Origin of the sequence: Acinetobacter sp. NIPH 298 (genome assembly GCF_000369505.1) — a bacterium.
Taxonomy (GTDB): domain Bacteria; phylum Pseudomonadota; class Gammaproteobacteria; order Pseudomonadales; family Moraxellaceae; genus Acinetobacter.
Genome location: NZ_KB850055.1, coordinates 1,038,086 through 1,499,458, shown reverse-complemented (window position 1 = coordinate 1,499,458; position 461,373 = coordinate 1,038,086). Strand labels below are relative to the sequence as shown.

The 461,373-nt window shown below is 39.5% G+C and carries 424 protein-coding genes, 1 other RNA gene, 4 pseudogenes and 2 riboswitches (2 of these 431 only partly in view); of the genes and pseudogenes, 227 read left to right on the top strand and 202 right to left on the bottom strand.

Annotated features, from left to right (window positions below; translation table 11 throughout):
- The 5 genes and pseudogenes from F903_RS12040 to F903_RS12020 form a co-directional block, all read left to right on the top strand.
- Nucleotides 1-452, top strand: a pseudogene (locus F903_RS12040) (transposase) (its annotated part extends 64 nt beyond the left edge of the window); the annotation flags it as partial.
- 50 nt (nt 453-502) lie between these two features.
- Nucleotides 503-857: pseudogene (locus F903_RS16465) on the top strand (SDR family NAD(P)-dependent oxidoreductase); the annotation flags it as partial.
- Nucleotides 858-939: 82 nt separating this feature from the next.
- Nucleotides 940-4,401 (top strand): transcription-repair coupling factor, encoded by a 3,462-nt coding sequence (gene mfd / locus F903_RS12030; protein ID WP_005197352.1) that lies wholly within the window; start codon nt 940-942, stop codon nt 4,399-4,401.
- A gap of 194 nt (nt 4,402-4,595) precedes the next feature.
- Complete coding sequence (locus tag F903_RS12025) at nt 4,596-5,030, top strand: HIT domain-containing protein (protein ID WP_004671603.1); 435 nt, start codon at nt 4,596-4,598, stop codon at nt 5,028-5,030.
- Between the two features lie 50 nt (nt 5,031-5,080).
- On the top strand, nt 5,081-6,520 hold the full coding sequence (locus F903_RS12020) for an adenylate/guanylate cyclase domain-containing protein (protein ID WP_005197351.1): 1,440 nt from the start codon (nt 5,081-5,083) through the stop codon (nt 6,518-6,520).
- A gap of 96 nt (nt 6,521-6,616) precedes the next feature.
- On the opposite strand, the gene fdx is transcribed toward F903_RS12020, so the two are convergent.
- The 8 genes from fdx to F903_RS11980 form a co-directional block, all read right to left on the bottom strand.
- Nucleotides 6,617-6,955 carry an ISC system 2Fe-2S type ferredoxin gene (fdx, locus tag F903_RS12015; protein WP_005197350.1) on the bottom strand — a complete coding sequence of 113 codons (339 nt, stop codon included), beginning with the start codon at nt 6,953-6,955 and terminating at the stop codon, nt 6,617-6,619.
- A gap of 17 nt (nt 6,956-6,972) precedes the next feature.
- Nucleotides 6,973-8,832: a Fe-S protein assembly chaperone HscA gene (gene hscA / locus F903_RS12010; protein WP_005197349.1), complete on the bottom strand. Its 1,860-nt coding sequence runs from the start codon at nt 8,830-8,832 to the stop codon at nt 6,973-6,975.
- A gap of 38 nt (nt 8,833-8,870) precedes the next feature.
- Complete coding sequence (gene hscB, locus F903_RS12005; RefSeq protein WP_005197348.1) at nt 8,871-9,389, bottom strand: Fe-S protein assembly co-chaperone HscB; 519 nt, start codon at nt 9,387-9,389, stop codon at nt 8,871-8,873.
- A gap of 84 nt (nt 9,390-9,473) precedes the next feature.
- Entirely contained in the window at nt 9,474-9,794 is a 321-nt protein-coding gene (gene iscA / locus F903_RS12000; RefSeq protein ID WP_005197347.1) for an iron-sulfur cluster assembly protein IscA, read from the bottom strand.
- Nucleotides 9,795-9,823: 29 nt separating this feature from the next.
- A complete protein-coding gene (iscU, locus tag F903_RS11995; RefSeq protein WP_004671591.1) occupies nt 9,824-10,210 on the bottom strand; it encodes a Fe-S cluster assembly scaffold IscU in 387 nt (128 codons plus the stop codon).
- A 79-nt stretch (nt 10,211-10,289) separates the two neighbouring features.
- Nucleotides 10,290-11,507, bottom strand: coding sequence for an IscS subfamily cysteine desulfurase (locus tag F903_RS11990; protein ID WP_004671590.1), 1,218 nt, complete (start codon nt 11,505-11,507; stop codon nt 10,290-10,292).
- A gap of 1 nt (nt 11,508) precedes the next feature.
- Nucleotides 11,509-11,982, bottom strand: a complete 474-nt coding sequence (locus F903_RS11985; RefSeq protein ID WP_005197344.1) for an Rrf2 family transcriptional regulator — start codon at nt 11,980-11,982, stop codon at nt 11,509-11,511.
- A gap of 108 nt (nt 11,983-12,090) precedes the next feature.
- Nucleotides 12,091-12,738 (bottom strand): hypothetical protein, encoded by a 648-nt coding sequence (locus F903_RS11980; RefSeq protein WP_005197343.1) that lies wholly within the window; start codon nt 12,736-12,738, stop codon nt 12,091-12,093.
- Between the two features lie 206 nt (nt 12,739-12,944).
- Between F903_RS11980 and F903_RS11975 the strand changes: the two genes are divergently transcribed.
- From F903_RS11975 to F903_RS11965, 3 genes are all read left to right on the top strand, one after another.
- Entirely contained in the window at nt 12,945-13,400 is a 456-nt protein-coding gene (locus F903_RS11975) for a phasin family protein (RefSeq protein ID WP_004671587.1), read from the top strand.
- 168 nt (nt 13,401-13,568) lie between these two features.
- Nucleotides 13,569-13,841 carry an HU family DNA-binding protein gene (locus tag F903_RS11970; RefSeq protein ID WP_004639426.1) on the top strand — a complete coding sequence of 91 codons (273 nt, stop codon included), beginning with the start codon at nt 13,569-13,571 and terminating at the stop codon, nt 13,839-13,841.
- Between the two features lie 139 nt (nt 13,842-13,980).
- Nucleotides 13,981-15,852, top strand: coding sequence for a SurA N-terminal domain-containing protein (locus tag F903_RS11965; protein ID WP_005197342.1), 1,872 nt, complete (start codon nt 13,981-13,983; stop codon nt 15,850-15,852).
- A gap of 61 nt (nt 15,853-15,913) precedes the next feature.
- Here the strand turns inward: F903_RS11965 and F903_RS11960 are convergent, their stop codons facing one another.
- Nucleotides 15,914-16,720, bottom strand: a complete 807-nt coding sequence (locus F903_RS11960) for a YbgF trimerization domain-containing protein (RefSeq protein ID WP_005197341.1) — start codon at nt 16,718-16,720, stop codon at nt 15,914-15,916.
- Nucleotides 16,721-17,043: 323 nt separating this feature from the next.
- Between F903_RS11960 and ffs the strand changes: the two genes are divergently transcribed.
- Nucleotides 17,044-17,140: signal recognition particle sRNA small type (ffs, locus tag F903_RS16460), an RNA gene on the top strand.
- A 24-nt stretch (nt 17,141-17,164) separates the two neighbouring features.
- On the opposite strand, the gene F903_RS11955 is transcribed toward ffs, so the two are convergent.
- The 4 genes from F903_RS11955 to F903_RS11940 form a co-directional block, all read right to left on the bottom strand.
- Nucleotides 17,165-17,647 carry a regulatory protein RecX gene (locus F903_RS11955; protein ID WP_005197340.1) on the bottom strand — a complete coding sequence of 161 codons (483 nt, stop codon included), beginning with the start codon at nt 17,645-17,647 and terminating at the stop codon, nt 17,165-17,167.
- A 41-nt stretch (nt 17,648-17,688) separates the two neighbouring features.
- Nucleotides 17,689-18,732: a recombinase RecA gene (gene recA, locus F903_RS11950; RefSeq protein WP_005197335.1), complete on the bottom strand. Its 1,044-nt coding sequence runs from the start codon at nt 18,730-18,732 to the stop codon at nt 17,689-17,691.
- Nucleotides 18,733-18,892: 160 nt separating this feature from the next.
- Nucleotides 18,893-19,321 (bottom strand): RNA-binding S4 domain-containing protein, encoded by a 429-nt coding sequence (locus F903_RS11945; protein ID WP_004671577.1) that lies wholly within the window; start codon nt 19,319-19,321, stop codon nt 18,893-18,895.
- Nucleotides 19,305-20,003: an HAD-IA family hydrolase gene (locus F903_RS11940; protein ID WP_005197332.1), complete on the bottom strand. Its 699-nt coding sequence runs from the start codon at nt 20,001-20,003 to the stop codon at nt 19,305-19,307. The genes F903_RS11945 and F903_RS11940 overlap by 17 nt, the downstream gene beginning before the upstream one ends.
- An 11-nt stretch (nt 20,004-20,014) precedes the next feature.
- On the opposite strand from F903_RS11940, the gene F903_RS11935 reads away from it, so the two are divergent.
- From F903_RS11935 to F903_RS11920, 4 genes are all read left to right on the top strand, one after another.
- Nucleotides 20,015-20,872, top strand: coding sequence for a 3'(2'),5'-bisphosphate nucleotidase CysQ family protein (locus tag F903_RS11935; protein WP_005197331.1), 858 nt, complete (start codon nt 20,015-20,017; stop codon nt 20,870-20,872).
- A 53-nt stretch (nt 20,873-20,925) separates the two neighbouring features.
- On the top strand, nt 20,926-21,657 hold the full coding sequence (locus F903_RS11930; RefSeq protein ID WP_034595050.1) for a histidine phosphatase family protein: 732 nt from the start codon (nt 20,926-20,928) through the stop codon (nt 21,655-21,657).
- Between the two features lie 200 nt (nt 21,658-21,857).
- Entirely contained in the window at nt 21,858-24,542 is a 2,685-nt protein-coding gene (locus F903_RS11925) for a M66 family metalloprotease (RefSeq protein WP_005197330.1), read from the top strand.
- Nucleotides 24,543-24,751: 209 nt separating this feature from the next.
- Complete coding sequence (locus F903_RS11920; protein WP_005197329.1) at nt 24,752-26,023, top strand: hypothetical protein; 1,272 nt, start codon at nt 24,752-24,754, stop codon at nt 26,021-26,023.
- Between the two features lie 45 nt (nt 26,024-26,068).
- Here the strand turns inward: F903_RS11920 and rpsT are convergent, their stop codons facing one another.
- Nucleotides 26,069-26,335, bottom strand: coding sequence for a 30S ribosomal protein S20 (gene rpsT / locus F903_RS11915; protein ID WP_004671564.1), 267 nt, complete (start codon nt 26,333-26,335; stop codon nt 26,069-26,071).
- A 210-nt stretch (nt 26,336-26,545) separates the two neighbouring features.
- Here rpsT and F903_RS11910 point away from each other — a divergent pair, with 210 nt between their 5' ends.
- The 3 genes from F903_RS11910 to F903_RS11900 are packed head-to-tail and all read left to right on the top strand — an operon-like array spanning nt 26,546 to nt 28,537.
- On the top strand, nt 26,546-27,211 hold the full coding sequence (locus F903_RS11910; protein WP_005197328.1) for an NAD(P)H-binding protein: 666 nt from the start codon (nt 26,546-26,548) through the stop codon (nt 27,209-27,211).
- Nucleotides 27,212-27,223: 12 nt separating this feature from the next.
- On the top strand, nt 27,224-27,736 hold the full coding sequence (gene rraA / locus F903_RS11905; RefSeq protein ID WP_005197327.1) for a ribonuclease E activity regulator RraA: 513 nt from the start codon (nt 27,224-27,226) through the stop codon (nt 27,734-27,736).
- A gap of 12 nt (nt 27,737-27,748) precedes the next feature.
- Nucleotides 27,749-28,537 (top strand): glutathione S-transferase N-terminal domain-containing protein, encoded by a 789-nt coding sequence (locus F903_RS11900; protein WP_005197326.1) that lies wholly within the window; start codon nt 27,749-27,751, stop codon nt 28,535-28,537.
- A gap of 96 nt (nt 28,538-28,633) precedes the next feature.
- Here F903_RS11900 and F903_RS11895 read toward each other — a convergent pair whose 3' ends face one another.
- Complete coding sequence (locus F903_RS11895) at nt 28,634-30,163, bottom strand: acetyl-CoA C-acetyltransferase (RefSeq protein ID WP_005197325.1); 1,530 nt, start codon at nt 30,161-30,163, stop codon at nt 28,634-28,636.
- Between the two features lie 224 nt (nt 30,164-30,387).
- Between F903_RS11895 and F903_RS11890 the strand changes: the two genes are divergently transcribed.
- The 5 genes from F903_RS11890 (at nt 30,388) to cpaB (ending at nt 36,963) form a co-directional block, all read left to right on the top strand.
- Nucleotides 30,388-31,779 carry a 3-oxoacyl-ACP reductase gene (locus F903_RS11890; RefSeq protein ID WP_005197323.1) on the top strand — a complete coding sequence of 464 codons (1,392 nt, stop codon included), beginning with the start codon at nt 30,388-30,390 and terminating at the stop codon, nt 31,777-31,779.
- A gap of 143 nt (nt 31,780-31,922) precedes the next feature.
- The gene (locus tag F903_RS11885; RefSeq protein ID WP_005197322.1) at nt 31,923-32,777 is read left to right on the top strand and encodes a MaoC family dehydratase; all 855 of its coding nucleotides are present in this window, start codon (nt 31,923-31,925) and stop codon (nt 32,775-32,777) included.
- Nucleotides 32,778-32,857: 80 nt separating this feature from the next.
- Nucleotides 32,858-34,111, top strand: coding sequence for a serine hydrolase domain-containing protein (locus F903_RS11880; protein WP_005197321.1), 1,254 nt, complete (start codon nt 32,858-32,860; stop codon nt 34,109-34,111).
- Nucleotides 34,112-34,543: 432 nt separating this feature from the next.
- A complete protein-coding gene (gene cpaA / locus F903_RS11875; protein ID WP_005197320.1) occupies nt 34,544-36,322 on the top strand; it encodes a metalloendopeptidase CpaA in 1,779 nt (592 codons plus the stop codon).
- Nucleotides 36,323-36,336: 14 nt separating this feature from the next.
- Entirely contained in the window at nt 36,337-36,963 is a 627-nt protein-coding gene (cpaB, locus tag F903_RS11870; RefSeq protein WP_005197319.1) for a metalloprotease secretion chaperone CpaB, read from the top strand.
- Here the strand turns inward: cpaB and F903_RS11865 are convergent.
- Entirely contained in the window at nt 36,960-37,547 is a 588-nt protein-coding gene (locus tag F903_RS11865; protein WP_004671545.1) for a TetR family transcriptional regulator, read from the bottom strand. The two genes, cpaB and F903_RS11865, sit on opposite strands and share 4 nt — an antisense overlap.
- A 126-nt stretch (nt 37,548-37,673) precedes the next feature.
- Here F903_RS11865 and F903_RS11860 point away from each other — a divergent pair, with 126 nt between their 5' ends.
- The gene (locus tag F903_RS11860) at nt 37,674-39,164 is read left to right on the top strand and encodes an MFS transporter (protein ID WP_005197318.1); all 1,491 of its coding nucleotides are present in this window, start codon (nt 37,674-37,676) and stop codon (nt 39,162-39,164) included.
- A 71-nt stretch (nt 39,165-39,235) separates the two neighbouring features.
- Here the strand turns inward: F903_RS11860 and F903_RS11855 are convergent, their stop codons facing one another.
- Nucleotides 39,236-39,922, bottom strand: a complete 687-nt coding sequence (locus F903_RS11855) for an FMN-dependent NADH-azoreductase (protein ID WP_005197317.1) — start codon at nt 39,920-39,922, stop codon at nt 39,236-39,238.
- 120 nt (nt 39,923-40,042) lie between these two features.
- On the opposite strand from F903_RS11855, the gene F903_RS11850 reads away from it, so the two are divergent.
- The gene (locus F903_RS11850; RefSeq protein ID WP_005197316.1) at nt 40,043-40,927 is read left to right on the top strand and encodes a LysR substrate-binding domain-containing protein; all 885 of its coding nucleotides are present in this window, start codon (nt 40,043-40,045) and stop codon (nt 40,925-40,927) included.
- Here the strand turns inward: F903_RS11850 and F903_RS11845 are convergent.
- A complete protein-coding gene (locus F903_RS11845) occupies nt 40,924-41,517 on the bottom strand; it encodes a Maf family protein (RefSeq protein ID WP_005197315.1) in 594 nt (197 codons plus the stop codon). The genes F903_RS11850 and F903_RS11845 overlap by 4 nt on opposite strands.
- A complete protein-coding gene (locus tag F903_RS11840; RefSeq protein ID WP_004671539.1) occupies nt 41,517-41,900 on the bottom strand; it encodes a DUF2237 family protein in 384 nt (127 codons plus the stop codon). The genes F903_RS11845 and F903_RS11840 overlap by 1 nt, the downstream gene beginning before the upstream one ends.
- 140 nt (nt 41,901-42,040) lie before the next feature.
- Here F903_RS11840 and F903_RS11835 point away from each other — a divergent pair, with 140 nt between their 5' ends.
- Entirely contained in the window at nt 42,041-43,231 is a 1,191-nt protein-coding gene (locus tag F903_RS11835; protein WP_005197314.1) for a phosphoglycerate kinase, read from the top strand.
- A 151-nt stretch (nt 43,232-43,382) separates the two neighbouring features.
- The gene (locus F903_RS11830) at nt 43,383-43,628 is read left to right on the top strand and encodes a hypothetical protein (protein ID WP_004671537.1); all 246 of its coding nucleotides are present in this window, start codon (nt 43,383-43,385) and stop codon (nt 43,626-43,628) included.
- A 50-nt stretch (nt 43,629-43,678) separates the two neighbouring features.
- On the opposite strand, the gene F903_RS11825 is transcribed toward F903_RS11830, so the two are convergent.
- Nucleotides 43,679-44,059: a hypothetical protein gene (locus F903_RS11825; RefSeq protein ID WP_005197313.1), complete on the bottom strand. Its 381-nt coding sequence runs from the start codon at nt 44,057-44,059 to the stop codon at nt 43,679-43,681.
- A gap of 250 nt (nt 44,060-44,309) precedes the next feature.
- Here F903_RS11825 and F903_RS11820 point away from each other — a divergent pair, with 250 nt between their 5' ends.
- The 16 genes from F903_RS11820 to ahpF all read left to right on the top strand — a co-directional run bounded on the left by F903_RS11820 (nt 44,310) and on the right by ahpF (nt 61,075).
- Nucleotides 44,310-44,888 (top strand): nitroreductase family protein, encoded by a 579-nt coding sequence (locus tag F903_RS11820; RefSeq protein WP_034595047.1) that lies wholly within the window; start codon nt 44,310-44,312, stop codon nt 44,886-44,888.
- A gap of 47 nt (nt 44,889-44,935) precedes the next feature.
- Complete coding sequence (locus tag F903_RS11815; protein ID WP_005197310.1) at nt 44,936-46,009, top strand: NAD(P)H-dependent glycerol-3-phosphate dehydrogenase; 1,074 nt, start codon at nt 44,936-44,938, stop codon at nt 46,007-46,009.
- Nucleotides 46,010-46,066: 57 nt separating this feature from the next.
- Nucleotides 46,067-46,522 carry a SixA phosphatase family protein gene (locus F903_RS11810; protein WP_005197309.1) on the top strand — a complete coding sequence of 152 codons (456 nt, stop codon included), beginning with the start codon at nt 46,067-46,069 and terminating at the stop codon, nt 46,520-46,522.
- 38 nt (nt 46,523-46,560) lie between these two features.
- Entirely contained in the window at nt 46,561-47,712 is a 1,152-nt protein-coding gene (gene gspL, locus F903_RS11805; protein ID WP_005197308.1) for a type II secretion system protein GspL, read from the top strand.
- Nucleotides 47,712-48,191, top strand: a complete 480-nt coding sequence (gene gspM, locus F903_RS11800; RefSeq protein ID WP_005197307.1) for a type II secretion system protein GspM — start codon at nt 47,712-47,714, stop codon at nt 48,189-48,191. Before gspL ends, gspM begins: the two co-directional genes overlap by 1 nt.
- A gap of 118 nt (nt 48,192-48,309) precedes the next feature.
- Entirely contained in the window at nt 48,310-49,317 is a 1,008-nt protein-coding gene (locus F903_RS11795) for a quinone-dependent dihydroorotate dehydrogenase (protein ID WP_005197306.1), read from the top strand.
- A gap of 1 nt (nt 49,318) precedes the next feature.
- Nucleotides 49,319-49,912, top strand: coding sequence for a CvpA family protein (locus tag F903_RS11790; RefSeq protein ID WP_005197305.1), 594 nt, complete (start codon nt 49,319-49,321; stop codon nt 49,910-49,912).
- Between the two features lie 24 nt (nt 49,913-49,936).
- On the top strand, nt 49,937-51,475 hold the full coding sequence (gene purF, locus F903_RS11785) for an amidophosphoribosyltransferase (protein ID WP_004671521.1): 1,539 nt from the start codon (nt 49,937-49,939) through the stop codon (nt 51,473-51,475).
- A 101-nt stretch (nt 51,476-51,576) separates the two neighbouring features.
- Nucleotides 51,577-53,466 carry a M48 family metalloprotease gene (locus F903_RS11780; protein WP_171065234.1) on the top strand — a complete coding sequence of 630 codons (1,890 nt, stop codon included), beginning with the start codon at nt 51,577-51,579 and terminating at the stop codon, nt 53,464-53,466.
- A gap of 216 nt (nt 53,467-53,682) precedes the next feature.
- Complete coding sequence (locus F903_RS11775) at nt 53,683-54,480, top strand: PaaX family transcriptional regulator C-terminal domain-containing protein (RefSeq protein ID WP_005197301.1); 798 nt, start codon at nt 53,683-53,685, stop codon at nt 54,478-54,480.
- 111 nt (nt 54,481-54,591) lie between these two features.
- Entirely contained in the window at nt 54,592-55,575 is a 984-nt protein-coding gene (locus F903_RS11770) for a fatty acid desaturase family protein (RefSeq protein ID WP_005197300.1), read from the top strand.
- Nucleotides 55,576-55,696: 121 nt separating this feature from the next.
- Nucleotides 55,697-56,113, top strand: coding sequence for a PaaI family thioesterase (locus F903_RS11765; protein WP_005197298.1), 417 nt, complete (start codon nt 55,697-55,699; stop codon nt 56,111-56,113).
- Nucleotides 56,114-56,237: 124 nt separating this feature from the next.
- Nucleotides 56,238-57,014: a hypothetical protein gene (locus F903_RS11760; protein ID WP_004671510.1), complete on the top strand. Its 777-nt coding sequence runs from the start codon at nt 56,238-56,240 to the stop codon at nt 57,012-57,014.
- 12 nt (nt 57,015-57,026) lie between these two features.
- Nucleotides 57,027-58,157, top strand: coding sequence for a toxic anion resistance protein (locus F903_RS11755; RefSeq protein ID WP_005197296.1), 1,131 nt, complete (start codon nt 57,027-57,029; stop codon nt 58,155-58,157).
- A 307-nt stretch (nt 58,158-58,464) separates the two neighbouring features.
- The gene (locus F903_RS11750; RefSeq protein ID WP_005197285.1) at nt 58,465-59,379 is read left to right on the top strand and encodes a hypothetical protein; all 915 of its coding nucleotides are present in this window, start codon (nt 58,465-58,467) and stop codon (nt 59,377-59,379) included.
- 130 nt (nt 59,380-59,509) lie between these two features.
- Nucleotides 59,510-61,075, top strand: a complete 1,566-nt coding sequence (ahpF, locus tag F903_RS11745) for an alkyl hydroperoxide reductase subunit F (RefSeq protein ID WP_005197282.1) — start codon at nt 59,510-59,512, stop codon at nt 61,073-61,075.
- A 59-nt stretch (nt 61,076-61,134) separates the two neighbouring features.
- Here the strand turns inward: ahpF and F903_RS11740 are convergent, their stop codons facing one another.
- The 7 genes from F903_RS11740 to F903_RS11710 form a co-directional block, all read right to left on the bottom strand.
- Nucleotides 61,135-63,144 (bottom strand): esterase/lipase family protein, encoded by a 2,010-nt coding sequence (locus F903_RS11740; protein WP_171065233.1) that lies wholly within the window; start codon nt 63,142-63,144, stop codon nt 61,135-61,137.
- A 120-nt stretch (nt 63,145-63,264) separates the two neighbouring features.
- Nucleotides 63,265-64,164, bottom strand: a complete 900-nt coding sequence (locus F903_RS11735; RefSeq protein ID WP_004671500.1) for an ABUW_2363 family tetratricopeptide repeat lipoprotein — start codon at nt 64,162-64,164, stop codon at nt 63,265-63,267.
- 105 nt (nt 64,165-64,269) lie between these two features.
- Complete coding sequence (gene cysE / locus F903_RS11730) at nt 64,270-65,091, bottom strand: serine O-acetyltransferase (protein WP_004671499.1); 822 nt, start codon at nt 65,089-65,091, stop codon at nt 64,270-64,272.
- The gene (locus F903_RS11725; RefSeq protein ID WP_004671497.1) at nt 65,084-65,923 is read right to left on the bottom strand and encodes an RNA methyltransferase; all 840 of its coding nucleotides are present in this window, start codon (nt 65,921-65,923) and stop codon (nt 65,084-65,086) included. The genes cysE and F903_RS11725 overlap by 8 nt, the downstream gene beginning before the upstream one ends.
- Before the next feature lie 13 nt (nt 65,924-65,936).
- Nucleotides 65,937-69,500 carry a DNA polymerase III subunit alpha gene (gene dnaE, locus F903_RS11720; protein WP_005197279.1) on the bottom strand — a complete coding sequence of 1,188 codons (3,564 nt, stop codon included), beginning with the start codon at nt 69,498-69,500 and terminating at the stop codon, nt 65,937-65,939.
- Nucleotides 69,501-69,683: 183 nt separating this feature from the next.
- Nucleotides 69,684-70,751, bottom strand: a complete 1,068-nt coding sequence (locus tag F903_RS11715; protein WP_005197278.1) for an asparaginase — start codon at nt 70,749-70,751, stop codon at nt 69,684-69,686.
- 336 nt (nt 70,752-71,087) lie between these two features.
- The gene (locus F903_RS11710) at nt 71,088-72,518 is read right to left on the bottom strand and encodes a pyridoxal phosphate-dependent aminotransferase (protein WP_004671494.1); all 1,431 of its coding nucleotides are present in this window, start codon (nt 72,516-72,518) and stop codon (nt 71,088-71,090) included.
- Between the two features lie 224 nt (nt 72,519-72,742).
- On the opposite strand from F903_RS11710, the gene msrB reads away from it, so the two are divergent.
- Together msrB and F903_RS11700 are read left to right on the top strand one after the other, a co-directional pair.
- Nucleotides 72,743-73,162 (top strand): peptide-methionine (R)-S-oxide reductase MsrB, encoded by a 420-nt coding sequence (gene msrB, locus F903_RS11705; protein WP_004671492.1) that lies wholly within the window; start codon nt 72,743-72,745, stop codon nt 73,160-73,162.
- Nucleotides 73,159-73,647: a glutathione peroxidase gene (locus tag F903_RS11700; RefSeq protein ID WP_004671491.1), complete on the top strand. Its 489-nt coding sequence runs from the start codon at nt 73,159-73,161 to the stop codon at nt 73,645-73,647. The genes msrB and F903_RS11700 overlap by 4 nt, the downstream gene beginning before the upstream one ends.
- 42 nt (nt 73,648-73,689) lie before the next feature.
- Here the strand turns inward: F903_RS11700 and F903_RS11695 are convergent, their stop codons facing one another.
- From F903_RS11695 to F903_RS11685, 3 genes are all read right to left on the bottom strand, one after another.
- Entirely contained in the window at nt 73,690-76,833 is a 3,144-nt protein-coding gene (locus tag F903_RS11695; protein ID WP_005197277.1) for an efflux RND transporter permease subunit, read from the bottom strand.
- 1 nt (nt 76,834) lies between these two features.
- On the bottom strand, nt 76,835-78,022 hold the full coding sequence (locus tag F903_RS11690; protein WP_005197276.1) for an efflux RND transporter periplasmic adaptor subunit: 1,188 nt from the start codon (nt 78,020-78,022) through the stop codon (nt 76,835-76,837).
- Nucleotides 78,023-78,161: 139 nt separating this feature from the next.
- A complete protein-coding gene (locus F903_RS11685) occupies nt 78,162-78,614 on the bottom strand; it encodes an Lrp/AsnC family transcriptional regulator (RefSeq protein ID WP_005197275.1) in 453 nt (150 codons plus the stop codon).
- Nucleotides 78,615-78,767: 153 nt separating this feature from the next.
- On the opposite strand from F903_RS11685, the gene F903_RS11680 reads away from it, so the two are divergent.
- Entirely contained in the window at nt 78,768-79,385 is a 618-nt protein-coding gene (locus F903_RS11680; protein WP_005197273.1) for a LysE family translocator, read from the top strand.
- A gap of 53 nt (nt 79,386-79,438) precedes the next feature.
- Here F903_RS11680 and dapC read toward each other — a convergent pair whose 3' ends face one another.
- From dapC to F903_RS11660, 4 genes are all read right to left on the bottom strand, one after another.
- Complete coding sequence (gene dapC / locus F903_RS11675) at nt 79,439-80,608, bottom strand: succinyldiaminopimelate transaminase (protein WP_005197270.1); 1,170 nt, start codon at nt 80,606-80,608, stop codon at nt 79,439-79,441.
- A gap of 62 nt (nt 80,609-80,670) precedes the next feature.
- Nucleotides 80,671-83,337 (bottom strand): [protein-PII] uridylyltransferase, encoded by a 2,667-nt coding sequence (gene glnD / locus F903_RS11670; RefSeq protein WP_005197268.1) that lies wholly within the window; start codon nt 83,335-83,337, stop codon nt 80,671-80,673.
- 72 nt (nt 83,338-83,409) lie between these two features.
- Nucleotides 83,410-84,627 (bottom strand): formate-dependent phosphoribosylglycinamide formyltransferase, encoded by a 1,218-nt coding sequence (gene purT, locus F903_RS11665; RefSeq protein WP_171065285.1) that lies wholly within the window; start codon nt 84,625-84,627, stop codon nt 83,410-83,412.
- A gap of 121 nt (nt 84,628-84,748) precedes the next feature.
- Complete coding sequence (locus F903_RS11660; RefSeq protein ID WP_005197264.1) at nt 84,749-85,138, bottom strand: tautomerase family protein; 390 nt, start codon at nt 85,136-85,138, stop codon at nt 84,749-84,751.
- A 296-nt stretch (nt 85,139-85,434) separates the two neighbouring features.
- Here F903_RS11660 and F903_RS11655 point away from each other — a divergent pair, with 296 nt between their 5' ends.
- Nucleotides 85,435-85,899 (top strand): hypothetical protein, encoded by a 465-nt coding sequence (locus F903_RS11655; protein ID WP_005197261.1) that lies wholly within the window; start codon nt 85,435-85,437, stop codon nt 85,897-85,899.
- Between the two features lie 359 nt (nt 85,900-86,258).
- A complete protein-coding gene (locus tag F903_RS11650) occupies nt 86,259-87,389 on the top strand; it encodes a CNNM domain-containing protein (RefSeq protein WP_005197260.1) in 1,131 nt (376 codons plus the stop codon).
- Between the two features lie 97 nt (nt 87,390-87,486).
- Here the strand turns inward: F903_RS11650 and F903_RS11645 are convergent, their stop codons facing one another.
- Nucleotides 87,487-88,191, bottom strand: a complete 705-nt coding sequence (locus F903_RS11645; protein ID WP_005197259.1) for a Crp/Fnr family transcriptional regulator — start codon at nt 88,189-88,191, stop codon at nt 87,487-87,489.
- Nucleotides 88,192-88,297: 106 nt separating this feature from the next.
- On the opposite strand from F903_RS11645, the gene F903_RS11640 reads away from it, so the two are divergent.
- Complete coding sequence (locus F903_RS11640; protein WP_005197258.1) at nt 88,298-88,831, top strand: Mpo1 family 2-hydroxy fatty acid dioxygenase; 534 nt, start codon at nt 88,298-88,300, stop codon at nt 88,829-88,831.
- Between the two features lie 64 nt (nt 88,832-88,895).
- Here F903_RS11640 and ychF read toward each other — a convergent pair whose 3' ends face one another.
- The 7 genes from ychF to F903_RS11605 all read right to left on the bottom strand — a co-directional run bounded on the left by ychF (nt 88,896) and on the right by F903_RS11605 (nt 96,523).
- Nucleotides 88,896-89,987, bottom strand: coding sequence for a redox-regulated ATPase YchF (gene ychF / locus F903_RS11635; protein ID WP_005197257.1), 1,092 nt, complete (start codon nt 89,985-89,987; stop codon nt 88,896-88,898).
- A 99-nt stretch (nt 89,988-90,086) separates the two neighbouring features.
- Nucleotides 90,087-90,746 carry a methionine ABC transporter permease gene (locus tag F903_RS11630; protein ID WP_005197256.1) on the bottom strand — a complete coding sequence of 220 codons (660 nt, stop codon included), beginning with the start codon at nt 90,744-90,746 and terminating at the stop codon, nt 90,087-90,089.
- Entirely contained in the window at nt 90,727-91,797 is a 1,071-nt protein-coding gene (locus F903_RS11625; protein ID WP_005197255.1) for a methionine ABC transporter ATP-binding protein, read from the bottom strand. Before F903_RS11625 ends, F903_RS11630 begins: the two co-directional genes overlap by 20 nt.
- Nucleotides 91,798-91,808: 11 nt before the next feature.
- Nucleotides 91,809-92,639, bottom strand: coding sequence for a MetQ/NlpA family ABC transporter substrate-binding protein (locus tag F903_RS11620; protein ID WP_005197254.1), 831 nt, complete (start codon nt 92,637-92,639; stop codon nt 91,809-91,811).
- 23 nt (nt 92,640-92,662) lie between these two features.
- The gene (locus F903_RS11615; protein ID WP_005197253.1) at nt 92,663-94,075 is read right to left on the bottom strand and encodes an LLM class flavin-dependent oxidoreductase; all 1,413 of its coding nucleotides are present in this window, start codon (nt 94,073-94,075) and stop codon (nt 92,663-92,665) included.
- Nucleotides 94,075-95,298 carry an SfnB family sulfur acquisition oxidoreductase gene (locus tag F903_RS11610; RefSeq protein ID WP_005197251.1) on the bottom strand — a complete coding sequence of 408 codons (1,224 nt, stop codon included), beginning with the start codon at nt 95,296-95,298 and terminating at the stop codon, nt 94,075-94,077. The genes F903_RS11615 and F903_RS11610 overlap by 1 nt, the downstream gene beginning before the upstream one ends.
- Before the next feature lie 13 nt (nt 95,299-95,311).
- On the bottom strand, nt 95,312-96,523 hold the full coding sequence (locus F903_RS11605) for an SfnB family sulfur acquisition oxidoreductase (RefSeq protein ID WP_005197249.1): 1,212 nt from the start codon (nt 96,521-96,523) through the stop codon (nt 95,312-95,314).
- Nucleotides 96,524-96,883: 360 nt separating this feature from the next.
- Between F903_RS11605 and F903_RS11600 the strand changes: the two genes are divergently transcribed.
- Together F903_RS11600 and F903_RS11595 are read left to right on the top strand one after the other, a co-directional pair.
- Entirely contained in the window at nt 96,884-97,654 is a 771-nt protein-coding gene (locus F903_RS11600; protein ID WP_005197247.1) for a glutathione S-transferase family protein, read from the top strand.
- A gap of 409 nt (nt 97,655-98,063) precedes the next feature.
- Nucleotides 98,064-98,447 (top strand): hypothetical protein, encoded by a 384-nt coding sequence (locus tag F903_RS11595; RefSeq protein WP_004671451.1) that lies wholly within the window; start codon nt 98,064-98,066, stop codon nt 98,445-98,447.
- 124 nt (nt 98,448-98,571) lie between these two features.
- Here F903_RS11595 and rtcA read toward each other — a convergent pair whose 3' ends face one another.
- From rtcA to F903_RS11570, 5 genes are all read right to left on the bottom strand, one after another.
- Nucleotides 98,572-99,618 carry an RNA 3'-terminal phosphate cyclase gene (rtcA, locus tag F903_RS11590; RefSeq protein WP_005197244.1) on the bottom strand — a complete coding sequence of 349 codons (1,047 nt, stop codon included), beginning with the start codon at nt 99,616-99,618 and terminating at the stop codon, nt 98,572-98,574.
- Nucleotides 99,619-99,876: 258 nt separating this feature from the next.
- Nucleotides 99,877-100,335, bottom strand: a complete 459-nt coding sequence (locus F903_RS11585; protein WP_005197242.1) for a DIP1984 family protein — start codon at nt 100,333-100,335, stop codon at nt 99,877-99,879.
- Nucleotides 100,336-100,347: 12 nt separating this feature from the next.
- The gene (locus F903_RS11580; RefSeq protein WP_005197240.1) at nt 100,348-100,731 is read right to left on the bottom strand and encodes a DUF7684 family protein; all 384 of its coding nucleotides are present in this window, start codon (nt 100,729-100,731) and stop codon (nt 100,348-100,350) included.
- A 2-nt stretch (nt 100,732-100,733) separates the two neighbouring features.
- On the bottom strand, nt 100,734-102,005 hold the full coding sequence (locus F903_RS11575) for an RtcB family protein (RefSeq protein ID WP_005197238.1): 1,272 nt from the start codon (nt 102,003-102,005) through the stop codon (nt 100,734-100,736).
- A gap of 299 nt (nt 102,006-102,304) precedes the next feature.
- Nucleotides 102,305-103,267, bottom strand: coding sequence for a ribonuclease Z (locus F903_RS11570; protein ID WP_005197236.1), 963 nt, complete (start codon nt 103,265-103,267; stop codon nt 102,305-102,307).
- Nucleotides 103,268-103,334: 67 nt separating this feature from the next.
- On the opposite strand from F903_RS11570, the gene rtcR reads away from it, so the two are divergent.
- On the top strand, nt 103,335-104,933 hold the full coding sequence (gene rtcR / locus F903_RS11565; protein WP_005197234.1) for an RNA repair transcriptional activator RtcR: 1,599 nt from the start codon (nt 103,335-103,337) through the stop codon (nt 104,931-104,933).
- Nucleotides 104,934-104,936: 3 nt separating this feature from the next.
- Here rtcR and F903_RS11560 read toward each other — a convergent pair whose 3' ends face one another.
- Both F903_RS11560 and F903_RS11555 read right to left on the bottom strand, forming a co-directional pair.
- Nucleotides 104,937-106,013 carry a hypothetical protein gene (locus F903_RS11560; RefSeq protein ID WP_005197233.1) on the bottom strand — a complete coding sequence of 359 codons (1,077 nt, stop codon included), beginning with the start codon at nt 106,011-106,013 and terminating at the stop codon, nt 104,937-104,939.
- Nucleotides 106,014-106,103: 90 nt separating this feature from the next.
- The gene (locus F903_RS11555) at nt 106,104-106,733 is read right to left on the bottom strand and encodes an alpha/beta hydrolase (protein WP_005197231.1); all 630 of its coding nucleotides are present in this window, start codon (nt 106,731-106,733) and stop codon (nt 106,104-106,106) included.
- Nucleotides 106,734-106,857: 124 nt separating this feature from the next.
- On the opposite strand from F903_RS11555, the gene yaaA reads away from it, so the two are divergent.
- The 4 genes from yaaA (at nt 106,858) to F903_RS11535 (ending at nt 109,102) form a co-directional block, all read left to right on the top strand.
- Nucleotides 106,858-107,631 (top strand): peroxide stress protein YaaA, encoded by a 774-nt coding sequence (gene yaaA, locus F903_RS11550; protein WP_005197229.1) that lies wholly within the window; start codon nt 106,858-106,860, stop codon nt 107,629-107,631.
- A gap of 30 nt (nt 107,632-107,661) precedes the next feature.
- The gene (locus F903_RS11545; protein ID WP_005197227.1) at nt 107,662-107,922 is read left to right on the top strand and encodes a hypothetical protein; all 261 of its coding nucleotides are present in this window, start codon (nt 107,662-107,664) and stop codon (nt 107,920-107,922) included.
- Between the two features lie 12 nt (nt 107,923-107,934).
- The gene (locus F903_RS11540) at nt 107,935-108,549 is read left to right on the top strand and encodes an HD domain-containing protein (protein WP_005197225.1); all 615 of its coding nucleotides are present in this window, start codon (nt 107,935-107,937) and stop codon (nt 108,547-108,549) included.
- Nucleotides 108,550-108,646: 97 nt separating this feature from the next.
- On the top strand, nt 108,647-109,102 hold the full coding sequence (locus F903_RS11535) for an NUDIX domain-containing protein (protein WP_005197223.1): 456 nt from the start codon (nt 108,647-108,649) through the stop codon (nt 109,100-109,102).
- A 52-nt stretch (nt 109,103-109,154) separates the two neighbouring features.
- On the opposite strand, the gene F903_RS11530 is transcribed toward F903_RS11535, so the two are convergent.
- From F903_RS11530 to F903_RS11510, 5 genes are all read right to left on the bottom strand, one after another.
- Nucleotides 109,155-109,940: a thiazole synthase gene (locus F903_RS11530; RefSeq protein ID WP_005197222.1), complete on the bottom strand. Its 786-nt coding sequence runs from the start codon at nt 109,938-109,940 to the stop codon at nt 109,155-109,157.
- 26 nt (nt 109,941-109,966) lie between these two features.
- Nucleotides 109,967-110,164: a sulfur carrier protein ThiS gene (gene thiS, locus F903_RS11525; RefSeq protein WP_004671424.1), complete on the bottom strand. Its 198-nt coding sequence runs from the start codon at nt 110,162-110,164 to the stop codon at nt 109,967-109,969.
- Between the two features lie 9 nt (nt 110,165-110,173).
- Nucleotides 110,174-110,539, bottom strand: a complete 366-nt coding sequence (locus F903_RS11520) for a DUF423 domain-containing protein (RefSeq protein ID WP_004671423.1) — start codon at nt 110,537-110,539, stop codon at nt 110,174-110,176.
- Nucleotides 110,540-110,640: 101 nt separating this feature from the next.
- Complete coding sequence (gene rpoH, locus F903_RS11515; RefSeq protein WP_004671421.1) at nt 110,641-111,510, bottom strand: RNA polymerase sigma factor RpoH; 870 nt, start codon at nt 111,508-111,510, stop codon at nt 110,641-110,643.
- 138 nt (nt 111,511-111,648) lie between these two features.
- On the bottom strand, nt 111,649-111,891 hold the full coding sequence (locus tag F903_RS11510) for a sulfurtransferase TusA family protein (RefSeq protein WP_034595159.1): 243 nt from the start codon (nt 111,889-111,891) through the stop codon (nt 111,649-111,651).
- A gap of 356 nt (nt 111,892-112,247) precedes the next feature.
- On the opposite strand from F903_RS11510, the gene F903_RS11505 reads away from it, so the two are divergent.
- The 3 genes from F903_RS11505 to fba all read left to right on the top strand — a co-directional run bounded on the left by F903_RS11505 (nt 112,248) and on the right by fba (nt 114,970).
- Nucleotides 112,248-112,460, top strand: a complete 213-nt coding sequence (locus tag F903_RS11505) for a cold-shock protein (RefSeq protein ID WP_004653893.1) — start codon at nt 112,248-112,250, stop codon at nt 112,458-112,460.
- 106 nt (nt 112,461-112,566) lie between these two features.
- Nucleotides 112,567-113,718: an ATP-dependent RNA helicase RhlB gene (gene rhlB, locus F903_RS11500; RefSeq protein WP_034595158.1), complete on the top strand. Its 1,152-nt coding sequence runs from the start codon at nt 112,567-112,569 to the stop codon at nt 113,716-113,718.
- A 214-nt stretch (nt 113,719-113,932) separates the two neighbouring features.
- Nucleotides 113,933-114,970 (top strand): class II fructose-bisphosphate aldolase, encoded by a 1,038-nt coding sequence (gene fba, locus F903_RS11495; RefSeq protein ID WP_005197220.1) that lies wholly within the window; start codon nt 113,933-113,935, stop codon nt 114,968-114,970.
- 110 nt (nt 114,971-115,080) lie between these two features.
- On the opposite strand, the gene F903_RS11490 is transcribed toward fba, so the two are convergent.
- On the bottom strand, nt 115,081-116,388 hold the full coding sequence (locus F903_RS11490) for a peptidylprolyl isomerase (protein ID WP_005197219.1): 1,308 nt from the start codon (nt 116,386-116,388) through the stop codon (nt 115,081-115,083).
- Nucleotides 116,388-118,862 (bottom strand): LPS-assembly protein LptD, encoded by a 2,475-nt coding sequence (locus tag F903_RS11485; protein ID WP_005197217.1) that lies wholly within the window; start codon nt 118,860-118,862, stop codon nt 116,388-116,390. Before F903_RS11485 ends, F903_RS11490 begins: the two co-directional genes overlap by 1 nt.
- A gap of 118 nt (nt 118,863-118,980) precedes the next feature.
- Here F903_RS11485 and F903_RS11480 point away from each other — a divergent pair, with 118 nt between their 5' ends.
- From F903_RS11480 to F903_RS11345, 28 genes are all read left to right on the top strand, one after another.
- Complete coding sequence (locus F903_RS11480) at nt 118,981-119,994, top strand: aminoglycoside phosphotransferase family protein (protein WP_005197202.1); 1,014 nt, start codon at nt 118,981-118,983, stop codon at nt 119,992-119,994.
- Entirely contained in the window at nt 119,994-120,683 is a 690-nt protein-coding gene (gene murU, locus F903_RS11475; protein WP_005197199.1) for an N-acetylmuramate alpha-1-phosphate uridylyltransferase MurU, read from the top strand. Before F903_RS11480 ends, murU begins: the two co-directional genes overlap by 1 nt.
- A gap of 168 nt (nt 120,684-120,851) precedes the next feature.
- The gene (gene rsmG / locus F903_RS11470) at nt 120,852-121,487 is read left to right on the top strand and encodes a 16S rRNA (guanine(527)-N(7))-methyltransferase RsmG (protein ID WP_005197198.1); all 636 of its coding nucleotides are present in this window, start codon (nt 120,852-120,854) and stop codon (nt 121,485-121,487) included.
- A gap of 18 nt (nt 121,488-121,505) precedes the next feature.
- A complete protein-coding gene (locus F903_RS11465) occupies nt 121,506-122,288 on the top strand; it encodes a ParA family protein (protein ID WP_005197197.1) in 783 nt (260 codons plus the stop codon).
- Nucleotides 122,285-123,172, top strand: coding sequence for a ParB/RepB/Spo0J family partition protein (locus tag F903_RS11460; RefSeq protein WP_005197195.1), 888 nt, complete (start codon nt 122,285-122,287; stop codon nt 123,170-123,172). Before F903_RS11465 ends, F903_RS11460 begins: the two co-directional genes overlap by 4 nt.
- A gap of 55 nt (nt 123,173-123,227) precedes the next feature.
- A complete protein-coding gene (locus F903_RS11455) occupies nt 123,228-123,857 on the top strand; it encodes a MotA/TolQ/ExbB proton channel family protein (RefSeq protein ID WP_005197193.1) in 630 nt (209 codons plus the stop codon).
- A 14-nt stretch (nt 123,858-123,871) separates the two neighbouring features.
- Nucleotides 123,872-124,300, top strand: coding sequence for an ExbD/TolR family protein (locus F903_RS11450; protein WP_004671404.1), 429 nt, complete (start codon nt 123,872-123,874; stop codon nt 124,298-124,300).
- The gene (gene msbA / locus F903_RS11445) at nt 124,297-126,024 is read left to right on the top strand and encodes a lipid A export permease/ATP-binding protein MsbA (RefSeq protein ID WP_005197191.1); all 1,728 of its coding nucleotides are present in this window, start codon (nt 124,297-124,299) and stop codon (nt 126,022-126,024) included. The genes F903_RS11450 and msbA overlap by 4 nt, the downstream gene beginning before the upstream one ends.
- A gap of 2 nt (nt 126,025-126,026) precedes the next feature.
- Nucleotides 126,027-127,037 (top strand): tetraacyldisaccharide 4'-kinase, encoded by a 1,011-nt coding sequence (gene lpxK, locus F903_RS11440; protein WP_005197188.1) that lies wholly within the window; start codon nt 126,027-126,029, stop codon nt 127,035-127,037.
- A 9-nt stretch (nt 127,038-127,046) separates the two neighbouring features.
- On the top strand, nt 127,047-127,808 hold the full coding sequence (gene kdsB, locus F903_RS11435; protein ID WP_005197186.1) for a 3-deoxy-manno-octulosonate cytidylyltransferase: 762 nt from the start codon (nt 127,047-127,049) through the stop codon (nt 127,806-127,808).
- A 1-nt stretch (nt 127,809) separates the two neighbouring features.
- Entirely contained in the window at nt 127,810-128,811 is a 1,002-nt protein-coding gene (locus F903_RS11430; RefSeq protein ID WP_005197185.1) for a DNA polymerase III, delta' subunit, read from the top strand.
- Nucleotides 128,812-129,013: 202 nt separating this feature from the next.
- Entirely contained in the window at nt 129,014-129,322 is a 309-nt protein-coding gene (locus F903_RS11425; protein WP_004671393.1) for a hypothetical protein, read from the top strand.
- A 359-nt stretch (nt 129,323-129,681) separates the two neighbouring features.
- Complete coding sequence (locus F903_RS11420; protein WP_004671391.1) at nt 129,682-130,026, top strand: PilZ domain-containing protein; 345 nt, start codon at nt 129,682-129,684, stop codon at nt 130,024-130,026.
- Nucleotides 130,027-130,048: 22 nt separating this feature from the next.
- Nucleotides 130,049-130,822, top strand: coding sequence for a TatD family hydrolase (locus F903_RS11415; RefSeq protein WP_005197182.1), 774 nt, complete (start codon nt 130,049-130,051; stop codon nt 130,820-130,822).
- 41 nt (nt 130,823-130,863) lie between these two features.
- The gene (locus F903_RS11410) at nt 130,864-131,475 is read left to right on the top strand and encodes a TetR/AcrR family transcriptional regulator (RefSeq protein ID WP_171063481.1); all 612 of its coding nucleotides are present in this window, start codon (nt 130,864-130,866) and stop codon (nt 131,473-131,475) included.
- A gap of 8 nt (nt 131,476-131,483) precedes the next feature.
- Complete coding sequence (locus F903_RS11405; protein ID WP_005197180.1) at nt 131,484-132,035, top strand: pilus assembly FimT family protein; 552 nt, start codon at nt 131,484-131,486, stop codon at nt 132,033-132,035.
- Nucleotides 132,022-132,408: a type II secretion system minor pseudopilin GspI gene (gspI, locus tag F903_RS11400; RefSeq protein ID WP_004671386.1), complete on the top strand. Its 387-nt coding sequence runs from the start codon at nt 132,022-132,024 to the stop codon at nt 132,406-132,408. Before F903_RS11405 ends, gspI begins: the two co-directional genes overlap by 14 nt.
- The gene (locus tag F903_RS11395; RefSeq protein WP_171065283.1) at nt 132,408-133,025 is read left to right on the top strand and encodes a type II secretion system protein GspJ; all 618 of its coding nucleotides are present in this window, start codon (nt 132,408-132,410) and stop codon (nt 133,023-133,025) included. The genes gspI and F903_RS11395 overlap by 1 nt, the downstream gene beginning before the upstream one ends.
- Before the next feature lie 5 nt (nt 133,026-133,030).
- Nucleotides 133,031-133,990 (top strand): type II secretion system minor pseudopilin GspK, encoded by a 960-nt coding sequence (gspK, locus tag F903_RS11390; RefSeq protein ID WP_034595157.1) that lies wholly within the window; start codon nt 133,031-133,033, stop codon nt 133,988-133,990.
- 102 nt (nt 133,991-134,092) lie between these two features.
- Complete coding sequence (locus tag F903_RS11385; RefSeq protein WP_005197174.1) at nt 134,093-134,689, top strand: 6-pyruvoyl trahydropterin synthase family protein; 597 nt, start codon at nt 134,093-134,095, stop codon at nt 134,687-134,689.
- 44 nt (nt 134,690-134,733) lie between these two features.
- On the top strand, nt 134,734-135,447 hold the full coding sequence (gene ung, locus F903_RS11380) for a uracil-DNA glycosylase (RefSeq protein WP_005197172.1): 714 nt from the start codon (nt 134,734-134,736) through the stop codon (nt 135,445-135,447).
- Nucleotides 135,444-136,568: an enoyl-CoA hydratase/isomerase family protein gene (locus F903_RS11375; protein ID WP_171063479.1), complete on the top strand. Its 1,125-nt coding sequence runs from the start codon at nt 135,444-135,446 to the stop codon at nt 136,566-136,568. Before ung ends, F903_RS11375 begins: the two co-directional genes overlap by 4 nt.
- A gap of 5 nt (nt 136,569-136,573) precedes the next feature.
- Nucleotides 136,574-137,080 (top strand): tRNA adenosine(34) deaminase TadA, encoded by a 507-nt coding sequence (gene tadA / locus F903_RS11370; RefSeq protein ID WP_005197169.1) that lies wholly within the window; start codon nt 136,574-136,576, stop codon nt 137,078-137,080.
- Nucleotides 137,081-137,150: 70 nt separating this feature from the next.
- Nucleotides 137,151-137,591 (top strand): SRPBCC family protein, encoded by a 441-nt coding sequence (locus F903_RS11365; protein ID WP_004671377.1) that lies wholly within the window; start codon nt 137,151-137,153, stop codon nt 137,589-137,591.
- A gap of 9 nt (nt 137,592-137,600) precedes the next feature.
- Nucleotides 137,601-138,281, top strand: a complete 681-nt coding sequence (gene cmk, locus F903_RS11360; RefSeq protein ID WP_005197167.1) for a (d)CMP kinase — start codon at nt 137,601-137,603, stop codon at nt 138,279-138,281.
- 114 nt (nt 138,282-138,395) lie between these two features.
- Nucleotides 138,396-140,078 (top strand): 30S ribosomal protein S1, encoded by a 1,683-nt coding sequence (rpsA, locus tag F903_RS11355; protein WP_005197163.1) that lies wholly within the window; start codon nt 138,396-138,398, stop codon nt 140,076-140,078.
- Between the two features lie 156 nt (nt 140,079-140,234).
- Nucleotides 140,235-140,537, top strand: coding sequence for an integration host factor subunit beta (locus tag F903_RS11350; protein ID WP_004671373.1), 303 nt, complete (start codon nt 140,235-140,237; stop codon nt 140,535-140,537).
- Between the two features lie 14 nt (nt 140,538-140,551).
- Nucleotides 140,552-140,917: a lipopolysaccharide assembly protein LapA domain-containing protein gene (locus tag F903_RS11345; RefSeq protein WP_004671371.1), complete on the top strand. Its 366-nt coding sequence runs from the start codon at nt 140,552-140,554 to the stop codon at nt 140,915-140,917.
- 87 nt (nt 140,918-141,004) lie between these two features.
- On the opposite strand, the gene F903_RS11340 is transcribed toward F903_RS11345, so the two are convergent.
- On the bottom strand, nt 141,005-141,331 hold the full coding sequence (locus F903_RS11340; RefSeq protein ID WP_005197160.1) for an AzlD domain-containing protein: 327 nt from the start codon (nt 141,329-141,331) through the stop codon (nt 141,005-141,007).
- The gene (locus tag F903_RS11335) at nt 141,328-141,984 is read right to left on the bottom strand and encodes an AzlC family ABC transporter permease (RefSeq protein ID WP_005197158.1); all 657 of its coding nucleotides are present in this window, start codon (nt 141,982-141,984) and stop codon (nt 141,328-141,330) included. The genes F903_RS11340 and F903_RS11335 overlap by 4 nt, the downstream gene beginning before the upstream one ends.
- An 88-nt stretch (nt 141,985-142,072) precedes the next feature.
- Here F903_RS11335 and F903_RS11330 point away from each other — a divergent pair, with 88 nt between their 5' ends.
- Together F903_RS11330 and pyrF are read left to right on the top strand one after the other, a co-directional pair.
- A complete protein-coding gene (locus F903_RS11330) occupies nt 142,073-142,621 on the top strand; it encodes a helix-turn-helix domain-containing protein (RefSeq protein ID WP_034595156.1) in 549 nt (182 codons plus the stop codon).
- Between the two features lie 111 nt (nt 142,622-142,732).
- Entirely contained in the window at nt 142,733-143,413 is a 681-nt protein-coding gene (gene pyrF, locus F903_RS11325) for an orotidine-5'-phosphate decarboxylase (protein ID WP_005197156.1), read from the top strand.
- Nucleotides 143,414-143,482: 69 nt separating this feature from the next.
- Here the strand turns inward: pyrF and F903_RS11320 are convergent, their stop codons facing one another.
- Nucleotides 143,483-144,400 carry a LysO family transporter gene (locus F903_RS11320; RefSeq protein WP_005197155.1) on the bottom strand — a complete coding sequence of 306 codons (918 nt, stop codon included), beginning with the start codon at nt 144,398-144,400 and terminating at the stop codon, nt 143,483-143,485.
- A 47-nt stretch (nt 144,401-144,447) separates the two neighbouring features.
- A complete protein-coding gene (locus F903_RS11315) occupies nt 144,448-145,962 on the bottom strand; it encodes a flavin-containing monooxygenase (protein WP_005197154.1) in 1,515 nt (504 codons plus the stop codon).
- 155 nt (nt 145,963-146,117) lie between these two features.
- On the opposite strand from F903_RS11315, the gene F903_RS11310 reads away from it, so the two are divergent.
- From F903_RS11310 to F903_RS11290, 5 genes are all read left to right on the top strand, one after another.
- Complete coding sequence (locus F903_RS11310; RefSeq protein WP_034595037.1) at nt 146,118-147,137, top strand: AraC family transcriptional regulator; 1,020 nt, start codon at nt 146,118-146,120, stop codon at nt 147,135-147,137.
- A gap of 118 nt (nt 147,138-147,255) precedes the next feature.
- A complete protein-coding gene (zapE, locus tag F903_RS11305; RefSeq protein WP_004671365.1) occupies nt 147,256-148,401 on the top strand; it encodes a cell division protein ZapE in 1,146 nt (381 codons plus the stop codon).
- Nucleotides 148,402-148,693: 292 nt separating this feature from the next.
- A complete protein-coding gene (locus tag F903_RS11300; protein WP_005197152.1) occupies nt 148,694-150,856 on the top strand; it encodes a malate synthase G in 2,163 nt (720 codons plus the stop codon).
- Between the two features lie 205 nt (nt 150,857-151,061).
- The gene (locus F903_RS11295; RefSeq protein ID WP_004671363.1) at nt 151,062-151,682 is read left to right on the top strand and encodes a 2OG-Fe(II) oxygenase; all 621 of its coding nucleotides are present in this window, start codon (nt 151,062-151,064) and stop codon (nt 151,680-151,682) included.
- Between the two features lie 78 nt (nt 151,683-151,760).
- Nucleotides 151,761-152,429, top strand: a complete 669-nt coding sequence (locus F903_RS11290; RefSeq protein ID WP_005197149.1) for an SOS response-associated peptidase — start codon at nt 151,761-151,763, stop codon at nt 152,427-152,429.
- A 58-nt stretch (nt 152,430-152,487) separates the two neighbouring features.
- Here F903_RS11290 and F903_RS11285 read toward each other — a convergent pair whose 3' ends face one another.
- The gene (locus tag F903_RS11285; protein WP_004671360.1) at nt 152,488-152,952 is read right to left on the bottom strand and encodes a MarR family winged helix-turn-helix transcriptional regulator; all 465 of its coding nucleotides are present in this window, start codon (nt 152,950-152,952) and stop codon (nt 152,488-152,490) included.
- A 710-nt stretch (nt 152,953-153,662) separates the two neighbouring features.
- The gene (locus F903_RS11280; protein WP_034595155.1) at nt 153,663-154,520 is read right to left on the bottom strand and encodes an alpha/beta hydrolase family protein; all 858 of its coding nucleotides are present in this window, start codon (nt 154,518-154,520) and stop codon (nt 153,663-153,665) included.
- A gap of 137 nt (nt 154,521-154,657) precedes the next feature.
- Here F903_RS11280 and F903_RS11275 point away from each other — a divergent pair, with 137 nt between their 5' ends.
- Nucleotides 154,658-155,113: a hypothetical protein gene (locus F903_RS11275; RefSeq protein ID WP_005197142.1), complete on the top strand. Its 456-nt coding sequence runs from the start codon at nt 154,658-154,660 to the stop codon at nt 155,111-155,113.
- A 12-nt stretch (nt 155,114-155,125) separates the two neighbouring features.
- Here F903_RS11275 and F903_RS11270 read toward each other — a convergent pair whose 3' ends face one another.
- Nucleotides 155,126-155,386 carry a hypothetical protein gene (locus tag F903_RS11270; protein WP_005197139.1) on the bottom strand — a complete coding sequence of 87 codons (261 nt, stop codon included), beginning with the start codon at nt 155,384-155,386 and terminating at the stop codon, nt 155,126-155,128.
- 384 nt (nt 155,387-155,770) lie between these two features.
- Nucleotides 155,771-157,072: a branched-chain amino acid transport system II carrier protein gene (brnQ, locus tag F903_RS11265; protein ID WP_004671355.1), complete on the bottom strand. Its 1,302-nt coding sequence runs from the start codon at nt 157,070-157,072 to the stop codon at nt 155,771-155,773.
- Nucleotides 157,073-157,415: 343 nt separating this feature from the next.
- Between brnQ and map the strand changes: the two genes are divergently transcribed.
- The gene (gene map, locus F903_RS11260; RefSeq protein ID WP_004671354.1) at nt 157,416-158,210 is read left to right on the top strand and encodes a type I methionyl aminopeptidase; all 795 of its coding nucleotides are present in this window, start codon (nt 157,416-157,418) and stop codon (nt 158,208-158,210) included.
- 37 nt (nt 158,211-158,247) lie between these two features.
- Here map and F903_RS11255 read toward each other — a convergent pair whose 3' ends face one another.
- Nucleotides 158,248-159,168 (bottom strand): LysR family transcriptional regulator, encoded by a 921-nt coding sequence (locus tag F903_RS11255; protein ID WP_005197136.1) that lies wholly within the window; start codon nt 159,166-159,168, stop codon nt 158,248-158,250.
- 128 nt (nt 159,169-159,296) lie between these two features.
- Here F903_RS11255 and F903_RS11250 point away from each other — a divergent pair, with 128 nt between their 5' ends.
- On the top strand, nt 159,297-159,620 hold the full coding sequence (locus F903_RS11250) for a hypothetical protein (protein WP_005197133.1): 324 nt from the start codon (nt 159,297-159,299) through the stop codon (nt 159,618-159,620).
- Between the two features lie 43 nt (nt 159,621-159,663).
- Here the strand turns inward: F903_RS11250 and grxD are convergent, their stop codons facing one another.
- Nucleotides 159,664-160,005, bottom strand: a complete 342-nt coding sequence (gene grxD, locus F903_RS11245; protein WP_004671348.1) for a Grx4 family monothiol glutaredoxin — start codon at nt 160,003-160,005, stop codon at nt 159,664-159,666.
- 167 nt (nt 160,006-160,172) lie between these two features.
- Between grxD and F903_RS11240 the strand changes: the two genes are divergently transcribed.
- Nucleotides 160,173-161,387: an aspartate aminotransferase family protein gene (locus F903_RS11240; protein ID WP_005197132.1), complete on the top strand. Its 1,215-nt coding sequence runs from the start codon at nt 160,173-160,175 to the stop codon at nt 161,385-161,387.
- Between the two features lie 100 nt (nt 161,388-161,487).
- Here F903_RS11240 and F903_RS11235 read toward each other — a convergent pair whose 3' ends face one another.
- From F903_RS11235 to F903_RS11225, 3 genes are all read right to left on the bottom strand, one after another.
- Complete coding sequence (locus tag F903_RS11235; RefSeq protein WP_004671344.1) at nt 161,488-161,919, bottom strand: CBS domain-containing protein; 432 nt, start codon at nt 161,917-161,919, stop codon at nt 161,488-161,490.
- 140 nt (nt 161,920-162,059) lie between these two features.
- On the bottom strand, nt 162,060-162,437 hold the full coding sequence (locus tag F903_RS11230; RefSeq protein WP_034595035.1) for a DUF2750 domain-containing protein: 378 nt from the start codon (nt 162,435-162,437) through the stop codon (nt 162,060-162,062).
- Nucleotides 162,438-162,746: 309 nt separating this feature from the next.
- Complete coding sequence (locus tag F903_RS11225) at nt 162,747-162,980, bottom strand: SEL1-like repeat protein (RefSeq protein WP_004671340.1); 234 nt, start codon at nt 162,978-162,980, stop codon at nt 162,747-162,749.
- A 241-nt stretch (nt 162,981-163,221) separates the two neighbouring features.
- On the opposite strand from F903_RS11225, the gene F903_RS11220 reads away from it, so the two are divergent.
- From F903_RS11220 to F903_RS11170, 11 genes are all read left to right on the top strand, one after another.
- A complete protein-coding gene (locus F903_RS11220; protein ID WP_005197129.1) occupies nt 163,222-163,581 on the top strand; it encodes a hypothetical protein in 360 nt (119 codons plus the stop codon).
- 139 nt (nt 163,582-163,720) lie between these two features.
- A complete protein-coding gene (locus tag F903_RS11215; protein WP_005197127.1) occupies nt 163,721-164,050 on the top strand; it encodes a hypothetical protein in 330 nt (109 codons plus the stop codon).
- Nucleotides 164,051-164,167: 117 nt separating this feature from the next.
- The gene (ftsY, locus tag F903_RS11210; RefSeq protein WP_005197125.1) at nt 164,168-165,286 is read left to right on the top strand and encodes a signal recognition particle-docking protein FtsY; all 1,119 of its coding nucleotides are present in this window, start codon (nt 164,168-164,170) and stop codon (nt 165,284-165,286) included.
- Nucleotides 165,287-165,471: 185 nt separating this feature from the next.
- Nucleotides 165,472-166,068 carry a nitroreductase family protein gene (locus F903_RS11205; RefSeq protein WP_005197123.1) on the top strand — a complete coding sequence of 199 codons (597 nt, stop codon included), beginning with the start codon at nt 165,472-165,474 and terminating at the stop codon, nt 166,066-166,068.
- Nucleotides 166,069-166,548: 480 nt separating this feature from the next.
- Nucleotides 166,549-168,834, top strand: coding sequence for a molybdopterin-dependent oxidoreductase (locus F903_RS11200; protein ID WP_005197118.1), 2,286 nt, complete (start codon nt 166,549-166,551; stop codon nt 168,832-168,834).
- A gap of 279 nt (nt 168,835-169,113) precedes the next feature.
- Nucleotides 169,114-170,142, top strand: a complete 1,029-nt coding sequence (moaA, locus tag F903_RS11195; RefSeq protein ID WP_005197116.1) for a GTP 3',8-cyclase MoaA — start codon at nt 169,114-169,116, stop codon at nt 170,140-170,142.
- A 26-nt stretch (nt 170,143-170,168) separates the two neighbouring features.
- Entirely contained in the window at nt 170,169-170,420 is a 252-nt protein-coding gene (locus tag F903_RS11190; protein ID WP_005197114.1) for a MoaD/ThiS family protein, read from the top strand.
- A gap of 2 nt (nt 170,421-170,422) precedes the next feature.
- On the top strand, nt 170,423-170,920 hold the full coding sequence (locus tag F903_RS11185; protein WP_005197113.1) for a molybdenum cofactor biosynthesis protein MoaE: 498 nt from the start codon (nt 170,423-170,425) through the stop codon (nt 170,918-170,920).
- Between the two features lie 17 nt (nt 170,921-170,937).
- Entirely contained in the window at nt 170,938-171,861 is a 924-nt protein-coding gene (moaCB, locus tag F903_RS11180; RefSeq protein WP_005197110.1) for a bifunctional molybdenum cofactor biosynthesis protein MoaC/MoaB, read from the top strand.
- Complete coding sequence (locus tag F903_RS11175; RefSeq protein WP_005197109.1) at nt 171,861-173,099, top strand: molybdopterin molybdotransferase MoeA; 1,239 nt, start codon at nt 171,861-171,863, stop codon at nt 173,097-173,099. The genes moaCB and F903_RS11175 overlap by 1 nt, the downstream gene beginning before the upstream one ends.
- Nucleotides 173,100-173,273: 174 nt before the next feature.
- Complete coding sequence (locus F903_RS11170) at nt 173,274-173,756, top strand: winged helix-turn-helix transcriptional regulator (protein WP_005197107.1); 483 nt, start codon at nt 173,274-173,276, stop codon at nt 173,754-173,756.
- Nucleotides 173,757-173,789: 33 nt separating this feature from the next.
- Here F903_RS11170 and F903_RS11165 read toward each other — a convergent pair whose 3' ends face one another.
- Complete coding sequence (locus tag F903_RS11165; protein WP_005197106.1) at nt 173,790-175,184, bottom strand: aminotransferase-like domain-containing protein; 1,395 nt, start codon at nt 175,182-175,184, stop codon at nt 173,790-173,792.
- A 123-nt stretch (nt 175,185-175,307) separates the two neighbouring features.
- On the opposite strand from F903_RS11165, the gene F903_RS11160 reads away from it, so the two are divergent.
- Nucleotides 175,308-176,171: a DMT family transporter gene (locus tag F903_RS11160; protein ID WP_004670928.1), complete on the top strand. Its 864-nt coding sequence runs from the start codon at nt 175,308-175,310 to the stop codon at nt 176,169-176,171.
- A gap of 10 nt (nt 176,172-176,181) precedes the next feature.
- Here the strand turns inward: F903_RS11160 and F903_RS11155 are convergent, their stop codons facing one another.
- From F903_RS11155 to tusD, 4 genes are read right to left on the bottom strand one after another with little or no spacing between them, the layout of a single operon-like run.
- Complete coding sequence (locus F903_RS11155) at nt 176,182-176,493, bottom strand: TusE/DsrC/DsvC family sulfur relay protein (RefSeq protein ID WP_004670930.1); 312 nt, start codon at nt 176,491-176,493, stop codon at nt 176,182-176,184.
- A 35-nt stretch (nt 176,494-176,528) separates the two neighbouring features.
- Nucleotides 176,529-176,813 (bottom strand): hypothetical protein, encoded by a 285-nt coding sequence (locus F903_RS11150; RefSeq protein ID WP_005197105.1) that lies wholly within the window; start codon nt 176,811-176,813, stop codon nt 176,529-176,531.
- 11 nt (nt 176,814-176,824) lie between these two features.
- Entirely contained in the window at nt 176,825-177,175 is a 351-nt protein-coding gene (locus F903_RS11145) for a hypothetical protein (RefSeq protein ID WP_004670934.1), read from the bottom strand.
- Nucleotides 177,176-177,218: 43 nt separating this feature from the next.
- Nucleotides 177,219-177,587, bottom strand: a complete 369-nt coding sequence (gene tusD, locus F903_RS11140; RefSeq protein WP_005197104.1) for a sulfurtransferase complex subunit TusD — start codon at nt 177,585-177,587, stop codon at nt 177,219-177,221.
- A 67-nt stretch (nt 177,588-177,654) separates the two neighbouring features.
- On the opposite strand from tusD, the gene F903_RS11135 reads away from it, so the two are divergent.
- From F903_RS11135 to F903_RS11120, 4 genes are all read left to right on the top strand, one after another.
- A complete protein-coding gene (locus F903_RS11135) occupies nt 177,655-178,662 on the top strand; it encodes an NAD-dependent epimerase/dehydratase family protein (protein ID WP_005197102.1) in 1,008 nt (335 codons plus the stop codon).
- 152 nt (nt 178,663-178,814) lie between these two features.
- Entirely contained in the window at nt 178,815-180,212 is a 1,398-nt protein-coding gene (fumC, locus tag F903_RS11130; protein ID WP_005197099.1) for a class II fumarate hydratase, read from the top strand.
- Between the two features lie 111 nt (nt 180,213-180,323).
- Complete coding sequence (locus tag F903_RS11125; RefSeq protein ID WP_005197098.1) at nt 180,324-180,815, top strand: hypothetical protein; 492 nt, start codon at nt 180,324-180,326, stop codon at nt 180,813-180,815.
- A gap of 136 nt (nt 180,816-180,951) precedes the next feature.
- Nucleotides 180,952-181,041, top strand: a riboswitch (glycine riboswitch).
- A 184-nt stretch (nt 181,042-181,225) separates the two neighbouring features.
- Nucleotides 181,226-182,470 carry a D-amino acid dehydrogenase gene (locus F903_RS11120; RefSeq protein ID WP_005197097.1) on the top strand — a complete coding sequence of 415 codons (1,245 nt, stop codon included), beginning with the start codon at nt 181,226-181,228 and terminating at the stop codon, nt 182,468-182,470.
- Between the two features lie 50 nt (nt 182,471-182,520).
- On the opposite strand, the gene F903_RS11115 is transcribed toward F903_RS11120, so the two are convergent.
- The gene (locus F903_RS11115; protein WP_034595032.1) at nt 182,521-183,168 is read right to left on the bottom strand and encodes an A1S_1983 family putative colistin resistance protein; all 648 of its coding nucleotides are present in this window, start codon (nt 183,166-183,168) and stop codon (nt 182,521-182,523) included.
- Nucleotides 183,169-183,266: 98 nt separating this feature from the next.
- Here F903_RS11115 and ispF point away from each other — a divergent pair, with 98 nt between their 5' ends.
- A complete protein-coding gene (gene ispF, locus F903_RS11110; protein ID WP_005197095.1) occupies nt 183,267-183,758 on the top strand; it encodes a 2-C-methyl-D-erythritol 2,4-cyclodiphosphate synthase in 492 nt (163 codons plus the stop codon).
- Here the strand turns inward: ispF and F903_RS11105 are convergent.
- From F903_RS11105 to glnL, 5 genes are all read right to left on the bottom strand, one after another.
- Nucleotides 183,746-184,270, bottom strand: coding sequence for a protein tyrosine phosphatase family protein (locus F903_RS11105; RefSeq protein WP_004670953.1), 525 nt, complete (start codon nt 184,268-184,270; stop codon nt 183,746-183,748). The two genes, ispF and F903_RS11105, sit on opposite strands and share 13 nt — an antisense overlap.
- Nucleotides 184,271-184,438: 168 nt before the next feature.
- On the bottom strand, nt 184,439-185,359 hold the full coding sequence (argF, locus tag F903_RS11100) for an ornithine carbamoyltransferase (protein WP_004670955.1): 921 nt from the start codon (nt 185,357-185,359) through the stop codon (nt 184,439-184,441).
- 112 nt (nt 185,360-185,471) lie between these two features.
- Nucleotides 185,472-186,113: a TetR/AcrR family transcriptional regulator gene (locus tag F903_RS11095; RefSeq protein ID WP_005197094.1), complete on the bottom strand. Its 642-nt coding sequence runs from the start codon at nt 186,111-186,113 to the stop codon at nt 185,472-185,474.
- Nucleotides 186,114-186,266: 153 nt separating this feature from the next.
- Nucleotides 186,267-187,772 (bottom strand): nitrogen regulation protein NR(I), encoded by a 1,506-nt coding sequence (glnG, locus tag F903_RS11090; protein WP_005197093.1) that lies wholly within the window; start codon nt 187,770-187,772, stop codon nt 186,267-186,269.
- Nucleotides 187,759-188,868: a nitrogen regulation protein NR(II) gene (glnL, locus tag F903_RS11085; RefSeq protein WP_005197090.1), complete on the bottom strand. Its 1,110-nt coding sequence runs from the start codon at nt 188,866-188,868 to the stop codon at nt 187,759-187,761. The genes glnG and glnL overlap by 14 nt, the downstream gene beginning before the upstream one ends.
- 328 nt (nt 188,869-189,196) lie before the next feature.
- Here glnL and rimO point away from each other — a divergent pair, with 328 nt between their 5' ends.
- The 12 genes from rimO (at nt 189,197) to lpxA (ending at nt 201,539) form a co-directional block, all read left to right on the top strand.
- On the top strand, nt 189,197-190,540 hold the full coding sequence (rimO, locus tag F903_RS11080) for a 30S ribosomal protein S12 methylthiotransferase RimO (RefSeq protein WP_004670964.1): 1,344 nt from the start codon (nt 189,197-189,199) through the stop codon (nt 190,538-190,540).
- A gap of 53 nt (nt 190,541-190,593) precedes the next feature.
- On the top strand, nt 190,594-191,322 hold the full coding sequence (pyrH, locus tag F903_RS11075) for a UMP kinase (RefSeq protein ID WP_004670966.1): 729 nt from the start codon (nt 190,594-190,596) through the stop codon (nt 191,320-191,322).
- A gap of 76 nt (nt 191,323-191,398) precedes the next feature.
- Nucleotides 191,399-191,953, top strand: coding sequence for a ribosome recycling factor (frr, locus tag F903_RS11070; protein ID WP_005197086.1), 555 nt, complete (start codon nt 191,399-191,401; stop codon nt 191,951-191,953).
- 4 nt (nt 191,954-191,957) lie between these two features.
- Nucleotides 191,958-192,707 (top strand): polyprenyl diphosphate synthase, encoded by a 750-nt coding sequence (gene uppS, locus F903_RS11065; protein WP_004670968.1) that lies wholly within the window; start codon nt 191,958-191,960, stop codon nt 192,705-192,707.
- A gap of 2 nt (nt 192,708-192,709) precedes the next feature.
- Nucleotides 192,710-193,534: a phosphatidate cytidylyltransferase gene (locus F903_RS11060; RefSeq protein ID WP_005197084.1), complete on the top strand. Its 825-nt coding sequence runs from the start codon at nt 192,710-192,712 to the stop codon at nt 193,532-193,534.
- Nucleotides 193,535-194,731 (top strand): 1-deoxy-D-xylulose-5-phosphate reductoisomerase, encoded by a 1,197-nt coding sequence (gene ispC, locus F903_RS11055; RefSeq protein ID WP_005197081.1) that lies wholly within the window; start codon nt 193,535-193,537, stop codon nt 194,729-194,731.
- A 5-nt stretch (nt 194,732-194,736) separates the two neighbouring features.
- On the top strand, nt 194,737-196,092 hold the full coding sequence (gene rseP, locus F903_RS11050) for an RIP metalloprotease RseP (protein WP_005197080.1): 1,356 nt from the start codon (nt 194,737-194,739) through the stop codon (nt 196,090-196,092).
- A gap of 36 nt (nt 196,093-196,128) precedes the next feature.
- A complete protein-coding gene (gene bamA / locus F903_RS11045) occupies nt 196,129-198,654 on the top strand; it encodes an outer membrane protein assembly factor BamA (RefSeq protein WP_005197078.1) in 2,526 nt (841 codons plus the stop codon).
- Nucleotides 198,655-198,699: 45 nt separating this feature from the next.
- Nucleotides 198,700-199,188, top strand: a complete 489-nt coding sequence (locus tag F903_RS11040; RefSeq protein ID WP_004670973.1) for an OmpH/Skp family outer membrane protein — start codon at nt 198,700-198,702, stop codon at nt 199,186-199,188.
- Nucleotides 199,189-199,191: 3 nt separating this feature from the next.
- The gene (lpxD, locus tag F903_RS11035) at nt 199,192-200,262 is read left to right on the top strand and encodes a UDP-3-O-(3-hydroxymyristoyl)glucosamine N-acyltransferase (protein WP_004670974.1); all 1,071 of its coding nucleotides are present in this window, start codon (nt 199,192-199,194) and stop codon (nt 200,260-200,262) included.
- 6 nt (nt 200,263-200,268) lie between these two features.
- Nucleotides 200,269-200,754: a 3-hydroxyacyl-ACP dehydratase FabZ gene (gene fabZ, locus F903_RS11030; RefSeq protein ID WP_004670975.1), complete on the top strand. Its 486-nt coding sequence runs from the start codon at nt 200,269-200,271 to the stop codon at nt 200,752-200,754.
- Complete coding sequence (lpxA, locus tag F903_RS11025) at nt 200,751-201,539, top strand: acyl-ACP--UDP-N-acetylglucosamine O-acyltransferase (RefSeq protein ID WP_004670976.1); 789 nt, start codon at nt 200,751-200,753, stop codon at nt 201,537-201,539. Before fabZ ends, lpxA begins: the two co-directional genes overlap by 4 nt.
- 57 nt (nt 201,540-201,596) lie before the next feature.
- On the opposite strand, the gene F903_RS11020 is transcribed toward lpxA, so the two are convergent.
- The gene (locus F903_RS11020) at nt 201,597-202,529 is read right to left on the bottom strand and encodes an AraC family transcriptional regulator (RefSeq protein ID WP_004670977.1); all 933 of its coding nucleotides are present in this window, start codon (nt 202,527-202,529) and stop codon (nt 201,597-201,599) included.
- Between the two features lie 198 nt (nt 202,530-202,727).
- Here F903_RS11020 and F903_RS11015 point away from each other — a divergent pair, with 198 nt between their 5' ends.
- Both F903_RS11015 and gorA read left to right on the top strand, forming a co-directional pair.
- Entirely contained in the window at nt 202,728-203,972 is a 1,245-nt protein-coding gene (locus tag F903_RS11015) for an alkane 1-monooxygenase (RefSeq protein WP_005197075.1), read from the top strand.
- A 151-nt stretch (nt 203,973-204,123) separates the two neighbouring features.
- Nucleotides 204,124-205,476, top strand: a complete 1,353-nt coding sequence (gene gorA / locus F903_RS11010) for a glutathione-disulfide reductase (RefSeq protein WP_005197074.1) — start codon at nt 204,124-204,126, stop codon at nt 205,474-205,476.
- Between the two features lie 88 nt (nt 205,477-205,564).
- Here the strand turns inward: gorA and F903_RS11005 are convergent, their stop codons facing one another.
- The 5 genes from F903_RS11005 to F903_RS10985 all read right to left on the bottom strand — a co-directional run bounded on the left by F903_RS11005 (nt 205,565) and on the right by F903_RS10985 (nt 211,097).
- The gene (locus F903_RS11005; protein ID WP_005197072.1) at nt 205,565-206,263 is read right to left on the bottom strand and encodes a hypothetical protein; all 699 of its coding nucleotides are present in this window, start codon (nt 206,261-206,263) and stop codon (nt 205,565-205,567) included.
- Nucleotides 206,264-206,478: 215 nt separating this feature from the next.
- Nucleotides 206,479-207,678, bottom strand: coding sequence for an acyl-CoA dehydrogenase family protein (locus F903_RS11000; protein ID WP_005197070.1), 1,200 nt, complete (start codon nt 207,676-207,678; stop codon nt 206,479-206,481).
- Nucleotides 207,679-207,700: 22 nt separating this feature from the next.
- On the bottom strand, nt 207,701-208,987 hold the full coding sequence (locus F903_RS10995) for an acyl-CoA dehydrogenase family protein (RefSeq protein ID WP_171065281.1): 1,287 nt from the start codon (nt 208,985-208,987) through the stop codon (nt 207,701-207,703).
- Between the two features lie 237 nt (nt 208,988-209,224).
- Nucleotides 209,225-210,598 (bottom strand): ABC1 kinase family protein, encoded by a 1,374-nt coding sequence (locus tag F903_RS10990; RefSeq protein ID WP_004670989.1) that lies wholly within the window; start codon nt 210,596-210,598, stop codon nt 209,225-209,227.
- A gap of 193 nt (nt 210,599-210,791) precedes the next feature.
- Nucleotides 210,792-211,097 (bottom strand): hypothetical protein, encoded by a 306-nt coding sequence (locus tag F903_RS10985; RefSeq protein ID WP_004670991.1) that lies wholly within the window; start codon nt 211,095-211,097, stop codon nt 210,792-210,794.
- A gap of 165 nt (nt 211,098-211,262) precedes the next feature.
- Between F903_RS10985 and ybaK the strand changes: the two genes are divergently transcribed.
- From ybaK to F903_RS10900, 17 genes are all read left to right on the top strand, one after another.
- Nucleotides 211,263-211,730, top strand: coding sequence for a Cys-tRNA(Pro) deacylase (gene ybaK / locus F903_RS10980; RefSeq protein WP_005197066.1), 468 nt, complete (start codon nt 211,263-211,265; stop codon nt 211,728-211,730).
- A 317-nt stretch (nt 211,731-212,047) separates the two neighbouring features.
- Entirely contained in the window at nt 212,048-213,832 is a 1,785-nt protein-coding gene (locus F903_RS10975) for an IucA/IucC family protein (protein ID WP_005197064.1), read from the top strand.
- Entirely contained in the window at nt 213,825-215,306 is a 1,482-nt protein-coding gene (locus tag F903_RS10970; protein ID WP_005197062.1) for a lysine N(6)-hydroxylase/L-ornithine N(5)-oxygenase family protein, read from the top strand. The genes F903_RS10975 and F903_RS10970 overlap by 8 nt, the downstream gene beginning before the upstream one ends.
- Nucleotides 215,303-217,114, top strand: a complete 1,812-nt coding sequence (locus F903_RS10965) for an IucA/IucC family protein (protein ID WP_005197061.1) — start codon at nt 215,303-215,305, stop codon at nt 217,112-217,114. The genes F903_RS10970 and F903_RS10965 overlap by 4 nt, the downstream gene beginning before the upstream one ends.
- A gap of 37 nt (nt 217,115-217,151) precedes the next feature.
- A complete protein-coding gene (locus tag F903_RS10960; RefSeq protein WP_004671001.1) occupies nt 217,152-217,790 on the top strand; it encodes a GNAT family N-acetyltransferase in 639 nt (212 codons plus the stop codon).
- On the top strand, nt 217,787-218,173 hold the full coding sequence (locus F903_RS10955; protein ID WP_005197060.1) for a hypothetical protein: 387 nt from the start codon (nt 217,787-217,789) through the stop codon (nt 218,171-218,173). The genes F903_RS10960 and F903_RS10955 overlap by 4 nt, the downstream gene beginning before the upstream one ends.
- Complete coding sequence (actC, locus tag F903_RS10950; protein WP_005197059.1) at nt 218,170-219,408, top strand: putative ferric acinetoferrin MFS transporter permease subunit ActC; 1,239 nt, start codon at nt 218,170-218,172, stop codon at nt 219,406-219,408. The genes F903_RS10955 and actC overlap by 4 nt, the downstream gene beginning before the upstream one ends.
- Before the next feature lie 9 nt (nt 219,409-219,417).
- A complete protein-coding gene (locus F903_RS10945; RefSeq protein WP_005197058.1) occupies nt 219,418-221,679 on the top strand; it encodes a TonB-dependent receptor in 2,262 nt (753 codons plus the stop codon).
- Between the two features lie 54 nt (nt 221,680-221,733).
- Nucleotides 221,734-222,960, top strand: a complete 1,227-nt coding sequence (locus F903_RS10940) for an MFS transporter (RefSeq protein WP_005197057.1) — start codon at nt 221,734-221,736, stop codon at nt 222,958-222,960.
- A gap of 142 nt (nt 222,961-223,102) precedes the next feature.
- On the top strand, nt 223,103-225,319 hold the full coding sequence (locus F903_RS10935) for a TonB-dependent receptor (RefSeq protein ID WP_005197056.1): 2,217 nt from the start codon (nt 223,103-223,105) through the stop codon (nt 225,317-225,319).
- Between the two features lie 284 nt (nt 225,320-225,603).
- On the top strand, nt 225,604-227,739 hold the full coding sequence (gene mtlD, locus F903_RS10930; protein WP_005197054.1) for a bifunctional mannitol-1-phosphate dehydrogenase/phosphatase: 2,136 nt from the start codon (nt 225,604-225,606) through the stop codon (nt 227,737-227,739).
- A 104-nt stretch (nt 227,740-227,843) separates the two neighbouring features.
- Nucleotides 227,844-228,440, top strand: a complete 597-nt coding sequence (locus F903_RS10925) for a 2'-5' RNA ligase family protein (protein ID WP_005197052.1) — start codon at nt 227,844-227,846, stop codon at nt 228,438-228,440.
- A gap of 2 nt (nt 228,441-228,442) precedes the next feature.
- On the top strand, nt 228,443-228,961 hold the full coding sequence (cobU, locus tag F903_RS10920; RefSeq protein WP_005197050.1) for a bifunctional adenosylcobinamide kinase/adenosylcobinamide-phosphate guanylyltransferase: 519 nt from the start codon (nt 228,443-228,445) through the stop codon (nt 228,959-228,961).
- A 1-nt stretch (nt 228,962) separates the two neighbouring features.
- The gene (cobT, locus tag F903_RS10915) at nt 228,963-230,033 is read left to right on the top strand and encodes a nicotinate-nucleotide--dimethylbenzimidazole phosphoribosyltransferase (protein ID WP_005197047.1); all 1,071 of its coding nucleotides are present in this window, start codon (nt 228,963-228,965) and stop codon (nt 230,031-230,033) included.
- Entirely contained in the window at nt 230,023-230,631 is a 609-nt protein-coding gene (locus F903_RS10910) for a histidine phosphatase family protein (RefSeq protein ID WP_005197045.1), read from the top strand. The genes cobT and F903_RS10910 overlap by 11 nt, the downstream gene beginning before the upstream one ends.
- A 106-nt stretch (nt 230,632-230,737) precedes the next feature.
- Nucleotides 230,738-232,324, top strand: coding sequence for a histidine-type phosphatase (locus tag F903_RS10905; protein ID WP_005197041.1), 1,587 nt, complete (start codon nt 230,738-230,740; stop codon nt 232,322-232,324).
- A 102-nt stretch (nt 232,325-232,426) separates the two neighbouring features.
- Nucleotides 232,427-233,170, top strand: coding sequence for an adenosylcobinamide-GDP ribazoletransferase (locus tag F903_RS10900; protein ID WP_005197039.1), 744 nt, complete (start codon nt 232,427-232,429; stop codon nt 233,168-233,170).
- A gap of 64 nt (nt 233,171-233,234) precedes the next feature.
- Here F903_RS10900 and F903_RS10895 read toward each other — a convergent pair whose 3' ends face one another.
- The 3 genes from F903_RS10895 to F903_RS10885 all read right to left on the bottom strand — a co-directional run bounded on the left by F903_RS10895 (nt 233,235) and on the right by F903_RS10885 (nt 237,407).
- Nucleotides 233,235-234,698: a PepSY domain-containing protein gene (locus F903_RS10895; RefSeq protein WP_005197038.1), complete on the bottom strand. Its 1,464-nt coding sequence runs from the start codon at nt 234,696-234,698 to the stop codon at nt 233,235-233,237.
- Between the two features lie 3 nt (nt 234,699-234,701).
- Nucleotides 234,702-236,813 (bottom strand): TonB-dependent receptor, encoded by a 2,112-nt coding sequence (locus F903_RS10890; RefSeq protein ID WP_005197036.1) that lies wholly within the window; start codon nt 236,811-236,813, stop codon nt 234,702-234,704.
- Between the two features lie 78 nt (nt 236,814-236,891).
- Nucleotides 236,892-237,407 carry a hypothetical protein gene (locus tag F903_RS10885; protein ID WP_005197034.1) on the bottom strand — a complete coding sequence of 172 codons (516 nt, stop codon included), beginning with the start codon at nt 237,405-237,407 and terminating at the stop codon, nt 236,892-236,894.
- A gap of 92 nt (nt 237,408-237,499) precedes the next feature.
- Between F903_RS10885 and F903_RS10880 the strand changes: the two genes are divergently transcribed.
- Nucleotides 237,500-237,799, top strand: coding sequence for a hypothetical protein (locus tag F903_RS10880; RefSeq protein ID WP_005197032.1), 300 nt, complete (start codon nt 237,500-237,502; stop codon nt 237,797-237,799).
- 26 nt (nt 237,800-237,825) lie between these two features.
- Here the strand turns inward: F903_RS10880 and F903_RS10875 are convergent, their stop codons facing one another.
- From F903_RS10875 to F903_RS10855, 5 genes are all read right to left on the bottom strand, one after another.
- Complete coding sequence (locus F903_RS10875; RefSeq protein WP_004671025.1) at nt 237,826-238,917, bottom strand: 3-deoxy-7-phosphoheptulonate synthase; 1,092 nt, start codon at nt 238,915-238,917, stop codon at nt 237,826-237,828.
- 118 nt (nt 238,918-239,035) lie between these two features.
- Nucleotides 239,036-239,923 (bottom strand): sulfite exporter TauE/SafE family protein, encoded by an 888-nt coding sequence (locus tag F903_RS10870; RefSeq protein WP_005197030.1) that lies wholly within the window; start codon nt 239,921-239,923, stop codon nt 239,036-239,038.
- 116 nt (nt 239,924-240,039) lie between these two features.
- Nucleotides 240,040-240,336, bottom strand: a complete 297-nt coding sequence (locus tag F903_RS10865) for a hypothetical protein (RefSeq protein WP_005197028.1) — start codon at nt 240,334-240,336, stop codon at nt 240,040-240,042.
- A complete protein-coding gene (locus F903_RS10860) occupies nt 240,333-241,889 on the bottom strand; it encodes a PepSY-associated TM helix domain-containing protein (protein WP_005197025.1) in 1,557 nt (518 codons plus the stop codon). Before F903_RS10860 ends, F903_RS10865 begins: the two co-directional genes overlap by 4 nt.
- A 1-nt stretch (nt 241,890) precedes the next feature.
- Nucleotides 241,891-242,184: a hypothetical protein gene (locus tag F903_RS10855; RefSeq protein ID WP_005197023.1), complete on the bottom strand. Its 294-nt coding sequence runs from the start codon at nt 242,182-242,184 to the stop codon at nt 241,891-241,893.
- Between the two features lie 246 nt (nt 242,185-242,430).
- Here F903_RS10855 and lpxB point away from each other — a divergent pair, with 246 nt between their 5' ends.
- Nucleotides 242,431-243,609: a lipid-A-disaccharide synthase gene (lpxB, locus tag F903_RS10850; protein WP_171065232.1), complete on the top strand. Its 1,179-nt coding sequence runs from the start codon at nt 242,431-242,433 to the stop codon at nt 243,607-243,609.
- Nucleotides 243,610-243,646: 37 nt separating this feature from the next.
- Here lpxB and F903_RS10845 read toward each other — a convergent pair whose 3' ends face one another.
- Nucleotides 243,647-244,516 carry a DUF2797 domain-containing protein gene (locus tag F903_RS10845; protein ID WP_005197019.1) on the bottom strand — a complete coding sequence of 290 codons (870 nt, stop codon included), beginning with the start codon at nt 244,514-244,516 and terminating at the stop codon, nt 243,647-243,649.
- Between the two features lie 38 nt (nt 244,517-244,554).
- Between F903_RS10845 and F903_RS10840 the strand changes: the two genes are divergently transcribed.
- The 3 genes from F903_RS10840 (at nt 244,555) to F903_RS16455 (ending at nt 246,323) form a co-directional block, all read left to right on the top strand.
- Nucleotides 244,555-245,016: a DUF6231 family protein gene (locus F903_RS10840; protein WP_004671040.1), complete on the top strand. Its 462-nt coding sequence runs from the start codon at nt 244,555-244,557 to the stop codon at nt 245,014-245,016.
- A 147-nt stretch (nt 245,017-245,163) separates the two neighbouring features.
- Complete coding sequence (locus tag F903_RS10835; RefSeq protein ID WP_005197018.1) at nt 245,164-245,760, top strand: YidB family protein; 597 nt, start codon at nt 245,164-245,166, stop codon at nt 245,758-245,760.
- 188 nt (nt 245,761-245,948) lie between these two features.
- Complete coding sequence (locus F903_RS16455) at nt 245,949-246,323, top strand: hypothetical protein (RefSeq protein WP_005197017.1); 375 nt, start codon at nt 245,949-245,951, stop codon at nt 246,321-246,323.
- Between the two features lie 50 nt (nt 246,324-246,373).
- Here F903_RS16455 and F903_RS10825 read toward each other — a convergent pair whose 3' ends face one another.
- The 4 genes from F903_RS10825 to F903_RS10810 all read right to left on the bottom strand — a co-directional run bounded on the left by F903_RS10825 (nt 246,374) and on the right by F903_RS10810 (nt 249,850).
- Nucleotides 246,374-247,462, bottom strand: coding sequence for a porin (locus tag F903_RS10825; RefSeq protein ID WP_005197016.1), 1,089 nt, complete (start codon nt 247,460-247,462; stop codon nt 246,374-246,376).
- A 253-nt stretch (nt 247,463-247,715) separates the two neighbouring features.
- On the bottom strand, nt 247,716-248,129 hold the full coding sequence (locus F903_RS10820) for an HIT family protein (RefSeq protein WP_004671044.1): 414 nt from the start codon (nt 248,127-248,129) through the stop codon (nt 247,716-247,718).
- Nucleotides 248,130-248,200: 71 nt separating this feature from the next.
- On the bottom strand, nt 248,201-248,470 hold the full coding sequence (locus F903_RS10815; protein WP_005197015.1) for a YARHG domain-containing protein: 270 nt from the start codon (nt 248,468-248,470) through the stop codon (nt 248,201-248,203).
- Between the two features lie 432 nt (nt 248,471-248,902).
- Nucleotides 248,903-249,850: a metal-dependent hydrolase gene (locus tag F903_RS10810; RefSeq protein ID WP_034595028.1), complete on the bottom strand. Its 948-nt coding sequence runs from the start codon at nt 249,848-249,850 to the stop codon at nt 248,903-248,905.
- A gap of 354 nt (nt 249,851-250,204) precedes the next feature.
- Here F903_RS10810 and F903_RS16880 point away from each other — a divergent pair, with 354 nt between their 5' ends.
- Entirely contained in the window at nt 250,205-250,489 is a 285-nt protein-coding gene (locus F903_RS16880; RefSeq protein ID WP_034595026.1) for a hypothetical protein, read from the top strand.
- A 78-nt stretch (nt 250,490-250,567) separates the two neighbouring features.
- Here F903_RS16880 and F903_RS10800 read toward each other — a convergent pair whose 3' ends face one another.
- The 3 genes from F903_RS10800 to F903_RS10790 form a co-directional block, all read right to left on the bottom strand.
- Complete coding sequence (locus tag F903_RS10800) at nt 250,568-251,974, bottom strand: molybdopterin-binding domain-containing protein (RefSeq protein WP_005197011.1); 1,407 nt, start codon at nt 251,972-251,974, stop codon at nt 250,568-250,570.
- A 158-nt stretch (nt 251,975-252,132) separates the two neighbouring features.
- Complete coding sequence (locus tag F903_RS10795) at nt 252,133-253,005, bottom strand: NAD(P)-dependent oxidoreductase (RefSeq protein WP_005197009.1); 873 nt, start codon at nt 253,003-253,005, stop codon at nt 252,133-252,135.
- Nucleotides 253,006-253,008: 3 nt separating this feature from the next.
- On the bottom strand, nt 253,009-254,094 hold the full coding sequence (locus F903_RS10790) for an alpha/beta fold hydrolase (protein WP_005196998.1): 1,086 nt from the start codon (nt 254,092-254,094) through the stop codon (nt 253,009-253,011).
- A gap of 186 nt (nt 254,095-254,280) precedes the next feature.
- Between F903_RS10790 and F903_RS10785 the strand changes: the two genes are divergently transcribed.
- The 10 genes from F903_RS10785 (at nt 254,281) to aroC (ending at nt 263,189) form a co-directional block, all read left to right on the top strand.
- On the top strand, nt 254,281-255,468 hold the full coding sequence (locus F903_RS10785) for an O-succinylhomoserine sulfhydrylase (protein WP_004671054.1): 1,188 nt from the start codon (nt 254,281-254,283) through the stop codon (nt 255,466-255,468).
- Between the two features lie 12 nt (nt 255,469-255,480).
- On the top strand, nt 255,481-255,810 hold the full coding sequence (locus tag F903_RS10780) for a YbaB/EbfC family nucleoid-associated protein (protein ID WP_004671056.1): 330 nt from the start codon (nt 255,481-255,483) through the stop codon (nt 255,808-255,810).
- Between the two features lie 154 nt (nt 255,811-255,964).
- On the top strand, nt 255,965-256,561 hold the full coding sequence (gene recR, locus F903_RS10775; protein ID WP_004671058.1) for a recombination mediator RecR: 597 nt from the start codon (nt 255,965-255,967) through the stop codon (nt 256,559-256,561).
- Nucleotides 256,562-256,848: 287 nt separating this feature from the next.
- Nucleotides 256,849-257,991, top strand: a complete 1,143-nt coding sequence (locus F903_RS10770) for a ribonuclease D (protein ID WP_005196995.1) — start codon at nt 256,849-256,851, stop codon at nt 257,989-257,991.
- Nucleotides 257,992-258,129: 138 nt separating this feature from the next.
- Nucleotides 258,130-258,435, top strand: a complete 306-nt coding sequence (locus tag F903_RS10765; RefSeq protein WP_005196992.1) for a YcgL domain-containing protein — start codon at nt 258,130-258,132, stop codon at nt 258,433-258,435.
- Nucleotides 258,428-258,814 (top strand): hypothetical protein, encoded by a 387-nt coding sequence (locus F903_RS10760; protein WP_034595024.1) that lies wholly within the window; start codon nt 258,428-258,430, stop codon nt 258,812-258,814. The genes F903_RS10765 and F903_RS10760 overlap by 8 nt, the downstream gene beginning before the upstream one ends.
- Before the next feature lie 46 nt (nt 258,815-258,860).
- Complete coding sequence (locus F903_RS10755) at nt 258,861-259,712, top strand: AAA family ATPase (protein ID WP_005196988.1); 852 nt, start codon at nt 258,861-258,863, stop codon at nt 259,710-259,712.
- A 12-nt stretch (nt 259,713-259,724) separates the two neighbouring features.
- Nucleotides 259,725-260,912, top strand: a complete 1,188-nt coding sequence (locus tag F903_RS10750) for a vWA domain-containing protein (protein WP_005196985.1) — start codon at nt 259,725-259,727, stop codon at nt 260,910-260,912.
- Nucleotides 260,913-261,075: 163 nt separating this feature from the next.
- Nucleotides 261,076-262,086 (top strand): 50S ribosomal protein L3 N(5)-glutamine methyltransferase, encoded by a 1,011-nt coding sequence (gene prmB, locus F903_RS10745; RefSeq protein WP_005196983.1) that lies wholly within the window; start codon nt 261,076-261,078, stop codon nt 262,084-262,086.
- An 11-nt stretch (nt 262,087-262,097) separates the two neighbouring features.
- The gene (gene aroC / locus F903_RS10740; RefSeq protein WP_005196982.1) at nt 262,098-263,189 is read left to right on the top strand and encodes a chorismate synthase; all 1,092 of its coding nucleotides are present in this window, start codon (nt 262,098-262,100) and stop codon (nt 263,187-263,189) included.
- A gap of 76 nt (nt 263,190-263,265) precedes the next feature.
- On the opposite strand, the gene F903_RS10735 is transcribed toward aroC, so the two are convergent.
- On the bottom strand, nt 263,266-264,495 hold the full coding sequence (locus F903_RS10735) for a GGDEF domain-containing protein (RefSeq protein WP_005196981.1): 1,230 nt from the start codon (nt 264,493-264,495) through the stop codon (nt 263,266-263,268).
- A gap of 344 nt (nt 264,496-264,839) precedes the next feature.
- Between F903_RS10735 and F903_RS10730 the strand changes: the two genes are divergently transcribed.
- A complete protein-coding gene (locus F903_RS10730) occupies nt 264,840-265,589 on the top strand; it encodes an iron-containing redox enzyme family protein (protein WP_005196980.1) in 750 nt (249 codons plus the stop codon).
- Nucleotides 265,590-265,655: 66 nt separating this feature from the next.
- Here the strand turns inward: F903_RS10730 and F903_RS10725 are convergent, their stop codons facing one another.
- The gene (locus F903_RS10725; RefSeq protein ID WP_005196979.1) at nt 265,656-266,357 is read right to left on the bottom strand and encodes an NAD(P)H-dependent oxidoreductase; all 702 of its coding nucleotides are present in this window, start codon (nt 266,355-266,357) and stop codon (nt 265,656-265,658) included.
- A 128-nt stretch (nt 266,358-266,485) separates the two neighbouring features.
- Here F903_RS10725 and F903_RS10720 point away from each other — a divergent pair, with 128 nt between their 5' ends.
- The 3 genes from F903_RS10720 (at nt 266,486) to F903_RS10710 (ending at nt 270,897) form a co-directional block, all read left to right on the top strand.
- Complete coding sequence (locus tag F903_RS10720; RefSeq protein ID WP_005196978.1) at nt 266,486-267,508, top strand: AraC family transcriptional regulator; 1,023 nt, start codon at nt 266,486-266,488, stop codon at nt 267,506-267,508.
- A 404-nt stretch (nt 267,509-267,912) separates the two neighbouring features.
- Nucleotides 267,913-270,201 (top strand): metallophosphoesterase, encoded by a 2,289-nt coding sequence (locus tag F903_RS16280; RefSeq protein ID WP_005196977.1) that lies wholly within the window; start codon nt 267,913-267,915, stop codon nt 270,199-270,201.
- Between the two features lie 459 nt (nt 270,202-270,660).
- Entirely contained in the window at nt 270,661-270,897 is a 237-nt protein-coding gene (locus F903_RS10710; protein ID WP_002113647.1) for a VF530 family protein, read from the top strand.
- Between the two features lie 275 nt (nt 270,898-271,172).
- Here F903_RS10710 and uraH read toward each other — a convergent pair whose 3' ends face one another.
- Entirely contained in the window at nt 271,173-271,574 is a 402-nt protein-coding gene (uraH, locus tag F903_RS10705; RefSeq protein WP_005196976.1) for a hydroxyisourate hydrolase, read from the bottom strand.
- Nucleotides 271,575-271,584: 10 nt separating this feature from the next.
- A complete protein-coding gene (locus F903_RS10700; RefSeq protein WP_005196975.1) occupies nt 271,585-272,067 on the bottom strand; it encodes a GlcG/HbpS family heme-binding protein in 483 nt (160 codons plus the stop codon).
- Between the two features lie 105 nt (nt 272,068-272,172).
- On the opposite strand from F903_RS10700, the gene F903_RS10695 reads away from it, so the two are divergent.
- The 3 genes from F903_RS10695 to F903_RS10685 all read left to right on the top strand — a co-directional run bounded on the left by F903_RS10695 (nt 272,173) and on the right by F903_RS10685 (nt 275,193).
- A complete protein-coding gene (locus tag F903_RS10695; protein ID WP_005196973.1) occupies nt 272,173-272,844 on the top strand; it encodes a heavy metal response regulator transcription factor in 672 nt (223 codons plus the stop codon).
- Entirely contained in the window at nt 272,841-274,235 is a 1,395-nt protein-coding gene (locus tag F903_RS10690; RefSeq protein ID WP_005196972.1) for a heavy metal sensor histidine kinase, read from the top strand. The genes F903_RS10695 and F903_RS10690 overlap by 4 nt, the downstream gene beginning before the upstream one ends.
- 259 nt (nt 274,236-274,494) lie before the next feature.
- Nucleotides 274,495-275,193 carry a DUF1826 domain-containing protein gene (locus F903_RS10685; RefSeq protein ID WP_005196970.1) on the top strand — a complete coding sequence of 233 codons (699 nt, stop codon included), beginning with the start codon at nt 274,495-274,497 and terminating at the stop codon, nt 275,191-275,193.
- 7 nt (nt 275,194-275,200) lie between these two features.
- Here the strand turns inward: F903_RS10685 and cueR are convergent, their stop codons facing one another.
- Together cueR and F903_RS10675 are read right to left on the bottom strand one after the other, a co-directional pair.
- A complete protein-coding gene (gene cueR / locus F903_RS10680; RefSeq protein WP_005196968.1) occupies nt 275,201-275,590 on the bottom strand; it encodes a Cu(I)-responsive transcriptional regulator in 390 nt (129 codons plus the stop codon).
- Nucleotides 275,591-275,654: 64 nt separating this feature from the next.
- Entirely contained in the window at nt 275,655-278,132 is a 2,478-nt protein-coding gene (locus tag F903_RS10675; protein ID WP_005196967.1) for a heavy metal translocating P-type ATPase, read from the bottom strand.
- A gap of 153 nt (nt 278,133-278,285) precedes the next feature.
- Here F903_RS10675 and F903_RS10670 point away from each other — a divergent pair, with 153 nt between their 5' ends.
- Entirely contained in the window at nt 278,286-278,480 is a 195-nt protein-coding gene (locus F903_RS10670; protein WP_005196964.1) for a heavy-metal-associated domain-containing protein, read from the top strand.
- 126 nt (nt 278,481-278,606) lie between these two features.
- On the opposite strand, the gene F903_RS10665 is transcribed toward F903_RS10670, so the two are convergent.
- On the bottom strand, nt 278,607-280,778 hold the full coding sequence (locus F903_RS10665; protein ID WP_005196963.1) for a TonB-dependent siderophore receptor: 2,172 nt from the start codon (nt 280,776-280,778) through the stop codon (nt 278,607-278,609).
- A 232-nt stretch (nt 280,779-281,010) separates the two neighbouring features.
- On the opposite strand from F903_RS10665, the gene F903_RS10660 reads away from it, so the two are divergent.
- The 5 genes from F903_RS10660 to F903_RS10635 all read left to right on the top strand — a co-directional run bounded on the left by F903_RS10660 (nt 281,011) and on the right by F903_RS10635 (nt 285,334).
- A complete protein-coding gene (locus F903_RS10660) occupies nt 281,011-281,442 on the top strand; it encodes an SRPBCC family protein (protein ID WP_005196961.1) in 432 nt (143 codons plus the stop codon).
- A gap of 178 nt (nt 281,443-281,620) precedes the next feature.
- Nucleotides 281,621-282,502, top strand: coding sequence for a LysR family transcriptional regulator (locus F903_RS10650; protein WP_005196959.1), 882 nt, complete (start codon nt 281,621-281,623; stop codon nt 282,500-282,502).
- Nucleotides 282,503-282,734: 232 nt separating this feature from the next.
- A complete protein-coding gene (locus tag F903_RS10645; RefSeq protein WP_005196957.1) occupies nt 282,735-283,439 on the top strand; it encodes a CoA transferase subunit A in 705 nt (234 codons plus the stop codon).
- 1 nt (nt 283,440) lies between these two features.
- Nucleotides 283,441-284,088 carry a 3-oxoacid CoA-transferase subunit B gene (locus F903_RS10640; RefSeq protein ID WP_004671125.1) on the top strand — a complete coding sequence of 216 codons (648 nt, stop codon included), beginning with the start codon at nt 283,441-283,443 and terminating at the stop codon, nt 284,086-284,088.
- 73 nt (nt 284,089-284,161) lie between these two features.
- A complete protein-coding gene (locus F903_RS10635) occupies nt 284,162-285,334 on the top strand; it encodes a thiolase family protein (RefSeq protein ID WP_005196954.1) in 1,173 nt (390 codons plus the stop codon).
- A 181-nt stretch (nt 285,335-285,515) separates the two neighbouring features.
- On the opposite strand, the gene F903_RS10630 is transcribed toward F903_RS10635, so the two are convergent.
- The 5 genes from F903_RS10630 to F903_RS10610 form a co-directional block, all read right to left on the bottom strand.
- Nucleotides 285,516-286,880 carry an MFS transporter gene (locus F903_RS10630; protein ID WP_005196952.1) on the bottom strand — a complete coding sequence of 455 codons (1,365 nt, stop codon included), beginning with the start codon at nt 286,878-286,880 and terminating at the stop codon, nt 285,516-285,518.
- Between the two features lie 94 nt (nt 286,881-286,974).
- On the bottom strand, nt 286,975-288,252 hold the full coding sequence (locus F903_RS10625) for a DcaP family trimeric outer membrane transporter (protein WP_005196950.1): 1,278 nt from the start codon (nt 288,250-288,252) through the stop codon (nt 286,975-286,977).
- A gap of 296 nt (nt 288,253-288,548) precedes the next feature.
- Nucleotides 288,549-289,253: a class I SAM-dependent methyltransferase gene (locus F903_RS10620; RefSeq protein ID WP_005196948.1), complete on the bottom strand. Its 705-nt coding sequence runs from the start codon at nt 289,251-289,253 to the stop codon at nt 288,549-288,551.
- 66 nt (nt 289,254-289,319) lie between these two features.
- Complete coding sequence (locus F903_RS10615) at nt 289,320-291,014, bottom strand: AMP-binding protein (protein ID WP_005196945.1); 1,695 nt, start codon at nt 291,012-291,014, stop codon at nt 289,320-289,322.
- Nucleotides 291,015-291,118: 104 nt separating this feature from the next.
- Complete coding sequence (locus F903_RS10610; protein WP_005196943.1) at nt 291,119-291,736, bottom strand: TetR/AcrR family transcriptional regulator; 618 nt, start codon at nt 291,734-291,736, stop codon at nt 291,119-291,121.
- A 145-nt stretch (nt 291,737-291,881) separates the two neighbouring features.
- Between F903_RS10610 and F903_RS10605 the strand changes: the two genes are divergently transcribed.
- The 5 genes from F903_RS10605 to F903_RS10585 are packed head-to-tail and all read left to right on the top strand — an operon-like array spanning nt 291,882 to nt 298,396.
- Nucleotides 291,882-293,054, top strand: a complete 1,173-nt coding sequence (locus F903_RS10605; RefSeq protein WP_005196941.1) for an isovaleryl-CoA dehydrogenase — start codon at nt 291,882-291,884, stop codon at nt 293,052-293,054.
- Nucleotides 293,055-293,078: 24 nt separating this feature from the next.
- Nucleotides 293,079-294,680 carry a carboxyl transferase domain-containing protein gene (locus F903_RS10600; RefSeq protein WP_005196939.1) on the top strand — a complete coding sequence of 534 codons (1,602 nt, stop codon included), beginning with the start codon at nt 293,079-293,081 and terminating at the stop codon, nt 294,678-294,680.
- A gap of 10 nt (nt 294,681-294,690) precedes the next feature.
- Nucleotides 294,691-295,494: an enoyl-CoA hydratase/isomerase family protein gene (locus F903_RS10595; RefSeq protein ID WP_005196937.1), complete on the top strand. Its 804-nt coding sequence runs from the start codon at nt 294,691-294,693 to the stop codon at nt 295,492-295,494.
- Between the two features lie 11 nt (nt 295,495-295,505).
- On the top strand, nt 295,506-297,497 hold the full coding sequence (locus tag F903_RS10590; RefSeq protein WP_005196936.1) for an acetyl/propionyl/methylcrotonyl-CoA carboxylase subunit alpha: 1,992 nt from the start codon (nt 295,506-295,508) through the stop codon (nt 297,495-297,497).
- A complete protein-coding gene (locus tag F903_RS10585) occupies nt 297,494-298,396 on the top strand; it encodes a hydroxymethylglutaryl-CoA lyase (protein ID WP_005196935.1) in 903 nt (300 codons plus the stop codon). The genes F903_RS10590 and F903_RS10585 overlap by 4 nt, the downstream gene beginning before the upstream one ends.
- Before the next feature lie 126 nt (nt 298,397-298,522).
- Here the strand turns inward: F903_RS10585 and F903_RS10580 are convergent, their stop codons facing one another.
- Nucleotides 298,523-299,479 carry a LysR family transcriptional regulator gene (locus F903_RS10580; RefSeq protein WP_034595153.1) on the bottom strand — a complete coding sequence of 319 codons (957 nt, stop codon included), beginning with the start codon at nt 299,477-299,479 and terminating at the stop codon, nt 298,523-298,525.
- 203 nt (nt 299,480-299,682) lie between these two features.
- Here F903_RS10580 and F903_RS10575 point away from each other — a divergent pair, with 203 nt between their 5' ends.
- Complete coding sequence (locus F903_RS10575) at nt 299,683-303,153, top strand: indolepyruvate ferredoxin oxidoreductase family protein (RefSeq protein ID WP_005196931.1); 3,471 nt, start codon at nt 299,683-299,685, stop codon at nt 303,151-303,153.
- A gap of 102 nt (nt 303,154-303,255) precedes the next feature.
- Here F903_RS10575 and F903_RS10570 read toward each other — a convergent pair whose 3' ends face one another.
- From F903_RS10570 to F903_RS10520, 11 genes are all read right to left on the bottom strand, one after another.
- Nucleotides 303,256-303,591: a DUF3325 domain-containing protein gene (locus F903_RS10570; RefSeq protein WP_005196929.1), complete on the bottom strand. Its 336-nt coding sequence runs from the start codon at nt 303,589-303,591 to the stop codon at nt 303,256-303,258.
- Nucleotides 303,588-305,282, bottom strand: coding sequence for a PepSY-associated TM helix domain-containing protein (locus F903_RS10565; RefSeq protein WP_005196926.1), 1,695 nt, complete (start codon nt 305,280-305,282; stop codon nt 303,588-303,590). The genes F903_RS10570 and F903_RS10565 overlap by 4 nt, the downstream gene beginning before the upstream one ends.
- Nucleotides 305,283-305,286: 4 nt before the next feature.
- Nucleotides 305,287-305,634 (bottom strand): hypothetical protein, encoded by a 348-nt coding sequence (locus F903_RS10560; RefSeq protein ID WP_005196925.1) that lies wholly within the window; start codon nt 305,632-305,634, stop codon nt 305,287-305,289.
- A 181-nt stretch (nt 305,635-305,815) separates the two neighbouring features.
- Nucleotides 305,816-306,241: a YbaN family protein gene (locus tag F903_RS10555; RefSeq protein WP_005196924.1), complete on the bottom strand. Its 426-nt coding sequence runs from the start codon at nt 306,239-306,241 to the stop codon at nt 305,816-305,818.
- 111 nt (nt 306,242-306,352) lie between these two features.
- Complete coding sequence (locus F903_RS10550) at nt 306,353-306,949, bottom strand: biliverdin-producing heme oxygenase (protein ID WP_005196922.1); 597 nt, start codon at nt 306,947-306,949, stop codon at nt 306,353-306,355.
- Nucleotides 306,950-306,982: 33 nt separating this feature from the next.
- Nucleotides 306,983-307,897: an energy transducer TonB gene (locus F903_RS10545; RefSeq protein ID WP_005196921.1), complete on the bottom strand. Its 915-nt coding sequence runs from the start codon at nt 307,895-307,897 to the stop codon at nt 306,983-306,985.
- A 9-nt stretch (nt 307,898-307,906) separates the two neighbouring features.
- Nucleotides 307,907-309,394, bottom strand: coding sequence for a hemophilin secretion modulator (locus F903_RS10540; protein WP_005196920.1), 1,488 nt, complete (start codon nt 309,392-309,394; stop codon nt 307,907-307,909).
- An 80-nt stretch (nt 309,395-309,474) separates the two neighbouring features.
- On the bottom strand, nt 309,475-310,266 hold the full coding sequence (locus F903_RS10535; RefSeq protein ID WP_005196919.1) for a Slam-dependent surface lipoprotein: 792 nt from the start codon (nt 310,264-310,266) through the stop codon (nt 309,475-309,477).
- 188 nt (nt 310,267-310,454) lie between these two features.
- Entirely contained in the window at nt 310,455-313,628 is a 3,174-nt protein-coding gene (locus F903_RS10530) for a hemophilin receptor HphR (RefSeq protein WP_005196918.1), read from the bottom strand.
- Between the two features lie 128 nt (nt 313,629-313,756).
- The gene (locus tag F903_RS10525) at nt 313,757-314,761 is read right to left on the bottom strand and encodes a FecR family protein (protein WP_005196917.1); all 1,005 of its coding nucleotides are present in this window, start codon (nt 314,759-314,761) and stop codon (nt 313,757-313,759) included.
- Entirely contained in the window at nt 314,762-315,283 is a 522-nt protein-coding gene (locus F903_RS10520) for a sigma-70 family RNA polymerase sigma factor (RefSeq protein WP_171065231.1), read from the bottom strand.
- Between the two features lie 188 nt (nt 315,284-315,471).
- Here F903_RS10520 and F903_RS10515 point away from each other — a divergent pair, with 188 nt between their 5' ends.
- Entirely contained in the window at nt 315,472-316,416 is a 945-nt protein-coding gene (locus F903_RS10515; RefSeq protein WP_005196915.1) for an ABC transporter permease, read from the top strand.
- Nucleotides 316,416-317,294, top strand: coding sequence for an ABC transporter ATP-binding protein (locus F903_RS10510; RefSeq protein ID WP_005196910.1), 879 nt, complete (start codon nt 316,416-316,418; stop codon nt 317,292-317,294). Before F903_RS10515 ends, F903_RS10510 begins: the two co-directional genes overlap by 1 nt.
- A gap of 171 nt (nt 317,295-317,465) precedes the next feature.
- Here the strand turns inward: F903_RS10510 and F903_RS10505 are convergent, their stop codons facing one another.
- The 3 genes from F903_RS10505 to F903_RS16935 all read right to left on the bottom strand — a co-directional run bounded on the left by F903_RS10505 (nt 317,466) and on the right by F903_RS16935 (nt 319,117).
- Nucleotides 317,466-318,488 (bottom strand): ABC transporter substrate-binding protein, encoded by a 1,023-nt coding sequence (locus tag F903_RS10505; RefSeq protein WP_005196908.1) that lies wholly within the window; start codon nt 318,486-318,488, stop codon nt 317,466-317,468.
- A 64-nt stretch (nt 318,489-318,552) separates the two neighbouring features.
- The gene (locus F903_RS10500) at nt 318,553-318,987 is read right to left on the bottom strand and encodes a CopG family ribbon-helix-helix protein (protein ID WP_005196907.1); all 435 of its coding nucleotides are present in this window, start codon (nt 318,985-318,987) and stop codon (nt 318,553-318,555) included.
- Nucleotides 318,988-318,991: 4 nt separating this feature from the next.
- The gene (locus F903_RS16935; protein ID WP_004639188.1) at nt 318,992-319,117 is read right to left on the bottom strand and encodes a hypothetical protein; all 126 of its coding nucleotides are present in this window, start codon (nt 319,115-319,117) and stop codon (nt 318,992-318,994) included.
- 699 nt (nt 319,118-319,816) lie between these two features.
- On the opposite strand from F903_RS16935, the gene F903_RS10495 reads away from it, so the two are divergent.
- Nucleotides 319,817-322,594, top strand: a complete 2,778-nt coding sequence (locus F903_RS10495) for a TrlF family AAA-like ATPase (RefSeq protein WP_005196906.1) — start codon at nt 319,817-319,819, stop codon at nt 322,592-322,594.
- 47 nt (nt 322,595-322,641) lie between these two features.
- Here the strand turns inward: F903_RS10495 and uca (F903_RS10490) are convergent, their stop codons facing one another.
- The 4 genes from uca (F903_RS10490) to F903_RS10475 form a co-directional block, all read right to left on the bottom strand.
- A complete protein-coding gene (gene uca / locus F903_RS10490) occupies nt 322,642-326,247 on the bottom strand; it encodes an urea carboxylase (RefSeq protein ID WP_005196904.1) in 3,606 nt (1,201 codons plus the stop codon).
- A 3-nt stretch (nt 326,248-326,250) separates the two neighbouring features.
- On the bottom strand, nt 326,251-326,904 hold the full coding sequence (locus tag F903_RS10485) for an urea amidolyase associated protein UAAP2 (RefSeq protein WP_005196902.1): 654 nt from the start codon (nt 326,902-326,904) through the stop codon (nt 326,251-326,253).
- A 17-nt stretch (nt 326,905-326,921) separates the two neighbouring features.
- Complete coding sequence (locus tag F903_RS10480) at nt 326,922-327,659, bottom strand: urea amidolyase associated protein UAAP1 (protein WP_005196900.1); 738 nt, start codon at nt 327,657-327,659, stop codon at nt 326,922-326,924.
- 30 nt (nt 327,660-327,689) lie between these two features.
- Nucleotides 327,690-327,798: riboswitch (guanidine-I (ykkC/yxkD leader) on the bottom strand.
- A gap of 132 nt (nt 327,799-327,930) precedes the next feature.
- Nucleotides 327,931-328,410 (bottom strand): Lrp/AsnC family transcriptional regulator, encoded by a 480-nt coding sequence (locus F903_RS10475; protein WP_005196898.1) that lies wholly within the window; start codon nt 328,408-328,410, stop codon nt 327,931-327,933.
- Between the two features lie 130 nt (nt 328,411-328,540).
- On the opposite strand from F903_RS10475, the gene F903_RS10470 reads away from it, so the two are divergent.
- Complete coding sequence (locus F903_RS10470; protein WP_005196896.1) at nt 328,541-329,179, top strand: LysE family translocator; 639 nt, start codon at nt 328,541-328,543, stop codon at nt 329,177-329,179.
- 75 nt (nt 329,180-329,254) lie between these two features.
- Here F903_RS10470 and F903_RS10465 read toward each other — a convergent pair whose 3' ends face one another.
- The 9 genes from F903_RS10465 to F903_RS10425 form a co-directional block, all read right to left on the bottom strand.
- The gene (locus F903_RS10465) at nt 329,255-330,085 is read right to left on the bottom strand and encodes an SDR family NAD(P)-dependent oxidoreductase (protein WP_005196895.1); all 831 of its coding nucleotides are present in this window, start codon (nt 330,083-330,085) and stop codon (nt 329,255-329,257) included.
- A 16-nt stretch (nt 330,086-330,101) separates the two neighbouring features.
- The gene (locus tag F903_RS10460) at nt 330,102-331,175 is read right to left on the bottom strand and encodes an amidohydrolase family protein (protein WP_005196892.1); all 1,074 of its coding nucleotides are present in this window, start codon (nt 331,173-331,175) and stop codon (nt 330,102-330,104) included.
- A 411-nt stretch (nt 331,176-331,586) separates the two neighbouring features.
- Complete coding sequence (locus F903_RS10455) at nt 331,587-333,788, bottom strand: OsmC domain/YcaO domain-containing protein (RefSeq protein ID WP_005196890.1); 2,202 nt, start codon at nt 333,786-333,788, stop codon at nt 331,587-331,589.
- A gap of 302 nt (nt 333,789-334,090) precedes the next feature.
- On the bottom strand, nt 334,091-335,263 hold the full coding sequence (locus F903_RS10450) for a hypothetical protein (RefSeq protein ID WP_005196888.1): 1,173 nt from the start codon (nt 335,261-335,263) through the stop codon (nt 334,091-334,093).
- A complete protein-coding gene (locus F903_RS10445; RefSeq protein WP_051065080.1) occupies nt 335,260-336,603 on the bottom strand; it encodes a TolC family protein in 1,344 nt (447 codons plus the stop codon). Before F903_RS10445 ends, F903_RS10450 begins: the two co-directional genes overlap by 4 nt.
- Nucleotides 336,600-338,186, bottom strand: a complete 1,587-nt coding sequence (locus tag F903_RS10440; protein WP_005196883.1) for a GH3 family acyl-acid amido synthetase — start codon at nt 338,184-338,186, stop codon at nt 336,600-336,602. Before F903_RS10440 ends, F903_RS10445 begins: the two co-directional genes overlap by 4 nt.
- Nucleotides 338,183-339,004 (bottom strand): hypothetical protein, encoded by an 822-nt coding sequence (locus F903_RS10435; RefSeq protein WP_005196878.1) that lies wholly within the window; start codon nt 339,002-339,004, stop codon nt 338,183-338,185. Before F903_RS10435 ends, F903_RS10440 begins: the two co-directional genes overlap by 4 nt.
- Before the next feature lie 147 nt (nt 339,005-339,151).
- Nucleotides 339,152-340,699 (bottom strand): DHA2 family efflux MFS transporter permease subunit, encoded by a 1,548-nt coding sequence (locus tag F903_RS10430; RefSeq protein ID WP_005196875.1) that lies wholly within the window; start codon nt 340,697-340,699, stop codon nt 339,152-339,154.
- 24 nt (nt 340,700-340,723) lie between these two features.
- Entirely contained in the window at nt 340,724-341,791 is a 1,068-nt protein-coding gene (locus F903_RS10425) for an HlyD family secretion protein (protein ID WP_005196874.1), read from the bottom strand.
- Nucleotides 341,792-342,468: 677 nt separating this feature from the next.
- Here F903_RS10425 and F903_RS10420 point away from each other — a divergent pair.
- Nucleotides 342,469-343,344, top strand: a complete 876-nt coding sequence (locus F903_RS10420; protein WP_004671216.1) for a bile acid:sodium symporter family protein — start codon at nt 342,469-342,471, stop codon at nt 343,342-343,344.
- A 121-nt stretch (nt 343,345-343,465) separates the two neighbouring features.
- Here the strand turns inward: F903_RS10420 and hchA are convergent, their stop codons facing one another.
- The 12 genes and pseudogenes from hchA to F903_RS10360 all read right to left on the bottom strand — a co-directional run bounded on the left by hchA (nt 343,466) and on the right by F903_RS10360 (nt 360,122).
- Nucleotides 343,466-344,341 carry a glyoxalase III HchA gene (gene hchA / locus F903_RS10415; protein ID WP_005196873.1) on the bottom strand — a complete coding sequence of 292 codons (876 nt, stop codon included), beginning with the start codon at nt 344,339-344,341 and terminating at the stop codon, nt 343,466-343,468.
- 97 nt (nt 344,342-344,438) lie between these two features.
- Nucleotides 344,439-345,452, bottom strand: coding sequence for an NAD(P)H-quinone oxidoreductase (locus F903_RS10410; protein ID WP_005196872.1), 1,014 nt, complete (start codon nt 345,450-345,452; stop codon nt 344,439-344,441).
- 7 nt (nt 345,453-345,459) lie between these two features.
- Nucleotides 345,460-346,329, bottom strand: coding sequence for an AraC family transcriptional regulator (locus tag F903_RS10405; RefSeq protein ID WP_005196871.1), 870 nt, complete (start codon nt 346,327-346,329; stop codon nt 345,460-345,462).
- 844 nt (nt 346,330-347,173) lie between these two features.
- Nucleotides 347,174-347,869, bottom strand: coding sequence for a GntR family transcriptional regulator (locus tag F903_RS10400; RefSeq protein WP_005196870.1), 696 nt, complete (start codon nt 347,867-347,869; stop codon nt 347,174-347,176).
- 11 nt (nt 347,870-347,880) lie between these two features.
- Nucleotides 347,881-351,486 carry an urea carboxylase gene (gene uca / locus F903_RS10395; protein WP_005196869.1) on the bottom strand — a complete coding sequence of 1,202 codons (3,606 nt, stop codon included), beginning with the start codon at nt 351,484-351,486 and terminating at the stop codon, nt 347,881-347,883.
- Between the two features lie 14 nt (nt 351,487-351,500).
- Nucleotides 351,501-353,327 (bottom strand): allophanate hydrolase, encoded by a 1,827-nt coding sequence (gene atzF / locus F903_RS10390; protein WP_005196867.1) that lies wholly within the window; start codon nt 353,325-353,327, stop codon nt 351,501-351,503.
- 469 nt (nt 353,328-353,796) lie between these two features.
- The gene (locus F903_RS10385) at nt 353,797-354,150 is read right to left on the bottom strand and encodes a hypothetical protein (protein ID WP_005196865.1); all 354 of its coding nucleotides are present in this window, start codon (nt 354,148-354,150) and stop codon (nt 353,797-353,799) included.
- A 16-nt stretch (nt 354,151-354,166) separates the two neighbouring features.
- Nucleotides 354,167-355,393, bottom strand: coding sequence for a hypothetical protein (locus F903_RS10380; RefSeq protein ID WP_005196863.1), 1,227 nt, complete (start codon nt 355,391-355,393; stop codon nt 354,167-354,169).
- Between the two features lie 2 nt (nt 355,394-355,395).
- Nucleotides 355,396-358,152 (bottom strand): annotated as a pseudogene (locus F903_RS10375) (type VI secretion system Vgr family protein).
- Nucleotides 358,153-358,301: 149 nt separating this feature from the next.
- A complete protein-coding gene (locus tag F903_RS10370; RefSeq protein ID WP_005196851.1) occupies nt 358,302-358,655 on the bottom strand; it encodes a winged helix-turn-helix domain-containing protein in 354 nt (117 codons plus the stop codon).
- Nucleotides 358,656-358,716: 61 nt separating this feature from the next.
- Complete coding sequence (locus F903_RS10365; RefSeq protein WP_034595152.1) at nt 358,717-359,826, bottom strand: S-(hydroxymethyl)glutathione dehydrogenase/class III alcohol dehydrogenase; 1,110 nt, start codon at nt 359,824-359,826, stop codon at nt 358,717-358,719.
- A gap of 20 nt (nt 359,827-359,846) precedes the next feature.
- The gene (locus tag F903_RS10360) at nt 359,847-360,122 is read right to left on the bottom strand and encodes a metal/formaldehyde-sensitive transcriptional repressor (protein WP_005196849.1); all 276 of its coding nucleotides are present in this window, start codon (nt 360,120-360,122) and stop codon (nt 359,847-359,849) included.
- Nucleotides 360,123-360,418: 296 nt separating this feature from the next.
- Here F903_RS10360 and F903_RS10355 point away from each other — a divergent pair, with 296 nt between their 5' ends.
- Nucleotides 360,419-361,927: a phospholipase D family protein gene (locus tag F903_RS10355; RefSeq protein ID WP_034595151.1), complete on the top strand. Its 1,509-nt coding sequence runs from the start codon at nt 360,419-360,421 to the stop codon at nt 361,925-361,927.
- A 16-nt stretch (nt 361,928-361,943) separates the two neighbouring features.
- Here the strand turns inward: F903_RS10355 and F903_RS10350 are convergent, their stop codons facing one another.
- Nucleotides 361,944-362,534, bottom strand: a complete 591-nt coding sequence (locus tag F903_RS10350) for a uracil-DNA glycosylase family protein (protein WP_005196847.1) — start codon at nt 362,532-362,534, stop codon at nt 361,944-361,946.
- A gap of 400 nt (nt 362,535-362,934) precedes the next feature.
- Here F903_RS10350 and F903_RS10340 point away from each other — a divergent pair, with 400 nt between their 5' ends.
- Complete coding sequence (locus tag F903_RS10340; RefSeq protein WP_005196844.1) at nt 362,935-363,567, top strand: glutathione S-transferase family protein; 633 nt, start codon at nt 362,935-362,937, stop codon at nt 363,565-363,567.
- Nucleotides 363,568-363,644: 77 nt separating this feature from the next.
- On the opposite strand, the gene F903_RS10335 is transcribed toward F903_RS10340, so the two are convergent.
- From F903_RS10335 to F903_RS10315, 5 genes are all read right to left on the bottom strand, one after another.
- Nucleotides 363,645-363,905, bottom strand: a complete 261-nt coding sequence (locus F903_RS10335; protein ID WP_005196843.1) for a hypothetical protein — start codon at nt 363,903-363,905, stop codon at nt 363,645-363,647.
- 174 nt (nt 363,906-364,079) lie between these two features.
- The gene (locus tag F903_RS10330) at nt 364,080-364,778 is read right to left on the bottom strand and encodes a histidine phosphatase family protein (protein ID WP_005196842.1); all 699 of its coding nucleotides are present in this window, start codon (nt 364,776-364,778) and stop codon (nt 364,080-364,082) included.
- A gap of 187 nt (nt 364,779-364,965) precedes the next feature.
- Complete coding sequence (locus F903_RS10325; RefSeq protein ID WP_005196840.1) at nt 364,966-365,838, bottom strand: MBL fold metallo-hydrolase; 873 nt, start codon at nt 365,836-365,838, stop codon at nt 364,966-364,968.
- A 10-nt stretch (nt 365,839-365,848) separates the two neighbouring features.
- Nucleotides 365,849-366,259, bottom strand: a complete 411-nt coding sequence (locus F903_RS10320; protein ID WP_005196839.1) for a DUF6691 family protein — start codon at nt 366,257-366,259, stop codon at nt 365,849-365,851.
- The gene (locus F903_RS10315) at nt 366,259-366,675 is read right to left on the bottom strand and encodes a YeeE/YedE family protein (RefSeq protein WP_005196838.1); all 417 of its coding nucleotides are present in this window, start codon (nt 366,673-366,675) and stop codon (nt 366,259-366,261) included. Before F903_RS10315 ends, F903_RS10320 begins: the two co-directional genes overlap by 1 nt.
- 235 nt (nt 366,676-366,910) lie before the next feature.
- Between F903_RS10315 and F903_RS10310 the strand changes: the two genes are divergently transcribed.
- Complete coding sequence (locus F903_RS10310; RefSeq protein WP_004671256.1) at nt 366,911-367,282, top strand: MbcA/ParS/Xre antitoxin family protein; 372 nt, start codon at nt 366,911-366,913, stop codon at nt 367,280-367,282.
- A complete protein-coding gene (locus tag F903_RS10305; protein WP_005196837.1) occupies nt 367,279-368,043 on the top strand; it encodes an RES family NAD+ phosphorylase in 765 nt (254 codons plus the stop codon). Before F903_RS10310 ends, F903_RS10305 begins: the two co-directional genes overlap by 4 nt.
- Nucleotides 368,044-368,102: 59 nt before the next feature.
- On the opposite strand, the gene F903_RS10300 is transcribed toward F903_RS10305, so the two are convergent.
- The 6 genes from F903_RS10300 to F903_RS10275 form a co-directional block, all read right to left on the bottom strand.
- Nucleotides 368,103-368,579 carry a DUF6438 domain-containing protein gene (locus F903_RS10300; RefSeq protein ID WP_005196836.1) on the bottom strand — a complete coding sequence of 159 codons (477 nt, stop codon included), beginning with the start codon at nt 368,577-368,579 and terminating at the stop codon, nt 368,103-368,105.
- 134 nt (nt 368,580-368,713) lie between these two features.
- The gene (ispD, locus tag F903_RS10295) at nt 368,714-369,409 is read right to left on the bottom strand and encodes a 2-C-methyl-D-erythritol 4-phosphate cytidylyltransferase (RefSeq protein WP_005196835.1); all 696 of its coding nucleotides are present in this window, start codon (nt 369,407-369,409) and stop codon (nt 368,714-368,716) included.
- Nucleotides 369,399-369,764, bottom strand: a complete 366-nt coding sequence (gene ftsB, locus F903_RS10290; RefSeq protein ID WP_004671267.1) for a cell division protein FtsB — start codon at nt 369,762-369,764, stop codon at nt 369,399-369,401. Before ftsB ends, ispD begins: the two co-directional genes overlap by 11 nt.
- Nucleotides 369,765-369,891: 127 nt before the next feature.
- A complete protein-coding gene (gene eno, locus F903_RS10285; RefSeq protein WP_005196834.1) occupies nt 369,892-371,181 on the bottom strand; it encodes a phosphopyruvate hydratase in 1,290 nt (429 codons plus the stop codon).
- Nucleotides 371,182-371,272: 91 nt separating this feature from the next.
- Nucleotides 371,273-372,130 (bottom strand): 3-deoxy-8-phosphooctulonate synthase, encoded by an 858-nt coding sequence (gene kdsA, locus F903_RS10280; RefSeq protein WP_005196833.1) that lies wholly within the window; start codon nt 372,128-372,130, stop codon nt 371,273-371,275.
- A gap of 35 nt (nt 372,131-372,165) precedes the next feature.
- Entirely contained in the window at nt 372,166-373,797 is a 1,632-nt protein-coding gene (locus F903_RS10275) for a CTP synthase (RefSeq protein WP_005196832.1), read from the bottom strand.
- 370 nt (nt 373,798-374,167) lie between these two features.
- Here F903_RS10275 and F903_RS10270 point away from each other — a divergent pair, with 370 nt between their 5' ends.
- Nucleotides 374,168-374,614 (top strand): hypothetical protein, encoded by a 447-nt coding sequence (locus F903_RS10270; protein ID WP_005196831.1) that lies wholly within the window; start codon nt 374,168-374,170, stop codon nt 374,612-374,614.
- Nucleotides 374,615-374,685: 71 nt separating this feature from the next.
- Here the strand turns inward: F903_RS10270 and F903_RS10265 are convergent, their stop codons facing one another.
- The 4 genes from F903_RS10265 to F903_RS10250 form a co-directional block, all read right to left on the bottom strand.
- Nucleotides 374,686-375,771, bottom strand: a complete 1,086-nt coding sequence (locus F903_RS10265; RefSeq protein ID WP_005196830.1) for a YheT family hydrolase — start codon at nt 375,769-375,771, stop codon at nt 374,686-374,688.
- A 19-nt stretch (nt 375,772-375,790) separates the two neighbouring features.
- Entirely contained in the window at nt 375,791-376,507 is a 717-nt protein-coding gene (locus tag F903_RS10260) for an SGNH/GDSL hydrolase family protein (RefSeq protein ID WP_005196828.1), read from the bottom strand.
- 29 nt (nt 376,508-376,536) lie between these two features.
- Nucleotides 376,537-376,950 (bottom strand): nuclear transport factor 2 family protein, encoded by a 414-nt coding sequence (locus tag F903_RS10255; RefSeq protein ID WP_005196827.1) that lies wholly within the window; start codon nt 376,948-376,950, stop codon nt 376,537-376,539.
- A 76-nt stretch (nt 376,951-377,026) separates the two neighbouring features.
- A complete protein-coding gene (locus F903_RS10250) occupies nt 377,027-379,051 on the bottom strand; it encodes an NADPH-dependent 2,4-dienoyl-CoA reductase (protein ID WP_005196826.1) in 2,025 nt (674 codons plus the stop codon).
- A gap of 125 nt (nt 379,052-379,176) precedes the next feature.
- On the opposite strand from F903_RS10250, the gene F903_RS10245 reads away from it, so the two are divergent.
- Nucleotides 379,177-379,734, top strand: coding sequence for a PadR family transcriptional regulator (locus F903_RS10245; protein ID WP_005196825.1), 558 nt, complete (start codon nt 379,177-379,179; stop codon nt 379,732-379,734).
- On the top strand, nt 379,734-380,645 hold the full coding sequence (locus F903_RS10240; RefSeq protein ID WP_005196824.1) for an alpha/beta fold hydrolase: 912 nt from the start codon (nt 379,734-379,736) through the stop codon (nt 380,643-380,645). Before F903_RS10245 ends, F903_RS10240 begins: the two co-directional genes overlap by 1 nt.
- Nucleotides 380,646-380,759: 114 nt before the next feature.
- On the opposite strand, the gene F903_RS10235 is transcribed toward F903_RS10240, so the two are convergent.
- The 5 genes from F903_RS10235 to F903_RS10215 all read right to left on the bottom strand — a co-directional run bounded on the left by F903_RS10235 (nt 380,760) and on the right by F903_RS10215 (nt 388,996).
- Nucleotides 380,760-381,851 (bottom strand): DUF6708 domain-containing protein, encoded by a 1,092-nt coding sequence (locus F903_RS10235; RefSeq protein ID WP_005196823.1) that lies wholly within the window; start codon nt 381,849-381,851, stop codon nt 380,760-380,762.
- Nucleotides 381,852-381,865: 14 nt separating this feature from the next.
- Entirely contained in the window at nt 381,866-384,436 is a 2,571-nt protein-coding gene (locus F903_RS10230) for a T6SS effector BTH_I2691 family protein (RefSeq protein WP_005196822.1), read from the bottom strand.
- Nucleotides 384,437-385,168: a hypothetical protein gene (locus tag F903_RS10225; RefSeq protein ID WP_005196821.1), complete on the bottom strand. Its 732-nt coding sequence runs from the start codon at nt 385,166-385,168 to the stop codon at nt 384,437-384,439.
- Between the two features lie 3 nt (nt 385,169-385,171).
- Nucleotides 385,172-387,781, bottom strand: a complete 2,610-nt coding sequence (locus tag F903_RS10220; protein WP_005196819.1) for a type VI secretion system Vgr family protein — start codon at nt 387,779-387,781, stop codon at nt 385,172-385,174.
- Between the two features lie 171 nt (nt 387,782-387,952).
- Nucleotides 387,953-388,996: a 3-deoxy-7-phosphoheptulonate synthase gene (locus F903_RS10215; RefSeq protein WP_005196818.1), complete on the bottom strand. Its 1,044-nt coding sequence runs from the start codon at nt 388,994-388,996 to the stop codon at nt 387,953-387,955.
- Between the two features lie 608 nt (nt 388,997-389,604).
- On the opposite strand from F903_RS10215, the gene F903_RS10210 reads away from it, so the two are divergent.
- Nucleotides 389,605-391,182 (top strand): ATP-binding cassette domain-containing protein, encoded by a 1,578-nt coding sequence (locus F903_RS10210; RefSeq protein ID WP_005196816.1) that lies wholly within the window; start codon nt 389,605-389,607, stop codon nt 391,180-391,182.
- Nucleotides 391,183-391,239: 57 nt separating this feature from the next.
- Here F903_RS10210 and F903_RS10205 read toward each other — a convergent pair whose 3' ends face one another.
- The 6 genes and pseudogenes from F903_RS10205 to argC form a co-directional block, all read right to left on the bottom strand.
- Entirely contained in the window at nt 391,240-391,602 is a 363-nt protein-coding gene (locus F903_RS10205) for a YnfA family protein (RefSeq protein WP_005196815.1), read from the bottom strand.
- Nucleotides 391,602-393,887 carry an ATP-dependent Clp protease ATP-binding subunit ClpA gene (clpA, locus tag F903_RS10200; protein ID WP_005196814.1) on the bottom strand — a complete coding sequence of 762 codons (2,286 nt, stop codon included), beginning with the start codon at nt 393,885-393,887 and terminating at the stop codon, nt 391,602-391,604. The genes F903_RS10205 and clpA overlap by 1 nt, the downstream gene beginning before the upstream one ends.
- A 104-nt stretch (nt 393,888-393,991) precedes the next feature.
- Nucleotides 393,992-394,093 (bottom strand): annotated as a pseudogene (locus F903_RS16965) (ATP-dependent Clp protease adapter ClpS); the annotation flags it as partial.
- Nucleotides 394,094-394,500: 407 nt separating this feature from the next.
- Nucleotides 394,501-394,914 (bottom strand): ATP-dependent Clp protease adapter ClpS, encoded by a 414-nt coding sequence (gene clpS / locus F903_RS10195; RefSeq protein WP_171065229.1) that lies wholly within the window; start codon nt 394,912-394,914, stop codon nt 394,501-394,503.
- A gap of 22 nt (nt 394,915-394,936) precedes the next feature.
- On the bottom strand, nt 394,937-395,686 hold the full coding sequence (locus tag F903_RS10190) for a DUF6776 family protein (protein ID WP_004671298.1): 750 nt from the start codon (nt 395,684-395,686) through the stop codon (nt 394,937-394,939).
- An 81-nt stretch (nt 395,687-395,767) separates the two neighbouring features.
- Nucleotides 395,768-396,811, bottom strand: a complete 1,044-nt coding sequence (gene argC, locus F903_RS10185) for an N-acetyl-gamma-glutamyl-phosphate reductase (protein ID WP_005196812.1) — start codon at nt 396,809-396,811, stop codon at nt 395,768-395,770.
- 294 nt (nt 396,812-397,105) lie between these two features.
- Here argC and F903_RS10180 point away from each other — a divergent pair, with 294 nt between their 5' ends.
- Nucleotides 397,106-398,638, top strand: a complete 1,533-nt coding sequence (locus tag F903_RS10180) for a hypothetical protein (protein WP_005196810.1) — start codon at nt 397,106-397,108, stop codon at nt 398,636-398,638.
- A gap of 159 nt (nt 398,639-398,797) precedes the next feature.
- On the opposite strand, the gene F903_RS10175 is transcribed toward F903_RS10180, so the two are convergent.
- Nucleotides 398,798-399,493: a M48 family metallopeptidase gene (locus F903_RS10175; protein WP_005196808.1), complete on the bottom strand. Its 696-nt coding sequence runs from the start codon at nt 399,491-399,493 to the stop codon at nt 398,798-398,800.
- Nucleotides 399,493-400,164 (bottom strand): ribose-5-phosphate isomerase RpiA, encoded by a 672-nt coding sequence (rpiA, locus tag F903_RS10170; protein ID WP_005196804.1) that lies wholly within the window; start codon nt 400,162-400,164, stop codon nt 399,493-399,495. The genes F903_RS10175 and rpiA overlap by 1 nt, the downstream gene beginning before the upstream one ends.
- 98 nt (nt 400,165-400,262) lie before the next feature.
- On the opposite strand from rpiA, the gene ilvA reads away from it, so the two are divergent.
- The 3 genes from ilvA to F903_RS10155 all read left to right on the top strand — a co-directional run bounded on the left by ilvA (nt 400,263) and on the right by F903_RS10155 (nt 403,961).
- Complete coding sequence (gene ilvA / locus F903_RS10165) at nt 400,263-401,807, top strand: threonine ammonia-lyase, biosynthetic (RefSeq protein WP_171065228.1); 1,545 nt, start codon at nt 400,263-400,265, stop codon at nt 401,805-401,807.
- Nucleotides 401,808-401,971: 164 nt separating this feature from the next.
- Complete coding sequence (locus F903_RS10160) at nt 401,972-402,622, top strand: potassium channel family protein (protein ID WP_005196790.1); 651 nt, start codon at nt 401,972-401,974, stop codon at nt 402,620-402,622.
- Between the two features lies 1 nt (nt 402,623).
- On the top strand, nt 402,624-403,961 hold the full coding sequence (locus F903_RS10155; protein ID WP_004671308.1) for a TrkH family potassium uptake protein: 1,338 nt from the start codon (nt 402,624-402,626) through the stop codon (nt 403,959-403,961).
- Between the two features lie 48 nt (nt 403,962-404,009).
- On the opposite strand, the gene F903_RS10150 is transcribed toward F903_RS10155, so the two are convergent.
- The 3 genes from F903_RS10150 to F903_RS10140 form a co-directional block, all read right to left on the bottom strand.
- Nucleotides 404,010-405,179, bottom strand: a complete 1,170-nt coding sequence (locus F903_RS10150) for a phospholipase A (RefSeq protein ID WP_005196788.1) — start codon at nt 405,177-405,179, stop codon at nt 404,010-404,012.
- A 22-nt stretch (nt 405,180-405,201) separates the two neighbouring features.
- A complete protein-coding gene (locus tag F903_RS10145; RefSeq protein ID WP_005196786.1) occupies nt 405,202-408,141 on the bottom strand; it encodes an insulinase family protein in 2,940 nt (979 codons plus the stop codon).
- A gap of 127 nt (nt 408,142-408,268) precedes the next feature.
- A complete protein-coding gene (locus F903_RS10140; protein WP_005196785.1) occupies nt 408,269-408,727 on the bottom strand; it encodes a GNAT family N-acetyltransferase in 459 nt (152 codons plus the stop codon).
- A gap of 113 nt (nt 408,728-408,840) precedes the next feature.
- Between F903_RS10140 and F903_RS10135 the strand changes: the two genes are divergently transcribed.
- From F903_RS10135 to F903_RS10100, 8 genes are all read left to right on the top strand, one after another.
- Nucleotides 408,841-409,854 (top strand): adenosine kinase, encoded by a 1,014-nt coding sequence (locus F903_RS10135; protein WP_005196783.1) that lies wholly within the window; start codon nt 408,841-408,843, stop codon nt 409,852-409,854.
- A 16-nt stretch (nt 409,855-409,870) separates the two neighbouring features.
- Nucleotides 409,871-410,179, top strand: coding sequence for a Rieske (2Fe-2S) protein (locus F903_RS10130; protein WP_121930323.1), 309 nt, complete (start codon nt 409,871-409,873; stop codon nt 410,177-410,179).
- Between the two features lie 21 nt (nt 410,180-410,200).
- Nucleotides 410,201-410,812, top strand: coding sequence for an OB-fold-containig protein (locus F903_RS10125; protein WP_004671317.1), 612 nt, complete (start codon nt 410,201-410,203; stop codon nt 410,810-410,812).
- Between the two features lie 512 nt (nt 410,813-411,324).
- On the top strand, nt 411,325-411,516 hold the full coding sequence (gene cydP / locus F903_RS10120; protein ID WP_034595018.1) for a cytochrome oxidase putative small subunit CydP: 192 nt from the start codon (nt 411,325-411,327) through the stop codon (nt 411,514-411,516).
- Nucleotides 411,516-413,093, top strand: coding sequence for a cytochrome ubiquinol oxidase subunit I (locus F903_RS10115; RefSeq protein ID WP_005196778.1), 1,578 nt, complete (start codon nt 411,516-411,518; stop codon nt 413,091-413,093). The genes cydP and F903_RS10115 overlap by 1 nt, the downstream gene beginning before the upstream one ends.
- Complete coding sequence (cydB, locus tag F903_RS10110; RefSeq protein WP_005196777.1) at nt 413,090-414,235, top strand: cytochrome d ubiquinol oxidase subunit II; 1,146 nt, start codon at nt 413,090-413,092, stop codon at nt 414,233-414,235. Before F903_RS10115 ends, cydB begins: the two co-directional genes overlap by 4 nt.
- A gap of 15 nt (nt 414,236-414,250) precedes the next feature.
- Complete coding sequence (gene cydX / locus F903_RS16445) at nt 414,251-414,352, top strand: cytochrome bd-I oxidase subunit CydX (RefSeq protein WP_005196776.1); 102 nt, start codon at nt 414,251-414,253, stop codon at nt 414,350-414,352.
- Nucleotides 414,353-414,356: 4 nt separating this feature from the next.
- Nucleotides 414,357-414,653, top strand: coding sequence for a cyd operon YbgE family protein (locus tag F903_RS10100; protein WP_005196775.1), 297 nt, complete (start codon nt 414,357-414,359; stop codon nt 414,651-414,653).
- Nucleotides 414,654-414,817: 164 nt separating this feature from the next.
- On the opposite strand, the gene F903_RS10095 is transcribed toward F903_RS10100, so the two are convergent.
- The 7 genes from F903_RS10095 to F903_RS10065 form a co-directional block, all read right to left on the bottom strand.
- A complete protein-coding gene (locus tag F903_RS10095; protein WP_005196774.1) occupies nt 414,818-415,360 on the bottom strand; it encodes a GNAT family N-acetyltransferase in 543 nt (180 codons plus the stop codon).
- A 68-nt stretch (nt 415,361-415,428) separates the two neighbouring features.
- Nucleotides 415,429-416,109 carry a YccT family protein gene (locus F903_RS10090; RefSeq protein WP_005196773.1) on the bottom strand — a complete coding sequence of 227 codons (681 nt, stop codon included), beginning with the start codon at nt 416,107-416,109 and terminating at the stop codon, nt 415,429-415,431.
- Between the two features lie 264 nt (nt 416,110-416,373).
- A complete protein-coding gene (gene mobA, locus F903_RS10085; RefSeq protein ID WP_005196772.1) occupies nt 416,374-417,003 on the bottom strand; it encodes a molybdenum cofactor guanylyltransferase in 630 nt (209 codons plus the stop codon).
- A complete protein-coding gene (locus F903_RS10080) occupies nt 417,000-419,780 on the bottom strand; it encodes a nitrate reductase (RefSeq protein WP_005196771.1) in 2,781 nt (926 codons plus the stop codon). The genes mobA and F903_RS10080 overlap by 4 nt, the downstream gene beginning before the upstream one ends.
- Nucleotides 419,781-419,864: 84 nt before the next feature.
- A complete protein-coding gene (gene nirD, locus F903_RS10075) occupies nt 419,865-421,487 on the bottom strand; it encodes a nitrite reductase small subunit NirD (protein ID WP_005196769.1) in 1,623 nt (540 codons plus the stop codon).
- Between the two features lie 11 nt (nt 421,488-421,498).
- Nucleotides 421,499-424,045 (bottom strand): nitrite reductase large subunit NirB, encoded by a 2,547-nt coding sequence (gene nirB, locus F903_RS10070; protein ID WP_005196768.1) that lies wholly within the window; start codon nt 424,043-424,045, stop codon nt 421,499-421,501.
- A gap of 27 nt (nt 424,046-424,072) precedes the next feature.
- Nucleotides 424,073-425,425 carry an MFS transporter gene (locus F903_RS10065; protein WP_005196767.1) on the bottom strand — a complete coding sequence of 451 codons (1,353 nt, stop codon included), beginning with the start codon at nt 425,423-425,425 and terminating at the stop codon, nt 424,073-424,075.
- A 533-nt stretch (nt 425,426-425,958) separates the two neighbouring features.
- Between F903_RS10065 and F903_RS10060 the strand changes: the two genes are divergently transcribed.
- The 5 genes from F903_RS10060 (at nt 425,959) to accC (ending at nt 430,578) form a co-directional block, all read left to right on the top strand.
- Nucleotides 425,959-426,549 (top strand): ANTAR domain-containing response regulator, encoded by a 591-nt coding sequence (locus F903_RS10060; RefSeq protein WP_004670897.1) that lies wholly within the window; start codon nt 425,959-425,961, stop codon nt 426,547-426,549.
- Nucleotides 426,550-427,584 carry an ABC transporter substrate-binding protein gene (locus tag F903_RS10055; RefSeq protein ID WP_005196766.1) on the top strand — a complete coding sequence of 345 codons (1,035 nt, stop codon included), beginning with the start codon at nt 426,550-426,552 and terminating at the stop codon, nt 427,582-427,584. It abuts the gene before it with no gap.
- A gap of 716 nt (nt 427,585-428,300) precedes the next feature.
- Nucleotides 428,301-428,750: a type II 3-dehydroquinate dehydratase gene (gene aroQ / locus F903_RS10050; protein ID WP_004670893.1), complete on the top strand. Its 450-nt coding sequence runs from the start codon at nt 428,301-428,303 to the stop codon at nt 428,748-428,750.
- A 26-nt stretch (nt 428,751-428,776) separates the two neighbouring features.
- Nucleotides 428,777-429,196 (top strand): acetyl-CoA carboxylase biotin carboxyl carrier protein, encoded by a 420-nt coding sequence (gene accB, locus F903_RS10045; protein ID WP_004670891.1) that lies wholly within the window; start codon nt 428,777-428,779, stop codon nt 429,194-429,196.
- Nucleotides 429,197-429,213: 17 nt separating this feature from the next.
- A complete protein-coding gene (gene accC, locus F903_RS10040) occupies nt 429,214-430,578 on the top strand; it encodes an acetyl-CoA carboxylase biotin carboxylase subunit (protein ID WP_005196765.1) in 1,365 nt (454 codons plus the stop codon).
- 70 nt (nt 430,579-430,648) lie between these two features.
- On the opposite strand, the gene F903_RS16700 is transcribed toward accC, so the two are convergent.
- On the bottom strand, nt 430,649-431,125 hold the full coding sequence (locus F903_RS16700) for a hypothetical protein (RefSeq protein WP_034595150.1): 477 nt from the start codon (nt 431,123-431,125) through the stop codon (nt 430,649-430,651).
- Nucleotides 431,126-431,322: 197 nt separating this feature from the next.
- Between F903_RS16700 and F903_RS10030 the strand changes: the two genes are divergently transcribed.
- Nucleotides 431,323-432,813 (top strand): amidase, encoded by a 1,491-nt coding sequence (locus F903_RS10030; RefSeq protein ID WP_005196757.1) that lies wholly within the window; start codon nt 431,323-431,325, stop codon nt 432,811-432,813.
- A gap of 1 nt (nt 432,814) precedes the next feature.
- Here the strand turns inward: F903_RS10030 and F903_RS10025 are convergent, their stop codons facing one another.
- Together F903_RS10025 and F903_RS10020 are read right to left on the bottom strand one after the other, a co-directional pair.
- Nucleotides 432,815-433,987, bottom strand: coding sequence for an MFS transporter (locus tag F903_RS10025; protein ID WP_212749522.1), 1,173 nt, complete (start codon nt 433,985-433,987; stop codon nt 432,815-432,817).
- Nucleotides 433,988-434,206: 219 nt separating this feature from the next.
- The gene (locus F903_RS10020) at nt 434,207-435,595 is read right to left on the bottom strand and encodes an amino acid permease (protein WP_005196755.1); all 1,389 of its coding nucleotides are present in this window, start codon (nt 435,593-435,595) and stop codon (nt 434,207-434,209) included.
- Nucleotides 435,596-435,950: 355 nt separating this feature from the next.
- On the opposite strand from F903_RS10020, the gene fahA reads away from it, so the two are divergent.
- From fahA to F903_RS10000, 4 genes are all read left to right on the top strand, one after another.
- Nucleotides 435,951-437,258 carry a fumarylacetoacetase gene (gene fahA / locus F903_RS10015; protein WP_005196754.1) on the top strand — a complete coding sequence of 436 codons (1,308 nt, stop codon included), beginning with the start codon at nt 435,951-435,953 and terminating at the stop codon, nt 437,256-437,258.
- On the top strand, nt 437,245-437,877 hold the full coding sequence (gene maiA / locus F903_RS10010) for a maleylacetoacetate isomerase (RefSeq protein WP_005196753.1): 633 nt from the start codon (nt 437,245-437,247) through the stop codon (nt 437,875-437,877). The genes fahA and maiA overlap by 14 nt, the downstream gene beginning before the upstream one ends.
- 19 nt (nt 437,878-437,896) lie before the next feature.
- Nucleotides 437,897-438,445 (top strand): VOC family protein, encoded by a 549-nt coding sequence (locus F903_RS10005; protein ID WP_005196750.1) that lies wholly within the window; start codon nt 437,897-437,899, stop codon nt 438,443-438,445.
- 360 nt (nt 438,446-438,805) lie between these two features.
- Nucleotides 438,806-439,585: an IclR family transcriptional regulator gene (locus F903_RS10000; RefSeq protein ID WP_005196748.1), complete on the top strand. Its 780-nt coding sequence runs from the start codon at nt 438,806-438,808 to the stop codon at nt 439,583-439,585.
- A gap of 83 nt (nt 439,586-439,668) precedes the next feature.
- Here F903_RS10000 and hppD read toward each other — a convergent pair whose 3' ends face one another.
- On the bottom strand, nt 439,669-440,724 hold the full coding sequence (hppD, locus tag F903_RS09995) for a 4-hydroxyphenylpyruvate dioxygenase (RefSeq protein ID WP_005196747.1): 1,056 nt from the start codon (nt 440,722-440,724) through the stop codon (nt 439,669-439,671).
- Nucleotides 440,725-441,426: 702 nt separating this feature from the next.
- Between hppD and F903_RS09990 the strand changes: the two genes are divergently transcribed.
- Nucleotides 441,427-443,097: an FMN-binding glutamate synthase family protein gene (locus tag F903_RS09990; RefSeq protein WP_005196745.1), complete on the top strand. Its 1,671-nt coding sequence runs from the start codon at nt 441,427-441,429 to the stop codon at nt 443,095-443,097.
- A gap of 23 nt (nt 443,098-443,120) precedes the next feature.
- On the opposite strand, the gene F903_RS09985 is transcribed toward F903_RS09990, so the two are convergent.
- The 4 genes from F903_RS09985 to F903_RS09970 are packed head-to-tail and all read right to left on the bottom strand — an operon-like array spanning nt 443,121 to nt 446,848.
- The gene (locus F903_RS09985; protein WP_004670867.1) at nt 443,121-444,149 is read right to left on the bottom strand and encodes an alpha/beta hydrolase; all 1,029 of its coding nucleotides are present in this window, start codon (nt 444,147-444,149) and stop codon (nt 443,121-443,123) included.
- A complete protein-coding gene (locus F903_RS09980) occupies nt 444,149-445,276 on the bottom strand; it encodes a YdcF family protein (RefSeq protein WP_004670865.1) in 1,128 nt (375 codons plus the stop codon). The genes F903_RS09985 and F903_RS09980 overlap by 1 nt, the downstream gene beginning before the upstream one ends.
- 8 nt (nt 445,277-445,284) lie before the next feature.
- The gene (gene murB, locus F903_RS09975; protein WP_265596656.1) at nt 445,285-446,331 is read right to left on the bottom strand and encodes a UDP-N-acetylmuramate dehydrogenase; all 1,047 of its coding nucleotides are present in this window, start codon (nt 446,329-446,331) and stop codon (nt 445,285-445,287) included.
- Between the two features lie 4 nt (nt 446,332-446,335).
- Nucleotides 446,336-446,848 carry a low molecular weight protein-tyrosine-phosphatase gene (locus F903_RS09970; protein ID WP_005196736.1) on the bottom strand — a complete coding sequence of 171 codons (513 nt, stop codon included), beginning with the start codon at nt 446,846-446,848 and terminating at the stop codon, nt 446,336-446,338.
- Nucleotides 446,849-447,048: 200 nt separating this feature from the next.
- Between F903_RS09970 and F903_RS09965 the strand changes: the two genes are divergently transcribed.
- Together F903_RS09965 and F903_RS09960 are read left to right on the top strand one after the other, a co-directional pair.
- Complete coding sequence (locus tag F903_RS09965; RefSeq protein ID WP_005196735.1) at nt 447,049-448,209, top strand: iron-containing alcohol dehydrogenase; 1,161 nt, start codon at nt 447,049-447,051, stop codon at nt 448,207-448,209.
- Nucleotides 448,206-448,646, top strand: a complete 441-nt coding sequence (locus F903_RS09960) for an acyl-CoA thioesterase (protein ID WP_005196734.1) — start codon at nt 448,206-448,208, stop codon at nt 448,644-448,646. The genes F903_RS09965 and F903_RS09960 overlap by 4 nt, the downstream gene beginning before the upstream one ends.
- A 221-nt stretch (nt 448,647-448,867) precedes the next feature.
- On the opposite strand, the gene dnaX is transcribed toward F903_RS09960, so the two are convergent.
- On the bottom strand, nt 448,868-450,859 hold the full coding sequence (gene dnaX / locus F903_RS09955) for a DNA polymerase III subunit gamma/tau (protein WP_005196733.1): 1,992 nt from the start codon (nt 450,857-450,859) through the stop codon (nt 448,868-448,870).
- 194 nt (nt 450,860-451,053) lie between these two features.
- Here dnaX and F903_RS09950 point away from each other — a divergent pair, with 194 nt between their 5' ends.
- The 10 genes from F903_RS09950 to F903_RS09905 form a co-directional block, all read left to right on the top strand.
- Nucleotides 451,054-452,217 (top strand): ribosomal protein uL16 3-hydroxylase, encoded by a 1,164-nt coding sequence (locus F903_RS09950; protein WP_005196732.1) that lies wholly within the window; start codon nt 451,054-451,056, stop codon nt 452,215-452,217.
- Nucleotides 452,218-452,446: 229 nt separating this feature from the next.
- Complete coding sequence (locus F903_RS09945; protein ID WP_005196731.1) at nt 452,447-453,499, top strand: linear amide C-N hydrolase; 1,053 nt, start codon at nt 452,447-452,449, stop codon at nt 453,497-453,499.
- A gap of 38 nt (nt 453,500-453,537) precedes the next feature.
- On the top strand, nt 453,538-454,053 hold the full coding sequence (locus F903_RS09940; protein ID WP_005196728.1) for a hypothetical protein: 516 nt from the start codon (nt 453,538-453,540) through the stop codon (nt 454,051-454,053).
- Between the two features lie 390 nt (nt 454,054-454,443).
- Nucleotides 454,444-455,010, top strand: coding sequence for a TetR/AcrR family transcriptional regulator (locus tag F903_RS09935; RefSeq protein WP_004670845.1), 567 nt, complete (start codon nt 454,444-454,446; stop codon nt 455,008-455,010).
- 537 nt (nt 455,011-455,547) lie between these two features.
- Nucleotides 455,548-455,868, top strand: coding sequence for an ArsR/SmtB family transcription factor (locus F903_RS09930; protein WP_004670843.1), 321 nt, complete (start codon nt 455,548-455,550; stop codon nt 455,866-455,868).
- A gap of 73 nt (nt 455,869-455,941) precedes the next feature.
- A complete protein-coding gene (locus tag F903_RS09925; protein WP_034595149.1) occupies nt 455,942-457,654 on the top strand; it encodes a SulP family inorganic anion transporter in 1,713 nt (570 codons plus the stop codon).
- A 185-nt stretch (nt 457,655-457,839) separates the two neighbouring features.
- Complete coding sequence (gene sstT, locus F903_RS09920; RefSeq protein ID WP_004670840.1) at nt 457,840-459,042, top strand: serine/threonine transporter SstT; 1,203 nt, start codon at nt 457,840-457,842, stop codon at nt 459,040-459,042.
- 6 nt (nt 459,043-459,048) lie between these two features.
- Nucleotides 459,049-459,729: a YoaK family protein gene (locus tag F903_RS09915; RefSeq protein ID WP_005196721.1), complete on the top strand. Its 681-nt coding sequence runs from the start codon at nt 459,049-459,051 to the stop codon at nt 459,727-459,729.
- 3 nt (nt 459,730-459,732) lie between these two features.
- Nucleotides 459,733-460,272, top strand: a complete 540-nt coding sequence (locus F903_RS09910; protein ID WP_005196718.1) for a DUF2058 domain-containing protein — start codon at nt 459,733-459,735, stop codon at nt 460,270-460,272.
- 115 nt (nt 460,273-460,387) lie between these two features.
- A protein-coding gene (locus tag F903_RS09905; protein ID WP_005196715.1) for a mechanosensitive ion channel family protein crosses the window boundary here: on the top strand, nt 460,388-461,373 show its 5' portion. Its footprint extends 271 nt past the window's final position; 986 of the gene's 1,257 nt are visible here — the first part of the coding sequence; it begins with the start codon at nt 460,388-460,390; its stop codon lies beyond the right edge, outside the window.

Here is a 461,373-nt window from a genome sequence, read left to right as displayed (position 1 = left end):
ATTCCACGCTGTGTAGAAGACAAAAGCATATTGGTATTGCAATTAGCTATCACAAAAGTAGTGATGAACTTTACCTGCTCGTGGACTCTACTGGCTTGAAGTTTTTAGGTGAAGGTGAATGGAAAAGGAAGAAACACCAGGCAGATCGACAAGCGCATGCGGTGATTCCGCCGAGAAAAAATGCGAAGCGTTGGAAAGGTAGGAAGCGGAGATCTTTAGAGAGAAATGAATTACTGAAAACGGTCAAGCACCTAGGAAGAACTATTTGGAAAAAATGGTCTGGGTATCACCTCCGAATTTTGGTAGAAACCAAGAAGCATTGCATCAAATTATTAGGAGATAAACTCAATGTTAGGAATTTTCAAAGCCAAGTGAACGAGATTCACGCACGTGTAGCAGTACTCAATAAATTTACTGAATTAGGTCGGCCTCATACCGAAGTTGTCACTTAAATTTGAGTCGCTTAGAGTAGTTCTATTTATAAATCTTTGTGCAACAAAGCCTTGAACAGATATTAAAAGAACATGCGAAAATTGATGTGTTGATTAATAATGCTGCTCGTGCTATACGCCGTCCTATCATTCAGGCATTTGATCGATTGCACGATTTTGAGCGTACTATGCAAATTAACTACTTTGCGGCAGTACGTATGACATTAGGCATGTTGCCACACTTTCTTTTAAATGGGAGTGGGCATGTCATCGGAACATAAATCATATCGTATCACCAGTACCAGTGGTGCAATTGCAAATGTTTTACTCAACATTGCTCCAGCTACTGTGATGAATCTAACCCGACCATTATTCCGCTTGATGGATCGGCAGCTAGAAAAAAAATTAAAAGATAAATCCAGTTAGTCTTCTTTCTGGATTCATATCAACATAAAAAACATCATGCTAAAATAAGCCACTTGTCATTATAAATTGCACGATTTTCTCTATGTTTCAGCAAGAAATTTCTCAATTAAATCTACAACAACTCAAAGCTGGCGAAAAACGCTGGATTGGTTCACTACTTGGGTCATCAGCAGCACTATTATTTAAAGAAATCGCGATCCAAAGTTCGAATCTATATGTGATTGTAACGAGGAATAATCAGCATCTTGCGCAGTTAGAAAGCGAACTCGAATTTTATGGCATAAAACCAATCATTTTCCCAGACTGGGAAATCTTACCCTATGACCGATTGTCTCCGCATCAGGATATTGTTTCAGAGCGATTGGCGATTTTATCCAACATGCCACAAAAAGGCATTTTACTTGTATCAGCCAGTACCTTAGCACAACGTGTCGCGCCTTATTCATGGGTGGTCGGTGAACACTTTGATATAAAAGTGGGACAAAAACTAGATTTAGAGGTGCAAAAGAAGCAACTGGTACAGGCGGGTTATCGTTTAGTCGATACTGTCTATGACCATGGTGAGTTTGCTGTTCGAGGCAGCATCATGGATATTTTTGCGTCTGGACAAGAACAACCGATTCGAATAGATCTATTCGATGATGAAATTGAAAGCCTAAAATTCTTTGATCCTGAAACCCAAAGAACAACAGAATCTTTAAAAAACTTCACAGTTTTACCTGCAAAAGAATTTCCTTTAAAAGAAGGGCGCTCTACTTTTAGAGATCGTTATGCGGAAAGTTTTCCGACGGCCAATCCGAAGAAAAATCCCATTTATCAAGATGTACTAGAGGGGATTGCAACGCCAGGATTGGAGTTCTACCTGCCATTGTTTTTTGATAAAAAGACAATGGAAGCACAAAGCATGTTAATGACGTACTTACCAAAGAATTGCATTGTCATTACAAATAATGAAATTGAAGATGAGTTAATCAACTTTTGGAAAGAAGTCGTACGCCGTTACGAAGATCGTCGTCACAATATTGATCAACCGATTCTTCCACCTGAAGAATTATTTTTGATGCCAAACCATGTTTTACAGGCATTGAATCAACTTCCACGCATTATTGCGTCTGCTGCTGCTTTTGAGAACAAAGCTGGCGTACTCAACTTAGCAGCTGAGCAACCTACTCAACTTGCAGTTGAACCAAAAAAAGAGCAGCCCTTTGAAGCCGTCAAACGCTATGTAGATCAAAGTAATCATTCTGTTTTATTGGTGGCTGAAAGTGCGGGTCGTCGTGAAACCTTAAAAGATGCCATACGTTCGGCTTTGGGTGAGATTACGACTGTAGAAAGTTTTGCTCAATTCCAAAAAGAAAAGTTACGTGTTGCGATTACCAATGCACCTTTGGATCGTGGGTTATTGTTAACGGATCAATTGACCGTTATTTCAGAAAATCAGTTATACGAACACCGTGTCGTACAACGTCGCCGTAAGCGTCAACAAGAAGTTTCTGAAGAATTTTTAGTTCGTAGTTTGACTGAGTTAAATATTGGCGCGCCTGTTGTACATATTGATCATGGTGTGGGGCGTTATGCAGGATTAATTACACTTGAAATTGATCGACAGGATCATGAGTTCTTACAACTTGATTATGCCGATAGTGCAAAAATTTATGTACCCGTCACCAATTTACATTTAATCAGTCGTTATAGCGGTGGTGATCCAGATCTTGCACCTTTACATAAAATTGGTACAGATACGTGGAGCAAAGCCAAACGCAAAGCTTTAGAGCAAATTCATGATGTAGCTGCTGAGTTGTTACATATTCAGGCTCGTCGTCAAGCTAAACCGGGCTTTGCATTTGAGCTAGATCAAATGGCGTATATGCAATTTTCCAGTGGTTTTGCCTACGAAGAGACCTTGGATCAAGCCAATGCCATTGATGCCACATTGCATGATATGCAACTGGCTAAACCGATGGATCGGCTGGTGTGTGGTGATGTTGGTTTTGGTAAAACCGAAGTCGCGATGCGAGCGGCCTTTGTTGCTGTTCAAAATGGCAAACAAGTTGCTGTACTTGTACCAACGACTTTATTGGCACAACAGCATTTTGAATCGTTTAAGGATCGCTTTGCCGATACCGCCGTCAGAATTGAGGTTTTATCTCGTTTTGGCAGTAACAAAACTCACTTAAAAATCATCGATGATTTGGCGGATGGTAAAGTCGATATCGTGGTGGGAACACATAAGATTCTACAAGAAAATATCCAATTTAATAATCTAGGTTTGATGATTGTGGATGAGGAACACCGCTTTGGTGTCCGAGACAAAGAGCGAATCAAAGCTTTACGTGCTGATGTTGATATGCTGACTTTAACGGCAACGCCTATTCCTCGAACGCTCAACATGGCTTTCTCTGGTATGCGTGATTTATCAATTATTGCCACACCTCCTGCACGTCGCCTAGCAGTCAAAACTTTTGTACAAGAACATACCGATGATTCGATCAAAGAAGCAATTTTACGTGAGTTGTTACGTGGTGGTCAGGTGTATCTTCTGCACAATGAAGTAGAAAGTATTGAGCGAGCCGCAGAAACCATACGTACTTTAGTACCCGAAGCACGAGTTGCCGTTGCACATGGACAGATGCGCGAGCGTGAACTTGAGCAAGTGATGCAGCAGTTTTATCACAAAGAATATAACGTTTTAGTTTGCTCGACCATTATTGAAACAGGGATTGATGTTCCAAATGCCAATACGATTATTATTGAGCGTGCAGATAAGTTAGGTTTAGCACAATTACACCAATTGCGAGGACGTGTTGGTCGTTCGCATCATCAGGCTTATGCTTATTTGCTTGTGCCTTCGTTGAAGCACTTAAAAGGCGATGCAGAAAAACGTCTGGATGCGATTCAGCGTGCCTCAACTTTAGGTGCGGGTTTTATGCTGGCGACAGAGGATTTGGAAATCCGTGGCGCGGGTGAACTTCTTGGTGAACAGCAAAGTGGTTCCATGCATGCCATTGGATATAGTTTGTATATGGAAATGCTAGAAAAAGCGACCAAAGCGATTCAGAAAGGTAAAACGCCAAACTTTGATGCACCGTTGTCCTTGACGGCTGAGATTAATCTGCATATGCCAGCGCTCATTCCTGATGATTATTTAGGGGATGTACATCAACGCTTACTGTTCTATAAACGCATTAGTAATACGGATACACAGGAAAAGCTGGATAATATCCGCATGGAGTTAATTGATCGTTTTGGCATTCCACCACAACCTGTTAAACAACTCTTTAGTGTTCATCAAGTCCGTTTGAGCGCGGAACAACTTGGAATTACTAAAGTTGATATCAATAGCAATGGGGGCTATGTTGAGTTTTCACCTGATACCCCAGTACAAGCGGTCAGCATTATTCAATTAATGCAGAAAAATCCAACTTATTATCGGATGGAAGGTGGTCAACGCCTGAAAATTATGGTGCAGCTTGCTGAATATGATAAGCGTATTCAGTTCATTATGGATTTATTGAATAAATTATTAAATGAAATGAATAGCTAGAATCAAATTATGATTCGTTGATTAATTGAGCAAGTTTGTTTTTTTGTAGGCTAAGCACATTTCTTGGATTAAAACCTTATGCAATAAATGAGGAAAATCATTGTTATTTGTAATCAAATAGCCTACTTAGAATATTCACATCAGAACTGATGTGGTAGTATTGATCATCATTATTCTGCATCATTTATAAAGATATGTTTAGTTTGCATCCCCAACTTGCTCAAGATACATTTTTTGTAGGCGATTTCCCGCTTTCAACATGTCGTTTAATGAATGATATGCAATTTCCTTGGTTAATTCTTGTGCCACGCGTACCAGGAATTACAGAGTTATATGAACTCAGCCAAGCAGATCAGGAACAGTTTTTGCGTGAATCAAGCTGGTTATCTAGCCAACTTTCGCGTGTATTCCGTGCGGATAAAATGAATGTTGCCGCGTTAGGCAATGTTGTACCTCAATTGCATTTTCATCATGTTGTACGTTATCAAAACGATGTTGCATGGCCTAAACCAGTTTGGGGAAATCCAGCTGTCCCTTATAGCAATGATGTACTCGCGCATATGCGTCAAACATTGATGCTTGCACTACGTGGACAAGGCGATATGCCATTCGATTGGCGCATGGACTGATCTAAAAAATAGAAGAAAAATAGTATTCTATAATAAGAAAGGAGGATAGAGTGTCGCTAGACAGGTTGATTGATAAAGAACCTAGACAGTTCGCTTACTTTCATCGTTTGATGGGATATTCGATTCTGTCACTCATTTTGGTCATTTATACATTTACCTCATCGAGTGCTAACTATCAACTTTATATCCTCCCTTTATTATTGATTTATTTTTTATTTTGTCCACGACTCGAAAAATGGCTGCAATATAAATACGATAAAAAAACTGAAAAAAATGTGTATTTCGCCAATGAGGCGATCATTGTCTCCATCGTTCTCGCTGCACTTCATCTAAGTTTAGTTCCAACCTTTGTTATTATTTTTGCCTTATTATATGTTGGATTGAACAATAGAATTTCTTTACCGATTGCTTGTCTGATCGGACTTATCGGTGTCATTACATTTTATTTTAGTACCTTTTTTATATTTGGAGCGGAACAATATTTTGAGCCGACCAATCCAGAACTGACCGTGGTGAGTTTGCTGGGTTTAATGGTATTTATCGTCATTGGAAATTATTACCAGCATCGTCGATTGAGTGTCTTGGGTCAACAACGCCAGCATTACCATAATCAAATGACACGCTATATTGCTTTTGCAAATCAGTTAAGTCGCTACGCGCCATTACAACTGTGGCAGTCGATTATGCGCGGTGAAGCTGAAGCAAAAATTGAATACAAGCGTAAAAAACTCACCATTTTCTTCTCTGATATACAAGGTTTTACTGAGCTATCTGAAACGCTTATTCCAGATGATTTGGCTTTTTTACTCAATGACTATTTGAGTCATATGACTGAAATCGCAAAACAATATGAAGCGACTGTCGATAAGTTTATGGGAGATGCCATTCTCATTTTCTTTGGAGATCCAAACTCGCAGGGTACAGAACAAGATGCAAAATCTTGTGTGGAAATGGCAATTGCGATGCGTCAACAAATGAAACTGTTGCGTGAGCGGTGGAAGAAAATGGGCTATCCTGCGCTGCATATCCGCATGGGAATTAGTACGGGTTATTGTCACGTAGGCAATTATGGCGCATCGCATCGTATGGCATATACCATCGTCGGGCGCGATGTGAATTTAGCATCACGATTACAATCTGCCGCAGAAGTGGACGAGATCCTCATTGCCGATGACACACATCAACTCATCAAAAGTGAATTTTTGTGCGTGCCTAAAGTTCCGATCTACTTAAAAGGGATTCAAGGACCTGTTAAAACTTGGCAAGTGATGGAGAAGTTTACAGGCAAGAAATCTGATACACAAAAATGGTTCGATTATGATTATAAGGGTTTCCATTTGGTCTTGAACCTAGAGGAAGTCCAAAACTATGAATATCCTGAGTTGGTTGAGATTTTAGAAACAATGATTGAGCGCATTCAGACGCATCAAAAAATTACCAATGCGCAGGGTGTTCCGAAGCTCACATTAGATGATGAAGTTAAGCAATAAGCACTAAACGATCATATTTTATTTTTCATTACACAATAAAAAATCCTCTTTTAAATTGATTAAAAGAGGATTTTTTTAAATCATTAAGCAATAAACTTAATGATTTTCCGAAGCATGGTTGATGGTGTATTTAGGAATCTCAATTTCTAAATCTTCATCAACGATGACTACTTGGCAAGATAGACGTGAATCTGGTTCAAGACCCCATGCACGATCGAGCAAATCGGCTTCTACATCATCCATTTCTTCAAGGCTATCAAAACCTTTACGAACAACGACGTGGCAAGTCGTACAAGCACTTGACATATCACAAGCATGCTCAATTTTTATGCCTTGCTTGAGTAAGCTCTTGCATAAATTGGCATTGTGTTCGACTTCAAATTCAGCACCTTCAGGGCAGATTTGAGCGTGAGGGAGCACTTTAATACGTGGCATATTGATCACCTATACCGTTAGTTTGAGTTTGACCAATCTTCAAGTTTTGTACCCTTTAAGGCATGGTCAATATGTCGGTTCATACGAAGTGCAGCGAATGCATCACTATGAATTTTAAGTTGTTGAACAGCATTTTCGATCGCTTCGAGTTCATTGGTTTCAAGGCGAACTTTCAAGGCTTCGGCTGCTAGGATTAGATCACGCGCTTGTTGCTGCGTTAATAAATCCGTATCTGCTTTTAAAGCCTGTTCTAAAGCTTCTAGCTCACGCTGTGCTTCAACTTTGGTTTCTTGCAAATGACGAAGTTGTTTATCTTCCTCAGCATGTTGGAAACCTTCGATAAGTAAGCGCTCGGTATCCGTTGATGACAAACCATAAGACGGTTTGATGTCAATTTTAGCTTGAACGCCAGAAGTCATTTCTTTTGCGGATACCGTGAGAAGTCCATCTGCATCGACTTGGAAAGTCACCTCAATGCGGGCTTGTCCAGCAGTCATCGGTGGAATGCCATGTAAAACAAAACGTCCTAATGAACGGCAGTGTTCTACTAAATCACGCTCACCTTGAACTACATGAATCAACATTGCTGTTTGACCATCTTGATAAGTCGTGAACTCTTGGCGACGCGCAACGGGAATAGCGGTATTACGTGAGATTAAGCGTTCAACTAAGCCGCCCATGGTCTCTAAGCCAAGCGAAAGTGGTGTTACATCGAGAAGTAGCGAGCCGTCCTGACTATTTCCAATCAGTTGATTGGCTGTAATCGATGCACCAATTGCAACGACTTCATCTGGATTAATCGTGCACAATGGTTCACGTTTAAATAATTCAGCGACTGCTTTTTTAACAGCATAAGAGCGTGTTGAACCACCAACTAAGACTACATTTTCAATATCGTCTAATTTAAGTTTTGCATCACGTAAAACGCGCTTACATACGCTTATGGTTTTATCGAGTGCAACTTGAATGATTGATTCAAAAGTTGTGCGGTCTAGCGTCAGGCGGTCATCTAATAGTTTTAATTCAGCAGATTCGTGATCTGTTAAATATTCTTTTGCTTGGCGAGCTGCAACAATGAAAATGGCATATTCTTCATCATTGAGTGTCTCAATATTGAGTTGTTTCTTGGCCCATTTCACGATGAGACGGTCTAGATCATCACCGCCAAGCGCAGTGTGTCCACCAGTAGCCAATACTTCAAATACACCTTGCGAAAAACGCAAAATAGACACGTCAAATGTACCGCCACCTAAATCATAAATGACGTAGTTACGATCTGTGCTCAGATTGGTTTCTTGGTCAAGACCGTAAGCAACCGCAGCAGCAGTTGGCTCATTCAACAAGCGTAATACATTTAAGCCAGCAAGTTGGGCTGCATCACGTGTTGCTTGACGTTGTGCCTCATCGAAATAAGCAGGAACAGTAATAACTGCACCATTGACTGGGTTATTTAGACTCGCTTCTGCGCGTTCTTTGAGATTTTTTAAAATCTCAGCAGAAATCTCAACGGGAGTTTTGCGACCCGCTGGCGTTTCAAAAGCTGGCATTTCATTTTCAGCACCAACAAGTGTGTAGGGGTGCTGGAATTTAATATCAGACTGTGAACGGCCCATAAATCGTTTAACTGAAACGATAGTGTTTTTGGGATCGGTCATCATAAAGGGTTTGGCTTCATAACCAAACGTTGTTATATCCTTTGCATAATGAACAATAGAGGGTAATAACACTCTATTTTTTTCGTCTTGTAGAACTTTCGGTTTTCCCGATAGCACTGTCGCCACTAAAGAGTGGGTTGTCCCTAAGTCAATGCCAATCGCAATACGGTGCTGATGCGGGGCAGTAGATTGACCAGGTTCAGCAATTTGCAAAAGTGCCATGCGTGAGTTATCCCTTGAAAATAATCGGTTAAAGCGGACTAAAAATCATCGTCTAAATCGAAGCTATCTTCTGCATCGAACATGCGATCTTCAGCTTTATCAATATCATTCATAACGCGTTGGAAGAAACGTAGCTTACGTACGGTATCGCGTGCCTCAGCCCAGTCTTCTTCTGCGTAATCGATTTTAAACTCGCGCACTAAGCTATCAATCCACTGTTGAATATCTATTTTTAAGGTGTGGAGTTGATCTGTCGATGTTGCTTCATCGAGTTGCTCGCGCATTTCCAGTGCAGATTGTAAGAATTCAAAATCATTGATGGATTGATCAAGATGATGATCTTGTTTTTTTAAGCCAAGCAAATACGCAGCGCGGCTATCAACCTGTGATAACACTTTATACGCTTGATTAATGTCACTGGACTTGATCAAAGCTTGATCTTTATCACTGGTCTTGTCTGGATGATATTGCTGTTGCAAACTTAAAAACTGTTTTTTTAAAGCTGCTAAATCTATATCGAGTGCTTCGGGTAATAAGAACAACTCAAAATGATTCATGGGAGATGAATTCCGCTATTGTTAAATACGTTAAAACAGTGCGGAACACACTGTTTTGACGAGAAAAAAGAAAGGAGCGTGGAATTAAACAGTAAATGATTCACCGCAGCCACATTCACCTTTTTGATTTGGATTGCTAAATTCAAAGCCTTCATTTAAGCCGTTTTTCACGTAGTCCATCTCTAAACCATCGAGATAAACTAAGCTTTTAGGATCGACAAAAACTTTAACACCAGATTGTTCAAAAATTTGATCATGTGTGTCTATGTCATCGACAAACTCGAGCACATAAGCCAAGCCAGAACAACCTGAAGTTTTCACACCAATACGAATGCCTTCACCTTTACCTCTATTTTGGAGGTAATTGCTGATATGAGTTGCAGCATTTTCAGTTAAATGGATCATGAAAACTCCAATGTTTGATCGGTCATCAATTAAGCTTTAACTTTTTTGCCGCGATAATCTTCAATCGCAGCTTTAATCGCATCTTCAGCCAATACAGAACAGTGTACTTTTACTGGAGGAAGTGCTAACTCAGTAGCAATATCAATATTTTTGATTGCTTGAGCTTGATCTAGCGTCTTACCTTTTAACCATTCGGTTACAAGGGAGCTTGATGCAATTGCAGAACCACAGCCATAAGTCTTAAAGCGTGCTTCTTCAATAACACCATTGTCATCGACTTGAATTTGTAGACGCATGACATCGCCGCACGCTGGTGCACCAACCATACCTGTACCTACATTTTCAGCATTTTTATCTAAAACACCAACATTACGAGGATTTTCGTAATGATCAATTACCTTTTCACTATAAGCCATGTCGCTTCTCCAAATCTCGGGGTCAGCCTAATATTAATATGAGGGTTAAAACGCTATTTTCAATGAAGAGTTCAATGAATTAGTGTTCAGCCCACTCAACTGTTGAAAGGTCAATACCTTCTTTATACATATCCCAAAGCGGAGAAAGTTCACGCAATTTCTCAACAGCAGCTTTGGTAATTGTTAACACGTGGTCGATATCTGCTTCAGTTGTGTACTTACCAAAACTAAAACGGATAGAACTATGTGCTAACTCATCAGATAAACCTAAAGCACGTAAAACGTATGATGGTTCTAGTGTTGCAGAGGTACAAGCAGAACCACTTGAAACCGCTGCATCTTTTAGTGCCATCATTAGGGATTCACCTTCAACAAAGTTGAAGCTGACATTTAAATAATTTGCAACGCTTTGAGTCTGGTGGCCGTTTAAAAACACTTGTTCAAGGTCTTGTAAGCCATTCCATAACTTGTCACGTAGCTGACGAATACGCGTTTGTTCTGCTTGCAGGTTTTTGCCCGCAATTTCAAAAGCTTCACCCATACCCACAATTTGATGTGTCGCTAGAGTGCCCGAACGCATACCGCGCTCATGACCGCCACCGTGCACTTGTGCTTTAAGGCGAACACGTGGACTACGGCGAACGAAGAGTGCGCCAATACCTTTAGGACCATAAATTTTGTGTGCTGAGAAACTCATCAAATCGATTTTCATGGTTGAAAGATCAATTTCAACTTTACCCGCTGCTTGAGCGGCATCAACATGGAAAAAGGTTTTGTTGGCACGTGTCAATTCACCGATCGCAGCAACGTCCGTTACTGTACCAATTTCGTTATTGACCATCATTAATGAAACAAGAATCGTATCTGGACGCAATGCAGCCTGAACCATTTCAGGGGTAATTAAACCCGTACGTGGTTCTGGTTCTAAATAGGTGATTTCAAAGCCTTGCTCTTCAAGTTCACGACAAGGATCTAACACTGCTTTGTGTTCGATTTTACTTGTGATGATGTGTTTGCCTCTTGAGCCGTAAAATTGAGCAATCCCTTTTAGAGCCAAGTTATCTGACTCGGTTGCACCTGAAGTCCAAACGATTTCGCGTGGATCTGCTTTGATTAGATTTGCAACTTGCTCACGTGCATATTCAGCTTTTTCTTCAGCTTGCCAACCATAGGCATGCGAACGTGAAGCAGGGTTACCGAAAGACCCTTCGAAGGTTAAGCATTCCATCATACGTTCCGCAACTTCAGGAAGTACGGGAGTGGTTGCTGCGTAATCAAGATAAATTGGACGTTTCATGTCAAATACCTGTAACCGATAGAAGGGCTGAATCTAAACTTACTGAATTTTGGCGGACTGCAACGGTTTGCACGTTGTCACGAGCGATTAGATCGGCAAGAGAGATTTTTGCAAGATAATCGGCAATATGGTGGGAGAGTTCTTGCCATAAGTCATGCGTTAAACACATTGCACCATTTTGGCAGTTACCTTTATGGTCGCAACGTGTCGCATCGACAGTTTCATTTACAGCTTCAATAATTGCTAGTACTGTGATTTCACTTGCTTTTCGGGCAAGGTGATATCCGCCATTTGCACCACGAACGCTTGAAACTAAGCCGTGTCGTTTGAGTTTTGCGAATAACTGTTCTAGATAAGCGACTGAGATGGATTGACGATTTGCTATTTCAGCAAGCGTGATCGTTTGTTCAGTTGGCTGCAAAGCTAAATCAAGTAGAGCAGTCACTGCGTAACGACCGCGAGTAGTAAGGCGCATGATTCGATACACATGGTTAGACTAGATGTCTAAATTTTATGAATTCCGACTAAAATAGTCAAGTTTTTTAATTGCCATTGTGCAGGTGAAAAGTAAATTAACTTGGATTTATTGTATCCACGCATTATAAACAAAAAAAGCAATAAAAATAAAGCTCAATACAGCGAAGCCGATATTGATCAAACGCTGCCGTTTTTGTAGACGGAGAATACGATTTTGATGTTGCTTTACCTCTACAAGTAATGTGTTGATTTCGGAACGTTGTTGATCAATTTTGTCGAGTAATGGGGCAATACGATGCTGTGACGCAATTGTATCTGCATCATCACCAAAGGTGTTCAACCATTGTTTCCAGTTAACCAATATGCTCGATAAAGTGAGATGAGGAACTAAATCAGTAAATTGTTCAGCGAGCGTTGTATCGCCTAAAATACGCATATTGTTAATACTATGTTGATTGTTAAACACAAAGATTTTAATCAGATCGATAAGTGTGCTATTAATTTCTAAATCTACTTTTCGATCGAGTGCTTTCATATCAAACAACAGACCTTTTTCTGTGAATTGGATATAAAAGTCAAAGAAAGGAATGTAGCTGTTAATACGAATCGTAATCTTTTGATCAATTAACTTTTTTGCTTGCAAGCGTAGTGCAGCATCATGTGTGAGGATGAAAGAGAAAAAAGTTTCTAAAACAATGATGACAATGTTTAGCAACAAATGTGGGTGTTTATGTCTTTGTTGCGTATCACGCATAAGTCTCTTTTTCCTTACCAGTTAGTCCAAAAAACAAAGCCTGTAAACTTGAGTATCCTTACTCAACTGTTAAAAACAATTTACACGACTATATTGCTTTGTAGAACAGTTTTTTAAAACGATCAAGTCCTAATTTTGATATTATAAAAACATTTTTATGGTTAAATACGACATGTTGTTTGTAAAGTGCTTAGGAGTAATGGTTCATGGATAAGGCAAGTAGAGAAAATGTGAGTGAAGAAACAGAGGCAGGAACTAAGCTAAAATCAAAGAGTTCCAAGAAATCGGCACTCGATTTTAAAAAATACACACAACAAATTTGGCTAGCAGGTTTAGGGGCTTTTTCTCGCGCTGAGGAAGAAGGAAATAAATTATTCGACTCATTGGTTAAAGTTGGCGAAGAGTTGGAGTCAAAGACAGTAGATTTTGCTGACAATACTGTTGGTAAGGTTACAGAGAAAGCAAAAGAATCTGTCACGGATACCAAAGATAAGGTTGAAAAGATTTTAGATAGTGGGGTGAATCACTCTTTAAATCGAATTGGATTGGTGACGCCGAAGGATCTTCAGCATATTGAACAGTTATTGGTGCAACTACATATTAAAGTCGATGCTTTAATCGAAGAAAATGATCAACTTAAGGCTAAATTGAATAAAAAGTAAAAAAATTGCGAGCAACTCGTCCGTTTATGTCGTATTTCGGTATTTATTTTAATTAAAAGGTCTTTCTAGTATTGCGTTCTCCCCTAAAGCATTGCTATAAAGGCTGCATGGCCTTTTAAACTATAGCCTTGGATCTTAACAAACGATATTAAGAGGATATTTTTTATCATGAATAAATCAGAATTAATTGATGCGATCGCTGAAAAAGGGGGAGTGTCTAAGTCGGATGCTGGTAAGGCACTTGACGCGACAATCGCATCAATCACTGAAGCACTTAAAAAAGGTGATACGGTTACTTTAGTTGGTTTCGGTACTTTTAGCGTAAAAGAACGAGCTGCACGTACTGGTCGTAATCCTAAAACTGGTGAAGAGCTTCAAATCAAAGCAAGCAAAGTACCTAGCTTCAAAGCTGGTAAGGGTTTAAAAGATTCGGTTGCGTAATCTTTCTAAATCAATAAACGCACCATTTTGGGTGCGTTTTTTATTTATCGAATGAAAAAATTAATTTGATCCTCATTCGGCATTCATTCACTTTGGTTTTTCAGTTAAAATTGCCCCGAAATAAAATATTGGAATACTTATGGAATCATTTCGTACAGTCATTAAGGGTTGGCTTGGCAAAGTCCTATTAGTTTTGTTTTTGACCCCTTTAGCACTTGTAGGTATTGAAGGATATTTTAGTGGCGGCAATAGAGTAGATGTTGCCAAATCGGTAAATGGTCAGGATATTTCTAAGAAAGAATTAGAAAGTGCGATCAAAAATTATAAAGATCAATATTTATCTTTGGTTCAGGGCGATGAGTCACTGTTAAATCTTCCTGTTATTCAGGAAAAAGCATTAGATGCACTTGTTGCACGTAGTTTGTTGTCGCAACAAGCAGATAAATTAGGTATCTCTTTAAGTGATGTGCAGCTTGAGCAAATGTTGGCTCAACAGCCTGGTTTTCAGGAAAATGGAAAATTTTCTCAACAATTATACGAAAACTATTTACGCTCTGCTGGCATGACCAATCAGGGCTTGATCGCGAGTCTGCGCCAAGATCATGCTTTGAAGATGGTTTCATCAACGCTGATGGAGTATGCATTGGTCAGTCAGTCTGATTTGCAGCAATTAGCAAATCTGCAAACAGAACAGCGCACATTGCATTTAGCAAGTATCAAATTAGATGACTACAAGAAAGGGGTAACAGCGACAAATCAAGAAATCACTGATTACTACAACAAGCATAAAAATGAATTTAAGCAAGTTGCAAGTGTTGATGTGGATTATGTGGTCCTAAGTCCAGCGTTGCTTCCTCAAGCAAATCTAGCAGTAACAGAGGCAGATTTAAAACAAGCTTATGCAGCATTTGTGGAAAAACAACAAAAAGATGTAAAGCGTGAAGTTAAACATATCTTGATTACTGCTGATGAGCGCGGTGATGCTGCTGCTCAAAAGCTTGCAAATGACGTTTATGCCAAAATCCAAGCAGGGATGACATTTGCGCAAGCAGCGGCACAATTCTCTGATGACCCTAGCTCTAAAGGGCAAGGCGGTTTGGTTGAAGCTTATGCACCTGGTGCTTTCTCAGCTGATTTTGACAGTGCTGTAAATAGCTTGAAAAATGGACAAATTTCTAAACCTGTAAAAACGCAGTATGGTTACCATATTATTGAGACAAATGCACCAGAAGCAAATATTCCATCGTTTGAATCTGAAAAAGCACGTTTAACCGCAGAAGTTGAAAAAACTAAGGTCGCTAACTTGTTTAGTGACACAGTCAATAACTTAAATGAAATGGTTGTAGGTGGTGACTCTTTAGATGTGGTTGCGCAAGAGGTTAAAGGTGCGCGTATTCAATCTGCTAAAACAGTGACTTTAGCAACACAAGATCCAGTGTTAAGTGATTTAAGTGTTAAAGCAAAACTGTTTAGTGATGATGTGAAAAATGGTGATCGAAATGCATCATCTAGTATCCAATTGGCGAATGGAGATACCATTTGGATTAAAGTTCGTGATTATCATCCAGCAGGTACGAAACCTTTGACACAGGTCACAGCAGAGGTGAAGGCGAAAGTTATTGAAGAGAAGGCTTATAAAGCAGCCCAAGCAAAAGTTGCGACAACCTTAGCTGACTTTAAGACTCAACCAGCTGCCAAAGTGATTGCAAAATCACAAGTGACTTTTGAAAATGCAGGTACATTTGCGCGCTCTCAAGGCTTGAAACGTGCGATTGAGCGAGCTGCATTTAGTCTTGCAGCACCAAGCAAAGACGGAATGTGGTCTGCAACAGCGACGAAGCTACCAAACGAGCTAGTGATTGTTGCGGTTTCAAAAGTTGATAGCAGTATAGCAAGTGGTTTGCCAGCAGAAGAGTTGAAAGAGTTGAGAAAGCTTTATCAGCAGTTCCGCGGACAACAAATTCTGGATGACTATACTGAATATTTAAAATCGCAAGCAGAAATCAAATAAGTTTGATTGAAGTAAAAAAGCCAGTTTGAGAAAACTGGCTTTTTTTATGCAGTGATGAAAATTATTTCTTTTGGATAAATTTAGCTTCTTCTGATTGCGGGTATTGAGCCAACAATTTGGTTTTATATTGATTTGCTTGCGCTGTATTCTTATCTACTTCAGTTGCGATGCTATACAGTTGATATAGGGCGCGTGAGGCTCTCGCAGAATTTGGATATTTATCTACGACGGTATTATAGTTTTGTTTGGCAGCAGTATAGTTGGCTGGAGTAATCGCGAGATAAAACTCTGCCAGCCAAAAATATGCATTCCCAATATAAATTCCGTTGGGATGGTTTTTAATGAAATTTTGCATCGGCTGAATGGCTTGTTTCGCGCCACCTTGTTTGTATGCATCTAATGCCACCGTATACGCAGCTTTTTCTAACTCTAGTTGATTGTTTGCATTGATATTGGCTGCTGCTGTACTTGGTTGAGGCTGTGCTTCAACTGGTGTGCTTGCAGTAACGGTATTTGAAACGGGTTGTGAAGCATCTATCGCTTCGTCTGCATGTTCTTCTGGAGGATCAATCTTCTGAGATAGTAATTCTAAACGTTGATCTAAATCAGTATAGCGATTTGTGAGTTCTTTTTTGAGTTGCTCAATGGCATTGTCATGCTCTTCGAGTTGACCGCGTAACTTACGAACTTCTTCTTCGAGTCTTTGATTCTTCTGGATGAGATCCCAGTTTAAGTTTGAACCTACGTTTGCGGTATTGCCAGTATTGGCAGACTGTTGGCTTAATGCTCGAGATTCAATTGGGACATTGGCATATAAATGTGCACTGCTGAGTAAGGCAACAAAAAGTACAGAATGCTTCTTTAGCATGAAAATTTATCCATTAAGTTGAAAAATAAAGCTGTGAGCGAACAAGTCTTCATTCTTTACATGTAACACAGCGAATATAGGTTCTGATTAAGTCATTAAAACAGCAACTCGTTTAAATGCAATAAGCATTTACAATCTTCAATCACTTTTGCTAGGAATCGGCTTATTGTTGTTCAATGTTTATACATCTTTTGAAAATGGATGGTTAACACGATGGTAATTGATGAGGAATTAGACGGTTGAGCTAAAAACTCACTGAAAAACAGAGACAAGTCTTGCAACTGACATAAAAATCTCTATACTTTGTCTTGCAATGGTAGCCCTGCTGGTAGCTTCGCAATTGTACTCTACGAACCCCGCCAGGACCGGAAGGTAGCAACGGTAGTAGAATTATGATGTGCCGAAGTCATGCTGGTAGGGTTGCCACCATTTTTTTATTTCTACTTATTCTTCATCGCTCGTTCGAGCAATCGCTTTTAGAATCACATCCATATCAAAACCTCGATACTGTAAAAAACGAATCTGCTTTGCCTTGATTTTTGGATCCTTGGTAATTTCTTGTCCAAATTTTTTGATCTTTAGTTGATACGCTTGCTCAAGCCAGTTAACTTCATTTAATTCATCTGTAATCAGTTCAGCATCGAGTTGTTTGCTCTTTAGCGCCTGTTTAATGCGCTGTAAACCTTTTCCTTTTCGAATTTGACTTGCAAGTGTGAGTTCGGCTACACGTTGATCACTCTGATAGTTCTGTTGCGCTAATTCTGCAACTAAATCATTCACTTCTTCTGGGTTGGTTGCATATCGGTTGAGTCGCTCAATCAGCTCAGCTTGTGAATAATCACGGCGAGTCAATAGAGCAAAAGCATAGGAGCGGAGTCTTTGTCCTGTGAGTGTTTTAGGCTTCTCTGACTTATGGGTGTTAAACATTCTTTCCTCTGAAATAAAAACGCCCCGAAGGGCGTTTTGGCTTAGCTTTCTAACAAATCCGGTTCTTTTTCATCTTCAGTTTGCACTGTTTCTTTATTTTTGGTTAAAAGCAGTTCACGAATAAGCTTTTCGATCTCTTGAGCGATAAGCGGATTCTCTTCAAAATGACGAATCACGTTGTTTTTACCTTGACCGATCTTGTTGCCCTTGTATGAATACCATGCACCTGCTTTTTGGACAATTTCTTGTTGAACCGCTAGATCAACGAGTTCACCCAATTGGTTGGTGCCTTTGCCATACATGATCTGGAAAACAGCTTCTCTAAAAGGCGGCGCCATTTTGTTTTTAACAACTTTAACTCTTGTTTCATTACCCGTAATTTCATCGCCTTCTTTGACTGCACCGATACGACGAATGTCTAAGCGAATAGACGCATAGAATTTAAGCGCATTACCACCTGTTGTGGTTTCAGGGCTACCAAACATTACACCGATCTTCATACGAATTTGGTTAATGAAGATCACCATGCAGTTCGAGCGTTTTGCATTACCTGTGATTTTACGCAAAGCCTGACTCATCAAACGCGCTTGTAAGCCCATGTGGGAGTCGCCCATTTCACCTTCAATTTCGGCTTTCGGGGTGAGGGCAGCTACTGAGTCGACAACGATCATATCAATCGCACCCGAGCGAACGAGCATATCTGCGATTTCTAAGGCTTGTTCGCCATTGTCTGGTTGAGAAACCAGTAGGTTATCAATATCTACACCGAGTTTACGTGCATATTCAGGATCTAGAGCATGCTCAGCATCAATAAATGCACATGTACCGCCAGTTTTTTGACATTGTGCAATGGCTTGCAATGTCATGGTGGTTTTACCTGATGATTCTGGACCGTAAATTTCGATGATACGACCTTTAGGTAATCCGCCAATCCCTAATGCGATATCTAGCGTTAGAGAACCTGTAGAAACAGCTTCAACTGCTAGTACCGTATTATCGCCTAAGCGCATGACTGTATTTTTGCCAAACTGTTTCTCAATTTGGCTCAATGCAGCTTGTAGCGCTTTGCTTTTATTATCATCCATCTCAAAACCTCAAAACTTTATCTTCTTAACGACTAACCCAAGTGGATGTATTGAATCTCAACTTGTTGGGACTTGAGTATAGTGGCAGATTCTAGTGGTTTATTCTACATCGTATCTGTGTCTTTGCGACACAAGATGACGCACCTATAATTCGGAAATTTTACTCGTCAGGGAATGTCCATGATTGCGTATTTTCCTGTTTAAAACGATTGATATCTCGACGATCTTTTTTACTCGGTCGATGATCTGGTCGGGCTAGATTATGCAATTTTCGCTGTGAGGCTTGCAACTCTCGTTTTTCGATACTTTCAGTGGTTTCTTCATAAAGTTGCTGTGCCATTGGCGCGCCACCGCGTACAGCTGAAAGGGCTTTTACCAGTACCGTTTTTTTCTCAAAACCTTGTTGAATGGTGAGTTGCATCCCAACACGCACATCTCTTGATACTTTGACGCGCTCATTGTTGTGATGTACTTTTCCGCCTTCTATGGCAGCTTTAGCGATTGAGCGAGTTTTAAAGAAACGTGCAGCCCAAAGCCATTTATCAATCCGCATGGCATCCATGCTTGTTGGTTCATGCTGTTTTGGCATCTATTACCTGTGCGTTTTCAAGATAATCAAAGAGTTCAGTTAAATGGTCAAGGGCAGGATATGGTAGCTCAGTTGCGACTCTTGTAGCTTTACTGCTAGAGGGTTGTAAGATACTAAATAACTGGGTGATACCAAAATTTTCTGCACCTTTAAGCACTGCAACGGTATCATCTATAAATACCGCACGAGCAGGATCAAAAGGGTGAAGTTGTTGAAGCTTCTGCCAAAATTCTACATCTTCTTTGGCGTAGCCTAACTCCTCGCTACTGATCATTAGTTCAAAGTAAGGGCTAAGTTCAATATTTTCAAGTTTAAGCTGTAATCCAGCCCGATCAGCATTGGTCAATAACCAGCAACGATAACCTTGTGTAGTTAGTTGTTCGAGCAGTTGATGGCAGCCAATACGTGCTTGGATTTTATCTCGATGCTCATGTTGTAGTTGTAGTACATCAACACCGACTTTAGCCGTCCAATACGCCGAAGAATACCAAGATAGTGTATGCTTATGTTGGTGGTAAAATTGAAATAGTGTCTGTTGGCTTTGCTCAAGACTGCATTGGTGGACTTGTGCGTGACGCTCAGGCAAACAATGATTCCAAATAAAATCATCAAAAGCTAAATCAAGTAATGTGCCATCCATATCAAACATGATAATTGGCCGCTGTAAATCTGAATATGACATAAGGTTGATCTATGTTTATTAAAACGCTTGCCCCACAAGATCACATCATCTTGCAACTTGTTCCCATCATGGCGCAGGCCAGTCAAATATTACTGGAAGAATATCAAAATTATTGTGCGGGTGGTGAGTTTAATATTCAGGAAAAAAGTGATGATTCTCCTGTGACACAGGCAGATTTGAAAGTAAATCACTTTATATTGAAGCGTTTAGCTGAAATTACCCCTGATTTACCTGTTTTATCAGAAGAAAGTGATTATTCAGCACGACAAGCATGGCCACGTTGTTGGATGCTTGATCCATTAGATGGTACTAAAGAGTTTATTCATGAACGTGATGAATTCACCATCAATCTCAGTTTGATTGAAAATCATCAGACCACATTTGCGATCATCGCTGTGCCATGTGAGCAAGTGATGTACATTGGTTATCATTCACAACTTCCATATAAATACAGTTTTAGCCGCCAAGAATGGTCTCAATACAAAGTTGAGGCGCATGATGATGCAGCACCGATTCAGGTGGGGCTGAGCCACAATAGTAAAAACCCCAAATATAAAAATTTTATTGAACCGATTTTGCAGCAGCATGAAGTGATTCGTCGTGAAGCAGGAAGTGCATATAAGTTTTGTATGATGCTTGAGGGTGAAATTGATATTTATCCGCGCTTTCATCCAACTTCTGAATGGGACACCAGTTCGGGGCAAGCCTTCTTGGAAAGTATTGGTGGTGGATTAATGACCTTGGCTGGAAAGCCATTTTTATATAATCAGCGTGAAACGGTATTGAATGGCGGTTTTATCGCATTTAGGGATCAGGATTGCAAAACGATTGCTTATGATGCTTTGAGTCATTCGGGCATTTTAGATTGAGAGTTATTTAGCTCATGCTATAGTGGAATAGATTTCACTTTTTGATGTTAAATATGGCCCTGCATTTATTGCCGAAAAGTATGTTCGAAGCAATTGATCTACTCCCGAATGCTTCAACACCTGTGACTTTGTTTACTCGCCATTCTTTGCGTGAATTGCTGAGTGGGCAGGGGTTGGCAGGGTACGATCTGCAATTGACTGAATCTGGGCGTGATTTAGCTTATGCATGGGGCGAGTATTTAATTCAAAATACAGATCGCGCCATCCAACATTGTATTTCCAGCCCGATCCAGCGTTGTGTAGATACCGCAGCTTTAATGATTGAAGGTGCCGATGGGGTACATAAAGCAATAAATACCCATACCATTGAAATCGTAGAACAACGTTTGTTGGTAGAACCCGGAAGTTTTGTTTTGGATATCCAACAAGCCGCGCCATATTTTCGTAAACAGGGAGCATTGGGCTTTATTAATAGTTTTGTCAATAATGCTTTGCCCGGAATGAAACATCCAATAACGGGCGTGTTTGATGTACTGGAGCTGCTATATCACACACATCCAACCCATCATAACGGTTTAAGCTTGGCAGTCAGCCATGACACCATCCTTGCGGCTATCATTGCTGTCATTTCAGGTAATAATCAAATTGAACAAACCGACTGGCCTGAGATGATGGAGGGCTTATTTGTGTGGTTTGAGGGTGAGGACTTTGCGAGCAGCAAATTGAAATGGATTTGGCGAGGTAAGCAACAAGAGTTGATCATTGAGCATTTTCAAAATAAATAAAATCTATATTGGTCGATCAGGCATCATTCGTATTTTGATAAATTTCGCATAGAAGTTTTTATCTCTTTTAAATTTAAAAATTAATTAACAGCGATAAAATTAAGCTGATATTATAAATAAATACATGATTTTATTGAATTAACTATTTCACAAAATTTATCACTAACGATAATTCATTGTATTTTAATTTGGGGAATGTGATGCAATTGCGACTTAAGTATTTAACAGCTTGTCTACTTCCAGTTATGTTGCTGGCTTGTGGTGGCGGAAGTGGGGAAACTAAAAGTGCAGCTGGGGATGATAAAAGTACGATTCCTTCTGTATTAGATAAATATCCAGAATCGAATCGGGATATGATTGATGAGTCCACTTTGGGTTTTTATGATTATGACAAATTAGGTCAAACTCGAACTTTACGAAACGATCTAAATGGCAGTTTCGCAGCGATGGTTCAGTTTGCACAAAACCATGTAGTCAATCCAAATAACAATGAAAAAGACTATATGCCACGGCTGACCAGTGAAAAGGAGGCTTTGTTGCTGGTATCTCCATTAGCAGAAATGGGGGATATTCAGGCCCTAGACGCTGAAATTTATTATGAAAATAAACTTTTAAGAACGATTCGTTTAACCGAACCTTCGCAAATTGCTGCATCGGATCAATCCAATTCTGATGGACGTCCACCTGTGAGTTATTCAAAACGTGCATGGACTGCTGCTTTAAAGTGGGATGAGATTCGGGCAGGTTTAAGTATCAAAGTCATTGATCCATTCAATCAGCGAAATGGTGATTTACGTGCAGAAAATATTGACTTTGCAGCGCCTGCTGAGCTGGTTGTACAAAATATTCGTTTGGGTTTGTTAACTGATCCGCCGAAATCAAATGGTCATTATATGTTGTTAGCGCCTGAAAAAGCTGGAACAGATTATTTTCAGACGATTCCGGCTGCACGTATGATCGTGACCAAATACGATGATCTCAAACTAAATAAGGTCATGGTGGCGAGTGGAGTAATTTATGATACGGCAAGTGTGACCACGGGAGATGTTTATAGTGGTGATATGCGTGAGAATACGGCTAAATCAACCTTTGGTGTCGGCATTAATTTGGCGAACTGGGGCGTGACCAGTGCATCTATGGCAAGCCAAGAGCAGCCACAACTTACTCAAAGCGTGATCGCGCATTATGCGCGCGGAAAATATAGCAATGGCGATGTTACACATGGTTTAAGTGGTGGTAATGGCATGCTGACGCTAATTGATTCTGTGGGTAATGAGTTTAGCCATGAAATTGGTCATCATTTTGGGTTAGGGCATTATCCAGGTTCGGTTGGTGAGAATATGTTTTGGGCAGCCCATCATGCCGATAGTGGTTGGGGGTATATTGCCTTTAGAAATAAGATGCGTAGTAATTTAAATTGGACCACGACAAATCTTGGCGATGGTAATAATGGTGTACCCAATTTTTTGAATAAATATGCTTATGGCTGGGATGCTATGTCTGGGGGCGCAACGACCAGTAGTATTTCTAAATATACTCATTACACTGGTTATAGCACTTATTCAAAAATTCAACCTGCACTTGATCGTTATGTTTGGGATGTGAACTCTCCAACGGGTTATAAAAAATGGAATTCAGCCACTCGAATCATGGAGGTTATTCAACCTAAAACGCCACGTTCATCAAATGTTTGGTACAACAGTGCTGATGGAAACTATTTAAAGCCACGATTATTTGGGGTACCTGTTTATACGATTTTGGGTGGGTATGATCCAGATAATCAGATTGGATTGATTTATCCTGCGGCAAAAGGCAACTGGGGCAATGTATTTGATTTGCCACAGGTTGATCCAAGTAATGTGACAGCGAATTGTTGGCTCAATATTCAGTTCGCAAAAGGGAGTCAAAATATTGCTCTAGCGCCGCAACGAATGAATGCAAATAGTCATGCAAATAAATTCCATATCAACCTTGCACAAAGTGATGCTCCACAGAAAGTAAATTTATATTGTAAAAAAGCCAATCAAGCAGCTACTTTGCTGTCAACAATGATTGTGCCGATGAACGATATAACGACTGTAGCGCCTTATGTTGAAATAGGCAAAGCAGTGGGCTATTCCGCTTTAAGAGCAATTGAATTGCCACAATTTGAGCAGGCGCTACTCGAAAATAAAGGGAAAGCTGTGGTGAGCTTATCTCCAGAGTCAAAGTTACTTTTTGATTCATATCGCTCGTTTAAAGATCAACTTTCAGTTGCTGCTCAAAATGAAATGTCTCGATATATTCAACAACAGACAACTTTGAATCGGTTAAATCGCTGGATGAGTCTTTATCACGAAGAACTAAGCAATCTCGATGCTGACGCAGTGAGTGCCTTTAATTTATTTGTTGAAAAGCTTGGATTAAAAAGTGACTTTAATCTGAATTCGGCTGTGACTTTGATGAACCGAACGCATTGTCTAAAAGCGGAACAATTAGAAAATGGCAAGTTAAATGCATTTATCAGTGCTGCAAGCGGCTGTATTGGGGATGATGCTGAACAGTGGATATATGATGCTCTAGGCAAAATCCACAATAAAAAATATGTTGACCAATGTTTAACAACGACAGCAGGCAATGTAATCAATCTCATGCCATGTGGTCGTGATCTGAGCACTCAGGTTTGGTCGATGGACTTATCATCCCAAACGATTAAGCAAGCGAATCAATGTTTTGATTTGGAGGGTGGCAATCTAATAAATCAACGTGCACGGTTAATTCGTTATGCTTGTACGGGTGGAGCAAATCAAAAGTGGACGATTCCTGCTGTTAACCATAGTTTAATGCTCACGGGGCTTTCAGCGAACAACTTAGCGTTAGTAACCTCATTATCGGTCAGTCCTTAATATCTTTTGGGATTGTTCGAATATTAGTCGTTTGATATATGGCTCTTTATAAATATTACGATTGCTTTTGGTGATAAAGCGAAGATTGGACCTATTGAAATTTCAATAGGTCTTGCTTATAAAAATAAAGAATTTGCTTTTAAAAATCATTTTTATTCGTCATTATATGAAAATAAAAAGAGAAATTAGACACATAAATGGATAAAAATATGTCATTAAACACGATTTATTTGTGGGAGCCTGAAATTTTCACAGGTAAAGTTCCCTCAGAAGATAACTCACATCAAGTGGCATTTGAATTACATCAACAATATAGCCATATTCCTAGTCATGGTAAAACACTACGAGCATGGCTTTCACTGTTCGCGGATAAAATTTGTGACCCACAAAATCAATCTTTTTTTCCTGAACAAACCCAGCAATGGATTCAGAGCATTAAAGAAGAATTCTCACAAAATGTCTGCGCCATTATTCAATTAAAAGCGTTAGCACAAGATGCGCAGAATGATGCAGTGTACCGCGTGTTTTATGAGGCGGTACGTGAAACTGGGGTTGGTTTCTATGAACCAAATTATAATGTATGGGCAATTGGTGAATTGCAATCGCCAGAAAATGCAGTTGAACAAATGCTGCAACCTTATCTACTAGAACCATTAGAGGTTCAACAAACAAAACAGCTGGATGCTCAACCTAAACTGGCTTGGGGAGATGGGCATTTTCAAGCACCGAAAACGATGCCAGAGGCTGAACAACTCATTACCCATTGGTTTGAGCAGCAAGCCTATACCAAGGACTTGCAACTTGATGTTTTTAATATCGCACATGACTTTATTGCTAATTGGGGAAACTTAGGGCGTCCTGAATTGGCTTTAGATACGGGCTATCGCTGTTTCCTGCTAACGCAAAAGCAAGCTGGTGTCTTTTATCAGTTAAAAATGGTGCTAAGAAAACTAACAGTGAGTCCAATGCTATCCTTTGCAATGGATTTTACCGACTATTTTATTCCTCAACACTTACAGGAACAGTTACCTGAGCGTTTAATTTTCCGTTTACGTTCTATGGATATTTATCAGTGTTCAACGTCGGGTGAGCGTGCTGATGTGTGTTTTAGCTTGATTGGGAGATGGGATAGTGAAGCCGATATTCAGGATTTTTTTAGAAATCTAAATGCGTATATCAATTTTATCTTTTTTCATTTGGGGCAAGGACGACTACAAGCTCTACAGGCTTGGGCTTATGGCGATATGCCACCAAATATAAAGATTGATTTAGATTTTCGCTTTGAGCTGATGATGATTGCTTTGAGTCAAGATACAGTGCAATTAGAGCAGTGCTATCAGAACCATAAAGTATTACTTACACAGAATAAAGCGCGTGCGCATGACTTGGGATTATTGGAAGAAAGTTATAAGTTTAGCCAAAAGCTGATGAAAATAGTAAAAGATGCGGGGACGGGGCTACAGCCTTATATCAAAAATTAAAGACAATAAAAAAGCCCGAAAACGGGCTTTTTTACTTGCATCAAATTAGTTAGCCAAAGCTTTAACTTGTGCGTTTAAGCGGCTCTTATGACGAGCTGCTTTATTTTTGTGGATGATGCCTTTGTCAGCCATACGGTCGATTACTGGAACAGCTGTTTTGTAAGCTTCTGAAGCAACTGTATAGTCACCAGCAGCGATCGCATTTACTGTACGCTTGATGTAAGTACGAACCATAGAACGCAAGCTTGCGTTGTGTTTGCGTGCTTTAACGTTTTGACGAGCACGTTTTTTAGCTTGAGCAGAGTTTGCCACTCGTGCACTCCTTAAAAATAAGTTGGTCTGGGCGGGCTGAAGTTAAAACCAAATAATTGGCAACATTCACCAGCCCGTAAACAAGTGGCATATTTTGAGGAAACTACGCCCCGAAGTCAAGCCTTGTAATGTTTTTAAGTGCATTTAACAGATGATAATCGTGCAAGAAAACGTTACATTAATCTAAATGATGAATTGGAAGAACTATAAATGAGCATCGGTGATAAAAAAGCAATCGTAATTGGTGCAACTGGTTTGGTGGGTCAGGCCTTGGTCAATGAGTTACAGCAGTCTGATGAATTTCATTCTGTCACTGTGGTTGTACGTAAAAAATCAGATATATTAGACTCTTATCCTAAAGTTACACAGCTCGTTGTGGAAGATCTTCTTTTGCTCAATGATGAAGATGTTAATGCTCATACCCATGCATTTAGTTGTCTGGGTAGCACCATAAAACAGGCTGGATCAAAACAAGCTTTTTATGCAATTGACTATGAAATTAATGCTCATTTTGCTGATTTGATTCAGGATAAAAATATTCATTTTTTAATTGTGAGTGCATTAGGAGCGAATGCTAATTCACCAGTTTTCTATAATAAAGTCAAAGGTGAGCTAGAAGATTACTTAAAAAGCTTATCTATTTATAAGCTATCTATTTTCCAACCTTCGCTTTTAATTGGTAAACGCAGTGAGATGCGTTTTGTAGAAGATATGGCACAAACCTTATTTAAATTGGTTGAAAAAAAATGGACGAAACCGTTTAAATTTAAGCCTGTAACCGCTGAGCAACTGGCGCATACTATGCTTGTTTCAGCTTTGACCCAAACTGCGGCTTTTAAGCTGTACGATAATTTGAGTATACAACAAACCCAATAATGGAGAACTTCAGTGACAACAGCAGCTTTTGTAACGTGTGATTTGTTAGATGATAATCCTGAAAAAGACTTACAAGTAGTAACGCCATCGATGGATGGTAAGTTTTTTAAAAGTTATGGTGCACGTAAGACTTTTGGTGGGCAAATCGTAACGGTGAAGTGTTTTGAGGATAATTCACGAGTAAAAGAGCTTTTAGCAACAGAGGGTACTGGAAAAGTATTGGTTGTTGATGGTGGTGCTTCGATGCGGTGTGCATTGATGGGTGACTTGATCGCTGAATCTGCTGTAAAGAACCACTGGAATGGTGTGGTGATATACGGTTGTGTACGCGATGTGGATGCAATAGCAGAGCTTGATTTAGGTGTGCATGCATTGGCTGCAATTCCGCAAAAAAGTAACCGTAAGGGCATAGGTGAAGTTGATATTGCACTGTATTTTGGTGGTGTGACGATCAATTCTGGTGATTATATCTATGCGGATAATAATGGAATCGTGATCGCAAAAGAAAAACTGACCGACTGCTAAAAGGATCGCGCTATGCTTAAAATGGTGAATCATCAATTTAAGGTTTTACAATCTGTACTCGCAACGCTGATAGAGGGTGGACGTGGAGTATCAGGAACTCCATTTCCGAACCAACCAACAAATTCTATTAAGCTATATGAGTTCGAAGGTTCACCATTTTGCCGTCGTGTCCGTGAAGTTATTACCTTGTTGAATTTAGATGTGGAAATTTATCCATGTCCTAAAGGTGGTCAAAAATATCGTAAGATCGTAAAAGAAAAAGGTGGAAAAAGACAGTTTCCATTTTTGATTGATGAGAATACTGGTGATCAGCTTTATGAGTCGCAAGCGATTATTCATCATCTTTTTAAGCATTATGGAAAAACAGGGCAGACGCCGAAGAAATTTAGTCATTATCCTAAGCTTCCTTATGTGTCGACTCTAGCGACTGTTGCCAATGCAGCACGTGGTGTTTGGATTAATAAACAGATTATTGATCGTCCTGAACCTGAGCAATTATTGGAATTGTGGAGCTTTGAGGCGAGTCCATATACACGTTTAGTTCGAGAAGTTTTAACTGAATTAGAACTGCCTTATATTTTGCGTAATGTGCCCAAAGAGCGTTGGCAAGATATGGGACCAGCGATATTACGTTTAAAACCGGGGCAATATATTCCATTGCCAAATGGTAAGCGTGAAAAAGCCGTTGAAGTGATGGGGCGGGATATTCAAGTACCTTATTTGGTCGATCCAAATACAGGCGTGAAAATGTTTGAATCAGCCAAGATTGTTGAATATCTGAAAAAGCAGTACGGAAAATAAATGATTGAAAGGCGTCTTTTAGAAGATGCCTTTTTTATTGATGTATAAAAAAAGCTGAATCAAATGATTCAGCTTTTTTGAGTACCAACTTAGAAATTATTTTTCAATAATTGCTGTTACACCTTGACCACCAGCAGCACAGATCGAAACTAAGATACGACCTGAACCTTTTTGATTCAATAATTTAGCAGCAGTTGCGATGATACGACCGCCAGTTGCAGCAAATGGGTGACCAGCAGCTAAAGAAGAACCTTTAACGTTAAGTTTGCTCATGTCAATTGAACCCAAAGGTGCATCTAGACCTAAACGCTCTTTGCAGAATTTCTCATCTTCCCAAGCCTTCAAAGTAGAAAGAACTTGTGATGCAAAAGCTTCATGGATTTCATAGTAGTCGAAATCTTGAAGTTTAAGACCAGCACGCTCAAGCATACGTGGAACGGCATAAGCAGGAGCCATCAACAAGCCTTCTTTCTTACCGACGAAATCTACCGCAGCAGTTTCAGAGAAAGTTAAGTAAGCAAGGACTTCGTGACCATTCGCTTTAGCCCACTCTTCAGAAGCTAAAAGCACACATGAAGCACCATCAGTAAGTGGCGTAGAGTTACCAGCTGTCATCGTTGCAGCTTCGCCTTTACCAAATACTGGTTTTAATTTAGCTAATTTCTCAGCAGTAGAGTCAGCACGTAAATTGTTATCACGGCTTAAACCCATAAATGGTGTGATTAAGTCATCGAAGAAACCTTCTTCGTATGCTTTTGCCATTTTTTGGTGAGAAGAGGCAGCAAGTTCGTCTTGTGCTTCACGTGCAATATTCCATTCTAATGCTGTGATTGCAGCATGATCACCCATTGCAAGACCAGTACGTGGCTCACCATTTTTAGGTGCATCCATCAAATCTTTTAGATTGATTTTAGAGAGTGCTTTTAAACGATCTTTACCTGTTTTGGCGATGTTAAGCTCAAGTAAAGCTTTACGTAAACCATCACCGAAAGCGATAGGCGCATCAGAAGTTGTATCTACACCACCTGCGATACCGACTTCGATTTGACCTAGTGCAATTTTGTTTGCAACAAGGAATGCAGCTTGTAAACCAGTACCACATGCTTGTTGAATGTCAAAAGCAGGCGTTTCTGGTGCAAGTTGAGTGTTTAAAACACATTCACGTGTCATATTAAAGTCACGGCTGTGTTTTAATACAGCACCAGCAACCACTTCACCTAAACGCTGACCTTGTAGGTTAAAACGTTCAACTAAACCATTTAATGCAGCCGTTAGCATATCCATATTAGAGGCTTTAAAATAAGCGCCATTTGAGCGAGCAAATGGAATACGATTACCGCCAATAATGGCTACACGACGAACATTGTTTTGGCTCATGGTTTTTTTATCCTGTTGAACAGAAGGTTTGGTTACTTTAGCTGTAGCAGCTTTTGTAGATGTAGAAGATGCAGTGCTTTTGGTACTACGACTAGCTGAACGAACGCGCGTCGTTTTAGTTGCCGTACTTGCTGCTTTAGGAGTCGTGCCAGCACTCTTACTCTTGGTAGGAGTTGCTTTTGATGTATTTGACACAGTCTCTTGAGCAGAATTCTCGACTGCTGGATTTTCTTGAGTTGTTTTGCTCATAAGGCTTTTCCAAGCATAATTGCGATATTCTTGCTATAACAATAGCATATTTACGATATTGCGGTATTGACTAGAATGACGCTTTAGACCACATTCAGGTCAAGACATCGGAACATGAACTCAAGTATGATTTGTTGTGAGTCAATCAGACATTGATTTCATGTTATTTCACTAACATGATGCATGTGTTTGTAACAAATTCATTTGTATGAGAGATAATAACCATGACTGATCAATACCAAGCATTTACGCAATCACCTTTAGGTAAATTTGTCGTAAAAAATCTAGGTTTACCATCACCAGTTTCGTTAGATCGTTTTGAAAGCGCTCAACCAGTTGTGAATGGTGCAGTTTTGCTTGGCGCAGCACCTTCAAGCACAATTTCTGGCGCAATTGCTCAAGTGCTTAGCAATATCCATGCAGATAGCTATGTGGGTAATAATGTTGAATTACAACAAACTGCTGCAAAAGTAGGGTTAAATCTTCGTCCTCTTAATGCAGATGATAAAGAATCTAAATTTAAAGCGGTTGTATTTGATGCTTCTGGTATTCAAGATTCTGAACAACTTAAAGAATTGTATAACTTCTTTAATCCAATCGCGCGCCAAATTTCAAGCTCAGGTCGTGTCATTGTCATTGGTACAACACCTGAAACTGCTAAAACAGTAAAACAAGCGATTGCGCAACGTGCGTTAGAAGGTTTCGTCAAATCAGCAGGCAAAGAGTTTAAAAAGGGCATTACTGCTCAAGTGGTTTATGTCGATCAAGGTGCTGAAGCGAATCTTGAATCAACTTTACGTTTCTTAATTTCTCCGCGTTCTGCTTATGTATCTGGTCAAGTGATCCGTATTTCTAAAGCAGATACTGTTGATTTAGATTGGGCGAAACCACTTGCAGGTAAAACTGCTCTAGTTACAGGTGCAAGCCGTGGTATCGGTGAAGCGATTGCGCATGTGCTTGCACGTGATGGCGCGCACGTGATTTGCTTGGACGTTCCACAACAACAAGCTGACCTTGAGCGTGTTGCAGGTTCAATTGGTGGTTCAGTTTTGGCGATCGATATTACTGCTGCTGATGCTGGTGAGAAAATCAAAATTGCGGCTGCTAAACAAGGTGGTTTAGACGTTATTGTTCATAACGCAGGTATTACCCGTGACAAAACTTTGGCAAACATGAAGCCAGAGTTGTGGGATCTTGTGATCAACATTAACTTGTCTGCGATTGAGCGTGTTAACGATTACTTACTATCAAATGATGGTTTAAATGCAAATGGCCGTATCGTTTGTGTATCATCAATCAGTGGTATTGCAGGTAACTTGGGTCAAACTAACTATGCTGTTTCTAAAGCAGGTGTGATTGGCTTAGTGAAATTTACTGCGCCAACATTAAAGAACGGCATTACCATCAATGCTGTTGCACCTGGTTTCATTGAAACTCAGATGACGGCTGCAATTCCTTTCGCGATTCGTGAAGCAGGTCGCCGTATGAACTCGATGAACCAAGGTGGTTTACCTGTAGATGTGGCTGAAGCGATTGCTTGGTATGCTTCTACGGGTTCAACAGGTGTGACGGGTAACGTTGTTCGCGTATGTGGTCAAAGCTTGTTAGGTGCTTAATCACCAGAGTCTTAAAATCTCCCCTAACCCCTCTTTAAACAAGAGGGGAATTCCTAAAAATTAAAACCTATATAATTTGCGGAAACTCCCTCCTTTATGAAAGGAGGGTTGGGGAGGATTCCTAAAATATAAAAAGGTTTATTATGAATACACGTCATTTTAGTCAATTACCAAAACCTTACTTAGCTTATCCAAAAGTCATTCAAGGTTTAATTTTCAAAAAGCCAAAAGGCGAAAAAGTACTTCCACAAGTTGAATATGTCGTGGATACACTTCAGATTGATGCGAAGCATTTAGAAAGCTACAACGAAATCTGTGGTTTTAAAAATGATGGTTTGGTTCCCGCGATTTATTTAGCTGTTTTGTCTCAAAGTTTACAAATGCACATGATGACCAGTGAGGCATTTCCATTTGCGATTTTGGGGTTGGTGCATATCCGCAACCAAATCAAACAGACACGCAAAATTGGTGTAAATGAACAAATTACCTTGTCATGCAAATTCGGTGAACTTCAGCCACATGATAAAGGCTTACAGTTTGATTTTATCACGACAGCTAAAGTCGGTGGTGAAGTGGTAATGGAAAGCTTAACCACTTACTTATCTCGCCAAAAAACTGAGAAAAAAGCGGCTGAGAAAGCCAAAGAGACTCAAGCACCTGCTTATCAAGTTCAAGCAGAATGGGACATCTCAGAAAATACAGGTCGCCGTTATGCGAAGATTTCAGGAGATTTTAACCTGATTCATATTCATGCGATCACTGCGAAAGCGTTTGGTTTTAAACAAGCCATTGCACACGGGATGTGGAGCAAAGCAAAAGCTTTGGCAAATATGGAGCTTCCAGAGGCTTATGAAGCTGACGTTTGGTTCAAATTACCAATGTATTTGCCTTCAAAAGTTGAATTTTTAACTGCTACTGAAACCAAGCAAACTGACTTTTTGATTCGTAATGTGAAATCTAAAAAGCCTCATGTTGCAGGTACAGTGAAAGCACTTTAATACGAAATAGCATGCTAAATTATCCCTTTTGTTCGCAAGAGGGATATTCTAAAAACATAAATATTATAAGGATCTGAACATTGATTAAAGAGATTTTACTTGCCAATACCCAAAATTATCATGGCAGTGTTGATGAGCGGTTTGTGGATTTAGCGAGTCAATTTAGCCGTTTTCAAGATGCTCGAAGTCAGCAGGGTGGCGCTGCTTTAGTTGTTTATTTCTACAGTCAAAAAGTTGTTGATATTTTTACAGGTAAAAAATCTCAAGAAGAAGATTGGCAATCCGACACGCTATCGATGTGTTATTCAACTGGAAAGGGTGTATTAGCAACACTTGCACATATTTTGGTGAGTGAGGGTTTACTTGATTACGATACACCGATTGCACAGTATTGGCCTGAATTTGCTCAAAATGGCAAAGGCAATATGACCTTGCGCCACGTTTTGTCTCATCAAAGTGGTTTGTTTGATATTCGCAATATGATTGATACCGCAACGGAAATGCTGGATTGGTCGCATATGTTGGATGTGATGGCTGCGGCCACGCCACGTTTTACAGCGGGTCAAGGTTTTGCTTACCAACCACTGACTTATGGCTGGATTGTTGGTGGTATATTGGAAAAAGCGGCAAAACAGCCTTTGAATTGGTTAATGCAACGCTATTTGGTTCAGCCATTGGCATTGGATGGCGCTTATTTTGGAGTGCCAGAACAAGAGTTAGCTCGTGTAGCACGTCTTTTAGAAAAGCCAAAAGCGCCGACGTCACCGAAACCAGCAACCAAAAAAACCAATCAACCTCGTAAAGCCTCTTGGTCGGAAAAATTACTGGAACTCTCTGGACAAGATCCTCAAGATTTCAAAGATGCGATGATTCCTAAGGGCATGCGTGGATTTAGTTTTTTTAGCGATCTAGGGTTACAGGCGGCGATTCCTGCTGCAAATGGGGTGTTCACTGCAGATAGTCTTGCGAAAGTGTATGCCATGCTTGCCAATAAAGGGCAGTGGGATGGACAACAATTGATTCGTCCAGACGTTTTTAAGCAGCTCAGTACAGTTCAAAACAAGGCTCGTGATCGGGTAATGCCAATTCCAATGCATTGGCGTTTAGGTTATCACCGAATTTTAACGATGGGAAAACGCACACCTCACGGTTTTGGGCATATGGGTTTTAATGGTTCAGGTGCTTGGTGTGATCCTGATCGTGGGCTAAGCTTTGCATATACACACAACTTTAATATTACCTCTTCAACAGGTGATTATCGGTTGTGGGGGTTAAGCCAAGAAGCCTTACGTTGCGCAGATGCTGCTCTGACGGGGCGAAAAGGGTGGTTTTAAACCACCTTTTTTTCAATTCTAAAGATTTCCACGTTGCAAAAAAATAAGTTGAATCCAAATAATGTCTAAAAAATCAGCGTCTTAAACCTGAAGTTAATTGAGCTTAGATAATGTAATTAAGGTATCTGCTGGCATTTTAAGTTAAGTAATCAAAAAACCGTATTGTTTATAAAAACTAAATAATTATAGGTTGTTTTGTGATCAAAAACTCACTTGTAGCTATAATTCAGCCGCAGTATTAAGTAAGCTCAAAATTGCTCGTCTAATTGGTGTTGTTGCTTTGAAATTTGAGCTAGAAAACACATATTAAAAGAAATGTGATAAAAATAAGCTAATGATATTTAATGAATATTTATAAAATTAAAGCTTGATGGTGGCGAGGCATTTTGCTAAAGTTGAGTGTGTAAAAAATACACAAAAAAGGACTTATAAATGAAATTTGGACTCAAAGCGATTTGTTTGGCTGGTGTGCTTGTGACAACAGCTGTATATGCTTCAACAACATTATCTCCAAACCAGATTAACAATAGCGGCAGTATTCCAAGTGGTCATGCCGATTTGAAATTTGTTTTATCCAATGGAAATTGGGTAAAAAATATATATTTACCAAACACTGCCAACCACCAAGACAAGATTACGATTCAATCAAGTGCTGGTTGGAAAAGTTATTTGGATACATCCAATACTAATTTGCCAATTGAAGTACTTGAAATTCAAAGTGGTGACACCTTCCAGTTTGTATATGATGCAAATCTGAAAAAATGGGTGATTCAACTTGCGGCCATTAGCCCAACCACTAATGCACAATTTGAAGAAATCGCATTAAACAATACGAAACTGCAACATATTCTACTGGCTGATGGTAAGTGGGCGAAAACAATCGCACTACCATCAAATGTGAGTGATGGTACTCTCGTGCAAATTACGTCTACTGCGACGTACCCGTCAGAAATCTCTAAAGCTAATTTACTGTTTCCGAGCAGCTTCAATCTTACGCAAGGAAGTGAATATTGGTTGAAATACAATGCTGAATTACAGAAATGGATACCTGAATTTATTAAACCTGTAAAAATTAATGTAAAAGACATTGGTGCAAGTTTAAGTACGGTATCTGCTCCAGTGACAGAAATTAACTTTGCAGATGCAAATTGGGTGCCTAATTTCACCTTGCCGACTACTGCCAATGATCGTGACCGCATTTGGATAAAATCAACGGCAACTTGGTCAGCCAAAATTAATAATACCAATATTAATAGTAGTGCAACATTGGCGCTTAAAACAGGCGATCAATATGAATTTATGTTTGTAAGTGATAAAGGTCATTGGGTATTAATGTCTGCACCAATCAAGATGATTGAAGCAAATAGTAATATTACTTCGGTTTTACCAAATATGACTGAACCAACATTAAAAGTTAAAATCTCGAATAGTAATTGGAGACAAACCGTAAATTTACCTACAACTGCACAAGTTGGAGATAAAGTTATTCTCACTTCTACGGCAGATGCTAATAGTTTTGTTCTGGCTGCGAATGGGCTGTCAACTGCGATTAAAAATGGTGAAAACCGCCGCTTTATCTTTACTAATCAAGGTTGGACCAACGATAGTCATACCATCGATATGTTATTCGTCAACAGTCCTGAAGTGTCTTCAATCTTAGGAGAAAGCGCCGCAAAACTTCGTTTGATTGAGGGGTTGAATCTGACCAATGTAACGGCAGAGAACTCATCCGCTAAGTTCTACTTACGCCAAGTAGGCTATATCACTTACAAGATTCCTTCAGCAACCTTGACAGAAGCATTGAGTGTTGGTCGTTCAGATAGCACAGTTCAGGGTGAGCGTAAGCGTGTTTTGGCTGATGGTGTGTATTATCAAGGTAATGAAGCTGGTAATGGTGGTTGTGGTTGGGCTTATGTCAATGCCAGCGCCTATAACATGATTGGCACAAATGATGTCACTGGATGTTCCGTTGCTGCCATGCGTCATGAGATAGGCCATAACTTGGGACTATATCATGGTGATTCTAGCAATATCGGTTCTGGTTTTAGTCATCCATTGGGTAGTACCGCATTGGGTGGAAATAATCTGAATTTTTATTCTAGTCCATATTTGTATAACCCTAAATATGGTGTTCGTTTAGGTGAAGAAGGTAAAAAGGATGCAGTCAGTGTGATTAACGCGAACGCCGTCCGAATTTCACAATACAATTAAGTGATTTCTAAAGCATGAAGCATTCAAAAATTATTTTTCTACTTGTAGTCACGTTCATCGTGACTGCAGGTTTAATCTTTTTTCTAAAGCCAGAACATGTTGTTGCATCCACGCAAGATGATGCCTCAACAAAAATAAAGTCATCTGTTCAGGATGTTTCAGCGTTTCCGAGAGAAAACCTGAATATTTCAAAAGCAGAGTTGGAAAAGGTTGTAAAAGAAACAGTCTTATTTCATGAAATACAAGATGATGAATTGAGAGTAAACAGTGCGCTACCATTGTCCAAAAGTGGTAAAGGAATGGCAGTTCGTTACAATCAAAACATTATTGAAACTAAAAAAGTTGGAGACATTGTTAAGTTTCAAATGCTTGAATATGGCATAAATCGTAGTGGCGAAATTGTTGAAATTGAAAAAGTGGATGATGATATTTTACGTTGGCATGGACGCTTCCAACAAGGAAGTCCTGAACGGAATTTCTTTACCATAACTCAAAGTCAAAAAGATCAGTATACGATTATTCAGATATACAGTGACAAAGGAAACTATACCGCTGAAATCAAAAATGGTCAGGGTGTTGTGCTGAGTATGGACGAGGGAGTTGAAGATCATGAGTTACATGCGCATGATCATGATCACTAAGTTTCAGCAGATAACTCTGCACGTATTATGACTTCAGTATGACGCTTGAAATCTGCTTCATTAAGTCCATTAAGTCCTAGTTTATAAATCCCTTCGAGTCCGCACACAAACGCAATCAAACGCCAAGCAATGTCTTGGCTGTTTGATTCAAATTTAAACTCGCCTTGAGTTTTGCCTTGATCAATCATTTTAACGATTGATTTATGCCAGTCTTGCATCGCAATGTTATAGGCATTTTTTATCTCTTGATCTTGATCAATTAACACTTCTGCTTCGTTCCAAAGCCGAAGGTAAGGTTGAATCTGTTCGATATTTTCACAACCGAGTAATAACGATAAGCGTTGTAAAGAATTCACTGTATCGACTTGATTTTCAATTTCATCGAGTTGTTGCATGAGTTTGATAAAAGCTTCAGCCTTTAAATGCGAATTCGATGAAAAGTGATGATGAACTTGCCCAGTAGACGTTTGTGCCTCAGTTGCAATACGTCGAACAGTCATTGCTGAAAATCCTTCGTCCAAAGCAACCTGCATCGCTGCCTGCAAAATCATTTCACGACGTTGTTCTCGATTTAAATAAGCCATTTTTCCAAACCTGATGAGCTGTGATACAACCAGCAACAAATTAACTTAAATTTTAAAATTGGACAAGCGTTCAATTTTGATTATAATAGCACCAACTTGAACACCTGTCCAAATTTAGAGGCATTTATGTCACGCAAGTGGTTAATTCTTGCAATCGTTGTATTGATCTATCTCCCAGTTTCGATTGATGCAACCGTTTTACATGTCGCGACACCTACATTGAGTGAGTCGCTTTCTTTATCAGCAAATGAACTGCTATGGATTATTGATATCTATTCATTGGTCATGGCGGGACTTATTTTACCTATGGGTGCACTGGGTGATCGCATTGGTTATAAGCGCTTGATGATTATTGGTGGAATTTTATTTGGTCTTGCATCATTAGCAGCAGCATTTTCCTCAACCGCATGGGCGTTGATTGGTTCACGTGCTTTATTGGCTGTTGGCGCGGCAATGATTTTGCCTGCAACTTTATCCGCAGTTCGGAATACTTTCCTCGATGAAAAACAACGTAACTTCGCCTTGGGTATTTGGGCGACTGTAGGCGGTGGCGGTGCAGCTTTTGGTCCATTGGTTGGTGGTTTTTTACTGGAGCACTTTCATTGGGGCGCAGTATTCTTGATCAATGTGCCGATTGTGTTGTTCGTTTTGGTATTGGCTGCTTATGTCGTGCCTAAGCAAGCAGGGCAACCAAAGCAAAGTCTGAACTTATTACAAGCCATTGTTCTCGTGGTCGCAATCCTGAGTATGATTTATGCGATTAAATCTGCCATGCATGGTGGCTCATTTGGGGCAATTTTAATCTTTGTCATCGGATTGGGTTTATTGATTGGCTTCGTTCGTAAACAATTAACATCAACTTCGCCGATGATTGATATTCAGTTGTTTAAGCATCCTGTGATTGCCACAGGTGTGGTGATGGCGATTGTTTCAATGATGGCATTAGTTGGGTTTGAGTTGCTCATTTCCCAAGAGCTTCAGTTCGTCTATCAACTTTCACCACTCGCAGCAGGCGCATTTATTTTACCATTCATGGTGGCGATCAGTCTGGGGGGGCCAATCGCAAGCCTGCTGGTGAATCGTTATGGCTTAAGATCAGTTGCATCTTTTGGGATGTTGATGAGTGCGGTGAGCTTATGGGGATTGGCAAATACCGATTTTATGCAAGCTCAAATACAAGCGTGGGCTTGGATGGTAGTATTAGGTCTGAGTGTAGAAATTGCTTTACTTGCTTCAACCTCAGCGATTATGTCTTCTGTTCCGCCAAGTAAGGCGACAGCAGCAGGTGCGATTGAAGGAATGGCGTATGAGCTAGGTGCTGGTTTGGGTATCGCATTTTTCGGGTTGATGCTTTCGTGGTTCTATGCCAATTCTATCGTAATTCCAAGCAATTTACCTCATCATTTGTTAGAACAAACCAGCAGTTCTATTGGAGAGGCGATTCAAGCCAGTAAACAATTACAGCCAGTGGTCGCTGAAAACGTCATTCAGGCGGCGAAACAAGCTTTTAGCCAATCACATCGCTCGGTCTTGACTGTTGCTGCATTCCTTTTCTTGGTACTCACCATATTTATTTGGTTCGCTTTGCCGAAAAAAGTAGTCACAGTTGAAGGATAGATTTTATCCCCTCATTCAAATCAAGCATTTGGATGAGGGGGTATTTGAGAACTATGTTGCTCTTGTCTTATTTATGCAGTGAGTATTTTCTTAGATTGTGTTGTTAGCTCGGATACAAGTTTTTCAATTTTTTGCTTTGCACTGAGTATCGAGTCCTCATGTCTTTTGTCTGCAAATTCCTGATATTCAGAGCGAATTTCGAAGAATTGATCCGCACCTAAATAATGACTGAGTACTTTGATGTGGGTGCCAAGGTGATTCATGTGCCCCCTGATTTCGCCTTCACCAAAACCAAATTCTCCACATGAACTGAGTAAAATTAAAGTCTTATTTGAAAATATCGGTTCAAGCGGGAAGTCACCTCTGGCTAAGTCAAAAGTAAAGGTTTTATTGATTCTTATCACCTGATCAAACCATGCTTTTAGTGCAGCAGGCATACCGTAATTATACATTGGGGTGGTGATCAAGATGATATCTGCTCTTGCAACTTCATCAATATATTGATCAGATTCAATTAACGCTGCTTTTTGTGCATCCGTTCTTTTTTGCTCTGGCGTAAATACCGCTTCAAGCCATTTTTGCGAAACAAAGTTTGGTGGTAGCTCTCCAAGATCTCGATAAATGACTTGATCATCCGATTGTTGCTTTTTCCAATGTTTTATTAAATGTTGTCCCAACATTTTAGAAAGAGAACTATGTTTTTCACCTTCGCCGTAAAATGAACGGACGCTGGCATCAATATGCAGTAGGGTAGTCATTTGAAATTTACTCAATTTTATAGAACATACTTCAAAGTTTGAAGATTTGTATATGCGCTGACAAATGACATTATTTTTGTATAAGATGAGTTTTTCTCATCTTAAGAAAGAGGTGCAGAGATGCTGAAGCGATTACCCTCACTAAATAGTATAAAAGTGTTTGAAGCCACTGCACGCTTAAAAAGTTTTAAAGCGGCTGCTCAAGAATTAAATGTATCGCCCACAGCAGTTTCACATCAAATCAGTGAACTGGAAAAAGAGTTGGAAATAAAGCTATTTGTACGTGGATTTAGGATAGTAACGCTAACCGAAGCAGGTGAAAAGCTCGCAGCGGTCAGTACAAAAATGATCTCAGAATTAAAACAAACTTTGTCTGAATTAACAGCTAGTGCTAAGAAAATCACCATTAGCACCACAAATGCTTTTGCAGCAATGTGGTTGGTGCCACGACTAAATGACTTTAAAAATTTACATCCCGATATTGATATACAAATTAAAGCGGATGATCAGATGGTCGATATAAATCATGATTTAAGTATTGATATGGCGATTCGTTACGGTGTAGCTGACCTTAAAAATTCTCATGTTGTCGCACTTGTAAAAGACACTTTTGGTTTATTTGCAACTCAACAATATTGGGCGAATCTCACAGATCAATCTCAAATGAGACTGTTTATGACTCAGTGGAAAAATGCAGATTTGTTAAAACATGATCACGCTGATTTCTTATCACAATTATTGGGACAAGAATATCCCAAGCCTGATTTTTTTGAGGATGAAAATCAGGTCATTCAGGCTGCTTTGGCAGGGTTAGGGGTTGCAGTGGTCAGTAAAATATTAGTACAGCAATCTGTTGCACAGGGTTGGCTATGTGAAAATGACTCAAGCCAACTTGCTTGGGAAAGTCCGTTCAGCTATTACACCATGCTGCCTAAGCGACATGTAGACCACAAGGGGCTACAGACTTTTCAACAATGGCTTAAGCAGCAGTTTATTGGCGTTTAAGGCAAATTAATTCCACGTTCACGCAAAATTTTACACAGTTGAATCATGGGTAAGCCCATCAACGTGGTTTGGTCATCACCGATCATTTTCTCAAACAGGCTAATTCCTAAACGTTCACATTTAAAACTACCGGCACAATGCAAAGGCTGATCTATTTCAATATAACGCTCAATTTCAGCAAGCGTCAGTGTGCGAAATTTTACTTGGTAATGTTCAACCAGCGTGGTTTCAAAACCTGATTGTGCGTGTTGAACACTTAAAGCGGTACTAAAGAAGACCGTTTTACCTGAGTTGGCTTGTAGTTGTTGAATGGCATTTTCAACGGTTAAAGGTTTACCAATAAAGTCATAAGGTGCATGTTCACGCCAAGCCACTTGATCAGAACCGATCACAATGGCATGGGGATGTTGTGCAGCAATAACACGTGCCTTTTCATAAGCCAAACGTTTAGCCAGATCATCAGCAAGCATTTCACCATTTGCCGACTCATCGATATCAGGTGAAATACAGCGATAAGCCAAGCCTAAGCGATCCATGAGTGCTTTACGTGTTTGGCTGCTTGAAGCCAAAATAAGCTCAAACTGGTTCATTACACTGCGTATTCCACAAGGATATTGAGTGGTACATAGTGAAGTACTGCATTATGGCAGGCATTCAGTTTGATCGGTGGCGCTTGACCTGCTTCATAGGCTTCTACCCAGCGTGTCACACAGATACACCAGAAATCCCCAGGTTTGAGACCTGGGAAACTCATTTCTGGCAAAGGTGTGATCAGATCATTGCCGACTTTTTGGGAAAAATTTAAAAATTCAGAGGTCATTTGCACGCACATGGTGTGCTGACCTAAATCGGTAGTAGATGTGTGGCAGAAACCATTACGGAAGTACCCCGTAATTGGGTCATAACAACAACTGGCTAAAGGTTCGCCAAGTACGTTTAAACGATTAATTTTAGGATCTGGATGAATAGACATAATAATAAAAAGATATAAAGACGAGAGTTATCATAATCAAAAGTGAGGCTTTCGACAGCTTTTCTACAAAAAAAACTCACCTTTATTTTTGAGAATCATTTAAAATTGTGCCGTTTTTAAAATCAATTAGAGAGCCATCCATGAATTTCCAGCGCATGACTGACCTTGATTTAGCAGGTAAACGTGTTCTTATTCGTGAAGACTTAAACGTTCCTGTAAAAAGTGGGGAAATTACTAGCGATGCACGTCTACGTGCAGCGTTGCCGACCATTCAAGCTGCTTTAGAAAAAGGCGCAGCGGTTATGGTGTTTTCTCACCTTGGTCGTCCTGTAGAGGGTGAGCCAAAACCTGAACAATCGCTTGCGCCAGTCGCTGCTTATTTAAGCAAAGCTTTGGGTCAAGACGTTAAATTATTGACTGACTATTTAGATGGCGTTGAAGTTGAAGCGGGCCAAGTGGTATTACTTGAAAACGTTCGTTTCAACCATGGCGAAAAGAAAAATAACGAAGAACTTGCAAAGAAATATGCTGCACTTTGTGATGTTTTCGTTATGGATGCATTTGGTACCGCGCATCGCGCAGAAGCTTCGACTGAAGGCGCTGCTCGTTTTGCTCAAGTCGCTGCTGCTGGTCCTTTATTGGCTGCTGAGTTGGATGCCTTGGGTCGTGCTATGCAAACACCTGAAAAGCCAATGGTGGCAATCGTTGCAGGTTCTAAAGTCTCAACTAAACTTGATGTATTAAATTCTTTATCAACACTTTGTGATCAATTGATCGTTGGTGGCGGTATTGCAAATACATTCTTGGCTGCTGCTGGTTTCAATGTGGGTAAATCACTGTATGAAGCTGACTTGATTGAAACTGCGAAGCAAATTGCTGCAAAGGTAAGTGTTCCATTACCGACCGATGTTGTGGTTGCTGATGCAAGTCAAATCAACTTTGATGATTTCTTAGGTTCTTTGGCAAATGCTCAAGCTGTCGTGAAAAAAGTTGAAGATGTGACTGACACTGACATGATTTTGGATGTTGGTCCTGAAACTGCAAAAGTTTTTGCTGAAATCTTGAAATCTTCAAAAACCATTCTTTGGAATGGCCCTGTGGGTGTCTTCGAGGTTGATCAATTTGGTGAAGGTACGAAAGCACTTTCATTGGCAATTGCTGAGTCAGCGGGTTTCTCAATCGCGGGTGGTGGCGACACACTTGCTGCAATCGATAAATATGAAGTTGCAGATCAAATTGGTTATATCTCAACAGGTGGTGGTGCATTCTTGGAGTTTGTAGAAGGCAAAACTTTACCTGCTGTAGCTGTATTAATTGAGCGTGCTCAATAAAGTTCTAATCTTTTGATTTATAACAAAAGATGAAAGAGGAGAGTCGATGTAAATCGGCTCTTTTGCTTTTTTATTGTCTTGTGGTCATAAAAATGTCACATTGTTGACATATGATTGTCATCAAACTAACCAGTAATGATGGGAAGCTGCAATGAATTTTAAACTAACACTTATTGCTTTAATGATCGCACCAGTAATGGTATTGACTGCTTGCGCAAAGAAAGAAGAAGCGAAAACTGCTGAAGACCAAGAACAAGCAACTTCAGTTGTATCAACAGAGACGACTTCTGCTCAACAAGCTGCTATCGATGCAATTGATAAACCAATCATGGATGAGCACAATACTGATGTTGTTGAAGATGCTGATACAGAAGTTGCAGCAAGTGAACTTCAATAAGCTTTAACAGATACCAAAGCCGATGCATAGCATCGGCTTTTTTGTATTATTTAGTTCGCTTTGCAGTAAAAGGTCAGTTTGGTTTGATAGTCGTCGTCTTTAGATAAAGATGCTTTAGTACCCGTAATCGAGCCAAGTACACCTGCGGCAGCTTCGACCATTCTGCCAGTTTGCTCATCTACGACACCTTTTAACACACCCTGATAAACCACTTTTTCATCCACCACAACAGCCGAGGTATTACGAGTACAGGTCTTCTGTGCAGCACTAATTGCATTGTTTTTAGAAATGAGACTGGTCTTGCCAATACCTGTCACTTCATATTGATTATTTTCTTTTTGAATGGCCAATGTGCTGGTAGGAGTAGATGCACATGCTGTTAATCCAAGCGCTAAACCACCGATTAAACTAAGAACTAAATTTTTTTTCATTGCTTTTTCTCTAGTGATGAATATCATCTGATTATTGAAACATATAATGTTTAATTACTTTCGCAGCTTGTGTACAGTTTGTTGTGACACTTGGTAAGGGAAATTGTCACATCTTAATCTTTAGCTCGCGACGTTATTTACAGTGATGAAATTCGTTCATGAATATTGAACAAGCCTCAATTAGACGTAGTGAAAATTATTCAGATTATGCTAATCTAGCAAAATCCTTGCCTTAGTTAGATTCATGTCAATGACGGACTCAAATATAGAGACAATTCATCAAAATATTCATCAACGTCAATCTATTGGGCAGTTAATTGAACCAGCACCGAATACAGAGCAACTCGAAAAAGCAATTCAAGCTGCATTAACAGCGCCTGATCATCATCGTTTAAAGCCGACGAGGTTCGTGGTCATCACGGCTGAGCATCGAGCTGCTTTTGGCGAACATTTGGCTAAGGCTTTAGCTGATTTAGGTGAAACAGATTCAACTCATTTGGAGCGTGCAAAACATCATCCGTTTCGCGCACCGATGTTGGTTTTAGCGTTAACAACACTTCAAGATCACCCTAAGGTTCCACATTTTGAGCAAATCCTTAGTACAGGGGCTGCGATTCAGAACCTGTTGTTGTCTTTGCAGGCACAAGGCTTTGCAAGTATGTGGCGTTCTGGTGCCGTGGTTGAGTCTGATTGGCTTAAGCGTCAATTAGGATTACAAGCGCAAGATTTGATTTCAGGTATTATTTATATTGGTACGGCTGCTAAAGTGATTGCGCCACGTGCAGAAATAGAGAGTCAGAATTTTGTAAAAATATGGCAATCAACCTAATCTTATTTTTGAATGATTAAACAAAGAAATTAGTTTCAGGATAAAAAATGGCAGAGTTAAAATTTAGCGATTTAGTTGAACCCGTTGCAGTGGATCAAAAAACGGCATTAAGAATTACAGTACTTGGTGGTGGTAGCTTTGGTACCGCAATGGCTAATTTAGCTGCACGCAATGGTTGCGATACCATGATTTGGATTCGTGATGCAGTCGTCGCTGAAGAAATCAATCAGACCCATGTCAATAAACGCTATTTACCTGATTACACATTAGAACCGACTTTACGCGCAGTCGCAGATTTAGAGCTGGCTGTTCGTGATCGCGATATTATTTTAGTGGCGATTCCAAGCCATTCATTTCGCGATGTACTTAAACAAATCGCACCCTTTATCAGCGCGCAAGCGGTTGTTTCACTGACGAAAGGGATTGAAGCAAAAACCTTTAGTTTCATGAGTGAAATCATTCGAGAAGAATTGCCTGAAGTTCCTTATGGTGTATTGTCTGGTCCAAACTTGGCCAAAGAAATTATGGCAAGTATGCCATCTGGTACGGTGATTGCGAGTGAATCAGAATTGGTACGCTATGCAGTACAACATGCATTACATAGTGCATTATTTCGTGTATTTGGCAGTGATGATGTGCATGGTGTTGAACTGGGTGGCGCGCTCAAAAATATTTATGCGGTTGCAATGGGAATGGGTGCTGCTTATAACATCGGTGAAAATACCAAGAGCATGATTTTAACACGCGCTTTGGCCGAAATGAGTCGTTTCGCCGTAGAGCAAGGTGCAAATCCACTCACTTTCTTGGGCTTATCTGGTGTCGGTGATTTATTTGCGACCTGTAACAGTCCATTGAGCCGTAATTATCAAATTGGTTTCGCCTTGGGTTCTGGCAAAACACTTGATCAAGCGACTAAAGAGTTGGGTCAAACGGCTGAAGGGATTAATACCATTGTTCAAGTTCGTACTAAAGCTGCCGAACTAGATGTATATATGCCGATAACCAATGCTTTATATGAAGTTATTTTTGAAAATGCCCCACCAATGACGATCGCACTATCTTTAATGAAAAATGGTCATCGCAGTGATGTTGAATTTGTTTTACCTCACCATGAAGTCTAATCAAAAAACTGTCATCAATGATGGTTAATATAGCGATATAAAAAATAAGGTTATGTTATGCAACTTACATTAGTCCGCCACGGTGAAGCCTCCCCAGCAGTGAATGGGAATGATATGCAACGTCCTTTAACGGCGCGAGGTCATCAACAAGCTAAACAGACTGGGCTTTTCCTAAAAGATATGATTCAACCTGAGATTTTTGTGGTGAGTCCATTATTACGTGCACAAGAAACTTTGGAACATATCAAGGCTCATTTTGCAGGAATCCCTGTTTTAATTTGCGATAAGATTAAACCAGATGATGATGCGAAAGGTGCAATTGAGTGGCTATCAAAACTGCCGTATGAATCAATTGCTGTGGTTTGTCATATGAATGTGATTGCGCATATTGCTGAGCAATTAACACTTGAAAGCTTTCAACCATTTGCATTGGCTGAAGCGCGGATTTATGATCAAGCTGTTATCGCCAATGGTTTATCTACGCAAAAGAATAGTTTTATTCCAACGATATAACGGACATTCCCGCAATAGAATAAGAGTACTAAACACGTATGTTGTATATATGGATGCCCGAAACCAACGGAACATGGTATTGGTCGACTGGGGAAAATTGGTTGCAGGCAAATAGTCTTGAACTATTGATTCAAGACTTGCAAGCGCATAGTGGAAAAGAAGCGGTTATTTATTTCCCAAGCCGAAATGCTCAAATGTTGCAGCAACCGATGACAAAGACGCATTACAAGCAATTAGGTCCAGAGGGCGTCAAGTATCTATTGGAAGAGTATGTGACTTTGCCGATTGATCACATGAAAGTTGTGCATCATTTTCATCAGGATCAATTGAATATTTTAGGGGTTGCTCAATCAACAATTGAAACTTGGCAGCATGCCTTAAGTTTATTGCCAATTGAAATAGTTGCTTTTTTACCAGACTTTTTGATTTTGCCTGAACCAGAAGCCAACCCTGAAAATAATCAGGTGGTGCTGGTCAATCTTTATGATCATTTGCTGGTCAGAGAAAATACTTGGTTAGGCAACTCAGTCGATGATTTAGGGTTGTTTTTAGGATTCCAGCCAACTGAAACACAGTATCAATTTGCAAATTTAAATACCAATCAGCTAGATCAATTAGCAAGTGTTTCAAGTCGAGAGCAGCGTACTGAATTTAGTTACCAATTCCATCAAATCCCAAGAGCCAAGCAACATCCTTTCAATGTATTCCCAAAAGCTAAAAATACGGATATTCAATGGTCAGGTTACTGGAAAGCCGCTGCTGTTGTTTTCATGGCCGTAATTTTTGTCCAATTGGGCTATGATGCATTACGTTGGTCAAAGCTTAAAAAGGTCGCTGATCAGACCGCACTACAAGCTGTGGATCAATACAAGTATTGGTTTGGCGAAAACAGTCGTGTGACTGAGCAAAATATTAAAAGCCAGTTTGAAAGCCAGTTGCGTATGAGTCGACTTGGAGATGCACAAGCACTCTCACTACTGAGTCGTGTTGGGCCTATTTTGATGCAAAATCAGATTGTGGCTCAACAGATGAGTTTTGATGCATCTGTATTGTCGATGGCTCTGAAAGCCAACTCAGCCAATGCTTTGCAAACATTGGTGCAGCAACTCAATCAACAGGGTTTTCAAGCTGAATTAGGCAATGTTCAAGCGGACAGTGTCGGTGCGATTGGGACGGTAAAAATAAAATAATGAAAGCATTAACGCAAATACAAAATTACTTCGATCAGAAAGCAGAAGCTTTAGATCAGTATTTACAAACTTTATCGGCACGTGAACGCATCATGGTGATTTTTACGACTATTTTTGTCGTTGTGGTGGTCATTGGTGCAGCTGTATGGAAAATGCATAGTTTGGCGGATCAGCAACAAAAACGGGTGAATGAATTAAAAGATTTAACCGTGTGGATGCAGAGTAATGCTGCAACCATGAAACCTGCAAATGATCTTGAACTTTCCGCCGCAGATAAGATCCAACGCACGGCACAGCAACAGGGACTTGCAGTTTCATCACAACCGAGTGGCGAGCAGATTCAAATTGTTGCTGAACATAAAAATTATGCTGTACTGGCAAACTTTTTGATGCAACTGTCGCAAATGGGACTGAGTGTGGTAAAAATGGAAATGGTATCTAACAATAACCAGATCAAATTAACTGCAACGGTACAATAACAACGCATGCGTGCTTGAAATATCGGCAGAACCTAAAATAACTCTATGCTAAGCATGGTGTTTTGTTGAGCCTGTGCCTATAATATGGGTACTTGAAAATCAGTAGACTGTGATTGGTATGTTATATTCATTGGCGCGCCCTTTGTTGTTTACCTTAGCACCTGAACGTGCGCATGAACTCACACTCTCCATGCTCGGTAAAGCCCAAAAATTCGGTTTAATGCATCAAAAAGTCCCAGCAAAACCAGTGACCTGTATGGGGATCGAGTTTCCAAATCCTGTTGGTCTCGCTGCTGGTTTAGATAAAAATGGTGCACATATTGATGCTTTAGCGGCATTGGGTTTTGGTTTTATCGAAATTGGTACCATCACACCGCGCCCACAAGAAGGCAATCCACAACCTCGTTTATTTCGTATCCCTCAAGCAAAAGCAATTATTAACCGTATGGGGTTCAATAACGATGGGGTCGATCAACTGCTTGAAAATGTAAAAGCAGCAAACTTCAAAGGTGTTTTAGGCATCAATATCGGAAAAAATGCGGATACGCCTGTTGAGGATGCTGTCTCTGATTATTTGATTTGTCTAGAGAAAGTTTATAATTACGCTTCTTATATTACCGTTAATATTTCATCACCAAATACTAAAAATTTACGTAGTTTACAAAGCGGTGATGCACTTACAGAATTGTTAAAAACTTTGAAAGATCGTCAACTTGAACTTTCACAACAATATAATCATTATGTTCCTTTAGTACTGAAAGTTGCACCAGACTTAACCCCAGAAGACATTGATTTTATTGCAGCGCAATTGTTGAAATTTAAGATCGATGGTTTGATTGTGACTAATACCACCTTAGGCCGTGAAGGGGTAGAAAATCTACCATATGGCGATGAATCAGGTGGTTTATCTGGCGCACCAGTATTTGAAAAAAGTACAGAATGCTTACGTCAGTTCTCTACAGTCTTGAAAGGACAAATTCCGTTAATTGGGGTCGGTGGTATTTTATCTGGCGACCAAGCTGTAGCCAAACAGCAGGCAGGCGCAAGCTTAATTCAAATTTATAGTGGGCTGATTTATACCGGTCCAGTGCTTGTGAAAGATTGTGTAAACGCGATGACATTGTGAAATGAACACGCTTGATATCATTATTCTGATCATCTTGCTCATTGGAGGGCTGAACGGTTTGCGTCAAGGATTTATAAAAGCCTTTGCGAACTTGGTCGGATGGATATTCGCTTTGATCGTCGGAGCAAAGTACGCTGTCGTATTGGCACCTGCTATGAGCAGTCTAAGCCAAGATCCTGTTGTGCAAAAAATTGCAGCGTTTGCTTTTATCGTACTGATCATCGTGGTGTGTACGTGGATCGTTTCAGCCCTGTTGAATGGACTCTTGAAAACTTTAAAATTGGGCCCATTAAATCGTTTAGCAGGCGGTGCTTTTGGTTCATTAAAAGGGCTGTTAATCGTTTTGGTTACCATGCAAGGCTTAGGACCTTGGGTTGAGAGTTCACCACATTGGAAACAGTCGAAATTTGTACAAATTCTATTACCTTATGCGCCTTTGGCTACTGAGTTATCCAAAGATGCTGCAAATCAAGCTTTAAACCAAATGACTTCCGAAGGTGCGTTATTACATCGCCCTTCAATTGACATGAATGAATCAGAACGTGCTTCAGCCGATCATCGCGCTGATCATTCGACGAAAAATCCGTTTTATTAATCGCTAGCTTGTTGCGAGGTTGCTATGTGTGGAGTAGTTGGGATTGCCGGTAAATCGCCAGTAAACCAAATGTTATTTGATGCCTTGACGATGTTGCAACATCGAGGACAGGATGCAGCAGGCATCGTAACTTGCGATCAAGGGCGTTTATTTCTCCGCAAAGATAACGGTATGGTACGTGATGTATTCCATACTCGTCACATGCGTGCTTTACTTGGAAACTATGGCATTGGACACGTTCGTTATCCAACTGCTGGTTCATCAAGTAGCGCTGAAGCTCAACCATTTTATGTGAACTCTCCTTACGGTATTACGCTTGCGCACAATGGTAATTTAACCAATGCCGCAGAAATTCATGATGATCTGTTTAAAACAGATTTACGTCATATGAATACGGATTCGGATTCGGAAGTTTTACTTAACGTATTTGCCCATGAGTTACAGAAATGTGGCACATTGAACCCAACACCTGAGGACATGTTTCATACCGTTTCTCGTGTGCATGAGCGTTGTAAAGGTGCTTATGGCGTGGTGGCAATGGTCACTGGTCATGGTTTAGTCGGCTTTCGTGATCCAAACGGGATTCGTCCTTTAATCTATGGTTCACGAGAAACCACACAAGGTACCGAATATATTATTGCTTCGGAGTCGGTGGCGATCACCGCGCTTGGTTTTAAAATTGAGCGTGATATTGAGCCAGGCGAAGCCATCTTTATCAATTCAGAAGGTGAACTATTCACTAAGCAATGTGCAGTAAATCCAGAATATCGTCCATGTATTTTCGAGTACGTCTATTTTGCACGTCCAGATGCCATTATTGATGGCATTTCTGTTTATAAAGCTCGTTTGAAAATGGGTGAAAAACTTGCATATAAGATTTTAAAAGAATGGAGTGAGGAACACGATATTGATGTTGTGATTCCAATTCCTGATACTAGTCGTACTTCTGCATTGGAGTTGGCAAATATTCTTGGTGTGAAATTCCGTGAAGGTTTTATGAAAAACCGTTATATCGGACGTACCTTTATTATGCCTGGTCAGCAACAACGTAAAAAATCAGTTCGTCAAAAACTCAATCCTGTAGAACTTGAGTTTAAAGACAAAAATGTTCTCTTAGTTGATGACTCGATTGTACGTGGTACAACGTGTAATGAAATCATTCAAATGGCACGTGACTCAGGCGCGAAAAAAGTTTTCTTTGCATCTGCTGCGCCTATGGTGAAATATCCAAACGTGTACGGTATTGATATGCCAGCGAAATCAGAATTAATCGCTTCAGAACGTACTGTAGAGGAAATTCGTGAAATTATTGGTGCTGATCGCTTAGTTTTTCAAGATTTAGAAGATTTGAAAGATGCTGTTCGTACCAGTAAAGTGCCTGATTTAACAGAGTTTGACTGCTCTGTATTTGATGGTGTTTATGTTGCTGGTGGAATCGACAAGGCTTATCTAGCTGATCTTGAACAAAAGCGTAATGATACAGCGAAGAAGCAAGCCGATGGCTATATTGATGTAAACATCGATGCTGCTTCAGTTGATTTAACTGGCATCAAAGAAGAGTAACGTACTGCATTTATAGAAAAGCGGGAAATTCCCGCTTTTTTATTCTATGATGGTGGCTACGAAACATCCTAATATAAACAATGTAATCAGGAAATTTTACATTGAAAGAAATGAGCCATTATTTAATTGAAAATAAAAGCATCGTATGGTCAATGAGTTTTTGTTGGCTCGCGATGTTATTGACCGTTTTTATTCTCAATTTAATTTTGGGTCTGGTGGTTCATTTCTTTGATTATACGCAGCTCATTTGGTGGCATGCGCTTAGCCCGTATTTTATTGCTTTATTGATTTTCGTCATGTTGTGGTCTGTCGGTGCGGAACTTTATGTGTTACGTGAAGGCGGACATTCACTTGCGAAGCAGCTAAAAGCTCGACGTTTAGTGTTTGATGAAAGCACCCCAGAAGAAAACACGGCATTAAAAGTTGTAGAGCAAGTCGCAAATAGCTTTGCAATTGATACTCCAGCCGTTTACGTATTGCCTGATGAAGTCGGTGTAAATGCACTAACGGCAGGTTTTAAATCTCAAGATATTGTGATTATTTTGACTTGGGGCGCATTGCAGAATCTAGATGAACTAGAGCTGTATGGGTTGCTGAGTTATGAGTTTAATCAAATTTTATCGGGTGAGGCGGTTGAAAATACCAAGCTTAAAATTCTCTACAGCGGCTTAACCACATTTAGTCAGTGGGGCAGCAAATTAGCACAGGCTGGCTATAGTCCTTATGCAACTAAACGTCGTAATAAGTTTGAAACGATTTTTGTTGCGATTGGTGGTGTGATCTGGCTAATCGGTAGTTTAGGTATTCTTATTACACGCTTTATTAAATATCTAACCTTGAGTGGTCGAACCTTTCGCAATGATTTGAAAACCATGCATTTGATGAATAATAATGCCAATATTCAAACGCTATTGCGTATCTATGTACATCACTCAGGCTCGCAAATTCACAGTGCATATTCTGAATCGATTTCGCATATGTGCTTTGCCAACTCACTCAGCCCACAAAGTTGGATGAATATTCATCCAAGCATTAAAGAGCGGATCTATGAGCTAAACCCAACATTATTGCAAGATTTACAATTAGAAAATCTTAGAAAGTTGCGTAGTCGCCCGTTATTTAGTTTGTTCCGCTCATTGGAAGAAGAAATTACTGATATCTCGACACCGTGGAGCTCACCTCAGCCATTACCTTTGCTGCGCTTGTCTCCAATCAGTTTTGCATTGAATGATGCGATTAAGCCACTCAATCCTGAAGTGCGTAAGCATAAGAAGCGCCCTGAATTGATTCAAAGGGCAATGCAGACGGCAACTGGCTCACGAGAGCTTATGGTGGCGATTTTAATGATTCGCCAATACCGTGAGTTTATTCCACAAGACGCACCAGTAAGTCATGCCATAGTCGATGCTTTGTTAAATTTAGATGGTCGAATTCATGTTCAAATCTTCCATGATGCGTGTAAAAATATTGGTCATATGCTGACCAGTATCGCACGTCAGTTTTTAACGAAATTAGCGTCGATTATACAAGCGGATGGTGAAGTGGGGTTGCTAGATGCTTTACTCCTAGAGCGCGTGAAGCATGAGTTAAACTTGATGCCAGCACATCTACCAGCAGCATTTGAAGACGTGAAGTCTCAGATCGTTCATTTGATCGATGCTTTATTGCATGTACAACAAATTAATAGTCCAAATCAACTCGAAGTACGCGAGCGCATTTTAAGATTTCTTTTAACTGAAGATGAAATGCGAATGTATGCGGACATTTCAGATGAGCCACTTGATCTTGCTGAAATTTTAAATGATGTGTCTGGACTGCTGTTACGTGATCGTCTCAATATCTTAGCCATTGCTGAGCGGTGTTTGTGGAGTGATCGGATCATTACACAAGATGAGCTAGATGTTTTAGAATTGTTATATTGGCGTTTGGGCTTTGAGACCAAAGAAGTTGTTGAACAAATGCAGAAGAAAAATAGTTTGATGATTATTTAAGATAAATTTTGCATGCGTCCGTGTTCTTTTGAGCATGCCTTTGATCGGTAGTGTATAAAAATTGCAGTGTGCAATGCTAGAATTTCTAAACCCTTTAAGCCGCTTTTATCATTAATTGCACCCGCTTTGTATTTCTTGTATGGGGAGAACAAAAGGTATTTATGAATGAATTCTATGGTTTAAATTTTTATATTTTTAAATTGGTTCAATAGCAATATGACAATAGTGAAACTAAATGCCCGAGATTTAATTATTGATTTACTTTTAGGTTCGCAAGGCCGTGAGATTTCGATTAAGCAAATTATTATTGCCGCTAAATTGTTTGAAATTAGTGAGAATAGTATTCGTGTTGCTGTAACTCGTCTATCGGGTGAAGGCGTGATCGAAGCCATTGAGCGTGGCGTGTACCAGTTTACAGCCCAATCACATGAGTGGGCAGATGTCATGTTGAATCGTAAGCGCGGTATTAAGCGTACTAAAGTCTGGAATCACCAATATCTTGCGGTGTTTACTGGTGAATTAGGACGGGTTGACCGTACTGCATTGAATCGTCGAGAAAGAGCATTAAAACATTTTGGTTTTAAGGAACTAGAACAAGGTATTTATATTCGTCCGGATAATCTCGCGATTTCATTCGCAGATATTGTCTCAGCATTACAAGCGACTGGTTTAGAGAGCAGCGCCAAGATTTGTCAGATTAATCATTTTGACCCAGCAACTTTGGTCAGTATTCCTAAATTATGGCCGACACAGACACTGAATCAAAATTATGAGAAATATAGTCAGATGATTCAAGACTGGTTACTAACGGTCAACCAGTTAGACTTGGATGATGCAACGAGAGAATCTCTATTGTTGGGTCGCCAGACTATTTCACTATTGATGAATGATCCTTTATTACCCGAAGATTTTGTTGATGTCGAACTTCGTGATCAGTTTGCATCCAGTGTTCAGCAACTCGATCAAACGGGGTTAGCACTATGGGCCAAGTTTTATGAGGAAAGTGCGGTATAAGTATCAATATTACAAAATATATCTTTTAAATTTATTGACAGAAATATTACATGATTTAGAATAAAATTATAATTTACGTATCTATAGAAAATAAATAGGCAGGATAGCGAAATGAATACACGTGTCGCAATGAGCGATTTATTCAGTAGGGAAGAAATCACGGCACTCACAGCCAAATCGGATGTACATGGTGGTTGGGCGGTATTGTCAACTTGGGCAGTCATCGGTGGAACGTTTGCCGCTGTTGCGACCTCTTGGGAATATTTGCCTGCTTGGGGAAAATTATTAATGTGCGTCGCTACGTTGGTGGTTTTGGCGGGTCGACAATTGGCATTGGCTATCTTAATGCATGATGCTTCACATCAAAGTTTATTTAAAACTAAATGGCTGAATGACACCGCGACAGATTGGTTATGTGCACGCCCAATTTGGAATGATCTACATAAGTACCGCGCGCATCACATGCGTCATCACAGTAAAACCTCAACAGTCGATGATCCTGATGTATCACTTGTTACAGGCTTTCCAACCTCGAAAAAATCGTTGATGCGCAAATTTATTCGTGATTTATCTGGTGTTACGGGTTTTAAATTTGCGGTTGGGCGAGTGTTGATGGATATTGAGAAAATGCAATGGACGGTTTCGAATGATCGTCGCTGGATTTCTCAGGAAGGGCGACATTGGTCTGATTATCCAAAGGCCTTTTTAAAAAACAGTGCAGGGGCGATTGCAACCAACGCCGCTATGTTTTCTGCATTGTGGGCGGCAGGTCATCCTAAACTGTATGCGCTTTGGGTTTTGGCTTATTTAACCCCGTTTCCATTGTTTTTACGTGTTCGCTCTATGGCAGAACATGCCGGTATGCCAACGAGCAACAGCGCTTTAACCAATACCCGCACCACACAAGCAGGTTTTATCGCACGAGCTTTAGTCGCACCGATTCATGTCAATTATCATAAAGAACATCATTTGATGGCGACAGTTCCTTATTTTAAATTGCCAAAAATGCATCAAATGTTACGTGAGCGTGGACATGTTTCTGAACCGCCAACCTATTGGCAAGTGCTAAATGAACTTTCCAATCGTGTAGATTGAAATTGCATTAAGCTCTAAGAATAGGTGAGGTCTGTATGCTCTACGCCATGCGTATATATAAATGACAGATAAGACCTCACTGACACAATTAAAACTTTTGAAAATCGATATTAGGTCGCAAATGACAATTACGAAACATGAAATCGTTGAGTTTTTAGCTCAAGAATTTCCACAAGCACTTAGAAAATGTAGTATTGAAGCGATTACACCTAAAGGTGCGGAGTTGTTATATCAAGTTGATCGGGAGGATTTGCGTCCTGGTCAGACAGTATCGGGTCCGACCTTAATGTTGGTGGCTGATTTTGTATTGTATGTGGCGATTATGGGACATTTAGGGTTGGTTGCCATGGCAGTCACGACCAATATGACGATTAACTTTTTTCGTAAGCCCAAAGCAGGTCAGAATATACGAGCAGTTTGTAAATTGATTAAAGTGGGCAAAACTTTAGTGACGGGTGAAGTTTGGTTATATTCTGGTGATGAGGAAGAAGCTGTGGCACACGTTATCGGAACCTATGCGATACCACAAAAATCTTAGAATAATTTTAAAAATAACAACGACAAATACTGCAAATCATAACAACATTTCAGTATGCGAAAGAGTCAGAACATGCTACAACTAAGCTGTTCAAACTTATTTGTTCTGACTAATTTCTACAGATATGACTATACCGCTTGACCTTACCCCTTTATCGCAAATTGAATCAAATCAAGAACATATTTTAGCGATTAAACGTAATGATTTATTGCCTTTGTTCAACGATCCTCATCGTTTGAATCATTATGCTGATCATTTGGTTCAAGCGCAAAGTGTCTTGTTGAATGGGGTTGATCCCAAACTCAACCAACAACTCAGTGAAGTGATCACTCAAATCATTCAGCAATTATCGCAATCAAAGAAGTATGTAGGCGGTAGAAGATTTAATGCATTACAGAAATGGTTAGGCATTGATATTGAATATGATGCTGGTCAAGTCAAATATGTCAAAGATTTAGATCAACTTATTCAGCAAGCCAATCATTTAAGCCAAAGATTACAGATTGAAATTCAAAAATCCCAATCTCGATTACAACAAGTGTTGGGCCTAAGAGAGCAAATGGCGGCATATATTGTGGCGGCAGAGCAGTTTTTAAGCGAATATCCAGCATTTAGCAAGCAGCAAACACTTGATCATTTTGTAGAGCGGCTTTCAAAAAAAATTAATACTTTACAAACCTTACAGGCGAGCAATGATATTGCAATGAAACAGATGCAATTGTCTCAGCATTTGTCTTTTAGTCTATTAGACCGTTTCAAAGAAGCTCAGCAAGTTTTAATTCCTGCGTGGCAATATCATTTAAAGCAAAGTCGTGAGTCAAATTCTTCGGCTGTACTTGAACAGCTCGATAAGAGTAGAGAAAATCTAATCCAAAATCTGAAGAAATCATTACAGAAATAAGAGGGGAGCATTATGTCAAATTCAGAGTTAATACCATCATCAAACGAGTTAGTTGTGAATCAAGAACAACGATTTGAGCAACTCAATTTAAAAGAGTTGGGCTTACAGCCACAAGACTTCGCTGAAGTGATGAGTGCGCATAAAGAGCTGAATGATATTAGTACTACAGTTGTGGCGGAGTATGGCAAGAATATTGCCAGCAAGACTTCAACCTATACTGATGAGTTGCTGAGCCTTGTACAAAATAAGGATTTGGATGCAACTGGGCAGAAGTTAAATGAAGTCGTACAGGTTGCCCAACAACTGAATACTTCGAGTATTTTAAATAAATCAAAAAGCTCAGGTTTTTTTGGTGGAATACTGAGTAAGTTTAAATATGCTAAACAAAGCTTTGATCAGCATTTTAATACCACAAAAGAACAGATCGATGCGTTAGTCAAAGAGATCGAAAGTTCTCAATCGGGCTTGAAAGCACGTGTGGGTACACTGGATAAAATGTTTGATGCAGTACAAGAGGAATATAAACAACTTGGTGTTTATATCGCAGCTGGTCAGCTTAAACAGCATGACATCCAACAGCAAATCTCGACCTTAACTGTACAAGAGCAAGATCAACAAACAACGCAAAAAGTCTATGATTTAAATCATTTGGCGAATAATCTTGAAAAAAGAGTCAGTGATTTACAGGTGTTGCAACACTCAGCCATGCAAACCTTGCCGATGATTCGTATTATTCAATCGAATAATCTAATGTTGGTCGACAAGTTTTATGCGATTAAAAATATTACCTTACCTGCATGGAAGAATCAAATTAGCTTAGCAATTTCATTGCAAGAGCAAAAAAATAGTGTGCAACTTGCTAAAGCAATTGATGACACAACCAATGAGTTATTGCGCCGTAATGCTGAATTGTTGCATCAAAACTCAGTAGATACTGCCAAGGCTAATCAACGTTCAGTGATTGATGTTGAAACACTTGAACATGTACAAAACACCCTCATTAATACAGTAAATGATGTGATCCAAATCCAGAAAGAAGGTATGCAAAAACGTGCTGAGGCAACTACTCGTTTACGTGCCTTGCAGGACAATCTAAATCATTTGGTACTGGAAAATAGTGGGCAAAATTTACCTAAATCTTAATTTTTCTATGTGATTTAGATTTTTGGATGCTTGCTAATTTATTGAAATAATTGGTTATCATAGCGGAGTTATTCCGAGTTCTCATCGAGTTTGAGGATATGCCTTCAGCGAGTTACTTTGGTTTCGCCCAAAGTAACCAAAGGCATTTGTCATCCACAAAACCTGTTTGATGTTTGCATTTATTTAATTGCATCGCAGAAACATTTTATTGTAGATAGCACGCAGGTTGTGGATGACGTTTCCGAGTATCCTATTCCATAGTGAGAATTTATATTGATTTAGATATTGTTATTAAGAGGAAAAATCATTGTCACCCATAGATGACTTTAGTGTTCAACCGATAGAGCAACGTTTAGAGACTTTAGCAAAGCGCCAAAGTCATCTTATGATCTGGTTTTTTCTCAGTATGACCTTGGTGATAGCCATTGGGGTCTCCTTATTTTTTCAAAAAGAGATGATCTATCGTTTTTTTGATCTTTCTACACATGTTCAAGTTTTAGACTTACCTTATCACGTACAAGATTTGATCCCTTTTAAAGATCCTATCGATTATTTCTTTAATCTGTTGTCATGGGTAGGGTGGCTGTTTGTTAAAGTTTTTGGGGCACTGATTGGTGCTTTTTTGCTTGTGTATTGGGCTAAGAAATTGCGCTTTTTTCAACGTCGTTTTCAATCATGGACGCAACGTTTTGTCGCATGGTTGATCGCATTTATTTTGATTTGGTCAGGTCTAAGTTATCTGCAATATGACTGGAGCGATGACACTGAACAAGCATATCAACAATGGATGAGTTATCGAACCAATATTATTGAGAGTCAAATTGCTCAAGATTTGCAGCGAACCAATATCTCTCCAACAGAAAAAGCCTACGTGTTGGCTCAAGTGGCGTTGTTACATCCATCTGTTGACCGTAAGACAGCAAATGTCTATGTCAATCAGCTCGTTGAAACTGAAAAAAATAATCCAATTCAATTTAATCAATATGACTTTCAGCCTGAGCAATTATGGGTGATGCAGCAGCAACTTTATGGTAGAAGCGTTACAGCGACGACACAGGCATTAGATACACGCGCTCAACAGGCGCAACAGTTCTCAAGAATCGTGAATGTCATCCTGTGGGGAATGATTGCACTAGTACTTGGCTTAAGTGGAATCTTATATACGCTTGCTAAACATTTGAAAAATCGACGTGATCGAATTACGCATAAACTTGATGTGTAGTTAAACTGCGTTCGGTTTATCCGATCAAACCCATAAAAACATACTGTTTTACCTATTTAGCGCTTTTGCGTACTATAGCCTCATTGAATGAATTTAGCCGACTTGAATTGTTGAGAATTTGGAGACATCGATGTTAGATCAAAATATTAAAACGCAATTAAAAGCTTATTTAGAACGTTTAGAAAGTCCGATCGAGTTGGTTGCTGCTTTAGATGATTCCGACAAAGCTGCAAAAATCAAAGAACTGGTTACTGAAATTGCTGAGTTATCTGATCAGGTGACCGCGCGTTTTGATGGTTCAAATGCTCGCCGTCCAAGTTTTGGGGTGGCGAAAGCAGGTGAACAGCCACGTGTGTTCTTTGCTGGCTTGCCGATGGGACATGAGTTCACTTCTTTGATCTTGGCATTGTTACAAGTGTCTGGTTATGCCCCTAAAGTCTCTGATGAACTTTTAACTCAAATTAAAGGCTTAAATCTCGCGGCAAACTTTGATGTGTTTATCTCATTGAGCTGTCATAACTGCCCTGATGTGGTTCAGGCATTGAACTTGATTGCGATCAACAATCCAAATACCACCACCACCATGATTGATGGTGCCTTCTTCCAAGACGAAGTGGAACAACGCAAAATCTTGGCTGTACCGATGGTATTCCAAGATGATCAACACATTGGTCAAGGTCGTATGACTTTGGAAGAAATCCTTGCCAAGTTAGACACCAACTCAGCAGAGAAAGATGCAGCAGCGATCAATGCCAAAGATGCCTTTGATGTCTTGGTGATCGGTGGAGGTCCTGCTGGGGCAACCGCAGCGATCTATGCGGCTCGTAAAGGGATCAATACCGGTATCGTGGCAGAGCGCTTTGGCGGTCAGGTGATGGATACCATGGATATCGAGAACTTTACTTCTGTACAAAAAACCGTCGGTCCTAAGTTTGCTGCCGAGATGGAAGCGCATGTGCGTGAATATGATGTCGACATCATGAACTTGCAACGTGTCAGCAAAATCATCGGTGCAGATCAAACGACGACAGGCTTGGTCGAAGTTGAACTTGAAAATGGTGCCAAGCTTGAATCAAAAACCATTATTCTTTCTACAGGTGCGCGTTGGAGAGAAATGAATGTACCGGGTGAAGCAGAATACCGTACTCGTGGTGTGGCGTATTGTCCACACTGTGACGGCCCACTCTTCAAAGGTAAGCGTGTTGCAGTGATTGGTGGCGGTAACTCTGGTGTAGAAGCTGCAATTGACCTTGCTGGCATCGTTGAGCATGTCACGTTGGTGGAATTTGATACCAAACTTCGTGCCGATCAAGTGCTACAGAACAAATTAAACAGCTTGCCAAATACTACGGTAATCCTGAATGCATTAAGTACTGAAGTGTTGGGTGATGGTTCTCAAGTCACTGGCTTAAAGTATAAAGATCGTGCAACTGATATTGAGCACACGGTAGAGCTTGCAGGGATCTTCGTTCAGATTGGTTTATTACCAAACACCGATTTCTTGAAAGACAGTGCAGTTGAGTTGAGTAATCGTGGTGAAATCATAGTAAATGATCGTAATGAAACCAATGTCAAAGGTGTGTTTGCTGCGGGTGATTGTACCACTGTACCTTATAAGCAAATCATCATTGCGACGGGTGAAGGCGCTAAAGCATCACTTTCTGCTTTTGATTATATGATTCGTTCGGGTAATTAACAGTTCGTAATTTTCTTATAAAAAATGCCCAAACTTGCGTTTGGGCATTTTTTATTGCGTCAAGGTTTATATAAACCATGATCAACAAGATGTTGACGCAGAATCCGACGTAATTCTAAGATTGCTTCAGGCGTTTCCTGTATTGAATGTCCACCATGTAAGATTTTTTCAGAGACAGCACCATCTAAATGCGCACTTTTATAAGGAACGATGCCATCAGTGATGATATTAGGATCGTCACTTTTGGTAATATTGCCCATAATTGAATGGAAAACTAAGCCTTTTTCAGGTGGAATATCGGCAGTCAGTTCCATGAATTTTGATTTTTTGCTTAAATCACTTGGGCCATTTTGAATAACATCACTGGTCAGCGTTTTTACAAAGTCTTTAAGCTCCATATCATCACTGGTCAATGTATCCGCCAACGTGGTTAAGAAAGTTGCAGGTAAACGAATGATTTTACGCGCAGCTAAAGTAAACCAACGATCAGCATAATCCGTACCACGATGTGGTGAAGCCAAGAAAATAGCCCGATCAAAGTTGGTAATTGGCTTCATTTTGAGTCGTTCGCTAATCGCGGGATGCTTTCTCAGTTGGGTTTGTTGGCGACTACTCATCATTGCTAATGCTTGTTTGGATAGATCAACATCGCTGACCAGAAGTCGACTAATAATCCCGCCCATACTATGACCAATGAGAACAGCATCTTTTGCTGCGGCATCTTTGGGATTTAATGAAGAAAATGCTTGTTTTAATAATGCATAAATCTGAAAACGGCTTTCTAGGATTGGCATATTGGTTGAGTAGAAAACTTGCCATACTTGATATTGTTCACGTAAAACAGTATCGCCCATAATATCATTGGTGACCGCAATCCAAGCCTCAGGGCTACTTGCAAGACCATGAACGAGCACGATTATTTTCTTATTTGGGTTGTACGGCTCTAACATGTATAGATGTGGCATGGTTAAACGCTGATCTCGATCAATCAAGCTTAAATATGCTGCCGCACCTAAATTATTTTCTGCTAACCAAAGTCCATACGGTGCAGAAAAATTTGCTGCAAGTGAGTAAGGTTTACCTGCGATGGTTACTTTTTCAGTGTTATAAGGATCATAAGCTTTAATTTCAAATTCAGGACTGGTTAAAACATCATTTACAGTTGCAGCAGCTTTTTTGGGTTGGGCAATGATGGTCGAAGCCAGATAACGTGCTGGATGGATATTGGGGTTTATGCCGTCAGGAAAGTCATAGTTTAATGGATCGAGTATATATTGGTTATCATGTTTACGGTCTGAGGTGGCAAAGACCGCAACAAAATCAGAACCGAAGCCATCACGACGGTTAAGTGCACGTAAGCCTGAGAAGTTCATGTTATAGCTAGAAACAAACTGTTCTAGGCTCTCATTTTGTAAACGTTGATATTCATTTAAATCAAGTGAATAGGTGCTTTTTCCAATTTTAATCGTTGGCTCAAATGCTTGTTTAGGGTATCGAACTTTGTGAACTTGTACCAGCCTAGCTAAAGCTTGGTTATAAAAATCCCGAATTTGTACCTGACGGTTATCAAATAGACGCTCTTGCGGCTGGCGAGTGGTTTTAAATAAATAGGCATAACTGTAACGAATCGTTTTATCCAAAGCATCGAGTTCTTGATCTAGACATTGCTCATAAGCTTGTTGGATCGTTTTTTGTTCTTCTTCAGCTTTATGCTTGGTCAGTTTGCTGACTTTGCATGCAGATGACTCCGATAAAGCCATGGCTTTGGCAAGATATAACTCACTTGCGGTTGATAGTAATTGTTCATCTAATATTTGTGGGATTTCATGTAAATCAGCCACACATTCATTGGGGGTTTCCATACAAATCTTGGCGGCTTTACCTGACATCGAAAGCACATTGAGGCTAGCCTCACTGAGTTTTTTTTGTGTCAAGATGCTGTTACGTTCATTGGCAATGGTGACATTCAATGCTTGTTCTTTTAGGCTGACAACCTGACATCCACTGAACATGAGGGTACTGAGTAAACTGATAACAAATAGACGTTTATTGGGGGTAAATGCTTGCATCATGGATCAGCACAGGTCACGAGATTGGTTGTAGTTATAATACTGAAATAAGATGTTTTTTCAATGAATAAAAAATAGGCTGTACTAGACAGCCTATTTATATTTATAACGCAGATGAAATTAGTTCATGACTTGCCAAACATTCCAGCGTTTACCAGATTCTACTTCACGAATTAAACGATCAGCGACTTCTGCTTCATCTGGAAATTTAATTTTATAGTTCTTTAAGGTTTGAATTGCATTTTTCTTCTGCTCTAACCAAAGATAGTTATTAGCAGCAGAAAGATAAGCCTCTTGAACTCCGCCTTTGATGGCTTTGTCTAAATATGGAATTGCTTCACGTTGACCACCGCCTTCAGATAAACCAAAACCGAACCAGAAATTGATTTCGGGATCATTTGGGCTAATGGCAAGAATACGCTGTGCATAATTTAAAGATTTAGAAGTATAAGATGTACCCAAATCTAAGTTACGCGCCATGACACTGGCTTTAAACGCACGTGTTAATACATCAAATGATGCATTTGGTTTTTCTGCTAAAGCATCGAGTTTATGGGTAATTTCTTTGAGTTTAGTTTCATAACCTTTACGTTCTTGACGATCAGGGAAACGTGGTGGGTAATGACGAGCCTTACCTTCAACCAATTGTAAAAAATCATCGATTTCAGTGACATCGATTTCATTATCACCAGCGAGTACGGCATATTTCATACTACGTTGTTTGCTATCAATCGTTGGAACAATGAGTTTGTTTACATCCAAAGTCATTGATTTAGACGGATCATTTTGTAGTGAAACCACCATTTTGGTCACAGGCTGAGCTGTGGCATCTTTGATCGCCATTTCAAAACTTGGAGGCGCATCATACTGGATTGGATTTAAAGCATAAAAAGCTGGAGTAGGATCAGGTTCTTTAAATACAAAAGGTTCAGCAACACTTTCTTTTTTGGTTGGCGCAATACCGCATGCCGTTAGAAATGAGGTTGAAAGTACGAGTAATGCCAAAGGCTTAAAATTCATGATCTACATCCATTAATTCTAGTAAGGTGGTAAAAGAAGTTGGTTTCGCTAGTCTAGGAAAAGCGAAACCAACTTGCAATGTATGGCATGTTGTATTTTTATAATTTATTCCGTTTTTGATGGAATACTTTGCGCTTCACATTCTCGTCGAACTTCTTCAATGATTTTTAACTCTTCTTTACTAAACGGTTGAGTTTTAGAGTTCTGACCTTTAAATGTTGGGTCAAGTAGCGAGAGTCTTTGACAAAGCGTATTCATACGTTTTTCATTGTTCTGCATACGATCAAGTAGAACACGAATACCTTCTAGAATTGGATCAGCTTGCTCTTCAGTTGTTGCATAGGGTTCAAACCCAATACTCTCTGCATAATCTCGACGCAGTGCTTCTTGTTCAGTTTGCTCTACTGTTGCTGGTTGTTTGAAAATATAACGAGCAGGACTACCTACAGCGGTTACACCAGCAGGGACTTCTTTTGTCACGACCGCATTAGAACCAACTTTTGCGCCTTTATGTACAGTAAAAGGCCCTAAAATTTTTGCTCCCGCACCAACCACAACACCATCTTCCAAAGTAGGGTGACGTTTGCCTTTATTCCATGTCGTACCGCCTAAAGTAACACCGTGGTATAGGGTTACATCATTGCCAATCTCAGCAGTCTCACCAATCACAACACCCATGCCATGATCTATGAAGAAACGTTTGCCAATTTTCGCACCCGGATGGATTTCGATACCTGTTGCAAATCGACTAAAAGACGACAGCAGGCGGGCAGTGCCTTTATATTCTTTTTTCCATAACTCATGTGCCATGCGATGCATAATCAATGCATGAATACCCGGATAAGTGGTCAGAACTTCGAGTGTATTGCGTGCAGCAGGATCACGTGCAAATACAGCTTCGATATCTTCTTTGAGCTGTTTAATCATTGGACTGATCCTCCTTCGTGTTTTTTTTCCACGAACCATTCGCAAGTGCTTGCACTCGACTAAATATTCCGCGTAATAAATGATATTCCATACGATCTAATTGTATCCTTCCAAATAAACGACGCAAGCGTAATGGAAGTAAACGGGGATTATTTGGGTCTAAAAACTCAATTTCTGTGAGCATTTTTTCTAAATGGGGGTAAAACTCTTCCATTTGCTGTTGATTTACGAGAGGCTCATCCCACTGCATACTTTGTTGTTGTTTGAGTTGCATGTGGTCATCTGGCATGCTGAGCGCTTGAGTATTTTGTTCAAGTGCAGCCATACGTAACTCATAACAAACCACCTGAATGGCTTGAGCCACATTGAGCACGCCATATTCAGGATCAACAGGAATGGTTAAATGATAATTTGCCAAAGCCAATTCTTCGTTGGTCAAGCCACGATCTTCACGACCAAAGACAATCGCAATATTTTGTTGTTGCTTTGCTGCTTGCAATGCTTCTTTTGCAGCAGGTCGAACATCGAGTAAAGGCCACGGAATCGTGCGACTACGTGCACTGGTACCAAAAACCAAATGGCAGTCTTGAATCGCGTCTTCTAAAGTGTCCACAATTTCGATCTGTTCAATGAGGTCTTGAGCGCCTGCTGCCAAGGCATCAATATCTGGATGTGGATAAGTTTTGGGTGCAACTAAGACAAGTTTAGATAGTCCCATCGTTTTCATTGCACGTAACGCACTACCAATATTTGCAGGTAGTGTCGTATTGACCATGACAATACGCACATGATCCAAATGTTTGGACACGTTGTTTGAGTCAAACAGGTTCATATATCATCCAAATTTAAGAATATTGAGAGATTTCAGTTTGATAAAGATCTAAAGCTTCATCCATTGACATATTTTCAGGTGGTGGGGCAACAACACTGACTTTAGGTGCTTCAGCCACTTTTGCTGCTTTTGATTTCACTTGATATTCAATAAAAATTGCATCTTTACCAAAATAATCACGCAACTTTGCCAGCAATTCATCTAGAGGTGCAACTTTCCACTGCGCACCTAAGTGTAATTCTGCTGTTGCAAAGCTTTGTTCAATTTGCATGTGTAGGCCAATATGTTGGCACAGATCAATATTACAATAGGGTAAAAGCAGAGTTTGCAGATCTTTAGCCAATGATTTTGTCATTAAATCGTGGCTTAAGCGAACTTGGATACTTTGGGCGCGTTTCTGACGAATCTCATTTAAACTAAATGCCTTGCTTAACCTTGCCATTGGGCGGTCGAAGCCTTCACGTTCGTAAATTTCACCCTCAATAACCACGACCTGATCTGGTCGAACGATCTCTTTATAGCGTTGGAAACGTTCGTGATTACAACTGATTTCAACACGTGCTGTACCGTCATCTAAGGTGATCATAATACGGTTTGGAAAGTTTGCAATGTCGACCACCAATCCAGCAAAAACAGTGGTAACACCGCGACGTGTCGGCGTGAGTTCATTGAGTTTTGCGGGTACAAATGATTTTAATTCAGGGCGGTAGACATCAATTGGATGACCTGTTAAGTATAAACCAAGCGTATCTTTTTCACCTTTTAGGCGAACTTCATCCGCCCACGGTTTAACGGGTTTGGCGGGTTTGCGTTGAACTTCTTCAACTTCACCAAACAAATCCATGATCCCAGTTTCTCGGTTGCTTCGCGCTTGTTCAGCAGCTTGTACCGCTTCAGGGAGTTGTGCCATGAGGCTTGAACGTTCAATACCCAAACAATCCAATGCACCTGCACGAATTAAAGCTTCTAAGGTTCGTTTGTTGATTTTTTTCAGATCAATTCGATGGCAGAAATCAAATAAATCTTTATAAGGACCTTCTTTGGTGCGTGAGTCGATCACAGACTGCATCGCTTGTTCGCCGACACCTTTAATCGCACCGAGTCCGTACACAATCGTTTGTTCATCACTGGCATGGAAGTGATACAACGACATATTTACCGAAGGTGGAAGCACGTCTAATTTGTTATTACGACAGTCATCAATTAAAAATACAATACTGTCGGTATTTTGCATTTCCGATGACAGTACCGCTGCCATAAACTCAGCAGGGTAATGCGCTTTTAACCAAGCTGTATGATAGGCAACTAAGGCATACGCTGCGGCGTGGGATTTGTTAAAACCATAACCTGCGAACTTTTCCATATAGTCGAAGATATGGTTGGCAGTTGAGACATCAATGCCTTTTTGTCCTGCACCTTCAGTAAAGATTTGGCGTTGTTTTACCATTTCTTCGGGTTTCTTTTTACCCATCGCACGACGGAGTAAATCTGCACCCCCAAGCGTATAGCCCGCACATATCTGCGCAGCCTGCATCACCTGTTCTTGATAAACCATAATACCGTAGGTTGGTTCTAATACGCCTTCAAGTAAAGGATGCAGGTATTCAAACTCACCACCATGCATACGATGGATAAAGTCTGGAATAAGATCCATTGGACCTGGACGATATAGGGAAACGAAGGCAATAATTTCTTCAAATTTGCTTGGTCTCGCTTCCTTCAGCATTTTTTTCATGCCGACGGATTCAAACTGGAACACCGCAGTTGTATTTGCATTGGCAAACACAAGATAGGCATCTTTATCATCCAATGGCACATCAACAATATTTAAGGGAACTGCTGATTTAATGCGTTTGTTTATATTTTGAACAGCATCTTCGATTACGGTCAGGTTACGTAAACCCAAGAAGTCAAACTTGACCAGACCTGCGGCTTCAACATCATCTTTGTCATATTGCGCAACACGACCAGTACCATCAGCTTCACACAAGACGGCTGAATAGTCGGTAATTTTGCCCGGTGCAATCACCACACCACCAGCATGTTTACCAGTGTTACGCGTGATCCCTTCGAGTTTGAGCGCCATTTCCCAAATCTCAGCGGCATCGTCATGATCTGGATTTGAAGGATTGGTGACAATATCTTTAAGTTGCGGTTCCATGTCGATGGCTGTTGCCAAATCAACACCAAGCGGTTTGGTCGGTACCATTTTTGAAATACGATCGGCTAGACCATACGATTTACTCAATACACGTGCGACATCTCGAATCGCACCTTTTGCAGCCATTGTACCGAACGTGGCGATCTGTGAAACCGCTTCACGACCATAGTTTTGAGCAACGTATTCAATGACACGGTCACGACCTGCAATACAGAAATCGACATCGAAATCGGGCATTGAGACACGTTCAGGATTTAAGAAACGTTCAAAGAGAAGGTCATAACGCAGGGGATCAAGATCGGTGATTTTTAAACTATATGCGACCAAAGACCCAGCGCCCGAACCACGTCCGGGACCAACAGGCACACCATTATTTTTGGCCCATTGAATAAAGTCCATGACGATCAGGAAATATCCGGGGAAACCCATTTTCAGGATAATGTCGACTTCATACTTAATTCGCTCGTCATAGGGCTTGCGAATTTCCGCCCAATCTTCATCGCGCTCAGCAATTGGATAAAGATGATTAAGGCGTTCTTCTAAGCCTTCACGAGATAAGTGTTCGAAGTAACTATCAATGGTATAACCATCTGGAATCGGGAAGTCAGGTAAGAAATAAGTACCTAATTGCAACGCGACATTGCAACGTTGCGCGATGTAGTAACTGTTAGCGATCGCACTGGGAATGTCTGAAAATAGTTCAGACATTTGTTCGCCAGTTTTAAAGTATTGTTCTGAACTAAAGTTTTTAGGGCGCTTATTATCACCCAATACATAACCATCGGCGATACAAACACGCGCTTCGTGAGCATCGTAATCATGTTGTTCGATAAAGTGCACATCATTGTGTGCAACCACACCAATTTGATATTTTTCTGCAAGTTTAAGGGCTTGCTGAATAAAATCCTCTTCGCCAGCACGTTCAGTACGCGTGAGTGCCAAATAAACGCGATTACCAAACTTTTCGATCCAAGCTTCTAATAATGGCTCAGCTTTTTGCGGGTTGGATGAGCAGAGCATTTGCCCGACATCACTACGTTGCCCAAGTAATACGATTAAATCTTCAGATTGTTCGAGTATCCAATCTTTTTGCACACAGGGAATGCTGAGCTGTTGACCTTCGATAAAGCCACGCGAAACGATTTCGGTTAGACTTCTCCAGCCTGTATTACTCATAGCTAATAGTGTGGCTCTATGTTCAGCATCATTGAGGCGGATCACACTACCAAGAATTGGTTTAATACCTTTCTTTAGGCAAGCCTCATAAAATTTCACAGCAGCATGTAAGTTAGATAAATCTGTAAGTGCCAGTGCAGGCATTTCATCTTTTACTGCAACTTTGACCAAATCAGGTATGCGAACAATCGATTCTGTAATCGAAAATTCTGTATGAATACCAAGATGAACAAACTGCATAAATCTATCCTTAACACGACCGTCGATTATTCTAACATGCTCTGTGTATGGCTGTTGTCTAATATTTTTGCAATAAGATCATATCTACTTTTTATTTTAAACAGCAAAGAAAAAACCGATGTATATGTGATCTAGACATATACATCGGTTTAATTCCATCAACTTCAATATTACAGGCTTAAATTAATATTCCCAGAACATCCGTTGAATCTCATTTGCATCATTGGTTTTCGTAAGTGCAAGAGCCGCCAAAATACGTGCTTTTTGTGGATTTAAGTCATGTGCAGCGACCCAACCATATTTATCATCTGGTTGTTCAGCATTACGTAAAACAAATCCTTGAGCGACGCGAGACGAACGAATAATTTGAATGCCTTGTTCATCATGTAACTGTTTTAATGTTGGTACGATGTAATTTGCGATTGAACCATTACCTGTACCCGCATTTACAATTGCTTTGGTGCCCGCTTTTGCATAAGCAACATAAGCATCTGTAATCATAGAGTCAGAACCATAAGCGATCTGAACGACAGGGAGTTGATCGCCTTTAATATTTTCAATATTAAATTCAGATGTCGTGGTATGACGCTTTAACGAATTTCTGAACCAATAAGGTTTCTTTTCAACCACAGTACCTAATGCACCCCATTGGCTAACAAAGGCATTGGTATGAATATTAATTCCTTTGGTGACATCACGCGCAGCAAAAATAGAATCATTCATCAGAACCAATACCCCTTTGTTTTTAGCTTCATCAGATGAAGCAAGGGCAACCGCACTATAAAGGTTGAGAGGACCATCGGCAGAAAGAGCCGTTGATGGACGCATTGAACCGACTAGAACTATTGGTTTGTTGGTATGGATAACAAGGTTTAGGAAGAACGCTGTTTCTTCGAGCGTATCAGAACCATGCGTAATGACAATACCATTCACTGACGGTTTTTTGACTAAATCGTTGACTTGTCGTGCCAAAGATAAAAGTTCTTTATCGGTAATATTTTCAGAGGCGATCTGTAACGCTTGTACACCACTTACATTGGCTAAATCTTTGATTTGAGGTACAGCATTGATTAATGCATCGACAGGTACTTTTGCTGCTGTATAGGTTGCACTGTTGGTCGAACTTGCACCTGCACCTGCAATCGTACCGCCTGTTGCGATAACGACTACATTATTTTTTGCATACAATGAAACTGATGCAGCAAGTAGAGTTAATCCTAACCCTAATGATTTAACCGTTTTATTAATCATTAATGACAATCCTGTATTTTATCTTCCATTGAAACACAATGCCTATACCAGACATTGCGACTATTATTTGAATTTTTAGTCGCTAAATCATTGGCATTTTATTTTTTATTGGGATGCGCTGCGAGGGCGAATAGTTGCTTGAATGGTTGAATGGATAATTTTATCAATAGGGTTTGAATAATAGGTTAAAACTAACAATATCAATTATTTGGAATGTAATCGTAATGCAACCCATGGTTTTGCATCATCTTGGTGCGATTTTTACAAGTTGTGGACGGAGTAGTCTAAAATAAAAAAAGCAATGTCTAGCTTAGACATTGCTCTTAATTTTATTGATTAACGACGCGTGGCTAAGAAGCGGCCTAAGCGGTTAATTGCTTCTCGTAGTTCATTTTCTGCGGGTAAAAATACCACACGGAAATGGTCTGGTGTCGGCCAATTAAATCCTGTTCCTTGTACCAGTAATACTTTTTCAGCTTTCAATAAATCCAACATTAATGCCTCATCATCTTCAACTGGATAAACATCCGGATCAAGTCGAGGGAAACAATACATCGCACCTTCAGGTTTGACACAACTCACGCCCGGAATTTCATTGAGCATTTCCCAAGCAATATTTCGCTGTTCATACAGACGACCACCCGGACGGATTAAGTCGTTAATCGATTGATAACCGCCCAAAGCCGTTTGAATAGCATATTGCGCTTGATGGTTGGCACATAAACGCATAGATGCCAACATGTCTAAGCCTTCAATATAATCTGCTGCGCGTGCTTTATTGCCTGTAATCGCCATCCAACCTGCACGATAACCTGCGATACGATAAGCTTTTGATAAACCATTGAACGAAACACATAGTTGATCACCGGCCAAAGCGGCTACGGCTACATGCTCAATGCCGTCATAAATAATCTTGTCGTAAATCTCGTCCGCAAATAAAATCAAATCGTATTTCTTTGCCAACGCAACAATTTGTGCAAGAACATGGCGTGGATAGACTGAACCTGTTGGGTTGTTTGGGTTAATCACCACAATCCCACGCGTGTTCGGCGTGATTTTACTCTCCATATCCGCAATGTCAGGATACCAATAATTTTCTTCATCACATTTATAGTGAATGGCGGTACCACCAGATAGGTTTACTGCGGCGGTCCATAATGGATAATCGGGCATGGGTACCAGCATTTCATCGCCATCGTTCAGTAAGCCTTGCATGGCCATCACGATCAGTTCAGAGACACCGTTGCCGACATACACATCATTGACGTGCATATCAAAAATGCCCTTTTGTTGGTAATACTGACAAATAGCTTTACGCGCAGGGAAAATCCCTTTTGAATCCGTATAACCAATTGCATTTGGCAAGTTTAAAGCGACATCATTGATGATCTCTTGCGGCGCTTCAAAACCAAAAGGCGCAGGGTTACCAATATTTAATTTTATGATTTTATGACCCTGTTCTTCCATTTCATTGGCGGCTCGTAACACAGGACCACGAATGTCGTAGCAAACATGCTCGAGCTTAGAAGATTTTTTGATTTCTCGTGGGGTTTGAATCGTGTTATTCATCTTGGTGTTCTCGGAAAGAGTGGGGTTCACTTTGGCATAGCGATATAAATAACTTTTAAATGTTTCAGTTGTGACTAAATCAAGATCATGTTGATCTCTAAGCAATGTGACAATTTTTTCATGCGTAAATCCGTCCTGTTGATATTGTTTAATCACAGGCAGTAGACTTTTAAAAATAACGCTTTTTTTTTGCGACATTTTTTAATCTCAAGCAAGAATAGAACTAAGATTAACATTGTTTTTGCTTGCTTGAAAGCACATGTGAAATAAAAATGCTCACTTAATTTTGTTAATTTGCTCTCTTTTTGCTTTCTAATTATGGGTGTTTTGTAACTTATTTCGTTAAGACTAGAAATTTTATAATGAATGACGTAAATATAGGATTATTCTATTTTAAATAGTGAAATAAGAAGGAATATGTCATGGGAAAAGTCAATAAAACTGACCGTGAATGGCAAAGAGAGCTATCGCCAGAAGAATACCGTATTACCCGTAAGAAAGGTACAGAGCCTGCTTTTACAGGTCAATATTGGAATAATAAGCAACATGGGGTGTATGTATGTCGTTGTTGTGGCGCTGAATTATTTTCTTCTGAAACAAAATTTGACAGTGGATGTGGTTGGCCTAGTTTCTATCGACCAATTGATAGCGTTGCAGTAGAAGAACACGAAGATTTGTCTCATGGTATGGTCAGAACAGAAATAGTCTGCCATGATTGCGACGCACATTTAGGGCATGTTTTTGAGGATGGCCCACAACCGACTGGTCTACGTTATTGCGTAAATTCGGCATCATTACAACTTAAAACACAAGAAAAGAATGACGAGGAAACTTATCCATGAGTAATATTTATCAGTTTGAAGCTGAGTTGTTAGAGGGAGATATAAAAGCGCTCGCTGATTATAAAGGCAAGGTCATGCTGATTGTAAATACAGCAAGTAAGTGTGGCTTTACCCCACAATTTGCGGGGCTTGAGAAACTTTATGAAAAATATAAATCTCAAGGCTTAGAAGTTTTAGGTTTTCCATGCAATCAGTTTGGCGGACAAGATCCAGGTACCAATAAGGAGATTGGGACATTTTGCCAACGCAACTATGGTGTAGATTTTCCGATGTTCGCAAAGGTTGATGTAAAAGGACCTGAAGCACATGTGATTTTTCGTTTTTTAACACGAGAAGCCAAAGGTATTTTGGGGAGTCGTAATATTAAGTGGAATTTCACCAAATTTTTGGTTGGGCGTAATGGTGAGGTCTTAGGGCGTTATGCACCAACGACAAAACCAGAAGCTTTGGAAGCCGATATTGAGAAAGCTTTAGCTAAGAAGTAAAAATAGAGATAAAAAAGACGGTCATTTGACCGTCTTTTTGCATTAGTGTGTTGATTCGACTATTGTTGGTTTTTCTTTCCTAAAGCTATGTAGCTTGCGGTTAATATCATCAATAAAGGTATACACCACAGGAATGACCAGTAGTGACAAGAAGGTACTGGTAATCAGACCTCCAATCACTGAAATCGCCATTGGCGAGCGGAAACTCGGGTCTGTGCCAATCCCCAATGCAATCGGTAACATACCTGCGCCCATTGCCAATGTTGTCATGATAATCGGACGCGCACGTTTATGACATGCATCCAACAAGGCATTAAAACGAGAGTAGCCTTTTTCATTGCGCGCAATAATCGCGTAATCGACTAAGAGAATTGAGTTCTTACTCGCAATCCCCATCAGCATAATCAAGCCAATTAAACTTGGCATAGAGAAACTGCTTTTAGCCAAGAGTAACAACACAAATGCACCACCCAGTGATAAAGGTAATGCCACTAAGATGGTAATTGGTTGTAAGAAATCTTTGAATAAAAGCACCAGCACCACATAAATACACAGTACACCTGTGAGCATCGCTAAACCGAAACTTGAAAATAGTTCTTGCATCACCTCAGCATCGCCGATATTGGTACGTGTTACGCTTGGCGGTAAGTTTTTCATGGTCGGCAATTGATCAACTTGTGCGGTCACGTCACCTAAAGGTTGATTGTTGAGCTCAATATTCAGGTTGATATTACGCATACGATTGAATCGGTCGATCTGTGAAGGCCCACTTTCAATATTGACATCAGCGATGCTACCTAACATGACTGGGCCTTTGTTTCCTTTGATGATAAGGCGTTTAATGAGCGCTTCATCTTGACGTGCCGACAACGGAAGTTTAATCACAATCGGTATTTGGCGTTGTGATAGATTCAACTTTGCCAAGTTCTGGTCAAAGTCGCCAGCGGTCGCGATTCTTAGTGTTTCAGCAATATCATAACTGGTGATACCAAGATCTGCTGCTTTAGCAAAGTCAGGGCGAACAACCAGTTCAGGACGAATCAGCGCGGCGCTTGAACTCACACTACCTATGTTGGGAATGGTTCGTAATTCACGCTCTAGTTTACGAGCAGTCGCCATCAATGCTTCTGGATCATCACCAGAAAGTGCCAGTTGATATTGACTGTTGTTTCCAGCGATACCCACTTGTATCCTTGCGCCTGGGAGTGGGGCTAAACGTTGTCTGATCTCATCTTCAATTTGTTGCAAACTCGCAGATCGATCAGAGCGTTCGGTGGTTTGAATGGTCAGTGTTGCTTTGCGAGGTTCGCTGGAAGCGCCGCCAGCAAATGGATCTGTACCTGCTGCACCACCGCCAATAGTGGTATAGACACTTTTGACTTCTGGATGGTCTTTAATCAGGTTGCGAGCGTATTCTGCTGTTTTTAAAGTTTCCGAAAATTGTGAACCCGGTGTTAATTCCACGCGAACTTGGGTTTGTCCTGTATCGGGCGGAGGTACGAAACCTGTTGGCAGTAATGGAATGAGCATGAGCGAGCCAATAAAAAAAGCAATCGCACCAAATAGCGTGACCCAACGATGGTTTAAACACCAAGTCACTAAACGCATATACACACGCATGACGCGACCATCATTTTCACGATCTTTGGCCAAACCTCTTTGACCTTGATCTTCTATCGATGAGGTCGGCAATGGATGGTCTATTTTTCCAATCCATGGTTTAAGAATATAAGCTGCCATCATCGGGGTAAGTAAACGCGCAACCAAAAGTGAGGCAAAAATTGCGAGGGATGCCGTCCATCCAAACTGAACGAAGAACTTACCTGCGATGCCACTCATAAATGCGGTCGGTAAAAACACGGCGATTAAGGTAAAAGTTGTCGCGATAACTGCAAGCCCAATTTCATCCGCAGCCTCCATGGCTGCTTCATAAGGGGTTTTCCCCATCCTCAAATGCCGAATAATATTCTCAATTTCGACAATCGCATCATCCACCAATATCCCTACCACCAAAGACATAGCGAGTAGCGTCACGATATTGAGAGTGAAACCAAGGTAATACATGCCAATGATGGCGGGTAAAATAGAGAGGGGTAGAGCTGTTGCAGCAATGATGGTTGCACGCCAATCCCGTAGAAATAACCAGACCACAAGTACCGCTAAAATTGCACCTTCATATAGCAGAGACATTGAACCTTTATAATTATCTTCAACGGGTTTAACAAAGTTAAATGCTTCAGTAATTTCAATGTCAGGATGAGCAGCTTTGAGTTTATCCAAAGCAATGATGACGCCTTTTTCAACATCAACTTCACTCGCGCCTTTACTACGGGTGATTTCAAATCCAATAACAGGTTGTCCATTTAAAAGAGCAGCAGAACGTCGCTCGGCTATTCCATCACTGATTGTTGCGACTTGATCTAGGCGGATATGCCGACCATCACTCAATGCGATATTCATTGCACCAATTTCAGCCGCTGTTTTTACGGTGGCAATGGTACGAATAGATTGTTCACTACCGCCAATTTTGGTTTCGCCACCTGAAGCATCTTGTTGGATCAAGCGAAGCTGTCGGGTAATGTCTGTCGCCGTTGCATTGAGTGCCAATAGTTTTTCAGGGTCGAGTTCGACATCAACTTGACGTGTGACGCCACCGACACGAGATACTGCACCGACACCTTTGACTTGAAGCATAGCGCGAGCAATATCATAGTCAACAAACCATGACAGTGCTTCTTCATCCATTTTGGGTGATTGAATCGCATAAGTTAAGATCGGAGAACCAGACAGATTGATTTTGCTGACAATTGGATCTCTTAAATCAGCTGGTAAGTCTGAGCGAACCTGTGACACTGCATTGCGAACATCATCCACAGCTTCTTGAAGCGGTTTCTCCAATTCGAACTCTGCGGTAACGCTCACTACACCATCTTGAATATTGGTATATTGATTTCTTAAACCTTGTAAAGTTGCAATCGAGTTTTCTATTTTACGGGCGACTTCAGTTTCAAGTTGAGGTGGTGCTGCCCCCGGCAAGGCGGCTGTCACCGTCACCATTGGCAATTCGATATCTGGGAATTGCTGGATTTTCATCCAATGAAAACATAACAGACCTGCCAAGCCAAGCATAATGAATAATAGAATACTTGGAATTGGGTTGCGGATGGACCAAGCGGAAACATTCATTTTAATGCTCCTGTGTGGTCACAAGCTGTTTGCTAAGCGGCGTGTCGGGGATAGCTTTGGCGACATGTACGAGATCTCCATCCGTTAAAAACCCAGTCCCAGAAGAAACCACTTTTACATTCGCTGCTAAGCCTATAATTTCCACACGATTGCCTAAACGTCGTCCCACAGTGACTTTTTGTTGGGTTACACGATTGTCATTGTCAAGGATAAATACATACGCAAAACCATCACGTAATAACAATGCGGTTTGCGGAATGGTTATGGCTGATTTTTCGCCTAGATCAAATTCACCTTTGACAAACATTCCCATGCGAACGGCTTGGGTTGTTGGTAAATCAACATAGACCAGACCATAACGTGTTTGCGGGTCAATCACAGGTGCAATCATTCGAACTTTTCCTGTGATTGCAGGTTGAGTTGGGTCAGGTGAAAAGATGCGAGCAGTCATGCCTTGTTTTAATTTATATAGGTCAGTTGTGGTGACTTCTGCACGCCATTCTAAGCGGTGATCTCGAATCAAACGAAATAACTCTTGGCCTGTTTGTGCTAATGAACCCACTGTGGCACTTCGTGCAGAGATAACCCCACTGTCAGGTGCAATCACTTTGGTTTGTGCTAAACGTAATTGATGGCTTTCAATTTGTGCTTTTGCAGCATCTAAACGAGCCTGCGCAGTTGCTTGAGAGGTTTGATATTGCGTGGATTCTTGAGCGGAAATTGCCCCAGTATTTTTGAGTTGTTGGATACGTTTGTGATTGGTGATGGCATCATTAAGTACTGCTTGAGCTTCTGCATAATTGGCTTTTGCGGCGGCTAAGTCAGCGCGAATGGTGTCGCTATTTATTTCTGCGAGAACTTGTCCGCGCTTAACTTCATCACCTACATTGGCGTTTACTTTAGTGAGACGTTGACCTGATAGTTCGCTACCAATCACGACTTCTTGCCATGCGGCAACGTTTCCGTTGGCAGTAAAGATTTGTTTCCAATTTTGCTGTTCGGGTTGAACGACTGTAACCGTAAGGGCAGCTTTTTGTTCAGTTGATTCTGCTTTTTTCTTGTCTGTGTCCGTTGGCTTTTTAGCAATTCCTATTTGCCGAACGATGATTAGAATAATCACCAGTACGATCACGATTGCTAAAATAAACCAAATTTTTTTATTTATTTTCTGAGGAGTTTGAGAAACCATTTTTCCATCGTTCACCAAATATCGATGGCTAAGTATAGACGAAGATTTCAACAGATGGTCAAGAGTTCGATTAGAGACTTGAACATGAAAAATAAACCGTATCTTTACTATATTTAGGTGAGATTTATCTGATTTTTACTTAAAGAGGCAATAATCGATTAAAGACAACGTTCTTCATGACAATAGTGGAGGTAAGGCGCTGTACATTTGGTAGGGCGGATAAGCTATCGTCATACAACTTTTGAAAACTTGTTAGATCCTTAGTGACGACATGTAGCAGATAGTCTGGATTTCCAAATAGGCGTTGTGCTTGTGTCACATTTGCAATTTCACTCACTTTTTCTTCGAAACTAGATAATGCCTTTTTGTCTCCATCTTTTAAGGTCACAAAAATAATAGCTGAAAAGTTGAGACCAATTTTTGATGCTTCTAGATCTGCATGATAGCCTTTGATAATTCCTGACTCTTCTAAAGCTTTGACACGACGGTGGCATGGAGACAGACTTAAACCTACTCTTTCTGCTAATTCAGTGATAGATAGTCGTCCATTTGTTTGTAGTTCAGCAATAATTTTCTTATCAATGTGATCCATTTGGAAGAAACTACCTCTTAATTTTAGATATATAGAAGTATTTAGAATAACATTTTAATTGCAAAAGCCTATTATCTCTAAGTGATATTTACCATTTGGTTTAAAGATAAAGCACTCAAAATAGACACGTTATTGAGTGTGTAGGGCAGAGCAATGGAATTTAATGTAATTTTAGCTTTCTGGAGCGTTTCAATCTTATTTGTACTCACACCAGGTGCAGATTGGGCTTATGCTATTTTAGCAGGTATCGAGGGAAAGTTTATAAGTACTGCGATCACTGGTTTAATCTTGGGACATTTGATTGCAATTTTATGTGTTGCTGCAGGAGTGGGTTCACTTTTAAACCATTTTCCGATTTTATTGACTTCGATGACGATAATAGGCGCTTGTTATTTACTATGGATGGGAATTAATTTGTTAATAAAGCCTGCAGCTATCTCGCATGCTGATGGGCAAAGTCGATCATTACTAAGTGCAAAAGCATGGTTGATTAAAGGCATCGGTATTAGTGGTTTAAATCCAAAAGTGTTACTTCTATTTTTTGCATTATTGCCACCCTTTATTCATCCAAAAATGGCATTTTCTCCAACTGTGCAAATTGTGTTATTGGGTATGATTCATTTATTGAGTTGTACGGTGGTGTATATGTTGGTTGGTGTGACAGCTAAAAGATTGTTGAGAACTCGTCCTACCGCTGTAAAAATTGTTAGTCGTATTTCAGGTGGGCTAATGGTGATGATTGCTTTAATTTTGGTGGTCGGGCAGCTTTAAATATCGAGAATTGGAATCCATAATTGGTTTATGGATTCCCCTCGTGGTGTGAATTAAAGTATCGCTTTCAAACGTTTAACCACTTCTTCACATTGTGCTAAATCGGCAACCAACGCCATTCGAACATGACCTTCGCCCGGATTGCCTTGTTCGGTATCACGAGATAAGTAACGACCCGGTAGAACTTTGATGTGCGCTTTTTCCATCAGCAATTTGGCAAAAGTTTCATCATTATCAACTTTTAGCCAATAGTAGAAACCTGCATCAGGTTTTTTTAATGGCAATAAATGACCCAATTCAGATTGGAATAAATCAAATTTGGCACGGTATTGTTGACGATTTTCTTCAACATGTGCTTCATCATTCCATGCCGCAATTGAAGCCAATTGATTCTGTACTGGCATCGCGGCACCGTGATAAGTACGGTATTGCAAATAAGGTTTGAGTAATGCGGCATCACCTGCAACAAAGCCTGAGCGCATGCCCGGTAAGTTTGAGCGTTTCGAGAGTGAATGAAACACGATACAGTTTTTATAATCATCCCGTCCCATTTCCGCACAAACTTCTAGCAAACCAATCGGTGCTTGATCAAACCAAAGTTCTGAATAACATTCATCAGATGCAATCACAAAATCGTATTGATCTGAAAGTGCAATCAACTTTTTAAATTGTTGTTTAGACAGTACAGCACCTGTCGGGTTGCCCGGTGTGCAGACAAATAATAATGCTGTTTTTTGCCACACTTCGGCAGGTACAGCATCAAAATCACCCAAATATCCATTTTCTTCAGTGCAATTGATAAAATAAGGCTTTGCACCAGATAGTAACGCTGCGCCTTCATAAATTTGATAAAAAGGATTTGGCATCACGATATAGGGAGCATCTTCACGTTTAATCAATGCTTGAACAAAAGAGAAGATGCCTTCACGTGTGCCTGAAACTGGCAGGATATGATCTTCCGCACTGATTTGATTCAATTTAAAACGTCGAGTCAGCCACTGCGCGATACTTTGGCGCAGTTCAGGTAAGCCCTTACTATTTGGGTAAGTCGATAAATGTGAAAAATTATCAATAATCGCTTGTTTAACAAACTCAGGAGCAGGGTGTTTAGGCTCACCGATTGAGAGTGGAATCAACGGTAAATTGGCAGGTTGCACATCTTTAAAAAGTTGCGTTAACTTCTCAAAAGGATAGGGATGCAATAATGACAAGCTTGAGTTCATTTAAACAGTTACCACATGTAGGGGCGTATCGAATACGCCCAATTATTGATGGAAATTAAAAATTAAGTTGGGTTGCAGATCTGATTTGATGCTTCGTCCAAAGCTGCTTTGAGCATTTCCGCAAACGCTTTCACTTCTTCATCTGTTAGCAACACACCATTTTTCTTGGTGACAAAGAAAATATCTTCGGCACGTTCGCCCAGTGTCGCAATTTTAGCAGAATGAATGTCTAAACCTTGCAGCATAAATAGCCCGCCGATACGTGCAAGTAAACCCGGTTGGTCAAGTGTTGATATCTCGACCATGTGTTGTTGTAAGGTTGGGTTAAGTACAATATCAACCGTATTTTGTATATCAAAATGGCGTAAATGACGTGGTATACGGCGTTGCATAATGCCCGGGTATTGGTCTGAATGATTAAGCGCTTCAACCAATGCCGTTTTTACTTTGTGTTCACGCTCAGGATCGGTGAGTAAAGTACCAAAACGATCCAAAACCAAATAAGTATCTAAACTAAAGGCTGTACTTGCTGTGATAATTTTTGCATCTTGAACATCAAGATTCATACGGTCCAATACTGCAACAGTTGTCGCAAATAGATTAGGTCTATCTCGTGTATAAATAAAGAGTTGAACTGCATCTTCAGCCGCATTACGATGCGCGCGTAAAAGCACCAAAGGTTCAGGATTGTCACCGTGCTGTAAAATCGCCTGTGTATGCCATGCAATTTCGTTTGCTGACTCTTTGACAAAATAGTCATCGCCAAGTTCTTGCCAGACTTTCTCAACTTCAGCCAATGAAAAATCATTGACGAGCAATTCGCTGGCAGCAAATTTGGTGTCTTCAATCAGCATTTGATAATCAACTGGGCGTCCTAAACCAGAACGTACCACATCACGCGAATAGGTATAAAGTTGACGCATCAGAGAGGCGCGCCAAGTGTTCCATAAGTTTGGATTGGTCGCATTAATATCAGCAACAGTCAGTGTATAGAGATAATCTAAATGCTCCATATCACCGACTTTTTCAGCAAATTCCTTTACTTCGTCAGGATCGGAAATATCTTTTTTCTGTGCGGTGAGAGACATGAGTAGGTGGTTGTTGATCAACCATGCAACCAGTTTGCATTCACGCTCAGTAAAGCCATGTGTTCGGCAGAACTTAATTGCATCAATTGCACCCAACTCACTGTGGTCACCACCACGACCTTTGGCAATATCATGAAAAATTGCCGCTAAGTAGACAATATCATGCCTAGAAATTCGTTGGAAAACTGAACTGACAACAGGGAAATCTTTGGCGAATTCTGGCTCTTTAAAACGGCTTAAATTGCGAAGCAATAATAACGTATGTGCATCTACTGTATAGATGTGGAACAGGTCGTATTGCATCAATCCCGTAATCTGCCCAAAAGCGGGGATGTAATTGCCTAAAACGCCGTAACGTTTCATTGACACCATTGTTTCGTACAGTCGATTGGGTGAACGAATAATCGACATAAAGAGCGCTTGGTGTTCAGGATCATCTCTAAAACGCTGATCAATTCGTTTCGCTGCAAGCACCAGTAGTCTTAACGTACGAGCACGTATGCCTGTGATTTCTGGGCGATTTGCCAGTAAATAGAATAGTTCTAAAATCGCGCTTGGTGTTTCGGAAAAAACTTTATGATGTTGAACTGCAAGTTTGCCATCTACGATTTTAAAACGTTCATTGATTTCTATAATTTGACGGTCATATTCAGTCAGGCGAGGGGTAATGACGGACTCGTTGAAATAAGCCAGTAGCATTTCACTTAGCGTGGAAACCTGTTGCGCAGTACGATAATAACGCTTCATAAACTGTTCAACGCCAAAATTTACCGACTGACCTTCTTTACGAACGTAGCCAAATTTTGCAGCTATTTCACGCTGGTGATCAAACAACAAGCGGTTTTCATCACGCTTTGCTAAACGGTGTAGATGGTTGCGAATTTCCCATAAGAAGCTTTCAGCTTCTTCTAATACACCCAATTCAAATTCAGTAATAAAACCTAAATGAACGAGGTCGTAGATACGGTTGACACGAAAGTGGCGTTTTGCAATCCAACCAATTTGATTGATATCACGGATACCACCCGGTGCATTTTTGATATCTGGCTCTAAATTACTCTCAGTATTGTTATGTTGAGCATAGCGTTTGGCTTGCTCTGCCATTTTGGCATCATAGAAGGTTTGATCTGTCCATGTTTGCGCAACAATACGACGTGGCCATTTTGCCAGTTGTTCATTTCCAGTAATCAAACGGGCTTCGATCAGCGTAGTTGCTACGGTTAAATCATTGGTTGCTTGTTCTACACAGTTTTGAATCGTACGAACGCTGATGCCCGGTTTGAAATTACCGACATCCCAAAGCGATGAAATAAAAGTAGAAATTAGCTTTTCTTGTTCTTCACTGAATTCATCGTCTGACAAGATCATAATGTCAGTGTCTGAATAAGGCAGCATTTCACGACGGCCATAACCACCGACAGCAAATAAACCTAATTCAGTTTGATCAAGACCGGCATGATTCCATAGAAATATCAGTGCTTCATCAATCGAGTTAGAACGGGCTTTAATAACGTCACGAATAGATTGACCATTTTCATAACTCTCTTGTAATTGTTTTTCTACATCTTTTCGCCATTGATTAATGGCTTGAATATCATGATGACTGGTGACGTAGTTCAACAATGGAGAAGTATTGATCATGAAAATGGTCTTCTATCAAAGTCCCTCTTTATACAAGAGGGCGAGTTGTGATTGTTGCAATGCAAGGGAAGTTTAAACGTTTGTTTTTACGCTCACTTGGTCAGCTGATTGTTGTGCGAGCTCACGCGCCAAATCTGTACTTTCTGCACGAGCGGTGACAACACCCATACGGCGGCGTTTAAAACCCTCTGGTTTAGCAAATAAGCGTAAGTCAGTATCTGGATTAGCTAAAGCAAGATTTAAGCCAGTAAAACTTAGATTGTTTGAATCTACACCTGCATAAATCACTGCACTTGCAGCAATGCTATGACGAGCCGTGTTGACAGGTAAGCCTAAAATTGCACGTGCATGCAGCTCAAATTCATTTTGAAATTGTGATGCTAAAGTGACGAGTCCAGTGTCATGTGGGCGAGGTGAGACTTCACTGAACCACACGTTATCGCCTTTAATAAATAACTCTACCCCAAAAATACCACAGCCACCTAAAGCGGTTGTTACTTTATTGGCTATTCGTTTTGACTCTTGCAATGCCGCAGCAGTCATCGCTTGAGGCTGCCAGCTTTCCACATAATCACCCGCATCTTGGCGATGCCCAATTGGATCGCAGAAGTGAGTTTCAATTTCACCTGTTTCTGGATTTTTGGCACGAACTGTCAACAAGGTGATTTCAAAATCAAAATCAATTTGTGATTCAACGATGACCGTGCCTTGATTGACACGTCCACCTTGCATGGCATATTCCCAAGCGGCATCGACTTCATCAAAGCTTTTTACGCGAGACTGGCCTTTACCAGATGAAGACATCACTGGTTTTACAAAATTTGGATAACCAATATCGTCACAAGCAGCACGGAAGCTTTCTAGTGTATTTGCAAAGCGGTAAGCAGAGGTTGGTAAACCGAGTTCTTCGGCAGCCAAGCGACGAATACCTTCACGATTCATGGTCAAGTTGACTGCTTTGGCAGAAGGAATCACTGTTGCGGTTTGGTTTTGTTCAATTTCAATTAAAACTTCAGTCGCAATGGCTTCAATTTCAGGAATAATGAGATTTGGCCTAACTTTGGTAATTAATTTTTTTAATGCAGATGGATCAGCCATATTCAAGGTATAAGCGAAATGTGCAACTTGCATGGCAGGTGCATGATCATAACGATCTGCGGCGTGTACTTCGACCCCTAAGCGTTGTAAAGAAATGACGACTTCTTTACCTAGTTCTCCAGAACCTAACATTAAAACTTTAAATGCCGAAGATTGAAGTGGAGTTCCTAGCGTGACGCTCATGCGAATAATCCTATCCTGAGTAATTTGTGTTTAAGCATAGCAGAACTTACGGTTAAATTAAGCTCTAATTGATACAAAAAACATGGTTTTTGTTAGACAAAATATAGTGCTTAAAATGATAGTGATCTGTTTAGACATTCACTTGATAATTTAGCTGTAATTCATCCGCATTTTGTCCACGGATGCCCCAATTGGCTTTTGGTGTCTCAAAAATTGTGATTTCGATATTTTGGGGTGAAATACCGCATTGTTGTTGAATATTATCAAATATTGTTTGGATCAAGCGCTTTTTCGCCTCAGTTGTACGGCCTTCAAACATTGAAATTTCAATAATCGTATAGTTGTCACTACGATCATTAGGGTAGATGAAATTGGCTTGCTCTAAAGCAATAAAGCGTTGAAATTTCTTTTCTATTGGATAGCTCAAACTTGTCAACAAAGCTAGATGGATGGCATCTGAAAGTTGATCTCTAAATTGAGTGATCGTTTTATTCAGCGCATAAATTTTTATTTGGGACATTTATCATTTGCTCCGTGATTGTGTTCATACGTATTGTTGATGATTAGACTTTTTTCATCATTATTTAGCCTCTTTAGACTTTTCCCATTGAGAGAGTGAGGAACGATTGAAGTTCCGCAAGGGGATTTATCAAAGAAGTCTATAAAAATGAATAAAGCCGAAAAGAATTAAAAACAGTAGCATAAAACCAGTGAGTTGAGTCTGGGATTCATTCGCTTGGTAAATAAGTAACAATGATTGAGAAATCTGTTTAAATTGACTAGCATAAAGCCCAAATGTTTCATCGGCGATCTGATATGTCTAATAGCAAAACTCGTGTGGCGACAATAATGTTGTGCAGCACTTTTTTATTGGCTGCATGCGGTAATTCAAACAACGAAACCGAAAAACGAGTTGAGATTAAACCTGCGCCGAAACTAACAAATGATGCAACCAGTTATGCAAATGCTGCATGGCAACTGATCAATCAAATTGATCCAATTGTTTACAATAAACAAGTGCATGATATTGAAGAAAAAGTGAGAAAGCCGATACGTCAACTGAGTACAGATTGGCGGATTAATGTCAAAATGACGGACTCCGTTACTGAGGGGAAGTATGCGCTTTGTCGTAAAGCCCTAACCAGTTTAGATAGCTGGGCAAGAGATGTGAGAGACAATGCGAATGGAGCTACGCAAAAGCAAGTAAGCTTTGAGCGTGATAAAGCTCAATGTAAAGATGCGATTGATAATCCTGCTTTGGGGAACACATCTCCTAAATAAGCATTCAATTAGCAATCCCTTACATTGCTCAATTTTCAGATTGATAGCTTGTATATATCGTCGATTGATTCATCGGCAGAACAAAAATCTTGTTCTGCCGTTAGATGGATAAAGCTGAAATAAAATAGCGAATAACCATAGCCTACGTCTTATACCTTATTTGCGTTATTTTAGACAATTACGCAACGAATGATAGAAAGGTCAATTGAGCTATAGATGCTGAGAGGTTGAATAAAATCATAAATTGTAAAAGAATAATTTTTAAAAAACGCTGAAACGATTGACTCATTTGTGGCGAATAAGTAGGATGAATTTCCTCAATTACGTAAGGAACCTGTGGCTAAAAGCCAAGTTCTCATATGGATACTCCCAGTTTAATTTCTGAAAATATTGGTCAATTCTCTTTCGCTTCCGCCCTTAGTGGGGATGCATTGCTTCTTTTACTATATGTTTTTTTAGCATTATTCTTTTCCTTTCTATGTTCGATTGCAGAAGCAACTTTACTCAGTATTACACCCAGTTATGTCGCAGGTCTAAACGAAACCGATCCTAAAAAAGCCGAACAATTAAGACGATTAAAAGAAGATAATATCGATCAGTCGCTCGCTGCGATTCTGACAGTAAATACAATAGCGCATACAGTAGGGGCAATTGGTGCTGGTGCAAAAGCAGTCACCGTATTTGGTCAAGTCTGGTTTGGCGTTTTTTCCGCGGTTATGACCTTATTGATTTTATTTGCTTCAGAGATCATTCCAAAAACATTAGGTGCCGTGTATTGGCGTCAACTTGCTGGTTTGACAGTGATTTATGTCAATTTCCTAATCAAAATCATGTATCCATTAATTCTCATTTCAGAAAAACTGACCAAGTTAATTTCAGGTGGCAAAAAAGTTCAGCAATTTAGCCGTGATGAATTTGTTGCGATGGCAGGTATTGGTAAAGAAGAGGGGATGCTGAATGATCGAGAATCTAAAATTATCCGTAACCTCTTTCTTTTTAAGTCTTTTGATGCCAGTACGGTGATGACACCACGAATCGTTGTCTCTGCGTTACAGAAAGATTTGACGGTCGATGAGGTGTTATCTATGCCGACAAGTTCTAATTTTTCACGTATACCAATTTATGATAATGATTTGGATAGTGTGGTTGGATTTGTACTACGTGAAGATTTGTTGGTTGCTAAAAACCACGGGCAAGGTGGGCATTCGATTAATGAGTTCCGCAGGGATATCATAACGGTCATGGCAAAAACACCTTTATCTCGATTAATGGAAATCTTACTGGAACAACGTCAACATATTGCACTTGTGGTTGGTGAGTATGGGGATACCAAAGGGGTCGTCACATTGGAAGATGTGGTTGAAACATTGCTTGGCATTGAGATTCTTGATGAGGGTGACAAGGTCGAGGATATGCAAAAACTAGCAAGACAACTTTGGGAGAAACGTGTTGGGAAAATGGGTATTCATTTAGACCCGCCTTCACAATAATAACGATGCCATTGTCGGTGAACGATGTCGACAGTGGCATATTTGGAGCGGAGTCGCTTAAACTTTTTATTTTTAGACTTTATTTGCTCGGGTAATTCTAGTCTTTTAGATCCCCTACTTTTGATAAGGTGATCAATTTTTCAAGATCAATCACTTCAATCTTTTTAAAGCCAAGTTGAATGACGCCTTGCTTTTCAAATAGGTTGAGTGCTTGATTTATGGTTTGTCTTGATACTGTCAGCATATTGGCAAGTTGATCCTGAGATATTTGAATATTCAGATCGTTAATAGACGCACGATTGCCATAACCTTCCAAAATAAACAGTAAACGTTGTGCTAAGCGTTGCGTGAGACTTTGTGTTTGAATAGCGATTTGCTCTAAAAAGACGTAGCGTAATTTTTGGCTGGTGAGTAAGGCAAAGTAATACCAATAATAAGGATATTGAGCCAAGATATCATTCAATGGCTGAGCAGGTATTTGTAGAATCACACTTTTTCTGAGAGCTATCGCATCATGCGAACGCACTTGCTTATCGATTAATGAAATTTCACCAAACCACATAATCGGTTCAGCAATGGCAGCAATCGCCTCATTACCGTTTACGTCTATATAACCCAAGCTGATTGAACCTTCGAGTACAGCATATACACCATCAAAAGGATCTTGAGCGTTAAACACAGCAGCGTTTTTTTCTACTGTATATTTTCGGCTATGTTGAATAATAAATTGCTGGAAAGCTTCTGAAAGTTGGTTAAACCACGAGTTTTGCTGCAAATGTTTGATATAAGTTGCTTCTAACACAAAATTTCCTTTGCAAAAAATAAATCCATTTGTCAGCTACATGACAACTTCATGATGATACTTCTTATAGATTAGCAGCATAAACCAATTGTAAGAGGAATAAATAATGACAAATTTGGAACGTTTACTTAGTCAATATGCTGCATACCATTTAGATCGGAACAATATTTTGACCCATTTTGTGGGGATACCTTTAATTGTTTTTTCAATCCTATGTTTAACCGCACGCGTTGGAGTAGAAATATCCGGCTTTTCAGTGACTTTGGCATCGATACTGATTTTAGTAAGTACGATTTACTATATTTCATTAGATAAGCTATTTGGAATTCTAATGCTGATTATATTCATTGCAGCATATCCACTTGCAGTCAAAATAGCAGCATTACCAATGTGGAGTTGGTTAGGTGTGAGTATCGGTATTTTTGTTGTAGGTTGGGTATTTCAGTTCGTAGGACATTATTTTGAGAAAAAAAAACCTGCATTTGTTGATGATTTAGTTGGTTTAGCAATTGGACCTCTATTTGTGTTAGCAGAGTTCATCTTCTTACTCGGATTCCGCAAGTCATTACATCAACGTATTTTAAAAGAAGCACAAATGAAACGTGCAGCGATGGATATGAAGCAGCAGCTTGTTTCTTAAAATACAGATTCAAAAAAAACCGCTAATAAGGTCTTTATTAGCGGCTTGGAAATCAAAAACTGATTTAAACGTTAAAACGGAAGTGAAGTACGTCACCGTCTTGAACAACGTATGTCTTACCTTCTAAGCGCCATTTACCTGCTTCTTTCGCGCCACTTTCACCGTTGTATTGAATGAAATCATCATAAGCAACACATTCTGCACGGATAAAGCCTTTTTCAAAGTCAGTGTGAATCACACCAGCCGCTTGTGGCGCAGTTGCACCTACTTTTACGGTCCAAGCACGAACTTCTTGTACACCAGCTGTGAAGTAAGTTTGTAAGCCAAGAAGTTTGTAACCCGCACGAATCACCACGTTCAAGCCTGGTTCTTCCATGCCCATTGCTTCTAAAAACTCCGCACGATCTTCATCTTCTAATAATGAAATCTCAGCTTCGATTTGGTTGCAAAGTGGAACAACGATTGCATTTTCTTCCGCAGCAAGTTTTTGTACTGCTTCAAGATGCGGGTTGTTTTCAAAACCATCTTCAGCCACGTTAGCAATATACATGGTTGGTTTAAGGGTCATTAAACCAAAACCACGGACTAATTTGCGCTCATCATCAGAAAGGTCGGCTGCGCGTGCTGGTTTGCCTTCATCAAGTAATGGCTGGATTTTTTCTAAAACAGCTTTGGTTGCAAGCGCTTCTTTGTCGCCACCTTTAGCTGATTTTGTTAAACGTAACAATGCTTTTGCAACCGTATCAAGGTCAGCAAGTGCAAGCTCGGTATTGATGGTTGCGATGTCATCTAATGGATCAATTTTGCCATTTACATGAATGACATTTTCATCTTCAAAACAACGTACTACGTGTGCAATCGCATCGGTTTCACGGATGTTGGCAAGGAATTGGTTTCCTAAACCTTCACCTTTAGATGCACCAGCAACCAGACCCGCAATATCAACAAACTCCATTGTGGTTGGAATAACACGCTGTGGCTTTACAATTGCAGAAAGTTTGTCTAAACGTGGATCTGGAACAGGAACAATCCCAGTGTTGGGTTCAATGGTACAGAACGGAAAGTTTTCAGCAGCAATAGCCGCCTTTGTTAACGCATTAAATAATGTAGATTTACCTACGTTTGGCAGACCAACAATACCGCAATTAAAACCCATGAAACCACTCACAAATGTGTTATTTAAAAATTGTTGCTGATTTTACATGAAAGCCATGACAAAGTCAGGTCATGGCTTAAGTGGATTATCAATTCGCGGTTAAACTTTGCGTTTATCGAGCTGTTTGGCAATATTATCGCCTGTACTTTGAACCAACATGACTAAAACGATTAGCACTACAATCACCGCCAACATCACTTGCATATCAAAACGTTGATAACCATAGCGATAGGCGATATCACCGAGACCGCCAGCGCCGATTGCGCCTGCAATCGCAGAGGAGCTGATCATGGTGACAATGGTCACGGTAAAGCCTGCAACAATGCCCGGCAGGGCTTCAGGAAGTAATACATGCCACAGAATTTGTTTACGATTACAACCCATGGCTTGTGCTGCCTCAATTAAGCCTTGATCAACTTCACGAAGACTGACTTCAGCAATACGGGCGAAGAAGGGAATCGCGGCGATGGTCAAAGGCACAATTGCAGCTAACACACCATAACTGGTTCCGACGATCCAACGGGTAAACGGAATCAAAGCCACCATTAAAATCAGAAAAGGTACAGAACGGGTAATATTAATTACCCATCCTAGAGGCTGATTAATTTTCTTGGAAGGATAAATCCCAAAATCAGCAGTACTCACCAGAATTAGGGCAATTGGTAGACCAATCAGAAAAGCAAAAATGGCGGAAACACCAACCATGACTAAGGTATCGGTCGTGCCTGTCAGTAACAGGTCAATGAGTTGATTGTGCATAACCGATCACCTCAAGTTGCGTAATTGCATGATGTTTTTCTAATGGTTGGTTATTTACGTCAAATTCCAGATTGTGAATGCCAACGATCAGTGAACCTATCGTATGTTGCTGAATGGTATTGATTTGACTGTGATAGATCTGAATTGGACGCTCAAAGACACTCAGCAATTCATATAAATCAGGAACCGATTTAGATTCACTGACATATTTCAGTTTGAAAATTTGATGCGTCGTGTGCTGATCAAAAGTTTGGCTCAATTCAAAAGGTAAATTGAGCTGTTCTAGCTTGAGTAATTCTTGCGTAATCTGTTGTTGTGGATTGGAAAATACTGACCAGACTTGACCCGATTCAACAATTTCACCTTGATCAATCACGACGACTTGATCACAAATCTCTTGGATGACTTGCATTTCATGCGTGATTAAGACAATGGTTATACCCAAGTCTTGGTTAATTTGTTTTAATAAAGCCAGAATATTGGCAGTACTTTCAGGATCAAGTGCTGAGGTGGCTTCATCACAGAGCAGGATTTCAGGCTGAGAAACCAAAGCACGAGCAATCCCGACACGTTGTTTCTGCCCACCAGAAAGTTGAGCAGGATAGTCATTCCGCTTTGCTTCTAAGCCAACCAGTGTCAGTACATCATTAACCCGCTGCTCAATTTCAGCCTTGTCATAACCTGCGATACGTAGCGGTAAAGCCACATTTTCCCACACAGTTTTGGCAGACATTAAATTAAAATGCTGAAATATCATGCCGATTTTCTGCCGAGTTTTGATCAGTTCGGCATGGCTTAGTTCAGCAATATTCTGCTGGTGAATCAAAATACTGCCCGTATCAATCGCTTCAAGACCATTCAAGGTACGGATCAGTGATGATTTACCTGCACCACTTTTCCCGATAATCCCAACAATCTGCGCTTTGGGAATATCGAGGGTAATGTCTTTTAAAGCGTGTAAGCGTTGGCCTTGTACTTCATAAAACTTATTTAAACCGCGTATTTTCAGATGTGGAACTGAAAAATCAACTTGTGAACCAAAACTCACCATGATAGTTCTCCTTATTTCCAGCCAGAAAACCAGAGCGTTGGACCAAAATCATTATCCAAGGCAGCTTTAACTTTTGGTGAGTTTTGATAAATCTCGACAAATTTCTGTAGTTTATGGTCTTTGTCCTGATAATCATCACGTACCACAAATAAAATGGCATAACGCTTATTGGTGTTGTCATCAAACAATAAGGCACTTTCAGGATCAGCCGTTTTGGCTAAACGTAAGTAATGTGGATAGCCAAAAGCGAGATCAACATCATCAATCGCACGTGCAGTCTGAGGGCCTTCAACTTCAGTAAATTTCAGGTTCTTCGGATTTGCTGTAATGTCTTTGAGTGCAGAAAGGTGATTGTTACTGTCTTTCAGTTCAATTAGCTTCGCTTGTTGCAATAGTAATAGTGCACGACCTTGATTCACTGGATCATTGGGAATGGCAACAGTTGCTCCATTCGGAAGTTCATCAAAACTTTTATATTTTTTTGAATACAACCCGACATGCGATGCCGCACCCACAGCAAAGGGTTTTAATTTAAAGCCTGTTTCCTTAATCGCGTTATCCAAAAATGGTTGATGCTGGAAAAAGTTCGCATCAATATCGCCATGATTTAAGGTGATATTGGGCGTATTCCAATCTGAAAACTCCACCAGTTTTACATTTAAACCTTGTTGTTTGGCTTCATCCGCAGCGACTTGTAGTGGATGTGCAAAAGAAGGGCTAATCCCAATCACCAATTCACTGCTATGATTCTGCCTTTGTTTATTCCAAATCAATAAGGCAACAATCACGACAACTGCGACAAGGCCAATACCGAGCCATTTTTTAGAGGCTGTTTGAGCCATATATTTCTCCAAATTTTTAAAAGTTAAGCACTTAGGTTTTCAATTATTTTCAATTTGTTGCTATTTTTATATTTGCTACATCGAAACTGATCGGCAGGATGGCTTGCTGCTAAATGATCACCTTGAGCAAAAAGCTTATTGCGCAATGAACCTGTGGCATATTCAGTTTTATAACGTCCACGCTGCTGTAACTCAGGGATTACTAGGCGAATAAAATCATGGTGTGATTCAGGTGCAACAGTACGCGTCAGGTTAAAACCATCAATGTCTGTTTGATCGAGCAGCTCAATCAGATATTCCGCAACTTCAGCAGCACTGCCGACAATGAGGGGATAACGTCCACCCAGAACATGCTGCGCTTTTAGATCATTTTTACTGATACGTTGTTCTTTAAACTTCTCATTAACGGAAGCAATGCTATTGCTCTTTTGATAAGGGATTGCTTCATCATCTGCAAACTGGGAAAGATCAATACCGACGGAGCTGGCATAATGCGCTAATCCTGCTTCAGGGCTGGCATATTGGCGATATTCAGCCAGTTTTTGCTGTGCAAGATCATGTGTTTCAGCAACAACAACAGTAATGCCGACAAAGATTTTAATTGCATCTTCATCACGGCCTTGTTGCTTCGCTTGTAGTCGTATTTTATTGACTTGTTGACGAATCTTTTCGGGTTGATCGCCACCAATAAAAATACATTCCGCATGGCGCGTGGCAAACTGTAGACCTTTCGGTGATGCACCTGCTTGGAATAACGTTGGAGTACGCTGTACAGAAGGCGCAACCTGAAATACACCTTGGCTTTGGTAGTATTGCCCTTGATGATTGATCGAGTGAACTTTATTTGGATCAGTAAAAACACGCTTTTGCTTATCTTTCTTTAAAGCATCATTTTCCCAAGAGCCTTCCCAATATTTATAGCAAAGCTGTAAAAACTCTTCGGCCTGATCATAACGTGCATCATGATCTTTTAAACCTTTTTGACCAATCAAGCGTTCGGCACTATCCAAATAGCCTGTGACAATGTTCCAGCCCAATCGACCTTGGGTTAAATGATCTAAACTGGCAAAACGCCGTGCAAACTGATAGGGATGTTCATAGCTTAGATTGACTGTGACACCAAAACTTAAATTTTGCGTGACCAGTGCCATTGCCGAAATCAGGGTAGAGGGATCATGGCTTGGCAATTGGATTGATTCTTTTAAGGTCAGATCGATACCATTTTGATAGACATCATAGACCCCTGTAATATCAGCAAGGAATAAACCATCAAACAAACCTCGTTCTAAATTTTGTGCGAGTTCAGTCCAATAATTCAGCTCATTAAAACGGTATGATTGATCACGTGGATGCGTCCACAAACCATGATTGATATGACCTACAGAGTTCATATCAAAGGCATTCAGTAAAATTTTCTTCGGGATACTTTGACTCATCACAGCGTCCCTCGGCGTGGTGGTAAGATACCGTTCAGGACATAATTGCCAATAAAGTAATATTTCCAGCGCGCAGCATCATGCAAGGTATGTACACGTGCATTACGCCAATGACGGTCGAGACCATCTGCACGTTGACTGCCACGACTGCCAGCCAATTCAATCAGTTTCGATGAGGCCTTTAATGCTGTTTCAGTGCTATGCGCACGGACTTTGGCGACATCGATTGAAGCTTTGGCTAAGCTTTCTGGATTGAGTTCATTTCTGGCAGCATCAACAGATTGAGCAGCTTGTTTGAGGAGTAATTCGCTGGCTTTAACATCAGTTGCCACGCGACCCAATTCAGACAGAGTTAATGGGTCTTGCGTCGCGGATTCAATATTGGCATCAATCCAAGGACGAGCCACACGGACACGCTCTAGGGTTTCTTCAAACGCTGCACGCGCAATCCCAACTTCAATTGCAGCATGCATGATCTGAGCAAATGGACCCACTAAAGATAGTTGCTTAAAGGCTGTGTCAAAAGGAATCACATCCTCTTTGGCAACAAAGACCTGATTAAATTTGACTGTACCGCTGCCCGTAGTCCGTTGCCCAAAGCCAGACCAGTCATCAATCAGTTCTAAACCTAGACTATCACGTTGTACAAAAGCCAAAAATTCGCGACCTGTTTCATCCACCACTAAGGTTGGAATACGATGCGCAAACAAACTGCCTGTGCAATAAAATTTTTCCCCTTGAATCAGATAACCTTTTTCGCTTGGGATTAAAGCTGTTTGTTTATGTGCAGAGGTACGGGTTTTAAACTCTGCCAGTGCATTACCGAAACGAGCACCTTGTAAAACTTCTTGATAGAGACGTTTCTTTTGTTGTTCCGTGCCTGTATTACGCAGCACTTCCAAAGCATAGAAATGATTTTGTGGAATTTGACCAATTGAACCATCCGCACCACTAAATAAAGCGATGACTTTGGCAACGGTTAGACTTGAAACGTCTGCACCACCATATTGTTTCGGTACCGTGATTGCCCATAGGCCTGATTGGCTATAGGTTTCGATTTCTCTAAAAGGTAAGTTCCGATTGGCATCACGTTCAACCGCAGCTTGTTTAAACTGCTGACTCAGCTTTGTGGCAATTTCCAATGCTTCTGTATCACTTTGAATGATATGAGCTGCTTTAAAATTGGTTTTGGCGAAACCTTGTAATTCTTGATATGAGGTCACTGTGATTTACTCCTTAAATCCAAGCGTGGCGGGCAGGGTGAGTACTATTGAGGTAATAATCACCAATGGCATGGAGTTTCCAACGCACAGGATCATGTAGGGTATGCACACGGGCATTACGCCAGTGCTGATCAAGGTGATGTTTGCTTAAGCTGGCACGACTACCGCCGAGTTCAAATAGTTTTTCGGAGATTTGCAGGGCTGCATCATTGGCGTAGATTTTTGCTTCGGCTACCAGAATCGAGGCGCGAGCGGCTTGCTTAGCAGAAAGCTCGGTGAGTTGATCAAGCTCATCCAGATATTCAGCGGCATCATCCAGTAATAAAATGGCTGTATCGAGCAGGATATTGAGCTTACCAACTTCTTGTAGGGTGTAATGTTCTTCAGTGGCTTTTTCCACGCCTGCATCAATAATTGGGCGCGCTTTACGCACGCTGGATAAGGTGTCATCAAAAGCGGCTTCGGCAATGCCAACATCAATCGCAACCTGTAAAAGTTGAGAATACGCACCACGAACATTTGGGGTGTCGGCAATAATACGCTCATCAAAAAATAAGGTTGGATCGGCGACAACATTGTGAAGTTTTACAGTTCCACTGGCTGTAGTACGTTGACCAAAGCCATTCCAGTCATTAATCACTTCAACACCATTTGCATGTCGATCAATAATCGCCAGTACGGTATGACCATTTGGATGTAGTGCTCGAATCGCTAGCCAATCCGCAAAGCTTGTTCCAGTTGAGTAAAATTTTTCCCCGTTTAAAAGGTATTGACCATTTTCCAAAGTTAAAGTGGTTTGAATGGCTTTAGTATCTTTAGAATTTTTCTCAGGCCCACCATTGGCAATTCGTTTGCCTGCAAGAATTTCAGCATAGATAAACTGCTTTTGAGCATCTGAACCTGTGATATTAATAAAATTTAACAGCCCGAATTGGTTTTGCGGGATTTGTCCGACATTGGCATCCGCTTTACTTAAAATACGAAACACATGGACCAAAGTCTTATTGGAGACAAAAGCTCCTCCATATTGTTGCGGTACACGAATGCCACCTAAACCTTTTTGACTAAAGTGAATAACTTGTTCTGTTGGTAAAATACGATCTTGATCACGTTCATTTCGTTCTTCTAATGCAAAGTCAGCAACTTGATAGGCAGCATTGATGGCCTGCTGATCATTTGAAATCAGTTGTACTGGAGCTTGGATCACTGATGGATTACTGGACATGTGAGCACCTCTAATAGATAAGAGGGACTTTACAAAAGTTTTACTTTTTCACTAAATCATTAGATGTGGCTTATATATCACAATAATTATTAAGTTTTTTTTTGTGAGAAAAATAATAGAAAAAATGATATTAAATTTTTAATTAAAACAATTGTTTATCAGGTGTAATGTTTGGTTGGATAGTACAGAAAAGTATTTTTCTATGAAAGAAATGAATAATCTAACCAGAAAAAGAGATAAAGAATTTTAGCCAAAATAAAAAAAGATAGAGCGAAAAGGACATTGTATTCATTAGATTTTACTTCTAAAGTATGAAAAACCTTATGTTTGATTGAATAGAAAAATAAATTTGGAGTATATATGCGGGTTTTATACCAATTTCCTTTATCTCATTATTGTGAAAAAGCTCGCTGGTTGTTAGATCATAAGGAATTGGATTATGTGGCACATAATTTAATTCCTGGTTTTCATCGTGCGTTTACCTATCTAAAGTCTGGGCAATATTTATTACCAATGCTGAAAGACGATAAACAATGGATTGCTGATTCAACTCAAATTGCTTTGTATCTTGATACAACCTATCCTGAACATGCCTTGTTAAGACGTGATGAACAATTACGTGAGCAGGCTTTAGAAATTGATGAACTGTCTAGAGAACTCGGTATTCATGTACGCCGTTGGTCATTGGCTCAAGCACTATCTGTGGGGGATCATCCCCTTGAAATTATGATGGGTGAGCAGGGCTATCTACGTCAGTTTGAAAAGATTTCCAAACCTATTTTAAGGAGTTTAGTCTCGACGAATTACAAGCTAAACCCTGAAAAAGTCGCTCAATCAAAAATTCGTATGACTGAACTCATCACCGATTTAAATCAACGCCTGATTGATAATCAAGGGCGCTATTTGGTTGGAGATCGCCTTGGTTTGGCTGATATTGCTGTTTGTTCAATGCTTGCACCGTTATTGATGATTAAAGGTACGCCGTGGGAGTTGGAAAATGATGATGTTGATCTCCTCACAGGTGAGCTGAAACAGTATCATGATGACTTAAATGATTTGCCCCTTGGACAATATGTACAACGCATTTATGCCACTGAGCGTAATGCGCGAGTCGATTGGCGCGGGCTTTAACAATGATTGTTTAATAAGTAAATATTGCAGAAACCGAGTGAAAAATAAGCTCGGTTTTTTGTTGTTTCATCTATTTGAAATTCGATTGATATATGATTTTGAATAACCGCATTAAGCAGTTCATCTAAGAAGCTTTTTCAAAATGAATGTCATTTATCTCAATGGAGCATCATCAGCAAAATGACCTGTTGGAAAATATGATACTTTCGGTCTAATAGCATCTGATAAATGAAAAAATAACAGTTTGAATATGTACATATCAAATTGGGTCGAAATTTATCAATTTAATATGAGAACTAAGACAATCAGCTAATCAATTAAAGACAATTGTATATATAATAATCCTTAGTGCACTAGTCGGTTTTAGTCTGTGATCCAGAACTAAAAACATAAAAAAAGAGGGAATACCATGAAAAAGCTGCAATTTATAGCAGATTGCCCTAAACATGGGGTAATTGATCATCCACCCAATGAATGCTATATCACGCAAGAATACGTGGCCGCACTACTATATAAACAATTAGAACAATATGGCTTCGATGCACAACATATGCGTCATGAGCATGAAAAAATTGAAGTGTGTATTGATAATCATCAATTACCACTCTCTATTTTATGTTCTCAGCAAGATACCGAGGGGCATATTTTGTGCGAGATTTCTGCAAATCCACAACAAGAACAAGCTTGGTTTGAAAAGATTGAAACTCAAAGTATTATTCGTCAGTTGGCTCAAGCTGTTGAAAATAGCTTAAAAGCCGAACATAGTTTTTCAAAGTTTGTTTGGAAAAGTTAGTTGCTTGAGCTTATATGTTAGTTAATATATTGGGTTTAAATAAGATTTAAAAATAAAATATGGATTAGGGCTTTGAGCCTGTATCTTTAAAAGATGATTGAAAAGAAGCTCAAGGCTGAGCTTCTTAAACTTTTACATTAATTTGAAACAGATCCTTATCCAATTCGATAAAGTCAATTTCACAATCAATAAATTTTTCAATCATTGCTGCTTGTGTACGAGTATGTTCACTAATACATTTCGCCGTAAATTCACCACCTTGACCCAATGCTAAAGGTAAGAGGAGTTGATCAGCGAGATACTCATCAACGACAGCTTTGGACACAAGATAAAGCTTCACTTTTTCTGCCAAGTGATTTGCTATTTGTTCGGCACTTTTTCGCATTTCGCCTAAAGCTGTGAATAGCTGAGTGTGATTTTCGTGCTCAACTTTGACATACGCCGTATTTCCTTGGCTGATCCCATTTAAATGGAATTGCTGTTGAGTGTCTAAATTCAGTTTTTTATTTAAAGTTGCCAATTCCCGTTGTACGATTTGTGCTTCTTCGGAAAGATTCAATACTGCTGCAAAAGCTCCAGTACTTTGTAAAGCACCACGATCTAATAAACTTAGCTTGTTTCGATGTTGCCACGGCTGAATTTTAATTTGAATTTCACCAGCACCAATCGGGAAGAAGCCTGCTTTGTTTAACTTAAACTCGACCTTTATTCCAAGTTTTTCTAATGCAGGCAAAAAGCAATGCTCAATAAAATCTGCTGTTGGTGCAAGTGGGTTGTGTGTGCCACCAGAAATCGTGAGTTCACTGGTTTCATTTTGTAATAATAAAGCAGGCAATAGAGTCTGAAAAACCAATGTTGTGCTTCCAGCGGAACCAATCTGGAAGTCATATTTTCCGCTTTGTACATGCTGTGGCGCAAAGTACAAACGCTGGCTATGCAGTTCAGCCCCTTCAACATAGGCTTGGCTGATATGTTGAGATGCCTGTACACAGACCAAATGCTGACGCATTAAGCCTGGCTTTTTACGCCCAGCACGAATGTTGATTAATTCAAATGCTTGACCTGTAATCATCGAAAGGGTAAGGGCGGTTCTTAAAATTTGTCCACCACCTTCACCTTGTGAACCATTAATCTGGATGGTTGCTGGCATATTTGCCAAAGCCTTATTCACTTCTATTTTCCTTATTTTCTAATTAAATGAACATACTGTCAGTACATGGTAATGCGAAGTAACGCGTAACTTTGCTTTTGGCAAAGGTTTACTAGGTACATGGTGCTGAGCCTAATCAGTGAAGATTGATGCACGGCTCACATGCTGCCATAGCCGCCTGAATTATTTTCAATCCCTCAGATCGGAGTAACGCAGGATCTTGTACTCGCCCAGTATGTCCAGACTGTGATTGTGAACTAAATTCACAAAATCTGTTGTCTATTCGACTAAATCAATCTGCCAGTTTGCAGCCTGAATCTTGATATTTAAATCACGTAGTTTCGCGCTGATATCATCGGCTTGTTTTTGCAAGCTAGAAACAGGGATGACCTTTTGCCATTTAATCTCACGTGAGCTATAACGGTCCGGCTCACGATTCGTATTGGCAATCGCATCAATGAGAATCTTATGTTGTTCAGCATAACTATCACGTAAGCTTAATAGGGACAGCAATAGGTTGCCATCCTCCAATTTTGCTTGTGCATTGGTCAAATGAATACGACAAATCAATTGATTGCTTTCTTGGGTTAAAGCAAACACTTGTTTGATCAGTTCATTTGGATCTTCGCTGGGTTCATCACCATCTTGTACCAATACATTGGCATTGATCCGTTGTTTTAATGAAGCGAGCTTTTTTTGTTGATCGCTTCGCTGTAAAAGTGCTTCTGCGAGTTTCATTTTATTTTCCTTTTATTCAATATGTACAATAACTAAGTTTGAAACACCTTCCAATTCCATACTAAATTTTGCAAATTCAATAACCTCATCTAAAGTTTGATTTTCATGCCAAGTTGTCATGAAGCAATTATTGGCTGGTGGTTGATAGTTATAAAAACCTAGATATGTTTCATCTAGGACATCATCCCAAATAGAGCACTCATATCCTGTCACCATTGCCTGAGTGCATAGTTTTGAATAGACAATCTGCTCACAAATCCAATTACGCCATTCAGGCAGGATTTGCTTAGTACCCACAATCAGAATGATGTAATAGGATTGCTCAGGTAGTACGAGATCAGCATCTTCATTTGTCCTGATTCTATAGCTCCGAATATCTAAACAATCCTTTTTCATCATTACCCCTTAACACAAACCACTTGTCTTAGTGTATAAACCACTTCAACCAAATCTTTTTGCGCATTCATTACGTCTTCAATCGGTTTATAAGCTGATGGAATTTCATCAATTACAGCAGCATCTTTACGGCATTCCACACCTTCAGTCTGAGCAATCTGATCTTCAACCGTAAAGCGACGTTTCGCTTCAGCACGGCTCATCACACGACCTGCACCATGCGAACATGAACAAAAAGACTCCTGATTTCCAAGACCACGTACAATAAAGGACTTGGCTCCCATTGAACCGGGAATGATTCCATACTCACCTAAACGTGCACTTACAGCACCTTTACGGGTTACCATCACTTCTTCGCCATAATGTTCTTCCTTTTCCACATAATTATGGTGACAGTTCACCGCTTCCAATTTTGCATTAAATGGTTTTGGAATAATCGTTGCCAAAGCTTTAATCGCTGACTGCATCATGATTTCACGATTTTTCATTGCAAAGCGTTGTGCCCAACCTACAGCAAACCAATAATCATTAAAATGCTCAGTTCCTTCAACTAAATACGCCAAGTCTTTATTCGGCAAATTAATGAAATGCTTTTGCATATCTTTTCGTGCAAGCTCGATAAAATGATTACCGATGGCATTACCTACACCGCGAGAACCTGAGTGCAACATAATCCAAACATGATCATGTTCATCCAAACAGACTTCGACGAAGTGATTTCCCGTCCCTAAAGTTCCTAATTGTTTGCGATTGTTGGTGTTTTTAAGACGAGGGTGCTTCGCACAAATCAACTCAAAATCAGCCACTAAGTCTGCCCAAGCTTGATCCACCATTTCAGGTGGGTTTTCCCAAGATCCACGATCTCGTCCTCGGCCTTTAGTCATTCCATGTGGAATTAAACGTTCAAGTTCTGTACGTAATCCATGTAAGTTATCTGGTAAATCAGAGGCGGTTAAGCTGGTTCGAGTTGCCATCATTCCACAGCCGATGTCGACGCCAACAGCCGCAGGAATAATCGCGCCTTTGGTTGGAATCACACTTCCAATGGTTGCCCCTAAACCAAAGTGCACGTCTGGCATTACCGCCATCCATTTATAAATAAATGGCATTTGGGCAGTTTGTAGTAATTGTTGTTTTGAGTTGTCATCAACAAGAACACCTTTGGTCCACATTTTCACAGGCATGCTTTTTTCACTATGTAGAACTTGATAAGCACGTTGTTGCTGTTCTTGTTCAAATTGAGCTTGTTGATTGACTTGTTCAATGACAGACATTTTCATTTTTCCTTTCAAAGCCTGCCTGCCAAGCGTTTGCAGGCAGGTGTTATTCACAATATCCCAATGATGTTGTGTGCTTATACTATTGCAGCGACTGTGCCAATATTTTAAAAAGCGAATCAAAATTATTGTAAGTTATTGATAATAATTGTAAATAAAATTTATACTACTCTGGGTTAATATGTTGGGGTATATTTTTTAATATAAAATATCTATTTATATAGATATAAATATATCTTAAAGGATATGCGATCTATTCTGTAATTTTACAGATAGATCGCATAACAAGAGGTGTATTAGGATTTATCAATTTTTAAGAGTTGACCAGTTTCATCTAAACTAAATTGGTCAAAATCATGTGCTAAATAAAAATTGCCTTTGTAAAACGCTCTGACTTCCTCCGCGATGGCCTGCTGCCCAGCACTATCTTGATGTCGCGGACTAAAGTGCGTGAGAATGAGATTGCTTAATCCTTGTTGTTGGGCAAATTCAGCCACTATTTTTGCCGAACTATGCATCGGACCTTGACCCACTTTATCTAGAACTGCTTGAGTATAGGTGCTTTCATGAATCAACAGTTGAGCATCTTGACATGACTGAGCTAATAACTCAGGACGATCATTGTCACCACCAACAATCGCGTGAACGCGCTGTATATGCGTTTGAATAAAATCACTCGCTTTTAAGGTTTGATCATTCAACTGAATATCTTTGCCTTGTTGTAAATCACCCCAAGCTTTACCTTTAGGTACACCAAGTTGAATTAAAGCCTGTGTGTCTAATTTATTTTGGGTGTGTTGCGTGATAATACTAAATGCAAAGCTGGGTACTCGATGGCTAAGTGGGTGGGCTTGAATTGAAAGTTCATCCGTCAATTGCTGTATTTGAGTCGCCTCATTCACATCAATGAAATTGAGTTGATAAGGCAGATGTAGATCGGTAAGTTGTGTAGTTGCTTCAAACCATTTTTGAATTTCTTTGGGGGCGATAATCGTTATGGGAGCAGTACGTGCATTCATGCCAGCACTTGCCAATAAGCCGACTAGCCCATAACAATGATCGCCATGTACATGGGTAATACAGACCGCAATCAGATTTTGTAAAGAAAGTTTGGCTTGTTGAATACGGTGTTGTGTGCCTTCACCTGCATCGACCAAAATCCAGTCTTTGTTTTTACTGTTTCGTATCGCTAAACCCGAAACATTACGAGTGAGTGTGGGTACACCTGAAGATGTACCTAAAAAAGTAAAATGAAGCATATTGTTGGAATTTTTCACTTAAATGCGTATTGTATATTATAGACATTTATAAAATTTTATAGAAATCATGACGGATGTGAAAAAAACAGTCGTAATTGGCTTTGTTGGTTCAACTTTAGATCAAGGAAAACGTCCTGATCGCTGGCAACGTTGGCGTCCAACGCTGAGCCTATTGATGCATGAAGATCTAATTGTAGATGAGCTGGTCTTATTGCATGATCGGCAACATCATAATTTGGTGAAGTTTATTGCTGAAGATGCAAAGGATGTGTCGCCATCAACAACAATATCAGGTCATCGAGTGAGTATTCGTGATCCTTGGGATTTTGCCGAGGTATATGGTGCACTTTATGATTTTATAAAAAAATATTCATTTGATACTGAAAAAAATAACTATCTTTTGCATATTACGACTGGAACGCACGTTGGCCAAATTTGTTGGTATCTTTTGGTCGACGCGAATTATTTACCAGCCAAACTGATTCAAAGTGCGCCAAACCAACAGAAAACACCTGAGGGTGAATATCGCATCATTGATCTGGACTTATCTCGATATGATGTCTTAAAGCAGCGTTTTGAAGATGAACAACAACAAAATTGGCAACAGCTAAAAGCCAATATCTCAACCTATAACCTTGAGTTTAATCGGCTGATTAGTGAAGTTGAGTTGGTCGCAACACGGTCTAGTGCGCCGATTTTGATTATGGGTGCAACAGGTGTTGGGAAATCTCATTTGGCTAAACAAATCTTTCAACTCAAGAAAGACAAGTTTCATTTGAGTGGACGGTTTATTGATGTGAACTGCGCCACTTTACGTGGTGACAGTGCCATGTCGAGTTTGTTTGGGCATATCAAAGGAGCCTTTACAGGCGCAGCAGCTTCTCGGATAGGTTTGTTGAAAAGTGCCGATCAAGGCATTTTATTTCTGGATGAAATTGGCGAGCTTGGATTAGATGAGCAAGCCATGTTGCTCAAAGCACTCGAAGATAAAACCTTTTTTCCTGTCGGTAGCGATAAGGAAGTTCAGGCAGATTTTCAACTGATTGCGGGGACAAATCGAGATTTGAGAACCGAGGTGCAAGCAGGGCGTTTTCGCGAGGACTTATGGGCGCGACTCAATACATGGACTTTCTTTTTGCCAAATCTGAAAGATCGTGTTGAAGATATCGCGCCGAATATTGAGTTCGAGCTACAACGATTTGCTGCTAATCATCAACGTCAACTTCGTTTTCAGCGTGACGCTTTAGATCTATATGTGAAATTTGCCAAGTCGAAAGATGCTTCTTGGCAGGGAAATTTCAGAGATTTAACCGCAAGTGTGACGCGTTTAGCGACATTATCGGATGGAGAGTTGATTCGCTCTGAAACAGTGGAAAAAGAGATTCATCGTTTAAAACAATTGTGGTCTATTCAGAAACATTCACATGATGAAAATGATCAAGATATTTTGCTGAAATATTTAGATCAAATGCAATTAATGGAAATTGATGAATTTGACCAGATTCAGCTACGTGGTGTGCTTGAGGTTTGTGAAAATGCAAAATCAATGGCGGATGCTGGGCGACAGCTTTTTGCTGCTTCACGCCAGCAAAGAAATACCACCAATGATAGTGACCGAGTCAAAAAGTATTTGGCTCGGTTTGGCTTGAGTTGGAGTGATTTCTAATCGTTATTCAGCTTGATCAGGTTGTTGTTTCTTACGCTGCGATTGGCTAGATAAAAACTCTAAATTCCAAAGTTTTTCTGCATGTCGACCAATCCACCAAAATGAAGCCGCCAGTATGATAAAGAAGATTGCTTTATGCATACCAACCCAAAAGAACTCAAAATATTTGGTATATAAGTTTAGAAATAAAAAGGTAATACCAAAACCGCGTGAAGTGGCATCATCGTGTTTTAAGCCATATATAATGGCAATGATAGCAACAAATGCAAATAAGATGCCCCAATGAAGTAGCTCGTATTGTTTAACGTTGTACCAGCTATTCAGGTCACCATAATTGCCAAAGATTGAAAGAATCCATAGCGCAATAAATAGATAAAGCAGACCCATGACATAGGTTGAATGCGCAAAGTCAGAAAAACGCGCGTGACGTTTAAACAATAGACTGAGCCCAATCAGCACACCGCCGAATAACACAAAGCGCAACGGAAAGTTCATACCTAAATAGTACGCACCCCAGCCAGACATATAGCCTGTTTCAGTCCCAAACCAAGAGCCGAGCGAAAGCAGAGAAAAGATCCAAATCAGTTTTGAGGGAAACCAGAAAGCCAGTGCAGCGTAAATGATTGTTGAAAGTAAAAATAGCAACGAGAAATGTCCGCTACCAGTATCAATCGCTTGTCCAAAATACGCTACCGAAACGGCAGTAGAAAGTACACCCGCAAAAATAATCGCTTCATTGCTAAAGTGATGTAAGGGCTTAGTTTTACGGCGACGATAGGCAAATATATAAAAAGCAGCAGCCGCAGCAGCAAAGATAAGACATGGGATAACATTTGAACTTAAAAATAATTGTTCAAGTATTTTCATTAACCATTCATCAAGGGTGATTGCAGCAACTGCAATCACTGTGCAAATCATCGAAATCCAAAATGAATATTTTGCTAGTCGTTCCCAATCAAAAGATCGAATGGAAAAGCTACTTTTAAGATCATTGGCAACGTCAGGTGTAATCGTTCCTTGTTGTTGCCAATACTCAATGGTGTGTTTTAAAAATAGTCCCTGTTTTTTATTTAATCTCATCAAAGAACCCTAATGCCTATTCATCTGTACTGATATAACAGACATGGGATTCAAAAGAAGTATATTTTTCTTAATAATTTTTTGTTAAGTCTACACTTTTAAAAAGCGAGTGATCACTTGACGTAATTGCTTTAAATAACCTGTAAAGAAATGATTTGCACCAGGCATGATGGTAATTGGATGTTTTTGTGGTTTTGCCCACGCAACCATATCTGAGAGTAGGGTGATATCATCTTGTTCACCATGTACAAATAAAATATCGCCATTAATTTCAGGGGTTTTGTAGTGACGTAAATCAACCACTGAGCCAGTTGGTAAGCCACACAAAACTAATTGTTTCGGGCGTAGCTCTTCACTGAGCTGCGCTTGGCATTTGGCTAAGACATGTGAGCCAAAGCTAAAGCCACCCGCATGGAACGTTAAGCCTGCATGTTTATCGCGTGCATATTCAATCACTGCCATAATGTCATCAGTTTCACCATGACCTTGATCATGTGTGCCTTCGCTACCACCTAAACCGCGAAAACTTGGACGATACACGATACAGCCCATTTCATTAAAAATTTGCGCTAATAAAACAGGCACTTTGTGATTGGGTGTGCCCCCTTGTAATGGATGGGGGTGACAGACGACTGCAAAACCTGTGATTTCACCTTTGGGTTGATCAACAAATATTTCGATTTGACCAACAGGACCTTGGATGAATAGTAGCTCAGACATAAAGTACGTAATGAATTATGGAAGAATCCACTATTTTACCGATAATGAAGAATGAAAACACGAATTGGCATTAAAAATTCTCAACTGTTATAGTTTAACCAAGATAAATTGATATTGATTGAATATGCTTGCTCTAATTTCTCCTGCTAAAACACTTGATTACACAACAGCTTTACCAACAGATATACACACGCAGCCACGTTTATTGGAACAATCACAACAGTTGATTGAGGTTTGTCGCAAACTTTCAGCGACTGAAATCGCATCTTTGATGACTGTCAGTGAGAAAATTGCCACTTTAAATGCAGAACGTTTTCGTGACTGGAATGCAGATTTTGATTTCTCCAATGCACGCCAAGCGATTTTTGCATTCAAAGGTGATGTTTATACAGGTTTAGATGCATATCATTTAGACGAACAAGATATTGATTTTGCGCAGCAGCATTTACGGATGTTGTCGGGGCTTTATGGTTTGTTACGTCCTTTAGATCTGATGATGCCATACCGCTTGGAAATGGGAACAAAGTTAAAAAATACGCGTGGACATAACTTATATGAGTTTTGGGGCGATATTATCACTGATCAAATTAATCAAGATTTAGCAAATATCGATGCAAAAGTGTTGGTAAATTTAGCCTCTGACGAATATTATAAATCTGTGAATGAAAAGAAAATTCAGGTGGAAATTATCAAACCTGTGTTCTTAGATCAAAAAAATGGAAAATATAAAGTGATTAGTTTCTATGCGAAAAAAGCGCGTGGTCTAATGGCAAGATACTTAATTGAAAATCAATTGAGTCAAGCAGAACAATTAAAAGCATTTAATAGTGAAGGATATTACTTTGATGCAGAAAGTTCATCAAATAAAGAACTTGTATTTAAACGGGATGAACAGTAGTCATCCTGAGTTTGTCGTGGGTGGGGTGAGATGTTAAGCAAAGAACATTTATTAAAACATGCGATTTCATCTGATCAAGTCTGTATTAAAGGACATTTGACAGAACCGCGTAGTTATGGGGTTTATGCTTTGCCATTAGATACGGATGGAACAAGACGTTTTCGTTTTGGCAATCACCCAGTACGTCAACAGGAACTGAGACATGAATTTGGTTCCTGTACCTTATATCAGCTTTTTCTTGATCGTAAAGATGCCGAATCATTGGCAAAGTGGCTGAATCAAGCAATGTAGAGATGACTGATTATGCAGCAATATTTATCTACATTAGAAAAATCATGGTATGAGTTGCATCGGCATTATGAGTTTTCTGAACCTCAGAGAACTTTTAATGAACTGATTGCTGCTTATAGCGAAAAGCAAAGGGCTTATCATACGATTCAGCATTTGTATGAGTGCTTGGTTTTACTCGAAGCTACTCGATCTGATTTAAATGATGATCATGCTGTTGAATTGGCACTTTGGTTTCATGATGCAGTTTATGATCCGCAAGCAAAAGATAATGAGCTGAAAAGTGCTGAACTATTTGAACAGTACTTGGCTCAAGATTTAACAAGAGAGATTGTTCAGAAAATAAAGCGTTGGATTGTTGCCACGCAAAAGCATGAGCCGACTGAAGAACTGGACTTACAGTTTTTATTAGATATTGATTTAGCGATTCTAGCGGCTTCACCAGAACGTTTTGTGGAATATGAACAGCAGATTCAGCAGGAATATTCTTGGGTTGATCCTGATGTATATTCTATTAAAAGAAAAGAAGTGCTAGCACATTTTTATCAGACAGAACCACTTTATCAAACGGAATATTTTCAGAAGTGTTTCGAGCAAAGAGCGAAAGAGAATTTTCGGAAATATAATTAGCGCTTAGTGTTTATTTTATCCAGATAAAAGATATAAAGGTTTTTATTGCTGATTAAAAAAATATAATACAGAGATTAAATAACCTATTGAGTGTGCAGTGAAAGATCTAACATTAAAAGTAGCCGAGGGAAAACTCAATATTCGTGTGGCGGCATGGATAGAACACGAAGATCAAATTTTAGTATCTGCATTCCCAGATGGAACAATTTCTTTGGTGGGTGGTCGATTAAAATTTTCTGAAACAACGATTGAGGGAATACAGCGAGAAGTATTTGAGGAAACGGGAGAAGATTTTCACTCACCTGTACTTTTTGCAATTGTTGAAAACTTCTTTTGTGATGTTGTATCCCAAGAGCAATTTCATGAATTTTTATACATTTATAAAGGTCAGATTCAGCCAAAACTATCCTATCTAGAGGGAGGGGAATCTCAGATTATTTCATGGATGGAAAAAACAAAAATAGCTGATTTAAAACCTGATGTTTTGCAAAAAATTGCTTTGTTATCTCATCAGGAAAATATTATTCATTTTGTTAACTTGGAATCACGATAAATATAAGTTGAAAGATGAAGGGGCTTTATATAGCCCCCTTATTACTCAATTCTTATTTAAAGAAATACCCAGTCTCAGGTGAGCTTGCATTTGCCATGCGTTTACGCGGCATACGGCCTGCTAAAAATGCCTCACGACCTGCTTCAACTGCTTTCTTCATTGCTGAAGCCATCAAAACCGGATTTTGAGCAGCCGCAATCGCCGTGTTCATCAATACACCATCGCAGCCCAGTTCCATCGCAATCGCAGCATCACTAGCCGTACCTACACCTGCATCAACTAACACAGGAACTTTGGCATTTTCTTTGATGATTGAAATCGTATGCGGATTCAGAATCCCTAAACCAGAACCAATCAAGCTACCCAAAGGCATAATCGCGACACAGCCCATGCTTTCAAGTTCTTGAGCGACAATTGGATCATCAGATGTGTAGACCATGATTTCAAAACCATCATCAATCAATGTTTGAGCTGCTTTAAGCGTCGCTGTCACATTTGGATATAAGGTTTTCTCATCACCAAGCACTTCGAGCTTGACCAAGTTATGACCATCAAGTAGTTCACGTGCCAGCATACATGTACGAATTGCGCTATCAGCATCGAAACAGCCTGCGGTATTTGGCAAGATCGTGTATTTCTCAGGTGGAATCACTGAAAGTAAGTTGGGTTGATCTGGGTGCTGTCCAATGTTTACACGACGAATCGCCACCGTGACAATCTCAGCACCACTGGCTTGGATGGCTAAATCAGTTTCATTTAAATCTTTATATTTACCAGTTCCGACCAATAAACGTGATTGAAAAGTACGTGAACCAATAATTAAAGGGGAATCTTGCATGGGCTTATTACTCCATTTTTAGCCAATTAGCCGCCACCAACAGCTTGAATAATTTCAATACGATCTTCAGGAGCAATTGTTGTTTGCTCAAGTTTACTTTTCGGAATGATCTGTTGATTCTTTTCTACAGCGAAGCGTTTGCCTTCTAGGGCTAAGTCTTGAATCAGTTGCTGTAGGTTTTCGCAAGACGTGTCAGTTAACTCGCCATTTAGATAGATTTGCATGATAAATCCTTATTTCGCATGCTTGATTGCTTGCCATGCGAGTAGCACCCAACCCACAATCATAAATGCACCACCAATCGGGGTGATTGCACCTAATATTCTAGGTAAGCCAAGCGCCATAATGTACAACGAACCGCAGAAAAAGAGGATACCAATTTGAATCAAAATAAAAGGAATTTTTATTGGAAAGGTTGGTGTGGTTTTATTTAATACAGCCAAGATAAGCAAACCAATAGCATGATAGAAGAAGTATTGTGTTGCTGTAGCCCACCAAGTAAGTTGTTCAGGCGTAGCAAAAGACTTTAAGCCATGTGCACCAAAGGCACCGAGCATCACCGCAAGCGCAAGATTAAGCGCAGAAATTGCAATCCACATAATTACAATGTAACTAGAAATTTGAGTGGTAAAGTTACCATATTCAGAAAGTTAAGCATAGCCAAATACAACAAAAGGGCTATAAGCCCTTTTGTTGTATTTTAACTCGCTGACATTGCGGTTTTGATTTTTTCCATTGCATTTTTTTCTAGCTGGCGAATACGTTCGGCAGAAACGTTATATTCAGCAGCAAGCTCATGCAAGGTAGACTTATCATCATCTAGCCAACGGCGTTGTAAAATATTACGCGATCGGTCATCCAGCTGATCCATTGCCTCATGTAAAGCAGCAGTACTTTGCTCTTCGTAGTCTTGTTCTTCGACAAGTCGAGCAGGGTCGTAACGGCTATCTTCTAAATAAAGCGCTGGTGCGGTATGAGGTGTGTCATCATCGTCATCGCCTTGTGCTTCAAATGCAGCATCATAAGCGGTTAAACGACCTTCCATTTCAATCACTTGTTCTGCTGTGACATTTAAATCACGTGCTATGGCTTTTGCTTCTTCAAGCGTCAGCTTTTTACTTGATTTTTTTAGACTGCGTAAATTAAAAAATAATTTACGTTGAGCTTTGGTGGTCGCTATTTTGACGATACGCCAGTTACGAATCACATATTCATGAATTTCAGCTTTGATCCAATGCACGGCAAACGAGACCAAACGAACGCCCATATTTGGATCGAAACGTTTTACTGCTTTCATTAATCCAAGATTGCCTTCTTGGATCAAATCACCTTGTGGTAATCCGTAGCCTGCGTAGCTACGCGCGATGTGCACCACAAAGCGTAAATGTGACATGACCAATAGTTTGGCAGCATCAAGGTCTTGGTCGTAATAATAACGATCAGCAAGTTCTTTTTCTTGCTCGGCCGTTAAGATCGGAATTTGATTGACAGTACTGATATATGCACCAAGGTTTACGCCAGGCGCAGACAATGACAGGGGCATCAATTGATTGCTGCTGTCAGTAGTCATGGAGTCTCCTTATAGGATGGTATTGAGTCAGCAATTTCATCTTAATGCGAATGTGCTTCATCATTAAGGAAATTTGAGTATATAAATGTAAATCTAACTTTACCAAGAGTTTAACAAAAAAAGTAAATTGGAAAAACCCTAAAGAGATTCAATTAAATAGTGGAATTCATTTTCTGAAACTTTTTGGACTTGGCATTGTAGTTGCTGAATTTGGCAATATCGTGTTACATCAATTTCACTATGTGGATCAGAAGACTTTAATAGGTATTGTATTTTACCGTTTGCTTTTTTTAGGGCGCGTTTGAGCAAAAGTAGTGGCATCGGACAGGGTTGTCCTAAAGCATCAATAACTTCAGTTGAGCTAGAAAGTGTAAAGGTCATAATCATTTAAATAACTTCATTCAAAATGATCTTAACAAATTTTGAAAGGCTTTTAGAGAAAAAGTTTTATTAAAAATGCAACTAAATAATCGTACGAAATCAATGGAAACAGGGGAAATAACTTAAAATAAATCTATTAATTGTTAGAAACCCATGTTAAGCTCGGTGCGTTTTAGGGAATGTTTAATACAATTAGATTGTACCAAAACCTATAACAAATGGATGTAACCGGAAATTGTTGTTAGTTTTACAGAATGATTACAAGCTTTAAAATTATAAAAAATTTTAAAACCTTGTTGGCTCTGCTGTTTGCAACACCGGAAGGTCCTTATCTTTCAATATCTGAGGATTGACTTATGACAGCTCGTGAACAAGGCGTAGTAAAGTGGTTTAACGACACTAAAGGCTTTGGTTTTATTCAGCGTAACGGTGGTGATGACGTATTTGTTCATTTCCGCGCAATTATGGGCGACGGTCACCGTTCTTTACGTGACGGCCAACGCGTTGAATTCAGCGTAGTTCAAGGACAAAAAGGTTTCCAAGCTGAAAACGTTCAGCCTTTAGACTAATTTGTTTTATTGCTTTAATGCAATATGAAACGCTCCAATGTTATATTGGGGCGTTTTTGTTTATAATAACGACTTTGTTTTGGTCATTGATGGTTCGAGAGCATATATGACACCAGGTTTTGAAACCTTAAATTTACATCCGCAGTTGAAAAAAGCGATTGATGCTTTGGGTTTTACTCAGATGACCCCAATTCAACAAAAGGTTTTGAAATATACGCTAGCAGGGCATGATGCCATTGGTCGAGCACAAACAGGTACAGGTAAAACAGCTGCCTTTTTGGTGAGTGTGATCAATGATCTATTAAATAATCCGATTCAAGACCAGCGCTTTCGTGGTGAGCCGCGTGCGTTAATTTTGGCGCCTACTCGTGAGTTGGCTTTGCAAATCGAAAGTGATGCGCAGGCACTTACAAAATTTTCAGATTTGCATGTTGTGACCTTGTTGGGTGGTGTGGATTTCGATAAGCAAAAGAAAATGTTGGATCGCAACTTTGTTGATATTATTGTCGCAACACCAGGGCGTTTAATTGATTTTGTTGAACAAAAAGAAGTTTGGTTGGATCGCATCGAATTCTTAGTGATTGATGAGGCTGACCGTTTACTCGATATGGGTTTTATTCCTTCTGTAAAAAGAATTGTTCGTTTTTCCTCGCCTAAAGAGCAACGTCAAACATTATTATTTTCTGCAACATTTAGTTATGACGTCTTAAATCTTGCACGTCAATGGTTGTTTGAGCCTGTAACGGTTGAAATCGAACCAGAGCAAAAGACCAATAGTGATGTGGAGCAACGAGTTTATATGGTTGCGAAGCAAGATAAGTATAAGCTTTTACAAGAAATACTTCGTGATGAACCGATTGATAAGGTCATGATCTTTGCAAACCGTCGTGATCAAGTGCGTCGTTTGTATGATCATTTGAAACGCGATGGTTATCGAGTTGGGATGTTATCAGGTGAAATTGCGCAAGATAAGCGCGTGAAAATGCTAGATCAATTTAAGAATGGCAAGAACAATATTATGATTGCAACGGATGTTGCGGGTCGTGGTATCCATGTGGATGGTGTTTCACATGTCATTAATTTTACTCTGCCTGAACAATCTGACGATTACGTACATCGTATTGGTCGTACTGGGCGTGCAGGCGCACAGGGTGTGAGTATTAGTTTCTTGTCAGAAGATGATGCATTTTATTTACCAGAGATTGAAAAAGCGATTGGTAAAAAATTACCGCTGACTCGAATGGAAGGCTATTGCTAGATTTAAGTAAATAGAGTGACTTGGTTGTTTTAAAACCAAACATTTGATTCATAGAAGACTAAATCATTTTTTTGATTTGGTCTTTTTTATTTGTAAGTGTGTCTTGATACGCAAATTACACAAAAGATTCAGTTTTTTTTTGAAATCCTGCGATTAGTTGCTGAATTGAAATAGATCAACATGTAGAATATGGCGCATTACCTGGGAGGATATTATGGCTCTAATCTCGATGCGCCAGCTCTTGGACCACGCTGCAGAACATAACTACGGCGTACCAGCGTTTAACGTAAACAACTTAGAACAAATGCGCGCAATTATGCTTGCTGCAGATGCGACAAATTCACCTGTAATCGTGCAAGCTTCGGCTGGTGCGCGTAAATACGCAGGTGCACCTTTCTTGCGTCATCTTATTTTGGCGGCGATTGAAGAGTGGCCACATATTCCTGTGGTAATGCACCAAGATCATGGTACAAGTCCTGATATTTGCCAACGTTCGATTCAGTTGGGCTTTAGCTCGGTGATGATGGATGGTTCATTGGGTGTAGATGGTAAAACGCCAACTTCGTATGATTATAATGTTGATGTAACACGTCGTGTGGTTGCATTGGCACATGCATGTGGTGTTTCAGTTGAAGGTGAGATCGGTTGCTTGGGTAGCCTTGAAACTGGTATGGCTGGTGAAGAAGATGGTGTAGGTGCAGAAGGTGTACTTGATCATTCTCAGCTTTTAACCTCTGTTGAAGAAGCAACTCAATTCGTTACGGATACTAATGTGGATGCTTTGGCGATTGCTGTAGGCACTTCACATGGTGCGTACAAGTTTACTCGTCCACCTACAGGCGATATCTTGGCAATTGATCGCATTAAAGAAATCCATACTGCGTTACCAAATACGCATCTTGTGATGCATGGTTCAAGCTCTGTACCACAAGAGTGGTTAGCGGTAATCAATCAATATGGTGGCGATATTAAAGAAACTTATGGTGTGCCAGTAGATCAGCTTGTAGAGGCGATCAAGCATGGTGTGCGTAAGATTAATATTGATACCGATTTACGTTTGGCTTCTACAGGCGCAATGCGTCGTATGATGGCTGAGAAACCAAGTGAGTTTGATCCGCGTAAATTCTTTGGTGAAACTGTTGAAGCAATGAAAGATATTTGTGTCGCTCGTTACGAAGCATTTGGTACAGCGGGTAATGCAGACAAGATTCGCCCAATTTCTTTAGAGAAAATGGTTGATCGTTACAAATAAAACCGATTTGTGATGAATTAAAAACAGCGGCAATTGTCGCTGTTTTTTTATTTCAGCTAGAAAAAATGCCAGCGATAAGCTGGCATTTTCTTGAAGGTGGTTACTGATGCTTATTGTGCTTTTGCATCTAAGCTTACATCTTTGATTTCAACATAGGCATTGGCACGAAGTTCACGTGACCAACTATCTACTTCCATTTCAAACTGGCGCTCACCTAAGATCTGACGAGCCATACGTTCTTGGGCTTCTTTGGTCATATCTTGTTGGCGGGTGTCCATAACTTCTAAAATATGCCAACCAAATTGGCTTTGGAACGGTTCACTTACTTGTCCAACAGGTATGTCTTTCATGACCTTGTCAAACTCTGGCACCATCACACCTGGACTCACCCAGCCAAGACTTCCGCCATCACGAGCTGAACCGGGATCATTTGAATAGGTTGCAGCGAGGGTCGCAAAATCATCACCAGCCTTGACTCGATTATAGAGACTATCAATCATTTGTTTGGCACGATCGAGGCTAACAACCTCTGATGATTGAATGAGGATGTGGCGTGTTTGATATTGGGGTACTAGGGCTTTTTGATCATTTTGTTTGCGATCAAGCAATTTTAAGACATGTGTGCCATCACGAACGTTAACCAGTTCAGTCGTTTGTCCGACTTTTAATGGGGTAATACGAGCAGATAGCTCTGTTGGAATGTCTGATAAAGAGCGGAAGCCCATATCTGCACCATCAACGGTAACTGCTGAAGTTGAAAACTTGGTGCTGATGGCTTTAGGATCATCACTCGTGGTTAGAGATTTTCTTACTTCTTGAGCAACTTTTTGTACTTCAGCGGTATTTTCACCAGCAATACGCATATGGATGACATGAACTTGCGTACCAAGTGCGGCTTGACCTTCTGGTGAGTTTAAAAAGTTTTCAACATCATGATCGCTGATTTTGATGCGAGACATGACTTGTTGTTGGCGCAGACGGCCAATTGCGAGATCTTCAGCAATACGATTACGTAAGTTTTCATAAGTACCCGGTGCAATCGCATCTAGCTTTTGCTGGAAAGCGGAGAGTGTGCTTGAACCAGACTGGTTTGCAACTCTCAATACCGCCGCATTTAAGCTATTTTCATCAGCTTTAATACCATACCGCTTTACTTGTTCCAGTTGGGCTTGGCGAACAATAAGTTGATCCAAAACCTGCATTTGTAAGTATTGTTGTGGAGGGACTGGCTTATTTTGCGCTTTTAACTGGTGTTCGGTTTCAGCAATTCCTTGCACTAAATCACTTCTGAGAATGACACTACTATCCACAATTGCAACAACCTCATCCGTAGGTTGAGCAACGCTATGCATTGATGAAGAAATTAGGGCAGCGAGAACAGTGGCTCTAAAGATATGTTGAAAATGTTTTATCTTCATTAACGTTGTGTCCAAGATTGATTGATTTTGTTAAAGCCTAAAACTCTATTCTCGAGAAGAGAAGCAAGTTTATTGTTTAAAGCGCCTAGACCTTTGAGTGTAAATTCTGCCATTACAGCACGCTTTCTACTTACATCTGGAAGGTTTGGATCATCCAAGTCGTTATAGTAAGAACGGCCATAAACTGAGACAGCCCAACAACATGATTCGTAATTTACGCCAAGTAAATATTCTCGTATCAGATTATTGTCTAGGTCATATTGAGCATGACCCATAATACGCCAATTATCTTTTACGGGTTGTATAAAGGATGCAACAACTTGGTCATATGCATCTTGGCGATCTTTAATGTCTTTTCGGTAGAAATAACCGACATTGTAGAGATTGCCTTTATCACCTGTGTAGTAGGCTTGGAAATCGCGTTGTGCGTTATCTCCATTTGACATCCAAGCTGAGTTTGCACTAATAGTGACATTCTGATTCAGTTGGCTAGATAAGCTCACAATTGGTCCTGTGCGACTTTGTGTATCAAAGCGATCAAGTTCCTCATTTAAACTAACACGACGATCGTTGAAGTAGTAACTTTGACCGACACTGGCACGAATACGCTCCAAACCTTCCATATCCAATAGACTGTAAGTTAGCCCTAAAGATAAAAAGTTATTATCTTCTAGGCGGTCATGTCCATAAAAGCGGTAAGGATTGAAAAGTTGGTCATAGCTGATCGAGGCTGTAGTCGAGTCGAAGTTCGGATAGTCGTCTTGCTTTTTATATGGTGAATAGGCATAGAAAGCACGAGGGGAAATACTTTGTAGGTATTTACCATCTTTTTCAAAGGTCAAACCTGTCGCAAGCGTAAATTGAGGGACGACAACGGATTTCTCTAAGTCATCTGAGGTAGAAAGTCCGCGCCCTTCTTTAGAGTCTTGATCAAAGAAGGTGTTGATACTACGTATAGATACTTCTGGAATGACATAAAACCATGATGGTGTAATGTGGTTATAGCGTACTGCAAACTGGTTGTAAATACGTGTACCACTAGACTCTAAGGCAGAGCCATCACTAATAGATTTTTTGAAATAAGCGGTATCATTATTAAACTCGTACTGTAAACCTTGTGGGTCCCCAATTGTATAATTTAATAAAAATTGTGGAAGTCGAGCATAGGGCCTATCTGCATCCTTAATGGTTTTATCTAAAGTTTGAAAATCTTCAACTTTTAATTGTGCTTTGAGTCCAGGAATACCATTTCGATAATTAAGCTCCCAAGCACGACGTAAGTTTAAATCGGTTCTCGTGTTGGGGTTATTATTGAAATCAGAAAAATAATCTTTATCAGATGCGTAATTATATTCTAAGTAGGTTGACCATTGGTCATTGATGTTCCAATTATGAATAAAGTGTAGGTCTGAGCGATTTTCTTTATCGTACTCTTTATCATTTGGTATATAGCCACCCCAAATTTGACCTGAACCGAAGTTTTCGGTCATGTAGCGGTATTCGGCATCTAACTTAACACCACGTTTACTCATAAAACTTGGTGTAAGTGTTAAGTCGTAGTTTGGTGCTAAATTCAGATAGACAGGGACTGAGAGTTGGGCGCCACCATCGTTACTATAGCCAAAGTTAGGGCTTAGCATACCAGTAGTGCGTCGGTCATCTATGGGGAAGTTAAAATAAGGTACAGCAATTACAGGTACATCTTTTACATAGAGTTTTGTGCCGCGTGTGACACCACGCCCAGTCTCTTGATTAAGTTCGATTTGCTTGGCTTGGATTTTCCATGCTGGTTTTTGGCCAGGTGGACACGCAGTATAGCTTGCATCTGTAAAAACAACTAGATTTTCATTTTGACGTCGAATTTGGTTGGCATGACCGTGCGCATGCTGTTGTTCGGTGATATAAAAACTATTGTTTAAATCGCCTGTTTGAGTCTTTAAGTTATAGTTGATTTGATCACTTTGGGTGAGTAAGCCAGCTTGTGCAAGTTGAACACGGCCTTGTGCATTGGCATGAGTTTGCGTGGAATCAAGAATGACGTGATCCGCACGAATCATACGACCTTCTTGATCAATCACCACATTACCTTGCAAAACAGAGTCGCCATTTGGATCGTAGTGTCCATAATCGGCTGTAATGACGGATGTTGTTGCATTCTGATCAGCAGTTTTGGTGACAGGGTTGATCGGTGTGACCCATGTGCCTTGACAGAAAGCTGAACTTAAATATTGATTGTTGCGTAATTGTGCTTCTGGCGCAGACTTGTCAACATAATATTGCTGGAAAAATTTTTCTCCTGCATAAGTCTCTTGCTCCTGTTGAGCAAGGGCTTTGAGCTGAGTATTGTCAAGCGTAGAGGCATGAGACGTAAACGGCACAGATTGATCCGCTGCGAGACTTGATTGAATCGAGCCGCCACACAAGAGTGTCAAAATAGCAGTTGCTAAAGGATTATATTTAAACTGATGTTTCATTGTCTCATTAACCAATATGCTAATTCACAATTAATTATTGTCGCATCATAGAGAAAAAGTTGATAAGTGGCTACACTTAAGCTTTCAAAATCTCAGCTAGTTTTAGATTTTATTGCAAATGAATACACAACGTGAACAATTGATACAAACTTGGCTGCATACCACGCTGCAATCTGATCAGTTCGAGATCAGCTTTTTAGCGGGTGATGCTAGCTTCCGCCGCTATGCGCGAATCAAGTTACAAAACAAAACATATATGCTGATGGATGCTCCTCCTGAAAAAGAAGATTGTATTCCATTTGTGAGTATTGATGAGTTCTTTGATCGGCATGGTGTTCGTGTGCCCCATATCGTTGCGAAAGACTTAGCGCAAGGTTTGCTGCTGTTAGAAGATTTTGGTGATGTAGTGCTATCTACATTGTTGAATGATGAAACAGTCGATCAATACTATGCGCAGAGTTTTAAGCAGTTGATCGAATTGCAGCAAATTGATGGCCGAGACCATTTGCCAGCATATTCGTATGAAAAGTTGATGACTGAAATGCGATTATTGACGGAGTGGTTGTTGCCTTCGTTGAATATTCAGCCTACAGAGCAGCAGCTTGAAACGATTGAGCAAGCATTTGACTTTCTGGCTGTCGAGGCGACCAATCAACCACAAGTGATTGTGCACCGTGACTTTCATAGTCGAAACCTCATGAAAATTGAGAATGAACAAGATTTGGGTGTGATTGATTTTCAGGATGCCGTGATTGGTGCTGACACTTATGATCTCATTTCGATTACACGTGATGCTTATGTGCAATGGAATGCTGAACGTGTATATCACTGGTTTGAGCTGTTTTATAATTTGTTGCCTAGCTCTACCAGAGAAAGCCGCAGTTTTGAACAGTTCAAACGCGATGCAGATCTTATGGCGATTCAGCGTCATCTCAAAATTCTAGGTATTTTTGTGCGTTTGTTTGAGCGCGACGGAAAATCTGGTTATTTAAGTGATTTGCCACGAGTGATGTGGTATTTGCTTGAAGAAAGCCAAGGCTATGATGAATTAAATGACTTTATGCAGTTCATTCGTGATGTGGTGATGCCGAAGTTTGTTGTGAAATATGGTAATTACGAGGTTGCGGCATAATGAAAGCGATGATTCTTGCTGCGGGTCTGGGCAATCGCATGCGACCTTTAACCTTACATACGCCAAAACCTCTGTTAGAAGTCGGTGGGAAACCATTGATTGTTTGGCATATTGAAAAGCTACAACAAATTGGTATAACTGAAATCGTCATTAATACGGCTTGGTTAGCTGAAAAACTTGTTGCTGATTTAGGTGATGGCAGCCAATTTGGTGTAAATATTCTGTGGTCGCATGAAGGTGAAGGGCTTGAAACTGCAGGTGGAATCATCAATGCATTGCCGTTGTTGGGTGATCAGCCATTCATCTTGGTCAATGGTGATGTATGGACGACGATGGATTTCTCCTCGTTGTTGAATGTTGAACTGGGTGATAAACAAGCTCATTTGGTGTTGGTTGAAAACCCACCACAACATCTAAAAGGTGACTTTATTCTAGCAAATGAGCATGCTTATACTTTTGAGCAGGCACAATTGGGTGAGGCGCTGACTTATAGTGGTGTGGCCGTATTATCTCCACAAATGTTTGCTGGTTTAGAGGGTGGAAAGCGACCATTAGCTCCATTGTTAAAGCAAGCGATGCAACAACAGCAGGTTTCGGCTGAGAAAATGCAAGCCGTTTGGGTGGATGTTGGAACGCCTGAGCGTTTAGAACAACTTGATCAACAAATTCAGCAAGGCGAGCTTTTATAAAATACCTTGTCTATCTTTGATTTGTATGAAGAATGGTAAAATACAGAGGATTGTGCAGTTTATCATGCTGTAAAATGTTTAACTGCATAATCGTTCAACAAGTCCTACTGTGTCTTGTATCAGAAATCGGTATACTGCACAGCAAATTTATCGAGATGTTGCACCGTTATGCATCCTTTTTTTCAAGAATTAAAGCAAGGAAGTCAAGCCTTAGGATTAAGCCTAAGCGAAGAAACCCTAACACTCTTACTGAAATATCAAGATGCTTTAGTGCTATGGAATAAGGCATATAACCTGACGGCTATTCGTGACCCTAAAGAAATGTTGGTTAAACATTTATTGGATAGTTTAAGTATCTTAAAAGATTTACCACAGGGGCGTTTGTTGGATGTGGGTACCGGTGGTGGTATGCCGGGCATGATCATTGCATTGTGTCAACCAGAACGTCATTGTGTGTTGTTGGATTCAAATGGTAAAAAGATTCGTTTCTTGAAACAATTTATCGCAGATTTGAAGCTAAAAAATGTAATTGCAGTGCAAACACGTGTTGAAAATGAAGAAAGCATCAATGAGCTTGGTCATTTCGATGTCATTACAAGTCGAGCTTTTGCATCATTGTCTGACTTTGTGGATGCGGCACAACCTTATATGCATGAGCAGAGCATCATTGCTGCGATGAAAGGCTTAATCCCAACGGATGAGGTTGTGCAGTTGAAAGATAAATATTCGTGTAAAGTGATTGAGCTTCGGGTACCAAGATTAGATGAACAGCGTCATTTACTTTTACTTCAACGTATTCAATAAAAAATATTAAGGGTAATCATGGCTCAAATTATTGCGATTGCAAACCAAAAAGGTGGTGTCGGGAAAACCACGACAGCCGTAAATCTTGCTGCGTCCTTGGCGATCTTAAAGAAACGTGTCTTGTTGATTGATATGGATTCACAAGGCAATGCCACAATGGGGTCTGGCGTTCAAAAAAATGATCTTCTTTATTCAATAACCGACGTCCTTCTGGGTGAAGTTCCAATCGAGACTGCAATTCAAAAAGCCGAGGTGGGTTATAAGGTATTAGGCGCAAATCGTGAGCTTGCAGGTGTCGAGCTTGCAATTGCAGAGCAAGATGGACGTGAGTTTATTCTTAAAAATGCATTGCAAGAAATTTCCGCATCTTATGATTATATTATTGTCGACTGTGCGCCAAGTTTAAGCCTTATTACGGTCAATGCCTTGGCTGCTGTCACTGGTGTGATTATACCAATGCAATGTGAGTATTATGCTTTGGAAGGGTTGGCTGATTTAACACAAACAATTGATCGTATACAAAAAGCCCTTAATCCAAACTTGGAAATTGTTGGGGTATTACGTACCATGTACGATGCTCGTAATGCATTGACACGTGATGTCTCGGCTGAGTTGGAGCAATATTTTGGTAAGAAACTGTATGATACGGTTGTACCAAGAAATATCCGTTTGGCTGAAGCACCTGCACACGGTTTACCTGTGATCTATTTTGAAAAAAGCTCGAAAGGTGCGGTCGCATATTTGAATTTGGCCGCAGAAATATTGAAGAAAAGTAAAGTGAAAAAAGGAAGTGCTGTATGAGCATCAAAAAACGCGGGTTGGCTAAAGGTCGTGGTTTAGATGCGCTACTAGGTTCAATTCAGAAAGAGAAATTGCAACTTGAAGCACAAGCTTTAGATCATGGTCAACTCAAGCAGATTGATGTCAATTTATTGAAACGTGGGGAGTATCAGCCGCGTCGTTTTATTCAGGAGCAAGAGTTAAAAGAGCTTGCTTCTTCGATTGAAAAACATGGTGTGATGCAACCAATTGTGATTCGTCCTGTCGACGATGAACAGTATCCATACGAGATTATTGCGGGTGAGCGTCGTTGGCGCGCAGCGCAGATGGCGGGATTGACAGAAATCCCTGCAATTGTGCGTGAACTCAATGATCAAGTGGCGATTGCTTTGGCGTTAATCGAGAATATTCAACGTCAAGATTTAAATCCGATCGATCAGGCTTTGGCTTTACAGCGTTTCCATGAAGAATTTGGTTTAAGTCATCAGGAGATTGCTGAAACTGTTGGTAAAGCACGGACGACAGTTAGTAATTTATTGCGGTTACTCAGTTTGGCTGACCCAATTAAAGACTTTATGCAGCAAGGTCAAATCGATATGGGGCACGCACGTGCCATTTTGACCCTAAAGGCCAAAGATCAAATTGCAGTTGTAGATATCGTTATTGAAAAAGGCTTATCGGTACGTCAAACTGAACAATTGGTTCGTGAGTGGAATGAGCCAAAACCTGAAAAGGAAAAGGCGCTAATTTCTCCAGATATTGAACAACTGACTCAAAAGTTATCTGAACGTTTTGGGGCAAATGTGAAAATAGACCATAATCAAAAAGGCAAAGGGAAATTAGTGATTCAATATCATTCATTGGATGAGTTGGATGGAATCCTAAATATTTGTTTACCGAATTAAACTGATAATATTGAGAAACCATCCTTTTATATTTTAAATATTATTGGGGAATAATATGTGGGAACTTGTGAAAGCGGGTGGCTGGTTGATGCTGCCCCTTATTTTCTCATCAATTTTTACGGTTGCGATTATCATTGAGCGTTTCATCCGGTTGAAGCGTTCGCAGGTTTTACCTCAAGCACTCCTTGTTCAGGGGGCTGATGTAGAATCAGTTATTTCACATTTAGAACATGATGACGCTCAAAATAGCCCTTTAGGTCGTATCCTAAAAGCGGGCTATGCACATCAAAACCAAGGTGAGCAATTTGCTCGTGCGCAAATGGAAGCCACGGCTTCACAAGAAATCAGTTATCTAGAAAAGAATATCAATTTTTTAGGTACATTAGGTGCAATTGCACCATTACTTGGCTTGTTGGGTACGGTCATTGGCATCATCGAGGCTTTTTTGGTGGTTGATATTGGTTCTTCTGGTAATGCAAGCATGATGATGCCAGGGATTTCGACTGCGCTAATTACCACTGCTGTCGGGATGTTAATTGCTATTCCTGCCATGATTGCGTACCGCTATTTTCAACGAGTAGTACTTGAATATGTTGCTGAGCTAGAGCAACAATCAACATTGTTTCATGCCGCGCTTTTTTATAAAAAAGCAGCGCATGTACAAGAACACCGTCGTGCAAGCTAAGCATAGGTGTCATGATGAAATTTAAACGTTCTCAGGTTGAAGATATTCATATCAATTTGACACCAATGATTGATTGCATGTTATTTATTTTGGTGTTTTTATTGCTTTCAACCACTTTTAGTCAGCAAAGTCGTATAAATCTTACGCTGCCTGATGCGCAAGGCGTTCCGCCGAAACAATTCGATCACAAAATTGAAATCATGGTAGACTCAAAAGGGTATTATTCTGTGAATGGTCAAGCATTATCAAGCAAAGAAATTGCTGACCTAAGCACTGCAATTAAACAAGTTGCCCAAGATCGCCGAGATTTTATGTTCATTATTGCCGCTGATTCAAATGCAGCACATCAAGATGTGATTCGTGTGATGGATGTGGCGGGACAGCTTGGCTTTGTCAATGTCAACATTAGCACTAAAGTTCCAACTAGAGGTTTTACTGAGTGAGTCAAGATTTTAAAGTCTATTTGCGTCTTTTAACTTATTTAAAATCTTATTGGGGCGTTGCCTTATTAGTATTGCTTGGTTTTAGTATCAATGCCGCCACCGAGGTGTCGGTCGCTAAACTACTTAAATATATTATTGATGCGATTCAGGAAGGTAGTCGAGAAAATTTAAACTGGTTTCCAGTTTTAATTATTTTGCTTATGTTTTTCCGCGGCATAGGCTTGTTTCTAGGTGGCTACTTTACAGCAGTAATTTCAAGAAGATTGGTGTTTAGTATTCGCCAAGAAGTTTATGCGAAACTCCTAAGGCTACCTGCACAATATTATCTTGATAATACTTCAGGACATATCAGTTCTAAGTTGATGTACAACGTACAACAGTTAACAGCAGCCTCGTCGGACTCACTGCAAACCGTCGTAAAAGATGGTTTAATTGTGATCGCGCTGCTCAGTTATTTATTTTATACCAACTGGCGCTTAACGCTTTGTATTATTGTATTTATGCCTGTGATTGGCTTGTTAGTTCGTGTTGCTGCGAAACGAATGCGTAAGCTTTCACTGCAAGTACAAAATACCATGGGTGATGTCAATCACGTGGTTCAAGAAACCATTAATGGTAATTCAGTAGTCAAAAGTTTTACAGGTGAAGCTTTCGAACAACAACGTTTTTATACATCATCGGTAGAAAACCTTCGCCGTGGTTTAAAAATGGTCGTGGTTCAAAATATTAACAGTCCTGTTGTTCAGCTTGTTTTGTCTTGTGCAATGGCACTTATTCTTTGGTTAGCGTTAAGACCACAAGTATTTGGTGATACTTCAGCTGGTGAATTTGTAGCTTATATTACTGCTGCAGGTTTGATTTCTAAGCCAGTGAAAAACTTAACGGATATCAATGAAAAACTACAACGTGGTTTAGCTGCTGCGCATTCGGTTTTTGAGTTATTGGATCTACCAGAAGAAGAAAATAAAGGCCAATTAAAACCTGCATTGAAAGGCAATATTCGATTTGATCATGCAAATTTGCAATATAGCGATGGCACCCATGCGATTAAAGACTTCACTTTAGATATAAAAGCTGGGCAAACGATTGCATTGGTTGGGCGCTCTGGTGCGGGTAAAACCTCGTTAGTGAATATGTTGCCGCGCTTCCAAGAACTGAGTCGCGGTCAGATTTATTTTGATGATATTCCTGTTCAAGAGATTGAGTTGCTTAGTTTGCGTTCGCAAATTGCGATGGTGAACCAACAAGTGGTGCTATTCAACCGTAGCGTGCGTGACAATATCGCCTATGGACAACTGCAAGATTCAAGTGATGAGCAAATCATTGCAGCGGCGAAAGCAGCCTATGCGCATGACTTTATTATGGAGTTGCCGCATGGGTATGACACCGTTCTAGGTGCGCAAGGTTTAAATCTATCTGGTGGTCAACGTCAGCGTATTGCGATTGCCAGAGCAATTTTGAAAAATTCACCGATCTTGATTTTAGATGAAGCAACCAGTGCGCTTGATAATGAGTCCGAATACTTTATTCAACAAGCATTTGATGAGGCGATGCAAGGTCGTACAACGATTGTGATTGCACACCGTCTATCAACGGTTGAAAATGCGGATATTATTGTCGTGATGGACAAAGGTACGATTATAGAGCAGGGTACGCATACAGAGTTACTTACTAAACATGGTATGTATTACCAGTTACATCAGCGTAATTTTGAGGAAGATTAAGCATGTCGATGGCGCAACGTATACAAGATGCTTGGAATGAACAAGCTTCATGGTTAATTGTTTTGCGCCCATTGTCATGGTTATATCGGTTTGGTTTTTGTCTAAATCAAAGCTTGTATAAAGTAGGCATCAAAAGTGTTTATCACGCGCCTGTGCCCATCATGGTGATTGGTAATATTACGGTTGGTGGAAGTGGTAAAACCCCATTGCTGATTGAGTTGGTGAAATATTTACAACAGCAAGGTGTACGTGTTGGGGTGATCAGTCGTGGTTATGGCGGACAAGGTCCTTTTCCTGCAAGCGTGGAACAGTCATCTGAGCCCTCCGTTGTTGGTGATGAGCCTTGTTTGATTGTTCAATCGACCGATGTGCCGATGGCTGTTGGGCCAAATCGTCAAGCATCTATAGAGTTGCTGTTGCGAACCGCGGGTGATCTTGATTTGATTATTAGTGATGATGGTCTTCAGCATTGGGCTTTAGGTCGTCAGATTGAATGGATTGTATTGGATCAAAACCGTGGTTTGGGCAACGAAAAACTATTACCCGAAGGGTATTTGCGAGAACCAAAATCAAGATTAAAAAGCAGCACAGTTATCGAGCATACTAAAGTTGCTCAGCCACATAAAAATATGCATTTAGATGTGGGAAAGCCTTATCTGCTCAATACTCATCTAGAGTTAAGTTGGTTTGATGCGAACCAATATTTTAATGCGGTCGTCGGTATTGGCTTTCCACAGCGCTTTTATCAAACATTGAGTAAGCTTGGTGTGAGTCAATATCAAGCGCATGAGTTTCCAGATCATTATGATTATGAAGTCGAAGATTTAATCTTTGATTCGCAAGATGCAATTATTACGACCGAAAAAGATGCTGTAAAATTTAAAAGTTTATTGCAACAGCATTCTGATTTTAATATCCCAATTTGGGTTGTGCCAGTTGAAGCTGTTTTATCATCTGATTGTTATGATTTGTTGAAACAGCAGTTGCAACAAGTCGGTATTCAATTTTCTTAGAGAAACACCATGAAACATATCGTTATACCTGCTCGTTTTGCGAGTTCTCGTTTGCCAGCAAAACCACTTTTATTGATTCATGGTCGTCCGATGATTTTACGTGTGGTCGATCAGGCGAGTAAGGTTGATGGCTTTGATGATTTATGTGTAGCCACTGATGATCCTCGAATTGCTGATGTTTGTCGTGCCGAAGGTGTGGATGTGGTTTTAACCAGTGCCGACCATCCATCTGGGACAGATCGTTTGAGTGAGGTTGCACGCATTAAAGGTTGGGCAGCAGACGATATTATTGTCAATGTTCAAGGTGATGAACCATTACTTCCTGCACAGCTCGTTAAACAAGTAACACGGCTTCTTGTTGATAATCCGCAATGTTCAATGTCAACATTGTGCGAGCGAATTTATCATTTAGATGAGTTTCAACGCGATAGTATCGTTAAAGTCGTGATGTCTAATCGCAATGAAGCACTCTATTTTAGTCGTGCCACAATTCCATATGATCGTGATGGCGCGAAACAAGCTGAAGCCAGGGTACATGATCAGGCATTTCGTCATTTAGGTTTATATGCTTATCGAGTGAAATTACTGCAAGAATATGTCACATGGGATCAAGGTCAATTAGAGCAATTAGAAAGTTTAGAGCAACTTCGAGTGCTAGAAAATGGCCATCGTATTGCGATTGCAGTTGCCGAAGCCAACTTACCACCAGGTGTCGATACTCAAGCTGATTTAGATCGACTGAATGCAATGCCAGTGAGCGCATTTGAATAATATGATCGTCGATATCCAGTCTACAAAAACTTACGCTTGGCATGAACAAACTTGGGAATTGCTGACAACCCGATTTCCAGAAATAGGGCATGGCCTATTATTCTATGGCAAGCAAGGCTGTGCTAAAAAAGAGTTTGCTGAGCGCTTTGTTGCTTGGATATTATGTGCGAATAAACAGCCTCAAGCAGCCTGTGGCGAATGTGCAAGCTGCCAATGGTTGAAATCAGATACACATCCGAATTATGTGCACATCACCACAGATGAAGACAATAAAAAACAAAATGCGAAAATTAAAATAGAAAAAATACGAGATTTACTTCCTTTTGTTCAGCAAACTGGTGAGGGGTGGCGAGTTATCGTGATTGAACCTGCGGAAGCGTTAAATATGGCTTCTGCAAATGCTTTACTGAAAACACTTGAAGAACCGGGTGAGAAAGTCATTTTGATTTTACTTGCCGATCATTATTTAAAATTACCTGCAACGATTCGCAGTCGTTTGCAACGTTTCTCTTTAGATCGCTTAAGTGTGGAAGATGCACAGTCATTTGTGCAACAACAAGTTCCAAACATTGGCACTCAACATATTTCATTATTGTTAAATCTAGCCAACGGAATGCCATTGACTGCGATTGAAATAGAGCAAAGTGGTTGGTTGCAAAAACGCACTTCATTTTTAAGTGATTGGCTAAAATTAGTTGCTGAAAAAAGTATGCCGTTGCACTATGCCAACAAATGGTCTAAAGAGTTAAGTTTTACAGAATTGATGACCATGTTCGAATATTTATTAGCAGATTTAATCAGTTTTAAGTTGAATCAATCATTGAGAAATGATGATTTAGATTTTCGAGATTTAGCTGAACAATATCATTTAGAACGTTTATTTGCGATTTATGCTGACGTACAACAAAAGAAGCTGATGGTGGCGCAGAATGTACAGTCGCAATTGGTCTTAGATGAGTTATTTATTCAGTTGATGAATGTTGAGCTTGGGTTTTCGCAATAACAAAGTGATGGACTATCATGCTTTTGATTCGCAAGAATCCATATTTTTGTGGCTAATTGGATAGTCACTTTTAAGGTGGGACTGCATTTTAAGATGTTTTGTAAAGATTGTATTTAAATTGTTTTTTATTATAACTTCCGAACTAAAAATATATAAAATGTGAGGTACTTCACAATAATATCAAAAAATAAGGAATATGATGATGAAAATAAGATCTATAGCTGTTGCATTATCACTTGTAATTTTACCAGCCATTGCAATGGCTGAGCCCAAGTTTGAGTCAAATATCAATGGCTCATCTATTCTGATCAACGCATCTAATCATGGTTCGCAAGCCTATGAGTGCGTGTATAGCTACTCATTTAATCATAATCAACAAAATGCAAAATCGAATCAGTTCAGCGGTAAACTTTACATTGAAGCAGGGGCGCGGCAGATCGCTGTTGTGACACGACATACCGATCAAGCGATTAGTAAACTAAATTTTGATTATAAGTGCACTGAAAAATAAGCCCTTTTAAAATAAAGTAAACCGCTCATGAGGTATTCTGATGATGAGCGGTTTTTTAGTTTTTGTCATACGCATGATTTGAAAGTTTGGTCTGATGTCGTGAGCTGCAAGGTCTATGTAAACCCCTAATCTAACTAAATACAGGCCGTTTTGAGTGTTTTCACAACATTTTGCTGAAACAGCATTTGTTGTTTCTAGGATTGTTTTCTATAATCAAATGATAAATCATGTATAGATACTAAGTAAGCGGTAATTCTAAGGACGTTTATAAAGCAGATCAAAGCGAATTGATTGTTTTTGTAAGTTTATCAACATTAAAACGATGTCGATATTTTTTATGTATTTAACAGGGGAAGGTTATGCAACATCAAATGATGGGTGGGATTATACAGGTCAATATTCCTGATAAGGCCACTTTACAATCGAGCTATATGCCTTTTGTACAAGGAGGCGGATTATTTGTTCCAACTAAACAAGCAGTAAAAATGGGACAGGAAGTTTTTATTTTGGCGACATTACCAGAGCAATCACAAAAGATCCCGCTCACAGGTAAAGTCATTTGGATCTCGCACAAACAGACACATTTCAAGCCACAAGGTTTTGCGATCCAGTTGGCTGGCGAAAAAGGTGTATATTATAAGAACGAAGCTGAGAAATTATTGGCAGGTTCTAAAGCAATGGATCGTCCAAGTTATACGATGTAAGCAAAATGAATAGGAAGAAAGAGTGTTTGTTGATACGCATTGCCATTTAACCCTGTTAGATTTGACTCCTTATGATGGGGATCTAGATCAAGCACTCGCACAAGCTCGACTTGCCGGTGTTTTAAAATTTATGGGAATCTCTGTTGATCTTGATGACCATATTAAACTGGCAGAAATTGCTTCCCGTCATGATGATGTGGGCTATACAGTGGGTGTGCATCCCTGTGAAGATGGTCATGTGATGGCACGTGCGACAACGGACTATTTAGTCGAACTAGCCCAATCCGAAAAGGTCTGGGCTTTGGGAGAGACAGGCTTAGACTATTATCACAGCACAGATTTTGTCGCTGAGCAAAAACAGTGTTTTGCTCGACATATTCAAGCATCAAAAATTGTGAAGAAGCCAGTGGTTGTACATACACGCTCTGCTAAGCACGATACAGTTGATATTATTCAAGCTGAACAATCTAGTCATGGCATATTGCATTGTTTTACTGAAGACTGGGAAACGGCAAAAGCAGTTTTAGATTGTGGTTATTATATTTCGTTTTCTGGCATTATTTCATTTAAAAATGCACAAGATTTGCGTGATGTTGCAAAACAAGTTCCATTAGATCGGGTACTGATTGAAACAGATAGTCCTTATTTGGCACCTATGCCTTATCGAGGAAAAACCAACGAACCTAAATATGTGCCGTATGTAGCAAAAGCCTTGGCTGATGTATATCATAAATCAGTTGAAGAGATTGGTGTGATTACTACACAGAATTTTGAAAATCTTTTAAATTTTAAATAAACGGTTTTTGTTGTATTAGGAAAGAGAGTTATTACGTGAAAATGGATCGTCAAGCTCAGTTTCGAGCACGAGAAGTATTAATTTTTCAAATCGCGGAGCAACTCCTATTAGAAAATGGCGAAGCGGGCATGACGCTTGATGCTCTTGCGGCTGAGTTGGATCTTGCGAAAGGTACGTTATATAAGCACTTTCAGAGTAAAGATGAATTATATATGTTATTGATTATTCGCAATGAACGAATGTTGTTAGAAATGATTCAAGATATAGAAAAAAGTTTTCCTGAACATTTGGCTTTTTTTATGTTGCACCATCTTCATCATCCTGAGCGCACAGCGTTATTTCATCAGATAGAAGAGCGTTTATCTACGACAGCACAAGGTATCCAGCAGTTATTTAGTGAGTTGTATAAGATTCGTCGCCAACGTTTACGTATTATTATTCGCATGACGGAAAGTTATTTGCTTGATATTAATAGTGCGATGACGACCCGTGATTATTTAGCATCTATTTGGTCTTTGACCTATGGAGCGGCTGTGATCCTGAACTCAAGTTTTTATCAGCGTTATTTAGGTTCTAGAGATACATTACGAGTGGCTTACATTGAACAAGCTTTGGCGATGCCTAAGCAGCTTGAACAAGTTTCATCTTCGTGACCAATACAATGAAGTCTTCACTGAGGTCGCAACGAGCTTTTACCCTGATTGAGATCATGGTGGTGATTGTGATTATGACCGTCATGACATCGTTGGTGGTCTTGAATATTGGTGGTGTTGATCAACGCCGAGCGATGCAAGCCAGAGAAATGTTTATCCTTGATCTTAAAAAAATTAATAAAGAAGCAACAGATCAGGCGAAAGTTTTTGCATTAAATACCCAGAATGCAACTGATGTTGCGCCATTTAGCTATCACCTATTTGAATATTACGATCAGAGTCATGAACAAATCCAACATGCGGATCGTATTTGGCAGGTTTATAAGGAGTTTAAACCTCGTCAGTTACCGAAAAATGTGTCTTTTAGCATTCAAAGTTTAGATACTGAAAATTATAAAAGAGCACAGAATGACGATCTGTTAGGTGGCAGGGCACCACAACTGATTTGGTTTGGAAATGGCGAGGTGAAGCCTGTTCGAATTCAATTTTATTATGAGCAACGACCGATTGGACATGAGCTGTCGCTGGATCATTTGGGTAAAGTGAATGAAGAAGAATAAGGCATTTACCTTACTTGAAGTCATGGTCGCACTTGCGATTTTTGCAGTGGCTGCGATCGCATTGACTAAAATTGCAATGCAATACACTCAAGCAACTTCAAATGCGATTTTGCGGACCAAAGCCCAATTTGTTGCAATGAATGAAGTTGCGATGATGGAAATGAATAAAGAGTGGTTGGATGGGACGCAATCCAAGCAAGTTTCTTCGCAGGGCGAAACGTGGCAAATTGATAAAAAAGCCGAACCTACAATTAGTCCCAAAATACAACGTATTGAGTTACAGATAAGTTTGTTTAATGTTGATCAGGATAAAGTAGAAGCAGGTATTAGCAATATTGTATTTTTTAACTATCCTGAACAAGCGAAGACATGATGAAATATAAACAGCAAGCTTTTACTTTGGTGGAATTGCTGGTTGCGATTGCGATTTTTGCTGTACTTTCGATGTTGGGTTGGAAGGTGTTTGACTATTTGCTGAAAGTCAAAGATCGTAATGCAGAACATGAAATGCATTTATTCGCGTTACAGGATGCTTACCAACAGGTTTTAAGAGATAGCTTGCAAATTATTCCCTTGACTGCCAATGATGGACGACAACTGCAAGCCGCTGTGCTGTTATATGATCAAAGTTTTATGTTTAGTAAAGCTGGTGTGTCAGATCCATTGAAGCAAGGCTTATCACCATACGAACGTATAGAATATCGTTTTGATGAAGCACAAAAAAAAGTATATCGCTTGAAATATGCAAATTTAAATATCCCAAATCGTGTGCAGCCGATCTCAAGTACTTTGTTGGAAAATGTTGATCAGTTTAAAGTACTGGTATTGAACCCTCAAGAATTGTCTGAGTGGCCAGAAAACATGGGTGATCCAAATAATGTGGATGAACTAAAAAAATTACCATTAGGTTTTAAAATCCAGCTCACGGTCGCAGGTACAGACTATGAGTGGATATATAGCTTGGTCAGTAACAATCAGGGTGGTCAGTGATTGCTATGAAGACATACGCGTCTCAACGTGGTATTGCATTGCTTACGATCTTGGTTATGGTTGCGCTCGCGACGATTCTTGCAGCAACCATCGCAAAACGACAAAGCAATAGTGCTGAGAATACAGGCTATTTGATGCGTCAAAATCAATCTTTGCTTTATGCTAAAAGTGCTGAGGCATTTTTCTCAGAGTTGCTAATACAAGATAGCGATAATGGTAACAATATTGATCATTTACAGGAGAATTGGGCCAAACCAATGCCATCATTTCCTGTTGATGGTGGTACTGTTCAAGGTCGTTTAGTGGACGAATCTGGAAAATTCAACTTAAATAATTTGGTAAAAGCAAATGGCAATGAAGTTGATGATTTGGCTCGTCGCTGGTTTGAAAAACTTTTACAGCGTGTTGGTTTGCCCGCAGAGCTAAGCCAAGCTGTGATCGATTGGCAAGATACTGATGATGAAACAACAGGTGCGATGGGTGCGGAGAGTAATTATTATCAAGGATTAGATCCTTCTTATTTAGCTCCAAATACCAAATTTCATAGTGTTGAAGAGTTGAAGTTGGTTAGGGGCTTCGAAGGGAAAAACTACGATTTGATTAAGCAATATATTACGGCATTGCCAGAACCAACTAAAATTAATATGAATACGGCACCTGCATTATTGCTCGCAAGTATTGATCCAAGCGTCGATGTCAATGCTGTTGAGCAAGAATTAAAAACAAAACAAGCTGATTTATCATATTTCAATAATGTTGAGGATTTATGGAAGCTCAATGCTTTTTCAGGAATAGATCAGCAAAATAAGGCAGATGCGGCGGCGTGGTTAGACAGTAAATCCTCTTTTTTTACTGCACAAATAGAAGTTGTTTTAAGTGAGCGCAAGCGCCAATTTAGCAGCTCAATGCACCGTCAAGATAAACAAGTTACTGTCTATTCTAGAAGTCTTGCTCCTTTTAAGTGATCAGATTGGATTATTGAATAGTCACAAGATTTAAATTCAATCCCAATGCTTGTTTTTTTGCTTTATAATAAAGTTTGTTTGCAAAAAAGATCAGCTTGGTGCATGTTAATTCGTAAATTATTTAAGTTTGAAAACGCTCATATCGTACGGAATTGTACATCGGATCGCTGTAAGCGTTCGATTCATGGGCATAGCTATAAAGTTGAATTATTACTAAAAGCGTCAAAGTTAGATCATGGGCAAATGGTTTATGATTTTGGGCTGCTGAAAGGCGTGATTAAAGAACTATTTGATAGTTTTGATCATGCGATTTGTTATTGGCAAAAAGACGATGCTGCGTATATTGATGCATGCAAAACCTTTAGCGCACGTTGGGTGGCTTTGCCTGTTTCACCATCAGCAGAACAATTTTCTCGTATTTTCTTTTTTCTTGCGCAACAGGTATTAAATTCAACAGTTACCCAAAATGGCGAAGGGGATGTTGAGGTTTATTCGGTGATTGTTCACGAAACTGATACGGGTTATGCACAAAGTTTTCAAGAAGATATTGATAATGAACAAATGGGCATGTTGAGCCTAGATCAAATCGTTTTCTCAGAGCAGGTTCAAAGTGAGTGGAGTGATCCACAAATGTATGAGCGCTTGAAAAAGGGAATCAGATTTCAAAACCCGAATGTAGAACTACAAGTTAATATTTAAGTACGTCCTCACTCAAGGGAGTGAATTTATTTCAAGGAATATTGATGCAATTTACTGAACAGCAACAGGACAAGTTAAGTAAAGTTCAGCTGGATGAATCATGGAAAATCTCATTGTCCGAGTTTCTGCTCAGCCAGAAAATGGATCATTTACGCGCGTTCTTGCAACAGCAAAGACTTGCAGAGAAGACGATTTACCCACCAAGCAAACATATTTTTAATGCATTAAATACAACGCCTTTGAGTGCAGTAAAGGTCGTGATTTTAGGTCAAGATCCATATCATGGTCCAAATCAAGCCAATGGTTTAAGTTTTTCTGTACAAAGAGGTGTTGCATTACCACCTTCTTTACGTAATATTTTTCATGAGTTGCACAGTGATTTGGCTGTGCCTATTTCTCGACATGGTGATTTGAGCAAGTGGGCAGCGCAGGGTGTGTTGTTGTTGAATAGTGTGCTGACCGTAGAGGCAGGACAACCAACTTCACATCAAAAACAAGGCTGGGAAGATTTTACTGATGCTGTGATTGATGTGCTAAATGAGCAGCGCGAACACGTGGTGTTTGTTTTATGGGGTGCTTATGCACAGCGTAAAGGACAACGTATTGATCGTAATAAACATCTCGTATTAAGCGCAGCTCATCCATCACCTTTGGCGGCAAACCGTGGTGGTTTTTTTGGCTGTAAAGTATTTTCTAAAAGCAATCATTATTTGAAACAACATGGCATTGAGCCTATAGACTGGCAATTGGACGCATAATGACTTCTCCTGATTTAAATAGCTATCATCCTGATTTGGTTATTGAGCAAGAAAAAAATGGTTGGCGGGTGATTCGCCTAAACCGACCAAAATCTTTACATGCATTAGATGAATCTATTGTAAGTGCACTTTTTCGCGTGTTTGAGCATTTTCATGATGATGAAAGTGTTAAAGCGATCTGGTTAGACTCAACTACACCTAAAGCCTTTTGCGCGGGTGGCGATGTGCGTAAACTTCGTCAACTGGTTGTAAATAATGAGGTTAATACTGCAAATAAATTCTTCGAGCAAGAATATGCATTAGACTTATTGCTTCACAATTATGCTAAACCGATTGTGGTATGGGGTGAAGGTTATGTAATGGGTGGTGGGCTTGGTCTATTTATGGCTGCACCATTTCGTTTGGTTACACCTTATTCACGTTTGGCTATGCCAGAAATCAATATCGGTTTATATCCAGATGTCGGTGGAAGTCGATTCCTTGCAGATCGAGGACAAATTGGGCTATTTACGGGTTTAACTGGTTCAATTATGACTGCAGCAGGTGCATTTAGCATCGGCTGGGCAACTCATATTTGTGAAGCGCAGCGTGATAATGTCTTGCAAAAAGTCTTAAATGTAGACTGGAATCATTATCCAGCAGGTGCTTTCCGTGCCATTGATGACACATTAAATAGTCTTCACCGTCCGGTTGCCGCAGGTCCTTTGCAAAATTCGATCGATGTTATTCACAGTGTTTGTCGTGGTCAAAACTTTGAATTTGATTATCAAGCAATTATTGGGTTGAGTGAGGCAAGCAGTGATTGGTTGCGCCAAGCAAGTGAGAATTTGCAAAAAGGCTCGCCAAGTACGGCTGCTATTACTTGGTTGCTTTGGCAGTGGGGTAAACAAGGACATGCTTGGGATGAGGTTTTTGCGCTAGAAGCTCAGATTTCTGATTGGAAAATCCGTCATCCTGACTTTGTAGAAGGCGTACGCGCGCGCTTGGTCGATAAAGATCTTTCTCCAGAATGGAAAGCGACCGAGAACATCACCTTAAAAGATATTTTGTCTGATTGCCCTCCTGTGACCAATATTGATAGTTGGAATGCGTTATTAAGACAATACGGTATTATTGTTTAAGGCGTATGAGCGAAAATAATAGCAATGATGAATTTTGGATGCAGTTTGCTTATGAGCAGGCTGCATTAGCGGCAGCTCAGGGCGAGATTCCTGTTGGTGCTGTTATTGTCAGCCAAGGTGAGATAATTGGGGTGGGCTATAATGCCCCAATTAAACTTTCTGACCCGACAGCACATGCCGAGATTCAAGCACTGCGTATGGCCTGTCAATCTGTGAATAATTACCGCCTTCCTGATGATGCCACACTTTATGTCACGCTCGAGCCTTGCACCATGTGCGTGGGTGCTTTAATTCATGCACGTGTTCAACGTGTTGTGTTTGCAACCACAGAGCCTAAGGCGGGTTCACTGGTCAGTGCCCGTCAACTGCTTGAAAATGGTTATTACAACCATAAATTTGTCTTTGAACAAGGTTGCTTGCAAGCGCAATGTTCAACCCAACTTAGTGATTTTTTTAAACAAAGAAGAAGTGAAAAGAAGCAAAATCGTTTATCAAAAAACGTCCTAAAATGATTAAAAATGTCTTAGCTGTTATGGCAAACTAAGCCTCCGATGATTTTGGTTTAATCAAAAAGGCGAAACTATGCGTAATGCAATCACCATACAAAAAGAATTTAATGCACCTATTTCTGAGGTTTTTGACTTGTTGTCAAAACACGCGACTTATAATAAAGCGTTTGCACCGTTACAAGTGGTGCGAGTAAAAGACTCTGCCGATCCTGAACGTCCAGATGGTATTGGTTCAATTCGTCGTATGGGTTTTGGTCCAATTAAACCACTGCAAGAAGAAATCACGTTGTTGGAAGAAAACCAGCGTATTGAATACAAGTTAATCAATAATCCGTTGGTTAAGCACCATTTAGGGCAAATTGATTTCAAAGAAATCACCCCCTATATCACTTTGGTAACCTATAAGATTGAATTTACAGCAAAAGCACCTTTTGTAAGCAAATTAGTTCTTGCACAACTCAAAGCAGCGATTACACTAGGTTTTTCAAAATTAGCGAAATCAGTTGCCGCATAAGAGATGGGAATGACAGTTCATATTATTACGATTGATGGTCCAAGTGGATCTGGTAAAGGGACTTTGGCTGCGAAAATTGCTGCTCATTATCATTATAATTTATTAGATTCTGGCGCACTTTATCGTCTACTTGGGCTGTCATTGTTTCAACAAGGCTTGCTCGACCAATTAGATATTAAGTTGGCACAATGTATTGATTGTGCAATAAATTTAGATATTGAGTTCAAAACGACGGATACAGCTACACTCACCTTATTGGATGGGGTTGATGTGACCAATACCATCAGGACTGAGCAGGTTGGTGAATATGCGTCTAAAGTTGCAGTTGTTCCTGAATTGCGTAAAGCATTATTTGAACGCCAGCGTGCATTTATTCAAGCGCCTGGATTGGTCGCAGATGGTCGTGATATGGCGACATCGATTTTTCCAGAGGCTCAAGCTAAAATTTATTTAACGGCGTCGGCTGAGTCTCGTGCAGAGCGCCGTGTAAAACAGTTGCAGGGCATGGGTCTTGATGCTAAAATAAGCGACATTTTATCTAACATACAGGCTAGGGATAAAAGAGATATGGAGCGTACAGTTGCTCCTCTTAGACCCGCTGACGATGCGTATGTCATTGATAGTTCTACAATAGGTATCAATGAAGTATTTCAGTTGATGGTTGACTATATCAATAGCCGTATAAAATAGATACACAATTTTTTATCAGTTGAAGCATTGCTTGATCAGATTTTTTGGACAATGTAACAACTTAACTAAACCGGCCTTGTCTGATCCAAGACCGCGGACTTTATCAGGTATATCATGACCGAATCTTTTGCAGCCCTCTTTGAAGAAAGTGAATTAAACCTCAACGTTGAAAAGGGTGCAGTCATCCAAGGTACTGTTGTTAGTATCGATTCTGACTGGGTTACTGTTGACACTGGCCTTAAATCTGAAGGCGTTGTTGATCGTGCTGAATTTTTAAATGAACAACGTGAACTTGAAGTTCAAGTTGGTGATACTGTTGACGTAGTGGTTGAAGCACTTGACAACGGTATGGGTCAAACTGTTTTATCACGTGAAAAAGCAAAACGTGCTGAAACTTGGACTAAGCTTGAGAAAATCTTTGAAGACGGCGAAATCGTTACTGGTGTTATCTCTGGTAAGGTTAAAGGCGGTTTCACTGTTGACATCGGTCCTGTTCGTGCATTCTTACCGGGTTCTTTAGTTGACACGCGTCCTATCCGTGACACTACTCACCTTGAAGGTAAAGAGTTAGAGTTCAAAGTAATCAAACTTGATGCTAAACGTAACAACGTTGTTGTATCTCGTCGTGCAGTTATGGAAGCTGAATCTTCAGCTGACCGTGAAGCATTACTTGCTCAGCTTGAAGAAGGTCAAACAGTTACAGGTACAATCAAGAACCTTACTGATTACGGCGCATTCGTTGATCTTGGCGGTATTGATGGTCTTCTTCATATCACAGATATGGCTTGGAAACGCATCAAACACCCTTCAGAAGTTGTTGAAGTTGGTCAAGAAGTTACAGTTAAAGTACTTAAGTTTGACCGTGAGCGTAATCGCGTATCTTTAGGTCTTAAGCAATTAGGCGAAGATCCATGGTTAGCGATCATGAACCGTTACCCTAAAGGTTCTATCGTTAAAGCGCGTGTAACTAACTTAACTGATTACGGTTGTTTCGCTGAAATCGCTGAAGGCGTTGAAGGCTTAGTACACGTTTCAGAAATGGACCACACAAACAAAAACATCCACCCATCTAAAGTTGTTCAGATCGGTGACGAAGTTGATGTTATGGTTCTTGAAGTTGATGAAGAACGTCGTCGTATTTCATTGGGTATCAAACAAACTCGTGCTAACCCATGGGAAGAGTTTGCTAAAGCAAATGAAAAAGGCGAAAAAGTTTCTGGTACGATCAAGTCAATCACTGATTTCGGTATCTTCATCGGTTTATCTGGTGGAATCGACGGTTTAGTACACTTGTCTGATATTTCTTGGAACGAACAAGGCGAAGAAGCGATTCGTCGTTACAAGAAAGGCGACACAGTTGAAGCAGTTATCTTATCTGTAGATGCTGAAGGTAACCGTATCAGCCTTGGTATCAAGCAATTAAACAGCGACCCATTCAATGACTTCTTAGCTGCGAATGAACGTGGTGCTTTAGTTAAAGGTACTGTAACTGCAGTTGATGCTAAAGGCGCAACAGTTAAACTTGCTGATGACATCGAAGCGACTCTTAAAGCATCTGAAATCAACCGCGATCGCGTTGAAGATGCGACTAAGTTCCTTGAAGTTGGTCAAGAAGTTGAAGCGAAGATCATCAATGTTGATCGTAAGTCTCGCTCTATCAACTTGTCTATCAAAGCGAAAGACGAAGCTGAAGAGAAAGAAGCTGTGAACACTGTTCGTCAAGCTGCTGCAACTCAAACTGCAGAAAGCAATGGTCCTAAAACCATTGGTGACTTAATTAAAGCTCAAATGAAGTAATTTGTTAAAAGGTACGTTTCTTGTAACAGATACGTACTTTTTTATACAAAAATACTGTAAACGGTAGCGTAGTATTGATGTACTGCGCTACCGTTTTGTATTTAAACAGGTTATTATTAAAAAACTGAGAAGTAGCAATAATTAAAGAGGTCATCAATGACTACTGAAGCACTTAATAAATCTGATTTAATTGAACGGATTGCACTTAAAAACCCACACTTGGCTGAACCATTAGTGGAAGATGCTGTTAAGATTATGATCGATCAAATGATTGAAGCACTTTCAACGGGTGATCGTATCGAGATTCGTGGTTTTGGTAGCTTTGCTTTACATCACCGTGAGCCACGTTTAGGTCGAAATCCTAAAACTGGTAAATCTGTTGATGTTGCGGCAAAAGCTGTTCCTCATTTTAAACCAGGTAAAGCACTTCGTGATGCAGTAAACGAAACCGCTGATTAAGAGTTGAGGTGTTTATGCGTTATGTATTAATTGCATTGCTCGTTGTTATTTTTGGCTATTCGCTTGCTTTAGTGCTTCAAAACCCAACAGAGCTGCCAGTAGATTTATTATTTACTCAAGTTCCTGCCATGCGTTTAGGTCTTTTGCTTTTATTGACTTTAGCATTGGGTGTTGTGGTTGGATTATTGCTAGGCGTACAGGTTTTTCGCGTTTTTCAAACGAGTTGGGAAATCAAGCGATTACGTAAAGATATTGACCATCTTCGCAAAGAGCAAATTCAACTTGCTCAGCAAGCTGCAGCAGAAGTTGCAGCCAGTGTGAGACATGAGAAAACGGTGATGGATATTAATCCAGAAAGCCAACCTCGTAATCCGCTATAATTTAAGATATTTCAAGTGCTTTAAAATCCAGCGATTTTACACCTAAAAAAATAGCTCTTTATTTGATTAAAGAGCTATTTTTTTACTTTAAGGAAAGCAAAGATATCTTAAGATCGCGGTAATCATCATTGCTACTAAAATAACGATAATAAGGGAGTATTTTTTCCAAGCAAAAATAATAGCAACGGAAACACCGATAATTTTACTAATGCCACTAAAGTGACCTTCGGTGAAAAGCGTATTGAATACAGCTAATGTAAAGAGCAGTACACAAGCCGAGTCAGATAGGAGTTGTCTATGATGTTCTCTGATTGTCATACGATTGGCTAAATAAAATCCTGAGTAACGAATCAGATATGTACCTAAAGCTAAAATAACGATTCCAGCAAAGATATAGCTTTGACCATAGATCACTTTGATTTACTCCCCAAAAGTAAACCCAACATTGACACTAAAACGGGTAAGCCCGTTGGGAGTAGAGGGATTGAAGCTAAAGATAGTGTGGTGCCGATAAAAACTCTGTTTCGAGTTGTTTTGTTTCTTAATAGTGGCAAAATTAATGCGAAAAGAATTGCTGGAAATGCAGCATCAATGCCAAATACATAAATATCTGGAATAGCTTTACTTAATAGATAACCGATCAAAACACCGATTGGCCAAAGAAGACTAATCCCTAAGCCACACATCCAATATGCCCACTTTTTTAACTGTGGCGATTGTTGGCTTAATCCAAACATGACACTTTCATCATTCATAATATGGCAAGCAATAAACCTAGACCTATTTTTCTCAATAAATGTTGCGACCGAGAGTCCAAATGGCAAATGGCGCAAATTGATTAATATGCCAGTCAGTGCTGCAAAAATTGGGTTTGCACCAGTTGCAATCATCCCAATAAAAGTGAATTCGGCTGCCCCTGCAAGTACGGTAATAGATAGGAGTAAAGGTATCCAAATCGGCAGATTGAAGCTAGCTGCAACTGAACCGAGTGAAATACCAACAATACCCGTTGCAATAGATATAAGTATTATGGCTTTGATTAGATTATATCGGTCTTTATTTTGCATTATGTTTTCTATATAAAACGAACGTACGATATAATAGAATAATATTTACATGTTCGTCAAAGCGAACGTTCGTTCTTTATGGTGTTTTATGGCGTTACCAATAGAAATTGTTGCAAAAGGTTTACAAAGAGAAAGACAAAAGGCCGGTATATCTTTGGCTGAACTTGCTCGTCGAGCAGGTATTGCTAAATCGACCTTATCTCAGCTAGAGTCGGCTCAAGGCAATCCTAGTCTCGAAACTTTATGGGCTTTATGTGTTGCTTTAGAAATTCCATTCGCGAAGTTAATGGAAACAAATATTGCTCAGACGCAAGTCATTCGTTTTGGAGAAGGACCATCTGTTTCTTCGGAGATTGCACATTATCAAGCAATTCTATTGGCAACCTGTCCAACAGGAGCTAGACGAGATGTATATATTTTGACAACGCAACCTGGCGAACCTCGTTGTAGTCAACCACATTCGATAGGCAGTATTGAACATATTATTATCATGAAAGGCAGAGCAAGGGTTGGATTGATTTCTGATTCTGTGTTGTTAGGTGAAGGGGATTATATTTGTTATCCTGCCGACCAAGAACATATTTTCGAAGCATTGGAACAAGATACCAGAGCAATATTAATTTCTGAGCAAAGATAGCTGAAAGGTATCGTGGTGAGAAAGCTTTTTTCATTATGGATGCTTTCTTACTTTGTTCATTTTATTAATCATCTTATAATGAACTGATTTTTATGTGATGGAACTAGATTCGTGAGTATTATTGTTGCCTTAGACGCAAAAAGCCAATTTGACGCCCTAACTATTGTAGATCAGCTTGATCCGTCACTTTGTCGTGTAAAAGTGGGCAAAGAGCTTTTTACTCGTGAAGGTCCATCTATTGTTAAAAACTTACAAGATAAAGGTTTTGACGTTTTCCTTGATCTAAAATTTCATGATATTCCAAATACAACAGCGCAAGCCGTTTGTGCGGCTGCTGATTTAGGTGTCTGGATGGTCAATGTCCATGCATCTGGTGGTCGTAAGATGATGGAAACTTGTGTAGAGCGATTGAAGGCGGGAAATTATCAAACTCAATTGATTGCAGTGACTGTTTTGACCTCGATGGGACGTGAAGATTTACGTGATATTGGTTTAGATATTGAACCCGTTGAGCAGGTACAGCGTTTAGCAAAACTTACACAAGAAAGTGGTTTGGATGGTGTGGTGTGTTCTGCACAAGAGGCAAAAATCTTACGTGAAATGCTAGGACAAGATTTTGCACTGGTAACGCCAGGTATTCGTCCTGAAGGTTCAAATGCCGATGATCAAAAACGTATCGTGACACCAAAACAAGCAATGCAAGATGGTTCTACGCATTTAGTGATTGGTCGTCCAATCACCAAAGCAGACAACCCAACCGAAATGTTAAAGTCGATTTTAGCTTCGATTTAAATCTATTCATGTATAGGCGAACTGTGTTCGCCTATCGAGTGATTGACGGATTAGCAAACTTCATCGCCATTATAATTTCAGATTTAAAAATAAGCTGATTAAGAGTGGTGCAAGTAACGAAAGAATTAATCCGCTCATCATTGCATGTGGTATGTAATGCGTACCACATGATTGTTTGACCATGGCGAGTGTGACATCCATCGAGGTTGCGCCAGCACTTGAAATTGCCGATCGTGGAAAACGCCAACCGAGACAATACATCAATATAATCGCAAAAATTTCTCTAAACAGATCAGTTAATAAGGCAATCCCACCGAGTTTGGCTGAGTGTAGTTCTGTGAATAAAATCCCAGACATTGAATACCAACCATAGCCTTGAGCTAAAGCCATCACCTCATTCAAGCTATAGTCATTGGATAAAATAAAATAGTTGAAAATAGAGGCTAAACACGAGCCAATGATGGCAGCAATTGGAACAAGCAAAATTTTCCAACTCAACCAACTGCGATCAAATTGTGTAAAGGCGAGCTCAATACCGATCAAGCAGATAAATATCAATAATAAATACCAACTATTAAATGTGATCTGTAGATTAGAGATATTTACAAGTGTGCCAAGTAGAATTCCGACACCCAACGCTAAAAAAGCTTTAGCAATATTTTTCAATGCATTGATGAATAGATGTAATGAAATTCTTCCTTGTACGCTTTGGCGATCAATGATTTTGTAGGTAATCAAACAAATGAAAAATGAGCCGATCGAGGTGGTAAATGCGATTAATACTGCAGGTGGTAAAATTGCAACAGGGTTTGGAATATGGTTCAACGCTTGGCTGAGTTCAAATGCAACACTAATTAATAGAACATAAGAAAAATAAGGCAGGATTTGAAAAACAAATCGCTTAATTTTTTGTGATAAGTGGGGAGCTAAGAAATAGCCTAAGCTTATTGCAATAAAAATTTGGAAAATAAGGACGACAGATTGCATAAAAAAAGCAGGTCACGAATAACCTGCTTATTATGAAGAATTATTGATTAGGCTGCATTGTTTTTTACATTTGCTGTAGTACTGATAAAATTATAATCAGCTACATTTACTTTACGGGTTTCTAACCAGAATCTCCAAGTGTAGGTTGGCCATAAAGAGAAGTTTTTACCATCAGCTGCTTGGTACCAACTACTACAACCACCAGCTTGCCAAACAGTACCTTTGAGTTGTTCTTGGACACGTTCGTTAAATTGATCCTGTACGTCGTGTTTGACTTCAATTGCTTGGGTGCCTGTTTTATCAACAGTTTGGATCAACTGAAGAATGTAACTCACTTGTGATTCGATCATGAAAATCACAGAATTATGTCCAAGAATTGTATTCGGACCTAATAACTGGAACAGGTTAGGGAAGTTCTTGGTGCTGATACCATAGTAACTTTCTGCGCCATCTTTCCATGCTTGTTTGAGTTCAATCCCATTGCGCCCAACACAATTGAAATGCTTTAAATAGATGCGTGGATCAGTGATAAAACCTGTGCCGTAAATTAAGCAATCGATTTGACGTTCTTTACCATCTTTGGTCATGATGCCATTTTCTGTAATTTCTTGAACGCCATCGGTAATTAATTCAACATTTTTTCGATTGAACGTTGGGAAGTATTTATTTGAAATCAAAATACGCTTACAGCCCATCACAAAATCGGGAGTCAGTTTTTTCGCTAATGCTTTGTCTTTGACTTGGAAGCGAATAAAGGCTTCTGCAAGTTTCTGACCATATTTCATGATCTGAGGCTGTACGATAGGTACAACACGAGATTCATTGGTCCAGTACAAACGACTACGGTGAATTTGACGATAGAGATTGGATGCTTTAAATAATGTTTTACTCAATTTTGAGTATTTACGTTCATCACGAGGAATCACCCAAGCGGCAGTACGTTGAAAGACATAAAGCTGCTTAACTTCGGGTGCGATTTCAGGAATATATTGAATCGCACTACCACCTGTACCAATCGAGGCAACGGATTTACCGCTTAGATCGTAATCGTGATCCCATTGAGAAGAGTGGAAAACTTTACCTTTAAATTTTTCTATGCCTTTGAGATGTGGAACTTGTGGGACATGGAGTGGACCAGAAGCAAAAATAACAAACTGCGCTTCAAGCGTAGGTTGGTCTTTAAATTCTACTGTCCAGATATTACGTTGTTCATCAAACTCGGCATGTGTGACTTCATGATTGAATCTACAATAATCTTTCAGTGTGTATTGTTCAGTAATATCTTGAATATAATCAAAGATTTCATCTGCCTCGGCATAGCGCTTCGACCAGTCTGTTTTTGGTGCAAATGACAGGGAATACATGTGTGATTGCACATCACAAGCAGCACCTGGATATTGGTTTTCACGCCATGTACCGCCAACATCATTGGTTTTTTCTAAGATTACAAAATCCTTGATTTGGCTTTGTAATAGTCGAATTGCCATTGCTAAGCCACCAAAACCTGCACCAATAATTGCAACTTTAGTTTTTTGAATTGCATTCTGGTTTACATTACGCATAGTCCACGCCCTATACCACTAAATTTTGTGTCAGTTTAAAGGTTTTGGCGAGATTAAATATGATTGTATAGACGTAAAACTTGATCATTTCGGCAATTCATTTATATGTGTTTTTATAGTAAAACATTAAAGTTTTGAGAATTGTATTCAGAATTATGAAGAGATCCATCCTCGGATTGATGTATTTGATTCAAGGCATGCGCCATGTTGGTATTGATGTGGATGCACGTTTAGCAAATATGGGAATACAGGCTGATGCTTTAGATCCAAGTTCAATTATACCTGATGCAATTGAATGGGATATTTTGCAACATATTAGTCAGGATATTGCGCCAGAACAAGGTCTGTTCATTGGGCAGCATTATGCACTGGCTGGATACGGTCCTTTTCTCATGTTGATCGTTACCAGTGACACATTACATCATGCCTTGTTGAATGGCGTGCGTTTCCAACAGTTAACTCATTTATTTGGTTCTTTACAGCTCGAAATTGACAATAAAGCGATTCATTTATTTTATCAACCTACTGATCTAGATACCCATTTAGGTCAGTTTAGAGCGCAATGTGAAATCTCAGGAACCTATAAGTTTTTACAAGACATATTTAAGATGATGGGACTTGATACACCCAATATTCAGATCGAACTGCCTTTTCAAAGACCCGATGATGTGCAACTCACCGCTGCATATCAGCAATATTATGGTCAAGATGTCAAATTTGGGTGTAAGCAAGCCGTATTTATTTTAGAAAATACGCAAATTTTGGATGTTAGTGTTCCTTCGGCTGATTCACTGACTTATAGAATGTATGAAGAAAAATGCCTACGTGACATAGAACTATTAGAGAAGGTTTCTGATTCAAAAGTGACGATCGTCGAATATGTAGAGGATTATCTAGAGTTGCAAAATGGAGTCATACCAACTATGACTGAAACAGCATATGCATTGAAAATTCCAGAGCGAACTTTAAGGCATCAATTGCAGCAAATGCAGACCAGCTATAAAGAAATTCGTGAAAGGCTGATAAAGCAAAAGGCAATAAGATTCATCGAAGGCAGCTCATATTCAATTGAACAAATTGCCGAAATGTTAGGTTATTCTGAGCCAGCCGCTTTCAATCATGCATTTAAAAGGTGGTTTGGACACAGTCCTCGCCAATATAATCGAAATCATTAAATGATTAAAAATGGTACATTATGATGTTTAAACCTGATGATAAATAAGCCTAAAATCTAATGTCTTTGAACTCAATGTTCGATATAATTTTCCTCAATTAAAATTGCAATAACACCTTATGTCAAATTCTAAACCAGACTCACATAGCACTGCGTATATTCCAACGTCACCTGCTGAGCGTTATGCTCAAGCAATTCAGTCAGGACAATTCATGCCTGATGAAGCTCAGGCTCAGGCAGTGCAAGAGTTAGATCGAGTATGGAAAGAGTTACTCACTCGCTATAAGGCTTCAAAAAAAGCATTTCGACGTTTCCGTCGTCAAACCTACCCTAAAGGTGTTTATATGTGGGGTGGTGTTGGTCGTGGAAAAACTTGGCTCATGGATCAATTTTATGAGTCGGTTCCATTTCGTCGCAAAATTCGAATGCATTTTCATCACTTTATGCAGCATGTACATAAAGAGTTAAATAAACTTTCAGGTCAGCGTAATCCTCTAGATTCGGTTGCTGATCAAATTTATAAAAATGCTGTGGTGATATGCTTTGATGAGTTCTTTGTTTCGAATGTGACGGATGCAATGATCCTCAGTGATTTATTCCAAAAATTATTCGAGCGTGGCGTTACTTTGGTTGCAACGTCAAACATTGCGCCAGAAGGTTTATATAAAAATGGTATTCACCGAGATCGGTTCTTGCCTACGATTGAATTGGTACAGAAAAACTGTACAGTTTTGAATGTAGATGCAGGAATTGACTATCGTTTGCGGGTATTAAAACAGGCACAGTTGTTTAAGCACCCATTAGGTCATGATGTACAGTCTTGGATGTCAGAGCGTTTCCATGCTTTAACACAAACTCAGGTACAGTCAAACTCTCCGATCATGATTAACAATCGAGTAGTAGAGACTTTGGGACACACTGAAGACGTATTGTGGTGTGAGTTTTCGGAACTCTGTTTTAAACCACGTAGTCCTGCTGATTTTATCGAGATTGCCAATATTTATAATACGGTATTGGTAAGTGGTGTGCCGCATTTGACTGATTTCTTGTCAGAGGGAACACGTCGTTTCATTTATTTAGTCGACGAATTCTATGATCGCGGTGTGAAGTTATTACTAACCTCAGAAGATTCAATTATAGAGCTTTATGAAGGGGATAGATTGGCATTTGAAATTGAGCGGACACGTTCAAGATTGTTAGAAATGCAATCGGATGAGTATCTAAATTCTGAGCATCGGCAAATTCAAATTGCAAAAACATCATAAATTTAAAAGGCATTCTTCGGAATGTCTTTTTTTATAAATTTAGATAGAGAAAGCTTTATTCTTGGTTAAATTTTGCTATAACTAGGTAGGTTTTAGAATTGAGTGTGTTGCAAACTGAAACAGTAAGGACGTTATATATTTTATTTTTCAAGTAAGGTGTAAATTGATATTTGTCAATACCTTCTGCTTGGAAAATGCTTACTATTTAGGAATGTGATATTACTATTCAGGCTAGTATAAATCGGTATACTAGGTTTCTTGTTATAAAAAGTTAGCACCATCAGGAAAGACAATGACTGCACGTATTCAAAAAGGCAAGCTAGCGATTGCTAAAGAACTTTACGATTTCATCGAAAATGAAGCTTTACCAGGTTCTGGTTTAGACAGTGAAACTTATTGGAAAAACTTCGAGCAAGTCGTTGTCGATCTTAGCCCAAAGAACAAAGCATTATTGGCTAAGCGTGAAGAGCTCCAAGCGAAGATTGATGAATGGCATCGCAACAATAAATTTGAACTAAATGCATATAAAGCGTTTTTGACTGAAATTGGTTACTTAGTACCTGAAGTTGCAGATTTCCAAGTTACAACTGAAAATGTAGATGAAGAAATTGCTTTATTGGCAGGTCCACAATTGGTTGTGCCTGTACGTAACGCACGTTATTGCTTGAACGCTGCCAATGCACGTTGGGGCTCTTTATACGATGCGCTTTATGGTACAGATGTAATTTCTGAAGAAGACGGTGCGGAAAAAGGTAAGGGTTATAATCCAATTCGTGGCGATAAGGTAATTGCATTCGCTAAGAACTTCTTAAATCAAACTTTCCCATTAGCGCAAGGTTCACATGCGGATGCGACCAAATATGCGATTGATCACAATCGTTTAGTCGTCACTTTGAAAGATGGTTCTACATCATCTTTAGAGCATGAGTCTCAGTTTGTTGGTTTTAATGGTGATGCTGCCAATCCAACAGAAATCGTTTTATTAAATAATGGCTTACACGTTATCATTGATATCGATGCAAATAGCCCAGTCGGTAAAACTGACGCTGCTGGTGTTAAGGATTTAACGCTTGAAGCTGCGATTACAACGATTCAAGATTTAGAAGATTCTGTTGCAGCCGTTGATGCAGAAGAGAAAGTTGAAGGCTACCGTAACTGGTTAGGTTTGATGAAAGGCGATCTGCAAGAATCAATCGAGAAAAATGGCAAAACCGTTACTCGTGCGCTGAACAAAGACCGTACCGTTCAAAACTTAATTGGTGGTACCACAACACTACATGGTCGTTCACTCATGCTACTTCGTAACGTTGGTCACTTGATGACAAACCCTGCGATCTTGGTTGAAGGTGAAGAAGTTTTTGAAGGTATTATGGATGCTTTAGTGACGCCATTACTTTCAATTGCAGATATCCGTGGTCAAAACGAGAACAAAAACTCTCGTAAAGGTTCGATGTATATCGTTAAACCAAAAATGCATGGTCCAGAAGAAGTTGCATTTGCAGTTGAGCTATTTGAGCGTGCAGAACAAGCACTTGGCTTACCAGCAAAAACACTCAAAATCGGGATCATGGATGAAGAGCGTCGTACCTCTGTAAACTTGAAAAACTGTATTGCTGCTGCTAAAGACCGTACAATTTTCATTAATACTGGCTTTATGGACCGTACAGGTGATGAAATTCACACCTCTATGGAAGCTGCGCCAATGGTACGTAAAGAAGCTGTTAAAACACAAAAATGGATTGCATCTTACGAAAACCGTAACGTTGCGATTGGTTTAGTTTGTGGCCTACAAGGTAAAGCACAAATTGGTAAAGGCATGTGGCCAAAACCAGACAGCATGAAAGACATGTTAGCAACCAAGACTGCACATCCAAATGCTGGTGCGACTTGTGCATGGGTTCCTTCTCCAACAGGTGCTGTTTTGCATGCAATGCATTACCATCAAATCAATGTAAAAGCACGCCAAGATGAGTTAGCTGCTGAAGAAATGTTGACGCTTGATGACTTGTTGACACCTCCGTTTGCGCCTGAAACAAATTGGACGGCTGAAGAGCTTAACAATGAACTTGAAAATAACTGTCAAGGTATTCTTGGTTATGTTGTTCGTTGGGTTGATCTTGGTGTGGGTTGTTCTAAAGTTCCAGATATCAACAACGTTGGTTTGATGGAAGACCGTGCAACATTACGTATTTCTTCTCAGCACGTTGCAAACTGGTTACGTCACGGTATCGTAACGCGTACGCAAGTTGAAGACGTACTGAAACGTATGGCTGTAATCGTTGATCAGCAAAATGCAAATGATGCGCTATATACACCAATGGCACCAAACTTTGATGGTATCGCTTTCCAAGCGGCTTCAGACTTGATCTTCAAAGGCGCAGAGCAACCTTCAGGTTACACAGAGCCATTGTTACACGCTGCGCGTTTAAAATTAAAAGGTTATACAGGTGATTAATCTCATCTAATCCAAAGAGCCTCTACGGAGGCTCTTTTTTATGCATATTAATTTGTAGAGGGGAATATAGGGTTAACAGAAGTACGGGATAGATGATGTTGGCGAGATAATGAATATGAAGTAATTGTTAAAAACACGAAACATAATACAAATGAAATATTTGCTATAATTCATTCTAATTTGATCATTCAGTCGAATCGTAACGATGTCTCATATTTTAAAATTGGATGCTTTAAAGCAAGCACAAGTTTCTACATCTCCATATCCATACTTTGTTGTGGAAAACTCGATAGTAGACGAAGAAGTAAAAGCCGTCATTCAAGATTTTCCAAAGATTGAACAAGGTGGAAGTTATAATATAGAAGATGTAGAGATCAAACCCAACTTTGATCGTTTTTTAAAATCATTAGATAGTAAAGCGTTCCGCCAAATTTTGACTGAAAAATTTGATGTAGATGTGATGGAACATCCAATGATGATTACGTTACGTGGTTATTCTCGTCAAAAAGATGGGCGTATTCATTCTGATTCTAAGACCAAGTTATTGACTATTTTGATTTATTTAAATGAATCATGGGATGCACCTACGGGTCGTCTTCGTATTTTAAATGATGAAAAGAACATGGATGATTATGTCGAAGAAATTAATGCTGGTCCAGGCACGTTGGTTGCTTTTAAAGTGACTGATAATGGTTGGCATGGCTATGTCCCTTATGAAGGGCAACGTCAATCGATCCAAATCAATTTTTTAACCAGTGATAAAGCCAATGCCAAACATCGTTTTGTACATGGTTTAAGTGCGAAATTGAAAAAGTTATTTAAATAAGGTTTGAACAAAGTGAGGAGGTGAATAGACCTCCTTTTTAATATCTTATTTTTGAGCGTTGTATGATTAAGTGATCTTATGTGTGCGAATTATAAACCTTTGACTATTGAACAAGCGAAGCAACTTGAACTTCCGCTTATTCCTTTTGAATATGCGGATGAGGTTTATCCAAGTTATAAGACGCCTTTATTGTTTAAATCAGAACAAGGTTTGGAGTGGCGTGAGGTATTATTTGGGCTAGTGCCTAAATGGTCTGAAGATACCAATATCACGAAGCATACTTATAATGCGCGGCACGAAACAGTTTTTCAAAAGCCGAGTTTTCAAGAAGCGGCATCTAAGTGTAAGTTTGGCGTTATCCCAGTCTCAGAGTTTTATGAAAGTAAATATATTGATCATAAGCCGCAAAGATGGGGAGTTCGCCGTAAAGATGGCAAAGGTTTTTTTATTGCGGCGCTTTATGAGATTCGAAAATTAAATGATCAGATTATTCGTTCTGCAACGATGTTAACGATGGATGCAATTGACCATCCAATGATGAAAGACTTTCACGAACCAGGTGATGTAAAACGATCAGTTGTGGTTGTTCCTCACGATCGTTTAGATGAATGGCTGAGTTTGATACAACCGAATCAACTCTTCGATTTTATGCAAGGTTTCCCTGTAGAAGAATTTGAATGTTCATATGTGCCTAAGGCTAAGATAGAAAAAATCACACCACAGTTAAATATGTTCGATGCATTCTAGCGTTTTATCATCCAAATAAAAAAGGCTTCTAATCGAAGCCTTCCTCGCTAAGCAAAAATCAACGCGCAAGATTTTTAAACATAAGCTTTAAAATTTCCATGGTTTTTTCAATTTGAAGGGGCGTTAAGCCATCAAAAGATTGTTCCAAAATAACAGAAGTTAGATCATTGATTTTGATGACCATTTCCTTGCCTTTATCGGTTAAATAAACGCGGGTAATACGGCCGTCATCTTTACAAGAGTAGGTTTCGATGTAACCTTCATCTTTCAAGCGATAAACAATTTTGGTTGTAGTAGACATTTTTGAAATGACCATATCCGAAAGTTCGGAGACGCTTGCATGAGGTTTAACTTCTAATGCAATTAAAATACGACGGCGAGAGTTGTCTAAACCATATTTCTTGAGTACGTTGTCAATATTTTGAACGTACTGAGAATTTACTTGAGAAATCCAATAGTATGGAAAATCTTCTAGCTTAAATGATTCGGCTGTAGGTAAAAAACGCGCATATTTCTTTGTCATTTACTTCTTTCCCATGCTTGTATATCGAGCAATATAGCGTCGCTCTTAGATTCCATGAAATGTCTACAATTTATCTGCTAAAAAAACCTTTTCTGATTTTTTTATCATTTCATTGATAGCAAATCTACCAAAGATAATTATGAAACTATCTTTATAAATGATTAAGGGAATTATCACAAAATTCACATAAATTTGTAATGAATAATGTATTTCCTGAATCATTTTATTTCAGTGATATTCCTACAATTTTGCATTTCTGCTCATTTGTAGAGTAATCGTATTGTAGGAAAAAAATACGCGTTTTGACGTGACTTTTTTATAAAAAATTCTGTCTAAAATGTCATAAAAATACAAAATCATTATATTTATAAAATAAATAATCGTTAAATATATAAAAAATACATATGTTTGTTTTAATCATTTGGTTAAAATTTGATGGAAAAGAAGTGATAAGTAATGTTGAATAAATACATGCTTTATCACACTTTATAGCAAGGAGACTTGAATTTATTACTTTAAAAGTGTTATTTATTAAGATTTTCTAATCAATAATATTGTTGGATAAGAAAAATTAATTGATAACACAAGAAATAAAAAGTCATACCTAGCAAATCGCAGCCATCAAAACACAATAAAAAAACGCATCTAAACTGGATTACGCGTTTAGATGCGGAAAGTGTGAATCTAAAAGAGGAGATAGATGCAGAGGACTAAACTGTTAATTCATTTTCAATAATAGGCCATAACTTCTGATGTGATTTTTTAAACATTAACATATGTCCAATCTGCTTATAGCCATGTTGTTGAGGTTTTAGCTCAATTAATTTGGTTTTGGCATTTGGATATAAACCTAAGAGCTCTTTGACGTTTGCTTGAGTAGCAATCTCATCATCAGTAGCCCAAAATGAAGTAATAGGGCATTGAATTTCCTGATGATAATCTTCAAATATGGTTTTACCCACTGCGTTCATGACATAACCCGGTTTACTACAAAATTCCGCCCATTGCTTCGCCACATTTTTGGGTAAATTTTCGCCCATTCCGATAAATTGTGTTGCACCATAGCCTTTGATAAAGCTAGAGAGTGGAAAAATTATATTAAACATAACGGGTGCTAAAAATTTGGTCTTGCCTTTTAATCCTTTTACATGTCCAGTAGAACCTGCAATTGCGACTACTTTAGCGACTTTGTCATAGTTAGGGTTAATACCAAGTAGCTGTCCACCAGCACTGTGCCCAATGATGATTACTTTCTCAGATTGTGTTTGATGCAATAAGCTGTCAACTACAGCGGGGATGTCTAAGATTCCCCAATCGTTAATACTAGCCGTGGAGTTTTTCAGCGGCTCATGTAGTGATTCTCCGATTCCTCTAAAATCAAAACTCAGAACAGGATAGCCTCGTTGGCTTAACCATTCAGCGAAAGAATGATAGAACGTTTTAGTAATGCCTGTTGCAGGGCAAATCAAAATTGGATAATTTTTGCTGTCAACTTGTGCTGGATAAAATTGGGCAGCCAGTTGATAGCCATCTTTACAATCGATCCAGCATGATTCATAGGTATTCATTTGAAAATACTCTTGTAATTGCATCTTTTTACTTTACCTGAGTTCTAAAAAGAAACTCGATTAAAAAATGACTGCAAAGTCAATTTTTAGGTAATATAGGTGCGCATAATGAATCATATTTATATTGGGGAGATGAGATGTATGTTTTGAGTAGCGCGACACAAATTGCGATTGTGTTTAGCGGGATTTTTTTATGGGTTGGTATGCTGACAGGGGTTTGGAAGTATTATCAGATTAGAAAAACAGAACAAGCACGAGCCCATTATTATGTAGATATTGCTCATCGGAGTAGTCTACTTTATGCGGCTGCAAGTCTAATTCTTGCTGTTTTAAGTCACTTTACTGTTTTATCAGCGTCTATCGCTTTGTTTTGTGTCATTGCCAATTTATTCTATTTTGCGATGTCTATTTTGACTTATATCATCCATGGATTTTTAAGAGATACAACCAATCAATTCAAACAACCACATCAATTAGGTCGGTGGACACTTCCTGCTTGGGTAATGAGTTTAATTATGTTGAGTTTAATTATTGTTGAACTAGGTGCGACAGCAGTATTGGTATTTGGAACCATCGCTAAATTTCTGTACTAAAAAAATGGATGATTACTCATCCATTTTCCTTAAAGATTTTATTTTACGTGCGAGGCTGAGCTGTCGGAATTTTTGATCAACGACTGCCCATACACAAAACGCTAATGAAACAATCAGTGCGTAAATAAAATATTCAGGTTTCAAGTTGCCTTTAATTGTACCCTGAAATAAGAGTGTAGCCATTAATGCAAGTGTGGTAATGGCATAAATAATTGAGTCATTGGTCTTCAGAGTGTTAATGAAGACTTGCTTGTTGAAATGTGTTGATAACATCTCCATCCCTCCTTGTCTTAATGACAAAACCATGTGATTTTGTCGGAATTGTTATTAAAGTTGTACTGCGATTTTCTCTTTATTTCAATAGGTAAATCTATAATTTTTTTGAATAAGTTTATATTGGTATTGATTGTTAAGGCTTTTTAGTATTCTTAATGTGTGTTGTTGGTATTTTTTGTTAAATATCAACTCCATTTTTTTACATTTTGAAAAACTTAGCACTGCTATTCATCTGTGCAAATTGGGGCTTCGGGTATGAAAAATGCGATGTTTAGGTGAGAATAATTTGTCGTAAACAAAATACGTCCATTGGGTAAAGGAACATTTTTTGTATAGCTAAAATCATGTTTGGGTAAAACACTATTTTAACGACAAATTATTTTATCTTTTTGTTGCTAGCACTCGATCCACAATCATTGCAATTACAAGAATGATTAAAGATGGAAGTAACCATGCAAGATTTTGTTCATTTAAGGGTAATTGCTCAATGAATGTAGGTAAGTGAGTACCAAAGCCTGCTGCTTTAATGGCTTCGATGATACCAAAAAGGAAAGCAACACCAGTCACTGAACCGACGACAATAGAGGGCTTATTCCAATATTTCCAAAAAAAGCTCAGCATAATCACCACAATTGCAGGTGGATAAATTGCGCTCAAAACTGGAATTGAGAAGGCGATCAACTTGGTTAAGCCTAAGTTAGAAATTAATAGTGAAAACCCTGTGAGAATAAACACCAACAATTTGTAAGGTAGACCAGTCAACTCTGTGAAGTATTCGGCACATGCGCAGGTTAAACCAATTGCTGTCACCATACAGGCAAGGAAAATCAAACCTGTGAGGAAATAAGAGCCATAATCGCCAAATGCGTGCTGTACATAGGCATGCAAAATAATTGCACCATTGTCTGCATTTGCAGCGACTTCATGGCTACCTAAACCAAGCTTAAATAAGCTGACATAAACGAGAGTAAGCCCTACACCCGCGATCAGACTTGCGATGATGGCATACTTGGTTATGAGTTTAGTGTCGGTAACGCCACGAGACTGAATCGCTTGAATGATCACAATACCAAAGACTAAAGCGCCTAACGTATCCATGGTCAAGTAACCACTGACAAAACCTTCTGAAACTGGACTGGCCACGTAGTTATTGATAGGTGGTGAGATCAATCCAGTCGGTATGGCAAATGCAGCAATACCGAGTATTGCCAACGCAATAATTTTTAATGGTGCAAGTACATGACCTACAGTATCTAAGAGTTTGTTTGGGTAAAGCGAAATAGCCGTAACAAAAGCAAAGTAAATGATACTGTAAATAAAAAGGCTGCTGCTTGATGTTCCAAAGTAAGGCGCAAAGCCAATCTCATAGGAAACAGTCGCGGTGCGTGGGGTTGCAAATAGTGGCCCTACAGTTAAATAGCAGACGATTGTAAGCAATAAACTGGCAAAACGTCCGAGTGGTGAGCTGATATTTTCAATTGAACCTTGGGTGCGAGACAAGGCCATGATGGTAATAACAGGAAGACCAACTGCGGTGATTAAGAAGCCAAATGCAGCAAGCCACACATGTTCACCAGCTTGCTGGGCAACAATGGGAGGAAAAATAATATTGCCAGCACCAATAAACAGTGCAAAGGTCATAAAACCCAAAGCAATAATATCTCCTGTACGGAGTTGGTTCATAAAAGAGGGGGAGTTTAAAATAAAAGTGCGAATTTTAGAGCATAAATGCGGTCATTTGAAACTAATTTATGTGAAAGTTGCTTTATTTTTGGCTAAAAAGACCGCATTAGAACTTTACAGTGTTATGCCTTCATTGAATTTGTTAAAAGCCAGAGCAGGTATCATGTGTGCTATCGTTTTTTCCTGTGATCATAATTGAAATTAAATGTAAAATAAAAATGCTGTTTTAGTCATAAAATGATTGAAGATTTGATGGTTGAAGCGTACAACTATCTGAAATACACAATGCAATACTTGATCTGCATTTTTCGAATTAATTTGTTTTTTATAAGGAATATCTCGGATGAGAGCTTCTACTGTGACCATTAAAACAGAACAAGATATTGAGAGATTACGTATCTCAGGTCGTTTGGCGGCACAAGTATTGGAAATGATCGGTCCTTATATAAAGGCTGGTGTTTCAACTGAATATTTAGATGATATCTGTAATGATTATATCGTCAATACATTACAAGTTATTCCTGCCAATGTTGGCTATCACGGTTTTACCAAAACCACCTGTATTTCGGTCAATGAAGAAGTGTGTCACGGAATTCCTTCTGCGAAAAGGATTTTGCAAGATGGTGATATTCTAAATATTGATGTTGCGGTCATTAAAGATGGTTATTTTGGTGACACCAGCCGTATGTACTTTGTGGGTGAACCAGCCTCGGAAGCAAAAAAATTAGTCGAAACAACTTACGAGGCGATGTTAGCGGGTATTCATACGGTTAAACCAGGTGCGACATTGGGTGATATTGGTCATGCAATTCAATCCGTTGCACAACGTGAAGGCTATAGTATCGTGCGTGAATACTGTGGTCATGGGATTGGACGTGTTTATCATGAACAGCCTAATATCTTGCATTATGGTCAAAAAGGTCAAGGCATGGTATTAAAAAAAGGAATGGTTTTTACCATTGAGCCGATGGTCAATGCTGGAAAGCCACAGATTAAAGAGTTAAGTGATGGTTGGACCGTGGTCACCCAAGACAAGTCACTATCAGCGCAATGGGAACACATGGTCGCAGTTACTGATGATGGTTTTGAGTTATTGACCCCGTGGCCGAATGGAACAGGTCATTATCCTAGTATTTAATTATGAAAACTGCGAAGTACAGCAAAGGTTCGATATTTTAATATCGAACCTTTTTTGTTGCACACTGAGCCAGTTGCTCAACTAAATAGTCGATAAATACCCGTACTGCTGGCAATAACCCTCTACGTGAAGGGTAAACGGCATGGAAAATACCATGTGGCGCAGTCCACTCAGGCAATACTTTTACCAATTGACCAGATTGAACGAAGTCTTGTGCGATGCTATCAGGTAGTAATGCAATACCACAGTTTTGACTGGCTAATTCAGCGAGCATGAGTAAGTTTGAACCCATAATGACAGGATTAACTTTGATTTTTTTCTGTAGTTTATTTGGGTCGGTGAGTAAGAAATGTTGATCGAGATGATCTTCAGCCATACTGATAATACGATGATCGGTCAGTTGTTCTGGTGTGGTTAAATGTCCAAATTCATTTAGGTAGGCTTGGCTGGCAAAGAGGCGTTGCTCAATGGCTTCAAACTCTCGTAAAACCAAATTTGGATCATCATCTAATTTCGAGCGAACACGTAAGGCTACATCTACTCCCTCGTTGATGACATCAATACGACGGTTGCTCACCATCATTTGTACTCGCACCTCAGGATATTTCTTTAAAAAATTGGGTAGGATTTTCGTCATTTGATTTTGAGCAATATCAACTGGAACACTGACTTTTATGACACCGCGAGGTTCACTACTTAAATGATTCACCGCATCATGTGCTGCCTGCGCTGCGTTCATCATCACTTGAGCATGTCGATAAACATCCATACCAATATCTGTTACAGCAAAATGGCGTGAACTACGTTGGATGAGACGCACGCCTAATTGTTCTTCAAGATTATAGACTCTACGGCTGAGTTTAGACTTTGGGATTTCTGTGGCGCGTTCCGCAGCACTAAAGCCCCCATGTTCAACGACAAGGGCAAAACAATAAAAATCATCTAAATCAGTTAACATTATTCAATTCCATTTCTGCAACATTCATTATTTTATAGATATATCGTTGCAAAAATAAGTGATGAGTAGAGGTTTTTTGTGAAGCATAAATTCTTTTATAATCTTTAAAATTTTTTGAAATAATCAATATGCCTTATCAACTGGTTGAAGTGTCTAGCGCTACAGCAAATGTTTGCTGCCCTCATTGTGATCATGCAGTATTAGATTGGGAGCAAGAACAGTATATTCAGCCTTGTGAACACACTTTGTTTATCGCAATGGATCTAGGTTTTGAGTATATAGCTGATCGTTTTGAAGCAGCATTGCCACAGTCTGTTGATGAAATTCATGAAGATCCAAACATGAATGTTTTTCTCAGTGTCACACAGGCAAATTATGATGAAATGCAAATCTATAAAGCAGATTTAGGTGTGGAAGGTCTGTTTAGATATATTGGTTTTAGTCAGAATTAAATTTAATCAAAAAAAAGCCAATCGTTTGATTGGCTTTTGCTGCTTAGGCTTCAGGCGCCGCGCTGTGTTGTTCAACTAATGGTTTTAACTCACCATTTTGGAACATTTCAAGCATAATATCGCTACCACCAATAAGCTCGCCGTTTATCCATAATTGTGGAAAAGTAGGCCAGTTCGCAATTTGAGGTAAAGTTGCACGAATATCTTGATTTTCTAAGATATTTACATAGGCAAATGGACGACCAATTTGGCTAAGTGCTTCTACTGCACGAGCAGAAAAACCACATTGCGGGAATTGTGGAGTGCCTTTCATGTAAAGTAAAACAGGGTGTTTCGCAATTTGATCACGAATTAACGCTACTGTATCACGCGCTTGTTCCGTCATTAGATAGATCCTCAACTAAACTTTCGACATTATATACCTAAAAAAATCGCTTCGCGGGGGATTACTCAAGATTTTTCTTATATAAATGTGAGTTTGCGCTTTCAATCTACGCAAGTTTTTGCTTATATAACTTTTTTCACCACAACTAATGATAGATTGAGTTTGTTATGACTAATATTACTCTTGCGCCTGTGCAACCTGATCAACCATCACATATTATGGCAACCTATGGTCGCCAAGCGATCAGTTTTGTGCGAGGACGAGGGGCGTATTTATATACAGCAGATGGCACTGAGTATTTAGATGCTTTAACGGGCATTGCTGTATGTGGCTTAGGTCATGCACACCCAGTTATCGCTGAAGCGATTGCTGAGCAAGCCGCAACATTGGTGCATACCAGTAATCTATTTGAAATTCCTTGGCAGACAGCCGCAGCACAGAAACTTGCAGAGGTTTCTGGAATGGAAGAAATCTTTTTCTCAAATAGCGGTGCAGAATCAAATGAAGGAGCAATTAAAATTGCACGTAAATTTGGTGCACAACAAGGCATAGCCAATCCAAAAATTATCGTTGCTGAGCAATCGTTTCATGGTCGTACCTTAGCGACTTTATCTGCGACAGGAAATAAAAAGGTTCAAGAAGGCTTTGCGCCGCTTGTTGAAGGTTTCGTCCGCGTTCCATTTGGTGATATCGAAGCAATTCAAGAAGCGGCTATTCATCATCCTGATATTGTTGCGATCTTAATTGAACCGATTCAAGGTGAAGGTGGTGTCAATACTGCACCGCAAGGTTTCAGCTATTTGGAAGAAGTTCGCACTCTATGTAATCAGCATAACTGGTTGATGATGCTCGATGAAATCCAAACAGGAAATGGACGTACTGGTAAATACTTTGCCTATCAACACACCAATATTATTCCTGATGTAATGACCACAGCAAAAGGTTTGGGTAATGGTTTCCCTGTTGGTGCTGTGATGACACAGGGCAAAGCTGTTGGGATATTGGGAGCAGGTAGCCATGGTTCGACTTATGGTGGCACTGTGCTAGGCTCTCGTGTGGTCTACACCGTAATAGATACCCTTCAACAAGAAAATGCGGTTGAAAACGCGGCAAAAGTAGGCACGTATATTGTTGAAAAGTTACGTGAGCAACTGGCTGAACATCATGTTCAGGTGCGTGGTTTTGGCATGATGATTGGAATTCAATTACCAAAAGACTGTGCTGAGTTGGTTGCGATTGCGCGTGATCAATATCACTTAATTATCAATGTCACAGCAGGTTCAGTGGTACGTTTGTTGCCGCCTTTAAATATGACACAAGATCAAGCGGATGAATTGCTCAAGCGGCTAGTTCCTATGATTCAAGATTTTTTAGCTGCATAACAGTAGACTAATTGAAATAAAAATGGGCAATTTCTAATTGCCCATTTTCTGTTAAGTCTATAGCCCCCCTCCTTTATGAAAGGAGGGTTGGGGAGGATTTTTAGCCAGAAATATATTGTTGAAGCTGTTCAATGAGAATACGTTGATCATCCATCGCAGCTTTAACCAAGTCACCAATTGAAATAAAACCCACAAGTTTCTCATCATCAAGTACTGGTAAATGGCGTAAATGGCGATCAGTCATCAATTGTAAGCATTCTTCTACGGTATTGTTTAGACTGACTGAAATAACCTTTGAAGTCATAATATCCGCAACAAGTGTGCTGTTTGAAGAACGTTCCATCAATGCAATCTTACGGGTATAGTCACGTTCTGAAAAAATACCGATGACTTTTTCATCTTCAGCAACGACTAAAGCACCTACACCTTTGTCCGCCATAATTTTAATCGCTTCAAGTACAGTCGCATTTGGTGAGATTGTAAAAATTGATTGTACAGCTTTATTTTTTATGACTTGAGCAACGATTGTCATTGTTTATCCACCTGTGTTGTATTGTCATTTTCATTTAACTTAACGGTATTTTTTTTAATTGCAAAGCCCTAATTTAATTTCAATGATGACTTTTTAAGCATTTATAAGAAAAAGCCATCATTGAGTCGTTCTTGACTGCACTAAGCGGCAATAATTGGTTGCTGCGGCATAAAAAAGAAATGCTGCATTTGCTGAGTCGAAAGTTTAAATTTGCAATGAGACGAGTTAAAAAGGGCTGGTTCGACTTGTAAGCGTGTGAGCAAGGGAAGTAAGGATTCATGAAAATCCTTTGGTGTAATCTTACGAGGTGTGTAGTGTTTCCAATTTGATCGTGCATAACGATGTGCTTGCACACCATTCAGCCAAAAAGGGAATACATGCCCATCCTGATCAGATGTGATCGCCCAACCATCGTGATAAAGTCCCCATAGAACGCCACAATACATCATGGTCTTGAGAATCGAGATTTTGATCATCAACTCTCGTGATACTGGCTGGAAATGATTGAACCTATACATATTATTAAACTGGTATTATTTAATTATGTTTTATTATAAGAAACTTAAGCGGCAGTTATGTTTAAACTGTTCATCAAAATCGTAAGCAAATATTCTCAAACCTTAACAAATGCCAACATAAGTGGTGAATTAGGACATCCACCAATTGGAGAGTTGTGGCTTGTATTAAAGGAATAAAAAACGTCACCTGAGTAAACCAAAGCGACTAAAGCTTTGTGGCAGCGCAAGATAAGCAAAACGCGTAGTATTCAGGGAATAATATTTTTATTTAGTATAGGTATTAAAAAACGCCACCTGAGTGACGTTTTATCATGCTTGTAAGGTTGCCATCTTCTGCCAATACTGGGCTTTCAGGGAGTCACGTTCGACTCGAAAACCTTGATAGTACAACTCTGCTAAAAATAATGCCGCTTTCCCGTGACCTGCTTGTGCAACTTGTTCAAGCTCTTTCACGGCATCTAGAAAGTTTTTTTGCGACTGGATTGTATTTACCGCGTTTGCATAAACATGTTCTAGTTCATGTTGTGTAAAATGTTGAATCATATATAACTCCTTATTTTAATTATGATTACCGCATATTCTATTCAAAGCTACATTGCTCTGAATTTAAGCTAATTTAACATTGTATTGTGAAGTTATTATGACAAAATTAATGGAATTGTCAAATATTTAACTCGCTTTTACGTTTATTCGCTTTGTTTAAATAAAAGCTTACACGATTAAACACTGTGAACAAGTAATTTTAAGTAAAATCAAAGTGAAAATAAAAGAAAAGGAGAATAACATGTCAGCTATCATAGATGGTTTAAGCTTTGATATTCCACCATCAGAAAACCAAATTATTGCTTTGGCTCATTACCATCGTAAGTTGCTTGATGAAGCAGTATTTCATCAAGAAATTCATTTGGGTGACTATTGTCTTGCACAGCGTAAACGCGTTTATGATTTTGCAATTCGTTTGACGCCTGAGCAAAAAGATCGCTTTTATGAAATTTATAATGGAGAGCTGATGCGTATCGCTGACGATGATGAATTACATCCAGCGGATGCTGAAAACGGTGTAGGGATGTTTGCAATCTTTATTAGCTTGGCGATTATTGCACTGATTCTATACTTTGCTTTTGTTCGAACACTCATGGCATAAGTTTTTTGATCTCTTTTTAAAATTGCGTTATTGGTGGAAAAACAGCCTATAACGCAATCGTCTGTGAAAGATCATTAAACTTGATACTTGTTCTGAGCGAATCAGACACATACACTACTTCATAACTCAGAGGTAGGTTATGTTGTCTATCATTTCTAAATATAAATTCTTGCAATCCAAGTTCGGATTTAAATTTGACCAATTTTACAATATTTTGGTTAGTCTTATTTTATTGTCTATTTTTCTACTTGCGTATAGTGCGTTGCAGCGTCCGATTAATACATTTCAGTATCAGCAAATCATTCGACTTTCAGAACAAGCAAGCCATCCAAGAACTCAAAATATGGCTGAGAATGTATTGCAACAACATCAAGTGCGCCGTGTAGAGTATCTGAAGCTTTTGAATGCGTATCAATTTGAATCAAATCGTATTCGACAGTACCCAGCAATGGCCAAAGAGGATGAATAAGTTTTAGCTGATTGGCTTCCATTTATAACTGAATGCTTGGTCTTGGTCAGTAAAAAATAGGATTTTATGCTAGACTGGCCACCTTCTAAAAAGCTGCTTTTTTCTCAAGGAATCGACATGCAACAGCAATCGAATATGCAAAATAAATTCTTGATAAATGCTGATATCGGCGATGATGATGTCACGTTGCCGAGTTTACCTGCTGTCGATGTTCCAATTATTGAACCTGTGCAGACTCAAGTTGAAGCTACTCCAGTTATTGAAATTTTAGAATCAACGTCAGAACCAGAGAACGATGATCAACAAAAAGTAGGTGGTTTCTTTGGTCGAATGAAAGATGGTTTGACCAAAACTCGTCGCAGTTTTACGGATGGGATGGTCAATATTCTTATTGGTGGCAAAGAAATTGATGATGAGTTATTAGAAGAAGTTGAGGAACAATTACTTGTTGCTGATATCGGTGTTGATGCGACTAAAACAATTATTGCAAACCTGACTGAAAGAACTGCACGTGGTGATTTGATTTATTCAAATGCTTTGTATAAAGCTTTGCAAGAAGAGCTGGTCGCTTTACTTGCGCCACGTGTAAAACCGTTACATATCGATCCAAACAAATCCCCTTATGTGATTTTGATGGTTGGTGTAAATGGAGTGGGTAAAACCACAACGATTGGTAAGCTTGCAAAACGTTTACAGGGTGAAGGCAAAAAAGTCATGCTTGCGGCAGGCGATACCTTCCGAGCTGCGGCTACTGAGCAATTACAAATTTGGGGTGAGCGCAATGACATTCCTGTGGTTGCTCAAGGCAATGGTGCTGACAGCGCATCCGTAATTTTTGATGCTTTTGAAAGTGCACGAGCTAAAGGTATGGATGTCTTAATTGCGGATACAGCAGGTCGTTTGCAAAATAAATCGCACTTAATGGAAGAGCTTAAAAAAGTGAAACGTGTGATGCAAAAGATTGATGCGACTGCGCCACATGAAATCATGTTGATCGTAGATGCGGGCACGGGTCAAAATGCGATTAATCAAGTACAATTATTTGATGAAGCAGTAGGTTTGACGGGTATTACGATTACCAAGTTGGATGGTACAGCGAAAGGTGGTGTGTTATTCAATATCGCTAGCCGTACTCATGTGCCAATTCGTTATATCGGTGTGGGTGAGAAAATTGATGATCTACGTCCTTTCTCAGCGAAGTCATTTGTTGCTGCATTATTTGAAACAGATAAATAAGTTCTGATGATATTAGGAACTCCACTTTATGATGAGGTGGAGTTTTTTTATGCTCTAGAAAAAGAGATATGTTGCGAAAATAGAACGATCTGTTATGTTTTTGGGGCTATGCCTAAAAAATGAAGCGTTATAAACTGACCTCAATCCAAGATAACTCCCTTTAGGTCATAGGTAGGAATAACAACATGAGTAGCTTTTTAAATAGTATCAAAACACGTCGTACAATTTATGCAATTGGTAAAAACGTTTCAGTTGATCAAGTAACCATTGAAGAAACCATTCGTGAAGCAGTAAAACAAAGTCCATCTTCATTTAACTCACAAACCTCACGTGTTGTTACTCTATATGGTGAGTCTCATAGCAAATTTTGGGAAATCGTTCGTGAAACTTTGCGTAAAATGGTTCCTGCAGACGCATTTGCAAATACAAGTGCAAAAATTGATAGCTTTGCGGCTGGTTTTGGTACGGCATTGTTTTACGAAGATCAAGACGTTGTAAAAGGTTTACAAGAGCAGTTCGCGTTGTACGCAGATAATTTCCCAGTATGGTCTGAACATTCAAGTGCAATTGCTCAGTTCGCGACTTGGACGGCATTGGCTGAAATCGGTGTAGGTGCATCATTACAACACTACAATCCAATTGTAGATGCCGAAGTTGCTGAAACTTTTGATATTCCAGCAAATTGGAAATTACGCGCTCAGCTTGTATTTGGTTCAATTGAAGCTCCAGCAGGCGAAAAAACCTATATGGATGATGCCATTCGCTTTAAAACATTTAATTAAGTTTAAATCGTTTTTAACCTAAAAGAGCACTTAATGTGCTCTTTTTGTTGTGATAAGAAAAACAGCAAAATTCGCCAAAAGCAGTACGAATTTTTTAATTATACATTTTTATCGACAATCGGCGCGGTAGGTAATTTTAATCGAGTGTATTTAGGCATAAAATTACAAGATTTTAATGAGTTAGTTTGGTTAAGTCACTGGCAGCACTATTATTCAACACGCGTTTTGAGATTAAAATAATTGAATTATTGAAAAGGCAATACATTGTGTTCTTGACCTTTTCTTAAATAAGTTCTATTTTGGAACTCGATTGATTTGAATTCAGATGAACATGTGCAAATAAGCTTTAAATTAACCATCCCAACACAATCAAGTCGAAACCAGTGTTGAACATGATCAAAATTTTGTAGATGTTATGAGATCAGCAAGGAAAATTTGTTTTATGGGCCAATTTTCATAACAAGGATAAGGTGAAAACACATGACAATAACAACGCCAGCATCGAGACAGGATGTAACCGCATGCATTCTATGTTCACGAAATTGTGGACTGAGTGTAGAAATCGAAAATAACCAATTTAAAAAAATCAAAGGGGATCCTCAGCATCCTTTTTCTCAAGGTTATATTTGCCAAAAGGCAGCGCGCTTACAACACTATCAACAGCATGCCGACCGATTGACCTCACCCTTGAAAAGACAAGCAGACGGCTCATTTCAAGAAATTTCTTGGGATCAAGCGATTCAAGAAATCGCAGAGAAGTTGGTCAGTATCCGTGATACGCATGGTGGAACAGCGTTTGCTTCCGTTGGCGGTGGTGGACAGGGCAATCACTTAGGCGCAGCTTATGCTCGTCAGTTACTGTATGCCATGAAAAGTTTCTATGCTTATAATGCACTCGCTCAAGAAAAAACAGGGGATTTTTGGGTCAATGGTCGTTTGTTTGGAAGCCAAGCTTGTCATACCACAGAAGACGTTGAACATGCTGATTATGTCTTGTTTATTGGAACCAACCCATTTCAGGCGCATGGTATTCCAAATGCACGGGATACTTTAAAACATATCAAAAAAGATCCCAATCGAACCATGGTGGTGTTTGATCCGCGGCTGACAGAAACTGCCAAACAAGCTGATATTCATATTCAATTAAAACCAGGAACAGATTCTTATCTAATGTCAGCCATGATCGCGATCATGTTACGTGAAGACTTATATGACCAAGCGTTCATTCAACAACACACCCATGGTTTTAATGAGGTTAAGCAGGCATTTCTGAGTATTCCAATCGAAGAATATATCCAAAAAGCGGATGTTTCAGTTGAGCTGATTTATCAAATTGTTCGTGACTTTACTAAAGCGAAACGTGGCTGTATTCGGATTGATTTAGGTATTCAACATACTTTGAATACGACCTTGAATGGCTATTTAGAGAAGCTTTTATATTTATTAGCAGGGCATTTTGGTAAACAAGGGACCAATAACTTACATACGATGTTCATTCCGATTTTGACTGATACCGATGAGCGAAACCCTAAATATCGTCGTACAGTTCATCATGAAATGTTTCCGATTTCTGGATTTTTCCCGCCAAATATTTTACCTGATGAAATTCTAAAAGCAGGTGAAAAACGGGTTCGTGCGGTATTTGTCGATAGTTGTAATCCGTTACTTACATATCCCGATACTTCAGCCTATGAACAGGCTTTTCAATCGCTTGATCTCTTAGTCGTGGTAGATGTGGCGATGACAGAAACTGCACGTTTGGCGCATTATATTTTGCCTGCACATACTCAGTTCGAGAAGTGGGAGTTTACGGGGTTTAATTTGGAATTTCCTAAAAATGGCTTCCATTTACGCCACCCACTTTTTCAAGCACAGGGCGATACCTTAACTGAAGCAGAAATTTACACGCGTTTGCTCGAAGCAATGCAGGTGATGCCGAAACAGTTTCCTATTTTGAGTAAGATTGCAGCAAAAGATTCGGCGAGTCGGATTTATCTAGCGTATTTTGCAGCACTTGGAGTGAGTTTCGCTCGGAATAAGAAATTGATTCCTTTTGCAGCATCTATTGTGTATCGCACTTTAGGCAAGACTTTACCAAATGACGCTGCGTCTACCGCATTGTTACTTCCATTATGTATGCAGTATGCGGCTCAGCATTATAAAGCTGTGAAGCGAGCAGGATATGTGGGTAATCGTCTCAATCTAGGTGTTAAATTGTTCCAAACCATCTTAGAACAACGTTCAGGTGTGGTGTTGTCACAACATGAATATGCAGATGTATGGCGTTTGATTGCTTATAAAGATCAGAAAATTCGCCTAGCAATTCCTGAAATGTTTGTCGAGTTGGCACAATTGGCTCAACAATCACCACATTTATCGAATGATTATCCATTTATTCTATTGGCAGGTGAGCGTCGTAGCTATAACGCCAATCAAATCTATCGTGATCCAGCGTGGCGTAAAGTTGATGCAGAAGGTCGCTTAAGAATGAACCCTGAGGATGCATTGAAACTTGGGGTGGAAACAGGTCATTCTTTGCAATGTCTTTCTGCGCATGGGCAGATTCAAGTTACTGTTGAGCTTGATGAGGGGATGCGTAAGGGTGTAGTGTCATTACCACATGGTTATGGTTTGCGTTATCGTGGTGGTGAGCCAATAGGACCGCAGCTAAATCGACTAACGTCTACTCAGCATTGTGATCCTTTGTCCAAGACGCCATATCATAAGTATGTACCTGTGCGTTTAGAGCTTGTACAAGCGTCGTGAGATAAGAATGATGCCGCACTCATTTGTTTCGTTTTTATGAAATAGTGGTAAAAGATGGTGCGGTATGGTTTGGGACGATATGATGCATAACTGCATTAATTGTTGTTTTATGATTGAAGAAGTTGCTTAATTGAACGAATAAACGACACAACACGCATCAATTATTATAGATTGGAATAATTATTGCTATAAAAAAGCAACCCACAGCGATTAGTCAAACGATGATGCACAGCATTTGTGCTAACCACAGTGGGAAGATTCACAATATGAGTGCATATAATGACGCATGAGATAGCCAACACGCCATTACCGATTTTAAAGGATCAGTATGGTCGTATTAAACGGAAGTTACGGATTTCTGTGACTGATCGTTGCAATTTCAAATGCATTTATTGTATGCCTGAACATCCAGAATGGATGAAAAAACAAGATTTACTGAGTTTTGAGGCTTTATTGATATTCTGCCAGTATATGGTTCAACAAGGCATTGAAAACATCCGTATTACGGGTGGTGAGCCATTAATGCGTCAGGGTGTGGTTCACTTAATTCGTGATTTGCAAGCTTTGAGAGCTTTAGGTTTGAAGCGTATTTCGATCACGACTAACGCACATTATCTCGCAAAATATGCACAACAGCTTAAAGATGCGGGTTTAGATGATTTAAACATTAGCCTTGATAGTTTAGATGCTGCTCAATTTAAAATATTAACAAAAAAAGATTTAGCACCTGTTTTAGCGGGGATCGAAGCAGCTCAGCAAGCCCAACTGCCATTTAAAATAAATTGTGTATTGATGAAAGGTCAGAATGATGACCAAATCTTGCCGATGGTGAAATGGGCAAAACATCACAATATTCCATTACGGTTTATCGAGTTTATGCCTTTGGATGGTGATCAGCATTGGACAGATCAAGCTGTGGTCAGTGAGGCGGAAATTTTAGAACAACTCAAACCGCACTATGATATTCAGCTCATCCAACAACAACATGAACCTGCACGTCAATATCAACTCGATGGAACATATCGTATCGGCATTATTTCGACCATTACCCATTCATTTTGTGGTGAATGTGATCGGATTCGATTGACTGCACTGGGTGAGTTATATAATTGTCTTTTTGCGCAACAAGGCTTAAATATTAAGCCCTATTTGTTAGATGCAATTCGGCAACAAGGTTTAGATAAAGCGATTGATTTCCAACAACTCGATTTACAAATAAAACCTTATATATGGCAAAAAGCGAAAGGTTATCACGTGATACAACATCAGCAGTTACGTAAGATTAGTATGCATATGTTGGGTGGTTAGTTTGGAAAATGTGGTCTGGAGAAGAAATGCAAACTGTTGAAATTAAAATTGAAGCCTTTGGCGCTATAGAGCGATTATTACCAAAGGCATTAGCATTTGAGTTTGCTGCTGATCAATTGGTTCAAGATGTGCTCGCACATGTAGTATCACTTTATCCTGAGTCTGCAACCGCGATGGAAAAATGCGCTTGTGCTATTGGGGAGGACATCGTAGCTCGACAAACAGCATTGGCTTCTTCATGTACCTTAGTGCTGTTATCACCAGTCGCAGGAGGATAAAAATGCGTGAATTTGCTAGAGTTCAAGATCAAGCTTTAAGTTTAGATCGTTTTGATCCAATCCAAAGCTTTCCTGAATGTGGTGGTATTGATATTTTTGTTGGTACGGTGCGTAATCATCATGAAGGAAAAGCGGTTAAAGCCTTAAAATATACGGCTTATACACCCGTCGCTGAAAAAATGATTCGTGAGATCGAGCAGCAAATAAAAGATAAATATCAGATTTCATATGTGCGAGTTATGCATCGTATCGGCTTTTTGGATGTCAGCGAAACCGCGATTATTGCGATTGCTTATGCTGCTCATCGCCGTGAAGCATTTCAGGCTTGCGAAGAAGCAGTGGAACGGGTCAAGCATGAAGTGCCGATTTGGAAAGAGGAATTCTTTATGGATGGCACCAGCCAATATGTTGAGGGTTGTTGTATCCGCAAAGATACGACTGAAGTCGAGACTCAACCTCATGTTCATAGCCATTGCACACATGAGCATACACACGAATAAGGTTTTAGGAAGTTAAAATGAAAAATGTTGGGATGAAACCTGAAAGTTATCGTGTCGCAGAAGCACAAGCAATTTTATATGCACCACCACATTGTATTCAGTTGCTGCGTGATGGAAATACCGAAAAAGGCGATGCTTTAAAAACAGCCCGTATCGCAGGTATTTTGGCAGCAAAACGTACAGATGAGCTGATTCCACTGTGTCATCCGCTACCAATTTATCGTGCTGATGTGGAATATGACCTACAAGATGATCATGTCGTGATTTTGACTACGGTAGAAACCATTGGGCCAACTGGGGTTGAGATGGAAGCGTTAACCGCTGCGAGTTTAGCAGGGTTGACCATTTACGATATGTTAAAGCCACATTGTGAACCTGACGAACTGTGCTTGGATCAATGTAAATTATTGAAGAAAAAAGGTGGTAAATCTCACTTTAAGCGTAATTTGCGCCAAGCTGTTTCGGCTGCCGTGATTGTACTCTCTGATACTGTTGCGGCGGGACGTAAACCTGATACTGCGGGTAAATCCGTGGTTGATACTTTGACTGAAGCTGGATTTGATCCGATTCATTATCAAATCTTAGCCGATGAACCAGATCAGTTGAAAGATTTGGTTTTAGAGCTGACCAAGTCCTATGCATGTATTATGACGGTCGGCGGTACTGGGATTAGTAAGCGTGATATTACTGTCGATACACTTGAACCTCTCATGGAACGTAAATTAGATGGTTTGATGGAAGCTTCTCGTGCATTTGGTCAAAGACGTACCCCTTATGCTGCGATGTCTCGTGGTGTTGCTGGTTTTATTGATCGTTCATTGGTGGTGACTTTACCGGGTAGTCGCGGTGGCGCAAGTGAATCAATGGCCGCAATTTTACCAGCGTTAGTCCATATTTTTGATGTGTGCCGTGACTTACCTCATCCTGGAGGTTATGAATAATGTCTGGATGTGGTGCTGAAAAAGGTTTAATCAGTATTGATGAAGCATTACAACTGATTCAAACACGACCTCAAGTACTTGCGACAGAGACATTGCCTTTAGGGCAGTGTCTTAATCGTTATTTGGCTGAAGCGGTTTATTCAAATGTAAATTTACCAAACTTTTCTCAAAGTGCAGTCGATGGCTATGCATTGAATACCACGCTTGAGCATCTTCAAGATGCTCGCTTTGACCTGAAAGGCGAAATCAAAGCAGGCAGTGTATCTGATCGTCCGTTGCAGCAGGGGCAAGCGATTCGGATCTTTACCGGCGGAAAAATTCCTGAAGGTACAACACATGTTGCAAGACAGGAAATCGTCGTTGTTGAGTCTGATGCTAAAATTCGGTTAGCTGAACATATCAAACCACAAGCAGATATTCGATTTACTGGTGAAGAAATCCAAGTTGGCCAACAATTGGCTGATGTTGGCCAGAAAATTAATATTGGTGCGCTTGCAGCGTTGAGTATGGCAGGGGTGCAAAGCATCGAGGTTTTTGCTGTGCCCAAAGTTGCCGTTGTGGTTACAGGTGACGAAGTTGCGGAAACACCTGCGGATTTACAAGCAGGTAAAGTCTTCGATGCTAATGGTCCATTGTTGAAAGCATGGTTCAATGATTATGGGCTAGATGTGGAGATTTTGCATATTGCTGATGAAGCAGAACAAGTTAGAGACTGCTTTGAACAGTTGAAACAACAGTATGATGTGATTATTACCACTGGTGGTGTTTCAGTTGGAGATTATGACTTTGTACGTCCCTGTGCATTTGAAACGGGTTTTCAGCAAGTTTTTTGGAAAGTAAAACAAAAACCGGGTAAACCGCTGTTTTTTGCAGAATATAAGCCACTAAATAGTGAGGGTCATCCTTGTTATTTACTCGGATTACCAGGAAATCCAGCCGCCGTATATGTGGCAATGCAGATTTATGGCAAAACTTTATTAGATGCTCTACAAAATCAAGATCAACCATTACAGTGGTTTAGCGCTGTTCTGACGTATGAACTCAAATCAGATGCGCGTGAACGTTTTTTGAGAATGCATGCCTACTTTGATTACGGGCAACTTAAACTACAAAGCTTGGCTAAACAGCAATCTCATATGCTGAGTAATCTCATGCAGGCAAATTGTTTGGTTCGTATTCCTGCCAATATTAAAATAGAAGCAGGACAACTGGTCTCTGGGCTATTTATTCACGATTAGGATTTGATTGTATTCTGTAAACTAATTGTTTTTTTCACTTTTAGCTCAGTACCAATATTGCATCTGATCGCTGAGGTCGTTACTGTATTTTATATTGCTTAGTTTCTAAGCTTACGGTTCAAGACAAGGTTCAATGTCTTTTAAAAACTTTAAAATAATGATTTGGTGATAATAATGAAATGGGAAGAAATCGGTGATCAACCTTGTTCAGTTGCGCGAGCGCTTTCTGTGCTGGGTGATCGATGGACGATGTTGATCTTGCGTAATGCGTTTATGGGTATCCATCGTTTTGATGATTTCCAACGTAGCTTAGGTTTAACACGACATGTTCTTTCTGAACGATTAAAGCGTTTAGTTGAACATGGTATTCTGGTTAAAGTTCCCTATGTGGAGCGACAGGAGCGTTTTGAATACCGATTGACAGACAAAGGTTTAGACTTATATCCGATTATGTTGTCGATGGTACAATGGGCGGATAAATGGATGGATATGGGGCTTGGAAAGCCGATTGAGTTTACTCACAAGCACTGTGGAAAGAAAATGATACCTAGAATGGTCTGCTCAGAATGTGACGAGCCTATTCAAGTGAAAGATGTACGGGCGACAGCTGGGCCAGGTTATTTTGCATTTTTAGAGCAAAAACAAAAAAGTGCATGATTTTTAGGGTCTTTTGGCATTTCAGTCATCCCCCTATTTTTGTCGTTCTATTTCATCTTGAATTGCATGGGATAGAACATCGAAAATCTTTGGATCTAAAGATTGTGCGACATTAAAACGAATGAAATTTTGATAATTTTGGCTTTGGCTGAATGCATTTCCCGGCGCCAAAATTACACCATGTTCAAGGCAGGTTTTGGCAATGCGAGTACTGTCTAAATGATCTGCTAATTTGCACCATAGAAATATTCCTGCCTGTGGTTTAACCCAAGGCTTTATGTCGAGTGTTTCTAATTGCTTGATGGTTGAATCCATTGCTCTGGACAAGCGTATTTTTAATTCCTCTAAATACTTTCGATAATTCCCATCCGTTAATGCTGTATATAAGATTTCAGCTGATAACTGATTGCCACCAAAACAAGTTGCGATTTTTATATCGGTTAAATCTTCAATCCATTCAGATTTAGTGGCGAGATATCCAGTCCGAACTGAACCAGACAAGGTTTTTGAAAAACTACCAATATGTATGACGCGTGATAATCCATCCAGTGCAGCAAGTCGTGGCGCTGTATGTAATTCTAAATCAGCAAAAATATCATCCTCGACTACAATCAAATTGGATTGTTCAACAAGCTTTAAAATTTGATACGCCGTTGAAGCAGTTAATATTGCGCCAGTTGGGTTGTGAATTGCTGAATTAGTTATGTATAAACGAGGATTATAGGTTTTAATTGCTTGGGAGAATGCTGCTATATCAGGACCCGTTTGCGTATAAGGTACACCAACGATTTGTATTTGATGAACTTTAAGTAACGCATGAAAATTAAAATAACAAGGATCGTCGACGAGAACAACATCATTTGGCTTTAAAAAATAACGACAAATTAAATCAATTGCTTGTGTGCCAGAGTCAGTGAGTAAAATTTGATTTGGACTTGCTTCGATTCCTTTAGTTAAAATTTTACGTGAAAGTAGCTCACGTAATGCAGGTAGACCAAGCGGGGTCGAATAATCGGTCAGGATTTTTGCATTGGCTTTTGAAATTTTTCGAACCGCTTTACGAATATTTTCATGAGGCATCCAATCATCGGGTAACCAGCCGCATCCAGGTTTCAGAACATCTTGTGTTGCTTCTAATGCTTGTCTTGAAATCCATAATGGGTCAATGTTTCGATCTATCTTAGGGTGAATTTCCGAAATAGATAATGGCGCGAGAGGACCTGCAACAAAATACCCTGAACCTGTTTTAGCTTCGATTAGGCCTTGAGCGGCAAGGCGTTCATATGCTTCGACAATTGTTGAGATCGATAAATTAAGTCGACTAGCCAAAGCACGTACAGACATTAATCTCGAACCAGGCATCAATGAACGATTTTTAATCTGCTCATGGACATGTTGTATAACGAAATCAATTTTTGTTGTTTTCATCCATTCGCTCTTGAACTGTATTGGTGATTTATACAGTACGGTTATTTAAAATTGTACTGTACTGTGTGTGGTATATAAACCTTAACACAGTTTAAATTCTCCATATAGATGTGGAGTGATGAAATGAAGTTTTTAAGCAATGGTTGGGTGAATGGACTCATAGGTGTCGTGATATTTGCGGGCTCTTTACCTGCAACACGTGTTGCAGTCATGGATTTTAGTCCGACATTTTTAACTGCCGCAAGGGCTGCGATTGCAGGGGTGCTAGGGCTAATTTTAATCCTCTTATCACGTCAAAAATTACCTGAGAAAAAAGACTGGATGCCGCTATTGTATGTTGCAATTGGTGTTGTTATTGGTTTTCCACTGTTTACTGCTTTAGCGTTGCAATATGTTAGTGCTGCCCATAGCATTGTTTTTGTAGGATTATTGCCTTTGGCTACCGCCATTTTTGGTGTGTTACGAGGCGGTGAGCGGCCTAATTTTGCATTTTGGTTATTTGCAATCTTAGGAGCAGCACTTGTGTTTGCTTTTATGTTGATTCAAACCCAAAGTTGGCTATTCAACTATGGTGACATTTTTATGCTGCTAGCCATCATACTCTGCGGATTTGGGTATGCTGAGGGTGGAAAGCTGTCAAAACATTTAGGTGGTTGGCAAGTGATCTGTTGGGCACTTATTTTGATGTTACCCATCATGCTTGTTATTTCTTATTTGTATATCCCTACCAGTTTTGAACAAATTTCATGGTCTGCAACATTGGGCTTAGCTTATGTATCCATTTTCAGTATGCTTATCGGTTTTTTCTTTTGGTATAAGGGGTTGGCACTTGGTGGTATTGCGGCAGTCGGGCAGTTACAACTATTACAACCGATATTTGGGTTGGCGATTGCAGCAGTCATCTTACATGAGCAGGTAAGTATGACCATGTTTGTGGTGACCGTAGCAGTCATTGCTTGTGTGACTTGTGCCAAGAAATTTGCTTGATTCAAAAGGATTACAAACAATTTGCAGGTTTAGGAACGCCAGCCAAACGACTCAAATGACGAGCAACTAAACCTGTATTAAATCGCTGCTGTAGTTCCGCATTATTAATTTCAGGACTGACCGTTTTCATTAGAAATTTAATCAATGGACGAGTTGCTGGTGAGTGCCCGAATTGCTGGTAAAATTGACGTACCGCATGAAGCACTTCAAAATGCCATGCTGTTAGTTCTAAATCCAAAGATTTAGCCAATTCATGAGCGACTTCTTGATTCCAAATCGTATAATCAAGCAAATGACCATCTTGATCTAACTCTAATTGCATAAAATAGCCTAAGTAAATTTAAAACTGGAAATGGATTATTTCAACGTCACACAGCGATCAAAATGTAAAACTAAATCAGCGAATTGAGTATATTCTATAATTTTCACATACTCTTTAATTTCAACATTTAATAAGCTTTGCTCGCTGCTTAAACCATAAAGATGAGAAAAACGATCTAAAATAGTTTGGGGGATATGCAACGCCGCATCACCCATAATCACAATCGAGTCATCAGCTTGAGCCATTTGACATAAATCAGCCCACATTTTATCAAGTTGTGAATAGGGTGGCTGGATCAAAAATAAAGTTGTATTTTGCATCGAATGATTCCTTACCAATACAATACATGGTCAAATGATTGAATGAACTGTGGATTGAGTTCAATAAATTCGATGTCTTGTTCAGTATTTTGAATCACACTGAGTTGTTGATTTTTTGTTTCGATCAAAATAGGCGTTAAATCATAAAACTCAAAACTTTCGACCATATTTGATGCGACTTTAAACGCATGCTTGAGTTGATCGAATGTTAACTGATTGTTCAATAAACTTAGTGCCGCGTCTTTTAATAAAACTTTGACAGAAATACCAAAGGTTGCTAAAACCATAGTTGCAGACAAGCTTTCGTTGACCTGCAAACTGGTTAAATTGGGCTGCGTTAGGATGACAAGTACAGATTTCACACAATTTACCTTTTAAAAGCAACACTCTATTAAAGAACTTAAATTAAAATTGAATTAGACGAGAACAATCTTGCACTGCATCAGCAAGCTCACCTAGCCCAACTAGCTCAAAACCCTGCGCTAGATTGTAATGTTGAAGTGAATGGCGTTGTGCATTACTCGCATCAGTAATTCCCCGAGCAAGGGCAGCACTGACACAGACAGGGAGTCGAATGCCGAGCTTTTGCCATTCTTGTTTCAGATTGCGTTGATCATCAGGAAACCACTGTAAATCGTTCGCAACCTGAACACCGTCTTGGTAAAAGAAGACACGAATTTCTTCATGCTTATCTCGTAATGCTTGCGCTAAACCGAATGCGTGCCAAGCCATTACTGAAGTAGGCGCAGAAGTAATTAGCAGTAGTGTACTCATTGAATATTCACTATGGTCATATAGGCGAAATGAAGGTGGGCATAATTAAAAAGAAGGTAATTATACAATGATTTTGCTGACAGGTGGTTTAGGCTTTATCGGTTCACATATTGCTTTGAGTTTATTGGCTCAAGGGAAAGAAATAGTTATTGTTGATAATTTAGCTAATTCTACCTTACAGACCTTAGAGCGATTGGAATATATCTCAGGTATGTATATTCCATTTGTAAAGTTGGATGTTCGTAATACACCAGCGCTAAATAAAGTATTTGAACAATATTCAATCGATACTGTTATTCATACTGCAAGTTTTAAATCTCTCGAAGAATCTGCTTTGAAACCGCTTGAGTATTATAACGACAATGTCAGTTGTATCATGAGTTTATTACGAGCCATGCAGCGAATGGGTGTAAGGCAGTTGTTGAATTTATCTAGTTTAGCTGTTTACGGGAAGTCTGATTCTCAGCTATCAGAAGATACAGAATTTAATTATCGTTCTGCCAATCCTTATATTCGAACCCAACAAATTGTTGAAGATATTATAGCCGATACCTATAAGGTTGATCACGAATGGAAAATCGTGAATTTTCGTTTATCCAATATTGTTGGTGCATTTGAGCATGGCGTATTGGGTGAGTATGTTACTCAACTCCCTAAAAATATTGTGCCTCTTGCTTTACAAGTTGCAGCGATGCAAAGAGATTGTATCGAGTTGCAAAATCAAGCAGAAACAACGGATCACACGGTAGAACGTAGTTTCTTACATGTGTTAGATGCTTGTGATGCGATATTGATGACGATGGATTGGTTAGAAACGCAAAGCAATTGTTTAGAGTCTTTTAATATTGCACATTCGCAGCTAACTTCTATTCAAAGCTTATTAGATGAAATCGCAAAAGTGACGCAGGCTGAGATTCGTGTTCAGCCAGCAGTTTATCAAAATCAGGAGTTGTCTCAGTTAGGCGCAAATATTGATAAGGTAAAAAAAGTACTGAATTGGGAGCCGAAACGTTCCTTAACCAAAATGCTTGAAGATGAATGGAGATTTTATCTCAATACTTTAAAAGGTAATTAAGTTAATGATTCTTATTTACAATAATAACCTGTTTGACGATAATGATACCTGTTGTCGGACATTTATAGAGATATTCTACGACTGAGCTAGCCAAAGCATCTATTTGCTTCAGCCCGTGAAAATTTTAACCAAATAGAGCAGAGGTTGATGATATGCAAATGCGAATTGAACACGACACCATGGGGGAGATTGAAGTTCCCAATGAAGCCTTGTGGGGTGCGCAAACGCAAAGAAGTTTACAGAACTTTAAGATCGGTCAAGAGCGTTTACCACGCGCAATGATACGTGCAATGGGTTTGGTCAAAAAGGCAGCCGCAATCACCAATGCTGAGCTGAAACAACTTCCCCAAGATCTGAGTGAATATATTGTCGGGGCTGCTGAAGAAGTGATAGCTGGACAGTGGGATGCTCAGTTCCCGTTAGTGGTATGGCAAACAGGTTCAGGCACGCAAAGCAATATGAACTGTAATGAAGTCATTGCCAATATAGCCAATCAAAAACTAGGACAAGTACTCGGTGCGCAAAAACCGGTACATCCGAATGACCATGTCAATCGTGCTCAATCCACCAATGACTCTTTCCCCACTGCGATTCATGTTGCGGCAAGTCTTCAAATCAATGAGCTGCTCATTCCAGCGGTTGAAAAACTCAAAGTTACTTTACAGCGTAAATCAGATGAGTTTAATGATATCGTCAAAATAGGACGTACACATTTACAAGATGCGACACCACTGACTTTGGGACAAGAGTTTAGTGGTTATGTATCACAATTAGAGCATGGCGTGAAGCGTCTACATCAAGCACTCGCAGGTTTATATGAATTACCGTTGGGTGGTACGGCTGTCGGTACAGGTTTAAATGCCCATCCTGATTATGCAGTCAAAGCGGCAGAGCAGTTGTCTGCGCTTACTGGACTTCCGTTTATCACTGCGCCGAATAAATTTGAAGCTTTAGCTGGACGCGATGCAGCAGTATTTGCTTCGGGTGCATTAAAAACATTGGCCGTGAGTTTAAATAAAATTGCCAATGATATTCGTTGGTTGGCGAGTGGTCCTCGTTGTGGTTTTGGTGAGATTCGTATTCCAGAAAATGAACCTGGTTCTAGTATTATGCCGGGTAAAGTCAATCCGACTCAAAGCGAAGCCATGACCATGGTGGTTGCTCAAGTATTAGGTAACGATACGACTATCAATGTGGCAGGTGCATCTGGTAACTTTGAATTAAATGTATTTATGCCTGTGATTGCCTATAACTTATTACAGTCGATTCAGTTGCTGGGTGATGCATGTAATAGTTTTAACGATCATTGTGCGGTGGGCATCGAGCCAAATCGTGAGAAAATTGACCATTTCTTACATAACTCTTTAATGTTAGTCACTGCATTGAATCCTGTGATTGGTTATGAAAACTCAGCCAAAGTTGCCAAAACTGCCTATAAAGAAGATAAAACTTTAAAACAAGTTGCAGTTGAATTGGGTCTGGTCACGGCTGAGCAATTTGATGAGGTTGTTAAGCCTGAAAATATGGTATCGCCGAACAGTAAGTCGTGATTTTATCTTAATTGTACGTCCTCTCATTTATGGGGGGACTTTTTTATGAGTGGTTTTTACAAAGTGAACTGCGTACAATATTGGTTTGATTGACTAGACCATTGTTTTACTATGCTTAATATTTATTTAACAGATACTCAAACTCATATTCAATATTCTGGTCTGTCTCATGAAAATCCTGTTAAGTTTCTGTTGAATTTAAAGAAAATATTTCCAAGTACCGTTGATTTATTATTGCCAGTATTGCCTGATGATAACGACTTAGAAAATTTAACGTGGGAAGCCAATTCAAAAGATTTTGAAATTTTTAAAAAGTTACTGGAAGGTTGGGGTGTCATTGAATTGCGTTTAAGTGCAATTACCACATATAAAGATAAAGATTTTGCAAATGAGCTGGTAAAAAAAGCCCAAACTCAACGTAAACGGATTGCACAAAAACAAACTCAACTGTCATTACTTGCGTTGGACTATGTGTTGATGCATGAAATTCATGCGTTGATCGATGCGGAATTGTTGGCGATTGGGGAAAAGTTCTATTTACCTACATTGCGCGAGCAATGGAAAGGGCAATTTTCAGAGCAAATTTTGCAAGGTAAATTTTAATGACAGAAAGCAGACTTAGGGTCTGCTTTTTTATTGATCTATAACGATCACTGACATAAAATTTTCATCTACAAACAGTTACAAGATTTTAGTGTCTGAATTTTCAAGCGGCATATATATTGCTTGCAGGGATATAAATATTATTGCGGGAGAGAAGTTCTTCAATGAACTCGCCGAAGGAGCAACGACCCCGGAAACTCTCAGGCAGAAGGACTGTAATAATAGACATACAATCTGGAGAGCAGTGCTCAATTTGTAGAAACATATATTTTAATTTATTTCTTCTATGAAAAACACTCACCGAAGGGGAAGGCTCAATGATTAATTGGTAATCATCTGCCAAAACTCTCAGGTACCATGACAGATGGGGCTACGCATTAAGGAATGTTCTGCATTTCTAGGAGTTTGCTATGCCACATGTTGTTGTAATTGGTGCGGGGATTACGGGTGTAACGTCTGCTTATGAATTGATTAAACTCGGTTATGAGGTGACGGTAATAGATCGACACTTATTTCCAGCAATGGAAACCTCGTTTGCCAATGGTGGACAATTGTCCGCCTGTAATGCTGAAGTATGGAATCAAAAAGCAACTGTGCTCAAAGGTATGAAATGGATGGGCAAAAAAGATGCACCATTATTGCTCAATCCATCTTTTAGTGTGCACAAATACCGCTGGCTCGTTGAGTTTTTGACTCACATTAAAAATTATAAAGCCAACACCATTGAGACTGTACGTTTAGCGTTATTGGCGAGACAACGTTTATTTGAAATTGCAGAGAAAGAGAACATTTCTTTTGATTTGGAAAAACGTGGTATTTTGCATATGTACCATACCAAAGAAGACTTTGAAATCGCAAAAAAAGTGAATGATGTGCTAGTCGAAGGGAAACTGGAACGTAATGCAATCACGCCCGAAGAAATGAAGGCAATTGAACCCAATTTAACAGGTACATATTTTGGTGGATATTACACTTCTGGAGATGCAACAGGAGATATTCATAAATACTCTGTGGGCTTAGCTGAAAAAACACAAGAGTATGGTGCGAAATATCGTTTTGGTTTAGATGTGGTCGATGTTCAATGTCTACAAGATAAAGTGATCGTCCGATGTAAAAACAGTTCAGAAAATACACATCCTGACTCAGAGCAGATTACTGAAATCGAAGCAGATTTGATCGTGGTTTGTGGGGGTGTAGGTAGCTATCAATTGGCCGATATGCTTGGAGATAGTATCAACGTTTATCCTGTAAAAGGTTACTCTATTACAGTCCAGCTTAACGACGAGCGTAGTGTAAACAATGCACCTTGGGTGAGCTTATTGGATGAAAGCGCAAAAATTGTGACTTCGCGATTGGGCGCTGATCGTTTTCGTGTTGCTGGAACAGCGGAGTTCAATGGTTATAACCGTGATATCCGTGCTGATCGCATCCAGCCTTTGGTTAATTGGGTCAATCAAAATTTTGATATTTCAACAGAGCATGTTGTGCCTTGGGCGGGTTTGCGTCCGATGATGCCAAATATGTTGCCAGTGGTGCGACAAGGTAAGCAATCGCGCGTGTTTTACAATACAGGACATGGTCATCTAGGCTGGACATTATCTGCCGCTACGGCAGTCTTGATAAGCCAAGAAATTGCGCAGAAGTTTCCAAGCTAAGTCTTTATGAAGCCGATGGATACATCGGCTTCATATTCGTCATTTTGAGATCAATCATATAAGCGATAAATACCTGCAAAGCGTTCGCAACCATTTTGTTCGGTTTTTATCACCAATAAAGCTTTCTGAAAATCAAATTGATATTGGCACATCTTTTCGTTGTCGGTAATCTGATTTTTCTCATTCGGGGTGCTATAAGCAAGCAAAGATACTGTTTGTGTTTCCAAACGATTGTTAGGATTTCGATAGGCGATCCCTTCAATTTTAAGTTTGTCTTTGTCGAGCTGATGAATTTGTAAATGAACAGGTTGCGCTGCAAGTTTGCCATGTTCGTATTTTAAATAGTGCTGTGTGAGCGTTTGATTCATTGAAGTATAAAAATTCAAATCATCAAAACGCGCATCGAACTGCTGTTGAAAACATGCTTTCGATTTACATTTTCGTATTTGGCCTAACCATAACTTTTGAGTATCGTGTAAAAGTTGCAAAGGCGCGTCAGTGACTAGATAAGCCGTTAAAAATTTATCGTTGAGTTTTAGTCGGTGTTCATCATATTGCTTTGAACATATGATTTTGAGATCAGCGTTGCTGCTAGAGCAATCGATAGATTGGGCAAATGTATATGTTGAGCAGAAACAACCCAATGCGATGATATAACCTGCTTTCTTTAATTGATTTCTTACCATGTTCAACAGCATAATCACTTATACTTTCAGTCTAATTTGCTCAACGTACTATAGCGAAATAGAAAGCCTGAATACAAGATTTGTTCGGTATATTGTAAAAGGAAAATGTTATGGTTGCTCAGATTCGTATTGGACAAGGGATAGATGTACATGCTTTTGAAGAAGGTGATTTTGTAACCTTGGCAGGTGTTCAAATCCCTCATACACACGGTTTAAAAGCACATTCAGATGGTGATGTAGTTTTGCATGCACTAAGCGACGCTTTATTGGGGGCTTTGGCTTTAGGGGATATTGGGCAACACTTTCCTGATACTGATCCAGAATATAAAGGTGCTGATAGTCGTGTGCTGCTGAAACATGTTTATCAGTTGATTTTGGATCGTGGTTATCATTTAAATAACGCTGATATCACAGTTGCCTGTGAACGTCCGAAACTGGCTAAACATAATCTAGAAATGCGTCAAAGTATTGCAGATGTGCTAGATGTCGAGGTGACGCAAATTAGTATTAAAGCCACAACCACTGAAAAACTTGGTTTTACTGGTCGCCAAGAAGGCATCCTAGCAACAGCTACAGTATTGATTTCACATCAAGCAAAATGATCTGTATTAATCAAAGCTTGTTGCAATTCTTGAGTTGCTTTACGGCCTTGGAGTTGTAAAGCAATGCTATGGATTAGACCAGTCCAAGTCTCGTTTGGTTCCCAGATCTGGTGTAACAGTTCTTGGGCTTCTGGTAGGTCAATGTTCATATAGAATTGGCGATACAAATACATGAGGCTACTCACACGCATATTTTTAGCACAGTGTAACCAAACGACTTCGTTTTGTACTAAGTGATCAATGAGATCCAATACAAAAAGGCATTGTTCTGAACAAGGCATGTCCCAGTCGATTGGGATATGCATATAATTTAATCCAAGCGCTAAGCAAATTTGATCTTGTTTGAGTAAATGGTTCTCGGATTTGCTGGTTGCGAGATTAATGACTGTACTGCAACCATACTCTTTGATCTGCTGTAATTGTTCTGCAGTTGGTTGAGCTGAGCTAAATAAATGCTCATGCACCACGGAGAAACTTGGTATTTCAGATAAAGCTTGCTCAAGTGTCGTCATAAGATCCGCTGTGTCGTCATTGAAGTTTTCTTATAAAGAGAAACTTAATCTAAAGGGCATGGATTACTATAAGTGTTTTTATTTAAGTGTTCAATTTATAAGGCTCAAATAAAAAATATAAGATGCAAAAAAACAGCATCAAATGATGCTGTTTTTTGATACTGGCAATTAACCTTTTTTTAGATTCTCGTTCAGTAAGAACTCCATCAATGCTTTTTGTGCATGTAAGCGATTCTCTGCTTCATCCCAAACAACGGCATTTTTATGATCAAGCATATTTTCAGAGATTTCTTCACCACGATGTGCTGGCAAACAATGCATAAATAAACAATCAGGATGAGCCAAGTCCATGAGTTTTTCATTGACTTGAAAATCAGCAAACGCTTTCTCACGAAGTTTTTGCTCTTCTTCTTGCCCCATGCTTGCCCAAACATCGGTCACGATCAAGTCAGCATTAACGGCTGCATCTTCGGCTTTGTTGAAAACTTCAACACAATCTGCAAATTCGGCTAAAAATTTCGCTTGTGGTTCATAACCTTCAGGCGCAGCAATTTTTAGTTTAAAGCCCATCATATGTGCTGCTTCAATATATGAGTTACACATATTGTTGCCATCACCGATCCACGCAACTGTTTTACCTTCGATGCTGCCACGATGTTCTTGGAAGGTTTGTAAGTCAGCGAGTAATTGGCAAGGGTGATGATCATCAGTGAGACCATTGATGACAGGAACTTTTGAGTAAGAAGCAAAACGTTCGACAATGTCATGACCAAAAGTACGGATCATGACGATATCAAGCATGCTTGAAATAACACGTGCAGAATCTTCAATTGGTTCACCACGGCCCAATTGGGTATCGCGTGGAGATAAAAAGATAGCACTACCACCAAACTGGTCGATACCAGCTTCAAAAGAAATACGTGTACGCGTACTCGATTTCTCAAAAATCATTCCCAAAACTTTACCAACAAAAGGTTGATATACCGTATTGCTATGTTGCATACGCTTAAGTTCATGCGCGCGATCTAAAATGCGTTGCAGTTCCAAAGAAGATAGGTCACGTAAAGTTAGAAAATGCCGAAGCGCCATAGTTACTCCCACAATAATTATTGAATAAAAACAATAACTAATTGCTCTTTATTGGGTGGTGAATAAAAAAGAATTGACTACTATACTATAGGTCTAAAAAAATGCAAAAGAATTAGACCTTTTGATGAGCTTTTAAGAATAGTTCTACACAATAATTAATATAATCAAATATTTCAGCATCATTATCTGACACATCTAGACCCATCAAAATACGCCACTCTACATCACGTAGAATCCCAAAATACATCGTGGCTGAAAAGTGGGGTTGTGAACAAAAAATCTCATTGTCTGAATGTGCTTGTTCGAGCGCAAAAGCGATCGTATTTTGAATGTTGGAGGCGCATTTGTTATAAAAATAATTCGCTAATTGTGCATCTTTTTGAGATTGCTCAGTAAACATACGCATAAATGCGATATTTTCAGGTTGAATAATATGTTGGTAAAAGCGTTGGAGTGTCTTAGATAAGTAGTTTTTTAAGCTAATCTTTTCTGAGGAATAAGGTAAGCAGACCCCATTAAAGAAAACTTCTCTTCGGTAATCACAAATTGCGCTAAAAAGCCCTTCTTTGTTTCCAAAATATTTATAGATGGATGTCTTGGATCCACCTGCATGATTGACAATATCATCCAAAGAAACAGCATCATAACCTTTCTCAAGAAACATGTCGGTTGCACAAAGGAGTAAGGCAAGGCGACGTTCTTGACCTCGACGGGTTTGAGGTCGTTCACAATTTGGGTAACAAATATCAGTCATCGTATTCGATACTCATATGTTGGGTAATCCTCATTATAGCAAAAACCATATGTATTGTATGGTGATCTTATGAGGTATATGTCACGCCTGCTACAAAGCAAAAAAAAGCGAGCACCTAAATGACTCGCTTTTTTTGCTAAATATATTGAATCGCTAGACTATGCGAGTTTCCTCTTCTTCATCTTCCTCTGTGGAATCCATCCCTAGCTCTTTAAGCTTACGGGTGAGTGTGTTGCGACCCCAACCTAATAGCTCAGCGGCGTGACGTTTACGACCACGGGTTTGTTGCAATGCAGCAGTGATCAATGTGCGTTCAAACATCGGTGTGGCGATATCGAGAATCTTCATTTCACCATTTTTGAGTTTTTGAATTGCCCATTGAGACAATAACTCATCCCAGTGATGAACTGCCATTCGGTCAACTAAGGCTGTACTGGTGGTAGAAGTTGTTGAAGTCGCGTCACTTGAGATTTTCTGCACAGAAACTTGTTTAAGTTCTGCAGGGAGATCTTCTGGATAGACTTCACGACCTGTGATCATGACGGTAAGCCAGCGGCAGGTATTTTCTAACTGACGGACATTTCCCGGCCAAGGTAGTTGTTGCATATAGTCGGTTGTTTCAGTACGTAAGATTTTTGGGCTTACGCCTAACTCTTTACCTGCACGAGCTAAGAAGTGTTGCGCCAGCATAGGAATATCTTCGCTACGATGTGCAAGTTTTGGAATATGAATACGAATGACATTTAGGCGATGATATAAGTCTTCGCGGAAACGTCCATCATTCACCAACTTTTCCAGATCTTGATGGGTTGCAGCAACAATACGGACATCAACTTTCACAGGTACATGTCCGCCAACGCGATAAAATTCGCCATCTGCTAAGACGCGAAGTAAACGAGTTTGCGTTTCAAAAGGCATATCACCAATTTCATCTAGGAATAATGTACCGCCATTGGCTTGTTCAAAACGTCCTTGGTGTTGGGTGTTCGCACCCGTAAATGCACCTTTTTCATGTCCAAACAACTCAGTTTCAATTAAGTCTTTTGGAATTGCAGCCATGTTGAGTGCAATAAAAGGTTTAGCGCGTCGTGGTGAGTGTTTGTGCAAGGCATGCGCAACCAGTTCTTTACCAGTCCCTGATTCACCATTAATCAACACTGTAATATGTGATTGTGATAAACGTCCAATCGCACGGAAGACTTCCTGCATGGCAGGTGATTCACCAATGATTTCAGTGGATTGAATAGGCGCTGCTGCTGCGGTTTTGGTCGCTTCTTGCTGTTGTAATTTATTGATATGCAAAATAGCACGATTGACCAGTGCTAATGCTTCATCAATATCAAAAGGTTTTGGTAAGTATTCGAAAGCACCTGTTTGATAGCTAGATACTGCTGACTCCAGATCAGAGTGAGCAGTCATTATGATCACAGGTAGATCAGGATGGGTATTTTTAACTTTAGATAAAAAAGTTAAACCATCAATACCAGGCATGCGAATATCCGTCAAAATGACATCAGGTGCATCTTCATGTAGGCGATCTAGTGCGGTTTGTGCCTCTTCAAAATTGGTAACGTCAAAACCTTCCTCTTTGAAAGTTTTTTCGAGTACCCAGCGCATGGCACGATCGTCATCTATTACCCAAATTTTATTTCGTGACACGGTCCGACTCCCAAGGTAAATATAAGCTAAAAACGGTTTTTCCAGAAACGGATTGACACTCGATCATTCCGTTATGTTGATGCATGATGTTTTGTGCAATGCTGAGGCCTAGACCTGTCCCTTTCGCTCGTCCAGTGACCAACGGATAAAATACAGATTCTAAAATACTTTCAGGTACACCGGGTCCATTGTCTTCAATGTCAACACGAACGGTTGAGCGATGAAGAGAACCATTAATGGTCACTAGGCGTTGTATACGGGTTCGTAAAATAAGTTCAGGTTCAGAATCTACAAAGAAATCTTTATTTTCTGTCATGGCTTGAACGGCATTTACGCTAATGTTGAGCATGACTTGAATGAGTTGATCACGGTCTGCCATAACATCGGGCAATGAAAGATCGTAGTCGCGTGTAATTTTAATCTTCTTCTTGGTTTGATTTGTAATCAATGATCTAACGCGCTCTAAAGGCTCGTGCACATTCACAAGTTCATAACTTGGCAATTGGCGTGAACCGAGCATGGTGTCTGCTAAATTGGTGAGCCGATCCACTTCACTAATAATAATGTCGGTAAACTCTCCATAACGATCATCATTTAAGCTACGTGCGAGTAGTTGAGTTGCACCGCGAATGCCTGCTAAAGGATTTTTGATTTCATGGGCGACACCACGAACCAATTGGCGAGCGACTTGATGTTGTTGAACTAAGTTTTCTTCTTTGGAAATCTTTAGCATGCGATCAATAGGGTTGAGTTCGATGAGTAATAATGGAGTATGGTTTTTTCCAGTACTAAGTTGTGAAACCGTATAATCAACGTGAATTGATTTAAAACTTACATTGATCACTGCTTCACGACGTGTGTAATGTTGTCCGCTTTTTAATGTTTTTAATAAAGCTTCATGTGTATTGAATGAATCATCATGAGCGTGCAATAAATTCAAGACGGGTTGTCTTGAGGCACGGAGTAGACTGATATCAAACAATGCTTCACAAGCAGAATTCAAATAGAAAATATTAAGGTTACTATCGACCAATAAAATGGCAGTTGTCAGATTATCTACTAAGAGTCGATAGTCGATAGTGTTGTGTTGATCCATTTGTGAATCGTCCTGTTTTAAAATGGCGCAATAAATATCAATTTGAATGAATAGCCATTAACTTCTAAAGTGTAGTTTATGCAAAATGCACGCCAACTTTGTATTGGCTAAATTTCAATAGCTTATTTATGAAGTGATCTATTTATACGGTATTTTTCACATACATCGCTTTAATTTAATATATTAGCATGTTCCAAAATAGTGCATTAATGGATTTTATTTAAAAGATTGGTTGTATTTTGGTGCATTACACAAAGAGATGTTTTTGCAGCTATGCGTAAGCCAAGAAAAGTCATACAATACGCCGATTCAAGTGGAGCGCAGATTCATGAAGACCCCCAAAGTCGGTTTTGTATCTTTAGGTTGTCCTAAGGCATTGGTAGATTCTGAACGAATTTTAACTCAGTTAAAGACTGAAGGTTATCAAGTTGCATCAGATTATGACGGTGCAGATTTGGTTGTTGTTAATACCTGTGGTTTTATTGAATCTGCAGTACAAGAGTCTTTAGACGCGATTGGCGAAGCCATGAGCGAAAACGGTCGAGTTATCGTAACAGGTTGTTTAGGCAAAGACGAAGATAAAATACGCCAAATGCACCCAAATGTTCTTAAAGTAACAGGTGCCGCAGCATATCAAGATGTGATGGAAGCAGTACATGAATATGTACCTGCACCACCAAAGCACAATCCATTTGTCGATTTAGTTCCAGAGCAAGGTGTGCGTTTAACACCAAAACACTATGCTTATCTAAAAATATCAGAAGGTTGCAACCATCGTTGTACGTTCTGCATTATTCCAAGTATGCGTGGTGATCTTGTTTCTCGTCCTGTAGGTTCAGTGTTGGAAGAAGCAGCTGCGCTGAAGCGTGCAGGTGTAAAAGAAGTCTTGGTGATTTCTCAAGATACGTCTGCTTATGGATTGGATACTAAATATAAGCTGGACTTTTGGAATGGTCAGCCAGTAAAAACCAAATTCTATGATATGTGTGAAGCACTCGGTCAACTTGGAATTTGGGTGCGTTTACATTATGTGTATCCATATCCACATGTTGATGCAGTGATTGACCTGATGGGTCAAGGCAAGATTTTACCATATTTAGACATCCCTTTTCAGCATGCCAGTCCACGTATCTTAAAATTGATGAAGCGACCAGCACATAGTGAAAACACGTTAGAGCGCCTTAAATTGTGGCGAGAAAAATGCCCTGATTTGGTGATTCGTTCAACATTCGTGGTTGGTTTTCCCGGCGAAACAGAAGAAGATTTCCAAATTTTATTGAATTGGTTGAAAGAAGCTCAACTTGATCGTGTTGGTTGTTTTACTTATTCGCCTGTAGAAGGTGCGACAGCCAACGATCTGCCTGATCATGTTCCTGAAGAAATTAAACAACAACGTTATGAACGTTTTATGGAAGTCCAACAGCAAATTTCAGCGGAAAAGTTGCAAAAACGAATTGGTCAAACCATGACTGTACTTGTTGATAATTTAGAAGACGAATTTCCAGTTGCTGTTGCACGTTCATACGCAGATGCACCAGAAATCGATGGTAATGTTTTTGTTGAAGATATTGATAAAAGCCTGATTAAAGCAGGGGATTTGCTTGAAGTCGAAATTACCGATGCAGATGAATATGATTTATTTGCAAAGTTGATTCAGATTAAATCTGCTTGATTTTGGATTAAATTTAAGAATTTTTGAGATTGTTCGGTTTGGAGTATAAAAGTATGTCAACTTCTAAGAATCCACGTTATGCACGTATCTTGCTCAAGCTTTCTGGTGAAGCACTAGCAGGAAATAAAGATATGGGTATTGATGCCCAAGTCCTCGATCAAATGTCATTGTCGATTGCGCACTTAGTTGGTTTAGGTGTGCAGGTGGGTATTGTGGTTGGTGGTGGTAACTTATATCGCGGTAGCCAATTACAAAAAGATGGTTTGGTCGGTCGCGTTACGGGTGACCAAATGGGAATGTTGGCAACAGTAATGAACGGTTTGGCAATGCGTGATGCATTGGTACGTCGTAATATTAAAACTCGCTTAATGTCTGCGTTACAGATCGGTACAGTGGTTGAGTCATATTCTAGCCGTGATGCAATTCGTTATCTAAGCCAAGGCGAAGTATGTGTATTCGTTGCAGGCACAGGTAATCCATTTTTTACGACGGATACAGCAGCATGTTTGCGTGGTATTGAGATCGAATCGAACTTGATCCTTAAAGCAACCAAGGTTGATGGTGTCTATAATAAAGACCCAAGTAAATATGATGATGCGGTTAAATATGATCACTTAACTTTCGATCAAGTGCTTGATGAGAAATTGGGTGTTATGGATTTGACTGCGATTTGCTTGTGTCGTGACCACAATGTTCCACTCCAAGTATTCGATATGAATAAATCTGGTGCATTACTTTCTGTCGTAATGGGCGAAAAAGAAGGTACTCACGTCACCAACTAATATACGTGAAGCATAAAGCTCTTTATACTACGCATAATTTTCTTGTAATACCTATTGAATAAGTAAGGAAGATCATATGATTAACGATCTCAAAAAAGATAGCGAACAGCGCATGCAGAAAACCCTTGAATCTTTAGAGCAGGGGTTTGCAAAGGTTCGTACTGGACGTGCTCATCCATCTATTTTAAATGGTGTAACGGTTTCTTACTATGGTTCTGACGTGCCACTTAACCAAGTTGCGAACGTAGGTGTAGAAGATTCGCGTACGCTAGTCGTTCAGCCATTTGAACGTACAATGGTTTCTGCAATTGATAAAGCGATTCGTGAAAGTGACTTGGGATTGAATCCAATCACTGCTGATTCTATTCGTGTTCCGTTACCAGCTTTGACTGAGGAAACACGCCGTGATATGCAAAAAGTAGCACGTACCGAAGCTGAGAATGCAAAAATCGCGATTCGTAACATTCGTCGTGACGTTTTGGGTGACATCAAATCATTATTGAAAGAAAAAGAAATTTCTGAAGATGATGATCGTCGTGCAGGTGATGATATCCAAAAAATTACAGACAAATATGTTGCAGAGGTTGATAAACGTCTTGCGGCAAAAGAAGCAGAATTGATGAAGGTCTAATTCTATGACCTTGCAAGAAGAACCGCTTCTTCCTCAACATGTTGCCATCATTATGGATGGCAACAATCGTTTTGCTAAAAAAAAGCAAATGCAAAAAGGTGATGGGCATCGTGAAGGCAAAAATGTCTTAGATCCTATCGTCGAACATTGTAAAAAAATGGGTGTTCGAGCGTTAACCGTTTTTGCATTCTCCAGCGAGAATTGGAATCGTCCTCAATACGAAGTTGATTTGCTCATGCAATTGCTTGAAGAAACCATTCATGAGCAGCTTCCGCGGATGGAAAAGTTCAACATTGCACTGCGTTTCATTGGGGATCGTTCTCGGTTGTCAAATGAATTGCGTGATTTAATGCAAGTGGCAGAGCAGAAAACCGCAGCTTTTGATTCCATGACACTTTCCATCGCGGTAAGTTATGGTGGTATGTGGGATATGGCTCATGCTGCAAAATGTATTGCTGAAGATGCACTGGCTGGAAAACTTCAAACAGATCAGATAAATGTTGATTTATTTGATAAATATGTCAGTCTAAATGATCTACCTGCTGTCGATTTGTTGGTCCGTACTGGTGGTGACTATCGGTTGTCTAATTTCTTACTTTGGCAAGCAGCATATGCAGAATTGTATTTTACTGAGACTTTATGGCCAGAATTTACAATTAAAGAATTAGATCATGCGTTTCGCGTTTTTTCGGGACGTGAAAGACGTTTTGGTAAGACATCTGAACAGATTCAACAAGCGAAAATAGAGAATTAATAATGTTAGAGCGGATTATTACCGCATTGGTGTTAGTTGCTGTTGTTTTAAGTTGCATGTTTGCAACGCAATCACATTATCCAATGTTTATGCTTATGATTTTAGCTGCGGGGGTGGCAGGTTATGAGTGGTTTAAGCTTATGCCACGTACTGCGACCACTGTGCCAAAACCTAAGGCTTGGTTGTATGGTGGTTGTGTAGCACTGGTATCAGCACTGGCATTGTTCTACGATGATGTGGCACTTCTCCTTTGGGCTGCTTCTATTCTCACTTGGTTGGGAAGTATTTATTGGGTTAAAAACTTTCCTGAATCAGATGGTTGGTACAATCCGTCATTATATATCATTGGCTTTATCTTAATTTCTGCTGCAGTCACTGCATTGTATGCCCTATGGTTTAGTTCGCCGTGGTGGTTAATGTATTTGTTCTTGCTGGTTTGGGGCGCGGACAGTGGTGCTTATTTTGTTGGACGCAAATTTGGTCAAAAGAAACTTGCACCTTTTGTAAGTCCAAACAAATCCCTAGAGGGATTGTATGGCGGTATTGCAACGACTGTCATTATTATGTTTGTTGTGCAGTATTTTTATTTAGATTTAACCACTGTACAGCTCGTCTTATTCTTAATACTCTCTATCATTACCGTGTTTGCCTCAGTATTGGGCGATTTGTTCGAGTCGATGATTAAACGCCGTGCTGGGATTAAAGATTCTGGTCGCGTACTCCCTGGACATGGTGGTGTGCTCGATCGAATAGATTCTTTGCTCGCAGCTGCCCCGATTTTTGCAACAGGGTTGTATATCTTAAAACTTATTGGTGTAGATCTATAAATGACACAAGCTGTTTGTATATTGGGTGCGACAGGTTCAATTGGACAAAGTACTTTAAAAGTATTAGCGCAGCACCCAGAGCAATACACTGTATTTGCGGTTTCTGCTTATAGTCGTTTAGATGAGCTTTTAGAGATTTGTAGAAAATTTCATCCTAAAATTGTTGTGGTACCGAATGAAAAAGTCAGTGAACTGCAACAGCGTTTTAACCAAGAAAATTTAAAACAAATTGAAATTCTTTCGGATGAAACTGGCTTAATTGAGATTGCTGAACATCCTGACGTTGATATTGTCATGGCAGCGATCGTTGGTGCTGCTGGTTTATTGCCGACACTTGCGGCAGTTAAAGCAGGTAAACGTGTATTACTTGCCAATAAAGAAGCATTGGTGATGTCGGGTGACATTATGATGCAGGTTGCACGTGAGCATAGTGCATTACTATTACCCGTAGATTCTGAACATAATGCGATTTTTCAATCATTACCGCATGATTACTTAACCACTGAACGAACAGGGCAGCCACAGCTAGGCGTTTCTGGTATTTTGTTGACTGCCTCTGGTGGCCCATTTCTCAATCACACTTTAGAACAATTAAGTGCAGTAACACCACAACAAGCGTGCAAACATCCAAACTGGTCGATGGGACAAAAGATCTCAGTAGACTCGGCGACTTTGATGAATAAAGGTCTAGAACTGATCGAAGCATGCCATTTGTTTTCAATATCAGAACATTTTGTTACAGTTGTTGTGCATCCACAAAGTATCATTCATTCAATGGTTCAATATGTGGATGGTTCAACTTTGGCACAAATGGGTAACCCCGATATGTGTACGCCGATTGCACATGCATTGGCATGGCCAAAGCGTCTAAAAACACATGTTCCTGCATTGGATTTATTTGCGACAGCTCAGTTGGACTTTCAAGCACCTGATGAAGTTAAGTTTCCTGCTTTAAATCTAGCACGTCAGGCGATGAGAGCAGGTGGTTTAGCACCTACGATCTTGAATGCAGCAAATGAAATTGCAGTGGCTGCATTTTTACAAAACCGCATCGGTTTTACACAAATTGCTCAAGTTGTCGAACAGACCTTAGATGCTGTACAAAATGCTAAAGCAGAAAATATAGACATCATTTTGCATACTGATATGATCGCTAGACGGATTGCAGAGAAATACATTGTGGATATAGGAGGCTAAATCGTATGAATGCACTATTTATGATTGTTGCAGCGATTTTATTGCTTGGGCCTCTGATCGCAATTCATGAGTTTGGTCACTATTGGGTTGCACGCAAGCTTGGTGTAAAAGTTTTAGTTTATTCGATTGGTTTTGGTCCAACTTTACTGAAATGGCAATCTAAAAAATCTGGTATTCAATATCAGCTTTCTGCGTTGCCTTTAGGTGGTTACGTCAAGATGTTGGATGAGCGTGAGGGAAATGTCGCAGAAAAAGACCTTCCTTATACATTCAATCGACAGCCACCGTGGAAGCGTATTGCAATTGTTGCTGCGGGTCCTTTAATTAATCTCATTTTTGCAGTTTTTTTATTTTGGATTTTGTTCCTACCTGCACAAGAACAGTTGAATACGCGTATTGGTAAAATCATGCCAAATACACCTGCCGCTCAGGTCGATCTACAGGTCGGTGATAAAGTTCTAGCTGTGGATGGTCAAACGACGCCGACATGGGAAAAATTAAACTTTGCTTTAATTAACCGTGTGGGTGAATCTGGTCAAGTGTCGGTGCTGGTTGAGCGAGACGGTACTGAAAAACAATTTAACTTGGCGATCCAAAACTTTCTCAAAGATCAAAGTCAATCACCTTTAGACGCATTGGGTTTTCTACCTTATCGTCCAATGATCCCTGCTGTCGTGAAAGAACTGACTGCCGATGGCACTGCGATTCGCCAAGGGATGAAAGAAGGCGATCAAATTGTGGCAATTAATGATGTTGCCATGAAAGACTGGTTTGATGTGGTGAGTGTGGTTCAAAAATCACCTGAAAAGCTATTAAATATTGATGTAATGCGACAAGGTGAGCTGGTACATTTACAGATGATACCCCGTGGTCAACGTGACAATATGGGCAATGTGACTGGTGTACTGGGAGTGAAGAGTGATGCAGGTCAAGTCACGATTCCGAATGACTATAAGCAAACCATTCAGTATTCACCTTTACAGGCTTTTGGTGTCGCGGTTGATAAAACCGTACAGCTTTCAAGTATGATTTTTAACTCGATCGTCAAAATGGTACGTGGATTAATTGGGCTAGATAATTTGTCAGGACCAATCACGATTGCTAAAGTTGCAGGTCAAAGTGCTGAAATGGGATGGCAGACATTTATTTCCTTTATGGCACTGATGAGTGTGAGTTTGGGGATTTTGAATTTATTGCCGATTCCGATGCTTGATGGTGGACATTTGGTTTATTACTTTATCGAACTCATTCGTGGTAAACCTGTTTCCGAACAAATACAGATATTGGGTCTAAAAGTTGGTATGGTACTGCTCGGTAGCATGATGCTTTTGGCTTTATTTAACGACTTCATGCGTTTATAAAAAAACGCAAATGGAATTTAACTTACTGGAAAATATATGGGCATGCGTCACACACATTTATTAATGCCTTTGGCACTGGTCAGTGCGATGGCAGTGGTACAACAAGCATACGCAGCAGATGAGTTTCTTGCACGAGATATACGAATTGATGGGCTAGTGCGTTTAACACCTGCAAGTATTTATTCGATGTTGCCAATAAATAGTGGTGATCGTGTCAATGATCCAATGATTGCTGAGGCTATTCGTAGTTTATATGCATCAGGTTTATTTGATGACATTAAAGTCTATAAAGAAAGCGATGTATTGGTGTTCAAAGTCGTCGAACGTCCAGTGATTTCCAAGTTGGAGTTTAAAGGAAATAAACTTATTCCAAAAGAAGCCTTGGAACAAGGCTTGAAGAAGATGGGAATCGCTGAGGGCGAAGTGTTCAAGAAGTCTGCGCTACAGATCATTGAAACTGAACTTGAACAACAGTATACCCAGCAAGGTCGTTATGATGCTGATGTGACAGTAGAAACAGTTGCACGACCAAACAACCGTGTTGAGTTATTATTGAACTTCAATGAAGGAACAGCAGCTAAAGTATTCGATATTAATATCATTGGTAATACTGTATTTAGTGACAGTGATATCAAGCAAGCTTTCGCAGTAAAAGAAAGTGGCTGGGCTTCTGTTGTAACTCGTAATGACCGCTATGCACGTGAAAAAATGGCAGCAAGCTTAGAAGCTTTACGTGCGTTATATCTCAACAAAGGTTATATCAATTTTAATATTATTAATTCACAACTGAATATCAGTGAAGATAAAAAGAATATCTTTATCGAAGTTTCTGTTGATGAAGGTAGTCAATTTAAGTTTGGCGAGACCAAATTCTTAGGTGATGCACTTTATAAGCCTGAAGAACTAAAAGCACTAAAACTATATAAAGATGGCGAAACCTATTCACAAGAAAGAGTGAATGCCGTTAAGCAACTATTACTGAGAAAGTATGGTAATGCTGGTTATTATTACGCTGAGGTCAATGTCGTACCTGAGATTAATAACCAAACTGGATTGGTGAATCTGAATTACTATATCAATCCGGGGCAACAAGTTACGGTACGTCGTGTTAACTTCACAGGTAATAATAAGACCGCGGATGAGGTTTTACGTCGTGAAATGCGCCAAATGGAAGGTGCATTGGCAAGTAATGAAAAAATTGATTTATCAAAAATTCGTTTAGAGCGTACAGGCTTCTTTAAAACCGTTGATGTTAAGCCTGTTCGTGTACCAAACACACCTGACCAAGTTGATTTAAATGTCGCTGTTGAAGAGCAACATTCAGGAACGACAACTTTAGCAGTCGGTTACTCTCAAAATGGTGGTGTAACCTTCCAAGCAGGTTTAAGTCAGACCAATTTCATGGGAACTGGTAATCGTGTTGCAATTGATTTATCTCGTTCTGAAACACAAGATTATTACAACCTAAGTGTGACTGACCCATATTTCACGATTGATGGTGTGAGTCGTGGTTATAATGTTTACTATCGTAAAACCAAGCTAAATAAAGACTTTAACGTCAATAACTACGTGACAGATAGTTTAGGTGGAAGTCTAAGCTTTGGTTATCCGATTGATGAAAATCAAAGCTTAAGTGCATCATTGGGTGTCGATAAAACCAAAGTTAGAACAGGACCAAGCGTATCTACTTATATTCGTGATTATCTGTTGAATAATGGTGGAAAGGCTACTGGACAGTCACAATGGTGTCCAAGTGGCAAAAACGAGATGGATGAAACCGATATCGATCATCCAAAACCAATACCTGGTACTTGTGAAGGCGGATTTGAGCATTACGACAGTGCTTTCGAAGGTGAATTCCTTACATATAATTTAAATCTAGGCTGGTCATATAATACGCTTAACCGACCAGTTTTCCCAACATCAGGTATGTCGCATCGTGTTGGCCTAGAAGTGGGTCTTCCAGGTAGTGATGTTGACTATCAAAAACTAACTTATGATGCGCAAGCATTTAAATCATTACCAAAAGGTTTTGTACTTCGGGGATATGGTAAGTTAGGTTTTGGTAATGATCTACCATTCTATAAGAACTTTTATGCAGGTGGTTATGGCTCAGTTCGTGGCTATGACAACAGCTCTTTGGGTCCAAAATATCCAAGTGTTATTTTCCAAGAAACAGGTAGAAATGACCCAGATCCTGAAGAAGTCGGTGGTAATGCACTAGTCCAGTTTGGTACTGAACTCGCACTACCTGTGCCATTCAAAGGGGATTGGGCACGTCAAGTCAGACCTGTACTGTTTGCTGAAGGCGCACAAGTGTTTGATACGAAATGTGATGTGCCTAAAGGTAACATTTCAGTAAATGGTAGCAATGTCGATATAAAACAATACTGTAAAGACAACTACAACTTTGATGCTGGAAATATGCGCTACAGTGTTGGTGCAGGTTTTACATGGATCACTATGATTGGACCGTTATCGCTGAGTTATGCTTACCCGCTTAATGACAAGAAGGGTGATGACACTAAATCAATCCAATTTGAAATTGGTCGTACATTCTAAGTACGACCTTGTTTAATTTTTGAAAAATATACAAAGGATGGAATCATGAAAACATTAACCGCTGTCATGTTCGGTTTAGGTTTAACGATATCTGCGATGAGTAATGCAGCAAGTATTGCTGTCGTCGATTTAGCAAAAGTTGTTGAAAGTAGTACCTATTTGAAACAGCAGAACGCCAGTCTCGGTCAATCGGTAAAACCGACATCGACCAAATTGGAACAGTTAGGCAAAGAAATCGAGAGTTTGCAACAAAGAGCGCAATCTGCAAATCAAGCTGATTTACAAAAACTTTCTGCACAATATCAGGCAAAAGTAAATGAGTTCAATACGACTCAACAAGGTTTACAGACTAAAGTTCAGTCAAGTTTGCAAACCATGAATACGACTTTTGAAAATCGTGTTAAGCAAGCAGCCGAACAACTGCGTAAAGAAAACAATTTAGACTTTATTATGAATAAAAATTCTACGATTGCCTCTGACGCTAAGTATGATTTAACTGATAAAATGATTCAAAAGGTTAATGCAATGAAATAATCAATGAATAGAAGTCGTTATCGTTTAGAAGAACTTGCTCACCTTGTAAAAGGTGAGTTTTTTGGTGAAAAAGACTTTCAAATTTCCAATTTGGCAAGTTTAGAGCTGGCTCAGAACCAGCATATTAGTTTTGTGAATGGTGAAAAATATTTAGCCCAAGCAGAAGCAAGTCATGCTGGTGTTTATATCGTCACGGAAACATTGAAGCAGCAACTTCCACAAAAGAAAAATTTTATTGTTGTTGATAACCCTTATTTAGCATTTGCAGTTCTCACGCATATATTCGAAGCAAAAATCCTCCAGCGTGGTATTGAAAGCACGGCTCAAATTCATCCCTCAGCAATCATTGCCGATGATGTTTATATTGGACATTATGTGATCATTGGCGAAAACTGTGTGGTTGGAGCAAATACAATTATTCAAGCCCATTCATTTATTGATGACGGTGTTGAGATCGGCAAAGATTGCTTTATTGATGCTCATGTCACCATTACGGGACAAGCGACATTAAAAGATCGTGTTCGGATCCATGCAAATACTGCGATCGGGACAGAAGGCTTTGGTTTTGCACCTTATGAAGGGAAATGGCATCGAATTGCTCAACTTGGTTCAGTTCAGATCGGTAATGACGTGCGTATTGGCTCAAATTGTAGTATTGATCGAGGTGCTTTGGATGACACGATTTTGAAAGATGGTGTCATTATTGATAACCTTGTGCAAATCGCTCACAATGTACATATTGGTGAAAATACAGCAATTGCCGCGAAATGTGGAATCGCTGGCAGTACGAAAATTGGCAAAAACTGTATTCTAGGTGGAGCCTGTGGGGTGGTTGGGCATCTTGAAATCACGGATAATGTGACACTTACAGCAATGTCAATGGTCACAAAAAATATTTATGAAGCTGGAACGTATTCTTCTGGTGTTGGACTTTTTGAAAATAGTCATTGGAAAAAGACCATTGTGCGGTTAAGACAATTAGCAGATGTGCCATTGACCCAAATCACGAAAAGACTCGATCATATGCAAGCTCAATTAGAGTCCCTTGAATCAACCCTTAAGTTACGTAAATAATTTATTATGACCGAATCTACATTACCAACATTTACAATGCCTGAATTGCCAATGGATATTTTGACCATTCGCGAATATTTACCTCATCGCTATCCTTTTTTATTAGTTGATCGTGTGACTGAAGTGACTGAAAACAGCATTGTCGGTTATAAGAATGTGTCTATTAATGAAGAGTTTCTTCAAGGACATTTTCCCACTTATCCGATTATGCCTGGTGTATTGATCATTGAAGCTTTAGCACAGGTCTCTGGTATATTAGGTTTTGTATTAACAAATCAAAAGCCAAAAGCGGGTTCGTTGTTCTTATTTGCTGGTGCAGAAAAAATAAGATTTAAGAAACAGGTTGTTGCTGGTGACCAGCTTATCTTAAAATCTGAACTTGTTATGCAAAAACGCGGCATTTACAAGTACAATTGTACTGCAAGCGTTGACGGTATTATCGCTGCAACGGCAGAGATTATTATTTCACACCAAAAAATTGAGCAGGCATGAGTAGTCAAAATTTAATACATCCTACAGCTATTATCGATCCATCTGCAGTAATTGCATCAGATGTGCAGATTGGACCGTATTGCATTGTAGGCCCAAATGTAAGTATTGACACGGGGACAAAATTACACTCACATGTAGTGATTGGTGGTTTTACGCGGATTGGTAAAAATAATGATATTTTCCAATTCTCTAGTGTTGGGGAAATTTGCCAAGATTTGAAATATCAAGGTGAAGAAACGTGGTTGGAAATTGGCGACCACAATATTATCCGTGAGCATTGTACCTTGCATAGAGGTACAGTTCAGGATAAAGGCATTACCAAGATTGGTAGTCATAACCTATTTATGGTGAATACCCATATCGCACATGATTGTGTGATTGGGAATCACAATATTTTTGCCAATAATGTCGGCGTTGCAGGCCATGTACATGTTGGTGATCATATTATTGTCGGTGGTAATGCTGGTATTCATCAATTTTGCCGTATTGATTCATATAGTATGATTGGTGGTGCTGCATTGATTCTCAAAGATGTTCCTGCCTATGTGATGGCATCAGGAAACCCAGCGCATGCATATGGTATGAACATTGAAGGTATGCGACGTAAAGGCTGGTCAAGAGATACCATTCAAGGCTTAAGAGCTGCCTATAAACTGATTTATAAGTCTGGCCTCACCTCTGAGCAGGCTATTGAACAGATTCGTAATGAAGTACTGGTGAATACACCAGAAGCGCAACTATTTATTGACTCTTTAGAAAAATCAACGCGCGGTATTGTGCGTTAATTGATTCAGTGCGGTTAATAGATAAGAAAAAAGACACTGAGGTGTCTTTTTTGCATTTTAGTCGTCGTCCTCAATGAATTGTTGTCGATATTGTTTAGGTGATACTTCAAAGGTTCTTTTAAACGCTTGGCTAAAGGCAGTTTCCGATGAATATCCGACTTTATTTGCAATTTGTTGAATCGAATAACTGCTTTTTCGTAGATATTGGCTGGCTAAACGCATCCGATGTTGTTGTAAATAGGCTAGCGGTGATTCACCGATAACCTCATGGAATAAACTGGCAAACTTTGAGCGTGACATACAGCATTGTTCTGCCAATAATTCGACGGTCCAAGCATCTTCGGGATGGTTGTGAATTGCAGCTAAGCTATTACTGAGTTCAGGATGGTTGAGCGCACTGAGCCAACCGTGTTGAGTCGATATTTGTTGGATATGATCACGTATACATTTGATTAGTAAAATATTCACCAAGTGGTCAATGATAATGTCTCGACCTGCCTGAATATTCTGAGTTTCCAATGCTAGGAAATGCAATCCTATTTGTAGCCATTCAGGTGCAGTCGCATCTCCTTGTTGCAGATGAATCAATAACGGAAGTGCTTGAACAAAAGGGCGCGCCATGATGGTATCAATTTGGCAACGGATCGTTAAAATTAGATTTTTATTCGAAGATTCTGTACCAAACTCTAAGGCATCTTCTTTGTGACCATCGAAGAATTTTGAAATATCAATCGCATCAACGAGCTTGGTAATCGCATTGTCTGCACCAATATGCGCTTTCCCAGAAGGAATAATCACAATTTCGCCAGCATGAGCAGTCAAACTGTTCTGGGCATCAATTTGAATATAAACCGAACCAACCAAAACAATATGCACAATCAAAGCGCTTTGATCTTGGCAAAAAAAACTCCATTCTCCCTGAGTTTTCAAGTAGATATATTCAGTGTGGTTTAAATGAATATCAGCAAAAATTTTACTTAGGGCATCCATATGATTTTTACATGATGTAGTTATTCTTAAATTATAGAGTGCTATGGAGATAACTCAATATCTGTTTATGTGCTTAAAGGACAAAAACAGGGGGGAAAATGCCAAAGACGCTGAAATAGGTTTTTTGGACGCTCGCAACTGTAATCTGCTACATTTTCCTAGAAAATATAAGTATATAGAAAAGATATGGAAAAGATGATGAATGCGCCAGTAAATGTTGAGCATGAACTTACACCAGTAAGCATTCCTAAATCAAAAACAGCGTTGGATCGTAAACGTTATTTATGGGCGATTAGTCCAGCTTTACCTGTAATCGGTATTGGTATTTTAGCTGGTTACCAATTTGCACCTCGTCCATTGAAGAAAATCTTTGCATTGGGTGGGCCGATTGTTTTACATATTGTCATTCCAACAATTGATACAATCATTGGTAAAGATGCCAATAATCCATCTGAAGAAGATATTAAGCTTTTAGAGAAAGATCCATACTATTCGCGTTTAGTCAAAAGCTTTATTCCGTTACAGTATGCAGCGAATTTTTATGCATGTTATTTAACAAGTCGAAAAGAAACATCATTCATTGATAAAATTTTCCTTGGTATTTCAATGGGTGCGATTAATGGTATTGCGATTAATACCGCACATGAACTCAGCCATAAACATGATCGCATTGACCATATTTTGTCACATTTGGCACTTGTTCCAACAGGGTACAATCATTTCCGTATAGAACATCCTTATGGCCACCATAAACGTGCGGCGACACCAGAAGATCCAGCATCTTCACAAATGGGTGAGACATTTTATGAGTTTTGGCCACGTACAGTCTTCGGTTCTTTTAAGTCAGCAATCGAGATCGAGACCAATCGTTTAAAACGTAAAGGCTTAGAATTCTGGTCTAAAGATAATGAATTACTTCAAGGTTGGGGAATGAGTGCAGCATTCCACGGCTCGATGATTGGTTTATTTGGTAAGGGTGTAATTCCTTATTTAGCAACTCAGGCATTCTATGGCATTACTTTGTTTGAGATTATTAATTATATCGAACACTATGGTTTGAAGCGTCAGAAAAATGCAGATGGGAAATATCAACGCACGATGCCAGAACATAGCTGGAACAATAATAATATTGTGACCAATTTGTTCTTGTATCAGTTACAGCGTCACTCAGACCATCATGCTTATCCAACTCGTCCATTCCAAGCATTACGTCATTTTGATGAAGCGCCAGAGTTGCCAAGTGGCTATGCAAGCATGTTACTTCCTGCGTTGATTCCACCACTATGGTTCAAAATGATGGATAAGCGTGTATTTGATCATTACAAAGGTGATTTAAATAAAGCCAATATCTATCCAAAACGTCGTGCTAAAATTTTGAAAAAATTTGGTGTGGCTGACCAGTCTTTAGAACAAGCATCCATTGAAGTTGCTGTTACAGGCTAATTTTAAGCTTCCAATAAAAAAACACTGATCAGCAATGATCGGTGTTTTTTTATTTTCTTGTATTAAAAAAATAAAAAAGGGCAGTTTTTAAATCCTCTTGCTGTATATCTATCTATAACGTAAAACTAAAAATCCTGATATTGAGGCTGAAATGACAAAACATTATGATTATATTGTGATCGGTGGTGGTAGCGGTGGTATTGCATCGATGAATCGAGCAGCGATGTACGGTAAAAAATGCGCCTTGATTGAAAGGAGCGAAATCGGTGGAACTTGTGTCAATGTTGGCTGTGTACCTAAAAAAGTGATGTGGTATGCTGCACAAGTCGCTGAAACCATTCAAAAATACGGATCTGATTATGGCTTCAATAGCAAACTAGAGTTATTTGATTGGCAGATCTTAATCAAGAATAGACAAGACTATATCGAGCGGATTCATCAGTCTTATCAAAATAGCCTAAGTAACAATAAAGTTGATATGATTCATGGTGCTGCAACTTTTATTGATAAAAATACCATTCAAGTCAATGCTGAGCGCTACACTGCGGAACATATTTTAATTGCAACGGGAACGCAGCCTGCCTTACCTAAGCTTGATGGCGTTGAATATGGCATCGATTCAAATGGTTTTTTTGAATTAACAGCTTTGCCTAAAAGAACAGCCGTTGTGGGTTCTGGCTATATCGCAGTTGAGCTTGCAGGCGTTCTGAATGCCTTAGGCTCAAAGGTGGAATTGTTTATTCGTAAGGATTTACCTGTACGTCGTTTTGATCGATTCATCAGTGAAACTTTGCTTGAGGTGATGCAAACAGATGGAATCATCGTACATACGCAGGCGGTGCCTAAGCGGGTCACAAAAAATGAAGATGGTTCGGTCGTGTTACATTTAGAAAATGGTGAGCAGCATACTGTTGATTGCTTAATATGGGCAACAGGACGAGAGCCGAATACATCGGGTCTGAATCTTGATCAAGCCAATATTAAGTTAGATGAGAGAGGTTATATCGAGGTTGATAAGTACCAGAATACCTCGCAAGAGGGCATTTATGCGGTTGGTGACATCACGGGTAAAATGGAGCTAACACCTGTTGCAGTAGCAGCAGGTCGTCGCTTATCTGAAAGACTGTTTAACGATAAGCCTGATGAATATTTGGATTATGACAATATTCCAACCGTGGTGTTTAGCCATCCACCGATTGGCACAGTTGGAATCACTGAAGCTGAAGCAATTGAAAAATATGGTAAACATTCAGTGAAAGTTTATAACTCATCTTTTACTGCGATGTTTAGTGCGATTACCCAGCATCGACAGCCAACTAAAATGAAATTGGTTTGTGTTGGTGAAGAAGAGAAGATTGTTGGGATCCATGGGATTGGTTTGGGGATGGATGAAATCTTGCAGGGCTTTGCAGTCGCATTGAGAATGGGTGCAACTAAACAAGATTTTGATAATACTGTTGCAATTCATCCAACTTCGGCCGAAGAATTTGTAACGATGCGGTAGGTAAGACTCAGTTTAATTTACCTTATCATCGTAAATTAAACTGAATTCCTATGTGGAAATATTTCTCAGGAACTACAAGAGAGAATAATTATTTTTTTAAGATGTGCAACTCTTCGTGTTCCATTGCCATAAATGGTAAAATTTTACTTGATGTTAGCCAAGAGATTCCAAACGCGACAAGTCCAAAAAATTCACACCAGTACACTAGTCTAGGATTTAGAATGATGGGATTAGGTAAATTTTGAATTAACATATCTAGTATTAGTATCAACATTGATAAGACAATTGTAATTCCTGAGAAAAGATATATATAAGATCTTCGTTTTGCCATGATATTTCCCTCTCGTAGAAATTTGGTTTTTGCCCTTTGGTAAAAAATTTGACAGAATCTAGCTAAAATGAGGAACATAACAATCGCAGATATAATATGCATAATTCCAAAAACTATTTGATTATATTTATTAATATTTTTGCAAACATTACCCATCACCTCACATTTACAAGGGAATAATGCAACTCCAAGTGCTGAAACTGCTGCAATTTTACTAATGAGAGCTTCTTTTTGAGGTTCTTGACCGTTGTAAGCGAATAGGAAAGAAGCTATTGCAAATAGACAACCTACGAATATATTACGCACTAATCCATCATGATGATAAGATTCACTAATAGATTGTATTTCTCCCTGCGTTAAAAAACTTGTTAAACTTGCCAGAAATAATGCAATTAATCCTACAATCAGTTTAAGTGTGCGAGAATCAATTTCATCTTGTGTATAATCTACTCTCATTTTTTTAGCCTATGTTTTTAATATCTTTCATCTTATTTTTATAATATAGAATATAATTTATATTCCTGTCTAATGTGAAATGGACTGTTGGAAATGAAATTAAAGGGTGGAGGCGAATTTTATTCATCTATTAATTTATGCTTGTTACTTAGATAATAAATAAAAAAGAAAAGACTCGAAAGCCTTTTCTAATGCAATATTTTTACAGATTTCGATTACTTCAATTCGCTCGAAGTTTTACCTAACTCACGACGAGCAATAATGAGTTGCTGAATTTGTTGCGTACCTTCAAAAATATCAAGAATTTTTGAATCGCGCGCCCATTTTTCTAATAACTCATCTTCACCATAACCAAGGCTTGCAGCCAGTTCGACACATTTTAGGGTGATTTCATTGCCCACACGTCCAGCTTTTGCTTTGGCGATCGAGGCTTCTTTGGAGTTTGGTTTCTTGTTATCCGCCATCCATGTTGCTTTGATCATTAACAAACGTGCAGCTTCCCATTCAGCTTCCATACGATAGATTTGGGCAGCTAAATTTGAAGTTTGGAGATAGGGTGTTTTATAGTCAGGATCAAGTTGATCTTTAAATATCTCTTTAATCCGTTCTAATGAAGCTTTAGCGCAACCAATTGCCATTGCAGCCACTAGTGGTCGTGTATTGTCAAAGGTTTCCATTACTCCAGCAAAACCTTTAGCGACATCAATTTCAGGATTGCCCAGTAAATTGGCAGCAGGAACACGACAGTCGATGAAACTAATCACAGCGGTATCCGATGCTTTGATCCCCAACTTATGCTCTAGACGCTCTACCTTCATTCCTGTAGTACCTTTTGGTACAACAAAGGATTTAATCGCAGCGCGACCAAGTTTTTTGTCTAAAGTCGCCCAAACGACAACCGAGTCAGCACGTTCACCAGAGGTAACGAAGATTTTCTCACCATTGAGGATATAGTCATCGCCATCTTTAGTCGCTGTGGTACGAATAGCAGCAGAGTCGGATCCACAACCCGGCTCCGTAATAGCCATCGCGGCCCAAGTATTTTTGAAGCGTTCAAGTTGTTCATCATTGGCGACCGCAGCGATGGCGGAGTTACCTAAACCTTGGCGCGGCATACTGAGCAATAAACCCGTATCACCATAGCACATCTCAATGATACCAAGTGCAGTCGACATGTTATTGCCATTCTTATTGCCTGTTTCAGCGGCACCACGTTGTCCAACAGCCGCGCCCGCATTGATGCCTTCACCACCTTCATTCATACCATCGACTAAAGAGGCTAGCATATCCAACTCTTTTGGATAGGCGTGTTCAGCTTTATCATATTTACGAGAAATCGGGCGCAATACATTCAACGCGACTTCATGTGCTTGATCGACCATCATTTTGAATTTTTTAGGATTTTGTAAGTTCATCGTATTATCCTCAGGTGATCAGTTAAGCATGTAAGCCAGAATGTAAAATTGCAGTTGCGCGTAAGTCTCGATACCAACGTTCAACAGGATGCTCTTTGGTAAAACCGTGCCCGCCTAGAATTTGTACGCCATCTGTACCGATTTTCATTGATTTTTCAGCACAGAGTAAACGAGCTAAATATGCTTCACGATGGAAGGGTTGTCCAGCCTCTGCCAAACTCGCTGCGTTTAGCACCAACATACGCATGGCATCAATTTCAATCGCCATATCGGCAATGATAAATGCAACACTTTGACGATGAGAGATTGGCTCACCAAATGCGGTACGTTCATTGGCATATTTGATACAGTATTCTTTGATCGCTTCACAAGTACCTACAGCCATTGCACACCACATGAGATTGCCCAGGTCGACAAATGCAGTGTAGTCAAAATCTGCGTCACCTAAAGGTAAAGCAGGAGTGTTATTAAATCGTAATGTTGCAGTTTCGGCTGCTTTTAATCCCATAGCTGGATTGGCTTTAATCGAAATACTGTCATCGCACTGCACGACAAAGATATTTGCTTCTCCATCGAATTCGGCACTCACCAAGAAAACATCGGCAGTATCACCAAGCACAACTAAAGTTTTTTCACCATTAATGAGGATTTGACCATTTGATTCTGTCGCTGTGGTTTTCAATTGGAATGGATTAAATGCAGGTGTTGCTTCTTGAACTGCAAAAGTTGCGGTCACGTCAGTATCTTCAGCAAAGCACGGGAGATACATCGACTGGACTTGAGTTGAACCCCAACGGGTAATGGCATTAATGGCGCTGAATGTACTCAGTAAGCCTGCAGTTAAACTAAAATCGCCTTTTGCTAAGCTTTCTGCAATGAGAATATTGCTGACGATATTTTGTTCGGCTGCAACACCGCCTAATGCTTCAGGTAGAGCGTAGTAGTTTAAGCCTAAGTCTACTAAATGTTGCCAGAGTTGTTCTGGAAACTGCGCATTGTGATCGGCATCATGAGCAAGTGTATACAACACTTCTTGTGCAAATTGTGACATTGCATCCGCAGTCATTTGCTGTTCTTCAGTTAAGCTGAGATCAAATAAATTTTTGTTAATTTGATTGGGTAAACGTTGTTTATCAATAGGTTGTGCTTTAAAGGCTTTCTGCGTTTTTGTAAGTACTTTAAAACCAGTTTTTGAACCTTGATATAATGATTTTTCTACAAATTTTCGTAATTTGAGTTGATCAAGCACATCGCTTCCTGCAAGTTTTGTGATCAAAGATAGCCCAATGCCTTGAGCTTTATTCATCATATTCGACATGATTTTATCCTAGAGGATGATTGTGATTTTATGCTGACATGTTCGAGTAAGAAAGACTATGTCTTCTTTGACTTGTTGATTTGATATAGATAAAGGGTAATGTGCAAGATGTTTAAATAATATCTAATTGTTTTTTAATAAAAAAATAAAATCACCAAAAAATAAATCTAAAAAAAATTGACCAAACTGACAAATCAGATTGGTCAAAATGACTTTTATGAGGAGGGGTTACGCAAACTGACGAATCATTTTACGTACATTGGTTTTTGCTTCAATCACAGTCATAAATGTATAAGCACCAATAAACTTGCGGCTAATAAACATAAATTCTTTTGGTGGCACCGAGAAATAACGTGAAGCCATGGATTGTGCTGCTTGTTGCATAACGCGGCTATGAAGCTGACTTTTTTTCCAATCATAACGATCTTGATCATCCATAATACCTGCTGGCATATTTGGATTGTTACTTGGACAGCTAAATGCTTCAGTTGCAACCAAAAACACATCTGCCATACCCGGTTTAATGCTTTCAGGCATCGCATCAAAAAACTCATAACCTGTCATGGCTTTTACCATTGCAGCTTTATCATGCTCATAACCAGCTTGAATCAAGTTACGTGCCACAGAGAGTAAATTGTCATCAAATTGGCGAATTGCACCAAAATCAAGTAAAACGATTTTATCTCTTACATCATCGCCATTGCCTAGACGAACCAAATAATTACCAAAGTTTGGATCGGTCTGCATTTCACCCCATTCAAACAGTTCACGTACAGCAATTTCTAAAGAAGCTTCGCCCAATTGGTTTCTACGTTCTTGAGGTAGAGAGAGCATAACAGGGCTGTTAATCGGCACACCACGCTCGAAGGTCATACAGAGCACTTTTTCAGCACAGAACTCATTTACAATTTGAGGAACGATGTAGCGAGGGTCTTCTTTTAAACGTGCGGCAAAGCGGCGAGTTGTGGCTGCTTCGATGCCGTAATCCACTTCACGATGCATCATTTCACGAACTTCATCAAACCATTGATCAAATTCACGCGTTTGCGGCACCATGCGAGTGAGTTTCAACATGTTTTTGAACAGATTCATATCTGAGTCAATCGCTTCAGCAACACCTGGATATTGAATCTTTAAAACCAATTCTAAACCATCGGATTTACGTGTAGCGCGATGTACTTGTGCCAGTGAAGCTGTTCCGATCGGCTCATGATCAATGGTCAAGTCGTCTAATCTCGAACCTAATTGTGCTTGCAAATGTACTTTGATCGCAGGCCAAGCTAACGCTACAGTTTGATTGTTGAGCGTATTTAATGCTTGTGTGATTTCTTCAGGTAAAAAATGTTCGCCATATAAAGCCATCATTTGTCCAATCTTGACGATCGACCCTTTGAGCTTACCGATTTCTGCGACGAGGTAATTGGCTTGATCACTCATGGCTTTTTTACGTTTTTTTTCTTTTTCTTCCTCATTGGAAAACATAGAAGTCGCGTTAGCTGTTGCCCAACGTGTGCCAGCGAGTAAAGAAGCTTTTGCGATCGATAAGCGACGATCCACAGACGAGGTTTTCAGGTTCTTAAGCTTATCGTTCTGATCGGACATGAAAGAAAAATCCTATGCTGAAATCGAAGGGAGTGAAGCCGAGAGCTAAATTGTAGTGGATATTACAGCTTTTAAACGTATTAAAATAGTTCAATCGTTTGAATTATCAGTCTAAATTTGTGAAACAGATCAATGGTTAAAAATAGCCTAAGTAATTTGTTAACCTTTTGAATCACATTGATATACAAATGTCCTAAATTTTAAACTGAATCTTCAATGTTGATTTCTGCATCAGAGCTTCACGATTTGAATGAATATGCTTAATCAACATTTGTTTTACAAAGTTGTGATGGAAACCAAGCGCATGCGCTTTAACGATAATGATGCTAGGCAAGGTGAAAAAGAAGTACTTAGTGTCTTCTAACGTTGCATTCTGAAAAATACCTTCTTCAATTAAAGTATCTTTTAGAAATTGCTTTTCAGCTTGTACAGCAGTGGATGATTCATCTTCCCAGTAATTATGGCGCATTGCCATTAAATTATTATGTTTGTAGCTCATGAGTTGCTGTACCGAATCATTTACATTTAAGAAATATATGAGGATGACATGCAATTTATCAAGAATAAATTTATGTCTAAAATAGCCTAAGTAAATTTAATCTTGTTTATTAGAATGCTACACTATTAACACTTTTAAAAATCAAATGAAAGACATAGGTTTACTATGACGCCTGCATGTAAGTTATTGGAAAAAAGTAAAATAGCATTTTCAGTTCACGAGTATGAGCATGATGCTAATGCCAAAAGTTTTGGTTTAGAAGCAGCCGAAAAGTTAAATTTGAATGTGGAAGAAGTGTTTAAAACACTCATGGTAACAGATGGGAAAAATTATTTTGTGGCGCTATTGCCTGTAAATCATCAATTAAACCTCAAAAAAGTTGCTGCCGCAGTAGGCTGTAAAAAGTTACAAATGGCGAATCCAAAAGATGCTGAGCGTTTAACTGGTTATTTGGTGGGAGGGATTAGCCCATTAGGGCAGAAGAAACGATTAAAAACAGTGATTGATGCAACGGCGAAAGCTTTTAACAAGATTTATGTAAGTGGTGGAAAAAGGGGACTGGACATAGGGCTTGATCCACAAGACTTAGTACAAATACTTGGCGCTACTTTTTTTGATGTTTTGGAGATTTAATACGTGAAAAGTATATCAATTTAGCAATTTTTAAAAATTTTATATATCTATAAAAACTATTGATGTTAGATAGATAATCATTTTATCTAATAATGATGATTGTACTTCTTTGTATCCTTTTAAAGCAGATTTCTTATAAAAGTAATTTAAATCAACAGATTAAGAATAATTTTTCATTTTAATTATTAAATTGAAATTATTAATGATAATTATTATCATTAATATAATCTTAACCATAAGACTTTATGCTAAGGTTTATTTAAAGCTCAAAACACTTCGAAAAAAAACTTACTCTCTTCATAAGAGGATACCGACAGATGCAATCACTTGCTAATCGGTTGGCGATACAACATTTCGTCAACGCATATACGCAAGAAACTGGCAAAGGTCACTTGCTAAATCAAAATCAGCAAAATTCGCAACAACTAGCGTTTAGCCAAGGTTTGACGCTGTTATCGCTACCGATACATTCGATACATGCACAATGTTATTTCCCTTTATCTTATGTCAGTCGAGTGGGCCGACATCGTTTAGCCGATCTTCCACAGATTATTATTCATGGACAAATTAAAACCTTAAGCCCAGTCTCGATAGTGGGGCTTTTACTTGAAGAGCTGGTTTTTGAATCTTCTATTCTCTTAGATGCTTCTTCTTTAGTAGCGAAATGGATTCAAAGTCGTGATGCGCTACAACAGTTTTTACAAAATCGTGAACATGAATTTGATGATTTAATAAAAGCAGGGCAAAGCTTTATTGAAACAGAGCAAGCTTTGATTTTGGGGCATAGTATGCACCCCGCACCAAAAAGTAGAACGGGTTTTGTTCACGAGGATTGGCTGAAGTTTTCTCCTGAAAATAAAGGCCTGACGCAGATGCATTACTGGTTAGTTCATCAGGACTATATTGCGGAAGGTAGCGCAACAGATGAGAGTATTTCTAGTCAATTAAAAACAGCGTTACAGTGGTATTTGTCTGAAGCGGATCTAAGTCTCCTAAGAACACACACGGAATATAAATTACTCCCTTTACATCCGTGGCAAGCACGTTATTTACAAAGCAAACCGTGGTTTGAACGTTTAAAGCAAACAGGGCAATTGCTTGATCTTGGTTTGCGCGGCTGGCAATTTTCTCCTACGACATCGATTCGAACTTTAGCCAGTTTCAATGCACCGTGGATGCTTAAACCTTCACTTTCAGTAATGATTACCAATTCAATTCGTGTGAATTTAGCCAAAGAATGTCATCGTGGCGAACTGACACATCGTTTATGGCACAGCGAATTTGGTCAGAATATCCTAAAGCAGTGTCCAAGTTTGAAAGCAGTCAATGATCCTGCTTGGATTGCGTTGAAAATTCATGAAGAAGTGGTAAATGAAAGTATTTGTATCTTCAGAGACCAACCATTTCATCCGCAACAGCAAGTCACCTGTATTGCATCTTTATGTCAGGATCATCCGAGTAAACCGTTAAACCGATTTAACGCACTGTTTGCAAAAATAGCCAAAGTAAATAATGAAACTAATTATTCAGACATTGCTTTGGATTGGTTCAATCGCTTCCTTGAGGTTAGTTTGCAACCCTTGATGTATGTCTATCATCGTCATGGCATGGCATTTGAATCCCACCAGCAAAATGTGTTACTTGAATTAGAGAATCATTTCCCAAAAACTTTGTGGTTACGCGACAATCAAGGTTTCTATTATATCGAAGAGTTTGCCACTGAAATTTTAGCGGTACTCCCTGAACTCAAAGAAAAAGCCTTTGCGGTAGGTCCTAAAGATTTTGTGGACGAGCGTTTTAGTTATTATTTTTTTGGTAATACCTTATTTGGCATTATCAATGCGATTGGAGCAACAGGTTATATTAGTGAAGATATCCTGCTCGAATATTTAAAAGTATTCTTACAAGAGCAGTTGCTGAAATATCCAGATAGCACTTTATTACAAGGTTTATTGTTCAATGACACCTTGCCATATAAAGGGAATTTACTGACACGGTTGCATGAGCTAGATGAGTTGATTTCACCCGTCGAAAATCAATCTGTTTATGTACAACTGCCAAATCCGCTGTGTATCTCGCAGAAGGATGTCAGTTATGCTTGATTTTATTGGAATAGGTTTAGGGCCATTTAATTTAAGTCTTGCTAGCTTGCTACAAAATAAAAGCGCATTAAATTATGTGTTTTTCGAGCAGAAGGCTCAGTTTGATTGGCATGCAGGAATGCAGTTACCCAATACGGTATTGCAAGTTCCATTTATGGCAGATTTGGTGTCAATGGTTGATCCAACCAACCCATTTAGTTTCTTAAATTATCTGCGTCATGAGCAACGTTTATATAAGTTCTATTTTTTAGAGCAGCCACATATCCCTCGTTGTGAGTATAACCATTATTGCCAATGGGTTGCTGAGCAACTCGATTGTATTGAATATCAATCGCGTGTTTTAAAGATTGAGCCTCAAACAATTGGTTTTAAAGTGGTTGTGGAATCACAAGGTGTTCAGCAAAGTTATTTATGCCGTCATTTGGTAATCGGTAGCGGTAATGTGCCTTATTTACCTGAATGTTTGGCTAAAGTTCAGCAACAGCAACCACAACAATGTCTGCATTCAGCTCAGTATATGACATACGCTGATGCGGATTTACACGGCGATATCGTGGTACTTGGTTCTGGACAGTCTGCGGCTGAAGTGTTTATCGATCTGTTTGATGAACAGCAGGATGAATCACGTCATCAATTTGATTTGCATTGGTTTACGCGTTCTCAAGGTTTCTTCCCGATGGAATATGCGCCATTAGGTTTAGAACACTTTAGTCCAGACTATGCACAGCATTTTTACGAGTTGCCAGTACAGCAAAAAGAACAGCAATTACAGCAGCAGGCATTGTTGTACAAGGGCATTAGCGCAAAAACGATTCGTGAAATTTATCAAAAGCTTTATCACCGCACAATTGCAGGGCAGCGTTTACAAACGCATTTGCATAACCAATGTGAGCTGAAAGATGCAGAAGTGTTGGATACGAAAAAAATTCGTTTGTATTTCCAACATCGCGCTACAGCACAGGCTTTCCATCTCGATTGTGATTTCTTGGTTGCAGCAACAGGCTATTTCACACCAGACTTTGAGTTTATGCAATTGCTGAAGCCATATATTGAATTTGACCATAAACAGCGCTGGAAAATTACTGATGACTATCGTGTCGTTCATCATTTGAATGGCAATATTTTTGTCCAAAATCAGGAAATGCATAGTCATGGTGTCGGGACACCTGATTTAGGGCTTGGCGCATACCGTGCAGCGACGATTATCAATCAATTGATTGGCGAGCAACTCTATGATCTTGGTCAGCAAGAGCAAACTTTCCAACACTTTAATCTCTCCCAAAACCCTAAAATTTGTTTAGCAGATGAAAATGTACGCTCAGATGATTGCCTTGGTGGAAAATCGATTAGCAAAAACCATCTGATTTCAAAGAAAACAGAACAGGGTGTGTTGATAGCACATTCAAGCAGCCGTTGTTCCAATACCCGTACACAAACTACTTCTGTGCATCCAACGTATGAGAAACTGATATGAACTTTGCGACTTTAAAAATTAATCAGCAGCAATGGCGTGCCGCAGGACAGCGTCTCATTGAAATGGCAATTGCTGAGTTTCTCTATGAAGAAATTATTGAAGTGAAAGCCTCAACTGTTGGGCATTACCAGTTAGATCTAGGTGATCGTCACTATGAGTTTCAAGGTCATCCATATTTGCTTGGGCATTGGAATATTTTGGAAGGTTCTGTACGTGATCTAAGTCATGATCAGAATCAACCTGCTTGGAATTTGCATGAATTTATTGTTGCTATGGCGGACAGCTCCAATGTAAAGCCATTTACCAAAGCTTATTTGATTAAAGAAATGAACAATACTTGGTTGGCAGAGGCACATTTATTTGATGTGAATCGCTTGGCTAGCCATGCGGTTTTGACTGAACCACATTATAAAGTTGAAGGCATGTTACGTGGTCATCCTTGGCTGATTATGAGTAAAGGACGTATGGGTTTTGGTTATGATGATTATCTTTCATCAGCGCCAGAACTTTCACCTGAAATGAAAGTGCTTTGGTTAGCAGTCCATCGTGATTTAGCTGAATATCGAAGTACTGAAGAATGGAACGCATGTGGTTTGTACCAACACGAATTTGATGCAAATGAACTGCAACAGTTTCAAAGTATTCTACAAACGAAAAACCTAAACCCACAAGATTACTTTTTGATTCCAGTACATGCTTGGCAATGGCATCAATGGCTTGTTCCAACTTATGCCAATGAAATTGTGGATCAGAAAATTATTGAGCTGAGCATTAGTCAAGATAGCTATGTGCCGATGCAGTCAATTCGCACGCTTTGCAACACATCAAACCTACAACGTCATTACATTAAGATGCCAGTCAGTATCTTTAATACAGCAGTTTATCGCGGATTACCATCGAAACGTAATCTTGCTGCTCCTGCAGTGACGGCATGGTTAAAACAAATCCATCAACAGGATCAAGATCTACAGAAAACAGGCGTCATTTTTTTAGGGGAAGTCGCGACTTTAACCATACATCAACCCTGTTTTGATCGAATAGAAGGTGCGCCTTATCAATTTAAAGAGTTATTTGGTTGCTTATGGCGCGAAAGTGTAGATCGCTATGTTGATCCATCTCAACAAGTACTTTCTCAAGCTGCTTTATTACATCGAGATATTTCAGGGCAATCCATTCTAAGTGTGTTGATTCAAGCTTCAGGTCTCAATCCGTTGCAATGGTTAGCGCAATTTGCACATGTTTGTCTCAGCCCATTATTGCTTTGTTTGTATCGCTACGGTTTGGCATTCTCACCTCATGGCGAAAACACCATGCTGGTACATCAAAATGGTGTACCAAAAGCATTGGTCTTAAAAGACTTTATTGATGATATTAATTTGGTCGATGAGGATTTTCCAGAGTTGGCTCAATTGCCATCTGAGGCTGATTTGTTATTACGTCATGAAGCCTCTGATTTGAGTCACTTTATTTTTACGGGCCTATTCATGGTGCATTACCGTTATATCTGTAATGTGTTCTTGCAAGATTATCCTGAATATTCAGAGCTGGATTTTTGGCAAACGATTTCTAATACGATTGTTGAATTTCACCATCAATATCCAGAACTAGCAGAGCGTGCTGAAAAGTTTGCCATGTTACGCCCAACCTATACCAAAATTTGTCTAAACCGTGTGCGTTTATTTACCACAAGTTATAACGATGAAGCAGAACGTCCTGTACCTGTTTTCCTTGATCCAATCGCGAACCCTGTTAGTCCGAGCACCTTAGCTGACTGGTCAGTCCAGAATGTTAATACTAAGGCAGGCTAAGCATTTGTAAACAATTTTTGAATTTGAAGGTTTTGATATGAAAACAATCTCTAGACAACTTCCTGATTTTTTTGAATACTATGAGAATGGGACGCAATACTATTTGAGACAAGTTCAATATCCACAAGATATTCCTTTATTACACAAATGGATGCATGAACCACATGTGATCCCCCAATGGCAATTAAATAAGTCTGAATTAGAACTACAAGTTTATTTTGACAAGATGCTAGCGGATGACCATCACCGTTTACTCATTGTAGGTATTGATGGAAAAGATGTGGGTTATACCGAAATTTATGAAGGTAAACGGGATCGTCTAGGTCGTTATTACGAAGGTGATGATGATGATTTGGGTTGGCATTTGTTATTTGGAGACAAATCAGTCTTTGGAAAAGGCTTTTTACGTCCAACGATTCGTTTACTCAGTTTCTATATTTTTGAATATTCGAATGCTAAGAAAATCGTAGGGGAACCAGATCATACCGTTAAACCTTATGCAGCTGTAGTAGAAGAGCTTTGCTATGAAAGTCAACGTCTGATTCCGATGCCTGAGAAAACTGCAATGTTGTATTACTGCTATAGAGAAACGTTTTATCACAAGTTTGGAGAATATTACCAAGCTTCTCAACAACAGCTCGCTGAACAGCCAGCCAAATCCTTGAGTGTTACATGAGCTTATTGACCAATGAAAAGTCAATCAATGAGATGCACATCTTAGACATGCACTTTGCAGCGCAAGTCTCAGTGGCAGAATTTGAACAATGGCTAGCACATATTCAGCACTATTTTGAACAAAAAAGAAATTTTGTGTTGATTATGCAGACCGATGTGAATACAGCGTTTCCTGAAGAATACCGTGCGATACAAGGCAAGTGGTATAAACAATATAAACAAGATTTTTACCAGTATTGTTTGGGTTTTGCTCGTATTGCGCAGGATGAAGAGGATCGTATTCGACTAGATACACCTGCTTTACATAAAGCATGGCACGTTCCGTATTTTGTGAGTATCGATAAAACTGTTGCCATGCAATGGGCAATGCAGAGGTCTTTATGAACCAGCAAAATACGCTCAATATTCAAAAGGTATCTGCCTTAAGTCTATCTGTTGTTGTCGTACTTTATTTAGCACATGCCTTACCATTGTACTTTTATAACGTTGCATTACCTGCGATTTTGCGTCATCAAGGTGTAGATTTACGCTGGATTGGGATGTTGTCGCTGCTCTATATTCCATGGGCATTTAAGTTCTTTTGGGCACCATTAATCGATCGTTTTTATTTTAAAGCACTTGGCAAACGAAAAACTTGGCTTTTGTTTACGCAGATCGCATTGGTCTTGGGTGTGGTCGCTTTAGCACTTACGCAGTTCGATTATGGACTTGGTGTATTTGTCATCGTAGGGCTTTGGATTTCAACTTTTGCTGCAACCCAAGACATTGCGATTGATGGCTATACCGTCGAAACTTTTTCAGAATCTGAGTACCGCTTGGGGAGTATGGCGCAAAGCATTGGCGTCGCACTTGGCAGTATGGTGGGTGGTGCTGCGACCTTATGGCTTTATCAGCTTTACGGTTGGCAGACGGCACTGATGTCTCTTGCTGCAATGACTGCATTGACTATGCTTGCCATTTCTCAAATCAAAGAAAAATCAAACACAGAGAAAATTGCAAAGCAACCCCCGAGTCTGATCCGAGCTTTTAAACGCCCTGAAATGTTATGGGCTTTAGCATTGATCGTTTGCTATCGCATCGTTGAAGCACCGGCAATGGCAATGCTGAACCCAATGCTGATTGATCAAAAATGGTCACTGTCTGAAATTGGTGTCCTTATGTCAGTGATTGGAGCTGGTGTAGGGTTGTTAGCAGCCGTATCTGCTGCATTTCTTTTGAAAAAAATAGCAGCAACACAATTACTGATTTGGGTAGGTTGGGCGCGGACTTTGATTTATGCCTTATTGGGGATTGCTGTCTTACTCAGTTGGTTTGATCAATGGCAGAGATTACTTGGCGTATTTGTTGTCGTCATTCTTGCGATTCGTTATATCGCGATGACGGCGTTATATGCACATTTCATGCAGACCAGTTCCAAAGATCAGGCTGGAACGGATTTTACTATTTTAGTTTGTTTTGAATTATTGGTTTATTTCATTGGTGGTGCGATGTCAGGTTTCTTAGCCAAAGCGTTTGGCTATGGAAACTTTTATTTAATTCTTGCCGCTGCGTCAATTCTAAGCGTTCTACTCAGTCAAGTTTTGATTGCCAAAGCAAAACAATCGAAACAACTTATCTAGGGGTTATTTATGAAAGTTCATACACTTTCGACAACATTAACACTTTTGAGCTTGGCAGTGAGCGCCCAGCTTTATGCGCAAACAACTGAGATCGATACAACGACTCAAGCCAATGTTGTAGCAGAAGTTCAAAAGCCAACACAACTTGCACCGATTGTTGTGACCGCATCACGTTCAGCACAAAGTATTGCTGAGATTGCAGGGACGGTTCAATCAATCGAACAAAAACAAATTGGGCAGCAAGCTGCTGCTGGACGAAAGTTGGCAGATATTCTAGCGCAGTTGGTTCCGTCACTCAGCCCTAGTAGTGGTACGACGACCAACTATGGTCAAACGATGCGTGGTCGTCAGGTGCTTGTCCTCATTGATGGTGTTGCACAAACGGGTTCTCGTGATGCTGCTCGTCAACTGAATAGTATTAGCCCAGATTCAATTGAAAAAATTGAGGTGGTTTCAGGTGCAAGTAGTATTTACGGTTCAGGTGCAACAGGCGGTATTATTAATATCATTACAAAAAAAGGCGCTTCTGATAGCTTAAGCTTTGAATCAAAAGTTGGGCTTACATCTGGCGATAATTTTAAAAATGATGCACTTGCTTATGAAGCGTATCAATCAGTTGGATTTAATCAAGGTGACTGGAATGGTTTCTTAGGGGCGGGCTATACTAAACGTGGGGAAATTCAGGACAGCCATGGTAATCGCATTGGACCAGAGATTGCACAAACGGATCGCCAAGATACAGAAACGGTTGATGTAAATGGTCGTTTAAGCTGGCAATTTGCTGATACCCAAAAAATAAGTTTAGGGGCACAGTATTATGAAGATAAACAAGATTCGGAATACGGTCCTGATTATGGTCCTGATTATGCAGTGTTTGAGAAACGCAGCAAACCAAGTTTAAAAGCATTAAAAGGCTTTGAAATAGATGATCAACCGTTTACCAAACGTTATGCAGTCAATGCACAATACCAAAATACGGATTTATTAGGTCAAGAACTTAATGTTGAAGCGTATTATCGCAATGAAAAAGCAAGATTTTATCCAACTGTTTTAAGTAACTTTATGCCATTTGGTTATTATCTAGCCTACCAATCAGAATCTGATATTGACGTTACTGGTGTTCGTGCTGCGATGACATCAAAACTGAATGTTGCTGATCGTGATCTAAAACTGACTTATGGTATTGATTATGACCATGAGAAAGATAAGCAAATTGCTGATTTATATAGCATGACTAATAATGGTCTGAAATATAATAATACAGGGCGGAGTTATGACTTTGGTCCAGATGCAACCATTAAAAACTTAGGTGCATTTGTTCAAGGGAATTATGATTTAACTGATGCATTGAATGTTCAAGCAGGTATTCGTTATCAACGTATTGAAAGTGATACCACGGCATTCAAACCAACTGTTGCAGCTATTCAAGGTGATATCACCGGACAGCCCGTTGGAATGGTCGCTGCAGGTTCTGTTAAACACGACAAAACATTATTTAATTTAGGTGCTGTTTATAAGTTAAATGATCAGCAACAAGTGTTTGCAAACTTCTCACAAGGTTTTAGCTTACCTGATATTCAACGTGTATTACGTGATGTATCAGCAGGTTATGTAGTTCGATCAGGCAATGTTGACCCAATTACCGTCAATAGTTACGAATTGGGTTGGAGATTGCAAAATGACCTTGGTGCAAATCTAGGATTAACAACATTCTATAATACGTCTGATAAAGTCATCCAGTTTAAAGCTGATCGTTCTGTAACCGTTGCAGATACAGACCAACGTATTTATGGTCTTGAAGCGAATGCCAGCATGCCAGTATTGGATCAATTTAGCGTGGGTGGAACATTATCCTATACTCGAGGTCAATTTAAAGACGCTGCTGGTTCTTGGAGAGAGCTAAATGCCTTACAGGTTTCTCCAGTCAAAGGGACGTTATTTGGTGAGTGGAATGATGATAAGGGTAATGGTTTACGAGTTCAAATGCTTGCAGTGAAAGGTACTGATAAAGCGTATGAAGACTCTCTGGTTGCAAAATATGATGAAAATGTTCGTCCCAATGCGGCAACTAAAATCAAAGGATATGCAATCATGGATGTGATTGCCAATGCAAAAGCAGGTCCAGGGACTTTGGGTTTTGGTGTTTATAATGTTTGGAACACAGAATATAAAACTGTATTTAGCCAAGCTGCTGAAGCGGTTTATGGTCCAATTTCTAGCCTACCAGCTCAAGGTCGTACCTATGGTTTGAGCTATACACTCAAATACTAATCTAATCAAAAAGGCATCTTCACCAGATGCCTTTTCTTTTAATGAATACAAATTATGCAGCAAAATTTTAAATTATTGGCTTGGGCAACTTTAGCCAACGGCACCTGTTTCTCAATGATTTTGCCTTTACTCGCACCATTAATTCGTGAGCTTGGCTTAACGGAGTTGCAAGGTGGCATGATTGTTTCAGCAGGTGCGATTTGTATGGCGATTGCATCTATTCTGATTGCCCGAGGGGAAAAAATACAGACTCCTTATCAATTAATGAATTATGGTTTTTGGGGCATGACCATTACTTGGGCTATGTTTACAGCAATTCTTTATTTGGGAATACAACAGACATTACCCGTTTTGGTTATTTTTGCTTTATTAGTGATTAGTCGAGCCAGTACGGGTGCTTTTATGGCTATGCCACAAATCGGTCTACAAAGTTATGTGATGCAACATGTCACAGATGAGCAACAACGCAGCCAAAAAATGGCGATGTATGGCGCAATGAATAGTTTAGGTATGATCGTCGGCCCATTTCTGACCTCAGTATTATTGTTCGGTGGCATTCTATTGCCGATGTGGATTGCTGTCATTTTATTGGTAATTTTTAGTTTAATTATTACGCTCTATTTTCAGAAAGACCCGATAGTGTCTGCAGTAGCTGCTGAAAAACAGCAAGATATAACACAAGCAGATTCTTTCTCACTAAAACCAGCACTGCCTTGGCTGATACTTGGGTTTAGTACCTTCGTCGCGATTGTCACTTTGAATATGACTGCTGGATTCTATATTCAAGATCATTTTCAATTAACAACACAACAAAGCGCGATTTATTTTTCTCAATGTATGCTCATCGTTGGCTTTAGCTTGGTGGTTACGCAGATCCTAATTGTAAAAGTAATGCGTTTGAAATTGATGACATTGGTATTGTTGGGCACATTCAGCATGATGATTGGCCTAATCCTATCGTTATATGCAATGCATATTTGGATATTTCAAGCAAGCTATGTGTTCTATGGGGTTGGTGTGGCAAGCCTTTTGCCTGCATTTACAACTGGGGCAGCCCAATCTGTTGCTCAATCAGCACAAGTCAAAATGGCAAGTTATTGTACAGCCACTCAAGCGATCGGCCTGATCGTAGCGCCGTTGTTGAGCACTTTTTTGTATCAATGGGGCATTCAATTACCATTTTATTCGCTTTTAATACTTATGATCGCTGTCGTGATCTATTTGTTGGTCATATCATCTTCAAATCAGCAGACCTCACTTAGCAATAAAGTTAATCCTTAAATATTTTTCAAAATGATCGCAATGGCTTCTGTGTTATTACCCAAACACCATAAATACTAATGATAATAATTCTTATTGTGTTTATAATGACGCACTTTTTAAGCTTGTTTAGTGACTTAAAAGACTTTTGGAGGAGTAAAACATGAATAATGAAATCGGGGTTGGGCAACAAAATCAAACAAATACAAAACAGTTTTTATTAAAGATGACACCGTGTTGTCTCGCTGTTTTAGCCATCTTTGCTCAACAGGCATATGCAGAAACAGTATCTTCGAATGCATCTGTAACAGCAAACGTTGATCAAAAGCCTACGGCTCAGTTAGAAAAAATTGTGATCACAGCAACACGTACACCAAAAAACATTGCAGATATTGCGGGTACGGTTCAAACCATCGAAAAAAATCAAATTGAACAGCAGAGTGGTGCAGGTCGTAAACTGGCCGATGTGTTAGCGCAATTAGTACCGTCACTGGCACCAAGCACAGGTACGACCACAAATTATGGGCAGACCATGCGTGGTCGTGATGTGATGATTTTGATTGATGGTGTGTCACAAAACGGTTCACGTGATGTTGCTCGACAACTCAATAGCATTAGTCCAAGTATGATAGAACGTATTGAAGTGCTTTCAGGGGCAACCAGCATTTATGGTTCTGGTGCAACAGGTGGCATTATCAATATCATTACCAAACGTGCAGATGCATCGCAACCACTAAGCTTTGAAACGAAATTGGGGATTACATCTTCTGATACTTTCCGTGGCGATGGTTTAGCTTATGAAGTGGGGCAGTCGGTTGCTTTTAGTAAAGATAATCTCAATGGCTTTTTAGGCGCGAATTTTACCAGTCGTGGTTCACAGTTTGATAGTCATGGTGACCGTATTGCTATTGGGCCAATGCAAACCAGTCGACAAGATACCGACACCATTGATGTAAATGGACGTATCAGTATTGACCTCACAGATACTCAATCTTTGAGTTTTGGAGCACAGTATTATAAAGACAAGCAAGATAGTGAATATGGTCCTGATTACGGCCCTAATTATGTTTATGGTGGTTTACCAAACTCTTATATCGGTAAAAAAGGCTTACAATTACCGACGCAGCCATTTACTGAACGTTATGCATTCAATACACAGTACCAAAATCAAAATGTATTGGGGCAAGTACTTAATCTAGAAGCGTACTACCGTAAAGAAGATGCGCGTTTCTATCCAGTCTATACTGGTGCTGCTATGACCGAAGCAACACAGAGCCAGTCTAACATTGATGTTGCGGGTTTCCGTTCCACCATGCAAAGTGATCTTAACGTTGCAAGCCGTGATCTTAAGCTGACGTATGGTGTTGATTATGACCATGAAAAGGATGATCAATATTATGATCACTTAGCTGTATCAAATACAGGACTTCACTTCAAACCAACGGGGAAGACTTCTGATGCTGGGCCTGATACAACCATTCAAAATGTTGGCACCTTCTTGCAAGCAGATTACGCACTTACAGATCGTTTAAATGTACAAGCAGGTACGCGCTATCAATATATTAAAGCAAAAACAGAAGCTTATACTGCCCGAGGTGTTGAACAGCCAAGCGGTTCTGTAAGTGATGATACGGTTCTGTTTAACTTAGGAACAGTATATAAGCTAGCGGATGATCAACAAGCTTTTGCAAATTTTTCACAAGGGTTTAGTTTCCCTGATGTACAACGCATGATGCGTGATGCATTTAACTTGACCACAACCGCAGATTTACAACCTATTCGTGTAAATAGTTATGAATTGGGGTGGCGTTTGAATGATGAGCAAGGGCTAAACCTAGGGATCACAGGTTTTTATAACACTTCGGATAAAGTAACCAAGTTTGAAAATAGAGTGGCAAGTATTGTTGATACTGATCAGCGCATTTATGGTGCGGAAGTCACTGCAAGTTATCCATTTATGCAGGATTTTAAAGTTGGCGGTAGTTTGGGTTATACCCGTGGTCAATTTAAAGATAAAGCAGACAACAAATGGAAAGAGTTAAATGCTACCCAAGTATCGCCGACCAAAGGGACGGTGTTTGCTGAATGGAATAACGATGAAGGTTTTGGTACTCGGGTACAGATGCTAGCAGTAAAAGGTACGGATGAAGCTTTGAAAGATTGTTCACCGGCTGCAGTTAAAATAAAAGGTTACACCACCATGGATGTTTTAACGCATTTTCCTGCATGGAAAGGCCGCGTAGATTTTGGTGTCTATAATGTTTGGAATAGAGACTATCGTACTGTCTACAGTCAGCAAGCTGAAAAGATATATGGGCTTGTCGAGAGCCTTCCAGCAGAAGGGCGTACTTATGGTTTGAGTTATACCTTTAACTATTAATTTAAGCTGATCGAAGGAATATCTGTATTTATTACAGGTATTTCTTTTTTTTAGTAGCAGCTCTTTAAGCTTTAAAGTAAGACGAATGAACCTATCATTCGCTCAATAAACGATCATATTTTTTCTAATAGAGCAAGTATTTTGCTTTGTTCTAACAAAATAAGATGAGAAAAGTATATTATTGGTTAATATTTAATCAATTTCATTTCATTTATTTACAGTCTGAATTATTGACATCTTTATTGGTTACTCTAGATAGCGTAATAAATATTTTAGGAGTCAAAATGCTGATTTTTCATGATTATCCTGTTCATGGGGCAATTTTTGATATGGATGGAACAATGTTTGATACTGAGCGGTTACGGTTTCAAACATTGAAACAGGCATCTCAAGAACTCATCGGACAGGAATTTTCAGATGATTATCTCATGAACTGTTTAGGTTTGAGTGCAACAACGGCTGAGCAACTTGCTCAAAAATTTTATGGTGAGGATATTCCTTATCAAGCTATTCGAAAGCGTGCGGATGAATTAGAATTAGAGTCTGTCCGACATCTCGGTGTACCGATTAAAAAGGGATTGGTTCAAGTTCTAGAACGTTTAAGAAAGTCTGGTTTAAGGATGGCTGTTGCGACTTCAAGCCGTCGGGCAATCGCCGAAGAATATTTAATTAATGCCAACGTGTATAAGTTTTTTGATGTATTGGTTTGTGGTGATGAAGTTGAAAAAGGCAAGCCACATCCCGAAATTTTCTTGAAAGCTGCGGAACAGTTAAATTTAGATACATCGACATGTTTAATGTTTGAAGATTCAGAAAATGGTATTCGCTCTGCATTTGATGCTAGTGGTATCACTATTCTGCTTAAAGATATCAAAGAACCAAACGATGATATGCTTTCAAAGGCAAATTTCTATTATCAGGATATGTATGCGTGTCTAAATGCTTTGGATCAATATATTCCTGAAATGGGGATGCCGATTTTACAAGAAGCTTTTCCGCAAAGCCTCAATCAGTTGACAGTTGGTATTCATGGGTTTGGAGCGATAGGTGGCGGATATATCGCTCAAGTTCTGTCGCACTGGGATGGTTTTACCCGACCTAAACGAATTTTGGCTTCGACCAGAAATCGTTTGTATCTCGAGTCTGTGAATACATTTGCTGGGTATAGCATTCGATATGGTCAATCCTCTTATGATGAGCGAATTGACAATCTAACCGCCATTGATGCCAACAATGAACAGCAAATGCTTGAAATGTATATGCAGTCGAGCCTGATTGCATTGTGTATCCCTGAAAATGCGATTGAATCTGAAGCGCGAGTGATTGCGAAAGGCTTACTTGCACGGTTTATGTCGCAAGATATACAGCAAAATAATGAACCCATTACATTTTTAATCATTCTCAATAAAGTCTGTGCAAAGTATCTCGTACTCAAATATATTCGTGATGCTTTACTTGAAATAACTGATGAAGATATCGCTGAACACATTCTAAGTGAACACTATTTTTGCGATACCGTCGTGAATCGAATGGTTTCAAAACTGACCGACCAAACCCTATACCGCCAACTCAACATTAAGCATCGTTTATATATACAAAGCCAAGCTAACTTGAATGCAGATGCTATTGAGCTTTCAGATGAAACTACGTTGAGTGAAAAACACGAGCAACAAATGACACGATGCTTGGAGGAGCTACGAGAGCAATTTCAAGCAGGTCAATGCACACAAAATATGGATCTCATTTTATTCAACAGTGAAGCAGATATGCCCATTTATGTTGAGAATCGAAGTCCACTCTTAAGTAAAATGCGCCAAATGGTTTTAGTCGATCAGATTGCCGATATTCAAGTGATTAAAAATCGGTTGTGGAATGGTTGTCATGCCATGTTGGCGTGGTATGCAAGTCTAAATGACATGGAAACCATCGGTATCGCGATGTCTGATCAACGAATGCAGTGTTTTGTTGAGCAACTGGTTGATGAGGTTAAATTGGGTCTAGGCAATGTCGTGCCAAATCAAGCCAAAGAACTTGATCGTATGGCAGAGAGCTTTTTGGACTCATGTCGATCGGCCTACAAAGATCCTTGTGAGCGCGTGGCTGGAGATCCTTTAAGGAAGCTAAGTCTTAATGAACGCGTTTTGGGTAGTATCGAGCAACATATTCATCAGCACATTCCTTATCAAAATTTATTGAAAGGAGCGATTTATGGTTATGTATATGCTTTAAAAGTTCTGGATATAGATGAAATGGTGATCGTACAGCATCTACAAAAAAATATTGCGCAGTTGGATATTTCTGAAAGTCAGCGTAAAGCCTTGCTAGATGTACTCTATCGTGGGATACAGTCCCAATTGAAAGAGGATGGTATGCAACTTGATGTTCAAAATCTCTTGGTCACTCGGCTAGAAAGCGTTTAAATGAAAGTACCAAAAGTGCTTTAAAGAATGAAGCAATTTATGTTTGAATAACACAACTTCAAAATGATCTATAAGTTGTGTTATTGCAAGCATCTACAAAACTGATGGCAACAGGTATTCATGATTATCCAGAATGGCATCATGGTCGGGTCAAATACGGTTTGTGGTATATCGAAATAAATCAGCCTGAACTGATTGTATATCTAGAACAATTACAACAAGCATTTTCAGATCTGCTGATTCCTTCGAATCAACGTCAATACCATATCACCTTATTTGTTGCAGGTTTCTTAACAGAAAGTTCACCGAAGTTTGATGATGATTTTGAAGTTTATAAACTGAATCGGCAGATTGAACAGCTTGAAAAATTAAAGCTCGATACTTTTGAGCTCGAAGTAATGCATATTGATAGTTTTAGCAGTGCTTTATTTCTGCACATTTATGATAAAAAAAATGTCTTAGCTAAAATCCGTCAGCAACTATCACAAACTTCAATTGAAATTGCCGCGCCAGTATATTGTCCACACATCACATTGGGACTTTATCGTGCAGCGTGGGAAAGTGAGTTTGTTCTGCAACGTGTTCAAAAACTGCCACCACGAAAATTTAAAATTCAGGTCAATCAACTCACTTTCGGCTATTATAAAGCTCAGATTTTACAAGGATTACTTTATCCTTATCACCAAATTAGACTGGATTAAATATGTTGCAACTGATTTTAGGTGGCGCACGTTCAGGTAAAAGTCGTTTAGCTGAGCAAGTCGCTAGAGAAAGCGGCTTATCTGTGGTGTATGTGGCAACAGCTCAAGCACTTGATGAAGAAATGCAACAGCGAATAGAGCACCATCAGCAACAACGCCCAACGGAGTGGAAGCTTTGTGAAGAACCGATCTTTCTCGCTGATAAATTATTGCAATTGGATCAAGAAAATCAGTTGATTTTGGTTGATTGTCTGACTTTATGGTTGACGAACTTATTGCTGCACGATGATATTGAATTGCAGCAACAACAAACCGCAAAACTTTTAGATGTATTACCCAAATTAAAATCAACAATCATTCTCGTCAGTAATGAAACGGGGCTTGGTGTCGTGCCGATGGGTGAAATTAGTCGTCGTTTTGTCGATGAAGCAGGGCGTTTACATCAAGCTTTAGGTCAAATAGCACATAAAGTTGTGTTTTGTGTGGCGGGCTTTCCAATGATTTTAAAAGATGAGAAATAGAATGACAGAATCTGTTCAATGGTGGTTGGAACCTGTTAAACAGCCCGATATGAATGCAAAATTGCAAGCTGAACAACGTCAATTGCAGTTAACCAAGCCCACAGGTGCGCTTGGCGATCTTGAACAGATTGCGATTACCTTAGCTGGATTGCAAGCAACAGTATACCCGCAAATTAAAACACCTTGGATTAGTGTTTTTGCAGGGGATCATGGTGTGGTTGCAGAAAATATTTCTGCCTATCCTCAAGCGGTGACACGCCAAATGCTACAAAATTTTGCTTCTGGTGGCGCTGCGATTAGCGTAATCGCCCAATATCATCAAGCACACTTGCAAGTGATCGATTGCGGAACTGTTGGTGAAGTTTACGATTATGTCGGTGTCGAGCGTCATTGTATTCGTGCTGGCACAGCAAACTTTGCACACCAAGCGGCGATGACTGCATCAGAATGCTTAGCTGCGCTCAGCTTAGGTAAAAAGAGTGTTGATTTAGCCAAATCAAAAGCCGCAGATATTTTTATTGCGGGGGAAATGGGAATTGGCAACACTTGTTCAGCCTCTGCGTTGGCATGTTTGTTATTAAATGAAAGTGCCCAACAATTGACGGGGGTAGGTACAGGTATCACCAATCAACAATTGCTACATAAGATTGACGTCATTGATCAAGCCGTAAAATTACACAAGGCGGATGTCGCTGATGATGTCCAAAAAATCTTGGCTACAGTGGGTGGACTTGAAATTGCTGCGATGACAGGCGCTTATTTACGTTGCGCACAGCTTGGTTTACCAATCGTGGTGGATGGCTTTATCAGTTCTGTAGCTGCTTTATGTGCGGTTCGTATTCAACCTAAAGTACGAGCGTGGATGTTATTCGGACATCAATCCGCTGAGTATGGCCATCAAAGAATATTAAAAGAACTCAATGCTGAGCCCATTCTCAAAATGAATCTACGATTAGGCGAAGGCAGTGGTGCAGGTGCAGCATTGTCGGTGATACAACTGGCTTGTGCGCTTCATAATCAAATGGCAACTTTTGCAGAAGCTGCTGTGATAGGTGATAAAGTTGCTGATTGATCTATTGCGTCATGGTGAAACAACGCAAAGCCATATTTTACGTGGACACCTAGACGATGAATTGACAGAGAAAGGTTGGTTGCAAATGCAAACAACCGTTCAATGCCATCTTGACGCTCAGCAGCATTGGGATGTCATCATTAGTTCCCCTCTACAACGTTGTCGTTTTTTTGCTGAAAATTTGGCAAATCAATTACAACGCCCGCTATTAATTAATGAAAATATCAAAGAAATGTATTTTGGTGATTGGGAGGGTATTTCAACTCAAACGATTTATGAAACTACTCCTGAGTTACTGGCAAATTTTTGGCAATTCCCAACTCAATATCAAGCACCAAATGGCGAGTCTTTAGCTCGATTCCAACAACGAATTTTAGTTGGTTTTAAACAAATTCATCAGCAAATGCAGGAAAACCGTTGGGAAACAGCACTGATTGTTACGCATGGAGGGGTAATAAAGTTACTAACCTGTTTAGCAAGACAACATGATTTAAATGAATTGTTAAAAATGCCTGCTGAACTGGGAAAACTGTATCGATTAGAGTTGCTTGAAGCTGAAAGTGAGATTGGTTTTATGGAAAAGCCACTTATTTCTTAGCTTCGAAATACGATTGTATTTAAATTTTTTACTGAATGGTGTAATAGAACTGTCATTGCTCCTGTCTATGATACATGGCACTTCTTTATCTATAAGCAAAAAATTTATGAATATATTATTTAAAAGCAGTGTGTTATGCGCAAGTATATTGTTGGTCGCTTGCAACAATGATGATCATCAGCAACCACAGACAAAGCCTGAAAATAGTACACCATCAAAATATTATCAAACTAAAACACCTTATCAGCCCTTACAAGATCTAAAAAAATATGAGCCAATTCCACAAGGCTTCGAATCTGTTTTTACTGAATTAGTTGCACGTCATGGTTCTCGAGGCTTATCAAGTATCAAATATGATTTAGCACTTTATAATCTATGGAAACAGGCAAAGGCTGAAAATGCGCTGACCCCGTTAGGTGAAAAACTCGGTGCAGATCTAGAAAGCATGATGAAAGCAAATATTCTGTTAGGCTATGGTGTCGAGGGTATTCGCCAGTTTGGTTACGGCAATGAAAGTTTGACGGGGATTTTAGAGCATAGAGGAATTGCAGATCGATTATTGCAACGCCTACCAAATTTATTTAAAGCAGCAGAAAGCCAACCGTCATCTATTTTAGTGCAAAGTTCGGGTGTAGACCGTGCCGTGGATAGCGCTAAGTTTTTTACTGATGAACTTATTAAACAAAACCAAAAGCTTAAAGATAAAATTACACCAATTTCATATACTAGCCTAGCCAGTGAAAGTGTGCCAACAGTTGATGATGGTGGCGTAGATCGCTTCAAACTTTATTTCCATAAGTTAACGGCAGATCAAGATTTGGCTCAATCTTTATCTGAGCAAGAAAAAGCCGTTTATGATGCGAGTCAGGCTTACCAGAAATTTGCCGAAGAAGATCAGGATTTAGCTCAAAAGCTGAAAGAACTGACAGGTGAAACACGTGCTGAAACGGTTGCAATGCAAGTGCTTAGGCCAATTTTCAAAGCTGAGTTTATTCAAAAACTAGGGACGAGTGAGGCTTATACTTTTAGCAATAATGGTTCATATAGCGTAGTCGCACCGAATGGGGAAACCATTACTGAAAAAGGCAAGGGTAAAAATAGCATTACTAGTGCTGTGGATGCAGCCGCTTATTTATATGAGCTTTATTCAATCATGGGAGGTATGCAGAGTGAACTCAAAGGTGTCGATTTTGATAAATATATTCCTGAAGATGCAGCAAAGTTCTATGCAGAATTTAATGATGCCAATGATTTCTATGAAAAAGGTCCCAGCTTTAGCGAGTCGAATCAAGTCACCAGTGCGATTGCTAAGGGATTGAAACAAGATCTGTTTAAGCAGGTCGATGCAGTCGTAGATAAACAACAATCACATCGTGCAGTTTTACGCTTTGCGCATGCTGAAATCATTATTCCGCTTGCGACGACTTTTGAGTTGCATAACATGATGCAAACTTTGCCATTACGCCAAACCTATAACTATACAAATAGTGCATGGAGAGGTGAATTGGTATCGCCTATGGCGGCCAATTTACAGTGGGATATTTATCAAAATGCTCAAGGAAGTACCTTAGTCAAAATGCTCTACAATGAAAAAGAAACCTTGTTCAAACCTTCATGTAACTATGCTCGATATCGCGCAAACAGTTTTTATTATGATTATTTAAAACTTAAGCAATGCTATCAAATTCAATAATCTAACTTCATAATTTCTTAGGATGGGAATAGGCTTGCTATTCCCATTTTTATTTCTTCATAATGGGCGAATAAAAGATATAGCTTGGCTGAGATTTCTAGCATGACACCTTTTTGGATTGCCTTGCAATTTTTAACTGTTTTACCGATTCAATTAAAAAAGATGCCAACCGCACAGCAAAATGCACAAGCCATTTTGTTTTATCCTTTCATTGGACTATTGATCGGTTTAGTTTTATTTGCCTGCTCAATATTGCTATTCAAACTGCCAACCTTATTGCTGGCAAGTATTATCCTCGTATTGTGGATTTGGCTGACTGGCGGATTACATCTCGATGGATTAGCAGATACCGCAGATGCATGGGTTGGTGGTTTCGGTGATCCTGAACGTACACTTAAAATTATGAAAGATCCCGCATGCGGGCCTATTGGTGTTTTAAGTTTGATCATGCTTTGCTTGCTTAAATTTGTCGCTATTTATGTGTTATTAGAACAACAATTATCTACGCTTTTGATTATTCTTCCTGCAATTGGGCGAAGTACAGCTTTATTTCTTTTCCTAACCACAAGCTATGTCCGAAAACAAGGTTTAGGACGTTCTATTGCTGATCTTATCCCAAAAACGGCGGCATGGATGGTATTTGTCATTACATTGTCATTTCTTTGTGTGTTTGGGTGGTCTGGCATTATTTGTTTAGCAATTTTTTTACTGCTGCTGTTTTATCTACGTGCTAAGTTCATTGAAAGAATTGGTGGGATTACTGGTGATACGATTGGTGCGGCAATTGAGTTATCAGAGATGGGTGTTTTGATCAGTTTTCTGATTACATTTTTCTATCTGTCTTAGACTCATGAAATTGAATCTCGATAGATATTGATCCTCTCATTGTTCGTGAGAGGATCAAAAAACATTATCTTTTTTTACGGTAGGTACAGAAGCCTAGTATCACCAAAACAGCAATCAATGCAGCGATCAAACCCAATAAGATATCACGAACAATTTTATCGATAGGCAGCCAATTCCACTTATGTAAATAAGCAAAGCTCTTACCTTCAAGCGCATCCTGTGAAGTAACTTTTGCAGCAATAACACCACTACTTGGTTCTATATAGAGTCGCAATTGGTCCTTTAAATGAGTGTCAACTCTAACCACAGGTAGGCGTTTATTAATAAAGCCATATTCTCCGCTAAAACTTGTGACCCAAGTACTTTGTCCGATTTTCTCGATCGGTAGATTGAGATAATCAGCAACAAAAAATCTACTTTGCTCAAGCACGTCAATGGGTTTGGCTTTTTCAGCATCAATCCATTGGATCGCAGGCGTCTGATTTTTACTGTGTCCATGATGATCATGTTCTTTGGCTGCGGTCATACTGCCTTGCATGTCTTTTTTGCCGATGAGTTGGATCATCCACGCAGCCCGTGTTTGATCGTGATCGAATGACATGGGTACTAGGTGTAATTGCTGTATCGACTGAGCTGTTGCTAGTTGCCACGACGTTTGATCTAAATCTTGTGTCTTGAAAATAGGCTGAATATTTTCGATTTCGGGTTTCTTTTGCCAAAGATGGTAAAAACCACTGATCACCCAAAGTAAAATAAATACACTCAGACTGATACCCAAATAGCGATGGAGAAATCGAACTGGTTTCTGACGTAAACGATGGTTTTTTCGATTATGAATTTTGAAAAACAGTCCGATTCCCATGCAAGTGATTGCCAGTATGCCAATTAGGGCGAGCTGCATCAAAAGTGTTTGACCAAACCATTGCTGATTATTCCACGTCCACGTATGACCTAAGCGGAAAATCCGTGCCATCCACATCTTTTGGTCATTTGAAATCGTGGCAAGTCGTGCATGACTAGGATCAACATAGACACGTAAACCTTGATCAAAATCAACACGCCAGATAGGCAATAAGCGATTTACACTCGGATAATCATCACTAAATTCTGTAACCAGTTGCGTGAAAACAATATGCTCCTCAGCAAGACCTGTATACCAAACAGCTAAACGTTTGGCATCTTGTGATTCTGCATTTTCAATACGATGACCCGAATGAGCATCATAGTATTCAGCAATATTTTGGTCTGTGCCCAATACCCGATATGCCGTTTGATCGGCATTTATTTGAATGGCTTGAAGTGCAGAAAATTGCTTGATCTGATTTTGCTCTAAGACCGTTTTTGCTGGTAAAGCATTGTTTAAATCTAGTTGTTGCGGTGGAGGCATTCGTTTCAAAGGCTGCGGTTGTGTTGCACTCATAATTGGATGCAACACACCTGTTAAAGCCCAAAATAGAACCAAAATGCCCAACACCATTCCAAGGCTACGATGAAAACTCAGTAGCTTTTTGAGTTGGTTGGCATTCATGGCTTATTTCCCGAAATGATAGCGTAAACCTAATAAATAGGTACGCGGTGCAGCAGGGGTAAAGCTCGCTTGGTTATTACTAAATGAGGTACTTTCAGCATAATGCGCGTCTGCGGCATTGATGATATGACCATAGATTTCATAAGCATTGCGGCGATAGGTTGCGCGTAGATTTAATACGGTATGCCCATCATATTTTTCAGTATTGGCATCATTGATCCAGTATGATCCGACGTAAACACCTTCAGCGGACAACAACAACTCAGGAAAGGGTTTAATTTGATATTCAACAGTACCAAATGCCTTTGGAGCGCTTGGCATACGATTGCCATTATAATTTAAGCTTGCTGATGGCTGAAATTGCTTAAATTCATGTTTCGCCCAACTTCCGGATAGTTTCAAACGCTGATCGTAGTGATCCGTAATATTCCACGTTCCACCAATTTCAATGCCTTGATGTCGTGTTTTACCTGCATTCCGTGGTTCGCGGGTATTGTCAGGTTTAGTATAGTTAATGACTTCATCCTCTCCATCTAAGCGATAAAGCGTAATTTCACCATCTAAACGTTCATCAAAAAGTTTGAAGCGTATACCAAGATCAATATTATTAAAGGTTGCTTCAGACAAATTTGGTGTCACTAAGTTTGCACCGTATAAACTGCTTACTTCTGGTGGTACAAAACCTTGTGACCAGTTGCTATAGATATCCAATAGCGGATGTGCATTCCAAATAAAGCCAAGTTGTGGGCTGGCTTTATGGAAGCGACGTGTTTCGTTCGCTGCACCCGTAACATTTGATGGCGTTAAATTATTCTGATAGTCATATGTAATCCAGTCGTAGCGAGCACCAGCGACTAGATTTAAGTTATCGAATGTTTGCCAATTGACTTGGGTGTAAATGGCTTGGTTATCGACATCAACATTGAAATCACGTAATAATTTTCGTGGTTTAAAACCTGTATAAATACGTGTTTCTGGATCACGAAATACTTCAATATCATTGGTTTTTGCTGTGTTTGGTGTATGTTCTGCCATCGCACCGACAATCCACTTCACTTGATCAAAGCTTTTGGCGTGTTGCAAATTTAGACCATAAGATTTGAACTGATTGTAAGTGGTTTGGCCTGTATAAGTTTCTGTAGGTACACCATTTCGCATATCAGTACGAATGCTATAACTTGGGTTTTGTTCGGTGGTGTTGTCTCGATAATATAACGTTGCTTGAGATTGATTGAGATCATTCCACGCATGGCTAATCTGTGAAGATAAACGAGTAGAGTCGACTTCACGATAGGTAAATGTCTGGTAACTATAACCTGGACGTTCACTAAAATCTTTGGCATTCACGCTTCCAGTCATGTCTGCTTTTAGATGATTATAGCTGGCAATATTTTTGATTTGTGTGGCATCAGAAATGCGCCAATCATGCCGAAGGGTGAGACTTTGTTTATTGCTTTCGGCATGATCTTGCCAACTATCGCCACGATCACTTGCGTAGCCAAACAAACGTAGACCATGTTCACCGAACTCAGTCGCAAAGGTATTTGACGCACCAAGATCAACACGGCGGTAAGCTTCACTACTCGCAAGTACGCCGATTTCAGCAGTCGGTGTTGCACTTGGTGCTTTGGTTAGAAAGTTAATCGTGCCGCCAATAGCATTACTTCCATATAAGCTACTGGCTGGACCACGTAAGATTTCAATACGATCAATTCCCGCAAGATTAAGTTCATAGAGTGCATTGTGGTTAAATACACCAACAGGACGAACCGAAATACCATCTTCTAAATACTGATAAACTGCTGCAGTCGTGATTGGTTGTCGGATCGACATCATATGTTGTTCATTACCCAAGTCATTCATCAATACCCCAGGGGTTTGATTGACCAATTGCCCAATAAAAGTGGCATTTTTATCGGCTAATGTTTGGCTGCTAATTTGGCTAATCGCAGCAGGGGTATTATTGAGAGATTCACCCTCACGACTTGCTGTAACCACAATAGTCGCTAAGGTCTTAGTGTCCTGTGCAGAATTTACTTCAGCAATGGCCAATGAACTGTATGTCACAGACAGGCAGGCAGCCGTTAAGACTGACAAACGAAAATAAGTCGTCATTTTGAAAACTCTATAAAAGCAATAAACGAGCTGTATCGCAGTGATGAACTGAATACGAATGTAAAAGTTTGCGATTTTTTATAGAGCGACTGGCGGAGCGTGTTTAAGGGGGGAAATATAGAAAATACGTGGAATATACAGATCCTGTATCCACGCATGGCACAAACAACGTACACGACTAAACCAAGCCAATAAGAAAATGATAATCAAGCCAAGCAATGGAATAATTGCGGCTGCATCTAAACCATAGGTACATAGTGGGCAATGTTTCATGATCTGGCTAGCCAGTGCATAAACTTGTTGTGCATATTCACTGAGCTGTGAACCGTGTTGAGCATGATCAAGGTGATGATTATGCTGCTGCATCGTATGGTGGTGATGTTCACTATGATCGTTGCTGTGTACTTGTGTCGATAACAGTGTGACTTTTTGAATTTCTGTGACTTGGCAATGTGATGGCATTGCATAAAGTGCAGGTACGACGCCCGTATGTACCATGGTTGGTAACAAGATATGCCAGAGTAAACAAAGCAAAGTTATCGCACCCAATAAGGTACGCCACTTGTGCATATGTTGACGGAAACTGGGCTTCATATCGGTGATACGTCGCAGGGGGAATGTGGCAGCAGTATAATTAAAAAAATGTTACAGTTCAAAACATATTAAACAGTTGATCAGCTGAAAAAATGAAAAATTACAGTTTAGATTTCCCTGATGATTTTGATTTAGAAGAGTGGATATGGGAGACTAAAGGATGGATTACATTAACAATAAACTATAGAAATCAAAAATTTGAATTAAACTTTTATGATCCTGTTCGTTTGACGCAAACGATGACTGATGACCTACATTCGCAACAGTACTTTTTAGAACAGAATCTGATTGTTATACCAAATATTAATCGACTAAATATAGAGAAAGTAATTCAAGACTTGGTTAATCATGACAAATTAATAGAGATTTTAAAAATAAAAACAGGCTCATGAGAGCCTGTTTTTGATCTATTCAAAGATTAACGATTTGGTAAAACGTCTTTTAAGGCTTCATGCATTTCTAATAATGCTTTTTCAGTGGTTTCCCAATCAATACAGCCATCTGTTACAGATTGACCATATACGAGGTCACACAGATTTTCAGGGATGTCCTGACGACCACCTTTTAAGTGACTCTCAACCATGATACCCACGATTGATTTGTTGCCATCAAGAATTTGCTCTGTGATGTTTTTCAAAACCAATGGTTGTAAATACGGGTCTTTGTTTGAGTTGGCATGACTGGTGTCAATCATGATTTTGGTGCTGACTTTGGCTTTGGCTAAAGCTGCTTCAGCTTCAGCAACAGAAGTTGCATCATAGTTTGGTTTGCCATTACCGCCACGTAAAACCACATGCGCGTAAGGGTTGCCTTTGGTATTGATGATCGCAACTTGACCACTTTCATTTAGACCTAAGAAGCTGTGACCATGCTTAACAGATTGCATCGCATTGGTTGCAACTGTTAAACCACCATCGGTACCATTTTTGAAGCCCACCGGTGATGACAAGCCCGAAGACATTTCACGATGTGTTTGGCTTTCTGTAGTACGTGCACCAATTGCAGACCAAGAAATTAAGTCTTGATAGTATTGAGGAGAGTTTGGATCAAGTGCTTCAGTGGCACATGGTAAGCCTTTTTCATTCAATTCAAGCAAAAGCCCACGACCGATATGCAAGCCTTTTTCAATATTGAAAGAGTCATTCATATCAGGATCGTTGATCAAACCTTTCCAGCCCACAGTTGTACGTGGCTTTTCAAAATAAACACGCATCACGATATATAAAGTATCTTTTACTTTTTCACTGAGCACTTTCAAGCGATCTGCGTATTCATGCGCAGCTTTGGTATCGTGAATAGAACAAGGCCCGATCACGACAAACAAGCGCTTATCATTACCATCTAAAATATTACGAACCGTGTTACGCCCATTAAGTACAGTTCGGTAGGCAACTTCTGATAAAGGAAGGTCACTTTTAAGTTCTGCTGGAGTAATCAAAGTCTGAATGCTTTTAATGTTAACGTCGTCGATATCTGGCTGAGAAACTGGATTTGACTGTAGAGTATTCATTGCTGTCACAAATTCAATCGAAAGAAGAGGTTAATTTGTCTACGAATATAGCACGAAAAGCCGATTGATTAACTAGCGATTCGCATCATTTATGTATAAACAATCGGCTATTTAGCACTTAAACTATTGTTGTAGAATGAGTTGTTTGCTGAATCAGAACCACTTTGGTTGTTTCAACAGGTTTCGGTTTCTCTTTTACAGGGTTAATAATGAAATTTATACCCAATGCAAATAGCGTGATTCCTAAGATTTTGCGGATAAATCGTTCAGGTAAATGCGAGCTGATCAATGTCCCAACAATAATTGCAGGAATAGAACCGACCAATAGCCACATCAACAAGCTAAAGTCGACATTACCAGAAGACATATGACTTAAACCAGCGACAGCAGTCAGCAATACGGCATGCACCACATCAGAACCAATGATACGAATCATCGGTAAATTAGGGAACATGATCACTAATGCCATGATGCCAAAAGCACCTGCACCGACGGAGGATAATGTCACCAACACGCCTAAAATAATGCCCATAAACACAATATATCGGCGTTTATGCTGTAGGGCATGTTGTTCGCTTTCCATATTGGCTTGTTCACGATTTCTAAAGCGATCGAAGAACTTTTCAATTTGAGCGCGGAAGACGATTGAGATACCCGTCAAGGTCAACATTACACCTAAAACCATGGTTAATACTGGTTTATAGTGTGCGGATTGACTCAAATAATGTTCTAATACCCAAGAGGTAGCGAAAGAGGCAGGGATACTGCCCAATGCTAACCATAGGACAATCGGCCATACAATATTTAGTTTTTTGGCATGAACCAATGAACCACAAAATTTTGAAATCGAGGCATAGAGTAAATCTGTACCAATGGCAATATGCGGTTCAATCTTAAATAAGCTGATTAAAATCGGTGTCATCAATGAACCACCGCCGACACCCGTGATTCCAACGCAGAAACCAACCAGTACACCAGCTAAAATAAATTCCATTGGACCAAACATCGACGATATGCCTAAATTATGCAAAAAACAGCATATCTTATTTCTTTTTTAGCTAACTCGTTGTGATGAATAGTGATTTCCTTATGCAAAAAAATGCTAAAGGAATATTGCAAATTCTAACTTTTATGACTTTTACGTGGCTGATTGCTTAAATCATTCACGGCCAAAATCACAAAAAAAGTCAGCGGCGTTGCAAAGATCCACCATCCTACAAAACCGATTGAAGACCCGTAGATTAAGCAGAGCAAAGCACCTGCCAAGAAAAAACACAAAAAAGCACACATTCTTAGCTGTAACCGAAAGCGCTGTACGAATGGTTGACGCTTCGGTTTAATTTTGCGGATCGCTTTATCACTGCATTGATATAATAACGTCATGCCTAAGCCAATCAGGACAAGTGCAAATAACATCATTTTTTTGTCTCTTTTCGATCAAGTTTCGCTTTTAATTTATTGTGCGCTTTGGCTTGAATAGGTTGAATATTTCGATAAATAAATACAGCAAAGAGTGCGCAAACGATCAGAAATAAATCAATCCGCAAAAAAGGCCAATAGCTTTGTAGATCTGAAATGAGCCGATGGTGAGTTAGATAAAGCAAGTTATATATAGGCAAAGCAATTGCGAGCAATCCAAAAATGAGAATCTGTGATTTCCATAAATATTTTTGTTTCGTTATAAGTGCAATAACGAAGCTCAGTGCCCAAACAATGAAAAACGTATAAATCTCATAGTTAGGCATGGTTTCTGTTAGATGCACCAATCGGTTGGCAAAAAGATAGCCAAGCATTGCAATAGGCAAACCAACAAATGCAGCAACATTCAAGCGATCAACCAAGTAGTAGCCAAAATGGAACTGATTTGATTTATTTTGAATCTGACGTTTTAAGCTCCATAACAACAAACCAGAAGCAATCATTAAACAACCAAGAAGCCCTGACAGGAAGAAAGCAAATCGCAGCGCAGGCTGTGCAAAAGTTGCCATATGTAGGCTATAAACACCAAAGTTTAGGGTCGCTACCGCACTATTGTTTCGAGTATCTGCAAGAATTTTACCTGTACCGTCAAAGCTAATTTGCGCTTGATTTAAGGTAATTGATCGATCTTCCAATTGTTTAAATGTAATGGTTGCTTGATCTGTATTTAGATTTTTTGCTTCGATCGTTGCAAGTGCTTGATCTCCCCATTGTTGCCGTACTTGGGTGAGGAGGGTTGCAATTGAAACTGTTTCAGCGGGTTTAGGTGCGGCATTATTGTTATTGCTTTGGTTCACTGTTCTGATTTCAGTGAAATATTGATATGGATTATCTGGATATAATTTTTTCATACCTAAGGGTAGATACAGATAAAAGAATATCGCTAGACCTGTAAAAGTAATGGTAAGAAAAAAAGGCAGTGCCACAACAGAAGACACATTATGAAAATCGAGCCAAGAGCGTTGTGATTTAAAGGTTCTAAAGGTAAAGAAATCAGTAATGATTTTTTTGTGGGTAATAATGCCTGAAACCAAAGCAATCAGCATGATAAATGCGGCCAAACACGCAATCAGTCGACCGATGAGGATTGGCATCCCATAAAGTTGGTAATGGAAACGATAGAAAAATTCGCCACCTTGTGTTGCTGATAATTTTAACTCTTGCCCAGTATTAATATCCAAGTTACGACTTTCATAGCCACCATCTGCCTTTTCCCAATAAATTTTATTTACAGGCTGCTCAGGATTGGCAATGCCGATATACCATGACTTCGCATCTGCCGCATTTTTTTCTAAATAATCAGTCGCAGTGCCTATCGCCACATCTTGATTCACTTGATATTGTGCGAGTTGCGGCTGCATCCACAAATTTATGTGATGACGATAATACGAACTCGTTCCCATCAAAAAAATGGCAAACAAAAGCCATCCAAAAACCAAGCCAGTCCAAGCATGTAACCATGCCATTGATTGGCGGACGCCTTTATTTTGCATTTTAATTTAAACCCGCAGATAAGCCAAACAAGAGTCCCACCAAAGCCAAACTGAGCAATGTCAATTTCAATAATGAGTTGAAACAAAATCCAACAATAACAAAGAGTAAATAAAACAAAATCGAGATAAATGCCGCGAGAAAAATTGCTTCTGCTTTATCTAGAAAATAGCTGAATAGTGTCGTTAGGCTTAAACTCAAATACATCATTGCTAAATAGCCAAGCACGAATATAAATATAAAGCGATAGAACACACTCAGTCGGTAGGCAAATGTTAGGGAAGTGGATTTAGCCATAAATGTACTTAGAAATAGCAGAAGGAGAAAAAATCACACATGTAAATGATTCTTGTTTATATTAATGTTTATATACAACGCAAGCAATTGCTGATTTATCGCAAATCTAGATGCTCATTCACCTAATTAATGATTTATTAGATTAAAATGATCTTCACTAATCATGAACAAATTACATTGTTTGCTGTGATTCGATGTAAAATCATTCTGTTAGAATCTTTTAAACTTTTGAATGGGGCGTTAGTCTTGTTAAAGCAAAAACTAAAAATTGGCATTGTAGTGGGGGAAGTTTCTGGAGACACGTTGGGTGTAAAACTCATGCGCAGTTTTCGTGAACAAGGTATTGATGCTGAATTTGAAGGGATTGGTGGTCCACAAATGATTGCCGAGGGTTTCCATAGTTTTTATCCAATGGAAATATTATCGGTCATGGGCATTGTTGAAGTTTTAAAAGACCTAAAAAAACTCTTTGCTGTACGTGATGGCTTGGTTGAGCGTTGGACTGAACGACCTGTAGATATTTTTATTGGGATAGATGCACCAGATTTTAATTTAAGGTTATCAAAAACCATAAAAGAAAAGAATTTGCCGATAAAAACTGTTCAATATGTGAGCCCATCAGTGTGGGCATGGCGTCAGGGACGTGTCCATAGCATCAAGCGAAGTATTGATTTAGTGCTGTGTTTATTTCCATTTGAAAAAACCTTTTATGAAAACTATGATGTTGCAGCAGCCTTTGTTGGTCATCCATTGGCAAAGCAATTGCCTTTAAAAAATCCAATTATAGAAGCAAAACATCAGCTTGGTTTATCTGCACATAAAATGCATATTGCGCTATTGCCGGGTAGCCGTCGCGGTGAAATTGAACGTTTATTGCCTTTACTCACTGGTGCAGCCGAAATCTTACATCGGAAACATCCTGAGCTTGAGTTTTTGATCCCAGCCATCAACGATGCGAGAAAACAGCAGATAGCGCAAGGTATCCAAAACTTGGATATCAGCCTAAAAGCCAAGATTCATGTTTTAGAAAATACCGATAATGAATCAAAGATCGGGCGTATGGTGATGAGTGCCAGTGATATTGTGGCACTTGCATCAGGCACAGCCACACTTGAGGCGATGTTGCTGCATCGTCCAATGGTGACTTTTTATAAATTGCATTGGCTTACCTATATGATTGCCAAGTTTCTCGTCAAAATTCCATATTACGCATTGCCCAATATTATTGCGGGTAAAAAGGTGATAGAAGAATTGATCCAATCCGATGCAACGCCAAAACAGCTTGCGACTGAGATTGAAAAATTGATGGATCATGAAACGGCACATATTCAAATGATGCAACACTTGAGTATGCATAAGCAGTTGATCTCTGGAAATACTGAAGACCCAGTACAAGCCATTTTGAAATGCTTAGAAGCTGAGTAAAAAGAATAAAAAGGTGGCTTAGACGCCACCTTTTTACTTATGCACGAAGGATGAGTTCATACCCCGTATATTTACGAATATTGATCACGCCAATATCCAGCAATAAATATTGACCTTTAATGCCTTGTAAAACACCACGAATTTTTGGGGTTTTATCGAGGTTCAGTGATTTTATCTTTTCAGGATAATGATCAACAGGGTAAATAAACTCACGTTGAGCTTCGTTTTCTAAAAATTCTAAGCCTTCATCAAACTCAAGATTTTGATTAAACTCTTCGCGAATGCTTTGAATTTTTGGTGCAAACTCTTCAATGATTTGATCACGTTGCTCAATCAAATTTAAAGGTTCGGCTTCGCCTTTAAGCAACTTTCGCCAATCCGTCTTATCTGCGACTTGACTGGCAATCAGCGTCTCTAAATGACCAGATAAACGGCGAGAACCAACTTTCATGATCGGCAGTGCTTGAGTCGCACCTTGATCTAACCATCGTGTTGGCATATTGACGATACGTGTAATACCGATTTTTAGCGCACTTGAATTGGCCAAATAAACAATATGTGGTTGGAAACAAACATTGTGTGCAAAATCATCTTCACGACAAGTTCCAAGATGATAATGACAAGTTTCTGGTTTCATAATACATAGATCACATTCTGCCTTGGTCTTGAAACACTTGAAACAATGACCTTGGGAATAGGATTTAGGTGTTTTAGCACCACATGATGTACAGAAAATATTGCCTGTCCATTCGATCTCAAGTTCTTGACCCAACACAAATGGCAGATCAGTTTCTGAACGATCCAATATAAATTTATATTCAACATTTGCCTTGTGTATTGGTTGATCAGTTACACTATGCGTTTTGAGCGCTGCATGCATTTTATGACAAATGCCTTGTAATTCCATTAATAAACTCTCATCTTTCTCAATCAAGGGTTGCAGTTATGGCTGAACAAAATGTCATCACTTCTATGCTAGACGATTTATCTAAAGAACAGCCCATACATACTGCACTTTGTATTGGTCAACAGATTGACCAAAATGCGTCCATTCAATGGCATTATTTTAACGTAACTGACTTTCTAAGTCTGCCATTTACGCAGCGCTATGATTTAGGTTTTGTATTTTTTAATACCGTAGAGATGCAAAACGTCAGCCAAACACAAAAAGCGCAGTTGCTTGTCAAATTGCGTGATTTAATGGCAAAACGTATCGTCGTCGTGAGTCAATTAGATGACGAAAGATTACTTCGTTCGCTAGGCTTTACTCAATTGATCGACAAGACCACGCATGATAACGATTTTGCTTTGTGGCAATTTAATATTTTGACCTATAAACATGTGCCTGATTGGTTTAATTCCAAGTTTTGGGCGAATCCTGAAAACTGGAATAAATTCCGCTGGTAAATCTAAAAATGTCTCTGTTTTCAAAGACAGAGATTTAGTCTAGGTTAACTGCAAGCCCTTGCAAAATTTAACAATTCAATTTTGTTCTGGGCTTTCAAAGCAGCGTATGCTTTTGGAATAAATAATTCCAAAAGGAACGTGTAAGCCATGACAGATTTAAGCAATATTGTTGAAATGTTAGCAAAACAAGCTTTAGGCGGTCAGCAACAATCAGGACAAGGCGGTTTGGGTGGCATACTTGGATCAGTACTTAGCCAAGTTGGAGGACAACAACAAAATACGCAAAACCAACAAGGTGGTTTGGGTGGTGTTTTAGGTTCGGTACTTGGCCAATTAAGTGGTGGAACAACTTCGTCTAACCGTAATAATCCGCAAAGTCTTCTTATCGTTGTGTTGCCATTGGTACTTGCTTGGATTCAAAAGCAAGGTGGTTTACAAGGCGCACTGGATAAACTTAAAAATGCGGGTTTAACCAATCAAGTACAAAGTTGGGTTGATCCTAATCAACCGAATAATACGGATATACCGACTCAAAATATGCAGAGTTTGTTTGATGATCAAGATGTAGAGCAGGTTGCACAGCAAACACAAGCCCCTAAACAAGCGATTTATGGCGCAATTGCATCGGTTTTACCACAAGTGATTGATTCTTTAACTCCACAAGGTTCTAGTACGAGTCCTCAAGAAGCGAATAATGATATTCAAAATGTGATGAATATTGTGAGTGGGTTTTTAAAGAAATAACTCATAAGTGTAATAAAAACAAGGAATAAAGCTCATGTAAATATGGGCTTTATTTCTTTTATAATTTAAATCGCATGTTAATTAGATGCATCCCGTAGGCGTAAAGACAATAAATGTTTTTATTAAATAGCGACTTAGTGATTTGTGAATAAATACGCATCTAGAAATTATATTTTCGGGGAGATTAAATGAGCGTAGCAGGTTCAGGAGTTGGTTTTTTCTTAATATTCTTTATCTATTTCATTATCACTTTACCAATGTTGATTCTTGTCGCTGTTTTTATTAAAGAGTTTCGACAAAAGCTATTAATATTTTCCTCTACCTTATCCCTTTTATTTTTACCGTCATTATACAAAGAAGTGAGATTCACCGTAGAAAATAATATTTGGGGGAATGCACAATTAAATGGGGCAATTTGGTTGTTTTTCTCGATTACATTATTGATCATACTTTTAATTTATTTCGTTCTAAGGAAATATAGTTTCTTTAGATTTTTATGGTGGTTTTTTGTTCTGATTGTTTGTGTGAATAGCTTAGCCACGATTTTTCTTTTTTCAACCTAAAACTAAAAGGGCATAAAGCCCTTTTAGTTTATTAGAAAATAATCTTCAAATTAGAAGTTATATTCCATACCTAAACCGATAGTTGTTTTCTTATCATCTTTTACTAACCAATCACGTTTTTGTTGACCAACTACGCCATAGAAACGTGCTTGTTTGTTGATTTGATAGTCTGCCCCAAGACCATAAAGATCTTGTTTACGATCATCACGACCATTTGATTCTGTTGTTGCAGAGATATACTGTGCTTTTAACTTGATCGGTGTAGAAGGGATCTTGTACGCTGCAGTTACGCCATACGCATCTTCTTGTAAACCTTTATATGACGTTACATCAGAACCGCTTGTTGTTGTAACAGTATCATCTGTCGGTTGAGCTGTTTGCCATAAAGCACCCAATACAAACCCATCAAAGCCTATTTTCGTAAAATCATAAGAACCAGTTACACGAATAGCATCGGTATAGATACCAGATAAGCTATAAGCACCATATTTAGATGCGATACCGTAGTTACCTGCTACCGCAGCAGCAAAGCCGTAGTCTTTATTGTCATAAGTGATCGAAGTAGAAACGCCGTCACCAAAACCATCACGACTACCTTTATAACCATTAGCTGCATTTTCTTTAGCAGAAGACTCTTCACCTTGTTGGAACATGATGTTGAAAGCCAAGCCGCCTAACAATTTTTTGTCAGTTTCAAAACCGATCACATTTTTTAAACGATCTTCACCAGCTAAAATAGCGGTCATATCAAGTTCGTTGTGATCATTATAGATATCTTGGTTATTGCCCGCTGCAGTTTTGAAGTAAGAGTCGTATTGACCAACTTTTAATGTACCCACGCCATCTGATTTAAGACCAATAAAGCGGTTACGGTTAGTAAAAGATTGATCACCGTCACCATCTGCATTGATTTGCCATTCAATTAAGTAAACTGCTGAAAGGTTGTCTGTTAATTTTTCTTCACCCTTGATACCGATACGAGAAGCGTTTGAATTTACTTTTGTTACGCTTTCGTCTTTAAAGCCATTCTTATCGATTTGATCGAGCGTCACATTGAGCTTACCATACAATGTTGGTGCTGCTTGCGCTGCATTCATGGCTAATGTTGCTACAGTAGCAGCAAGAAGCAATTTTTTCATTGAGATTTCTCCAAAACACTTTTTTGTAAATGGCAGTTGCCTTAGTTACTGTTATAAGTTTGCTCGTGTACAAAAAGTTACATAGCTCACTAACTTGTATGCAGTATCGACAAACTTTGTTACAGAGAAGTGAAAGAAAAATGACAGTTTGGTGACGATTTATATGGAATGATAATTTTGTTTCTTATTGATTTTTATATAATTACAAAAACAAAAAACGGAGTCATTGCTCCGTTTAAGATATTTTCAAAGATTAAAGTGCTGCTTTGATCTTTTCAGCGAGTGCCTGAATCTTATCTTGATCACCCATTTGCACCGCATGACGTCCTAACTCATGGACAGAACTCGGAATTAAATGGAAGTGCACATGTGGTACAGTTTGTCCAGCAGAAGCACCTGAAAGCTGCATAAGCACTATCCCTTTGGCATCGAGTGCCTTTTCCATCGCTTGAGCAACTTTTTGAACGATTTGAATCGTATACGCAGCTGCATCGGCAGGGAGGTCGAGTAAGGTAACTGCTGGTGTCTTAGGGATAACTAAGGTATGACCATCGGCTTGAGGCATGATATCCATAAACGCAAGAACTTGCTCATCTTCATAAATTTTAATCGCGGGTAACTCTCCACGAAGAATTCTTGCGAAAATATTTTGGTCATCGTATGCCATGCTTAGTCCTTTAATTTAAATCATAGATGTTGGAATGTCCCTCGATGTTTGCAAAGAGGGGCGAAGAAATATTACTTACAATTCAGTTCTTTTTGACGCGCTTTGATTTCATCTAAACGTTGCTGTTCTTTGTCAGAAAACTTTGGCTTAGTGGTATGACAGTTCTCATTACCATACTTGGCTTTAGCATCTGCATCTTTAAAGCAGAAGCCTTTAGATGCATAGATCAGGTTATAGTTATCTTGTAACTTTTTACATTCTTGTTCCGATGCCGAAGCTTGCATGCTGAAACCTGTAAGGGTCATTAACGTAGCAAAAGCGGCAACTGTAAACTTATTCATGAGGTGTTCCTCTCGTTATGAGCAAGCACTGCGTTGAGCGCAGCGCAAGTACTAATATAAGGTGTATAGATGAAATTTCAATGAAACTGTATTATTTGAATGTAATTTTACTCCATATTCTATCCTTAATTATATAGAAAAACTATAGATATCAATGATTTTGTTAAAATCAAACATACAGAAGAAAATTATCAGCATTTTTATAAGGTTTTATACTCATTCTTTTAAACTTTATTAGCGCGTTATTCTGAAAACAATGACAGATATCCTTACTCGCTAACTCTACCATTGAAGTTTTGCGTTAAGAATATAATTCACAAAGAGCTGCTAGACGTGTACACAATAATGCCAACCCCATTTAAATTTATCTTTAAGTGGGGTTTGTTTTTAAAAAAATTGATGGTTAATAAACTACATAAAAAGCATTTTCACTTAGCTTAACGAAACAGTCTTTGAGCTATGTTGTGTCATTTGTTCAAAGTACTGTACCGCAGGTGAGCGGGCCATATATGCTAAAGCTTGTGCAGTATCACCTTCATGGATCGGATTAAATTTTGGCGATACCCAACGTAAAGTCGCTTTCCATAGATATTTAATCGTCGGGAGGTTGTCTGTTTTCGTAGCCGTTTTTTCAAATTCACGAATAAAAGCAAAGAATCCACGACGCATTAATTTCTGAATGTCTTGATGTTCTAAATCCTGTTTCCCAAGACTGCGAGCGAAATCTGCAAGGAAGTAAATAAACAGTGGAAAAATTGCCATCATAATGACCTGACGAGAAACGTAGAAACCTAACTTGTTTGTTAATAGATGTTCAAATAAGTCATAAGCGACACAGCGATGTTCAACCTCTTCAGCTAGATGCCAACGGAATAAATCTGTCATAGCAGGGTCTGCTTTATCCCAAGACTTGCTATCAAGTGTCCATTGCCCAATGGTACCTGTAAAGTGCTCAATTGCGGCAATCACACCTACACGAAACAGTAACCAATATTCATCAAGCTTCTCACCTTTTAAAAAAGGGATACCTAATGGTTTATCGCCTAATAGGATGTTGAAAACAAGGTGAGCACGGTTTAATGGATCTTGTATGTCATAGCCATTTTCCCTGAGAAAATCTTGTGCCTTTTCATGAGCACGGGCATGGGCTGCCTCTTGGCGGACAAATCCAATAACTTCTTCTTTTAATTTCGCATCAGTAATATATGGGATGGCTTTATTAAATACTCGACAGAACCAAAACTCACCTGCAGGTAAGAGCATATTTATGCCATTGGCTATGTGCGAACAGAGAGGATCGTTCGGCATCCAACATACGGACGATTCAGAAAAATCGAAATATACTTTTCTTGCTCTAATTTGATGATTTTCTGTGATCATACATGTCACCCAAGATGAAATTTCGAATTAAATTGACTAAGTAATTTTTAACATTGAGTAAATTAGATCACCATGTGCTTATGGGACAAAAATGCACATTAAAGGGGTTTTAAGGACAAGATTAGATTCTAAAAGCAATTTTTCTTATATGGTTGGGCATTTAAGTCTTTACTATTGTTAAGGTGTGGATGTTGAAAATTAGCTATTCATATTGTTTAACATTTGAATTGAACAACGGATTATGAGTCCGCTGTTCTAAGCAGCGATAAAGTCAGGCATTATAATATGCTTTCTAATGACTTTATTTTTACCATTTGATAAATTATGTGAATTAAACAACAAATGGTTCATAAAATGAAATACTTCATAATACTAGCAATAATTTCAACTTTTATCTCAGTCAGTACTTTTGCAAGAGAAACCAATTCAATGCGTTCATCCTATGAGCTTGTTAGCGTAGGGGATAGTGAAAGCGATTTACTTAGAAAAATGGGAAAATCTTATCCAAGATATTTCAAACATAGAGATGGTCGATATTCCTGTAGTGCAACAGAATATGTCTATGAGATTGATATGCAGACCTATACCGTTTGGGTCTGTAATGGAAAGATATTTAAAATTGATGTGAATAGTAAATAATTTTGCTAATAAAAAACCATAACAAAAATTAAGCTATGGTTTTTTATGCAATATATAGCACTGGTTATAAATTTACATTTAATCAATCTTCATAAAATAAACGATTTCATTTGCTTGAATCGGCTGTTCAGCAAAAGAGATGATTACAATACAGTTCGCGGTAAGAAAAGGTTCAATTTGATATGAGCATTGCTTTTCAATGATCTCAATAGAATATTGGCCATCATCATGTAGTTGATATTTGCCCCATAACAATTTCTTTTTCTTTTGGTCAGTCTCAATTTCTTGATTGATTTGGCCTTTTAAAAAGATATTGCTGAGAAAATCTGGGATATGTTTATTTAATATATACTTCACTATTAAATGCATCAATAAGGCAATATCTCGCATATCGCCAGGCAAATTAATGATCGTTGTTTTATCTTCTGTGGTGACGGTCTTGGAACCTCTATGATTACCCTGATCATCATATAGCTGTACAGTTTCACGCACAGGGGGCTTTCTAGGCAAACTTTTAAGGATACTCATTTCACTGGCGGGAATAAAACGAGTCTCATAATTTAACGCCGTACTACTTGGATCAAAGGCCGCAATTTTTCCGATTGAAAATACGGAACCACCAACATTCTTATGTGTACATAGAATCATGACATCAAAATTTGGAATATGATCTTCAAAAAAATGATTATAACTTTCCCAATCTGTTGTTAATGTTTCTTCTAAAGCAGGGTCTTTTTCTTTCTTTAGACTATTGAATGCTGAATCATAACGCTGTGGTTTAAGCAGTTTTATATCGACATCGTTATAACCCCACGTTTTCAATACGTCTTTAACATACAAGCTTTCTTCACAAAGTGAATGCTCTTCGTCAAAAGTATGCATACTAACAACCAGAATTCGTAGAGTTCTATAAATTGTTAGTTCTTTAATTCCTGCACGTCTTAGTGCAATCAATTTTTCTGGTGAGATTTTCTCATTTTTAGCTAAGATCAGATCACCTTTTTTAATTACACTGCCTTGCTGAATAACACCTTGCATTGTAGAGACAGGCGCTATAATTTTTTTATTATCATAATCAGAAATATCTAAACGCTGATCGTTTTCAGAAATGATAGCATCAACATATTTTGGGAGTCTTGTATATTGAGGGATTTTTAGTAAATTTTGGCCGCTCAGCTCCAATTTATATGGATTTAGTGAATGATAGAGTTGTTGTCCCCAAAAATATAGATCATTGATTACTAGTGGATGCTCTTTACTCACAGTTTGAGTTGATTCTGAATTGATAGTCCAACCTACGTAAGCTGACAGATTATGGGGTGGATAATCCTGTAAAGCATAGACATCACTTGCGTTCACTTGGTTAAGCGCTGCTTCTAAGTCTATTGTCTCCTTTAACTCCCCCAGAGGAAGCTGCATAAAAAGGCGATAGTAGATTGTAGTCAGATCATATGGAAGATTTTCGGGTACAGGAAGTTTGTGCATAAATATGAGTCCAAGATACATCTAGAGCACTAGCAGCGTAACTATCTGTTACTGTAGTAAATTATTTTATTTATCATCATTAAAAACCGCTCAAAAGAGCGGCTTTTAACATTATAAAGAGAAAAATTTACGCCATAAAATTTTTAAGTGTAGATGTCTTATTCCAGCGTAATTTTGCTCCAAGACTCATACATTTTTACAGCAGCAGAGAAATCACTATTCGGCTCAGCAGTCAAACTTGCAGCTTGAATCAAACTTTGCGTTAAAGCGAGTATAGGCGCTGGTAGTTTTGCTTGATGAACCAAATCCAAAGCAATCCCTGTATCTTTAGCCAGTAAAGGTAGAGCAAAGGTCACAGGGAATTCACGGCTCAGAACACGCTGAGGAAAGATATTCTCCGTGACTAAGCTTTTACCGCTAGAAGCATTAATACAATTAAGTGCGGCATCTAAATTGACACCATGCGCTTTTAGTGTAGAAAAACCTTCCGCAACTGACCACAAATTCACGGCGAGTAACATATTATTAATCGCTTTTACCGCAAAACCAGCACCAGAATCACCTACGTGTTGAATCAATTTCCCAACCGCAGCCATCGCAGGGTATGCACGTTCAAAAGCATCAACATTTCCACCCACCATAACCGTTAAAGTCGCATTCTCAGCACCAATGGTTTGACCGCTGACAGGTGCATCTAAGAAATCAACATTTTGAAGTTTAAGTTTTTCTGCAAGACGCTGCGCTGCCTCAGGAACACCGCTGGTACAATCAATCCAAATCGACCCAGATTTGATTTGAATACTGTCTATTAAGCTTTCAACATCATTACTCGTCGGTAAACAAGAAAAAATAATATCTGCTTGTGCTGCCTGAGACAGCTCAGCAGCGATAGTTCCATATTCTGTTGCGTGTTGTTCAGCCTTACTAAAATTGCGATTCCAGACCAAGACTTGATCGAAATGTTTTGGTAAATGTGCCGCCATGCGATAGCCCATCGCGCCTAAACCGATAAATGCAACAGATTGAATCATCGCTTATTCCTTCATTGGAGTTGAACGTTCAGCTAACCAAGTGGTGAATGTCGGCCAAAACTCGATTGAACTGTTTTGACTAGACATTAAACCTAAGTGCCCGCCAGGTATAAGAGTAAACGTGACATCTTGACTATTTGTCAACTGGGTCAGCGGAAATGCTGACTCGGAAGTAACAAGTTGATCTGACTTTCCAGCACCCACCAGTAAAGAACAATCAATATTTTTTAGTTCAATGGTTTTATCTTGGAGTGTGATCGCGCCATTTTTTAAAGGATTTTGTAGCCAGACATTAAAAAGCATGTCTTGATTCACACCACCCGGATAATCAATCATATTGTTTAAGAAGTGGCTCAGCGTTGCATCTTCTTGGACTAATTTAAGATTATCTAAATTTTTTAATAATTGAATATTGCCATCGATCCAACCTTTGGGATCAAGTAACTTAAATCCGAGTGAATTTAAGAAACCCGGTGAATGAATCATCAATTTAGGGAGTCGATTGTAGACATAGTCCTTGATTGTGGCATTGCGAGTGGTGATCGATGCCAAGGTTTTATACAGTTTGCCAATATAGCCTGAAGCATAACTGTCAATTGGGCTGCCTAGAACAATTAGGTTTTTCACCACACTAGGTTGATGCTGTGCGGTATAAAGCGTGACGAATACGCCCGCCATACTCCATCCATGTAAAGAGATTTTTTCTGAGTTTGAGTGTTGCTGAATCGCGTCGATACATTTAGGAATAAATTTATCAATAAAAGATAGGAAATCAACACGATAATTTTTATAGGTGAGCTTGCCCCAGTCAATTAAATAAACATCAAATCCAGCTTCTTGAAAATGCTTCACCAAAGAGCGATAGGGATATAAGTCGTAAATATCCATATTGATCGCTAGAGGAGCAACAAAGACAAGAGGTTCTTTAAAACGTTTGTTCTCTGAGGCGTAAAAGCGGACACGTGTTTGTTTAAACTGAGCAATCACTTGATAGGGGGTAGATTGAGATAACACCAGTTTGTCTGCTTCAAATATGCGCATTGCGAGGTGTTTAAAATTTACTTTTTGTAGTTCCACAAGTGATTTCATCTTTTAAAGTCTCATCATGAGTCAAGATTGCGCGAAGTCTAAGCGATAATTTCATCTTATACCTTGACCTTAAATACCCTAGGCGATCAAAATGTTGGCATATATAGATAGGATTTGATAATCCCTTTATGAAAAAGCTTTTTATAAAGGGGGATTAGGACCATTGATCATAAGGCATATAAAACCATGAATCCAAGCGATGATTTAGAATATCAACTTGAAACACTCGCCATTCGTACGGGACATAATCGTACTTTTGAAGGTGAACATAGTGAGCCTATTTTTTTAACGTCATCGTTTGTTTGTGAAAGCGCCGCTGATGCTGCTGCAAAATTTTCTGGGCAAATTGCAGGAAATACCTATTCACGTTATACCAACCCAACTGTACAAGCTTTTGAAAAGCGTTTAGCTGTACTTGATGGTGCAGAGCGTGCGGTTGCAACTAGTTCAGGCATGGCGGCTGTACATGCAATCTGTATGGCGTATCTGAAAGCAGGCGATCATGTGATTTGCTCACGTGCTGTTTTTGGTTCAATCATTGCCTTGTTTGAAAAATATGTCGCTAAATTTGCGGTTGAAGTGACTTTTGTCGATCTAGGTGATCTTGACGGCTGGAAACAGGCAATTCAACCAAATACACGTTTACTGTTTATTGAAACGCCGTCTAATCCATTGGCTCAAGTGGGTGATATGCAAGCCATCGCTGATATTGCCCATGCGCATGGTGCATTGTTTGCGGTTGATAACTGTTTCTGCACACCAGTTTTACAACAACCGATTAAGTTTGGTGCTGATTTGATTGTATATTCAGCAACCAAATATATTGATGGTCAAGGTCGAGCTTTAGGCGGTGCAGTGGTGGGGAAACACGATTTGCTTGAAGAAGTAAATGGTGTTATTCGTACTTTAGGCAATTCAATGAGCCCGTTTAATGCGTGGATTTTCCTTAAAGGTTTAGAAACGCTCAGCATTCGTATGAAAGCACATTGTGAAAGTGCCCAAAAGCTTGCTGAATGGTTACACCAACACGATAAGGTTGAAAAAGTATACTATGCGGGTTTACCTGATCATCCAGGTCATGAACTTGCGAAAAGACAGCAAAAAGGTTTTGGTGGAGTCGTATCATTTGTTGTGAGAGGTGAACGCCAAGGTGCTTGGACTGTGATTGATAATACTCGGTTTTTATCTATTACCAGTAATTTGGGTGATGTAAAGTCGACAATCACGCATCCAGCAACCACCTCGCATGGTAGAATGTCGGCTGAGGCCAAACAAGCTGCAGGAATTGAAGAGGGTTTAATTCGTGTTTCTGTAGGCTTAGAAGATATTGATGATATTATTCGCGATATATCACGTGGTTTAGATTTAATTTAACGAGAGAGACTTATGAACATTAATATGCTCATGCAGCAAGCTCAACGCATGCAAAAAGACATGGAAGTGAATCTTAAAAAAGCGAAAGAAGAGCTTGCAAATACCGAGGTTCATGCTGAAGCGGGTGGTGGCTTGGTTAAAGTGACCATGACTTGTCGCAATGTCGTTAAGCGTATCGAAATCAGTCCAGAACTGTTGCAAGACGAAGCTGACATTATCGAAGATTTGATTGTTGTTGCAATCAATGATGCAGCGCGTCAAGTTGAAGCTATTTCTGAACAGAAGCTACAAGGTGCAAATACAGGCATGGGTTTACCACCAGGTTTATCAGGTTTGTTCTAATTTAAATTTAATCCTTCCTCTAAGCTCCCTTTGTCATAAAGGGAGCTTTCCCTTAAATAGCAATAATTGATTTTTGGGATTTCTCCATGCGATGCAACTCAAGCATTGTAAGAATGAGAGATGAGGAGGACTTTCCTAAGAAGTATCAATTTTTATGTTTAGCGAACGATTTGAACAGTTGGTTCATGCATTACGTATTTTGCCGAGTGTTGGTCCGAAATCCGCCCAGCGTATGGCCTTACATTTATTAATGAAAAATCGTGAAGGCGCATTTGCTTTATCTTATGCCTTGCATGAAGCATCTAGTCATATTCATGAATGTCATATTTGCCACTCTTTAACTGAAAATGAAATCTGTGATATTTGTGCTTCAGTTGAACGTGATGAGCAACTGTTATGTGTGGTTGAATCCCCAGCAGATGTGATGGCAATCGAGCAAAGTGGTAGTTTTCGGGGCAAGTATCATGTATTGGGTGGACATTTGTCACCTTTAGATGGTATTGGTCCAGAAGAAATCGGTATTCCATATCTGATCCAACGGTTAAGCGAAGGCAAAATCCAAGAAGTGATTTTGGCCACCAACGCAACGGTTGAAGGTCAGGCTACAGCACATTATTTGGTAGAAGCAACCAAACACTTACCACTTCATATGACTCGGATTGCACAAGGTGTACCACAAGGTGGCGAGTTAGAATATGTGGATAGCCATACTTTGAGTCAGGCAGTCCATAATCGGATGCGGATGAAATAGCAGATTCATGCTATTTTCTTATATTTATTTTAAATTCATGTTGTTAATTTAAACAAATAATTAACTTTTACATTTTGTCTAACATTATTCTAGATCTATTTGCTGGAATTTATGGCACTATTGGCGGGCGAAAAGGATTTTCGTTTTTTGATTAAAGGGAATAGGAGTAATTTCATGTTGTGTATGTGGAATACTGATTAATTTTTTACATTTAATCTCGCATGTACGATGACTGTATTTAACAGTTTAGTCGCCAATGGTTCTTTTATTATTGTATTTGAGCAAATATGTTTCAATTTATCCAACAGCAAAACGATTTAGCTGTTCTCCTCTCCCAAATGGAACAATGTTCCACCTATGCACTTGATACTGAGTTTATTAAGGTCGATACCTTATATCCAAAACTTGGAGTCTGCCAAATTAATCTAAATGGACATGTTTCCTTATTGGATGGGGCAGCGCTGGACTTATCGCATTTTTGGCAAAAAGTATTTAACGCACAACAAAATATTTTCCATGCGTGTAGTGAAGACATTGATCTGATCTATCACTATGCTGATCAGAAACCATTAAAGAATATTTTTGATACCCAAGTGGCCATGGCATTTCTTGGACATGGGCTTCAAGTGAGTTATCAGAATGCGCTCAAAACTTGCTTAAATATTGATATAGAAAAAGATCAAACCCGCTCAGATTGGTTAGCTCGACCGCTCACCGAAAAGCAGATGTGTTATGCGGCAAATGATGTGCTGTATTTGGTTCAACTGGCAGATGCATTAAAAAATGATCTACAACGTAAAGGTCAGTACCAATATGTTCTCGAGGATTGTCAAAACTTAACCAAAGAAATTGCAATGGAAACACCGCTTCCTGAGCTTTATACCAATATTGGTAATTATCGTCATACACGCCGTGAGCTGATGCAGTTACAACAATTGAGTATTTGGCGCGATCAAATTACCAAAGCAATGAACCAGCCACGCAGTTTCATTCTGAAAAACACCACCATGCTCGACTTGGTGGAAAAGAACCCACACAATAATTTTCAACTGGCTCAGATCAAAGAAATACGACCAAATGTGGTACGTGAGCATGGTCGAACGATTTTAGATTTGTTGAAGTTTTTACCTCCTGAAAATGATTGGCCATTAAAAATGGCTCGACCAGTAAAAAGTAATTCTAAAGAAGTTGCGCCTAAAGTAGATGCGCTGATCGAAGATATTGTTATGCAAACAGGAATACCAAAAGAAGTCTTGCTGCGTAAAAAATGGCTGAATGCGATTTATGAGCATGTGGTTTTTCATTTGCCTGAGCAGGAGTTACCAAGCTATTTACTTGGGTGGCGTTATGATGTTTTGACACAACCCTTGATTGCACTGTTGCAGCAGGACACTGAATATTTAGCCACACAAATGAAAATTTCTAGATAAACAAGGTAGTCAAAAATTCGACTGTTGCGTTAACATTCATTAATGTACCTGTGTTTTTTTTCATGTATGCTGTTTATGGTCTGTTGAGATAACATCGAGACCAACGGCCCCTAAGATTGTTAAGAGTTGTGAGTAAACATGCACTGCGATATTTATAGATCGAGCAAAAAAGACGAAATGTATATGTATATTGCTCGTCCAAACCATTCTGATGACAAGGAACTCGAAAATCCATTTGAAGGTGTTCCTGAAACAGTTCTACAAGCATTTGGTAAAGCAACTTTTGTGATGCATTTAGAACTTCATCCTGAACGTAAACTTGCACGTGTAAATGTGCTTCATGTTTTAGACTCATTACAGACCAAAGGCTTTTTTATGCAGATGCCGCCTGAGGGATTAATCAATCCAAATGCGGTAGAACCAGAGGGTTTGCGTGGTGCTTGAAACGTTAACTGCAATATGGGCAAACATTCTTTCGGTACTTGATCAATTTCCTGAAGAGAATGTTGCAATCATTGTTTATGTTACTGGGACACTCATTGCATTGTGGTGTTGGTATCGTTTGATGACACGCTTACCAACCCCAATTGGTGGAATCCTATGGATTGTTGCTTTTGCGATTCTTGCAACACCCACGATTTCAGAAGGTCCTAATTCAGCATTAGCACCTGCCATTTTTGGTTTGATTTTTGGTGTGCTCACCAAAGAACATGTTTTAATCTGGTCGAACTTATCATTGATTTTATTCGTCATTGGTACTGGTCTATTGATTGGCTTTTGCTGGTCAAAATACACGGCAAATAAAACTGCACGTTCAGTTTAGATATACATCCACACATTGTTAAAGATAGAAAAATAAGGTTTTAAAAATGTCTGCTGATACACAACACTTCGCTGGTACAGATCAATATATTGCTACTGATAGCCTGAAACTTGCAGTAAAAGCTGCACGTGCGCTACAAAAACCGTTATTGGTAAAAGGCGAGCCGGGCACAGGTAAAACATTACTTGCTGAACAGGTTGCAGAAAGTCTGGGTTTAAAGCTCATTACTTGGCATATCAAATCAACGACCAAAGCGCAGCAAGGTTTGTATGAATATGATGCAGTGTCACGACTGCGTGATAGCCAGTTAGGTGATGATCGTGTCTACGACATTAAAAACTATATTAAACCGGGTAAATTATGGGAAGCATTTACCAGTGAAGAACGTTGTGTGTTGTTGATTGATGAAATCGACAAAGCAGATATCGAATTCCCAAATGATTTATTGCATGAGCTCGACAAAATGTCGTTTTATGTATATGAAACAGGTGAGACGGTCACCGCGATACAGCGTCCGATCGTGATTATTACTTCGAATAATGAGAAAGAATTGCCTGATGCATTCTTGCGCCGTTGTTTCTTCCATTATATTGAATTCCCTGATGAAGCAACGATGCGTGACATTATCGCGGTTCATTTTCCAAGTATCTCAAATACCTTGGTCAGTGAGGCTTTGCAAGTCTTCTTTAAACTACGCCAAGTTCCAAATTTAAAGAAACCACCGTCAACTTCAGAACTCATTGATTGGTTAAGCCTATTAATGGCAGATGATATGCCTGAAGATGTATTACGTAATCATGATAAATCTAAAGCGATTCCTCCGCTTTATGGCGCTTTGATTAAAAATGAACAAGATGTACAACTCCTTGAACGTTTAGCCTTTATGTCACGCCGTTAAGAGTGTTTTTCAATGTTTGTTCGATTGTTTTACACCTTACGCAAATATGGGGTGCCAGTCACAACGCGTGAACTGATTGATCTCAATCAGGCGGTTGCATCAGGGCTTGTGTTTGCTGATCAAGAACAGTTCTATCAACTGGCTAAAACAGTTTTAGTTAAAGATGAACGCTTCTTTGATAAGTTTGATCGTGCCATGAAAGACTATTTCGATGGCATTGAAACTTTCGATCTAGATGAATTGCTTAAACAAGTTCATAAGCTGCCCAAAGATTGGTTTGATCTGGAGCTATTAGAGAAGCATTTAACTCCTGAGCAACGTGCCGAATTACAAAAAGCAGGTTCCCTAGAAGAACTGATGAAGATGTTGGAAGAGCGTTTACGTGAACAACATAAGAAGCATCAAGGCGGTAATCGCATGGTGGGCACAGGTGGAACTTCACCTTTTGGTGCTTTTGGTGATCATCCTGAAGGTGTGCGTATTGGTGGACCAGGGCGCAAACGTTCAGCGGTAAAAGTGTGGGAACAACGTAAGTACCAAAATCTAGATGATGATCAAGTCTTGGGTACACGCCAAATGCAAATCGCCTTGCGCCGTTTACGCAAGTTTGCGCGTCAAGGTGCTGCTGAAGAGCTGGATGTTGATGGTACGATTCGCGAAACAGCAAAGCAGGGCATTTTAGATGTACAGCTTGTTCCTGAACGTCGTAATCGTATTAAAGTACTGATGTTATTTGATGTCGGTGGTTCAATGGATGCTCATATTGCTGAATGTGAAAAACTGTTTAGTGCCGCGAAGTCCGAATTCAAAACCTTAGAATATTTTTATTTCCATAACTGTCTATATGATTATGTTTGGAAAGATAATCATCGCCGTAGCTCAACACGGATGAATACGTGGGATCTATTCCATACCTATGGGCGTGACTATCGTGTCATCGTTGTGGGTGATGCGAGTATGGCACCATACGAGTTAAAGTCTGCTGGTGGCTCTGTCGAATACATGAATGAAGAAGCAGGCGAAGTCTGGTTAAGACGATTGCGCCAACACTTCGACAAAACAGCTTGGCTCAATCCTGAATTGGAAGGCTATTGGCATTACACCCAAACGATTCAATGGATTAAAGAGACTTTTGAAAATCACATGTATCCGATGACTTTGAAAGGCATCGAAGATCTGACGAGATATTTGTCACGTTAAAAATTTAAATAAATAGGATATAAAACCGTTTCTTTGATTTGAAGCGGTTTTTTCTTGTTAAATAAGCCTCAAGCGGGTTAGAAACTTGTTAAAGCGTTGCTTTGCTTTTCTTGGCTCAGGTAAAATAAACCGTTTTGCAATTAGCACTTTTGGAGACGCCTAAGTGGAGCGACCTACAATCAGCCCTGAACATTTACAAGAAGCGGCTGAAAATCTAGTAACCATTCGAGATTTTATTCGTTTTGGTGTAACTGCACTTCGTCAATACGACGCACACTTAGGACAAGGCACAGAAGATTATTTTGCAGAAAGCGCTGCACTGGTTTTGCAAACACTCTCGCTTGAGTGGAAAGCTGACCCAGAGATTTTAGATGCTAAGTTATTGCCAAGTGAAAAAGCTGAATTCTTGAGCTTATTGGAACGCCGTGTCAATGATCGAATTCCAACGTCTTATTTATTAAATCTTGCTTATTTCTTTAATAAGCCATTTTATGTCGATGAGCGTGTACTTATTCCTCGTTCACCAATTGCAGAATTGATTGAACAACGTTTTGCACCTTACTGCTTAGATGAAAATGGACAGATGCTTGAGGCAATCAATAGTTTGCCTGAAAATAAGAATCCTAAAACACCACAACGTATTTTAGATATGTGTACAGGTTCTGGTTGTATTGCAATTGCACTAGCTTATGCGTTCCCAGAGTCCGAAGTTGATGCAACTGATATTTCAAAAGAAGCATTGGAAGTCGCATCAATTAACGCTGAACATCATGATAAACAGTATCAAGTCGCTTTGCTTGAGTCTGATTTATTTGCAAAAATTCCTGCTGAAAACCAATATGACCTGATCATCAGCAATCCACCGTATGTGGATGCAGAAGATATGGCAGATTTACCAGAAGAGTTTTTGCATGAGCCAGAGCTCGCATTGGCTGCTGGTCAAGATGGCTTGGATTTAGTCCGTAAAATGTTAGCGCAAGCGGCTGATTATCTCACTGAAGATGGTCTAATCGTTATTGAAGTTGGAAACTCAGAATGGGCAATGCGTCAAAACTTCAACACAGTTGATTTTCATTGGCTAACGTTCAAAAAAGGCGGTTCTGGGATTTTTGCATTAACAGCTGAACAATGCCGTCGTTATAAAGACGTATTTCAGCAATCCGTTCAAAACTAAGGGGCAAAAGCATGGCAGGGAATAGTATTGGGCAACTCTTTCGAGTGACAACATGTGGTGAATCACATGGTGTTGGCTTAATGGCAATTGTCGATGGTGTGCCGCCAGGTCTTGAACTTTGTGAAGAAGATTTGCAAAAAGATTTAGATCGCCGTAAACCGGGAACATCTAAGTTCGCCACGCAACGTAAAGAACCTGATCAAGTTGAAATTATTTCAGGTGTCTTCGAAGGTAAAACTACGGGCACACCGATTGGATTATTGATCCGTAATACAGATCAAAAATCTAAAGATTACGGCAACATCGCGCAAACTTTCCGTCCAGGTCATGCTGATTATACCTATACACAAAAATATGGCTTCCGTGACTATCGTGGTGGTGGTCGTTCAAGCGCACGTGAAACTGCAATGCGTGTTGCAGCGGGTGGGATTGCGAAAAAGTATCTAGCTGAAAAGTTTGGTATCAATATTCGCGGACATGTGACTCAAATCGGTAATGAAGTTGCAGAGAAACTAGATTGGGCTGAAGTTCCGAATAATCCATTTTTCTGTGGTGATGTCGATGCGGTTCCACGCTTTGAGCAACTGGTCACTTCTTTGCGTGAGCAAGGAACAAGCTGTGGTGCAAAGTTAGAGATCTTGGCTGAAAAAGTACCTGTGGGTTGGGGCGAACCTGTATTTGACCGTTTGGATGCTGATATTGCTCATGCAATGATGAGCATTAATGCAGTAAAAGGTGTGGAAATTGGAGATGGCTTTGCCGTTGCAGAACAGTTTGGCCATGAAACGCGTGATGAATTGACCACAGATGGTTTTCTTGCTAATCATGCAGGTGGGATTTTGGGTGGGATTTCGAGTGGACAAACCATCCGTGTCGCCATTGCACTAAAACCGACAGCAAGTATTACCACACCGGGTAAAACCATTAATATTGAGCGTGAAAACACAGATGTGTTAACCAAAGGTCGTCATGATCCTTGTGTTGGCGTGCGAGCAACACCAATCGCAGAAGCAATGTTAGCTATTGTTTTAATGGATCATTTTTTACGTCACCGCGCACAAAATGCGGATGTAGTACCACCATTTAAACCAATTGAAGCTTAATTCAGAAATTCGAAGCCACGCACATATTTATTATGTGCGTGGCTTTTATCGTTTTAGGTGATGCTTTGACAATACGTTATAGCGCCTCAGAAATCATGTTTTCTGAAGCCGAAATATGATACTGATTTCGGCCATTACTCTTTGCAGTATATAAAGCATGATCCGCCTGAGCAATAAACCCTGACAGGCTATCATTTATATTAGGTGTCATAGTTGTCACACCGACACTAATGGTAACGTACTTAGAAACAGGACTTTTAGGATGGTTAATATTTATATTACGTACCACCTCCATCAGTCTTTTGACTTGTATCAATGCCTGTTCTTGGTCAGTCATTGAAAATAGAAGCAAAAACTCTTCTCCGCCATAGCGTGCGGCCAGATCGCCACTTCTTGAGGTGAGCGAACCTAGTGATATCGCAATACGTCTTAAACATTGATCGCCTTGTATATGCCCCAAGGTATCGTTGTATGGTTTGAAGAAATCAATATCAATCATCATGATGGTGATTGGCATTTCATGGCGCATTGCGCGTTTCCATTCATTTTCAAGCACTTCATCTAAATAGCGACGATTTGCTAAGCCCGTTAGAGCATCCTGTTGCGATAGAATAGATAGCTGTTGTGCTTGGCGCATCAGCTCTAATCGATTTAATTCGATCATACAATTTTGTAAATAATTCTCTCGATGTTGGCGATCAGTGGCATAGGCGAGGGCCATGCCTAAGAAACTGCTAAACGTATATGTCCTATTTAGAAAAGTCCAATCTATTGAACCATTTAACCATGTACTGGCAGCAACACCCACAAGACCACCACACCAACCCGCAATGATCGCTGTGTAGAAACGCATACCCACAAAACCATAGATAATGACCACTGCATACATCATTGCAGCATGAAATAATACGTTGTGTTGGCCTTGTTCCAATACGTTGATCAAAGTGAATGTAATGGCAACAGCACCTGTTGAACCTATACAGACATAATGATCGAACCACCGATTCATAACCTGAAGAAAGGAAAGTAACCATGCGAATAGGATAATAATACCCACCCACCCATAGTAGGCAATCCATTCAAGTCGCATGTCAGGTGGTAATACTTGATAAATACCGAAACTAAGAAAAAGGTACAGACCTAGAATGATGGGACCACGGTAACGAAACTCGTGTGCAGCCTCATTTCTATACTGATCTCGATAGATCGCTTCTAATTCTTTAGGAAACCAAACTAAATTTAGCCCGCGAGATATTAACAAGTCGATTTGTTCTTGTCCCAAGATATTGGAAGCTTTCAACTTCATTTTATCTCTCACCACTCCCAAAGATTTTTTATATAAGTCAGATATAGGTATTCTTTTTTACTACGTTACACTGAATTAAATAAAATGTGTATTAGATAATCAAAAAAACTCAATTTTTTGTCACAATGGCTTTTTTATGCTTAAAACTTACACTAATTCCGGGTTTTTAGAGTTTTTCAAGCAATCTAATAGAATGATTTCAATAAAAAAGATGATCGGTAAACAAAACAACTACAAATCGAAGAATGGTGATTGTATATTTAGGATATTAGGATACAATTTATAAAAAAGCAGCAATCATGGAATGTGATTGAGTCAAGTCATACGAAATAGGATGCATCGCAATGACTGCTATGAGTCAATATGGAACAAAACTGGAAATTACAGCTCATTCTGGGTGGTCACAAAAGTTCTGGGATGAACTTTTGCCTGCAAAAGAACGAGTTAGCAAACACCCTTTATTTTTAGATATGGCTAGTGGTTCATTAAGCCTTGAATGTTTTCGTTCAGCATTATTGAACTTTTATCCTTTAGTTGCTCATTTTCCCTCATATATGGCTGGAACCTTGGCCAAAGCCACATCGTTCTCACAGAATGGTGTTACCGAGACTCGTGATTGGCTGATTCAAAATATTAAAGTTGAAGAGCGCCATCTGAGTTGGTATCAGGATTGGGCAGGCGGTTTTGGGCTGACGGTTGAAATGTTAAATACGGTCAGACCACCCGCAGCGATGAATGCCGTCAATCATTTTTTATGGGATGTCAACTTTCGAGGTAGCTTAGCTGAAAGTATTGCGGCTACGAATCTGGCAATAGAATGGGCGACAGGGGATTGGAGTATACAGGTTTATAAAGGGGTCCAAAGTTACACCCAAAACCCAGAGGTCAATATCAATAAACGATCGCTGGCTTGGTTAAGAGCACATGCTCACTATGATGACCTACATCCTTATGAAGCAATGGAACTGATAAAGAGACTTTGTGATAAAGATCCTGACATGCAACGAAAAGCGTTCTTAGCTGCTCAAGAAGGTTTGGCTTATTATGAGCTTGCACTAGACGAATGTTATAAACTCCAACAGGCGAACAAATAAGAATTTAACAAATATAGAGACTGTGACTTTGCTTGGGGACTTAGTCGCAGTCTCTATTCTCATTTTTTAAGTAAGCGGATTCATTTTTTCATCAAAATTTTCTAATTGTGGAAATTCTAGCGCGTCTAAATCATCTAAGTTTTTAATATAGTCTTCAAAATTCATTAAAATATTTTGTCTATCTTCATCGCTGATATACGGAACATGATAAGCCATAAATGGCGGTAAAACTTCAAAACCAACATAGGCGAGTGTGCCGCGTTGGATAGATGATAAATAATGTTCAATAGGACCATGTACTGTGTTCTCACCAAACATGTTGCTGCGGCCGCCTAAAGTCAAACAAAGCATCGCTTTTTTCCCAGTCATGCCACCATGATTATAAAAACGCTTACCACCGTAAAAAAGACCAGAAACAAAAACGCGATCTATCCAGCCTTTTAAAATGGCGGGAACAGAGGTCCAATACAATGGAAAGCTAAATAGAATCAGATCCGCACGTTTTACTTTTTCAATTTCGAGTTCAATATCTTTAGAAAATTGTTGTTGCTTCAACGCATGACGTTGCTCAAGTGCATAATTGAAATATTCTGGTTGATTAAGCTGTTCGAAATCATCTTTTGATGCTATTGGATTGAAATTCATTTCATATAAATCTGAAACCTCAACGGTATAACCTAATTGCTCAAAAGTTTGTTGGGCCATATTCTTTAGCGCCGCAGTAAAAGAAAGTTTTTCAGGATGTGCATGAACAATCAAAACATTCATTGATCAATAACCTTAATATGTAAATTTTTAGATAGATCTACTATGCCTAAAAGCTAAAAAATGGCATAGTTCTTAAACCGCCAATATTTACCATTTTACGCCAAATTTAGCATCTAAAAGGATGAGTGATGAACCCTGAATTACCTGGCACGTATGTCAATCTATTGGTAGATGTCGTTAAAAAGTGGGATATTTCTTCAGAACAGCTTTTGGCTGGGACAGGTATTTCCTCGCAAAAATTAAATGCTCCATTTTGGTATGTGGATTTCAATGTTTTTAATTACTTATTGGAAAAAGCAGCGCTACTTACAAAAGAGCCAGCAATAAGTTTATATCTTGCAAAAGAGATGAAAGTTTCTTGTTATGGACATGTTGGAATTGCAGCAACAGCATCAGAAACTCTGGGGGATGCAATTGAGGTTTTAGAGCAATTTATTGGCTTACATTGTTCGGTGTTTAAGCCTAGGCTTAAAATCGATGAAGAAATGGCGTATCTATATTTTAATCAGCCTTTACAACAGTTTAGGCTTAATACGCATGGTATTACGTTTTTAGTTTTTGGATTTGCACAAATATTAGAAAATTTAGTTCAACACAAATTGGAAATCACTTTTAGATTTCAGCAAGATAAACCTGTTTTTTACAAAGAGCTTAGAAGGTTTAATGGGTTAAATGTCAGTTTTGGTCATAAAAATGACTGTCTAATCCTAAAAAAGGATGTGCTTGGTTTAGCGCTTAAAACTGCAGATGCATTGGTGGCTCGGCTAACTAAACAGCAATGCAAACAAGACGTTCAGAACTTAACTTTAAAAAGAAGAAGCAAAGATAATGTGACCTCAGTAGTAAAGGGGCTACTTTATGATGAATTTGAGGGCTTTTTATCTTTAAAACAGGTCGCAGATAAACTTCATATTTCAGAAAGAACACTACAACGACAATTGACGAATGAACAGACAGCATTTCAGCTTCTAGCCGCAGAAGTTCGTAGAAAGCATGCTGAGCATTTATTGAGACAACGTAAGTTATCAATTGAGCAGGTTTCTGAGCGTCTAGGATATGCAGATATTTCTCATTTTTCCCGTGCTTTTAAAAAATGGACAAACGTCACGCCTAAGTTTTATCGAGAAGTTGCTAAGGGTAATTCATATTAAAAAGATAAAATAATTTTTTGATTCCAATATTAATAATATAATTTTTCTTATTCTCAATAAATATTGTGATTATCGTCACGGTATATTTTTATTGATTGTTCACATAGTTAACTTAATATTATTTCTTCATTATATTAATAAATAATTATTTATTTTTCTATTCTGTTTTGATCTTAACGATTCTGTCACTTTTATTTGTCTTAATGCTGACCTTGAGTTAGTTATAATGACATGATACATGCAATTCAAGCCAGTGATAGGGAATTTTAAAATCTTGGGTTGAATGATGTTGATATATTTTTTGCTATATCAATGATGCGATATATCAGGTTTAAATCAATTTACTTAAGAATAAGATGGCTAAATGTGAAGCGAAATTTTTACATTCAATGGAGTTTTGATCAATGATAGAGTTAAAAAGAAGCAGTATTTTATTGAGCATGATCCTGGGGCTTGCTTGGGGGCAAGGAGCATCAGCAGCTCCTACTTTAACAGTGGCACCGTATTTACAAAGTCCTACAAATACGACAATGACGATTGGCTTAGAGGTCCCATCTGGAAGTGCACAACCTGTTGTCGAGTATCGATTATTGGGTACAACGGGCGCATTTCAAAGTCAAAATATGACTTTAGCGCCAAATTCAAGCACGGTTTATGAAACCCGTTTAACAGGTTTACAGACAAGTACCAATTATGAGTATCGAATTAAGGTAGCGGGTGATCCAACTGCTCTAAGCAGATTTAAAACATGGCCGACTAAAGGTGTGAATACTGCGGGTAAGTTTATCGTTATTAGTGATCCTCAAGCGAGTTTCTCAAATTCTGTGGCAGTTTTTAATCGCATTGTAAGTCAGGTGATTGCACAGCAGTGTGGTGGGGTTGCTGTGAATTGTACTGATCAATTTAACGGTATTTTGATTGCAGGAGATTTGACGGAAAATGGTGGCAATAGAACACATTGGAGAAGTCAGTTTTTTGCACCTTTAACGCCTTTAATGGCGAATGTGCCATTAATCGCAGTTCCTGGTAATCACGATGTATTGGGAGATGGTGAATTAAAAAATTACTTGGAGTATTTTTCAAACCCAAGTAATGGTTCAAGTAATTATCCAGAGCAATGGTTTGATTTACAATATGGCACTATGCGTATTTTGGGGTTGAATACCAATCCATCAGATCAAAGACAGGGTATTTTTAATAGACAAGCACTGGATACACAATTGTCTTGGCTTGATCAACAAATTGCACAGGCTAAAACAGATTCACAAACCCAGTCAGTTTTTGCGGTATTTCATCATCCTTGTTTGTCTGAGCTATGGCGACAAGGAGAAACCATTGGGGCTTGTGAAATTGTAGGTCGTTTAGAAAATTTTAGCAGCCAGACTAATAAGTTGTCAGGACATATTTTTGGACATACTCATGCTTATTCACGTGGTCATTCCATGGATGTTCCACATTTGTGGCTGAACTCAGCAACCATTGGTGGAAATACCGAAGATATGGCCAATGCCAGTGATTTAAAGGATTACCATAATTTTGCTGTGAGCCGAAATGAGTTTGGAATAGTATTGATGGATGTGTCCGCAGTACCATCACAAGGCATTACTTTAAACCGTTACAGCCTGCAGGGTGTGCCACATAACGCCACTCTAACTGCGATTAATAACGGTGTTTTATCTTTAGTCGACACACAAACAATGGCTGTGGGTAGCAATGCCCCAGCGGTTGGTGTTGCGCCACTTAACTCAGTTATGCCATCGACAGCTGTTGAGCTTGTGGGCGTTTCCAACGGAATAACCCCAGAAGAAATGCACTGGCAGTTCTCCAAGCAGTCCAACTTTTCAGGCACAGTTTTTGATGTGTGGGGTAATGACACTCGCGACTCAAATATTTATATAGATGCGCAAAAAGCAATGATAGACACCCAAGCTGGTAAAAGTATTTTGCGCTTGAAATTGAGTGAAATATTAAACAAAGCGCCAATATATGTAGGCGGTGATGATTATTATCGTGTGCAAAAGCCGAATTGGTATCAAATGTCTAATTTTCCAACCCCAGCAGTGCCAGAACAAATGACCCTCAACAATGGTGATGTTTGGTATTTCCGCGCTCGTGCACGTGATACCTCACTGCGTTGGAGCGACTGGAGTTTATCGAATAGCTTTACCGTGGCTGCGAGTGGTGGGACATGGAGCAATAATTTGGTAAGTAATGGCGGTGCTGAAGATTCAATGTCATCTTGGACGCGAGCTACTGGTTATATGCAGGCGATCACCGCAGCTCAAAATGGCGGTACAATAGCTTGGGATGGTAGTTATTATTTTGCTGGTGGTGGTTTTGGCGGAACCGCAAGTTCTGGTACGGATGCTATGTATCAAAATATTAATATGAGCAGTTATGCAACCATTATAGATCAAGGTTCGGCGGTGGTGAGATACTCGGCGGCGATGCGTGGTTGGGCAGGCCAATCTGATACGCCATCTATGTATATTGAATTTTATAATGCCAATGGGGTTAAGTTAGCAACCAGTAGCACATTAAGCAGTGCAACGGCTACCTGGACTGTTAAAAGCTCTACCATGACCGTTCCAATAGGTACACGATCAATTCGCGTTCATGCTAAAGCCGTACGAACCAGTGGTAACGACAATGATGGCTATTTAGATAATATTGGTGTGGAAATAATGCAGTAAATTTACATAGGACCGTCAATAAGACCAGTTATATTAAATAGCTGGTTTTTTTATTGGCTGTATCGCTTTGTAGAGCAACAAACAAAGTACGGTGCACAGATGCAGATTTTCAGTGTTAAGCCGTTGCCGAAGAAAAACCCATAACAATCAAATGCTTAGAACTGATCAATATTAGTTCGGTACGTATAATGTATATTATGTTAAATAGAATATCTGAGACTGTGGCCTACACAACGCTGTTGTTGCTACAAATCGTCAACGTGAATATTATTTCTTCTAAATTCACGTTGACGATTATCCTAATCATCTTGTATTGTCCAGACCATCTGTAATCTCTTGATCATCGACATTGCTCTTAAGCTGTAATTTTCTATGTTAATTACGTTTAAATTCCAACCCTCTCATTTTTCAACTAGTTCAGGTTATAATTATGGTCTCCCAAAATATGGTTGATCTATTATGAACGCCTCCAATGACCCTCTACACGGCAAAAAACTTGCTGACATTTTGGACGAATTATTGGATTACTACGGTGGCTTTGAAGGCTTAAGTCGTAAAATTGAAATTAGATGTTTTTGCATAGATCCAAGTATTAAGTCATCATTACGATTCTTACGTACAACACCATGGGCACGTGAAAAAGTAGAAAGCTTATATTTGTATGTCTTACGCCAAAAAGCTAAACAGAAATCGTAGCTATCAGAATCCTAGCCTCAGCATAAACTACACTTATTGAATAGCTACTGATTTTGTAGACACCTTTTAATTGGTGGTGGACTGCCACCACTCTCCTAGAAAAATTTAGTCTATTCTTAAGATCTTTTTAGTAGGAAAAATAGCATTAGAGGGAGCACATGTACCCTCTTAAATTTTAAAACTAACGCCGTACAGCAAGCGTTGAATGAGACATTCACTGCTAGTTAATTTACTGTACGACATAAGAATAAATATCTGTTCAACAGTTTTATTTTTTAGTTTCCACGATAGGTCGAATAACCATACGGGCTGAGCAATAAAGGAATATGATAATGTTTAACGGTTCCATCGACTTTAAAGATTACTGGGACTTCTGGAAAAAAGGTCTGCTGCTTCTGTTGATTGAACCAAGCCTCGGTTTTAAAGGTCACTTTGTAAACTCCTTTTTCTAACGCTTTGTTCTCAGGATATAGCGCAGTAATCCGCCCATTTTCACCCGTAAGTTTCTGATTCAGCTTAATCCACTGATCACCAAAGCTTTTCTCAAGAACAACTTCAACATTTGCTGAAGGTAAACCATTTTCTAAATTAAGAACATGGACACTCAATGGATTCTGTTCAGCAAATGCCGCTGAGCCGAGCAAGATAAGTGAACAAGGTAAGATTTTCTTTAACATCATAAACTCCTTAAAGATTTTTTAATATTTGAATGGCTGATGTAGCACAGTAATCATCATTTTTAGCACCGCCTGCTCCAGCAACGCCAATCGCTCCGACCACTTGATTCTGGTATCGAATAGGTAATCCGCCGCCCAATAACAGCAGCTTAGATACAGTGGTTAAATTTTTTGCATCAGAATTGCTATTTGCTGTTTGACTCAAAGCTAAGGTTGCTGTTTTTGTTGATAATGCAGTAAATGCTTTTTGCTCAGCAGCATCTAAATTGTGTGGACCGACGGACTCATGGCGTTGTGCATAAAGTGTATTACCACCTTGATCGACGACTGCGACTGCAATATTTTGCTTGATATCTTTGCATACACGCTCAGCTTCACTGGCTAATACTTTGGCGGTTTGAAGATCCAATGAATAAACTTGCTTCAACTCCACAGAGTGTGCAACAGTGCTACTGAACAGTAATGTTAAACCAAGAATTTTAAGCTTATTCATATTGATTCCTGCCTGATATGATTTGAAAATCTTAAACAAATCCATTCCTCCCCAGCATGACAATCACATTACAAAATTGTCATGTTCACAAAGAGTCTGAACAAAATGTGTATTCTGATTATCGAAGATGAAACGAAGATCGCGTCTTATTTAGTAAAAGGCTTAATTGAGTCAGGTTATGCTGCGGAGTGCGTCCATTCAGGACTAGAAGGTTTGGAAAGATTAAAAATGAAATCATATTCTTTGGTGATTTTAGATGTAATGTTGCCTGATCTTGATGGTTGGGATGTGTTGAAAATACTTCGCCAATTTTCAAAGGTTCCCGTGATCTTTTTAACTGCAAAGGATCAGATTTTAGATCGTGTCAAAGGCTTAGAGCTTGGTGCAGATGATTACTTGGCAAAACCATTTTCCTATATCGAACTACTTGCTCGTATCAAAAGTCTTTTAAGACGCCAACAATATAATCAAGAAAATGAACTCTCGATTGCTTCATTAAAGATGGATTTAACACAACACAAAGTATGGCGAGAAGATTCATTAATCGACCTCAGCAAAAAGGAATTTAACCTACTTCGATTTATGCTTCTGCACCAAGATGAAATTATTACGCGCCGCCAAATTGCCTCAGAAGTTTGGAATATTAACTTTGATACAGATACTAACTTTATTGATGTTGCTATACGTCGGTTACGCAGCAAAATTGATGATGGACATGATTTAAAGTTAATTCATACGGTTCGGGGCTTAGGTTATAAGCTATCGGTTCAAACATGATGAGTCATATCTTTCGCTCATTAGAATTGAGACTCACCCTACTGGTGACTTTTTGTAGTGCTCTAGTTTTATGCGTAGTGGCAATGATTAGTTATGTTGGGATCAATCAAATTTTAATTATCCAACAAGATCGTGCTCTGACGGATCGAATTGAACGACTCGAAATTCTTCTACAAGATAGTGAAAATATCAATCAAATTGTTGCTCGCCCTAAGCTCTATCAAAATATGTTAGGCAACCAAGATAACTTGTTTATTTTAATGGATCACAAACAACGCCTGATTGATATTAATCCTTTGAATATTCCCCTTCCTCGATTGGCAACCTCAAGCAGCATCCAATTTACTGATTTGACTCAGACCGAACACCCAACACGCTTGTCATGGAAAACGATCAGCATCCATCAAAAGCCGTATGTGTTAATCGCTGGAAAGCAATGGTCTGAACGTCTCAATATTCTTGAGCCATTCCGTAATGGCTTATTGGTTTCAGTGAGCATAGGGATTGTAATGATTTTTATGTTGTCTGCTCTGGCTAGCCGTTTTGGATTAAGCACTTTAAGAAAACTACAACAACAAACTCAGGCAATCAATGTCCATCAATTGCAGCAAAGAATTCAGCTTGATCAAGCTCCATCAGAAATTGAACAACTGACAGCAGACATCAATACCATGCTGAACCGAATTGAAATCGGATACCAGCAACTCAATCGATTCTCAGAAGACATTGCACATGAATTCCGTACTCCACTCAACAACCTGATTGGACAAACGGAAATCATGTTGATGGGTGAGCGTACAGATGAGCAATATAAAGAACTGCTGTATTCAAATTTAGAAGATTACCAACGTCTAAAACGTATGATTGATAGCATGCTGTTTCTTGCACGTGCAGATCGTCAGATGGTGATGTTAAATAAACAATGGGTGCATCTACCTAACTTGATTGAGACGATTTGTGACATCTTTGAGCATCAAGCCGAAGAACAAGCTTGCCAGTTTATTTTGCAGTTAGAACAAATCCAAATATTGGCTGATCCAGAGTTATTACAACGAGCGCTTTATAATTTAATTTCGAATGCACTGACACATGGTGGTTTGCAACGTCAGATTTATATTGGCAGTCGAAAAAAACACCAAGATAGCTCAAGTCCCGCAACTAGTTTATATGTGATCACAAGTGATACGAGCATTGCAAATGAGCATCTTGATTCTCTGTTTGAACGCTTTTATCAATGTACTTCTAGCCGCCATCAAAGCAGCCAAACTGGAGGTCTTGGTTTATCCATCGTTGCCTCAATTATGACCCTTCATCAAGGTGAATATTTGGCTTACAACACACCAGATGGAATTTGCTTTGAACTTATTTTTCCTGATTTTTCTGAAAGTTAGTTTTCACCAAACTATTTAAGATAATTAAAATATCTACTAAATATTATCTCCCTACATATTCACCACCCACCTCAAAACCAGTGTTTCCATAGCTTTGTCATATCCATGCCCCTCGTTATTTACAGTAATTTTTATAACCATGGCTTCATTACAGATCATGTTTCTTAATAACAGAGTTACCAACCTACTTTAATTGAAATGCAATGTTTTTATAAAGCTAAGTGTTATTATTAGCCCCTATTTATTATCTAATTCTCTTATGAAGAATGCTTTTTCTGACAACCCTCAAATTGGCGTGGTTCCCACTTTTTCTGAATTGGTAAATTCCAGTTTTCAAGGTGATATGAATGCCATTTTCTGGTATAGAAATTTGGTCGGTGATTTTGAAGAAATTGTGTCTAAACTTGAGTTAAAAGAGAATGTTACGGAAGTTTTAGTTGAAGATCTTTTAGCATTGCAACTTTCGGAAAATGGCAATTTATCAAGACAAATTATCTTAAAAGATATCCAGCTATTGACTGACTTTGGGGCATCGCCTTCGCTTAATTTAATTAAAAATTACGAACGGGATGAAGAGCTAGATTTCATTTCAACAGATGTATATTCGTTTCATGTTGACCGATCACCTATCCCAACAGATACTTTTTTGTGTACCTATCATGGTGCAGCAAGTGAGATTTTGCCAAACGATCAGGTGGAGCAAAAGATTTTGATTCCTGAAATCAGAGAAAAACTTAAAAAGTTACATGATGGCCCAGAAAATGAGTTTGAGAATTTTTTAGAAGAGTATTTCTTTGATCTGCATTATCAGCCTAAACCTAATACAAAACCTGTGAATTTAGGTTTAGGTCATCTATGGCGATTGGCTGTAGATCATCCATCACAACAAGTTTTACCTTGTGTGCATCGTGCACCTGTTGAACAAGAAGATGAGTATCGACTACTGTTGATTTGTTGAGTATTGATTAGCCCTGTTCAAGATTGTTCAAAATAGCACAATCTGCTTGATCATCACCTGAACAATGATCGGCAGAAGTCTGCAACAAATTTACCATTTCTTGTAATTGAGTAATTTTATGGTTCAAATTTTCAATATGCTTAAGTGCCAATTGCTTTACTTCAGCGCTATGTCGTCCTGTATTTTTCCACAATGATAATAGCTCTTTCATCTGTTCAGAGGAAAATCCTAAATCACGGGAATTTCTTATAAAACTTAAAGTTTTTACGTCTTGTTCAGAATAAATCCGATAGCCAGAATCAGATCTTTTTGCTATACCGAGCAAACCAATCTGTTCATAGTAGCGAATCATTTTGGTAGAAATGCCTGTTTTTTTAGATACTTGACCAATATTCATAACTTTCCTCTCAATCAAATGGGTTTAAGTCAAATTTTCACTCAAACCCATAAGAACGTAGCGTTTAGGCTTTAATCGTTGCTGCATGGAAATATTTTAGACGTAAAGCATTGCCCAATACAAAAACAGAAGAAAGTGCCATCGCTCCTGCTGCAAAAATTGGTGATAGTAAAATACCAAATACTGGGTATAACACACCTGCGGCAATTGGAATCAAAGCAATATTATAGACAAACGCCCAAAATAGATTTTGTCGAATATTACGAATAGTCGCTTTGCTTAAAGCGATTGCATTCGGCACACCTTGTAGACTGCCTGACATTAATACGACGTCTGCAGCCTCAATCGCAACATCAGTGCCTGTTCCAATTGCTAAACCAATATCAGCTTGAGCTAAAGCGGGTGCATCATTAATCCCATCACCGACAAATGCAACTCGACCATATTGCTGTTGTAACTGGCGTACTGCATCGACTTTTCCATCTGGTAACACTTCAGCGACAACTTGATCAATATCTAAACGTGCTGCAATAGCTTGAGCGGTATGACGATTGTCTCCTGTAATCATTGCAACTTTTAAGCCTAGTTGATGTAAAGCGGCAATCGCTGCATAGGTTGTTTCTTTGATTGGGTCGGCCACGGCGATAATCGCAGCCAGCTTTTGATCAATAGCCACATAAATTGGTGTTTTACCGTTTTGTCCCAAACGTGCTGCCTCTTGTTCAAACGATGTGACATCCAGTCCTAATTGTTGCATATAGCGATCAGCGCCGATTTGAATCTTCTGACCATCAACTTCAGCCTTGATCCCTGATCCTGTCACGGACTCAAATGCAGTAACAGGTAATAGACTAATGTTTTGCTGTTGTGCAGCTTGAACAATCGCCAAGGCAATCGGATGTTCAGATTTTGCTTCAACCGATGCCACAATGCGCATGACTTGTTGATGCTCAAACCCTTGCTGGACATGAAAATCTGTTAGGGTTGGTTTACCCTCGGTTAATGTCCCTGTTTTATCCACGGCAACGACTTTTGCTTCTTGCAAGAGTTGTAGTGCTTCACCTTTGCGGAATAGCACCCCCATTTCTGCACCACGTCCAGTTCCGACCATAATTGAAGTCGGCGTTGCGAGCCCCATCGCACATGGACAGGCAATAATCAGCACAGCTACAGCATTCACTAAACTAAAAGTTAAAGCAGGCTCTGGTCCAAAAACAAACCAAACCAAAAAAGTTAAAGTGGCTAAGAGCATCACCACAGGTACAAACCACATGGTTACTTTATCAACCAAGGCCTGAATCGGTAATTTAGAACCTTGAGCTTGTTCAACCATACGAATAATTTGGGCTAATACAGAAGACTCGCCAATGGCTGTTGCTCGAATATTGAGTGTGCCATTTTGGTTAACTGTTCCACCGACCACCTGATCGCCAAGATGTTTTTTTACAGGCACAGGTTCACCTGTAATCATGGATTCATCGATATAACTTTGCCCTTCAATGACCTCACCATCGACAGGTACACGTTCGCCGGGGCAAATCTCAACAATCATCTCTGTAGTTACTTCTGCAATTGGAACTTCTATGACTTTTCCATCACGATAAATACGTGCCATTTTGGCTTGCATGCCTACCAAATGTTGAATGGCCTGTGAAGTCCGTCCTTTGGCTTTTGCCTCAAGATAACGCCCTAACAGAATTAAACTGACGATGACGGCTGCCGCCTCATAATAAACATGGACCGTACCCTGAGGCAGTATTTGAGGAATAAAAGTTGCGACCAGCGAAAAGCCATATGCAGCTAGTGTTCCCACGGCAACCAGTGAGTTCATATCTGGAGCGAAACGAAACAGCGCTGGAATTCCTTTTTGGTAAAAACGTCGACCAGGAAATATCAAAATCAAGCTAGTCAAAACAAATTGAATTAACCAACTTTGTTGTATACCAATGTTGTGCATAATCCACATATGAAACGCTGGAACGATATGTGATCCCATTTCCAAAATAAAAACTGGCAACGCAAGCATCAGGGAAATGATTAAATCTCGTTTAAGCTGTTGCTGTTCGGAAGCTTTTTTCTCCTGTCGATCACTTTGATTTTGTTCAACCAACTTGGCGTTGTAGCCTGCTTTTTTTACAGCCTGAATTAGATCGTGGCTTTTTAGCTGAGCATTACCCTGTATCCATGCACTTTCAGTGGCAAGGTTTACATTTGCCTGTTGTACGCCCTCTATTTTCTTCAGGGCTTTTTCTACTCGTGCTACACAAGAAGCACAGGTCATCCCTTCAATCGTCAGTTCAATGGGTTGAGTAACGACTACCTCATAGCCAGCGCGCTCCACTGCTTTCGTCAATTCTGTTAGATCTAACGGTTTTGATGAGGAAACGAAAGCCTTTTCTGTTGCCAAATTGACTGCTGCACTCTCGACACCGTCGACTTTCTTTAGTGCCTTTTCGACTCGACCTACACAAGAAGCACACGTCATGCCTGAAATCGACAATGTTTCATGGTAGGGAGAAGATTTAATATTTTTTGAATCCATAACAACCTCTGTCATTACAATCTATGAGGATCAGCATACAGATTGACATCATGGTAAGGTCAAGCAAATTTTTTCAAAAAAATACACTTGACCTTACTATCGTGACAAGGTTTAAACTTTGCAGTGAAGTGATGTTCTACTCGGAGAAAATTTATGAAATTATTGATTGAAAATATGACCTGTGGTGGTTGTGCTCGTGGTGTAACGGCAACGATTCAGGATATTGATCCAAATGCCAAAGTCGATATTGATTTAGCGACCAAGCTGGTCAGTGTTGAAACGACCGAAAGCCTCGACAAGATTACAGTTGCTTTGGCTGAAGATGGTTTTCCTGCACAAGTTCAGTAATCTATATGTCCATCTTGACGTTTTAATACAACGATATAGATGGACATTTTTCAACAATCAGCTTGTCTGATTCAAATCCACTTTATCTAATCAATACCATATAGATATAGTGGTAATCCTAAATCATCAAAAACTCACATTCCATGATAACTGTGCAGTACGTGGCGCACCAAGGAATAAATAATCATCCCCAAAGAAGCTACCAGCATCTCGCCAGTATTTTTTATTGAATACATTATCAACATTAAATCTCAAAGTATTGTCATACCCATAAGCACGGAAGTTATAGGCAGTGCCTACATTAAATATTGTATAACCAGATACTTTCGCTGTACCTGATTTATTAGCGTATTTACTACTGCTGTATTGCATGCCTGTTAACAAGCGTAATCCATCTACTTGCGGCACTTGATAAGACAAATAACTGGCTAAACGCACTTTCGGTACATTTTGAGTTTGATGCCCTTGATAATCTGAGGCATTTATATCCTTCAAGCGTGAACGAGTAAGCGCTAAAGTCGATATCATGTCTAGGCTATGTCCTAGCCGCCCTTGTACGCCTAGTTCCATGCCAAGGTTGTGTTGTTGACCTTCAGTTAAGTAGTAGTTATCAAAATTTGTATATTGATGATCTTGCTCTAATTTAAATATGGCAGCAGTAAACAGTATAGATTGTAATTGATGCTTCACTCCTAATTCATACTGGGTGGATTTTATAGGTGCTAAAGTTGCGTAGGCATTATTGGCAAACCACGGTGCTTGTCCACCATCGCTCAAGCCTTTGGCATAAGACGCATAGAGATGGGTATTTTCCCAAGGCTGAAACATCAGCGCGAACTGAGGCAAGAATCGGTTTAAGTCCGTATCACGGATAGTATTAGTTGCAGCATCATAAGCTTTTTCATCTAAATGCAGCAGTTTTCCACCCACTAAAACTGACCAAGTATTATTAAAATCAATCTGATCGAGCAAGTTGAGTGCGGTTTGCTGACTATCTAAAGATTTATAATGATTGCCTAAAGAAATGTTAGGTGGATTGTGTGTCTCACTATCTTTATAAATATTTCCTGTGCCCACTAACTCATTGATAGCATCATATTGGGCACGGCGTTTGTAGGTCTGTGACAATTCAACATTCAGCTTATGTTGCCAAGATCCCGTATTAAATTTACCGTTTAATCCTGCTTTAAATTGATTGGTCAGGTAGCTGTCATCTGGGCTACGAAAATCATAAATATCATAGTTTCCATTTTGGTCAAAACTATTGCCTAAGCCTGTAGTCTCACATATTTCACTGTAACAGCCCCATGGAAATGCTGAATAATCATCGACCACGACACGGCTTTGCGACGCAGATAGGTTCGCAGACCAATTCTCATTGATTTGTTGACTATACTTTAAGCTGGCATTGAGGCTTTCATTGGTGACAGGTTTACTCCAGCTTTGATAGCCAAGCAAGCGATCCCATTCAACGCCAGTGGGTACGGTTTTTCCATCAAGTAACTGATAACCTGCGACAGAACGTTGACGTTGGCGCTGTGATTCGATATCAAATTCTAGTTTTGAAGCATCTGAAATGTTCCAATCTAAAGCCAAAGCGCCAAATAAACGCTTACCATCGGTATGTTCTACATATGGATGAATCTCTTCGTGCGCTACATTGATTCGATAGCCAAATTGTTGATTTTCACCCAGCATATCACCGATATCCGTTGCAACACGATAACCACCCTGACTATCTGTTTCTAGCGTAACTGAACGAATGTCTTTTGGTCGTTTAGTCACATAGTTAACAACTCCGCCCGGTGTCGACATACCGCTTTGGATCGCACTGATGCCTTTTAGGATTTCGACTTGCTCTTTGTTTTCAAGTGCCACATTTTGCTCCCCTCGTAGCAAGTTACCATTCAGTAAATAGCTTGAACCGAGATTTAACGCAAAGCCACGCATGACAAAGTTTGGATAATAACCAATTGGAGCATAGCCATCACCGACTGCGGCATCATTTTTTACGACATCGCTGAGAGTTTTAGCATGTTGATCGGCAATGCGTTCTGCTGTGACTGTGTTGATGGATGCAGGAATTTCTATAAGATTTTGCTGAGTAAAACCCGATAAATTCACTTTTGGCTGGTGATATAGGGGCTGTTCTACTTGTGCTGCGACGGTAATGGTTGGGAGTCGTGGTGTCGTATTTTCATTTTCTGCATGTACGACTGTTGAGCTAAGCCCTAAGTATGAAAATGAGCCAACTGCCAATAATGCTTTTTGTAAACGAGAAAATGGATATGTTTTCACAGTCGTTGCCTAACCCCAAAAGATAATCTTACAGCCTAAGTTTTACGAGGATGAGTATTCACAATTTTGTCGGATTGAACAAGCATATTCCCTTACATATCTCGGATTTGTTGAATTATCTTCATTAAACTTTATTCAAATTTCCGACAAAGGAAAATTCCTGAGTCTTTCAAAGCATGCTACTATTTCAAAAATGACAATACATCATGTCAAATTAAAAGAAGGAATTGAGATGCTAAAAATGCAACAGATCAACATAACGCAAGAATTCAATGCACCTGTCGAAAAGGTTTTCGCGACCCTCAGTGAGCACGAAAACCTAAATAAAATTTTCGCCCCAGCAAAAGTGACTCGTCTCAGTGATGGCAAGGATGCGCGTAATGGTGTGGGTTCAGCACGTAAGTTATCTATTCCACTGACTCCATCATTTGTCGAAACAAATTTGGTCTACGTCGAAAATGAACGGATTGAATATGCCATTACCAGTGGTATTGCACCGATCAAAGATCATCGCGGTGTGATGATCTTTACTGATCTTGGCAATAACCGTAGTCGTTTGGATTATACGATTATGTTTAAAGGTCGAGTTCCGTATATTGGCGCAATCATTAAAGTTGCACTACAAAATGGTGTGAGCCGTGGGCTTAAAAAATTAAAAGTTTAATTTTAGAGAAAACTGAATTGTTCTAATTTTAGAATCAAACTCCCCTATTTTCTGATGGTGGGAGTTTTTATTGAGTCTATTTATCCACCATTCTTTGAAAAAAAAAATTCCTAAAATAACATTCAGCTCATTTTTACGATACATTATTGCCTTGGATGGGTTTAATTCAAGGAAAGACATGACACTTAAGCAATTAAAAGCCTTTTTGGCACTTGCTCGTACCTTAAATTATGCCAATGCTTCTCTTGAGTTACACCTGAGCCAATCTGCCCTGAGTCTTTCTATCAAAAGTCTTGAAGAGGAATTGGGCGGTAAGCTGTTTAACCGAAATACACGCCGTGTTGAACTCTCTCAGGAGGGAAAATCATTGATCCCCTATGCAAAGAAATTACTCGCAAATTGGGAGGAGATGGAAAATGATGTCAAACAGCGCTTTAAATTGAACCGCGGAACATTAAGCATTGCTTCAATGCCATTTGTCACCCATGCAATCTTGCCCGAGGTGATTCATGCGTTTTTATCACTTCATCCAAACCTCAACTTTTCCATCCATGATATTCCGAATGAAACTATTATTGAAAAAGTGCAAGATGGTATTTTTGAGTTAGGAATATGTTTTGAACCTGATCTAACTGAAGGTCTAGAATTTAAACCTTTATTTGAGGAAGATTTCCTCGCTTTATTGCCTAAAAATCATGCCTTAGCTAGTTCTGCCGCTATCACTTGGCAACAACTTTTTTCCAATCCTTTTATAACCCTGCAAAAGCCATCAATTGTCCGTCATTTGGTTGAGCAAAACTGTTTACGCAACAATATGACCTTGGACTTAAAAATTGAATGTCATCAAATTTCTTCTCTTTCAAGCTTTGTTGCGCATGGTATTGGCGTAAGTGCGATCCCTCGCCATTTTGCCAAACACATTGATTTAAATGAAAATGTATTACTAGAATTGGAAGACGGAACCTTTCATAAAACAGTGGGTATTATCTATAAGAAAAATTTTGAAATATCACATATTTCAACGCAATTTATTGAAACTTTAGTCAATCATAAATTTTAAATTATTAATAATTTGGCAACTTTATTTCCAGTGGGTATTTTTGATAAATGCAATTTTACTAATGAAAATCAATATTATGCTGAATTGATCATGGTTTTGATGACGGTTTTCTATTTTATCTAAATTGTTATTTATTAATTTTCCTCATCAATCCTTAAGAAAAATCAACTTCTATACCCGAAAGCCAAGTGCTAATAATAAAGATACTAAGGGATCGTAGGAAAATAAGAGAATGAATAAGGTTTATAGCAGCGCAGAGGCAGCGCTCAAAGATGTAATTACCAATAACCAAACACTTGCTGTAGGCGGTTTCGGTTTGTGTGGGATTCCTGAAAAATTAATTGTCGCAGTTAAACAAAGCGGTGCAACAGGTCTAACCTGTATTTCTAATAATGCAGGTGTTGATGACTTCGGTTTAGGGATTTTACTGCAAACAAAACAAATCAAAAAAATGATCTCCTCTTATGTAGGAGAAAATAAAGAATTTGAACGCCAATATCTCAATGGTGAACTTGAAGTCGAACTTACCCCACAAGGTACTTTGGCTGAGAAATTACGTGCTGGTGGTGCAGGGATTCCTGCTTTCTATACCCAAACAGGTGTAGGCACATTGATCGCTGAAGGTAAAGAACAGCGTAACTTCAATGGTAAAAACTATATTTTAGAAGAATCACTTACGGCTGATGTTGCTTTGGTAAAAGCTTATAAAGCCGACAAAGCAGGTAATTTGGTGTTCCGCAAAACCGCGCAGAACTTTAATCCTGAGTGTGCCATGGCTGGAAAAATCACCATCGCTGAAGTTGAACATGTGGTCGAAATTGGTGAATTAGATCCTGATGAGATTCATTTGGCAGGCATCTATGTAAATCGCATTATTTTGAATGCTTCACCTGAAAAGCGTATCGAACAAAAAACCTTAAGCATGGAGGCAGTATAAAATGGCTTGGTCACGTAATGAAATGGCACAACGTGCTGCACAAGAACTTGAAGATGGCTTTTATGTGAATTTAGGCATTGGCTTACCTACCCTTGTTGCCAATTATATTCCGGAAAATATGAATGTTTGGTTGCAGTCTGAAAATGGTTTACTCGGTATTGACGCTTTCCCAACTGAAGATACGCTTGATGCCGATCTGATCAATGCTGGAAAGCAAACCATTACGGCGCGTGCTGGCGCAGCTTTTTTCTCTAGCTCTGAATCTTTCGCCATGATCCGTGGCGGTCATGTCAATATTGCAATATTAGGGGCAATGGAAGTTTCTGAACAAGGTGACTTGGCCAACTGGATGATCCCTGGCAAGAAAGTCAAAGGTATGGGCGGTGCAATGGATTTGGTTGTCGGTGTTCAGAAAGTTGTGGTTTTGATGGAACACTGTGCCAAAGATGGTACGCCAAAGATCGTCCCGAATTGTAGTCTCCCTTTAACAGGTCAAGGCGTGGTGCATCGTATCATCACTGATTTGGGTGTGATGGATATTACCCCACAAGGTGTTGAACTGATTGAACTGGCTGAAGATGTGACACTCGAGCAAATTCGTGCTGTTACAGGTGTACCTTTAATTTTTAATAAATCCTTAGTTGCTTGATTTGATCAAATGTTCTGCTCTGGTTCCAACTAGAGCAGTTTTATCACAACATAAATTTTAAGAGATATTAAAAATGAGTTCTATTGTTATCGTTTCAGGTAGTCGTACCGCGATGGGCGGTTTTCAGGGTAGCCTATCCGCTTTGACAGCACCTGAGTTGGGTGCTGCTGTGATTCGTGAGTCTATTCAACGTGCAGGCATTCGACCTGAGCAAGTGGATGAAGTGATTTTTGGTTGTGTGCTGAGTGCAGGCATTGGTCAAGGTCCTGCTCGTCAAGCAATGCGTAAAGCTGGTGTTCCTGATCATGTAGGCGCTGTCACAATCAATAAACTATGTGGCTCTGCGATGAAAGCGGTATTAATTGCTTCTGATACTTTAAAAGCAGGCAGCGCAAATATCGTGGTTGCTGGTGGTATGGAATCGATGAGCAATGCGCCATATATCCTGCCTAAAGCACGTGGTGGCTACCGCATGGGTCATGGTGAGGTCAAAGATCACATGTTCTTGGATGGTCTTGAAGATGCGGAAACAGGTCGCTTAATGGGTTCATTTGCACAGGACATGGCAAACACCAAAGGCTTTACCCGTGAGCAGATGGATAACTTTGCAATTTCTTCACTGAAAAAAGCACAGACAGCAATCACAGAAGGATATTTCAAAGAAGAAATCGTTCCTGTTGAAGTCAAGAGTCGTAAGGGTGTCGAGCTTGTTGATCAAGATGAGCAACCACATAAAGCAAATCTTGAAAAGATCCCAACGTTACGCCCTGCTTTTAGTAAAGACGGTACGATTACCGCAGCGAACTCTAGCTCTATTTCTGACGGTGCTGCCGCATTGGTACTTTCAACCGAAGACTATGCACAAGCAAATGGTTTAAATGTTTTGGCTAAAATTGTGGCGACTTCAAGCCACTCACAGCATCCAAGTGAATTTACTGTAGCCCCTATTGGCGCGATTCAAAAAGTGCTTGATCGTGCGGGTTGGTCAGTTGAGGATGTTGATGCATGGGAAATCAATGAAGCATTTGCGATGGTGGCAATGGCACCTATTCATGAGTTGGGTATTGATGAAACCAAAGTCAACATTCATGGTGGTGCTTGCGCTTTAGGTCATCCAATTGGTGCGACAGGTTCACGTATTATTCTTTCATTGATCTACGCTTTAAAGCGTTTAGGTAAAAAGAAAGGTGTTGCTGCACTGTGTATCGGTGGTGGTGAAGCAACTGCTGTGGCTATTGAAATTTAAGTTTCAAAAAATCAAAAATGCATCTCATATAAGAGGTGCATTTTTTTATCTGTATAAAATTGAAATCGTTTAAAATATTTATCTTTAAACCCTATAAGATTTTGGATCGTGACTTAAATAAAAAAGCACATCAGCGTATCTGATGTGCCTTTAGTATTTGAATAATCATCAAAAAACCAAGTTAAGCATTACCTGATTCAGTTAAATTAGTTTTTACTTCTTCTACCTGTTGTTCTTCATCAAATTTATGACGTTTTAGGCTTAGAATCGCACATATTGCTAGCATCGCTGGGATAGAAATCATCACAAAATTCATAGTGTGCGGTAGGTTTAAGGTCAGTAACAAGCCAGTTAAAATAGGTCCGACGATCGCACCGATCCGCCCGACACCCGATGCACAACCGATTCCTGTAGAACGCACACTTAATGGATAATATTGAGCAACATAGCTATAAAGAAGAATTGAGGTACCAATGGTCGCAGCACCTGCAACAGTCACTAAACCATATAAAACATAGGCTGGTGAGTTAAATCCTAAACCAATGAGTGCAGCAACGCCTGCCATGAGCATACTTAGAATCACAGGCTTCAAATGGAATTTATCTGAAAGAATACCGCCGCCAATCGAACCAATCATTGCGCCAACATTTAGAGCGAGTAAGAATAAGATACTTTTTCCGAGTGAATACCCTGCTGCAAGCATCAATTTAGGTAACCAACTGCTTAAGGCATATACCATTAGTAGGCACATAAAGAACAATACCCAAAACATCAGTGTATTAAAGGCACGACCTTGTTGAAATAATCCTTTGACTGAGCTACCGGTTGGAATATTTTCTTCATTTAGCATTAATTTTGTATTACGGGTAATAGCTTGTTCAGGCGAGATTTTTTGAATAATGTTCTGCGCCTGTTCAGTTTTCCCTGTTTTAACCAAAAAAGTTAAAGATTCAGGCAAAAACTTCCACATCACAGGTAATAAAAGCAAAGGAATACCTGCAATCAAAAACATGATTTGCCATCCTTGACTTTCGACCAGATAACTCCCAATCAATGCTGAGAGAATCCCCCCGATCGCATAACCACTAAACATAGTGCCGACTAAGGTACTGCGGATGCGTTTTGGTGCGTATTCAGACGTGAGCGCAACTAGATTTGGCATGACTCCGCCAATCCCTAATCCCGCCAAAAAGCGTAAAATACCAAACTCAAAAGGATTGGAAGCAAAAGCGCCTAAAAAGGTAAAACCGCTGAATAAAGTGACACAAATTAAAATTACATTTTTTCGACCAATTTTGTCTGCCAAAGCACCAAACAGCATTGCGCCAAACATCATGCCGCATAATGCGGTACTGGCTAGCATTCCTGCTTGGACTGAGGTCAGTGACCACTCTTGCATCAATAATGGCAATACCACGCCATAAATCACAAGGTCATAACCATCAAAAATAATAATCAATAAACACCAAAGCAAAATGCTCCAGTGAAAAGGGGTAAATTTTGCTTGGTCAATTACTGCATTTACATTAACTGTAGATGTTGTCATTCTGCATCTCCTCAATGAGATAATTTTTCCATCATATTTAAAACGGCATAATTCACCTTAAAGAAAAACAATATTATTCAAGGTTTTATTTAAATTAAAAATCATAGCTCGCCATCATATTGATACGGCTATCTGCCCCTGAACGACCATCAAATGTTTCTCGCTCGCCATAGACATATTCCATCCCCAAAGTAATCGGCTTGTATGGGTTATACATGCCGTTAATCCAGCCTTGCCATAGTTCTTTATTTTGAGCTGAGTTGTTTTTATGGATGCGCGCAAATGCGTTATCATCTTTGGCTTTCATATAGCCATAACCCAAAGTCGAACGGAACTGCGAAGTGAATTGATGGGTAATCCCTGTCGAAATGGAATCAAATTCATTGGTTTGGATGTTGTTTTGATCATCAATGGCATAACTACTATTCGTCCACATCAAGAAACGTCCATCTCCTTTGATGTGGTTATAATCAGCCTTTAAAAAGGTTTTTGGACTGAGCTGATATTTGCCCCCGATGCCAATGCCCCACGCCCATTCATCATCATTGCTGGTCTTCTTCTCAGCCACAAAGCTACGCCCAGATAGCATCGAACCATTTTCAAACTTATGATTTACGCGCCCAACAAATGCGGGCAAACGCATTTTATTTTCCGGATCAGATGTGGCTGTGTATTTTGGATCTTCAACCGATAAGGCAAAGCTGGTATTTGCAGATAAAGAATCGCTATAGCGTACTAACGGAGAGCGTTGTAATGCACCGCCCACATAGGTCGCAGCATCAATCGTTTCAGGATAGTATTCAGGTGCGATAAAGGTAGACCAAGTCTGACCAATCAACCATTTATCCAAAGTAAGATAGGCATGACGAATACGAAACTGATCGCGTGAAGCGCCACCAAAGAAGTCCATTTCTAATTTTCCGCCCACATCGCCTGCCGCTGTTGGTGTGGTGAAATTGAGTCCTATGCGTGAGACATTGGCAGTTGAGTGTAATCGATCTTTTTGTTGGGCTGCTTCCGCTGTACCTTTGAGTGGAACACCATTGATATTGTTATACATCGTGGATGCGCCTTTCGCTTGATAAGATGCATCGGCACGGATATAACCATATAGACTGACTTCGGCACCAGATTTTAGTTTAGCTGCCGGCGTTTGCTTGGCTACTGGCGAGGCTGCTGCGTTTAGATTGTTTGCTGGCTGTGCCGATGCGGGTTGCTGTACATAGTGTTGTAGCATTGCTCTTAACTCTTGTACTTCTTGGCGAAGCTGTGCAATTTCGGCACTCTCCGAAGCTGCATGAGCAGATGACATGACTGCCACAATGGACAGCGTCAGCACGCTTTTTTGCACCGTTAGTATGAACTTTTTCATTAAAATAAGTTTCCTTCTTTTTTGATCTTAAATACCGTTTTAAGATCGCTATTTGTTTGCGTTGTATCCTTTGCAGAAATCATGACTGCATCGCATTTTTTTGTTTTAAAGCATTAACATATTGATTTATTTGGTTTTCACCTCCTTTAAAATACTGATATTGATAAACTCACTCTTTTTTAAAGACAAAAAGATCTTGCAGCGGTGATATAAACCACTGTTAATTAACCATTTGGTAAAAAATAAGTTTAAATCAGTCCTTTAATATTTATTCCATCATAGATGCAAGCCCTTGTTTAGGACGCTTGTGCAGAAAACGTTTGACGCCTCTTTTTCTGCGCGATCAATCCTTGATACATTAAAATTTGGCTATAGGAATGCACATCCACAAAGCCTGTGCCGTGGAGCAACTGCTGATAGTCAGAGAAGGAAAGCGTAAAAAACTCTTGCGCCATTCGTTCTAACATTTTTTGACATTGCACTTCCGTCAACCCTTGTGCCAAACATATATTTCGTAGTGCTTGAAGTTGCTGAGCGTCTGTGCAGGTCATTAAATCGTAGGTCAGCAAGATCCCATCCTCTTTTAAGTGATCATAGATCTCGCTAAAAAAAGTGGGCTTATTTTCATCAGCAATAAAATGAGCAACCAAAATAGAAAGTGCAGCATCAAAATAGGCATGATCAGATAAAGTAGAAGTTTCACCATGCACAAATCTTACTTGAGCAGATCGACCTAAATCAGCGACCACTTTCTGGGCTTTTTCAAGCATGGTGAATGAAGGATCGACTGCTGTAAACTCCCAACTCGGATGCCTTTTGAGTAGATATTCCAGTTCATAGCCTGTGCCACAGCCAACGATTAAGATGTGCGCGTGTGGCGGTAACGCTGATTGTAAAATGGCATCCACCTGTTGATGGATAATTTCATAACCCGGAATTAATTTACGGATATGTTGATCATATTCTTCAACGACTTTCGGATTACTGAAATCTTTTGCCATTTTGTTTTATCCTTTACTGTTACGACTTTTAAAATGGTGTTTTTTCTCGCTCATGTAAAACATCATTTAGTCGAATACCGTTCCTGTTAAATTAAGCTCAGCACGCATAATTTCTTGTAATTTAAACTTTTGCGCTTTGCCTGACGCCGTCATTGGAAATTCATTAAAGAATTTGACATAACGTGGCACTTTATTATGAGAAATATGTGCTTTACAGAAACTACGGATACCATCTTCATCGCTCTGATGATGCTCGTGTAGAATGATGCAGGCACACAGCTCCTCACCATAGCGAGTGTCTGGTAAACCAATGACTTGAACATCGCTGATATCTGGATGGGTATACAAAAAGTCTTCTATTTCTTTTGGAAATAGATTTTCACCGCCCCGTATCACCACATCTTTTATACGTCCTTTGATTTTGACAAAGCCATCAGCATCCATTTCCGCGATATCACCCGTATGCATCCAGCCAGCAGCATCGATTACTTCACGGGTTTTTTCTTCTTCGCCCCAATAACCTGCCATCACTGAATAACCACGGACACATAATTCGCCTAAAGTTCCCTGAGGAACGATTTGTCCTTCTGGATCGACGATTTTGATTTCAACATGTGGGTGGACATGACCAACAGTGCTAACGCGTTTATCGATGGTGTCACTCACCGAACTTTGTACACTGACGGGAGAAGTTTCTGTCATGCCATAGCAAATGGTGATTTCTGACATATGCATTCGATCAATCACACGTTGCATGATTTCACGTGGGCATGGACTGCCGGCCATAATGCCAGTACGCAGACTAGATAGATCAAATTCATCAAACTGTTCATGTTCCAAAGTGGCAATGAACATGGTTGGTACGCCGTAGGCAGCTGTGCAACGTTCTTTGTGAATGGTTTTGAGTGTTTCTAATGGATTAAATACAGCTGATGGATACACCATCGTTGATCCATGTGTGATACAGGCTAAATTTCCCATCACCATGCCAAAACAATGAAATAGTGGTACAGAAATGCAGACTTTATCCTGTGGCGTTAAACCAATACCTTCACCGACAAAATAACCATTATTTAAAATGTTATGGTGAGTGAGCATCGTGCCTTTCGGATTGCCTGTGGTGCCAGATGTAAACTGGATATTAATGGTTTCATCAAATTGCAGTTGTTGCGCAGCCAACTGTAATTGATCCAGTTGTTGCTGCGTTGGTGGCACAACCAGATCACTAAAACGATGAATACCTGTATGTTGTTTTTCATCAATTTTGATGACAAATTTTAAGAAAGGTAGACGTTCTGAATGAATTTGTTTATTGGTACAGAAATCAATTTCAGGCGCTATACGCGTCAAAAGCTCTTGATAATCAGTCGTTTTGAATTGTGATGCGATAATCAATCCTTTGCAGGAAACTTTATTCAACACATATTCGAGTTCATGGCTTTTATAGGCTGGATTTAGATTGACTAAAATAATCCCAGCTTTAAAAGCCGCAAACTGAGTGACTGTCCATTCCACACAGTTGGGAGACCAAATAGCGAGACGATCTCCTTTTTTCAAACCGAGTTGAAGCAAACGGCATGCAAATGCATTTACTTCATCGTGCAGTTGTTTATAGGTTAACCGTCTGTTCTGATGCGAACTCACAATTGCCTCTTGTTCAGCATATTGCTGACAAGCTTGGTCAAATTTCTCTCCAATCGTCATCCCCAACAGGGGTTGCGAACTTGGCCCAGAGGCATAGCTTAACTGTACGTGTTGCATTGAATCATTCTCCTTGATTCTTTGTAATTCTCATCGCTCTAATTGTTGTTACTGCAACTACTTTTCAATCTGCCTATTTTGTAATTTTACGGGTTGTGTATGCTCTACTTTTTCCGTACGGCATCCACACAAAAGTCAGCAATCTGTTTTGAAAAATAGTCCTTGTGTTGCTGATCAAACTTTGTATTTTGAGCTGGGTCTAAAGGCTCGACCACCACAAAAGTCATGGCACCAACCACACACAGTGCCGTGGTATTTAGGTCTTCTAACACAAACTCACCACTTGCATTTCCATCCGCAAGGATTTTAATCACACTCTGTTTAATCAACTGCTTAACCCGAAAACGCTCATGTTCAACCGAAGAGTCAACGGGTTCAAACATAAGTGAATACGCAAGCTGCGGGCTGTTCAATGCTCGTTTGACGAAAGTCGCAACGGCCTTGTGCAATTTATGTTCTGCAGTCAGATCACTTTCTGTGATTGCATCAATCACCAAAAGTTCGGTATTGATGGCTTCTGACAAAACTTCAATCAGCACCTGACTTTTATTGTCAAAGTAGCGATAAACCAGACCACTTGAAACGCCTGCTTGCTCAGCAATTGTTTGTATCTGCGCGTCTTTAAAGCCTCCTTCTGAAATTAATTTTCTCGCCGAACTCAAAATCGCCTTACGATTTTGCTCCATTCGCTCTTGCATTAAAGATGATCGTTTATAGCTCATAAATTTTATTCTCTAACAAATAAAGTGAATTGTAAATCATTTTATGAATCTCTATTCACTTTTTTAAAAAATCATTGTATGGTACTTCCTAAGCACCTACAAGAATGCTTATGGAACAACAAATATAACCAATGGGATGAACACAATGAACCTACGTAGCTTGAATTTTGGCCTCGATGAAACACTCATTGCACTACAAGATTCAGTTGCCGCATTTTGTGCAAAAGAAATCGCACCAATTGCTCAACAAGTTGATCAAGACAATATATTCCCTGCTCATCTTTGGAAAAAGTTTGGCGATATGGGTTTATTCGGCTTAACGGTTTCCGAACAATATGGTGGCACCAATCTTGGCTATCTTGCTCACATCATTGTCATGCAAGAAATTTCTCGCGCTTCAGCAGCCATCGGGCTTTCTTACGGTGCTCATTCTAACTTATGTATCAATCAAATTAACCGTAACGGAAGCGAACAACAAAAACAGAAGTATTTACCTAAGCTAATTTCTGGTGATTTCGTCGGTGCTTTAGCGATGTCTGAGCCAAATGCGGGTTCGGATGTGGTCAGCATGAAATTACGCGCTGAGCAAAAAGGTGATCATTTTGTTTTAAATGGTTCAAAAATGTGGATCACCAATGGCGGTGATGCAGATGTACTCGTGGTTTATGCGAAAACAGATCCTCATGCGGGTGCGAAAGGTATGACAGCCTTTTTAATTGAAAAAGATATGAAAGGTTTTAGTCATGGTCATCATTTAGACAAACTCGGAATGCGTGGCTCTAACACTTATCCGCTGTTTTTTGACAATGTTGAAGTGCCCGTTGAAAACGTACTCGGTGGTGTTGGCAATGGAACAAAAGTCCTCATGAGCGGTTTGGATTATGAGCGTGCAGTTTTAAGCGCAGGTCCACTTGGCATTATGGATGCCTGTATGGACGTGGTGATTCCATATTTGCATCAACGTGAACAATTTGGACAAGCATTAGGTGAATTCCAGTTAATGCAAGGCAAGTTAGCAGACATGTACTCGACTTTGTTGGCATGTAAAGCGTTGGTCTATGCAGTAGGTGCAGCTTGTGACAAAGCCGATCATGACCGTAGCTTACGTAAAGATGCCGCAAGTGCCATTCTCTATGCAGCTGAAAAAGCCACATGGATGGCGGGTGAAACAATTCAAAGCTTAGGTGGAAATGGCTATATCAATGAGTTCCCTGCAGGTCGTCTATGGCGTGATGCGAAACTTTATGAAATTGGTGCAGGCACATCTGAAATTCGTCGTATGTTGATCGGCCGTGAATTGTTTAATGAGACCAAATAATAACGATAAATTAGGATGCATCGTATGAATCAATTACAAAGCAAAATTAATGTCAGAAGTGAAGACTTCAAAACCAATCAGCAGGCTATGCAAAGCTTGGTCAATGATTTGACCCAAGTTGCCCAGTCTATCGCTTTAGGTGGTGGAGAAAATGCTCGTCAAAAGCATTTGGCGCGTGGAAAATTACTTCCTCGTGAACGGATTGATCAACTGATCGATGTGGGTACTGCCTTTTTAGAAATCGGACAACTTGCTGCGTACAAGGTTTATGAGGATGACATCCCTGCTGCTGGAGTCATTGCTGGTATTGGACAGGTCAATGGTGTGACGTGCATGATCGTTGCCAATGATGCAACAGTCAAGGGTGGGACTTATTATCCCCTCACCGTCAAAAAACATTTACGCGCCCAAGAAATTGCTGAGCAGAACCATTTACCTTGTATTTATCTGGTCGATTCTGGTGGTGCATATTTACCTATGCAAGATCAGGTGTTCCCAGATCGTGATCATTTTGGTCGTATTTTTTACAATCAAGCTCGCATGTCGAGCCAAGGTATCGCCCAGATTGCGGTCGTAATGGGGAGCTGTACCGCAGGTGGTGCTTATGTTCCTGCAATGTCAGATGAAACCATCATTGTACGTAATCAAGGCACGATTTTCTTGGGTGGTCCACCACTTGTAAAAGCTGCTACTGGTGAAGTTGTGAGTAGTGAAGATTTGGGTGGTGGTGATGTGCATACCCGTCTTTCAGGTGTTGCGGATCATTTGGCAGAAAACGATGAACATGCAATTGCGATTGCACGGAATATCGTTGCAAATCTAAATAAAAAGCCAAATGACTTAAACAAGCAGATTGATGAGCCACTATTTGATGCCAAAGAGCTATACGGTGTCGTACCAAGTGACGCACGTAAACCATTTGATGTACGTGAAGTGATTGCTCGTATTGTTGATGGCTCACGTTTTGATGAATTTAAAGCGCGTTTTGGTTCAACCCTAATCACTGGCTTTGCGTCTCTATACGGCATGCCAGTCGGAATTATTGCCAATAATGGCATTCTATTTTCTGAGTCAGCTCAAAAAGGCGCACATTTTATTGAGCTATGCACCCAACGCAATATTCCGTTATTATTTATTCAAAATATCACAGGCTTTATGGTCGGTCGCCAATACGAAAATGAAGGCATTGCCAAACATGGTGCCAAACTGGTGATGGCGGTTGCAACTGCGAATGTCCCTAAACTGACTTTAATCATTGGTGGTTCTTTTGGTGCAGGTAACTATGGCATGTGTGGCCGGGCTTATTCTCCACGTTTCTTATGGACTTGGCCAAACTCCCGTATTTCAGTCATGGGCGGTGAGCAAGCAGCCAGTGTACTTTCGACTTTGAAGCGTGATCAGATTGAGCAAAAAGGCGCAGAATGGTCTGCGCAAGAAGAAGATGAATTTAAGCAACCGATTCGTGATCAGTATGAGCGCCAAGGTCATCCTTACTATGCCTCTGCCCGCCTATGGGATGACGGTGTGATTGATCCTGCTCAAACACGTCAAGTGCTTGGATTGAGCCTTGCAGCAGCCATGAATGCACCGATTCAACCAACCAAATTCGGCGTGTTTCGCATGTAAGAGGTGTTTTATGAGCTATCAATTTTTACAACTGGAACAACACGATCAGGTGGCTTATGTGTGGCTGAATCGACCAGAACTACACAATGCTTTTAATACAACCGTGATTGAAGAGTTACATGCTTGTTTTAAGACCTTAAATAGTCGTGATGATATTCGAGTGGTGGTTTTGGCTGGTCGTGGTAAAAGCTTTTCAGCAGGTGCAGATCTCAACTGGATGAAACAAGCGGGTCAAGCTTCTTCAGCAGAAAATGAAGCTGATGCGATGAAACTCGCGCAGATGCTTGATGCGCTTGCGACGCTAAAACAACCAACGATCGCTCGGGTTCATGGCATCGCCTTTGGCGGTGGTATGGGGCTTGCCTCGGCTTGTGATATTTGTATTGCTAGTACCGATGCGAAATTTGCAACTTCTGAAGTCCGTTTGGGACTTGCACCTTCTACGATTAGCCCTTATGTCGTTCGTGCGATTGGAGCAAGACAAGCTTCACGCTATTTCTTAACCGCTGAACGTATCTCAGCACGTGAAGCCAAACAAATTGGCTTGGCACATGAAATTGCGGATGCGGAAGATTTAGACAAAAAAGTTCAAGAGATTATTGATGCATTATTACTTGGTGGTCCACACGCTCAGGCCGCATCGAAACAATTGATTCAAATGGTCAGCAATCAAAGTATGAATGATCACTTGCTTCAGCAGACTGCACAGCATATTGCACAAGTCCGTCAAGGTAGTGAGGCAAAAGAAGGTTTAAATGCCTTTCTAAATAAACAATCTCCTGCATGGATTTCAAATTCCAATAACAACAATTAAGGACGACCAAAATGTTTGAAAAGATTTTAATTGCGAACCGTGGTGAGATTGCTTGTCGTGTGATTCGTACAGCGAAAAAATTGGGTATTGCAACGGTTGCGGTGTATTCAGATGCTGATGCGAATGCACAGCATGTCAAACTTGCCGATGAGGCGATTTATATTGGTCAATCTCCTGCAACGCAAAGTTATTTACAAGCTGACCGTATTATTCAAGCGGCAATTGATACTGGCAGCCAAGCCATTCACCCTGGCTATGGTTTTCTTTCGGAAAATGACCAGTTTGCCCTTGCTTGCCAACAACACAATATTTGCTTTATTGGCCCTCCCGTCGATGCCATCTTAGCCATGGGTTTAAAAGCAACCTCTAAAGCTTTGATGGAAAAAGCTGGTGTACCTTTAACACCGGGTTATCACGGTACCAATCAAGATGCTGAGTTTTTAAAACAGCAAGCTGATGAGATTGGCTATCCAGTGTTGATCAAAGCCAGTGCTGGTGGTGGTGGTAAAGGGATGAGTTTGGTGGAACGCAGCGAAGATTTCCTACATGCCCTTGCCTCGTGCAAACGAGAAGCGAAGTCAAGCTTTGGCAATGATGATGTATTGATTGAACGTTATGTGATTCAACCACGGCATATTGAAGTGCAAGTATTTGGTGACATGCACGGCAACTATGTACATTTGTTTGAACGTGATTGTTCGGTACAACGTCGTCATCAAAAAGTGCTAGAGGAAGCACCTGCGCCACAAATGCCAAGTGATAAACTAGATGCCATGCGTCAAGCTGCAATTGATGCTGCACGTGCGGTAGATTATGTGGGTGCAGGTACGGTGGAGTTTATTGTTGAGCAAGACGGTACTGCCTATTTCATGGAAATGAATACACGTCTCCAAGTCGAACACCCTGTCACTGAAATGATTACAGGTGAAGATTTAGTAGAATGGCAACTTCGTGTTGCTGATGGTGAACCTTTGCCAAAACTACAGCATGAATTACAAATTCATGGGCATGCTTTGGAAGCACGTATCTACGCTGAAGAACCTGAAAAGGGATTTTTACCTGCAATCGGTAAAATTGACTATCTACGCTACCCAACGCAAAGCCAATATGTGCGTGTAGATAGTGGCATTGTTGAAGGTGATGAAATTACCACTTTCTATGACCCTATGATTGCCAAATTGATCGTATGGGGTAAAAACCGTGAAGCCGCTTTGATTCAAATGCAACACGCGCTGAGTCAATTCCATGTCGATGGTTTAGGCAATAACATTGCCTTTTTGGAAAAGATTGTACGTTGTGATTCGTTCAAACAAGCAAAGTTGGACACGAATTTAATCCAACGTGAAGAACAATTTTTGTTTAGCCCAGCGAATATAAAACCTGAGTTTGTTGTTGCGACTGCATTTATTGAGTTTTTAAGCCAAATGCAAAACAACCAATCAGGTCAAAAACAACTTTGGCAAGCACAACCTTTGTGGCGTTTAAATGTTGCTTATCAGCACAGTATTAAACTGAATTATTTAAATCAAAATATTCAGATTAAGTTCGTCGCGGCTGAACAAGGTTTTAACGCAGAATTTAATGATCAAACTTTCAATATCTCTGGCGAACTCATTGATCCACATAGCGCTTCAATCCAAATCAATGCAACTCAGCAAAGACTCGCATTTAACCGAAGTTCACAAGGCATTACTTTGTTCCATACAGGGCAAAGCTATAAGTTTAACTATATTCGTCAAGACTTTAATCAGGCGGACAGCCAAGCTGAACAAGGACACTTGAAAGCGCCTATGCCAGGCGTGGTAACACAATTACTTGTAGGCGCGAATCATACGGTGAAAAAAGACGATATTCTCATGACACTCGAAGCGATGAAAATGGAATACACCATTCGTGCACCGAAAGATGGTGTGATTGTGGATGCTTATTTCCAAGTGGGCGATCAAGTTAAAGTCGGTGATGAACTGGTGGAGTTTCAAGCTGCTGAGGAGGAAGTTGCATGAGTGAGTTTGTCAAAATCGTGGAAGTTGGACCGCGTGATGGACTACAAAACGAAAAGCAGCCCTTAACCATAGAACAACGCTTCAATTTCATTAGCGACCTGATTGATGCAGGCTTGAAATCAATTGAAGTGGGTTCTTGCGTTTCGGCTAAATGGGTTCCGCAGATGGCGCAAAGCGATGAGTTATATAAACTGCTGCCGCAACGTGATGACTTGAATTTGAGCTTGCTGACGCCAAATCTCAAAGGCTTTGAAGCAGCGTTCGCAGTTGGCTGTAAAGAAGTTGCGGTTTTTACCGCAGCTTCTGACAGTTTTACCCGTAAAAATATCAATTGCTCGATAGATGAAAGTTTAGAACGGTTTTCTGAAATTTTCCAAGCTGCCAAGACACATAATGTTCGTGTCCGTGGTTATGTCTCTTGTATGGTGGACTGCCCTTATGAAGGTGCAATAGATCCCAAACAAGTGCTTAGCGTGGTTAAACGGCTTCATGCCATGGGCTGTTATGAGATTTCATTGGGTGAAACCATTGGTACAGCGACACCAGATCGTGTGGAGAAAGTATGGCAAGCCTGCTTGGCTGAACTGGATAGCGAGGTTTTGGCTGGGCATTTTCATAATACCTATGGTATGGCAATCGCCAATATCTATCAGTCTTTGCAACAAGGCATCCGTATTTTTGATTCGTCTCTTGCTGGGCTTGGTGGTTGTCCGTATGCCAAAGGTGCATCAGGCAATGTCGCCACCGAAGATCTATATTATTTGTTATCTCATATTGGATATGAAACAGAAATTAATTTAGAGAAATTGATGAGAGCTAGCCAAAATATCAATAAAGCACTGAATCGAAAAAATTTATCAAGCTATGCCAATACCTATTTGCAGCAACATTGCGCATAAATAAAGTTAATCACGGTTGAATCAATGCTCCACAATTAAATGTTGAAGGAGCATTTGAATCTTATTATTTTCTCACTTTTTAATTATGAAGCATTTTATTGGCCGTTTTTATTTCCTGATAAAGACTTAGTCGATATGGGTTAATTGATAAAAGTAAGAGGTATCCGCCTCTATTTTTGGGGCAATATGCTGTTCTACCCAGTCTAACCATGCCCGTGTTTTGGCATCAATAAAATGTCGCGATGGTAATAAGGTATAAACGCCAATATCTGGAGAACGCCAATCTGGCAAAATGTGACAAAGTCGCCCCGCACGAACAGCCTCGATTACCGTGAACATTGGTAAAAGCGCGATCCCCATATCTTGTTGAACCATATCTAACAAGAGTTCTGGCGTATCTGCAATCAATTGTCCCGTAATATCTATCTGATAAGAGCAGCTTTTTTTGCTGACCAGATGCCATTGTGCTGTGATGGATGGATTGACTAAACGTAAACAAGCATGCTCCTGCAAATCATCTGGTGATTGTGGTATGCCATGTTTTTTCAAATACGTCGGTGATGCACAGAGTACTGAAAATATAGTACCAATACGTCGTGAAACAAATCTAGAATCCGTCAAAGATTCAGTGAGATAAAGACTGACATCAATCCCTTTGGCTAAAAGATCAGGGGCATTTTGAGACGTGCGATATTCAACAGTCAGTTCAGGGTAAGTTCTACAAAACTCAGCCATGACAGGTGCGACGTAGTAATGACCAAAACTGGCCATACTCAAGATACGTAATCGACCTTTTGGCTTTGTGGCTGTTCCTGTCGCCTCCGCCTCTGCCTCATCAATCATTGCAATCACTTGTCGACAGCGTTCTGCGTAAGTTGCACCAATATCGGTCAACGCATGCTGTCTGGTAGAGCGTTGCAGTAATTTAATTCCTAAGCGTGTTTCCAACTCACTGATCAGACGTGAGACCTGCGCTGTGGTCAGATCCATCTGCTCAGCCGCTGCGGTAAAACTTCCACTGTCGATCACTTTCAGGAAAGCATGCATAGCATGCAACAGTCCACCCTCGTGATTTTTGCGCATAACGTAAATATCTTTTCCTAAATTACGCATTGTTGCACCAGTTTAGATCATCCACAATGGTAAATATGTACATACATTGAGCCAGCCCTTTCTCAAAGATGCTCAGCCCATTTTAATTTTTCGTATGTCAATTGCTCCAAACTTCAACTCGGATGTTGAGAAAAGAAAGTCGCACGAACGACCACAATACTAAGGAGACATAAATGAATATAGCGACAAAATTTACACCAAGAATGATTACGACAAAGGATGTTTCACTTGAAGATAAATATATAAGCGATGACGGTACTGCTTATATGACAGGTATTCAGGCATTGGTTCGTTTACCACTCGCCCAGACACGTCGAGATACTTTAAACGGTTATCAAACCGCAGGTTTTATATCTGGCTATCGCGGCTCCCCTGTTGGTAATTATGACAGTTTCCTTTGGCAAATAGGCGGTTTACTCAAAGATCATCATGTGGTCTTTCAACCGGGTGTAAATGAAGACTTAGCTGCAACTGCAATTTGGGGCACGCAACAAGCCAATCTTGCTGGACAAGGCAAATATGATGGTGTCACTTCATGGTGGTATGGCAAAGGTCCTGGTGTTGATCGTTCTGGTGATGTACTTCGCCATGCCAATCTAGCTGGTACGTCTGAACATGGTGGTGTTGTTGCTCTATTTGGCGATGACCATTCCTGTAAGTCTTCTACTGTTCCACATCAATCTGAACACGTCATGATTGGCTGTGGCATTCCTATTTTCTATCCAACATCCGTACAACATATTTTAGATCTCGGTGTTCATGCAGTCGCCATGTCTCGCTTTACAGGCGTTTGGACATCAATGAAATTGGTCAGTGAAATTGTTGAAACATCTGCTTCGGTCAAGGTTGGTCTAGACCGCGTAACACCGATTATTCCAGAAGATGTCGAATTTCCTGAGGGTGGTGTCAATATCCGTTGGCCAGATCATGGCATACAACAAGAAGAACGACTCTATAAATATCGTTTACCTGCGGTATTGGCTTATGCACGCGCCAATAAATTGAACCGTGTGACTTTGCCATGCAAAAATGCGCGTATCGGAATCGCTGCCAGTGGCAAAGCCTATTTAGATACGATTGAGGCATTGCGTATTTTAGGGATTGAAGGTGAAGCAGCTGAACAACTCGGATTACGTGTTTATCAGGTTGAATTGATTTGGCCTTTAGAGCCTCAAGGTATTCGCGAGTTTGCTGAAGGTTTACAAGAGCTGATCGTGGTTGAAGAAAAACGCCCAATTCTAGAATCCCAAATCAAAGATGAGCTCTACTCTCTGCCAGATGACAAACGCCCTCGTGTGATTGGTAAAGCCTGTGATGGCAAAGGTGAATGGAGTACATCGATCGAAGAAGCACCATTAATTGGTCATTATGAATTCCAGCCTGAACCAATTGCTAAAATGCTAGCTGCTCGATTCCTAGGTCTCGATTTACCAGAAGCGTTAAGAACGCAAATTCAGAATAAAGCGGACTTATTACATAAAGCAGAACAAGAATCTCGCCGTGTAATCGATCTTGCTGAGCGCAAACCTTATTTCTGTAGTGGCTGTCCGCATAACACCTCAACCACACTGCCTGAAGGTAGTCGTGCGCTAGGTGGTATTGGTTGCCACTATATTGCGGTCTCACTGGATCGTGGTACAGAAACATATTCTCAAATGGGTGGCGAAGGTGTTAGTTGGGCGGGTGCATCGCATTTCACCAATGAAAAACATATTTTTGCAAATCTCGGTGATGGTACCTATTTCCATTCAGGCTATCTGGCGATTCGCCAAGCGATTGCCGCAAAAATTAATATTACCTATAAAATCCTCTACAATGATGCAGTTGCCATGACTGGTGGGCAACATGTCGATGGTCATTTAAGTGTTGCGCAACTGACCAGACAGTTAGCTGCTGAAGGCATAAAAAAACAGGTGATTGTCACAGATGAACCTGAATTGATTCATGCAGAGGAAGAGATTGCGCCAAATGTGGAAATCTACCATCGAAATGAACTAGATGCAGTTCAACGTCAATTACGTGATATTTCAGGTGTTACTGCTTTAATTTACGTACAAACCTGTGCCAGTGAAAAACGCCGTCGTCGTAAACGTGATGCCTATCCTGATCCAGCAGAACGTATCTATATCAATACGGATATATGTGAAAGCTGTGGTGATTGTTCTAAAAAATCGAATTGTTTATCCATTGAAACTGTAGAAACTGCATTAGGACCAAAACGCCAAATCAATCAAAGCACGTGTAATAAAGATTTTTCTTGCGTAGAAGGCTTCTGTCCAAGTTTTGTCACGGTACATACCCGTGATATGAAGCGCCCTGAAAAATTTGAAGGTATTGCTGCTGGTTGGCCTGAAACACCAATCATTCCAGTACTTGATGATGTGCCAAATCGTATTATGGTAGGTGGTGTTGGCGGTACAGGTGTAGTGACGATTGGCGCCCTACTTGGTATGGCCGCGCATCTAGAGGGTAAAGCTACACGCGTGATGGATATGGCTGGACTGGCTCAAAAAGGTGGTACGGTTTATTCCTATATCCAAGTCGCAAATTCTGATGATCAAATTTCTTCAACCAAAATCCCAGCCGGTCAATGTGATCTTTTAATCGGCGCAGATGCCGTGGTGGCTGGTGGTGGCGCAGCACTTTCTCGTTTAAAAGAAGATGCTGTGGTGATCGTGAATGAAGATTCTTCCCCAACTTCTGACTTTATCGAGTCACGTGACTGGTATGCACCAATCAGTGACTTAGTTGATCGACTACGTGGTCGTACCCGCAAAGGCACACTCGTATCACTATCTGCGACACGTATCGCAACTTTAGTACTGGGCGATGCAATCTTTACCAATCAACTATTACTTGGTATGGCATGGCAATCAGGTCGTATACCGCTATTACGTCAAAGCATTGAAAAAGCGATTCAACTCAATGGCACTGCCGTAGAAAAGAATCTAGAAGCTTTCCGAATTGGGTGCCATCTTGCGAGTGATCCAAGTTTAGCGCCACGGTTGCTTGCAGCCATGCAAAAAACTAAAAAGCCTGAAACATTGGCTGAATTAATCGAGGATCGTTCAGCGCGTTTGGTTGACTATTGGAATGAAGCCTATGCGATGAAGTATCGTCGTTTAGTTGAACAAGCATCGAAAGCATTACCAGAAGAATTGACCGCGACCATTGCCACACAACTGTATCGTGTGATGGCTTATAAAGATGAATATGAAGTCGCTCGTCTTTTAACCGGTAAAAAATTCAAAGAGTCGATTGAAACCCATTTTGGTAAAGGTTTACGCTTAACTTACCATCTTGCTCCACCGACTTTAGGTGCTGATCAAAATATTCGTAAGCGTGCTTTCGGATACTGGATTCGTTTCCCAATGATGTTGCTAGCTCGTTTGCAGCTGCTTCGGGAAACCTTGCTCGATCCATTTGCACGTCATGAAGAACGCAGACGTGAACAAGCTTGGCGTGATCGTTATATCACATTTGTTGAAGCATTGATTGCTTCACCTGAACAGTATGACTTAACTGTTGCTGAGGAAATTGCTCAGTTACCTGTAGAAGTACGTGGCTTTGGTCATATCAAAGCACAAGCCATGCAAACAGCGATGCAACGTTGGGATGAGTTGTCTTTAGTACTCAAAAAATAAGGAAATAGCAATAAAGTTGATATGACGACTTTATAAAAGAAAATTCAAAGCGTTAAGAGTTTGGCTCTTAACGCTTTGTTTATGAAAATGCAGAATTACATACTATAGCAAGTGTATAACCAATAAAATCAGAAATAGCACTGCGACCATAGCATTCGCTTTCAATATCTTTTTAGGCGAATAGGTCAATAACAATCCGACCGCCAAAGCTGCAAAGCTAATGCACCCTAACCATTCTGAAAGTCCAATTGAAATGCCTTTAAAGTATGCAGTGAATCCCGCAGATACAATCAGCAAGCCCCAACCTACAATTTGAAATAAACGACAATTTTGTTGACTGACTGGACTTGAGAAAATCTCACGTTGGTGCTTCGCCATCGTACAAGCCAGACTCGACAATCCAACCACACAAACACACCACAATAACGAGGCAGTCATTCTATAGACTCCTGTGCAGTCTTATTTTTAGGCTGTGCTTTTTTCTTGATCGGTAAGCCTTGATACCGTTTTAGCTTGTAGTAAGCGTAAATAAAGATTAGTCCTAAAGTGATAGATACCAGATCAAAACTTGCAATCATCCATTGACCAAGATAGATACTTTTCCAGAGTGGCATACCTCCAGTTAAGACATTGAGTATTGGAATCAATAAAAACATGACCGCAGCCAAAGCGAGTTGATCCAACCATGCAGGACGATGTTGACGAATTGCAGCATGGACTAAACACAACAACCAAGTGATAAAAAATACCTTAATTTCAATGGGTGAACGTTCAATAATTTGAGCTGGAATCAGTCGATTGGCAAAGAAATATGAAGCACAAGCAATTGGTAATCCTGTAATCGCTGCAATATTTAATACTTCAACTACACGATGCCCGACAGGTTTGTAGCCCAACTTTTGAACATCTGGTGCGCGTTTAACCACCCATAGAATAAGTCCAGATGCGATCATCATCGTACCTAACACACCTGATAAAAATAACAACCAACGTAAAACTGAATCTACGCCATGTGCCATATGAAGCCATGTCACTAAGGTATAAATCGCTTTTGGAGTTGAATTGACAGGCTTCGCCTCGTCTATTTCTCGACCAGTTACCGCATTGAATTTTAATGACGGAATACTTTCTCGATCCATTAACGTTGTGGTACGTGTAGCGTTATATTGTATTTCGGCTTCTACCGTATTGGGTTTATTGACCCTGATCGAAGAGATGGGATTGTTTGACCAACTGTGTTGAACAGTCTTCGTCAACGCAGTTAAATTAACCATTTCTGCCGCCTCAACAGGCTTATTTTCTTGCCCTGATTCAACACGACCACCGCCACGACTTCCTCGTCCTGTCAGCATTCCTTTTTGTTTTTGTTCTTCCAGTAAACGGGCTTGTTCAGGTGTTTGAGCAACAGGTTGATTGAGAATCTGATAGAAACTGCGCACATCGCCATAATGTGTATTCATCGCCCAAGGCATAAACAAATGCATCAGCAGCAATAAACCACTAAAAGTAATCATGATGTGAAAAGGCAAAGCAAAAACAGCCGTCGCATTGTGTCCATCAAGCCATGAACGTTGACCTTTGGCAGGTCGGAAAGTAAAGAAATCTTTGAAAATCTTTTTATGCGTGATAATCCCGCTGATGATGGCAACAAACATAAATAATGTTGCCACACCTACGATCCAGCGTCCCCATATACGCGGCATGCCATATAGCTCAAAATGGAAACGATAGAGAAATGCTCCACCTCTGGTTTCTCTAGCCTTGATTTCTTGACCTGTTTGAGTATCTAAGTAAATCTCTCCACCGCGTCGTCGCTCCTCACCTGCTTGACGGATATTCAGCATAATGGCGGGTTGTCTTTCATTGGCAAAACGAATATTCCAACTCTCTGCATTTTGCCCTTTCTGATTCAAATATGTTAAGGCATGGCTGAGCTGTTGTTGCTGTGAAGCGGTATTCACTGATTGATGTAGTTCTGGCTTCATCCAAACGGTAATTTCATTTTGGAAAAAGCTGAGTGTACCTGTTAAAAATACTGCATATAACAACCAGCCTAAAAGTAGACTCGTCCAAGTATGCAACCATGACATCGACTGACGTGGACCTTCATTTTTACTATCGACACGCATGATGTCACCCTTGTAACAATAAATAGATGAATGTCATCAAGATGCTCGGCAATACCACAGCTAGCCAGACTTTAAGCGTCGATTTGACCATGAATATCCATACAAACAAGGCACAATGAATGATAAAAGCCAGCATAGTGACGCTTAAAACAGCATTGGCTTTTAAAGGCTCTGAGGGAAATAAAAAAACAATCAGCATCACCGCAATGGCTACAAGGTAATAAGCACCAAAAATTGCCAGTACAAAACGTGAAAAAATCATCAAGCGATATTTAAGCAATGATGATTGTTGAATTCGATTTTTGGAGACACTTTTCGTGGTAACGAAAGGAACAGACGCTTCAATAGTCATAGCAATACCAACAGGAGCGGCGATGATCCTAAATCACCCCCACCTTAATCTATTATTAAAAATTGTCTGCAGGATACACAAAACCTAAAAAAATAACAATAATGACAACCATTATCATTTGCATCTGGTTTATTTTTCCTCAAAATAAACACGATTGTATCTATTTGAATGAATAAAATAGCTATTTTCTCCACATCCAGATCAATACCACCAACATGCATCCTATTGCAGGATAGACAAACCAAGGGTGTGGAATCGTCCAGATCATCACTCCTGCTGCTATGCTCATACTAATTGTTGACATATATTTTGCTTTTTTCGGTATGCGACGATTTTCCCTCCATTCTTTTATGATGGGACCGATAAAACGATGGTTTAACAACCATTGATGAAGTTTTTCTGATCCCCTCGCCGCAAAGAAAACTGCCAGTAAAATAAAATCGACAGTTGGTAAACCCGGAATAAAAATCCCGATCATTCCCAGTGCAATGCATAACCAAGCGAGACATATAAATAACATGCGCCACCAAATCGAACGTGCAACTTTACTTTCTGATGGTAGTGAGGAAGTCAGTTCCATATTTAACTTATTCTCTGTGTGATCCATATGTTTCATACTCAGTTAGGCGTAGGTTGATGAGTTAAGCGCTTTGAGAGTTTTCTAATCTTTGCTATGTATTTCCCCAATCTGGATAAATAAAAATAGCTTCTCAAAGATTTAGTGCATTTCATCCAATCGATTAAGTGCGTTACCAAAATAACCAAAAGCATCTAAAGCACCTTGGATCACACGGTCTTGTTGAGACTGATCAAAGCCAGCCTCATCCAAGGCGTGTACAAAACGTTTCCACACCTTGGCACGACCTTCTGGATAGGCAGCAAGGTTTCGAGCAGCAAAAGTTTCAGAAAAACCTAAATGCTTTTGTGCTTCTTTAAATAAAAAGGCTGCACCTAAAGTTGAACCCTCCGAAACGTAGATCCAGCCTAATGCTTCAGGTATTTCGATATTTTTACTTTGTAAAGGTTCACCTTTGGGTTGTAGTCCCAAGTCTTGTAAATCTGCAAGTGCTTGTTGAGAGCGTCCACGAATCCCTAAATCTGGGATGAGTTCCGCAACACCTTGTTTTTCGAAAAGATGTTCAATCTCTTTTTGAAAGTAGTACTGTGACAAGGTGAATTGTGTATATCGCTCTTTACTCGAAAATACCGCTGCTTCAGCCATTAATTTGTGCATACGCTCATGTTCAGTTGCGGTTTCATGTTTTAAACGTTGGGACAATTGATTAGCAATCATCTGTTCTGTCGCTGCATTCATTTTCTTTCTCCTAAAATAGATATCACGGATGGTTCAACGATTCCGACTGAGTTTAAGTTGGACTGGGAAGTCCACGACCACGGCCACTGCTCGGCCGTTCAATTGATAAGGTTTAAATTTTGATTTAAGTGCAGCTTGTATGACACGTTGATCCAAGCTGCGGATGCCTGAACTCTGTTGTAATTGAATATCTGTCGCCTGACCGTTTTCATTAATGCGTATACGAAGTTCAACAGTACGATCTCGTTGTTTTAGTTCACGATCGTCATAGCTTAGTTTTGCAAAACTCAATACATCTACACGACTCACTTGTAATGGTTCATTTGGGGCGACTTGGCTATCTGGAGCACGTGCAAGTTCCTGTTGTATAGCAGGTGCCGTTACACCGCCCGCGTTTGAATGGTTCTCTCCTTGTTGTTTAGATACATTTGGGTTTTGCTTCGATGTAAGCTGTTGTTCGATCTGTTTTGTTTTTAACGTTAGATCTTTATTCAGGGATGGCTCTGAATCTACAGATACTTGAGTTGGGGTAGCTTGCTCATTTTTATGATTATGTTTTGGCTGGCTATCTGATATCACACGATCAGCATGAGTGCTGCTGAGTGTGCGAGTATTTGCGGCGGTTTTAGACGATACAGTTGCATTTGAACTCTCTGATGCGCTTCGGCTTTGCTTCTCTGACTTGATTGCAGCAGCACTTTGTCCAGACGAACGTGGTAATGGTTGTTCGGCACTGGACAATGAAACGAAATGCACTTTTAATGCATTCACTTTAGGGGCACTATCCAATGTATAAGGTTCTATCAGATGGCTGAGCAACCACAATACCGCGATATGCAAAAGTATGACCATACCTGCAACGCCCCATTTCCCGAAATGATGAGGAGGCAATTCAGAGAAGCGAGGAAATTGTTGTTTATAACTTGGAGATAGATTTTTTAATTTCATCAGCCACTCCTAGAAACGGTATTCGAGTTTCAGGCTGACATTGTGCTTGTCATAGGTGTACAACCAATCCACATTGCTATCATTGTGGTTATAACGATAAGTTAAATTCGGTGTTACGCCATAAAATTTGAAGCGTGGCATTTGCACCACAAAAGTATAATTTTGTTCAAAATCATGTCGTCTTGCTTCATAAACCTTTGCGTATTTATCAAATTGTCGCCAACGATAAGAACTTAATAATGTTGTATTAATTCCAATATTCCATGGTTTACTTATACCTAGACGAATTCCTTGTTGCTGGTAAGCCGCGATATATTGTTCTTGTGTCGAACGATTAAGGACATCGAGTCCACCGAATAATGTCCATTGTTCTGGCAAAATTTTCCAAAAAGTCGCCAGTACCGAACGCTCTTGCCCATTGAGTGTTTTATAGGTGTGGTAATCAAAATCTTTAATTTCTGCTTCAAGTTTGAGTGCTTTATCGCCTGAAATAAATCGCATCCATTCAATTCGTCCGCCCCAAGCATCGTACAAACTCTCGTTGCCATAACGTTTGTGTTCAAATAGTGGACTGAAATTAATTTGGTTTTTTAAATCGTAATAGCTATAACCTGCATTTACGTTGAGGGTGGATTCGTTATAATTTCTTTGGTTATCGTAGGACTGTCCATAAGCTAGAGCACGTAGTGCAACACCATGATTTTCTTTGATGGAAAAACGTTTGATCAGGCTTGCGTCATAATCTATACCATTTGCTGAAACTGCTTTTGGACTTCCTCGTGTAATTTGAGCTGGGATAATGTTGCCCTCTTTATCCATACCATACAGCGTCCAAGTTTTACTTTGTTCTGATGAACTGTTTAGATTGCTCGCATAAATAGGACCTACAGCAATAGAACCATGCCATGAATCTCGTTGAGCAAGCGCTTTGACGAAAAGCTGAACCGTTTTTTGTACTTCCGGTGGGATGACACTGTGATCACTTTGTTCTAATTTATTTTGAATCGTTATAAAAAGGTGTGCTGCCTCTTTGTTCTTCTGTTGTTCAAACAGCACACGCGCTAACTCGAGTTCACAAATTAGATTGTTTGGTTGTTTATTTAAACTGCTTTGGAATTTTTGTTCAGCCAGTTTTAGTTGTCCCTGAGCACGTGCCAATGCTCCTTCTGCAAAATCAGTTAAAGCCTGATCATGCTCAGGATAGTTTTGATAATGCACTAAATAGATTTGAACATTTACCCATTGTTTTTGCATAACAGCGAGATATAGTGCTTTGGCTAGATCATCTTGGTTTTTCTCTACGACATAGACTTTTCCATTGATTTTGAGTTCAGGTAACTTTTCAGTGCTCCGAATCGTACCTTGTACTTGAAGTGAACGCTGTTGTTGGAATAGCTGCTGATCTATGCTTTGATTTAGGCGAAGTTGAGTCTCATCATCCGCATAGAGTGATGTATTTCCCCATAAAGCCAAGCAACACAGCAATGTTCGTTTCATATCAACCGCAAACCAAAATGTAAAATCATCAACGCATAAAAACAAAAGGAACCTACAAATGTAGATTCCTCTCACCACGATTAGTTTTTTGCACCGCCAAATGCAGTGTTATAAGATGCGTTATTAAACTCGGCGATACCTGCCAAAGCCGCAGCATTTGCACCAAAGAAATGTCCTTGGACAATACCTGTATTATTTAACCCAGCTGTACCATTGGCGCTTGCTGCACCAGCAAACTCAGCAGTGCCCGGATTAAATGTCACACCATTCAATGTTAAGTTTGAAACCGCTGTACCTGATCCATTTAAAGAACCTTCAAGCGTCCCTGTACCAAAATTCGCAGTGAAATTACCAGTTAACAGATTCGTCGCAGATCCATTAATCCCTGCAACGGTATAAGTTGCAGTACCTGCTGTTGGTACGGTGGTATTGCTATTGTCACCCGCATAATAGACCGTATGGCTCGCACTCGCTGCTGTATCGCCAGCCTTCCACCACTCACCAAAATATACTTCCTGCGTACCCACCTGACCAAAATTAAAGTTACCCAAAGCACTATGTGAAGGTGGCATAGCCGATACAGGAATGTGAGAAATATTAAAGCTCTTGCTACCCACTGTGACATTGGTATTACTGGTACCTTGTGCCGCAAATGCTTGTGCCAAGCCCTTTAATGAACTAAAACCTGTAAATGCATTGTATGGTGCGCCTGCCGCTTCTATAGATATTGCTGCTACACCGTCTGGATGGCTTGCATTTGCAGCCGCACCAATTCTAATGTTTGCTTCATTGCTAGAAGCACCATCAATAGCTGCATGAGAAAATACAGCAGAACATGCAACCAGACCGATGAACAGTTGAGAGATTTTCATTTATTGTTACTCCATTTATTTGAAGATAAGTTATTGTTTCAATGAGGATAACGCTATCGCTATCATTTCGTTGTATAAGCAGTTGAATCTATAAAACTGCTTTTTATTAATGTAAATAATAATCATTCAAATCTATTATTTACGCCTATCTAATTCCAATTCACTTAAAGCTGGAATTAAATTCTGTGCTAAAACTTAGTTGTCCAACTGATTTTAAGGGTGCGACCAGGTGCGGCCATCGCACTCCGAGTAAGCGGATCGATATAAAATTGGTTTGAAAGATTATTTCCTACAAACTCAACGGTGTTGTAGGTATCGACTTGATAGCGTGCATAAGCATCAAAAATCCATGTGTCGTCCCACGCCAAAGGAACATTGAGGTAATAACCTTTATTGACGCCATCATCATTGTTTTTACGCAATGGGCTTTCATAACCTTTATAGAAAGTTGCACGTGCCCCAAGTTCAAGCGCTTCATCAAAGAAACGTGCGCCGAATAATGCATGTGCACTGAGTTCTGGTGTAGACATTGTCACCAGATAACCATTGGGAAAGCCGTCATCGACGCAGCGTTGGTAAGCATCACGGAATTGAATGCCATGATCTGTTTGTACAGTGCCACTATTGATCATCCTGTCAATCGCACTATTGCTATCACAGACTTCATTTTTGAGGTTATAAGCCAAACTTAAATCTGTGAAGAAAGCACCATTGTCAAAACGGCTTTGCAGTTCTAAACCTGAAAGTTTTTGCTCATCAATGTTGGTAAAAATCAGATTTTGATTTCGTTCAATCACGTTCTTGGTCTTGTTGTAGTAATACGCCAGTTTAAAGTCAGCTTTGCGTGCTGAACTGAACCAGTCACGCATATCATAGACATAACCCACTTCATAGTTAAAAGCATGTTCAGGTTTAACAGCTTGATAAGGCATCATTGCTGAAAAACCGACAGTGCTTTCAAATAAACTCGGCAAACGATATTCTTCAGCATATCGCGCATAGAGTCGGTTATTTTCGGTCAGTTGAATCGCTGCACTTAACTGAGGCGCCCAACCGCTATCTTTAACTTTTTTTACAGATTTAATTGGAACTTGTTCAATTACAGCGGGCTTAAAGCCATTTCCGATCACAACGTATTTCTGATCTAAAGCGTTCAGTTGATCCAAAATGTTGTCAGCCAAAGCCAAATGACCATTTTGATCTGCTTTCCATGTCAACGTATTGATTTGTGACCAAATTCGGCTATATAAATTTGTCTCTGATGCAGGTACCGTCTCCAAGCGACCATCCCAATCAGGATTGCTCGTTGCATAGCGTTGTGATAGTAGGTTGAGCATGCGCTGCTGCTGAGCATCATAACTTTCAGGCATGGTTCGATATTCAAAACTATATTCTTTGAGTCTATTTTTCTTGGTAAATAATGGATTTAGCGTAGGATCAAGCCCATTGCGGATTGATTTATTTAAGAAGTCATCAAAAGCCCAATAAGAACGATAACGCATACCCGCATCGAAGCTTAACCAAGACAATGGACGATAATTAAAATTAAAATCAAACGTTTTCTCTTCACGTCGTCCAGCACGCGGTAAAGCTTGGTATAAGGAATAGCTTGAACCATGATCACCATAGACATCATCAGATGTCAGCTTTTCTTTTAAGAAGCTTCCACCCAGCGTCAAATCGAGTTGATCCGTTAAATGTGCTTTATTGCTCACTGTAATGCCCTTACGGATATTATCTGAATGACTGACTGCGGTATTAATAATTTTGTTATCACGAAAGTCTATCGTGGTTGGCCAGCCGCCACGAGTAAAAGTCTGGCTTTCAGTATCGGTTTGCCAAACATTGGCATAAAAATCGACCCACTGATTGCTATCAGGTTTAAATTTGTATTCCAAACTGTATGCTTTTGAACGGATGTCACTGAGCGGCCATTGAGGTACACCCAAATCAGGCGTTATTCCCCATTGAATGCGAGATGGCATGATTTCGCCAAATTTATTTTTAGTATCTCGATAAGTGAGTTTTAAGGTTTGGAAATCTGTAGGTCGATAGGTTCCTTTGAAAAGCCAAGACTCCATCTGGCTAGATGTATTTGGAACTTCATCACCCGGTTTGTAGGCATGTGCAAAATATGGAATAAAATCGAAATTGTCATTATTGGGTTCAGCACGTTTGTAATAACCCGCACCGTGTGTTCCTGAAAAATAATTGCCACGTTCACGAACAGCATAAACTGCCAATAAATCGAATTGATCTTGTTTCATTGCCAGTGCAAGTCGACCTGCCAAATCATCGCCATATAAATTAGAGTTATCTTTTCGGGTTCTATTTTTCTTGTAAATATCAGGATCATATCGGGCGCGATCTATTTCAATCCATGGTGTTGTCTCACTATAATTCCGACCGACTTTACTCATGTCGGGTAGCGATGGATCTATTGAGTTCGTTGAGCCTTCTACTTTTAATTCAGCACCAAAGGTTTTTCCTGCGCGGACAATATCATCAGCTTCAAGTGTTTTAACCAACACCCCACCACCAACAGATGTTGTGGCATTACGTTCTAGTGAAGGTCCTTTGATGACCTCGATCCCAGCAATCAAGTTCGGATCAATATAGTTCCGATTGTTAACACCGTTATACCCTCGCCAAACAGCGACCGATTGCTCTGTTCCGTCAATCGTTAATGGTACTCTACCAACACCTTGCACACCGCGAACACTTGGATCAAGTGCCCCACTATTCCGCGCATCACCACTATAAACCCCGACCATACCTTGTAATACATCAGCAGGATTTGTACCTTTAAAACGCTCTACATATTCTTTACCTGCATACACTGAAGAATGATTTGCGTCATAAACCTTGTTATAACCTTGTGTATCACGATCTTCTTGACCGTAGACAACGATAGGAGCTAAACGAGATGAGGCTTCGTTCATTGAATCGCGCTGATCACTCATAGGTGAAACTAAAGCAGCTTGATTGGCCGTTAATGGTGGTGCTTTTTTTGTGAGTGTATAGCCTTGCCCAACTTTCACAGCATAAAATTCTGTGTTCATGAGAATATGTTGAAAGCCTTGCTCTATGGAGTAACTTCCTTTTAAGCCAGTACTATTTTTGCCTTTTAACTGTTGTGCATCGATTGCGATCGAAGTGCCCGATTGCTCTGCAAATTGATTTAACACATTTGCCAATGTTCCTGCTGAAATATTATAAGATTTGGCATTTGTCGTTGCTGCATATGCAGAATGTAACGGTAAGGCAATACTCCCGATTCCCACGGTATAGATTGCAAGCGCAAGCTTTGATAATCGAAACAGACTGTTTCTCTGTTGCTGGCCATTTCCCAAGTTTTCCATTACACACCCCAGTAAATAGAAATAAGAATCATTCAATATAAGCAATTAAAATGATCCAAATTTATTGCTTCTATTTACTATGACGAACAAGTAAGGGAAAAGTGGAACCAAAAAATTAAAAAATTTTGCTAAGTCGTCACAAAAATCACATAAGGCGTAATTTGATATATTTTTAATTGTGGAAAAACTGCGCTGAGTAGCTTAAGTGCGTCTTGTGTTTGGTCTAGTGGTAATACAGCATTGACTTGTATCTTGCTCAATGCTGAATCATTAAAAATAATTTTTCCTTTGTAGTTCTGATCCAAGGCTTTTAGCACCTGATTAAGTGGTAGATCTTCAACCATCAGTTGATGTTTATTCCACTTTTGCTGCTCATTATAGCGATTTAGTACTGAAATTGGTGTTAAACCATTTTGATCTATTCCAATCGTTTGCCCTGCTTCCACTATTGCTTGATTGACTTTATTTACAGGTGTTTGCTTAGATGGTTTGGCTCGCACTTGAACTTTTGAATGTAGCATTTTTAATTCGGTTATCTCTGGTTGATAAGCAACACTAAAAGCTGTTCCGAGTGCCTGTATTTGTCCATGAGATGTTTTGACAATAAAAGGTCGATGCTGATCTTTAGCAACATCAACAAAAATTTCTCCTTGCACCAGCTCAACCACTCTTTGGTTCGTCTTAAAATCAATATTGACGGCACTTTTGCCACGAAGAATGATTTGTGAGCCATCTTGTAATGTTTGAGTCGTCCACTGACTAGAATTACTGCGAATATCCGCAGCAATATAACCTACTGATGTATCTGATAAATATAATGTACCAATACCCAAAGTGCATAGGGCGATCGCAAATGCTGTACCAGTTCGAATATTTTTATAAACCTTTCCTGATCCCAGCCCTGCTTTGAGTGCCGATTTGGTAATTTTTTTATGATGATTATGTGATAACTTTTGAATCGAGCCGAGACAGCGTTCAATATCGTTGGCAATCTTTTGATGTTGCTGACTATTTTTTTTCCATTGTTTGAATTGTACTTCTGCATTACGACGAGTCACCTCATCATCCGCGCTTAATTGAACAATCCATTGTGCTGCCTCTTCAACTAATTGCTGGTTATGATTCTTTGTCATTTAAACCAACACATCCATATCCATTCGGGTTTGATAGCACTGTACCAAACAACTGGCCAAATACTTCTGGATCATCTTGGTCGAAACACCGAGTTTTTCAGCCGTTTCTTTATGCGTATACCCCTCTAAATAATGCAAGATAAAAGCCTGTTGGGCTTTTTCAGAGACCACTTCTAATGCTTTGCATAACTGATGAATGGCTTGAATGATTTGTACCTGTTCTTCGGGAGAAACAACTGCATCAAGCATGTATTCCATTTCACTTAAACCATCTAGATACGCTTGTTCAATTCTTTTCCGTCGTACTTGATCGATCAATAAATTTTTCGCAATTGAAGTCAAATATGCTTTTGGTTCTTTGACACCCAACAACTCATCGCGTGTCTGAAGGATTTTAATAAATGTATCTTGAACTAAATCAGCAGCTTGCTCAGAATTTCCAATTTTCTTTCGCAGCCAATGATGAAGCCACCCGCTATGGTTTCTGTATAATTCATCAACGAGTATCGGGTTTTTGTTCACAATCATTGACTCAAAAACAAAGTATTTACAAATGATAATAATTATCATTTGTAAAATCAAGAAAGAATAAGAATAAAGTTTTACTGCTTGCCTATTTTCACCGCAAATTAGTATTTATCTGATTGGCACTTATTTTGCTTAATCAGTATTACGTTTTATAGAAAATGTAATATTAAGAGGCAAAAAATATGAGTTACGTTGCGCGCGAACTCAGCCAAACCAACAAATTGTTATTTGGTCTAGGGTCATTTTTAATACCAATTTTGTTGTGGTGTGCTGTAAGTTATTTGCCGTTTGTATGGCACCCACAAGTCAAAATTACGGATACAGGCAGCGTGGCATATCTACAGATTGATAGTCGTATTGCCAAAGAAGTCTTTTATTCTGAAGCACAAAGTGCTGTAGATCATGGCTTAAAACCACCTCAAGGAATCTTAGTCAACCCCATTTATTTGCCTGCCCCTCACGAAGTTGCCAAAGCGCTTGTCACTGCATTTACGACGCCACCCGTTCAAGCCAATGCGCCGTGGTTTCATGAAAGTCTTTGGCACAGTATTAAACTGGTCTTCACTGCATTTTTTATCTCATCGCTCATCGGTGTACCTTTGGGGATTTTATGTGGTTTTTCTAAAACAATTTCTCAACTTACCGAACCATTTGTTGAGTTTTTCCGTTATTTGCCTGCCCCTGCTTTTGGTGCGCTAGCTGTTGCCATTTTAGGTATCAACGATGCACCAAAAATAGCCATTATTATTATAGGTACGTTATTTCAACAGGTTTTAATTATTGCCAATACAACTCGATTAGTTGATCGCAGTTTAATTGAAGCAGGATTTACCCTTGGAACGAACAAAACCAAGAGCCTATTTCATGTGGTAATTCCTGCTGCCTTGCCAGAGATTTATCGTAATTTAAGAGTTTTACTCGGTTGGGCGTGGACTTATTTGATCGTTGCTGAATTGATTGGGAGCACATCAGGCATTACATGGTTTATCACCCAACAGGCACGTTACCAAAATTTTGACAATGTTTATGCAGCCATCCTCATCATTGGTGTGATTGGTCTGATCTGTGATGTCATTTTAATGAAACTTGGACAGCAGCTTTTTAAATGGAAATCAGGAGCACACTAATGTCAAATACCCATTTCAATGCTCGTGAATATTTTGATCACATCTATGAACGTGCTGTCATTTTAGAAGCGAAACAACTAACGCAAAGCTTCAAACACGGTAAAACTGAACGAACTGTTTTAAACCAAATTGATTTAAAGATTCATAAACGTGAGTTTATTTGTGTGATCGGTCCTTCTGGCTGTGGCAAGTCAACATTTAGCCGTATCGTTGCTGGACTTGATTCTTATTCAGGTGGAGAGATTTTGATTGATGGACAACCGATCATGGGGCCTAGTCCTGAGCGTGGTATGGTGTTTCAAGGATATACACTGTTTCCGTGGAAAACCGTCAAAGAAAACGTGATGTTTGGCCCAAAAATGAAGGGACAAAGTGATAGTACAGCCGAGGCTCAAGCACGAGAATGGATTAATATTATCGGCTTAGAAAAGTATGAAAATCAGTATCCTCATCAACTCTCTGGTGGAATGAAACAGCGTGTTGCGATTGCCAGAGCATTGGTGAATGAACCCAAAATTCTATTGATGGATGAACCATTTGGCGCACTTGATCCACATACCCGTCAGAAGATGCAACGACACTTGATGGATTTATGGCAAAATATTGATATCACCATTATTTTTGTCACTCATGATATGGATGAAGCAATATTACTTGCTGATCGTATCGTCGCACTGAAAGCCAATCCTGGTGAAATAAAAGAGATTATCGAGGTGGATTTACCTCGCCCACGTCATCCAGATCAAATGCTTTGCCCTGAATTTAAAGCATTGCGTCAACGTGTGGATCAACTGGTTCATGCCGATGAAGATCAACTCGATCCAGCACTCGAGGATTTGCCGTTAATTCCTCGTATGACTAAAGTAAGCGAAGATTGAAACGCTGATAGATCAATAAAGTAAAAAAATTCAAAGCCCACTTACAAGAGTGGGTTTTTTATATTGAAGTATTCATTGATATATTTGATAGATAAAAAATCTCCCTAATGAAAGGGAGATATTTAAGAGCCAATGATTGAATTTATAAAAGATTGTTGATCAATAGCGAAACTATTTTACCTCCTCAACGAGCGTTGGAAAGATCACGCCATCAACATCTACTTTAGTGGTGTAGACTCCATTTTTAAAATTAAATTCGTTGACGTGATAACTTGAGCCATAGATAGAATCAAAGCTGTCGGATTTGGTAAATACCTTCTTATTTGCTTGCAGATCAAGTAAATGGGTTCCGTCAATAAATTGAGCATATTGATCAGCATCTAAACCAACTCGTTTTGCCATGATTGCTATAGCATCGTCTCGTGTTGCAGGATCATTAATATATTTAACGGTTTTATCCCATACCTGAATGATTTTTTTCCAATCTTCTTTATTCGCAGCAAGGTGCGTCATATTGACGGTCAAAGTATCATAAATCAGTCCGGGCTTATCTTTGGATGAATAGATGATTTTAGAGCCTGCAACCGCTTTCAAAGCTTGATTGGCTACAGGTTGCCAAACTGCAATTGCCGACACATCAGGACTTGCAAACACTTGAGGTAACTCATTCGTCATAGCGTTTACTAAAGTGACTTCACTATTAGCAACTTTGGCATCATCTAAAGCTGTATTGAGTAAGTGATGATCAACTAATCCTTTCTCAACCGCTATTTTTTTACCTTTCAAATCAGCAATATTATTAATTCCATTTTTGGCAATAATGACATCATTTCCAGCCGAATAATCAGTTGCCAAAATAATGATGCCTTTGGTGCCTCCTGAAGCGATCACTAAGTTATCACCATTGGATACAGAAACAGCATCGAGTTGATTTGCAGAAAATGCATTGATTGATGCGGAATAATCGAACCATTTAAATTCGACATTTAACCCTGCTTCTTTAAACCAGCCTTTTTCAATAGCAACTTGCCATGCAACCCAACCCGGCCAATCACTGTATCCAATCGTGATTGGTTTAGTGTTGGTACTACCTTCAGTTTGTGCTTTAGACTCTGGAATTTTTGCCGTGTTGTCACAGCCCCCTAAAAAAATCGCTGTCAGCACAGATGCTGAAATCAGTGTTTTTTTGATCATCTTATGCTTGCTCCTATTGTGCTCTGATATTGAGAACTTTTCGTCTTTACAAATGTTTATGTGCTTAAGTGTTTTGTGCGATTGGTGGCATGACGGCATCCATCAATTCCAAATGCCCTTTAATCACCCCTTTTAATGCAATGAACTGTTGAGTGATGGCTTTCAAATCACTACTCACACCTTGCATCAACATGACTTGTAGAACTTTGTCATCATCCAATTGAATATGTAATGAACTGATCACCTGAGCTAAGTATTGTTGCTGCAAATCAACAAGTTGTGTTCGCAGTGGTTTTAAACTCACGTCATATAACAATGTCAATGTGCCAACCATCACTTCATCGTTTTTAGCTAGATCATCGATTAAGTGTCGATTGATCATGTCCAAGATCGCTTGTGAACGGCTTTCGTAGTGTTGATCTACGATTTTTTGATCAAGTGCATTCAATGTAGTTTCAGGCACGGTAATACTGATTCGAGCTAACTTTTGCTTGGCCACCGTCTTATCCCTTTACCTTGCTGACTTGGTGATTTTGTTTGAAATACAGACCTGCTCTTGCACTGAATAAATCGACTAAAAATTTTTTAATAGGGTGTTTTTCTACAGTGTTGGTTTTGGCTTCACTCATCTCGCAGCTCCTACAAGGGTATTACTAAAATTAGTTTTTGTATTACTTATTTAGAATGCAGAATATGTGCCAATTTATAGTGATTGAGATTTGTTGAATAAACTTAAATTAAATAATAAAAAAGCCCCACTACGTTGAGATGGGGCTTGCTTGAAAGCAGAGTATTTCATCAGTTTATTCCATTGTTACTGCTCATGTACTGGTTATTCTTTTTATACATGTTGGAATGAACCGATGTGTGTGATTTAGTGATCAAGTTTATTGTTCTCCTCTATTTATGTTGTATATAAATAAAAGCATAAAACATGCCAAAATATCAAATAGTGTGGATTTGGTCAGAATAACAAGATAAATAAGCTACATAGGTGTAGGCAGCAAGAATTGAGGCTAATTTCCTCATTTTAAAAATGCCTAAAAAATGTACCAATTCGCACCATTTAGGTCCGTTGAGTGCATCAAAGTGTGGCTGGATTGGGTTTTTGAATTTGCCAAACAAGTTCAGCACTTTTGATGTGTGTCAATTTAGTTAGGGAGCTTATAGTTTCAGGCTAAATAGTAATAAGAATTTAACTTTTTGATGGAAAATATATTTAAATTAAGAAAAACCCTCTATAAAGGTTCTTTTCCAAACAATATTTATCTACAATTAATTTAATAATCAAACAATTGTTCTTTAAAACAATATTAAGGGGAAAAGTGATGAGCCGTGGTTCTGAGTGGGGACGTTGGGATCTACACGTACATACAAAAGGTACAGCAAAAGGCGATAAATTTGGCAATATTTCTTTTAAAGATTACTGCATTCAACTTTTCAAAAAAGCTATGGAACGTAATATCAAAGCTATTGGCATCACTGATTATTTTAGTATTGAAAATTATAAAAAAGTAAAAGAGTTTCAAGATCAAATTCATACTGGAACAGATTTCGACAAAACAGAAAAAGAAATGATTTGTAAAATTCTTTTGATCCCGAATATAGAGTTAAGAATTACACCTAGCACAGATAAAGGCAGTGCTATAAATATGCATTTTCTACTAAATCCAGAAATTCTTGAAGATTTTGAAAACCAGTACTGTGATGCATTGACATTTACAGTTACTGAAGAAGAACAATACAAGCTAACACCTTATGATCTTAAACGATTAGGAAGAAAAGGAGTCAAAGAAAATATCAATGATGAATCTGCATATAGAAATGGTATATCCTCTTTTGTTCTTAATTCTAGTGATATTATTAAAGCATTTAAAAAATATCCAAATTTCAGAAAAAATTGTTTGGTGGCGGTAGCTAACTCAAATAAAGATGGCGCTTCTGCATTTCAAGGCCACGAAAAGTTCTTGTATAGCCAACAAGATGGAGCGACTTTAAAGGTACTTAGAGAATCTTTATATAAAGTTTCAGATATCATTTTTTCTTCAACTCTGACTGATAAACCCTTTTTTCTAGGAAAAAATACTACAGATCAATCTATCTTTCTTGATAATTATGGTACTTATAAACCATGTATACATGGAAGTGATGCTCACGATCTAGATACTTTATTTGAGCCAACAGATCAAAAATATTGCTGGATTAAAGCTGAACCCACTTTTGAAGGTTTAAAGCAGATTATTCATGAACCTGAAAGTCGTGTTCATATCAGTCAGCATTGTCCCGAAATAAAAAACTCGTATGAAGTAATAGATTATATTGAGTTAAGTAATAATAACGTTGAAAATGGAAAAATTTACTTTAATGGCAATTTAACTTCTATCATCGGAGGGCGATCATCAGGTAAGTCTACTTTGTTACAATGTTTAGCCAATAAGCTTCATCCATCTATATTTTCACCTAAGGGAATCGATAAGCCAAAGCATCTTGATTCTCTCTGCCAAAACTTCCATATAGTGTGGAAAGATGGTCAATGCGATGATAGTAGACCGATTGAGTACTTTTACCAAGGACACATGTTTAAAAAGTCTAATGAAGAAGGCATTGAAGATATTGTTAAAGGTTTAATTCTACAAAAAGATCCTAAAGTATTTGAAAAATTCAAAGAGGATGTCGACAGTATTCGTCATGAAAATTCAGGACTTCTTTCAACATATTTTTCAATTAAAAGTAATTTAATATCTAATAAAGACGCATTAAAACAAAAAGGCAATAAAGAAGATATTGAAAAACAAATTATTCAATTAAATGAAGAAATTAAATCATATCAAACAGAAAATATTACAGATAATGAAATCAACTTACATGAAGATAAAATAAAAGAAATATCTTCAATTGAAAATAATTTAGAGAAAATAAAGGGATTACAAAAAAGAATAGATCTAATGGAATTATCAGAATTTATAACTTTCAATAATCCATTAAATATTTATGCGAGTTTTCCTATTATTCAAAATGAATACAATAACTTTGAAGAGTCAATAAAGTTAAAAGTTACCGAGGAATTAGTCACATTCAAAACTACTACTACCAATAAACTCAATCAAAGGCTAAAAGACTTAGAGGTTCAGCTAAATACTATCTCAATCGACTCTACCTTTAAAAAAGTAAATGAATATTTAAAAAATTCAAAAAATCTACAACCATTTTTAGAAAGAAAAAAAGAAGAAGAAGCAAAACTTAAAGATATTCATGATATAGAAGAAAAAAATAAAAATACTCAAGATCAGTTGAAGCGATTATCGACAGAAATACGTGAAAATTGGTTAAAAATGTTTGAAAAATTTACAAGCTTAACAGCTTTGGTTAATGAAATTAGTATTAGTCAGGATATTGAAATACATGCCACTAATATTTTTGATCAACCTGTTTTCTCTGAGTTCATTCAGAAAACCATTAATCAATCATCTGAAAAAGCTAAAACGTTTGCTTCAATTTCAGTTGATTCTGAACAACAACTTTTATCTAATTTTGATGCAATTATTCACGCCGTAAACAATGAAGAAGTTAAATTAAAACTGGGTTCTTCAATAGAGACCATCACAAAAGAGTTTTTCGATAAGGCGTGGTTTAGAGTGAAATATGAAGTTACCTATGATGGTGACAATTACAACGATATGTCACAAGGAAAAAAAGCTTTTGTTGTGCTTAAAATGAGTTTGGATTGTAGTGAAAGTAAATGCCCGATTATCATTGATCAACCGGAAGATGATTTAGATAACCGTGCTATTTATACAGAGTTAGTAACTTATCTTAAGGAAAAGAAAAAAGAACGACAAATCATACTTGTTACTCATAATGCAAATGTCGTAGTAAATGCAGATAGTGAATTGATTATTGTTGCAAACCAACACGGGATTCACAGTCCGAATTTAAATAATCATAAGTTCCAATATAAGTTTGGTAGTATTGAGTCCCTAGAGCATGATCCAAGTTGCTCATCCACTTTAAATCAGAAAACGATTAAGTCACATATATGTGAAATTCTCGAAGGTGGTGATCGTGCTTTTAAACTAAGAGAGCAAAAATATAATTTATCTTCTTAGGCCAAAAATAAAAAGACCGCCTAAGCGGTCTTTTTATTCCTACTTCTTTAAGCCACTGGCGCTAAAGTAAATAGAACCTGCCCTGTTTTTACAGTTTGCCCTTTTTCAATGGTAATGCTTTCAACCTTCATGCGTTCAGGTGCAACAATCGGAATTTCGATTTTCATAGCCTCGATGACCGCTAGCGTTGCTCCTTCCTCAACAATATCCCCAGATTGACATTCAATTTTCCAAATCGAACCCGGCATATGTGATTCAACAGCACAACCACCATCAGGAATGATGACGGTTTCACCCTCATCGACTGCATCCAAACTTTCAGAGACATATTCTGCTAGCCCTGCCTCATGCCAACGACGACGCTCAGCATCAAAATTCGCTTGTTGAGTTGTTTTAAAACTTGAAATGGTTTCAGCATTGTCTGATAAAAATTGATTATATTCTTTGAGATTTAAAACACCGTCCTCAATTCTAAGTTTGAGTCGTCCCGCCTTAAAATCCTCACGCATTTGCATGAGTTCTGTTTCAGAAACTTCATAGAATTTAATCTGATCAAAGAAGCGTAATAACCACGGTTTACCTTGCTCAAAGTCTGCATTTCTACGATAGCGAGACCACATTTGAGTCGTTCTACCCACAAACTGATAGCCACCCGGTCCTTCCATTCCATAGACACACATATAAGCACCGCCGATTCCAACAGCATTTTCAGGTGTCCAAGTTCGTGCAGGATTATATTTAGTCGTTACGAGTCGTTGACGTGGATCAAGCGGTGTCGCAACTGGAGCACCGAGATATACATCACCTAAGCCCATCACCAAATAATTTGCGTTGTACACCACATCTTTTACGGCTTGTTTATCTTTCAGACCATTAATGCGACGGATAAATTCGATATTGTCTGGACACCACGGTGCATCAGGGCGCACTGTTTGCATATAACGTTCAGTTGCCAACTGCGTTTGTGAATCTTCCCAAGCCAAAGGTAAATACACAGTACGTGAAGGAACTTGCATTTCAGTCACATCAGGCAATTCTGTTTCGGCTTGTTTGAGTAGGTTCAATAAATTCTGTTGATCCAGTTTGAGTGAGTCATAATGAATTTGAAGTGAACGTATTCCCGGTGTTAGATCAATAATAGCTATGATGTTTTGATCTTTAACCCACTGCATTAATGCATGTATGCGGAATCTCAAATTCAGGTCTAAAACCAATTCGCCATACTCAACCAACATGTAGTTATTACCAGCGGGGCGATACACCACATTTGGCGTATGTTCTTGACCATCTAAACGATCTAACACAGCATCATTTAAACTATCAATCTCAGCATAAAAGCTTTGACCAAATTGCACAGCATTGAGATGCTCTGTACTGAGCATATGATGATAAGTTTGATTTAATTGGGTTGCTTGTTCATATCGAATAGGAACAAATTTGACTTTATCTCCTGCTTTTAGTTGACCTAATTTCCAAAGTTCAGAATGAACAACGACCGCTGGGCAAACAAAACCACCAAGGCTCGGACCATCAGGACCTAAAATGATCGGCATGTCTCCTGTAAAGTCGATTGCACCAATAGCATAGGCATTGTCATGAATATTGGAAGGATGTAAACCTGCTTCGCCGCCATCTTCACGCGCCCATTCTGGCTTTGGACCGATCAATCGAATTCCTGTACGGCTTGAATTGAAATGTACTTCGAAGGAATGTTCAAAGAATGTATCAATATCTTGTTTGGTGAAAAAATCAGGCGCACCATGCGGACCATACATCACCGCAATTTCCCAACTGTTTGAGAATGTCGGAACTTGTTCTGCATTTAAAATTGTTTGTTGATCTGAACTAAAAGAAGTGATTGGCAACATATCACCAATTAACAAATTACGTCCTGCGTGACCACCAAATTGACCTAATGTAAATGTCGCTTGTGAACCCAAGTATTCAGGAACATTCAAACCACCTTTGATACCAATATAAGTTCTACATCCTGTGATGATTTTACCGCATTTAAGAATTTGCCCTTTCTTCACATTCACCGTTTGCCACATTGGAATGTGCTCACCGTCTAAGGTTGACGGCATGTCACCACCTGCAAGCACGATTTGGCTATCACAGTGAAACTTTAGTGTAGGTCCATGCAAGGTACATTCTAAACCAGCACTATTAGATGTATTACCGAGTAGTTGGTTTGCCACATTTAAAGATAAAGGGTCAATTGCTCCAGACGGTGGTACACCCACATCCCAGTAACCTAAACGGCCTGTGACATCTTGTATGGAAGTTTGAATACCTGCTTGCAATACCTCGATTTTTTGAGTTTTCCATTCAAAAGTATTAAGGAAACGTGTGGTTTGAGTACCAGCTTTAAACACTTCACAATCAATAATATTCTGTAAATACTCAAGATTGGTTTCGATACCTGCCACCTGAGTTTTGGCTAAGGTATGATTCATTGCTTGAATAGCCGCATCTCGATCATTTGCCGTGACGATAATTTTAGCAATCATAGGATCGTAAAATGAGGAAACAGTCGAGCCAGTTTCTACCCATGTTTCATTACGTGCTTGATCATCAAACTCAACAAAGGTCAGTAAACCTGCACTCGGTTGGAAGTTTTTGATCGGGTCTTCAGCGTACAAACGAACTTGTATCGAATGTCCTTCTGATTTCAAAGGTTGCGTTGGTGCTGTCCAGTCGCCACTTGCAAGTGTGACCATCCATTCAACCAAATCTACGCCGTATATTTGTTCTGTGACACCATGTTCAACTTGTAGGCGGGTATTTACTTCCAAAAAGTAAAAATCTTGTGTGTCCGTATCCATCACAAATTCAACAGTACCCGCTGAACGATAATTCACGGATTGCATGAGTTGAATTGCAACAGTCTGAATATATGAACGTTGTTGATCATTTAAATGTGGTGCTGGCGTTTCTTCGATGACTTTTTGATTGCGACGTTGAACAGAACAATCGCGCTCACCCAACGCTAAAACTTGTCCTTGACCATCACCAAATATTTGCACCTCGATGTGGCGAGCGTTCTGTACGAATTTCTCTAAATACAATCCAGCATCTTTAAAGTTTGCCTGCGCAAGATAAGATACGGTCGCGAAAGCATCTTTTAGCTCTTCAGCATTCCATACCAAACGCATTCCGATACCACCACCGCCTGCGGTACTTTTTAGCATCACAGGATAGCCAATGCGCTCAGCTTGAAACAACGCCTCTGCTTCATCAGCCAAAAGTTGGCTGCCCGGCAATAGTGGCACATTTGCTTCGATTGCAAGTTCTCTTGCAGTATGTTTCAAGCCAAATGCACGCATTTGAGCTGAGTTTGGACCGATAAATGCAATTCCTTGTGATTCACACAGATCACAAAATTTAGCATTTTCAGATAGAAAACCATAACCCGGATGAATAGCATTCGCACCTGTTTGTTTGGCGACTTCTAAAATTTTGTCAACATTCAGATAACTTTGACTTGCGGGTGCATCACCGATATAAACCGCTTCATCCGCTAAAGTCACATGCAAAGAATCTCGGTCTGCCTCAGAGTAGACAGCAACCGATTGAATACCTAATTTTTTTAGTGTTCGAATAACACGACATGCTATCGCACCACGATTGGCGATTAAAACTTTATCAAACATAGACTAAACCTCCTCACCATCACGAATCACTAATTGGATCGGAGTCGGGTTATAGGCATTACAAGGATTATTCAATTGTGGGCAATTAGAAATCAGCACAATTAAATCCATTTCTGCTTTGATCTCGACAAATTTACCCGGCGCAGAAATACCATCATCAAACTTCAGATGTCCGTCAGATGTAACTGGAACATTCATAAAGAAATTGATATTTGGACCAATGTGACGCACATTCAAATTGTGCTTTTTCGCGATTGGATGTTTGGCTAAGGCATACATAAAATTGTTGCGGCAACTATGCATAGGATAAGTTTCATGTGCGTAGCGCACAGTATTACTTTCACAAGAACATGCACCACCCAACGTGTCATGACGACCACAGTTATCATCGTGAATGACTGCAATTAACCGTCCAAAGTTACTGTATAAGGATGTGCCTTTTTCTAAATAGATATATTGATTCATGGCAAGCGTATCTGTCGCGCTATAACGCTCTTCAGGATTTTCTGCTGAGATAAACAACGTATCAACAGCTTGGTTGCCCTCTAAATCGATAATGCGAAAGTATTGCCCTTTTTTAACCTCGCACATCCATGCTTCACCCGCAGGACAAACTTCATTTAATGTAGCTTTTTCAAAAGTGTTTAAAACGGTCATGATGCTTCTCCTATGGCTTAATATGCTGAACTCAATGCGTAGTAACGTGCGTTGTTTTGAAAAGCACGTTGATTTTGTGGACAGGCATCACGACAAATATCATGGTCGGCTAAAGGATTGGCTTTATACAAAGACAATTGAATATCGCTTGGTTGGTAGAGCGAACTGTTATCTAAACCATGGGGAGCAGCAGAAAGGAAAACTAAACAATCCATTTCAAAACGTAACTCAATGATTTGGTTGGTATTGTCTAATTGGGTATAGGTTAGAGCACCTAGATCATTGGGACTCACTTTTGAGAAAAGGTTTACGGTTGCACTCAAATCAGTTTGTGATAGGGAAAATTTCGCCATCTCTACCAATAAGCCATCTACACCGTTTTGGTACATTTCATTTCGTGCATCTTGAAAACGACGTTGACCAAACTGTTTGCTGATTTGCTCAGGACGACTCGCCCCACAGAACGTATCATTCCAACCATGGTCATCTTTAACGATCGATGCCATGACACGCCCTAAATCTGAATACAAAACATTGCCCGTCGTTAAAAATGCAGTGTGTTGTCCTTTTAAGGTGTCTGGCATGTTGTAACGTTCGAGTTTATCTTCAGCATTCACACAAAACAGTGAAACATTGGCGTTTGAAGCCAGAGCTTTAAACTGAAGAACAGTCCCTTTCTGAACTCTTCCTGACCAATGATGACCACCGGGTAGTTTTTCAGTCCAAAGAATCTGGTTGGTATGATATTCGCTCATTCGCATGACCTCTTTTAAGGTTTAAGTCCAACCTCCCGGGCTTTTATCCCTCCGTGTAGTTCTTGCGAACCGTGAACTCTCGGTCTCAGTCATAGCCAACTTTGAGGAGCTGTCTATCGGAACCCTAGATCACTTTATGATGGAGTAAATGAAGCAAATGGCGTGCCAATTTAGTAATACGATTTTTATATTTCGTCATACTTTTTGGCATTAAAACAATGCATTTTTATTTTCCATGCACTGTGATCAGTCAAAATCAGTGCACTAGTGTTTATTTCTGAGGCTTTACTGGAAAACATAAAAAGGGCTTTATTTCTTTCAGGACAAACATACTTTGCATTTCTTTGATTCCAGGCAATCTTCGAATGGTGGTCATTGAAAACTCAGCATAGGTATCGAGATCTGGTGATACGACTTGCAACAAAAAGTCTGCATCGCCGCCAATGCTATAACATGCAACAACATAATCTAAAGCAGTGACTTCTTCTTCAAATTTCTTTGCCTCTCTTTCGCTATGACTATCAATCGATACACGAACAAACACCATCACACCTAAGCCAAGTTTTTTGCGATCAAGTAAAACGCCGTATCCTTTGATGACTTTGGTGTCTTCTAAATGTTTGACTCTTCGCCAACAGGGCGAGGTTGAAAGACCTAATTGTTCTGATAAGTCAACATTTGTGGTTCTTGAGTCTTTTTGCAATAACTCTAAAATTCTTGCATCAGTTTTATCAATTTTTAAATTGGGCATAATATTTCTATTAAAGTTAAATATAGGGTTATTTATACCCTATATTTTATGTTTACTAGAACATATAGATCAAATTTACCTGTGTATTTATTAAAAAATAGAGATCCGATTTCATTTGGTTTTAATTGACATGGAACATCTCACACAAACAATGACCTATGTTTTAACTTTGGCTTTGGCAGCGATCCTCCCCGGACCGGGCATGACCGGTCTTATGTTTAAAACATTAGTGCAGGGATATAAAAATGGACTGATGATGCTGTTTGGTCTCATCACGGGAGATATCACTTTCTTATTGATTTCAATTTTTCTTTTTTCTTCTCTTCATCATTTCAGTCCACATTTGGCTTTTTATTTGATACTACTATCAAGTTCATACCTACTTTACTTAGCTTATAAGTTTTGGTTTTTTAAAGGTAATCTATTGGAAAATGAAGCACCTGCAAATCTCAAAAACACGCTTTTTTCCTATAAAGATGGGCTGTTAATTACTTTGAGTAATCCTAAAACCATTTCATTTTATCTTGCGATTGTACCTGCTATCTTCGGTGCGCAGTCATTGCAAAAGCAAAGCTGGTTTTTAGTGTCTATTACCATCTTCACGCTCGCCATCATTGGCGGACTTTATGTCTTTTTTTCATGGAATCTAAAGAAAGTTCTCAGTGATATAAAAGTACAAACCATTTTATTAAGAGCATTGTCCCTCATGATGGGTATATTGGCTTTGGGAATGTTTTATAGAGAATTTAACATTCAATATTTAGCATAAGCCATTGATTCACAAAGCCCTAAAATACATTTCACTTTAGAGCTTTGTGAGTTAAATAGAAGATGAACTCAAATCTTACTTTTTCTTTTTGGTGAACAAATTCAATGCTTGCGCATAATGTGATGGTGCTACACGCTGAATTAGATCTAAAATTTTGGCATCATTGCCAATTAAAACTCGGCGCTGATCTTTTTTAACCGCATTTAAAATTACTTTTGCTGCTTCTTCAGGTGGGGTTTTGAGTACCTTGTTAAAGGCTTTACTGGCTTTTGCAGGATTCAATCCTAAAGCACGAATACTATCACTCATGCGTGCACTATTTGCGATATTAGTGCGTATCCCTCCTGGATGAACACAAGTTGCACTTACGCCGTTGGCTTGTAAGTCAAGCTCTTGACGAAGTGATTCGGTAAAACCACGCACTGCAAATTTAGTCGCATTGTATGCACTTTGCGTAGGTTGCGCTGTTAAACCAAATAGACTAGAAATGTTGATAATATGCCCTTCACCACTTTGCTTTAAATAGGGTAAAAATGCTTTGGTACCATGTACTACACCCCAAAAATTAATATCAAATACCCACTCCATTTCCTCATAACTCATTCCTTCAACCGTGCTTGCCAGTGCCACGCCTGCATTATTAAAAATGAGATTAATTTTTCCATGTTCTTGAGCGGTATTCGCAGCCCATTCCTCTACATCAGCGCGATCAACAACATTCAAAGTCGTGAGTGTCACATTGATCGGATAAGATTTAACGAGGTCCAATGTTTCAGCTAAGCCTTGCTCATTCACATCACTCAGGGCTAGATGTGTACCCTGTTGTGCCAATAAGATAGCGAGTTGTTGACCGATTCCAGAACCCGCACCTGTAATCGCGGCAACTTTTTGATTAAAATTCTTCATAAAAATGGCTCTTTATTTAGTTGATGTCTAATTGATAAAAATGGATTGCGTTTTGTCTAAAAATCGCTTGCAAAGCTTCAGAACCATAAGGCTCAATCATTTTGATGTAAGCCTGTATTAAGTCGGTTAAACGCGCATTAGGTTTATCCATTGGATAATTCGAAGCGAACATGATTCGATCTGTACCAAAGACACGAATCGCATGCTGTATCAATGGCGCTAATAATTGAACCATTTCAGCAACAGTTGCCGTGCGATTTTCTTTATAAAATGTATGTCCCAATACAGGCATCATGAGACCTGATATTTTCGCACTTACATTCGGCTGCTCCGCTAAAGTACTCAGGTCGTTTTGCCATTGCTGAAATATTGCATCACGTTGCGCAGCAGTTTTCCCAGTCTTCTTACCCACTGCGCCAAATAGCCCAGCAGGTGTTGCAAGATGATCCACGACAATGTGTGTTTCTGGAAATTGCTTGGCTAAGGCAGTGATCTCATTTAATTGAGTTGAATAGCCCCAAGCATCGAAGGACAAATTCATTTTGGCGAGTTGCTCAAATCCCTTTAAGAATTTTTTAGACTGATATAAATGAGGTGTTTTAGACCAGCGATAGATGCCATCATCCTCATGCCAAGAAGACATCTTTCGAATTCCTCTAAACAAAGGACTTGCATCTCGATGAGCTTTTAAAATATCGGCGAATTTGCGGCTACTTGGATCCGCCGTGGCAATAATTGCAGCAAGTTTTAAATCATATTTTGAAAAATCTAAATGGCTTAACCAGCTCGTTTCTTCAACAACGCCAAAACCTTTATGATGGTGCCAATTGGCTTCAACATGCACCACACTCTCTACATTCAAACCGCCTAAGTCTTGATGGTAATGCATCGGTAAATAAGGATTTAAGATGTGTTCAGTCTTTCCGAGCGTATCTAATAATGGCTTGGGTTTAACCAGACGAATCACCTTATCCATGAGCGCTGGATATTTCCCCAAGGTTTTGACCAATAGCGCGGCTGAATGTGGTGTGTGATAAGGGTCCCATTGGTGTATATGTGGATCGATAATTGCCAAATCTAAGGGATTCATTTTTCTACTCTATTGATTATATATAAACGCATCTTTGTATTTATTCATCCATAAATAGCTTCGGTTATTAGATGATGACCATCCCTATCTTGTTTTCCGAGCTTACAAACAATTTAGATATGCATGAAATGATTTTTTCTAATGTAAAAATATGAATTATATTCATAATCTAAAGCAATACACTTCTTTTATAAATTCCTTTTGTTTATCTCAATAAGGAAATACTAGCAGATGTAAATAATGATCAAAGGGGGTTTAGCTAAAAACGCAATGCATGGTTGAAGTGCCAACTCTAAATATTTATGTCATTCTTATTTCTTTAAATTTTTTGTTCAAATGTGCTAGATATTTAAAAACACTGGACTGCTCAATGATTATCATCTTGCAGTCCAGTGTCGTGTATTGTCGTTCCTAGCTTACTATCACTGATTTCGCACGAGCAGCATGCAATTTCTTATAGCTTTCAATCAAACGTAAATGACGATCGAGCCCTTCAAGTTTCATGCTGGTCGGCGTTAAACCATAGAAACGAACAGTGCCTTCGACCGAACCGATTACTGCATCCATACGTTCATCACCAAACATACGACGGAAGTTCTTGTCGTAATCTTCCAATTCCATCTCATCATCGAGAATGACTTCTAGTACGACATTCATGCATTGATAGAACAAGCCACGCTCAACGGTGTTGGTATTGTATTGCAAGAACGTTTCGACCAATTCTTTGGCTTCTTCAAATTGCTGCAATGCAAGATTGATTAATAATTTTAATTCGAGCAGTGTGAGTTGCCCCCACACAGTATTGTCATCGAATTCAACCCCAATCAGCGTAGTGATCTCAGTATAATCATCCAATTCACATTCTTCTAAACGTTCAAGCAATGCTTCAAGTTGCTCATCGTCCAAGCGATGTAAGTTCAAAATATCTTCACGGAACAATAACGCTTTGTTGGTATTATCCCAAACCAAATCTTCAACCAAATAAATTTCTGAATAATCAGGTACTAAAATACGGCAAGCGGTTGCACCGAGATGCTCATAGACCGCCATATAAACTTCTTTGCCCATTTCTTCAAGGATGCCAAATAATTCAGCCGCTTCGTCAGCATTGGAGTTTTCACCATCATTGGTAAAATCCCACTCGACGAAATCATAGTCTGATTTGGCACTAAAGAAACGCCAAGAGACTAAACCACTTGAATCAATAAAGTGTTCCACAAAATTATTTGGTTCGGTCACTGCTTCGCTTTGGAAGGTTGGTTGTGGCAAGTCATTCAAGCCTTCAAAACTACGACCTTGCAATAACTCAGTCAGACTACGTTCCAAAGCGACTTCAAAGCTTGGATGCGCACCAAATGAAGCAAACACACCGCCTGTGCGTGGGTTCATCAAAGTGACACACATCACTGGAAATTGACCACCTAAAGAAGCATCCTTGACCAATACTGGAAAACCTTGCTCTTCTAAGCCTTGGATACCTGCAACAATGCTTGGATATTTCGCTAAAACGTCTTCAGGTACGTCCGGTAATGTGATTTCCCCTTCTAAGATTTCACGTTTTACAGCACGTTCAAAGATTTCAGATAAACATTGTACTTGCGCTTCTTCTAAAGTATTCCCCGCGCTCATACCGTTACTTAGATATAGGTTTTCAATTAGATTCGATGGGAAATAGACTGTCTCACTATCAGATTGACGCACAAATGGCAGTGAACAGATACCACGTTCGATGTTACCTGAGTTGGTATCATACAAATGCGTACCCAGTAACTCATCGTCAGGGTTATAAACTTCTAAACAGTATTCATCTAAAATTTCTTTCGGTAATTCGCCATTTGGACCTGGTTTAAACCATTTTTCATCTGGATAGTGAACAAATTCAGCGTTGGCAATTTCTTCACCCCAAAACTGATCGTTATAGAAAAAGTTACAGTTTAAACGCTCAATGAACTCACCGAGTGCTGAAGCCAATGCACTTTCTTTGGTTGAACCCTTACCATTGGTAAAACACATTGGAGATTGGGCATCACGGATATGCAGTGACCAAACATTTGGCACAATATTACGCCATGACGCAATTTCAATCTTCATACCTAAGCCTGCCAAAATGCTCGACATATTGGCAATGGTTTCTTCTAATGGCAGATCCTTACCTGCGATATAGGTCGTATTTTCCGATGCTAAGCTTGGCATCAGCAATGCCTGTGCATCGGCATCGATACTTTCGACTTCTTCAATAATAAACTCTGGACCAGTTTGTATGACCTTCTTCACCGTACAACGGTCGATTGAGCGCAAGATGCCTTGACGATCTTTTTCTGAAATATCAGCCGGTAATTCAACCTGAATTTTAAAAATTTGTTTGTAGCGGTTTTCTGGATCAACAATATTGTTTTGCGATAAACGAATATTATCCGTCGGAATATCACGTGCGGCACAATACACTTTTACGAAATAAGCTGCACAGAGCGCCGATGATGCTAAAAAATAATCAAATGGACCTGGCGCAGAACCATCCCCTTTGTAGCGAATCGGTTGGTCGGCGATTACGGTAAAGTCATCGAATTTGGCTTCTTGTCGAAGGTTGTCGAGGTAATTAACCTTGATTTCCATGCTAGCACCTAAACTGATCTGATGTGTTTTAACACAAGAGATTGAAAATATTGATAAATAAGTCGAATTATAGCGTTAAAATTGACTTAATAATGCGTAGTTGCAATTGATCGTAGTCGTCATACGACTCACTGCAACTCGTAATGATGGGCATTATTATAGAAGTATTTTATGAAATTGATAACTTTTGTCGGTTTTTCTAATGGATTTAAAAGGAATGGCTTAAAAATACGCCATATTGAAGCATGTTAAATAGAAAATGACTGCTCAATAAAACATTTCACAGCCATTTTGATTGAGCGTCAAATCCGCCCCACTTCAAGATATGGAATGAGTGTTTGATCAAAGTTAGGACGCGGATCTGCCTCAAAGCTAATAAAACCATGCATACCAGTCAACCGTTCTCCTTTATAGAATTGATTCAGTTGAAAGCGAGGATCTTTATGCGATAGCGTAAAACTAACAGCACCAATACCCAGTTGCTTAGAACGATGATAGGCGTCTTTTAACATCTGATGATGCAAAGACAAAGCGGTTGGATGACACAATAAAGTATGCAGTACATGATATTTCACCGCATCACCTCGCTTGGGCAAAGGCATGCTTTTACTGAACTTGGTGTAAAGGTTATATATCGGTCTGAGTACACCGATCATTGGACTGTAATGTAATATTTTGGTTTGTTTGAGGCTGTGCTGATCCCATAACCCAAACATGCCAACAATTTTGTCATTCTGAAAATAAAGAAGAAAGTCTGATAGTTTTATGCCAGAAAAATAACAATTCCCCTCAGCCAATTCTTCGAAATTATAAGCAGGGATAAAGTTATAGTAATCTGACATCTCGGTAATAAACTGATTCATCGCCTGTATATGTTCTGGTTTGGCTATGCAAGATTGAATCTGCGCTATGTCCGTATGATGTGGGTTTGAATCATTCAGGAAAGTCGTAATTTTTCTTCGTGGGCCTAAATCTGTCAGCGTTAAAGTCTCAATGAGTCCTTCATCATAATAATCAGGCATACCTGTTTTAGGCGCTTGTATCGCAGCACGGGCTGCATGATTATCATCAAAAATAATCATCTGACTAAAATTAGGCGCATGCATATTTTCTTTTACATGTGCACCGAGCACCTTAACTAATGATTTTCCTCGATAGCGATGATCAACGCGCAGGTCACTGGCATATCGAAAATTCTGTATGCTGCGATTGACATAACACGGACGATAGCCATTGCTATAACAAGCCACTTTTTTCTGGCTCGCAGTGTCTTCAATCACCACATGTAATTTATGCTTATACAAAATATCGGATGCTTTAAAATAACTCGGCTCACGTTGAAAACTGATTTGAACCCCTTTCGTTGTCATCGGAACAGCGATCAATGCTCGCAAGGCTTGGTCGTCTTCTAATGTTGCTTCTCTTGTAATGAGATGACTTTTTTCAAGCGGTTGTAATGCTGGATTTATATTCATTGTAGATTCACCTGTTCAGGATATTGATTAGACACCAGATGATTTAGCTCACCCATTTGATCCAATAACTGATAAATAAATACGATTTCATCTTGTTCATTGACGATTTTCTGAGTTTGAACATCCAACAATTTCTGCTCTGTATTGAGTAAGTCAAAGGTTGTCTTGGTGCCTATTTCAAATTCTTTTCGTGTGTATAGCAGCGCGATTTCTGCTGCATCTATTGCATTTTTTAGTGCATTTTTATTTTGACGGATACTTAAAAGTTGTGCATAGGTCGTTTGCGCACGTTGATTCAGATCCAATTCTAGGCTTCTAATTTTCTGATTGGCGAGATCCACATCCGTTTGTGCTTTTCGCACATTGGCGCGATTTAAACCATCATCAAACAAAGGCATATTTAACTGTACGCCCACCATATAATTATTACTTTCAGAACCAATGTAACTCGCTTCTTCTTGTTTCCCAGCGCGACTGGTCAACATCACAGTTGGCCAAAGCTCACGTTTTGTTAAGGCGAATTGTTGCTCTGCCGCTTGCTTTTGATATTTAGCTTGGATAAGCGCAGGGTGATTTTTAGTCTTTGATAAAATCTCATCCAAATTATTTGTCAGATTCGGTGCTTGAGTGATTGGCACCAAATGATCAGCGCGAACACCAGTCACTTGATAAAATTGCGCTTCGCTAATGCTGAGGCTCGATTGCGCTTGAGTCACATCTGCTTGCCCTTGCGCGACCTGCGCCAAGACTTGAGCCAAATCAGCACGGGTAATCATGCCAACATCAAAGCGCCGTTGTGATTCAAAAAGCGAGCGTTGTAGATTCGCTAGTGTTTTTTTTCTAAGTGCTAAAATCGACTGCTTTTTGAGTACATCGGTATAGACCATCACTGTATTTAAAATCGTTTCTGATCGTCGATCGGAAAATGCATGGGTCTGTGCAGAAAGCTGACTTTTAGCGGCATCTACGCCCAAACGATGACGACCCGATGTGTAAATCGGATAGTCCATCTGTAGTTGTAAGCTTCGACCACGCCTATTTCCCTCTGTCGGAAATAAAACTGTTGCCGGCGTCTCTATTTTTTCATAGTCCAACTGCCCCACCAAATTTACTTTTAAACCATCACGTTGTCTTGCTTGTTCAAGCATGGCAGTGGACTGATTGACACTTAAACGGCTCAGTTCTAGCTGGCTTTCATGTTTTAAACTCGCACTCAAGGCTTGCTCTAAAGTCATTCCATTGACTGCACCCGATATGAATAAAACACTGACACACATTAAAGAATGAAGTTTTAACACTCGCTTTTTGAATCGCTGCACCTTGCATCCTCCTTGTTTCATAGCTGAGCCAAACTATTCAAGCTCACTTTTTTCAGAGGTTCTGGCTTAATATTGCCTTCAATGATGCCATCGAACATCACCAACTTTTTATAGGCATTCCAACCATTTTCTGCCTGTCGAATCTGTGGTTGATCTAGCTGTCCCAAATTTCGAGCAAGTTCATAATGAAAGTTTCGACGTAAAATATTATCGATATATTCATGATCAACCGTGTGATGAATATCTCCTTCAAACAATACACAGTAAAACGGTTTAACATGCTGCTGTGTATCAATCGCGAGTAACGAAATCGCTTTAGAATCCGTTTGATTTAAATGTGATAAAAGCTGTTGTGCTGTTTCAGGAGCTAGTTTTTCCCCCACAAGATCGACACCAAAACGCCGTCCTTGAAACTCAAAACACGGTATTTGATCCAAGAAACCAGTCACAATTAAACAGTCATCTAAACAATATCGCAGTAAACCATTACCTGAGCTAATGACTGGGCTGACCACATCACCCATTTTCAATGCCCAAGATGGGATAATCTGCCCTTGTTTTTCCCCTTCTAAATATTCAAATTCGTAAAAATGACTTTGATATGCCAGTGGGTAATGATCTGCATAAGGAATCGTAACCACCCCTTCGGTTGCCCACAAACCTTTGCCTTCAAACTGTACCGCAGGCAGTCTCTGTCGCAATTGATCCGCCCAAGCTTTTGAACCAGCGGTATCCCAACTTGAGACTAAACTTAGTTTTGGCCATAAGGATTTAAAATCAATTTGCTCACCATCGGAGCAATCAATTAAACGTTCAGCACTTTCTGGACTATGCGGAGCATCAACTTGTTGCAAAGAAAGTTGACGCGCACCCCATGAACCACTGTATAGAACTTCGGCAACTTCTTGCTGCATGGCTTCCAATCGATCTAACAATTGCAAAGCAAAAGTCGGACTCCACACTGAAATCATGGCTAAATTACGGTTTGCAACCAAATAACAGATTGTGGCGAATAAGGCATCATCAGCGTTTGCTGCAAAGGCAATATTACTGGGAACTGCTTGAGTAAACTTGGATAAGATGCGCTTACCTATACCGAGTAATGCACTGTCATCATTTAAGTTTTTATCTTTTAGCACTGCACGTTGGCTTTCAGGCAACCATGAAACTGACCAATAATGAGTGCCTGATTGTAATTGCGGACATTTACGGTACATACTCGCTAACCAAGGTGCGATGGCATGATCAAGTTCATCTAAGAATGCTTGGGTATAAGGAATAAATTTGATTTGTTCACTCGAACCGCTGGTCGGTTGAAAACGGATCAATTTACTACTTGAAAGCAAGGACTTTTCTTCTCGATATTGCTGAATATCTTCTCGCCATGCGCTATAACGCGTTGCAGGAAAAGACGCGACGAATTGTTCATAATCTTTGACATTGTTCTGTTGTGCCAAAGTAGATGATTGTAAAATAACACTTAAAATACGACGTTGCGTTGCTTCGAGATCATTAAAACCCTTCTTAAACTTTTGATCTGCGATATCACACCAGTGTTTTAAAATAAAATGCGATCCAGAGGTCAGCCAGTCTTGATATCTCATTTGCTGGCTCCTCGTTGACGTGTGTGCTTGGTCACAATTGCATCGCATCGACCTTTGCTGATCGGCTTCGAGATTAGTTTTGCTGGGAAACGAGCAATATCTTTCCAAGCCAAACGTCCAATACACGGTAACTCCGTTCCCACCGTCCAAGTTGGATTGAGTTGCTCAAAAAACTCAATTTTTGGATTTTTTATTCTCATCTCATCCGTAATTGGTGCGACTTCACCTTTTAATGGCTGATAATCATTGCCAAAGTTTAATAAGCCAACTTCTTTGTCATAATATTCACCAAAGAAGTTCTCACAGTAATGTTCTACCACCGCTGACAAGTGTTGGTTTTCATCCATTATGTTGGGATAATACGCATAATAATTATTTGCCAATAATAGGTATGTTTTATAACCTTTAGATATCAATAACCAATAAAGTTCATTAAATGGATATTTAACTCTTAACTTCATAATCAGTTTGAACATGGTACTTTGCAGGGTGCGAGTCCCCCAATATGCTCTTAAAATAACCGTATCACCACTAAATATAACGGTGTAATCTTTACCTTCAAAATAGAAATGTTGTACAGCGACCGTTGAAAAACCCACAATTTCATTACTTTCTTTGTTGAAAATTAATATAGCGCCACTTTTCTTTTGGAAATCTTCAACAAAGACTGAAAACTTGGTGTTTTCATAATATTGCTCATAAATTGAATACATCGTTTTCAATTTATCAATATCAATCTTCTCTTTTTCTATATATTGGCCATAAGTGCTTTCTTTATTGTTTAATTTAGAAATCAGCTTATATGTTGTCTTAATCATAGTTTTAACCTTTAAATTTATACATAAGTATTCTTGTCCCCAAGACATCTCGATACTTATATAACTATTATTTTTATTTAAAGGGCATATACAGAGATACACCTTTCCAGTTTTTTAATTAAAAAAACTCACCCTCTAATATGTTTTTTACATATTCATTTTCTTCCCCCTATCCATAAAAAATGTAAGGAAAGCAGCAATGAACATAATGATCGACAGCATACGCAGTAAATCATTAAAACTTGATGTCAGTGCTTGATAATGAATATCTCGATAAATAATACTCAGCGCGATTTGCTGCGCATTAGAACCCACTTCTTGATATTGCGCGGTAAGTTGTTCAAGTCGTTCTACAAAAATCCAATTCTGAGGCGTCATATATTGATTTAGCTCAGTGACATGGATCGCCGTAAGCCAATCTAATGAAGAGTTGATCAAAGCAAGTCCCACTGCACCGCCAATATTGCGCATTAGATTATAAATACCGCTGGCATCAGCAACTTTACTCATCGGCAAGGTACTCATGGCTAAATGCGAAACCACAATCAAACAAATCATTAAGCCAATACCACGATAGATTTGCGGCCAAAACATAAAGTCATAATCGCTATGGATACTTAAATGAGAATTTAGCCAAACACCAAACCCAGCCAAGATCATGCCCACAAAGACCGTTTTTCTAGTGTCAAAATTTGGAATCAACCATGCAAGGAATGGTGCGAAACAGAACATGACTACGCCTGTTACCATCATAATGTGGCCGATTTGACTGCTGTTCATTTCTCGAACTTGCCCAAGAAAAACAGGAATCATATAACCTAAACCATACAGTGCCATTCCAATGACAAAGGTGATGATTGCACTTAAGGTAAAATTTTTATTCTTAAAAACACTCAAATCCAATAAGGGTTTTTCTTGGGTAAGACTCCGATAAAAGAACGTAATACCGCCGAGAATGCAGATAATAAATGCCATGCGCACTCCACTATCCACTAACCAATCATGTCGAGCGCCTTCATCTAAAAAGTATTCCAATCCACCCAAGAACATTGCCATCGCAATGAGACCGATCCAGTCCATTGTTTTCAGCAAAGAATGATCAGCACGATCAATATCAGGCCCAGAGAAAATAATGGTTGCGATAATGATGCCTGGAATAATATTGATCAGGAACATCCAGTGCCATGAGAAACTATTGGTGAGCCACCCACCCACAGTCGGCCCAATAGCTGGTCCTAAAGTACTGATCATGCCAAAGAGTACCAGTGGCAAAGTACGTTTCGCTTCAGGGAATAGTAGAAATAAAGCGGTCATGGAAGTCGGAATCATACCGCCGCCCATAAAGCCTTGAATTGCACGAAATACCAATAAACTTTCTAGATTCCAAGCCATCGCGCACAGTAAAGAACTAATCGTAAATCCAACCGCACAAATGGTGTAATAGATCCGTGTCGATAACACTCGCGCAATAATACTGGACATCGGAATAGCGATGATTTCAGCAATCAAGTACACGGTTTGAACCCATGTCACCTCATAGCGACTGGCACTCATACCCGCTTGAACTTCATTTAGAGAACTTGCAACGATTTGAATATCCAAAATCGCCATAAAATTGCCAAAAATCATGGCAATAAAAATCACCCACGCGACTTTGGTCGGGAACTTCCAGTCCTCATCTAAACGCTTATCCATGTTTAGCACCTAAAATCGCGATGATTAAGTTCTTAAATTTACGGTTGCTTTGACCGACATACCGGGTTTGATCAGATCGATATGAGCGTTGCTGTCTATCGCAATACGCACAGGTATCCGCTGAACGACCTTATTAAAATTGCCTGTTGCATTATCTGGTGGCATCAGTGAGAACGTTGCACCTGATGCAGGTGAAAAACTTTCGATTTTTCCGGTATAGGTTAAACTTGGATACGCATCTATTTTTAATTTAACTTCTTGACCAATATGCATTTTTTCTATTTGTGTTTCTTTGAAGTTGGCTTGAACATATAAACTATTTTCTGGAATAATCGCCATTAATCGTGTTTGCGGGCCAACACGAGAACCTTTTTGTATCGCTAAACTCCCCACCTTACCTGAGACAGGGCTAGTCACTTTTGCAGATGCTAAATCAATTTGAAAAAGATCCAAGCTTGCTTTTGCATTTTGAATATCTGCCAAAAGTTGTGCTCGACCTGCTTGTAGGCTTCCGAGCTGCGCTTCTGCTGAATTGACGGTTGCCAATGCTTTGTTTAATTGCGCTTGAGCAGAAAGATATTGGGATTGAATGCTATCAAAGTTTTGACGCGTAATTACGCCATCTTTCAATAAGTCTTGGTAACGGGCGTAATCTTTTTTCAACCGAGATACATCTGCTTGTACCGCAAGCACCCCGCTATTCGCTTCATTAATGGTTGATTTTGCCGATCTTTCATTTTGTTGTTGAACAATAAGCGCAGCTTCTTTTAATGTCACCAAAGATTGGGCTTGGTCATAACGCGCCTGATAATCACGCTGATCTAATATGGCTAGGGTTTCACCTTGTTTAACAAACTGATTGTCATTTATGACTAATTCAACAACCTCACCCGAAATTTTCGGCATGACCCATGTCACATCGGCTTGGATATAAGCATTATCGGTAGATTGATAAAATCGAAAAACAAAGAAGTAGTACATTACCCCAATCAATAAAAATAGCGAAAGTAGTGAAAAAACGATCCAAGTAACTTTTTGCTTTTTTTGGACCTTCGTATCTGTTCCCACCTCTACACGAGCTATGGTATCCATATTTTATTCCACATGTTGTAATATAAATTCTTCTATTTCGATTTATAGATTTCTATAACTTTCACTTATTCAGACCAAATAAATAGTTACAAATATCAAATTGGCGCAAATTATCATGCTCGATGTAATTTAGTGTCATTGACCACAATTAAGATACAGTTGTGCACTTATGCCAATTACTTTTCAAAAAAAATCAGTGAAACAATAATCATTACCATTTGTGCTTTGATCGTAATCCGCCTAACTAAATAGAAATATGTAATTATTTATATTGAACTTTTACTAGATAAGTGAACACTATAAACCTGTCTAAAATCAGTCTAGATTGAACATTTTGCTTCAAGATCAAGACAGAACGGTCATCACCCTCAATCGTCGTAAATATGTAACCAAACATAGAAAATGAATGCTCAGTCTAAAAGTGACATATTAAAATTTTATGAAATTGTCGTAGAGTAGACACATTCCAATGGAGAAATGCACATATTAATAAGTGAAATTATTTAGTAAAAATAACTAAATTCATGGTGCATAAAGTATTGGTTTTTTAAATTTGTTGCTTGTGTCGTACCAGCTTTCCCAAGAGCGATACAAATCGAAGGATTCGATTTCGTACTGGGTACGACCAAACAACATCTTTTCATACAAATAATATCTATTAAAAGGAAAAAATGATTATGGATTCAGGATTGATCACACTTTTTTTACCTATCGCCCTTGCAATCGTCATGGCAGGTTTGGGTTTAGAGTTAACGGTCAAAGATTTCGCCAGAGTAAGTAAACATCCCAAAGTTGTACTGATTGCACTGTTCTGTCAATTGGTCTTATTGGTCGGCATAGCCTTTTTAATCTGTAAAATCTTAGCTTTACCACCATTATTGGCTGTTGGCTTGATGCTCCTTGCGGCCTCACCCGGTGGAACGACCGCAAATTTATTTAGTTATTTATATAAAGGTGATATTGCGTTAAATATTAGCCTAACTGCGATCAATGCTGTACTCGCCGCTGTTTTTTTACCTTTTATCGTCAATTTCTCCATCCTACATTTTATGAATGAGGGTCAACAAGTTGGACTACAGTTTTCTAAAATAATGCAGGTATTTTTAATTATTCTAGTGCCTGTTGGTATTGGGATGCTTGTTCGTCACTATGCGCCGCATTTTGCTGAAAAATTGAATCGTCCTGTACGTATTTTTGCCGTCATTTTCCTCGTGATTATTATTTTAGGTGCAATCATCACAGAACGTGCAAATTTAGTAGAGTACATTGGCCAAATTGGTTTAGCCACTGCTCTATTCTGTGCGATTAGTTTATGCGTTGGTTATTTTGTTCCTCGTCTGCTCGGCATTAGCTCATTTCAAGCGCGTGCTTGTGCTTTTGAGATTGGTATCCATAACAGTACGCTAGCGATGACGATTGCGCTTACCGTGATGGCGAGCACCACCATTGCAATGCCTGCTGCGGTCTATTCTATTTTTATGTATATCTTTGCGACTATTTTTGGGATCTGGGTTACTCGCTTTGGTCCTAAAGATGCGGTCACAACACCCTAATAGATTTATTCTTCAATAAAAAACAGCGTATCACTAGATACGCTGTTTTTTATTGCCTTCTTGAAGTTAGATAAATACTCAACTTGAAGGAGGTTGTATTTCTTTGATGATATATTTCTTTTTAAACAATATTTGTATCTGCTAATAAGGCATTTACTGCAAGCTTACCTAAATTGTTTGAAGCCAAAGGACTATCACCTGTTAATAATTTTCTGTCTTGATGAACTTGACCTGTGATTCCTTTATTTAGGATTTCCACACCGAGTTTCTCTAAACTTTCACCAACCAACCACGGTAGTTGACCCGGCATATAGCCAATATCTATATTTGCACCTGTATCTAAAGCATCTGGAAACACACAGGCTTGATAGCCTTTAAAGAGATAATCGTTTGGATCTTCATCGACTGCCGCTGCAAGTAATGATGCTGGGCCATGACAAAGTGTGATCACATATTTATCGTTTTCAACAGCCCACTTCAACACGGCTTTAACGTCTTTACTATGCGGTATTTTTACCATTGCGCCATGCCCACCAGGAATGAAGACACCAACATAAGGAGAGTCTTTACTAAGTGCTTTATCCAAAATATCGGCTAATTTCAGGGGTGCTTTAAGTTGTTTCTCATACTTCTTATAGGTATCCAAAACAACTTGCTCTTCTTTGGGCATCGCCCACATTTCAAGTTTGACTGGATTGCCTGACAGCGTTGCAACATCAAATGCAAAACCTGCACTGTCTAAATGAAACATCGGTAATAACATTTCAACAGGGTGATTGCCTGTAGAAAAGAATTTCTCATTTTGCATCAAGATATAACGTTCATCCGTTGCGATCATAAGAATCTTTTTATCGCCTTGATACGGATTTGGATAGGTTGTTCCATCATAATCCGTTTTAGCTGCTGTGTACTGACTCAATGAATATGGCGATGGGAAAAAAGCATTATCTTCAGCAACATCAGGCGTTGGGTTACGATCATCAGTATTAGTTGTCATTTTGAGTGTCCTCATAGGATTGTTTTGTTTATACATACTGCTCAAGATTTGGGTCATGCTCAACTGATCTGCATAAACAGGCATGTAATGAATATAATTAGGCAAACTCAGTTTTAACTTCGAGTACAACTTTGCCAATATGTTGACTACTTTCAAGACATTGGTGTGCTGCTGCAACATCTTCAAAAGCAAAAGTTTTATAAATAATCGGTTTACATTGATCTGCTTCAATCAATGGCCATACGTATTGCTCAAGGTCTTCGGTAATTTCTGCTTTTTCTGCGTTGGTTCTCCCTCGCATGGTTGAACCTGTAACAGTCGCACGTTTTAACATCAATTCTTGTATATCAAAGCCATCTACTTTTCTGCCTCCCATAAAGCCAATGATGACCAGTCGACCATCTCGTTTGAGTAAGCGTAAATTTTGATTAAAGTAAGATGCGCCAATAATATCCAAGATCACATCGACACCTTGAGCATTGGTCCGTTCTAAAATTTCTTTTTCGAAATCCTGAGTCTTATAGTTGATAACTTGAGACATCGAAGCTAGTTTTTCAACCTTATCGTCACTGCCAACTGTTGAAAAACTTTGAATTCCCATCGCATGACATAGGCTGATCGCGGTTGAACCAATACCACTTGCGCCACCATGAATTAAGACCGTTTCATGATTCTTTAACTGCCCGATCTGAAATAAATTTGCCCATACAGTAAAGTAAGTTTCAGGAATAGCAGCCGCTTCTATCAAACTGAGATTTTTAGGAATAGCTAAAGTTTGATTCTCTGGCACAGCACAGTATTCAGCATAACCACCACCATTGGTGAGTGCGCAAACTTTATCGCCGATTTTAAATTTTTGTACCTTTGAACCTATTTGTGAAATGATGCCAGCAACTTCTAAACCCGGAATCTGTGTCACGCCTTTCGGCATCGGATAAAGCCCTTGACGTTGCAAAATATCAGGTCGATTAATGCCTGTAGCATAGACTTCAATGAGCACTTCATCTTCTTTAATCTCTGGACGATCGCCTTGCACAACTTTTAAAACTTCTGGACCGCCCGCTTGAGTAATTTCGATATATTTCATTTGTTCTACACTATTTTGATTCATGATTTGTTTATTCCTTATTTAACTCAGTCTGATTAGGAGAAAAACCAAACTGTTTTTTAAATTCTCGACTAAATTGTGAAGAGCTTTGGTAACCAACAGCATAAGCTGCTTGCGCAACGCTTTGGTTTTCGTTTTGCAACAATTGTTTGGCCTTATGCAATCGAACGACTTTGAGGTATTGCAAAGGCGGATGTTGGGTGACTTGTTTGAAGGCTTTATGGAAAGCGGAAGTACTCATATTGGCTTGCTCAGCAAGCATTTCCACTGTTAATTTTTCTGTAAAATGATGTTGAATATATTCACAAATTTTATAAATTGGTCTTAAATTTCCTTGAGCCACTAGCCCTTTTAAAGCATCTGCACCTGAGTGTTGAATCACTCGATATAAGAGTTCTCGTTTTATTTGATCACCTAAAATCAAAATATCTTGCTCAGATGTAAGCGTATTGAGTAGCCTAAATAATACACTTGAGATGTTCTGATCATACTGAATGACGCTCATTCCCGTCGTTAACGGCTTAAACTGATAATTCTCAAAATAGGTCTTTGCCAATAATTCATTGACAGTATCAGCCTCTAATTTCATACCAATCGCAATCATGGGGAATTCAGGACTTGCAATTGTGTCGCAATCAAATGGCATCGATACCGAAACAATCAGGCATTCTCCTTGTTGAAATGAATAGGTTTCTGTTCCGATATAGCCACGTTTTTGACCTTGTAAAACAAAAACTAAAGTCGGTTCTTGCAATACAGCAATCGGCGGTGTGTCATGATCGACTCGCATCAACGTAATGCCATCTATTGCCGTAGTAAAAAAGCCTTCTTTATGAACGATTTTTAGAAATAGTGCCGTGAGTGTTTGATCATTCATCATGTTTCATCTGATGATTGGAAGTTTGATCTTTATTATTAAATAGAAAAGTAATGAAAGATGTTAGTTTTATGCAGGATTAGGCATAGAAAAAAGAGTTTTTTATTACGTCCAGCTTGGATAGATCACTCATAGATGTATAAGAGCAAATTCTAAAAAAACCTTTTTAAATCGTTATCCCTTCCTATACCCATTAAGAGGAATAAAAGTTACTGAGTTGCTTTAATCATAATAAAATACATTAGAAATATAAACTTGGATTATGCCATTACACTTGTATTGTTGAAAAATTCAAATCCGTCCACTATTTTTTTTAAAATAAAAAATTAATGTCAACCACATTACAATTAAATGCGAACTTGAAAAATAATTCCATAGAATATCATCAATAGGAAACTTCCAAGAAATACTCCAAAATATAGCTATAACAAATATCCATATAAATGTGGAAAAAATAAAGCTATTATTTTTATAGTATATTCCCCATTATCTTCATTGTTAAATTTATTTAAAAAACGGAAAACTTTTTTTGAGAAAAAAAGTGCCATAAGGGTTATTGCTACTGCATAAAAACCACCGAATCCTATTAAAAAAACTTATTACTTAACAATATATTACTGCCTATAATTTGAGTTTTTGATGGTCTGCAAAACGACCTAACTCAACAAATTTAAAAACCTATGCTTAATACAGAGACTTTCCTCTTGAATGCAGTAAGCAATGGAGCGATGCTCATTCCAAGTACAATAACAATTGAAGCTTATTGCCAATTTTCGATTGTGTTCCCCACTCGGATTAATTAGATTATATCTTTAACAATTATAGTATTATTGAACTAATTTTTCACTCAGTAGAATTGACTCGAATCTAACATTTGCAAAGTAATTTTTTTCACTTCATCACGACTTTGCATAATATGCGCTTCGATCGCGTGGATTGCTTCATCTACCTTACGATCGAAGATAAAACTGAGTATTTTTTGATGTTCTTGATAAGTTGCTTCTACACGATAATCTTTGGAAAAATCCAAACGACGGATAATACGGATGCGCTCACTCAGATCACGATGAATCCTTGCCATTTCATTATTACCCGATGCACGAACTAAAGCACAATGAAAATCTTCATCTTGTTGTGAGAGTTGTTTGATGTCTTTTAAATATTGATGCGATTCTATCATCCATAAATCTTTTAAAACGGATAACTCAACCGAGTTTTGATGATCCATCTGACAAAGTTTACGAATCGAATCTTTTTCTAACACGATTCGCACATCATAAAGTTCTTCATAATAACGAAAATTGAGCGGTCGGATTTGCCAACCGCTACGAAAACTCACATCGACATAACCCTCTTGTTGCAAACGATACAAGGCTTGTCGGATTGGGGTACGACTCACATCATAAGCTTTTGCAACTTCGGATTCAGTGAAGCGTTCACCCGGCATCAATTTGAAATCAAAGATATCATTCTTGATGCGTTGGTAAACTAGCTCAGACAAGTTGTCTGAGCTCTTTGTTGTTTTTATTTTGGTTTCTTTCATGCAGCCTTGCCTTATTCCATATAGACCAGTGGCTCGCCACTATGTACCGTTTGCCCTGCTCTGCAAATAATGGCTTTCACGATGCCATCTTCTTCTGCATAAACAGGAAGTTCCATTTTCATTGCCTCAATAATAGCAATAGTCTCACCTTTTTTAACCTCCTGACCGCTTTCAACAAAGATTTTCCAGATATTGCCAGTCATCGAGGCGTTGAGGGATGAAAGATGGCTATAGTCTGCACTGTTGCAAAGTTCAATCTGTTCTTCTGGCTGAGCGGCAAACTCTTCTTTCCAACGACTCACTTCAGTGGTAAATGCTTGTTGCTGTTTGGCTTTAAACTCAGCAATACTTTCCGCTTCATTCTCTAAGAATTTTACATAGTCTGCATAATCAAATTCAGTTTCTTCAATCTGAATTTCCGCACGACCATTTTCAAAATCTGCACGCCATAAATTTAGTTCATCCTCAGATACTTCAAAATATTTAATTTGATCGAAGAACTGTAAGAACCATTGCTTATTACCAAATTGTTTATTTTTCTTAAACTTGTTCCAAATCGGTAAAGTACGACCAATAAGCTGATAGCCTCCCGGTGAATCCATACCATAGATACACATGTACATACCGCCAATCCCCACTGTTCCCTCTGCGGTAAAGGTACGTGCAGGATTGTATTTAGAACTGAGTAAGCGATGACGTGGATCGATTGGTACGGCACATGGTGCAGTCAGATAAACATCACCCAAACCAAGAATTAAGTAATTCGCATCGAAAATAATATCTTTGACTTCATTACGATGAGCTAAACCATTGATGCGTTGAATAAAATCAACATTGCTTGGTAGCCAAGGCGCTTTGGCACAAACACTTTCTTGATAACGCTCAACAGCCCCTAAAGTGGCACTGTCTTCAAATGCCATTGGCAAATGTACGATTCGAGATGGAATTTTTAACTGACTCAAATCGCCCATTTCTTCTTCAAGTTTAAGTAATTGAGTAATCAGCTCTGATTGTGGAATTACTAAGCCGTCATATTTAATTTGCAGTGAACGTACACCCGGTGAGAGTTCTAATATGCCATCGATATTTGCTGCACGAATCATTTGAATCAATTGATGCACACGTAAACGTAAAGCCAAATCTAAAACGTTTTCGCCGTATTCTAAGAGAATATAGCTATCACCTGCTTGGCGATAAACTGTTTTTGGTGATAAATCGGTTGGTTCGCGTTGTGCCAAAATTGTTGTTAGCACATCTTGAGTTGGCTCAATCGTCTCCACGACTTTGGTCGCATCGGCAAAGTTTTGGATATTTTCAATTTGCTTGCGTTCTAATTCATTGGCTTGTTCTACCGTGATTGGGTAGAAACGAATTTTATCATCCGCTTTTAACTGTCCAACTTTCCAAAGTTCTGCTTTGGCAATGGTCACAGGGCAAACGAAACCACCTAAGCTTGGACCATCTTTTGCCAAAATAACAGGAAAATCACCAGTAAAGTTGATTGCGCCAATGGCATACTCACAGTCATGCACATTGGATGGATGTAAACCTGCCTCACCACCATTTTCTCGCGCCCAGCTTGGCGTCGGACCTGATAAACGTACACCTAAACGGTTAGAGTTGAAGTGTACTGTCCATTCAGATGCAAAAAACTCCTCCACATATTCAGGCTTGAAGAAGTCAGGTGCGCCATGTGGGCCATATAAAACTGCGATTTCCCATTCATTGCCATATTCAGGAATCAGATCAGCCGATAATGCTTGGGGCACGTCAGTTGCAATTGGAAGTTCTATACTGGCAAATGCTGGATCAACCATTTTAATCATGTCACCGACACGTAAGGTACGACCTGCATGCCCCCCAAAATTACCAAGTGCAAAAGTAGAACGACTGCCCAGATAGACTGGCACATCCAACCCATTTCGTACCGCTAAATAAGTACGACAACCTGTTTCAACTTGACCGATTTTTAGAATTTGCCCTGCTTTAACTTCTACAGGCTTCCAAAAATCAATTTCCTGATCATCTAACAACGCAGTACAGCTTGCTCCCGCCAAAGCAATGGTTGTATCTGCATGAAACTTTAAAGTCGGCCCGACTAAGGTAAACTCAAAACCTGCGGCTTTAACATCATTTCCCACAATACGATTGGCAAGCTGAAAGGCATAATCATCCATTGGACCTGATGGTGGCACACCAATATCCCAATAGCCTATACGTCCCGGATAATCTTGAATTGAACTCAAAGTTCCTGCTTGAACCACTTCAATCACGTTTGGCGTATAGTTGAAGTCATCCAACATACGTGTCCAAATCTGCATGGATTCAAAACGTTCATCAGAAATAATGGCACGCGCATAATCTAAATTGGTGCTGATCCCATTTAAACGAGTTTCAGCTAAGACAGTTTGTAGTTTCTCAATCGCAGCAGCACGATCTTCAGCATGAACAATGATCTTGGCAATCATTGGATCAAAATATTGCGAAATTTCTGTACCTGTTTTAACCCAAGTATCGACACGACTTCCTTCTGGAAAACTCACTTCTGTCAAAACACCCGGACTAGGTTGGAAATTTTTTACAGGGTCTTCGGCATAAACTCGTACTTCAATCGCAGCACCTTTAGGCTGAATATTGCTAAGGTATGCCCAATCAAGTTCATCACCAGCAGCCACTTTGAGCATGCATTCAATTAGATCTAAACCAGTCACCATTTCAGTGACTGGATGTTCAACCTGTAAACGCGTATTTACTTCAAGAAAATAAAACTCATCTCGATTGGCATCGTAAATAAACTCCACTGTTCCTGCACTACGATAATTAACGGATTTACCTAATTCCACCGCAGCCTGATGCAATTTTTTGCGTGTTGCTTCTGGTAGGTTTGCCGCAGGCGTTTCCTCAACCACTTTTTGGTTTCGACGTTGCAAAGAACAATCGCGCTCACCAAAAGCAACCACTTGCCCTTTGCCATCACCAAAGATTTGCACTTCGACATGACGTGCTTTATCAATAAAACACTCAATAAATACGCCAGCATCTTTAAAGAACTGTTCGCCTAAACGTTTGACACTTTCATAGGCATCGGTCAATGCTTGCGGGGTGTCGCAACGGGTCAAGCCAATACCACCACCGCCAGCAGTACTTTTCAGCATAATTGGATAACCAATACGATCAGCAGCAGTCAATGCTTCTTCTAAACTATCCAGTAATCCTGTCCCCGGTGTCATTGGCACATTCGCCTCTGCGGCCAATTCACGGGCACGATGTTTTAAACCAAACTCTAAAATTTGTTCGGCAGTTGGTCCCATAAAGGCAATATTATTTTCTTCGCAGGCACGCGAAAAATCAGCACTTTCTGAGAGGAAACCATAACCCGGAAAAATCGCCTCAGCACCCGTTTGTTTAGCAGCTTGAATTAATTTCTCAATACTTAAATAAGTATCGGCTGGTTTTAAGCCATCCAATGCAATTGCAATATCAGCATCTTCAACATGTTGTGTATAACGATCGCTATCTGAATAAACAGCAACACTAGTCACGCCTAATTTTTTCAGTGTGCGAATCGCTCGAACAGCAATTTCACCACGGTTTGCAATAAGTACAGTTTTAAACATGATGACTCCCCCAATTAATTCGCTGTGTTTGCTACTTGACTGTTACGATGCTGGATATAGGCTCTCCATCCACCAAAATGACTAATATTCTCTGCATCATCTATGCCATAAGGCTCACAGATAAAGCCTTTGACCCAACGACCATCTTCCAATTCGACATTGCCCATGCCCAAAGGTGTTGAGATCTCTGCTACAAACTCGCCAAATCGAGCGGTTGGAACATCCCAAAGTTCAACAATGATGCTTTGACCAACTTGTTGACGAGCTAAGCCTGGTTTTGGCGGAACTGTGCCGTTTAAAGCATAGAGCGCATAATTTTTAGAGGTTTTTGTGGTTTCGATATGCACTGCATCACGTGTGGTCAATTGAAAATTTAATGGCATCCCGGTGAGATGCGCACCGACCACAGCTACACGGATATGATGAGGAGAAACAGGACTTGCAGAACCTACAGGCTGAGTCTTATCTAAAGCACCTAACTTAAGTGACAAGTAGTTTTGCCATGCCTTACCGAAATGAACCAATGCCGCATCGTGCCAAGCAGGTGCGATTAGCGTGATGCCAAACGGTAAATGATCCGCTCTAAAACCTGCTGGTAATGCCAGTGCGCTGAGATCGGCTAAATTGGTAAAGTTGGTATATGTGCCAAAGTGAGCGTTATAGTCAATTGGATGCTGTTGTACTTGCTCAATGGTGTAAATGGTCGGTGCTGTTGGAACGATTAAAGCATCAAACTCAGCGAGTTTTGCTTGAATTTTTCGTGCTAAGTCTTGTTTTAAATATTCGGCATTGTAGGCATCGACAGCAGAATATTTTTCGCCGTTTTTAATAATTTCAAGTACTGTTGGATCAAAATCTTTTGCATTGGTTTTGAGTAAATCCTCGACTGCCGTAGTACGCTCTGCGACCCAAGACCCTTGATAAAGTTGCGCTGCCAGTTTTTCAAAATCTGAAAAATCAATCTTGGTGATTTCAGCATTTAAACTTTCCAGCAATTGTACGGTTTGTTGAAATGCTTTTTCAGCTTGCTGATCACCAAAGAAATTCAGTTGGTTTGGAATTGCAAATTTTAATTTGCTAGAAAAACGTGCAGGCACATTTTTAGGGTGCTTACGTGAATAGCTATCCAGAGCATCGTAGGCTTCGATTTGATGAGCGACTAGATCTGCATCGGCAACCGTTAAAGCAAATATCGAAATACAATCGAGACTTTTACACGCAGGTATTAAGCCACGGTTTGAAAAACGCCCTTTGGTAGGCTTTAAACCGACAATATTATTAAATGCCGCTGGCACACGACCTGAACCCGCCGTATCTGTACCCAATGCAAATGGCACGAACCCACGAGCTACAGCACTTGCTGAACCTGAGCTTGACCCACCACTGACATATTCAGCTTTAAATGTATTTGGTACTGCGCCAAATGGTGAGCGTGTACCTACTAAACCTGTAGCAAATTGATCAAGGTTGGTTTTACCAATCACAATCGCACCAGCTTGTTTTAACAAACGTACTGTTTCTGCATCTTGTTCTGCTATCTCGGTTAGTGCCTTACATGCAGCTGTTGTTGCAAATCCTGCAACATCAATATTGTCTTTAACTGCAAATGGTACGCCGTAAAGTGGAAATTGTTTATGCAGATTCTCAGCATCTTGAGTCGAGTGATTCAATGCTTGGATTTGCTGTTCGATTTGATCTACCGTCGCAATTGAAATCCATGCATTGTCTTGAGGGTCAATTGCTGCAACTAAATCTTTTAAAGTATCGAGCTGAATCTCTTTTTTTAAGTAAGCCGTTTGCCATTCAAAAATTGTCCAGCCTAAAGTTTTAATTTCGTGCACTTTATGAATCCTATCTTGTATACAAGTTTGAATTAATAAAAGCAGAAACCATGCCACAATTATTTTTTAATATAAATCATGTATTTATGGTTGTGTTATTTTTAGGTCTGATAAATATGCTTATTATTGGTGCTGAAATCACTGTTGTTGCACAATTCTAGAGATAATGCTGAGAATGAAATTTTTATCTAGTATGTCCAAATTACTTTCTAGTATTGCCTTAACTGCACTTTGTCGAAGGTGGTTCTTTTATGATGGGAAACCCCATTACGCACCCAAGGATAAATTACTGATCACGGGACTCTATGCAGCCCATGCTTTTACACAAAGTCACGCTCGATAGTTTTAGCTTAAATGCCAAAAATCCTCAAGGACCTGCAACTTAATTTACGTCTAGTTATCTTCATAAAAGTAGGTTGTCACAATGCTATCTATTACAGACCCAAAAAATTTAATCTCTTAAAAGCGTTTACTGAACTGTAAGCGTATATGTTTTATTGATTTCTGCATTACCGCCTGCATAAAAACCAGCCCAAATATGAATTGTAAATGTACCTTTGTACTTGGGATTCCCCTTGACCTCAATAATATTATAACCATCTAGATCATTTACAGGTTGAATAGTTATTCCTAATTCTTTTGGAATATTTGTTTCTAATTTAGCATAGTGATCGATAACTTTACCCCCAGATATTTTTATAGTTTGTTTGTATTCTTGATTGACATGGGCTAAAGGCAAGCTATCGGGAGTAATGGTATATTTCTTACCACAACCTGTGAGTATCAAGAATATCGAAAAAATAATGATCAGCTTAATTTTCATTAAAATCTTTCCTTTTTTATAAGTAAGGCATAAAATATTTTTTTTCAAAATCATACAGAGATATTCCTGAACCGAGTCTCTGGGTGTTTTCTCCCCAAGTAAACATTTTTAGCTTAACTTCGGTTTTATATGGATCTGACGAAATTGTAATAGGTCGTCCCTTTGTATCTCTTAATTTATCTGTCCAGACAATCCAATGATCGGGAAAACTTTGAGTACCGGAACTACTACCACTACTAAGAAGACTTGCCGATATTAAAGTGACTACATAATAATCTTCACCAGCATATTGATTAATTTCATTAATCAAACTGGGATTGTAACCGTTAAGATAAAAGGGATATGTTTTTAACCCCTTAAACCCTGATTTGCTAAACCAATTTTTTAGTTCTGTCCAGAGCGTAATTCCCGCAACTTCTTGAGAAGGATCTTTAAGTGTTAAACTAATATTTTCAGATTCACGTAAACTTGCAAGCATGATCCAGTCAATGGGAGGAATTTTTGGATCACCACTAGTCATGTAAAAATTTTTTACACGCCTACTTCCATTCAATGAAGGTTTAATTTCTAGTTCCCCAATCTTTGTCTGCCCTGTTTCCCAAAGTTGTTTCACAGCTAACTTATATTTGGATTGGCTTAAATTAATTAAACAAAAAAAGTAAGCTGCTGGTCCACATAATGATGTGAAGTCTTGATTTGGAAGAGGTTCATTTAATCTCGATTGTAGTCCAGCCTCAATTTGAGCCTTAGAAAAAGGATCTTTAGATTCTCCTGGTCTACAGCCAGAATCAATACACTGAAAAATTCTATTTCGATTTAAAGCGAGTTCAAAATCATTTTTAGAGATGTCATCTTTGACAATTTTAGTTACAGCCGTTGACTCAACGTACGTTGTTACGGGAATATTTTTGTTCTTTGCATGATCTTGATAAGGGTAAGATTCAATTTTATCTGGAATAATGTAACGACTTATCACTAGGTTTTCTTTCCCTGATGAAGTTAGTCGATATAAATTAAGAATAATAACGCAGTCTCTAAGTCTTTCTAATCCTATTTTTGAACTATCGATTTCGACTGGCTTGGTTTGATAAAGCTGATCACCTATTTTTTTAAATGCATTATCTTTAAAAACAATAGCTGTCTCAGCCTTATTGAGCACTGTATTATATATGTAGATATTATATTTCAACAACTTAGTTGAAACATTGGTTTTTAAAATAATATATGGATAGAATTTTTTCATGGCTAATCTATATCAAGTTCTTCATTATTATACAAGTGGATAGATATATCTTCTGGGCGTACAGTATTAAATAATTGAGTATATCCATTTTCATCAGTCAGACCTTCTAGCTTTTCTCCATTTGGCATAAAAGCAATATATTTATGATGAGCAAATGGAATATCTTCTTTATCTTTCAAAAGATACCGTAAATTGTGGTGATTTTTTTCACCATAAACAGGTAACTGAGGAACACTCAGATTCACACTAGAACCTCCATTAAACAAATGCTGCCCAGCTTTACATTCAAACTTTCCACCTGTGGTTGGGGAAATACCACCACCATTAATTTCGAGTTGCGAACTATCGCCAACCATGACGATTTTCTTTTTCGCAATAAAATGTATTGAACCCTCTGTCGAGATGATTTGTATCCCTGCTTTAGCAAATATATCCAGACCATCACTTTGCGCCTGTATCTCAAACTTGCCTTTTGCTGCAACTTGTTTAATCCCGCTTTGCGCTGAAAATAAACTGATCTTTTGACTGACTTGGGCGATTAGGTTCTTTTGTGTGCTCAGGTTAATACTATCCCCTGCAAATTGGTTCAGTTGTCCATCTGCTGAAAGGTGTATGTCTTCTGGAGTACTCAGTCCAATACCATTCGGTGAGCTAAGTAATAGGATTGCTTCATTGAATTTAGCAATCTTGTCTTGAATTGTCTCGGCGAACGCTTTGAGTTGTTCTAAAGCTTCCAGCTCATCGGTTTGTTGATTCTTTGCCACTTCACTCAAGGCTTTGGCGTTGCTTTGGTTGCCTTCTAGTTATTGTTTGGCTGTTTGCGCTTCGAGATGTTCGCCTTGGGCTTGTCGTTGCGGATGAGTAGTGATCAGTAAGCCTTCGCCTGCTCGAATCGCTCCCCATTGGTCAGTGCGTAGTTCAAAGCCTTCACCTCGGTCTTCGCTTTCTGCTTGCGCTTTAGGATGGCTGAGTTTTCCGAGATTGAGTTGACTTGATGCATGGCTGCTTTGTAGTTGAGCGCTGATCTGTCCTGTGGTGTCGTCAAAGCGCAGTTGGTTATAACCTGAGCCTTGGTATTCTTTGGACTTAATCCCTGCCAGTTTCTTAGTGTCGGGGAGTTGTCCTTGGTCGTCGAATTTAGTCGGGCTACGCTGTGCTTCGTGCAGTCGTCCTGTGACATAAGGGCGGTCGATGTTGCCATCGAAGAAGTCGATGACCACGATCTCACCGATACGTGGCAGAAAGCGTGCGCCGTAGCCTTCGCCTGCCCATGGGGTTAGTACATCCACCCATGCTGAATCGGCATCGTTGTCGTTGCTGCCTGCACCACCATCATGACTGTGGTCGTCATTTCGAGTAAACAGGAAGCGGACTTTGATTCTGCCCCATTCATCGACATGGATTTCTTCACCTGCGGGTCCAACCACTTTAGCGCGTTGTGGGTTGGTTGCTGGGCGGTGTTGTAGTGGTTGGTATTCGGGTACAGTTTTGATGTTACGACGTTGTAGCGTCAGTTGGTTGGCTTGCCGTTCTCCGCTATTGTTTGAATATTGCCATTGGCTTTGTTCAAATAATTGGCTGATTTGATCGTTTAAATCTTTGGGTAGGTTGTTCTGATTAAACCAATCTTTTCTGATGATTAGAAATTCTTGGTCTGATCCACTGTGTTGATCTATTTCTGGGTGTTCGTTCAGTTTAAACCAGTAGCCGACTTGTGTGTCTCGTACTGTAGTATGGGCAATAAACTGTTTGGCTTGGGCATCGTGGTAGTGGCTGAGGTTTTGATTAAGTTTTTCAATTTGGTTGTTGCCTGATGCAGTTGCACCATCTTCACCATTGAGGTCTTGCATCCATGCAGGCGTGATGCACCATGCATCTTCAAGTCCAAGTGATGCGACATCATGTTGTTGGCTATGCCGATGTTTGCTTTGGACGCTGCCTGCACCATCTTCTTGTTCTAAGGCATCGGCTTGCCAGCGTTGGATATGCACGGCCGTTGGTTGTAGAGAGCGTTCAGCAATCAGACTGGTCATACTGTCAAATTGTTCTATGGCACTGCTGCGGTGGTAGCGGATATTTCTTCGATCAAGGGCTTGGTATTGGTTGTTATCATCGATCAAGCGCAGTTTTTGCGCTTGGATCGGACTATTGCTGTTGGCAACGTTGAGTTGGGCTTCATCAATTAACCAGTTAACACCTTCACTACGCAATAAATTCGTTAGAAATTCTGCATCGGTTTGATTGTGTTGCATAGTGAATGGACGAACATCGTAGTCTTGCGTAAGCCCACTGATATCCAAGCTAAGACTGGATGCAAATAAGGGATTTTGTTGTTGCCATTCCTTAAAAACAACTTCCAATACCTCTATAACCGTCTTATTCATAAACACGCGGCTATTACGACGTTTATGCCACAGTGCGGTGGCATCTTGCAGTTTGAGTTTATATAGGGTCAAACTGCCATCAGATTGTCCTTGGACGGCCTCAGTAATAATACCTGTGGTTCTAAAGAGTGTGCCTATATCCGTAACGGTATCGACAGCAACTTGGCAACCAATGAATTGTTTTAATGGAATGGTCGCTTTCGTAGATAAGCATATAAGGTCGGCAGTAATTCCGCCATTCAGACTATGCGTACCTTCAATACGCTGCAAAAATACCTGATTGGCTAAAGCAGGATTCGAAAATTGAATATGAATTGCACGTTTCTGTGCAGTTAAGCCGAGTTGTTCTAATGCAGAAAAAATAGTCTTGAACATTGCTTCTTATTGAGTTTTTTTAAACGTAAAGGCATTTTACAGGAAAAATCGATGATATGTTCAGACAGTTTCGTCTATTTGTGACGATTTGTGTCACCATCATAAAGGGGGATGCCTTTTAAAAATTCACTAGACAATCTTCCTATTCTTCATTTCACTTTCATATAATTAGATAGCTCTTCAAATTCTGATTCGACTGCCTGAATCGCTTGCTGCTCCATTATTCTAAATTTATTTAATACCAATTGTCCTAATTCCGTGACCACTGCACCACCACCATGTGTTCCGCCAGTCTGAGTTTCAACAAGATTGGAACGAAAACATTGGTTCATTGTTTCCACCAATTGCCACGCACGCCGATAACTCATATTCATGCATTTAGCGGCTTGAGAAATTGAGCCTGTACGTTGAATCGCTTCAAGTAACTCAGCTTTTCCAGGTCCAAAAGCAATTTCATTTTCAGACAATATACGAACATGAAGTTTTAAACGTGCTTTCGTCATGAATAGATGCTCATAGATGATTTGATGGCACTTTTCGCACCATCAAATCTAAACTTAAAAATTAGAAATGAATCACAGTGCGGATAGATTTACCTTCATGCATCAAATCAAAGGCTTCATTAATATTCTCAAGTGGCATGGTATGCGTTACAAAAGGCTCCAGTTGGATTTCACCTTTCATTGCATCTTCTACCATTTTCGGGAGTTGCGAACGACCTTTCACTCCACCGAACGCTGTACCCATCCACTTACGACCTGTGACCAGTTGGAAAGGACGCGTGGAAATTTCCTGACCTGCACCTGCCACGCCAATAATCACGGATTGCCCCCAACCACGATGTGCACATTCCAAAGCAGAACGCATCACATTGGTATTGCCAATACACTCAAAAGAATGATCAACGCCCCAACCTGTCATTTCTACAATCACTTGTTGTATCGGTTGTTCATAATCTTTTGGATTTAAACAATCCGTTGCACCAAACTGTTTTGCCAGTTCAAATTTATCAGGATTAGTATCCACAACAATGATTCGTCCAGCTTTGGCTTGGCGTGCACCTTGTACCACTGCCAAACCAATACCACCTAAGCCAAAGACGGCAACACTATCACCTTCTTGTACTTTCGCTGTGTTATGTACTGCACCGATACCTGTTGTTACGCCACAGCCTAATAAACAGACTTGTTCATGATTGGCTTCAGGGTTAATTTTCGCCAAAGAGACTTCAGCAACAACCGTGTATTCACTAAAGGTTGAGCAACCCATATAGTGATAAATTGGCTGACCATTATAAGAAAAACGGGTTGTGCCATCAGGCATAACACCCTTACCTTGAGTTGCACGAACCGCTACACATAAATTGGTTTTGCCCGATTTACAGAATAAACATTCCTTACATTCTGCCGTATAAAGCGGAATCACATGATCGCCAACCGCAACACTGGTCACACCTTCACCGATTTGAACCACAACCCCTGCGCCTTCATGACCCAAAACGGCAGGAAAAACACCTTCGGGATCATCACCTGATAAAGTAAAGGCATCTGTATGGCATACACCTGTATGTGTAATTTTAATGAGGACTTCACCTGCTTTCGGTGGCTCAACATCAAGTTCTACGATTTGTAATGGTTCACCAGCGGCAAAAGCAACGGCTGCACGAGATTTAATCACAATGACACTCCTGAATTTTACTTTAAATAAGATTTAAGAATTTTACTGACTTGGATGAGCTCTTGACTGCGTTGCAACTCAGAAGAGTCACCGACAACCAAAGTATCTTTTAAATGAATTTCGAGAAGTTCATTCATCAAACCATTTATAGCACCACGAACTGCACAGATTTGCTGCAAAATATCTGCACATTCTGCGTCATTTTCCAAAGCACGCTCAACACTCTGGACTTGACCTTGGATGCGTCTCACACGAGTGAGGATCTTTTTTTTGTCCTCTAATTGCTTAGGCATAATGTCGATCACATTAAATCTAAAAATATACTATACACCAGTATAGTACTGTGGCTCAATATTTATTGATTTATACACTATATATCTGTATTGATTCAGAGTATTTACATAGGAAAAGTATATAAATGAAAATATAAGTTATTGATTGTATTTATAATTACATTTAAACCTTGGAAAGAAAACGTATTTAGATATATAACAAAATCAATAACCTACAAATTACTGTTGGACTCACACGCTTGATAAATAAAATGATAAATAATTCATACCATTTCAAGATAATGGCACTTGGTATTATGTTAGCAATAAGTGGCTGTTCATTGCCCCCCAATCAAAACCATGATCGGAGTAATCCCTTGCAAACAAAAACAAAATGGATAAATGATCCTCAAACCGATCTTAATATTGAAAATGGTTTAACTGCATTTTTAGCTTTAGATGATGCATTTTTAAGTATTGCATCTCGTATTCACTTAATCAGGAACGCTAAACATCATTTGGATTTGCAATATTACATTTGGAATGATGATCCAATTGGCAACTTGATGCTTTATGAATTACTCAATGCTGCTGACCGAGGGGTAAAAATCCGATTACTGATTGATGATCAAAATGGAGTCAAACTCGATAAAACCCTTAAAGCACTCTCGCAACATCCAAATCTAGACATTCGTATTTTCAATCCGTATAAGTTTAGACATCTGCGATTTATTGACTATATTTTCAGGTTAAATCAAATTAACCATCGCATGCACAATAAACTCACCATCGCCGATTCATCAATCGCAGTCACTGGTGGTCGAAATATTAGTAGTGAATACTTTGACGCCAGCGATCAATTCCAATTTAGTGACATGGACATTTTATTTTATGGTGCGTCTGTTGATCACGCTGCTGAGGTCTTCGATGAGTTTTGGCAAAGTCCTTTAAGTTATTCTACTGAACAATTACTTGGTCAAGGCACATCGCAGCAATTTGAAAGTATTAGGCAAAGTTATCAGGCTTTTGATGAAGAAAATACGCTTACTGAAAAGAAGCTTGAAGCTGCGCAGGATTATTTAAAAATCCGTCTTCAAAACTACCCTATTCAATGGGCAAAAGCACACTTTGTTGCGGATCGACCGAATAAAGCATCGGGACAAGCAAAAGAGCAAGAACTGCTTTATGCACAAGTCTTAAAGATTATGGGGAAACCCGAGCAGCACATGGAATTGGTTTCGGCCTATTTTGTGCCAACTCAACACGGAACAGAATACTTAAGCCAATTATCGAATAACGGTATCAAAGTTAGGGTGCTCACCAATAGTTTGGTCGCCAATGATGTCGCTGTGGTACATTCATTTTATAGTCAATACCGTAAACCGCTTCTACAAAATGGCGTACAACTTTACGAGTTCAAACCCAATATCGAAAGAAAAAAACGGACTTGGTATGAAATCGCAACGGGTAGTGTGATTCCTGTAAAAGGTAAAAATCGCTCAAGCCTACATGCTAAATTTTTTGATGTGGATGGAAAAGTTTTTATTGGTTCATTTAATTTTGACCCTCGTTCTGCACATCTAAATACTGAAGTGGGACTAGTGGTGGAGTCTGATCATTTACAAGATCAAATCACAGCTATGCTCGATCAGCATTTACTTCAAGTCGCCTATCAGCTTAAACTTGATGCAGATGGTAATATTGTTTGGTTTGAACATAAGGAAAATGGTCAAGTCATTGAACATCATCACGACCCTGAGAGCACTAGATTCCAAAGGTTTAGCATGCATGTCGTGTCTTATTTTCCAGTGGAATGGATGATGTAGTTCAATTTTAGATTGATTAAACCAAACCAATTGTTTCAAAGAATTGTCGATAAGCATCCGCTTTTTTTTCTAAGGCTAAAGGATATGCCCGTGACGATGAGGGTAAGCGATATAGTCTGAGTTCACGACTCGCAAAGTTAACCCGAACCGATTGGCCAATCACCGGTTTAATTGGCTGCTCAGGAAAATGCTGCATCAAAGTATCGGTTGCTTTGTCTCCTGTCGTCATGATGGTATGGCACATTGGGATTTTTTCAAGCAATTTTGATAAATCAGTTGGTGTGACAATTTCCAAAAACTTGTCCGAAGCATTGCCTTGCAGCCGTTTAACTTGATAGGCCGTATCAAATATTCCAACACCCATTTGTGTTAAAAAATCACGAATGTGTTGTTCTTTAAAGTTTTTATTCGGCAAGTCTAAAAAATAGTCTTTGTCTTTAAAGAAAATTAATCCAAATATTCGCCACATATCATTTTGATAGTTCGGATAATAGAAATCCATTTTCCATCTACTTTGAGGCGGTGGAAAACTTCCTAACATGAGTAATTTTGCATGAGCAGGTAGAAAAGGAGTTAGCGGATGTGTTTCTATTTCTATATCAGTCATTTATATAAAAAACCAAGTTTAAAATTGAGTGAATAATTTTGATCATTTTATAGATATTTCTAGCTTTTTGCTTGTGCCTTTTCGTATAGAAAAATTTCAACAATAACTTTTTTCACTGTTAAATCGCACTGACAACACTCTACAATACCGCCAACAATAAATAGTGATCTGATATCTTTCTGAGCAATATGTTGAAGCAAAATCAAGGGGAAAGGTTTTCTAAGTCGCTTTCCAACTATCGGCATCATTCCCCCTGTTTAGCCATAGGTATGGAACAATCATCAAAAGTTAGTAGCTCAGATGCTTTTTTAGAAAGTCGCCATGATAAATGTGTTTAATCGCTTATTGAAATTTGAAAAGTGTGGGAAAATTACCGTAAAACTTTTCAACAGGAATTATCATGATTACATTACATCATTTAGATCAGTCACGTTCTTTTCGAATTTTGTGGTTACTTGAGGAAATCAAACAACCGTATCAGCTGCAACGCTATTACCGTGATTTAACTACCCATTTAGCGCCTGAGTCTTTAAAAAATATTCATTCTTTAGGTAAGTCTCCTGTGATTGAGTGGCAGGGTAAAGTCATTGCGGAATCAGGTGCCATAGTAGAGTTATTAATTCAGAAATTTGCACCTCACTTAGCACCAGGCATCAATGATGCTACCTATGTAGACTATCTACAGTGGATTCATTTCTCTGAAAGCTCTGCCATGTTGCCATTTTTATTAAAAGTTTTTAATGAGATAGAGACTAAGCAAGGTACGCAGTTGATATTTCTAGAAAACTATACTCAAGTTGAATTTGATAAGGTTTTTGGTTATCTAAATGATTATTTAGAAAATAAATCATATTTGGTGGAAGATCGTTTAACTGGAGCAGACTTTATGATGGGATTTGGACTTCATGCCTTAATTCATCAAATGTCACAAGGTGAGAATTACCCAAATATTCAAAAATATGTCGAGGGATTAAGTTCATTACCTAGCTGGAAAGCGGCAGTAAGAATTGAACAAGATGGAGTGAAGACCTGAAAATAAAAATCTTATCAAGCGTTTTCATACAATAAAGAAATGGAAAGCCCAGCTCAGGGCTTTCCGATCTAGTTATTTTAAGCGTGAAATTCCTTCGTGGTCATCTCACCTAAATAACAAATAGATAACGTAAACAAATTCTCAGGATCTGCTGATGGATCGTTCTTTTTGATCCATTCCAGTCCAATTACACCAAGCTCATTTAATTTTGATTGGGAAACGGGTGGTAAAAAGGTTTCCAATGGCAGTTGAATACTAAAATTTCGAGTATTACCACTATCATTCTTATCATTAAAAGTATAACCAATTAAATACCAATGATATTTTTGTTCAGACATTTCTTATTCTCAAGTTGGATTGTTGAGATATTTTTATACCACAGAAACTCAAAAAACCCACTCAAAACACGTATGCCTGTCTATTTTTTGTCCCATTACGATAGACTCACAAGAATTTAAGTCTGAGTAAGCGAACATCACTTTTCAGATGATTTAATAGACGAGTTCTCCCAGTTACAACCAAGTTAGCAAATCTGGATTTTTAGATTTAATAAATTGATGCTCGTTCACACTCAATAGCTGTGGCTCACCATTGACTAACTTCAAGGTAGTAACACTTGTGTTCGCAATCGACCAACTGAGCGCGAAAGTACGTTGCACACTTAACTCAAGTAATTTACCGACCACAACGGAGATCACGCCACCAGAAGTAAAAACAACAGCTTCTTGGGGTTGTTTATGTGTTAACTCTGCACATAAATTCTCTAATGCACTTTCTACACGCATTTTAAAGGTGATCCAAGATTCATCATACTCATGATGAAATTCTTCGTTTGTCCAACGAGCAATCGCTTGATCGAAAATCTGAAATAAATAAGCTCTAGGGTCTACTTCTTGAAAAACGTCTTGTTGCAATACTTCTGGTTGAGCAAACCTTGGCTCATATAAAGAAAATACTTGCTGATGATTAAACTCATTCCATAACCCATCAGTTTTATAATCCGCTTGAGGAAAACACTCATTCAATGAAATTTGAGTGGTTTGTTGATGTCGCTTCATGCTACCTGAAACGATATAAGGCGGTTCAGTAAAAAGATGCTTAAAATATTGCCCTAAGAGCTTTGCTTGTGCTTCACCATTTGCAGATAGCTCATCGTAATTACTTTTACCAAATGAAGCCTGACCATGTCTGACTAAATAAATGGTGGTCATTTAAACACCTTAATTTCAGCAAGTTTAAAAATGAATTGTATTTTTATCATAGCGTTGACTGAATGTACAAAAATTTATGTTTGGAAATTGCATGTGACTAAGTTAATAAAATAGATGTTTAATTTTACTTAGGCTATTTTGAGCACATGCGATAACATCGATATTTAGTAATCCCAGCTCAGGTGATTTACTGCTTAAAGTAGTTTAAAGGCAGCTTTAAATAACGTATGCCATTGGACTCAGGTTCAGGAAAACGCCCAGCATCCATGTTGATTTGAATAGCTGGCAGAATCAGTTTGGGCATAGCCAAAGTTGCATCTCGTGCTTGTCGCATATTCACAAAATCTTGCTTGTGAGTTTTAGCATCTATATGAATATTGGTTTGCTTTTGTGCATTGATAGTTGTTTCATAAAGGTATTCATTTCTTCCTTCAGGCTTATAATCATGACAGAGAAAAACTCGTGTTTGATCAGGAAGTTGATATAGTTTTTGTACCGAATAAAATAAAGTATCTGCACTACCTTTAGGAAAGTCACAACGTGCTGTGCCATAGTCTGGCATAAATAGCGTATCCCCTACGAAAACAGCATCACCGATCACATAACTTAAGCATGCAGGTGTATGTCCTGGTGTTGGGAGATTGAATGCATCCAATTCACCGATACTAAAATGCTCGTTATCTTTGAATAAATAATCAAAGCTTTGATGGGTGTTAAAATACTTTATATCAATGCCGTATATTGCACTGAAAGTTTGTTGAACAATACTGATCTTCTGACTCATGGCAACTTTGCCACCCAATTTTGATTTTAAGTATTGAGAAGCGGTTAAATGATCTGCATGTACATGTGTTTCCAATATCCATTCAACTTTTAATTGATGATCTTCAACATATTGAATGATTTGATCCGCACTTTCAGTCGAAGTTGAAGCCGATGCAGAGTCATAGTTCAATACGCTATCAATTACAGCACAACAGTTCGTCTGTGGATCGCTCACTACATAACTAAATGTATTGGTATCTTGATCAAAAAAAGCTTTAACTTGAGGATATTGCATGGTATTTCTCCTAGCGCTTAGCCCATAAATGATGAATAAACATTCCAAACAGCATGGCTGTAATAAAATACCAAATTTGAGAATAACCCAAGCCAATCAATGTAATTGCAGGTGCAGGACAAACACCCGCAATACCCCAACCAACACCGAATAAAATTGCTCCGATCACCAGTTTTTTATCAATCTGAGTATTCGTTGGTAAAGTAATTTTTTCTCCAAATAATGTTTTTGGGTGACGAATTGCTTTTTGGAAAGGAATAATTGCAACAGCAATTGCACCAATCATCACAAACATTAAGCTGATATCCCATTCACCAAAGATATCTAAGAAACCTAAAACTTTTGCTGGATTTGACATCCCAGAAATCATTAAACCTAAAGCAAATAAGCTACCAAATAAAAAAGCGAAAATATTTTTCATTACATCGCTCCCACTAGATGACGAGCTATATATACCGTTACGATCCCAGCAAACATAAATATCATCGTTGCGATTATTGAACGGATAGATAAACGACTTATTCCACAAATACCATGTCCACTGGTACATCCCGAACCTAAGCGTGTACCGAAGCCAACCAATACCCCCGCCGCAACCAAGGCGATCGGAGATGACTCTAAGATGATCTCAGGCTTAACAAATAATTGATAAATAAATGGTGTGATAAGTAGGCCCAACAAAAACCAAAAAGCTGGGCTTTTAAATAATGATTTTGGTTGGAGTAGCTGGGCGATCAGACCACTAATTCCTGCAATCCGACCATTCACATATAAGTAACCAATAACTGCTAACCCAATAAGCACACCGCCCATCAGTGCCAACAAAATGCTATGCATATTCCGCTCCAAACATTATGTGTTTTTATAATATATTATTTTAAATAATAATATGAGCTATTTTTCTACATTTGATTTAATGCGTTATTTTATCTACCTTTATTCAACTATATCTATTTTCGCCAATCAGATTCTACTTATATCATACTCATACAAAATCATTGCTCCAACACAAAGTTGTGCATATTGCACAATTAACATATAATAAGTGCATATACGACATGAGGGTTTCATCATGAGTGCATTACTAAAACAACCCGCAGACAAAAAAGTAGTTCTCGCTAAAGCGGTCCTCAATGCGGCAGAGCAACTTGACCTAAAACAAGTACAATTGGCAGCCATTTTAGGTGTACATCGTACAGCGATCAGCCGATTGAAAAACAATCCTGAGCTAGATCCTGCTTCTAAACAGGGTGAATTGGCGCTATTGCTTATTCGTCTATCACGGGCATTATATGCTTTGACTGGTGGAGACACAGACTGGATGCGTCACTTTATGAATACACCAAATCGTGTGACTGGTGGTGTTCCTGTTGAACAAATCGAGAGCGTGAGTGGACTGGTGTCTGTTCTGCAATTTGTCGATGCAATTCGAGGTAAAGTATGACGGCCATTGAAAAAAATCTATGGCTACAATGTGAAGGAAACCAACAAATAACGCCTCTATCTGGTACTTTATATCGTTTAGTTGAGAGCCAAGAACAAATTGCGACACGACAATTAGTTGATACCTTAGAAGAACAAGCATTATTGGAGGATATGCTGGAATTGGTTAAGCCACCATACCCTCCACACTCAGATCATTTACATTATCTGCTTAAAACACCTTTTCGCTACCCTCCACTAAAATGGGGTTCACGTTTTGGTCGTACCTTTGAACCAAGTATTTTTTATGGAGGATGTAGCATCGCGGTTACACTAGCAGAATCAGCTTATTATCGCTTTATATTCTGGCATTCAATGGATGGAAAACCTAAGAAAAATACGATACGTACCGAGCACACCTTATTCTCAGTCGGCTATCATTGTACTAAAGGAATTCGTTTACAATCTCCACCATTTGACCAGTATCTTGATTTTATCGCTCACCCGACAAACTACAGTTATGCACAACAGTTGGGTACATCCATGAGAAATGCAGGCATAGAAATATTTGAATATCCATCTGCTCGTGAAAATAACCATGCAGCTTGTGTTGGACTATTTACAGCAGATCACTTTAGCCAAAATAGCCCGATAGATCGAGCGCAATGGTTTTGTGATATTGGTGCGGATGAAGTTATATTTAAAGCGGTCGAAGATTCAAGCATTGTACGTTTTGAATTATCACAGTTTTTACAACAAGGTGAATTTCCAATGCCAGCATAAGATGGCAATCTTCATATAAAAATGCCCCGATATATCGGGGCAAATAAATAATATTCTATTTAACTCACTAAACCATCAACCCCAATCATTTTTGGTAACTTTTCAATCAGTTTATTGAGCTCAGCATTTGCTGGCGAAATACAGCCCATGTAGTGACTTAGTTTAGTTACGGTACCATCTGGGCGTGACCAAGAAAAATAGGCATTCTGCTGGTCAGTTGCGGTCTCTTCACAAGCTGTAGTTTTTACACTCATACCTGTTTCGGGGCGATACGTTTTCAGCTCTTGTTGAAGCTTGCTATAAACAGAAGGATCAACGGTAAGGTCTTGCGTCCCAACAACTTTGGTATATTGCTTCCCATCAAAATGAACCTTCCCTGAAGGAGAAATTTCAACAGAATAAATCGGGCATGCACCAAAACAAGGGCTGGTCGAGTAGCGAATTGTTTCCTGTACGGTATCTTGAGGCTGTTGAGTAGTTGTTGCACAACCCACTAAAGAAAAGCTAAAAAGACCTGCAAGTAATAATTTTTTCATTTATTGATCCATTATCAAGAATGTTGTTTAAATTTAACAAATTGTGAAATATTTGTCATTTATGTTAACAGGAAAATGATAAATTTCATCTAATCTACTTAGGCTATTTTATATTAAGAAAGATATATCTAAATCTAGTTTGTTTGAGACAGAAGAACTAAGCGTGCAAGTTCTAAATCATCGGTATAAGTAATTTTAATATTATCTGAACGCCCTTGTACCACTTGCACAGCTTCACCGATATATTCCAAGGCACTTGCTTCATCGGTGATATTGATTTGGGCAGCTAATGCAGCCTCAATCGCATGTTTTAGCGTTTTTAATTTTGCCATTTGTGGTGTTTGCGCTTGCCATAAATGCTCACGACTTACTGTTCTTTCAATCTGATCATTCGCTTGTACGTGTTTTAAAGTATCACGCACTGGAATTGCTAAAATAGAGCTCTGATTCGATTGAACTGACGATAGCACTAATTTCTCTAAACAGTTCGCTGTTACACATGGGCGTGCAGCATCATGTACCAAAACCCAATCATTTTCATCTGCAATATCAGATAAATAAATTAAAGCATTAAGAACAGAATGAACACGCTCGACACCACCTATACAGTAGTGCAATTTATCTAGATGTTGAAAAGAGAGTGTTTTGGCAAAGTTATCTTGCTCACCGAGCGCTAGCACACACCCCGCCAAATCCAATGTATTTAAACGGTTGACAGTATGTTCAAGTACAGTTTGACTTTGAATATATTGATATTGTTTTAATTCGGTTTTGGAAAAACGATTGCCCGAACCTGCTGCGGGTACAATCGCCCAAAGCTTAGTTTTCATTGGTGGCAGTATCTACTTTTGCATTTGGATCAATATAAATGGGTTTGTAATGGGTACTAATAGTACTCATTTGCACAAAAGTTTCGTTAGGTTTAACTAAACCTAAATCTAAGCGTGCATGTTCCTCAATTGCTTCACTTCCGTTTTTTAAATCAAAAACTTCAGCGGCCAAAATACGGTTACGCTCTTTTAACTCAGTATTGATTTCAGCTTGTTGTTGAATTTGATGAGTTAAAGCCTGATGAGGAACGTATCCGCCCTCACCTAGCCAAAACCGATACTGTAAACTTGCAATCAAAACGATTGCAAGCAACAGAATCAACTTACTTGAAGTAGATCGAAAAATCTCTAACATGAATAACTCCCTATATCCCTCTTTAAAGGAAGATCAGTCACGAATTCTATAGGATTCTGAATTCGTGAAGTTTCTCTCTTTTGTAAAGAAAGAGGGTCAGGAGGATTCAACATAGCTGAGATTGACCTTAATTTAGACCTTTAAACTCAGCTTTACCGCGGTAAGCTGCTTGAGTTAACTCTTCAATACGAAGCAATTGGTTATATTTTGCAACACGGTCAGAACGACACAATGAACCAGTCTTGATTTGACCTGCTGCTGTACCAACTGCTAAATCAGCAATGGTTGAATCTTCTGTTTCACCTGAACGGTGTGAGATAACAGTGCTATAACCATTTGCTTTAGCAAGGTAAATTGCATCTAAAGTTTCAGTCAAAGTACCGATTTGGTTATATTTGATCAGAATAGAGTTACCTACTTTCTCATCAATACCACGTTGTAAAATCTTAGGATTAGTTACAAATAAATCATCACCAACCAATTGGATTTTATCGCCAAGGATTGAAGTGAGGTAGCTCCAACCTTCCCAGTCAGACTCATCCAAACCATCTTCGATTGAGATAATTGGATACTGGTTCACAAGGCCCGCTAAGTAGTCAGCAAATTGATTGCTAGTAAATGCTTTGTTGCCTTCACCCGCAAGAATGTATTGACCATTTTTGTAGAATTCTGATGATGCACAATCAAGCGCGAGCATAATATCAGAACCTGCTTTATAGCCAGTTTTTTCAATTGACTCAAGAATAACAGTGATAGCTTCTTCATTAGAACGAAGGTTCGGTGCAAAACCACCTTCATCACCAACTGCTGTATTTAGACCTTGTTTCTTTAAAACTGATTTTAAAGAATGGAAAATTTCAGCACCTGCACGTAATGCTTCAGAGAATGAAGTGAAACCGACTGGTTCAATCATGAACTCTTGAATATCTACATTATTATCTGCATGTGAACCACCATTGATGATGTTCATCATTGGAACAGGCATAGTCAAAATCGTTTGACCACGAAGATCTGCGATGTATTGGAAAAGCGGGGTTTTCTTTTCATCAGCAGCAGCACGTGCAACCGCTAAAGATACTGCTAGTGTTGCGTTTGCACCTAATTTTTCTTTGTTTTCAGTACCGTCAAGCGCGATCATTGTATTATCAATGTCTTTTTGCTCAAAAACTGATTTACCCAACAAAGCATCGCGAATCAGTGTGTTAACGTTATTAACTGCTGTACGAACACCTTTACCTAAGTAACGTGCTTTATCACCGTCACGAAGTTCTAAAGCTTCACGAGAACCAGTTGAAGCACCAGATGGTGCACATGCACGACCAACAATCCCAGATTCTAAAACTACGTCTGCTTCGATGGTTGGGTTACCACGAGAGTCCAAAATTTCGCGCGCACGAATATCAACGATTTGGCTCATGAACAATTCCTCTGTTGAATGAATAATAAATTAAACCCATATTTCCTTAGCGTTCCCCTTTTATAGAGGAACTCAAAGGGGAAAGATTGGTTTAATGTGTATCTAACTTTTTGAATCCTTTGATCAAAGTATCCAATTCTTTTAATTGTGCCAAGAATGGCTCAAGCTGAGACAAACGCAATGCACAAGGTCCATCACATTTTGCATTTTCAGGGTCTGGATGTGCTTCTAAGAACAAACCAGCTAAACCAGTTGCCATACCAGCACGTGCTAATGTGGTTATTTGCGCACGGCGACCACCAGCAGAATCTGAACGACCGCCCGGTGTTTGCAATGCATGGGTCACATCAAAGAAAACCGGAACATTCATTTCTTTCATCGTGTCAAAACCCAGCATATCAACAACCAAGTTGTTATAACCAAATGCTGAACCACGTTCACAAAGAATAAGTTTGTCGTTCCCAGCTTCCAAACATTTATGCAAGATATGACGCATTTCATGTGGTGCTAGGAATTGTGCTTTCTTGATATTGATAATCGCCTGTGTCTTTGCCATTGCTTCAACAAGATCAGTCTGACGACTCAAAAAAGCTGGAAGTTGGATAATATCTGCAACTTCTGCAACTTCCGCTGCCTGATACGGTTCATGCACATCGGTAATAATTGGAACATTGAACTGCTTTTTAATGTCTGCAAGCCATTCAATTCCTTTTTCCAAACCTGGACCACGGAATGAATTTAAGCTAGAGCGATTCGCTTTATCAAAGCTTGCTTTGAACACGTAAGGAATATCTAAGCGCTTGCAAATATCGATATAAGTTTCAGCGATTTCAAAGGCTAAATCTTTTGATTCGAGTACGTTCATTCCGCCAAATAATACAAATGGCAAATGATTTGCCATCTGTATATCGCCTAAACGTACAACTTCTTGTGCTTTTAATTGTGACATCTAAACTTTCCCAGTTTATTTAAAGCCTACATTATTTACTTCTGATGCTGTTTTTTTGCAGCCTCGATAAAACTAGCAAATAATGGATGTCCATCACGTGGTGAACTTGTAAATTCCGGGTGGAATTGTACAGCAATAAACCAAGGATGTTCAGGAATTTCTACAGTTTCAACTAAATGTTGTACTGATGAATAACCAGAAACCTTCATTCCAGCTTGTTCAAGTGTTGGAATAAAACGGTCATTCATTTCATAACGATGGCGATGACGCTCAATAATTTCAGCTTGACCATAGATGCTACGAATTTTTGCACCCTCAACCAACTCTGATTTTTGTGCACCCAAACGCATCGTACCGCCTAAGTCTGACTCAAGACTACGATGTTGTAATTCGCCGCGTTCATCCAGCCATTCAGTGATTAAGCCAATAAGTGGATATTTGGTTGAACGATTAAATTCAGTTGAGGTTGCTTCAGGCACACCTGCAACATTACGCGCATATTCAATCACAGCCAACTGCATACCCAAACAGATACCTAAAAATGGAACACCATTTTCACGCGCATATTGAATTGCACGCATTTTACCTTCAGTGCCGCGTTCACCAAAGCCACCAGGTACTAAAATCGCATCCGCAGTTTCAAGTACAGAAATGTCCTGACCTTCTAAAGATTCAGCATCAACATAATCAATTTGTACTTTAACGCGGTTTTGGATACCCGCATGTAAAAGTGCTTCATTTACAGATTTATAAGCATCTGGTAATTCGACATATTTACCCACCATCGCGACACGCACGATATATTCTGGGTTTAATAGTGCATCAACCACATTATCCCAGTCTTCAAGATTTGCTTCTGGAAGATCGTTATAGCCAAAACGTTCGCAGATTAAGTCATCTACGTTTTGTTCAGAGAAATTACGTGGAATTTGATAAATTGTTTTTGCATCTTTACATACAACAACTGCACGTGCTTCTACATTGGTAAACAATGCAATTTTACGTTTAGTATCTGCATCAACATCATATTCAGTACGGCAAATAAGAATATCCGGTTGAATACCAATTGAAAGCAACTCTTTAACAGAGTGCTGAGTTGGTTTGGTTTTAAGTTCAGCAGCCGACTTGATGTATGGCAATAAAGTTAAATGCATCAACATGGTCCGTTTATGACCCAGTTCAACCATAAGCTGACGCACTGACTCCATAAATGGAAGTGATTCGATATCACCTACTGTACCGCCGATCTCGACGATCGCGACATCGTAACCTTCACCGGCACGTAATACACGTTCTTTAATATTATCTGTAATATGCGGAATAACTTGGACTGTACCACCGAGGTAATCACCACGGCGTTCTTTGTTTAAAACGTCTTGGTAGACACGTCCACTGGTGAAGTTATTCAACTTCGTCATTTTTGCACGACGTAGGAAACGTTCGTAATATCCCAAATCTAAGTCAGTTTCAGCACCATCCTCTGTGACAAAAACTTCACCGTGCTGAAATGGGCTCATGGTACCTGGATCGACATTGATATATGGATCCATTTTTACCATCGTGACATTTAAGCCACGAGCTTCCAAAAGTGCGGCAACAGAAGCAGCAGAAATACCTTTACCTAGTGATGAAACCACACCACCAGTGACAAAAATAAAATGGGTCATTAAGTTTCTCGTACAATCAAGCCGAAATCGGCCTACAATGTTGGGCAATTTTACTGTACTCTGCCCCTATAAAGCAAAGTCAAACCGCTTCAATTCAAAGAACTATAAACAACTGGTTATTCTATCAGCATTTTCAATAAAATTTTATGGGATTTATGGAGATTTCATATAAAAATTGCTTTTAACAAATCAAAAACACGGCTCCGATGAAAAAAATTCCCTTAGAACCCCAACATCGATCCACTTCATAACACATGCATCCATGCAAACATTTATAAATTATCAACAAACTCGATAAATCCTAGTGCTTTTTTCAGTTAATTTTGCTGTTATAATCCTCGTCGTCCTTATTTGATATGTTGTTTTAGCGATGGCGAATAATAAACTTTTAATTTGTGCAGCACTTGCGACTGGTCTTTTAGTTACAGCTTGTGTGAAAAAAGAAGAACCTAAAAACGAAGAGCAGCCTGAACAGGCTACTGAAACACAAATGACAGAGCAACAGCCTGAAGCTGCGAAAACTGAAGTGTTTGAGTCTTTAGAAAGTATCAATACAGAAGAAGCACCCGCGCCTGTAATTGAAACGACTCTTGAAGAAACCGAGAATACGACAACTGAAATTCGTCGTGAAACTCGACCTGCTCAAACCCAAAGCACAAATAATACAGCTGCCCAATCTGAAGCTCCTCGTACAGAGCAACCGAGCGCACCAAGAGTTGAACAGCCAAAACCATCTAAATCGAATACTTCTGGCCAAAGTGAAGAAGATGCAGTCGCTGCTGCAATCGCTGCCGCAACACCAGCATTAAGCAATTAATCTGCTTAAAAAAAGTATTTAAAAAGCCAGTTAAATGTAACTGGCTTTTTTATATAGAATATTAAAAACTTCTAATAATTCTTAAAGAAATCTGCCATCAACCGAGATGCCCAAGACTTCACCGTTAGACTCTCATAGAAGCCACAGTGACTTCCCTTTTTCGTGGTGATCACCACCATATTATCCATCTGCTGAATCTTGTCCTTATAAGGCTCTAAATTTTTAATTGAACAAACCGGATCATCCTCTGCGTTTAGAATCATCAATGGGATTTTGATATTTTCAAATACATAAATTGGGTTTATCGCTTTACAATAAGTTTGATAATCCTGATAGCCTGCCATTTCAAAATATGCTTTTTCAAATTCCTCTAAACTTGTTGTCGCTAATACCTTTTCAAGAGAAGCAACCCGACTCCAGATATTTTGATAAGGGTAAATAAAATGTTTGAATAATTTTTTGGTCATCAATTTACTATAAAAAGGATGAACATTTTTAAAGCCTATTTCTGTGTCATAACCCGGACACATCGCGAAAGCCGCCTTAAATGGCGTATCTTCACCTTGCTCACCCAAATAACGTACCAATAATCCTGTACCCGCAGAAGATCCCACTGCATATAAATCAGAACTTGGGAATAATTGCTGAATATGATCGAGTTGTTCTTTTAAATCGCGAGTAGAACCAAATAAAGAAATTTGTGGCACTGGCATAGGTAAACCAGCATGGCCACGGCGTAGACAAAGTGCGATTCGCCAACCAGTGTATTGATGTAAATCTTTGACTAACTCTCGCATGCTTTCAAGTGTACCTGTGATGGTATGCATGATCACAACAGTTGGTGTAGTGACAGGAAGATAATATCCATACCAAGCAATTGCGGTCACACCACCATCTTGCATGGTAAGTTGGTCTATACGATCATATTCCAGCTTGATTGTTTTCTTTCTAATGATATCAAAATATAAGAGATGGACATGTGTATTACTCAACCAAGGTGTTGGGCGATACTTTTGCTTTAATTGGGGTAACTTCTCCAGAACATCTTTAATTTTGCCTTTTGGGTGATAATACATTTTTGGTGGTTCGGCACCGAGTGCCAAATCAAATAGATTTAAACCTAAAACTTTCAGTTTATTTAGAGTGAATATACCCATACTTCATTCCTCCCTCTACTTAGGGTCTAAACGACTGTCGCACTAAATCTGCGACTTGTTTCCCCCAAATTGCATAAACTTCTTTACTAGGATGAAAACCATCCCTTGCCATCGGCAGATTTAGCGCCTGAAAAGCTTCGATATCGTATGCAATAAATCTAAATTGATCTTGTGAAGTGAGCCATTGTTGTAATGTTTTATTCATTTGCTCTGCATATTTTCCGAACAACCAAGCCAATGGCTGAGGCAGTGCTGGAAAATGCTGCATCGGTGGTACTCCTGATACAATAACTAATTTTGGCTGAAAGCGCTGCTGTATTTGGGTAAATAATTGTTTTTGTTGTTTTATCCAAGACTTCGCTGAAATCAGTTTGGTGACATCATTAACACCAATCGAAGTCACCACAACATCATATTGTTGTTGATCTAAACCCTGTACTGCTTGGAACACTTGTTTGGTTGTATCACCCGTTTTCGCGTGAAGTTTCCATTGCAAGGCATACTGCGTTTTTAATTCGGAGATAACCACTCCAGACAAGGCATCTTGTTGTGTTTCAACACCTACACCTGCCGCAGCGGAATCACCTAAAATTAAGATCGAAAGAGGTTGACCTTGACCAATGCACCCCTCACGCTCACCACTCGGCTCAGACAAACGTGGCGTATTCTTACGAACTCGTGTTCCTTGTACAATCAGCACAGGTAACAAAGCAATCGTTGAAAGTTTTAGCCACATTTTAATGATCTCTAAGTTACTTAGGCTATTTAGGATTGAGCAGTCTGGTACTGTGCCAATCGAACGCCCATTTGTTCTGCCAACGCAGCTAAACCACTCATTGGACGAATCATCACCTCGAAATCAGTAATTTTACCTTGATCATTAAAACGGATCATATCAATACCTTTTAATGATTTACCGCTTACATTGGCGCTAAATTCGAGTACGACACTTTCACTATCGTCGGTATAAAACTCACGATGATACTTAAAGTCTTGAAAAACTTGGATGACATTACTCAAGATAAAGAAAACAACTTGTTTCCCATCATAAGGCTTATGAGCGACTGGCGAGCGGAAAACCACATCATCAGAGAGCAAGTCATTTAAAATGGACAAATCACCTGTTTTAATCATTTGATGCCAAAGTTGTACCGCTTGTTTTGTTATTTCAATCGTCATTGTTATATTTCCTTTGGATTTGAATCTTTAACGGAATGGACATTTCCCCCTAAGAGAAAATGTCCATAAAATTTATTTATAGCACCGCAGCCAATTCAGCACCTTGACGAATCGCACGTTTCGCATCTAATTCACCTGCTTCTTTCGCTCCGCCAATCAGATGAACATTCTTACCATCTGCTTTAAGCTGATCAAACATTGCTGTATAAGACTCTTGACCTGCACAGATCACAACATTGTCGACCTCAAGAACTGTGCTGTGACCATTCAAAGTAATATGTAGACCCTGGTCATCAACTTTATCGTAGCTAGCACCCGCAATCATTTTGACATCACGATGTTTTAAGCCTGTACGGTGAATCCATCCCGTGGTTTTACCTAAACTAGAACCAACAGCAGCATTCTTACGTTGTAATAAGTAAATTTCGCGCTCAGACTTTTCGAGTTCAGGTTGTTTTAAACCGCCAACATGCTCATAAGTGGTATCAATGCCCCATTCTGCATAGAATTTTTCAGGATTTAAGCTACCACTTTCACCTTCATGGGTTAAATACTCTGCTGTATCAAAACCAATACCACCAGCACCAATGATCGCGACACGTTTACCCACAGGCATACGCTCTCTTAAAACTTGGAGATAACTTAATACTTTTGGATGGTCAATCCCTTCGATCTGTAGTTGACGTGGCGTAACACCTGTCGCTATCACGATATCATCGTAATCTGCTTGGCTTAGCTCTTCATAGGTCACGGTATGATTCAGGACCAATTCAATATTAGGTTGTAATTCAATTTGGCGCTTGAAATAACGTAAGGTTTCATAGAATTCTTCTTTACCCGGAATGGTTTTGGCAATATTGAACTGACCACCAATTTGATTACTTGAATCAAACACTTTTACCTTATGACCACGACTTGCAGCATATACCGCAAAACTTAAACCTGCTGGTCCTGCGCCAATGACTGCAATATTTTTGGTCGCATTAGTTTCTTTGAAAATTAACTCAGTTTCATAGCATGCACGTGGGTTAACTAAGCATGTTGCAATACTCATTGAGAAAATATGATCTAAACACGCTTGGTTACAACCAATACAGGTATTAATTTCATCACTACGACCTTCACTTGCTTTTAATACAAACTCAGCATCAGCAAGCATCGGACGCGCCATGGACACCATATCTGCATGACCAGAAGCTAACACGTACTCCGCCATTTCTGGTGTATTGATACGGTTAGAGGTAATCAATGGAATCGATACTGTACCTTTGAGCTTTTCAGTCACCCATGTAAACGCAGCACGAGGTACTTTGGTTGCAATCGTTGGAATACGTGCTTCATGCCAGCCAATACCCGTATTGATAATCGTTGCACCTGCTTTTTCGATTTCTTTGGCGAGTTGTACCACTTCTTCTAGCGTTGAACCACCTTCAACTAAATCAAGCATGGATAAACGATAGATAATAATGAAATTCTCACCAACAGAAGCTCGAGTGCGTTTTACGATTTCGATTGGAAAACGAATACGATTTTCATAACTTCCGCCCCACTCATCATCACGATGATTGGTACGAGCTGCAATAAACTCATTAATGAGGTAACCCTCAGATCCCATGATCTCAACACCATCATAACCCGCATATTGGGCTAACTTGGCGCAGTTGGCAAAGTCATCAATGGTTTGCTGCACTTCAGCAGAAGACAATGCTTTCGGTTTAATTGGATTGATTGGTGCTTGAATGGCAGATGGTGCAACATTATCAGCTTGATACGAATAACGCCCTGTATGCAAAATTTGCATCGCAATTTTACCACCAGCGTCATGTACAGCTTGGGTAATCACTTTATGCTTTTCAGCTTCTTCACGCGTATCTAATTTAGTGCCATGCGCAAATACCACACCATCATCGTTTGGAGAAACACCACCAGTAACAATTAATCCAACATCACCCTTCGCACGTTCAGCATAAAACGCTGCCATACGTTCATAACCTTGCGGTGCTTCTTCAAGACCAATATGCATAGAACCCATCAGTACACGGTTTTTCAATGTAGTGAAGCCTAAATCAAGTGGTGCTAATAAATGCGGATAAGCTGACATGTGTTCTCCTTTGGCTAGCAATCTGCTTGCTAATGCAACTTGTTGCACAAACTTATAAACAAGATTTGATTTTTATGCAACATTTTGCATAATCTAAAGAGTCACTTTTTATTTCTTGGATGGTTATGTCACTCGCCCATGTTTTATTGACCAGCTTATTAGAAAAACCAAGCACAGGTTTTGAATTAGCTCGTCGTTTTGATCGCTCCATGGGCTTTTTTTGGAATGCCACTCATCAGCAAATTTATCGTGAACTCAATGGTATGCTGAAAAAAGAATGGATCTCTACCATAGAAGAGCAAACAGCCAATAGTCGAAAAAAAACCTATCAAATCGAACAGCTCGGAAGAATACAACTCGCTGCATGGATTGAACAGCAAAGCGAACCAGCTCAACTACGTGATGACCTCATGGTTAGATTAAGAGCTGAAGCACAGCTTGGTGGCAACAAAATTTTGCCCGAATTAGAACGACATTTAATACTACATAAGGAAAAATTAAGTCTGTATCAAGCAATCCATGATAAAGATTTTAAAAATACTGAACCGACCAATCGCGTTTTGTTTATCCATAAAATGATTCTTGAACTTGGTATCATTAAAGAAAACGAATGGATAAAATGGTTAGAACAGATGATTCCTCAACTTAAGAAGTTTGATGAACTAGACAAAGGAGAAAAATAATGCCGTTTTATACCATGCCCGATCAACAAAAATTATTTGTACGACGTGTGGGTGAAGGTGAACCTGTACTTGTTTTATCTGGGCTGGGTATGCAAAGCTGGCAATGGCTTCCTTTTTTATTTGCAAATCGTAAGCAATATGAATTTATTATTCCGGATTGGCGTGGCTTTGGCGGTTCAAAACACTGTGCAATTCCTGAGACTGATGCAATTTCTAGTCATTGGAATGACATTGATCATCTGATTAAACAATTAAAATTAGATCAGTTTATCTTGATGAGCTACTCCATGGGCGCAACTACAGCGATGCACGGCATGAAACATGGTGGTTTGGCAGGAAAACTCAAAGCCTATCTTCATATTGACCAAACTCCTAAGATTTCAGTAGACGACTCTTGGCATTACGGCTTGTTTGGACAAAAGCATGCTCAATTCAAAAATCTACTTCTCGATATTCAAACACTTTTATTAAATTATAAGCATGCACAAAAGCTTGAAGACCTACCAAATGATATCCGTTATAAGCTAGTAAGTTTATGGGCCGCTTTTATTGAACTACAAAGTAGCAATACCTATAGCCCTAAAATCGTTAAACTCGCACTAAATCGCCCCTTCCTACAAAAATATTTACTGCCGATCCAACGTTTAGATTATTTGCTTTGGTATGTTGAAAATTATTTAAATCACAATGAAGACTATAGAGAAGCGATTCGCCAAGTGAACTGCCCAACCACGTTCTTTATCGGTCGTGAATCTAGCCTTTACCCAGAAACTGGTCAGACACTGATTGCAAAGAGTCTAACAAATGCTAAAACTGTTTATTTTGAACGCTCTGGACATACACCATTGATTACAGAACCCAGAAAGTTTAGCCAAGAGATTGGTCGTTTTCTTAGCGCACAGTCCATATAAGCGGTTTTACGGAATTGAATAAAAAAGCCAATCTGATCTAGATTGGCTTTTAGCAATTGGTAATAATTTACCCAATTCGCAACACTTATACTCTATTAAAGTTGGCCAACCTATTTACCACCAAAAGAATAAAGCTTTTAACAATCCTGAGTTTTCACCTTTTGCCAATGACAATAGATCAATAAAACCAAGGAAAATAACGATAGAAATAAGCAATAGAGCCGTATAGATCACATATTCAAATGGCTTGATCGGTTCACTTTGTAGCTTAGGTTTCGGATGTTGCTCAAAGTCATAAGGATCATTGGTTTCGATTTTGCATTCTTGTTCTACCCAATCTGGAAACTTTGGAATCTTGCTCGTTTTTATAGACAAAATACGACCAACGAATTCAATGAATCTAAATGGAAACGTTGCCCAAAATATTAATCGTTGGGTTCTGTTTATAGGTTGATCACCACCCGTTGTTGCAATCATCACACGCTCGAAGCTTTTTTTAAAGGTTTCCTTACGGTGATGGATCGGAAAAACTTCTGTAACCACATCATAGCTTGCTTTCGCCGTATCATCTTCCATATAGCGACGAACAAACTCCCAATGTTGTAATAACTCAGGACTATATTGACTAAAGCCCGTGTAAGGTAAAGCAAAAGTTTCTGTCACCTTTTCCTGATCATCTAATAAAGAGAAACGGACATCCCAACTACTACGACTGTACTGCTGCAAACCAATATGAAAATCTTCCCAATTGGCAACCAATAGTTTTTTATTCGGCTGAATCACATAAACTTTTTTTAGTTTTCTGTTAAAGCGGATGGGATAATGGGTATAGCTAAAACACTCTCTACGAAAAAAATGCCACCCAACCCAAAGTAGTCCTACGCCACATAGCATCAAAGAAATAAACATTACTAACTCACCACCTGTTAAATTAGGTGTTGGTTTATAAAAAACAAAATAAACTATCATAAAAACAAGACAAGACATAAACCCCATTATAAACAAGGCAAAAATTGAGGTGAATCCTCGAAAAAAGTTCCAGCGATCAATTAACTCTAAATAAGTACTATTAATTTGAATCACAGTACGATGCGGGGAGAGTATTTCACTTTCGGATTGTCTTCTATTTAAAGTCTCCGTTTTATGAGGCTTAAGCTGTTTCCCCACCGTTTCATAATTTATAAATAAACCTACCCAATCACTCATCTTATTTCCTAACTTTATGATGATGCCAACGCAGTGAATGCTTCTTCTTGCTTCTTAAGTTCAGTACTTAAAGTCCAGCCTGCTTTTCTCTTACCAAAGTAGCCTTGTCTAATCCATTCTTGTAATTCATTGCTACTGAAGTAATTAATCGCAAATGCAATCGCAATCATAGCGATCACCAAGACTATACCTACACCTGTTGCGATTAGACCACCTGACAGGAACAATACTGCTGAAGTTACTCCAAGAATGCCTGATGCTGCATACAACCCTGTTAATTGATAATTACCTTTCTGAAACTCTTTATATGCGTTAACACCATCCCAAGCGGCAAATACAACAGCAGCAGCTATCAAACCTCGCGTTTTAAGGAATCCGCAAACCTTCATTCTCCAGCCATTTTTTGCTTTTATCGCATCATCCAAAGCTGATTTCATCACGGCTTCAAATCGTCGCTCCATGACATCCAGCACACTCGCAACACCTGCTACGATACCCGCCACAAACTTAGTCGATGTTTCCAATAACTGTTTTGGCGTCGCTTTCATCATGTCCTGATACATACTGACAATTGCAATGCCCTGTAGGGTTGTTGCAAAAAGTGCTGCACCAAATGACATTTTCTTATTCGTGCTAACCGCCTTACTATAATCTTTAAACCGTAATTGGCTAACATCTTGCGCACTACGTATACTTGATGCCATTGCAGGGGCGCGTTGACTATTTGGAGTGTTATAATTGACGCTCTCCAGTTCACTGATATCCACAACCAATGCAAAGGCACTACGGTTACGACTTTTTAAATCTACAACACCAGCAGCCTCAAGCTGTAATAACTGCAATTTAACTGCACGTTTTACGTCATCTGAATTAATTTTCTTACCTGAAGCTTTTAATATTTCCTCGGTTATAAATTTGGCATATTCTAATTTTGTTCCATTCACTTCAACGCGAACAACGGGTTTTTGATAATGCGCCCCAAGTAACAAAGGCACTTTATAAGCAGTTTTCGCCCCATCTACTGCCTCCCTGATCATCTGTAAAACAGGTGCGTTAATTGCCTTTACAAAGCCCTCAAGTATCGTGGCTCTACCTACAATTGCCAAGTCAATCGACTGTGTTATACCATAGATGAGGCTTGACCATGCATGTTTGGTTGAACCTGACTTGAAATCAAAATCAGCAAGTTTGTTCTGAACCTGATTCAAAGCCGACTGTTGGTTAAAAAGAAGTCCCCGACACAGATAGTTGGTTGCATGTTTAATATCACCTTTTAACAATTGACAATAATAGGTGAAATTTTCAGGTAACATTTGCGTATTACCCACCAAAGCCATGACCGTCGTGGAGTATTCCATGCCCGACTGAATCAGCTTGCTATCAAAGTTTGCGCGCATATAGTAGAAAAGCATATTACTCTTAAACCATGCCAAATGCGCTTTCGCTAACGGTTCAATAAACTTTTTTTGATAATCAATCGCTTTCGTATCAAAGGTTTTTTTCCAGTTGTCGGGTGCTGTTGGACTACTGAACTCTCGCTGATATCTAGCCCATGCACTCTGCTGACTGCTATTTATCCTTGTGCGTAAACGCTGTAGCTGCTGTGGTGTCAGTGGAGGCAAATCTTCTTTATTATTGTAGTGACCTGTTACTGCGACAGTTGGCACATCGATATAACTTCCTAATGCAGGAACAAATATTTGCTCAGTTGTTTTCTCTGTAATCGCATAACGTCCTCGATCAAATTTTAAGGCTTCATCATTTCCAGCATCTAACTCAACTGCCATTTTTAACTGTTCAATTTCACTATAAATCCTTAGAGGATGTTGATTCGATTGTTGCCAAATTCGACCGAGCTCATCGATCAGCGCACTAATATCACTCATTAAAGCGACTGGATCATGGATCGCAACCACCAATCCTTTTCCTGGTGCTAAACGATTTGCTTCATTAATAACTTTTGGTGCATCGCCTTTTAATTCCAAAAAACCCCGAGTAGACCATGCAAAAGATTGCTTCCCCTGAGCATTGGTTAAACTATACTCATTTACACTGTTTTGCAGACGTTGTATCGGTAAACTACTGACGGTTTGTCCTCCAATTTTTACCTCAGTCATATGCTTACGCATTTCAACTGCAGCGGCAGATGTTCCCCGATGTGCATTAAGCACGGCCTGTGTCCACTTATATTCGGAATAACTAATAAATATTGATCGAGCGACTGTCGGTTTTGATATAGTAATTAGAGCAGCATTCGCGTACTTCTGTCCTTGTTGCATACACGCAACGTGTTGTTTTTTGAATGCTTCTGTTGCCGCTTGGGGTTCACTTGCATTAATTAACGTTGCTAAGCCACCAGCCGTCAAACTATAGGTTTTGATACTATTATCCAAACTATCGTAAATATATAAATAGCCTGAACGTAAATTTCTGAGTGTGTAGTAACTACTTGACGCAGGTAGTTCAGGATAACCTGCTGGTTTTGCGATCGGCGAACGAATTGCACTTCCTCTACCCACTGAAAAACGGCTGATAAATAAAGGTAACCCTTGTTTCTGACAGCGCTTACAATTAGATGTCGTCACTTATTTTTCTCCCAAAATACTTTTATATTCATGGTGCAATAGTTCTTCAAATGGCAAAGTTGAATTCAATTGCCCCTCTGCAACATCCATATCTGGTGTCATTAATATTCTTAAGTTTTCAGTAATTTGCATCATGTCATCAAAACTAAATTTCTTGGGATATAGCTGATCCGAAAAGTGATTTGGAAAGTTCAAAGTAAAGTATTGCCCAGCTATAGATATCGTCCATTCATCTACATGGTCTTGCCATAATTGAAATTCTTGAATTTGGCTTGTTGCTTCGTTATTGTAAAAATTAAATAATAAATGAAAGTGAATCATCGCTCGAGAATCAAACATACGGAACAAAAATTTCTTATTTTGAACTCTTACTTTCATCATTTTTGCTAGAAATTCTTTCATTTCATAAATATTTTTCTTAGAAACAATATAGTTCTGAAACATGCTCATTTGGTCAAATTGACTAAATGCATCAACATAAGAATACGAACCAATGTCTTCCCATAATTGTGTTTTAAGCTGATTATCCATCCGAGTTAGGTCGATCAAAGTAGGGGTCATACTTTCATCTTCGAATAGATTGAATCCGATCAGTTCATACTTCACACCAAGTTGCTTGAGCGTATAGTGTGCATCTGTCCACAGCAAAGGATCAAAGAAGATATAGTTTGCATTTAAAATAATATTTTCTGACGCAGATACTTTCTTTATCAAATAATCTTGAGTTGTCACAATTTAATCCATCGCCATTGCAGGTGAACCTTTAGCAGAAGCCTCTGCTGCCTTAACATCACAACTCAACTGTTTTAATTCGACTATCTGTGTGTTTACTTTCGCCCCACCCATAAACAAATGCTGTCCAGCTTTGCACTCAAATTTTCCACCTGTGGTCGGAAAAATTCCCGAACCATTGAGCTTGAGCTGAGAGCCGCCTGCGGTGATCACTATCTCTTTCGGACTAGTAATATAGATCGCATCTTCAGTCGAAATAATCTGAATATCTTTACGAGCAATTAAATCAGCGCCATCACCTTGTGCTTGTATCTCAAACTTACCTTTTGCTGCAACCTGTTTAATCCCGCCTTGTGCTGCAAATAGACTGATCTTTTGACTGGCTTGGGCAATCAAATTCTTTTGCGTGGTCAGATTAATACTATCCCCTGCAAATTGGTTCAGTTGTCCATCTGCTGAAAGGTGTATGTCTTCTGCGGTACTGAGTCCAATGCCATTGGGTGAACTCAGCAATAACATCGCTTGTTCGAAACGAGAGATTTTATCTTGAATCTGCTCTGCAAATGCCTGTAACTGCTCAACTGACTCTAGTTCATCGGTTTGTTGGTTCTTTGCCACTTCACTCAAGGCTTTGGCATTACTCTGATTGCCTTCCAGTTGTTGTTTAGCTGCTTGCGCTTCGAGATGATCGCCTTCAGCTTGTTCTTGTGCATGCGTGGTAATCAGTAAGCCTTCGCCTGCTCGGATCGCTCCCCATTGGTCAGTGCGTAGTTCAAAGCCTTCGCCGCGGTCTTCGCTTTCTGCTTGAGCTTTAGGGTGGCTGAGTTTTCCGAGATTGAGTTGACTTGCCGCATGGCTGCTTTGCAATTGGGCACTGATCTGCCCTGTGGTGTCGTCAAAGCGCAGTTGGTTGTAACCTGAGCCTTGGTATTCTTTGGATTTGATCCCTGCCAGTTTCTTGGTATCTGGCAGTTGTCCTTGGTCATCGAATTTGGTTGGGCTGCGTTGTGCTTCGTGCAGTCGTCCTGTGACATAGGGTCGATCGATGTTGCCATCAAAGAAGTTGATGATAACAATTTCACCAATGCGTGGGTGGAATCGTGCGCCGTAGCCTTCGCCTGCCCATGGGGTCAGTACATCCACCCATGCTGAGTCGGTATCGTTGTCGTTACTGCCTGCACCACCATCGTGTTGGTGATCCTCATTTCGGGTGAACAGGAATCGGACTTTTATGCGTCCCCATTCATCGACATGGATTTCTTCGCCTGAGGGTCCAACCACTTTGGCACGTTGCGGGTTGGCTGCTGGGCGGTGTTGCAGTGGATGGTATTCGGGTACAGTTTTGATGTTACGACGTTGTAGGGTCAGTTGGTTGGCTTGACGTTCTTCACTATTGTTTGAATACTGCCATTGGCTTTGTTCAACTAATTGGCTGATTTGTTGTTGTAAGTCTTTGGGTAGGTTGTTCTGATTAAACCAATCTTTTCTGATGATCAGAAACTCTTGGTCTTCCCCACTGTGTTGATCGATTTCTGGGTGTTCGTTCAGTTTAAACCAGTAGCCGACTTGGGTATCACGTACAGTTGTATTGGCGATAAACTGTTTGGCTTGAGCGTCATGGTAATGACCGAGGTTTTGATTGATCTTTTCAATTTGATTGTTGCCTGATGCCGTTGCGCCATCTTCACCGTTTAAGTCTTGCATCCATGCTGGAGAGAAACTCCACGCATCTTCCAAGCCAAGAGAGGCTGCATCATATTGCTCACTATGGCGGTGTTTTGTTTGTACACTGCCTGCCCCATCTTCTTGTTCGAGAGCATCAGCTTGCCAGCGTTGGATATGCACGGCCGTTGGTTGTAGAGAGCGTTCAGCAATCAGACTGGTCATACTGTCAAATTGTTCTGTGGCACTGCTGCGGTGGTAGCGGATATTTCTTCGATCAAGGGCTTGGTATTGGTTGTTATCATCGATCAAGCGCAGTTTTTGCGCTTGAATCGGGCTATTGCTGTTTGCAACGTTAAGTTGGGCTTCATCGATTAAAGTGCTAATTCCTTCAGAGGCTAGCAATCTTTGAATAAACGCTATATCAAGTTCATTGGACTGCATCACAAAGGGGCGGACATCGTAATCTTGAGTGAGTCCACTGAGGTCAAGTGTGAGACTAGATGCGAATAATGGACTTTTGGACTGCCATTCCTTGAACAGTATTTGTACGATGTCCACAACCGTTTTATTCATAAACACGCGGCTGTTGCGGCGTTTATGCCACAGTGCAGTTGCATCTTGTAGTTTGAGTTTATATAAAGTCAGTGAACCATCACTTTGCCCTTGGACGGCTTCAGTGATAATACCTGTGGTTCTAAATAAAGTACCTGTGTCCGTAACAGTATCAACAGCAACTTGGCAACCAATGAATTTTTTTAATGGAATAGTCGCGTTCGTTGAAAGGCAGATAAGCTGGGCATTTACACCTTCATTAATGGCATGTACACCTTCAATGCGCTGCAAAAACACCTGATTGGCTAAAGCAGGATTCGAAAATTGAATATGAATTGCACGTTTTTGTGCGGTTAAGCCAAGTTGTTCTAATGCAGCATAAATAGTTTTGAACATTGCTTCTTATGAGTTTTTTTAAACGTGAGCGCATTTTACAGGAAAATCGATGATATGTTCAGACGGTTTCGTCTATTTTTGGTCGTTTTCTTAGCGCACAGTCCATATAAGCGGTTTTACGGAATTGAATAAAGAAGCCAATCTGATCTAGATTGGCTTCTTTAAGGAAGATTATTTCTTATGTCTCATTTGTTCTGCAATATCTAACAAAACTTGTTCCGTTTTATCCCAGCCTAAACAACCATCTGTTACTGATTGACCATAAGTCATATCGCAAGAAATCTTCTGATTCCCATCAACTAAATGGCTTTCAAGCATAACACCACGTACGTTTGATTCAGCTCGCTCAACAATAATTTGCTGCAAAACCTGTGGTTGTAGCAAAGGATCTTTACCACTATTGCCATGACTGCAATCAATCACCAATGCTGGTAAATGCTTATGTTTAAAATGCATCGCCTGAATCGCTGCCAAATCATAGTTCGTACCCTGATTCGAACCACGTAAAATCAAATGTGGCAATGGATTACCTTCACTATGCAAAATTGCAGGCAAACCTTGTTGTGTCATCCCTAAAAATTGATGACCATGCAGCGCAGATTGGATTGCATCTAACGCAATTTGAATCGAACCATCGGTGCCATTTTTAAAACCAATACTGTAGGGCATATGGCTAGCAATCTCACGGTGAATTTGAGATTCGCTGGTACGCGCACCAATTGCCCCCCAAGCGAGTAAATCATCAAAATAACCTGTTGCCATTGGGCTTAGAATTTCACTTGCAATGGGCAAACCCTTTTCAACAAGTTGTAAGTAAAGCGCGCGCGATTTTTCTAAACCCAACTGTAAATCTGATGATCCATCTAAATTTGGATCATACAAAAAACCTTTCCACCCCACTGTTGTCCGTGGTTTTTCAATATATGCACGCATCACAAGGAATATCTGGTCGTCCACGTGTTGTTGTAGTTTTTGCAGACGGGCAGCGTATTCGAGAACTGCGATAGGATCATGAATCGAACAAGGTCCTGTAATCACCATTAAACGGTGATCTTGCCCTGATAAAATATTCTGAATCGTTTGACGATGTTTTGAGATTTGCTGCGCTAAAGTAGCAGACAAGGGATACTGCGCTTTAAGTTGCGAAGGTAAGCTGAGCATTGTTTCTTTTGTATGACTTTTTGATTGTGTTAAAGCAGTATTTAAAGCGTTCATTGGCAATTCCTTTGGACTGTCGCACAGTCCGAATATTTATTTGAGCAAGTGTGATCTAAGCGATGTTGATTTCTTTGCAAAGTAAAACCAAGAAGTCTTGCTAAAATATGAAACGTTAAATATGTACATGCTATTTCTCCTAAAGTGATGAATATTAAAGCATAAAAAAACCTGATCGGGGTTGCCGATCAGGTGTTAACTGGTTGGGCAACCTTTTGTTGCCCGAAACGCTTCAGGCAACTAAATATATTGCCAAAAATAAAAATAAGCGTTGGTGTTTACAGTATGCTTTAACATCATTATTTCAAATATCTAAAAAACTGTTCTTCCTTACTAAACTACGCACTATTGGAGCATTTGACAAGTTTTTTTTCTCCTTTTTTAAACAGAGCTTAAAAGAGTGAAATTTGACCTTTAACGCGTCCATCAATAGAATAGTGTAAAAATAAACCCATTTGAGATCACGCCGATGAAGTAAGTTCTATTTTTATCATCAAAGTTCATTTTCTTTTTTGATGTGCAAAATAGACTTATCTATCCTTTAGTGATTTTTATTTTAAAAATTCTCTATCTCATTCTATTTTGCATATCCTGTTTATGAGGTTCTTATGACTCAACAGGCATGTATCATTACCAATCTAACCCTAGAACTATCTCAGCTTAAGCTCTTTGAAAGCCTATCCTTTCAACTCCCCTTAAAACAATTTTCTGGAATGATTGGTCGTAATGGCCAAGGTAAATCGGTATTAATGTCTATTCTGCATAGACAAGCAGCCAGCAACCTATCCTATTCAGGTCAAATTTCGTGGAAATGCCCACATCAATATTTGGCGCAACTTCAGCGTGTACAAGCACAGACCATTGCACACGCCTTAGAGATTGAAAATTTATATTTACGTTTTCAGCATATTCAACAAGGTAACGCTTCATTTACAGACTATGAACAAGTTGAAAATCTGTGGCATTTGCCTATGCAATGGCAGCAGCTCTTAGAAAGCGCTGGCTTACCTACAGATCTCAGCACACCTATTCAACATTTAAGTGAAGGTCAAAAAACCAAACTTGCACTTTGTCGCTTATTTCTACTTAAAGATCATTATCTACTACTTGATGAACCCAGTAATCATTTAGATAGTCAAGGTCGTCAATGGCTAATCCACCAAATGGCTCAACATATTCCAGGTGGACTCATCATCAGCCATGATCGGCAACTATTGGCTCATGTACAAAGTATTTTCGCATTAAATCAATTTGGTTTAAATTATTATGGTGGGAATTATGCACTTTATCAGCAACAGCATAACCTCCAAGTCAAAGCCTTGTCACAAGCTGTTCAGCAAGAAAAAAGAGAATTGAAGCATCTTAAGGAACAGCAACACCTCAGCCAAATCAAAGCACAAAAACGCAAAAAAACTGGTGAAAAGTTAAGGTCGTCTGGTTCGCAAGCTCCAATCTTGTTGGACGCAAAAAAAGAGCAAGCCGAGCAATCACTCTCTCATCTACGTAAGCAACAGAGCAAACGATTAGCCGATGCAAAAGACGAGTTGCTGCATAAGCAAACTCAACTGGAACATTTCAAACCACAATCTTTTGAATTTACTCCAATCCCGGGAAAATCATCAGGGGAAATCTTACGCTGTCATCAGCTTAAGTTGGCTTTTGCGAATACCACTCCCCTTAATCTTGCAATCTCTGCTAGAGAGAAATTGCATTTAAAAGGTATAAATGGCATTGGTAAATCAACTTTACTAAAGACCATCCACGGTCTAATTCCTCCAGCGTCAGGAGAAATTTATTGCAAAGTAAGTTCTATTTATCTGGATCAGAATCTTTCATTGCTTGACGAAAGTATATCGGGCGTTGGTTATTTATGTAGTTTTGATTCAAATTTAACCGAGCAACAAGCGCGAACCTGGCTGGGAAATTTACAAATCCGTAGAGATAAAGCACTTGCTCCTTTAGCAACTTTAAGTGGTGGCGAACGCTTAAAAGTAGCGTTGCTTGCGTTGAAACAACAAACTGTAGAACTATTACTTTTGGATGAACCAGAAAATCATCTCGACATCGAATCACGCGAATTACTTGCTCTGACAATTCGCTCTTTTAATGGTGCTGTGATACTGGTATCCCATGATGAATCTTTCATAGAAGAATGCAGAATTTCAGAAGATTACTTATTGCGATAGTATTCTTTCTTATATTTAGAAAAAGCATGAAACACTATTGTTGTTATGCTTAAGCACTTAACGTACCAATCCTTGCGGTTGTAAGATAATCAAACTTGCACCGCAGAGCACAATGATCCCACCCAAAACATCCCAACGCGTTAACATCACTTGATCAACGTAACGTAGCCACATCAACGCAATGAAAATATAAACACCACCATAAGCTGCATAAATACGACCTGATGCAGCTGGATGCAATGTGAGTAGCCACACAAACACAGCTAAACTCAATGCTGTGGGTATCCATAACCAATGCGATTTTCCTTGATTCAAAATCAAATAAGGAAAATAACAACCGAGTATTTCAGCAATAGCAGTTAATAAAAATAACCCGAATACACTTAGTATCCGGGTTATAGAAAAAGAGAATTCAAACATTAAGCGGGTTCAGCACTCGGATTGATATGGTCTTCAAATACTTCCAATTTCAAACCAACGTCTTTGCCATCTTCATGTTTGACAGAAACAGCGACATTACCACCATGTTCAGCTAACTCACCAAATAAAATCATCTCAGCAAGTGGTTTTTTCAAATGCTCTTGAATCAAACGTTGCATTGGACGAGCACCCATGAGGCGATCATAGCCATTGGTCGATAACCAGTCACGTGCACTTTGATCAACTTCAAGCACCACTTGTTTTTCATCTAGCTGCGCTTGGAGTTCTGTTAAGAACTTATCAACCACAGATTCAATGACTGTTGTTGGTAATGATTTAAATTGAATCACACCATCCAAACGGTTACGGAATTCAGGTGAGAATGCACGTTTCATCGCATCTTGGTTATCAGCACTGTGATCTTGTTCTGTAAAACCAATACTTGCACGAGAAATACTTTCCGCACCCACGTTGGTTGTTAATACGATAATCACATTTCTGAAATCAGATTTTCGACCATTATTATCGGTTAGAGCCCCATGGTCCATGACTTGTAATAATAAATTGAATACATCTGGATGTGCTTTTTCAATTTCATCAAGTAACAAGACACAATGTGGATTTTTATGAATCGCATCGGTCAACAAACCGCCTTGATCATAACCAACATAACCTGGAGGTGCACCAATCAAGCGTGAAACTGCATGACGCTCCATATATTCAGACATATCGAAACGGACAAACTCCACACCTAACAGTTTTGCCAATTGTTTAGTAACTTCTGTTTTACCGACGCCAGTAGGCCCAGCAAATACAAAGCTACCAACAGGCTTGTCTGGTGCTTTTAAACCTGCACGAGAAAGCTTGATTGCTGACGATAATGCCGTAATTGCTTCATCTTGACCAAAGACCACACGTTTTAAATCGCGCTCAAGGTTTTCCAACACAGTTTTGTCATCTTTAGAGACTGTTTTAGGTGGAATACGCGCAATCTTAGACACGATATCCTCAATGTTTTCGACAGAAATCAGTGAGCCATCTACTTCCGCTTTTAGGCGACGCCCCGCACCTGCTTCATCGATAACATCAATGGCCTTATCGGGTAAAAAACGGTCATTGATGAATTTTGCAGAAAGCTCTACAGCAGCTACAAGCGCTTTGTCCTCGTATTCAACGTGATGAAAATCTTCAAATTTGCTTTTTAAACCGCGTAATATCTCGATCGTTTCACCAATGCTAGGCTCACTTACGTCAACCTTTTGGAAACGGCGTGATAATGCATGGTCCTTTTCAAATACTTGACGATATTCTTGGAAAGTTGTCGAACCAATACAACGTAAACTTCCATTTGCCAAAGCAGGTTTAATTAGATTCGATGCATCCATTGTGCTGCCCATACTTGAACCAGCACCAATAATCATATGGATTTCATCAATAAATAGGATCGCATTTGGATTCTTTTTTAACGCGTTTAACAATTGTTTTAAACGCTTCTCAAAATCACCGCGATATTTTGTTCCCGCAACCAATGCGCCAATATCAAGGCTATACACCTCAGCATTCGCTAATGGTTTAGGTGCTTTTCCATTTACAATCAACCACGCCAAACCTTCGGCAATCGAAGTTTTCCCGACACCAGGATCTCCCACTAACAGTGGGTTATTTTTACGACGACGGCATAAGATTTGTGCCGCACGTTCAATTTCTTTCTCACGACCAATTAAAGGATCAGTTTTACCCTTTTGCGCTTCAGCATTGAGATTTAGCGTATATTGCTCTAAAGGTCCTGCATTTGCAGAAGCTGCACTTTCTCCATCAATATCTTCAACTTCCTCTTCAACTTGAATCTCTTCTTTACGTGTTCCATGAGATAAGTATTGAGTCAAAGTTAAACGATTAATTTGATGGCGTTTCAATAAATAAACAGCGAAAGAATCTCTTTCAGAATACATAGCAACTAATACGTCTGCCCCTTCAACGGTACGATCTCCACCGCTTGATTGAACATGAAAAATTGCTCGTTGCAAAATTCGGTCAAAACTTTCCGTTGGGTGTGGTGCTTGTTCGCTATTATCACCAAGCTTTGGGGTGTGTTGCTCTACATATTCCTCTAATTCCTTACGTAAAGTAACGATATCAGCACCACATGCTTTTAGTGCATTTACAGCTGAATCATTATCAAGCAAAGCGAGCAATAGATGTTCAACTGTCAGAAACTCATGCCTCTTTTGACGAGCCATGCTTACAGCCAAACGTAACGATACTTCTAATTGACGACTGAGCATGTAACCCCCTTATATTTTGGGCCTCATCAAGAAAAGACGTATCTTTAACTGAAAAAGCCAATTATGGACTAATCCGCTTGAGTATCTGCAATCGTTATCTAACGTACGTTTACAAGCCTCTTTGCTTCATAGTCTACTGTTAGCATTAGTTGAGTGTATTGGTCAAGATTCAAAACAAAGTATTGTTGTAAAAATTTAATTACAAAGAGAATATGAACTATTCAATTGTTTAAAAAACAGACATACTTGTTGTTTAACCGTTACTTTCCTTCATCATCCATTCAAATTATACTTGAACGTTTGATTATATTTTTTACTCGAGGTTAAATTTGCTACGTTCGCAACTTGAGCATACATGGCGCAAGGTCTTCTTACGAAGCTTTAAACGCTTCTTAGGACAAAGCCTTAAAGCAATGCTTTAAGTTTGTTTTATCCGCCACTCGGGCATAGCCCTCGTATTGCGCATGAGGAATATATTTCGCAAGGGCGTTGCTTCCTTTAACCCGCCACTCGAGCTTAGCTCTCGTCTTGCGCACCTAAAAAGCGTTGCTTTTCTTTACTCGCCACTCGGGCATAGCTCTCGTCTTGCGCTCGGACAAAGCGTTGCTTTGTTTTATCCTCGCTCAGGTTCGATCTGACAGAGCAATGGATGCCCTTGTGCACGCGCATAATTGTTAACTTGATTTGCTTTAGTTTCAGCAATATCTCGAGGATAAATACCTGCAGTGCCTTTGCCTTCATAATGGACTGTTAGCATTACTTGACTCGCTTGATCCAAGTCCATAGAGAAATAACTTTGTAGTACATCAATCACAAAATCCATTGGCGTGTAATCATCGTTTAATAAAACAACTGCATACAATGGTGGTCGCTGCACTGCTGGTGGAGCTGTTTGCACAACCAGCTCGCCATCATGATCCTCTTGCGAATCACTTAAACGAGGATTTAAGTGCCAGTCAACATAACCCGATTGATGAAAAGAGTTTTTCACTTCACTTAAATTCATTTGACGTCGATATCTTCGCATATTCGGTTCTTAATCTATAAATTTACTGAGCATTTGCTTCAGCTTGAGGAATTTCTGATACAAAAGCAGAATTTAAATCAACAGGTTGACCACGTTGCCAGCTAAAGCGCTTAATCACAGGTGTACCTGCGCCAGATAAACGCACTTCGATAAATTGTGGCGTAAATCCTTTTGGCATAGTCCAACGTCCAGTTAAACGCTCAAAATCATCAAAATTAAAGCTTTTATCTTCTAGTGGTACATCCAAAATTTCAGTATTTCGAATCAAACGCAACTCAACAGACCCTGCTGCACGGCGTTTATTCGGGCTCACTTGAACAAGATCAATTTGATACTCAAACGCATTTTCAGGTAAAGACTTGATCGCCAAATTCTGAATCGTCAAACTCACGCCACCGCGCTGTCTCAAAATATCTCGATAAATGGCATTCATGCCCTCAAACTGAATCTTATCAGCATTGGCTTGATTGACCGCTTTGAATAGATCATCAGCATTACCCACAGCCATATCCCGCTCTTGAACAGCAGCATTCAAACTTTTGTTAATAGAGTCTAATGCTGTCTTCTGTTTTTGAACAACATCTACTAGCTGCTCAGCATCGGCATCATAACCAACAACCGTTAATCCTTGACGGTGCCCAACTGTATAACCAATCATAAAACTACTACCAATAAGAATGGTTGCAGCAATAAGTAAAGGTAAATTCGTTTTTAAGAATTTGTTTTTCTCAACCGAACTTTCTGGTGAAGTCGTTGGTTCAACGTTATCCATCATTATCTCTATCGTTACGATCTACATCAAAGCACACATTTAAATCCAATTTTAAATGTGTGTGAAGTAAAAAAGCGTTTTTTATGGTAATAAACCAATACCTTCCAAACCTGCAGCCTCATCAAAATCGAACATTAAGTTCATATTTTGAACTGCTTGACCCGCCGCGCCTTTCACCAAGTTATCCTGTGCAACAAGCACAATTAATTTATTCGGTTGAGGCTGATGTATCGCGATACGTAATTCATTTGTACCACGAACACTACGTGTTTCAGGTGAACTGTTGGCAGGCATCACATCTACAAAACGTTCATTTTGATAGAAGCTTTCATACAATGCTTGTATATTTGTTTGTTGACCCTGTTCAGTTAAATCAACATAAATCGTGCTTAACATACCACGAATCATTGGAACCAAATGCGGTACAAAAATCAGTTGATCAAACTGACCTTTTTGTCCTGAAATATTCTCGAGGGCTTCAACAATCTCTGGATGATGACGATGTCCTGCCACGCCATAAGCTTTGAAGTTATCCGCATTTTCACTGTAAATCATACCAAGACTGGCTTTACGTCCTGCACCCGACACACCTGATTTTGCATCAACAATGATACTCTGAGTATTGATCAAACGATTCTTTAATAATGGGGCTAAACCAAGCTGAACCGTGGTCGGATAGCAGCCTGGGTTACCAATTACATTCGCTTGTTTGATTTTTTCACGATTCAATTCAGTTAAACCGTAAACTGAATCTTTGAGTACAGTTGGGCAATGGTGTTGCATGCCATACCATTTCTCAAATTGGGCTAAATTCTGTAGACGAAAATCTGCCGCCAGATCAATTACTTTCGTACCAGCAGCAACCAATGCCTCAGCATGTTGCATCGCAACACCATGCGGCGTTGCAAAAAAAACAACATCACACTGTTTAAGCTGATCCAAATCGAGATCAGAAAACTTAAGATCAGTATGTCCTCGTAGACTTGGGAACATATCTGCAACACGCTTTCCAGCTTCAGTACGCGAAGTGAGAATACTGACCTGAACTTGTGAATGTCTTAACAATAGACGTAGTAGTTCAACCCCTGTGTATCCAGTTCCACCAACAATACCAACAGAAATCACGTGTCACACCTCTAGAGTTCATTTAGACAAATAGTATGGCAGTTTGGCTTGTTTTACACAATCTTCAAGTCTCTAACTTATAAGAAAATAAAACGGGTGGTCATCATCAAATTAACATGAATAAATTGGCTTATATTGCAAAAATCAGATATATAGAAAGGGAAAAGGTATTCTTTTATTTGAGCTAATTTTACCATTGGTCAAGAAAGACTATTGAATCAGTATAAGATTCGCATAGAATAAAACGATGCGGTAATAAAAATTTCATGGATGCAAAATTTTTGGAGAGCTGGAATGCCTTCTTTGATGTCAGAACAAAGATTACATCATCATATTTGCTTAGGGTTGAGTACACTTTTACTTAGTTCAGCTTTGATTGGTTGTGGTAGTGGTGAGAGTGAAGCACGTAAGAGTACTCCACCAGAAGAAGTCGTAGCCCAAAAACCGAAAAACTTTAATATTAAAGTGCCTATCGAAATACGTAATGTTGTGGTTAAAGTCTTTGATAATACTGACAATAGATTAGTCTTAGAACAAAATTTTAGCACAACAACCGATTTATCGATTACCCTGCCTGAAATCCTGAATAAAAACCGTTTATATCGAGTTGAATTAACGACTACGCCTAATTCTTTGATATACGATTTTCTGAGTGGTCAATATAAAAGAATTGATCTGACATTGCGAAGCTTAGTCAAAGTTGATGTGAGTGATTTAACTCAAACGATATTGATCAATCCCAGCACTGAAGCGATTTATCAACGTGCCTTGGTTCGATCAGGTCAGTTGCCAAGTGATGAAAGCAACTATGCAATGACCGTCACAGCAGAACAGCTTAAACTTGCTACATCGGATGTTGAAACAGCGTTATTGAGTGCCTTTAAATACCTCAACATCATCAACGTGCATCCTCTCCATATACAGCAAGTATTCTCACCACAAAGTGCAAATATAAACTCTTTATTATATTTAAATACTTACTTGAGTTTTGGTTATATACAGCAATGGGCAACTATATATCCCGACACTTCCTTCGCTGATTTCTCTAAAAATTTAGCCATTGATTTAAGAGATGGCTATTTGGATGCAAAAAAAATCCGTGGTGATAAAGAAGCCCTGACATCTTTGGTTCTCGCGGCACCAGATAATATTGACCCTGCTAAAAACACCATCATCGATATAACGAATAACCAAAAAAACACAAGAGAACAATATGCCGCATCATTAAAACAAGCGGTGTTGCAACTCGCAAATGCCTATGACCAAAAGATCTCTAATCCAACTCATTATAGCCAATTGCAACAGCGTAACTATTCTGGTGTTGTGCCAACAGCCAACTCACCTATACCACACAATGTTCGTATCACGGGGGCGGGTGATTACCGTCGTGCGGTTGGTTTTTCAGATACAATCGCACCATGCAATGATTCAATTTACCCTTGTAAACAAGGGATTAAAGGCATTAATAACAACGACTATAGTTTACCTTCTATTGAATATTTGATCGGCCACTATCAAGATAACAGTCAAGGCTGCCAACTTGATATTCGTGCTGATGGATGGATGGAACTAACCAAGAACAATCAGACATTTCGATCAAAATTGGATGGTAAAAGTACAGATAATCTATTACAAGTTGATAAAGAAAATCATGGATATCTATTAAATAGTAGCTCACTAGAACCAAGTAATAGCAATTCACAATATCAATTTGTGCAAGTTAATATCAAAGCCAATCAAGTACTGAGCGCCAGCGCTGGTTTTGATACCCGTAAAGCACCTGATCAATTGCAAAGCACACAGTTGCAATGTAGTTTTAGTTCGTAGATCACCTCTGCACACAAGCAACTGAATATATTTCCAATTGCATATGTGAGTGTTTTGATCAAAAACAATATGCCAAGCTTGTTTCAAGCTTGGCATATTTGCAATGTGTTAGCTGTTCAATGCAGCCGTTTCTTTAATGATTAATCTTCAATCAGTAACTTAAATCTTTTTATAATACCAATGCGGTAGCTGTATCTGCTTTAACTGCCTGCGATGCTCTAGATAGTTGTGATCATGTTTAGCCACCTCATTCCAAAATGCGGCACTATGATCGAAATGTTTGGTATGCGCTAATTCGTGTACACATACTGCTCGCACATTAGATTTAGGCATCAATACCAACGCTGCATTTAACATGATGTCATGTTTTGAACTGCAACTTCCCCAGCGGGTTTTTGGCCTTCGCACTGCACATGCTTGGTAAGACAAGCCAATTTCTCGGCTGACTTGATTTAAATATTCAGGTAAAAATTGTTTTGCGTAAGCCAATACAGCAGCTTGTAAAGCAGCTTCAGGTTGTTGGTTTCGTATAAATAATTGGTGTTGCTCCCAATCGAACTTAAAAATATAGCGCTGCTGTTGCTGAATAATATGAAAGGGTTGTGAATGGAAAAACAAACATAACACTTCGGGAAAATCACGCGCTTGATTTAATTGTTGCTGCTGTTTTGACCAAGTGTCGATTAGCCATTGTTCTGACTGTTTCAAAAATTGTTGAATTTGAATTTTAGTACAAAACGGAGGAACAGTGAGACGTATACCCGTTGGCTCAACACGCAAGCGCAAATTTCTCGCCCTTGCATGTCTAACAACTTTAACTTCAGGTAATAACGCTTCCAATGAAACTGATGGCATTATTGTGCGGTACGTTCTTCGATACCATTGTCTGTTGCAACGATTGCGATACTTGCTGCATTTAAAGCAAAAATACCATTTGTTACGACACCTGGAATGTTATTAATGGTTTTTTCTAAATCAATGGCATTTAAGATATTGAGATTAAATACATCCAAAATCACGTTTCCATTGTCCGTCACTACACCTTCACGATAAACAGGATCACCGCCTAAAGCGACGATTTTACGAGCGACCGCCGAACGTGCCATTGGAATAACTTCGATCGGCAATGGGAAATCACGTCCCAATTGATCCACCCATTTAGAGTCATCGACAATACACACAAATTTCTTTGCAATTGAGGCAACAATCTTTTCACGCGTCAATGCAGCACCACCACCTTTGATCATATGCATGTGACGGTCGATTTCATCTGCACCATCAACATAAGCATCTAAGCCACCAACAGAGTTCATATCAACCACTTCGATACCGAGTTTTTTTAATCGCTCCGCTGTTGCATTCGAACTTGCAACCGCCGCTTCAAGTTGCAGCTCAGGCAGCAAATCGATAAGGAAATTAACCGTACTTCCTGTTCCTACGCCTAAAATGCCGCCTTTAGGTAAATGTTTTAAAGCGGCTTTTGCTGCTGCTTGTTTTTTTTCATCTTGGGTTGCATATAGACTCATGACTTCACTCAACTATTTTGACATTTGCTTTAAGAAAACAGCGCAAATGTACAGGGGTTTGCTACAATGACTCCCTATTTTAAACTGTTATAGGGAAGATGAACATGCTGTCTCGTGTGGTACGACAAATTTTACAAGCAACGGTTTATGATGTTGCGATTGAAACACCGCTTGAAGCAGCTCCCCGAATTAGTCAAAAAATCAATAATAACATTCGCTTTAAACGCGAAGACTTACAACCTGTTTTCTCGTTTAAACTCCGCGGTGCGTATAACCGCATTAGCCAACTCCCAAAAGATCAATTAGATCGAGGCGTAATCTGCGCTTCTGCTGGTAACCACGCCCAAGGCGTTGCTTTGTCGGGTAAAAAACTCGGCATTCCAGCTATTATTGTGATGCCAATTACCACACCAGATATTAAAGTCCAAGCCGTTAGAAACTTAGGTGGTCAAGTTGTTCTACATGGTGATAGCTTTGATATTGCCAATAAATACGCAAAACAACGTGCTGAAACTGAAGGTCTAGTTTTTATTCCACCCTATGATGATGAACTCGTCATTGCAGGACAAGGCACCATTGCAAATGAATTACTTCGTCAATGGCGTGATGTTGAATATGTGTTTGTTGCTGTTGGTGGTGGTGGTTTAATTGCGGGCGTTGCTGCTTACCTCGGTGAAGTCGCACCACACGTCAAAGTGATTGGAGTCGAATACGAAGAATCGGCTTGTTTAAAAGCTGCACTGGAATCAAATGAACGTGTGATTTTACCGCATGTCGGTTTATTTGCAGATGGCACGGCGGTTGCACAGATTGGTGAGTTACCATTTGAAATGGTCAAACTACGTAAATCTGACAATTCTGGTCCAATTGTTGAACCCGATGTAGTGACTGTCGATACAGATGAAATCTGTGCAGCGATCAAAGATACCTATGATGAAAACCGTAGTATTGTTGAACCTTCTGGTGCTATGGCGTTGGCAGGCATTAAGAAATACGTGGCTCAACATCAATTGACCGATAAAAATATGGTATCGATTGTATGCGGTGCCAACATGAATTTTGACCGTCTACGTTATATTGCTGAGCGCACCGAATTAGGTGAGCGTAAAGAAGCTATTTATGCAGTGACGATTCCTGAACAAAAAGGCGCATTTTTACAATTCTGCCGCGCCTTACAAGGCCGCAATATTACTGAATTTAACTATCGTGCCAGCAATAGCGGTCTAGCTCAGGTATTTGTTGGGATTAGCTTAAAAGGCGGTGAAATCGAACGCCATGAGATTCATGAATTGCTCAAACAGCAATATGAAGTCGATGATTTGTCTGATGATGAAGTCGCGAAACTACATATTCGTTATCTGATCGGTGGACATGCAAATCTCGAAAATGAACGTTTATTCCGTGTCGAATTCCCCGAACGTCCGGGTGCTCTACTCACCTTCTTAGAACGTTTAGGTCCAACACACAATATTACCCTGTTCCACTATCGTAATCACGGCGCTGCGGAAGGTCGCGTTCTTGTGGGATTACAGGCAACAGATGCGAAGCAAAATCCAGATGGTTTGATTGAAACATTGGAGCAGATCACCTATCCATATGCAGAGATTAGCGACAACATTGGATATAAACGTTTCTTAAAATAAAGTGAACATAACGAGGAGGATTGAGTTCTAATGACAGAACTCAATCCTTTTTATCGTTTTCTGCATCTCGAAGACTGTTTTTCCTAAAAAAAGTTACACACGATCCCGTCAATTCTCAATAAAATGAATAAAAATATTTTTTGATCTTTGGTTCAGGGGTACACATGGCACAGTTTGCAATCATTGGCTTAGGTAGTTTTGGTGCAACAGTTGCGCTAGAGCTTACAAAACTAAATCATGATGTTATTGGTATCGATACCCAAAAGCGTAATGTCGAGAATCTAGCCAACCAAATTACGCATGCCGTTATCGCAGATGCAACTGACGAGCACGTCCTTGATGAACTAAACGTACAAAATTGTGATGCTGTCGTGGTGGCAATCGGTGAAGATATTGAAGCCAGTATACTTTGTGTGTTGAGTCTAAAAAATTTAGGTATTGATAAAATTTGGGTAAAAGCAAAAACGAAAGCGCATCATACAATTCTATCCCATCTCAACATCAACAAAATCATCCACCCTGAAGAAGATATGGGGGTACGTGTCGCACAAGCACTTAACTACCCAATGGTGAGCCGCTATATGGCATTGGATGATGATCACTTTATTATTAAAGTTCCAATAATAGATAAATTGCATGGCATTAACTTATCAGGACTGATGCAGCTCGCGCCCCATGTCAAACTCTTATTGGTCAAACGTGATCAGCAAATTTTTTACGAGACAGATTGTAATTTTACCTTACATAGAGGCGATGTACTTATCCTTGAAGGATTATTGCCAAACCTGAAAAAACTGTCTGAGTGCTTCCAATAATATGACAACGAACACTAAGGCACAAAAGATTTTTAATCTGAGCCCTCCCTCCTTACTCGCGATTGGTTTCTTAAGCTTTATTGTGATTGGGACGATTCTACTCAAACTTCCTTTCGCACATACAGGACAAGTTTCTTGGATGGATGCGTTTTTTACAGCAACTTCCGCTGTGACCATTACAGGGTTATCTGTTGTCAATATTGGTGAGTCCTATACTCATTTTGGGCAAATGATTATTCTACTCATGATCCAGTCTGGTGGGCTTGGGTTTATGACTTTTGCGATATTGGCTGCACTTAGTTTATCTCCCAAAGTCGGATTGCGACAACAAATGATGGCGCAAGAAAGTCTGGGGCAAACTAGCTTATCTAAAGTGACGTTTATTGCGAAAGGCGTTGTTGCGTATACGCTTTTCTTTGAATTGATTGGCGCGATATTATTGGCCACGACATTTATTCCACTTTATGGTATTCCCAAAGGTATTTATTACTCTATTTTTTATAGTATATCGGCCTTTAACAATGCCGGTTTTTCTTTATTCGATAACGGTCTTACTAACTTTTACGGCAACTATTTCATTTGTATCACCATTAGTATTCTCTATATCTTAGGCGGAATTGGCTTTTTGGTATTGATGGACATTAAACAGAATAAAAAATGGCGCAAACTCAGTCCAAACAGTAAATTGGTAATCAGTACAATCGTCATTATTAATATTATTGCTTTTATCGCCATTTGGTTACTTGAAGCACGTAACCCTATGACTTTGGGCCATATGAGCTTGGGAGAGCAAGCCGTCAACTCTTGGTTTCAAGCCACTGTCCCACGTTCTTCAGGCTTTAATACACTTGATACAGGCTCGATGAATAACAGCACAACACTATTGACCATGTTATTGATGTTTATTGGTGGTGGCTCTCTCAGTACCGCAGGTGGTATCAAAGTTGGAACGTTTGTCATCTTGGTGTTATGTGTTGTCGCTTTCCTGAGGCGGAATGACGAAATCCGCATCTTTAATCACGCAATTTCACATGAAAGTACTTATAAAGCACTTGCTGTGGCATCGATTACAGGCATGTTAATTTTTATAGGTGGCTTTACTATACTCATCTTAGAACCTGAGTTAGATGTTCTAGATCTAATGTTTGAGGTATTATCTGCCGCTTGTACTGTAGGACTTTCCAGAGGCGTGACGGGCGAACTACATGACGGTAGCCTTTTAATGCTGTGTTTACTCATGTTTACAGGGCGGCTTGGGCCACTAACTTTGGCCTATTTAATTGCAACACCGAAGAAGAGCCGTTTAAAACATCCTCCAGCCAACATTCAAATTGGATAACAAAAAAAGCAGATGATTTCATCTGCTTTTTTATGGACTCAAATTAGCTTAATACAAGTTCATCAAGGATACGCCTAAGCCCACATAGGTCGCACGGTGATTATAATCAATCAAGCTCTCACCATAACCATCAAAAATCTGAAAATGTCCACGCAGTTTATCTTTGATCGGAAAAGCCCAGTCAAACTGCACCGCGCCATTTGAACGATCACCACCTTTTAGTGAATGACGTAACATCAAAGAAAAATCATTTTGCTTATGTCGATAAAAAGCAGTTAAATCACCACGACCAATATAATCCTTAATATCTGGATTATTATCGTCTTTCGCATCTTCTTCGACGCGGTACCAAGGACGTAGCATCAATGCAAAGTTATCTTTTTCAAATCCGAAGTTAAAAATCACGCGATTCCAACTACGAGATAATGGATCAGAACGACCATTTGATTGATGATTTAAAGTCACACCTAGTAAGCGTGCGTTTAAACCCAACACATTGTAATTGGTTCTAAACATGAGGCTTGCTTCAGGTTCATAATTGGTCTCCCGGAATGGTCTAGACTCTTCCGAGTTATAAACCTGCCAACGTGAAGATTGGGTATAACCGACCCAAAGATCACCATTGTTGCCGAAAATATTTTCCCAAGCTTTGGTCTTTAATGAGATCTGGAACTTCGCCTCTGCCGACGTTAAGTCCTGTTTATCTTCGACCGTGTTTTGTGGATTTGGGCTATTCGGAAACTCGTTTTTATTACTGGTCCAAAACACGGGCAGCAAATAAACAGGTTGATACGCACGAATATTCCAAACGCCTAATTTACTTTCTTCAGAAAGCTCCCAACGACGATCCAATAAAGAAACAGTCGGGTCAAACTTTGGCGCAGCACCTAAGATATGCAAGTCACTGACTTTTTGAACCACTTTATCTTTTAATGATTCAAGCTGAGTCTGTTCATTTTCACGCTCAACCATCACTGGACTTGCTGCAAGAACAGGCTCAACGACTGGTGTTGGTGGCTGAATAATCGTTGGCGCTTTGAACAGACGATCATAACAAGCGAGTCGATCCGCATTTGAAGCCAATGCCACACACGCTTCTGCTGACGCAGGGCTTGCTGGTGCTGTCGCCTCAGCATTTGCCAACGATGTCGTTAAAGAGCCAAGTATCGTAAGGACACCTAGCTCCAAATAACGACGCTCAAAAGATTTGAACGCCATACATATCTCCAGTTTTTATTTTTTAATTGACCTGTTGAATCTCAAAACCAAGTTTCTGCAATTCTTCGCGTTTAGCGAATGGCGCCACCACCGCTTTCACTGGGGTTTGCTCTAGCAAATATTGTTTCGCTACACGTTGTAAATCATCGAAAGTTACATTGAGTAGACGTTCACGTAACAATTTACGGAATGTAGGTGTCCGAGCATGCAACCATGAATAACAAGCGGTAATCGCTTCGCCAGCAGGTGAACCTGGTTTATCCATACTCGAAACCAATCCTAAAATCGCTTCTTCAAGTTGGTATGATTGCTGTTCAGTATTGAATAACCATTGTACGCTTGCTTCAAAATCATTAAAAGTTTCAACTAAACGTGGATCCCGATAGCTGTAGAAACGGAATGAACAAGCATTGCCATCGTAGCTCGCCCCACCACCGTATGCCCCACCTTTTTCACGGATTGCGCTATGCAGGAATCCATTACGTAGGTACGCTGCCAAGACCATTAAGGGTGCAGCATCAGGGTGTGCCACATCTACAGCTTGATAAGCTGATGCACAGAACTGGACATTGGTTTGAATCAACCATGCTTCATCCGTATTTGTATTCACCTGTGCGACTTGGGTTAAAGTTACAGGGGTCTGATCAACTTCTAATTTATCCCAAACATTTTGGATTTCTTCAACCAAACGATCAGACTGATGTTCTTCACATACCAATAAGAACTGCTTAGGCGCTTGTAAAAGTTGGCGATGAATGGCTTTTAATTCTTCAATCAACGCTTGATAAGCCGTGTCATCTTGATCAATTTTAGCCACTAAATCACTGAGCCAATTTAACGCACCTAATCCTGTATTATGATAATCACGGCGTGCCAAAGCACTCATTTGACGTGAAGCAGCTTGCATTGCATAACTGTGACCAGAACCAGACAAGCGTGATTGCCAACGTGTTTTGCGTTGCTGCAATAACTCAATGATACGATCTTTCTCATCGAAACGTAGTTTTTCAAAAGCTAACTTTAATAGCTGGATCGTATCTAATTTTTGCGTGAGTGATTTGGTGGTTAAAGTTAACCAAGCGCTGATACGATCTTTATCATCGACTTTACTGCGCAAAGATGCACCCATGCCTAAGCCGCCACTCACCGCGGTTTGGATTTGTTGGAACTCGAGATAATCGTATTCGCCAGCACCAACTTCACCCATCAAAATAGAGAGTAAGTTGAAATAAGGTGATTGTACGATTTCATCAGGCACTTGAATGAGTACCTGTTGATAATAAATCCCGTTCGTTCCAGCATGATATAGATTCAACGGCATATCTGAACGATTAATGATAATTTCACGCAATTGGCCCTGTACGATCTGTAAATCAGCGGGCACATCTTCCAGACCAACTTTTGGCAACAATTCTAAGTTATCAGGCGTATCTTGGCGTTTTTTCAGCGCTTCAGTTTTCTCTTGAATTTCAATTTTCTGAGCATCTGTTAGATTTGCAGTGATTTCAGCTAAACGTGCTTGTTCAGCCTCTTGCTCTTTTATAGATTTAGTTGCATCAGGCACAAGTGTCATTTGGACACGATGAGGGTTATCTAACAAATGCGTTTGAATCAAGTTGGATAACCACATTGGGTCTTTCAACTCTTCTTTGACTTGTTCAATCGCTGCATCCACATCCCAAACATGAATTGGATCCGTGTGATGAATCGCACAACCCAAACCATTCAAGATCAAACTTAAGCCATAAGGTGTACCATCACCATTGATTTCACGTTGATGCAATTCAATTTGATGAAGAATGGCATCAACCAAATCTGTATCGATAGGTTTAGATGCAACATCTTTTAGAATATCTAATACGCCATTTTTAAAGGTATCAGCATGTTCAGCATTTGAACCTTGAATGCCACAATAAAAGGTCATTTCAAAATTACTATCATCCACCCCCATGATTGGGCCAGTTGATTGAGCATAACCACAGGTTTCTAAGTAATGACGTAATGGAGAGGCTGAGTTTTCTAATAAAATCCCTTCAACCAAGCGCATCCCTAAACGGAGTTTAATATCACTGGTTTCAGGCAATAACCATGACATAACATGATAGGTTTTATCTTTTAAATCTTCACTATCGACCGCATAGCTTTCAGTTACTTCAACTGGCGCAGCTAAACGTTGCTCAGGTGTTGAATATAAGGTCGTTCCTTGAGAAAACTTATGTAGTGCTAATTTTTCAAACTGCTCTTGTAGATCATAAGCAGTTTGATTGCCAAAAGTCATAAATACGGCATTGCTCGGATGATAATGCGTTTTATAAAAATCAACGAGCTGCTCGTAACTTAAATCTGGAATGTCTTTCGGATCACCACCTGAGTTGTAGTGATAAGTGGTCTTTGGAAATAAATGATGTGCCAGTTGATGATAAAGCTGATCTGTAGGAGAACTCATTGCCCCTTTCATTTCATTGAAGACCACGCCTTTATAAACAGCTTGATCATTTTCAAGCTCGATACGAATACCTTCTTGAGCAAAGTCTAAAGGATTCAAATTCGCGGCAAATGCAGCATCCAAATACACTGACAATAAGTTTTGAAAGTCTTTTTTATTCTGAGTCGCAAATGGATATGCAGTCCAATCCGCGGCAGTAAACGCATTCATAAAGGTATTGAGTGAACGGCGAATCATTAAAAAGAATGGGTCACGTACAGGAAACTTTTCAGAACCACACAAAGCAGTATGCTCTAAGATATGTGCCGCACCTTTTGAATCCATGGGTTGTGTTCTAAAAGCAACCAAAAATACATTTTCATCATGATCCGTTGCCAAATGGTAATGAACCGCACCTGTCACTTTATGTTTGTATTCTGAAACGTGAATATCGAGTGCTTCTACATGGTGTTGACGTAATAGCTGAAACGCAGGGTGAATCGTTTGAGTAATGCTTTCAGAAACATCTACAGTCATGTGATCTCCAATTTATCTATTTAAATAACGACGATTGATAGTACAGAGTCTACCGAAGAATACCTATGGATATCCATGTAAATTACTATGTTTTTGTAGAAAAAATCAGCGAGTAATCTAAACAGCGTCACATAAAAATCTTTCTAAAATTCGTATGAGGCAAAGCAACCTTCTCATATCTCATCATTTGATAAAAATTAGCTGCATTTTCAGTATCAGTAAACAATTGCAGCTCATTAAAATAAGCCCGTGCATATCGCTCGATATACGATAACAAATGATGCCCTACACCTTTTCGACGATAAAGAGGATGGATATAAAAACGACGTATGCGCCCCACTTTATTTACATCATAGTCATCATATGGATTCTGATTAAGCCCACAAATGGCAATCAAACGATTCTGTTCATATACAGTGAATAAAGCTTCACCCAACTGATTAAAACAATTTTCACCATTTTGAAAATCATACTTTAGCCTTTCTAAAAACCTAAGACCTTCAATTTTAGAAGACTCAATGAGGGCATCTAGCTGTACTGGTAAATCTAAAACCTTTTCAATCCTTAACTTATCCAATCTAACCATTTATTCCTCTCTTTCATCCTAATCCATTCAACACCTGAATTTTTTCAACAAACTACAGTAATCCTGAGCATTGGTGTAAACTTTAGTTTTTGATTTTTACTGTGATGACAAAAATGGCAACTGTTGATCTTTTTGCAATTGGAAATGCACTTATTGACCAAGAATTTAAGATTTCAAATGAGTTTTTAACACAACAAGCATTGCAAAAAGGTACGATGCAGTTGGCTGATGGTGATGCGCAAGCGGCGTTATACCAACAATTACAAGACACACAGACTTATAAAGGTCAAGCCAGTGGTGGTTCAGCAGCCAATACAACGGTTGCATTTAGTGCATTAGGCGGTACAGCTTTTTATGGATGTCGCGTTGGGAATGATGAATTAGGCTCAATTTACCTAAAAGGTTTAAATGACGCTGGCATCAAAACAGCCATACAATCCATCAGTGAAGGCGTAACAGGTACTTGTATGGTACTGATTAGCCCTGATTCTGAGCGCACCATGCACACCTATCTCGGCATTACCGCTGAATTAACGGCTAAACAAATCGACTTTGAACCATTAAAAACGGCGAAATGGCTATATATCGAAGGCTATTTATCGACCAGTGATACTGCACGCAAGGCAGTAAAACAAGCGCGAGAAATAGCAAAAGCACATGGCGTTAAAATCGCACTATCGCTTTCCGATCCTGCAATGGTGCAATACGCACGTCAAGGCTTAGAAGAACTATTGGATGATGGTGTTGACTTATTGTTCTGTAACGAACAAGAAGCATTGATGTTTACCAATACAGAAAATCTTAATGATGCAATTGACGTATTAAAATTAAATAATCAACATATCGTCATTACCCAAGGTGCAAACGGCTCAATGATTATCGATCCTGCACAGCAGTTCCATGTCGATGGTCGTCATGTTGATGCCGTAGATGCGAATGGTGCTGGTGATGCATTTGCAGGTGCATTTTTATATGCAATCAATGCAGGTTTAAGCTTAGAAGCCGCAGCTCAACTCGCGATCTTAATTTCAAGTGAAGTTGTTGCCCAATTTGGACCTCGTTTAGCTGTCGATAACTACGCTAAACTATTTGAGCAATTTAAAACATCGCAACAGGAATGTGCTTAACATGGAAAAGATTTGCATGACTGAGGAAGTCCCTGAACGTGAGTCTCGTGCATACGATACTTTAAAAGGAACAACCATTTTCGTTACTCAAAAAGATGGCAACTTTTATGCCTATCAAAATGTTTGTCCGCATTTGCAAACAGAGCTTGAGTATTTAGAAAATCAGTTTTTAGATCAAGATCGTGAATATATTCAATGCTCTACTCATGGTGCCTTGTTTTCGGTAGAAACAGGCGAATGTATTTCTGGACCATGTCTAGGTGACTTTCTTGAAAAAGTAAACTTGGAAGTCCACTCCGATGGTGGTATTTATATCATTGATTGATACCTAAGCTAGAATTCTGCGATGACTGAGTTTTTTTTTAATTACTACCTGATGCCATTTCACATGAGCGTGGTTGCTTTAATTTTGCTCAGCATTGCAGAAACGATTGGGATTCTGATTGGTTTACGACCAAGTTCTTTAGTAAAAAAATTTACACCTGAATGGATTTTAAACTCACCGTTATTAGACGTTAAATTTTCTAAATATCTAATCGTTGTTTTTTTACTGATTAATTTTAGTTTTGCGGGTTATTTTCTCGAACTTTCTTTCTTTGCTATTCAGCATTATTTCATTTCCCCTTACTACCTCTTTATACCAGCATTAATCATCGACATTTTTTTTACGGTATTTATGATCCATTGCTTAGATCAAGTGATCAAGCCAAAAGTCAATCAGACCCACGCCAACCTTGTTGGCCGTTTAGCCACAATTTCCACAGGGAATGCACGTCCCGGGTTTTCTGCACAAGCACGTGTGCGTGATGAATTCGGACAACTTTATTATGTTCAAGTTGAGCCAGAATATGGTGAATTAGAACTTCAATCCCAAGTGCTCCTCATCAGCCAAAAATCCAATGCATATTATCTCGCAAAAAAAATATCGATTTCAAATAAACTGTTCACCCCAGATTAAGTTCGAGTTTAGACCGTATTTTTACAAAAAATTACAATAAAGTCACTTAAAAATAATGCTCTCGTCTACTAGCTTAAAATTCAAGTTTGAGCAAAAAACAAAAAACGAAATGAATTGCATTTACATTAACAAATCCAGACTAAAATACTTGGTTCTAATGACTATTTAATCTAAATCTTCTTTATTTTAAGCTATAGATTCGCAACTGCATGTAAACATTATATATATTTAATTCATACCATTTCAATCAACTTTAAAAAAGATTAAATCAAACTAAAACCAACCATTTTAATTTGATTTTATTTATTAATTATAAGCAATTTAGTCGGATTTAAAGTACAGAAAACCGAGTATTTTAGTTGGTTAATAAAAATAAATTACGTAAATAAATATAAGTTATTGATTTAAATCAGAGTTAATTCATAAAACCTATAAAAATATCATAAATTTTATTTTAAATTAATTTTGATTAATAATAAAAGAATCTCCCATTTAATATGAAATGCAGTTCTATGAACACAATTTCAAATGATCAAAATCGGCGATTAATTCGAGAAATAACGATCATTCTTATTATTAAAGTAATCCTTCTCTTGGTCATTAAACACATTTGGTTTGATGCACCAACGATTCCAAAAGATTTTAACAATCAAGTTGCCGAGCGTATTACAGGCAATCCATCTAACACTCAGGAGACACGTTGATGATTTCTGAAAGCGTGGTCGATCTTTCGCGGTTCCAATTTGCAATGACTGCGATGTATCACTTTCTTTTCGTTCCGCTGACTTTAGGTCTCGCATTTATTCTGGCCATCATGGAAACCACCTATGTGATTTCAGGCAAAGAAATTTATAAAGACATGACCAAGTTTTGGGGAAAACTCTTTGGGATTAACTTCGCTTTGGGTGTCACCACTGGTTTAACCATGGAATTTCAGTTTGGTACCAACTGGGCTTATTACTCGCACTATGTTGGCGATATCTTCGGTGCACCCCTCGCAATTGAAGGCTTAATGGCATTCTTCCTTGAATCAACCTTTATTGGTTTGTTCTTTTTTGGTTGGGATCGACTCTCTAAATTTCAGCATTTAGGCGTGACTTGGCTGGTTGCAATTGGTTCAAACATGTCAGCTCTGTGGATTCTAATTGCCAATGCTTGGATGCAAAACCCAGTCGGTGCAGCATTTAACTATGAAACCATGCGAATGGAGTTGGTGGATTTCGGTGCGTTGATATTCAACCCTGTGGCGCAAGTTAAATTTGTGCATACCGTTTCAGCTGGCTATGTTACTGGCGCGATCTTTGTTCTCGCAATCTCAAGCTATTACTTGTTAAAGAAACGTGACTTGCCCTTTGCACGTCGTTCTTTTGCGATTGCAGCAATCTTCGGTTTAGCATCAACATTATCTGTCATTTTACTGGGTGATGAATCAGGTTATGAACTCGGTGATGTGCAAAAAACCAAACTCGCTGCAATTGAAGCAGAATGGCACACTGAACCTGCACCTGCTGCATTTACCTTATTTGGTATTCCCAACCAAAAAGAAATGCGTACCGATTATGCGATTAAGATCCCTTATGCAATGGGGCTGATCGCAACTCGATCAACGGATAAACAAGTCACGGGCTTACATGATTTGATGAAAGAACATGAAGTCCGTATTCGCAATGGTATGGTGGCATATAGTGAGTTAGAAAAACTTCGTGCGGGTGATCGCTCTCCAGAGTTACTCGCATCATTTGAGAAAAATCAAAAAGACTTGGGTTACGGTCTTTTATTGAAGAAATATTCTCCAAACGTGGTGGATGCGACTGAAGCACACATTCAAGCCGCAACCAAAGATACCATTCCGAACGTAGCAGCATTATTTTTCTCTTTCCGTGCCATGGTCGCGTCTGGTTTCCTGATGCTCGTACTCTTCCTTTTAGCAACTTGGGCGGTTGTTAAACGCAATGCCGAAGACAAACCTTGGTTGCTCAAATTTGCGTTATTCTCGCTTCCTCTCCCATGGATCGCAGCGCAAACAGGTTGGTATGTGGCTGAAGGTGGTCGTCAACCATGGTCTATTGGTGAGATTTTACCAACCCATCTATCGGCTTCAAGTGTCAGTGCTGGGGATGTGTGGGGATCAATTATTGCGCTTGCAGCGTTCTATACCGTACTGCTTATTATTGAAATGTACCTAATGATCAAATTTGCGCGTCTAGGCCCAAGCTCTTTGCACACTGGTAAATATCACTTTGAAAAACTAGAAGCAGAAACAGTGGAGGCTCAACCATGATCGAATATGAATTACTAAAAATTATTTGGTGGGTATTGGTTGGTGTCTTATTGATCGGCTTTGCCCTCACCGATGGTTTTGACATGGGTTCAATGGCGCTCATGCCATTTGTAGGTAAAACTGATTCTGAACGTCGCGCCGCAATTAACACAATCGCACCGCACTGGGATGGTAACCAAGTTTGGTTTATTACAGCTGGTGGTGCACTGTTTGCGGCATGGCCAATGGTCTATGCCGTTGCCTTCTCTGGTATGTATTGGGCACTACTACTGGTCCTCTTTGCGCTTTTTCTACGACCTGTCGGATTTGACTATCGCTCCAAACTAGAAAATACCCAGTGGCGTAACGCTTGGGATTGGGGTCTGTGTATCGGTGGTGCTGTTCCTGCACTTGTGTTTGGTGTTGCATTTGGAAATCTATTTCTGGGCTTACCTTTCGGTTTGGATGACACGTTACGCTCGCAATACACGGGAAGCTTCTTTGCACTGCTCAACCCATTTGCGCTCATTTGTGGTGTTGTAAGCCTAACAATGCTCTGTGCTCATGGCGGTGCATGGTTGATGTTGCGAACAGATGGAGCGCTCTATCAACGCTCTGCTAAAGCAACACAGATCATGGCTACTATCTTCCTTATTTGCTTCTTAACGGCTGGTGCTTGGTTATGGTTTGGAAATATTGAAGGTTTTAGCTACGCTACTGCGGTTGATACCAACGTTGCGTTAAACCCACTTGCAAAAGAAGTTGTGACCAATGCCAATCACGGTTGGCTGAATAACTATACGATTTTTCCAATCACGATCGCCGCGCCTATTGCTGCAATTCTAGGTGCAATATTGGTGATCATCAGTGCAACCAAACATAAAGCTGCTGTGAGTTTCACTGGCACGAGCTTAATGATTGTCGGTGCAATCTTGACTGCGGGCTTTGCATTATTTCCATTCTTATTGCCATCAAACATAGATCCTGTTTCAAGCTTGACCATGTGGGATGCAGTATCTAGTCATAAAACACTCGGTGTGATGACTGTTGCTGCATGTATTTTTGTTCCTCTCATTTTGATTTATACCTCTTGGTCTTATTACAAAATGTGGGGTGTCATCACCAACAAACACATTGAAGAAAACTCACATAGTTTGTATTAATCAAGGAGATGTGAAATGTGGTATTTTGCGTGGACTCTAGGCATTTTGATGGCATGTTTCGCAGGTGTACTCAGCGCACTGTATATCGAACATCATCAAAATTTAGATGAGGAATAATAAAATGGCGAAAGCAATGGCAACACCGAAGAATAGTAAAGCTCAAGTGCTTGCAATGACCGTTTCGTTTTTGTTGGCATTGCCCCTTGCTACTATTTTATTGGTACATCCATCACTGATGCTCGATGCGAACGGACACTATAATCATAGCTTACTCATGTTGGTAATGATTGGTATCTCAGGTGGGTTCATACATGGCGTTGGGTTTATACCAAGATTCTGGTTGTGGAAATGGTTATTCAGTCCTTATATCGCATGGCCATTAATGGTTTTGGGTTACTTTATCTGGATCGGTAATTAACTCCCAACAGATCAAATGAAAAGAGGAAGTGGATTCGCTTCCTCTTTTTTCGATATGAATTCCCATTGAGGTTTTATCAATATCTCGCCCACCTCGCAATATCAACACTTTGTCATTACAACGAAATGACAAACACGGCGCTTTTAATTAAACTGCTCAATTCATTAAGATTTTACCGATATATTTCTGCTTATTAATTTTCTCATTTCAATCAATTGCGTTGGTACAAGGGGTTGCCCCACACCTGCCTCTATCGGATAAGATTCCTTTAGTCCAGTCACTTGATATCCACGTCGCTGATAATAAGCAATAAGTTCAGAGCGTACATCTAATACATACATCATCAAACTCACAACTTCAGGATAATACTCCTCCACGTATTCCTCTACGAAATGAAGCATCTCACGCCCATATCCTAAGTTTTGCAGCGTCGGATCTATGGCAAAAGTACCGATCTCAACACTGGTATGTTCAAATGTTAAGCCAATACAGGCAATAATATGCCCAAGCTCATTTTCAGCGACGAACAATTCAAATCGAGATTGTTCCAATGCGTGACTTAATTGCTGTTGGGTAATGCGTTGCCCACAAATAAAATCTTTTTCAGTTGTCCAACTTCGACTTGATTGGGTTCGGTAAGCGATATTAATTAATACAACAAGCTGTTCTAAGTCATCATTTTTTACTTTTCTAATATTTAAAGGCATTTCTATTCTATTTCTAGCACTCAATAAAAAACCGATGATAACATCGGTTTTTTTAAATAATGCATAAGTTAGTTACTTTGACCAGCTAACCAAGCCATAAACTTTTGACGTTCCGCTTTAGATGCTTGCTGCCATAGCTCAACCAATTGTTGATCTGTCGTTTTCACTGCACCAACTGTAGCAGCAGTAGTTACAGCGACTGGTGCGCTAGCAACGGCTGCTTGTGTTTTACCCGTAACTGGTGCTGGTTGATTTACCGTATTATTCTTATTTTTTTGGGTCAGATCCAAAGTACGACTTAATAAATTATTACCCGAGAACCAAGGTTTCGCTTCATTATTTGCACCCGTTTGCTGTACGACGAGTTGTTTATTTTGGTCATAGAGTGCAACGGTCGGTTGTTCAGCATATTTTTTTGCAGCTTCAAAATCTTTTGGTGCATTGACCAGAGCTAAACGATAGCTTTGATTATCCTTTAAGCTTTGAGCTTGTATCGTAACCACACCAGATTTGACAATGTCATGCTCGCCAGTTAAATGCTCAAAATACTCACGGTAACGAACATTAACGGTTAAGTCACCAGCATCAACTTGATAGTTATTTTTACTTGATGGAAGTAATCCTGAATTCACTTCTTGACCATTTACAGCCAGAATCACAATTTCTTCAGGTGCAGTGATCGTAACCGCTGAAAAGACTGAACCACTGAATAATAACCCGAAAGCAGCAATACCAACTCTTAAAGACATTAGACTCTTCTCGATATAAACTATTTATGAAATCGTATGCACTATGCTACGAGATTGTGACTATTTTATGACAAAAATATTTTTATAACAAAATCAATAAATTAAAATAAGTCAGTGTAGGGCGAATGATCAGCTTTTTCTATGCATCACACATTAACTATAACTATGTTATTAATAGATTCGTCGCCAATTTTTTAATCTACTACGAAAATCTCACATCGACAACAAAATCACTTTACAAATAAAGTATATGAAACAAAGCCATTAATTCGAAATAAGCATCCGCTTAAAATCTTTGATCTGCTGATATTGCTGTAATTCATCAAGCGAATTTATGCTATGACAAAATAAACTTTGCTTCTGAAATGAGACATTTTGTGCATGTAAAAGTTTAAAACATGCACCTAAACTTAACTTATTTGCTGCTATTTGTTGTTCTAAAATCTGCAAACTTGCTCTTTGTAATAAGCAAAATGGATATAAAGCATCGCCATTAATCATGACATAAGCGACTTGAGCGAGCGTACTTTTCTGCAAAGCACGATGCAATTTTGCCAAAACCTGATTTGGGATATAAGTCACATCACAAGGAATGAATAGAACATAATCTGATTGTACTTGTGACCAAGCGCTTTTCATTCCCATCAAAGGTCCAAGGAAACCACTTTGATCATCTGCATAGCACTGAATGTCCGGTTCAATATGTTTATAAATCGAACTATCACGGTGACTATTGACCCAGATATTTTGTACTTCAGCTTTAAAATTTTGACAGATTTTTGAGAGTTGAACTTGGTCATCAAATTGTTGTAAAAGCTTGTTCATACCGTTCATACGGCGTGCTTGCCCTCCCGCCAAGATCACTAGATCTGTAGCGGGAAATTCTGTATTCATACTTCTGCCTCCAATTGACAGGTTTTGATCAAGCCACGAATCTCGGGTAAACATGAACCGCAATTTCCGCCTGCTTTTAAACATGCAGTCACTTGTTTTTCATGGGTGATATTTTGGGTTTTAATGGCTTCGATGATTTTATTTTTACCTACTTTAAAGCAACTACACACCAATGGTCCATCATTGTTCGCCGCCGACATCGGCATACCAGCCAACAAAGCTTTACGATGTAACGCACTCAATCGCTCACGTTTAAATAGCGTAGCAACCCAATCTCGATCAGGCAACAACTCTGCTGGTGCGATATATAAACTAGCAATAAGAATGCCATCCTTCAAAATCACACTATGACTCAATTGTGCTGAAACATCATCCAGACTTAACCACTCATAGGTTTCATCGACAAAAGGTAAGAAGTTTTTAAGATTTCGTTGCGTTTGATCAAAATTATGGCGGTCTGCAATCTCATAACGCATTGCTTTAGCAGTCTTAATCTTGGTCCACCAAGCACAGGTTTGTAGTGAGTTTTTGATGTGATGTTCAAACCCCTCTCGAACATACAATACCCCTTGCCAAGTGGTATGGAAAGGCTGAATCACGACAGGTGTATGTTTAAATTCAGGTTCACCTGAAATGGCATCTACCACTGGGTTGACCACCTTACCAATTCGAGCATCGGAGGCCACTTGCTCAGTCCAATGAATCGGTGCAAAGATTTGTCCACGGCGTACACCATGAGCCAGCGTCACACGTAATACACAACTGCCCCACACTGAACGCACTTCAACTAAACCTTTATCACGGATACCAAATTTTAAGGCATCATTGGGATGAATTTCACAAAAAGGTTCAGCTCGGTGTGTCGTCAAATTCTCTGATAAACCTGTCCGTGTCATGGTATGCCATTGGTCACGGATACGACCTGTGTTCAATATCAATGGATAATCTTCAGAAGTCGCATTGACAGGATCAATCGCAACCGTTGGAATCAATTTGGCCTTGCTATTTTTATGGCTAAAGCGCCCTTGATCAAAAAGTTGCTCAACCATAATACTCTGGCCTTTTTCCCAAACGGGCCATTGAATAGGCTGTAAGTGATTATATTCATCTACGCTTAAATTCATTAAGCCTTTCAAGTTGAAATAACGAAAATTTTCGACCTGATCACGCTGATCTAAGCTGGCATTTTCATAGGCAGACAAAGCAGCATGTTCATTAAAAATATCGCAGGCATTATTAAAATCAAAGCCACTAAAACCAAGCTTCTTCGCCACCTCACACACGGCCCACCAATCTGCTTTGGTTTGTTTTGGTGCGGGTAGGAAAGCACGTTGACGAGAAATACGGCGTTCCGAGTTGGTCACTGTGCCATCTTTCTCACCCCAACCTAAAGCCGGTAACAGCACATCGGCATAAGCAGTGGTATCTGTATCTGCACATATATCAGAAACAACCACAAACTCACATTTTTCCAAAGCACGTTTGACTTGATCAGCATCAGGTAAGCTCACAACTGGATTGGTCGCCATAATCCAAATCGCTTTGATCTTGCCACTTTCTACCGCTTGGAACAAATCAACCGCTTTCAAGCCTGCTTGATTGGCAATCACAGGGCTGTTCCAAAAATTTTGTACAAGTGTTTGATGCGATGAATTATCAATATCCATATGTGCTGCCAGCATATTCGCCAAACCTCCAACTTCACGCCCACCCATTGCATTGGGTTGACCTGTCATCGAAAAAGGCGCTGCCCCCAACTTACCAATTTTTCCAGTCAATAAATGGCAATTGATAATGCTATTGGCTTTATTTACCCCTTGAGAGGATTGATTGACCCCCATAGAAAATAAGGTGACGACTTTTTCAGTATTGGCAAACTTATCAAAAAAAAGTTGTAATTTTTCCGTAGAAATACCCGTACGTTTCACCAAGGCATTAAAATCTTGTTCGCTGTGACTCGCCTCTAAAAGTGCTTGCAAACCTTCTGTATAAGATTCAACAAAATGATGATCTACAAAATCATTGTGATATAAATGCTGCAATAAACCATTAAATAAAGCGACATCCTGCCCCGGTAAAATTGGCAGATGTAAATCAGCTTGTTCACAGGTACTGGTAAACCGTGGGTCAACCACCACCACGAATAAATCTGGATTTTTAGTTTTTGCCTGCATGATGCGTTGGTATAAAACGGGATGACACCAAGCCGTATTTGAACCGACCAATACCACCATATCGGCATGTTCAAAGTCTTCATAACTTGCAGGGACGATATCCTCGCCAAAGGCACGTTTATGTGCAGCTACAGCAGAGGACATACATAGACGCGAGTTGGTATCGATATTCGCCGTACCCAAATACCCTTTCACGAATTTATTGACCACATAATAGTCTTCAGTTAGTAGCTGACCCGACACGTAAAATGCAACGCTGTCACGACCATATTGATCGATACAGGCTTGGAATTGGTCTGCAATTTTCTCAATGGCAGCATCCCAAGTGGTGGCGGTTCGATGATTTTTACGCCCGAACATTGGGTTCAAGACCCGTGTTTCTAAACCTAAAGTATCTGCTAAATTACTGCCTTTGATACAAAGTCGACCAAAGTTAGCTGGGTGTGTTGTATCTCCAGCTACCTGTACAGTTGTGCCTTGTGCTTTATGCTGGACGGCAACATCCACACCACAACCAACACCACAATAGGGACAAGTTGTTTTTGTAATGATTTTTTCTACATGATCGGAGCGAATGTGTTCTAAATTTTGAATACTGTTCATGACTGCCCCTTACCTAATTCATTTCTGCCTACATTTCACATTCTATTTTTGGCTTAGGAGGATCACCCCCTAAGCCAAAGAGGATTACCCAGCTTTTTTCATTGCAAAATCTTTACCAAATAACAATTTATTTCTAAATGTCGACACTGGCGTTTGATCTGCAATCAGTTCGGCATACCACATGCCATCTTCGGTATCACCAAATAGAACGGCACCAATCACTCTATCTTTTTGGATAATAATACGCTTGTAAATTTGGCGTTTCTCGTCGTTGAGAATGATGTCTTCATAGTCGTCTTTCGGTTCAAAGTTACCCGCTGAGAACACATCCACACCACTGACTTTAAGCTGCGTTGGAACCGTTGGTGATTTGAAAGTCAAACTACCATGCTCTGCCAAATGAGTTGCACAGATAAATGCTTGTCCCCATAGCGGCTCAACCAGACCAAAGGTTTGATTACGGTGTTCGATACACTCACCCACTGCATAGATACTTGGATCAAAGGTTTGCATGGTGTCATTGACCAAGATACCACGATTACAACGTAAGCCTGCGCTTTGTGCCAATGCGATATTTGGACGAATACCCACTGCAAAGATCACAAGATCAGCGTCTAAAACAGTCCCATCTTTTAAACGAACTTGTTTAACATGATCATGTTCATCCGCAATCAAGGCTTCTGTATTTGCCTCAGTAATAATATTGATGCCTTTCTGTTCGATACTATGGCGTAACATCGCACTTGCTCGACTATCAAGCTGACGCTCCATGATACGATCCATCAAATGCAATACAGTGACATTCATACCACGCTGTACCAGACCATAAGCAGCTTCTAAACCAAGTAAGCCCCCACCAATCACCACTGCATTTTTCTTGCTTTCAGCATATTTGATCATGGTATTTACATCATAAATATCACGGAAGCTGATCACACCTTTTAGATCGACACCTTGAACTGGCGGAATAAATGGCGACGAACCTGTCGCAATAATCAGACGATCATAATCAACACTTTCACCTTTTTGGGTATGTACTGTTTTACGTGTACGATCAATCTTTACCGCAGGATCATCAGCGATGAACTTGATGCCTTTATCGCTATACCATGCATGTGGATGCAGCATAATGTCATCAATGGTTTTTTCACCTGAAAGAACTGGCGACAACATAATACGGTTGTAATTACCCCAAGGCTCTTCACCAATTACGGTCACTTCATAACGATCTGGCGCCATATCGAGTAAATCTTCCAGACAGCGCATACCAGCCAAACCATTGCCGATAAGCACTAGTTTTAACTTTTCTTGAGAAGCACCATTATTGGTGATGTAAGTCTTTTGTGGAACTGGACTCACCCATACCCGACCATCTTCAATCTTAGTTGGGAATACTAAGAGCTTTTGATCTTTATCTTCCAAACAACGTCCCGTCGCTAAACTGAAATGCTGTTTATAGATCGGCGATGCAATCACACGCTCACCTTGCAAATCACCAATAATGCCACGACACATCACATTCGCTTGGCTAAACGGATCTTTATTGCTCAATGCATAAATACGTTTTTCATGACCCACACGGAACAAGGCCACTGTTTGCTCACCCACCAATGCCCCAACACCTGTATTGGGTGTAATGTCATTCAGAGCACAGACATCAATCCATTGATCTTCAGGAAGCATATTTAAATCTTTTAAGTTCGTCATTTTAATTCTCCTTATGCTTCAACCATTGGAATACGATCAACTGAACGCTCAGCATCATTCAACGGGCGGATTTGATCACGTACTTGGGTAAACTGAATGTGTGGATCAGCTTGTTCATCTGCACTTGCATTAATATAAGTTTGGAAGCGTTTGCGGATTTCAGGATTTTCCACCGCAGTACGCCATTCATCTTGATACGTACCAATCACATGACTCATACGATTTTCAAGCTCTTCAGCCAGACCCAATGAATCATCGACAATTACAGCTTTCAAGTAATCTAAACCACCTTCCATGTTGTCACGCCATACGCTGGTACGTTGTAAACGATCAGCTGTTTGGATATAGAACATAAAGAAGCGGTCAATATAGCGAATCAAGGTTTGAGTATCTAAATCTGATGCCAGTAACTCAGCATGGCGAGGTTTCATACCGCCGTTACCACAGACGTATAAGTTCCAGCCTTTCTCAGTTGCAATGACACCCACATCTTTGCCTTGCGCTTCGGCACACTCACGCGTACAACCCGAAACCGCCATTTTCAATTTATGTGGTGAACGTAAACCTTTGTAACGATTCTCAAGTTCAATCGCTAAGCCTACAGAGTCATCAACGCCATAACGACACCATGTGCTACCCACACAAGACTTCACAGTACGCAATGATTTACCGTAAGCGTGACCAGATTCAAAGCCAGCCGCGTTGAGTTCTTCCCAAATGAATGGAAGCTCATGGATTTGCGCGCCGAATAAGTCGACACGTTGACCGCCAGTGATTTTGGTATACAAATTATATTTCTTAGCGATTTGACCGACCGCAATCAAACCATCTGGAGTGACTTCACCGCCTGCCATACGCGGTACAACTGAATAAGAACCATCTTTTTGGATATTACCCAAGTAGTAATCATTACTGTCTTGTAAGCCTGCATGACTTGGTTCAAGCACAAAATCATTCCAGCACGATGCCAAAATATTGGCAGCCGTTGGCTTACAAATATCACAACCTAAACCATGACCATGTTGATGAATCAAATCATCAAAGGTTTTGATTTCATTGACACGGACCAAGTGATACAACTCTTGGCGTGAGTACGGGAAGTGTTCGCAAATATGGTTATTGACCGTAACACCTTGGCGTTGTAACTCAGACTTTAATACTTGAGTCACGAGTGGCGCACAACCACCACAAGCGGTTGCAGCTTTTGTGCATTTTTTCAAAGCACCGAGTGAGGTTGAACCATCACAGATTGCTTGGCAAATATCTGCCTTAGATACGTTATTACATGAACAAATGGTGGCACTATCAGGTAGTAAATCAACACCACTTCCACCAGCTTTCGCGCCTGTGTCAGAGAAGCCTGGCATAATTAAACTTTCAGGCGTTTCAGGCAATGCCAAGCCATTCAGCATCATTTGCAATAGATCGTTATATTCTGCTGCATCACCGACCAACACTGCGCCAAGCAGCTTAGTTTTGTCAGCATCAACCACGATCTTTTTATAAACCAAGGCATCTTCATCAGCATAGAAATAGCTGAGAGAGTTCGGTGTCATACCATGTGCATCACCCACTGATGCAACATCGACGCCCATCAATTTCAGCTTGGTGCTCATATCGGCACCTGCGAAACTGTGCGTTTCCTCAACCAAAATATGTTTTGCTGCAATACGTGCCATGTCATAGCCTGGTGCAACTAAACCATAAATTTTGTTATCCCACAGCGCACATTCACCAATCGCATAAATATTTTCGTTTGAGGTTTGGCAGTAATCATTAATTTTAATACCACCGCGCTCACCGAGAACTAAACCACTTGAACGTGCAAGTTCATCGCGCGGACGAATACCTGCTGAAAATAAAATAATATCGGTTTCAAGCTCGCTGCCATCAGCAAACTTCATCACATGCGTTGCTTCCGCACCTGCTTCAATAGACGAGGTTGCTTTTTGAGTGTGAACTTTCACCCCAAGATTTTCAATTTTACGACGTAATACTTTCCCACCCAAATCATCAATTTGAACTGCCATTAAACGTGGTGCAAATTCAACAACATGTGTTTCTAAGTTTAGATCACGTAATGCTTTCGCTGCTTCCAAGCCAAGTAAGCCACCACCGATCACCACACCTGTTTTGGCATTTAAACTTGCTGCGCGAATCGCATCCAAATCTTCAAGCGTACGATAGACAAAACAATTTTCACGATCATTACCTGATATTGGCGGAACAAAAGCATAAGAACCTGTTGCCAAAACTAATTTGTCGTAATGAATCACATCCCCATGATTTGTGGTAACAGTCTGTTCAATCGTATCAATCGCAGTTGCTTTGGTGTTTAAGCGTAAATCGATTCCGTGCGCATCGGCAAAATCAAAACGTGCAAGTGACAAGTCTTTTGCCGATTTACCAGAGAAGTACTCAGTCAAATGTACACGGTCATAAGCAATACGTGGTTCTTCTGCAAGAATGGTGATTTCCAACTCATCATCAGCTTTCTCTAAAATGGCTTCGATGAATTTATGACCTACCATGCCGTGACCAATCATCACTAATTTCATTGTGTTTCTCCTAAAATCTGATTTCGATTAAGCTGCGCTGTTTTGTTCTGCGTGGCGTTCTACAAGAGCTTGTTCAAATAAGCGTTGTTCTTTTTCTTTATGCTCTACCGAGAATCGAATGAACATCACAGAACCCGCAGTGATCACAACTAAGCCACCTAAAACCATTAAACATGTTTGGATATCCAACATACCTTTCAATAAAAATCCTGCTGCAACAGCACCAACGTTACCACCTGCACCGATAATGCCTGCCACACCACCTAGAGCTTCACGATCAATAAATGGAACCAGTGCGTAGGTTGCTCCACATGCCATGTGAGTGAACAATGCGAAGATGGTCATGCTGAGAATAGCTAACGTAACGCTGTTCATTTGAGAGAAAAGGATCAAGAACAACCCCTCACCCAAAATCAGTAAAAATAGAATCTTAGTACGTCCGTCCAAACCTCGCTTCAATGCGACTTTGTCTGAAACCATGCCACCTAATGCACGGGCAAATAGTGCCAACAAACCAAAGATACCTGCCGCTAAACCCGCTTCTTTTAAACCAAAATCAAAATGTGTGACGTAATACATGGCGATGATGTTATGGATGAAGATCTCAATACCAAAACACGCTGCATAAGAGACAAATAAGATCCACACACGATAGTTACGCGCAGCGTGCATCAGAATCGCCATCCCGCCTTTTTTATCGCTACCAACCGAGATACCCTGTGCACGAAGCTCTTTAAAGTTTCCTTGTGGGCAATCTTGGGTGTATTTCCAGTAAAGTCCCCCGACAATGACCATCAACAGACCAGGAACAAGCAGTGCGATTCTCCACCCCATTGCCTGCTCAACACCAAACATTACCAACGCTGCAAGCATCAATGGCATTAAGACTTGAGTCGCACCGCCACCAGCATTACCCCAACCAGCAGAAGCAGCATTTGCAGTCCCCACCACATTCGGCGCAAACATGATGCTGGTGTGATATTGCGTAATCACAAAACTGGCACCGATCGCACCAATCAATAAACGGAAAAATAAGAAAGATTCATAGCTATTTGCAGAAGCAACACCAAATACAGGAATACTCCCGATCAGCAATAATGCGGTATAGGTTTTGCGTGGACCGTATTTGTCACACAGTGGTCCAATGATAAGACGAACGACAATCGTGATCGCGACAGCTGCGATATTGATATTGGCAATTTGATCTATGGTTAAATTGAACTCACCTGCAATCACAGGCATAAGAGGAGCACAAGCAAACCAAGCAAAGAAACAGACGAAGAATGCAAGCCAGCTCATGTGGAATGCACGCATCGCTGGTGCGGAAAAGTTGAATAACTTAATTGATGTGGCTTTTTTGGCCGATAAATCTAAAGACATTGCCATCTCTCCTTTACTGAACGTGTACTGTGTTGTTGACACAAACATTGTGTAAACAAACCGATCAGATCGGACATCGTTGGCCGTCTTACAATTTTTTTTGAAAAGTCGTCTTTGACTCAGTATTTAACTAGCAAATGCTGTGCCAAACAAACCAATAAAAAAGTAAAAACAAGGTTAACCACTGTTTTATATGTATTTGTTAGTAAATTTCAGACATCATAGATATAAGTGAAACACATCTTTTATCCCTAAAAAGTGTGATGACCTGTTTTAAAGCACAATTCACCTTGCTTCATAACAACACTTTTTACGCACCAAAAAGGCTCATATTCAGTTTTTTAACACTTACAGCCCAGATTTCATTTTTTCAAATAAACGAGCAGCGATACAATAAAGCGCATAAACTATCTACTTCTGGGGCGTTTGCACCGAATCGGAAGTTTTCTGATGGCACTAATATTGCTTAAAAAATAATACTCACAGCACTTTATTCAGAATGTGCATATACCGACAGTTTGACTCTTATACTTATGCCGAAACTCAAAATTGTTCTCATTGACGATGATCAGGCTCGGGCGGAATACATTAAAACCTGTTTAACAGAACATGACTTTGATGTAGTCGCTTGTTTTACCTTAGATCACCTTAATATTTTTAATCTAGAACACCTTCAAGCAGATGTCATTTTGCTTGATATGGATCACCCGCATCGCGATGTGATTGAGAACTGTGTCAGCAGTTTTGACTTACCTACGGTACTTTTTACCAAAAACACGGATAAAGACACTATAAAACAAGCGATTGATGCGGGGATTACAGCCTATATCGTCGATGGTATTGACCCTTCTCGCTTACACACCATTTTAGAGATATCCATTGAGCAATATAAGAAGCATAAAAAGCTAGAAGGTGATCTTAAAGATGCAAAAACCAAACTTGCAGACCGTAAAGATATAGACAAAGCCAAAGTGTTATTGATGAAACTACACGGTTTGAGTGAAGACACTGCCTTTCAATTACTTAGAAAAAATGCCATGAGTCATCGTATGACGATTGGTGAGATGGCTCGTCGATTGCTCGATGCGCAACAACTATTAAACAACCAATTAAAGGATGAATAGATGAGCCATTTAGCAAAATTAGAAAAAACCCAATTACAGCTCGGCTATATCCCTTTACTTGACTGCGTTGCATTGCTTTGGGCTAAACAACGTGGCTTCTTTGATGATGTGGGCTTAGATATTAGCTTAGTACAGGAAGCATCTTGGGCAAGCCTACGTGATCGACTTGCCTTTGGTTTACTTGACGCTGCTCATTGCTTATCGGCAATGTTACCTGCAGCAGCAGTGGCAGCTGATCAAATTGGCATCCCATTACAAACCCCTTTAGTTTTGAGCGAAAACCGTGCATTTATCAGTCTAAGTCAAAAGCTCTGTTATGAATTAAACATTCAAAAACAAGACTCGGCTGAAACTTCTGCACAGAAATTGGTGCAAAAAATAAAGACAAATCATCCTATTTCCTTAGCCCACGTATTTCAGCACTCTATTCATCACTATTGCCTAAGAGAATGGTTAGCGTTGGCAGATGCGGATTTAGCACACTCCATTCAGGTAAAAACGCTTCCACCTCCTTATATGGCTGAAGCGCTCAGCAATCATTTAATTGATGGTTTTTGTGTCGGGGAGCCATGGAATACTCAACCTGAACTGCTTGGATTAAGCCATATCGTTTGTTCAAGCCAAGATATTATTCCCAATGTTGCAGATAAAGTATTGGCAGTTACCCAAGAATGGGCACAACAACATCCCAATACTTTGATCGCGTTAACCAGTGCCATTATTAGAGCACAACGTGAACTTAGAGAGCTCGAAGATTTTGCACCCGTCTGGCAGCTTCTGATTGAATTTGAGATTATTCAATTCAACTGCTCACCTGAGGTTCATGTTGAAAAGTATTTTAATATTCAAAATATCATACGAAACTTCATTCACGATGATGCTGAACCCAAGCAAAAAGACTTTGCATGGCTATTTGAACAAATGCAAAAATGGCACAGCCCAAATATCAAAGCATCTTCATGTACTGATCCAGCACAAAACTGCTTGTTATTAGATACTTACTCTGCCGCAGTAAGTGAAGCGATAAAATCTTAGCGTAAAAAAAGCTGCCTTTAAATATAAAGACAGCGCTGAAAGACCCAAAAGAGACCACGCCAATCAAAGCAGTCTCTTAAGTAATAGTGATATTACTCAAATAAAGCTTATCTTTTTCGGACATTTTCATGTCATTAACTGCCATCCAAAATATAGAAATGCATCACTTTTGCCAATTCATAAACGCAAAGTGATGCCTAACAAACAATCAGCTTGGCAGATTTAGCTAAATATAGCCGCTGATTCAGCGGTAACATGCAACAGGCCAAGCGCTGATATGCATAAACATCTAAATAATTAGGGTTAACCCATATGTAGAAAAAACAATAAAAGCAAATAAAAACAATATATTAAATTATTATACTCAGGCTTATTTTTTAATTTGAATGTGCTTAGGCTTTATAGATCTATGGATCATAAATGAGTTAAATATCATAATATTTGATGCATATTGACTGTCAAGTTACACAAATCCTCTGAACCAATTGGTGTAATTCAGTTTAGAATATTAAAAAATAAAATAAGGTGAATTTTGTCATTTTTTAACATTGCCAATTCCTTGCAAAGTTTTCATTATATGCACCATGCTTGGTATGCGAATTTCTTAATTGACGAAAAGAAATTATAAAAAAATTGTAGAATTTTATGCCATAATAAGCAAACTTTGCAGACATCTTGCAAAACACATTTGCAGTTTTAGAATTGGAGCAGGCTGAATGAGCTCAACCATTTTGGTGATTCACGGACCGAATTTAAACTTGCTAGGAAAGCGTGAACCAGAAGTTTATGGCCATCTCACTTTAAGTGATATTGACCAACAACTCACCGCTCAAGCTAAAAATGCGTCACTTATACTAGATACATTCCAAAGTAACTGGGAAGGAGCGATTGTTGATCGTATCCATCAGGCACAAAATGAAGGGGTGAAATTGATCATTATCAACCCCGCTGCCCTGACCCATACTTCGGTTGCATTACGCGATGCACTGCTTGGTGTTGCGATCCCATTTATTGAAGTTCATCTGTCGAATGTTCACGCACGTGAAACATTCCGTCATCACTCATATCTATCAGATAAAGCCATTGGCGTAATTTGTGGCTTAGGTGCTAAGGGTTATTCCCTTGCACTCGATTACGCTATCGAAAAAATTCAATCTACTAATTAATTTAAACATTTCAGGAATGCTCACTCATGGATATCCGTAAAATCAAGAAACTCATCGACCTGATGATTGAATCTGACTTACAAGCGATTGAAGTTAAGGAAGGTGATCAATCCATCTCGTTGACTCGTCCAACACCTGTTTATGCATCTGTCGCGGCTGCACCAGCGGCTTCAACTCCAGCAGCAGCACCCGTTGTAAAAACGCCACGCGGTGCGGTTGAAACCTCGCCAATGGTCGGTGTGTTCTATGCAGCACCAAGTCCTGGTGAAGCACCTTTTGTCAAAATTGGTCAAACGGTATCTGCAGGTGAAACCCTAGGGATCATCGAAGCAATGAAGATCATGAACCCAATTGAAGCAACTCAAAGCGGTGTAATCGAAGAAATCTTAGTGAAAAACGGTGACGTCATTCAGTTTGGTCAACCACTTTTCCGCTACCGCGCCTAATACATCTGGGGATTTCTATGTTGCAAAAAGTATTAATTGCAAACCGTGGTGAAATCGCTTTACGAATTACTCGGGCTTGCAAAACACTTGGTATTAAAACCGTTGGTATTTATTCTGATGCTGACAAAGATTTGATGCATTTACGCTTTGTAGATGAAGCAGTATGTATCGGACCGGGTACCACAAGTGAAAGTTATTTAAATATTCCTGCAATTATTACTGCCGCAGAAATCACTGGTGCTGATGCAATCCATCCGGGTTATGGCTTTTTATCTGAAAATGCCGAGTTCGCTGAGATTATAGAAAGTTCAGGTTTTACTTTTATTGGTCCTCGTCCTGAGCATATTCGTCTCATGGGGAACAAAGTTTCTGCAATTATTGCAATGAAAAAAGCGGGGGTACCAACCGTACCGGGCTGTGACCACGCTGTTACGATTCATAATGCACTTGCTGAAGCCAAAGAAATCGGCTTCCCACTGATCGTAAAGGCCGCATCTGGTGGTGGTGGTCGTGGTATGCGTATTGTTGAACGTGTGGATACACTGCTTGAGTCTGTTCAAGCTGCACAACGTGATGCGGAAATGTGGTTCGGTGACGATACCGTTTATATGGAACGTTTCTTACAGAAACCTCGTCATGTCGAAGTACAAATCCTCGGGGATGGTAATGGCCATGCGATTCATTTATATGATCGTGATTGTTCATTACAACGTCGCCATCAAAAGGTTTTAGAAGAAGCACCTGCACCGAATCTACCAGAACAAGCCCGTGCTGATATTTTAGAGGCTTGTGTAAATGCCTGTAAGCTTATGCAGTATCGTGGTGCTGGTACATTCGAATTTTTATTTGAAGATGGTGAATTCTTCTTTATCGAAATGAATACACGTGTTCAAGTTGAACATCCAGTCACAGAAATGGTGACGGGTATTGATATTATTGAACAACAACTTCGTATTGCTGGTGGTTTAGGCTTAGACCTTCAACAAGACGAAATCGAAGTCAAAGGCCATGCGATCGAGTGTCGTATCAATGCCGAAGACCCAACTAACTTTATGCCTTCTCCTGGCAGAATTGACAACTTCTACGCACCGGGTGGCGCGGGTATTCGTTTAGATTCTCATATCTATCAAGGTTACAGCATCCCGCCCTACTATGACTCAATGATTGCAAAACTCATTGCACATGGTAAAGATCGTGAAACATCTTTAGCGCGTATGCGTCAGGCATTAGACGAAATGATTTTGACAGGGATTAAAACCAATATCCCTTTGCATAAAGATCTGATTTTGAAAGATAAGAATTTCTGCGAACAAGCGATGGATATTCATTATCTCGAAAAACATTTACTAAAACAGCTTGAACCAAAAGCTGAAAAAGTTTAAATAAAAGCCGCAATAAAAAACACCGCTTATGAATCATAGGCGGTGTTTTTTATTTATTGAATTAAATGCTCTAAGGTAAAACACGGCGTAAGGTTGCAAAGCATTTTTCGCCTTTCTCATTCGCACAGAAATCAATGGTATGTGGGTTCGACCATTTTACAAAGTATTGAGAAACTTCCCCAGTTTGATCGACTTGCTGACCTGAACAGTCCATTTCATTATTATCATATTTGATTTGTAGAATCAGTGCTGGCAAACGCTCATTATGATCCTCTGACGGCTGATAGTCATACATACCATACGACCACTCTTTGCCACTTTTTACCACAACTTCATTCATTCCACGAAAGTTATAGTATTCAACACATTTTTTATTATTGGGTATTTCCATTCCCCACAACCCCATAATTTCAGGGCGATTAGTGACACGTATATTATTCACCGAAGTCATAGCTTGAGCTGTTACTGCCTTCGCGTTTACTGCTGTTTCAGCGATTGCCCCTGTTGAGCAAGCCCACAATAATCCAATAATATAAATATTTTTCATAGATTTAATTAAGTTATCATCTAAACTTTCCATGGCTTTAACTTAGCATATTTTTGAGTAAAAACACTGAAACATAACCATATCAACACAATATTTTTGTGCTGATATTTATTTGATTGTTCAATCGGTTTTTTAAGGTATTCTTATTGAATACAAATATTTAATTTATAAAAGTTTAGCTTTAGGGATATAAAGCCATGAAATTTTCTGAATACATCCAATATGATGGTTTAGGTTTAGCTGAGTTGGTCAAAAATAAGCAAGTTCATCCATCAGAGTTACTTGAAATTGCATTGCAACGCACAGAACAAATCAACCCTAAACTAAATGCAATCATTATCCCAATGTACGAGCAAGCCAAACAACGCGCCCAACAACAACGTACAGGTCAATTCGCTGGTGTTCCATTTTTAGTAAAAGATTTATTTCAAGAATACCAAGGCATACCAACCTCTTTTGGTAGCCATGCACTTAAAAAAATGAATTACACACCAGACTTTAATGCGGAAATCGTCAATCGTTGGGAACAAACTGGAATTGTCACATTTGGGCGAACCAATACCCCTGAATTTGGAATCAAAGGTATTACTGAACCTGATGCTTGGGGCGCTTGTCGCAATCCTTGGAATTTAAAACACAATAGCGGTGGCTCGTCGGGCGGTTCTGCCTCGGCTGTCGCTGCAGGTTTAATCCCGATTGCAGGCGCTGGTGATGGCGGCGGATCAATTCGTATTCCTGCATCGTATTGCGGTTTGTTTGGACTAAAACCAAGTCGCGGACGTACACCATGGGGACCTCAATCAGGTGAAGCCATGCATGGTGCAGCGATGCAGCATGTGTTATGTAAAACCGTGCGCGATAGTGCGGCTATGCTAGATGCGGTGCAAGGTCCTGAACAAAGCTCACTTTTTACGATTCAAGCACCTGATCAAAAATATTTAGATATTATCCAACAAGCACCGAAAAAACTGAGAATCGCTTTTAGCACGCATTCACCCATTGGAACAAAAGTTTCTAAAGACGCGATTCAGGCCGTTCAACAAACGGCTAAACTTTTAGAGTCTTTAGGTCATATCGTGGTCGAAGATCGTCCAAACATAGATGGCTTAGCGCTGGCGAAAGACTTCATCACAACGTGGTTTAGTCAGTTCACTTATATGCAAGCACAAATCAAACACATGTCTGGCTCAACAGATGCTGATTTTGAGCTTGATTCATTGGCGTTAGCTGCCTTTGGTGCTAAAACAACGGCAACCGAATATATTCATACACTCAACAATTGGGGACTGTATAGCACCCAAATGAATATTTTCTTTGGAAAATACGACCTATACCTAACCCCAACAACAGCATCGGTCGCGCCTAAAAATGGTGAGGTTGCCACACCTGCTTGGCAAAAACCAATTTTGAAAGCTTTATTAAAAGTTGGAAAAGCGCATTATCTCGCGCAAGGCAAACTGGTCGAGAAAATGGTGCAAGATAATTTAAGTTGGGTTCCCTTTACTCAATTAGCCAATGTCACTGGTTTACCTGCTATGTCTGTACCGCTGTACTGGAATAAAAATGGTATGCCTTTGGGTAGCCAGTTTATTGCACCCTTTGGACGTGAAGACCGTTTACTACAACTCGCCGCACAACTTGAGCAAGCACAACCGTGGATGCCGCAGTATAAAAACATTCAACTCTAATCTAACTTTTCGCTGCCGTTTCTACCTGATTCGGCAGCCACATCACCAGACCTAAACCAACTAATACAACTGCACTTGCACAGAAGAAAATGGTCGGACCCGAAAGAATCTGCCAATAGTACCCTGCCAACAAACTTCCTGAAGCAACGCCCAGCCCCCACATCGTGCTGTACAACGCTTGACCTCGACCCTGTTGCTCTGCTGAAAAGTTTTGGAAAATCACTTTCATTGCAATCAAATGAAATAGTCCAAAACTAAAGGCATGCAAACATTGTGCTAAAAGTTGCCCGATGAAATTAGTGTCTAATATTCCCACGAGAAACCAGCGAAGACTGGTAAATAAAAGACAAATAACCACCAAGTTCCGCCATGAAAAACGGGTGAAAAACAGTCTTTGTGCCACCGCAAACATCACAATTTCAGCGATAACACCCATTGCCCATAGGCTGCCTATCTGTGTTGTGCTAAACCCGATTTCTTTGAGAAAGTTGCTATAGAAACTATAAAATGGTGCAAGTGAAAATAATAGAATAAACTCGATCATAAAGAATGCTGCAACCAGTGGTTTTTTTAAAACTAGCCATAAAGGTTCTAATTTTTTCTGAGAACTTGGTGCGTGTTCAGGTTCTTTAATACTGAATGACCATAGAAAAGCCAAAAATGAAACCGCTAAAAGTAAAATGGGTAGCATTGAGATGGGGATGATTTCTAATAGTGCCCCAATTGCAAATACCCCAACAATAAAACCGACCGAACCCCACTTTCGAACTTTTCCATACAGTTCGGCGCGTTTTTCACCTAACCAAAAAAGTGTCACACCTTCAAACTGCGCCAAGATCGCATTTTGAAAAAAACTGAAGATCAACATCAGCAATGCCACAGATTGAAAACTATTCGGAATTACAAAAATAGCAAACCAGATACAAGCTTCCATCCATGTGGCAATACGAACTAGCAGCATTCGTTTACCTGATTTATCTGCAATCCAACCCCAAATCAGCGGCGCAAAAAAACGAGTAATGATTGCAATAGAAGATAGAATACCGATTTCTTGATAATTAAAACCCTGATCTTGCAGATACAGGTTCCAATAAGGCATGAATGTTCCAACGATTGAATAATAAAATAGGTAGAAACCACCCAATCGAGTTTGAATACTTAAAGAAGGAAACAATTCAAAAGCCTTTTAATGAACAACGTGATATCAAGCCAAAAATGCAAACTTATTTTAGATTGATGAACCAACAATTCTAGCTTAGATAAAACAATAATACTTCAACCAAAGCATGGACGATTTGTTGTTATGAGCATTCGTAGCCACATTTTAGTCATTAAAAAAAATAGGGCTGAAAACGAATTCAACCCTATTGATATAAAAACTCAGAAATAGTCTTTAGACATCAGTTCCTAAAGCCATACTTGATTCTGCGTTTTTCAATTTTCTCAGCTTAAAGACATAAGTCAACATCAAGCAGAGGATCCACGCAGGAATCATCATCACCGCAATACGCATATCTGGTGAAAGTGACATCACAACAAGAATACCCAGCATAAATACGATACAAAGATAATTACTAAATGGATAAGCAATACTTGGAAACTTGGTGCTCTGCCCTTGTATTTGCATCGCTTTGCGGAACTTAAGATGTGTCCATGAGATCACGATCCAGTTAATCACAATCGCTGCAACCACCAACATCATCAACAAAGCAAAGGCTTTTTCTGGAAATAGATAGTTGATCAATACACACAAGACCGTCACGAAAGCGGATACCAACACAGCATTGGTTGGGATACCACGTTTATTAATCTGTTTTAAAAACTTTGGTGCATTGCCCTGCTGTGCCAAACCAAGCAACATGCGACTGCTGCAATAGCTTGTTCCGTTATAAACAGAAACTGCGGCTGTCAAAATGACAAAGTTCAACATGGTTGCCACACCGTGACTATCTAAAGACGCAAATACCATCACAAATGGACTGCCACCCTCGATCATTTGATTCCAAGGGAATAATGCAAACAAGATGAACAGCGTTGCGATATAGAAAATCAAAATACGGTAAATAATTTGATTTACAGCCTTAGGTAAGGTTTTATCAGGATCACGTGCTTCAGCTGCCGTGATACCAAACAATTCGATTCCACCAAATGCAAAGATAATCACAGCCATTGCCATGACTAAGCCTTCAATACCAAATGGAAAGAAACCACCCAACGCCCAAAGGTTGCTAATACCAGCTTGAGGACCTGCCGTACCCGTTGCAAGCAAATAAGAACCAAAGCCAATCATTGCTAAGATGGCTAAAATTTTGACGATAGAGAACCAGAATTCCATCTCTCCAAACAGCTTCACATGCAATAAGTTAATGCCGTTGATTAAGAGGAAAAAGGCCAATGCCGATGCCCAAGTTGGGATTTCAGGCCACCAATATTGAATATAGAGTCCAATTGCCGTCAGTTCAGCCATACAGACTAGAATATTGAGTACCCAATAATTCCAGCCAGACATGAAACCTGCAAACGAACCCCAGTATTTATTCGCAAAATGACTAAATGAGCCACTGACTGGCTCTTGAACCACCATTTCACCTAACTGTCGCATCATTAGAAATGCAATTAAGCCTGCGATTGCATAACCTAAAATCACTGACGGACCTGCCAGCTTGATAGATTGTGAAATACCAAGAAACAGTCCTGTACCAATCGCACCACCTAGCGCGATAAGCTGGATGTGCCGATTGCTCAAACCATGTTTCAGGTTTCCTTGCGATTGTTTTGACATATGATTATTCTCATCCTTGTCACGTAATTTTCTTGTATTAAATTACGTATATCATAAATTAATCCAAAATGCCTATAGTTGATCGAAAAATAATTAATTTACTTTTCTCGTAACCGCGCATATAAGCAGAAAATTCAACAAATAACAATAATTATGTTATATGTAATTAAATTATGTATTGCGTAATTATTTATTTTCAGTATGATAGAAATCATAACGTTCGCTCCTCTTGATAGATCAAGCTTAATGAAACGTATCATATTTTAAATATATTTATATATTTCAACACCTTGATCAAGAAGATGAAACTTTTAAAGGTAAACCCTGAAAAAATTAAGACAAGGAAAGCAAAATCATGACACAGCATTTAACTTCTTTTCTTGAGATTGACCCTCAATCAGATTTCACAATGCATAATTTGCCGTATGGCATCTTTAGTGAAATAGCTCAAGCTAATAAACGCGTCGGTGTTGCCATTGGCGACTGGGTGATCGATCTTGCGGTATTAGAAACACACGGCTTGTTGCAACTTGATGGAAATCAAAACTATTTCAATCAACCAACATTGAATACATTTATTGAGTCAGGCAAACAAAACTGGCAAAAAGTGCGTCAAACCCTACAAAACTTATTGTCTATAGACAACCCAACACTACGTGATAATGCCGAACTACGTAAACTGGTATTATTGCAACAAAATACGGTAACTTTACACTTACCCATTCATGTACCTGGCTATACCGATTTCTATTCATCTAAAGAACATGCCACCAATGTCGGTACCATGTTTAGAGATCCTAAAAATGCCCTTCTGCCTAACTGGAGCGAACTTCCAGTTGGATACAATGGACGAGCGAGCTCAGTCATCGTTAGTGGTACAGATATTGTTCGTCCATCAGGACAAATCAAACTACCAAATAGCGAGCGTCCAGTTTTCTCAGCAACACGCAAACTCGATTTTGAATTGGAAACTGCATTTATCGTGGGCAAAGCGACTAAGCTTGGTCAGCCTATCTCGATAGAAGATGCATCAGATCATATTTTTGGTATGGTTTTACTCAATGACTGGTCAGCACGTGATATCCAACAGTGGGAATACGTACCGTTAGGACCATTCAATGCCAAAACTTTTGCTAGTGCTATTTCTCCATGGGTGGTAACGATGGAAGCACTGGAACCGTTCAAAGTCAAAGGTCCGACACAGCAACCACAACCACTCGGTTATTTACAAGAAAATATCGCCAATAGCTACGACATTCATCTCAGTGTCGAAGTACAAACGCCACAATCGCAAAAATCAGATGTGATCTGTCAAACCAATTTTAAATATATGTATTGGTCGATGGCGCAACAACTGACACATCACACTATCGCAGGTTGTAATGTGCAAGTTGGCGATCTGATGGGCTCAGGTACCATTTCAGGACCAACCGAAGACTCGTACGGCAGCTTACTTGAACTAACGTGGAATACCACCAAACCATTAATCCTTTCAAATGGTGAAACACGTGGTTTCTTAGAAGATGGCGATCGCGTCGTGATGAAAGGTTATTGTGAGAAAGATGGGATTCGGGTCGGTTTTGGTCAAGTCGAAAATACCATCCTTGCAGCACATAAGTTTGAATTTAATCAAACTGAGGAAGAGAGCTATGAAACTGTATAGCTATTTCCGTAGTTCCGCTGCATATCGCGTACGGATTGCATTGAATATAAAACAGCTTGCCTATGAAACTCAGCCGATTCATTTAGTAAAAAATGAACAGCAGCAGGCAGATTATCAAGCACTGAATCCAAGCCAATTGGTACCGACGCTAGTGGATGCCGATCAAACCTTATCGCAATCAATCAGTATTTTGGAATATTTGGAAGAAGCTTATCCTGAGGTTGCTTTATTACCAAAGAATATTGCTGAACGAGCTAAAATTCGAGCCTTTTCTCAAGCCATCGCCTGTGATATTCATCCGCTCAATAATTTAAGAGTCTTGAAGTATTTACAACAGGATCTTGGGCTAAATGATCAGCAAAAAAGTAACTGGTATCAGCATTGGATGTTGCAAGGCTTTCAAAGTTTAGAAGCACAGCTTCAGGATTCTAATGGGCAGTTTTGCTTTGGCACACAAGCCACATTTGCTGACTGTTGTTTGATTCCTCAAGTCTATAACGCAAAACGTTTCAAAATTGATTTAGCTGCGTTTCCAAAGATTGAATCCATTTATCAACACTGTTTAACGCTTCCTGCATTCTTGCACGCAGCCCCAGAACAACAACCAGATCGGGAATAAAGATAAAAGGAGTTTTATGATGAGCTTTGCAATTAAAAAAATTCACCACGTCGCCTACCGTTGTCGAGATGCGAAAGAAACCGTGGAATGGTATAAAACCATGCTGAATATGGACTTCATTTTAGCTTTTGCAGAAGATCACGTCCCTTCCACTAAAGCCTTTGATCCTTATATGCATTTATTCCTCGATGCAGGTCAAGGCAATGTCTTGGCATTTTTTGAACTGCCAACACAGCCTGAAATGGGCCGCGATGAAAACACACCACAGTGGGTGCAACATATCGCTTTTGAGGTTGAAGACCACAATGCCTTATTAGATGCAAAAGCACATCTTGAAGCCCATGAGGTGAAAGTACTAGGTGTTACCAATCACGGTATTTTCCATTCAATTTATTTCTTTGATCCAAATGGCCATCGTCTAGAACTCACTTATAACGATATACATGCCGATGCCAAAATTGCACGTATTACCGAAGAAATGAAGTCAGAAATGCTCGACGAGTGGAGCCGTACTAAACGCGCTCCGCACCATACCCATTTCTTACATGAAGATGAGTTAGGTGCTTAGAGGTGCGCTATGCAAATGCAATGCTGAAAGATAATGCCAGTAAAAAGGCACTTTTTCAGCATAGACGCATAGCATAAACAATGTGTGAATCGGCATTGAAGATATATTGACTTCAATGCCGATTTTTTATTATCTAAATATAGGTAAATTGCTAAATGAGAGGCATATTTTGCTGTGATACAAACGAAATGCAATTCCATGCGAAAACAAATGTATGCTTATACGATTCACCTATTTAAGTCATTTAAAAAGATGATTTCTATTTTGCGGTATGCTCAGGCATTATGTGCAGAACTCGTAAAATCGAATACCAAGATCAAACCGATACTGCTAGATGAAATGTAGATGAAGGGTTATTGAATGATTGAAGAAAAGTTATCTGGTGGGGTTCAATCACTTGAGGTGGGATTATCCGTTCTCAATGCCCTTTTGGAACATAATAAACCGATTATTTTAAAAGAGCTGTCCAGTCAACTTGATATGCATCCAGCCAAAGTACATCGTTATCTGGTCAGCTTGATCCGTATGAATTATGCAAAACAACTGGAAGGTGGTCAGTATGCATTAGGCGACCAAGCTTGGCGTTTAGGGCTTAGCTGTATTCAACATACTGATGTTCTACAACTGGTTCAGCATCTGATCTATGACCTACAGAGTAAAATTGGCTGCGGTATTCAGATCAGTAAATGGTCACCTAAAGGTCCGTTAGTCGTACAATCGATTGAATCAAACCACCCGATTTCAATTGTGACCAAAGTCGGCTCAACCATGCCTTTGGTCAACTCTGCGGCAGGTCGTATTTTTGCATCTTATTTGCCTGAAGCTGTGATTCAGCCGTTGATGTATGCCGAATGGGAAAAAGCGGCACAAAACCACTATCCAATTAAACCATCTAACTGGGATGAATTCTTAGCACTCAAAGAAACCACGCTACAGCATGGTATGGCGATCGCGCAAGGCGATCTGCTGGTGGGCATTAATGCGGTTGGTTTGCCAATATTTAATGCGCAACATGCCATGGAGTTTTGTATAGTTGCTTTGGACAGTGAGATGTTCCTACCTGTACATGCAGGCAGTGAAAAACTCGAATTATTCAAACGTGAAGTTGCAGCAATCAATCAGTACATTAAAACGCGTTAATTTTTAAATCATTTTTTCATTCTAAAAGATCAAAAAAGCCAAGAATCGATTCTTGGCTTTTTAGTATGGATTTTTCGAGATATTTATTTGGCTTCTAATACACCACGACGAATCTGATCACGTTCAATCGATTCAAATAATGCTTTGAAGTTACCTTCACCAAAGCCATCATCATCTTTACGTTGAATGAACTCAAAGAAAACTGGTCCAAGCATATTTTCAGAGAAAATCTGCAATAACAGCTTCTTCGGACCATCCTTGGTATTGCCGTCTAATAAAATACCACGCTTTTGTAATTCATCCGTCGGTTCACCATGTTCAGGCAAGCGCTCTTTCAACATTTCATAATAAGTTTCTGGCGGTGGCGTCATGAACTTAAGCCCTAAACCTTTCAACTTATCCCATGTCGAAATAAGATCATCGGTAATGAATGCAATATGTTGAATGCCTTCACCATTAAAATCTGCTAAGAACTCAGCAATTTGACCATTGCCTTTGTCTGAGTCTTCATTTAATGGAATACGGATCAAACCATCTGGTGCAGTTAAGGCTTTAGAGGTCAAACCTGTATACTCACCTTTGATATCAAAATAGCGAATTTCTTGGAAATTAAAGATTTTTTCGTAGAAATTGGCCCAATAATCCATGCGTCCTTTATAGACATTATGGGTTAAATGATCAATTTCATTTAAACCAGCACCGCGTGGATTACGCTCAACATCATCAAAGAAAACGAAATCATTTTCATAAATATCACGATCTACGAGGAAAATCGGCATACCACCTATGCCTTTAATCGCTGGGATATTCAGTTCCATTGGCCCTGATTGAGAATGCATCGGTTCTGCACCTAGCTCGACAGCATTCTTAAAGGCTTTTGCAGCATCACGGGTTCTAAAGCCCATTGCACATGCTGATGGACCATGCTCTTTAAAGAAAAATGAAGCATAAGATTCAGGTTGATAATTCAAAATGATATTGATATTACCTTGGCGCCATAAATAAACTTTTTTAGACTTGTGTTTTGCAACTTTTGAAAAACCAATTGTTTCAAAGATTTGATCTAATCCATTTTCCGTCGAAACAAACTCAATAAAAGCAAATCCACATAGTTCTAATGGGTTATCTAAAATGTCCATCTAGTTTCCCTTATCCTTTTTGAGATAAATTCATCCGTTTTTAATACTAAACAGCATGATATCGATTTCTAAATGATGATTTAAACAATGACTCTCATCGTTAACATCATCCAAAAGATCACAACATGTGTAAGCGTTAACAGAAAAGGCATACGGTGTTTTTATATATTGGTCAAAAGCATCCGTGTTAAAGCCTTTTCTTTTCCTTGAGTAAGCCAAATACAACGCTAAAAAAGCATGTCTAAGCATTGGCTACCAACTTAAAATTAATGCTACAAGAAAGATTAAATTTATGCAATACATAATTTAATTATGTTATGTGTAATTATTTCGATTTGTACGGACTCAACTCTGCTTAATCGAACACCCCATATTGCGGGATCAGCGTGATTTAACGATAGATAGATTTATATCTAAATCCGACCTTGGTCTCAATACAATAAAACATGAATATTCCACTAAATGAATAGCAAAATGTATAAATAACCTCGAAGCGCGTCAGCACGTTAAAAGTTCACTAAGCAATAAAAAGATGTGTAGTAATAACCATCTGAGAAGAATACAAAATTTGATGTATGTACATTGGAATTGATTTTAGCCGCTTTAAGAGAATCATTCTCAGACCTAACAATTCATTACTTGTAGTTATATCTGGTTCTTGGCATGGTTGCTTCATTGTTTAATGATAGGAATCTCTTGCCTATGGCTAGTCCAGCACAAGCGATAAGACATAAACTACTCAACACTTTCTTTTCAAGACATTCTGTTTGGTTTCTTTGTATTTTTATCGCTTTAAGTATTACTTGGTTCAAAGCAACGTACACTCCACATACCATTTACTATTTTATTTCTGACACGCTGCTAAATGGGCTTTGGCTAGTAACAACGATACTCAGTCTGGTTGGTTTATACGATTTACTGCAAAAGAAACATGCCATATTAAGAAACTATCCAATTTTAGGTCATTTCCGTTTTATTTTTGAAGATGTACGTCCTGAAATCCGCCAATATTTTATTGAGTCAGATCAAGATGCGTTACCTTTTTCGCGGATGCAACGTAGCCTAGTCTATCAACGCGCCAAAAATGAAAATGCAGATAAACCATTTGGTTCAATCATCGATGTGTATGAACCGAACTATCGCTTCATCGTCCACTCTATCGCGCCATGCCCGCCTGCTGATCCTGCCTCATTTCGTGTTCAGATCGGTAATGCCCAATGTCTACAACCCTATAGTGCCTCGATTATGAATATCTCAGCAATGAGCTTTGGGAGTCTAAGTGCCAATGCCATTCGAGCATTGAATCAGGGCGCAAAAATGGGGCATTTTTATCATGATACTGGTGAAGGTAGCTTGAGCCCTTACCATTTAGAAAATGGCGGAGATATTGTTTGGCAAATTGCCAGTGGCTATTTTGGCTGTCGCACGCCTGATGGACTTTTTGATCCTGAGAAGTTTGCTTTACAAGCTAAAAATCCACAAATTAAAATGATTGAAGTCAAGCTTTCACAAGGCGCTAAACCGGGTCATGGTGGAATTTTGCCGAAACATAAAATCACTGAAGAAATCGCAAGTATTCGTGGGATTTCCAGAGATCATGACTGCGTTTCTCCATCTAAACACCCAAGCTTTAGTACGCCAATTGAAATGATGCATTTCATTCAGCAGCTAAGAGAGCTGTCTGGTGGCAAACCTGTTGGTTTCAAGCTATGTATTGGGCAGCCTTGGCAGTTTATGAGTATCGTGAAAGCCATGCTCGAAACAAAGATTGTGCCTGACTTTGTGGTGGTAGATGGTTCTGAAGGTGGTACAGGTGCTGCGCCAATTGAGTTTAGTGATTACATCGGCACGCCATTAAGAGAAGGTTTACGCTTCGTACACAACACCTTGACCGGTGCTGGTTTACGTAGCCAAGTGAAAATTGGCGCAAGTGGAAAGATCATCAGTGCATTTGATATCGCCAGCACTTTTGCTTTAGGTGCTGATTGGGTCAACTCCGCACGTGGATTTATGTTTGCTGTTGGCTGTATTCAAGCGCAAAGCTGTCATACCAACCAATGCCCTGTTGGTGTCGCCACACAAGACCCAGATCGCCAAAAAGCGATTGATGTGCCAAGTAAGTCCGAACGCGTGTTTAGTTTTCACAAAAATACCTTACACGCATTATCTGAAATGATAGCTGCAGCAGGTTTAAGCCATCCATCCGAGATCAAAGCCCATCATTTAGCGCAGCGTATGAATGATCGAGAAATCAAAAACTATGCGCAAATTCATTTCTTTCTCAAAGAAAAGGAATTGCTACAGAGCGACTTAGATGATGACGAGAATTTCTACTATCGAATGTGGAAAATGGCGGACGCCACTCGGTTCTAATAGAAACTAAATAGCAATCACCACTAGTAATAGTGGTGATTTGGTTTGGCATGTAAGAATGCTGGAATGAGTCCTGTCAACGCCGCACGAATATCGGCACGCTCATTAATCAATTGATGTGAGCCTTCTTCTAACATCAATAAAGTCTGCAATCTAAATTTACGCCGAATATATTCAATGTTATAACGCCAATCCACGGTTTGATCGAGCGCTCCTTGTGCTAACCAAACAGGGATACGACAAGCGGGTCGCTGTTCCATTTCCAACATCCATTTCGACATCGCGAGTATCCAATCCATCCCCATCATACGAGGCTGTAAAGGATCTTTAAGTCGAATAAAACGGAGGAACTCAGGGTTATGATTATTACGGCGGAAATGTCGTGGCACTTGGCTTTTGATCCTGCGAATAATGCCTAGGCCGACAGAATTATGCCACCACGCTGTTTTCGCAGGTCGAATCAATGGTGACAACAACAACACTCGATCAACGATCGGATCTTCCCGACGCTCAGCGTACGCCAGCAAATGATGCATCCAAATAGCACCACCGGTACTTTGCCCTATTCCTAACCATGGTTTTGGTAATTGTTTCGCGTCACGAACCGCATCATAAACAGCATGTAATACCTGTTGGTAATGGTCAAAGTTTTGAATACTTGCCGCTGAACCATCACTCAAACCATGTCCCGGTAAATCGTAAGTAACAACACTAAAGCCTTGATCCAATATCTCTTTAATGATCGGCTGATAAATCCCACTATGCTCTAAGTACCCATGCAACAAGCAAACAGTACCTTGTATCTTGGATTGTTTCGGTTGAAAGACTTGTACATGAACACGGAACAATGGCATTTCGACATAACCTTGCCACTGATCACACTCCAGCGAGTCCAATCCATACAACTTCTGGTAAGCAAGTAATGCTTTAGGTGCTTCAAAAGGTTGATTCAGATCTAAAGCTTCAAGGATTTGAGGCGTGGTTTCACGATTTGGAATAGGTAAATCAAGTTGTTTTAAAATTGTCGGATTTAAAAATGGAATATTGGACATTATGGTATCTCCCGACAATCACTTGAACCAAATAGCACATCACGAATCGTGGCAAGCATTTCATAATTTGCACGGCGACTATGATCATAGTTTTTTTCACTTGGACGCCAGCGCGTTAAAGTTGTTGGCATCGGCGCAACGACAGGAACAGTCTCTATACCATTCAAAGCGAATAACCGTCGGGTACGAGGCATATGATACTCATCAGTAATCAAGATGACTTTGGGTGCGCCACCTTTCTTTTGCAGTAAAAGCGAACTGAAGCGAGAGTTTTCACAGGTATTCATACTTCTATTTTCAAGTAGTTTCGCTTCAAGACCTCGCTCTTCTAGCCAAGCTTGCATATATGGCGCTTCTACTCCACTAAGCACAATAGGCAAATCGTACTGCTTTTCAACTTGCAATGTTCGCTCTAAGCGCAAGCGTGTGTAATTATTTACCACAATGTCTTTGCCATTTGCACCAAGCGTCAACCCACCACCCAATACCACAATCGCATAAGGTTCAGTGCTGTTTTTAGCTTCAACAATGCCGTCTTTATTCTTTTCAAGTTCAAGTAAATCTTCTTTGCTCGGCCCTTCTTGCTCCTCAACGATCGGCAACTCAATCGGATATGTTTCTAAAAAAACGACATACTTTTCCATTAACACCAAATTATCAGGTGTATTGAATTGTAAAAAATCAATAGGTGTACTCGCAGCAGCGACACGCTCTTGCGCTTGTTCTATTTGCTCATTGCTTAACGGAATAATTGGCTTTTTTTCCTGTTCGCTTTCTTTTTCTTGTTCATCAACAATAAGTTGTTGTAGCAATTTATATCGCGCCTGAATGAGCTTTAAGTCTTCAGAACTTTCTGGTTGAAAACGCTTTTCGATTAATTTGAGATATGCTTGTCGAGCGATCCATAAGTTGGAACCCGGTTCCAAGTTTTCATGTTCACTCAAAGCAGCGGATTTTTGACTTTGAGCTGCTACTTCATTGACATCCACTGAAACAAAGTGATTTAACCCCTTCACCATCAGTTGAGAGTAAAATGGCGAATATAAAAAAAGTACAAAACAGCCCAATAGCACGAATAGTATTGTTATTACGCGTACTAAACTGACCATCCAATGTACTTTAGCCATAGATCTCCTCATGCATTATGGGCTTGGATTAAACCTTGTTCACTATATAACACAGGCTCAGGTTCCAATTGAATACTAAACTTTTGTTTTACATCACTTTGTACAGCATGGTAAGTATTTTTAACATCGGCTAAAGTCGCCTCAGCATAATTCACCAGTACCAATGCCTGCTTATGGAACATACCAACTGAACCCAATTGCTTGCCTTTCCAACCACTTTGATCAATCAACCAACCTGCTGCCACTTTAACATTGCTATTTGCTTGTGGATAATGAGGAATGTTTGGAAATTGTTGAGCAATTTTGTCAAATTCAGTTTGTGAAAGAATGGGATTTTTAAAAAAACTTCCTACGTTTGGAAATGCTTTCGGATCGGGCAGTTTACTTTGACGAATATGAATCACCTGATTTTGCAGATTTTCCGCCGTCAACTGATCTGCCACCGCTTGTTTGAGATCACCGTAATTTAGCTTTAAATCAGCATGCTTCAATAATTTAAAAGTAACACTGACAATAATGTAGCGATTGGGTTGATCTTTGAAAATACTATGCCGATAAGCAAAATGACAATCTTGGGCTAAAATTGAATCGAACTGCTTTAATTCACGATCATAGACTTGTACAGATTCAATAAATTCACCGACCTCAACACCATAAGCACCAATATTTTGTACAGGTGAAGCGCCCACTAAACCCGGAATTAAAGCCAAATTTTGTAAACCAAACCAGTTCTGCTGCGTGCTATATAAAACAAAATCATGCCACACTTGACCAGCGCCAACCTTCACAGTCACTGTATTTTTATCTTCAGCAAGCAGATCAATGCCTTGAATATTGAGGTGCACCACCAACGCTTGAAGTTGTTTCGGCAGCAATAAATTACTTCCACCAGACAAAACCAAAACGTTTAAACCTTGTTGTTCAGCGAACGCTAACGCCTCTATAACATCATACGGCTGATGAATTTGAACATAGTGTGAAGCGATCGCATTCAGGTTTAAGGTATTTAAATGTTTAAGCTGAACTTGCTGTTGTACATTCATGTCGAATGAAATCCTATTACCCTGCTTTGATTTGCTGTTTAAAAATATTCACCCATGCTTGACTACTCGACTCACATTGATCAAGCACTCGATCAAAGCCATCCGCCCCACCATAATACGGGTCAGGAACGGCTTGTTGAGTAAATAACGGATCGTGTTCACTCATCAATGCTATTTTTGCACGGATTTGATCAGCCCCAAATTGGCGAACGGCTTTAGCCAAGAGTGATTGAATATCTTCAAAGTTTTCATGATCCATTGCTAAAATAAGATCAAACTCAATGAAATCTTCTAATCGCAATTGTCTTGCTCTTTGCGTAGAGAGATCATAGCCGCGCAGCTTGGCGTGATGCTGACTCCGTGTATCTGGTGCTTTGTTCGGATGGTAGTTACTTGTGCCAGCTGAATCGACCAATACGTCTAAAGCATGCACATCACAATAATGTCTGAGAATCGCTTCTGCTGTGGGTGAGCGACAAATATTTCCTAAACAGACACATAACACCTTATAGGGCATTTTGGATGGCATAATCACCTCAACGCTACACTTTTTGACAGCGTCTTATGTTAATTTATTTGAGCAATGAAACCTATAGTCACTTGATATAAAAATGTTGTATTTATTAGGGTTTATTAACATTTCATCTATGATTATGAGAGAGAATATTTTAGCTTAGCGCGTAATTGATTTATAAAATGCAAATAAAGTTCAAGTATAAGGATGTATCTATGAATCCATTTCAATTTCAAACCGTTCCGAACATTATTGCGGGACTAGGTTCGATACAAGAACTTAAACAGGTTTTAGCACAACACCATTATCACAAAGCGCTTTTAGTGACAGATGCGGGCATGATCCAACATCAACTGCATCAGCCGATTATACAAATATTCAATCAAATCTCCCTCGACCATATTATTTACTCCGATATTCAAGCTGATCCACCAGAACATATCGTATTAGAAGCAGTTGATTTTGCGAAAAAAGAAAAGATTGATGTGATTATCGGTTTTGGTGGCGGCAGTTCAATGGATGTCGCTAAAATCATTGCTTTACTCGCACATCCAGAGCAACAGCAGCACCTCAGTGAAATCTATGGTGTAAATCAAGCCAAAGCCCCTCGTTTGCCACTTATTTTAGTTCCAACGACTGCTGGAACAGGCTCTGAAGTGACACCGATTTCAATCGTCACGACAGGTGCGACAACCAAAATGGGGGTTGTTTCCCCGATACTTTATGCTGATGTTGCTATTTTAGATGCAACATTTACAGCAGGTCTGCCTGCACATATCACGGCTGCAACAGGTATCGATGCGATGGTACATGCCATTGAAGCCTATACCTCAAATATCAAAAAAAACTTTTATGCCGATATATTGGCGAAGAATGCACTTCAATTACTCAATCAAAATTTAGCCAAAGTGCTCAAAAATGGCGCTGATTTAGATGCTCGTCAAAATATGCTGATCGGCTCAATGTTGGCAGGTCAAGCTTTTGCGAATGCACCTGTCGGCGCTGTGCATGCTCTTGCTTATCCTCTGGGTGGACATTTCCATCTTTCACATGGACATACCAATGCTTTGGTGCTTATTGAAGTATTGAAGTTCAATGTGCCAAAAGCTAAACATTATTACGCCGAGCTCATGCAGCTGCTCGACCCACGCAGTACAGGCTGTACGGATGGATTATGTGATCTTTTCATTGATCACATGCAAAATCATTTAGATCAAAGTGGTCTAACGCTTAAATTAAAAGACTTGGATATTGCAGAAGCAAAATTGCCACAACTGGCGAAGGATGCCATGCTTCAAACGCGATTATTGCAAAATAATCCACGAGCAATGACCGAACAAGATGCTTTACAGATTTATCAGGCGATTTATGCATGAGTAAACCGATTTTAAAAAACCGTGACCAATTCAAATTCTTTTTGGATATACAAACTCGCTGGGCAGACAACGATATTTATGGCCATGTGAATAATGTGACCTACTATAGTTATTTTGATACCGCAGCAAATTCATTGTTGATTCAAAAAACAGGCTTCGATATTCACAATAGTGAAATTATTGGATTGGTGGTTGATTCAGCATGTAGTTTTTTACAGGAACTCTCGTTTCCAGAAATCATTGAAGTGGGTGTAGCAATTGGAAAAATTGGCAATTCATCGTTACGTTATGAACTGGCGATTTTTAAGCAAGGTCAACCACAAGCCGCCGCACAGGGACATTTTGTTCATGTCTTTGTAGATCGTGCGAATCGAAAGAGTACGGCAATTCCTGAAAATATGCGCGATGTGCTTATTGAATATTTACTAACAGACTAAGGTTTTTTAACATTTCACCTTACCAACTATAGCTCTCATTGTAACATGGGACATTTCTGACAAATGTCCCTGTCCTATCCACAGTATAGAACCATATAACGCAAGGTCTTTACGAAGTTTCAAACGCTTCACAGAACAAAGCATTAAAGTAATGCTTTTGATTACGCCACTCGAGCCTTGCTCTCGTCTTGCGCTCGGACAAAGCGTTGCTTTGTCCTCACTCAGGACTTCAATTGGATATTATGTAGTTCTGCATCAAAAGTCTCAATCAAGCTTTTGATGGTTGGTTCATGCTGCAATAATTCCACTGCTCGATTAAAGGCTTTTTCTTTACGCTTGTTTTGTATCGCCAAAGGTGTATTAGAGTGCACTTCACCATACTGCACATCGAACTGGGTATTTGGCCATTGCGAGTTGAGTGCATCCTCTAAACCATGTTGTAACTGCGATAGCATTCCCTCGTATTCTTGAGGGATATGAAAAGTTGATACACCATTTATCTCCCCTTGCATGACCCCATGTTGGGCTAACTCTTGAACGGCTGGAGAAAGCTGACTGGTTCTAAACCAATACTCCCATTTCTCTAGATTCCATTCACCCTCTAACACCTGTTCATGAAGTTTTAGAATGTCTTGTGGCATCAAATCCGTTGCTTCAACAGCAGCTTGTTGAATATCAGTCGAAATCTCGACAGGCTGTGCCGTCATTTGCTCGACCGCAACAACGTCTTCAAATAACTCAGACTCGACCTGTAAACGATTCTGTTCAATCTCTTGATGTACAGTTTGATCTGTCTGCGCTTTTGGCTCTACAGGAAAAATAAGCACATCATCAAATGCTGCAATATCAGACTGGTGATTTTGTTGATCGGAGACACTGTCTATTCCGATAAGCTGTCCATCTGCTGCATCGAAAACCATGACCTCAAGATCTTCCTGCACGATTGATTCAGGTTCAGGTTCAGGTTGAACGCTAACGACTTCTTGCTGAACAACAAGTTGCTCTTCGACTACAGCTCCTTGTTGCAACTGCTGAGTATCTGATGAGATTTTTTCAGCCGAAACCACAGTTTTTGGGGATTGCTCAACATGATGTGGGTTTGTTTCAACAACAGTGATCTCACCCACAGATAAAGGTCTAAATGCGAGCAAGCGTAATACGCACATTTCAAAGCCTTGCTCTTGTGTTACTGCAAGTTGTAGATCAGCACGCCCCTTGCATGCAATTTGATAATAAAGTTGTAAATCTTGAGCTGAAAGCAATTTTGAGAGTTGCAGAATTTTCTGATTAATTTCTTCACTATATTTCAATGCAAGATCAGGTAAATACTGTAACAATGCCAATTCATGCAATGTTGAAACTAACTGATCTAGGACCAAAGATACGTCTAATGCTTGCTGTCTAAATTGCAAAAGCAACTGACTGACTCGGGCTTGTTGGTTTTGATGAATCGCCAAAATCAAATCATAAATAATCGTACGGTCAATCAAACCAAGCATGTCTTTAACATCTTGGTGGTGAACAGCACCTTGACCATAGGCAATCGCTTGATCCGTTAAGGAAAGCGCATCACGCACTGAGCCTTGTGCAGATTCAGCAATTTGCCAAATAGCATTTTGATCAGCATCAATATGTTCTTTATTCAAAATCTCAGTGAGATGCGTAGTAATTTCATCGACAGCCAATGGGCGCAAGGTGAACTGCAAACAACGAGAAATTACAGTAATCGGTAATTTCTGAGGATCAGTGGTCGCAAATAAAAACTTCACATGTTCAGGTGGTTCTTCCAATGTCTTTAACAACGCATTAAATGAATGCGTTGAAAGCATATGAACCTCATCGATCAGATAAACCTTAAACCGTCCTTGAGTGGGAGCATAAGGAACATTATCAAGAAGTTCACGTGTGTCCTCAACCTTGGTGCGTGATGCAGCATCGATTTCGATTAAATCAATAAAACGACCTTCATTGACAGCTTTACACGTTGCACAAACTTCGCATGGCGTAGAGGTTACCCCAGTCTCACAATTTAAACACTTGGCTAAAATACGGGCAATCGTCGTCTTCCCGACCCCACGCGTCCCTGTAAACAAGTAAGCATGGTGCAAACGCCCACGTTCTAACGCGCTCGTTAAAGCACGAGAAACATGGTTTTGCCCCACTAACTCATTGAAATTACGTGGACGGTATTTTCTTGCCAGTACTTGATACATGTATGCTCCCTTTTTGCATCTTAAGCATACTGTTTTTTTGAAAGGACTGTAAACGAATCTGCTTCTAATTGATCAAGATTAAATACATTCCTGCATTATTTATTTCCATACCGATTACAACGCCGCAACACTTGCGCCAATATTCAACTCCATAGACAATACGCAACAAATTTATATATTTTGGCTTGCTCCCTATGTCTCAACAATCTTTAACGGTTTTAGGCGGTATCACCGCAGAACAGTTTTTAACTGAATATTGGCAAAAAAAACCTTTGCTGGTGCGTAACGCAATGCCTGAAATTGTCGGTCTATTAGAACCAGACGATGTAAAAGAACTTGCTTTGGAAGAAGATGTCACTGCTCGCCTGATTCGTCAAAAGAATAAAAATCCAAATGAATGGCATGTAAAGTCTTCTCCGCTCACCAAAGGTGATTTTCAAAAATTACCGAATCTATGGACATTATTGGTTCAAGCGGTTGATCATTATTCATTTGATATTGCTGAACTTTGGAAAAAATTTCCTTTTATTCCCCAATGGCGTCGGGATGACATCATGGTGTCTTATGCACCACAAGGTGGTTCAGTCGGCAAGCATTTTGATTTTTATGATGTGTTCTTGGTGCAAGGTCATGGTCATCGCCGCTGGCAACTCGGTCAAATGTGTAATGAATCTACAGCATTTGTTCCTGACCAACCTTTAAAATTATTAGCTGAAATGGATATTCATTTTGATGAAGTGCTTGCTCCAGGTGATTTACTTTATGTACCGCCAGGTCTTTCACATTACGGTGTCGCAGAAGATGATTGTTTAACCTTCTCTTTCGGTTTCCGTATGCCAAACCTCTCAGAGATGATTGATCAAGTCAGCGATAAATTTGCAGAAAACGAGATACTCAAAAAACCATTGCTTGATATTAAACGCCAACAGGCTGCTCAAGTGGGTGAAATTAACGATACTGAATTTTCATACTTAAAAACTCAACTACTTGACTATCTCACTCAAGCACCAGAGTTCGACGCTGCGATCATGTCTTATATGAGTGAATCGAACTATCCAAACAATATTCCAGAACCAGAGGAAATTGAAGCCAATGATTTGACAGAAATCATTGGTACAGGATTCCAGTTGATCCTTGAACCCGCATCGAGACTGCTTTATAGACAACAAGGTGACTCTCTAGACTTTTGGGCAAATGGCGAAAACGTCTGTGTTTCCAAGACCTTTGAAAATTACTTAAAGCAAGTCGCAGATGGTGAAAGCTTAATATTTGATGAACAGTTCAATCAAACTGAAATACTCGAAGATGTAGCTCAACTGCTAAATAATGCGATTGTGATGTTATTACCGCCAAACTAATCCTTTTATTGATACTTCCAAGATAATTAACTTCAATATGTGAAATTATATTAAATTAACCTTTTCACTACAGTCGGTTAATTATACTTGGAAATATCAAAGTGATTATTTTTATAACAATTACATTTTAATGATTGAATACCAATAAAAAATTTATAAACTACTTATTAATAATTTAAAAATATATCTTTCTTTTAAATAAATTTTTGACAAAAAACGGAGCCAAAACATGTTTAAAAAAACATTATTTTGTTCATTTATCGCTTCTTCATTATTTTTACAAACTGTTCAGGCCTGTACCAGAGCTGTGTATTTGGGCAATGACAATCATGTCATCACCGCTCGCTCCATGGACTGGAAAGTCGATGTCGGTAGCAATCTATGGATCATGCCCAGTGGCGCAGATCGAGATAGTAATGCAGGTCCAAAATCACTAAAATGGAAATCAAAATATGGCAGCGTAATCGCCTCTGGTTATGATGTTTCCACCACAGATGGAATGAACGAAGTTGGTCTTGTCGCGAATGTGCTCTGGTTAGTCGAGTCTCAATATCCAGACTCAAAAAAATCAAATAAACCGCACTTGAGTATTTCAGCATGGGCACAGTACGTACTCGATAATTATGCGACTGTTGCTGAAGCCGTTACAGCATTGGAAAAAGAACCTTTTATCATCATTACCGATAATGTACCCGGTGAACAACGCCTAACAACGCTCCACTTATCGCTTTCTGATAAAACAGGAGATAGTGCAATCATTGAATACATCAATGGCAAACAAGTCATTCACCACAATAAAAAATATCAAGTGATGACGAATTCTCCAACCTTTGATCAGCAACTTGCTCTCAATACTTATTGGCAACAAATTGGTGGAACAGTGATGCTACCCGGCACCAATAGAGCCGCAGATCGCTTTGCGCGCGCCTCTTTTTACATCAATGCCATTCCTAAAAACAATAACCCGAAAGAAGCGATCGCCTCGGTATTTAGTGTTATTCGCAATGCATCCGTACCATTTGGTTTAAATACAGCCGAAGAACCGAATATCTCCTCAACCCGCTGGAGAACAGTTGCAGATCACAAGCAACAACTTTATTTCTTTGAATCAGCTGTTTCCCCGAATGTTTTTTGGATTGATTTAAAGAAAATCAATTTTAAAGATGGTGTTACACGTAAACTTGATCTTGGAAAAGACCAGCAAAATACCTTTGCCGGTGATGCGACCAATCAATTCAAAATAGCGAAACCATTTGAATTTCTTGGTTCAGCATCACATTAATAACCGCCTAGACGTGGAATAAACAAGAGACCTTAAATATGAAAAAAGTACTGTGCTTACTTAGTATTGCTGTAATGACAAGTGGTTGTACAAGTTTGCAAAATTCGCAAACAACCACTACGACTATTGATCATCTTGCTACTGCAGGCTCATTAAATTGTAAGAGCAATCAAATTTGCCCGAATGTGGTCGTTGAATGGGATAAACAACAAAAAGATCGACTAAAAGTTGATGTTGCGTTGACAAGTACTTATCAATATTACGATATAACAGCTATGACTTTCTTGGTGGATGGGAAGTCATTTAACTACAGTCCTACTGATAAAACTCAACAGAAATATATAAGTAAGCTTATTCCTAAGCACTCAGCCAATACCTTTGTTCTCCCAAGCTCGTTTCTTTATGAATTGAGAAGCGCGAAAAACGTTGAGCTATCCATTGAAACCGATAAAGGAATAATTCAACGCTCAGTATATACCCCAACGCAATCATCCACACTTTCCAAAAACTTCGCTCGACTCATTGCAAGTCTGCCGAAACAGCAACCCCAATAAGCTCAGATAAAGATGATGGATCAGTTATTATCTATTGATAACTGACCATTTCATCAATCAACCCCTGGTTATGAAAATGATTATCATTTTTAATTAAATATTGTTTCTTCGCAATAATACCAATCAATAGAATCATTCGAAGCGTACTCATTTCAGCGCAATTTTCTATCTATTAATAACCAAACTTTTTATAACCAAGTTTTATTCGCATTATTAAATCCGTACTGCTCGTTTTAACTGATCACATGAATGACTCATTTAAAAATCAATTAAATAAATAGTGTTATTTACCCCTATGATAATTTTTGAATAGCATGTAAAATATCCGCCAAAATTGCATAATGAAATGCAAAAAAATGCTCTTGATGGGGAGCGAACCCGAGGCGTTATATGTCAAAAAAAGAAGATATTATTAGCACAGCATTAAGACTATTTAACTCGCATAGCTACAACTCGGTTGGGGTCGATCGAATTATCAGCGAGTCAAACGTTGCAAAAATGACTTTCTATAAATATTTTCCATCTAAGGAAAAGCTGATTCAAGAATGTCTCATCCAGCGCAACCAAAATCTCCAAGCTTCGCTAAACATCGCTTTAAGTAAAGGCGATCCAGCCGACCATATGGGGCAGCTCAAAACGATTTTTGAATGGTATGCTGCATGGTTCAATACCGAAGATTTTAACGGATGCATGTTTCAAAAAGCGCTTGAAGAAGTGATCAAGATCTACCCTTCAACCTTAGAACCTGCAACTCAATATAAAATTTGGTTAACTGCCTTAATTCAAGGTTTACTTGAAAATATAGGAATTCAAACACCAATCCACCTTGCAACGCTCATTGTCAGTATTTTAGACGGTATGACGATTCAAGCGCATGTGAATAAAAACTCTGTTGAAATGAACGAGTATTGGAAGCGTGTTGAACACTTGATTAACTTTGAACAAACACTTGCATAAATAATTTTATCCCTTTACCAGTAAAGGGATAACTATATAAAGCAATGAAATAATTGAATAAAAAAATAAAGCGTGATTTATAATTTTTTTTCTGGCTCACGCTTGCGTCTAAATTTAGTTAATAATAACTATTATTACCCTCTGGCGGTCGTGTTTTCACAGTTCCGATCCTTTTTATGCAGACAGATTCTTCTGTCCTAAATCCAATTGTATACACTTTTACCTGAAGTACAATCTATTTTTAAATTTTTTTAATATTCATTAGTTATATTAATCACTTAATTTTATTGTGTAGTAAACTTTAAAAATCATACCTCATAGACATGATTTTTTGGTTCTATTTTAGCTCAAACCCACCAAATGTTAATCAGTCGACATTTATTAAAAAAAAAGCTAAATCATTAACATAATTGCTTATGCTTATAACTTTTTCTTATATACCTTGTCATTAAAAACCATTGTGATTATTCAGTTTTACAACAATTCTTTCTATTACCCATCTTATACTTGGGTCGGTTTTCTGGTGACGAGTGAAATATGCAAAAAAATCTTGAAATTGAAGCGATGAGAGCATCTGCGGGTAATGTTGTTAATGTACTCAAATCTCTAGCAAATACTGATCGGTTGATTATTTTGTGTCATTTAACTCAAAAAGAACTTAACGTCACACAAATTGCTGAACTCACAAACATTGTTCAACCCACCCTTTCACAACAATTGATGATGCTACGCAAAAGCAATGTTGTTTCTACACGTCGTGATGGCAAACAAATTTTTTATTCAATTCTTGATCCAAAGCTAAATATCATCTTGAATACCTTGTATGAGCATTATTGCCCAAAACCAGAACAATCATAGGGAAAACAAGCACTCGTTTCTTTAGCATTTTTTCTGCATAATATATACGAATTTATGCTTTAAAATGTTAGACATGAAAAAGTTAAATCAAGGCCTCTCTGTACTGTTTCCTGCAAGAAAATGGTTACGCAACTATCAGCTCCCCAGTTTTAGGTCTGATTTAACTGCCGCTTTAATTGTTTTGGCGATGCTTGTTCCTCAAGGTATGGCTTATGCCATGTTGGCGGGCTTGCCACCAGTCATGGGAATATACGCCAGTATATTGCCGATGATCATCTATGCATTTACGGGCAGTAGCTCCACACTGTCGATTGGTCCTGTTGCCATTATTTCCATGATGGTTTTCGCAGCATTAAACCCACTCTTTACAGTTGGTTCAGCAGCCTATATAGAAGCTGCTTGTCTTTTGGCGGTCTTAGTGGGTGTGATATCACTCATTTTAGGTCTATTTCGTTTTGGTTTTTTAATTCAATTGATTAGCCATCCCGTTATTCAAAGCTTCATCATTGCATCTGCATTATTGATCGCACTCGGGCAATTCAAGTTTTTACTCGATATCCCCTTGCAAGCAAATAATATCCCTGAGTTCTTTGTCAGTCTATCTCAACACTTCGATAAGATAAGTCTTACAAATCTCGGTTTTGGAATTACAGCGATTGGCATACTCATTTTATTGCCCAAGTTTATTCAATCTCATTTTATAAATAAAATTATTCCTCTACTGCTTCTACTCTTATCAATCGTGTTTATTTCTGCCTTAGGGGGAGATCATTATGGTATTCAAACTGTTGGAGCGATTCCCTCTGCTTTACCTAGTTTTCATTTTCCAACATGGAACTTGACTTTGGTTCAACAGCTACTCCCTAGTGCTTTTATGATTGCAATGATTAGTTTTATTGAGTCCTTGGCAATAGCGCAAGCAACTGCTTTGCAAAAGCGTGATGATTTAAACAGCAATCAAGAGTTAATCGCTTTAGGTTTGGCAAATATTGCAGCAGGTATAAATTCAGGCTTTGCTGTTTCAGGCAGTTTATCTCGAACAGTTGTGAATGCGGATGCAGGTGCAAAAACGCCGATCTCTGGTGTGCTTTCTTCATTATTAATGATCATCGTCAGTTTATATTTTACCGGTTTGTTTGCAAATTTACCTTTAGCCGTTCTAGCTGCGACCATTTTTGTTTCCATCTGGAAACTTGTCACACTGACTCCTTTTATTGATACATGGCGATATTCAAAAGCGGATGGTCTTGCGATGTGGGCAACGTTCTTGGGTGTGACCTGTATTGATATTTCGACTGGGCTTATTATTGGTATTGTTTTAACTTTTGTCTTATTACTCTGGCGAATCAGCCGTCCACATATTGCAGTGATTGGTTTAATCGAAGGCACTCAGCACTTTAGAAATGTGTCACGATATGATGTCATAACAACACCAAACGTTGTGGCATTTCGTGTTGATGAAAATCTTAGTTTTTTAAATGCACATATTTTGAAAGGTCATGTGATTACTGAGCTTAGCCAAAATCCACAGATACAACATGTCGTGATCAATTGCTCAAGTATTAGTAATATTGACCTCAGTGCGCTAGAAATGTTGAAAGATCTAAATCAAGAATTATCACAATTACAGATCCAGCTGCACCTCTCAGAAGTAAAAGGGCCAGTAATCGATAAGCTGTCTAAATCCGAGCTGGTAAAGGAGTTGAGTGGTCGAATATTTCTATCACACTACCAAGCAATACAAGCGCTTTCCACTCAACCTCAAGCCGATACAAAAACTTTATAGCTGTTTTTTCGCTCAAAAGGATATCGTATATTTATATAAAATACTTTTAAAAAACATTACGTTATTTTTTACAGTATTTTTAAAGTAATGCGGTAGTAAAAAAAATTTTAATATTCACAGCGCTTAGGTATAGAATACGGCGCTTGTTTAACCTTAAATCGTGCATAGGTTTATAAGGCCTTCATATGTTTAATGTATTGTCTCGCTTAAGTTTAGTTAGCAAAATTATTATCGCTATTTTTTTAGGGATTGGCGTGGCATTGCTATTCCCTACTTTCACACCTTATCTAAGTTTATTAGGTGAGTTATTTATTAAGGCCTTGAAATCTGTTGCACCAATTTTAGTTTTTGTACTCGTACTTTCTTCAATTGCAAACTTTCAAGTGGGTCAAAATTCTAATTTAAGACCTGTCATGACCTTGTATGTACTCGGCATGCTGTTCGCTGCATTTAGTGCTGTCATTGCAAGCATCATGTTCCCTAGTCAGCTTTTTTTGAACATCGCGGCCCAGTCTGAATTACAAGCACCTGGTAATCTTGCTGAGATCTTAAAGAACTTACTGCTTAGCTTTATTGCCAACCCTGTACAGGCAATCAGTGATGCTAATTTTATTGGTATCTTGGCTTGGGCAATTGGTTTAGGTTTAGCACTACGCCACAGTTCTGAATCAACAAAACAAGTATTAACCGATGTTTCCAATGCTGTGAATAAAATCATTCATATCGTGATTAGTTTTGCGCCAGTCGGTATTTTTGGCTTAGTTGCAGTGACCTTTGCTGAAGCTGGTTTTGCAACGTTGACAAGCTATGCACATTTATTGATGGTATTGATCGGCACAATGATTTTTGTTGCGCTGGTGATCAATCCAATTCTTGTTGCGATTACAATGCGCGCCAATCCCTATCCGCTCGTGTTTATCTGTTTGAAAGAAAGTGGGATTACTGCCTTCTTTACTCGTAGTTCAGCTGCAAATATTCCTGTGAACTTAGACCTTGCACGACGTTTAGGTGTCAATGAAGCAACTGCAGGTGTTTCCATTCCACTTGGTGCTACAATTAACATGGCGGGTGCTGCCGTTACCGTGACGGTATTAACACTCGCTGCTGTAAATACGCTCGGTATTCAAGTCGATCTCAGCACAATGATTATTTTGTCTGTTGTTGCAGCAATATCTGCTTGTGGTGCATCTGGCGTAGCAGGTGGTTCATTATTGCTTATCCCCGTTGCTTGTAGCTTGTTTGGTATATCAACAGAAGTTGCTATGCAGGTTGTCGCAATTGGTATGATCATTAGTGTATTGCAAGATTCAACCGAGACAGCACTCAACTCATCAACAGATGTTTTATTCACTGCTGCTGTAGATTTCAGAGACCGTCTAGACTCATAGGTTTATATGCCACTTCAACGTTTACCAAATTGGATTCAACTGGGTGCTTTTTTATTGGCATTGAATGCAGGGATGGTGAACGTTTTGGGTTTATTCACTCTCCTGCACCAATCCGTTTCTCATATGACGGGTAATGTCAGCTTATTGGCCATGAATGTACTCGATTGGCAACCAGATCATCTGATTTACCTTGGCTTAGTGGTAATATGCTTTGTAATTGGCTCGTTTTATAGTGGTCTAATTCTTGGAAATGGCAATCTCGCACTAGGGCGGCATTATGGGTTTCCACTCAGCTTAGTCGCCGTTTTTCTGTTTTTAACGTGGTTGCTCATCCCCTATTTTCCTCGCTATGGCTTACTCTGGGCCTGCGTAGCCATGGGCGTACAAAATGCAATGGTCAGCCACTATAAAGGCGCGATTATTCGTACCACCCATTTATCTGGTGTATTAACCGATATTGGCTTAGCGCTCGGCTACAAAGCACGAGGGCTAACAGTCGAAAGACGGCGTATTTTGCTACATTTACTCATCTTTACTGGTTTTTTAGCAGGCGGACTCATTGCGAGTGTGCTGTATCCATATTTAAACTTACAAACCTTTCTTATCCCGACGGCTTTAAGCTTAGCGATGAGTATGGCATATTGGATTTATTATTTTCGTTCTTCATCAAACTTAAATTTGGATTGAATCATGGTTAAAAATGCATTGCAGGCTCAGTTATTAAAAGCGGGTTTGGTCGACAATAAAAAAGCGAAAAAATTAACCAAACAAGTGCAACATGAGCAACGTACAGGGCAAAACGATGATGCAACATTTAAAGCTGAGATTGATCGTGCCAAACAAGAAAAAATAGCCAAAGATCAAGCGCTCAATTCAGAGAAACAACGTATCTTGGAAGAAAAAGCCCTTAAAGCTTCAATTATCCAAATGATCAAACAACACAAAGTACAGCAAACTGATGGCGATATTGCTTATCAATTTATTGATGACAATAAAATTAAGAAAATCTACCTTGCTCAACAGGTCTATAACGCACTGGTTTCTGGCTCACTGGTCATTGCAAAAGATCAAGACAGTTATGCTTGTCTTCCTAAAGAATTAGCCGAGAAGATTGATCAAAAAATGCAAGGATTCATCTTAGTTAACAACAATACTGAAAATAATAGCCAGACTACAGATGAAGAAGATCCATACGCAGCCTATGTCATTCCTGATGATTTGATGTGGTAAATCATTTAACTCTGTAAAAACGCCTTACAGATCGTATATAAACTGTGATTAAAAATAACTAAAGCCCTATTACAGCTTACAATTCGCTATTAAAGAATTTTAAGGTGTTTGGGTTTTGGATTATTTAAATTTTATACGCGATATTAAAGCTGAATTAAGCCATTTTCCTTGGCTTGAAATGCTACTTGCCCTGATCGTTCTAATTTTATTCGCAGCACTGGCAAATTTCATTGCGAAAAGAATTATTGTTCGTGGTATACGCCATTTAATCACCAAGTTTAAATCTCCAAATCAAGCGATCTTCTCACAGCATAGTGTAACTCGTCGTTTTGCCAATATCGTCCCTGCAATTGTGATTATGAATGGGATCTCCTCAGTCCCACATCTCCCAGAGAAAGTAATCAGCCTTGTGCAAATGGGTGCTCAGGCCTTTATTTTCCTCACTATCGCACTCTCGATCAGTGAAGCGCTCAACATCTTCAACCTCGTCTATCAGCGTAACCCTAAATCAAGAAATAAACCTATCAAAGGTTATTTGCAACTGGTTAAGTTGGTCTTGTTTGTGGTTTGTGGGCTATTAATTTTAGGTACTTTCCTTAAAAGAGATGTCTTCACTTTACTTGCTGGTTTCGGGGCAATGGCAGCGGTATTAATGCTGGTGTTCCAAAACACAATTCTTTCTTTGGTAGCCAGTGTACAAATTACCTCTTATGATATGGTTCGTATAGGCGACTGGATTGAAATGCCATCCTTAAACGCAGACGGCGATGTCATTGATATGTCATTACATACAGTGACTGTACAGAACTTTGATAAAACCTTCACCACCATTCCAACCAATAAGCTAGTAACGGATACCTTTCGGAATTGGCGTGGAATGAGCAATTCAGGTTGTCGTCGTATGAAGCGCTCACTTTTTCTTGATCAAAGTAGCGTACATTTTATGAGTGATGAAGAACAGCAAAAACTCAAAGATTTTTTGCTTTTAGATCAATATCTTGATGCAAAGAAATCTGAAATTGAGGAGTTCAATAATCATTTAACCAATCATTCTCGATATAACCAGAGACGTTTAACCAACTTGGGAACGTTTCGGGCTTA

What these genes read in the sequence shown, in the direction of transcription:
- mfd (WP_005197352.1), top strand. Translation starts at nt 940, where the DNA reads ATGTTTCAGCAAGAAATTTCTCAATTAAATCTACAACAACTCAAAGCT.
- F903_RS12025 (WP_004671603.1), top strand. Translation starts at nt 4,596, where the DNA reads ATGTTTAGTTTGCATCCCCAACTTGCTCAAGATACATTTTTTGTAGGC.
- fdx (WP_005197350.1), bottom strand. Translation starts at nt 6,955, where the DNA reads ATGCCACGTATTAAAGTGCTCCCTCACGCTCAAATCTGCCCTGAAGGT.
- hscA (WP_005197349.1), bottom strand. Translation starts at nt 8,832, where the DNA reads ATGGCACTTTTGCAAATTGCTGAACCTGGTCAATCTACTGCCCCGCAT.
- hscB (WP_005197348.1), bottom strand. Translation starts at nt 9,389, where the DNA reads ATGAATCATTTTGAGTTGTTCTTATTACCCGAAGCACTCGATATAGAT.
- iscA (WP_005197347.1), bottom strand. Translation starts at nt 9,794, where the DNA reads ATGATCCATTTAACTGAAAATGCTGCAACTCATATCAGCAATTACCTC.
- iscU (WP_004671591.1), bottom strand. Translation starts at nt 10,210, where the DNA reads ATGGCTTATAGTGAAAAGGTAATTGATCATTACGAAAATCCTCGTAAT.
- F903_RS11990 (WP_004671590.1), bottom strand. Translation starts at nt 11,507, where the DNA reads ATGAAACGTCCAATTTATCTTGATTACGCAGCAACCACTCCCGTACTT.
- F903_RS11985 (WP_005197344.1), bottom strand. Translation starts at nt 11,982, where the DNA reads ATGCGCCTTACTACTCGCGGTCGTTACGCAGTGACTGCTCTACTTGAT.
- F903_RS11980 (WP_005197343.1), bottom strand. Translation starts at nt 12,738, where the DNA reads ATGCGTGATACGCAACAAAGACATAAACACCCACATTTGTTGCTAAAC.
- F903_RS11975 (WP_004671587.1), top strand. Translation starts at nt 12,945, where the DNA reads ATGGATAAGGCAAGTAGAGAAAATGTGAGTGAAGAAACAGAGGCAGGA.
- F903_RS11970 (WP_004639426.1), top strand. Translation starts at nt 13,569, where the DNA reads ATGAATAAATCAGAATTAATTGATGCGATCGCTGAAAAAGGGGGAGTG.
- F903_RS11965 (WP_005197342.1), top strand. Translation starts at nt 13,981, where the DNA reads ATGGAATCATTTCGTACAGTCATTAAGGGTTGGCTTGGCAAAGTCCTA.
- F903_RS11960 (WP_005197341.1), bottom strand. Translation starts at nt 16,720, where the DNA reads ATGCTAAAGAAGCATTCTGTACTTTTTGTTGCCTTACTCAGCAGTGCA.
- F903_RS11955 (WP_005197340.1), bottom strand. Translation starts at nt 17,647, where the DNA reads ATGTTTAACACCCATAAGTCAGAGAAGCCTAAAACACTCACAGGACAA.
- recA (WP_005197335.1), bottom strand. Translation starts at nt 18,732, where the DNA reads ATGGATGATAATAAAAGCAAAGCGCTACAAGCTGCATTGAGCCAAATT.
- F903_RS11945 (WP_004671577.1), bottom strand. Translation starts at nt 19,321, where the DNA reads ATGCCAAAACAGCATGAACCAACAAGCATGGATGCCATGCGGATTGAT.
- F903_RS11940 (WP_005197332.1), bottom strand. Translation starts at nt 20,003, where the DNA reads ATGTCATATTCAGATTTACAGCGGCCAATTATCATGTTTGATATGGAT.
- F903_RS11935 (WP_005197331.1), top strand. Translation starts at nt 20,015, where the DNA reads ATGTTTATTAAAACGCTTGCCCCACAAGATCACATCATCTTGCAACTT.
- F903_RS11930 (WP_034595050.1), top strand. Translation starts at nt 20,926, where the DNA reads ATGGCCCTGCATTTATTGCCGAAAAGTATGTTCGAAGCAATTGATCTA.
- F903_RS11925 (WP_005197330.1), top strand. Translation starts at nt 21,858, where the DNA reads ATGCAATTGCGACTTAAGTATTTAACAGCTTGTCTACTTCCAGTTATG.
- F903_RS11920 (WP_005197329.1), top strand. Translation starts at nt 24,752, where the DNA reads ATGTCATTAAACACGATTTATTTGTGGGAGCCTGAAATTTTCACAGGT.
- F903_RS11910 (WP_005197328.1), top strand. Translation starts at nt 26,546, where the DNA reads ATGAGCATCGGTGATAAAAAAGCAATCGTAATTGGTGCAACTGGTTTG.
- F903_RS11900 (WP_005197326.1), top strand. Translation starts at nt 27,749, where the DNA reads ATGCTTAAAATGGTGAATCATCAATTTAAGGTTTTACAATCTGTACTC.
- F903_RS11895 (WP_005197325.1), bottom strand. Translation starts at nt 30,163, where the DNA reads ATGAGCAAAACAACTCAAGAAAATCCAGCAGTCGAGAATTCTGCTCAA.
- F903_RS11890 (WP_005197323.1), top strand. Translation starts at nt 30,388, where the DNA reads ATGACTGATCAATACCAAGCATTTACGCAATCACCTTTAGGTAAATTT.
- F903_RS11885 (WP_005197322.1), top strand. Translation starts at nt 31,923, where the DNA reads ATGAATACACGTCATTTTAGTCAATTACCAAAACCTTACTTAGCTTAT.
- cpaA (WP_005197320.1), top strand. Translation starts at nt 34,544, where the DNA reads ATGAAATTTGGACTCAAAGCGATTTGTTTGGCTGGTGTGCTTGTGACA.
- cpaB (WP_005197319.1), top strand. Translation starts at nt 36,337, where the DNA reads ATGAAGCATTCAAAAATTATTTTTCTACTTGTAGTCACGTTCATCGTG.
- F903_RS11865 (WP_004671545.1), bottom strand. Translation starts at nt 37,547, where the DNA reads ATGGCTTATTTAAATCGAGAACAACGTCGTGAAATGATTTTGCAGGCA.
- F903_RS11860 (WP_005197318.1), top strand. Translation starts at nt 37,674, where the DNA reads ATGTCACGCAAGTGGTTAATTCTTGCAATCGTTGTATTGATCTATCTC.
- F903_RS11855 (WP_005197317.1), bottom strand. Translation starts at nt 39,922, where the DNA reads ATGACTACCCTACTGCATATTGATGCCAGCGTCCGTTCATTTTACGGC.
- F903_RS11850 (WP_005197316.1), top strand. Translation starts at nt 40,043, where the DNA reads ATGCTGAAGCGATTACCCTCACTAAATAGTATAAAAGTGTTTGAAGCC.
- F903_RS11845 (WP_005197315.1), bottom strand. Translation starts at nt 41,517, where the DNA reads ATGAACCAGTTTGAGCTTATTTTGGCTTCAAGCAGCCAAACACGTAAA.
- F903_RS11840 (WP_004671539.1), bottom strand. Translation starts at nt 41,900, where the DNA reads ATGTCTATTCATCCAGATCCTAAAATTAATCGTTTAAACGTACTTGGC.
- F903_RS11835 (WP_005197314.1), top strand. Translation starts at nt 42,041, where the DNA reads ATGAATTTCCAGCGCATGACTGACCTTGATTTAGCAGGTAAACGTGTT.
- F903_RS11830 (WP_004671537.1), top strand. Translation starts at nt 43,383, where the DNA reads ATGAATTTTAAACTAACACTTATTGCTTTAATGATCGCACCAGTAATG.
- F903_RS11825 (WP_005197313.1), bottom strand. Translation starts at nt 44,059, where the DNA reads ATGAAAAAAAATTTAGTTCTTAGTTTAATCGGTGGTTTAGCGCTTGGA.
- F903_RS11820 (WP_034595047.1), top strand. Translation starts at nt 44,310, where the DNA reads ATGACGGACTCAAATATAGAGACAATTCATCAAAATATTCATCAACGT.
- F903_RS11815 (WP_005197310.1), top strand. Translation starts at nt 44,936, where the DNA reads ATGGCAGAGTTAAAATTTAGCGATTTAGTTGAACCCGTTGCAGTGGAT.
- F903_RS11810 (WP_005197309.1), top strand. Translation starts at nt 46,067, where the DNA reads ATGCAACTTACATTAGTCCGCCACGGTGAAGCCTCCCCAGCAGTGAAT.
- gspL (WP_005197308.1), top strand. Translation starts at nt 46,561, where the DNA reads ATGTTGTATATATGGATGCCCGAAACCAACGGAACATGGTATTGGTCG.
- gspM (WP_005197307.1), top strand. Translation starts at nt 47,712, where the DNA reads ATGAAAGCATTAACGCAAATACAAAATTACTTCGATCAGAAAGCAGAA.
- F903_RS11795 (WP_005197306.1), top strand. Translation starts at nt 48,310, where the DNA reads ATGTTATATTCATTGGCGCGCCCTTTGTTGTTTACCTTAGCACCTGAA.
- F903_RS11790 (WP_005197305.1), top strand. Translation starts at nt 49,319, where the DNA reads ATGAACACGCTTGATATCATTATTCTGATCATCTTGCTCATTGGAGGG.
- purF (WP_004671521.1), top strand. Translation starts at nt 49,937, where the DNA reads ATGTGTGGAGTAGTTGGGATTGCCGGTAAATCGCCAGTAAACCAAATG.
- F903_RS11775 (WP_005197301.1), top strand. Translation starts at nt 53,683, where the DNA reads ATGACAATAGTGAAACTAAATGCCCGAGATTTAATTATTGATTTACTT.
- F903_RS11770 (WP_005197300.1), top strand. Translation starts at nt 54,592, where the DNA reads ATGAATACACGTGTCGCAATGAGCGATTTATTCAGTAGGGAAGAAATC.
- F903_RS11765 (WP_005197298.1), top strand. Translation starts at nt 55,697, where the DNA reads ATGACAATTACGAAACATGAAATCGTTGAGTTTTTAGCTCAAGAATTT.
- F903_RS11760 (WP_004671510.1), top strand. Translation starts at nt 56,238, where the DNA reads ATGACTATACCGCTTGACCTTACCCCTTTATCGCAAATTGAATCAAAT.
- F903_RS11755 (WP_005197296.1), top strand. Translation starts at nt 57,027, where the DNA reads ATGTCAAATTCAGAGTTAATACCATCATCAAACGAGTTAGTTGTGAAT.
- ahpF (WP_005197282.1), top strand. Translation starts at nt 59,510, where the DNA reads ATGTTAGATCAAAATATTAAAACGCAATTAAAAGCTTATTTAGAACGT.
- F903_RS11740 (WP_171065233.1), bottom strand. Translation starts at nt 63,144, where the DNA reads ATGCAAGCATTTACCCCCAATAAACGTCTATTTGTTATCAGTTTACTC.
- F903_RS11735 (WP_004671500.1), bottom strand. Translation starts at nt 64,164, where the DNA reads ATGAATTTTAAGCCTTTGGCATTACTCGTACTTTCAACCTCATTTCTA.
- cysE (WP_004671499.1), bottom strand. Translation starts at nt 65,091, where the DNA reads ATGATTAAACAGCTCAAAGAAGATATCGAAGCTGTATTTGCACGTGAT.
- F903_RS11725 (WP_004671497.1), bottom strand. Translation starts at nt 65,923, where the DNA reads ATGAACCTGTTTGACTCAAACAACGTGTCCAAACATTTGGATCATGTG.
- dnaE (WP_005197279.1), bottom strand. Translation starts at nt 69,500, where the DNA reads ATGCAGTTTGTTCATCTTGGTATTCATACAGAATTTTCGATTACAGAA.
- F903_RS11715 (WP_005197278.1), bottom strand. Translation starts at nt 70,751, where the DNA reads ATGATTAATAAAACGGTTAAATCATTAGGGTTAGGATTAACTCTACTT.
- F903_RS11710 (WP_004671494.1), bottom strand. Translation starts at nt 72,518, where the DNA reads ATGTCGCAAAAAAAAAGCGTTATTTTTAAAAGTCTACTGCCTGTGATT.
- msrB (WP_004671492.1), top strand. Translation starts at nt 72,743, where the DNA reads ATGGGAAAAGTCAATAAAACTGACCGTGAATGGCAAAGAGAGCTATCG.
- F903_RS11700 (WP_004671491.1), top strand. Translation starts at nt 73,159, where the DNA reads ATGAGTAATATTTATCAGTTTGAAGCTGAGTTGTTAGAGGGAGATATA.
- F903_RS11695 (WP_005197277.1), bottom strand. Translation starts at nt 76,833, where the DNA reads ATGAATGTTTCCGCTTGGTCCATCCGCAACCCAATTCCAAGTATTCTA.
- F903_RS11690 (WP_005197276.1), bottom strand. Translation starts at nt 78,022, where the DNA reads ATGGTTTCTCAAACTCCTCAGAAAATAAATAAAAAAATTTGGTTTATT.
- F903_RS11685 (WP_005197275.1), bottom strand. Translation starts at nt 78,614, where the DNA reads ATGGATCACATTGATAAGAAAATTATTGCTGAACTACAAACAAATGGA.
- F903_RS11680 (WP_005197273.1), top strand. Translation starts at nt 78,768, where the DNA reads ATGGAATTTAATGTAATTTTAGCTTTCTGGAGCGTTTCAATCTTATTT.
- dapC (WP_005197270.1), bottom strand. Translation starts at nt 80,608, where the DNA reads ATGAACTCAAGCTTGTCATTATTGCATCCCTATCCTTTTGAGAAGTTA.
- glnD (WP_005197268.1), bottom strand. Translation starts at nt 83,337, where the DNA reads ATGATCAATACTTCTCCATTGTTGAACTACGTCACCAGTCATCATGAT.
- F903_RS11660 (WP_005197264.1), bottom strand. Translation starts at nt 85,138, where the DNA reads ATGTCCCAAATAAAAATTTATGCGCTGAATAAAACGATCACTCAATTT.
- F903_RS11655 (WP_005197261.1), top strand. Translation starts at nt 85,435, where the DNA reads ATGTCTAATAGCAAAACTCGTGTGGCGACAATAATGTTGTGCAGCACT.
- F903_RS11650 (WP_005197260.1), top strand. Translation starts at nt 86,259, where the DNA reads ATGGATACTCCCAGTTTAATTTCTGAAAATATTGGTCAATTCTCTTTC.
- F903_RS11640 (WP_005197258.1), top strand. Translation starts at nt 88,298, where the DNA reads ATGACAAATTTGGAACGTTTACTTAGTCAATATGCTGCATACCATTTA.
- ychF (WP_005197257.1), bottom strand. Translation starts at nt 89,987, where the DNA reads ATGGGTTTTAATTGCGGTATTGTTGGTCTGCCAAACGTAGGTAAATCT.
- F903_RS11630 (WP_005197256.1), bottom strand. Translation starts at nt 90,746, where the DNA reads ATGCACAATCAACTCATTGACCTGTTACTGACAGGCACGACCGATACC.
- F903_RS11625 (WP_005197255.1), bottom strand. Translation starts at nt 91,797, where the DNA reads ATGGTGAGTTTTGGTTCACAAGTTGATTTTTCAGTTCCACATCTGAAA.
- F903_RS11620 (WP_005197254.1), bottom strand. Translation starts at nt 92,639, where the DNA reads ATGGCTCAAACAGCCTCTAAAAAATGGCTCGGTATTGGCCTTGTCGCA.
- F903_RS11615 (WP_005197253.1), bottom strand. Translation starts at nt 94,075, where the DNA reads ATGAGTCAAAGTATCCCGAAGAAAATTTTACTGAATGCCTTTGATATG.
- F903_RS11605 (WP_005197249.1), bottom strand. Translation starts at nt 96,523, where the DNA reads ATGTCCAGTAATCCATCAGTGATCCAAGCTCCAGTACAACTGATTTCA.
- F903_RS11600 (WP_005197247.1), top strand. Translation starts at nt 96,884, where the DNA reads ATGCGGGTTTTATACCAATTTCCTTTATCTCATTATTGTGAAAAAGCT.
- F903_RS11595 (WP_004671451.1), top strand. Translation starts at nt 98,064, where the DNA reads ATGAAAAAGCTGCAATTTATAGCAGATTGCCCTAAACATGGGGTAATT.
- F903_RS11585 (WP_005197242.1), bottom strand. Translation starts at nt 100,335, where the DNA reads ATGAAACTCGCAGAAGCACTTTTACAGCGAAGCGATCAACAAAAAAAG.
- F903_RS11580 (WP_005197240.1), bottom strand. Translation starts at nt 100,731, where the DNA reads ATGAAAAAGGATTGTTTAGATATTCGGAGCTATAGAATCAGGACAAAT.
- F903_RS11575 (WP_005197238.1), bottom strand. Translation starts at nt 102,005, where the DNA reads ATGTCTGTCATTGAACAAGTCAATCAACAAGCTCAATTTGAACAAGAA.
- F903_RS11570 (WP_005197236.1), bottom strand. Translation starts at nt 103,267, where the DNA reads ATGCTTCATTTTACTTTTTTAGGTACATCTTCAGGTGTACCCACACTC.
- rtcR (WP_005197234.1), top strand. Translation starts at nt 103,335, where the DNA reads ATGACGGATGTGAAAAAAACAGTCGTAATTGGCTTTGTTGGTTCAACT.
- F903_RS11560 (WP_005197233.1), bottom strand. Translation starts at nt 106,013, where the DNA reads ATGAGATTAAATAAAAAACAGGGACTATTTTTAAAACACACCATTGAG.
- F903_RS11555 (WP_005197231.1), bottom strand. Translation starts at nt 106,733, where the DNA reads ATGTCTGAGCTACTATTCATCCAAGGTCCTGTTGGTCAAATCGAAATA.
- yaaA (WP_005197229.1), top strand. Translation starts at nt 106,858, where the DNA reads ATGCTTGCTCTAATTTCTCCTGCTAAAACACTTGATTACACAACAGCT.
- F903_RS11545 (WP_005197227.1), top strand. Translation starts at nt 107,662, where the DNA reads ATGTTAAGCAAAGAACATTTATTAAAACATGCGATTTCATCTGATCAA.
- F903_RS11540 (WP_005197225.1), top strand. Translation starts at nt 107,935, where the DNA reads ATGCAGCAATATTTATCTACATTAGAAAAATCATGGTATGAGTTGCAT.
- F903_RS11530 (WP_005197222.1), bottom strand. Translation starts at nt 109,940, where the DNA reads ATGCAAGATTCCCCTTTAATTATTGGTTCACGTACTTTTCAATCACGT.
- thiS (WP_004671424.1), bottom strand. Translation starts at nt 110,164, where the DNA reads ATGCAAATCTATCTAAATGGCGAGTTAACTGACACGTCTTGCGAAAAC.
- F903_RS11520 (WP_004671423.1), bottom strand. Translation starts at nt 110,539, where the DNA reads ATGTGGATTGCAATTTCTGCGCTTAATCTTGCGCTTGCGGTGATGCTC.
- rpoH (WP_004671421.1), bottom strand. Translation starts at nt 111,510, where the DNA reads ATGACTACTGACAGCAGCAATCAATTGATGCCCCTGTCATTGTCTGCG.
- F903_RS11510 (WP_034595159.1), bottom strand. Translation starts at nt 111,891, where the DNA reads ATGACCTTTACACTTTCTAGCTCAACTGAAGTTATTGATGCTTTAGGA.
- F903_RS11505 (WP_004653893.1), top strand. Translation starts at nt 112,248, where the DNA reads ATGACAGCTCGTGAACAAGGCGTAGTAAAGTGGTTTAACGACACTAAA.
- rhlB (WP_034595158.1), top strand. Translation starts at nt 112,567, where the DNA reads ATGACACCAGGTTTTGAAACCTTAAATTTACATCCGCAGTTGAAAAAA.
- fba (WP_005197220.1), top strand. Translation starts at nt 113,933, where the DNA reads ATGGCTCTAATCTCGATGCGCCAGCTCTTGGACCACGCTGCAGAACAT.
- F903_RS11490 (WP_005197219.1), bottom strand. Translation starts at nt 116,388, where the DNA reads ATGAAGATAAAACATTTTCAACATATCTTTAGAGCCACTGTTCTCGCT.
- F903_RS11485 (WP_005197217.1), bottom strand. Translation starts at nt 118,862, where the DNA reads ATGAAACATCAGTTTAAATATAATCCTTTAGCAACTGCTATTTTGACA.
- F903_RS11480 (WP_005197202.1), top strand. Translation starts at nt 118,981, where the DNA reads ATGAATACACAACGTGAACAATTGATACAAACTTGGCTGCATACCACG.
- murU (WP_005197199.1), top strand. Translation starts at nt 119,994, where the DNA reads ATGAAAGCGATGATTCTTGCTGCGGGTCTGGGCAATCGCATGCGACCT.
- rsmG (WP_005197198.1), top strand. Translation starts at nt 120,852, where the DNA reads ATGCATCCTTTTTTTCAAGAATTAAAGCAAGGAAGTCAAGCCTTAGGA.
- F903_RS11465 (WP_005197197.1), top strand. Translation starts at nt 121,506, where the DNA reads ATGGCTCAAATTATTGCGATTGCAAACCAAAAAGGTGGTGTCGGGAAA.
- F903_RS11460 (WP_005197195.1), top strand. Translation starts at nt 122,285, where the DNA reads ATGAGCATCAAAAAACGCGGGTTGGCTAAAGGTCGTGGTTTAGATGCG.
- F903_RS11455 (WP_005197193.1), top strand. Translation starts at nt 123,228, where the DNA reads ATGTGGGAACTTGTGAAAGCGGGTGGCTGGTTGATGCTGCCCCTTATT.
- F903_RS11450 (WP_004671404.1), top strand. Translation starts at nt 123,872, where the DNA reads ATGAAATTTAAACGTTCTCAGGTTGAAGATATTCATATCAATTTGACA.
- lpxK (WP_005197188.1), top strand. Translation starts at nt 126,027, where the DNA reads ATGTCGATGGCGCAACGTATACAAGATGCTTGGAATGAACAAGCTTCA.
- kdsB (WP_005197186.1), top strand. Translation starts at nt 127,047, where the DNA reads ATGAAACATATCGTTATACCTGCTCGTTTTGCGAGTTCTCGTTTGCCA.
- F903_RS11430 (WP_005197185.1), top strand. Translation starts at nt 127,810, where the DNA reads ATGATCGTCGATATCCAGTCTACAAAAACTTACGCTTGGCATGAACAA.
- F903_RS11425 (WP_004671393.1), top strand. Translation starts at nt 129,014, where the DNA reads ATGAAAATAAGATCTATAGCTGTTGCATTATCACTTGTAATTTTACCA.
- F903_RS11420 (WP_004671391.1), top strand. Translation starts at nt 129,682, where the DNA reads ATGCAACATCAAATGATGGGTGGGATTATACAGGTCAATATTCCTGAT.
- F903_RS11410 (WP_171063481.1), top strand. Translation starts at nt 130,864, where the DNA reads ATGGATCGTCAAGCTCAGTTTCGAGCACGAGAAGTATTAATTTTTCAA.
- F903_RS11405 (WP_005197180.1), top strand. Translation starts at nt 131,484, where the DNA reads ATGAAGTCTTCACTGAGGTCGCAACGAGCTTTTACCCTGATTGAGATC.
- gspI (WP_004671386.1), top strand. Translation starts at nt 132,022, where the DNA reads ATGAAGAAGAATAAGGCATTTACCTTACTTGAAGTCATGGTCGCACTT.
- F903_RS11395 (WP_171065283.1), top strand. Translation starts at nt 132,408, where the DNA reads ATGAAATATAAACAGCAAGCTTTTACTTTGGTGGAATTGCTGGTTGCG.
- gspK (WP_034595157.1), top strand. Translation starts at nt 133,031, where the DNA reads ATGAAGACATACGCGTCTCAACGTGGTATTGCATTGCTTACGATCTTG.
- F903_RS11385 (WP_005197174.1), top strand. Translation starts at nt 134,093, where the DNA reads ATGTTAATTCGTAAATTATTTAAGTTTGAAAACGCTCATATCGTACGG.
- ung (WP_005197172.1), top strand. Translation starts at nt 134,734, where the DNA reads ATGCAATTTACTGAACAGCAACAGGACAAGTTAAGTAAAGTTCAGCTG.
- tadA (WP_005197169.1), top strand. Translation starts at nt 136,574, where the DNA reads ATGAGCGAAAATAATAGCAATGATGAATTTTGGATGCAGTTTGCTTAT.
- F903_RS11365 (WP_004671377.1), top strand. Translation starts at nt 137,151, where the DNA reads ATGCGTAATGCAATCACCATACAAAAAGAATTTAATGCACCTATTTCT.
- cmk (WP_005197167.1), top strand. Translation starts at nt 137,601, where the DNA reads ATGACAGTTCATATTATTACGATTGATGGTCCAAGTGGATCTGGTAAA.
- rpsA (WP_005197163.1), top strand. Translation starts at nt 138,396, where the DNA reads ATGACCGAATCTTTTGCAGCCCTCTTTGAAGAAAGTGAATTAAACCTC.
- F903_RS11350 (WP_004671373.1), top strand. Translation starts at nt 140,235, where the DNA reads ATGACTACTGAAGCACTTAATAAATCTGATTTAATTGAACGGATTGCA.
- F903_RS11345 (WP_004671371.1), top strand. Translation starts at nt 140,552, where the DNA reads ATGCGTTATGTATTAATTGCATTGCTCGTTGTTATTTTTGGCTATTCG.
- F903_RS11335 (WP_005197158.1), bottom strand. Translation starts at nt 141,984, where the DNA reads ATGCAAAATAAAGACCGATATAATCTAATCAAAGCCATAATACTTATA.
- F903_RS11330 (WP_034595156.1), top strand. Translation starts at nt 142,073, where the DNA reads ATGGCGTTACCAATAGAAATTGTTGCAAAAGGTTTACAAAGAGAAAGA.
- F903_RS11320 (WP_005197155.1), bottom strand. Translation starts at nt 144,400, where the DNA reads ATGCAATCTGTCGTCCTTATTTTCCAAATTTTTATTGCAATAAGCTTA.
- F903_RS11315 (WP_005197154.1), bottom strand. Translation starts at nt 145,962, where the DNA reads ATGCGTAATGTAAACCAGAATGCAATTCAAAAAACTAAAGTTGCAATT.
- F903_RS11310 (WP_034595037.1), top strand. Translation starts at nt 146,118, where the DNA reads ATGAAGAGATCCATCCTCGGATTGATGTATTTGATTCAAGGCATGCGC.
- zapE (WP_004671365.1), top strand. Translation starts at nt 147,256, where the DNA reads ATGTCAAATTCTAAACCAGACTCACATAGCACTGCGTATATTCCAACG.
- F903_RS11300 (WP_005197152.1), top strand. Translation starts at nt 148,694, where the DNA reads ATGACTGCACGTATTCAAAAAGGCAAGCTAGCGATTGCTAAAGAACTT.
- F903_RS11295 (WP_004671363.1), top strand. Translation starts at nt 151,062, where the DNA reads ATGTCTCATATTTTAAAATTGGATGCTTTAAAGCAAGCACAAGTTTCT.
- F903_RS11290 (WP_005197149.1), top strand. Translation starts at nt 151,761, where the DNA reads ATGTGTGCGAATTATAAACCTTTGACTATTGAACAAGCGAAGCAACTT.
- F903_RS11285 (WP_004671360.1), bottom strand. Translation starts at nt 152,952, where the DNA reads ATGACAAAGAAATATGCGCGTTTTTTACCTACAGCCGAATCATTTAAG.
- F903_RS11280 (WP_034595155.1), bottom strand. Translation starts at nt 154,520, where the DNA reads ATGAATACCTATGAATCATGCTGGATCGATTGTAAAGATGGCTATCAA.
- F903_RS11275 (WP_005197142.1), top strand. Translation starts at nt 154,658, where the DNA reads ATGTATGTTTTGAGTAGCGCGACACAAATTGCGATTGTGTTTAGCGGG.
- F903_RS11270 (WP_005197139.1), bottom strand. Translation starts at nt 155,386, where the DNA reads ATGTTATCAACACATTTCAACAAGCAAGTCTTCATTAACACTCTGAAG.
- brnQ (WP_004671355.1), bottom strand. Translation starts at nt 157,072, where the DNA reads ATGAACCAACTCCGTACAGGAGATATTATTGCTTTGGGTTTTATGACC.
- map (WP_004671354.1), top strand. Translation starts at nt 157,416, where the DNA reads ATGAGAGCTTCTACTGTGACCATTAAAACAGAACAAGATATTGAGAGA.
- F903_RS11255 (WP_005197136.1), bottom strand. Translation starts at nt 159,168, where the DNA reads ATGTTAACTGATTTAGATGATTTTTATTGTTTTGCCCTTGTCGTTGAA.
- F903_RS11250 (WP_005197133.1), top strand. Translation starts at nt 159,297, where the DNA reads ATGCCTTATCAACTGGTTGAAGTGTCTAGCGCTACAGCAAATGTTTGC.
- grxD (WP_004671348.1), bottom strand. Translation starts at nt 160,005, where the DNA reads ATGACGGAACAAGCGCGTGATACAGTAGCGTTAATTCGTGATCAAATT.
- F903_RS11240 (WP_005197132.1), top strand. Translation starts at nt 160,173, where the DNA reads ATGACTAATATTACTCTTGCGCCTGTGCAACCTGATCAACCATCACAT.
- F903_RS11235 (WP_004671344.1), bottom strand. Translation starts at nt 161,919, where the DNA reads ATGACAATCGTTGCTCAAGTCATAAAAAATAAAGCTGTACAATCAATT.
- F903_RS11230 (WP_034595035.1), bottom strand. Translation starts at nt 162,437, where the DNA reads ATGTATAGGTTCAATCATTTCCAGCCAGTATCACGAGAGTTGATGATC.
- F903_RS11225 (WP_004671340.1), bottom strand. Translation starts at nt 162,980, where the DNA reads ATGATTCAACATTTTACACAACATGAACTAGAACATGTTTATGCAAAC.
- F903_RS11220 (WP_005197129.1), top strand. Translation starts at nt 163,222, where the DNA reads ATGTCAGCTATCATAGATGGTTTAAGCTTTGATATTCCACCATCAGAA.
- F903_RS11215 (WP_005197127.1), top strand. Translation starts at nt 163,721, where the DNA reads ATGTTGTCTATCATTTCTAAATATAAATTCTTGCAATCCAAGTTCGGA.
- ftsY (WP_005197125.1), top strand. Translation starts at nt 164,168, where the DNA reads ATGCAACAGCAATCGAATATGCAAAATAAATTCTTGATAAATGCTGAT.
- F903_RS11205 (WP_005197123.1), top strand. Translation starts at nt 165,472, where the DNA reads ATGAGTAGCTTTTTAAATAGTATCAAAACACGTCGTACAATTTATGCA.
- F903_RS11200 (WP_005197118.1), top strand. Translation starts at nt 166,549, where the DNA reads ATGACAATAACAACGCCAGCATCGAGACAGGATGTAACCGCATGCATT.
- moaA (WP_005197116.1), top strand. Translation starts at nt 169,114, where the DNA reads ATGACGCATGAGATAGCCAACACGCCATTACCGATTTTAAAGGATCAG.
- F903_RS11190 (WP_005197114.1), top strand. Translation starts at nt 170,169, where the DNA reads ATGCAAACTGTTGAAATTAAAATTGAAGCCTTTGGCGCTATAGAGCGA.
- F903_RS11185 (WP_005197113.1), top strand. Translation starts at nt 170,423, where the DNA reads ATGCGTGAATTTGCTAGAGTTCAAGATCAAGCTTTAAGTTTAGATCGT.
- moaCB (WP_005197110.1), top strand. Translation starts at nt 170,938, where the DNA reads ATGAAAAATGTTGGGATGAAACCTGAAAGTTATCGTGTCGCAGAAGCA.
- F903_RS11175 (WP_005197109.1), top strand. Translation starts at nt 171,861, where the DNA reads ATGTCTGGATGTGGTGCTGAAAAAGGTTTAATCAGTATTGATGAAGCA.
- F903_RS11170 (WP_005197107.1), top strand. Translation starts at nt 173,274, where the DNA reads ATGAAATGGGAAGAAATCGGTGATCAACCTTGTTCAGTTGCGCGAGCG.
- F903_RS11165 (WP_005197106.1), bottom strand. Translation starts at nt 175,184, where the DNA reads ATGAAAACAACAAAAATTGATTTCGTTATACAACATGTCCATGAGCAG.
- F903_RS11160 (WP_004670928.1), top strand. Translation starts at nt 175,308, where the DNA reads ATGAAGTTTTTAAGCAATGGTTGGGTGAATGGACTCATAGGTGTCGTG.
- F903_RS11155 (WP_004670930.1), bottom strand. Translation starts at nt 176,493, where the DNA reads ATGCAATTAGAGTTAGATCAAGATGGTCATTTGCTTGATTATACGATT.
- F903_RS11150 (WP_005197105.1), bottom strand. Translation starts at nt 176,813, where the DNA reads ATGCAAAATACAACTTTATTTTTGATCCAGCCACCCTATTCACAACTT.
- tusD (WP_005197104.1), bottom strand. Translation starts at nt 177,587, where the DNA reads ATGAGTACACTACTGCTAATTACTTCTGCGCCTACTTCAGTAATGGCT.
- F903_RS11135 (WP_005197102.1), top strand. Translation starts at nt 177,655, where the DNA reads ATGATTTTGCTGACAGGTGGTTTAGGCTTTATCGGTTCACATATTGCT.
- fumC (WP_005197099.1), top strand. Translation starts at nt 178,815, where the DNA reads ATGCAAATGCGAATTGAACACGACACCATGGGGGAGATTGAAGTTCCC.
- F903_RS11125 (WP_005197098.1), top strand. Translation starts at nt 180,324, where the DNA reads ATGCTTAATATTTATTTAACAGATACTCAAACTCATATTCAATATTCT.
- F903_RS11120 (WP_005197097.1), top strand. Translation starts at nt 181,226, where the DNA reads ATGCCACATGTTGTTGTAATTGGTGCGGGGATTACGGGTGTAACGTCT.
- F903_RS11115 (WP_034595032.1), bottom strand. Translation starts at nt 183,168, where the DNA reads ATGCTGTTGAACATGGTAAGAAATCAATTAAAGAAAGCAGGTTATATC.
- ispF (WP_005197095.1), top strand. Translation starts at nt 183,267, where the DNA reads ATGGTTGCTCAGATTCGTATTGGACAAGGGATAGATGTACATGCTTTT.
- F903_RS11105 (WP_004670953.1), bottom strand. Translation starts at nt 184,270, where the DNA reads ATGACGACACTTGAGCAAGCTTTATCTGAAATACCAAGTTTCTCCGTG.
- argF (WP_004670955.1), bottom strand. Translation starts at nt 185,359, where the DNA reads ATGGCGCTTCGGCATTTTCTAACTTTACGTGACCTATCTTCTTTGGAA.
- F903_RS11095 (WP_005197094.1), bottom strand. Translation starts at nt 186,113, where the DNA reads ATGACTGATATTTGTTACCCAAATTGTGAACGACCTCAAACCCGTCGA.
- glnL (WP_005197090.1), bottom strand. Translation starts at nt 188,868, where the DNA reads ATGGATCAACACAACACTATCGACTATCGACTCTTAGTAGATAATCTG.
- rimO (WP_004670964.1), top strand. Translation starts at nt 189,197, where the DNA reads ATGAAGACCCCCAAAGTCGGTTTTGTATCTTTAGGTTGTCCTAAGGCA.
- pyrH (WP_004670966.1), top strand. Translation starts at nt 190,594, where the DNA reads ATGTCAACTTCTAAGAATCCACGTTATGCACGTATCTTGCTCAAGCTT.
- frr (WP_005197086.1), top strand. Translation starts at nt 191,399, where the DNA reads ATGATTAACGATCTCAAAAAAGATAGCGAACAGCGCATGCAGAAAACC.
- uppS (WP_004670968.1), top strand. Translation starts at nt 191,958, where the DNA reads ATGACCTTGCAAGAAGAACCGCTTCTTCCTCAACATGTTGCCATCATT.
- F903_RS11060 (WP_005197084.1), top strand. Translation starts at nt 192,710, where the DNA reads ATGTTAGAGCGGATTATTACCGCATTGGTGTTAGTTGCTGTTGTTTTA.
- ispC (WP_005197081.1), top strand. Translation starts at nt 193,535, where the DNA reads ATGACACAAGCTGTTTGTATATTGGGTGCGACAGGTTCAATTGGACAA.
- rseP (WP_005197080.1), top strand. Translation starts at nt 194,737, where the DNA reads ATGAATGCACTATTTATGATTGTTGCAGCGATTTTATTGCTTGGGCCT.
- bamA (WP_005197078.1), top strand. Translation starts at nt 196,129, where the DNA reads ATGGGCATGCGTCACACACATTTATTAATGCCTTTGGCACTGGTCAGT.
- F903_RS11040 (WP_004670973.1), top strand. Translation starts at nt 198,700, where the DNA reads ATGAAAACATTAACCGCTGTCATGTTCGGTTTAGGTTTAACGATATCT.
- lpxD (WP_004670974.1), top strand. Translation starts at nt 199,192, where the DNA reads ATGAATAGAAGTCGTTATCGTTTAGAAGAACTTGCTCACCTTGTAAAA.
- fabZ (WP_004670975.1), top strand. Translation starts at nt 200,269, where the DNA reads ATGACCGAATCTACATTACCAACATTTACAATGCCTGAATTGCCAATG.
- lpxA (WP_004670976.1), top strand. Translation starts at nt 200,751, where the DNA reads ATGAGTAGTCAAAATTTAATACATCCTACAGCTATTATCGATCCATCT.
- F903_RS11020 (WP_004670977.1), bottom strand. Translation starts at nt 202,529, where the DNA reads ATGGATGCCCTAAGTAAAATTTTTGCTGATATTCATTTAAACCACACT.
- F903_RS11015 (WP_005197075.1), top strand. Translation starts at nt 202,728, where the DNA reads ATGAATGCGCCAGTAAATGTTGAGCATGAACTTACACCAGTAAGCATT.
- gorA (WP_005197074.1), top strand. Translation starts at nt 204,124, where the DNA reads ATGACAAAACATTATGATTATATTGTGATCGGTGGTGGTAGCGGTGGT.
- F903_RS11005 (WP_005197072.1), bottom strand. Translation starts at nt 206,263, where the DNA reads ATGAGAGTAGATTATACACAAGATGAAATTGATTCTCGCACACTTAAA.
- F903_RS11000 (WP_005197070.1), bottom strand. Translation starts at nt 207,678, where the DNA reads ATGAACTTACAAAATCCTAAAAAATTCAAAATGATGGTCGATCAAGCA.
- F903_RS10995 (WP_171065281.1), bottom strand. Translation starts at nt 208,987, where the DNA reads ATGATGAATAAAGCTCAAGGCATTGGGCTATCTTTGATCACAAAACTT.
- F903_RS10990 (WP_004670989.1), bottom strand. Translation starts at nt 210,598, where the DNA reads ATGTCCGATCAGAACGATAAGCTTAAGAACCTGAAAACCTCGTCTGTG.
- F903_RS10985 (WP_004670991.1), bottom strand. Translation starts at nt 211,097, where the DNA reads ATGAGCTACAAACATAATAATTTAATGGCAATGCGCCATAATTACTGG.
- ybaK (WP_005197066.1), top strand. Translation starts at nt 211,263, where the DNA reads ATGACGCCTGCATGTAAGTTATTGGAAAAAAGTAAAATAGCATTTTCA.
- F903_RS10975 (WP_005197064.1), top strand. Translation starts at nt 212,048, where the DNA reads ATGCAATCACTTGCTAATCGGTTGGCGATACAACATTTCGTCAACGCA.
- F903_RS10970 (WP_005197062.1), top strand. Translation starts at nt 213,825, where the DNA reads ATGCTTGATTTTATTGGAATAGGTTTAGGGCCATTTAATTTAAGTCTT.
- F903_RS10965 (WP_005197061.1), top strand. Translation starts at nt 215,303, where the DNA reads ATGAACTTTGCGACTTTAAAAATTAATCAGCAGCAATGGCGTGCCGCA.
- F903_RS10960 (WP_004671001.1), top strand. Translation starts at nt 217,152, where the DNA reads ATGAAAACAATCTCTAGACAACTTCCTGATTTTTTTGAATACTATGAG.
- F903_RS10955 (WP_005197060.1), top strand. Translation starts at nt 217,787, where the DNA reads ATGAGCTTATTGACCAATGAAAAGTCAATCAATGAGATGCACATCTTA.
- actC (WP_005197059.1), top strand. Translation starts at nt 218,170, where the DNA reads ATGAACCAGCAAAATACGCTCAATATTCAAAAGGTATCTGCCTTAAGT.
- F903_RS10945 (WP_005197058.1), top strand. Translation starts at nt 219,418, where the DNA reads ATGAAAGTTCATACACTTTCGACAACATTAACACTTTTGAGCTTGGCA.
- F903_RS10940 (WP_005197057.1), top strand. Translation starts at nt 221,734, where the DNA reads ATGCAGCAAAATTTTAAATTATTGGCTTGGGCAACTTTAGCCAACGGC.
- F903_RS10935 (WP_005197056.1), top strand. Translation starts at nt 223,103, where the DNA reads ATGAATAATGAAATCGGGGTTGGGCAACAAAATCAAACAAATACAAAA.
- mtlD (WP_005197054.1), top strand. Translation starts at nt 225,604, where the DNA reads ATGCTGATTTTTCATGATTATCCTGTTCATGGGGCAATTTTTGATATG.
- F903_RS10925 (WP_005197052.1), top strand. Translation starts at nt 227,844, where the DNA reads ATGGCAACAGGTATTCATGATTATCCAGAATGGCATCATGGTCGGGTC.
- cobU (WP_005197050.1), top strand. Translation starts at nt 228,443, where the DNA reads ATGTTGCAACTGATTTTAGGTGGCGCACGTTCAGGTAAAAGTCGTTTA.
- cobT (WP_005197047.1), top strand. Translation starts at nt 228,963, where the DNA reads ATGACAGAATCTGTTCAATGGTGGTTGGAACCTGTTAAACAGCCCGAT.
- F903_RS10905 (WP_005197041.1), top strand. Translation starts at nt 230,738, where the DNA reads ATGAATATATTATTTAAAAGCAGTGTGTTATGCGCAAGTATATTGTTG.
- F903_RS10900 (WP_005197039.1), top strand. Translation starts at nt 232,427, where the DNA reads ATGACACCTTTTTGGATTGCCTTGCAATTTTTAACTGTTTTACCGATT.
- F903_RS10895 (WP_005197038.1), bottom strand. Translation starts at nt 234,698, where the DNA reads ATGAATGCCAACCAACTCAAAAAGCTACTGAGTTTTCATCGTAGCCTT.
- F903_RS10890 (WP_005197036.1), bottom strand. Translation starts at nt 236,813, where the DNA reads ATGACGACTTATTTTCGTTTGTCAGTCTTAACGGCTGCCTGCCTGTCT.
- F903_RS10885 (WP_005197034.1), bottom strand. Translation starts at nt 237,407, where the DNA reads ATGAAGCCCAGTTTCCGTCAACATATGCACAAGTGGCGTACCTTATTG.
- F903_RS10880 (WP_005197032.1), top strand. Translation starts at nt 237,500, where the DNA reads ATGAAAAATTACAGTTTAGATTTCCCTGATGATTTTGATTTAGAAGAG.
- F903_RS10875 (WP_004671025.1), bottom strand. Translation starts at nt 238,917, where the DNA reads ATGAATACTCTACAGTCAAATCCAGTTTCTCAGCCAGATATCGACGAC.
- F903_RS10870 (WP_005197030.1), bottom strand. Translation starts at nt 239,923, where the DNA reads ATGTTTGGTCCAATGGAATTTATTTTAGCTGGTGTACTGGTTGGTTTC.
- F903_RS10865 (WP_005197028.1), bottom strand. Translation starts at nt 240,336, where the DNA reads ATGATGTTATTTGCACTTGTCCTGATTGGCTTAGGCATGACGTTATTA.
- F903_RS10860 (WP_005197025.1), bottom strand. Translation starts at nt 241,889, where the DNA reads ATGCAAAATAAAGGCGTCCGCCAATCAATGGCATGGTTACATGCTTGG.
- F903_RS10855 (WP_005197023.1), bottom strand. Translation starts at nt 242,184, where the DNA reads ATGGCTAAATCCACTTCCCTAACATTTGCCTACCGACTGAGTGTGTTC.
- F903_RS10845 (WP_005197019.1), bottom strand. Translation starts at nt 244,516, where the DNA reads ATGGAATTACAAGGCATTTGTCATAAAATGCATGCAGCGCTCAAAACG.
- F903_RS10840 (WP_004671040.1), top strand. Translation starts at nt 244,555, where the DNA reads ATGGCTGAACAAAATGTCATCACTTCTATGCTAGACGATTTATCTAAA.
- F903_RS10835 (WP_005197018.1), top strand. Translation starts at nt 245,164, where the DNA reads ATGACAGATTTAAGCAATATTGTTGAAATGTTAGCAAAACAAGCTTTA.
- F903_RS16455 (WP_005197017.1), top strand. Translation starts at nt 245,949, where the DNA reads ATGAGCGTAGCAGGTTCAGGAGTTGGTTTTTTCTTAATATTCTTTATC.
- F903_RS10825 (WP_005197016.1), bottom strand. Translation starts at nt 247,462, where the DNA reads ATGAAAAAATTGCTTCTTGCTGCTACTGTAGCAACATTAGCCATGAAT.
- F903_RS10820 (WP_004671044.1), bottom strand. Translation starts at nt 248,129, where the DNA reads ATGGCATACGATGACCAAAATATTTTCGCAAGAATTCTTCGTGGAGAG.
- F903_RS10815 (WP_005197015.1), bottom strand. Translation starts at nt 248,470, where the DNA reads ATGAATAAGTTTACAGTTGCCGCTTTTGCTACGTTAATGACCCTTACA.
- F903_RS10810 (WP_034595028.1), bottom strand. Translation starts at nt 249,850, where the DNA reads ATGATCACAGAAAATCATCAAATTAGAGCAAGAAAAGTATATTTCGAT.
- F903_RS16880 (WP_034595026.1), top strand. Translation starts at nt 250,205, where the DNA reads ATGAAATACTTCATAATACTAGCAATAATTTCAACTTTTATCTCAGTC.
- F903_RS10800 (WP_005197011.1), bottom strand. Translation starts at nt 251,974, where the DNA reads ATGCACAAACTTCCTGTACCCGAAAATCTTCCATATGATCTGACTACA.
- F903_RS10795 (WP_005197009.1), bottom strand. Translation starts at nt 253,005, where the DNA reads ATGATTCAATCTGTTGCATTTATCGGTTTAGGCGCGATGGGCTATCGC.
- F903_RS10790 (WP_005196998.1), bottom strand. Translation starts at nt 254,094, where the DNA reads ATGAAATCACTTGTGGAACTACAAAAAGTAAATTTTAAACACCTCGCA.
- F903_RS10785 (WP_004671054.1), top strand. Translation starts at nt 254,281, where the DNA reads ATGAATCCAAGCGATGATTTAGAATATCAACTTGAAACACTCGCCATT.
- F903_RS10780 (WP_004671056.1), top strand. Translation starts at nt 255,481, where the DNA reads ATGAACATTAATATGCTCATGCAGCAAGCTCAACGCATGCAAAAAGAC.
- recR (WP_004671058.1), top strand. Translation starts at nt 255,965, where the DNA reads ATGTTTAGCGAACGATTTGAACAGTTGGTTCATGCATTACGTATTTTG.
- F903_RS10770 (WP_005196995.1), top strand. Translation starts at nt 256,849, where the DNA reads ATGTTTCAATTTATCCAACAGCAAAACGATTTAGCTGTTCTCCTCTCC.
- F903_RS10765 (WP_005196992.1), top strand. Translation starts at nt 258,130, where the DNA reads ATGCACTGCGATATTTATAGATCGAGCAAAAAAGACGAAATGTATATG.
- F903_RS10755 (WP_005196988.1), top strand. Translation starts at nt 258,861, where the DNA reads ATGTCTGCTGATACACAACACTTCGCTGGTACAGATCAATATATTGCT.
- F903_RS10750 (WP_005196985.1), top strand. Translation starts at nt 259,725, where the DNA reads ATGTTTGTTCGATTGTTTTACACCTTACGCAAATATGGGGTGCCAGTC.
- aroC (WP_005196982.1), top strand. Translation starts at nt 262,098, where the DNA reads ATGGCAGGGAATAGTATTGGGCAACTCTTTCGAGTGACAACATGTGGT.
- F903_RS10735 (WP_005196981.1), bottom strand. Translation starts at nt 264,495, where the DNA reads ATGAAGTTGAAAGCTTCCAATATCTTGGGACAAGAACAAATCGACTTG.
- F903_RS10730 (WP_005196980.1), top strand. Translation starts at nt 264,840, where the DNA reads ATGACTGCTATGAGTCAATATGGAACAAAACTGGAAATTACAGCTCAT.
- F903_RS10725 (WP_005196979.1), bottom strand. Translation starts at nt 266,357, where the DNA reads ATGAATGTTTTGATTGTTCATGCACATCCTGAAAAACTTTCTTTTACT.
- F903_RS10720 (WP_005196978.1), top strand. Translation starts at nt 266,486, where the DNA reads ATGAACCCTGAATTACCTGGCACGTATGTCAATCTATTGGTAGATGTC.
- F903_RS16280 (WP_005196977.1), top strand. Translation starts at nt 267,913, where the DNA reads ATGATAGAGTTAAAAAGAAGCAGTATTTTATTGAGCATGATCCTGGGG.
- F903_RS10710 (WP_002113647.1), top strand. Translation starts at nt 270,661, where the DNA reads ATGAACGCCTCCAATGACCCTCTACACGGCAAAAAACTTGCTGACATT.
- uraH (WP_005196976.1), bottom strand. Translation starts at nt 271,574, where the DNA reads ATGTTAAAGAAAATCTTACCTTGTTCACTTATCTTGCTCGGCTCAGCG.
- F903_RS10700 (WP_005196975.1), bottom strand. Translation starts at nt 272,067, where the DNA reads ATGAATAAGCTTAAAATTCTTGGTTTAACATTACTGTTCAGTAGCACT.
- F903_RS10695 (WP_005196973.1), top strand. Translation starts at nt 272,173, where the DNA reads ATGTGTATTCTGATTATCGAAGATGAAACGAAGATCGCGTCTTATTTA.
- F903_RS10690 (WP_005196972.1), top strand. Translation starts at nt 272,841, where the DNA reads ATGATGAGTCATATCTTTCGCTCATTAGAATTGAGACTCACCCTACTG.
- F903_RS10685 (WP_005196970.1), top strand. Translation starts at nt 274,495, where the DNA reads ATGAAGAATGCTTTTTCTGACAACCCTCAAATTGGCGTGGTTCCCACT.
- cueR (WP_005196968.1), bottom strand. Translation starts at nt 275,590, where the DNA reads ATGAATATTGGTCAAGTATCTAAAAAAACAGGCATTTCTACCAAAATG.
- F903_RS10675 (WP_005196967.1), bottom strand. Translation starts at nt 278,132, where the DNA reads ATGGATTCAAAAAATATTAAATCTTCTCCCTACCATGAAACATTGTCG.
- F903_RS10670 (WP_005196964.1), top strand. Translation starts at nt 278,286, where the DNA reads ATGAAATTATTGATTGAAAATATGACCTGTGGTGGTTGTGCTCGTGGT.
- F903_RS10660 (WP_005196961.1), top strand. Translation starts at nt 281,011, where the DNA reads ATGCTAAAAATGCAACAGATCAACATAACGCAAGAATTCAATGCACCT.
- F903_RS10650 (WP_005196959.1), top strand. Translation starts at nt 281,621, where the DNA reads ATGACACTTAAGCAATTAAAAGCCTTTTTGGCACTTGCTCGTACCTTA.
- F903_RS10645 (WP_005196957.1), top strand. Translation starts at nt 282,735, where the DNA reads ATGAATAAGGTTTATAGCAGCGCAGAGGCAGCGCTCAAAGATGTAATT.
- F903_RS10640 (WP_004671125.1), top strand. Translation starts at nt 283,441, where the DNA reads ATGGCTTGGTCACGTAATGAAATGGCACAACGTGCTGCACAAGAACTT.
- F903_RS10635 (WP_005196954.1), top strand. Translation starts at nt 284,162, where the DNA reads ATGAGTTCTATTGTTATCGTTTCAGGTAGTCGTACCGCGATGGGCGGT.
- F903_RS10630 (WP_005196952.1), bottom strand. Translation starts at nt 286,880, where the DNA reads ATGACAACATCTACAGTTAATGTAAATGCAGTAATTGACCAAGCAAAA.
- F903_RS10625 (WP_005196950.1), bottom strand. Translation starts at nt 288,252, where the DNA reads ATGAAAAAGTTCATACTAACGGTGCAAAAAAGCGTGCTGACGCTGTCC.
- F903_RS10620 (WP_005196948.1), bottom strand. Translation starts at nt 289,253, where the DNA reads ATGGCAAAAGATTTCAGTAATCCGAAAGTCGTTGAAGAATATGATCAA.
- F903_RS10615 (WP_005196945.1), bottom strand. Translation starts at nt 291,014, where the DNA reads ATGCAACACGTACAGTTAAGCTATGCCTCTGGGCCAAGTTCGCAACCC.
- F903_RS10610 (WP_005196943.1), bottom strand. Translation starts at nt 291,736, where the DNA reads ATGAGCTATAAACGATCATCTTTAATGCAAGAGCGAATGGAGCAAAAT.
- F903_RS10605 (WP_005196941.1), top strand. Translation starts at nt 291,882, where the DNA reads ATGAACCTACGTAGCTTGAATTTTGGCCTCGATGAAACACTCATTGCA.
- F903_RS10600 (WP_005196939.1), top strand. Translation starts at nt 293,079, where the DNA reads ATGAATCAATTACAAAGCAAAATTAATGTCAGAAGTGAAGACTTCAAA.
- F903_RS10595 (WP_005196937.1), top strand. Translation starts at nt 294,691, where the DNA reads ATGAGCTATCAATTTTTACAACTGGAACAACACGATCAGGTGGCTTAT.
- F903_RS10590 (WP_005196936.1), top strand. Translation starts at nt 295,506, where the DNA reads ATGTTTGAAAAGATTTTAATTGCGAACCGTGGTGAGATTGCTTGTCGT.
- F903_RS10585 (WP_005196935.1), top strand. Translation starts at nt 297,494, where the DNA reads ATGAGTGAGTTTGTCAAAATCGTGGAAGTTGGACCGCGTGATGGACTA.
- F903_RS10580 (WP_034595153.1), bottom strand. Translation starts at nt 299,479, where the DNA reads ATGCGCAAAAATCACGAGGGTGGACTGTTGCATGCTATGCATGCTTTC.
- F903_RS10575 (WP_005196931.1), top strand. Translation starts at nt 299,683, where the DNA reads ATGAATATAGCGACAAAATTTACACCAAGAATGATTACGACAAAGGAT.
- F903_RS10570 (WP_005196929.1), bottom strand. Translation starts at nt 303,591, where the DNA reads ATGACTGCCTCGTTATTGTGGTGTGTTTGTGTGGTTGGATTGTCGAGT.
- F903_RS10565 (WP_005196926.1), bottom strand. Translation starts at nt 305,282, where the DNA reads ATGCGTGTCGATAGTAAAAATGAAGGTCCACGTCAGTCGATGTCATGG.
- F903_RS10560 (WP_005196925.1), bottom strand. Translation starts at nt 305,634, where the DNA reads ATGACTATTGAAGCGTCTGTTCCTTTCGTTACCACGAAAAGTGTCTCC.
- F903_RS10555 (WP_005196924.1), bottom strand. Translation starts at nt 306,241, where the DNA reads ATGGATCACACAGAGAATAAGTTAAATATGGAACTGACTTCCTCACTA.
- F903_RS10550 (WP_005196922.1), bottom strand. Translation starts at nt 306,949, where the DNA reads ATGAATGCAGCGACAGAACAGATGATTGCTAATCAATTGTCCCAACGT.
- F903_RS10545 (WP_005196921.1), bottom strand. Translation starts at nt 307,897, where the DNA reads ATGAAATTAAAAAATCTATCTCCAAGTTATAAACAACAATTTCCTCGC.
- F903_RS10540 (WP_005196920.1), bottom strand. Translation starts at nt 309,394, where the DNA reads ATGAAACGAACATTGCTGTGTTGCTTGGCTTTATGGGGAAATACATCA.
- F903_RS10535 (WP_005196919.1), bottom strand. Translation starts at nt 310,266, where the DNA reads ATGAAAATCTCTCAACTGTTCATCGGTCTGGTTGCATGTTCTGCTGTA.
- F903_RS10530 (WP_005196918.1), bottom strand. Translation starts at nt 313,628, where the DNA reads ATGGAAAACTTGGGAAATGGCCAGCAACAGAGAAACAGTCTGTTTCGA.
- F903_RS10525 (WP_005196917.1), bottom strand. Translation starts at nt 314,761, where the DNA reads ATGACAAAGAATCATAACCAGCAATTAGTTGAAGAGGCAGCACAATGG.
- F903_RS10515 (WP_005196915.1), top strand. Translation starts at nt 315,472, where the DNA reads ATGAGTTACGTTGCGCGCGAACTCAGCCAAACCAACAAATTGTTATTT.
- F903_RS10510 (WP_005196910.1), top strand. Translation starts at nt 316,416, where the DNA reads ATGTCAAATACCCATTTCAATGCTCGTGAATATTTTGATCACATCTAT.
- F903_RS10505 (WP_005196908.1), bottom strand. Translation starts at nt 318,488, where the DNA reads ATGATCAAAAAAACACTGATTTCAGCATCTGTGCTGACAGCGATTTTT.
- F903_RS16935 (WP_004639188.1), bottom strand. Translation starts at nt 319,117, where the DNA reads ATGAGTGAAGCCAAAACCAACACTGTAGAAAAACACCCTATTAAAAAA.
- F903_RS10495 (WP_005196906.1), top strand. Translation starts at nt 319,817, where the DNA reads ATGAGCCGTGGTTCTGAGTGGGGACGTTGGGATCTACACGTACATACA.
- uca (WP_005196904.1), bottom strand. Translation starts at nt 326,247, where the DNA reads ATGTTTGATAAAGTTTTAATCGCCAATCGTGGTGCGATAGCATGTCGT.
- F903_RS10485 (WP_005196902.1), bottom strand. Translation starts at nt 326,904, where the DNA reads ATGACCGTTTTAAACACTTTTGAAAAAGCTACATTAAATGAAGTTTGT.
- F903_RS10480 (WP_005196900.1), bottom strand. Translation starts at nt 327,659, where the DNA reads ATGAGCGAATATCATACCAACCAGATTCTTTGGACTGAAAAACTACCC.
- F903_RS10475 (WP_005196898.1), bottom strand. Translation starts at nt 328,410, where the DNA reads ATGCCCAATTTAAAAATTGATAAAACTGATGCAAGAATTTTAGAGTTA.
- F903_RS10470 (WP_005196896.1), top strand. Translation starts at nt 328,541, where the DNA reads ATGGAACATCTCACACAAACAATGACCTATGTTTTAACTTTGGCTTTG.
- F903_RS10465 (WP_005196895.1), bottom strand. Translation starts at nt 330,085, where the DNA reads ATGAAGAATTTTAATCAAAAAGTTGCCGCGATTACAGGTGCGGGTTCT.
- F903_RS10460 (WP_005196892.1), bottom strand. Translation starts at nt 331,175, where the DNA reads ATGAATCCCTTAGATTTGGCAATTATCGATCCACATATACACCAATGG.
- F903_RS10455 (WP_005196890.1), bottom strand. Translation starts at nt 333,788, where the DNA reads ATGGAAATCAAGGTTAATTACCTCGACAACCTTCGACAAGAAGCCAAA.
- F903_RS10450 (WP_005196888.1), bottom strand. Translation starts at nt 335,263, where the DNA reads ATGAATATAAATCCAGCATTACAACCGCTTGAAAAAAGTCATCTCATT.
- F903_RS10445 (WP_051065080.1), bottom strand. Translation starts at nt 336,603, where the DNA reads ATGAAACAAGGAGGATGCAAGGTGCAGCGATTCAAAAAGCGAGTGTTA.
- F903_RS10440 (WP_005196883.1), bottom strand. Translation starts at nt 338,186, where the DNA reads ATGAGATATCAAGACTGGCTGACCTCTGGATCGCATTTTATTTTAAAA.
- F903_RS10435 (WP_005196878.1), bottom strand. Translation starts at nt 339,004, where the DNA reads ATGATTAAGACAACATATAAGCTGATTTCTAAATTAAACAATAAAGAA.
- F903_RS10430 (WP_005196875.1), bottom strand. Translation starts at nt 340,699, where the DNA reads ATGGATAAGCGTTTAGATGAGGACTGGAAGTTCCCGACCAAAGTCGCG.
- F903_RS10425 (WP_005196874.1), bottom strand. Translation starts at nt 341,791, where the DNA reads ATGGATACCATAGCTCGTGTAGAGGTGGGAACAGATACGAAGGTCCAA.
- F903_RS10420 (WP_004671216.1), top strand. Translation starts at nt 342,469, where the DNA reads ATGGATTCAGGATTGATCACACTTTTTTTACCTATCGCCCTTGCAATC.
- hchA (WP_005196873.1), bottom strand. Translation starts at nt 344,341, where the DNA reads ATGACAACTAATACTGATGATCGTAACCCAACGCCTGATGTTGCTGAA.
- F903_RS10410 (WP_005196872.1), bottom strand. Translation starts at nt 345,452, where the DNA reads ATGAATCAAAATAGTGTAGAACAAATGAAATATATCGAAATTACTCAA.
- F903_RS10405 (WP_005196871.1), bottom strand. Translation starts at nt 346,329, where the DNA reads ATGATGAATGATCAAACACTCACGGCACTATTTCTAAAAATCGTTCAT.
- F903_RS10400 (WP_005196870.1), bottom strand. Translation starts at nt 347,869, where the DNA reads ATGAAAGAAACCAAAATAAAAACAACAAAGAGCTCAGACAACTTGTCT.
- uca (WP_005196869.1), bottom strand. Translation starts at nt 351,486, where the DNA reads ATGTTTAAAACTGTACTTATTGCAAACCGTGGTGAAATTGCTGTTCGA.
- F903_RS10385 (WP_005196865.1), bottom strand. Translation starts at nt 354,150, where the DNA reads ATGAAAATTAAGCTGATCATTATTTTTTCGATATTCTTGATACTCACA.
- F903_RS10380 (WP_005196863.1), bottom strand. Translation starts at nt 355,393, where the DNA reads ATGAAAAAATTCTATCCATATATTATTTTAAAAACCAATGTTTCAACT.
- F903_RS10370 (WP_005196851.1), bottom strand. Translation starts at nt 358,655, where the DNA reads ATGACGAAAGCACGTTTAAAACTTCATGTTCGTATATTGTCTGAAAAT.
- F903_RS10360 (WP_005196849.1), bottom strand. Translation starts at nt 360,122, where the DNA reads ATGCCTAAGCAATTAGAGGACAAAAAAAAGATCCTCACTCGTGTGAGA.
- F903_RS10355 (WP_034595151.1), top strand. Translation starts at nt 360,419, where the DNA reads ATGTTAGCAATAAGTGGCTGTTCATTGCCCCCCAATCAAAACCATGAT.
- F903_RS10350 (WP_005196847.1), bottom strand. Translation starts at nt 362,534, where the DNA reads ATGACTGATATAGAAATAGAAACACATCCGCTAACTCCTTTTCTACCT.
- F903_RS10340 (WP_005196844.1), top strand. Translation starts at nt 362,935, where the DNA reads ATGATTACATTACATCATTTAGATCAGTCACGTTCTTTTCGAATTTTG.
- F903_RS10335 (WP_005196843.1), bottom strand. Translation starts at nt 363,905, where the DNA reads ATGTCTGAACAAAAATATCATTGGTATTTAATTGGTTATACTTTTAAT.
- F903_RS10330 (WP_005196842.1), bottom strand. Translation starts at nt 364,778, where the DNA reads ATGACCACCATTTATTTAGTCAGACATGGTCAGGCTTCATTTGGTAAA.
- F903_RS10325 (WP_005196840.1), bottom strand. Translation starts at nt 365,838, where the DNA reads ATGCAATATCCTCAAGTTAAAGCTTTTTTTGATCAAGATACCAATACA.
- F903_RS10320 (WP_005196839.1), bottom strand. Translation starts at nt 366,259, where the DNA reads ATGAAAAATATTTTCGCTTTTTTATTTGGTAGCTTATTTGCTTTAGGT.
- F903_RS10315 (WP_005196838.1), bottom strand. Translation starts at nt 366,675, where the DNA reads ATGCATAGCATTTTGTTGGCACTGATGGGCGGTGTGCTTATTGGGTTA.
- F903_RS10310 (WP_004671256.1), top strand. Translation starts at nt 366,911, where the DNA reads ATGAGTGCATTACTAAAACAACCCGCAGACAAAAAAGTAGTTCTCGCT.
- F903_RS10305 (WP_005196837.1), top strand. Translation starts at nt 367,279, where the DNA reads ATGACGGCCATTGAAAAAAATCTATGGCTACAATGTGAAGGAAACCAA.
- F903_RS10300 (WP_005196836.1), bottom strand. Translation starts at nt 368,579, where the DNA reads ATGAAAAAATTATTACTTGCAGGTCTTTTTAGCTTTTCTTTAGTGGGT.
- ispD (WP_005196835.1), bottom strand. Translation starts at nt 369,409, where the DNA reads ATGAAAACTAAGCTTTGGGCGATTGTACCCGCAGCAGGTTCGGGCAAT.
- ftsB (WP_004671267.1), bottom strand. Translation starts at nt 369,764, where the DNA reads ATGTTAGAGATTTTTCGATCTACTTCAAGTAAGTTGATTCTGTTGCTT.
- eno (WP_005196834.1), bottom strand. Translation starts at nt 371,181, where the DNA reads ATGAGCCAAATCGTTGATATTCGTGCGCGCGAAATTTTGGACTCTCGT.
- kdsA (WP_005196833.1), bottom strand. Translation starts at nt 372,130, where the DNA reads ATGTCACAATTAAAAGCACAAGAAGTTGTACGTTTAGGCGATATACAG.
- F903_RS10275 (WP_005196832.1), bottom strand. Translation starts at nt 373,797, where the DNA reads ATGACCCATTTTATTTTTGTCACTGGTGGTGTGGTTTCATCACTAGGT.
- F903_RS10270 (WP_005196831.1), top strand. Translation starts at nt 374,168, where the DNA reads ATGGCGAATAATAAACTTTTAATTTGTGCAGCACTTGCGACTGGTCTT.
- F903_RS10265 (WP_005196830.1), bottom strand. Translation starts at nt 375,771, where the DNA reads ATGGGTATATTCACTCTAAATAAACTGAAAGTTTTAGGTTTAAATCTA.
- F903_RS10260 (WP_005196828.1), bottom strand. Translation starts at nt 376,507, where the DNA reads ATGTGGCTAAAACTTTCAACGATTGCTTTGTTACCTGTGCTGATTGTA.
- F903_RS10255 (WP_005196827.1), bottom strand. Translation starts at nt 376,950, where the DNA reads ATGACGATTGAAATAACAAAACAAGCGGTACAACTTTGGCATCAAATG.
- F903_RS10250 (WP_005196826.1), bottom strand. Translation starts at nt 379,051, where the DNA reads ATGTCAGCTTATCCGCATTTATTAGCACCACTTGATTTAGGCTTCACT.
- F903_RS10245 (WP_005196825.1), top strand. Translation starts at nt 379,177, where the DNA reads ATGTCACTCGCCCATGTTTTATTGACCAGCTTATTAGAAAAACCAAGC.
- F903_RS10240 (WP_005196824.1), top strand. Translation starts at nt 379,734, where the DNA reads ATGCCGTTTTATACCATGCCCGATCAACAAAAATTATTTGTACGACGT.
- F903_RS10235 (WP_005196823.1), bottom strand. Translation starts at nt 381,851, where the DNA reads ATGAGTGATTGGGTAGGTTTATTTATAAATTATGAAACGGTGGGGAAA.
- F903_RS10220 (WP_005196819.1), bottom strand. Translation starts at nt 387,781, where the DNA reads ATGTTCAAAACTATTTATGCTGCATTAGAACAACTTGGCTTAACCGCA.
- F903_RS10215 (WP_005196818.1), bottom strand. Translation starts at nt 388,996, where the DNA reads ATGAACGCTTTAAATACTGCTTTAACACAATCAAAAAGTCATACAAAA.
- F903_RS10210 (WP_005196816.1), top strand. Translation starts at nt 389,605, where the DNA reads ATGACTCAACAGGCATGTATCATTACCAATCTAACCCTAGAACTATCT.
- F903_RS10205 (WP_005196815.1), bottom strand. Translation starts at nt 391,602, where the DNA reads ATGTTTGAATTCTCTTTTTCTATAACCCGGATACTAAGTGTATTCGGG.
- clpA (WP_005196814.1), bottom strand. Translation starts at nt 393,887, where the DNA reads ATGCTCAGTCGTCAATTAGAAGTATCGTTACGTTTGGCTGTAAGCATG.
- clpS (WP_171065229.1), bottom strand. Translation starts at nt 394,914, where the DNA reads ATGCGAAGATATCGACGTCAAATGAATTTAAGTGAAGTGAAAAACTCT.
- F903_RS10190 (WP_004671298.1), bottom strand. Translation starts at nt 395,686, where the DNA reads ATGGATAACGTTGAACCAACGACTTCACCAGAAAGTTCGGTTGAGAAA.
- F903_RS10180 (WP_005196810.1), top strand. Translation starts at nt 397,106, where the DNA reads ATGCCTTCTTTGATGTCAGAACAAAGATTACATCATCATATTTGCTTA.
- F903_RS10175 (WP_005196808.1), bottom strand. Translation starts at nt 399,493, where the DNA reads ATGCCATCAGTTTCATTGGAAGCGTTATTACCTGAAGTTAAAGTTGTT.
- rpiA (WP_005196804.1), bottom strand. Translation starts at nt 400,164, where the DNA reads ATGAGTCTATATGCAACCCAAGATGAAAAAAAACAAGCAGCAGCAAAA.
- ilvA (WP_171065228.1), top strand. Translation starts at nt 400,263, where the DNA reads ATGAACATGCTGTCTCGTGTGGTACGACAAATTTTACAAGCAACGGTT.
- F903_RS10160 (WP_005196790.1), top strand. Translation starts at nt 401,972, where the DNA reads ATGGCACAGTTTGCAATCATTGGCTTAGGTAGTTTTGGTGCAACAGTT.
- F903_RS10155 (WP_004671308.1), top strand. Translation starts at nt 402,624, where the DNA reads ATGACAACGAACACTAAGGCACAAAAGATTTTTAATCTGAGCCCTCCC.
- F903_RS10150 (WP_005196788.1), bottom strand. Translation starts at nt 405,179, where the DNA reads ATGGCGTTCAAATCTTTTGAGCGTCGTTATTTGGAGCTAGGTGTCCTT.
- F903_RS10145 (WP_005196786.1), bottom strand. Translation starts at nt 408,141, where the DNA reads ATGACTGTAGATGTTTCTGAAAGCATTACTCAAACGATTCACCCTGCG.
- F903_RS10140 (WP_005196785.1), bottom strand. Translation starts at nt 408,727, where the DNA reads ATGGTTAGATTGGATAAGTTAAGGATTGAAAAGGTTTTAGATTTACCA.
- F903_RS10135 (WP_005196783.1), top strand. Translation starts at nt 408,841, where the DNA reads ATGGCAACTGTTGATCTTTTTGCAATTGGAAATGCACTTATTGACCAA.
- F903_RS10130 (WP_121930323.1), top strand. Translation starts at nt 409,871, where the DNA reads ATGACTGAGGAAGTCCCTGAACGTGAGTCTCGTGCATACGATACTTTA.
- F903_RS10125 (WP_004671317.1), top strand. Translation starts at nt 410,201, where the DNA reads ATGACTGAGTTTTTTTTTAATTACTACCTGATGCCATTTCACATGAGC.
- cydP (WP_034595018.1), top strand. Translation starts at nt 411,325, where the DNA reads ATGAACACAATTTCAAATGATCAAAATCGGCGATTAATTCGAGAAATA.
- F903_RS10115 (WP_005196778.1), top strand. Translation starts at nt 411,516, where the DNA reads ATGATTTCTGAAAGCGTGGTCGATCTTTCGCGGTTCCAATTTGCAATG.
- cydB (WP_005196777.1), top strand. Translation starts at nt 413,090, where the DNA reads ATGATCGAATATGAATTACTAAAAATTATTTGGTGGGTATTGGTTGGT.
- cydX (WP_005196776.1), top strand. Translation starts at nt 414,251, where the DNA reads ATGTGGTATTTTGCGTGGACTCTAGGCATTTTGATGGCATGTTTCGCA.
- F903_RS10100 (WP_005196775.1), top strand. Translation starts at nt 414,357, where the DNA reads ATGGCGAAAGCAATGGCAACACCGAAGAATAGTAAAGCTCAAGTGCTT.
- F903_RS10095 (WP_005196774.1), bottom strand. Translation starts at nt 415,360, where the DNA reads ATGCCTTTAAATATTAGAAAAGTAAAAAATGATGACTTAGAACAGCTT.
- F903_RS10090 (WP_005196773.1), bottom strand. Translation starts at nt 416,109, where the DNA reads ATGTCTTTAAGAGTTGGTATTGCTGCTTTCGGGTTATTATTCAGTGGT.
- mobA (WP_005196772.1), bottom strand. Translation starts at nt 417,003, where the DNA reads ATGAATACAGAATTTCCCGCTACAGATCTAGTGATCTTGGCGGGAGGG.
- F903_RS10080 (WP_005196771.1), bottom strand. Translation starts at nt 419,780, where the DNA reads ATGAACAGTATTCAAAATTTAGAACACATTCGCTCCGATCATGTAGAA.
- nirD (WP_005196769.1), bottom strand. Translation starts at nt 421,487, where the DNA reads ATGACGAACTTAAAAGATTTAAATATGCTTCCTGAAGATCAATGGATT.
- nirB (WP_005196768.1), bottom strand. Translation starts at nt 424,045, where the DNA reads ATGAAATTAGTGATGATTGGTCACGGCATGGTAGGTCATAAATTCATC.
- F903_RS10065 (WP_005196767.1), bottom strand. Translation starts at nt 425,425, where the DNA reads ATGTCTTTAGATTTATCGGCCAAAAAAGCCACATCAATTAAGTTATTC.
- F903_RS10060 (WP_004670897.1), top strand. Translation starts at nt 425,959, where the DNA reads ATGCCGAAACTCAAAATTGTTCTCATTGACGATGATCAGGCTCGGGCG.
- F903_RS10055 (WP_005196766.1), top strand. Translation starts at nt 426,550, where the DNA reads ATGAGCCATTTAGCAAAATTAGAAAAAACCCAATTACAGCTCGGCTAT.
- aroQ (WP_004670893.1), top strand. Translation starts at nt 428,301, where the DNA reads ATGAGCTCAACCATTTTGGTGATTCACGGACCGAATTTAAACTTGCTA.
- accB (WP_004670891.1), top strand. Translation starts at nt 428,777, where the DNA reads ATGGATATCCGTAAAATCAAGAAACTCATCGACCTGATGATTGAATCT.
- accC (WP_005196765.1), top strand. Translation starts at nt 429,214, where the DNA reads ATGTTGCAAAAAGTATTAATTGCAAACCGTGGTGAAATCGCTTTACGA.
- F903_RS16700 (WP_034595150.1), bottom strand. Translation starts at nt 431,125, where the DNA reads ATGAAAAATATTTATATTATTGGATTATTGTGGGCTTGCTCAACAGGG.
- F903_RS10030 (WP_005196757.1), top strand. Translation starts at nt 431,323, where the DNA reads ATGAAATTTTCTGAATACATCCAATATGATGGTTTAGGTTTAGCTGAG.
- F903_RS10020 (WP_005196755.1), bottom strand. Translation starts at nt 435,595, where the DNA reads ATGTCAAAACAATCGCAAGGAAACCTGAAACATGGTTTGAGCAATCGG.
- fahA (WP_005196754.1), top strand. Translation starts at nt 435,951, where the DNA reads ATGACACAGCATTTAACTTCTTTTCTTGAGATTGACCCTCAATCAGAT.
- maiA (WP_005196753.1), top strand. Translation starts at nt 437,245, where the DNA reads ATGAAACTGTATAGCTATTTCCGTAGTTCCGCTGCATATCGCGTACGG.
- F903_RS10005 (WP_005196750.1), top strand. Translation starts at nt 437,897, where the DNA reads ATGAGCTTTGCAATTAAAAAAATTCACCACGTCGCCTACCGTTGTCGA.
- F903_RS10000 (WP_005196748.1), top strand. Translation starts at nt 438,806, where the DNA reads ATGATTGAAGAAAAGTTATCTGGTGGGGTTCAATCACTTGAGGTGGGA.
- hppD (WP_005196747.1), bottom strand. Translation starts at nt 440,724, where the DNA reads ATGGACATTTTAGATAACCCATTAGAACTATGTGGATTTGCTTTTATT.
- F903_RS09990 (WP_005196745.1), top strand. Translation starts at nt 441,427, where the DNA reads ATGGCTAGTCCAGCACAAGCGATAAGACATAAACTACTCAACACTTTC.
- F903_RS09985 (WP_004670867.1), bottom strand. Translation starts at nt 444,149, where the DNA reads ATGTCCAATATTCCATTTTTAAATCCGACAATTTTAAAACAACTTGAT.
- F903_RS09980 (WP_004670865.1), bottom strand. Translation starts at nt 445,276, where the DNA reads ATGGCTAAAGTACATTGGATGGTCAGTTTAGTACGCGTAATAACAATA.
- F903_RS09970 (WP_005196736.1), bottom strand. Translation starts at nt 446,848, where the DNA reads ATGCCATCCAAAATGCCCTATAAGGTGTTATGTGTCTGTTTAGGAAAT.
- F903_RS09965 (WP_005196735.1), top strand. Translation starts at nt 447,049, where the DNA reads ATGAATCCATTTCAATTTCAAACCGTTCCGAACATTATTGCGGGACTA.
- F903_RS09960 (WP_005196734.1), top strand. Translation starts at nt 448,206, where the DNA reads ATGAGTAAACCGATTTTAAAAAACCGTGACCAATTCAAATTCTTTTTG.
- dnaX (WP_005196733.1), bottom strand. Translation starts at nt 450,859, where the DNA reads ATGTATCAAGTACTGGCAAGAAAATACCGTCCACGTAATTTCAATGAG.
- F903_RS09950 (WP_005196732.1), top strand. Translation starts at nt 451,054, where the DNA reads ATGTCTCAACAATCTTTAACGGTTTTAGGCGGTATCACCGCAGAACAG.
- F903_RS09945 (WP_005196731.1), top strand. Translation starts at nt 452,447, where the DNA reads ATGTTTAAAAAAACATTATTTTGTTCATTTATCGCTTCTTCATTATTT.
- F903_RS09940 (WP_005196728.1), top strand. Translation starts at nt 453,538, where the DNA reads ATGAAAAAAGTACTGTGCTTACTTAGTATTGCTGTAATGACAAGTGGT.
- F903_RS09935 (WP_004670845.1), top strand. Translation starts at nt 454,444, where the DNA reads ATGTCAAAAAAAGAAGATATTATTAGCACAGCATTAAGACTATTTAAC.
- F903_RS09930 (WP_004670843.1), top strand. Translation starts at nt 455,548, where the DNA reads ATGCAAAAAAATCTTGAAATTGAAGCGATGAGAGCATCTGCGGGTAAT.
- F903_RS09925 (WP_034595149.1), top strand. Translation starts at nt 455,942, where the DNA reads ATGAAAAAGTTAAATCAAGGCCTCTCTGTACTGTTTCCTGCAAGAAAA.
- sstT (WP_004670840.1), top strand. Translation starts at nt 457,840, where the DNA reads ATGTTTAATGTATTGTCTCGCTTAAGTTTAGTTAGCAAAATTATTATC.
- F903_RS09915 (WP_005196721.1), top strand. Translation starts at nt 459,049, where the DNA reads ATGCCACTTCAACGTTTACCAAATTGGATTCAACTGGGTGCTTTTTTA.
- F903_RS09910 (WP_005196718.1), top strand. Translation starts at nt 459,733, where the DNA reads ATGGTTAAAAATGCATTGCAGGCTCAGTTATTAAAAGCGGGTTTGGTC.